The sequence below is a fragment of the Paraburkholderia sejongensis genome, from assembly GCF_020880815.1.
Classification (GTDB): Bacteria; Pseudomonadota; Gammaproteobacteria; order Burkholderiales; family Burkholderiaceae; genus Paraburkholderia; species Paraburkholderia sejongensis.
The window spans coordinates 345027-806399 of the sequence record NZ_JAJITD010000001.1; the positions used below are offsets into that span (position 1 = coordinate 345027).

Consider the following 461373-nt stretch of genomic DNA (forward strand, 5'->3'; position numbering starts at 1 on the left):
ATTCTCGCCGGTATCGATCAGCAGGCCGGCGGCCAGCATTTCGTCGCGCAACGTGAGCGACGGACCCACGTCGACGGCCATTGCGGTCGCCGCGGCAGCGGCGCGATCGGTCATCAGATTCATTCAATGTCTCCCCGAGGCGGCCGGACGTTGCGCGAGCAACAGGCTCGCCGTGTTCTGTGCGATACGGTCGTTGTTGATCATCAGCGGCGCCGAGTGCAGGTCGCGCAGATGGCGGCCCACGCTGTACGGGGTGCCGTTCTTGTAGCCGGCCATCCCGCAGATCATCAGCACCTGCTGCACCACCTCCAGCGCGGTGGTCGAGATGCTGGTCTTCAGCGTATTCATGTCGGACGCGAAGCCGAGTTGCGCGGCGAGCGGCGCGTCGGCCTGCTCGCGATCCGGCCCGTGGTGGCGCGCCTGGTGCGCCACGCGCGCGGCCTCGAACGCGACCGCGAGACGCGCCTGCATCATTTGCAGCAGGCCGACCGCGTCGGCGAGCCGTAGCCCGGCCGGCGGCATCGTGCCGGGTTTGGCGCGCGCCTGGGCGCGGAAGAACGCCTTCGCGCGATTGACCGCGTCGGTCGCGATGCCGGTCCATACCGCGGCCCACAGCGTGTGCGATACCGGCAGCATGGTCTGGTCGGCGATCTCGGCGAACGGCGTCGCGAGAATCTGTTCGGCAAGTCCGTCGGTGACCAGCCGGAAGCCCTCGCTGCAGGTCCCGCGCATGCCGAGCGCGTCCCAGCCGCCGCGTTTTTCGAGTTGCGTGTCGGCGCGCAGCGCGACGGCCAGCAACTGGTCAGACGCGGCCGCCTGCGCATGGCGGCGCGCGGTGACGAGGATCGCATCGGCGTGCGCGCCGTACGAGATCGTCGGTGCGAGCTTTTCGAGTCGAAAGCGCGCACCATCGAGCTCGACCGAGCACGCGCTGGTGCGCATGTTGCCGCCGATCGTCTCCTCGGAAGTGGCCGACGCGAGCAGCCATTGCCGGTCGGCCAGTTGCGCGAGGAAGCGGGCGTGCCACGCGGACTCGCCGCGATGCGCGTCGATGCAGGCCACCTGGATCTGGTGCATCGCATAGATCATCGCGGTCGATGCGCAACCCTGCGCGAGCGTCTCGCAGATCGCGCCGATCTCGGCCAGCGACAGACCCGCGCCGCCGCACGCGGCGGGCACCAGCGCCGACAGCAAACGTTCGCGCTTGAGCGCGTCGAAAGCCTCGGTGGGGAAGCGGGCTTCACGATCGACCGCGTCCGCATGCTGCGCTGCGATCGCCGCGCAACGATGCGCGGCGGCGCGCCACGCGGGTTCGGTCGTGAGCGCGGTCAACGCGGCTGCGGCGGGGGCGCCGTCGTCGCCATGGGCGCCGGCGCAGGACGTGCCGGCGGCCGCCGCGGCCGCCGGGTCCAGCAGCGGGGCGCTCATGCTGCCGCCTTTGCCTGTTGCAGTTCGGTGATCGCGGCGGCCATCGAGTCGATGCTCGAGAACAGCCGTCGCGTGAGCAGGCGGTCGGGAATTTCAACGTTGAATTCGTCTTCCATCGCGAGCATCAGGTGCACGGTCGCGAGCGACGAGAGGCCGGCGGCGTACAGATCGGCATCGTCGGCGAGACTCTCAACCGGAACGTCCAGGCGGGCGGATTCGGCAAGGATGCGTCTCAAGGCTGTCTTCATTGGGTGATCCCCTTCTGGTCCAAGGTCTAATGGTTAGGGCCTGCACAAAACGATCGCTCGAAGGCGTGCTTCGCGTGGTCGTGTTTGCTTTGTTGTGATGGGTCTTGACGGCCCGGGCGCCGTATACGCGCGTTGGCCGTGAAGCAGTCAGTCGCGGCGGCCCCGGGGGGCCTGCGACGCTGCTGGAGCGCATCGTGAGTCGCGCCCCGGTAACCGGTATTTAAGAATTGTCAAAGCCTGACGTCGGTGCGATGGCGCACGGAAACTGGCGGTTGTCGCAAGTACCGTGGAGCCCATGACGAAGGACCGTGATGCCGGGGCCTGCCTGCCGGCCGCGCCGGTCCACCCGAACCGTTGACGCTGGGGAGCGTGATGAACTGGAAAACGCTGGAATTCGAGCAGTTATCCGCACGTGAGCTGTATGTGGTGCTGCGCGCGCGCAGCGCGGTGTTCGTCGTCGAGCAGTCGCATGTCTGCCTCGACGCGGACGGCCGCGACGAGCACGCGTTGCACGTGTTCGCGGCCGACGACATGTCCCGGCCGATGCCGATCCTCGCGTATGCGCGCGTGCAACCCGGCGATTCAGAGGATCCCGAAGTAACGATCGACAAGGTGCTGACCAGCCCGTTGCGGCGCGGCGACGGCACCGCCGAGCAACTGATCGAACGGGTCCTCGACGCGGTCGCCGAACGCTGGCCGGGCCGCGCGACGCGGGTCAGCGCGCCGCTCGGGCTGCGCAGCTTTTACGAACAATTCGGCTTCCGTAAGACCGAGGGACCGTATCTGGAACACGGCGTGCCGTTTATCGGCCTCACACGTCAGGTGCGCGGCACCCAACCGCGCTTCGGCGCGCGGCGTCGCGCGGCCGACGGGGAATCGCTCGTGAATACCTTCGAGCTGCTGTAGTGCCCGCTGTGCCTGTTACGCCGCCGGGCGCAGGGCTCGGCGCGCGGCGCTCGCGGGATGCTGCCCGCGCGCCGCGTCCAGCGGTCTCTTCCGTAGCTGCTTTACCCACGGTTGCGCGGATCGCGCAGCGCGCGCCGACGCCGGCGTTACGCGATCCGCTGCGCCCGCCGCTGTTGCTGTTCGGCGCGACGCTCGCGCTGCTCGTGCTGCGTCAGGGCCACCTCGTCGAATATCTGTTTCCGCTCGGCGCGATCTGCGTTGCGTTGCTGCTGTATCTGCGCTCGCCCGCGCATTACCTCGGTTTCGTGTTCTGGCTGTTCTTCCTCGGGCCCGAAGTGCGGCGGCTCGCCGATTTCGTCAACGGCGCGTTCAACGCGCAAAGCCCGATCATGATCGCGCCGCTCGCCGCGGTGTCGCTGTCCGGGCTGAGCCTGCTCAAGCATATGGCGATCCTCGGCCAGCGCCGCGCGGCGCCGCTGGTGCTGATCGTGCTCGCGCTGCTGTATGCGTTCGTGGTCGGCGCCGCGCAGGTGGGACCGGCCGGCGCAACCTATACGCTGATGACGTGGCTTTACCCGGTGCTGATCTCGTTCTATCTGATTCTCACGTGGCGCCACTATCCCGACTATCACCGGGTGCTGCTGAAGACCTTCGTTTACGGCGGACTCCTGATGAGTGTGTACGGCCTCGTCGAATTCGTCTCGCCGTTGCCGTGGACCGCGTTCTGGCTGCAGGGCTCGCAGATGGTCACCGAGGGCCACGCGGTGCCGTTCGGCATGCGCGTGAGCAGCACGATGAATTCGTGCGGCCCGTTCGCGGTCACGTTGATGGCGCTGCTGTTGACCTCGCTGGCCGCGCGCGGCTGGCCGCGCATCGTGCTCGGCTGCCTCGGCGTGCCGGTGCTGCTGCTGACCAGCGTGCGCAGCGCGTGGGGCGGCTTCGCGGTCGCGCTGCTGTATTCGTTCGCGATGCTCGACGGCCGTAACCGGGTGCGGATGCTTGCGGTGGTGCTGAGCCTCGCGCTGCTGGCCACGCCGCTGATGCTGATCGACCAGGTCGCGACGCCGGTGCTCAAGCGTTTCGACACGATGCAGAACCTGGGCAACGACACCAGCTTCCAGGAGCGCACCGAGTTCTACAAGACTTTTCTCGCGTCCGCGCTGACCAATATCGCGGGGCAGGGGCTCGGCACCACCGGCATCGGCAGCAAGCTCTCGGACAACCCGGCGGTGGCGACCATGACCGACTTCGACAGCGGTCTGATGGAAGTGCCGTATGTGATGGGCTGGCCCGGCACGCTGCTGTACGTGAGCGGGATCGCGATGCTGCTCGCGCGCGCGTTCCGCGCGAGCCGCCGGCATCCGCGCGATCTGCTCGCCAATGCGGGCGTCGGCATCGCGTTCGCGATCACCGCGATGATGGTGTTCGCGAACATGCTGACCGGCGTGCCGGGGATGTTCTTCTTTCTCGGCGCGACGTTGCCGGTGGTGTCGCTGCGCTATGCGCGCGAAGGCCGCAACATGAGCCGCGCGGCCGCCGCGCCCGAACCGGACAATCACAACGACAGGCAGCACCCGACGCAGACGAGGCGCACGGACCGATAAGCACGAAAAAAGCAGGATGAAAGACAACAGGATGCGGATTTTAATCGTTACTCATGTAGTTAGAAAAAACGACGGGCAAGGGCGGGTCAACTACGAAATCGTTCAGGGCGCGCTCGCGGCTGGCCATAGCGTGACGCTGCTGGCCGCCGAGGCGGCCCCCGAACTGCTCGACCATCCGCGCGTGCGCTTCGCGCGGATCGCGCCGAGCCGGCTGCCGGGCCGGCTGCTGCAGTACCAGTGCTTCGCATGGCGGTGCGGCGCGTGGATTCGCGCGCATCGCGACGAGTTCGACATCGTGCACGTGAACGGCTTTATCGCGTGGGCGCGCGCCGACGTCAACGCCGCGCACTTCGTGCACCACGGCTGGTATCACTGCGGCTTCTATCCGTTCCGTCTGCTGCGCGGGTTCTATCACGCGTATCAGGTGCTCTACACGCTGCTGAACATCGGCTGCGAGAAGTGGGCGTTTCGCCGTGCCGAGGTGATCGTGCCGGTGTCGCGCAAGGTCGCCGCCGAAGTCGCCGCGCTCGGCATCGACACTCAGCGCATGCAGGTGATCTACAACGGCGTCGATGTCGGCGAATTCGCGCCGGGGCCGGCCGAGCGGGCGCGCTTCGGCTTGCCGGCGCAGCCGTTCATGCTGCTGTTCGCCGGCGATCTGCGGATGCCGCGCAAGAACCTCGACACCGTGCTGCACGCGCTCGCGGCGGCCCCCGCCAACGTGCATCTGGCGGTCGCCGGGCGTCTGCACCACAGCCCGTATCCGGCGCTCGCGCGCTCGCTCGGTCTCGCCGAACGGGTCCATTTCACCGACATGGTGATGGACATGCCCGCGCTGATGCGCTCGGTCGACGCGTTCGTATTTCCGTCGCGCTACGAGGCGATGAGTCTCGTGCTGCTCGAAGCGTTGTCGGCCGGTTTGCCGGTGATCACCGTGCGCACCGCGGGCGGCGCCGAAGTGATCGATGCCGGCAGCGGCATCGTGCTCGACGATCCGGACGACGCGCGCGCGCTGACGGCAGCGATCGTGCGGCTCGCGAGCGATCCCGGCTACGCGGGGCGGCTCGGCGCGAGCGCGCGTCGCGCCGCCGCGACGCTCAGCTGGCAGGTGATGGCCGAACGTTATCTGGCGCTCTACGAACAGGTGCATGCGCGGCGCCGGGCGAGCGCGTGGCCGGCGCGCGCACGCGCATCGGTGGAGCAGCAATGAACAGAACCAGCAACGAGGCGCTCGGGCGCGGCGCCGGCAGGACTGCGAAAGAAATGGATAAAGGGACCGGCAGCGAGTCGGGCAGCGAGTCGGGCAACGGTGCCGGCAACGGGATCGCTCGCGAAACAGATCATGGCGCGGCCGCCGTGGTCGCCGCCGAGGCGGGCAGCCGGCATCCGTCGATCGACTCGTTGCAGATCGGCATGCACTGGTTCAGCGAGCGGCCCGGCGGGCTCGACCGCATGTATCAGTCGCTGATCGATACGCTGCCCGCGCAGGGCGTCGGCGTGCGCGGGATCGTGGCCGGCAGCGCGGCCGTGCTCCACGCGTCCGGCGGGCGCGTGCAGGCGTTCGCGCACGCCGACGCACAACTGCACCGGCGTCTGCGGGGCGCGCGGCAACTGTCGCTGGCGTTGCGCGCGGCGCGGCTGCCCGACCTCGTCGCCTCGCATTTCGCGTTGTATGCGGCGCCGACCTCGGGCGTGTTCCGGCGCGTGCCGAAGGTCGTGCATTTTCATGGACCGTGGGGCGCGGAATCGCATCCGGAAGGTGGCGGCGGCTGGTCGCGCGCGGCGCGCATCGCGCTCGAACGCTTCGTGTATCGCGGCGCGACGCGGCATATCGTGCTGTCGCGCGCGTTCGGCCGGTTGCTGCACGAGACCTATCGCGTACCCGACGACAGCATCCGCATCGTGCCCGGCTGCGTCGACGTCGACCACTTCGATATCGCTGCCGATCGACGCGCCGCGCGTGCGCGGCTTGGTTTGCCGCAGGACCGGCCGCTGCTGTTCTGCATCCGCCGGCTGGTGTCGCGCATGGGTCTGGAGGATCTGATCGACGCGCTGGCGCTCGTCAAGCTGCGCGTGCCCGACGTGCTGCTGACGATTGCCGGCAAGGGACCGCTCGAAACGCAACTGCACGCGCGCATTCGCGCGCGCGGACTCGACGCTCACGTGCGGCTCGCCGGCTTCGTGCCCGTCGACGATGTGCCGCTTTGGTATCGGGCGGCCGATCTGTCGGTCGTGCCGACCGTGTCGCTCGAAGGCTTCGGGCTCACGACGATCGAGTCACTGGCGGCCGGTACGCCGGTGCTGGTTACACCGGTCGGCGGTTTGCCGGAAGCGGTCGCGCCGCTGTCGAACGCGCTGGTGTTGCCGTCGGGCGGCTACAAGGCGATCGGCGAGGGGCTCATCGACGCGTTGCTGGGCCACAGCGTGCTGCCCGATAGCGACGCGTGCCGCGCGTACGCACGACGTCATTTCGACCGCGCGGTGGTGGCCGCGCAGGTGGCCGACGTCTATCGCGAAGCGATCCGCGCGTTCTGATACGACTGCGGCGATGAGCGTGCGTGCGCGCAAAACCTTCGAGCGGGTGGTGGTCGCCGCTGCGCTGGCGTTGCCGCTGCTTGCGTTGCTGGCGGCGTCGGGGAGCGGTGCCGGCGGCGCTGTGGTGACGCCGGCGGCCGGCGCTTCCGGTTCGCTGTCCTATCGAACCTCGTGGATCGGCAATACGTGGGGCTACGGCGATCGCCGCTGGATGCAGATCGACGTGCAGGCGCTCGCGGTCGCGCCCGACGGCGACGTGTTCACCAACGCGCCGTGGGACGAGAGCGGCGGCGAGCTTGGCCAGTACCGCGACGGCGACCTCGTGCGCCACGGCGGCGACTCGCATGGCTGGGGGATGATGGGCGGCGACGCGATCGCGTTGAACGACGACTACGTGTATGCGGCGCAGACGATCGTGAGTCTCGGCAACGAAGAGGCGAAGCACCGGCCGACGCCGCCCGAGGGCGAAGTGTGGAGCGGCGTGTCGCGCCGCAGCCGCGCGGATATTCGTGAAGGGGTGCCGTTCGCGGGGCAGCTGAAATTTCCGGGCGGCAGCCGTCTCGCGTTTCTGCGCATCGCGCGCTACGCGGCAAAAACCGATTACGCGATTCGCGGACTTGCCGCCGACAACAGCCGGCTGTTCGTCGCCAACCCGCTCGACAATCGCGTGCAGGTGTTCGACGCGAGGACCATGCAGCCCGTCGCCGGGTTCGCGGTGCGCGAGCCGGGGCGGATCGCGCTCGCTTCGGACGGTTCGTTGTGGCTGATCGAAAACAGTCGCGGCGCGGCGGCCCCGCACGTCGTGCATCGTTCGCGCGACGGCGCGCGGCTCGGCGAACTGGCACTGCCCAGCGACGCGGTGGCCGTCGATCTGACGGTCGATGCGCGCGGCCGCGTGCTGATCGCCGACAACGGCGTGCGCCAGCAGATCCTGATCTACAGCGCGGCGCCGGCGAGCGGCACAGATAAGGCAAGCGGCGCGATGCAACTGACCGCGACCTTCGGCGAGCGCGGCGGCATCTACGCGGGCCGCGCGGGCATGCCGGGACCACGGCGTTTCAACGGACTGACCGGCATCGGCGTGGACCACGCGGGCAATCTGTACGTATCGATGAACGGCGCTGGCCCGCGTCCGCGCAGCGCCCCGGACACCTACGACGGCGCGCTGCTCGAAAGCTACGCGCCGGACGGCAGGCGGCGCTTCAGTCTGCAGGCACTGCTGTTCGTCGACGGCGCGCAGTTCGTCGACGGCGAGCCGCCGTCCGTGTACAGCGGCAGCAAGCGTTTCACGCTCGACCTGACGCGCGGCCCCGGCGACGAGTGGACCTACGCGGGCTACACGGCCGACCGCTTCCGCTATCCGTGGGACCCATACTTCCATCTGTGGCTCGGCGGCCAGCGCGGCATGCCGATGGTGCGCGACGTGCAGGGTCACCGGCTGCTCTATACGACCGACATGTATTCGGCGTACTTACGAATTTACCGCTTCGTTGCCGGGCGCGAGACCGCGATCCCGGCCGGGCTATTCGCGCTCACGCATATCGACGGCGCGTGGCCGCCGGGTCAGCCGCCGCACGGCGAATGGATCTGGCGCGACGCTAGCGGGCGCGGCGACTTCTCGGCCGCCGCGTTCGAGCAGAGCGCGAGCGGCGGCGACGCGCCGCCGCTGCGCGGCTGGTGGGTCGACAGTCGCGGCGACGTCTGGCAGGCGACCCAGACCGATGGCATCCGCCGCTTTTCGCTGCAGGGTTTCGACAAGCGCGGCAACCCGGTCTATCGCTACACGGCGTTGCGCGAATACCCGATGCCGGCGCCGTTCAACCATCTCGCGCGACTCCAGTACTCGGCCGCCGACGACACGATGTACCTGTCCGGTTCGACGCCCGCGCAGCCTTTCAATCAACTGAACTGGAACGGCGCCGGCTCACGGCTCGCGCGCTACGACCACTGGCACAGCGCGACGCCGACGCTGCGGTACCTGATCGAATGGCCTGATGTAAGTGGTTCGGAACCCAGCGGCTCCGAACCCGGCGGCTCCGAACCATTGTTGATCAGCGGCTTCGCGCTCGCCGGCGACTACCTGTTCGCGGTCGAAGGCCGCCGCGCGCGGGTGCGCGTGTACGACCAGGCGAGCGGGTGCGAAGTCGGGCAGTTGGCGCCGGGCAAGGAAGTCGGCTCGACCAGCGGCTGGACCGACGTGCCGATGCCGATCACCGCGCACCGCCTCGCCAGCGGCGAATACCTGGTGTTCGTCGAGGAAGACGCGCGCGGCAAGGTCCTGATGTACCGCTTCACGCCAAGTTAGGCGGCACGCGCGCGTCACCCCTCGGCCTGGTTCGCCGACGGCACCACGCGGGTCCACAGCTTGTAAAGCGCCGCGCGCAATTCGCTCGAACCATGCAGCGACATCCCGAAGTTCGCGGCGGTCAGCGCGAGCCCGACCGCGATCGCCAGCGGCAGCGCGCTGATCAAGTCGGCCAGCGCCACCGCGACCAGCAGAAAGGCCAGATGCGCGAGCATGTTGCGCACGATCGACCACGCGTGCAGCTTCGAAAAGCCAAGCAGTACGGAATAATCGAACAGCGCCTTCAGCACCACGACGACCCCGGCGCCCATGATCCCGTACCAGTGAATCGCGGCCCACAGCGCGCCGGCGAAGAACGGCAGTTGCAGCCAGCTGACGGTCGCGACAGACGCGGGGCTGGTCTGTGCCTGGATGAGCATGCCGAGAATGCTCGATTGCCCGGCCAGCCACACGCCGAGCACCAGCACGCTGGCGACCGGCGCCGAGGCGGCCATCGTCGGCCCGAGCCACAGCAGCAGAAACGGTTTCAACGCGAACAGCGCGACGATTACGCAGGGCGTGAACGCGCCGTTCAGAAACGCCAGCGAGTTATGCGCGAGCGCGTTCGCATCCTTGCGCGAGGCCGCCGACAGCCGCGGAAACAGCGTGCGCACCATCGCGATCGGCAGCAGGTTCAGACGCGTGACGAGATTCTGCGGCGTCGCGTAGTAGGTGACGAAGCGCGCGCCGAGCAGCGCGCCGATCAGCACCCGGTCGAGCGTCGCCGCGAGCATGTTGGCGCCGGAAAACATCAGCATCCAGCGGCCGTTGCGAAAGATTTCGGTCATCAGGCGCCATTCCGGCCAACGCATGCGGCGAATCTTGAGCGCACGGATTGCGCCCACGCCGAGCAGTACGGCGGCGATAAAACGCGCGATCACGCAGGCCGGAATCACGATGGCGAGCGATGCCGAAAACGCGAAGATCGCCGCGAGCGGCAGCAACTGGAACAGCGCGGTGCCGAGCGTCTGGTTGACGTTGTAGCTGGCGAAGCGCTCGACCCCGGTGATCGCGCCCGCGAACACCCACGACACGTTGGCGAGCGGCACCGCCGCGGCGATCCACGGCAGGCTCGCGAGCACTTCCTTCTGGAACGCCGGATCGATTTTCACGCCGTGCGTGATGTACAGGATGGTGCCGCCATAGATCAGCGCGCCGCCGACGATGCCGGTGGCCAGATTCATGAACCAGGCACTCCAGAAGATTCGCTCGATGGAATCGTCGGTTGCATTGCGGGCCTTGGCGATCTGGTTTTCGGTCGCGAGGCTGGTGCCCAGGTCGAGCACGCTGAAGTAGCCGATCAAGGTCCACACCAGGTTGATCACGCCATAGCGCGCGGCGCCCAGCAGATGGATGTAGGCGGGGACCGTGACGAGCGAGACGAAGGTCGGTGCGACGGCTCCGGCGAAGTTGATGATGATGTTTCTGACGATACTTCTTTCCATAGTCCACTGTCCGGCCGGTCACGCGAGCAGTCGTGCGAGCTGGCTCGGCACGGCGCTCGCGTGGGCATGCGCGCCCTGCGGCATGCGGCGGCGATTGGTCGCGAGTCTTGCATCTTGCCCTGATGTGGCGCGCGTCTGTGTGGGTGGCCGAACAGATAGACGCGATAGGGACACGGTTAAATGTCACCGGAAACCGGCCGGCGCGCAACGGCCACGGCAACGTTTGCGTCGGAGTCCGCAACAGTGTGGCGGGGCGCACATATGAGCAGGGGGACGTTTGTTGTAATCCCTGAAAGAAAAATCAGGTAAGGAGTGAACTTTGAGACCCCTCGTCTTCGACGGCAATTTCGGCTGGTTGCATCCAGCGGACGGGCCGGATGGCGTTGTAATGTGTGCCCCGTTCGGCTTCGATTCGCTGTGCACCTATCGCGGCATGCGTCTGCTGGCCGAACGCCTTGCCGCGCGCGGGATGCCGGTGTTGCGCTTCGACTATCCGGGCACCGGCGATTCGGCCGGCGAGCCGACCGACCCGGGCTTGTGGCGCGCGTGGATCGACAGCGTCAAGCAGGCGGTCGCGCAGTTGCGCGCGCAGACCGGCGTCAAGCGGGTGAGCCTGTGCGGTCTGCGGCTGGGCGGCATGCTGGCCGCGCTCGCCGCGCAGGAACTGGGCGACGTGCATGGTCTCGTGCTGCTGTCGCCGGTGCTGTCGGGCAAGACCTATCAGCGCGAGTTGCGGGTCGCTTACCGGCAGTGGGTGGCGCTGCCCGAATCGATGGATTGCGTGGTCGAGCCCGATACCGACGAGTTCGTCGAGGCATATGGCTTCCGGATGTATCGCGACACGCTCGAAGGGCTGCGCGGCGCCGATCTGGCGCGCGACACCAGCCGGCCCGCGGCGCGCGTCTTGCTGCTCGATGCGCTGAACCCGGCGCGCGTCGACGCGCTGGCCGCGCACTATCAGCAGCATGGCGTAGAGGTCGAGCGCCAGCCGTTCGACGAATACGGCCGTTTCATGCTCGAGGCGCTCGCCAGCGAGGTGCCGCACGCGGCGTTCGACGCGATCGAACGCTGGTTCGCGGCAGATGCCGCGGCGTGGGCGCCCACGCCGGCAGCGGTGCCGCGCCGCGGCGAAGACGGCGCGGGTGGTCACTACGTCGCGCCGGGCGTGTTCGAAACGCCGGTGTGGCTGAACGACGGCCAGGTGTCCGGCGTGTACTGCCTGCCCGACGGCGCGGCCGCCGCGAGCGCGCCGGCGGTGGTGATGGTCAATACCGGCGCGGTGTCGCGGATCGGCAATGCGCGCTTCGGCGTGCGGTTCGCGCGGCGCCTCGCGCGCCAGGGGATCGCGTCGCTGCGGGTCGATATCGGCCATCTCGGCGATAACCTGCCGACGGCCGGGATGCTCACCATCGACGGCCTGTACGCGCAGTCGTGCGCCGACGATGCCGCCGCCGCGTCGCGCTGGCTCGCGGCGCGCGGCCATGCGGGCGCGGTGCTGCTCGGCATCTGCTCGGGCGCTTACGCCGGCCTGCATGCGGCGACGCGCGAGCCCAGCGTGCTCGGGGCGGTGCTGGTCAACGTGCAGAAGTTCATCTGGAGCAACGTGTGCGACGAACACGGCCAGCCGATGGTGCCGGTCGCCGCGTTCGGCTCGACGCGCAACTACCTGCGCTCGCTGACCAAGGTGCACAAGTGGCGCCGCGTGTTCCGCGGCGAGACCGCCGGCTTCGGCGTGGTGCGCGAGCTGGCGGTGCGGATGGTGTCGCGCGCGATGGTCACCGGCGCGCATCTGCTGGGCCGGCTGTGCGGACGCGAGCTCGGCGCGAGCGACGAGCGGCGCCTGTTCGCCGGGCTCGACGAACAGCGCGTCGAGACACACCTCGTGTACGGCGTGCTCGACGAAGGCGTCGAGGAACTGGAGCGCTGCTTCGGCGCGCGCGGCGCGCGGCTGCGGCGCTACGAGCATATCCACGTGGCCTTCTGCAAGCACACCGATCACGCGATTCTGTCGTCGGTCGCGCAGGAAAACGTGATGTCGTACGTCGAAAAAGTCTGTCGGGGCGGCTTCCGCAAGCTGCGTCAACCGGAACCCGCGACGCTCGACGACGGCGCGCGCAACCCTGCGGGCGAGGCCGGGTTGGTCGCCGATGCCGCCGGCGGGTTGCGGCCGTTCGGAGAGGCGTGATGGCGGCGTGCACGGCGGCGCGTGTCGGCAGGGGGCGGGCGGCGCGCGGCGCCGCAACGGTTCGCGCGCGAGCGGCCCGCCAATGCCGCTGCCAGTGCCGCTGGGAGTGCCGCTGGGAATGCCGCTGCCACTGCAGCGCGCCAGAGCGCGGTGCCATCTGGCGCGCGAGCTGCCGACCCTCGCTGCCGCCATCGATGCATGGTCAACCGCAAGCCGGCGGGCGCATGTCTGCTCTGCTGCGGCTTACGCGTTTCGCGACGCAGGCCGGCATGCCGTCGTGCGCTCACGCGGCGCCCGTCATCACCGCCGGGAGCGAAGAAAGTACCGCGTGGTGGCTCTATCTGAGCACTCACAAAACACGCGCCGCGCTCGGGCTCGACTGACGCGCGGACCCGGAAAACAACGATTGCGACCGCGAGGCACGTCCTGACATCACGCCGGCCCTTGAACCCGAAAGAACCGAACAGTGGGATCGCATCATGAATCGAATAGTAGAACCAGGCAATCCGCTCATCCCGCAGACCGGGCCCGACGGTAGCGCCGCCAGCCTGGCGCAACCGACCGTGCAGCCGGTGATTCTCGCGGGCGGCTCCGGCACGCGGTTGTGGCCGCTGTCGCGCGAGCGCAATCCGAAGCAGCTGATCGGCCTGCTGGGCGAGCAGTCGCTGCTCGAAGCGACGCTGCGCCGGCTCGACGACGCGTTCGCGGTCGCCGCGCAGGACGCGCCGCGCGCGAAAGCGCCGGCCGCGCCGCTGGTCGTATGTTGCGAGGAGCTGCGGCTGGCCACGCTCGAACGCGTCGAGCAGTACCGCAAGCCGGTGCGCATGCTGCTCGAACCGGCGCCGCGCAACACCGCGCCGGCGCTGACCGTCGCCGCGCTCGCCGCGCAGGCGGCGGCCGCGGCCGGCGACGATCCGATCCTCGTCGCGCTGCCCGCCGATCATCTGATCGCCGATCACGCCGCGTTCGGCGCCGCTCTGAACGCGGCGCTCGCGCAGGCCGAGCGCGGCGCGATCGTCACGCTCGGGGTGCCGCCGCAGCGCGCGGCGACCGGCTATGGCTATATCCGTACCGGCGCGGCGCTCGGCACGCGCGGCGCGCGCGCGATCGAGCGCTTCGTCGAGAAGCCGGATGCGGAACTGGCCGAGCGCTACTACGCGTCGGGCGAATATTGGTGGAACAGCGGCATGTTCGTGGTGCGCGCGTCGGTGTGGCTCGCGGCGCTCGCGCTGTGCCGCCCGCTGATCGCGGCGGCCTGCGCGGATGCGTTCGCGCGCGCGAGCATGTCCGCCGACGGCGCGCTGCATCTGGCGGCCGATGCGTTCGCCGCCTGCCCGGCCGATTCGGTCGACTACGCGGTGCTGGAGCGCATCGGCACCGACGCGCGGCTCGTCGGCGTGACCGTGCCGCTCGATGCGGGCTGGTCGGACGTCGGCGCGTGGGATTCGGTGTGGGATGCGTCGAGCAAGGACGCGGCGGGCAACGTCGCGCGCGGCCGCGTGATGTTCGATGGCGCGCGCGACAGCTTCGCGCATTCGGACGGCCGTCTGGTCGCGTGCGTCGGCGTGAGTGGTGTGGTGGTGGTCGAGACCGCCGACGCGGTGCTGGTCGCCGCCAAGGACCGGGTGCAGGACGTCAAGGCGATCGTCGGCCGGCTGAAGGCGGAGCAGGGCAGCGAGGCACACGAGCATCGCAAGGTCGGGCGGCCGTGGGGCTTCTACGATTCGCTCGAACGCGGCGAGCGCTTTCAGGTCAAGCGCATCGTCGTGAAGCCGGGCGGGCGGTTGTCGCTGCAGATGCATCATCATCGCGCCGAGCACTGGATCGTGGTGCGCGGCACTGCGCTAGTCACGCGCGGCGACGAACAGTTCCTGCTGGCGGAGAATCAGTCGACCTTCATCGCGCTCGGCACCACGCACCGGCTCGAAAATCCCGGCAAGACGCCGCTGGAGATCATCGAGGTGCAATCGGGCGGCTATCTGGGCGAAGACGACATCGTGCGCCTGGACGATCAGTACGGCCGCGGCGACGGGGCGGCCCACGGCAGCGCGGCGAGCCACGGCAGCGCGGCGAGCCACGGCAGCGCCGTCGGCTGACGAACCGAAAACGGAGCGCTGCGCGCGGCCCGCGCCCCTCGATCCGCGCCATCTTCACCACGCGCCCGGCTCATTTCGCGAGCGGCGCCGTGGCGCTTTCGACCGGCAGCGGCGCAGCGCTTTGCGCGCTGACCGCCCACGCATTCAAGCCGGCTTCGCGCTAATCCGGCATTTCATCTCAAAACGTGCGTATTCGCACTATGCATTCCTCCCGAGGCAGGCACGCTTGATGAGCACGCCTGGCGCCCATTACAAACCAGCGCGTTACATGAACGAAACAATTGTTCAGAGGGATAACCCTGTCAGGAAGTGTCCCAACTGGCGCATCTGTTTCGAACCAAGCAACGTATCGTAAAACGATCCTGGTTGCATAAAAACGATACGTACGGGCCCTTCATTCATCAGGCTACGCGGGGGTAACACCGCATCGGGGAGAGAGTTTATGGAACAGGCGAACAAGGATCGCTCGCTGGTGAGCAAGGTGATGGACGGCCTCGTGACCGGCATCGTCGAGGAAAAGTACGGCGCGATATTGCCGCCCCAGGACGTGCTGTCCAAGGAGTTCGACGTGAGCCGCACGGTGATGCGCGAGGCACTGTCGATGCTGCTCGCGCGCGACATGCTCGACGTGCGTCCGAAGATCGGCACGCGGATCCGGCCGATGAGCGACTGGCGCATGATCGACGAGGACGTCGTCAACTGGCGCTTTCGCGCGAAACCCGACCCGATGTTCCTGCGCGACGTGATCGAGTTCCGCATCCTGATCGAACCGCGTGCGTCGGCGCAGGCGGCCGCGCGCGGCAGCGCCGCCGACGTCGCGGCAATCCGCGAGGCGTTCGAGGCGATCCGGCTGGTGCGCCCGAGCGAGAGCGGCTATCTGGAAGCCGACGAGCTGTTCCATACGCGCATCGTGACCGCGAGCGGCAACCAGTTCTTCAAGCAGATGGCGGCGATCATTCGCGGCGCGCTGTCGACCGTGCCGCCGATCGTCAACGAGCGCGAAGGCTTGTGGGAAAGCGTGATCGCTTCGCATCAACGGGTCGTCGAGGCGATCGAGCGGCGCGATCCGAAGGAGGCCGAAATAGCCGCGCTCGCGCTGATCGATCACAGCGCCGAGGAACTCGGGCGTTTTTCGGCGGAGCCGCCGGCGCGCGTGTAAGTGGCGCGGCGGTTAGCCAGGCTGAAGGGAGGGCGGCGCCCTCCAGGTCCACGCGGTGACGGGCGGCATGCGCGACAATAGCGGCTGTTCGAACCGCAAGGACCCCTGGCCCCCCGATGACAGACACGACCCCTCAGGCAAATTCCCACTCAACTCTTCCGATCGACCCGGCCCGCGAAATTCGCTGGGGCATCGTCGGTACCGGCCGGATAGCGCGCCGCTTCGCGCAAGGGCTCGCCCATGTGCCGCAGGCGCGGCTCGCCGCGCTGTGGTCGCGGCGCGCGCAACCGGCCCACGCGTTCGCGGCCGAATTCGGCGGCACGCCGTGCGACAGCTTCGACGCGCTGCTCGCAAGCGGTATCGACGCACTCTATATCGCCACTTTGCAGGACAGTCACGCGGACTACGCGATCGCCGCGTTGCAGGCGGGCCTGCACGTGCTGTGCGAAAAACCGGCGACCATCAATCGCGCGCAGCTCGAACGCGTGCTCGCGGCCGCGCGCGCATCGCAGCGTCTGTTCATGGAAGCGATGAAGCCGTCGTTTTATCCGTTGTACAGAAAGTTGCGCGCGCAACTGGCGGCCGCGCCGATCGGCGAGGTCGGTCTCGTGCGCGCGGGCTGCTCGGTGCCGGGCGTGCCGGCCGATCATCCGTCGCTGTCGTTCGAGCACGCGGGCGGCGCGCTGCTCGATATCGGCGTCTATGAAATGTTTCTCGCGGTCGACTGGCTCGGCGCGCCGCGCGACGTGCAGACGCTCGGGCGGCTCGGCGCGAGCGGCGTCGATACGTTCGCGAGTCTGAACAGCCTGCACGAGCGCGGCGGCATCGCGCAGCTATTTTGCGGACTCGATCTGCACGGCAAGGGCGATGCGCTGCTGATGGCCAAAGGCGGGCACGTAACGATTCACGAGCCGTGGTGGAACCCGTCGCGCGCGACGATCCGCTATGCGGACGGCCGCGTGGTCGAACTCGACGAACCGTTCGAGGGCGGCGGGCTGAACTACGAGACCGCGCACTTTTGCGAGCTGATTCGCGCGGGGCAGCTGGAAAGTCCGCTGATGCCCCACGCGACGTCGCTGGCGATGATCGCGATGGCCGACGCCGCGCGCGCGGCGCTGGGGCTCAGGTTCGCCGGCGAGTGACGCAGCGCGCGACTCAGTGCCGGGTCGGCAGCGCGAGGCGCCTTTCGTACCAGCGCTGCACCCATTCGAGCACCTGGCACAGCACCCAGTAGATGGCCGCTGCTGCGAGATACAGCGGCAGCGGCTGATAGGTCGACGCGATGATTTCCTGCGCGCTGCGCAGCAGCTCGGTCACCGTGATCACCGACACCAGCGAGGTGTCCTTGATCAGGCTGATCAGGCTGTTCGACAGGCTCGGCACGGCGATGCGCAGCGCCTGCGGCGCGATCACGTAGCGCAGCGTCTGGCGGCGCGACAGGCCGAGGCTGTACGACGCGAGCCACTGACCCTGGTGAATCCCGAGGATCGCGCCGCGCATGCTCTCCGACAGGTACGCGGCGACGTTCGCCGACAGCGCGATCACGCCGGCCGGCGTGGGCTCGAGCGAGATGCCGAAGCTCGGCAGACCGTAATAAATCACGAAGATCTGCACCAGCAGCGGCGTGCCGCGCATTATGCTGACGTAGATGCGCGCGAGCCAGTTCAGCGGGCGGCTGTGGCTGATGCCCATCAGCGCGAGCACCGCGCCGCCGATCAGGCCGAAGATCATCGACAGGACCGCGAACTTGATCGTCAGCACGGCGCCCTGCGCGAGCACCGGCAGCGATTCGACCAGCAGGGAAGGGATGGACATGGGTGGTGTACTGAGTGGCGCGCAAAGCGCACATCATAAACTTTGGCGCGCGTGATGGCGCGGCTCGCGCGCGGCGCATTGGGGTATACGTGACGCGCGCTCGCGCGGGCCTTGGGGATCGCGCGTGCCTCGGCGAGGGCGGCGTGCGGCGGGCCGCATGACCGCGCGGCACGTCGATGGCAGGCGCCGCACAAAAACGAAGGGCGGCATCGCCGCGGATGCCGCCCTTCGTCGCACGCGGTGCGTATTTATTTGGCCGGCTTCGTGACGTCGATACCGAACCACTTGTCCGAGATCTTCGCGAACGTGCCGTCCGCTTCGAGCTGGGCCATTGCGTCGTCGATCGCCTTCGCGAACTTCGGATTGCCCTTGCGGAACGGAATCCCCGACGGGTTGCCCGCGCCGACGTTCGCGCCGGTGCGAAGCGGCAGCTGCGAGTTCTTCAGCAGGTACGCGAGCATCAGACGGTCGTTGAGCGCCGCGTCGAGCCGGCCGGCGGCCAGATCGCGCAGGTACTCGGGCGCGCCCGGGTAGGTCTTCACGTCGATGCCGGGCACCGACTTGGCCATGTCCATGTAGTTGGTGCCGAGGCCGACGCCGAGCTTCTTGCCTTTCAGCTCCTCGAGCGAGTTGAACTGGCGGGTGTCGTCCTTGCGCTGGATCAACTGCGCGAACGAGTACGTGTACGGCGTCGAGAAGTCGAGCGACTGCTTGCGCGCGTCGGTGATGCCGACCTGGTTGACGATCACGTCGAACTTGCCCGCCTGCAGGCCGGCGATGATGCCGCTCCATTCGGTCGTGACGAATTCCGGCTTCACGCCGAGCTTCGCGGCGACCGCCCTGGCGATGTCGACGTCATAGCCGACCAGTTCGCCCGACGGCGCTTTCGAGTTGAACGGCGGGAAGGTGCCTTCGAGACCGATGCGCAGCGTGCCGCGTTGCTTGACCTGGTCGAGCAGATCTTCCGCATGCGCGGCGACGGCGGTAAACGACGCGCCGATCAGCGCGACGGCGAGCAGCTTTTTCAGCAGACCGAATTTCATCGTGTTCCTTTGTGTACGTCTTGAGTACGTGTGGCTTTGAACGGGCGCAAGCATAACAAACGAAGCTATCGAAACCAAAATACCGTTTGTGTATGTCTATATTCCGTGCGCATAGCGCAGGCCCGCGCGACTTTGCGCGTTAGCGCAGCGCCTGCACGCATTCGGCGACGAGCGCGGGTCCCCGGTAGATGAAGCCCGTGTAAAGCTGCACCAGCGACGCGCCGGCCGCGAGCTTGGCGCGCGCGTCCTCGCCCGAGAAGATGCCGCCGACGCCGATGATCGGCACCGTGTCGCCGACCTCGGCGCGCAGCTTGCGGATCACCTCGTTCGACGCGTCGAACACCGGCTTGCCCGACAGGCCGCCGGCTTCGTCGCCGTACTGCATGCCGGTCACCGCGGTGCGCGAGAGCGTGGTGTTGGTCGCGATCACGCCTTCGAATTTGTGGCGCAGCAGCGTGTCGGCGATCGACTTGACCTGCTCATCGTCGAGGTCCGGCGCGATCTTCAGCGCGAGCGGCACGAGCTTGCCGTGCAGGTCGGCGAGACGCTGCTGCTTGTCTTTCAGCGCGGCGAGCAGCGCGTCGAGTTCGCCCGCGCCCTGCAGTTGGCGCAGATTCTTCGTATTCGGCGACGAGATGTTGACCGTCACGTAGCTCGCGAACGGATACACGCGTTCGAGGCAGTACAGATAGTCCTCGGCGGCGCGCTCGATCGGCGTGTCGGCGTTCTTGCCGATGTTCAAGCCGAGGATGCCGCGATAGCGCGCGGCCTGCACGTTCTTCACGAACTGGTCGACGCCGGCGTTGTTGAAACCCATCCGGTTGATCACCGCGTGCGCCTGCGGCAGCCGGAACATGCGCGGGCGCGGATTGCCCGGCTGCGCGCGCGGCGTGACCGTGCCGACCTCGATGAAACCGAAGCCGAGCGCCGCCAGACCGTCGATGCAGGCGCCGTCCTTGTCGAGCCCCGCCGCGAGCCCGACCGGGTTGCGGAACGTCAGTCCCATCACGGTGCGCGGCGCATCCGGCACGCGCGCCGCGAGCGCGCCGGCGAGGCCGGTGCGGCCGGCGGCGCCGAGCATGCGCAAGGTCAGGTGATGAGCGTCTTCCGCGTCCATGCGAAAGAGTTGGGCGCGAATAAGCGGGTAAAGGGAGCTAAGCACGGGATGAAGCCGGACGGCCGAAAAATGGGAACCCGCTATTTTACCGGCTTTGCGCGCGCGGGCGGCGCACTGCGCGGGCGCTTGCGGTCAGGGCTGGGATGACGGCTCAAGGCTTGAGCGGGCCGCGCCGTCCGTGCATCGCGAAATCGACCGGCGGCAGATCGATGCTGGCCGGATCGAGCACGCGCCAAGCGCCGTCGATGAGGCCTTCCAGCGGACGGAAATTCGCTTTGTACGCCATCTTCGGACTCTCGCGAATCCAGTAGCCGAGATACACGTAGGGCAGATTCAGGCTGCGCGCCTGCTCGATCTGCCAGTAGATGTTGTAGGTGCCGAAGCTCGCATGCGGCAGGCCGGGCTCGAAGAACGTGTACACCGACGAGAGTCCGTCGCCGAGGATGTCGATCATGCTGATCATGCGCAGCGCGCCCGGCGCGTCCGGACGCGTGTTCGGACTCGCGGCGGCCGGCTCGCGGAATTCGACGAGGCGCGAGTTGATCCGGCTTTGCAGCAGGAACTGCTCGTACTGATCGCGGCTGTCGCGGTCCATCCCGCCGCCCGCATGCCGGGCCGACTGGTAGCGCATATACAGCGCGTAGTGTTCCTCGTCGTAGTGCAATGGCGCGACGGTCGCGATCAGGCCGCCGTGCTTTTTCCACACGCGCCGCTGCGTGCGATTGGGCTGAAACTGCTCGACCGGCACACGCACCGGCACGCACGCGCGGCAGCCGTCGCAATACGGCCGATAGGTGAACACGCCCGAGCGCCGGAAGCCCGCCTTGACGAGATCCGTGTAGACGTCCGAATTGATCAGGTGACTGGGAGTGGCGACCTGCGAGCGCGCGATGCGGCCGTCCAGGTAACTGCAGGGGTAGGGCGCCGTTGCATAAAATTGCAGCGCGGAAAGCGGGGAAAGAGGCAGCTCGTTGGGATGAGTCACGTTGGCAGCTCTCGATGCGTCTCTGTAATGCAAACCCGGCGCGCCTGGCAGCTCGGAGGCCGCGATTCGGTGAGCGGCGGCGCCGGATTCGGCCTGATTCTTTCTTCCTACGCCGCCCGCGTGACGAGCTCGAGCAGGACGGTCTTGTCGAAGCGCCACGGAATCGCCGGGGCGCCGACCGCCGCGCGAACATGCGCGACGAACGCCTTGCGCGCTATCTCGCGACCGCCCAGCGAGGCCAGATGCGACGTGTTCTGCTGGCAGTCTATCATTTCTATTTCGTGACGTCGCAAGTGGGAAACGAGCGCGGCCAGCGCCATTTTCGAGCCGTCGGTGACCTCGGTATACATCGATTCGCCGAAGAACATCCGGCCGAGCGACACCCCATACAGGCCGCCCACGCGCCTGCCTTCGAACCAGGTTTCGATGCTGTGCGCGTCGCCGAGGCGGTGCAGCGTCGAATACGCTTCGACGACCTCGGCGGTGATCCATGTGCCGCGCTGGCCGCGTCGCGGCGCCTGCGCGCACGAGCGCATCACCGCGGCGAAATCGTGATCGACGCGGATTTCCCACGCGTCGTCGCGCAACACGTGTTTGAGCGTCTTGCGCAGCGACGGCGACAGTTTGAATTCGGCGGGGCGCAGGATCATGCGTGGATCGGGACTCCACCACAGCACCGGCTGGCCGTCCGAATACCACGGGAAGATGCCGCGGCGGTAAGCATCGAGCAGGCGCGACGGCAGCAGGTCGCCGCTCGCCGCGAGCAGGCCGGGCGCGCCGCTCGCCGCGCTGAGCGCGCGCTCGACGGGCGGAAACGGATCGTCGGCACCGAGCCAGGGAACCATGCGCGCCGCTCAGCCTTCGCGCAGCGAGCGGAAGATGTCGCCGGTATGCAGGCCGAAACTGCCGGCCGCGCGGTCGGCGAAAAAGAACCGCAGCGTTTGGCCGACGGTCGGAAACGCGATCTCGTCCCAAGGGATCTCGTGCTCCTCGAACAGCTTCACTTCGAGGCTTTCTTCACCAGCGGCAATGTCGAGATCGAGCAGCCGCGCCATGTAGAACAGATGCACCTGATGCACGTGCGGCACGTTCAGCAGCGAAAACAGGTTCTGCACTTCGACGCGCGCGCCGGCTTCCTCGAGTGTTTCGCGCGACGCGGCCTCGGCGGTCGTCTCGCCCATTTCCATGAAGCCGGCCGGCAGGGTCCAGTAGCCGTAGCGCGGCTCGATCGCGCGCCGGCACAGCAGCACCTTGTCGTCCCAGACTGGAACGGTGCCGACCACGTTGCGCGGGTTCTGATAGTGCACCGTGCCGCAACTGCCGCACACGAAACGCTCGCGATTGTCGCCCGGCGGAATGCTCAGACTGACGCCGTGGCCGCAGACAGAACAGAATTTCATAGAGAGGGGACGAGAAAGGGTGATAGGAGTTTATCACCGGGGCGGGGCTTTTCTGAGACGCTGGAGAGGCTATGCGGCGGGGGCGCAGCTTCGATCGCAGTGCCCGCCCGGCAACGCCGTCGCGCGCACGGCCAGGTCTGACATTGGTTGACAGTCGATTTTCAACTCCGCTGATAGCATCGGTCCCGATGGTTGCAATGGAAGCCCCCCGCGTCCGCTGCAGTCATCTGTTCTCTCTTGTACATTGCCTCGTAGTCTTGGGCGCGTCATTTGTTTGACGCGCTTTTTTTTTCGCCTGAAGGCTCGGGATCTCAGTGGCGCTCTGTCGATTTATGGACTCTTTTTTCGTTTTTGTGTTTTTGTCCCTGGCGCTGGTTCTGTATTGCGCCGTGGTGATCTGGCTGGGCTAGGGCGGCCGCTTTTATTTTTTGCATCTATTGCCTGCGAATTCTTCCGGGAGCCGGCATCCGCATCGCCCGCGTCCGGCGATGCGCACAAAAAGCGGACGACAAAAACAAAAAAGGGTTACACGCCGATGCGTTGTAACCCTTCAATGACTTCGTGGTTGCGGGGGTAGGATTTGAACCTACGACCTTCGGGTTATGAGCCCGACGAGCTGCCAGACTGCTCCACCCCGCGTCCGTCGAAGAAAAGATTATAGAACAACCAAACGGCGAATGCAATAGCTATGTAAGGACTAGCTTCATAACCGAAACAGGTTGCGCAGCAAGCGGATACGTAGCGCGCGAAAAAGCCGGTTTCGAACGCTGCGCTAGAATCCAGATCTCCACGCGGCTCGCTATGTTCTGGCACGGCGAGCGCTTCAACTCTCTGATCCCGCTTCGAACCCCTATGGATATCGCTCACGATCTACAGCTGATTGCCGTTCAGGAAAAGACGCTCGTTTTCCCCCGTTTCGATGCCGACCGCGCGTGGCAAGTCGGTGCCTATCTGCACGAGGTCGCGAAAGCGCGCGGTATCGCCGCCGCGATCGACGTGCGCACGTTCGGCCAGCCGCTGTTCTTCAGCCTGCTCGACGGTGCGACCCCGGACAACGTCGACTGGGCCCGCCGCAAGGGCAATACGGTCGCGCATTTCCGGCGCAGCTCGTACGCGATCGGTCTGAAGATGCAGCAAGCGGGCGCATCGCTTGCCGACAAGCACGGTTTGCCGGCCACCGAATACGCGTCGCACGGCGGCGCGTTTCCGTTGACAGTGCAGGGCGCGGGCGTGATCGGCTCGATCACCGTGTCGGGCCTGCCGCAGCGAGCGGACCACGAACTGGTGGTCGAAGCGCTGTGCGCGCATCTCGGTCACGACTACGGCAAGCTCGCGCTCGCGAAGGCCTGAGCCGATGCGGTTGCCTCCGTATGCGTTGCTCGCGATCGCGATCGTCGCCGAAGTGATCGCGACTTCGGCGATGCGGGCCTCCGACGGCTTTACGCGCGTGCTGCCGTCCGCGCTCGTGGTGGCCGGTTATGGCGTCGCGTTTTACTGCCTGTCGCTGACGCTCAAAAGCATTCCGGTCGGGGTCGTGTACGCGGTCTGGTCGGGCGCGGGGATCGTGCTGATTACGCTCGTCGCGCTGGTGCTGTACCGGCAGGTGCCAGATCTGCCGGCGATTATCGGGCTCGGGCTGATCGTCGCCGGCGTCGCGGTGCTCAATCTCTTTTCGAAGATGCAGGCGCATTGAGCGCCTGCCGCGCGCGGCAATGACTTCGCTTACTTGCAGCGGATGATCATCGAGCGGTTCTTGACGTTCGCCGACACGACGTTCGTCACGCTGCCGCCGGCGGTGCCGCCTTCGTCGTTATCTTTCGACACGATGTCGTAGCCGGTCGCGCCGCAGGCCTTGCCGGCCTGCACGTAGCACGACGCCCAGCTCGAGCCGGCGTCGGCGCCGCTGCAGTTGATCGCGAAGCCGCTCTGACCGTTCGGCAGGTTGATCAGCGACGTGGTGTTCGACGACGCGCAGCCGGCAATGCCGGCTGCGAGCAGCAACGCGGCGGGCAGCGCGGCCGGGCGCGATGCGCGCCGCACGAGCGGCACGACGGCCAGCGCCGCGTTCGAGCGAAGGCGAAAAAATCGGTCGGCGCGGCGCGCTTGCGTCGTGAAATGCATCGTAATGAGTCCTTTCATGCGGATAAATCGGGCTGGCCGGTTGGCCGATAAGGTGCGCCTTACGACGCGCGTTCAAGCGTGTGCAGCGGCTAGGAATCTTCGAGCCCGAGTTCGAACCTCAGACCCGCGGCGCCGATGAGCCGGCGAGCTTCGTCGCCTTCCGCGGTGGCCGCGTCTTCCCAGATACTGATCGCTTTCGGAATGTCGATGCCGTGATTTTCGGCGTACGCGAACCACAGGTTCGCGGCTTGCGGCTCGGGCAGTTCGTGATCCTGCAAAAAATATTTTCCCATATGGCATTCGCTGAACTTGGGGAGTGCGTGGAAGAATGGTCGGGCGAGCGCGCCCGGTACGTCGCTCGTGACGCTTCGACCAGCGTGTCCTGCATAAGTTATGCAAGCGTCGAACGGCGGTCGCGCAGAACTTATCGTGTCGCGATGCGCCTTATTGTGTCAGTGCGGGTCGCGTTTGAGCAGGTCCGCGCATTCGTTTGCGATGCGCGGACAACGCGCCCGCCCGGCAATCGTAAAAGAGGAGAGCGAACCATGGCTGAACGGGTCAGTGGCCCTTATCGCGGTTATTACATCAGCGCTGCCGCGCGTCTCGTGCCGGTCGGCAGCGCATCGAGCACGCCGGGCGCGGCGAGCATTGAGCCGGGCGGCGAGGTGCAAAGCACCTACGTCGGCTCGGTCAGCCTCGCCGAACTCGGTCCCGACGATCCGCACCGGATGGAAACCCTGCTGGAACTGGGCGACCGCCAGCGCTTCGGTAGCGAAGAAGAGGCGCTCGCGTTCGTCGAACAGGCGGCGCGCGATTATGTCGACCGTCTGCTCGACGGGCAGTGACGCCGCGCAGTAACGCCGGCAGTGACCCCGGGCGGCCCGCGCTGGACCCCGGTCCGGCGCGGCGAGTACCATAGCGAAACCCGCGCGGGAGCGGCGGCCGGCGGCGCTGTCCGAGCGCCGGCGCCGCTCCCGCAATCTTTGAAGAGGCGACCATGGAAATCCGCTTTCCCGCAGACGCGCCTGCTTACCGCGACTCGAACCTGACCGTGGTCTTTTCCGCGTTGGTGGATGGCGAGCCGGTCCCGTGCGCGATCTCGGTCGAAGCGCTCGAGGATCATTTCGGCGCGTACAGCGAGGACCTCGAGGGCTGGCTGCGCGCGTTCGACGCCGGCCGCCCCCGCATCGAGGCGGTGGCGCGCGAGCATCTGCAGATCAGTAACGGTACGCCGGTGCTGCTCAAGAGCGGGCATTTTCCGCCCGGGCAGATGGCGGGCTAGCCGGCATCGCGTGCCGGCAATCAACTACGGCGGGCTCGCGCTCGCGGGCAGCGCTTCAGCAAGCTTCCTTCCGGTTCCGGAGTTCCCACGCGCATTCGCAGCGCCCTCGCAGCGCTTTCGCCGCGCCTTCTTACTAGTTCGTGCCGCGCGCCGCTGCCTCGCGCGCCGCTTCGACGCATCGCCGGATACCTTCCTGATACGAGGTTTTTTCTATCGGCCCGAGCAAAGCCGTTAGCGCGCTGTCGTCGAGCACCACGGGCTCGGTCATCAGGTAGTTCATCTCCACCAACTCCCGCATCAGTGGACTGAACAGGCCGAGCACACGCAGCATGCTCTTGCCGGCCACCATCAGCTTCGGCTCCGTTCCCATCAGTGCATACGCTTGCCGCGCGATCTCGCGCTGCGTGATCGTGCCGGTACCGGCCAGATGCCACCAGCGTCCATAGGCTTGCGGCGTGCGCGTGAGCGTTTCGACGACCGGGCCGATGTCCGGTAAATACACAAACTCGTGCGGCACGTCGATCGGTCCGATCATCTGCGCGCGCTTGCCGCTTGCCGCGCCGACGAATAGGCCATTGAGCAGACTGCGTTCGATGTTCGGTCCATAAAAGTCGGGCAGCCGTAGCACCAGCGTTTCGAGCCCGCGCTGGCCATGCGCGGCCAGAACGAGCTGCTCCTGCGCGAGCCGCATGCGCCCTTTGAACGTATGCGGTTCACGCGGATGATCCTCGCGGATCGGATTGCCGCGCGCGCGACCGTACGGATACACGGTGCCGATCAGGATCAGACGTTCGACGCCCGCCGCGGTCACGCCGGCCAGCGTTTTCTCCATCAACGCAGGATGCTGCGCGAACCGGTGGTACGGCACGCCGACCAGATAGATGATGGTCTGCAGGCCGGCCGCCGCGGCTTCGATCGAGCGCGGATCGTCGGGATACCACGTGACTATCTCCGCGCGCGGGTCGTTGCCGAACGCGCGTTGCAGCGGCTCGCGCGAGCGGCCGACCACGCGGTAGTCGCGACCGGCCGCGCTCAATGCCGTCGCGATGCTTTGCCCGGCCGCGCCCGCGGCACCGAATAAACCGACTTTTCCCGTGACTTGCATGACGACTCCCTGTGTGCGGCGCGAGTTTCCCGCGTGCAATGACAAATGAAAACTTACTGAACACTGTTCACTAAACGGTGTTCAGTTTAATTTGACTTTTCAGTTTGTCAATCTCAAAATCGCGGACATGGGAATCGCCGAACGAAAAAACCGCCAGAAGCAGGCGCTGCGCGAACGCATCCTCGATGCCGCGCGGCGCATCGTGATGCGCGAGGGATTTGCCGCGCTGTCGATGCGCAAGATCGCCGACGCAATCGAATATTCGCCCGCGACGCTGTACCTGCATTTCGCGAGCCGCGACGAGATCGCGCAAGCGCTGTGCGAAGAGGGTTTCGCGCAGTTGCTCGAGACTTTCGCGCCGCTCGCGCGCATCGAGGATCCAGCGCAGCGGCTGAAGGCGCTCGGGCGCGCGTATGTGGCGTTCGGCGTCGAGCACCCGCAGACGTACCGGCTGATCTTCATGGAGGATCCGAGCTATACCGGCGCGGCGTTCGGGGCGATGGCGGGGGCGCGCGAAGGGAAGGCAAGCGCGGCGGCTGCGGAGGTGGAAGAAGCCGGTGACACGCCCGCCGCGCTGCCCAACCAGGTTAGCGCAAGCGCCGACGATTCCGGCAGCGCCGCGCTGCGCATCATGATCGACGCGCTCGACGAATTACGCGCGGCGGGGCGTCTATCGGCGCCGGTCGCCCAGGTGGACTCGGCAATCCTCGCCGAAGCGTTATGGGCGGCCCTGCACGGCATCGTCGCGCTCAATCTCACGTGTCCGGTTTTCCCGAACGCGCCGCTCGATGCGCTCGTCGGCGTGACGCTCGATGCGTGGCTCGGCGCGCCGCCCGCCAGCGGCGCCGCGTCCCCCGCGAAACGCAAGGCCGCGCGCACGTGATAACGTTCAGTTCCCCGTCACGCTAGCGCCGCCGCGCGCCGTTCTCCATGTCCACGTCCGCCTCGCCCGCCGTCAGCGACGAAATCGCGACCCACGTCACCAACCGTATCGGCTTCATCGAACTGGAGCGGCCCAAGGCGCTGAACGCGTTGTCGACCGGGATGATCCGCGCGATGCACGCGGCGCTCGACGAGTGGCGCGAGGATCCCGAGGTGCTGGCGGTGGTGGTGCGCAGCCGGCATGCGCGCGCGCTGTGCGCGGGCGGCGACATCCGCTTCATGTACGAGGCCGCGCAACGCGGTGACCAGCGGGCGCGCGACACGTTCTTCAGCGAGGAGTACCGGCTCAATCACGCGATCTTCACCTATCCGAAGCCGTATATCGCGTTGATGAACGGCATCGTGATGGGCGGCGGGATGGGCATCTCGCAGGGCGCGCATCGCACCGGCGGATTGCGCGTCGTCACGCAATCGACGCAGATGGCGATGCCCGAGACCCGCATCGGCCTGTTTCCCGACGTCGGCGCCAGCTGGTTTCTCGCCCGCACGCCGGGCGCGCTCGGCCGCTATCTGGCGGTGACCGGCGCGACGATCGGCGCGGCCGATGCCCTGTACGCCGGCCTCGCCGATGTCTATATCGACGAGCAGGCGTTGCCCGCGTTGCTCGACACGCTGGGCCGCGAGCCGTTCGAGCGCGGCGCCGAGGTGGTCGCGTGCATCGAGCGTGAGGCGGCCGCGTATCGGGTCGCGCCAGCGCCCGAGGATGCGCCGCTCGCCCACGCGCGCACGTTGATCGACCGGCATTTCGCGCTGCCGGATCTCGCGCGCATTCTCGCGTCGCTCGAACAGGAGCGCGCGCGCGGCGGCGAGGGGGCGGAGTGGGCCGAGCAGACGATCGCGGTGTTGCGCGAGCGCTCGCCGTTGTCGATGGCGGTCTCGCTGGAGGTGGTCACGCGCGCGGAGGGCTCGATGGCCGACGTGCTGCGCGTCGATCTCGATCTGACGCGCTCGAGCTTTGCGCTCGGCGATACGGTGGAGGGGATCCGCGCGCGCATCATCGACAAGGACAACGCGCCGCGCTGGCGTTTCGCGCGGATCGAGGACGTCAGCGCGGCCGACGTCGAGCGGATGTTCGAGAGCCCGTGGCCCGCGAACGAGCATCCGTTGCGCGAGCTGCGCGGCTGAACGCGCAGCGAGGCGCGCTTACTCTTCGTCCTCGGTTGCCATGAACGCGCGCATGAACACGAGCGCGCCCCAGCCCCACATTGCATTGGCCGCGAAGCCGACCGCGAGACGCGGCAGCATGTTGCCGCTCGGCCAGATGCCGCGCAGTGGATCGACGACGAACACGCTGGCCGCCGTCAGCACGATGCCGCCGAATACGAAGGCCGGCACCCACGGCGCGCGACGATGCGGCGCGACGCGCAGCAGCCAGGCCATCAGCACGGCCCAGCACGCGCTCCAGATCGCGTTCGCGATGAACTCAGGCAGGCCGAGCGGCAGGAACGGCGCGGTCGAAAAACCGCTTGAATCGATGATGCCGGCCGCGTGCATCAGCGACAGCGTCGATTCGTGAAAAAACAGCGAAGCCAGAAAACCGGCGACAAACGGCAGAATTATTTTTTGCATGCATTGCACCCGCACAGTACAGGCGGCGCAATTGTTTGCAAAACCCGTACCGGATGATAGGAAAACGTGCGCCATTATATCGACAGGGGTCGTGTTGCCTGCGATGGCGTGCATAAAGCGCAACACCTGTATGCCCGAGCGACGGGCTAATCACGAAAGCGGAATTCCTAAGCTAAAAAAAATCGTTCAAAAGCCGCGGACCGCTCCATAGACTGTTTCCTCATGCAGACGGCGCCGGTCGCCGTCATTTGTCGAATCGAGCGCATCACGCGCACGTTGGTCGAGGAATCCCGTCGCGATGTCCAGCCTGATGCCGAATCCCTGTTGCCGCACGGCCTGCATGTGCAGAAAGCCGCGCGGCCGTCCGCCCGGCGCATAGCCGATAGCCATTGCTGGCGGCCCGAGCCGCCGTGCGTTTCTCAATTCCTTCGCTTGCGTCGCAGCGCGTGGCCGGATACCGGCCCGCTGCGCGCGGCCGGCGTGCGCGCGGCGTTCGCGCGCAGCGTTTCCATTTACGTTTAGAACGAGGCAGGAGCAATAACATGAATGTGTTCTGGTTCATTCCGACTCACGGCGATAGCCGCTATCTCGGTACGTCCCAAGGCGCACGTGCCGCCGACTACGATTACTTCCGCCAGATCGCGGTCGCCGCCGATACGCTCGGCTACGAAGGCGTGCTGCTGCCGACCGGGCGCTCGTGCGAAGACGCGTGGGTGGTCGCATCGAGCCTGATTGCCGCGACCCAGCGCCTGAAGTTTCTGGTCGCGGTGCGCCCGGGACTGTCGTCGCCGGGGCTGGCCGCGCGGATGGCGGCGACCTTCGACCGGTTGTCGAACGGGCGTTTGCTGATCAACGTGGTGACCGGCGGCGATGCGACCGAGCTGGCCGGCGACGGCGTGTTCGTCGATCACGACACCCGCTACGAAATCACGGACGAGTACCTGCATATCTGGCGCAAGCTGCTCGCCGCGTCGCACACCAACGACGCGATCGATTTCGACGGCAAGCATCTGCAATCGCAGGGCGGCAAGGCGCTCTATCCGCCGGTGCAGAAGCCGCATCCGCCGCTGTGGTTCGGCGGCTCGTCGGCGGCCGCGCACGATATCGCGGCGGATCATATCGATACCTATCTGACGTGGGGCGAGCCGCCTGAAGCAGTCGCGAAGAAGATTGCCGACATTCGCGCGCGCGCCGAGTCGCGCGGCCGGCAGATCCGCTTCGGCATCCGCCTGCACGTGATCGTGCGCGAGACCGAAGAGGAGGCGTGGGCCGCCGCCGACAAGCTGATCAGCAAGCTCGACGACGACACGATCGCGCGCGCCCAGGCGTCGTTCGCGAAGATGGACTCGGAGGGGCAGCGCCGCATGGCCGCGCTGCACGGCGGCAAGCGCGGCGGGCGCGAGCAGCTCGAAATCTATCCGAACCTGTGGGCCGGCGTCGGCCTCGTGCGCGGCGGCGCCGGTACCGCGCTGGTCGGCAATCCCGAGCAGGTCGCCGAGCGTATGAAGGAATATGCGGCGCTCGGCATCGACACGTTCATCCTGTCCGGCTATCCGCACCTGGAGGAATCCTATCGATTCGCCGAACTCGTGTTTCCGTTGCTGCCGCAGCGCGCGAGCAAGGTCGCCAATGGTCCGCTGTCGGGACCGTTCGGCGAGATCGTCGGCACCAGCGAGCTGCCAAAGGCGGCGAGCGCGAGCTGAGCGCGCGCGACGCACGGTTTGGGTTCGCACAAGGAGAAAACATCATGACGCAAGGCACTTTGAGCGCGGCCGCGCCGCCGGACGCGCAGGCGTCGCGCGGCGCGCGCGCCGACGCATTGCGCCGCTTCGGCGCGCATCTGCTGCCGTGGCTCGCACCGCTCGCGATCCTGCTCGCGTGGGAACTGGCCGCGCGCAGCGGCGCGCTGTCGACCCGCGTGCTGCCCGAGCCGCTCGCGGTCGTGAAGGCCGCGTGGTCGCTGATCCAGTCGGGCCAGATGTGGGCGGACGTGCGCGTCAGCACGTGGCGCGCGGTGTCGGGCTTTGCGATCGGCGGCGGGATCGGCCTCGTGCTTGGACTTGCGACCGGGCTGTTCCGGCCCGCCGAAATCATGCTCGATTCGAGCGTGCAGATGATCCGCAACATCCCCGCGCTGGCGATGATTCCGTTAGTGATCCTGTGGTTCGGCATCGAAGAGGAGGCGAAGGTGTTTCTCGTCGCGCTCGGGGTGTTTTTCCCGGTCTACGTGAATACCTTCCACGGCATCCGCTCGGTCGACGCGAACCTGATCGAAATGGCGCGCAGCTATGGCGTCAGCGGCTTCGCGCTGTACCGGCACGTGATCCTGCCCGGCGCGCTGCCGTCGATCCTCGTCGGCGTGCGCTTCGCGCTCGGCCTGATGTGGGTCACGTTGATTGTCGCCGAGACCATTTCCGCGCAATCGGGCATCGGCTACATGACGATGAACGCGCGCGAATTCCTGCAAACCGATGTGGTGGTGGTCGGCATTCTGCTGTACGCGGCGCTCGGCAAAGCGGCCGACATGCTCGCGAAGAGCCTCGAGCGCGTGTCGCTGCGCTGGCATCCGGCCTATCAGCGAGGAGCGAAAGCATGAGCGCAACGACGTTATCGACGAGCTTCGGCGGCATCGCCGGCCGCGATCTGGAGGCCGAACTCGCGCAGCCGCGGGTGGGGGAACGGGCCGCGCCGCTCACGCGCCACGATGCGCGCAACGCCAACGATTACGCGGTGCAGCTGCGCGGCGTCGGCAAACGCTACGGCGAGCGCGCGGTGCTGTCGGACTTCGATCTGTCGATCGAGCGCGGCAGTTTCGTCGCGATCGTCGGGCGCAGCGGTTGCGGTAAATCGACGTTGCTGCGGCTCGTCGCCGGACTTGAGACGGCGACTGCGGGCGTGCTCGACAAGCGCGCCGCGGATGGTACCCCGCTCGATACCCGGATCATGTTTCAGGACGCCCGTTTGCTGCCGTGGAAGAGCGTGCTGCAGAACGTGATGCTTGGCCTGGGCCGCGGCGCGCGCGACGATGCGCGGGCGGTGCTCGCCGAAGTCGGTCTGCTGGAGCGCGCGAACGACTGGCCCGCGCAGCTGTCGGGCGGTCAACGGCAGCGCGTCGCGCTTGCGCGGGCGCTCGTGCATCGTCCGCAACTGCTGTTGCTCGATGAACCGCTCGGCGCGCTCGATGCGTTGACGCGCATCGAAATGCACGCGCTGATCGAGAGGCTTTGGCGCGAACATCGCTTCACCGCGCTGCTCGTGACTCACGACGTGCATGAAGCGGTCGCGTTGGGCGACCGGATTTTGCTGATCGAAGAGGGGCGCATCGCGCTCGATCAGCCGGTCGCGCTCGAGCGGCCGCGCGCGCGGGCGTCGGCTGGTTTCGCCGCGCTGGAAGAGCACGTGCTGCAGCGCGTGCTGAAAAACGCGCCCAATGACGATGCGCTGTCGCAGCATGGCTACGAGCCTTTCGACCCGTACGGCGTGGCGGCTCCGGTGGAGCGGCGCGCCCGGCCGACCGAGGTGCGCTGGGCGGTCTGAAGTCCGAGCGGGCCAGCTGATTCGCGTGGTCCGATCATCCGTGTTTCGTTTTCAACTGTATCTGTGGAGTTAATTCAAATGAGCATTTCCGCCATCAACGTGCGTAATCAGTTCAAAGGCAAGATCAAGGAAATCATCCGCGGTTCGGTGGTGTCCGAAGTCGACGTGGAAACGCCGTTCGGGATCGTTACGTCGGTGATTACGACGCGCTCGGTCGACGAGCTCGAATTGAAGGTCGGCTCGGAAGTGGTCGCGCTCGTGAAGTCGACCGAGGTGTCGATCGCGCGGTTGTGAGTGCGGTTGTGAGTGCGGCGGTTGGGATGGCGCTGCTGTCGAGCTGCCGCGTGGCGCTACGGCGGTGGCGCTCCCGCAGCGGTACTTCCACTGTGATGCTGCGGCCATCACGCTGCCGCAGCGATCATTCTGCGGTGATTCGGCCGCAAGGCCCGCACGACGCTATTTTGCATTCGCGCCGCTCGCGGGCGGCGGGTGCGACATGTGATCGTTGGTCGGCTTGTCCGGCCGCTTGATCGGCATGTTGTCGGGATTACTGGCGCCGCCCGCGCCCGACGCCGCTTCGGGCGGTTTGGCCATCGGCGCATGGCTATCCGGCGGCGCACTCGGGGCGGACTTCGTCTGCCCAAAGGCTGCGGCGCTGCATGCGAGCGCCGCGACGAAGGCGGGCGCCAGCACCGCTGCATGCGCCGATGTGTGTGCGAAAGCGGCCACCGTCCGCGCCGACCATCTGCTTTGTTTCATATCGTTCTCCTTCGATGCCGCGTGCCGTCGCGATTCGGGCCCGCATGATGGGTAGACACCCCGCTGCATCGACAATCAGCTAGTAGCACACGGTGTTCCGGGGCGCGCGGTCAGCCGGCGGCGTGCTCGCGCCGTGTCGACACGCGCGCAAACGAAACTGTTTGCGTGCGTGCCGCCATTGCGGTTCAAGGCGGCGTGGCCAGCGTGCACGATCCACTATCGCGGCCGCGTGGCGCAGAGCACCTGCATCGGCGGATGAAACTTGCTAGGATGAATTGAGCATTCCGACGGAGACGGCCATGTCGAGATCCTTGAGTCCAGAAGCGGTCGAAGCGTTGCGGCGTCTGAACGACGTCGGTGTCGGACAGACGGCGCCCGAAGTCGCGCAGTCCGCCGTGGCGGAGTTGCTGGCGAGCGGCCTCGTGGCCGAGGCGGGCAGCGGCGAGGTCGAAATCAATTGCAGCGGCCGGCAGTATCTGTCCGGCGATTGCGACTGATTGGCCGGTCGGCAACGATTCGAAGGAACGGTGGCAGGTCGCAGGCGAGTCGCGAGCGATCGCGACATTCGCGGGACGCGTGCGGCCGCTTGCAGGCGAGCAGCGATACCACGGAGGCAAGCATGGAGCCGAAGGGCCTCGACATGGGCGATTACCAGGAGCGCTATGGCGACTACGACATCGAGGTCGCGGTCGAGCAGGTGCTCACCGGTGTGAAGGCGCATTTTCGGGTGCTGCGCAATGATGCGACGGTAGTCGACTGGCAACTGGTGCATATCGACCAGCTGTGGCCCACGGAGCATGCGGCCGCCGAGGCGGGGCTGCGCGCGGCGCGCGAGGTAATCGACGCCGGGCTGGCGGGTTAGCCGCGAATTGGATGCTGTGTAAACGCCGCTGGCGCCGGCATCGATACTCGATGCGCGGCGCCAGGTTGGGCGCTGCCCTACGCGGGCAGCGAATTCAACGGTGCGAGCCGGCTGCTTACTGACCGAAGAACACCGACTGCGGGCCGTTCGCACGTTCCGCGTGGGCGCCCGACTGCGACGATGCGCTCTTCACGCCGCCGTAAGCGGTCGTGCCGTTGTTGGCGCTGGCGCGTTCTGCGGCGATGGTCTGCTCGTTCTGGCCTTGCTGCGAAGCCGGTGCGCCAACCGACGGACGGTAGAACGGTGCCGGACCATAGCCGCTGGCAAAAGCGGGGGCGGCGATCGAGGCGGAAGCGGCAACCAGCAGGGCGGCGATGAACTTGGTCTTCATGAGGAAACTCCGATAACGTTTCGACTGCATTTCAGGGAGGCGTCGCAGGAGCCGGTGAGGTAGGTGTCCGCGACATCAATGGAACCGAGTGTATACCCGTACTATCGAAAATTTGTACCGATAATATGAATTTACTATTCCCGATCTGAAAACAATCGGTCCGAGCTTTGCGCGACAAGGGTCACCTGTGGTCTGACCCTGTTGACCAAGGGTTTTTTGACAGGAGCCGCGAAGTGATAGCGCGGATTTGACGGACAAGGCGCCGCGAGGCCTCCCATGCCGAGTTCAGGCGAAAGCTGGCCGGCTAGCGTATACTTTTGCGTTTTGCGCGTGCTGGCTGACGGCGTTAGTCGTCCTTCAGGCGCTGCAACGTGGTCGCCGGGGCGCAAACGATCAGAACCATAAAAACGAGCCACGGTCGAGTGCCCGCGGATTACCCGCAACTCCATGAATTCTCAGCAAAACTCAGTGAAAACAAGCCCCCGCCGCGTATCCGTCGCGCCGATGATGGACTGGACAGATCGTCATTGCCGTTCGCTGCATCGGATGATTTCGCGCCACACCTGGCTCTACACCGAGATGGTGACGACCGGCGCACTGCTGCACGGCGACGTGCCGCGCCATCTCGCGTTTACGCCCGATGAAGCACCGGTTGCGCTGCAACTCGGCGGCAGCGAGCCCGACGATCTGGCGCGCTCGGCGAAGCTCGGCGAGCAATGGGGCTACGACGAAATCAACCTGAACTGTGGCTGCCCGTCGGAGCGGGTGCAGCGCGGCGCGTTTGGCGCATGCCTGATGAACGAGCCGCGACTCGTCGCCGACTGCGTGAAGGCGATGCGCGACGTGGTGTCGGTGCCGGTGACGGTCAAGCACCGGATCGGTGTCGATGCGGTCGAGGAATATGGGTTCGTGCGCGATTTCGTCGGCACGATCGCCGAGGCAGGCTGCGAGGTGTTCATCGTCCACGCGCGCAACGCGATCCTGAAGGGGCTGAGCCCGAAGGAAAATCGCGAGATTCCGCCGCTCAAATACGATTACGCGTATCAGCTGAAGCGCGACTTTCCGCAGCTGGAAATCATCATCAACGGCGGGATCAAGACGCTCGATGAAGTCGAGTTGCACCTTCAGCATGTGGATGGCGTGATGCTCGGGCGCGAGGCTTATCACAATCCGTATGTGCTGGCCGACGTCGACGCGCGTTTCTACGGTGCGACGCAAGCGCCGCTGACCCGCGACCAGGTCGAAGCAAAACTGATCGAGTATTGCGCGGCGGAAATGGCGCGCGGCACCTATCTCGGCGCGATCACCCGGCATGCGCTGGGGCTGTATCGCGGCGAAGCGGGCGCACGCGGTTGGCGCCGGGTTCTGTCCGATAGCAAGCGGCTTGCTGCGCGCGACCTGGCCATCTTCGACGAGGCAAGACAGCATCTGCGTGAGCCCGTCGAAATTTTTGAATAAAGGGCTAGGCAAACGCAAATCTTGTTCGTATAATCTTGCTTCTTCGTCGGCGAGACAAGTTTTTAAAGCAAGTCAAGCAGATGTTAGTGGTGGCTGTAGCTCAGTTGGTAGAGTCCAGGATTGTGATTCCTGTCGTCGTGGGTTCGAGTCCCATCAGCCACCCCAAAGAATTCAGGCAGTAAAGTTTTGCAAACGGCGTTGTGAGAAATCACAACGCCGTTTTTGTTTTGTCTGGGCTCTTTGAGTTTTGCCCCGCGAGTTCCTCGACATGGAGTGCGGCGCTCGCATTGCGCCCCGGTCCAGGCAATCGCGGGATCGTTTGCTTCGTGCTGGTGCAACGGGGCGCACCTCCCTTCGCACAAACGAGGCCGGAGTAAGAGCGCGGCGGACACGAGTTCAGCGTCGTCGACGGCCCCTCAATGCCCGTGTCCGCCCATCCCACCCCCGCTGCTCCACGAACTCCCGCCTCCATGCACGCCGCCGTATCCGCCGCCGTGCCAGCCGCCATGACCGCCGTGCCAACCGCCGCCCTGGCCGTGCCAGCCGCCGGGACCATGCCAGTAGCCGTGGCCACCGTGGTAATAGCAGCACGGACCGCCGAATCCGCCATAGATACCGACCGTCCCATACACCGGCGCATAGGGCGGTCCATACGCATACGGATAGTAGGGCGCCGCGTAGTCATAGCCGTATCCGTAGCCATATCCCGGAGACGGCGCGACCGCGCAGCCGGTGAAACTCGCTGCCGCCGCCAGCAGTGTCATCGATGCCATCAGCCTGCTCACGATTTTCTCCTTGCGTCATAAATCTCGGAAAAGCCGCGCGCAGCAGAGTTCAGCCGCATTTGTGTCCGCGCGTTACGGTGGCCGGGCCGCTCTCGCGCTGAACCGTTGCGATGAAATGAACGAAGTGAAGCGACGCGCATTCGATCGCGTGCGGCGCGTGATCGCGCTTAATCGTTTGACCTGCTCAGAGCAGCCGTCGTGCCACCGGCGACCTGTGTCGCATTCCACCAGAGCGCGAGGCAGACAGTAAGACAAATCAGGCGGGACGGGCGCGAGGCTCCGGCGTTATAGAACGTCGCTACAGCACCGGCAGCAGCGCGACGCTTTATTTGAATCGCTATAGCAGCGTTTGGGGCCGAGACGTGTGCCGCGCTTTCTCGACAGAGCACTGCGCAACACGGAAGCTCGCAACATGACCAGCATGCCGGGCATCAATGCGTAATGGCGCCCACCTGATGCAACAACGGATATACGCCGACAACGAATGCCGCATACAACGCGGCCATCGTCACGCCGGCGGCGGTGCCCCAGATATCACGCGACGCGGCGCCCTGGCGGAAATGCATCGGCAAGCCGACCGCCAGATAGCCGATCAGAAAGAACACGACGACCGCGAGCACGGGCGGCAAATCGTGGCCGATAAATCCTGGCAACGCGGACAGATTGAATGAATGCATGGGGCGGACAAACGCGCAAGGAGGGGATTCGCGCCACGTCGGCACACGAGAATCCGAACCGACGAATAGCGCAGGATCGACGTCACGCTCGACGCTTTGCGTCACGACGATCTATGCCGATTAAAGTCCACGCCTATGCGATACGCAAGCAAAACACTGTTTAAATTTTTTACCGACAAGACTTGCTTGCAACTGGCCTGCGACACGACTTTCAGCGAGCGTTGGCCGCGCTTCGCGCGGCTTTCATCGCGAGTGTGCAGCAAGTTCATCGCGAGTCCGCGACGCTCGCTTCAACGCTTGCGCGCAGCCTTCAGAAGCGGTTCGAGCAGCGGCTTCAAACCGTTGTGATCGATCTCGTGCATCAGCGCGAGCAGACGGCCGATCTCGCCGGGCGGAAAACCTTCTCTCGCGAACCAGTTCAGATAATGGCCGGGCAGCTCCGCGATCAGGCGGCCCTGGTATTTGCCGTACGGCATCACGCGTGTGACCAGCAGTTCGAGTTGTTCGGGATTCATCGCGACGTGATGCAGGTGAATGACAGCCAGGTGGCCGGTAAGTAGCCAGTAAGTAGCCGGCGCAGGCGGCAGCCCGCGCATTCTAGCGTGTGTGCAGCTCTCGCAGCGGCGTGGTAACGTCTGCGCTTTCCGTTCACCTCTTCGACAGGACAAGTTAGATGGAATACCGCAGACTCGGCGACTCCGACGTGCAGGTCAGCCTGATTGGTCTGGGCACGATGACCTGGGGCGAGCAGAACACCGAACAGCAAGCGCATGCGCAGATCGACTACGCGCTCGATCACGGTGTGACGCTGATCGATACCGCCGAAATGTACCCGGTGCCGCCGCGCGCCGAAACGCAAGGCTCGACCGAACGCTACATCGGCACGTGGCTCGCGCAGCACAAGAGCGCGCGCGAGAAGATCGTGCTCGCCACCAAGATCGCCGGCCCCGCGCGTCAGCCGCACAATCCGCGTCATATCCGCGGCGCGGACAACCAGTTCGACCGCAAGAATCTGACCGAGGCGCTCAACGACAGTCTCAAGCGTCTGCAGACGGACTACGTCGATCTGTATCAGCTGCACTGGCCGGATCGCAGCACGATGACGTTTGGCCGCCCCGTGTATCCGTGGGTCGACGACGCGTACACGGTGCCGATCGAAGAAACCCTGTCGGTGCTCGCCGAATTCGTGAAGGCCGGCAAGGTGCGCCATATCGGCGTGTCGAACGAAACGCCGTGGGGCGTCGCGCAGTTTCTTCGCGCGGCCGAAAAGCTCGGCCTGCCGCGCATCGTCAGCATCCAGAATCCGTACAGCCTGCTGAACCGCACCTACGAGGTGGGTCTGTCCGAGTACGCGCATCGCGACAACATCGGTCTGCTCGCCTATTCGCCACTCGCGTTCGGCTGGCTGTCGGGCAAGTACGAAGGCGGCGCGCGTCCGGCCGGCGCGCGTATCACGCTGTTCGAGCGCTTCCAGCGCTACAGCAAGCCGCATGCGGTGCAGGCCACCACGCGCTACGTCGAGCTCGCGAAGCGGCACGGCATGTCGCCCGCGCAATTCGCGCTCGCGTTCGTCAACAGCCGGCCGTTCGTGACGAGCAATCTGATCGGCGCGACGTCCCTCGAGCAGTTGAAGGAAAACATCGCGAGTGCCGACGTGAAATTGTCGGCGGAAGTGCTCGCGGAAATCGACGCGCTGCACGAGTTGCAGCCGAATCCGGCACCGTAAGCGCCGTTGCCGTGGACGTCGCGAGCGCTGCGCGTGCAGTGAAAAAGCGGCGCTCACGGCACGCGCTTGATGTGATGGTTAGGCGGGTTGCGGGGGAAGGGGGGCCGAACTGAGCGGCCCGCAGCCCGCAGCCCCCAGCCCGCCACAGTCACTCATCTTCGCGGCGAATTCTCGCCCAGATCCCAGAACAATCCCGCCATCATCTGCAGCCCCTCGCGCACGACCGGGCCGAGCAGATGTTCGTTGGGCGCATGCTGCGAGCAGGCCGGATACGAGTGCGGCACCCAGATCGTCGGCAGTCCGAGCGTATCGGCGAACACTTCGTTCGGCAGCGTGCCGCCGAGGTTCGGCAGCACCGCGGTCTTCTTGCCGGTGGTCTGCTCGAGCGATGCGATCGCCCACTCGACCCACGGATCGTCCGGATCCAGCCGCGTGGCCGGCGCGCCGCGTTCGACTTCGATCTCGACCAGTTGAAAGCCGTGCGCATCGAGATGCTCGCGCAGATGACGGCCGAGGTTTTCCCAGTTGGTGCCGACCACGAAACGCAGTTGGCAAACCGCGAACGCCGACGACGGAATCGCATTGACCGGGTTCTCGGGGTTGCCCGCCTTCAACGCCAGCACCTCGAAGCTGTTCCAGCCGAATACGCGCTCCGGCGCGCTCAGGCCGGGCTCGCCCCAGTTGTCGTCGACCGCCGGGTCGCCGGGGCCGCCGCCGACCGCGATGTCGGCCAGCGCGCGGCGCACGGCCGGCGGAATCGGCGGCGGGCGCAAGCCTTCGACCGCGATCACGCCGCGCGCATCGACGAGGCTCGCCAGCGCATTCGCGAGCACGGTGGCCGGGTTGCGCAGCAGCCCGCCCCAGTTGCCCGAATGATGCGCGCCGTCGCGCAGATTCAACGACAGCCGGAAATTGACGGCGCCGCGCGAGCCGAGAAACACGGTCGGGCGGCGCGCGGCGAGGCGCGGGCCGTCGGAAGCGATCAGCACGTCGGCGGCGAGTTCGTCGCGGTGCGCGCGGCAGATCGCATCCAGTCCGGGCGAGCCGGTTTCCTCGCCCATCTCGATCAGCAGTTTCGTGTTGAAGCCGAGCTTGCCGTCGCGCGCCGCGAGCACGCTGGCGAGCGCGGCGAGATTGATCGAATGCTGGCCCTTGTTGTCGGCGGTGCCGCGGCCGAACCAGCGCTCGCCTTCGACCGTCACCGTCCACGGATTCAGCGGCGCGCGCCACTGGCTGTCGTAGCCGCGCACGACGTCGCCGTGGCCGTAAATCAGGACGGTCGGCAGCGCGTCGCCTTCATGGCGGTTTGCGAGAAGGAACGGGCCGAAGCCGTCCACCGGGTTATCGACGATGCGCGTGCTGAAGCCAAGACGCTGCGCTTCGGGCTCGATCTCATCGGTCAGATACGACAGCAGCAGCGCGCCGCGCCCGCTCTCCTGACTTTCAGTGCGAAAGGCGACGCGCCGGCTCAGGTCGGCAAGAAAGGCGCCGGAGTCGAAATGCCGGGTAGCGTGCTCGATCGCCTCGGTGCGGCTCATGGGGTGTCTCCAATGCGGGGGTATCGTGGGGGAAGGGGCGCGAGGCTCGATGGGGAGCCGGTCGATCCGGCACGCAAGCGCCGATGCCATCAGTGGCCTGCACTTTGCGACTGATTCTAGAAGCGCATTATTTTTGTCACAATGATCGTGTTTCGAAGCTTGCGTTGCCGGAAAGGCAAAGCTCGCACACGAGGCGAAGCGTTTTTTCAGCGCCGCATGCGCGTGAACGCACGCCCGCGCAGACGCGTGATCCGTGAATCGTTGCAACCGACCGGAAAGAGGCAATCGAATGGCACGTTCCCTGCACGGCATCGCGCTGCGCTATTTCGTCGAAGTCGCGCGCAGCGGCTCGCTGAGCGATGCATCCGAACGGCTGCACGTCGCGGTATCGGCGATCAGCCGGCAGATCGCACGGCTCGAAAGCGAGCTCGGCGCGACACTGTTCGAGCGGCGGCCGCGCGGGATGGCGCTATCCGAAGCCGGTGAGCGGCTGCTCGGGTACGCGCAGCGCAGCCTGCTCGAAGCTGAGCACGTGATGAAGGAGATCGGTGGTCTCGCGACCCTGCACGGCAGCCGCATCAAGGTGGCGACCGCCGAGGGCTTCGCGGTCGATTTCCTGCCCGCCGCGATTGCCGATTTCCGTCGCGAACACCCGGGCATCGACTTCACGTTGTCGGTGATGGCGCCGGCCGACGCCACCCGTCAGGTGCGCGACGGCGACGCCGACCTCGCGATGACCTTCAGCCTCGCGCCGGAGAAGGGTGTCAAGGTCGAGCACACCGAACGCTCGCCGGTCCTCGCGCTGGTGCGCGCCGATCATCCGCTCGCCGCGCGCGCGAAATTGTCGTTGGCCGAGGTGAGCCGCTATCCGCTGGCGCTGTCGGAAGCGGGCACGACGATTCGTCAGTTGATCGACATCACCTGCGCGCTCGAAGGCATCCTGCTCGAGCCGGACCTGATCTGCAACAACAGCGGCTCGATGTATCGCTATGCGCAGAAGAGCGGCGCGATCATGTTCACCGGCCTGCTGACGGTGCGCGATCGTTACGCGGACGACGGCTTCGTCGCGATTGCGTTGTCCGATCCGCAGATGCGCCAGCGCAGCATTCAAGTGCAGACGATGGCCGGCCGCGAGTTGCCGCCGTCGGTGCGCGCGTTTCGCGATCACCTGATTGCGCGGATCGTCGACGCGAAACCGGCCGGCACGGCGGCGCCGAAAGGGGCGCGCGCGGGCGGTAAGCGTGCGCCGCGACGCACGCAAGCGGGCCGGTGAGGTAGGTCCTTCAGGTGGGCCGCTCAGGTGGGCCGCTGACGCGGGCCTCGGAAGCACGCGTAAACGCCCCACGAAACAACGGCGAGCGCACGCTAAACGGGCAAATGTCCTCCCGGAATGCGAATCACGACCTAAACTGTGGTGGACGGGCGCGGCCCCGGGCCTCCGGCATGCATGCGCAACCATCACGAACACCGGGGCAATCATGACAATCTCATTGCGCTCGCGCGATGCCGCCCGCGATGCTGCAACGCACACTGTCGGCATCATCGAATCCGAACAACAAACGCGGCGCGTCGTTGGCACGGCGCAACCGGCAATCACAAGGCGATAGGACCACCAATCAATGGCGCAACAAAAAACCAATCCGAAACTCGAACAGGCGCTCACGCGTGGCGATCTGGCAATCCGGCAGGCGAACTCGGCGCGCGCAACCGCGTTGTTGCGGGCGCTCGCGAGGATGATCGTCGATGCGTCGGCAACCATCGGCGTCGAAGCGTTCACGCTGATTCACGACGGCGACAAGATCTACGATCCCGCCGATGGGCTGTGGCCGCAGGCGCTGCTGATTTCGCTCGATGGTCCGGTCGAGGATTCGGACCCCGACGAACTGCGCACGATCCGGCTGCTCGCGAACGATCCGGGCACCGTGTTCCGGGTCGAGTGGCAGCGTGCCGACGGCAAGATCGGGCGACATGAGGGCGGTCCGTTCGCGACTGTCGCGTTCATCTCGGACGTCGAGATTCCGTGGACCGACGACGAAGATTGACGCGGTAAGTCAAAAGATTCGCCGGCGACGGCGCAGAGGTACGGTCAGCGCGGGCGCATGTGAAATGCGCGCGCGGCTGGCCGTTTTCGCATGATGGGCGAGGGCGGCCTCGCGCCTACTTCATCATCCGGCGCCGGAACAGGATCGCCGACACGATAAAGCCGCCCACCGCATACGCGGCTAGCACACTCACATGCAGCAGCGCATGTTCGAGCGGTCGCCCCAGCATCGCGGGGCGGATCAGTTCGACCGCGTTCGCAAGCGGCAACGCTGCGGTCACGATCTGCGCGGCGGCGGGCAATTGCGAGGTCGGAAAGAATACGCCGGAGAGCAGCAGCATCGGCGTGAGCACCAGCGTCTGGTAGAACATGAAAAAGTCGTACGACGGCGCGAGCGCGGTCACGATCATCGCGACGCTCGCGAATGCGAGACCGGCGAGCACGATGACCGGCAGCGCGAGCAGCATCGACGGAAAACTCGCGTAGCCGAGCGCGCCGGCCACCAGCATGATCGCGATGCCCGACAGCACCGACTTGCTGGCCGCCCATGCGACCTCGCCGAGCACCACGTCGCCGAGCGACAGCGGCGTATGCATGATCGCCTCCCACGTGCGCTGCACGTGCATGCGCGAAAAGCCCGAATACATTGCTTCGAAACTCGCCGACATCATCACGCTCGACGCCGCGGTGCCGGCCGCCAGAAACGCAATGTACGACACGCCATCGACGTGTCCGACCATCAGCCCGAGCCCCAGACCCAGACCGAACAGATAGATCATCGGATCGGCGAGATTGCCGAACATCGATGCAAGCGCGAGCTTCTTCCACACCAGATAATTGCGCCGCCAGACCGCGATCCAGTTCACCGCGTTGGCCGGGAACGCGGCGAACGGTTGCTGTGCGGACGGCGTGCCGTCGTGAGTGTCGTAGGTGCGTGCGTCCATCAGAGTTCTCGCGTATGTCGTGCGTGGCGGGTGCCGCGCATGATCAGTCCTGCATCTCGCGGCCGGTGAGCCGCAAGAACACATCTTCGAGATTGGCTGGCCGGTGCAGATAGCGCAGACCAGTGCGTTGCTTGAGCCGCGCGTGCACCGGCTGCGCGTCGTTCACGTAGCAGAAGAGCGTTTCGCCGCTGATCTCGGTGCGCTGGGCGAGCGGCGCGAGTTCGTCGCGCAACGCCTGCGGATCGGGACCGTAGATTTCGATCACGTCGCAGCCGATCTCCGACGCAATCAGCTCGCTCGGCGCTCCCTCGACGATCTTGCGGCCTTCCTCGATCACGCACAGCCGGTGACAAAGCCGTTCGGCTTCTTCCATGAAGTGAGTGGTCAGCAGGATCGTCTTGCCGCGCGCGAGCAGCGAGCGCAGCCGTTCCCAGATCAGATGGCGCGCCTGCGGATCGAGCCCGGTGGTCGGCTCGTCCATGATCAGCACGTCGGGGTCGTTGATCAGCGCGCGGGCGAGCGTCAGGCGCCGCTTCATCCCGCCCGACAACTCGCTGACACGCGCACCGGCCTTGCTTTCGAGCCGCGCGAATTCCAGCAGACCGGGCACCGCGTCGCGGCACTGCGCGGCGCTCAGGCCGAAGTAGCGGCCGAACACCAGCAGGTTTTCGCGCACCGTGAAATCGGGATCGAGATTGTCGAACTGCGGCACCACGCCGACGCGCGAACGCGCGATCCGCGCGCGGCCCGGAATCGGTTCGCCGCACAGCCGGATCGCACCCGCATCGGGCGCCGCGATGCCGAGCAGCATCCGCAGCGTGGTGGTCTTGCCCGCGCCGTTGGGGCCGAGCAGACCGAAGCACTCGCCGGCGTTCACATGAAACGATAAACCGTCGAAGACGGTTTTCTCGCCGTAGCTTTTCCTGACCTGGTGAAATTCGATGGGGGCGACAGACATGGATCGAACCGGGCTCCGAAGATCATGCAAGGCATGCGTGCTGCGTGAGCGGCCGCAAGCGCCGCGAAGCCGCCTATTCTAGGGGGTATGGGCCAGCGTTGCGAAGCGCTGTCCGGGAACGCGAAATGCATGCGATGCGGGGGGCCGCGGTGGAAGTATTGCGCTGCGGCATCCGTGCGCAACGGACATGCGCTTTTCGCCCAACCCCTGTGCAGACTGGATCACGATGCACCGACTCCGCACTTAGCGGTTTCCATCCCTTGTCAGCCCAATTGCGGCGCACCATGATTGACTTAGACCGCGCTTCCCGCGCGAATGGAGAAAACGATGGCGAGCTACCAGAAAATCTTGTTGTGCTACGACGGCTCGCGCGAAGGCCGTAAAGCCCTGCGTTGCGGCGCCGACCTCGCACTGGATCTGAAAGCGGAAACGCATCTGCTGTCGGTCGTCGATATGCGTTCGAGCATTGCGCAAAGCGCGGGCCTGTTGACCGACGTCGCGTGCGGCAGCTTCGAAAAAACGGCCCGCGAAATTCTGCAGGAGGGGGTGAACTGGCTCACTGAGCGTGGCGTGAGCGCGCAAGGGCATTTCGCGTTCGGTCATCCGATCGACGAGATCGCCAATCTGGCCAACGAACTGCATGTCGACCTCGTGGTGGTCGGCCATCGCTGCCGGACCGGTTTGTCGCGCTGGTGGATGGGCGCGGGCAACACGCCGCTGCTCGACCGCGTGTCGTGCAGCATTCTGGTTGCGTGCTCGTCCGGACAGGAACAGCAGCAGGCGGAGGCCGCGTAAGCGGACGGGCGCTGAAAAAGCCTGATGCGTGACTGGCCTCGCCGGTCAGCCACGCATCCATTCAGACATTCAGGCGCAGCTTAACCTCACTCGTTCAGATTGATCGCCGCAAGCTTCCACGTGATCACCCCTTCGCGCCGGAAGATCGCCGAGTAATTCGCGTTGCCTTCGCCGCGCTGATAGGTGACGACGAATTCGTTCAGGCCGCGGTAGCCGGCGGTGCTTCGCCGCGCGGGCGGTGCCGCGTTCGGCGCACTTGCGGTGTCCGCGGCTGCGGCTGCGGGCGCGCCATCGGCGCCGGCCGCGGGCGCTGCCGGTTGTTCGCCCGGCGTGCCGCGCGGCGGCATTCCGTTGAGCAGCGCGGACACGCCATCGGGGGTGGCATACGCGTCGACCAGCGGACCAATCAGCGTCACGCCGATCACCGCGCCGATCGTGGCCATCTTGTTGCCGGCGTCGGCTTCGAGGCGGCGCGTCAGCATCGCGCCGACCTGCTGCTTCAGGCTGTCGCGCAACGCAGGGAAGTCCACGTACTGATTGACCGTCTGAACGTCTCGCGCATCCGCCGCGCGTTTCAGATTGTTCACCGCGATATACGGCGATGCATAAACAAACCCCAGCGCAGCAATCACGATCACCACGATCAGTGTGATCAGCAGCGGCCGGGTGGCACTGCCCTGGAAACGTTTCGGCATTCTCATCGAATGGGACTCCCCGTCAGTGATGATCAAACGTTGACCACGGCGAGTTCGGAACGATCCCACTCCGTACGAATATCCGGACATCCGATGCATGCTGGATGCGTGCCGGGAATTCGCGCGGGCGTGGCTCAGGTATCGGTCATGCTTCGCTCACGCTTCGAATACCGCGCCGTGGTTGGCTTCGTCGGCTATGCAACGGTCGATCATACGACATACGGCGTCGACTGTGCCGACCATGATCAGCCGCGACGGCCCGTGATAGACCCGCACCGGCGCGCGCCGCGCGGGCTCGGCGAGATTCAGGCCGGAATTGAGCGACACGCGTGCGAACGCCGGCAACGACGACGGCAGACCGGCGGCCGGCACCGCTTCGTCGAACAGCGACGGCGTCTGCGCCGCGGGTGCTTCGAGCGGGGCGCAGGACGTGAGCTTGCGCAGATGGCGCAGACGACCGAACTGGCGAAAAGGCAGCAGGCGGGCAAGGCGTTCCATGAGTCTCTCCAGACGATGCGACGTGAATGCGGCTTGGTTTCGGAGAACCGGCCGAAGCGAGGCACGCGTGCAGCACACGCGGCGCACGCGGCAAGCGTGCGTGACAGGCGCTCCGGCGAACAGCTGGGGCGTTAGAACTCGCCGGGGCGGATCAGCCCGACGGCGATCCCTTCGAGCGCGAATTCCGCGCTGCCGGTCGCCACGAAGATGTTTTCGTAATCGGGGTTCTCGGCGATCAGTTCGAGGCCGTTCGGGCGGCGCTTCAGGCGCTTGACGGTCACGTCGTCGCCAAGCCGCGCGATGATGATCTGGCCGTCCTTCGCTTCGCTGCGTTTTTGCACCGCGAGCAGGTCGCCGTCGAGAATGCCGGCGTCGCGCATCGACAGACCGCGCACTTTCAGCAGGTAGTCGGGCTTGCTCGAGAACAGCGCCGGGTCGCACGCATAGTGCTGCGAGATATGTTCCTGCGCGAGGATCGGGCTACCTGCCGCGACCCGGCCGATCAGCGGCAGCGACAGCTGCATCAGCGCCGCATGCGGCAGCGTGAGCTGATGCGGCGCGTCGTCCAGCCCCGGCGTCTGGCCGCCGAGCAGGCGGATGCCGCGCGACGCGCCGGCCGCGAGCTCGATCACGCCCTTGCGCGCCAGCGCGCGCAGATGTTCTTCCGCGGAGTTGGCCGAGCTGAAGCCCAGTTCGGCGGCGATTTCGGCGCGGGTGGGCGGGAAGCCGGTGCGTTCGATCGCACGTCGGATCAGATCGAAAACCTGCTGCTGGCGGGCGGTGAGTTTGGTCATGGGTCACTGTATGTATGAACAGGTGACTGTATTTTTATACAGTATTCGGCGCAATTCAAGCTTTACTTTAAGTTCGTCGCGACGCCCGCGCGGGGGCGTCGTTTTCCCGCGTCATCGCAACGATCCCGATGTTCAAGCGACGAGCGCGTCTGTCGTTACCACTTTTGCGTATTAAAAAATGAATAAACATTATTTTTAATGATGAAAGCGCTTCGATAGACTGGCTCCCGGGTTGGCGCTCATGTGCACGTGACCGCGACACAGAACAACATCAGACGCTCATTAGCGGACCATCACGCGGAGAAAAGTTGACATGAACCATCGACACACCGGCCTTGCGGGCCGCACCAAGAAACTGTTCGCGGCTCTGGCGGTCGGCGCGGCCGGCGCGCTCGCAATGTTCGGCGCGAGCGGCGTCGCGCACGCCGACACGACGCTGCTGAACGTGTCCTACGATCCAACCCGCGAGCTGTATCAGGACGTCAATCAGGCGTTCGGCAAGGAGTGGAAGGCCAAGACCGGCGAGACGATCACGTTCAAGCAGTCGCACGGCGGCTCCGGCGCGCAGGCCCGCTCGGTGCTCGACGGTCTGCAGGCCGATGTGGTGACGCTCGCGCTCGCTTACGACATCGACGCGATCGCGAACAAGGGTCTGCTCGACAAGGGCTGGCAAAAGCGCCTGCCGGACAACGCGTCGCCGTACACGTCGACGATCGTGTTCCTCGTGCGCAAGGGCAATCCGAAGCACATCAAGGATTGGGACGATCTGATCAAGCCGGGCGTGTCGATCGTCACGCCGAATCCGAAGACCTCGGGCGGCGCGCGCTGGAACTATCTGGCCGCGTGGGCGTACGCCGAACATCAGCCGGGCGGCAACGACCAGAAGGCCAAGGAATTCGTCGGCAAGCTGTACAAGAACGCCGGCGTGCTCGATTCGGGCGCGCGCGGCGCGACCACCAGCTTCGTGCAGCGCGGGATCGGCGACGTGCTGATCGCGTGGGAAAACGAGGCGTTCCTGTCGCTGAAGGAGTTCGGGCCGGACAAGTTCGAGATCGTGGTGCCGTCGGTCAGTATCCTCGCCGAGCCGCCGGTCGCGGTGGTCGACAAGGTGGTCGACAAGCACGGCAGCCGCAAGATCGCCGAAGCGTATCTGAACTTCCTGTACAGCGAGCAGGGCCAGGAAATCGCCGCGCGTAACTTCTATCGGCCGCGTTCGAACAAGGTGCCGGCCGAGTTGACCGCGAAGTTTCCGAAGCTGAAGCTTTACACGATCGACGATTCGTTCGGCGGCTGGGCCAACGCGCAGAAGACCCACTTCGCGGACGGCGGCGTGTTCGATTCGATCTATCAACCGCAGTAAGCTACTTTCGAGCGCGTCCTTCGGGGCGCGCTTTCGACTAGCCGGATCCGCCGGTTAGCGAGCCAGCAGGCAACAACCCGAGAACCGAGTATCGAATGACGACGTTGACCTTCCGCAAGCCGAGCGCGCTGCCCGGCTTTGGCCTGACACTCGGCATCACGGTGGCTTATCTGAGCCTCGTGGTGCTGATTCCATTGGCGGCGACCTTTCTGAAGACCGCGACGCTCGACTGGGACCAGTTCGTGCGCGCGGTCGGCTCGCCGCGCGTGCTCGCGTCGTACCGGCTGACGTTCTTCTCCGCGCTCGGCGGCGCGCTGATCAACGCGGTGTTCGGTTTTCTGGTCGCGTGGGTGCTGGTGCGCTACTCGTTTCCGTTCAAACGCATCGTCGATGCGGTGGTCGATCTGCCGTTCGCGCTGCCGACCTCGGTGGCCGGTATTTCGCTCGCCGCGGTCTATGCGGGCAACGGCTGGATCGGCCAGTTCATCGAGCCGCTCGGCATCAAGATCGCGTTTACGCCGGCCGGCGTGCTGGTCGCGCTGACCTTCATCGGTTTGCCGTTCGTCGTGCGCACGGTGCAGCCGGTGCTCGAGGAGTTCGAGCGCGAGCAGGAGGAGGCCGCCGCGTGCCTGGGCGCATCGCGCTGGCTGACGTTTCGCCGCGTGGTGCTGCCGGCCGTGTTCCCGGCGCTGCTGACCGGCTTCGCGCTCGCGTTCGCGCGCGCGCTCGGCGAATACGGCTCGGTGATCTTCATTGCCGGCAACGTGCCGATGAAGTCGGAGATCACGTCGCTGCTGATCATCACCAAGCTCGAACAGTACGACTACGCGGGCGCGACCGCGCTGGCGGTGGTGATGCTGGTGGTGTCGTTCCTGATGCTCCTGTTGATCAATACGTTGCAGTGGTATCTGCAGCGGCGCACCGGCCGCGGCAGCGCGGGTCCGGCGCCGGCGGCGGCCGGCAACGTCGCCGCGATCGGTGGAGGCGCGCAATGAATCGCACCCCGAAACAACCTGTCGCTCAGGTGAGCGGCGCGCGCCGTCCCGATCCGGTCACCGAGCCGCCGCTGGTGCGCTGGCTGCTGACCGGCATCGCGTTGCTGTTTCTCGCGCTGTTTCTCGTCGTGCCGCTCGCCGCGGTGTTCTATCAGGCGCTGAACAAGGGCCTGCGTTTTTACTTCGAAGCGCTCGCCGATCCGGACGCGCTGTCGGCGATCAGGCTGACGCTGATCACCGCCGCGATCGCGGTGCCGCTCAATCTGGTGTTCGGTCTTGCCGCGTCGTGGTGTATCGCGAAGTTCGAGTTCCGCGGCAAGGCGCTTCTGACCACGCTGATCGATCTGCCGTTCTCGGTGTCGCCGGTGATCTCGGGGTTGATCTACGTGCTGATGTTCGGCGCCCAGGGCTGGTTCGGCCCGTGGCTGCAGGAGCGCAACGTGCAGATCATCTTCGCGGTGCCGGGCATCGTGCTCGCGACGATTTTCGTCACGTTCCCGTTCGTCGCGCGCGAGCTGATTCCGCTGATGCAGGCGCAGGGCAACGACGAGGAAGAGGCCGCGCACGTGCTCGGCGCGTCGGGCTGGCAGATCTTTCGCCGCGTCACGCTGCCGAACGTCAAATGGGGCCTGCTGTACGGCGTGATTCTGTGCAATGCGCGCGCGATGGGCGAGTTCGGCGCGGTGTCGGTGGTGTCGGGCCATATTCGCGGGCAGACGGACACGATGCCGCTGCACGTCGAAATTCTCTACAACGAGTACAACTTCTCGGCCGCGTTCGCGGTGGCCTCGCTGCTCGCGCTGCTCGCGCTCGTCACGCTCGGGCTCAAGCTGCTGGCCGAGCGCCATATGTCGGCGGAGCTTTCCGCCGCGCACGACGTGCCCGCGCATGCGGGTCCGGCTGCGAGCGCCGGCGCCGGCCAGTCCAGCAGTTCGCAGTCCGCTTCCGAATCGTTTTTCGTCAACGCCGCGCCTGCGCCGCAGCGACACCCGCTCAAGCAAGGAGAGCTGTAAATGGGTATCACCGTTCGTAACCTGCAAAAGCGCTTCGGCGATTTCGTCGCGCTCGACAACGTGTCGCTCGACTTCCCGCCGGGCGAACTCGTCGCGCTGCTCGGACCGTCCGGTTGCGGCAAGACGACGTTGCTGCGCGTGATCGCCGGGCTCGAATACGCGGACGGCGGCCAGGTCGAGCTGCAAGGCCAGGACGTCGCGTCGGTCGGCGCGCGCGAGCGCGAAGTGGGCTTCGTGTTCCAGCATTACGCGCTGTTCCGTCATATGACGGTGTTCGAGAACGTCGCGTTCGGGCTGCGCGTGAAGCCGCGCAAGGAGCGGCCGTCGGAGAAGGTGATCCGCGAGAAAGTGCATGAATTGCTGAAGCTGGTGCAACTCGACTGGCTCGCGCAGCGCTATCCGTCGGAGCTCTCGGGCGGGCAGAGGCAGCGGATCGCGCTGGCGCGCGCGCTCGCGGTCGAACCGAAGGTGCTGCTGCTCGACGAGCCGTTCGGCGCGCTCGACGCGAAGGTGCGCAAGGAATTGCGTAGCTGGCTGCGGCGCCTGCACGACGATCTGCATATCTCGACGATCTTCGTCACGCACGATCAGGAAGAGGCGCTCGAAGTGGCCGACCGGATCGTCGTGCTCAATCGCGGCCATGTGGAGCAGGTCGGCAGTCCGCAGGATGTCTACGACCATCCGCAGACGCCGTTCGTCTACGAGTTTCTCGGCGCGGCGAACCGGCTGCATGGCAACGTGGATGCGAGCGGCTTCATCGTCGACGGCGCGGCGCTGCCGGTCGCGAGCGCGGCCGGTTTCAGCGGCCCGGCGTTCGCCTATGTGCGGCCGCACGATCTGCAGCTGTATCCGCAGGCGGCCGGGCATCGCGAGGGGATCGTCGTCGACGTGCGGCGCGTGGTGACGCTCGGCGGTTCGGTGCGGGTCGAGCTGGCTGGCCGCGAAGGCAATCTGCTCGAGGCCGAACTCGATCGGGAAGCGTGGCGCGATCTGCAACTCGGGGTCGGCGACGGCGTGACCGCGGTGCCGCGTGCGTTGCGGGTGTTTCCGGCGAACTGATGCACCGGGCGGCGACGAGGCACGCTGCCCGCTAACAATAATTTCGGCCGCCCAAGGGCGGCTTCAATAACTCTATCTACTCTGGCGGTACCGGAGACAAACGATGAATTTCCAGCAACTGCGCTTCGTGCGCGAAGCAGTGCGGCAGAACATGAACCTGACCGAAGTGGCGAACGTGCTGTACACGTCGCAGTCGGGGGTGTCCAAGCAGATCAAGGACCTCGAGGACGAACTGGGCGTCGATATTTTCATTCGTCGCGGCAAGCGGCTCACCGGCCTGACCGAACCGGGCAAGGCGGTGCATCAGCTGATCGAGCGGATGCTGCTCGACGCGGAGAATCTGCGCCGCGTCGCGCGTCAGTACGCGGATCAGGACAGCGGCCACCTGGTCGTCGCGACCACCCACACGCAGGCGCGCTATGCGCTGCCGAAGGTGGTCCGGCAATTCACGTCGGTGTTCCCGAAGGTGCATCTGGCGCTGCGCCAGGGCAGCCCACAGCAGATCGCGCAGATGATCATCAACGGCGAGGCGGATATCGGCATCTCGACCGAAGCGCTCGACCGCTTCCCCGACATCGTCACGTTCCCGTGCTATTCGTGGCATCACGTGGTGGTCGTGCCGAAGGATCATCCGCTGGTCGGCCGTCCGAACCTGACACTGGACGAGATCGCCGAATTCCCGATCGTCACCTACGATCAGGACTTCACCGGCCGCTCGCATATCGACCAGGCATTCGCGAAAGCGGGCGCGTTGCCCGACGTGGTGCTGACCGCGATCGACGCGGACGTGATCAAGACCTACGTCGAACTCGGGATGGGGATCGGCGTGGTCGCGGCGATGGCCTACGATCCGAAGCGCGACACCGAACTGGTCGCGCTCGATACCCAGCATCTGTTCGAGGCGAGCACGACGCGGGTCGGTTTGAGGAAGGGCGCGTTCCTGCGCGCGTACGCGTACCGGTTGATCGAGATGTTCGCGCCGCAGTTGAACGAGGCTGAGATCGCCGCGCAGTTGCGCGAGGCGGCTTAAAGCGGACTAGCAGCATAAGGCGACCTTGCGCAGCCTTCAGGTAGCCTTGGGCAGCTTTACGCAGCCCTACGCAGCCTGAAGGCAGCACAGCAGAGGCACGCACGCGGAGCAAATCCGCCTGCGTGCCTCTTGCGCTTTCACGCATCGCTGCGCGTGGCGCTTCGCATACAATCGCGGTCATGACTATCTCGAATTCCTCAGTTCCCCCTTCCAGCGCGGGCGCCGCGGCGCTGCCGCGCATCGCCGTGCTGGCGACCGGCGGCACGATCGCCGGCTCGGCGGCCGATGCGGCCAACACGGCCGGCTATAAGGCCGGCGTGGTCGGCGTCGATCAGTTGCTGGCCGCGGTGCCGGCCCTGTCGAGCGTTGCGCGGCTCGCGCCCGAGCAGATCGCCAGCGTCGACAGCAAGGACATGGCGCTGCCGCTGTGGACCACGCTCGCGCAACGCATCAACACCTTGCTCGCGAGCGACGACGTCGACGGCGTAGTGATCACGCACGGTACCGACACGCTCGAAGAAACCGCCTACCTGCTGCATCTGACCATCAAGTCGGACAAGCCGGTCGTGCTGACCGCGGCGATGCGGCCGGCCTCGGCGCTGTCGGCCGACGGTCCGTTGAATCTGCTGAACGCGGTAACCGTCGCCGCCCATGCAAGCGCGCGCGGGCAGGGTGTGCTGGTCGCGTTCAACAACCGGATTCATAGCGCGCGCGACGTCGTCAAGACCAGCACCTATGCGGTCGATGCGTTCCAGTCGCCGGAAATCGGCGCGCTCGGCTGGGTGCAGGACGGCCGCGTCGAATTCCAGCGCCGCGTGCTGCGCGCGCATACGCTGGCGAGCGAATTCGCGATCGGCGCGGCGTGGCCGCAGGTAGAGATCGTCGCGAGTTATGCGGGGGTGTCGCGCATTGCGGTCGATGCGCTGGTCGCCGCCGGCGTGCGGGGGATCGTCGTCGCCGGCACCGGCAACGGCTCGATCCATCAGAGCTTGCAGCAGGCGCTGGTCGATGCGGTTGCGCGCGGCGTGCCGGTGGTCCGCTCATCGCGGGTCGGCTCGGGCCACGTGATGCGCAACGGCGCGGCCGCCGACGATGCGCTCGGCTTCGTCGGCGCGGGTGCGCTCAATCCGTACAAGGCGAGGGTGTTGCTGATGCTCGCGCTGGCCGCCGGCGTGACGGACGCGGCCGCGCTGCAGAAGGTGTTCGATACGTATTGATGGGATTGAGCGGCAGTTGCCTGCCCAATCCGACAGCTGGACACCCGGCCACGACGTCTGACCGACCAAGGCTTCCCCGTCGCAGCCGGGTGCCGCTGCGGACCCCACTTGCCGCTCTCAGCCCAGAGCGGCACGATTTGCCCGCTGCGCCGCGCGAGCAGCCGAAGCTGTCGCGCGACCAACGGGCGCCCCACCGGTGACTGCCACGCGCTACGCGCCACGTGCCGCTGCTAACGCCAGTGCAGCGCCAGTGCAGCGACGGTGCGTCGAACGCGGGCCATCGTTCAAGCCTTCAAACCAGCCTCAAGCCGCTTTCGCCTGTTCGTCGCGAGGCGCCTGTGCGACCTCGTGATTGCCCATGATTTCGAGCGCGCGCACCATCGCCGAGTGATCCCACGCCTTGCCGCCGTTCGCCGCGCACACGCTGAACAGCTGCTGCGCGCTCGCGGTATGCGGCAATGCGATGCCGAGCTTGCGCGCGCCGTCGAGCGCGAGATTCAAATCCTTCTGATGCAGCTCGATCCGGAAACCCGGGTTGAACGTGCGTTTGGTCATCCGCTCGCCATGCACTTCCAGAATCCGCGACGACGCGAAGCCGCCCATCAACGCGCGCCGCACGCGCTCCGGATCGGCGCCCGAGCGCGACGCGAACAGCAGCGCTTCGGCGACCGCCTCGATGTTCAGCGCGACGATGATCTGATTGGCCACCTTGCAGGTCTGGCCCGCGCCGTTCTCGCCGATCAGCGAGATGTTCTTGCCCATCAGTTCGAACAGCGGCTTTGCCTGCGCAAACGCTTGTTCCGGGCCGCCGACCATGATCGTCAGCGTCGCGTCGCGCGCGCCGATCTCGCCGCCGGACACCGGCGCATCGAGATAGTCGACGCCGAGCGCGTTGATCTTCTTCGCGAACGCCTGGGTGTCGAGCGGCGAGATCGAGCTCATGTCGATCACCAGCTTGCCCTTCGTGAGACCGGCGGCCACGCCGTCGTCGGCGAACAGCACGTTGGCGACGTCGGGGGTGTCGGGCACCATGATGATGACGATCTCGGCCGCCTGCGCGACCGCCGTCGAACTGGCGACGACGCTCGCGCTCTTGGCGATGTCGTCAGGCACCGGATACGCGCCGTTGACGATCAGCGAGTGGCCGCCCTTCGCGAGATTGCGCGCCATGTGCGCGCCCATGATGCCCAGGCCAATGAAGCCGATCTTTGCCATATCTTTGAATCTCCAGGTGAAAGGGTAATGCGGCGGGCAAGTGCGCGGACGCGACTCAAGCCGCCGCGTGCGCGGCGCCGCGCATCTGACCGGCGACGCTTTGCAGCCAGCCGAGTCCCGCTTCGGTGCTCGCGCGCGGCTTGTATTCGCAACCGACGTAGCCGTCGTAACCGAGCGAGTCGAGCAGTGCGAACAGGTACGGGTAGTTGATCTCGCCGGTGCCCGGTTCGTGGCGCCCCGGATTGTCCGCGAGCTGGATGTGGGCGATTTGCGCGAGGTTCTTTTCGATCGTCGCCGCGAGTTCGCCCTCCATCCGTTGCATGTGATAGATGTCGTATTGCAGGAACAGGTTGTCCGAGCCGACCGCGCGGATCACGTCGAGCCCGTCGCGCGAGCGGTTCAGCGCGAAGCCGGGCAGGTCGTAGGCGTTGCACGGTTCGACCAGCAGTTTGATGCCGACCTTTTTCAGCTCGCCCGCCGCGAAGCGCAGGTTGTCGACGATCGTCGCGCGGGCCTTGTCCGCATCGACGCTGGCGCCCGCAATGCCGACGAGGCAGTTCACTTGCGGCACCTTCAACGCGCTCGCGTATTCGATCGCGCGCCCGACGCCTTCCTGAAACTCGCCGACGCGCTCGGGCAGACACGCGATCCCGCGTTCGCCGGCCTCCCAGTTGCCGGCCGGCAGGTTGTGCAGCACCAGCTTCAGCCGATGACGCTGCAACTGCTCGTTGATGTCCGCGGCCGCGTACGGATACGGGAACATGAATTCGACGGCATTGAAGCCGGCGTTGGCCGCCGCCGCGAAACGGTCGAGGAACGGCACTTCGTTGAACAGCATCGTGAGGTTCGCTGCGAATTTCGGCATGGTGCGTGGGTCTCTCAGGTCGGTCGGAAAATGGCGCGCGGGGCAGTGATCGTCAATCGAGCAGGCTGACCGCGGTCGGCGCATCCGCGCGTTTTTCGGCGAGTTCCTCGAACTCGTTGATCGCATCGATTTCGGTGCCCATCGAGATGTTGGTCACGCGCTCGAGGATCACTTCGACGATCACCGGCACGTTGAACTCGCTGAGCATCGACTGCGCTTTTTGCAGCGCCGGCTTCAGCTCTTCCGGCTTGAACACGCGGATCGCCTTGCAGCCGAGACCTTCGGCGACCGCGACGTGATCGACGCCATAGCCGTTGGTCTGCGGCGAGTTGATGTTCTCGAAGCCGAGCTGTACGCAGTAGTCCATTTCGAACGCGCGCTGCGCCTGGCGGATCAGCCCGAGGTACGAGTTGTTCACGACCACATGCACGTACGGCAGCTTGAATTGCGCGCCGGCGGCGAGCTCTTCGATCATGAACTGGAAGTCGTAGTCGCCCGACAGCGCGACGATCGGCCGTTGCGGATCGGCTGCGCGCACGCCCAGCGCCGCCGGAATGGTCCAGCCGAGCGGGCCCGCCTGGCCGCAGTTGATCCAGTTGCGCGCCTTGTACACGTGCAGGAACTGCGCGGCGGCGATCTGCGACAGACCGATCGTGCTCACGTAGCAGGTATCGCGGCCGAACACCTGGTTCATCTCCTCGTACACGCGCTGCGGCTTGATCGGCACGTTGTCGAAGTGGGTCTTGCGCTGCATCGTCTGCTTGCGTTGGCGGCACTCGGCGACCCACGCGGCGCGGTCCTTCAGCTTGCCGGCCGCTTTCCATTCGCTCGCGACTTCGACGAACAGTTCGAGCGCGGCCTTCGCATCCGACACGATGCCCAGATCCGGTCCGAACACGCGGCCGATCTGCGTCGGTTCGATATCGACGTGGACGAACTTGCGGCCCTTCGTATAGACGTCGATGCTGCCGGTGTGGCGATTGGCCCAGCGATTGCCGATGCCGAGCACGAAGTCGGAGGCGAGCATCGTCGCGTTGCCGTAGCGATGCGAGGTTTGCAGACCGACCATGCCGGCCATCAACGGATGGTCGTCGGCAATCGCGCCCCACGACATCAGCGTCGGGATCACCGGCACGCCGACGATCTCGGCGAACTGCACGAGCAGGTCTTCCGCCGCCGCGTTCAGCACGCCGCCGCCGGACACGATCAACGGCTTGTCGGCCGCGTCGAGCAGCGTGAGCGCCGCTTCGATCTGCTTGCGCGTCGCCTTCGGCTTGTAGACCGGCAGCGGTTCGTAGGTGTCGATGTCGAATTCGATTTCGGCGAGCTGCACGTCGATCGGCAGATCGACCAGCACCGGACCCGGGCGGCCCGAACGCATCAGGTGAAATGCCTGCTGGAACACGCGCGGCACCAGCGCCGGCTCGCGCACCGTGACCGCCCACTTGGTGACCGGCTTCGCGATCGATTCGATATCGACCGCCTGGAAGTCTTCCTTGTACAGACGCGCGCGCGGTGCCTGACCCGTGATAGCGAGAATAGGAATCGAGTCGGCCTGGGCGGAGTACAAACCGGTGATCATGTCGGTGCCGGCCGGGCCCGACGTGCCGATGCACACGCCGATGTTGCCTGGCCGCGCCCGCGTATAGCCCTCGGCCATGTGCGAGGCGCCCTCCACATGGCGCGCGAGCACGTGGCTGATGCCGCCGGCTTTGCGCATCGCCGAATAGAACGGGTTGATCGCGGCGCCGGGCACGCCGAAGGCGGTATCGATGCCTTCTTTTTCGAGCACCAGAACCGCTGCGTCGATGGCTCTCATCTTGGCCATGGATGTCTCCTCAATGTCGGTAAACGAATCTGTTGAGGGACACTTTAGGGCTGCGATAAAGGTTTGATAAGATCAGTCCGGGTCGCTTATTTCGAAACAAAAAGTATTGAATGGCGGGCGACGCGGCGGCCGGCGGAGCCGCACGCCAGAGACACCCCGGAGACAGGCAGGAGACGACGATGGACCGCTTCAAACAGATCGAAACCTTCGTGCGGGTCGCCGATGCCGGCAGCCTCGCGGCCGCGGCGCTGGAAGAGGGCGTGTCGCCGGTGATTCTCGGGCGGCGCATCGATGCGCTCGAAAAGCGCCTCGGCGTGAAGCTGATGTACCGCACGACCCGCCGGCTCGTCGTCAGCGAGGACGGCGCCGCGTTTCTCGAACGCTGCCGCGGGCTGCTGGCCGAATGGGACCAGGCGGAGAACGAGCTGAGCGCGGGGCGGCGCGCGGTGAGCGGCCATCTGATCGTATCGGCGCCAGCCGCGTTCGGTCGCAAGCACGTCGCGCCGCTCGCGCCGGCCTTTCTCGCCGGCAAGCCGGAATTGCAGATGTCGTTCAATCTGACCGACCGGGTCGTCGATCTGGTGCGCGAGGGCTATGACCTTTCGATCCGGATCGGCGGCGCGGTCGACCCGAACTTCGTCGCGGTGAAGCTCGCGGCGAACCGGCGCGTGGTGTGCGGCACGCCCGAGTACTTCCGCCGCCACGGCAGGCCGAAGACGCTCGAAGATCTGCCCGCGCACAACTGTCTCGCGTTCAATCTGCAAGGCGGCCAGAACCGCGGCTGGTATTTCCGCCGCAATGGCAAGCTGGCGACGGTGCGGGTCGGCGGTACGCTCGACTGCAATGACGGCGAGCTGCTGCATCGTTGGGTGTCCGAAGGACTCGGGCTCGGCTGGCGCTCGACGTGGGAAATCCAGCGGCAACTCGCGTGCGGCGAGCTGGAAACGGTGCTCGACGAGTACGCGCTGCCCGATTACGACATCCTCGCGGTGTATCCGCAGCAGCGCTATGTGCCGGCCAGGGTGCGGTATTTCATCGACTATCTGAAAGAGGTGTACGCGAGCGACGGATATTGGAATCGGGCTTCTTATTAGCGGGGGTGTCCGGTCCGCGCGGCTTGTTGCTGCGCCCTCGATTGGTTCGTCTTACCGATCTTTTGGCGAACGTGCGCGTGAGGTGGGAATAAACTCGGCGCAAGGCCGGTTATGCGAGGAAAGGAACGTCGCGCGCGAACTGCCGCAAAGCGACGGCCCGCACGATGCACCCGCCATGTCTTTGGAGGGCCCACGTGGTCCAGACCGATTCAGACGCCCCCGACGATGCCCGCGCGCGCGGCGCGCCGAACGTCGACGCCGATGCCGATGCCGATGCCGATGCCGACGCCGCTGCGGATGCCGCCAGAAGCCGCCGCTTCCAGCAGCTTGCGCTGCCGCATCTGGACGCCGCGTACAACCTCGCGCGCTGGCTGTGCGGCAACCCGAACGATGCCGAGGACGTCGTGCAGGAGGCGTTCATGCGCGCGTTCCGCTTTTTCGATACGTTTCGCGGCGACTCCGCGCGGCCGTGGCTGCTCGCGATCGTGCGCCGCACCTGGTACACCGAATGGCGGCGGCGAGCGCCGTCGCACGACATGCTCGAATTCGACGAAACGATGGACGACGCGACGCTCGACGGCTGGAGCGCCGGCGGCGACGATCCGCAGACGCTGCTGATCCGCGATGAAGATGCGCGCGAAGTGCATGAAGCGCTGGCGCGGCTGCCGGTCGAGTATCGCGAGGTGCTGATCCTGCGCGAGCTCGAGGAGATGGGGTATCGGGAGATCGCGGTAGTCGCCGACGTGCCGATCGGCACGGTGATGTCGCGGCTCGCGCGCGGGCGGCGCAAGCTCGCCGAGGTGCTGCTCGCGCAGCGGGGCGCAGGAGCGTCGCCGGCAGGCGGCGGGCGGGGCACGGCGCGGGGCGGGCCGGGGGCGGGCGCGGCGCAGGGCGCGCAGCAGGAAACCGGTGCCGGGCAACGCTCGAAGCCGCTCGCGCGCAGCGGCGACAAGCGCGGCCGTGAAGGGCGCGACGGCCGCGAAAGCCGCCACGGTGACGGCGACAGCTACCGCGATGACCGCGCCGCGTCGTCCACAATCGCTTCACCCGCGACCGCGACGGTCACCCAACTCCGGACGTTCGCCGACGGCCGGCCCGCTAACCACCCCGGCGCTGCCGCCGGTTCCGCCCAGGAGACGCCCGATGGACTGTAACGAAGCGCGGCCGCTCCTCGATGCGAACGCCGATCACGAATTGCCGGCGCCCGACGCGCGCCGGGTCCAGCAGCATATCGAGAGCTGCGCCGACTGCCGGCGCGCCAGCGAGAACCTGCGCGTGTTGAGCGCAGTGCTGCGCGCGGCGCCGTATCACCGGGCGCCGACGTCGCTGCGCGCACGGATCGTGGCGGGCCTGCCGGCGACGGTCGATGAAGGTCCCGCGGTGTCGGCCACGGCACGGATTCGGAATGAAGGCGCCGCACAGGCACCGGCGGATGAGTTTGCTGGCGCGGGTAGCACGGGCGCGGCGACCGGCATCGGCATCGGCACGGCAGGCACGGCAGGCACGGCAGGCACGGCAGGCACGGCAGGCACGGCAGGCACCGCCGCGCCGGAACCCGAGTCGCCGCGCCCGCGTCGCGGGGCGTCGTGGCTCGCGTGGTTAGGCGGCCGCCGACGCGGTTCGGGCGAGTCTGACGGTCGCGACGGTTCGCGCGGTGCGACCGGCTCGCGCGACGGCTTCGGAGGCTGGGGCGTCCTCGGTGGCCCGCTCGCCACCGGCGGCGCGACCCGCGCAGCTACACGAGGCGGCCTCGCCGCACTCGTGATCGCATTGTGCGCGGCCGCAGTCGTCACGCTAACGCTGCATCGTCCCACCGAATCCGCGCCATTCACCGACGAACTGGTCGAAAGCCACGTGCGCGCGCAGGTGTCGGGCCGCGACATCGATGTGATTTCGACCGACCGGCACACGGTCAAGCCGTGGTTCAACGGCAAGCTCGACTATGCGCCGCCGGTCGAGGACCTGGCGGCAGCCGGCTTCGCTCTGCAGGGCGGCCGCCTCGACTACCTCGCGCATCAGCGGGTGGCGGTGCTGGTGTACCGTTATCAGAAGCACGTGATCGACGTGTACGTGTTTCCGCAAGGCGCGCTGCGCGGCGGCGCGCTGCCCGCGGCGCTCGAGCGCGACGGTTATTCGATTGCGCATTGGGACGCGGCGGGCATGACGTGGTGGGCGATTTCCGACGCCGCCCCCGATGCACTGAGCGGCCTCGAAGCCGCGCTGAAGGCGCGCCTGCAGGCCGGCAGCGAGCGCACGGAGGCGGGCTGAGGGCGCGCCGGTAGCGGGGGAAAGGCGCGCCGGTAGCAAGGAGGTTGGAGCATTCGCAACCGCGCGAACGCGACAATCGCATCGAGCGGACCAAGACCTCGCCCTAAACCCTTGAAAACACACCCGATTCCGCAGTCGCCCGAGCGTAATACCTTGCAACCCGTCCCCATCCGGGTTATAGTCTTGGGCTTCTCACTTGCCGCACCGGTTCCGACGCCCGGGCGGCTTTAATCCACAAGGAGTGTGTAATGCGTCATTACGAAATCGTCTTTATCGTGCATCCCGATCAAAGCGAGCAAGTGCCCGCCATGATCGAGCGTTACAAGAGCACGATCACGTCGCACGGTGGTCAGATCCACCGCGTCGAAGACTGGGGCCGTCGCCAACTGGCCTACATGATCGAGAAACTCGCGAAGGCTCACTACGTCTGCATGAACATCGAATGCGACCAGACCACGCTCGACGAGCTGGAACACGCGTTCAAGTTCAACGACGCCGTTCTGCGTCACCTGATCGTCAAGATGAAGAAAGCCGAAACCGGCCCGTCGCCGATGATGAAGGAAGTGCAGCGCGAAGAAGCCAAGAAGTCGGCAGCAGCTCAGCCGACCGAAGCGCAGGCTTAAGACACACTATTTAAGCTGCCAGACGCGTAGCGTCGCTGTCGCTCACGTACACAGGTAAATCACGTACATGAACCGGCTGCAACTTACGGCAAGCGTCGTCGAACGCGCAGCGGTGCGGTACACCCCCGCCGGCGTTCCGATTGCAAGCTGCACGTTGCACCACCGCACGGAAGTCGTCGAGGCGGGCATTGCCCGTCAGGTCGAACTGACCGTCGAGGCGGTAGCCGCGGGCGCAGCGAGCGGTCAGCTCGAAAGCTGTCAGATGGGCGTCGAAACGCTCTTCACAGGCTTTCTGGCGAAAAAGCACCGTAACGCACGCACTCTGGTATTTCACATCACAGCATTGCAGGACATTGGAAAGGACTAATCATGCCCCGCCCGACTGGTAAGAAATTCGACAAGCGTCGTCAGCAACAGAACCCGCTCTTCAAGCGCAAGAAGTTCTGCCGTTTCACGGCTGCTGGCGTCGAATACATCGACTACAAAGACATCGAAACGCTGAAGGACTTCATCGGCGAGAACGGCAAGATCACGCCGGCACGTCTCACGGGTACCAAGGCGCATTATCAACGCCAGCTGGACACGGCCATCAAGCGCGCGCGTTTCCTCGCGCTGGTGCCGTACACCGACCAGCACAAGGCCTAACCCGACGACGCGATAAGGAGCATCCGAATGCAAATCATTCTTCTGGAAAAAGTCGTCAATCTGGGCAACCTGGGCGATATCGTCAAAGTCAAGGACGGTTACGCACGTAACTTCCTGATCCCGAACAAGAAAGCTCGCCGTGCAACGAAGGAAGCCCTGGCTGAATTCGAAGTGCGCCGCGCGGAACTCGAAAAGATCGCCGCTGAAAAGCTGGCAGCCGCTCAAGCTCAAGGCGAAAAGCTGGCAGGTCAGACGGTTCAGATCAATCAGAAGGCTGGCGTCGACGGCCGTCTGTTCGGTTCGGTGACCAACGCCGACATCGCTGAAGCACTGGGCAAGCAAGGCTTCGCAGTGGAAAAGGCGCAAGTGCGTCTGCCGGAAGGCCCGCTGAAGATGGTTGGCGAGCACCCGGTTCAGGTCGCGCTGCACACCGACGTTCTCGTCGATGTGACGGTCGCTGTGATCGGCGAGCACGTCTAAGCCGACCGCGGCTAAGCATTAGAAGGATCAGCCAGCAGTAGATCGTTGGCGAAGAGCAGGGGCCGGGTGACCGGCCCCTGCTTTTTTGCGTCCGTTTCCGCCGTTTTTCGCTCGCCCCGGCCGCCGGATTACCCGATAATTCCACTCCATGAACGCACCGCCAAAAGACCCCCAACTCGAGTCGCTGAAAGTCCCCCCGCATTCGATCGAGGCCGAGCAATCGGTGCTGGGCGGCCTGTTGCTCGACAACGGCGCATGGGATCGCATCGCCGACTTCCTCGCCCAAAGCGACTTTTACCGCTACGACCACCGCATCATCTTCGAACACATCGGCAAGCTGATCGCCGCCACGCGTCCTGCCGACGTGGTGACCGTGTACGAAGCGCTCGGCACTTCGGGCAAAGCGGAAGACGTCGGCGGGCTCGCTTACCTGAACGCGCTCGCGCAGAACACGCCGAGCGCGGCCAATATCCGCCGCTACGCGGAAATCGTGCGCGATCGCGCGGTGCTGCGCCGGCTGGTGTCGGTCGCCGATGAAATCTCCGCCGACGCGTTCAACCCGCAGGGCAAGGAAGTCCGGCAACTGCTCGACGAAGCCGAATCGAAGGTGTTTTCGATCGCCGAGGACGGCGCGCGCGGCACCCAGGGCTTCCTCGAAATCGGCCCGCTGCTCACCGAAGTGGTCGAGCGGATCGACACGCTGTATCACACCGCGAATCCGAGCGATGTGACCGGCACGCCGACCGGCTTCGTCGATCTGGATCGCATGACCTCGGGGATGCACGGCGGCGAACTGATCATCGTCGCGGGCCGTCCGTCGATGGGTAAAACCGCGTTCTCGATGAACATCGGCGAATACGTCGCAGTCGAGTACGGGTTGCCTGTCGCGGTGTTCTCGATGGAAATGCCGGGCACCCAACTGACGATGCGTATGCTCGGCTCGGTCGGCCGGCTCGATCAGCATCGGATGCGAACCGGGCGCCTGACCGACGAGGATTGGCCCAAGCTCACGCACGCGGTGCAGAAAATGAGCGAGGCGCAGATCTTCATCGACGAAACCGGCGGTCTGAATCCGATGGAACTGCGCTCGCGCGCGCGCCGGTTGTCGCGGCAGTGCGGCAAGCTCGGGCTGATCATCATCGACTACCTGCAGCTGATGAGCGGCTCGTCGTCCGGTGAAAACCGCGCGACCGAAATCTCCGAAATCTCGCGCTCGCTGAAGAGTCTCGCGAAAGAACTCGACGTGCCGGTGATCGCGTTGTCGCAGCTGAACCGCGGTCTCGAGCAGCGCCCGAACAAGCGGCCGATCATGTCGGACCTGCGCGAGTCGGGCGCTATCGAGCAGGATGCGGACGTGATCCTGTTCATTTATCGCGACGAGGTGTATAACCCCGACAGCCCGGACAAGGGCACCGCGGAGATCATTATCGGTAAGCAGCGTAATGGCCCGATCGGGCCGGTTCGGTTGACGTTCCACGGCCAATACACGAAGTTTGACAATTTCGCCGGCGCGCAGAATTTCTACGGCGGCGAGTGACACACCCCGGTCCCATCCGTCTCGCGAGAGGGCGACGCGACGTCGCCCATTTGTTGTAACAGCGTTGTCAAAAGTGCGACATCGGTTACACGACGGTACAATGTGGCGGTTTTATGTCAGCCATCACGTGACCCATTTCCAGGATCCCAATGTTCGGTCGATTCATGCCCACCGAGGGCAAGTTTTTTGATATTTTCAATTCGCACGCAACGTGCATCGTCTCGGCGAGCCGTGAACTCGAGCTGCTGATCGACAATCTGCAGGACGCCGAAACCCACAAGCAGAACGTGCAGAAGGCCGAAAAAGCGGCCGACAAACTCACGCACGAATGCATCGACCTGCTGCACAAGACTTTCATCACGCCGCTCGACCGCGACGAGATCCACAAGCTGATCACGACGATGGACGACATCCTCGACCTGATGGAGGACGTCGCAACCGCGATTTCGCTGTACGACGTGCAGTCGGTCACGTCGGAGGCGAGCCAGCTCGCGCATATCTGCACGGCGACCAGCGAGCGGGTGCAGTTCGCGGTCAGTCTGCTGGCGGACATGAAGCAGGCGAGCCAGATCCTGAAAGCTTGCGAAGACATCGACCGGCTCGAATCGGAAGCCGATCGCGTGTTGCGTGCGGCGATGTCGAAGCTGTTCCGCGAGGAAGACGACGTCAAGGTCCTGATCAAGCTCAAGGCGATCTACGAGCTGCTCGAAACGATTACGGACAAATGTGAGGATGTGGCGAACATCATCGAAGGCATCGTGCTGGAAAACGCATAATGCAATCGATCCAACTCGCTATCTGGGTCGTCGCCGGCCTGGTCGCTATCGCGCTCGTGTTCGACTTCATGAACGGCTTTCACGACGCCGCGAATTCGATCGCCACGGTCGTTTCGACCGGCGTGCTGAAGCCGCAGCAGGCGGTGGCGTTCGCGGCGGCGTTCAACGTCATTGCGTACTTCGTGTTCCACCTGAAGGTGGCCGCGACGGTCGGCAAGGGCACCATCGACCCGGGCATCGTCGACCACTACGTGATCTTCGGCGCGCTGGTCGGCGCGATCGCGTGGAACATCATCACATGGCACTACGGGATTCCGTCCAGTTCGTCGCATGCGCTGATCGGCGGGCTCGTCGGTGCGGCGCTCGCGAAGTCCGGCTGGGGCTCGCTGAACATGGACGGGCTGATGAAGACCGTCGCGTTCATCTTCATCTCGCCGCTGCTCGGTTTCGTCCTCGGCTCGTTTTTCATGCTGCTGGTGTCGTGGCTGTATTTCCGCACGCCGCCGAGCAAGGTCGACCGGCGCTTTCGCCGCCTGCAACTGCTGTCCGCGGGCCTCTATAGCCTCGGGCACGGCGGCAACGACGCGCAGAAAACCATCGGCATTATCTGGATGCTGCTGATCGCCACCGGTTTCGCGTCGCTGAACGCGGATGCGCCGCCGCTGTGGGTGATCGGCGGCTGCTATCTGTCGATGGGTCTCGGCACGCTGTTCGGCGGCTGGCGAATCGTGCGCACGATGGGCCAGAAGATCACCAAGCTCAAGCCGGTCGGCGGCTTCTGCGCGGAGGCGGGCGGTGCGCTGACGCTGTTTACCGCGTCCGCGCTCGGGATCCCGGTGTCCACCACGCATACGATTACCGGCGCGATCGTCGGCGTCGGTGCGACTCAGAAGCTGAGCGCGGTGCGCTGGGGCGTGGCGGGCAATATCGTGTGGGCGTGGATTCTGACGATTCCGGCCTCCGCGATCCTGTCCGGCGCCGCCTGGTGGCTAGGCCACCATTTTCTGTAACGCCTCCTCAGATACCTTGCGATAGGGCCTGCGCCGCTGAGCAGCGCGCGCAGGTTACGGCACTGGAGCCGCCTGCTGTATCGCAACGTTTCCTTCCCTTCCGGGTGTACCGTCCAACGCGCGATTTCGCCGCTTTCGCGGCGAGCGCGCGCATGGCGCTTCGCGGTTCGTTCAGATCAGCGGCGCGCTGCCGCCATCCATCGGGATGACCGCGCCGGTCACGTAGCTCGCGCGACGGCTTGCGAGAAACAGCGCGACGTCGGCGATTTCCTCCGGCTTCGCGTAGCGCCCGAGCGGCACCTTCGCCTGACCGCGCGCGAGCGCTTCCTCATTGCCGATGCCCTGTTGCGTCGCCTCGAGCCTGACCGCTTCCTCGACGCGTTCCGTGAGCGTCGAGCCCGGATTGATCGCGTTGATGCGGATGCCGTAGCGCGCGTAGTAGTGCGCGAGGCCGACGGTCGCGAGCATCAGCGCGGCGTTGGCCGCGCCGCCCGCGATATGGATGTCGCTCGCAATCTTGCCGCCCATCCCGATGATGTTGACGATCGTGCCGGGCTCGCCGCCGCCGGCCTTCGCGCGTTCGGCCATCCGGCGCAGCACTTCTTGTTGCGGGTAGATGTAGGGGAAATATTTCGCTTCCATCGTCGCGCGGAACGCGTCGGCGTCGAGCGTTTCCGGGTCGTAGCGGCGCGCGGCGCCGGCGCTGTTGATCAGCACGTCGATCGGGCCCACCGCGGTGCTCACTTCCTCGACGATATCGGCGGCGCTGTGCGGCTCGTGCAGATCGGCGCGGGTGCGGTGCACGTGGAAGCCTTCCTCTTTCAGCTGCTCGTACGCGCGCGCCAGGTTGGCGGGGTCGCGCGACACGATCGCAACTTTCGCGCCTTCGCGCGCGAACGCGCGGGCGCATGCGAAGCCGATGCCTTTGCTGCCGCCTGTGATCAGCACCACCTTGTCTTTGAGCCCAAGTTCCATCGTCGCCACCCGCGGTCAAAAGAATATCGATGACGATAGCAGATCGGCGCGGCGGCGGTTGACCCGAAAACCCGCGCGCTCGTCAGTAACCGCCGTTCGCGAAGCGGGCGATCGGATCGTCGCTGGTGTGGGTCGGCGCGGCAATGCCGCGCGAAGTCGTCGAAGCACGCATCAATTGCACGCCGTTGCCGCTTTCACCCTGTGGAGCCTGTTGCGCCTGCTGGGCCTGACGCGCCGCCACGGCGGCGGGTGGGGGCGGTTCGAAGGCGTCGGCGGCGGCATCGATCGCGTCGGGTGCGCTGGTTCCGGTCGTGGCGGTCGCCCCGGCCGGGGTGGCGGTGCGCCCCGTTAGCGAGGCAGGGGCGACAGGCTGGGTGCGTTGGGCCGCTGGCGAGCCGGCTTCATACATGCTCGCTTGCGCGGAGGGCGCGACGACCGGCGACACGGTGCCTGCGGAGCGCGCCTGCAATTGCGCGGCGCTCAGTCCGGGCGGCGACGATTCGAACTGCTCAGCCTGAGCGGCAGTCAATGCGGTGGTCGGGATGAAGGTCGCCTGGGCGGCAGTTGTCGGAGGCGGGCGAGAGGCGAAATCGCCGCGCGCTGTTTGCGCCGACTCGCCAGCATAAAGCGGCGCTTGTGCTGCGGCCTTCGCCATAGGCGCCGTGGCGCTGGCCATGCCGGCCGCACCCGTCACGCCGGCAGCGCCCACATCTCCCGATGACCCGGGCGACCCCGCCGCAACACTGGTCGCCGCCCCAGGCGCGGCTGCCTGATAGCTCGGCGCATCGAACGGCGTTGGTGTCGCGGCAGGTCCCGCGACCCGCCGAATCCCGTCGAACCGCTTCGCCCAGTAAGGGTTGGTCAGATAGTCGAGCCGCACCGTGCCGCCGGTCGACGGCGCATTCACGAAGCGCAGCTTGCCCACGTAGATACCGACGTGCGAATGCGCGCGCCCGGTCGTATTGAAGAAGATCAGATCGCCGGGGGCGATCCCGTCCGGCTCGATCGACTCGCCGCGCCCGCTCATCTCGGCGGTGGTGCGCGGCAGATTCACCGACGCCGCGCGCAGCACCACATAGCGCACGAGGCCGCTGCAATCGAAGCCGCTATCGGGCGTATTGCCGCCCCAGCGGTACGGCACGCCGACGAGGCCCATCGCCTGAATCGAAATTTCCTCGCGGCCGATGCTGCGATCGACGAAGTGCGGGAAGCCGGGCGGTGGCGCACGATACGCGCCGTTCGCGACGACCACGCCGCCGGAGCCGCGCGCGCTCTTTTGCGGCGCGCCGGCGCAGGCGGCGAGCAGCAGAACGGGGAGCAGCGAAAGGGCGAGTCGGCGCATGAAAACGGAACGGGGTAAACACCCGTTTACTCACTGACGATGTCGGGATGGTAGCCGCCCGACAAGGGTGTCGCAAGAATTGTTGATAAATTACTTGAGGTTTACGCGCTAACTGTTGCCGGCACGGCACGCACCGGGCGAACGCGCGAGACAATAAAAAAGCCGCGTCCGGCGCAACCCGGACGCGGCTTTACAGCAATAACGGCGCTAGACCTTACAGAATTTCCGACGCGTAATCGGCCAGACGCGAGCGTTCGCCGCGCGCCAGCGTCACGTGCCCGCTATGCGCCCAACCCTTGAAGCGGTCGACCACGTAAGTGAGCCCCGAACTGCCTTCGGTCAGGTACGGCGTATCGATCTGCGCGATATTGCCGAGGCAAATGATCTTCGTGCCCGGGCCCGCGCGCGTGACCAGCGTCTTCATCTGCTTGGGCGTCAGGTTCTGCGCCTCGTCGATGATCAGATACTTGTCGACGAAGGTCCGGCCGCGCATGAAGTTCATGCTCTTGATCTTCAGGCGCGAGCGGATCAGCTCCTGGGTCGCCGCGCGGCCCCATTCGCCGGCCGCGTCGTCGGTTTTCTGCAGCACTTCGAGGTTGTCGTCGAATGCGCCCATCCACGGCTGCATCTTTTCTTCCTCGGTACCCGGCAGGAAGCCGATGTCTTCGCCGACCGGCACCGTCGCGCGCGTCACGATGATCTCGTTGTAGCGCTTGTCGTCGAGCACCTGCGCGAGGCCCGCGGCGAGCGCGACCAGCGTCTTGCCGGTGCCGGCCTGGCCGAGCAGCGTGACGAAGTCGATTTCCGGATTCATCAACAGGTTCAGCGCGAAGTTCTGCTCGCGATTGCGCGCGGTGATCCCCCACACGTTGTTCTTGTGATGACCGTAATCACGCAACGTCTGCAGCAATGCGGTCTTGCCGTTCAGCTCGCGCACCAGCGCGTGAAACGCCGGCTCGCCGTTCTGCGGTTCGAGATAGACGAACTCGTTGACCAGCATCGATGCGCACAGCGGACCCGTGACCCGGTAGTACGTGGTACCGGTCTTGGTGTCCTGCCAGCTTTCCATGCCCTTCGCGTGCCGGGTCCAGAAATCCTGCGGCAGCGCGCGCACCCCCGAATACAGCAGATCGCTGTCCTCGAGCACCTGATCGTTGAAGTAGTCTTCGGCGGGCAGGCCGAGTGCGTGCGCCTTGATGCGCATGTTGATGTCTTTCGACACCAGCACGACCTGGCGATCCGTGCGATCGCGCTGCAACGCGCGCACCACACCGAGGATCTGGTTGTCGGCCTTGCCTTCGGGCAGGCCTTCGACCGGCTCGATCGCGGTCAGCTTGGTCTGGAAGAACAGCCGGCCGGACGCTTCGCGACTGCCGAGGCGTGCGAGCGAAATGCCCTCGGCCATGTCGCCGGCATTGGCGACCAGCTGGTCGAGCGTGCGGCTCACCTGACGCGCGTTACGCGCGACTTCCGACATGCCCTTCTTGTGGTTGTCGAGCTCCTCCAACGTCATCATCGGCAGATAGACGTCGTGTTCCTCGAAGCGGAACAGGCAGCTCGGATCGTGCATCAGCACGTTGGTGTCGAGCACGAACAGCTTCTGGATCTCGACCGGCGCGGCACTCGCGCCGCGTTTCTTGCGCGTGGTGCCGGTTGCCGCGACAGGGGCGGCGGCTTCGGCAGTGGGTTGTTTCGCCGACGGCGCGCGCGCGACGACGGGCTGCGCGTCCAGTCCGGCAGCGGCCGCATCGGCCTCGGCTTGCGGGCGCGCAGCGGGGACCGGCTGCAACAGCGCAGCGGTCTGTTTGGTCTTGCGGCCGCGGGCCGGGGCGGGCTGCGCGGCGGGCACCGGCTCGACGGCCGGCACCGGGCGCAACGTGGTCGCCGCATTGGCGGCATGCGCCATCGGTGTGGCGACATTGGCGCGGCCGTAATCGGCCGGCTCTGCGGATTCCCCTTCACGCGCCGTTTTTTTCGCGGCGGCGCGCGCGGGCGTTGTGGCTTTGGCCTTGTATTCGTCAGGCGACAAAAGATTGCCGAGCTTGCTGGGGGGAGTAGGCAAAGGCATGGTTTCCCTCGAAATAATCGGGTCACATATCGTGCGCCGCCCGTCGCATTCTGCCGGCGCCCTCATGGGACGCACAGTCTGCGCGAGGAGGCGCGCATTCGGTCTAGAGATGCCGGTTCGCCTGGTCTTCGATAGGCTCCTTGACGGAAGCGCGCGGCGCAATGAACGGACGGCCGGGCGCAATTAAAAAAGCCGCCGCCCCGGCATTAGGGGCAAGCGGCTCGACTACGATGCTCGCGTTGCGCCTCACGCTCCGAACGGCACCGGTGGATCCGGTCAAGCGGCCGTCGGAACTGGCGCAGCGCAGAATATTGTGGGGTGGACAGGCACTCATTGCGGCCCAATATAACGCGCCTCAAAGCGCTTGTACAGCCTCCAGAATTTCGTCGACGTGACCCGGCACCTTGACGCCGCGCCACACCTGGCGAAGCACCCCTTCGGCGTCGATCAGGAACGTCGAACGCTCGATTCCGCGCACTTCCTTGCCATACATTTTCTTCATTTTGATGACGGAGAAGAGTGCGCACAGCGTCTCTTCGGGATCCGAAATCAGCGGGAACGGCAGTTCGAGCTTGGCCTTGAAATTCTCGTGCGAACGCAGGCTGTCGCGCGACACGCCGAGCACTTCCGCGCCGGCTTTCCTGAACTTCGGATACAGATCGCGGAACTGCAGACCTTCGGTCGTGCAGCCCGGCGTGTTGTCCTTCGGATAGAAATACAGCACCACCTTCTTGCCCCGCAGCCTGGACAGCGTGATTTCGCCGCCGGTCGCGGGGGCGGTGAAGTCGGGGATGGGTTGGTCGACTGCGATGGACACGAGGTTCTCCGGTTGTTGGGGCCGGCGCCGCTAGCTGTCGCAGCGTCGGCCGGTCTGTCGTCGAGGTTGTTGTTGTTCGGGGTGCGGATGGCGGGGGCAGCGCAACCGGCGGCCCGTCCGGCTCAGGGCTGGACGATCAGCTCGCCCGAGCGCCCCGGAATTTCGCCCCACGTAACAGGGTACGATGGCAGCGTGTCGCGGTCTAGCGTGGCGTAGTAATCGCCCATCGTCGCGAACGTGTGACCCTGCGCGCGCCAGCCTTCCAGTAGCTGTTCGAAAATCGGCGCGAGCTTCTGGCCTTCGAGTTCCGCGTGCAGCGTGAACACCTGATCGTGCGGGTTGTTTTCGGTGTGCCTGAGCAGCCACGCGGCAACGTTGTGCGTGTCGACGCCGTCGACGCCGAGCACCTCGTCGAGCGTCGGCAGCGTGGTGGGCAGTTGCACGTGATTGAGCGTGCGGCCTTCGACCACCGGCAGATACGGCGAGTGGCCACGGCCGTCGGACGCATAGCGCATGCCCCACGCGTCGATCTGCTCGAACGCGTGGCCGTTCATCTGCCAGCCGGCGGCGCCGTGCGTGACCGGCGGCGCGCCGAACACTTCGACGAAGCGCTCGTGGCTGTGCTGCATCTGCCGCGCAGTCCACGCGCGGTCTTTCGAGCGCACGTTGTCCTGCCAGTACACGTGGTCCCACGTATGAATGCCGCACTCGAAGCCGGCTTCGTGGATCGCCCGCATCTCGGCCGCGGCCTTCGCGCCGATGTCGGGACCGGGCAGCAGCACGCCGTACATCAGCTGGCGGATGCCGTAGTGCTCGACCACCGACGTGCGCGACACCTTCTTCAGAAAGCCCGGCCGCAGCACGCGGCGCATCGCCCAACCGGTGTGGTCGGGGCCGAGGCTGAAGAGGAAGGTGGCGCGCGCCTTGAAGCGGTCGAAGATGCGGGCGAGATTCGGCACGCCTTCGCGGGTGCCGCGCAGCGTGTCGACGTCGATCTTCAGGACGATGCGAGCCAAGGCCGCGCTCTTATTGCTGTTCGACGAGCGCGCGGGCTTCGGCGACGTGGCCGCGATACGCTTCGAAAATCTTGCGCAGCGCTTCGTCGAACGTCGAGGTCGGCTTCCAGCCGAGTTCCTGCATCGTGTTGTCGATCTTCGGCACGCGGTTCTGCACGTCCTGGTAGCCGTTGCCGTAGTACGCGCCCGACGACGTTTCGACCAGTTGCACCTGCTTGGCCATCGCCGCGTATTCGGGGAATTCGGCGGCCAGCGCGAGCATCTTGTGCGCGAGCTCGCGCACCGAGAAGTTGTTGGTCGGATTGCCGATGTTGTAGATCTTGCCGGTCGCGACGCCGTTCTTGTTCTCGATGATCTTCATCAGCGCGCTGATGCCGTCGTCGATGTCGGTGAACGCGCGTTTTTGCGCGCCGCCGTCGACGAGGCTGATGTTCTCGCCGCGCACGATATGGCCGAGGAACTGCGTGACCACCCGCGAGCTGCCTTCCTTCGGCGTGTAGATCGAGTCGAGGCCCGGGCCGATCCAGTTGAACGGGCGGAACAGCGTGAAGTTCAGGCCTTCCATCCCGTAGCCCCAGATCACGCGGTCCATCAGCTGCTTCGAGCACGCGTAGATCCAGCGCGGCTTGTTGATCGGGCCGTACGACAGTTGCGACTCTTCCGGATCGAACTGCTCGTCCGTGCACATCCCGTAGACCTCGGAGGTCGACGGAAACACCAGGTGCTTGCCGTACTTGACCGCGGAGCGCACGATCGGCAGGTTCGCCTCGAAGTCGAGTTCGAACACGCGCAGCGGCTGCTTCACGTAAGTGGCGGGCGTGGCGATTGCGACCAGCGGCAGAATCACATCGCACTTGCGGATGTGATATTCGACCCATTCCTTGTTGATCGTGATGTCGCCTTCGAAGAAGTGCATCCGCTCATGATTGACGAGGTCGCCCAGGCGTTCGGTCTGCATGTCCATCCCGAACACTTCCCAATCGGTCGTTTCGAGAATGCGTTTGGACAGGTGATGGCCGATAAAGCCGTTCACACCCAGAATCAGGACTTTTTTCATGAATGTCGGGGAGTTTGGAGGAGCTTGGCGAATTCCGCCGGACTGACGACAGTTTCTGTGCCGTCGTGCTGCTGCCGTAATTCGTGGATGGTGATCGCGCGGCCGTCGCCGCAGATCGCAAAAACGGCATTATCGCTTACGTGCAGGCCCGGCGGCAAATCCGAGCGGAGCGCGCCGGGTGTGGCCAGACGCGCGCGCGCGACGATCAGACGGCGGCCGTGCACCTCCGTGAAAGCGCCCGGATAGGGCGGCGCGACCGCGCGGATCAGGTTGTAGACCTGCTGCGCGGACTGGCTCCAGTCGATCCGGCCGTCTTCCGGTTTGCGCCCGCCGTAGTAGCTGCCGTGCGCGAGATCGTTCGGCAGATGCGGCGCCTCGCCGGCGAGCAGCGCCGGCAGCACGCGCCACAGCGTCTGCTCGGCGGCCACCGTCACCTTGTCGAAAACTTGCGCGGCGGTGTCGTCGGGCAGGATCGGCACCGGCGTCTGCGCGATGATCGCGCCGGCGTCGGGCTTGGCGGCCATCTCGTGCAGCGTCGCGCCGGTTTCGGTTTCGCCGTTGAGCACCGCCCAGTTGGTCGGCACCCGGCCGCGGTACTTCGGCAGCAGCGAACCGTGCATGTTGTAAGCGCCCCGTGCGGCGAGCGCCAGCAGCTCGAGCGGCAGCATGTGCCGGTAGTAGAACGAGAAGATGAAGTCCGGCCGCGCCGCGCTCACCGCGGCGCGCAACTCCGCGCTTTTCGGGTCGGCCGGCGTCAGCACCGGGATGCCGTGCTCGGCCGCGACCGACGCGACGCTGCCGAACCAGATGTTCTCGCTCGGGTTGTCTTCGTGAGTGACGACGAGCGCCACGTCGACGCCGCGCGCGAGCAGCACCTGCAGGCAGCGCACGCCGACGTTGTGATACGCGAATACGACGGCGCGCGGCTTCATGGCATGGGCTCCTGGCCGGCGAGCGGAGTGGCTTGCACCGCCGCTTGCGTGACGCTTTCGCGCGGCGCCTGGCTAATGGGCACACCGTCGCGTTCTTCGAGAATGGTCTGCACCAGATAGCGCGGCCGCGCGCGCACCTGCTGATAGATCCGGCCGATGTATTCGCCGAGCAGCCCGAGCGCGAAAATGATCACACCGAGCAGGAAGAAGGTGATCGCGAACAGCGTGAACACACCTTGCACTTCCGCGCCGATGATGAAGCGGCGAATCAGCAGCAGCACGAACAGCGCAGCGGACCCGAGCGACAGGATCACGCCGATGAACGACAACCACTGCAGCGGCACCACCGAGAAGCCGGTCACGAGGTCGAAATTGAGCCGGATCAGCGAGTACAGCGAATATTTCGATTCGCCGGCGAAGCGCTCTTCGTGAGCGACCTCGATCTCGACCGGATTCTGCGCGAACGTGTAGGCGAGCGCCGGAATGAACGTGTTGATCTCGCCGCAGCGGTTGATCGTATCGATGATGTGACGGCTGTACGCGCGCAGCATGCAGCCCTGGTCGGTCATCTTGATGCGGGTGATGCGCTCGCGCAGCTGGTTCATCGCGCGCGAGGCCTTGCGCCGCCACAGGCTGTCCTGGCGTTGCAGGCGGATCGTGCCGACATAGTCGAAGCCTTCGCGCATCTTCGCGACCAGCTTGCCGATTTCTTCCGGCGGATTCTGCAGGTCGGCGTCGAGCGTGATCACGATGTCGCCGCGCGACTGTTCGAAGCCCGCGAGGATCGCCATGTGCTGGCCGTAGTTGCCGTTCAGCAGGATCACCCGGGTCGTGTCCGGACGCGCGCGGAACTGCTCGGCGAGCAGCGCGGCGGATTTGTCGCGGCTGCCGTCGTTGATGAAGATCACTTCGTAACCGGTGCCGAGCGCGTCGAGCGCCGGGTACAGGCGCGCGAACAGCGCGGCCAGTCCGGCTTCCTCGTTGTACACCGGGATGATGATCGACACCTCCGGGGTGACCGCGCGATATGGCGTATAACTCATGTCCGCTTATTTTCCGTATTGTTCGCAAATTTCGTTGACCGCGCGGCACACGCGCTCGACGTCGGCTTGTGTCATCAGCGTGAACAGCGGCAGCGTGACCGTGGTCGCGCCGAAGCGCTCGGCGTGCGGGAACATGCCTTCCCTGAAACCGAGCCCGCGATACAGCGTGAACAGATGCAGCGCCGGATAGTGCACGCCGGAGCCGATGCCGCGCTCCTTGAGCTCGCCCATGAAGCCCGCGCGGTCGATCGACAGTTTTTCGAGCGGCAGCGTGATCTGGAACATGTGCCAGTTGCTGTTCTCGAAGTCGGCGACCGGCAGGCCGACGCCGAGCTTCACCGCGGCGCCGCCTTCGAGCCCCGCGAAGTACGCGCGCACGAGCTTCCTGCGCTGCGCGATGAATCGTTCGAGGTGCGGCAGCTGGCCGAGGCCGACCCGCGCGGCGACGTCGGTCAGGTTGTACTTGCCGCCGAGCACGTCGCAGTCCATGCCGTCGAAGCCGGTGCGGGTGATGCCCTGCAGCCGGTACTTCTGCGCGAGCAGCGCCTCGTCCTCATTGTTGAGCACCAGCGCGCCGCCTTCGACCGACGTCAGATTCTTGTTCGCATGGAAGCTGAACGACACGATGTCGCCGAGCTTGCCGATACGCTCGCCGTTCCACGTCGAGCCGAACGCCTGCGCGGCGTCCTCGATCACGCGCAGGTTGTGCGCGCGGGCGATCGCGTAGAGCCGGTCCATATCGACCGGCAGGCCGGACAGAAACACCGGCAGCAACGCCTTGGTGCGCGGCGTGATCGCTTTTTCGAGCAGGTTCAGATCGATGTTGCGGGTGACCGGGTCGATGTCGGCAAACACCGGGGTCGCACCGGTTTCGAGGATCACGTTGCAGGTCGACACCCAGGTGGCCGGCGTCGTGATCACTTCGTCGCCGGGACCGACGCCGGCGATGCGCAGGCCGATTTCGAGCGTCGCGGTGCCGGAATTGAAGGTGCGCACCGGACGGCCGCCGCAGAACTCGGACAGCGCCGCCTCGAACTTCTGGTTCTGCGGACCGGTGGTGATCCAGCCGGAACGCAGCACGTCGGCGACGCCCTGAATCGTTTCCTCATCGACCTCGGGTTTGACAAACGGCAAAAACGGGACTGTTGACTGGGTCATGAATGCATCGCTCGATTGATAGGGGCTCAGCCCGACGGGCGCGAAGTAAACCACAAAGTACGCGCAAACCCAAGGCCACGGCTGAAACGCGCAACCGCATAGCATACCGCGGCCCACCTTACGTCTGGCTTAGGCGGCTCGCAGGCCGCCCGGTTCCTGCGCGTGGCGGCGGGGTGCGGCCGCTTCGGGCCGCTTCCGGCCGCTCCCGCGCTGCCTTTTCCGGCGGGGCGCCGCGCGCTGCCGGCATGGTCCTGCTCGACGACGCGTGCTCAACTGCGCGCGAGCACGAATACGCCGATGAGGATGATGCCGATGCCGACCAGCTTCTGCACCGACATCACTTCGCCGAACAGGTACCACGCGGCCAGCGCGTTGACGACGTAGCCGAGCGACAGCATCGGATAGGCGATCGACACGTCGACCCGCGACAGCCCGACGATCCACACGACCACGCTGACCACGTAGCACGCGAGGCCGGCGATGATCGGCGGCTGCGTCGCGAGCCTGAAGCCGATGGGCAGGATGTTCGCACGGGTGAATTCGAAGTGTCCAACGGCATTCGTACCGGCCTTGAGCAGCAGTTGCGCGCCGGCGTTCAGCGTCACGCCGGCCAGAATGCAGAAGAGGGAAATCGGGTTCATCGAACGTTCGGGTTTTCGTAGTTAGGGGTGGGCCGGCGACGCCGGGATGGGCGCGGAGGCCGGTTCGGCGGGCGCGGTCGGCGGCGCGCTCGCGGTCAACGGTGCGCTCGCCTCGGCCGCCGGAGCGGACACGGCAGCTGCGCCCGCGGCACCGCCCGCCGGCAGCGGCTTCATCACCACCACCCGGCGCGAGTCGCGCGCGATCACCTGCATCGGCAGGCCCTGCTGGACGAGGCGGTCATAGGTCGACGGCGGAATCAGCGCGAGCGCGTAGCGCTCGGCCTTCCAGCGCTCGATCCATGCGTCGATGGTCGGCACCCATTTTTGCGGCTCGACCGAGATGCCGAACGCAAGCTCGTCCGGGTGCTCGACCATGATCATCGTGTGACCGATGTAGAACGGCAGCGTGTGATCGAGCACGCCGACCGAGTAGAACGGCGTGTCCGGCGGCAGCTTCGCGAGTTGGGCCTTGATCGCCGGGGCGAGCGGCGCGCCCGAGCTGAGCCGGCCGAACACGTCGTGGCCGGTTCCGGCGATCGTGCCGAGCAGCAGCCACGCCGCGCCGAACGCGGTCAGCGCGCCGAGGCCGGCGCGTTTGCCGACGCCGCCGGCCAGCCCGCGGCGATTGAGCCACAGCGCGACCAGCGTCAGCACGAACGCGACCGCGAGTGCGGCGAGCACCCAGCCGCGGAACTCGGCATACAGCTCGGCCGGGTTGCGGGCGCTGCCGGCGCGCGGCAGGAACAGCGCGGCGAACGCGGCGGCCACGAAGAACAGCGCATAGCCGGCCAGATGGCGATGCAGCTGCTCGCGCGTGACGAGCGGCAGGTACATGCCGATCAGCATCGCGATCGGCGGGGCGATCGGCAGCGTGTAGGACAGCAGTTTCGAATGCGACGCGCTGAAGAACAGAAAGATGAACACGATCCACGTGAGCATCAGCGTGACCGGCGCGAAGCCGTTCGGCTGGCGCGGCTGGCGCCACGCGTGGCGCACGCTTTGCACGCTCACCGACAGCCACGGCAGGAAGCCCACCAGCAGCACCGGCACGAAGTAGTAGAACGCGCCCGGGCGGTTCTGCTCCGGCGTCAGATAGCGCCTGAACTGCTGGACGACGAAGAAAAAGTTCAGGAATTCGGGATTGCGCTGCTGCACCAGCACGAACCAGGGCGTCACGACCGCGAAGAACACCACCAGTCCGCTGATCAGATACAGACGCTTCCACAACGCCCAGTCGCGCGCGATCAGCGTGTACAGCACCAGCACCGCGCCAGGCAGGATCACGCCGACCAGCCCCTTGGACAGCACCGCTAGCGCCATCGACGCCCAGCACACCCACATCCAGCCGCGCGCGCACGCCGGGCGCAGCGCGGGGCGCTGCGCGAGCAGCAGCGCGCACAGCGTGAGCGTCATCCAGAACGACAGGCCCATGTCGAGCGTGTTGAAGTGGCCCATCAGATTCCAGTACGGCGAGCAGGCGAGCACCAGAGCCGCGAACACGCCGGTCGCGGTGTTGAACAGCCGCGCGCCGGTGAAGCCGATCAGCAGCACGCCGGCAAAGCCGGTCAGCGCGGTGTACAGGCGCGCCTGCCATTCGCCGAGCCCGAACCATGCAAACGTCAGCGCGTTCGCCCAGGTTTGCAGCGGCGGTTTTTCGAAGTACTTGTAGGCGTTGTAGCGCGGCGTGATCCAGTCGCCGGTAACGAACATTTCGCGCGCCATTTCGGCGTAGCGGCCTTCGTCGCTCGGCAGCAGATGGCGCCAGCCGAGCGGCACGAACCAGATTACGGCAAGCGCGAGCACCAGCAGCAGGATCGTGGTGCGGTTGAGCGGTAGCCTCGATGGCGTATCGTTCATCAATTTCAACCTTTTTGTTATCGATGCCGCGCGCGGGCGGCGCGGTGGTGCGCGACGGGCGGCGCCGCGTGCCGGCCTGGGCCGGCGCGTGGGCGCCCGGCTCAGGCTTCGATCAGCAACGCGGCGGCGACCTTGCGGCCTTCGGCCATCAGAATGTTGTAGGTGCGGCAGGCGGCCTTGAAGTCCATCGCCTCGACGCCGATGCGTTTTGCGGTCAGCGCCGCGGTCAGGCGCGGGTGCGGAAAGCGCAGCCGCTCGCCGGTGCCGAACACGACGACCTCGGGCGCGGCCTCGATCAGCATCGCGAAGTGCTCGGCGCTCAAGTGCTCGAACGACGAGACGGGCCAGCGAATGACTGGCGTGTCCGGCAGCACGAGAATGCTGCCCGAGTGACGTACCAGATTGATTTCGACGTAGTCGGCGCCGTAGCCGGTAACGGTGTTCAGCGCGCCGCTCGAATCCTGATGTAATTTCAAATTGGTTTTCCGAAGTCGTCGTGAGACGTCAGGGCGAAAAGCCGGCCGGGTTCGGCGCGGCGCCGACCGCGCGGTTTGCCGCGCGCGACTGCCCGCCTGACTCCGCGCCTGACTCCCCGCTTGACACACGAGGGGGGCCGAAAAGGCTTGCCGATGCGGTTGGTGCATTGCGGAAGTCGGCCAAAATCCGCTAAATTATAACTTTTTAGCCGCCTTGCGGCGCCCCTCGCTCAAGTGCCGTCACAAGCTGCGGTTGAGCATCGTCGTGGCCCACCGGCTACCTGCGTCGGCCGCGCCCGCTTTTCGTTGCGTTTCCGAGCCGTTTTTTCCGCTGCTCGATCCGACCCGCGCCAACCCGCGCGACCCCGCCGCGTCAGCCCCAAGGTTTGCCCAAGCCACCAACCAGGATGAAGTGCCCGCCGTGAAACCGATTCTCAAATCCAACAAATTGTTGAATGTCTGCTACGACATTCGCGGGCCCGTTCTCGAACATGCGAAGCGGCTCGAAGAAGAGGGCCACCGGATCATCAAGCTCAATATCGGCAATCTCGCGCCGTTCGGCTTCGACGCGCCTGAAGAGATCATTCAGGACATGATCCGCAACCTGCCGAATTCGTCGGGCTACTCGGATTCGAAAGGCGTGTTCGCCGCGCGCAAGGCGATCATGCACTACACCCAGCAAAAGGGCGTGCAGGGCGTCGAACTGGACGACATCTACATCGGCAACGGCGCGTCCGAGCTGATCGTGATGGCGCTGCAGGGGCTCGTCAACGACGGCGACGAAGTGCTGCTGCCGGCTCCCGACTACCCGCTGTGGACCGCCGGCGTCAGCCTCGCGGGCGGCACCCCGGTGCATTACACGTGCGACGAGTCGAACAGCTGGATGCCCGATCTGGACGACATCCGCGCGAAGATCACCCCGAACACCCGCGCGCTGGTCGTGATCAACCCGAACAACCCGACCGGCGCGCTGTATTCGGACGAACTGCTGCTCGGCCTGATTGAAATCGCCCGTCAGCACGGGCTGATCATCTTCGCCGACGAGGTCTACGACAAGATCGTCTACGACGGCAAGACCCATACGTCGATGGCGTCGCTGTCGCAAGACGTGATCACCGTCACCTTCAACAGCCTGTCGAAAAGCTATCGCTCGTGCGGCTATCGCGCCGGCTGGATGGCGATTTCGGGCCTGACCGGCGAAAATCGCCGGCTCGCCAAAGACTATCTGGAAGGCCTCGGCATCCTCGCATCGATGCGGCTGTGCCCGAACGTGCCGGGCCAGTACGCGATCCAGACCGCGCTCGGCGGCTATCAGAGCATCAACGACCTGATCGTGCCGGGCGGGCGCCTGTACAAGCAGCGCGAACTCGCGTACGACATGCTGACCGCGATTCCCGGCGTCAGCTGCGTGAAGCCGGAGGCGGCGCTCTATATGTTCCCGCGCCTCGACCCGAAGGTGTATCCGATCCAGAACGACCAGCAGTTCATCCTCGATCTGCTGCTGGCCGAACGCGTGCTGCTCGTGCAGGGCACCGGCTTTAACTGGAAGACGCCGGATCACTTCCGCGTCGTGTTCCTGCCGAACGTCGACGACCTGACCGATTCGATCAACCGGATCGCGCGCTTCCTCGACGGATACCGCAAACGTCACACCGCCTGAGCCAGCCTCGCGTACGATGTGGCGCGACGCGCGCCACTCCCGACTCCCGTTTTTTAATCATTTACTCGAAACACACGCTGCATGGAACCGATCAAAGTTGGACTGCTGGGCTTCGGCACGGTAGGCAGCGGCACCTTCACGGTACTGCGCCGCAATCAGGAAGAAATCAAACGTCGCGCGGGCCGCGGCATCGAGATTGCGCGCATCGCCGTGCGCAATCCGGCCAAGGCGAGCGCGGCGCTCGGCGCCGACGCCGCCGGCGTTGCGCTGACCGATGACTTCAACGCGGTGGTGGACGATCCGACGATCGCGATCGTCGCCGAAATGATCGGCGGCACCGGCATCGCGCGCGACCTCGTGCTGCGCGCGATCAAGAACCGCAAGCACGTGGTCACGGCCAACAAGGCGCTGCTCGCGGTGCACGGCACGGAGATTTTCGAGGCGGCGCGCGCCAACGGCGTGATGGTCGCGTTCGAGGCGGCGGTGGCGGGCGGCATTCCGATCATCAAGGCGCTGCGCGAAGGGCTGACCGCGAACCGGATCCAGTACATCGCCGGCATCATCAACGGCACGACTAATTACATCCTGTCGGAGATGCGCGACCGCGGGCTCGACTTCGCGACCGCGCTGAAAGCCGCGCAGGAACTCGGTTACGCGGAAGCGGACCCGACCTTCGACATCGAAGGCGTCGACGCCGCGCACAAGGCGACCATCATGAGCGCGATCGCGTTCGGCGTGCCGGTGCAGTTCGACCGCGCGTATGTCGAAGGGATCAGCAAGCTGGCCGCGATCGACATCCGCTACGCGGAAGAGCTCGGCTACCGCATCAAGCTGCTCGGCATCACGCGCCGCACCGACAAGGGCATCGAACTGCGCGTGCATCCCACGCTGATTCCGGAAAAGCGTCTGCTGGCGAACGTCGAAGGCGCGATGAACGCGGTCGTCGTGCACGGCGACGCAGTGGGCCCGACGCTGTACTACGGCAAGGGCGCCGGCGCGGAGCCGACCGCCTCGGCGGTGGTCGCCGATCTGGTCGACGTGACGCGCCTGCATACGGCCGACCCCGAGCATCGCGTGCCGCATCTGGCGTTCCAGCCTGACAGCCTGTCGAACACGCCGATCCTGCCGATCGACGAAGTGACGAGCGGCTACTACCTGCGTCTGCGCGTCGCCGACGTGACCGGCGTGCTCGCCAACATCACGCGCATCCTCGCGGACAGCGGCATCTCGATCGATGCGCTGCTGCAGAAGGAATCCGAGCGCGTCGACGCGAACGGCAAGGGCGAGACCGACATCATCCTGATCACGCACGTCACGGTCGAAAAGCAGTTGAACGCCGCGATCAAGTCGATCGAGGCATTGAGCACCGTCGTCTCGCAAGTCACGAAGCTGCGCATGGAAGCGCTGAACTAGGCCGAACTATGAACTACCTATCCACGCGCGGCGCCGGAGCCGGCGAGCGCCATACCTTCTCCGACATCCTGCTGGGCGGCCTCGCGAAAGACGGCGGCCTGTATCTGCCGGCCGCGTACCCGCGCGTCAGCGCCGATGAACTCACGCGCTGGCGCACGCTGCCGTACGCGGATCTCGCATTCGAGATCCTGTCGAAGTTCTGCGACGACATTCCCGCCGAAGACCTGCGCGCGCTGACCCGCAAGACCTACACGGCCGCCACGTACTGCAACGTGCGCGACGACGAAAGCGCCGCGCAGATCACGCCGCTCAAGACGCTCGGCACCGAGAACGACGCGCCGCTCGCGTTGCTCGAACTGTCGAACGGGCCGACGCTCGCGTTCAAGGACATGGCGATGCAGCTGATCGGCAACCTGTTCGAGTACGCGCTGGCCAAGCACGGCGAGACGCTGAACATCCTCGGCGCGACCTCGGGCGACACCGGCAGCGCCGCCGAATACGCGATGCGCGGTAAACAAGGCATCCGCGTGTTCATGCTGTCGCCGCACAAGAAAATGAGCGCGTTCCAGACCGCGCAGATGTATAGCCTGCAGGATCCGAACATCTTCAACCTCGCGGTCGAAGGCGTGTTCGACGACGCACAGGACATCGTCAAGGCGGTTTCGAACGATCACGCGTTCAAGGCGAAGTACAAGATCGGCACGGTCAATTCGATCAACTGGGCGCGCGTTGTCGCGCAGGTCGTCTACTACTTCAAGGGCTACTTCGCGGCGACGAAGAGCAATGACGAGCGCGTGTCGTTCACGGTGCCGTCGGGTAACTTCGGCAACGTGTGCGCGGGGCACATCGCGCGCATGATGGGGCTGCCGATCGAGAAGCTGGTCGTCGCGACCAACGAGAACGACGTGCTCGACGAGTTCTTTCGCACCGGCATCTACCGCGTGCGCAAGGCGGCCGAGACGTATCACACGAGCAGCCCGAGCATGGACATCTCGAAGGCGTCGAACTTCGAGCGCTTCGTGTTCGATCTGCTCGGCCGCGATCCGGCGCGCGTGCTGCAACTGTTTCGCGACGTCGAAGAGAAGGGCGGCTTCGATCTCGCGGCGAGCGGCGACTTCGCGCGGGTCAAGGAATTCGGCTTCGTGTCGGGCAGCAGCAACCACGACAGCCGGGTCGAGACGATCCGCGACGTGTTCCAGCGTTACGACACGATGATCGACACGCATACGGCCGACGGCGTGAAGGTCGCGCGCGAGCACCTGCAAGCGGGTATCCCGATGATCGTGCTGGAGACCGCGCAGCCGATCAAATTCGGCGAGACGATCCGTGAAGCGCTGCTGCGCGAGCCGGAACGGCCGGCCGCATTCTCGGGACTCGAAGCACTGCCGCAGCGCTTCGAGGTCGTGCCGGCCGATGTGCAGCGGGTGAAGGACTTCATCGTCGCCAACACGGGCGCATAAGCCGCGCGCGGGACGATAAACGGGCGGGCGTTGCTGCGGCAACCCCGCCGCCCCGCACCGAAAAACACAAAAAGCTCTCCATGACGCCAGGCCGCCCAGGCTGATGGCATCGGCCGCTACAATGCTCTTTTAATCCGCGGCTTCGAACTCCCAGATGTCCACTCCCACGCCCCGCGCCCCGATGCTCGCCACCGGCGAGGCATTGGCGATCCTGCTCGACGCCGCGCACCCGATCGACGGCACGGAAACGATCCCCACGCTCGACGCGCTGAACCGCGTGCTGTCCGCCGACGTCACGTCGCCGCTCGACGTCCCGCCGATGCACACCAGTGCGATGGACGGCTACGCGGTGCGAATCGCCGATCTCGCGCACGGCAGCCGCCTGCCGGTGTCGCAGCGGATTCCCGCCGGTCATGCGCCGGCGCCGCTCGCGGCCGGCAGCGCGGCGCGCATCTTCACCGGCGCGACAGTGCCGCCGGGGGCGGACGCGGTCGTGATGCAGGAGCAGACCGAGGCCGCCGGCGACGAAGTGACGATCGTGCATCGGCCGCAGGCGGGCGAGTGGATCACCGCGCAGGGCGCCGACATCCGCGCGGGCTCGGTGATCCTCCCGGCCGGCACCCGGCTCACGCCGCAGGCGCTGGGGCTGGCGGCGTCGGTCGGCTGCGCGCGGCTCGATGTGCGTCGCCGAGTGAAAGTCGCGGTGTTCTTCACTGGCGACGAACTGACAATGCCCGGCGAGCCGCTCAAGCCAGGCGCGATTTACAACTCGAACCGCTTCACGCTGCGCGGGCTGCTCGAGAACCTCGGCTGCGACGTGACCGATTACGGCATCGTCGCGGATCGGCTGGACGCGACTCGCGCGACGCTGCGCGAAGCCGCCCAAGGGCACGACCTGATTCTGACTTGCGGCGGCGTGTCGGTCGGCGAGGAAGATCACGTGAAGCCGGCGGTCGAAGCCGAAGGGCGTCTCGCGCTGTGGCAGATCGCGATGAAGCCGGGCAAGCCGCTCGCGTTCGGCGCGGTGCGCCGTGGCGCGGAGTCGGGTGCAGACCGTGGCGCAGACCCCGGCGCCGAAACCTTCTTCATCGGCTTACCCGGCAACCCGGTGTCGAGCTTCGTCACCTTCCTGCTGTTCGTGCGGCCGTTCGTGCTGCGCCTCGCCGGCGTGCAGGCGGTCGCGCCGCGCGCGCTGTCGCTGCGCGCCGACTTCACCCAGGGCAAGGCCGATCGACGCAACGAGTTTCTGCGCGCGCGCGTCAATCCGGCGGGCGGCCTCGATCTGTTCCCGAATCAGAGCTCGGCTGTGCTGACGTCGACCGTGCGGGGCGACGGGCTGATCGACAATCCGCCGAACCACGCGATCAGCGCCGGCGAGACCGTGCGCTTCATTCCGTTTTCCGAACTGCTGAACTGAGGCCGGCGAGTCGCGGCAGACGCGACTCGGACCGGCGCTAATCCGATGAAGATTGAACTCCGATATTTTGCGAGCGTGCGAGAAGCGCTCAACCTGGCCGACGAAACCGTCGAGCTGCCGTCCGGCATCGCGACCGTCGGCGACGTGCGCGCGTGGCTACGCGTGCGCGGCGGCGTGTGGGCGGAGACACTGGCCGAGGGCCGCGCGTTGCGAATGGCCTGCAACCACGTGATGACCGACGCGAGCACGCGCCTGACCGACGGCTGCGAGGTCGCGTTCTTTCCGCCGGTTACCGGCGGCTGAACGCGCGTTCGCAGTCAGCGCGTTTGCCGCGTTTGCCGCGTTTGCCTTTAGCCAACAGCCTCAGGAGTCGTCCATGCCCGTTCGCGTCCAGACCGAAGATTTCGACCTCAGCGCCGAGGTCGCCGCGCTGCGCGCGCGCAATCCGAAAATCGGCGCGGTGGCCTGCTTCGTCGGCACGGTGCGCGATCTGAACGAGGGCAGCGCGGTCGAGACGATGGAGCTCGAGCATTACCCGGGCATGACCGAGAAGTCGCTCGAGGCGATCATCGAGCGGGCGCGCGAACGTTGGCCGGGCATCGAGGTGCTGATCGTGCACCGGGTCGGCAAACTGTATCCGCTCGATCAGATCGTGCTGGTCGCGACGACGGCCGCGCATCGCGGCGACGCGTTCGCGTCGTGCGAATTCGTGATGGACTATCTGAAGACTGAAGCGCCGTTCTGGAAGAAGGAAAAGACCGACGCGGGCGAGCGCTGGGTCGACGCACGCGTGACCGATGATGCCGCGCTCGCGCGTTGGGGTGTCGAATCGGGGAACCGGACTGCGGAGTAGATCGGCGTTCGCTGCCGCCGGCAGCGCGCGGCGTCGCCCACGGACTCACGCACCCACGCACCCACGCACCCGAGCGTACGGCGCCAAAACCAACCCAACCTTCTCACTCGTCCCGCGACCGCCCGATGATCGGCACCGGAAACGGCTCGCCGGCTGGTCGCGATGGATGCGCGTCGTCGTCATCGCGCGGCCGACGCTTTGGTGCGACCCGTTCGAGCAGCGCCTGCTGCTCCGGCGGAATCTTGTAATCCCAGCCGAACCGGCTCAGCTGCAGGCTCTGCGCGATCCGCAGCGCCGGCTCCATGAAGCGCACCGCCGCGGCCGGCTGGTAGCGCGATTCGACCGTATCCAGAAACAGGTAGAGCCAGCGGCTGAAGTGCCGGGGCTCGACGCCTTCGAGCGGTTGATGCGCCTGTTGCACGTTGCCGCGATACTGCTTCGCGCCAAGCACGAGGCTGCCCCAGAACGTGCACATCTTCGGCAGATGATCGTCCCAGCGGCCCGCGAGCTTCGCGTCGAAAACCGGGCCCAGTAGCGGATCGGCGCGGACCCGGTCGTAAAAGCCATACACGAGCGCGCGAATGTTCTCGTCGGTGGGTTCGGGCGCGCGCTCGACCGGCGGCGCGGCGGGGAAAGACGGATTCATACGGATTCCACAAAAATACAATTTCTGACGCCGACGACTCGCGACGACTGGTAACCGCTGCGCGCCCCCCGCGGCCTCGAGTCCCGCGTGGCGCGTGGCGCGCGAGCGGCTCCGGTAACGCAAAACGGCTGAGGTCCGGCGCGGCCGAACGGAAGAAAGGCTCGAAACCCCTGTTTTTCGTATCAATGATCGAAGCGAGAAACGTTACCATTGCCGATGCACAATGACTAAAGACCGATGCCGTCCGCTCCTCATGTTAGGTCGCGGTGTTGGACCCGTAGCGGCAACCCTTGCATCGACGCGGTTATCCGCGCCATCGCGGCCCTCTGAATCGTTGCTTTTCACGTCATACCAGAACTTATGAGACTCACCGACTACACCGATTACTCGCTGCGCGTGCTGCTCTATCTCGCGGTGCGGGGCGACGGATTATCGACGATTCAGGACATTTCGCAAGCGTACGGAATTTCCAAGAACCATCTGATGAAAGTCGTGCAGCAACTGGGTGAGCGGGGCTGGGTCGAGACCGTGCGCGGCCGCAACGGCGGCTTGCGGCTCAGCGCACAAACGTGTGCGGTGACGGTCGGTGAGGTGGTGCGGCTGACGGAGAGCGATTTCGCGCTGGTCGGCTGTCTGCCGGACCGCCAGGGCGCGCAGCGCGCCTGTGTGATCACGTCGCATTGCCGTTTGCGCGGGGCGTTGCAGGCGGCGAACCGGGCGTTTCTCGCGGAACTCGATCGATATACGATTGGCGACGTCGCGCAGCCGCAAAGTCCGCTCGCGGCGCTGCTCGGGCTGAGCGTCGGAATTCCGCTGGTGCCGCTCGCGAGCGCGGAGTCGGGGCCGGGCGGTCCGGGCAGCGGCGGCACTCCAGCGCCGGCCGTGTGAAAACGGGGCCACGACAGACGTTTCTCTCAAATGTCAAATAGTTGCGCCCGAGGCCAAAAAAACGCTTGAAACCCTAATAATTCGCCTCAATTTGGTGGTAATCGAAATTGGAGGTCTCTAATGAGAATCGACAAACTCACCACTAAATTCCAGGAAGCGCTTGCCGATGCGCAAAGTCTCGCGGTCGGGCATGACAATCAATACATCGAACCGCTTCACGTGCTGTCGGCTCTCGTCGCGCAGCAGGACGGTTCCGCGCGCTCGCTGCTGTCGCGCGCCGGCGTCCACGTGCAGCCGCTGCAGACCGCGTTGAACGACGCGATCACGCGCCTGCCGCAGGTGCGGGGCACCGACGGCAACGTGCAGATCGGCCGCGAACTGACCGGTCTGCTGAATCAGGCCGACAAGGAAGCGCAGAAGCTCAACGACACGTTCATCGCGAGCGAGATGTTCCTGCTCGCGGTCGCCGACGACAAGGGCGAGGCCGGCCGGCTCGCGCGCGAGCACGGCCTGTCGCGCAAGTCGCTCGAAAGCGCGATCGCCGCGGTACGCGGCGGCTCGCAGGTGCATAGCCAGGACGCCGAGAGCCAGCGTGAAGCCTTGAAGAAATACACGATCGACCTGACCGAGCGCGCCCGCGCGGGCAAGCTCGATCCGGTGATCGGCCGCGACGACGAAATCCGTCGCTCGATCCAGATCCTGCAACGCCGCACCAAGAACAACCCGGTGCTGATCGGCGAGCCGGGGGTGGGCAAGACCGCGATCGTCGAAGGTCTCGCGCAGCGCATCGTCAACGGCGAAGTGCCGGAGACGCTGAAGAACAAGCGCGTGCTGTCGCTCGACATGGCCGCGCTGCTGGCCGGCGCCAAGTATCGCGGCGAGTTCGAGGAGCGCCTGAAGGCGGTGCTCAACGACATCGCGAAGGACGAAGGGCAGACCATCGTCTTTATCGACGAAATCCACACGATGGTCGGCGCGGGCAAGGCCGAAGGCGCGATGGACGCGGGCAACATGCTCAAGCCGGCGCTCTCGCGCGGCGAACTGCACTGCGTCGGCGCGACCACGCTCGACGAGTATCGCAAGTACATCGAAAAGGACGCCGCGCTCGAGCGCCGCTTCCAGAAGGTGCTGGTGGACGAGCCGTCGGTCGAGGCGACCATCGCGATCCTGCGCGGCTTGCAGGAGCGCTATGAGCTGCACCACGGCGTCGACATCACCGACCCGGCGATCGTCGCGGCCGCCGAGCTGTCGCATCGCTACATCACCGACCGCTTCCTGCCGGACAAGGCGATCGACCTGATCGACGAGGCCGCGTCGAAGATCAAGATGGAAATCGACTCGAAGCCGGAGGAGATGGACCGGCTCGACCGTCGCCTGATCCAGCTGAAGATCGAGCGCGAGGCGGTCAAGAAGGAGAAGGACGAAGCGTCGCAGAAGCGTCTTCAGTTGATCGAAGAGGAAATCGAGCGTTTGAATCGCGAATATTCGGACCTCGAAGAAATCTGGACCGCGGAAAAAGCGGCCGTGCAGGGCAGCGCGCAGTTGAAGGAAGAGATCGAGAAGACCCGCGCGGAAATCACCCGTTTGCAGCGCGAAGGCAAGCTCGAGAAGGTCGCCGAACTGCAGTACGGCAAGCTGCCGGGGCTCGAGGCGCAACTGAAGGAAGTCACCCGTGCCGAGGCCGAGGAGCAGAACAGTCCGAAGCGTTTGCGGCTGCTGCGCACCCAGGTCGGCGCCGAGGAAATCGCCGAGGTGGTGTCGCGCGCGACCGGGATTCCGGTGTCGCGGATGATGCAGGGCGAGCGCGAAAAGCTGCTGCAGATCGAGGCGAAGCTGCATGAGCGGGTGGTCGGCCAGGACGAGGCGATCAGCGCGGTCGCCGATGCGATCCGCCGCTCGCGCGCGGGTCTCGCGGATCCGAACCGGCCGTACGGCTCGTTCCTGTTCCTCGGACCGACCGGCGTCGGCAAGACCGAGCTGTGCAAGGCGCTGGCGTCGTTCCTGTTCGATTCGGAGGAACACCTTATCCGCATCGACATGAGCGAGTTCATGGAGAAGCACAGCGTCGCTCGGCTGATCGGCGCGCCGCCGGGCTATGTCGGCTACGAGGAGGGCGGCTATCTGACCGAGGCCGTGCGCCGCAAGCCCTATAGCGTGATCCTGCTCGACGAGATCGAGAAGGCGCATCCGGACGTGTTCAACGTGCTGCTGCAGGTGCTCGACGACGGCCGCATGACCGATGGCCAGGGGCGTACCGTCGACTTCAAGAACACGGTGATCGTGATGACCTCGAACCTCGGCTCGCAGGTGATCCAGTCGATGGTCGGCGAGTCGCAGGACGCGGTCAAGGACGCGGTGTGGGAAGAGGTGAAGCTGCACTTCAGGCCCGAGTTCCTGAACCGGATCGACGATGTCGTCGTGTTCCATGCGCTCGATCGCTCGAACATCCAGTCGATCGCGCGGATCCAGCTGCAGCGTCTGCACGAGCGGCTCGCGAAGCTCGAGATGCAACTGGTGGTGTCGGACGGCGCGCTCGAGCACATCGGCAAGGTCGGTTACGATCCGCTGTTCGGCGCGCGGCCGTTAAAGCGCGCGATCCAGCAGGAGATCGAGAACCCGATCGCGAAGCTGATCCTCGCGGGCAAGTTCGGCCCGAAGGATGTGATTCCTGTCGACGTCGAAGACGGCAAGCTGGTGTTCGAACGCGTCGTGCATTGAGCGTGGCGGATCGGTAACGCGGCGCGACGGCGGCAGGTTCGCCGTTGCACTCGACGTTAAAAAGCCGGCAACGAAGGAGACTTCGTTGCCGGCTTTTCTTTTGGCGCGCGGTGTTGCGGCAGGCGTTCGCGGCGGTTGGGCGCGGTAAGCTGCGACCGAACGGCGAAGCGAGCAGCGGCCAGGCACCGCCGCGCGCCGCGCGAGCAAGGCGACTTAAGCGTTGCCCTTGTTGCCGCCGAACAGGGCGGACAGGCCGCCGAGCGCGCCGAGCACGGTGGTCGCATTGAGCTGGCCTTCGGCCGGCACCTGGCCGTCCGGCGTGGCCGCGTTGACGACGTGCGGCAGAATCTGCGACAGCAGGCCCGTGACCTGGTCCGGCTGGACCCCGGCCTTCGCGGCGATGTCGGTCACCGCCTGCGAGCCGAGCACGTTATGCAGCGCATCGGCCGCGATCGGCTGGTTCTCGCCGTTGCTGACCCACGACGACACCACATCGCCGAGGCCCTTTTCCTGGAAGCGCTGGATCAGGCCGTTCAGGCCGCCCGGCTGGTTGTTGACGAATTCGAGCGCGGCTGCGATCAATGCTTGCTGGCCGCCGCCTTCGGGCGATTTGCCGAGCAGGGAACCGATTGTGTCGAGTAGGCTCATGACGGTCTCTCTTGAATGCCGGCACGTGCGGGACGGCCTGGCGGGTGAACGCGCCGCGCGGTTGCGTGGCGCAGTGAAACGGAGCGGAGCGGCGCGGCGGTTGCGGGCGACAGCTTCAGCGCCTGTGCAACCGCTCGTGCATTACGCGCCGGACGCGGCGGCGGCCGAAGCCGCCTTGCTCTTCTTGGCCTTCTTCTTCGCAGCCTTGGCGCCCGACGCGTCAGCCGGCGCGCTGGCCGTCGCGGCGGCCGGCGCGGCTGCTGCCGCCGCGTCGGAGGCCGCGGCCTTGCTCTTCTTCTTCGACTTTTTGGCTTCCGATGCCGCCGCGGGCGCAGCCGGCGTGGCGGTCGTGGCGGTCGTTGTGGCCGGCGTCTGGGCTGCCGGGGTGGTCGCGGGCGCTGCCGTGGTGGCGGGTTTCGTGGCCGGAGCGGGGGCCGGTGCCGGCGCTGCCTGCGTGCCTGCGGAACTGCTCTTCGTCGAGGGTTTCGCGCCGGTCGGCGGCGCCGACGAACCGTTGATGGTCAGACCGGCGGCTTCCAGGTTCGCGACCGATTTCTGGCCGATGCCCTTCACGCGCGCGGCGAGATCGTCGGCGTTCTTGAAGGGGCCGTTTTTCGCGCGTTCATCGAGGATCGCTTTTGCATGCACGGGACCGATGCCCTTGACCGATTCGAGTGCGGCCTGATCGGCGGTATTGACTTCGACGGCCGCGGCGAATCCGGCCGACAGCGACAAAGCCACAGCAACACAAAGCATGAAAAGCTTTTTCAGCATGGCAAGCACTCCATTGAGGGCAAAAAAGTTAGCCGGGAACGGACGACGCATTCTGTCAGCGGGCGCCGCGTTTAAGCATAGAACAAATCGCAGGCCCAATTTGCGAACGCGGACGATTTATACCGATCGATTCGTGACAAGTAAATCAGGGCGGACAATATTTAAAACTTTTTCGAGACATGTAATAGCGCCGCGTTTATCAGTCGATATCAGTAGGGATAGAAGGCGCGAAAATAATCGACAGGTCGAATTGCGGGATGGCGGGGCCGATATTCAAATGCAACTAACGGCCTGATTAACGTAACTACTTCAAACTGCTCAGCCCGACGAATCCACTGGCAAACCCGCGCCGCCACGCAGATAGCGGCGACTGATGACCCGCCAGTAAACGAGCAGGCCCACTCCGGCGATCGCCAGACTCGCGGTATTGGCGACCCAGAAGCCGCGTGCGCCGGTCAGCCACGGCGGTGTCAGACCGGTGGTGTCGAAGCCGAGCGCATAGCCGCCGCCGAGCCCGACGCCCCACAGTGCGACCGCGTAGATGACGGTCGGCACGACCGCCACCTTGTACGCGCGCAACACGAACGCGGTGGAAATCTGCAACGCGTCGAACAGGTGATAGCAGGCGACGATCACGACGAGCGGCAACGCCGCCGCCGCGACCTGCGCGTTGGTCGTGTAGCCGCCGACGATATACGGTCGTAGCACCAGCACCAGCGCGCCGTAGCAGCACGCGATCACGACCGCCATCATGATGCCGTGGCGCGACAGCGTGCGCGCCGCTTCCGGCCGGTGCGCGCCGAGTGCCTGGGCGACCAGCGTCGATGCCGCGATGCCGATCGACAGCGGCGTCATGTACAGCACCGCGCCGATGTTGCCGGCGATCTGATGGCCGGCGAGCGTAGTCGTGCCGAAGCGCGCGATAAACAGCGCCATGAACGTGTACGAGGTGACCTCGATCAGGTACGACAGCCCCATCGGAATGCCGAGCCGCAACTGCGCGGCCTGGCGCTTCCAGACCGGCCAGCAGAACTGCGTGAAAATGCCGAGCGCCTTGAAGTCGTCGACGCGCGCGAGCAGCAGCATGGCGAGCACCGCGAGCGTCCAGTTCAGCACGGTGCTGACCAGTGCGCAGCCCGGCCCGCCGAGCGCCGGCACGCCGAGGCCGCCGAAAATCAGCCACAGGTTGAGCGGAATTTTCAGCAGCAGCGCGGCGACCTGCAGGAACATCACGAGCCGCGGTTTGCCGAGTGCATTGGCGACCGAGCTGTAGATCCGGAACGCGAGCCCGGCGGGCAGGCCGAACGCGAGAATGCGCAGATAGGCGAGCGTGCGCTCGTGCAGCGCATCGGGCACGCGCGACAGATTCAGCAGCGGGCCCGGAAAGAACAGGATCAGAAAGCCGAGCACGGTCAGCGCCGCGCCGAGCCACAGCGACTGGCGCACTTCCTCGCCGATCTCGGCGTAGCGGCGCGCGCCGTACAGTTGCGCGGTGATCGGCTGCAGCGCGGTCAGAATGCCGGTCAGGCCGATATAGACCGACACGTAGATCGACGAGCCCAGCCCGAGCGCGGCCAGATCGACCGCCGAAAAGCGGCCGACCATCGCCGTATCGATCACGCCGAACGCGATGATGGCCAGCTGGCCGATCAATACGGGCCACGCGAGCGCGGCGATTTTCCGTATGTCGGCGAACATCGTCAGTCGGGCTTCTTGTGCCAGCTGCGGCGCTTCACGCCGGGCGCGGGCTTCGGCCGGTCGATCCGCACGTACAGGCGGAAGCGCTCGTCGCGGTCGGCCGCGCGGCGGCCTTCCCAGACCAGCTTCCAGATGTAGTCGGGCATCGCGCTCGGATCGCCGAACTCCTGGGTGTCCTGCCGCAGGATCACGTCGCAGTCCTGATCGAACGCGAAGTGCATGTCGCCGAAATACGCGAAGGTTGCGATCTGCGCGTTACCGAGCCGCACCGGTGCGATACAGGTGTAGTCGTCGGGCAGATGGCTGGCGATCTGCTGCGCGACGTCGCGATAGGTCCGGCTGTAGTTGACGACCGGTAGCCACAGCGTCATCAGCAGCACCCACATCAGCGTGGTGCCGGCGCTGGACAGCACGACGCTGCGCCACAGCACCTTCGGATGACGCGCGAGACGCCAGCGCACCAGCACGAACCAGCAGACGGTGACCGCGATCGCGCAGACGAGCGACAGGATCTTGAACTGCGGCACGTAACCCGGCGCGAGGCGCGCGAGGTTGCGCGCGAGCGGATGCGGGAAACCGGTCAGGCTGGCGACGTACACGAGCCACACGAAGCTGCCGAGGATCGTGAAGCTGAGCAGCGCGAACCAGTCGATCGCGTTGATCGCGCCGCGCTTGAGGGTCGGCAGCGCGAAGGTCGCGAGCACCGCGAGCGGCGGCAGCAGCAGCATGTAAAGCCGGTTCGACTGATGGCTTTGCAGCACCACCAGCACGAACAGCGGCGCGATCACCGACAGCGGAATCGCCACGTGCGGCGCGCGCCGCAGCCCCTTCCAGCTGAACCACGACCACACCGCGAGCGGCCACGCGGGCCATGTGAACAGAGGCAGATTTTTCAGTGCATATCCGGCGACCGAGCCGGGCGGGCCCGCGAACGAGCTCAGGCTCACGTGGACCCACTGGTTCAGATACCAGACCGCATCGACGGGGAACGCGGCCAGCGCGATGATCGGCCACGACACCGCCAGCACCAGCGCGACCGGCAAACCGGCGAGCAACAGCCAGCGCGAGCGCGTTTCGCGCACGATCAGCGTCATCGCGAGCGTGCCGACCAGCAATGCGCCGACCAGCACCGGGCTGCTCGCGAGCGTGACGAGGCCGATCGCGAGACCCCAGATCAGCGCGCCCTGGATCGGCTTGTCCATCATCCGCACGAGCCCGTAGACGAGCATCGCGATACAGACGAACTGCGCGAGTTGCGGGGTGGTCTCGTGACCGCGCTCGGCGAGCCCGAAGCACGCGAGCAGGATCAGCAGCGCGCCGTCGGCGAGCGTGCGGCCATAGTCGCGCGGCTCCGGCTCGCCGCCGAATGCGTATTTGAACGGCTGGACCTCGGCGCGGCGGCCGAGCAGGTAGGCCGCGTACCAGACGAACGCGCAGCCGGTGCAGAACAGCAGGCCGGTGAATACGCGTGATGCGTTGCTCGCGTCGAGCCACGGCGCGAGCAAGCGGATCGCGCTGGCGCCGAGCCAGTAGCCAAGCGGGCCGTCCTCGGTCAGGTATTTGCCGACGAGATTCGGCAGCAGCCAATCGTGGGCGCCACCGTTGGCCATGGTCCACATCACGCCGAAGCCGGCTGCGTCCTCGTTCTTCCACGGATCGCGGCCGAACAGGCCGAACGATGCGTAGACGATACAGATGGTCAGCAGCAGCCAGCGCGGCAACGCACTGGTCGCTGAGGCAGTGAGGCGAACGACAGGTCTCATGCGGTGTGTGGGTATTGAATAAGCGATGCGGCCGGAGCCGAACGGCAGGTCCGGCGGGACTGGCCGGTCTGGAGCATCCGGCATTGTAGTCGTGCCGCGCGACGCCCGTCACGGCCGGTAACGACCCGCAACGTGATCGCGCAGCCTGTAACACAATGTGCGCGGGTGCGGCATTGGCGGGCAGTGCGCAGCCCGTGCCGGGCGTGGCGCTGCAAGGTAAGCGGCCGCGCTGCCCACGCAAAGCACGGGCGACAAAAAAGGGCAGCTCGCGCTGCCCTTTCTGTTTGCTTCGTAGCCGGCCGGAAGCCGGCGACGCGGCGGTATTACTTCGCTGCTGCCTTGCCCGAAGCGCGCGTGCCGAACTTCTTGTTGAACTTCTCGACGCGGCCGGCCGTGTCCATGATCTTCTGCTGGCCGGTGTAGAACGGGTGCGATTCCGACGAGACTTCGATCTTTGCGAGCGGGTAGGTCTTGCCGTTGAATTCCGCGGTTTCGCGCGTCTGGATGGTCGAGCGCGTCACGAACTTGAAGTCGTTCGACATATCGACGAACAGGACTTCGCGGTAATCCGGGTGAATGCCTTCTTTCATGGTCTTTCCTTTAATCTGGCGGTAGCCAACCCGCGTGCAGCCTTGAATGAGGCTGCCTTCAGGCGCGAGCCACTTGCCTACGGTCGAAAAACCGCGATTATGCCAGAAAATCAGTCCCTTGGCGATTTTTCTGCCAGCGGATTCTATTCGGGCCGCTGTGCGGTTCAAGCGCGGACGGCAGCGCAATCCCGGCGTCGGCGCCACTGCTGCAAACCGCCGTGGCGCGAGGCTTCGGCGCGGTTCAGCACGGCTCGCGGACCGCCCCGTCGTCAGGCCTGCGGGAAGCTTAGTCCGACGCGCGCCGGGTCCTGCCGGTAAAAACGCGCGAGCAATCGATACAACTCCGGATACTCGGCCTCGAACGCCCGCGGCTTCACGAACAGCGCCTCGCTGCACACCGCGAAGAACTCCGACGGATGATCGGCCGCGTACGGATCGATCAGCGATTCGCGCTCGAAGCGCGTCCAGCGGCGCTCGGGCACCGCGTCGATCTTCGCGCAGAACTGGTCGTACGCGTGGTCGAACACGTCGGCCCATGCCTGCGCATCGAGCGGCGCGTGCCAGCGGCGCAGCAGCGGCGGGTGGCCGTCCGCCTCGCCGTTCAGCATGTCGATCTTGTGCGCGAACTCGTGAATCACGACGTTGTACGCATCGACGCCGTCGGTCATCTGCGCGTCTTCCCACGACAGCACGACCGGGCCGCCTTCCCACGCTTCGCCGCTCGCATCGTGCTCGACCTCGTGGACCACGCCGTTTTCGTCCTCGACGGTCTTGCGGATCACGAACTCGCCCGGATAAACGATCACGCCGACCCAACCGCGGTACAGATCGAGGCTCAGATTCAGCACCGGCAGACACGCTTGCGCGGCGATCGCGACCGTCATCGCGTCGGTCAGCTCGAGTTCGTGCGCGGTCGAAAATTCCTTCTGCGCGATGAACAGGCTCGTCAGCTCGCGCAGCCGGGCGAGATCGGGCGCATCGAGATGAGCGAGAAACGGCAGGCCGGCGAGCGTCGCTTGCCACAGCGGTTCGTCGATCGGATAGTCGCGCAGCGCGCGCTCGCGGCGGCGCGCGTCCAGCCAGTGCGTGAGTTTCGACAGCATGCGTGCATCACCCCTAGTCGATCTGTGTTTGCCACGCGGCGAACAGCCCGCCGCAGATCGCGACGCCGATCAGAAAATAAAAACCGTCGAGCGACGCGAGGAAGCTTGCCTGCTGCGCGACGGTGCGGCTCAGCGACGCCAGCGCGAGCGCATGTGCCTCGGTGGCCGCGTGGCCGGCGGCGGCAAATCCCTGGGTCAGCGTCGCGAGCGTGTTCTGGAACACCGGATTGTACGGATTCACGGACTCCGCGAGGCGACTCTGATGCAGCGCGAGCCGATGCTGTTCGACGATGATCACCGACGCGGTCGCAAACGAGATCGTCAGTTGCCGCACGATGTTCTTAAGGCGGTAGCCGTGCGTGAACTCCTCGATCGCGAAGATGCGGAACGTCAGGTTCGCGACCGGCAGCACGATGAACAGCAACAGCAGGCCGCGCAGCAGCAGCGGCACGACCAGCGCCGCTTCGCCGACGCCGGGCGACATCCGCGTCATCCACGCGGCGGCGAACGCGGCGAGCGCGAAGCCCGGCACGATGATCCACTTTTTGCGCGTGAGCAGCTTCGCATAACGCAGATAGACGAACAGCGCGCTCGCCGAAATCAGCGAGGTCACGCCGACCAGCTGGCCGGCGTTCTCGACCGGATAACCGAGCCCGCTTTCTAGAAAGCGCGAGATCAGATAGCTGAACACGGTCGTCATGTAGTAATAGAACATGTACAGCACGAGACCGACCTGAAAGACCTTTTCGCGCAGCGCATGCAGGCGCACGAGCGGCGCCGGATGATTCCATTGGTGATAGATGAACCAGCCGAGCGCGACGCAGCCGGCGAGCGTCAGCAGGATCAACCCCGGCGACGCGCTGAACAGCTGGAAGCGCACCTGCTGCATCACGATCTGCAGCGCGCCTTGCGCGAACGCGAACACCAGATAAGGCCAGAAGTGCGCGGCGCCGCGCTCCTCGGGCAGGCGATCGCCGGCGTCGGGCAGCGCGAGCAGCGCCAGCCCCGCGAACAGCACGCCGGGCGCGACCGTGCACGCGAACAGCGCGCGCCAGTCGAAATGCGAGACCAGCTGGCCGCCGACGAGCGGCGCCAGCGCGCTCGACAGCACGATCAGGATCAGGAACGCGCGGGTAGCGGTGGGACGCTGCTGCGGCGTGAAACTCATCTGGATCAGGATGCGGCAGGTGCCCATCATCGGGCCGATGAAGTAGCCCTGAAAGCCGCGCGCGACCGCGAGTTCGATCGAGGATTCGCTGAGCGCCGCGGCGACCGCGCCGGCCGAATAGAGCAGCATGCAGCCGGCCACGTAGCGCCGGTAACCGAAGCGCTCGACCCACCACTCCTGTTGCAGGATGCCGAGCACCGCGGCGACCGCGTATGCGCTCGATGCCCACACCAGTTCGTCGGGCGATGCATTGATGCCGCCGGCGATATAGCTCGCGAAGAACGAGAAGATCGCGTTGTCGAAATAGTCGAGGCCGGTGACGACCGCGAGCACCCACGGGAAAAAATCGCCACGCAGTTTGCCGGCGCTGAACCACGCGATGCGGGGCGAAGGCGCGTTCATCACGCGTTGCGGGTCCTGGCGGCGCGGCGCGCTGTGCCGCCGGGCTTCGCGGATGCCGGCGTGGCAGCAGGGCGGGGCGCCGTGCTCGCCCCGGTTTGCGCATTGCGACGCTGCTCGAGCAACTGGTCGGCGTTTTCGCCGGCCAGCCGCCGTTCCAGATAGTCGAGATCGGGGCTCAATTCCGCGCGCAGCTTCTGCGCTTCCTTCAGTTCGCGGCGCATCGTCTCGATGCGCGCGTCGAGCGCTTCGACCTGCCGCGCAATCGCATCGCGAATCTGCTGCAGCGATTCGGTCGAGAAACGATGGCCGCCCTCGACCGGTTCGAGGGGACGCTTCAGCATTTCGGTGATCGCGTGCAGCGAGAAGCCGAGCGAACGCAGCCGCAGGATGCGCGCGAAGCGCTTCAGATCTTCCTCGTCGTATAGACGATAGCGGCCCTCGCTGCGGGTGGGCGCGACGAGGCCGCGTTCCTCGTAGTACTTCAGTGTGCGCGGGGTGACGCCGAGCCGTTCGGCGGCGTCGCGCACGGTCAATAGCGCGGGGGAGTCCTTCGACATAACGATGCTCGGCAGGAACAGACTGCCGGCATTGTACTGCAACGTGTACGTTCACGTACATGTTGACGGGCGCGTTGACGGGCAGCGGGCCGGTGCGGGGCTGAGCCGCTGGCGCGGCGCGCGGGCGAAAAAAAACCGCTCGGCGAATGCGAGCGGTTTTTCAGGCCTGTGGGGCAGTGACCGGCCGATCGGGCCGGCGCCAACGTACTGCTCGTTAGCTGCCGCCACCACGGCGCATCATGTCGAAGAACTCCGAATTGCTCTTGGTCTGGCGGATCTTGTCGAGCAGGAATTCCATCGACTCGACTTCGTCCATGTCGTGGATGAACTTGCGCAGCACCCAGATCTTCTGCAGCACTTCCGGCTTGATCAGCAGTTCTTCGCGACGCGTGCCGGACTTGTTCAGGTTGATCGACGGGTAGACGCGCTTTTCCGCGAGACGGCGCTCGAGGTGCACTTCCATGTTGCCGGTGCCCTTGAACTCTTCGTAGATCACGTCGTCCATGCGGCTGCCGGTTTCGATCAGCGCGGTGCCGATGATGGTCAGCGAACCGCCTTCCTCGATATTGCGCGCGGCGCCGAAGAAACGCTTCGGACGCTGCAGCGCGTTGGCGTCGACACCACCAGTCAGCACCTTGCCCGAGGCCGGCACGACGGTGTTGTAGGCGCGCGCGAGACGCGTGATCGAGTCGAGCAGAATCACCACGTCGTTCTTCATTTCGACGAGGCGCTTGGCTTTTTCGATCACCATTTCGGCGACCTGCACGTGACGGGCGGCGGGTTCGTCGAAGGTCGACGCGATCACTTCGCCGGCCACCGAACGCTGCATTTCCGTCACTTCTTCAGGACGCTCGTCGATCAGCAGCACGAACAGCACGACGTCCGGATGGTTCTGCTTGATCGCGTGGGCGATGTGCTGAAGCATCACGGTCTTACCCGACTTCGGCGACGCGACGAGCAGGCCGCGCTGGCCCTTGCCGATCGGCGCGATCATGTCGATGATCCGGCCCGTGACGTTTTCTTCGCCGCGCATTTCACGTTCGAGCAGCAGCACCTTGTTCGGGTGCAGCGGCGTCAGGTTTTCGAACATGATCTTGTGCTTCGAGGCCTCCGGCGGCTGGCCGTTGACCTTGTCCACCTTCACCAGCGCGAAATAGCGCTCGCCGTCTTTCGGCGTACGCACTTCGCCTTCGATCGTGTCGCCCGTATGCAGATTGAAGCGGCGGATTTGCGACGGGCTGATATAGATGTCATCCGTGCTGGCGAGGTAGGAGGTTTCCGGCGAACGCAGGAAGCCGAAACCGTCCGGCAGCACTTCAAGCGTGCCGTCGCCGAAGATCGTGTCGCCCGCTTTGGCTCGTTTTTTTAGAATGGCGAACATCAATTCCTGCTTGCGCAGGCGGTTCGCACTTTCGATCTCGAGGCCGTTGGCCATCTCGATCAATTGGGACACGTGCAGAGTCTTAAGCTCGGATAAATGCATACGGAGAACCCGCAGGAGAAGGTGCGACGAAATGAAATTCTGGGAGGAGGGTGAGCGGAGCGCTCAAAGACTTACACGTCTTTTCGACGTTTTGCGGATTCTAGCATAGCACACGCCAATTTCTGCCAGTACGGCGGCGTGACATCTTTGTCATTGTGCATGTTGCCGGCTGACAACATGCACGTTTGGCGGGCGCGATGGTATCAGGTTGACCTGATGCGCCGGCTCCGGTGTGCTTGCGAACCGTGCCGGTTCGCAAGCAGTGCGGCATTGCTTTACAGATTGCCGTCGAGGAACGCGGTGAGTTGCGACTTCGACAGTGCGCCGACTTTCTGTGCGGCTACCGCGCCGTTCTTGAACAGGATCAGCGTGGGGATGCCGCGCACGCCGAACTTGACCGGCGTGGATTGATGCTCGTCGACGTTGATTTTCGCGACTTGCAGGCGATCTGCATAATCCTTCGCGACTTCGTCGAGGATCGGCGCGATCATTTTGCACGGACCGCACCATTCAGCCCAGAAATCGAGCAGCACGGGTTTATCGGATTTCACGACGTCCTGTTCGAACGATGCGTCGCTAATATGCTTGATTTGTTCGCTCATTTATGAATACCTCTGATCGGTTCGAGGCCCGCCTGAATTGCTCGCCACGATACGTCAAAAACCAGGGAAAATTTCCGTTCGCTTTGCCGCCGCCACAGGCTTGCCGCGCATGGCCGGCAAAAGCTGAAAAAGCTGCCGGGGTTTTTACGCAATACGCGGAAAGGCTCGCAGTGCGGGTCTTTCAACTGGCAGTGTATCTTAATTCGCTATGCGTTGCCGATGGGCGATAGTACTCATTAGGGCAGTGGGGCTAATGCGGTTGCGACAGGAGTGCAGGGGGTCGCGAGGGGCGGGTGGCGAGCCGCGCGAAGGTGGCTTTTGCGCGACGGACGTCCGGCGCGACGCGGAGCAAAGTTGTCCGATCCGGCGCGTCGTTCGCGTTTTGCTCGTATTAACAGTCGCACAATGTGCGCGGCAATGATAGAATGTTTCGTGACGGGCCTCCTCGCATGGAGGGATGGTCAACCTGGTCAGGTCGGGAACGAAGCAGCCACAGCCGTTTTCCACCAGTGCCGAGGGTCAGGCTCGTCACCTTCCTTTTGTTTTCTCTCGCGGGTTCCCGCAAACTTCTCCAGCTTCCATATTGTTCGTTCGCCGTGTTCTTTCGGAACATTGTCGCGGTGGTAGCGCGCGTGCGTGTCCGGTCGTTCGGTATGGGTTCGCGGTGCGCGCTCAGCCTGCTCCAGCAAAGCGGGAGCGCGGCTTCACGCGTCGGCGGATTCGGTTTTGCGCGCCATTGTTACTGATACAATTTCCGGATGACCTATCAAGTTCTCGCACGCAAATGGCGGCCGAAGGATTTTGCTTCGCTCGTCGGACAGGAGCACGTGGTGCGCGCGCTCACCCATGCGCTCGACGGCGGCCGTCTGCACCATGCCTATCTGTTTACCGGAACCCGCGGCGTCGGCAAGACCACGCTGTCGCGGATCTTCGCCAAGGCGTTGAACTGCGAGACCGGCGTGACCTCGACGCCTTGTGGCGTGTGCCGGGCGTGTCGCGAGATCGATGAAGGGCGGTTTGTCGATTATGTCGAAATGGACGCGGCGAGCAATCGCGGCGTCGACGAAATGGCCGCGCTGCTCGAGCGCGCGGTGTACGCGCCGGTCGATGCGCGCTTCAAGGTCTACATGATCGACGAAGTGCACATGCTGACGAACCACGCGTTCAACGCGATGCTCAAGACGCTCGAGGAGCCGCCGCCACACGTCAAGTTCATTCTCGCGACCACCGACCCGCAGAAGATTCCGGTCACGGTGCTGTCGCGCTGTCTGCAGTTCAATCTGAAGCAGATGCCGGCCGGCCACATCGTCTCGCATCTCGAACGGATTCTCGGTGAAGAGAACGTGCCGTTCGACGCGCAGGCGCTGCGTCTGCTTGCGCGCGCGGCCGATGGTTCGATGCGCGATGCGTTGTCGTTGACCGATCAGGCCATTGCATATTCGGCGAACCAGGTCAGCGAGGAAGCGGTGCGCGGGATGCTCGGCGCGCTCGACCAGAGTTATCTGATCCGCCTGCTCGACGCGCTTGCGCAGGGCGATGGCGCGGCGGTGCTGGCGGTCGCCGACGAGATGGCGTTGCGCAGCCTGTCGTTTTCGACCGCGCTGCAGGATCTGGCGAGCTTGCTGCACCGGATCGCGTGGGCGCAGTTCGCGCCGTCGTCGGTGCTCGACGAGTGGCCGGAGGCGGCTGACTTACGGCGCTTCGCCGACGCGCTGAGCGCCGAGCACGTTCAACTGTTCTATCAGATCGCGACGATCGGGCGAAGCGAGCTCGGTCTCGCGCCGGACGAATACGCGGGCTTCACGATGACGCTACTGCGCATGCTCGCGTTCGAGCCGGCGCCGACCGGTGGCGGCGGGGGCGTGACCGGCGCGGGTTCGCAAGCGGGGGCGGCGGGTGCCGCAGGAGCGAAGCGCTCCGGTGCGCCGACCGTTGCCGCGTTGCGCGCGGTGTCGCCGTCGTCGATGACGGCGCTTGCGACCGCCGCGCCGCTGCCGTCCGCCGCGAGTACGCGCGAGGCGGTGCAAAGTGCGGCGCCGGTGGCAAAACCCGGCGCGCAAACTACCGTCGCCGCGGTGCAGGATCATGCTGTGTCGCCCGCGCTCGACGCTGGCGCGTCGCTAGCTCAAGAAGCTGCGCAAGCCAGGCAGAATGAGAACGGACCGGTTGCGCGCGCGGACGCGCCGTCGAGCGCCGCAACGGCACGTCCGTTGGCGCCCTGGGAAGATGCACCGGAGAGCGGAACTGCAGTGGTTGCCGAACCCGCCGGGCCGTCGGCGACCTTCGACCCTGATACGACGCCTGCTTCGGCATTGACCGCGCCCGCGGCTGGCGCCTTCGCGCGTGCAGAGCAAACCGCGCCGCAAGAGCAGGAGCACGAGCAGCAACCCGCGCCGGCCGCACTGGCCACGGCCAATCCGGCATCGCGCCGCGCCGGCGGCGCCAGCGCCGCGCTCGACGTGCTGCGTAACGCCGGCATGAAAGTATCTTCCGAGCGCGGCCGCGCGAGCCCGGCAGCTGCCGCCAGGCCCTCGGCACCGGTAGCGCCGAAGTCGACCGCGCCGCGTGTCGCTGTCCCGGTACCGGCGCCCGATCCGTCGCGTCGCGAGCAGCAGGACGCGCCGGCTTCGCCGGCACGCGCTGGCAACAAAGCGGCCAACAACGGCAACGGCGGTGGCCATAGCAACTCGCATGACAGCGCATCGATGCCGCCGCCGTGGGACGACATGCCCCCCGACGACTACATGCCGCTCTCGGCCGCGGACGACGCCTACTTCCTGCCGCCGGACGACGACTTCGTCCCGGTCTTCGACCGCGGTCCCGACGATGTCCGCATGGACACGGCCGCGAAAGCCGCGCCCGCGCCGGTCGTCGATACTCGCCCGTTGCCGCCCGCCGTGCCGCTCGATCCGCTCGGTTTCAGCGGCGACTGGCCCGCGCTCGCGGTTGATCTGCCGTTGAAAGGCATCTCGTATCAGCTGGCGTTCAACAGCGAACTGATGGCGCTCGAAGGCAGCACGCTGAAGCTGAACGTGCCGGTGCCGCAATACGCGGAAGCATCGCAGGTCGCTAAACTGAAGGCAGCGCTCGTCGAGCGGCTCGGTCGGAACGTCGACGTGCTGGTCGAGGTCGGCGCCGCACGCCGTACCGCCGCCGCGGCCGACGCCGCGCTGCGCGCACGGCGCCAGCAGGAAGCCGAGCGCGAGATTCATGCCGATCCGTTCGTGCAGTCGCTGATTCGCGAGTTCGGCGCGACCATCGTGCGCGACTCGATTCGCCCGCTTACCCCGGACGCCGCCCCGAACGGCGCGTCGCCGGCCCACTGATCGATCGTTCGCGGCGGCGTCGCAGCACGGCGCCGGAACGACAGATTTCACGCAATCCAGAAGGAGCATGTCCATGATGAAAGGTCAACTCGCCGGGCTGATGAAGCAAGCCCAGCAGATGCAGGAAAACATGAAGAAGATGCAGGAGCAGCTCGCGCTGATCGAGGTCGAGGGCCAGTCGGGTGCCGGTCTCGTGAAGGTGACGATGACCTGCAAGAACGACGTGCGCCGCGTGTCGATCGACCCGAGCCTGCTCGCCGACGACAAGGACATGCTCGAAGACCTCGTGGCCGCCGCGTTCAACGACGCCGTGCGCAAGGCCGAGGCAACCGCCCAGGAAAAAATGGGCGGCATGACCGCGGGCCTGCCGCTGCCGCCGGGCTTCAAGCTGCCGTTCTGAACCTGCTGTAACGAGGGCTCGCGCCGCAGCGGCGATCGCCGGGGCGCGGCCGGGAATGCGGCGCGGCGGTGCGGCGACGCACTGCGCCGAGCGCACGGCCGCCGGCATGGACCCGCGCGCAGCGCTCTAACGTCTCGCCCGGCCACCGCCGCCGCGTCCCAACCGGCCCATTCAAGCACGACCCACGTCGACGCCGATCCGTATGAAACAACCTTCCGCCTTGTCGGCGCTCGTCGAAGCGCTGCGCGCGCTGCCCGGTGTCGGGCCCAAGTCGGCACAACGCATCGCGTATCACCTGATGCAGCACGATCGCGAAGGCGCCGAAAAACTCGGCCGCTCGCTGCTGTTCGCCACCGAGCATCTGCAGCATTGCGAAAAGTGCAACACGTTTACCGAAGCGCAGATCTGCGAAGTCTGCCTCGATGAAGAGCGCGATCCGTCGCTGCTGTGCGTGGTCGAAACGCCGGCCGACCAGATCATGCTCGAACAGACGATGACCTACCGCGGTCTCTACTTCGTGCTGATGGGGCGGCTCAGCCCGCTCGACGGCATCGGTCCGAAGGAGATCCATTTCGACCGGCTCGTGAAGCGGGCGTCGGACGGGGTCGTCAAGGAAGTCGTACTCGCGACCAATTTCACCAACGAGGGCGAAGCGACCGCGCATTACCTCGGCCAGACGCTGAAGGCGCGCGGGCTTTCCGTCACGCGTCTCGCGCGCGGCGTGCCGGTGGGCGGCGAACTCGAATACGTCGACGCGGGCACGATCGCGCGCGCGATGCTCGATCGCCGCTCGATGTAGCGCCGGCCAGGCCGGGCCACGCCCCGCCGCGCCCCGCCAGCGATGCCGCGGCCCGAACAGAACAACGCAGATCAAGGAGACACATGAGCGCCACCCCCGAATCAGGCGCGAGCGCCGCGCCGCAGGACGCCCGCGGCCCGCTCGCCGGCGTCAAGGTGCTGGAACTCGGAACGCTGATCGCCGGGCCGTTCGCCGCGCGTTTTCTCGGCGAATTCGGCGCCGAGGTGATCAAGATCGAAGACCCTAAAGGGGGCGACCCGCTGCGCAAATGGCGCAAGCTCTATCCGGAAGTCGGCGGCACGTCGCTATGGTGGGCCGTGCAGGCGCGCAACAAAAAGTCCGTCACGATCAATCTGAAAGCCGACGAGGGCAAGGAGATCGTGCGGCGCCTCGCGAAAGAGGCCGATATCGTGGTCGAGAATTTCCGGCCGGGTCTGCTCGAAAAACTCGGTCTCGGCTACGACGTGCTGTCGGCCGAGAACCCCGGTCTCGTGATGGTCCGGCTGTCGGGCTATGGCCAGACCGGCCCGTATCGGGACCGTCCCGGCTTCGGCGCGATCGCCGAATCGATGGGCGGTTTGCGCCACATCACCGGATATCCCGATCTGCCGCCGCCGCGTATCGGCATTTCGATCGGCGATTCGATCGCCGCGCTGCATGGCGTGATCGGCGCGCTGATGGCGCTGCATCACAAGCAGGTGAACGGCGGCAAGGGGCAGGTCGTCGATGTCGCGCTGTACGAGGCCGTCTTCAACATGATGGAAAGCGTGGTGCCCGAGTACGGCGTGTACGGGATGGTGCGCGAGCGCACCGGCGCGTCGCTGCCGGGCATCGTGCCGTCGAACACCTATCCGTGCCGCGACGGCAGCATCGTGATCGGCGGCAACAGCGATCCGATCTTCAAGCGGCTGATGGTGGCGATCGAGCGCGACGATCTCGCCAACGATCCGGCGCTCGCGCATAACGACGGCCGCGTGCCGCGCACCCAGGAGATCGACGCGGCGATCGCCGCGTGGCTGTCCACCCGCACGATCGACGAAGCGCTGGCGGTGCTGAACGCGGCCGATGTGCCGGTCGGGCGCATCTACAGCGTCGCCGACATGTTCACCGATCCGCAGTTCCTCGCGCGCCAGATGATCCAGCGTTTCAAATGGCAGGACGGCCAGGAAATCACGCTACCGGCGGTCACGCCGAAGCTCTCGGCGACCCCCGGCGAGACGCGCTGGCTGGGGCCGGAACTGGGTGAACATACCGATGAAGTCCTGCAATCGCTAGGTTATGATGCTGACGGCCTCGCAAGGTTGCGCGCGCAACAGATCGTTTGATGCGCAGCAAATGCGCCGCGCCTGAACGAGGCGGCGAGGCGCGGTGAAGCCGCGCAAAAGATGCTCGAAAGAAGCACTGGCAAGCACGTAAAAGCAGTACCCCAAAAAGCAGCACGAGAAAAGCAGCACCAAAAAGCAGCACGCAAAGAGCGCGGCGCCGCGGCGCGACCCGCGCCGCTCGACAGGCGGATGAGACGAGGCGGATGAGGCGGATGAGACCCGGCGCGGCCGCGCATGCGCAAGCCGGCGCAAGCCCGGCGCCTCGGCAAGCCGGACCATAAAAATCTGGAGACAACAGACCATGCAACGCAGAACCTTCCTCGCCGGCGGTGCGGCGCTCGCGGGCGCCGCGCTGACGGCGGCGCCGTTCGCTTTCGCCCAGGGCAAACCCGAAACCGCCAAAGTCGCGATCGCGGTCGGCGGCAAGAATCTGTTCTATTACCTGCCGCTCACGATCGCCGAGCGCCGCAACTTCTTCAAGGACGAAGGGCTCGAGGTCGAAATCTCCGATTTCGCCGGCGGCTCGCAGGCGCTGAAAGCGGCGGTCGGCGGCAGCGCGGACGTGGTCTCGGGCGCGTTCGAACACACGCTGCTGTTGCAGGCGCAAAAGCAGATGTTCCGCGAATTCGTGCTGCAGGGCCGTGCGCCGCAGATCGTGCTGGCGGTGTCGAAGAAGACGATGCCGAACTTCAAGTCGGTCGCCGATCTGAAGGGCAAGAAAATCGGCGTGACCGCGCCGGGTTCGTCGACCTCGATCATGGCGAGCTTCGTGCTCGCGAAAGCCGGCCTCAGTCCGAAGGACGTCGCGTTCATCGGCGTCGGCGCGGGCGCCGGTGCGATCGCCGCGTTGCAGTCGGGACAGATCGATGCGCTCGCCAATCTCGACCCCGTCGTCACGCGCCTCGAACGCGCCGGCGAAGTGCGGGTCGTGTCGGATACGCGCACGCTCGCCGATACCCACAGCGTGTTCGGCGGCGACATGCCGGCCGGCTGCCTGTACGCATCGCAGGCGTTCATCACGAAGAACCCGAACACCACCCAGGCGCTGACCAACGCAATGGTGCGCGCGCTCAAGTGGCTGCAGAACGCGACCGGCAGCGAACTGATCAACACGGTGCCGGAGAGCTATCTGCTCGGCGACCGCGCGCTTTACCTCGACGCGTGGCAGCACGTGCGCGAGGCGATGTCGCCCGACGGTCTGATGCCCGCCGACGGTCCCGCCACAGCGCTGAAGACGCTCAAGGCGTTCGACCCGCTGATCCAGAACGCGCAGATCGATCTGTCGAAGACGTGGACCAACGACTTCGTGAAGAAGGCGCTGGCGACCGTCAAGGCATAAACGCGCCGACAACGCGATGACGCGCGCGATCTTCACGACCTTCGCAACCTCCGCGCCGTTCAACCCGAACCCACTCCGATCCCCGAAGCGAGCCGAACGATGACAGTTGCAGCCTTGGCGCTCGAAAACATCACCTGCACGTTCGCCGCGCGCGACAACCGCGCGCAGCGCTACACCGCGGTCAAGGACACGACGCTGCGGATCGAGCCGGGCGAGTTCGTGTCGGTGGTCGGTCCGACCGGCTGCGGCAAGTCCACGCTGCTGAACGTCGGGGCAGGGTTGTTGCAGCCGTCGGCGGGCAGCGTCAGCGTGTTCGGCGAGCCGCTCACCGGGCTCAATCGCCGCGCCGGCTACATGTTTCAGGCGGACGCGCTGATGCCGTGGCGCTCGGCGCTCGACAACGTGATGGCCGGCCTGTCGTTTCACGGCGTGCCGGCCGCCGAAGCGCGCGCGAAAGCCGACGAGTGGTTAAAGCGCGTCGGCCTCGGCGGCTTCGGCGACCGCTATCCGCACCAGTTGTCGGGCGGCATGCGCAAGCGCGTTGCGATGGCCCAGACGCTGATTCTCGACCCCGACATCATCCTGATGGACGAGCCGTTTTCCGCGCTGGACATTCAGACTCGCCAGTTGATGGAAAACGAGTTGCTCGACCTGTGGGCCGCGAAACGCAAGGCGGTGCTGTTCATCACCCACGATCTCGACGAGGCGATTGCGATGTCCGATCGCGTGGTCGTGCTGTCGGCGGGGCCGGGCACGCATCCGATCGGCGAATTCAGGATCGATCTGCCGCGTCCGCGCGACGTCGCCGAAATCCGTTCGCATCCGCGCTTCGTCGAATTGCATGCGCAGATCTGGGGCGTGCTGCGCGATGAAGTGCTGAAGGGCTACCAGCAGCAACTGACCGCTGTCTGAACGACCCGCGCATCGACCGATGCGCATCAAGACGAAGACGTGTTCAACAATCGTCCAAGGCAAACCAAGTCATGTGGAAGACGTTGCGCCCGAGCCGGGCGAATCTGGTGATCTGGCAATGGCTGCTGCTGGTGCTGTGCTTCGTGCTCTGGTACGTGCTCACCAGCCCGACGCTATTGCCGCCGTTCTATTTCGACGATCCCGACAAGGCCGCGTTCTTCTTCGGCGAGCCGCAGAAAGTGCTGCAGCGGATCTGGGAATGGTTCACGGGCGGCGAGATCTATCTGCATCTGTGGATCACGCTCGTCGAGACCGTGCTGGCCTTCGTGTTCGGCACCGCGATCGGACTCGGCGTCGGGCTGTGGCTCGCGCTCGCGCCGACCGCCAGCGCGCTGTTCGATCCGTACGTGAAGGCCGCGAACTCGATGCCGCGGGTGATTCTCGCGCCGATCTTCGGCGTCTGGTTCGGGCTGGGCATCTGGTCGAAGGTCGCGCTCGGCGTCACGCTAGTGTTCTTCATCGTGTTCTTCAACGTCTATCAGGGCGTGAAGGAAGTGAGCCCGGTCGTGCTCGCGAACGCGCGCATGCTCGGCGCGAATCGCCGGCAATTGCTGCGCTTCGTTTATCTGCCGAGCGCGATGAGCTGGGTGTTTTCGAGTCTGCATACGTCGGTCGGACTCGCGTTCGTCGGCTCGGTGGTGGGCGAGTATCTCGGTTCGGCGCGCGGCGTCGGCTATCTGATCCTGCAGGCCGAAGGCACCTTCGATATCAATACCGTGTTCGCCGGGATTCTGGTGCTGACCGCGTTCGCGCTGGTGCTCGATGCGATCGTCGGGATCGCGGAACGGCGCTTTATGAAGTGGCAGCCGCGTACGGGCGATACCGAGAAGTTGTGAGTGTCGTCGCAGGCGCGGGGTCCGTGAGTGGCTTTCCGGACCCCGCGCCGTTTGTGTCATGCGCCCATCGGCGCATCAGTGCATCAACGCATTAGCAGCGACCCGTCACGGCGTGATCACGATCTTGCCGATCACGCGCCGTTCGGCCATGTCGCGCAATGCGCGCGCGGTGTCGTCGAGCGAATAGCGGGCGGACACGTAAGGCTTGAGCTTGCCTTCGCGAATCCAGCCGACCATCTGCTGGAACGCCGCCTGATTGCGCTGCGGCTCGCGTTTCGCAAAGTCCCCCCAGAACACGCCGACCACGCTGGCGCCCTTGAGCAGCATCAGGTTCAGCGGCAGCTTCGGAATCTCGCCGTTCGCGAAACCGACCACCAGATAGCGGCCGCGCCAGCCGATGCTGCGAAACGCGGGCTCCGCATACACGCCGCCGACTGGATCGTAGATCACGTCCGGTCCCTTGCCGTCGGTGAGCGCCTTGATGCGCTCGCGCAGATCCTCGGTGCTGTAGTTGATCGTCGCGTCCGCGCCGTGCTTCACGCAGGTCGCGAGTTTTTCGTCGCTCGATGCCGCCGCGATCACGCGCGCGCCGAGCGCCTTGCCGATCTCGACGGCCGCGAGTCCGACGCCGCCGGCCGCGCCGAGCACCAGCATGGTTTCGCCAGCCTGCAGCGCGCCGCGATCGACCACTGCGTGATGCGAGGTGCCGTACGCGAGCGTGAACGCGGCCGCCAGTTCGAACGGCACGTCCTCGTCGAGCGGCACGCAGGCCGCGGCGGGCGCGAGCGCCTGTTCGGCGAAGCCGCCCGAGCCGGTGAACGCCGACACGCGCGCGCCCACCTTGAATTGCGTGACGCCCGCGCCGACCGCGCGCACGATGCCCGCGGCCTCGGAGCCCGGCGTGAACGGCAGGGGTGGTTTGAACTGGTATTTGTTTTCGATGATCAGCACGTCGGGGAAATTGACGGCTGCCGCTTTCACGTCGATCACGACGTGGCCGGGCGGTGGCTCGAGATCCGGCAGGGTATCGACGATCAGGCTTTCGGGCGGGCCGTATTGCTTGCAGCGAATCGCGCGCATCGTGTCTCCATATCGTTCAAAAGTTCGCAACGTCGTCGAGTGTAAAGCAAAGCGCACGACCGTGCGATTTGTTGCGGTGAAGGTGCGATCAAGGTGCGATCAAGGTGCGATCAAGGTGCGCGAAGGTGCGAGCACGGCGCGCCGCACAGCGCGAGTGGCGCGGTGCAAGTTCATTCACGCGCGCGCCGTGCGCGTGCTTCACGCAAGCATCTTCGCATGCAGAAAACGCCGGCCGGCGCGAGTGTTTTCCCTCCGATGCAGGCACGCCCGCGGTGTCGTTCGCGTGCCATCTTTCCTCGGTTACAATCGCCGCATGCGAATCCTACTCAGCAACGACGACGGCTATCTGGCGCCGGGTCTCGCCGCGCTTCACGAAGCGCTGAAGCCGATCGCCGACATCACCGTGATGGCACCCGAACAGAACTGCAGCGCCGCGTCGAATTCCCTGACGCTGACGCGGCCGCTGTCGGTCCTGCGCTCGGCCAATGGTTTCTACTACGTGAACGGCACGCCGACCGACTCGGTGCACATCGCGCTGACCGGCATGCTCGACCATACGCCCGATCTCGTGGTGTCCGGCATCAACAACGGACAGAACATGGGCGACGACACGCTGTACTCCGGCACCGTCGCGGCCGCCACCGAAGGAATCATGTTCGGCGTGCCGGCGATCGCTTTTTCGCTGGTCGATAAAGATTGGGTGCATCTCGAAGACGCGGCGCGCGTCGCGGCCGAGATCGTCGCGCATTATCTCGAGCGACCGTTGCCCGGACATCCGTTGCTGAACGTCAACATTCCTAACTTGCCGTACGACCAGCTGCGCGGTTGGCAGATCACGCGACTGGGCAAGCGGCATCCGTCCCAGCCGGTGATCCGCCAGACCAATCCGCGTGGTGAGCCGATCTACTGGATCGGTGCGTCGGGCGGCGCGCGCGACGCGAGCGAAGGCACCGACTTTCATGCGGTCGCCAACGGCGCCGTGTCGATCACGCCGCTGCAGCTCGATCTGACCTACACGCAGATGCTGCCCACCGCGCGCGACTGGCTGCGCGGCGGCAGCGACAATTCATGACCGGCGAGCGCGCGAAGCGCTTTCCGCTCGGCCTCGAGGACCTGGTGCGCGAGCCGCGCCGGCCGGAAGGGCGGCCGGGCGAAGTGCGCGCGGCGGCGCTCGCGGCGAGCGCGGCGTTGAACGGCCGGCAGCAGTCGGCGAAGTCGACGCAAGGCGGCGCGGCGGCGCGCGCGCAGGTAAAAGCCGCGGGTGCCGCATCGAATGCGGCTGCGGCGCGGCCCCAGGTAATTCCCCAGGCGAAGGTTTCCGGCGCGCTGACGGGTGCGGCGCTCAGCGGCACGACCGGAGCGGCGCCGAGCGGCGCGACGCCGCCGAAACCGCCGAAGCCGCAGGCCGCACCGGTTGCGAAGCCCACCTTGAACGGCGCGCCCAATAGCGCGTTGGCGTTGACCTCGGAACGGGTTCGTGAACGCATGGTCGAACGCGTGCGAGCCAACGGCGTGTCCGATCAACGCGTGCTGAACGCGCTCGCCGCGGTGCCGCGCCACCTGTTCGTCGACCCCGGTCTTGCCGCCCAGGCCTACGAAGATGCGGCGTTGCCGATAGGCCATCACCAGACCATCTCGAAGCCTTCGGTGGTCGCGCGGATGATCGAGCTGGCGGCGGCCGGCCGCGCGCTGAACACGGTGCTCGAAATCGGCACCGGTTGCGGCTACCAGGCGGCGGTGCTGAGCCAGGTCGCGCGCGAGGTTTATTCGATTGAACGCATCAAGCCGCTGTCCGAGCGCGCGAAGACCAATCTGCGTCCACTGCGCATTCCGAATATCCGGCTGCATTACGGCGACGGGCGGCTCGGTTTGCCGTCGGCGGCGCCGTTCGACGCGATCGTGATCGCGGCGGCCGGACTCGACGTGCCGCAGGCGCTGCTCGAACAGCTTGCGATCGGCGGACGCCTGATCGCGCCGGTCGGCTCGCAGGACGGACAGAGTCAGGTGCTGACGCTGGTCGAGCGCGTCGGACCCGCGCAATGGCGCGAGTCGCGGCTTGATCGCGTTTTCTTTGTCCCTTTAAAATCCGGAGTGATTTGACACCGATGAGTATGTTGCGCGCGATGCAAAGAACCACCCCGAATACCCCGATGACCGTAACCCAGCGCAGCGTGTGCGTGCTCGCCTTGTCCCTGTTGATGACGGCCTGTGCTTCCCGACTCGATCAGGCGCCCGTGGTCGACCGCTCCGGCGGCGGCATCCTCGCTACCGCGCCGGGTACGGCCGGGCAGCCGGCCGTACCGCTCGGTCCGCCGCCGCCCGGCTATTACCGCGTGAAGCCGGGCGACACGCTGTACCGGATTGCGCTCGAGAATGGCCAGAATTACCGCGACATCTCGACGTGGAACAACTTGACGAACCCGAATCAGATCGAAGTCGACCAGTTGCTGCGCGTCGTGCCGCCGGGTGCGAATACCGCGGCGCTGACGCCGGGTGTCGCGACCGCGCCGGTCGCCAACAACGGCGCGATCAGCAACGCACCGGCCGCGGTCGGTGCGGCGATGCCGCCGCTGTACGGCGCGGCTAGCGGCGGCGCGGCGGCCACCGGCGCAACGCCGGCGCCGGCCAATCCCGCGGCGAATGACGCCGGCAGCGCGGCGAACGGCAACGTCGCGTTCGCGTGGCCGGTACGCGGCCCGCTGCTCAACACCTTCAACGACTCGACCAACAAGGGCGTCAATATCGGCGGCTCGTCGGGCGAGGCGGTGAAAGCGTCGGCGGACGGCCGGGTCGTTTATGCGGGAAATGGGCTGCGTGGTTACGGCAATCTCATTATCATCAAGCATGACGCAACTTATCTCACCGCGTATGCACACAACCGCGCTTTGATGGTAAAAGAGGGGGATGCGGTGACGAAAGGGCAGAAGATCGCAGAGATGGGCAATAGCGATGCCGACCGTGTGATGTTGCATTTCGAAGTTCGCCGGCAGGGTAAACCTGTCGACCCACTGAAGTATTTGCCGCCGCAATAAGCGATACGACCATGCCGAAATCGAAGCGCCGCCCGCCGCAAGCCGATTCTGAAACGATCAGCGAAGCCACGTCCGCCGCAGTGGACGAAAGCGGCGCTTCGGAAGTGGACGACGAGATCGTCGAGGAACGCGATACCGACGATCGCCAAAGCGGCATCGACGAAGGCGACGGCGCCGAAGGGCGCACGGGCACCGCCGACGCCGCCCCCGACGCCGACGATTTCCGCGCACTGCTGCAGGCCGAGCTCACGGCCGACACGATCCAGCACTATCTGAACCGCATCAGCGTGAAGCCGCTGCTCACCGTCGAGGAAGAGCAGAAATATTCGCGTCTTGCCAAGGCCGGCGAGTTCGAAGCGCGCCAGGTGATGATCGAGCGCAACCTGCGGCTGGTGGTCAGCATTGCGAAGGGTTATCTGAATCGCGGCGTGCCGCTGCTCGATCTGATCGAGGAGGGCAATCTCGGCCTGATGCACGCGATCGAGAAATTCGATCCGACGCGCGGCTTCCGTTTTTCCACTTACGCGACGTGGTGGATCCGCCAGAGCATCGAGCGCGCCATCATGAATCAGGCGCGCACCGTGCGCTTGCCTGTGCACGTGATTCGCGAGCTTAACCAGGTGCTGCGCGCGAAGCGCCATCTGGAGAAAAACTCGATGAATTCCGGCGAGGCGGCCGAGCGCCGCGACGCCAGTATCGACGACATCGCGTATCTGACCGGCAAGACCACCGACGAAGTCACCGACATCCTCGCGCTGAACGAGCACACCGCATCGCTCGACGCGCCGCTCGACCTCGACCCGGCGAGCAGCCTGCTCGATCTGCTGTCCGACGATCAGAGCCAGTCGCCGGATGCCGAGGTCCAGCATCGCGAGCTCGAAACGCTCACGCGCGCGTGGCTCGCGCGGCTGTCGGACAAGCATCGTCACGTGATCGAGCGGCGCTTCGGGCTGAACCACATCGAGCCCGCCACGCTCGAGGAACTGGCCGACGAAATGGGCCTCACGCGAGAGCGGGTGCGCCAGATTCAACAGGAAGCGCTGGTGCGGCTCAAGCGCTTCTTCGCCTCCAACGGCGTGCGCAAGGACGCCGTTCTCTAAGTTAATGACACCGATTCTTGTTTTCGACATCGAGACGATTCCCGATGTCGCCGGCATCCGCCGTCTTGAAGATCTGCCCGCGTCGATGAGCGACGCGGAAGTCGCCGAGCACGCGTTCGCCGCGCGCCGCGAAAAAACCGGCAACGATTTCCTGCCGCATCACCTGCAACGGGTCGCGGCCATTTCCTGTGCGTTCCGCGACGACAACGGCTTCCGGGTGCGCTCGCTGGGCACGCCGCAGGACGGCGAGGCCGCGCTGGTGCAGTCGTTCTATCGGGTTATCGAGAAGTACACGCCGCAGCTCGTGTCGTGGAACGGCGGCGGTTTCGATCTGCCGGTGCTGAACTACCGCGCGCTCGTCAACGGCATCCCGGCCAACCGCTTCTGGGATCTCGGCGAAGACGACCGCGACTTCAAGTGGAACAACTACATCAGCCGCTACCACGCGCGCCATACCGACCTGATGGACGTGCTCGCGATGTACCAGGCGCGCGCGAACGCGCCGCTCGACGCGCTCGCGAAGATGTGCGGCTTTCCCGGCAAGATGGGGATGGACGGCAGCCAGGTGTGGAGCGCGTTCCAGCAGGGGCGCATCGAGGAGATTCGCAATTACTGCGAGACCGACGTCGTCAACACGTACCTGCTGTATTGCCGCTTCCAGTTGATGCGCGGCGGCTTTTCGCCGTCGGAGTACGCAGACGAGATCAACCTCGTGAAGAACGCGCTGGCGCTCGAAACCGCGCCGCAATGGGCCGAGTATCTGGCGGCGTTCGAGCCGCAGTGAGTTTGACGGCGAGGCCCGGCGCTTCGTCTACAATCTCGCCTTTCCCCCCAAGTCTGTCAGGAAGTCGCAGGTGTCCCGAACTGCCCCTCAGCGTCGCTCGCCGCGGCGCCACAAGCCGGCCCCGACGCCGGCGCTCGTCGTGACCGGCAACGAGCCGGTCATCGAAATCACCTCGCTCGATATGGAAGCGCGCGGCGTGGGCCGCACCGAAAGCGAAGACGGCACGCCCGGCAAGGTCGTGTTCGTCGAAGGCGCGCTGCCGGGTGAGCGCGTCAGCTACTCGACGCATCGCAGCAAGCCGAAATTCGAGCAGGCCGAAGTCGTCGAGGTGTTCCGTGAAAGCGTGATCCGCACGACGCCGAAGTGCACGTACTTCAATATCTGCGGCGGCTGCTCGATGCAGCATCTCGATACCCGCGCGCAGGTGGCGGTCAAGCAGCGCGTGCTTGAAGACAATCTGCTGCATCTCGCGAGGCTGCGCCCCGAAACGGTGTTCCGGCCGATCCATGGACCGTCCTGGGGTTATCGCTATCGCGCGCGACTGGCGGTGCGCTTCCTGCCCGAGCGCGGCGGCATGCGCATCGGTTTTCACGAAAAGAAGAGCAGCTATATCGCCGACATGAAGACCTGCGAGGTGTTGCCGCCGCATGTGTCGGCGATGCTGATGCCGCTGCGCTTCATGGTCCGCAAGCTGTCGATCTACGACCGCATGCCGCAGCTCGAACTCGCGGTCGGTTCGTCGGTTACCGCGCTGGTGGTGCGCAACCTGCAGCCGCTCACCGAGGCGGACGAACAGGTGCTGCGCGAGTTCGCCGACGAACACAAGGTGCAGTTCTGGATCCAGCCGGGCGGCCCGGACACGGTCACGCCGCTGTATCCGCTCGACGTGCAGCTCGACTACACGCTGCCCGAGTACGACATCCGCATGCCGTTCAAGCCGACCGACTTCACCCAGGTCAATCACGCGATCAACCGCGTGCTGGTGAGCCGTGCGTTGCGTCTGCTGGCGCCGTCGCGCACCGATCGGGTGCTCGATCTGTTCTGCGGGATCGGCAACTTCACGCTGCCGCTCGCGCGCGTTTCGCGTGAAGTGGTCGGTATCGAGGGCAGCGAGGTGCTGACCCAGCGCGCGCTCGCGAATGCCGAGCTGAACGGCGTCGCCGGGCATACGTCGTTCGCGTGCCGCAATCTGTTCGAAGTCACCGCCGACGATCTGCGCGCGCTCGGTCATTTCGACAAGTTCCTGATCGACCCGCCGCGCGAAGGCGCGCTGGCGGTTGCCAAGGCACTCGCCGAGATCGCGCAGAGCGGCGATGGTCCGCTGCCCAAGCGGATCGTCTACGTGTCGTGCGCGCCGGCGACGCTCGCGCGCGATGCCGGCCTGCTCGTGCACGAGGCCGGCTACCGGCTGGTCGGCGCGGGAGTCGTCAACATGTTCCCGCATACATCGCACGTGGAATCGATCGCGCTGTTCGAGCGCGACTGAGTTTCGCGCGATCAAGCATCGCGCGACGCGCAGAAACGAAAACGCCACGACCGAGGTCGTGGCGTTTTCGTTTGCGGAAGAGACGGCGGGGAAACCGTCAGTTCGTGGCGCGGCTTAGAACTGCCCTTAGAACTGCCACCACGACTTCTTCGCGCCGGGCCGTGCGCGGCCGGTCACATACGGGCTGTCCGGGAAGGTGCCGGCCAGCACGCGGCGCGTGTCGTCGGCCAGTTGCTGGTTGTTCAGCTTCTCGTACGACAGGATCATGATGTGCAGCGCGTCTTCGATAGCAGGCGCGTTCTTGTACTCGCGCAGCGCGAGCTGGGCGCGATTGATCGCGGCCACATACGCGCCGCGGCGGTAGTAGTAGTCCGCCGTGTGCACTTCGTGCGAGGCCAGCGCGTTGACGATGTAGCGCATGCGCTGCGCGGCGTCCGGCGCGTACTTGCTGTTCGGGAAGCGCTCCACGACGATCTTGAACGCGTCGTACGACTCGCGCAGCGACTTCGGATCGCGCTCGCTCATGTCCTGGCCGGAGAAGCGGCCGAACAGACCGAGGTCGTCGTTGAAGTGGATCATGCCCTTCAGGTAATACGCGTAAGCGATGTCCGGGTGATCCGGATGCAGCTGGATGAAGCGGTCGATAGCCTGGTCGGCGGCGGCGTTTTCGTTGTCCTTCCAGTTGCAGTACGCGACGTTGATCTGCGCCTGCTGCGCGAAGTGGCCGAACGGGTCACGGCCCTCGAGCATCTCGAAGTACTTCGCGCATTTGCCGAAGTCACCACCGCTCAGGGCGTCGTTCGCCTCCGTATATAATTTGTTGTTGGTCCACGTTGCCGTTTCGTCGGTCTTCTCCGGCAGGCCGTGGCAAGCCGCAACAGCGACGACGGCCGCAACGCACGCAACGTATCCGGCCACTTTCCGGGCCGCCTTCTTGATGGCCGCCAAATTGATCGCCGCTTCAGTGATGGTGTTCAAGGCTCGCATTTTCCAGTCTAGCTTTACGTCCAGGTGACCCAGACTCAATGACCCGCTCAAATACTCCAGGCGCCGCCGGCGCCCGGAATAGCAACGAAGATTATAGCGTAAGCGCCAACCCCGACGACGCGTCGGGCGTCGATTCCCTCGATGACGACTTCGCCGCCGACGCCCTTGCAGCGGCCGGCCAGCAGGGCGCCGCGGCGACCCCGGCGATGGTGCCGAACCGCACCGCCGACGAAACCCCGCGCCATGTAGTGGTGCCAGACGAACTGGCCGGCGAGCGCCTCGATAAAGTGCTCGCGAAAGTCTTTCCCGAGTTTTCGCGCAGCCGCCTGCAAAGCTGGATCGAAGCGCAGCGGGTGCGCGTCGACGGCAAGCCCGCGAAGATCCGTCAGCCGGTGCCGCTCGGCGCGACCATCGAACTCGTGCCCGACCTGCTGCCCGAGCAGCTCGCGTTCACGCCCGAACCGGTGCCGCTCGAGATCGTCTACGAGGACGACACGCTGGTCGTGATCAACAAGCCGGCCGGGATGGTCGTGCATCCGGCAGCCGGCAACTGGAGCGGCACGGTGCTCAACGGGCTGCTGTATCGCTATGGCGAGGCCGCAGCCGGCCTGCCGCGCGCGGGTATCGTGCACCGGCTCGACAAGGAGACCTCCGGCCTGATGGTGGTCGCGCGCACGCTCGAAGCGCAGACCGACCTCGTACGCCAACTGCAGGCGCGCACCGTGAAGCGGCGCTATCTCGCGCTGGTGTGGGGCAACATGCCCGACGAAGGCACGATCGACGCGCCGATCGGCCGCGATCCGCGCGAGCGCACGCGCATGGCGGTGGTGACCGGTGCATCCGGCAAACCGGCGCGCACGCATTTCCGGCGCGTGACGTCGGCGATCTGGCAGCGTCAGCCGGTCACCGCGATTCATTGCGATCTCGAAACCGGTCGCACTCACCAGATTCGCGTGCATTGCGCGCACATCGGCCATCCGCTGCTGGGCGACCCGGTGTATGGACACGCGCGCGGCAAGCGCTCGGTCACGCCGCTGCCCGACGGCTTCGCGCGCCAGGCGCTGCACGCATGGCGGCTCGGGCTGATTCATCCGAAGACCGGCCGCTCGATGCAGTGGCGCGCCGACGCGCCGGCCGATATGGAGGCGTTGTCCGCGGCGCTCGGTCTGGGCCGCGACGACGCGGGCGAATTCGACGACGCGTACTACGAGGATGAGGACTACGATGCATCTGTCGACGATGCCGCTTACGCCGACGCCGAGAATGACGAAGCCGACCACGATGACCGCGACCACGATGACGACCACGAGAAGGACCATGACGAGGACGATCGCGCATGAGTGAGAACCTGCCGGACCTGAGTTTTGCCAATGTCGTGCAGCCCGCGTGGAACGTGTCGCCGCGCGTGCGCGCGCTCGTGACCACCCGCGACGGCGGACTGAGTCAGGCGCCATTCGGCCGCTGGCGCGCTGGCGCCGATCTGCCCGGCGGCCTGAACCTCGGCCTGAAAACCGGCGACGACCCGGCGACGGTCGCGAGCAATCGAACGCGGCTGCTGGCACTCGCCGGCGTGCGCGAAGCCGCCTGGCTTGAACAGGTTCACGGCGCGGGCATCGTGCGCGCCGACGAGGCACTCGCGCACGCACGCGAACACGGCGCGCCGTTGCAAGCCGATGCGAGCGTCACCGATCGCGCCGGCATCGCGTGCATCGTGATGGTCGCCGATTGCATGCCGGTGATGTTATGTGACGACGCGGGGCGCGCGGTCGGCGCCGCGCATGCGGGTTGGCGCGGGCTCGCGGCGGGCATCGTCGAACAAACCGCGCAGCAGGTCGCGCAACTGGCCGGAGTCGACGCGGGTGCGTTGCACGCGTATCTCGGACCGTCGATCGGGCCGGCTGCGTTCGAAGTCGGCCCAGACGTGCGTGACGCGTTCATGAACGGTGTCGACGGCGCGCAACGCGACGCGACCGCGCGCGCGTTCGTCGCGCATCCGGAAAATCCGGGTAAATATCTGGCCGATCTGCCGGCGCTCGCGCGAGTGCGGCTGCAACGGCTCGGCGTCACGCGCATCAGTGGCGGCGACCTGTGCACGGTCACGCTGCGCGAGCGCTTCTATTCGTATCGACGCGACCGCGAAACCGGCCGCATGGCCGCACTCATCTGGCTCGACGAGCACGCGCAGACGCTCGCCGATTAACCGCCGCGGGCACTCGTTCGCCTCTGTTCATACATTTGAAATCGAGCGGCGTATTCATACGATATTTATTACGCTCGTTCGTAAATTTTCTCGCGGCGTCGTATGCGCGATTAAGCCGTTCCGTCTCCTGTAATCCGCATTTTTGCTGCGCTGCCGGAACGCCCGTCGAGGGCTTCTTGCAGCGGCCCTGCGGGCCGGCCGCGCGCATGTATAAACATCCTTAAATCCATGCGTCGTAGGCGTTTTTTATCCGTGCGCGACGTCAGCCATCGGACTTCTTAAAACGCGATTTGCCACACAGGGAAAACGATAATTAAAAAACTATCGCACTGCGGCAAAATCGGGAACAAGCATTGACATGCCTTGTCATGGGGAGCAAGAATGTTCCTCCAAGCTCCTCGTCGTTCAAGGGGCCGGGCGTGACGAAGTCGCGAGCGATCGCCACATTTACACGACCTGCCTCTCAACCCGTCCGCAAGGACTTACCGGTCAAAAGCAGGTATGGCAGCATCTCATTCCTCAGCTTCCAACAGCACGGACTCCTCGACGGAGCACACGCAGCAGGCCGGTACGAGCGGCGCATCACCGGCCGCAGGCATGCAGCAGTTTCTAGATGCCTGGATGAACGCATGGCGTTCGTTCGGCTTGCCGCCCGGCGGTGCTCCGTTCCAGGTTCCCTCCATCCCGCAGATGCCGGATTTCACGCAGATGGCCGCGGGCTTTGGGCAGATGCCGGCGTTTCCGGGTATGCCCGACTTCAGCAAACTGACCACCGGCGCGCTACCGTCGCTGCCGGCGCTGAACATCCCCACTGCCGCGATCCCGCCGGAGCGTTTGCAAAAGCTGCAAACGGACTACTCGCGCGAGGCGATGGAGTTGATCCAGCAGGCCACCACGTCCGCGAACACGGCCCCCGAACTGAAGGACCGGCGCTTTAGCGCCGACGCATGGAGCGCGACGCCGGCGTATGCATTTACCGCCGCGTGGTATCTGCTGAACGCGCGCTATCTGCAGCAACTCGTCGACGCGCTCGACGCCGAGCCGAAAACGCGCGAGCGCATCCGCTTCGCGGTGCAGCAATGGACCGCGGCCGCATCGCCCAGCAACTTCTTCGCACTGAATCCCGAAGCGCAGAAAACGCTGCTCGACAGCAAGGGCGAGAGCCTGCGTCAGGGCGTGATGAATCTGCTGGGCGACATGAAGCGCGGCAAGATCTCGCAAACCGACGAATCGCGTTTCGCGGTCGGCGAGAATCTCGCCAATACCGAAGGCTCGGTGGTATTCGAAAACGATCTGCTGCAACTGATCCAGTACAAGCCGCGCACGCCGACCGTGCGCGAGCGGCCGCTGCTGATCGTGCCGCCGTGCATCAACAAGTACTACATCCTCGATCTGCAGCCGGAGAACTCGCTGGTCGCGCATGCACTCGATTCCGGTCACCAGGTGTTCCTGATCTCGTGGCGTAACGCGGATCAGTCGATCGCGCACAAGACGTGGGACGACTACATCGGCGAAGGCGTGCTGACCGCGATCGACACCGTGCGCAAGATCAGCGGCCGTGAGCAGATCAATACGCTCGGCTTCTGTATCGGCGGCACGCTTCTCGCCACCGCGCTGGCGGTCGCCGCCGCGCGCGGCGAACATCCGGCCGCGTCGATGACGCTGCTCACCGCGATGCTCGATTTCTGCGACACCGGCGTGCTCGACGTGTTCGTCGACGAAGCGCATGTGCAGATGCGCGAGCAGACCATCGGCGGCAAGAACGGTGCGCGGCCGGGACTGATGCGCGGCATCGAGTTCGCCAACACGTTCTCGTTCCTGCGCCCGAACGACCTCGTGTGGAACTACGTGGTCGACAATTATCTGAAGGGCCGCACGCCGGTGCCGTTCGACCTGCTGTACTGGAACAGCGACTCGACCAGCGTGCCGGGTCCGATGTACGTCTGGTATCTGCGCAACACGTACCTCGAGAACAAGCTGCGCGAGCCCGGTGCGCTGACCACCTGCGGCGAGCCGGTCGATCTGTCGAAGATCGATGTGCCGACCTTCATCTACGGTTCACGCGAAGACCATATCGTGCCGTGGCAAACCGCGTATGCGTCGGTGCCGTTGCTGTCGGGGCCGCTGAAGTTCGTGCTCGGCGCGTCCGGTCATATCGCCGGCGTGATCAATCCGCCGGCGAAGAAAAAGCGCAGCTACTGGCGCGTCGAAACCGATGAGAAGGTGCTGCCGGAAAGCGCCGACGAGTGGTTCGAAGCGGCGGCCGAAGTGCCCGGCAGCTGGTGGCCCGAATGGACCGAGTGGCTCGACCAGTTCGGCGGCAAGAAGATCAAGCCGCGCGCGGAAGCGGGCTCGGACGAATTCCCGGTGATCGAGCCGGCGCCGGGCCGTTATGTGCGTCAGCGCGAGTAGATTTCGACGCGCGGTTTCGACGCGCGCCGCGCGTCGAAGTATGCGCCGATCGGTGTCGGCGCGCGCCACCGGTTTGATGTAAGGCAGGTAGATGAGCGTCTGGTTGATGAAGGCGTAAGAGCAACGCATTTTTTAACGTAGCGGGCTGCGGTGACGTTAGCCGACACGCCCGGAGGATATGGAAATGACTGATGTTGTGATCGTATCGGCCGCTCGTACTGCAGTGGGCAAATTCGGCGGATCGCTGGCCAAGGTTGCCGCTCCTGAACTGGGCGCGGTGGCAGTGCGCGCCGTGCTGGAACGGGCCGGTCTGAAGCCGGAACAGGTGAGCGAAGTGATCATGGGCCAGGTGTTGACCGCCGGCTCGGGTCAGAACCCGGCACGCCAGGCGCTGATCAAGGCCGGCTTGCCGGCGGCGGTGCCCGGCATGACGATCAACAAGGTGTGCGGCTCCGGCCTGAAGGCCGTGATGCTGGCGGCCAACGCGATCATCGCGGGCGACGCCGACATCGTGGTCGCCGGCGGCCAGGAAAACATGAGCGCGTCGCCGCACGTGCTGCCGGGCTCGCGCGACGGTTTCCGCATGGGCGACGCAAAGCTGGTCGACACGATGATCGTCGACGGCCTGTGGGACGTCTATAACCAGTACCACATGGGCGTGACGGCTGAAAACGTCGCGAAGGAATTCGGCATTACGCGCGAGGCGCAGGACGCGTTCGCGGCGTTGTCGCAGAACAAGGCGGAAGCCGCGCAGAAGGCCGGCCGCTTCAACGACGAAATCGTTCCGGTCGAGATCCCGCAACGCAAGGGCGAGCCGCTGCGCTTCGCGACCGACGAATTCGTGCGTCACGGCGTGACCGCCGAATCGCTGGCGGGCCTGAAGCCGGCGTTCTCGAAGGAAGGTTCGGTCACGGCGGCCAACGCGTCGGGTCTGAACGACGGCGCGGCCGCGGTGCTGGTGATGTCGCTGAAAAAGGCCGAAGCGCTGGGTCTGACGCCGCTCGCGCGGATCAAGGCCTACGCGAACGCCGGCGTCGATCCGAAGGTGATGGGCATGGGCCCGGTGCCGGCCTCGCGCCGCTGCCTCGAGCGCGCGGGCTGGACCCCGGCCGACCTCGACCTGATGGAAATCAACGAAGCGTTCGCCGCCCAGGCACTCGCGGTGCACCAACAGATGGGCTGGGACACGTCGAAGATCAACGTCAACGGCGGCGCGATCGCAATCGGCCACCCGATCGGCGCGTCCGGCTGCCGGATTCTCGTCACGCTGCTGCACGAAATGCAGAAGCGCGATGCGAAGAAGGGGCTGGCGTCGCTGTGTATCGGCGGCGGGATGGGTGTCGCGCTCGCTGTCGAGCGTATTTAAAGTACGCTGGTACGCCGCGCGGCTCGACGCCCGATGCGTCGATGCGCGCGGCCTCGCGCCGGCAACGGGCATCAGGGCTGCGCCGCACGCCGAATGGCGTCGCGGCGCGTCGGCACTGGTGGCTCCCGCCGGCGTTGCGCATCGCTGCCCGGTCGCCCGGCGGCAATGGGAACCAGCATCAGGCGAGGGAAGAGGCAGCCAGCCGGCGCCTCGACAACGATAACGGAGTGGGTTTATGACACAGCGAATTGCGTACGTAACGGGCGGCATGGGCGGCATCGGCACCAGCATCTGCCAGCGTCTGCACAAAGAGGGCTTCAAGGTGATCGCGGGCTGCGGCCCGAATTCGCCGCGCCGCGCGAAGTGGCTCGACGAGCAGAAGGCACTCGGCTACGATTTCGTCGCATCCGAAGGCAACGTCGGCGACTGGGAATCGACCAAGGCCGCGTTCGACAAGGTCAAGGCCGAAGTCGGCGAAATCGACGTGCTGGTCAACAATGCCGGTATCACGCGCGACGTGGTGTTCCGCAAGATGACGCACGAAGACTGGACCGCGGTCATCGACACCAACCTGACCAGCCTGTTCAACGTCACCAAGCAGGTGATCGACGGGATGGTCGAGCGTGGCTGGGGTCGCGTGATCAATATTTCGTCGGTCAATGGCCAGAAGGGGCAGTTCGGTCAGACCAACTACTCGACCGCGAAGGCCGGCATTCACGGTTTCACGATGTCGCTCGCGCAGGAAGTCGCGACCAAGGGCGTGACGGTCAACACCGTGTCGCCGGGTTACATCGGTACCGATATGGTCAAATCGATCCGCCCGGACGTGCTGGAGAAAATCGTCGCGACGATTCCGGTGCGCCGCCTCGGCCAACCGGACGAAATCGGTTCGATCGTCGCGTGGCTCGCGTCGGACGAATCGGGTTTCTCGACCGGCGCCGATTTTTCGCTGAACGGCGGTTTGCACATGGGTTGATGAGCATCGGCGCGCCGCTCACAAGGCGGCGGGTCGGCTCAGTGGTTTTTCGCCGGCGTCCCGGCTGCGCAATGGATCCGATTGCACGGCCCGGACGCCGTTTCCGCGCTGCTTTAACCGAGCTTAAAGGCGTTACATGACTACTACAAAGAAAACGGCCGAACGACTGATCAAGAAATATCCGAATCGTCGGCTGTACGACACCGAGACGAGCACCTACATTACGCTGACTGACGTGAAGCAGCTGGTACTCGATCAGGAGGACTTCAAGGTCATCGATGCCAAAAGCAACGAGGACCTGACGCGCTCGATCCTGTTGCAGATCATTCTCGAAGAGGAGAGCGGCGGCTTGCCGATGTTCTCGTCGTCGATGCTGTCGCAGATCATCCGTTTTTACGGGCATGCGATGCAGGGCATGATGGGCACCTACCTGGAAAAGAACATCCAGGCCTTCATCGACATTCAGGCAAAACTGGCCGACCAGTCGAAGAATCTCTATGAAGGCAAGGCGATGAACCCCGAGGTCTGGTCGCAGTTCATGAACATGCAGGCGCCGATGATGCAGGGGATGATGACCAGCTACATCGAGCAGTCGAAGAACATGTTCGTGCAGATGCAGGAGCAGATGCAGAACCAGGCGAAGACGATGTTCGCGACGTTCCCGTTCACGCCGGGCGGCGCCGCTGTCAATGCGGGCAACGCCAATAATGCGCCGGGTACCCCGCAGGGCAATCCGGAGGCGGAGAAAAAGTGACGGCGGGGTGAGTTGCCTGAAGAGCTCGAGGGCTTCAGGACAGCCGCAGCAGACGAAGCCAGCCTGCATCGCACCGCGTCCGCGCGTGATTCAGGTGCTCGCCGGCTCAGGCGAATTTTCGCGAGCCGATCGTGGCCAGGAGCGCTGCGGACCGTCCGGTGCAGATTTCCTTGGGCAGTGGGCAGGCGTCGGCACGATACAATCGCGGATTGCCTGTGCGCTCGCCACTGAACGGCCGCTAATTGCACCGCAGGCGCTGTCGTCATCGCCTTCCTCGCGCCGGACCCGCCTCATGTTTCAGTTCGTATCCCTTATCTCGCCAACACCAACGCCAACGCCTTCGGTCTCGAAGGCCGTCCGGATCAGCGTCGCGTGACCCGCAGTTCGCCGAAATTCCTATGAGTCGCCTGTTTCTCGCCCCGATGGAAGGGGTCGCGGACTACGTGCTGCGCGACGTGCTGACAAGCGCGGGCGGTTTCGACGGCTGCGTGTCCGAATTCATTCGCGTCACGGGCTCGATGCTGCCGCTTCGCGTTTTCGAGCGCGAAGCGCCCGAAATCCTGCACGCGAGCGTCACCGCCAGCGGCACCCCGATGGTGATCCAGTTGCTCGGCAGCGATCCCGAATGGCTCGCCCGCAACGCCGCGTATGCGGCCACGCTGTCGCCGTATGGGATCGACCTGAACTTCGGCTGTCCCGCCAAAGTCGTCAATCAGCATGGCGGCGGCGCGATGCTGCTCGCCGATCCGAAGCTGCTGAACCGGATCGTCGCGGCGGTGCGCGCCGCGGTGCCGGCGCAGATCGCGGTCACCGCGAAAATGCGGCTCGGCGTGTCCGATACGTCGCGGGCGCTCGAGTGCGCGCAGGCGCTGGTCGAAGGCGGCGCGGCGTCGCTGGTCGTGCATGCGCGCACCCGCGACGACCGCTACAAGCCGCCCGCGCACTGGGAATGGGTCGCGCGCATCGACGACGCGGTCGACGTGCCGGTGATCGCCAACGGCGAGGTCTGGAGCGTGGCGGACTGGCAGCGCTGCCGGGCCGTCAGCGGTTGCGCGGACGTGATGATCGGGCGCGGCGCGGTGTCGGATCCGTTCCTCGCGCAGCGCATCCGCGGATGGCTGGAGCCGGTGCCGTCGGCGCGGGAATGGCCGCAGGTTCTTGCAGCGATCGCCGGTTACTTGAAGAAACTGCAGGCGCACGGTGCGTTGACTCACGAGCACGGTCGCGTGAAGCAGTGGCTCAGCTATCTGCAGCGGACCTGGCCGCAAGCGGCGGAACTGCATGCGGCGATCCGGCGGGTACAGAACTCGGCCGAGATTCTGACGCTGATCGGGCAGGCATTGCAGGCGCAACGGGCGCCGGCGCGGACGCAGCGGGCGATGGCCGGCGATGCAGCCGAACTTGCCGCCCTCGACGACTTCGACGACCTCGGTAATCCCGCTAACCTCGCCAACCTCGGCGAACCGCGCGGCCAATCGGACCGCGTCCTGCCAATCCCCATTTGAAACCTAGAATTCAAAGACTTACGAGCGGTAGCGGTGCCGAACCGCTACAATTCAGGGTTTAACGTCTTCAAGCGGTTCCCCATGTCTTCGACCCCCTCGAACGCTCCGGTCGCACCGGGCGCCACGCCGAAAGTCGGCTTCGTCTCCCTCGGCTGCCCGAAAGCCCTCGTCGATTCCGAGCAGATCATCACCCAGCTGCGCGCCGAAGGCTACGCGATCTCTGGCACCTATGACGGCGCGGATCTCGTGGTCGTCAACACCTGCGGCTTCATCGACGAAGCGGTGCAGGAAAGCCTCGACGCGATCGGCGAAGCGCTCAGCGAGAACGGCAAGGTGATCGTCACCGGCTGTCTCGGCGCGAAAAAGAGCGCGAGCGGTTCGGGCCTGATCGAGGAAGTGCATCCGAAGGTGCTCGCGGTGACCGGTCCGCACGCGGTCGGCGAAGTGATGCAGGCGGTCCACAACCATCTGCCCAAGCCCCACGATCCGTTCGTCGACCTGGTGCCCGCCGCCGGCGTGAAGCTGACCCCGCGCCACTACGCGTATCTGAAAATTTCCGAAGGCTGCAATCACCGCTGCACGTTCTGCATCATCCCGTCGATGCGCGGCGATCTGGTGTCGCGCCCGGTCGCCGAAGTGATGCTGGAAGCGGAGAACCTGTTCAAGTCGGGCGTCAAGGAACTGCTGGTGATCTCGCAGGACACCAGCGCGTACGGCGTCGACGTCAAGTACCGCACCGGCTTCTGGAACGGCAAGCCGATCAAGACCCGCATGACCGACCTCGTGGCCGCGCTCGGCGAACTCGCCGCCCAATACGGCGCATGGGTGCGTCTGCATTACGTGTATCCGTATCCGAGCGTCGACGAAGTGATTCCGATGATGGCCGAAGGTCCGTTCAAGGGCCACGTGCTGCCGTATCTCGATGTGCCGTTCCAGCACGCGCATCCGGAAGTGCTCAAGCGCATGAAGCGTCCGGCCAATGCGGAAAAGGTGATGGAGCGCGTGAAGGCGTGGCGCGAAATCTGCCCGGATCTGACGATCCGCAGCACCTTCATCGCCGGCTTCCCGGGCGAGACCGAAGAGCAGTTCGAAACGCTGCTCGACTTCATCCGCGAGGCGGAGCTGGATCGGGTCGGCTGCTTCGCGTATTCGCCGGTCGAAGGCGCGAGCGCCAACGAACTCGACGGCGCGCTGCCCGACGAAGTGCGTGAAGAGCGTCGCGCGCGCTTCATGGAAGTGGCCGAGCAGGTGTCGGCGAAGCGCATCGCGAAGAAGGTCGGCAAGACGCTGAAGGTGCTGGTCGACGAAATCAATGCCGACGGCGGCATCGGCCGCACCGCGGCGGACGCGCCCGAGATCGACGGCGTCGTCTATATCGCGCCGACCACCAAGGCGTCGAAGCGCTACAAGGTCGGCGATTTCGTGTCGGTGAAGATCACCGGCGCGGACGGTCACGATCTGTGGGGCGAGGTCTGAGCATGACCCCGAGCGCAGCGTCCACGCCTGAAATCCTCGCGCTCGGCGAGGCGATGATCGAGTTCAACCAGGCCGCGAAAGATCAGGCGAACTACCTGCAAGGCTTCGGCGGCGATACCTCGAACTTCTGCATCGCGGCCGCGCGCCAGGGTGCGAAGACCGGCTTCGTGTCGGCGGTCGGCGCCGATCATTTCGGCCGTCTGCTGATCGATCTGTGGGAACGCGAGCAGGTCGACACGTCGTTCGTGCGGATCGACCCGCAAGCCTCGACCGGTGTGTATTTCGTGTCGCACGGCCCGAACGGCCATGCGTTCGACTATCTGCGCGCGGGCTCGGCGGCGAGCCGCTACGCGCCGGCCGATCTGCCGCGCGATGCGCTCGCGGCGGCCAAGGTCGTGCATCTGTCGGGCATCAGTCTCGCGATCAGCGTCAGTGCCTGCGATGCCGCGCTCGAAGCGATCGCGCATGCGCGCGCGAGCGGCGTGCGCGTGAGCTTCGATACCAATCTGCGCCTGAAGCTGTGGCCGCTCGCGCGCGCCCGCGCGGTGATGCTCGAGGCGATTCGCCAGACCGACATCTGCCTGCCGAGCTGGGACGACGTGACCGAACTCACCGGGCTGACCGGCCGCGACGAGATCGTCGACTTCCTGCTGTCGCACGGCCCGAGCGTCGTCGCGCTGAAGCTCGGCAAGGACGGTTCGTACATCGCGACGCCGCACGAGCGGCGCGTGGTGCCGGGCCACGTCGTCGACGCGGTCGATGCGACCGGCGCGGGCGACTGCTTCGGCGGCGCGTTCGTCGCGCGTATCGTGGCCGGCGACGATCCGTTTGCCGCCGCGCGCTACGCGAACGTCGCCGCGGCGCTGTCCACCCAGGGCTATGGCGCGGTCGCGCCGATTCCGTCACGCGAGACGGTCGAGCGTTTGCTGGCCGGCTGAGCGCGACCCGGCGGGCCGCATCGTCGTACAGCAACGCACCGTCCCGCATCGAGCGTGAGCGCAGGATCATTTCTTCATAAAGACCGGCAGGATCACAGGAGGAGCGAGCAATGCAACGGGACGTAGTGGTGGTAAGCGGTGTGCGCACGGCAATCGGCGCGTTCGGCGGCAGCCTGAAGGATCTTGCGCCGACCGAGCTCGGCGCGCGGGTCGTGCGCGAAGTGCTCGAACGCGCGAGTGTGGCGGGCGACGAAATCGGTCACGTGGTGTTCGGCAACGTGGTGCACACCGAGCCGAAAGACATGTACCTCGCGCGGGTGGCCGCGATCAACGGCGGCGTCGCGCAACACACGCCCGCGCTGACCGTGAACCGGCTGTGCGGCTCGGGCCTGCAGGCGATCGTTTCGGCCGCGCAAAGCGTGCTGCTCGGCGACGCCGACATCGCGATCGGCGGCGGCGCGGAAAACATGAGCCGCGCGCCGTACTCGATGCCCGCCGCGCGCTTCGGTCAGCGCATGGGCGATACGCGTCTGGTCGACATGATGATCGGCGCGCTCAACGACCCGTTCCAGTCGATCCATATGGGCGTGACCGCCGAGAACGTCGCGCGCAAGTACGACATCTCGCGCGACGCGCAGGACGCGCTCGCGCTCGAGTCGCACCGCCGCGCGGCGCATGCGATCAGCAGCGGCTATTTCAAGGAGCAGATTCTGCCGATCACGCTGGCGTCGAAGAAGGGCGACGTCGTGTTCGACACGGACGAGCACACGCGGATGAACGCGACAGCGGAAGACTTCTCGAAGCTCAAGCCGGTGTTCGTGAAGGAAAACGGCACGGTGACGGCGGGCAACGCGTCGGGCATCAACGACGCGGCCGCGGCCGTCGTGCTGATGGAGCGCGCCGTCGCCGAAAAGCGTGGCGTGAAGCCGCTCGCGCGGCTGGTGTCGTACGCGCATGCGGGCGTCGATCCGGCTTATATGGGCATCGGCCCCGTGCCGGCGAGCCGCAAGGCGCTCGAGCGCGCCGGCCTGACTGTCGCCGATCTCGACGTGATCGAGGCGAACGAGGCGTTCGCCGCGCAGGCCTGCGCGGTCAGCAAGGAACTCGGCCTCGATCCGGCCAAGGTCAATCCGAATGGCTCGGGCATTTCGCTCGGCCACCCGATCGGCGCGACCGGCGCACTCATCACCGTCAAGGCGCTGTACGAGTTGCAGCGCATCGGCGGGCGCTATGCGCTGGTGACGATGTGCATCGGCGGCGGACAGGGGATCGCGGCGGTATTCGAGCGCCTCTGACGGCGGCCGCGGCGCGCGCCGGTGAGGTACCGGTTCGTGCCATAGGTTTCAGGCAGTACTGGGCAGCAACCAGCAACAAGGATGGCAAGGATGCAGGAATCGAAAGCGATCAACGGCGCGGCCGGGCACACGGCGACGCGCGTTTTGCGGCGGCGTGCCGGCGTGCTGGCCAGCGCCACCGCGCTGCTATGCGCCGGCGCGGCGCTGTGGGCGCCGGCCCAGGCATGGGCCGAAAGCGATGCGGTCAAGCAACTGGCGGCGCCGCCGGCGATCCAGTTGCCGCTGAAACCGAGCGCCGAGTTCGCGAAGTTTCCGCGCTACGTCGGCACGCTCGGCACGCGGCCGATCGTGCTGCGGCTCGGCCCGAAGACCGACGATCCGTCGGGCGTACACGGCGAGTATCAGTTCACCGACAACGGTGAAGTGATACTCATCGCCGGCGACCGGATGGAAGATACGCTCGAAGTCGAAGAGTCGAACGACGGCACCCATATCACCGGCAACTGGGTCGGCAAGTTCGCGGCGGACGGCTCGCTCGAAGGCGACCGGATGAACGTCGACGATTCCAATCCGCAGCCGTTCGTGTTGAAGCTGGCGGCTGGGCAGCCGGTGCCGGCGGCGGGTACGCCGGCTGGCGCGAACAGTACCCGTGCGCCGCGCGTACCGTCGGCGCAAGTGCCGGCGGCAAACGGCGCGGCGCCTGCCGCAACCGCGCCGGCGAGCGGCGGCGGTCACCCGGTCGGCGGCGTCAGCAACCTGCAAACCGGCGAGTGAGGCCGGTGCCGGCCCGGCTCGGATCAGGGCGCAGCTCCAATCACGCATCTCCCTGTCTTTTAGCGAATTTCACCATGACCCAGTCCAAACCCCAACGCGAGCTGCAAACCCGCATCGTGCGAGCGGAAGACCGCATCACGCCGGGCTTCGAATCGTTCTCGACGCCGGTCACCCGGGCGTCGACGGTGGTGTTCCCCGATCTCGCGACGATGCGCGCGCTCGACTGGAAAAACGACGCGCAATGGCGCTACGGCCTGCACGCGACGCCCACGCAGATTTCACTCGCGCAGCGCCTTGCGACGATCGAAGGCGGTAATCACGCGCTGTTGCAGCCGTCGGGACTGTCGTCGATTTCGAATGTGTACTTCGGCCTCGTGAAAGCGGGCGACGACGTACTGATCCCCGACAACGTCTACTCGCCGAACCGCGATCACGGCGACTGGCTCGCGCGCGATTTCGGCATCACCGCGCGCTATTACGATCCGCTGATCGGCGCGGGCATCGCTGACCTGATCCAGCCGAACACGCGGCTGATCTGGCTCGAGGCGCCCGGCTCGGTGACGATGGAAGTGCCCGACGTGCCGGCCATCACCGCGGCGGCGCGCGCGCGCAACGTGGTCACCGCGATCGACAACACGTGGTCGGCGGGCCTCGGCTTCCGGCCGTTCGAGCACGGCGTCGACATCTCCGTGCAGGCGCTGACCAAATACCAGTCGGGCGGCGGCGACGTGCTGATGGGCGCGACGATCACGCGCGAGCGCGGACTGCATCTGAAGCTGAAGGCGGCGCGGATGCGGATGGGCATCGGCGTTTCATCGGACGACTGCTCGCTGATTCTGCGCAGCCTGCCGAGCATGCAGCTGCGTTTCGCGCAGCACGACCGCGCGGCGCTCGCGCTCGCGACGTGGCTCAAGAGCCGCCCGGAAATCGCCGCGGTCCTGCATCCGGCGCTCGCGGACTGTCCGGGACATGAGGTGTTCAAGCGCGATTTCACGGGCGCGGGCGGGCTGTTCTCGGTCGTGTTCGACGAGCGCTATAGCGCCGCGCAGATCGACACGTTCTGCGAATCGCTCGAACTCTTTTCGCTCGGCTGGAGTTGGGGCGGCGCGCATAGCCTCGCGATGCCGTACGACATCGCGTCGATGCGCACCGAAGGCGAGTGGCCGTATCGCGGGACGCTGGTGCGCTTTTATATCGGTCTCGAGGAAGAGCGCGATCTGCGCGCGGATATCGAGCAGAGCCTCGCGAAGCTGGGTTGACGCGGGGCGGTTAGCCGGTTCGTTGAGACAGGAAAGAAGCCCGCCGGGATGTGTGCCCGGCGGGCTTTTTTATTGCGCGGCGTTGGGTATTGCGAAGGGGCCGGGGGGCGAACTGGTGGGTCGAGTTGGCCGTTCGGCTGAATAGGCGAGGCCGCGTTGCGAAGCTACGATGGTGCGTGTTGCGACTATCCGTTGCTGCCCGCTACGCGCTTCGATGAATCTGTATTTCTGGCTCTTATTGAATCTTGCTGTGCCGGTGGTCGGGCCGGTCTTCACGCTTGCGCTCGTCGCGCCTGCCTATGGCGGGCGGGTTGCCGGCAGGCTGATTGCGGCGTCGGTGAAGGACGGGCAACTGTTCTGGTGTGCTATCGGATTGTGTGCGGCCGGGATTTATGAAGCGGTGACGGCGCTCGAGCGCGGTAGTGGGGAAGTGTCGCTGCTCGCGCTTGCCATCGTGGCGTTCTGCGGGCTTGCGTTTATCTGTTCGTCGATCCTGACATCGAGCGTGCTCAAGGCGCGGCACGACGGTCTGGACGCGGCGCGGGACGGCCGACAGACGGAACTCAGCGTGCGTACGTTCACGCGGGTCGCGATAGTCATATCGATTCTTGCCACCTGCGGCGGGGCGGCTGCATTTGCAGCGCTCCACATCCATTTGAACTAGTCTTTTCCGAGATAATGCAGGCGTTATACTGCATTTTCTTGCGGAGGAAATAATGAAAAAACTTGCGGACTATATGGGATCCGAACGAGGCCACAACCAGATCGTGAAGGGCGGCGGGATTGCGATAGTGTTGATCAGCATCGGTCTGCTCGCGCTGTTGCTGCCCGGCATTTTCAATCGCTAATCAACAATCAATCATCGAATCCGCCGCCAGCGTTACCCGCGTGGCGCGGCGGGCGCCGAGCGTGGTGATGCCCGCTCTCGAAGCCGCAGTGTCCCACCTGCCGCGCGCAGAATCTCCCCAGCGTCAAAACAGCCGCAGCAACCCATCCAGTCCCACGTAGTTAAACGACACGCTGGCCGCTTCGCGCACCACCGGCTTCGCGCGAAACGCCACTGACAATCCCGCTTCCGCCATCATTTTCAGATCGTTCGAGCCGTCGCCCATCGCGATCGCGCGGCTCGGTTCGATGCCGAGGGTCGCGCAGGTCTCGCGCAGCGTGCGCGCTTTCACGTCGGCATTGACGATCTCGCCGATCACGTTGCCGGTCAGCTTGCCGTCGACGATTTCCAGCGTGTTCGCACGCGTGAAATCGAGTCCGAGGCGCGCCTTCAGCTTCTCGGTGAAGAACGTGAAGCCGCCCGACACCAGCAACGTTTTCAGACCCGCCTGTTTCGCGCCGGCCAGCATCCGCTCCGCGCCCGGCGACAATTGCAGCCGCTCTTCATAAACGCGTTCGAGCGCGCTTGCGTCGAGCCCCTTGAGCAGCGCGACACGGCGCGTCAGGCTTTCGTTGAAGTCCTTGATTTCGCCGCGCATCGCCGCCTCGGTAATCGCCGCGACTTGCGCCTTCAGGCCGCAGAAATCGGCGATCTCGTCGATGCACTCGATCGTGATCAGCGTCGAATCCATGTCCATCGCGACGAGGCCGAAGTCGCCCAGCCGGCGGCCGGCCTCGACGAACGCGTAATCGAGCTGATGCGTATCGCAGTACACCTCGACGTCGGCGCGCTGCGCAATGTTCGCATCGGCGATCCGCAGCGTGTGCGCGTCGACGGCGGCGGCTTGCGAACCGCGCGCGAGCGCGACGAGCGTTTTGTGGTGGTCGGCGCAAAGGGGCGCGGTGCTTTGAATGACGAGGTTCATGGACGGCCAGTGACGCGGAAAGAAAAGGGCGCGCGGCGCGCGCGGAAAATCCCGCTATTGTATCGGTTCCGCGCGGCGCGCCGGCCGCCGCGCCAGTCGCGCGGGCGTCGTGCAATCCGGCGCCCTGCGGTCCATACTGGCGCAACCGCGCGCATGCGCGGGCCATTGCATCAGGCGGAGCAAGACGCCCTCCATGGAGACAACGCATGACCCCGGCGACCGCCACCGACACATCTTCTCTCGCCCGCGATTTCGATCTGCGCAATCTGAGCCCCGCGTTCTACGCCGATCCGTATCCGGTCTACCACGCGTTGCGCACGCACGAGCCGGTCAAGCGCATGCCGGACGGCTCGCTCTTTCTGACGCGCTTTCGCGACGTGCAGGCGGTCTATCGCGACCCGAAGACGTTCAGCTCCGACAAGACAGTCGAATTCCGGCCGAAATACGGCGATTCGCCGCTCTACGCGCACCACACCACCAGCCTCGTGTTCAACGATCCGCCGCGGCATACGCGGGTGCGCAAGCTGATCGCCGGCGCGCTGACCGCGCGCGCGATCGCGGCGATGGAGCCGGGGCTGATCCGGCTCGTCGACGGTCTGCTCGATGCGGCCGCGCAGCGTGGGCGCATCGATCTGATCGGCGAGTTCGCGTCGGCGATTCCGGTCGAGATCATCGGCAACCTGCTCGACGTGCCGCACGACGAACGCGCGCCGCTGCGCGACTGGTCGCTCGCGATCCTCGGTGCGCTCGAGCCGTCGCTGAACGACGCACAGCTCGCGCGCGGCAATCGCGCGGTCAGCGAATTCGTCGACTATCTGCGCGGCCTCGTCGCGCGTCGCCGCGCTGCACCGGGCGATCCGCAGCACGACGTGCTGACGCGGCTGATTCAGGGCGAGGGGCCCGGCGAGCAACTGTCGGAAGAGGAGCTGCTGCAAAACTGCATCTTCATTCTGAATGCCGGCCATGAGACGACCACCAACCTGATCGGCAACGGTCTCGTCACGCTGACCGAATGGCCCGGCGAGCGCGAGGCGCTGCTGCGCGAGCCGGCGCTGATCGACACCGCGGTCGAGGAGTGTCTGCGCTTCGAGAGTTCGAACCAGCTGGGCAACCGCATGAGCACCGTCGATACCGAGATTGGCGGGGTGGCGCTCCCTCGCGGTACGCCGGTCACGCTGTGCATCGGCGCGGCCAAGCGCGATCCCGAGCAGTTTGCGCAGCCCGACCGCTTCGACATCCGCCGCGAGCCGAACCGGCATCTCGCGTTCGGCTTCGGGATTCATCAGTGCGCGGGGCTGTCGCTCGCGCGGCTGGAGGCGCGCACTGCGATCGGGCGCTTCGTGCGGCGCTTTCCCGCGTATCGCCTTGACGGCGAGCCCACGCGCGGCGGCCGGGTGCGGTTTCGCGGCTTCGCGGCGGTGCCGGTCGTGCTGAACGGCTGACGCGCGGACGCCGCACCGTAGCTTTTGCTTTCCCGTCGCAAGAGTTACCTGTGCGCCGCGAGCGGGCGCGCTCCCGCGCGGGTCACGCTTCACGTCGCAGCGTGACCCGCGCTGGCAGCGCGGCCGGCAGCGCACGCGTCGCGCCGGCCGCCGTGGCACGCTTGCTGCTTCGCGATTAGTTCCAGCCCACGGGAGCGCGCGATGGCACACATGATCTGGAAGGGCGCAATCAGTTTCGGGCTCGTCCACGTACCGGTGCAACTGTACCCGGCGACCCAGTCGGAGAAGGTCGGCTTCAATCTGCTCGACAAACGCACGATCGACCCGGTCGGCTACAAGCAGATCAACAAGCGCACCGGCAAGGACGTGACGCGCGAGAACATCGTGCGGGGCTTCGAGTACGAGAAGGACCGCTACGTCGTGCTGTCGGACGACGAAATCCGCGCGGCCAATCCCGAGTCGACGCAAACGGTCGACATTCTCGCGTTCGTCGACGCTGCCGACATCTCGTTTCTGTTTCTCGACACGCCGTACTTTCTGACGCCGGACCGCAAGGGCGAGAAGGTCTATGCACTGCTGCGCGAAGCGATGAAGGCCTCGGGCAAGATCGGCGTCGCGAGCGTGGTGCTGCACAACAAGCAGCATCTGGCCGCGCTGATTCCGCTCGGCTCGGTGCTCGCGCTCAATACGCTGCGCTGGGCCAACGAGGTGCGCAGTCTCGAGGAGTTCAAGCTGCCGCCGGACGGCGCGAAGCCGGCCGGCGTGTCGGCGAAAGAACTCGACATGGCCAAAAAGCTGATCGACGACATGAGCGAAACGTGGGACCCCGCGCAGTATCACGATACGTTTCGCGACGACATCATGGCGCTGGTCGAGCGCAAGGTACGAGCGGGTAAAACCGAGGAAATCACCGACGTCGAGGCGCCGCGCGAGTCGCGTAAATCAGCCGATATTCTCGATCTGTCCGATCTGCTGCGCCGCAGTCTGGGCCAGGGTAAGGGCAAGCAGGCCGCGGGTGGCCGCAAGCGGGCCGCCGCCGACGACGAAGGGCAAGCCGATACGGATGCCGACGGCGACGAAGAGGCCGCCGTGCCCGCCCGCAAGAAATCGCGGACGACCACCAGCGCGCGCAGCCGCAGCGGCAGTGGTGGCAGTGGAGGCAGTGGTGGCAATAGCGCCAGTAGTGGGCGCGCCGCGGCCAAAACCACGGCACCGGCGCGCAAGCGTCGCGCGGCTGCCTGAGCCCGCGGCCATGAGCACGCGACCTACAGCTGCGTCGTGAATTAACGCACCGCACCCGCCGACGTCATCGTCATGACCGACCGACTCGATCTCTATCACCGCAAGCGCCGCTTCGAGGACACGCCCGAGCCGGCCGGTGCCACGGCGCGCAAGCGCGGCGGCAGCCGCAAAGGCGCGGCGCGCGATGCCGGCGACACGCTGTCGTACGTGATCCAGGAGCACGACGCGCGACGTCTGCACTACGACTTCCGCCTCGAACTGAATGGCGCGCTGCTGTCGTGGGCGGTGCCGAAAGGGCCGAGTCTCGATCCGTCGGTGAAGCGCCTGGCGGTGCACGTCGAGGATCATCCGGTCGAGTACGGCTCGTTCGAAGGTGAGATCCCGCCCGGCAACTACGGCGCGGGCAGCGTGATCGTGTGGGATCGCGGCAGCTGGGAGCCGGCTGGCGGGCCCGCCGAGGCCGCGCGCGCGTACGCGGCCGGCAAGCTCAAGTTCCAGTTGCACGGCGAGAAGCTGCGCGGCGGCTGGACGCTGGTGCGCAGTCACATGCGCGGCAGCGGCGACAAGGAGCAGTGGCTGCTGATCAAGGAGCGCGACGACGAGGCGCGCGCCGAAAGCGACTACGACCTGCTGAAAAAACTGCCCGGCAGCGTGCTGGGCGACGGGGCCGCAAAAGGCAGGAAACCGAAGCAATCGAAGAGGGCCGGCCGGGCGGCTGAAAGCGCCGCGCCGGGTCGACGTGCGAGCCGCGGCGGCGATCCGAGGCGCCCGGACATCGTTGCGACGCGCAGCGACGACTCGCTGCGCGAACTCGCCGCGTCGCCGGCTATCGAAGGCGCGCGCGAAGCGGCGTTGCCGGCCAGCTTCAAACCGCAGCTGGCGACGCTCGTCGACACCGCGCCACCGGGCGACGACTGGCTGTACGAAATCAAATTCGACGGCTATCGCGTGCTTGCGCGCATCGAACATCCGGCTGAACCGGCCCGCGCAACGAAGACGGGCAACGCAACGAAAGCAGCGAAAGCGACAAAAGCCGCCAGCACGCGAGGCAACGCCGTCACGCTATTCACCCGCGCCGGCAACGACTGGACCGCGAAATTCAGCAGACAGGTGCAGGCCTTCGACGCGCTCGATCTGCACAGCGCATGGCTCGACGGCGAAGCGGTCGTGCTCGACGAACGCGGCGTGCCCAATTTCCAGGCACTGCAAAACGCGTTCGATGCGCAGCGTCCGCAGGACATCGTGATCTATCTGTTCGATCTGCCGTTCCTGAACGGCTATGACCTGCGCGGCGTGCCGCTCGAACAGCGGCGCGCGATCCTGCGCGCGCTGCTCGAAGGCGTCGACGAGCGCGTGCTGCGCTTCTCGAACGACTTCGCGTTCAGCGCCGACGAACTGCTGAAGAGCGCGTGCGACATGGCGCTCGAAGGCATCATCGGCAAGCGTCGCGACAGCCACTACGTGTCGGGGCGCTCGCCGTCGTGGATCAAACTGAAGTGCCGCCGCCGCCAGGAGTTCGTGATCGGCGGCTATTCGGAGCCGAGCGGCAGCCGCGCGGCGTTCGGCGCGTTGCTGTTGGGCGTCTACGACAGCGCGGGCAAGCTGCAATACGCGGGCCGCGTCGGCACCGGTTTCGACGCCGCGTTGCTGCGCTCTGTCAAGCAGGCGCTCGACGCGCACGCGAGCGAGCACATGCCGTTCGCCGCGCCGCCGCGCGAGCGCAGCCGCACGCCGGTGCACTGGGTCGAACCGGTGCTGGTCGCCGAATGCAACTTCGCCGAATGGACGAGCGACGGCATCGTGCGCCAGGCGTCGTTCGTGAGCCTGCGGACCGACAAGCCGGCGCGCCAGATCGTCAGGGAAACCGCCCGACAAGGAGCCGACGTGCAACAGCAAACCGAAACCGCCGCCGGCGCGGACACGCAGCAAGCCGCCGCCGGCAAGACCACGCCGAAACAAACCGCGGCTAAAAAGTCCGCGGCGACCGGCAAGGCCGCGACTACGGCCGCGGCAAGCAAAACCGCGGCGCGCAAAACGGCGGCCAGCGAAAGCGCAGCAAGCAAAACCGCAGCAAGCAAAACCGCAGCAAGCAAAACCGCAGCGAGCAAAACCGCAGCGAGCAAAACCGCCGCCATCCGCGGCACGCCACCGCGTTCACGTGCGCAAGCCGAGGTGGCCGGCGTGCGCATCTCGCACCCCGATCGCATCATCGACAAAAGCACCGGCGCGACCAAGCTCGATCTCGTGCAGTACTACGAATCGGTTGCTCAATGGATGCTGCCGCATCTGCGCGAGCGGCCGGTGGCGCTGGTGCGTGCACCCGAGGACATCGGCGGCGAGCTGTTCTTCCAGAAGCACAGCCAGAAGCTGTCGATTCCGCACGTCACCCAGCACGAGGGCCTCGATCCGGGCCATCCGCCGCTGATCACGGTCGACAGCGTCGCCGCGCTGGTCGGTGCCGCGCAGATGGGCACCGTCGAATTTCACACCTGGAACGGCGTCGCGTCGAACCTCGAAAAGCCCGACCGCGTGGTGTTCGATCTCGACCCGGACCCGGCGCTCGGCTGGGATCGGATGATCGAGGCCGCGCAGCTGACCCGCTCGCTGCTCGAAGAACTGGGCCTGCAGTCGTTCTGCAAGACCAGCGGCGGCAAGGGCCTGCACGTGGTCGTGCCGCTTGCGAAGCAGGCCGGCTGGGACGAGGTGAAGGATTTTTCGCAGGCGGTCGCGCAGCACATGGCGCGCACGCTGCCCGAGTACTTCAGCGCGAAGATGGGCGCGCAGAATCGCCAGAAGAAGATCTTCGTCGACTATCTGCGCAACAACCGCGGCTCGAGCACGGTCGCGGCGTTCTCGGCGCGGGCGCGGCCGGGGCTTGGCGTGTCGGTACCGCTCGCCTGGGATGAGGTGGCCGCCACGACGAGCGGCGATCAATGGAACATCGCCAACTTGCACGAGCGCCTCGCGGCTCTGCAAAGCGATCCGTGGGCCGCTTATGCGAAGACGCGCCAGCGCATCACCGCCGCGATGAAAAAACGTCTCGAGCCGGCGCGCTGAGCGCGCGGCGTTCCGGCCGTTAGCGCGAGCGGTGAATGCGCACGCGTGCGGCCCACGACAGCAGCCCAACCGATCCGATCACCACTCAAGGAGCACGCCATGAAAACCGCGCCGCAATCGACCGACGGCGATGAACACGCCAACTCGCACGCCAACCCCCAAGCCGACCAGCAAGCCGACCCGCAAGCGGACCCACACGCGCAAAAGAATCCCCGCTCGCTGCAGGAAACCGCGATGCCGCTGCCGCATGAAAGCGATCAGAACCCGCAGTCGCAGCACGAGGATGATCCCCGCGAGGTCGGCAAGCAGGCGCACGAGGATCTCGAGCAGGGGCTCGAAGATACCGACCGCCGCGGCGGCGGCGACTATCAGCAGCGCACGCAGAACGATGCGCATACCGACGTCAACTCGGATCGTAAGCAGTCCGGCACGAAAAGCGGATAAGCAATGAGCGGCCGAAAGCGGCTATCAAAGCGCCCATTGCCAACTACCAACGGCGAACCGCCCACGCATTGCGCTACGCAGCCAGACCCGGCTCGCGATCCCAATACGGCGGATCGCCGAAATGCGCAGCGAGAAAATCGATGAACGCGAGCGTCCTCGGCGGCACGAACGCGCGGCTCGGATACACCGCCCAGATCGCGACGTCGTCGGCGAGCGGATAGCTGTCGAGCACGCTCACCAGTTCGCCGCTGCGCAGATGGCGCGCGACGTCCCACGTCGATTTCAGCGCGATGCCGAAACCGGCCAGCAGCGCGTCGCGAATCACCTCGCCGTTGTCGGCGACGAGCCGGCCGCCGACCCGCACGTCGAGCGTGCCGGCCGGCGTCACGAAGCGCCAGTCTCGCTGGTCCGCGAGCACGATGCACTCATGCCGCGCGAGTTCCGCCGGATGATGCGGCGTGCCCCGCGCAGCGAGATAGGCGGGCGACGCGCAGAGTACCCGGCGATTCACCGCGAGCCGCCGCGCGACCAGCGACGAATCCTTCAGCATCCCGACACGAATCGCGACGTCGATACCCGCGTCGACCAGATCGACCACCTGATCGGTCAGCCGCAGATCGACGCTGACGCCGGGATAGCGGCGCAGAAATTCGCTGATCACCGGCGACACATGCTGGCGCCCGAACGACGACGGCATCGACACCCGCAAGCGGCCCTGCGGCTCGGCGCGCGCGCGGCCGACCGACGCGCGCGCGGCGCCGGCCGCGTCGAGCAGCGCGCTCGCGTGGGTCATGAATACTTCACCGTCCTGGGTCAGGCTGATGCGGCGGGTGGTCCGATGCAGCAGGCGCGCGCCGAGCAGCTTTTCGAGTTGCGCGAGGCGCGCGCTCGCGACCGCCGCCGACAAGCCGAATTCCCGCCCGGCCGCCGACACGTTGGCGAGCAGCGCGGCGCGCACGAACAGCGCGACATCGAGCAGATCGAGGCGCTCGCGCTGGCTGGGCGGCACATGGGACGCAGGGGCGGGCACAGTCATTATTCGGAAATGCCAAAAAATGTTTCAGCCATTATGGCGGTTTTCAACGAAGAAAAGCGCGCTTACGATCACACCCATGCGATCGCCGGTCGTGACGAACAGCGCAATACGCGCCCGACTGCGCTGAACAGAGGCCAACAGAGGCCAACAGAGGCCGGTGATCAATTCCGCTCGAACAAGCACCCGTCAAACATCGCCAAGGAGCATCCATGAAAGCCGTCGGACTCTACCGTTATCTGCCGATCGATCACGCTGAAGCACTGGTCGACGTCGAAATCCCGCAACCGGAAGCAACCGGCCGCGACCTGCTGGTGAAGGTCGAGGCGATCTCGGTGAACCCGGTCGACACCAAGGTGCGCGCGCCCAAAGACAGCGTCGAAAAGACCCCGCGCGTGCTTGGCTGGGACGCCGCCGGCACGGTGGTCGCCGCCGGTCCCGAGGTCACGCTGTTCAAGGTCGGCGATCCGGTGTTCTACGCGGGCAGCATCACGCGGCCCGGCGCGAACAGCGAGTTTCATCTGGTCGACGAACGGATCGTCGGCCATAAGCCGGCGTCGCTCGATTTCACGCACGCAGCCGCGTTGCCGCTGACCGCGATCACTGCCTGGGAAGCGCTGTTCGACCGTCTTGGCGTGTCGCCGCAGGGCGCGCACGAAGGCCGCTCGGTGCTGATTTTCGGCGGCGCGGGCGGGGTCGGCTCGATCGGCATCCAGCTCGCCAAACAGCTCGCGAAGCTGAAGGTGATCGCGACCGCGTCGCGGCCCGAGTCCGCGCAATGGGCGCGCGAGCTCGGCGCGGATCACGTGGTCGATCACTTCGGCGATGTGCCCGCGCAGATGAAAGCGCTCGGCATCGACGAGGTCGACTACGTGCTGATCTTCAACGACACCGACAAAAACTTCCCGGCCGCGGCGCAACTGATCAAGCCGCAGGGCGGCATCTGCACGATCGTCGAGAACAGCGCCGCGGTGCCGGTCGAACTGCTGAAGGCGAAAAGCGCCGCGTTTCATTGGGAGTTCATGTTTACCCGGTCGATGTTCGGCACGCCCGACATGATCGAACAGCACAAGCTGCTGACCGAGGTCGCACGCCTCGTCGATGCGGGCACGCTGCGCACCACGGTCGGCCAGGACCTCGGCCGCATCAATGCTCAGAATCTGCGCCGCGCGCATCAGTTGCTCGAAGCAGGGCGCGCGATCGGCAAGCTGGTGCTGACCGGTTTCTGAGCGAGCAGACAGAACGCCAACGCCAACGCCAACGCGTAGATGGACCACCTTGCCGGCGCCTCGCGGAGTTGATCCGCGAAGCGCCGGTTTTGCATTTGCGCGGCCATTGAGAGATGAAACGCAGAGATCAAACCCGGAGATAAAACCGGCCCGCAGAAACGGCTGTCTCGCAAGCGGGTTAACACCCGAGCCGATGCGTCGCGCGCGGCGCGCTGCTTGGCGTTAGACTGGCGGAGCAGCATGCTAAAACGGTTGCGCGTGTTGCGCCCGAGGCAAGCCGGCCCGCGGCTGTTAGCCGGGCAGGGCGCCGGCAGGCGTTGTGGACGCGAGCGCGCAGCGGCACAACAACGAGGTGACAGTATGGGCTTGCGCTTCAAACTCTCCGCCGTTTCCGTTGTCGCTTCTCTCGCCTGCGCGCTCGCGCCGGCCGCTCATGCGGCCACGCCGATCACGGTAACCAACCAGGCCGCGCTCGACGGACCGATCCGCTACACGGTTCGCGTGACTTCAAAACAGTTCGGCAATTCCCAGGAAACCCGCACGATCCGCTCCGGCGAGTCGGACGACTTCACGTGGAAGACCGTACCGCCGGGCGGACCGGTGCCGGCCACCGATGCCTGCCCGAACTACGCGTCGCTGCCGGTCGATTCGAATGGCGCGATGATCCGCCAGACGCAGATCCGCTTCGCGCCGGTGGTCGCAGCGGACGGCACGGCTACCGTGCAACTGAGCTTCCAGGCGCAGACCCCGCACGGTGTCAAAACCGTGACGAGCGGCGGCAAAACGCTCCAGTGTCCTAACGATGTCGGCGTGAGTCAGATCGTGCGCTTCACGATGCCGGTGAACGGCACCACGAAGACGCTGACGCTCACCGACGGCACCCAGATCGCGGTCAGCGCGAAGCGCTAACGGATGACGCGCTGGCGCGATGTTGCGCTGACCCGGCGCGCGCGGCGGCGCTCAGCCCTTGCGCGCAGCGCGCTCCAGCAAGCGGGCCGGCAGGAACTGATGTTCGGCCGAGAACAGCCGCCGGTACGTGAGCAGCACCGCGCCGACCGTCCCCAGCGCCGACGACGCAGCGATCAGAAACATGATCACGATCTGATAGCGCACCGCCTGCAGCGGCGACTGGCCGGCTAGCACCTGACCGGTCATCATGCCGGGCAGACTCACCACGCCGACGACCGCCATCTGGTTCAGCGTCGGCATCATGCCCGCGCGCACCGCCTGGCGCGCCGGCCCCTGCGCGGCTTCCCAGCGCGTCGCGCCGAGCGCGAGCGCCATGTCGACGCGGTCGCGCCGCGCGGTCAATTCTTCGGTCATCCGTTCGATGCCGAGCGACACGCCGGTCAGCGTATTGCCCAGGATCATCCCGAGAATCGGAATCGCATATTGCGGCTCGTACCACGGATGAATCCGGATCACGACGAACAGGCCCACCGCCGCGACCAGCCATGAGCTGATCCAGATCGACAGCACGCTGTCCGCGCGCTGGCCGGCATAGGTATGGTTGCCGCGTTGCGCGCCCGCGAAGCCGGCGATCAGCGTCATCACGATCATCAGCGGCAGCACCACGTACCAGCGGTTGAAGCGGAACACCCAGCCAAGCACGTAGCCGATCGCGAGCAGTTGCACGACGGTGCGAACCGCGGCCCACGCGAGCTTGCGTTCGAGATCGAGCTTGAGCGCGACCGACACCGCGCCGTTCACGACGATCAGCAGCGTCGCGAGCGCGACGTCCCACAGACTCAGATTTTGCAGACTCATGCGCGAGGCTCCCTGATCGCGTGGCTCGCGGCATCGGCTGCAGCGGCCGCCGCTGAAAGCGGCGCAGCCTCTTCCAGCACGCCCGCGCGCATCGTCAGATGCCGCTCGTTCATTCGCATTGCCTGCTCCAGATCGTGCGATACCCACAGCGACGCGTGTCGCTCGGGCGCGGCGTCGAACCACGCCTGCACCAGCGCTTCGATCGCGCGCGCCGACGCGGGATCGAGCGACGCGGTCGGCTCATCGAGCAGCAGCACTTCGGGCGCGAGTTGCAGCACGCGGATCAGCGCGGCGATCTGCGCTTCGCCGCCCGACAGTTCGCTCGCGCGCTTGTCGAGAAAGTCGTCGCCGCGGCCGGCCTCGACGGCGAGCGCCGCCGCGCGCTCGCGATCGAAACGCACGTCGCGATACGCGCGCAACTGGTACGGATAGCGCAGGTTGTCTTCGACGCTGCCGTCGAGCAACGCGGGCCGCTGGCGGATATACGCGACGTTGCGTCGATAGTGCGGCAGCCGCGCGCGTTCGAGCGGCTTGCCGTGCCACACGATGCGTCCGGCATCGAGCGGATCGAGCAGCGCGAGCGCGCGCAGGAACACGCTTTTGCCGGAGCCCGACGGCCCGGTGACGGCGACACGCTCGCCGGCGTGCAGCGCAAAACGGGTCGGTTGCAGCAGGGTCTGGCCGCGCTGCGCATCGCGCCGCGCGATGCCGTCGGCGAGAACGAAGGGAACCTCGGTCATGGTCGGTATTTCGTGGGGAGGTGGGGACGCGAACCCGGTTCATTCGCAATGCATTGCAACGAAAGATCGCAAGAAAGATTGCAACCCGGGATCGCATCGAACCCGGCAATGATGCCTGAGTGCGTCGCACGCTGCGCCAATATGCTGAACAATCCGCTGCCAGGCCGTGAGCCATGATAAAACGGCAAACGCGGCGCGGTGGCCTGCTCGTACACGGGCACGCAATCTGCTGCTGCACGCACAACGTAGAACAATCCGCGGAGTATCTGAATGGCAGTATCGAGCAGCATCGGAAGACGGATCGGAAAAATCATTGCATGGCTGCTGCTGGTGCTGGTGATTCTGCTCGTCGCGCTGGCCATCTTTATCGCGACGTTCGACTGGAATCGGGCGCGGCCTTATGTGAACGACAAGGTCAGTCAGGCAATCGGCCGGCCGTTCGCGATCAACGGTGATCTGAAAGTGGGCTGGCGCCATCCGGTCGGCGAAACCGGCTGGCGCGGCTGGGTGCCGTGGCCGCGTTTTTCGGCGGCCAACATCACGATCGGCAATCCCGAGTGGACGCGCCAGCAACAGTTCGCGACACTCGATGAAATCGATTTCGAGGTCAAGGTCCTGCCGCTGCTCGCGCACGACATCGTGATTCCGGCGATCAATCTGGTGAATCCGTCGGTCGATCTGGAACGCCTCGTCGACGGGCGCAACAACTGGACTTTCAAGCTGCCGTCGTCGAGCACGCCGTCGCAATGGAAGCTCGAACTGCACGATATCGCCTTCGCGAAGGGCAACATCGCGTTGTCCGATCAGCAGAAGAAAATCGATGTGAACGTGTCGATCGACACACTCGGCCAGCCGATCCCGCTCGGCGACGCGCTCAAGCAGCAGGAGGCGGCCTCGCGCAAGGCGTCGGCGGAGGCGATCGGCCGCGCCGGGGCGAAGAAGCTCGCGCAGCAGGTCGAGGACCAGGCCGCGTCGGAGGCGCAGGCCGCGTCCGCGGCGGCGGCTTCGGCGGCGGCTTCGAATGCCGCGCTGGCCTCGGCTGCTTCCGGACCCTCCGCCGCGTCGGGGATGACCTCAGGCGTGATGACCGCGAGCGCCACTGCCGCGAACGGCGGCACCGCCAGTGCGGTCGCCACCGCGTCGGACGTCGGCGTCACTGCCGCGCCGTCGCGCGCCGCGCCGCTCTACGCGATCGCATGGACCGTCAAAGGCACCTACAACCGCACGCCGGTGTCGGGCAGCGGCAAGGTCGGCGGCGTGCTCGCGCTGCAGGACGCGAAGCGGCCGTTTCCGGTGCAGGCCGACGTGAAGGCCGGCGACCTGCATATCGCGTTCGTCGGCACGGTCACCGATCCCGCCCATCTCGCCGCGCTCGACTTGCGGCTGTGGCTGCAGGGCAACAGCATGGCGCGGCTCTATTCGCTGACCGGCGTAACGTTGCCGGAGACGCCGCCGTACGCGACCGAAGGCCATCTGATCGGCCAGTTCAAGTCCAGCGGCAACGTGTTCACCTATGAAAACTTTACAGGCCGGGTCGGCGGCAGCGATCTGAACGGTTCGTTGACCTACACGGGTCGTCAGCCGCGGCCGTTGCTGCAGGGCGAACTGGTCTCGCATCTGTTGCAGTTCTCCGATCTCGCGCCGGTGATCGGCGCCGATTCGAACGCCAGCAAGGCGAGGCGCGGCGACGCGACCGCGCAGCCGAGCGGTCGCGCGTTGCCGGTCGAGGAGTTCCGCACCGATCGCTGGAAGGCGATCGATGCGAACGTCAAGTTCACCGGGCGGCGCATCATCAAGAACGCGGATCTGCCGATCACCGATCTGTACACGCACGTGGTGCTGGTCAATGGCGTGCTGTCGCTCGAACCGCTGAAGTTCGGGGTGGCGGGCGGCTCGCTCGAATCGAACATTCATCTGGACGGCAGCGCCGCGCCGCTGCAGGCGCGCCTCGCGATGGCGGCCCGCCATCTGAAGCTCAAGCAGCTGTTCCCGAACTTCAAGACGATGCAGAACGCGCTCGGTGAAATCAACGGCGATGCGTCGCTGTCGGCGACCGGCAATTCGCCGGCGGCGCTCGCGGCGACCTCGAACGGCGAGATCAAGGCGCTGGTATCCGAGGGCACGGTGAGCCGTCTGCTGATGGAGGCTGCGGGGCTGAACGTCGCGAACGTCGTGTATGAAAAGCTGTTCGGCTCGGCCGACGTGAAGATCAACTGCGCGGCCGCCGATTTCGTCGTGACCAACGGGGTGCTCGAATCGCGCGTGTTCGCGCTCGATACCGACGACGCGGTGATCGACATCGACGGCCACATCAATCTGCGCGACGAAACGATGGACCTCGGCGTGCATCCGCATACGAAGGGCTTCCGCGTGTTCTCGCTGCGCTCGCCGCTGTACGTGAAGGGCACCTTCAAGGATCCGCACGTCGGCGTGAACGCGGCCGCGCTCGCGTTGCGCGGCGGCGCGGCGGTCGGCCTGGGGCTGATCAATCCGTTTGCCGCGCTGCTGCCGCTGCTCGCGCCGAGCAACAACAAACCGCTGCCGTGCGCGCAATTGCTGTCGCAGGCGCGCCAGGTGCCGAAGGCGCCGCCGCCGGGCGTCAAGCAACAGCCGAAGCCGCCTATCTCGCTCGAGGGCGCGCCGGTCAACAAGCCGTCGAAGGGCGCGGCGTCGGCACCCGTCGACAATCGCAAGCCGGCGACGCCGGCGCCCGCGAGCGCCGCCGAATACAAGGGCAGCTGATGCTGACGGCCTTGCCCGCAAACTGGCTCGAATGGTGCGTCGGCGGCGGACTGTGCGTGGTGTTTCTGTGGGTGATCAGCGTGCCGCCCGCGCGCGAGCGGGTCGACGATGCGCTGATCGAATGATCTGCGCGTCAATTACCCGCAACAAAAAAAATGAGCCGCGCTGGCAGTTACGCCAGCGCGGCTCACTCGTGATTCGATCTCAGCGCAGCGAGCGCGGGGTTGCGTCGCCGGCCGCATCCTGGCGGCGCACGCCGCGGCGGGTACCGATCCGCGTCGCGCCGAACTCCGTCAGAATCTTGCCGCGCGCGCGGCTCGCGAATACAAGGAAGCCGAAGCCATCCGATTCGTACCAGTAACCGCCGTTCTCGAGACCGTCGAGCGGCTGTTCCAGTGCGTTGGTAATGGATTCGATGCAGCGCCGCCGCAATTCCGCCGGCCCCGGATAGGGCGGCTGCGCGCCGCGCACGCTGCATAAAAGCACGTCGAGCCCGGGCAGCACATGCGCATAGAGCACCGGTTCGTCCTGCGCGCGGGCGCGCGCAATTTTGGTGTCGAGCTGACCGAACGGCTTGAAATGCCGTAGGACCGCGAGGAACGACTCATCGCCGTCCACCTTCGCGCGTCTACGCTTTTTCGGGAAGGACATAAAAATTCGCCTGAAAAAGAATTGCAAGAAACGCTGCGTCCTCATGCGACCACTCCCGGCTTTAACGCCGCCGCACGTCGATCTTTTATAGCATACGAAAAGGCCGGATTCACGGTGATTCGACGCCAGCGCCGCCTCACTGCCTCCCGCACGAATCATGCCGAACCGCCGCGCCGCGCGCATTCGCATCCCAGCACATCTTGTCTCCATCATAGACGCAGGCGACGCCGAAAAAACATCCCATCCCAATAAAAAAGTCACTTTTCTGTGCGCCAGCGCCTCCAACGGGCGACGTTGAAATATCTCGAATTCACGTCGATAATGGCCCGTCCGGCCGCGCCGTGCCCGCCTCAGCGGGCGCGACCGATGCGCGTGAGCCGTGCCGTTCGAGTGACCGCCCGCCTGACCGCCTGCCTGAGCGCGTAGTGGCAGCCCCGCTCACAGCCTGAACGCCCTGACGGAAACATGAAACTATTTACCAAGGGTCTGCTGCTGATTGCGGTGCCGAGCGCGGTCGAACTCGCGCTGCTCGGCGTCGTCTTCGATACCCAGCAACAGACCGCCCAGGCCGCGCGCTGGGTCGACAACAGCAAGCAGATTCTTTATCAGTCGTCGGCGCTCGTCGATCCGCTGTTGCGCGAGGCCGCCCGCGTGCGCGCGGCGATGGTCAGCGGCGAGCCGTCGCTGATCGAGCGCCACGCGGTGTGGATCGAGCTCAACGACCGGCTCGCGAAGCTCGATACGCTGGTGGCCGACACGCCGGCCCAGGCCGAACGGGTGCACAGCATGCGCCGCGCGATCGACGCTTATCGCGAGCACAGCGCCGCGATCGCGCAGGCACTGCACGAGGGGCGTAGCCTGCGCCCGTACAGTGCGCTCGAAAGCGCCGCGTTGCCGCGTCAGGTCGCGCTGTTGCGCGATCTGTTGACGGACTTCGACGCGGCCGCCTCGCAACTGGACCTCGAACGCGCGAGTGCGCTCGCGCAGCGGCGCGAATTGCAGCAGCGTGCGTTGATCGCCGCGGTGTTCGGCTCGATGCTGATCTGGGCGATCACCGCGTTCGTGTTCGCGCGCAATATCGGCCGGCGTTTCGAAGTGTTGACCGATAACGCCGAGCGCCTCGGCAGCGGCCGGCCGCTGGCGGCGCCGTTGTCGGGCCGCGACGAAATCGCCGGACTCGACGTGGTGCTGCACCAGACCGATGCGCGTCTGCGCGAGGCGGAAGCCGAGCAGGCCGCGCTAAAGACGCAGCTCGAACTGCGGGTCGGGGAGCTGGCGGCGGTCAACGAGCAATTGCGCCAGGAAACGCAGGACAACGAGATGTTCATCTACAGCGTGTCGCACGATCTGCGCTCGCCGCTGGTGAATCTGCAAGGCTTCTCGAAGGAGTTGCAGGTGTCGTGCGACGAACTCGACAACCTCGTTGCGAAAGCGTGCCTGCCGGAGCACGAGCAGCAGCGGATGACCCGGATTCTCGACGGCGACGTGCGCGAGTCGTTGCACTATCTGCGCACCGCGGTCACGCGGGCCGCGTCGATCATCGACGCGCTGTTGCGGATTTCGCGCGCCGGCCGCCTCGAATATCAATGGCAGCGGGTCAGCGTCGGGCGCGTGGTCGGGCGGGTGGTCGATGCGCTGCAAGGGGTGATCCGCCAGCGCGCGGCCACTGTCACCGTGCGCGAGCTGCCGCCCGCGTGGGGCGACCCGGCGGCGCTCGAGCAGATCTTCAGCAACCTGATCGGCAATGCGCTGAATTTTCTCGACCCGGCGCGCCACGGCCGCATCGAGATCGGCGCGCTCGAGCCGGAACCGCTCGACGAACGCGAGCCGCGCGCGGTGCGCATGCGCACTTACTACGTCCGCGATAACGGACTCGGGATTCCGGCCGCGTATCTGTCGAAGGTGTTTCGTGCGTTCCAGCGGCTGCACGGCGACGTCTCCGGCGGCGACGGCATCGGGCTCGCGGTGGTGCGGCGCACGGTCGAGCGGCATGGCGGCCGGGTGTGGGTCGAATCGTCCGAAGGCGCCGGGTCGACCTTTTTCGTCGTGCTGCCCGAGCAGCCGGTGCGACTCTGAACACACGCGCGGCGCGCGAGCGCGCGGGCCGCGCATGCATGGCACGGAGAACTTATGAATCACGCGCAAACGGTCAGCATCGTGCTGATCGAAGATGACGACGGCCATGCGACGCTCGTCGAGCGCAACCTGCGCCGCGCGGGCATTTCGAACAGCTTTTTGCGCTTTCGCGACGGCCAGCAGGCGCTCGATTATTTTTTCGGCCCGGCGCCGGCCCAGCCGTTGACCGATGCCGGCGGCCAGCCGTACCCGTCGCTCGAGAGCCTCGATAACTTCGTCGTGCTGCTCGATCTGAAGATGCCGCGGGTCGACGGTTTCGAGGTTTTGCGGCGTCTGAAGGCGGCGCCCGAGACCGCCGCGGTGCCGGTGATCGTGCTGACCACCACCGACGACCCGCGCGAAATCGCCCGCTCGTATGAGCTCGGCTGCAACGTCTACATCTGCAAGCCGGTCGAATACGATGCGTTCATCGAAGCGGTGCGCCGGCTCGGCTTCTTCCTGCAGGTGGTCAAGCTGCCGGGCGGGCAGCGGCTGGCGCCGCCGCCGCCGCCGGCGCCGTAGCGGGCAATACCGCGCGATAGCCGCGCGGCATGCCTGAGACGCAACGCCGGCCGCCCGCAGCGAAGCTGTCCGAAAGCGATGCATGCGAACATGGACCCCCGTCAATCACCGAACCAGCCCCGGAACCCTGCATGACCGAAGAAGTGTCCTCGCTGCCCGCCGCCTACGTGCTCGTCGTCGATGACGACGAAGGCATCCTGCGGCTCGCGCGCAAGTCGCTCGAACGCGCCGGCTGCCGGGTCGCGATCTGCGCCGGCATCGACGCGGCCCGCGAACGGCTCGCGAGCGGCGGCCCCGATCTGCTGGTGCTCGACTATCAGCTGAGCGGCCCGGAGACCGGGCTCGATTTCTTCCGCCGCCTGCGCGCGGAAGGGATCAGGATTCCGGCGATCCTCGTGACCGGTTTCACCGACGAATCGCGTGTAATCGAAGCACTACGCGCCGGCGTGTCCGACGTGGTGCCGAAGTCCGGGGACTATCTCGACTACCTGCCCGAAGCGGTCGAACGGGTGCTGTCGCAGGTGCGGCTGCAGCGCGCGTCGGACGAGGCGCTGCTGCTGCGCGATCGCGAGTTGCACTACCGCACGCTGTCGGAGGCGCTGCCGCATCTGGTGCTGACCTGCGATGCGGCCGGCGACTGCGATTTCCTGTCGAAGCAGTGGTACGACTACACCGGGCTGCCCGAGCGCAGCTCGCACGGACTCGCGTGGCTCGACGCGGTGCATCCGGACGATCGCGAAGAGATTCGCCGCAGCTGGCTGAAGGCGGTCGCGAGCCGCAGCGGCGATTACCGCCAAGAGATGAGAATTCGCCGCCACGACGGCGAATACCGCTGGTTCGACGTGCGGGTGGTCGCGATGCGCGATGCCGAACAGAGCGTCAGCAAATGGTTCGGCAGTTGCACCGACATCCATTCGCAGCGCGAGGCCGCCGAAGAGCGCGAGCGGCTGCTCGCCTCGGAGCAGTGCGCGCGCCAGGCCGCCGAGGAGGCCAATCGCGCGAAGGACCGTTTTCTCGCGATGCTCTCGCATGAACTGCGCACGCCGCTCACGCCGGTGCTGGCCGGCGCGAGCGTGCTGGAGATGATTCCGGGGCTGCCCGAGCAGGCGCGCAGCAGCGTGCGGATGATCCGCCGCAACGTCGAGCTGGAGGCGCGGCTGATCGACGATCTGCTCGACCTGACGCGTGTTGCGAACGGCAAGCTGCGGCTGTCGCTGGAAACCGTCGACGTGCACGATGTGATCGACAGCGTGCTCGAACTCTTTCGCAGCGAGATTCAGGTCAAGCAGCAGGACGTGCATATCGACAAGCGCGCGACCCATCACTACGTGCTCGCCGATCGCGCGCGGCTGCAGCAGATGCTGTGGAATCTGATTCGCAACGCCGCGAAGTTCACGCCGGACGGCGGCCACATCTATGTGCGCACGCGCGACGAACGGATGCAGGTGCAGATCTCGGTGGAGGACACCGGGATCGGCATCGAACCGGAGCAGATCGGCAAGCTGTTCAATGCGTTCGAGCAGGGCGATCAGAAGACGACGCGGCAGTTCGGCGGCCTCGGGCTGGGTCTTGCCATTACCCGGGCATTGACCGACGTGCATGGCGGCGTGGTGACCGCGCAGAGCCCCGGCGCGCACTGCGGCGCGACCTTCACGATCACGCTGCCCACCGCCGCCGCGCCGGCGGCGGCCCCGCCGGTCGTGGCGACGAGCCCCGCGCAGCCGGCGCGCGCACTGACCGCGCTGCTGATCGAGGATCACGAGGATACCGCCGAGGTGATGGCGCAACTGATCCGGAGCCTGGGCCACGAAGTGACGGTGGTCGGCCGGGTCGACGATGCGCTGGCGGCCACGCAGTTGCGGCGCTTCGATCTGGTGGTGAGCGATGTCGGTTTGCCGGACGGCACCGGGCTCGACTTCATCAAGGCGTTCCGTGAACATTCGGACGCGCCGGCCGTCGCACTGACCGGTTTTGGCACCGACGAAGACGTGCGTCGTTGCCTGAGCGCGGGCTTTACCTCGCATCTGACCAAGCCGGTCAATTTCGCTCAACTGGAAAAGATGATTGAAAGCGCGGCGCAGGAGAAGGTTCGCAAAAGCGGGTAGTAAGGGCGCACCGCTTCTGAAACGTCAAATGTCCTAATGCCGCACAAGCAATGCGCTCCGAAAGGAAAATGAAAAGACAAAGGCCTGTTGCGAAATTGCTCGCAACAGGCCTTTTTATTTCCAACCGCTGCGGCCACTACCAGGCCGAAGCTTGCCCGCTATTAACGTTGCTGATTCTTCAGCGAATCGCGGATTTCACGCAGCAGCAGCACGTCTTCCGGCGTCGGTGCCGGTTCGGCCGGCGCGGCTTCAGCGGGGCGGCGCAGATTGTTGATGAATTTCACCATCAGGAAAATGATGAACGCGAGAATGATGAAGTTGATCAGCACGGTGATGAACGAACCGTAGCCGAACACCGCGACGCCCGCCGTTTGCAGGTCTTTGTACGAATCCGGGTTGCCTTTGTAAGTGGCCGGAATATGGCCGAGGCGAACGAACAGGTTGGAGAAATCGAGGCCGCCGGTAACGACCCCGATGACAGGCATGATCAGGTCTTTAACCACTGAATTGACAATGCTGGAAAAAGCGCCGCCGATAATCACACCGACCGCGAGATCCATCACGTTGCCCTTGAGGGCAAATTCTTTAAATTCCTTAACCATGCTCATACAAGCACCTCCCCAAATATGAATAGCCGAATAATACCAATCCGCGGCGGATAGGCTAGTGCTTTAGACGCACTGCAACGCAGGCGTTCCGCGCGAGCGTCTAGCGCGGAAACTGCGACTCGCGCTGACGCGCGCGTTGCAGATGCGCGGCAAAACTGACCGGGTCGGTATTGGTGCCGCAGAGCAGCACGCCGACGCGTTTGCCGTACAGCTGCTCGCGCAACGGCCCGAGCAGCGCGGCGGTCGCCGCCGCGCACGCGGGTTCGACCGCGAGCTTCAGCTGTTCGAACAGGATCAGCATTGCTTCGCGCAACTGATGATCGGACACGGTGACGAGTTGGTCGAGATGGCGGCGGCACAACTCGTAGCTGTATTGCTCGGTATGCGGCGCCATCAGCGAATCGGCGATGCTGTGCATATGGCCCATGCGGACCGTATGGTTGGCGGCGAAGCTTCTGCTCATCACATCCGCGCCCTCGGGTTCGACGCCGTACACGTGCAGATTCGGATTCGCGAGCCGCAGCGCGGTGGCGACGCCGGCCGCAAGTCCGCCGCCGCCGACCGGTACGATCGCCGCTTCCAGGTCGGGTGTCTGGGTCGCCCATTCGTAGCCGAGCGTGGCCGAACCGAGCACGGTGCGATAGCCGTTGAACGGATGCACGAAGTAGCGGCCTTCCTCGGCCTCGATGCGGCGCACCAGTTCGAATGCTTCGGCGAGATCTTCCGCATAGACGATCTCGGCGCCGTATTCGCGGCATAGCGCGACGCGCGCCGGATTGGCCGCGCTGAACAGCACGACCTTCGCGCTGATGCCCAGGCGCCTTGCCGCATACGCGACCGCGATCGCATGATTGCCGCCCGACACGCAGGTCACGCCCGCGCTCTTTTGCGCGTCGTCGAGCGCGAGCAGATTGGTGAACGCGCCGCGCGCCTTGAAACTGCCGCCGACCTGCAACAGCTCGAACTTGAAGTTCACCACTGTGCGTTGCAGCGATGAAAAATCGAGCCGGTCGAATACCGGTGTGCGCGCGACCCACGGCGTCAGCGCGAAGTGCTGCGCGGCGATGTCGTCGAGAGTGGGGATCGGCTCGCCGTCGATCGTGTGGTCCGTATGCTGCGGCATGGCGCTTGACATGGCGGTCGCTCCGGCGAGAAGGGTATATCGCTCAGACCCGTTGCAACGCGCGCAGTTTCCAAAGCGCCGCGCGCGCTGCCTGACGACGTGATGGCGCGATGGCGCGCCGGCGCAGGCTTACTGCGCGGCGTCCACCGACATGCTGTGGATGAACTTGCGCAAGAACCGTTCGCACTGCACCAGCTGATCGAGTTCGACGAACTCGTTGGCCTTGTGCGCCTGCTGGATGTCGCCGGGCCCGCAGACGATGGCTGGAATTCCCGCGTTCGAAAACAGGCCCGCTTCGGTGCCGTACGCGACCTTGCGCTTGTCCTGATCGGCGGTCAGCGCGCGCACGAGTTGCGTGATCGCGGCCTGCTCGGACGAATCGAGACCCGGCGCCGCGGCGATCTTCGTGATTTCGATCGCGGCCGACGGATGCTCGCGCAGCATCTTCGGCAGCAGCGTGCCGCGCGCGTACTCGTCGATGCGCGCGAAGATCTGCTCGGGATCGAGCGTCGGCAGATTGCGGAATTCGAACTGGAACTGGCATTCGGCCGGCACCGTGTTGATCGCGTTGCCGCCGCTGATCGTGCTGGTCTGCGCGGTGCTGAACGGCACGTCGTAGAGTTCGTCGAACGGGCCTTGCTCGCGGAACTGATCGGCCATGTCGCGGATAAAACAGATCAGGCGCGCCGCGTACTCGATCGCGTTCAACCCCTTCGGCGTCAGTGACGAATGCGCGGCCTGGCCGCGCACGCAGCACTGATACGCGTTGATGCCCTTGTGCGCGATGATCGGGCGCATGCTGGTCGGTTCGCCGACGATGCAGCCGTCCGGTTTCACGCCGCGCTTCATCAGCTCGGCGATCATCAAGGGTGCGCCGACGCAGCCGACTTCCTCATCGAACGACAGCGCGAAGTGAATCGGCTTCGCGAGTTTCGTGCGCTGCATCTCGGGCACCAGCGCGAGCGCCGCGCCGATGAAACCCTTCATGTCGCAGGTGCCACGGCCATACAGTTTGTCGCCGCGGATTTCCGGCTTGAACGGATCGCTGTCCCACTGCTGGCCGTCGACCGGCACCACGTCGGTGTGCCCGGACAGCACCACGCCGCCGTTGGTCTCGCCGTCGTGCGCCGGCAACGTCGCGAACAGGTTCGCCCATTGGCCGCCCTTGCCGTGCGTGAGCGTCGAGTCGATGCCGAGCGCGCGCAGTTCGTCGCGCACGGTTTCGATCAGACCGAGATTCGGGTTGCGGCTCACCGTGTCCATCGACACGAGACGGGTGATCCAGGGAAGCGAGGCAGGCGAGGAGGGGACGGAGGACGGACTGAAGGACGAATCGGAGGACGACGATTGCGCTGTTTCAGCGACGTGAGACATGACTTGACTCCTGCATTTGAGTCTTTCGATCATATCCCAAATTAAATGCCCCGCCACGCTGCGGGTAAGCCGCGCTGGCGTTGGCGCAGCGCAGCATCGAGACGAAAAAAGGGGGGACGTCCCCCCTTTTTCTCTTTACATCCCGTGAATGGCGATGCGGTCATGCAACGCGCGGGTCAGGAAGCCGGCAAGCGCGACCCGCGCCGTGCGTCGGCGGCCGTGACGGCTCAGCGCGCGGGCGCGGGCGCGGTGCCGCGGCTCGGCGCACCGAGCGCGCGCAAGGTTTCCTTGACGGTCGCGACCCGCACCGCGAGATCGGGGCTGCGCGTTTCGATGCGCAGCTTGTCCTGGCCCGCGAGCTTGATGTGCTTGTGCTTCTGCACCATCTCGATGATCCGCATCGCATCGACCGGCGGATTCGGGATGAACTGCAAGCCGATCACCGCTTCGCCCGCGTCGATCTTCGAAATGCCGAGCGGCTTCGCGGCGAGCCGCAAGCGATGCGTTTCCACCAGCGCCTGCGCCTGCGGCGGCAACTTGCCGAAACGGTCGATCAGCTCTTCCTGGATGCCGTCGATCGAATCGCTGTGTTCGCAGTTCGCGAGCCGCTTGTACAGCGACAGACGCTCCTGCACATCGCCGCAATAGTCGGCCGGCAGGATCGCCGGCGCGTGCAGGTTGATCTCGGTGGTCGCGGCGAGCGGCGCGGTCAGGTCCGGCTCCTTGCCGTCCTTCAGCGCCTTGACCGCGTCGTTGAGCATGTCTGTGTAGAGCTGGAAACCGATCTCGTGAATCTCGCCCGACTGCTTGTCGCCGAGCACTTCGCCGGTGCCGCGAATTTCGAGGTCGTGCATCGCCAGATAGAAGCCCGAACCGAGTTCTTCCATCTGCTGGATCGCTTCCAGCCGGCGCTGCGCCTGCTTGGTCAGACCTTGCGGATCGTGCACCAGCAGATAGGAATACGCCTGGTGATGCGAGCGGCCGACGCGGCCGCGCAACTGATGCAGCTGCGCGAGGCCGAACTTGTCGGCGCGATGGATCAGGATCGTGTTCGCGCTCGGCACGTCGATCCCGGTTTCGATGATCGTCGTACACAGCAGCACGTTCGCGCGCTGTGCAACGAAGTCGCGCATCACGCGTTCGAGTTCGCGCTCGTGCATCTGGCCGTGCGCGACCGCGATACGCGCTTCGGGCACCAGCGCCTCCAGCATCTGCCGGCGGTTCTCGATCGTCTCGACTTCGTTGTGCAGGAAGTACACCTGGCCGCCGCGCTTGAGCTCGCGCAGCATCGCCTCGCGAATCACGCTGTCTTCCTCGCGGCGCACGAAGGTCTTGATCGCGAGGCGCTTTTGCGGCGCGGTCGCGATCACCGAGAAATCGCGCAGCCCTTCGAGCGCCATCCCGAGCGTGCGCGGAATCGGCGTCGCGGTCAGCGTGAGCACGTCGACCTCGGCGCGCAGCGCTTTCAGCGCCTCCTTCTGACGCACGCCGAAGCGGTGCTCCTCGTCGATGATCACGAGGCCGAGCCGCTTGAACTGAACGTCCGACGACAGCAGCTTGTGCGTGCCGATCACGATATCGACCGAGCCCTCGTTGATCTGCTGGATCGCCGCGTTGACTTCCTTGGTCGACTTGAAGCGCGACAGCTCGGCGATCCGCACCGGCCAGTCGGAGAAGCGATCGCTGAAGGTCTGCGTGTGCTGTTCGGCGAGCAGCGTGGTCGGGGACAGCAGCGCGACCTGCTTGCCGCCCATCACCGCGATAAAGGCCGCGCGCAGCGCAACCTCGGTCTTGCCGAAGCCGACGTCGCCGCACACGAGGCGGTCCATCGGCTTGCCGCTCGTCATATCGCCGATTACCGCCGCGATCGCGGCCGCCTGGTCCGGGGTTTCCTCGAAGCCGAAGCTCTCGGCGAACTTCACGTAGTCCTTCGGTTCGAGCGCGAACGCGTGGCCCGAGCGCGCCGCGCGGCGCGCGTACAGATTCAGCAGTTCGGCGGCGGTATCGCGGATCTGCTGCGCGGCCTTGCGCTTGGCTTTTTCCCACTGGCCCGAGCCGAGCGAGTGCAGCGGCGCGCTTTCCGGATCGGCGCCGCTGTAGCGGGAGATCACGTGCAGTTGCGCGACCGGCACGTAGAGCTTGCTGTCGCCCGCGTATTCGAGGTGCAGGAACTCGGTTTCGCCTTCGCCGAGATCCATCGCCACGAGGCCCATATAGCGGCCGATGCCGTGCTGCGAATGGACGACCGGATCGCCGACCTTCAGCTCGGACAGATCGCGCACCATCGAATCGACGTTGCTCGCCTGTTCCTGGCGACGGCGTCCGGCGCGGCGCGCGAGCGGCCCGTACAGTTCGGTTTCGGTGACGATCGCGATGCCGTCGCCGGGCACCGCGAAGCCGTTCGCGAGCGGCGCGACGCCGAGCGAGAAGCGCGCGTCGCTTTTGAGCCAGTCGGCGAAGCTGTCCGCCGAGGCGGGCTTCAGATGATTGTCGGCGAGCAGTTGCAGCAGCGTCTCGCGACGGCCCGCCGATTCCGCGGCGAACAGCACGCGGTTCGGGGTGGTCTGCAGATACGCGCGCAACGCGGCGACCGGGTCGTCGGCGTGGCGGTCGATCGCGAGGTCGGGCAGCGCGAGCGACCATGCGCCGCCGCCGCCCGCCGGCAGCACGAGGCGGCCGAACGGTTTGGCGAGCGTGAAGAAATCCTCGTCGGACAGGAACAGCTTCTGCGGTTCGAGAATCGGCCGGTCGCGGTCGTGCGACAGGAAGTTGAAGCGTTGTTTCGTGTCGTTGGTGAAGCGCCGGATCGCCGCGTCGAGATCGCCGACGAACGCGAGTTGCGAACCTTCCGGCAGATAGTGGAACAGCGTCGCCGTGTCCTCGAAGAACAGCGGCAGATAGTATTCGATGCCCGCCGACGGCACGCCGTTGCCGATGTCCTTATAAATCGACGCGCGGCTCGGATCGCCTTCGAAGGTCTCGCGCCAGCGGCTGCGAAACGCGGTGCGGGCGGCTTCGTCGAACGGGAATTCGCGGCCCGGCAACAGGCGCACGTCCTTGACCGGATACAGGCTGCGCTGCGTGTCGGGATCGAACGCGCGGATCGAGTCGACCTGGTCATCGAATAGATCGATCCGGTACGGCAGCGGCGAGCCCATCGGGAACAGATCGAGCAGCGAGCCGCGCACGCAGTATTCGCCCGGCCGCACGACCTGGCTCACGTGCTCGTAGCCGGCGAGCGTCAGCTGCGCTTTGAGCTTCGCTTCGTCGAGCCGCTCGCCCTGGGAGAACGAGAACGTATAGGCGGCCAGAAACGATGCCGGCGGCATCCGGTACAACGCGGTCGTGGCCGGCACCAGCAGGATGTCGCAGCGGCCTTCGCCGAGATCGTGCAGCGTCGCCAGACGCTCGGACACCAGGTCCTGGTGCGGCGAGAAGGTATCGTAAGGCAGTGTTTCCCAATCGGGCAGCAGACGCACGCGCGCTTGCGGCGCAAAAAAGCCGATTTCCTGCGCCAGACGCTGCGCGTCGACCGCGCTTTCGCAGACCACCGCGAGCAGCGGCATCTTCTCGCGATAGGCGAGGTGGTAGCGGGCGATCAGCAATGCGTCGGACGAGCCGCGCGTGCCGTCGAAGGCGAAACGCTGGCCGGCCTTGACGAGCGCGACGGGCGAGGAGGACTGCGAGGATGCGGCGGTATCGGGCATAGGGGCAGAAAAAGCGGCTCGGGCTCACAGATGAGCGGCAAGTTTACGCGGGTGCGGGCGTGGATGCGAAGGACCTATTATAAAATCCGTCCTTTACTTTGACCTGGCGGTCTCCGCACTCGTGACTTCCCGTCTCTTCGCCCTGATCCCGTGCGCGGGCACCGGCAGCCGTTCCGGCGCCGCGATGCCCAAGCAATACCGTACCGTCGCCGGTCGCGACATGCTGCATTACTCGCTCGCCGCGTTCGACGCGTGCAGCGAATTCGCCCAGACGCTGGTCGTGATCGCGCCCGACGACCAGCATTTCGATGCGCGCCGCTTCGGCGGGCTGCGCTTCGCGGTGCGCCGCGACGGCGGCGCGTCGCGCCAGGCGTCGGTGCTGGGCGGGCTGCATGCACTCGCCGAATTCGGCGCGCACGACGACGACTGGGTGCTGGTGCACGACGCCGCGCGCCCGGGCATCACGCCGGCGCTGATCCGCACGCTGGTCGGTTCGCTGAAGGACGACCCGGTCGGCGGGATCATGGCGCTGCCGGTCGCCGATACCCTCAAGCGCATCGATCGCGGCTCACCGGATGGCCGCATTGCCCGCACCGAAGCGCGCGACGGCTTGTGGCAGGCGCAGACGCCGCAGATGTTCCGCATCGGCATGCTGCGCGACGCGATTTTGCGCGCGCAGGCCGAGGGCCACGATCTGACGGACGAGGCGAGCGCGATCGAATGGTCGGGCCATGCGCCCAGGCTCGTGCAAGGCAGCCTGCGGAACTTCAAGGTCACCTATCCGGAAGACTTCGAGCTGGCCGAGGCGATTCTGAGCCGGCCGGCGGCGGGATAGGGGCTGCATGAAGGGCCGCATTAGGGCAGCATTAGGGCCGCTTAAGGTTTCGATTATTCAAAGTTGATTCGAAGCTAAAAAGCTTCAGGACTCGAGGACGCGACGCAAATGGATTTCAGAATTGGACAAGGCTACGACGTGCATGCGCTGGTGCCGGGACGTCCGTTGATCATCGGTGGGGTGACGATTCCGTACGAGCGCGGGCTGCTCGGCCACTCGGACGCGGACGTGCTGCTGCATGCGATCACCGACGCGCTGTTCGGCGCGGCCGCGCTCGGCGATATCGGCCGCCACTTCTCGGATACCGATGCGAAGTTCGCGGGAGCCGATAGCCGCGTACTGCTGCGCGAGTGTGTCGCGCGCGTGAAGGCGGCGGGGTTTGCGATCGGCAACGTCGATAGCAGCGTGGTCGCGCAGGCGCCGAAACTCGCGCCGCATATCGAAGGGATGCGCGCCAATATCGCCGCCGATCTGGGTCTGCCGCTCGAGCGCGTGAACGTCAAGGCGAAAACCAACGAGAAGCTCGGCTATCTGGGCCGCGGCGAGGGCATCGAGGCGCAGGCCGCGGTGTTGCTGGTCAAAAACTGAGCGGAGCGGGCGGCGGCGCGGTTGCGCTGCCGCCCGCTGGCCGGACGATAAAAAAGCCCGCGGCTTCCTGAAAGCCAGCGGGCTTTTTTTTGCGCGGGGGCGAGCGCCGGTTACAGCGTCGTGCCGCCCACCGGCCGGTTGCTCGCACACAGTTCGCCGGTCAGCAGCCCGTCGAGAATCCGCAGCACTTCTTCCGGACTGCGGCCGATATTCAGGTTGTTGACCGACACATGCTGGATCGTGTTGTCCGGATCGACGATATAGGTCGCGCGCAACGCGACGCCGGCTTCCTTGTCGCGCACGCCTAGCTGATCGACCAGTTCGCCTTTCACATCGCCGAACGAGTAGTGATTGAGCCGGTCGAGCTTGCTGTTCTCGCGGCGCCACGCGAGCTTGACGAACTCGTTATCGACGCTGCCGCCGAGCAGCACCGCGCCGCGCTCCTCGAACTTCTTCACGAGCTTGCCGAACTCGACGATCTCCGTCGGACAGACGACCGAAAAGTCTTTCGGGTAGAAGTAGATGACTTTCCACTTGCCCGCAAACGATTGCTCGGTGATCTCTTCGAACGCCGAGCTGCCATTTTCCTCCGGATGATTAAAGCCGGGCTTCGCGGCGGTGACGGTGAACGCTTCGAGTTTGTCGCCAACGGTTTTCATGCGCGCACTCCTTGGTCAGTCTGAACACGGCCTGGTCGATGCCGGTTATCCGCGGCGTCAGGCGCTTCTCGCGAGCGGAAATTCGATTGTGACTTCCAGCCCCGGTCCCGGCGAGCGATTGCGCAGACGCAGCGCACCGCGATAACGCGCGACGAGCCGCTGCACGATCGCCATCCCGAGCCCGGTGCCGTTGGCCTGGGTGCGCGCCGAATTGACCCGGTAGAACGGCCGGGTGACGAGCGCGAGCTGGTCTTCCGGAATGCCCGGGCCTTCATCGACCACCGACAGCTCGACCCGCGAATGCGACACGCGGGTTTCGAGAATCACATGTGGAATCCCGTCGCCTTCGCTGCCGCCGTATTTGCGTGCGTTCTCGAGCAGATTGCCGACCACGCGCCGCATGTCGGTTTCGTCGGCCTCGATGACCGCCGACGGCGCCAGCCGCGTGATCAGCCGCATGCTGTCCTCGCTTTGCATCCGCGCGGCCAGTTCGCTCGCGATCACCGACAGGTCGACCGGCTCGGGCACGCGCTGCACCGGCCGCGCGTAATCGAGGAAGCGGCCGATGATCATGTCCATCTGTTCGATGTCGTCGACCATCGCGTCTTTGGTGGTCTGGTCGGACGGACTCATTTCGGTTTCGAGCCGCAGCCGCGCGAGCGGCGTGCGCAGATCGTGCGAGATGCCCGCGAGCATCAGCGCGCGATCGGCTTCGAGCTGTTCGAGGTCGCGCACCATCTGGTTGAAGCTGCGGTTGGTTTCGGCGGCCACGCCCATTCCGCGCTCGGGCAGCGGCTCGGGCGACTGCCCGGAACCGACCCGGCGCGCGGCCATCGCCAGACGCGCGAACGGCCGGTTCACCAGGCTCGTGATGAAGGCCGCGCCAAACAGCGACAGCGCCAGCGCGAACACGCCCCAGCCGGCCCATTGCAGGCCGGTCGCGTTATCGAGCTGATCGCGGTCGAGCGCGACCCAGTAATCGTCGTCGTCGATCTTGAAGCTGATCCACACGCCGTTGATGTCGTTCACGCTCTGCGCGATCACGGTGTCGTCGCCGAGACGGCCGCGAATGTCGTGCTCGATCAGCCGGTTCAGCGATTCGTCGGGCTGGAGTTTGTATTTGTCGGTGGCTTCGCGCGGATACACGCGCACCCCTTCATTACTCTCCAGATCCTGCAGCAGCGCGCGCCGCAGGTCGGGATCGGAGTAGAGGAGTGCGGTGCGCGTGAGCTTGACGATCGCGACGAGTTGCAGCGCCACGCGTTGCGCGCGCGGCTCGCGTTCGATCACGCGAAAGCTCTGAAACCACGCCGCGAGACTGACTGCGATCAGCAGTGCGATCAGCAGAAACGTTCGCCAGAAAAGGCCACCGAACGCGAGCGTCAGGAGGCGCCGGTCGATCCGCATGGGCCCTTCTTATTGGAAGTCAAACACAGCAATGATTTTGCATGGGAGCGCAGCGGTGTAGAGCCCGCTCCGCTCCACATCGGGCGGACGCACGAACTCAGGCAGCACCGTCGGGGATGAACACGTAGCCCAGACCCCACACGGTTTGAATGAAGCGCGGGCTGCCCGGATCGGGTTCGATCAGCTTGCGCAGACGCGAGATCTGCACGTCGAGGCTGCGGTCGAACACCTCGTACTCGCGGCCGCGCGCGAGTTCCATCAGCTTTTCGCGCGACAGCGGCTGGCGCGGATGACGCGCGAACACCTTGAGCACCGAGAATTCGCCGGTGGTGAGCGGAATTTCCTGGCCGGCCTTGGTAAGCGTGCGGGTCGCGAGATTCAGCGCGAATTCGCCGAACTCGAACACCTCGGTGGTTTCCGACGGCGCGCCCGGCAATTCGGACGGCGACTGACGGCGCAGGACCGCGTGAATACGCGCGACCAGTTCGCGCGGATTGAACGGCTTGGGCAGGTAGTCGTCGGCACCCATTTCGAGGCCGACGATTCGATCGACATCCTCACCCTTGGCCGTCAGCATGATGATCGGCGTGCGGTCGTTGCTGCCGCGCAGGCGCCGGCAGATCGACAAGCCGTCTTCGCCGGGGAGCATCAGATCGAGCACCAGCAGATCGAAGCGCTCGCGCACCCACAGCTTGTTCATGGATGGCGCGTTTTCCGCCACGTAGACATTGAAGCCCTGCTCGCCGAGGTAACGACGCAGCAGATCACGGAGGCGCGGATCGTCGTCGACGACGAGGATTTTCGAAGGGTTTTTGGTTTCCATGGTCGGCATCTTAGCGCGATTAGAAAGTGGTGCGCGGTTACACCATTTCCGGGGTTACAGTCGGTTACAAAATTTACCCGCAGTGTGGCACGACGTAAAGTATGCACGTTTAGACTCCTTTACTGAATGCGGCTGTTCGGTGGATACTCCACTCGACAAAAACTCTCGTACCCGGCTGTTACCGGGGTTTGTATACGCATCTGAGGTAGCCGGTTGCCGCGCCACGAAGGGAACAACATGAAGGGAGGGGTTTGGCCGACTGTACGCCTGAGCGTGATTGCACTGGCAGTAGCCGGTACGCTCGCAGGCTCGCTCGGCCCGACGCTCGCCCATGCGCAGCCGCCCGCTGAAAAAGCGGCGAGCGAGCGCGCGACCCGCAACGGCAATGGCAACGGTCGCGCGATGCGTCATGGTTCGAGCGTCGACCGTCCCGCCTCGGACGTGATGTTGCGCACCGTCGTTCCCCCCGATCTCGACCAACGCCGCCGCGACGGGCACATGACACCGGAAGAGCGCCGGTTGTTGCGCCAGCATATCGAAGACGCGGTGCGCGAACTGTACAAGCGCTAGTCCCCTCCCGCGTTCCTGTCCATTCTCTCTTCCCGCATTCGCTTCGCTTTCCTTCGTTGCTTCTTGCTCGCGGCTCACTCGCTCGCGTGAAAAATCCTGTTGCATCTTCGGCGTCAACTGGCGCGTTCGCTGTGCCGTTGTGTGGCCAGCATCGGCGTGTTTTCGTCCGCGTGACGGCGCGATTCGCGCGGTGATTTTCGACTCCGTCAATCAACCGGATCAGCGATGGTGAAATTCCTTCGACGTGCGAATGGCGGCGCAAGCCTGCGTACTGCAGCGGCCGCGCTGCCATTGCTGGGCTCGTTGAGCGCCGGTTCGGAAGCGGTCCGCGCCGGGCCGCACGACGCGCACGAGGCAACGGCCGGGCGCCGCATTGCGCCGACACCCGCCGCGGCAGCGGAGGACGGGCAGGACATGCTCGACCTCGACGATGCGCGCTTTTTTCTGACGCGCATCGGCTTCGCGCCCGGGCACGCCGAACTCGCTCACTATGTGGGCCTCACTCGCGCGCAAGCGGTCGATGAAGTGCTTGCGTCCACGCGCGCGCAAGCCGTGTCGTCTGCGCCCGATTGGCTTGCCGAACCGGTTCCGACCCGTGCCGAGCGCAACGCGTGGACGGCAGCGCAGCGTCGCGAGCAACAACAGCTGCGCGGCCAGCGTTACGAACTATTACGCGCATGGTGGGTGGGCGAGATGCTGGCGACGCCGTCGCCGCTCACCGAACGCATGACGCTTTTCTGGCACAACCACTTTACGTCCGGGCAGGACAAGGTTCCGTATCCGCAACTGATGGCGCGGCAAAATCTGCTGTTGCGCCGCCACGCGCTCGGCAATTTCGGCGAACTGCTGCATGAAGTCGCGAAAGATCCGGCAATGCTGCAATACCTGGACGGCGCGAGCAATCGCAAGGGCCGACCGAACGAAAACTTCGCGCGTGAGGTGATGGAGCTTTTCACGCTCGGCGAAGGGCATTACACGCAGCGCGACGTTGCCCAGGCGGCGCGCGCGTACACCGGCTGGGGGCTGGATGCCGACACGCTGGCCTACACGTGGCGCCCGGCTCAGCACGACGATGGCGACAAAAGCGTGCTCGGCCAAAGCGGTCCGTTCGATGGCGATCAGTTGCTCGATATTCTGCTGGCGCGGCCCGAAACCGCGAGCTTCATCGCGACGAAGCTGTGGCGCGAATTCGTGTCCGGCACCCCGGAGCCGGAGCCCCTCGAAGCGATTGCCGCGCGGTTTCGGGCGAGCGGCTACGACATGAAGGTCGCGTTGCGCGCGCTGTTTCTGTGCGACGCGTTCTGGCGCGACGGGAACCGCGGCGTGCTGGTGAAGTCGCCTGTGGAGTTCGTGGTCGGCACGTTGCGTGCGTTCGAGGTCGGCTACGACGGCACCGCGCGGTTCGTCGCGCAGATACGCGCATTGGGCGAGAACCTGTTATACCCGCCGAACGTCAAAGGATGGCCCGGCGGTACCGCATGGATCAATAGCTCGACGCTGCTGGCACGCAAGCAATTCGTCGAGCAGCTGTTTCGCGCGACCGAAAAGGCTGGGCCGATGCGCTCGGGTACTGCGTCGAGTGGGGAGCGGGCTGCGCGCGCGATGTCGGCGGCGCAGGCTGCCGCGCCGGCTTCTGCTGCCGCTGCCGCTGCCGCTGTCGCTGTCGCCGCCGCCGCGAGCGAGCCGCATACGCCGGCGCGCACCGCTCAGGGCGGCGTACGCTTCGACATCGCGAGCTGGCTCGCGCAGTACCACACTGCGCCGGCCGCGAAGCTTGGGTTGTCGATGGAATTGCAGTTGCAGCACGCGGTGCTGCCGTTCACGCCGGTCGATGCGATCGCCACCGATTCGACCGCGAGCGCGTATTTGCAAGCGTTGCTGATGGACCCGGCCTACCAGTTGAAATAACCTGCCGTTGCCGGCGGCGCGGCCACCACGAGGAGCAGCATGAAACGACGCAGCTTTCTATCGATGAGCGCCGCCGCCGGCGCGTCGCTGTGGTTGCCGCGCGCGGTCGGCGCGCAGGATGCGTCGACTAAGGCGACGGCGGATGCGCTGCTCCCGGCGGGCGGCGGCTACGACAACCTGCTGATCCTGATCGAGCTGAAAGGCGGCAACGACGGCCTGAACACGGTGATTCCGTTCGCGGATCCGGCGTACTACGCGCTGCGCAAAAACATCGGCGTCAAACGCGAACAGGTGCTTCAGCTCGACGAGCGCACCGCGCTGCATCCCGCGTTGCAGCCGTTGCTGCCGCTCTGGCAGAGCCGGCAACTGGCGATCGTGCAGGGCGTCAGCTACGCGCAGCCGAACCTGTCGCACTTCCGCTCGATCGAGGTCTGGGATACCGCGTCGCGCTCCGATCAGTATTTGCGCGACGGCTGGCTTACGCGTGCGTTCGCGCTGCGGCCGGTGCCCGCCGGTTTTGCCGCCGACGGCGTGGTGATCGGCAGTGCCGAAATGGGGCCGCTCGCGAACGGCGCGCGCGCGATCGCGCTCGTCAATCCCGCGCAGTTCGTCAATGCGTCGCGACTCGCGACGCCGGTGGCGCTGCACGAACGCAATCCGGCGCTCGCGCATATTCTCGCCATCGAAAACGACATCGTGAAAGCGGCCGACCGTTTGCGGCCGAGGCCCGGACAGCCGCACTTGAAGACCGCGTTCGCGGGCGGCGCGTTCGACAGTTCGATCAGAGCGGCGATGCAGGTGTTGGCCGCGACCGCTGCGCCGCCGGCGCGGTCGCACAGCGGGCAGGGCGTCGCGGTGATCCGGCTGACGTTGAACGGCTTCGATACGCACCAGAACCAGCCCGCGCAGCACGCGGCGCTGCTCAAACAGCTCGCGCAGGGATTGGTCGCGCTGCAGTCGGCGCTCGTCGAGCTGGGCCGCTGGAACGATACGCTGGTCATGACGTACGCGGAGTTCGGGCGCCGTCCGCGCGAGAACCAGAGCAACGGCACCGATCACGGCACGGTGGCGCCGCACTTCGTGACCGGCGGGCGCGTACGCGGCGGGTTGTATGGCGCGCCGCCGGTGTTAACACGGCTCGACGGCAACGGCAACTTGCCGGTCGGCGTGGATTTTCGCCAGCTTTACGCGACCGTGCTGGGGCCCTGGTGGGGGCTCGATGCGTCGGCGATCCTGCAGCCGCGGTTCGAGCCGCTGCCGCTGCTGCGCGTTTGACGGCGAAGCGTCATCTGCCTATTTCGCGCGCCACGCGATCCACAGCTTGCGGATCGGCGTCAACGCGATGCGTTGATGCAGCACGTGATAGCCGTCGCGTTCGATTTCATCGAGCAGCGCCAACGCGAGCGCCGCGAGTGCCAGCAGCGTGCGCTGTGCGCGGCGCGCGTTCGCAGGGACCGCGGCGAGCGCGGTCTGCACCGCGTCGCGGGCACGCTTGGTTTCGAAGCGCATCAGCTCGGTGAACGCGTCGGTGTATTTGCGGTTGATCAGATCGGCGGCGGTCACGTTGTAGCGCTGCATCTCGTCGATCGGGATATAGATGCGACCGTGACGCGCATCGTTGCCGGTTTCGGCGACGAACTGCGCGAGCATCAGCGCTTCGCCGAGCGACGCGGCCCAGTCGGTTGCCGTCGCGGCGGCATCGGCTGCACGAGTCGTTTTAGACGCCGCCGAGCGTGCGATCAGCGATGCAAAGTTGCCGCCGACCCCGCGCATGTAGCGTCGCAGATTCGGATAGTCGAGATAGCGCGCCTGGTCGAGATCCATCTCAAAGCCGGCCAGCATCTGCTGCAGCGCCGGATATTCGGCCGGCGCGTCGGGCAGGTGCGCTTCGAGCGCCTTCGACACCGGATGCGACGCCGACCCCGCGGCCAGCGCCGCGAGTTCCTTTTGCCACCACGCGAGCTTGGTGCGGCCGACCGCGGGATCGCTGGTTTCCTGGACCGTTTCCTCGAGTTCGCGACGCAGCGCGAACAGCGCCGTCAACAGCGGCTGACTGGCGGCGCTCGCCTGGCGAAGCGCATAGTAGGTGCTCGAGCCGGGGGGCGCAGCTTTCTGCTGGCAATAGTCGTCGAAATTCACGGGATGAGTGTCTGGGGAAGGGCGGCCGGGAAGGCGGCCTGGCGTCTGTCGGGCGCCTTTGCGGCGAGCCGAAAATTGTAGCATCGGCGCCGCTCACGCAGATGCCGGCGGGTGCAGACAAGCGCGAATCAATCGGTTAGAATCTCGCGCTTACGCTTTTGGGCGCATGTTTTACGTGCCAGGAAGCGGACAGGACATCGGGTAGGGCGCTTCGGCGACATACCCGGCTGCGAGGGTGGCGAAATTGGTAGACGCACCAGGTTTAGGTCCTGACGCCCGCAAGGGTGTAGGGGTTCGAGTCCCCTCCCTCGCACCACGTATCACGCAGGAACAAGGCAGGAAAAGAAAACCCCGTCAGGTCTATTGGACCGACGGGGTTTTTGTTTTTCGGGCCGCTGCGTCAGGTGCGGGCGCCCCGACGCTACGGTGACCCATCATCGGGCCGCCCCCCCCCGATCACACACCCAGAAACTGACGTGCTGCGATCCAGGGGCGCGCCGTTCAGGCGTCCGGCGTTCCCGCCTGTTCCTGCGCGCCCGGCAATTCCGCCTGCGCGGCGCCTTCGAGAAATCGCCGGGTCGATTCGAACGCCTGCAGCATCTGATCCGGCCACGGCGTTTGCAGCATGACCGCCTGATGGTTTTCGAATGCCGACGACAGCAGCTTTGCCAGTTCCGGCGAACGAAGATGACGCAGCACGACGCTGACCGCGATCGCCGTCGCCTGGCTCGCGCCGGCGGTCTGGAGTTCCGAGGCGGTCAGTGCCGCGACCTGTTTGTTGATGTCCACTGAAGCTTCCTGATGAAAACGAGGGTGAAGGCGCGTTGGCCAATGTGCGATTTTGACACGCGCGGCGGGTCGCGGTGAGATGGCGCGCCGCTCGCTCATTCATAAAATGCGGCTGCGCTTCGCGCGTTGGAGCGCGCGCAGTCAGTGGCTTGCGCGCCGCCGCCTGTTATTCGTTGCGCGCGTTCATCGTGTCGATGATCTTGTCGAGCGCCGCGCCGAAGGCGGCTTTTTCGTCGTCGTCGAGACAGTCGAACAGGTCGCCGTTCCACTTGCGCGCGATCGGCATCACCTTCCGGTACAGCGCGCGCCCCTGCGGCGTCAGCGACACCAGCACGACGCGGCCATCCAGCGCGCTTTGCTCGCGCTGCACCAGGCCTTGCCGGATCAGCGCCTCGGCTGCGCGGCTCGCCTGGCTTTTGTCGAGATTGGCATGGCGCGCGAGCTCCATGATCGAGAAGGGCCCGAACGATCCCACCGCCGCGATCACGCGCGCTTCCGGCAGCGTGACATCGAGCTTCGACGCATAGCGCTCGCTGATGCCGCGCTCGGCCAGTTTGTTCAGTACATGCAGACGATACGTGAGGAACTGCTCGAGCCCGGCTTTGGCGGAGTCCTTCATGGTCATCCCGTGACGAGTGGACGGTCGTGGCGCTCTGATTGTTGCTGCAACCGTCTCGCGGGTCAACGCACGCCGTATTTCAGACGCGTCAACTGCTCGGCCTCGTTGGCGAGCAGCCGCGCGGCATCGCGAATCGCGACTTCCAGCGTGATCGGCCCCGGCGCCGGCGAGAAGCAGCCGCTGAAATGTTCGGCCAGACGCGGCAGTGCGGCGGGATCGACCGCGCCGGACAGCAGCGTGGCGGGCACGCCGGCCGCCCGTGCATGCGCGCAGGCGATGAACGGCGCCTTGCCGTGCAGCGTTTGCACGTCCGAGCGGCCTTCGCCGGTGATCAGCCAGTTAGCGCCGGCGAGCGCGGCATCGAGCCCGATCTGCCGCGCGACCGTTTCCGCGCCCGGCTCGAACTGCGCGCCGAGCATGTGCAACGCGAAGCCGAGACCGCCGGCCGCGCCCGCGCCCGGTTGATTGCGCGCGCTGCGCCCGAGCGCCGCTTCGAGCAGATCGGCAAAACGCGCGAGCGCCGCGTCGATCGACGCAAGCTGGTCCGGCTGCACGCCTTTTTGCGGACCGAACACCGCGGTCGCGCCGTGCTCGCCGGTGAGCGGATTGTCGACGTCCGACATGCCGACGAACTGCGCGTCGGCGAGCCGCGCGTCGAGTTGCGACGCGTCGATGCGCGCGACCCGCGCAAGCTGTTCGGGCGTGCCCTCGAGTTCGTTGCCTTGTGCGTCGAACAGCTTCAGGCCGAGGCCGGTCAGCAGCCCGGCGCCGCCATCATTGGTGCTGCTGCCGCCGAGCGCGACGAAAAAGCGCCGCACGCCCGCATCGAGCAGCGCGCGAATCGCTTCGCCCATCCCGCGCGTGCAGCGCGCCGCGACCGGCACGCCCATGCCGACCGGATCGGTTATGCCGACGATCTCGGCGGTCTCGATGATCGCGCTGCCGTCCGCGAGCAGGCCGGTGAGCGCTTCGCGCAGCGAGCCGGCTGCGCTGCGCACCGTGAGCGGGCGACGTTCGCCGCCGCTGGTGAGCATCGCGTCGAGCGTGCCTTCGCCGCCGTCGGCCATCGGGCAGATCCGCACGCTGGCGTCGGGGCGCGCGCGCTGGATGCCGGTGGCGATCGCCTGCGCGACCTGTTGCGCGCTGAGCGAGCCTTTGAATGAATCGGGAGCGATGACGACGACAGGCGAGGGCGACGAATTCGGCATGGTGTCTCTTGAAAGTCTGAATCGTTGTAAGCGCTGGCGAGCGCCTGCGCCGCGCCCCGGGGCGAGCGACCGGCGAGCGAGTGCGTTAGCTTAGCAGCATGGGCGCGTCGGCTGAATATGCCGGAGCGCATAGGCGGGATCGCCGGCAAACGTGGCGGATACGGGCGGGCGCGAGCGGGCGGGCGCGGTGTTGGCGGCGTGAAAAGCGCGCTGCGAATCCAGCGGTAAATCGGCTGTGAATCGGCTGTAAATCGAGTCGCTGGCCGGCTCGCTGCGCGGCGATTAAAAAAGCGCGCGGCGTACACGCAAACCAGACGAAAAAGGCCCTCAAAACGATCGGAATGCAGGGAAACCTCGATGCAATCATCGAATCCCGGCTAGGCGCGCAAATAGTTTGCTAAAATATTTGGCTCTTTGGACTCAACCGTGTTGCCGACGGCCTGCCAGCCCGCGGCGCAGGCGCGTGATGGACACAGCTCGAGCAACGTAGCTCGACGCGACGCAAATCGATGCGAAGCGACATCGACGGGCAGCACGGAGAAGATAACTGATTCGCTCGAATAATTTTAGGACGATTGAAGCCATGGCTAACGTTGTTGAAAACCTCGGCAAGCTCGAACGCCGCGTGACGATTTCCCTGCCGAAGGATGCCGTGCAGAAGGAAGTGGATTCGCGTATCCGCCAACTCGCGAAGAACGTGCGCATGCCGGGTTTCCGCCCGGGCAAGGTGCCGCTCAAAATGGTGACGCAACAGTATTCGGGCCAGGTGGAAGCCGAAGTGCTGAGCGACAAGGTCGGCAAGGAATTCTTCGATATCAGCCGCGCCGAGAACCTGCGTGTCGCAGGCCAGCCGAGCTTCGCGCCGAAGGCCGACGCCGCTGAAGGCGACTACGCGTTCGACGCGACCTTCGAAGTGTATCCGGAAGTCAAGCTGGGCGACGTTGCCACGGCTGAAATCGAGCGCACCACGACCACCATCACCGAAGCTGAAATCGACCGCACTCTGGACATCCTGCGCAAGCAGCGCGTGCACTACCACGCTCGCGGAGAAGCCGGCGAGCACGGCGACGGCGGCGCGGACACGGCAGCTAAAGACGGCGATCGCGTGACGGTCGATTTCGTCGGCAAGCTCGACGGTGAAGTGTTCCAGGGCGGCAGCGCGGAAGATTTCGCGTTCGTGCTCGGCGAAGGCCGCATGCTGCCGGAATTCGAACAGGCCGCGCTCGGCCTGAAGGTCGGCGAAGCGAAGGAATTCGACTTGAAGTTCCCGGACGACTACCACGGCAAGGAAGTGGCCGGCAAGACCGCGCAATTCACGATCACGATGAAGAAGATCGAGTGGGCGCACCTGCCGGAAGTCGACGGCGAATTCGCGAAGTCGCTCGGTATCGAAGACGGCGATCTGACCAAGATGCGCGCTGAAATCAAGGACAACCTCGAGCGTGAAGCGAAGCGCCGCACGCAGGCCATCGTGAAGAACCAGGTGATGGACGCGCTGCTGAAGATTTCGGAACTCGACGTGCCGAACGCGCTGATCGAACAGGACCAGGAGCGCCTCGTCGCGATGGCCCGTCAGGATCTGGAACAACGCGGCGTGCCGAACGCGAAGGATGCGCCGATTCCGGCAGCAATGTTCAAGGAACAGGCAGAGCGCCGCGTCAAGCTGGGCCTCGTGCTGGCCGAACTCGTGAAGGCCAACGAACTGCAGGCGAAGCCGGAGCAGATCCGCGCCGAAGTCGACGAATTCGCCAAGAGCTACGAAGACCCGAAGGAAGTCGTCCGCTGGTATTATTCGAACCAGCAACGTCTTGCTGAAATGGAAGCGTATGTCGTTGAAGCCAACGTCGTCGATTTCGTCCTCAGCAAGGCGAAGGTGACGGACAAGGAAGTGAGCTTCGAAGAACTGGCAAGCGCAACGGCGCAGGCGTAAGCGTCGCTGCAACGGCGTGCCGGCTGTCGGAGCATCCGACGGCCCGCACGCCGTTTTTTTGTGCCGTAAGAAAAGCGTGGCGTACCGGGTCAGGTCGCGCGGCGCGCGCGAGAGACCGGCACTTGAATACGGGTATGTCGCACCAACTTGTGTCGAACATCTAATATTCAGAATATTTCCAGACAAGGATCCATTGCATGACCTTTCGCGCCCAAATGCTGGACACGTTGACCTCCCAATCGTCCCGGGATCTCGAAGCGCAGGCACTCGGTCTGGTGCCGATCGTCGTGGAAACGAGCGGCCGGGGCGAGCGCTCGTATGATATTTACTCGCGTCTGCTGAAGGAGCGCATCGTGTTCCTCGTGGGCGAAGTGAACGACCAGACGGCTAATCTGGTGGTCGCGCAGATGCTGTTTCTCGAGAGCGAAAATCCGGACAAGGACATCTACTTCTACATCAACAGCCCGGGCGGTTCGGTGTCGGCGGGTATGGCGATCTACGATACGATGCAGTTCATCAAACCGGACGTCTCGACGCTGTGCATGGGTCTGGCAGCGAGCATGGGTGCATTCCTGCTCGCGGCCGGCGCGAAGGGCAAGCGCTTCGCGCTGCCGAACTCGCGCGTGATGATTCACCAGCCGCTCGGCGGCGCGCGCGGTCAGGCGTCGGACATCGAAATTCAGGCACGCGAAATCCTGTACCTGAAGGAGCGCCTGAACCACCTGCTCGCGCACCACACCGGCCAGCCGGTCGAGCGCATCGCGCGCGACACGGACCGCGACAACTTTATGTCCGGCGACGACGCGCAAGCCTATGGCCTCGTCGACCAGGTGGCGCACAAGCGTCCGTGATCCGGTACGGTTTTGCTCCGTGGTCCGGTTGGAGTGGGGCAAAACCGCCAGCGGGTCGGTGGTGAAATGTTTAACTCCCGTCCGGGCGTCTACGGCACACGCCGTCATCCTGCTCACGTTCCCCGTCTTGCCCGAACTGCGGGGCGGGGGCAAACGGCGTATCATGTAATTCAGTCCGGAGGCTCACACATCTATGGCGGACAAGAAAGGTTCTAACAGCGAAAAGCTGTTGTATTGCTCGTTTTGCGGCAAGAGCCAGCATGAAGTGAAGAAACTGATTGCTGGCCCGTCGGTATTCATCTGCGATGAATGTATCGACCTGTGCAACGAAATCATCCGCGACGAAGCTGCGGGTGCCGGTATCGAGACGGGCTTGTCCAGGTCCGATCTGCCCACGCCGCAGGAAATCCGCGAAATCCTCGACCAGTACGTGATCGGTCAGGAACGCGCGAAGAAGATCCTCGCCGTTGCGGTCTACAACCACTACAAGCGCCTGAAGCATCTCGACAAGAAGGACGAAATCGAGCTGTCGAAGAGCAACATTTTGCTGATCGGCCCGACCGGTTCCGGCAAGACGCTGCTCGCGCAGACGCTCGCGCGCCTTCTGAACGTGCCGTTCGTGATTGCCGATGCAACCACGCTGACGGAAGCCGGCTATGTCGGTGAAGACGTCGAGAACATTATTCAGAAGCTGCTGCAAAATTGTAATTACGAAGTGGACAAGGCTCAGCGCGGCATTGTCTATATCGACGAAATCGACAAGATCAGCCGCAAGTCCGACAACCCGTCCATTACGCGCGACGTGTCGGGCGAGGGCGTGCAGCAGGCGCTGCTGAAGCTGGTCGAGGGCACGATGGCGTCGGTGCCGCCGCAAGGTGGCCGTAAGCATCCGAATCAGGACTTCATCCAGGTCGACACCACCAACATTTTGTTCATCTGCGGTGGGGCATTCGACGGCCTCGAGAAGGTCATCGTCGATCGTACCGAGAAGACCGGGATCGGCTTCGGCGCGAGCGTGAAGAGCAAGCAGGACCGCGACGCGGGCGAAGTGCTGCGCGAAGTGGAGCCGGAAGATCTGATCAAGTTCGGGCTGATTCCGGAACTGATCGGCCGTTTGCCGGTGGTCGCTACGCTCGGCAAGCTCGACGAAGCAGCGCTGATGAAAATTCTCGTCGAACCGAAGAACGCGCTGGTCAAGCAGTATCACAAGCTCTTCAACATGGAGCGTGTGGAACTCGAAATCCGGCCGGCCGCATTGCAGGCTGTCGCTCGCAAGGCGATTCGCCGCAAGACCGGTGCACGCGGCTTGCGCTCGATTCTGGAACAGGCGTTGCTCGAAGTGATGTACGACCTGCCGCAAATGAAAGGCGTTAGCAAGGTTATCATCGACGACAACGTTATCGATGGCGACGGCAAACCGCTGCTGATCTACGAAGACGCGCCGAAGGTCGCGGGTTCGAACTGATCGGCTTTAAGAATCTGCGAAAAAGGCCGTTCATGGCGACGTGAACGGCTTTTTCGTTTATCGTGTGGTCAGGTTGGTTGTTTTCACAATGGAGTCACTGAACCTTCGGATTCACTGAACTTTTCCCACACGCGAAGGCTTGCAATATTTTCTGCTGGCCTTACCTATCGAACGAACTGATTCCACTCATGGGGAAATGAAATGTCAGGAACCCAACTCCTCCCGCCGGAACGCATCACGTTGCCGCTGCTCCCGCTGCGCGACGTAGTCGTCTTCCCGCACATGGTGATTCCGCTCTTCGTAGGCCGCCCGAAGTCGATCAAGGCTCTCGAAGCAGCGATGGAAGGCGGCAAGCACATCATGCTCGTCGCCCAGAAAACGGCTGCGAAAGATGAGCCGACCGAAAAGGACATGTACGAAGTAGGGTGTATCGCCAACATCCTGCAAATGCTCAAGCTGCCCGATGGCACCGTGAAGGTGCTCGTCGAAGGTTTGCAGCGCGCGAAAACGCTTTCCATCGAAGAACAGGAAACGCAGTTCTCGTGCGAAGTCATGCCGCTCGAACCCGACCACGCCGACAGCGCTGAAACCGAAGCGCTGCGTCGCGCGATCGTGTCGCAGTTCGATCAGTATGTGAAGCTGAACAAGAAGATCCCGCCGGAGATCCTGACCTCGCTGTCGGGTATCGACGAAGCCGGGCGTCTGGCCGACACGATCGCCGCGCATCTGCCGCTCAAGCTCGACCAGAAGCAGCACATCCTCGAAATGTTCCCGGTGATCGAGCGCCTCGAGCATCTGCTCGCGCAACTCGAAGCCGAGATCGATATCCTGCAGGTCGAAAAGCGCATCCGTGGACGCGTGAAGCGTCAGATGGAGAAGAGCCAGCGCGAGTACTACCTGAACGAACAGGTCAAGGCGATCCAGAAGGAACTCGGCGAAGGCGAAGAGGGTGCGGATCTCGAAGAACTCGAGAAACGCATCACGGCTGCGCGCATGCCGAAGGAAGCGAAGAAGAAGGCCGACGCCGAGCTGAAAAAGCTCAAGCTGATGTCGCCGATGTCGGCGGAAGCGACGGTCGTACGCAACTACATCGACACGTTGATCGGCTTGCCGTGGCGCAAGAAGAGCAAGGTCAACAACGACCTGTCGAATGCGGAGCGCGTGCTCGACGAAGACCACTTCGGCCTCGAGAAAGTGAAGGAACGCATTCTCGAGTATCTCGCGGTCCAGCAACGTGTCGACAAGGTCAAGGCGCCGATCCTTTGCCTCGTCGGGCCCCCGGGCGTCGGTAAGACTTCGCTCGGTCAGTCGATCGCGCGTGCGACGAACCGCAAGTTCGTGCGCATGGCATTGGGCGGCGTGCGCGACGAAGCCGAGATCCGCGGTCACCGTCGTACGTACATCGGCTCGATGCCGGGCAAGATTCTGCAAAGCCTGACCAAGGTCGGCGTGCGCAATCCGCTCTTCCTGCTCGACGAAGTCGACAAGATGGGGCAAGACTTCCGCGGCGATCCGTCGTCGGCATTGCTGGAAGTGCTCGATCCGGAACAGAACCACACGTTCGCCGATCACTACGTCGAAGTCGACTTCGATCTGTCGGATGTGATGTTCGTTGCGACGTCGAACTCGCTGAACATTCCGCCGCCGCTGCTCGACCGGATGGAAGTGATCCGTTTGTCGGGTTACACGGAAGACGAGAAGGTCAGCATCGCGCAGCGTTATTTGTTGCCGAAGCAGAAGAAGAACAACGGTCTCAAGGAAGGCGAGATCGAAGTGACCGAAAGCGCGATCCGCGACATCATTCGCTACTACACGCGTGAAGCGGGCGTGCGTTCGCTCGAGCGTGAAGTGTCGAAGATCTGCCGCAAGGTCGTGAAGATGCTTCTGCTGAAGAAGGCCGAAGGCGCGGTGAAGGTCGACGGCAGCAATCTCGACACCTTCCTCGGCGTGCGCAAGTACGACTTCGGTCTGGCCGCGAAGGAAAATCAGGTTGGCCAGGTCACGGGTCTCGCGTGGACGGAAGTGGGCGGCGATCTGCTGACCATCGAAGCCGCGGTGATGCCGGGCAAGGGCAATGTGATTCGCACGGGTTCGCTCGGCGACGTGATGAAGGAATCGGTCGAGGCAGCTCGCTCGGTCGTGCGTTCGCGCTCGCGTCGTCTCGGCATCAAGGACGAAGCGTTCGAGAAGCAGGACATCCACATCCACGTGCCGGAAGGCGCGACGCCGAAAGATGGTCCTTCGGCCGGTATCGCGATGACGACCGCGCTGGTGTCGGTGCTGACCGGTATTCCGGTGCGTGCCGATGTCGCGATGACGGGCGAAATCACGTTGCGTGGCGAAGTGCTGCCGATCGGCGGTCTGAAAGAGAAGCTGCTGGCCGCGCATCGCGGTGGCATCAAGCTCGTGCTGATTCCGGAAGAGAACGTCAAGGATCTAACGGAAATCCCGGACAACGTGAAGAACGCGATCGAAATTGTGCCGGTCCGCTGGATCGACAAGGTGCTCGAACTCGCGCTCGAACGTGGGCCGCAGCCGTTGCCGGAAGAAGAGCCGAAGCCGTCGGCGCCTGTCGCGGCCGAGCCGGGCAAGGATGCCGCGACGGATGTCGTGAAGCACTGAAGCCAGCTACGCTCGAGCAACTGTTAGTCAGACGGTTGTTCGCCGAAGCAAAAAACCCGCGGTCTCGGCCGCGGGTTTTTTTATTTGTACCGGCGCCGTGAATTGCACCGTCACAGTCGCCCACCTTTGCGCGGCAATATGCGGTCATAAAAGTATTCCTCTAAAACTGCCCCGATCCGGCTCAACCCTTGTTGACACCGCGCTATCGGCTACTTCTAATGAGGCGGCCCGGCGCTACTGCCGGCCACGCTGAGCCAGGTGCTGTAAAGCACTGCCACAATTGCCTATAAACATACGGGGTTTGGAATGAATAAAACGGAATTGATCGATCACATCGCACAGCAAGCCGACATTTCGAAGGCCGCGGCAGGCCGTGCGCTCGATGCTGTGATCGCCGGCGTCAAGAGCACGTTGAAGAAGGGTAGTTCGGTCACGCTGGTTGGTTTTGGCACGTTCGTGGTCGGCAAGCGCACCGCGCGCACAGGTCGTAATCCGCGCACCGGAGCCGCGATCAAGATAAAGGCAGCGAAAGTTCCTAAATTTAGGCCTGGCAAAGCTCTGAAGGATGCGCTAAACTAATTGACTTGCTGCTTGAGGAATTGCTTGAAGCCGGTCCGCCGGAAAAGGTAATTCGGATTTGATTCAAGCGGTGACAGCGGAAGCACTGGATCATGAAACGGGTGCTTAGCTCAGTTGGTAGAGCGGCGCCCTTACAAGGCGTAGGTCGGGAGTTCGAGCCTCTCAGCACCCACCAGTTTCTGATTAGTAGCAGTGCTTCAGCAGCAAGCGCAGTATAAGGAGTGGTAGTTCAGTCGGTTAGAATACCGGCCTGTCACGCCGGGGGTCGCGGGTTCGAGTCCCGTCCACTCCGCCAGTATCCACGAAAGGCGAACTCCGGTTCGCCTTTTTTATTGCCCGCTGTTGTAAGATCGGGCGTTCTGTTTTTGGCACCCCTCACGCATGCTCGATTTCTTCCGCAATCACCAACGCCTGATGATGTTCATGCTCATCCTCGTCATTTTGCCGGGGTTGGGTTTTGTGGGTATTCAGGGCTTCCGCGGCTTCTTTGACGAAACTGCCAACGTCGCGAGTGTCAACGGTCACAAGATCACGCGCGCGGAGTACGACGACGCGATGCGTCAGCAGCTCGATCGCGCGCGTCAGATGCTCGGCACGCAGTTTGACATGAAGACCTTCGATACGCCGGAGCGCCGTCGTCAGATGCTCGACGGCATGATCGAGCAGCGCGTGCTCGCCGACGAAACGCAGCGGCTGCATCTGACCGCGTCGGACGAAGCCGTGCGTCGCACGCTGATGGCCGATCCGGTGATCTCGTCGTTGAAAAATCCCGACGGTTCGATCGATCTCGATCGCTACAAGCAGTTGCTGGCGATGCAGGGCATGACGCCCGACCAGTACGACGAGCGCGTGCGCTACAGCCTGTCGATGCAGCAGTTGCCCGCCGCGATCCAGGGCAGCGCGTTCACGCCGAAGACGCTCGCGCAGCATCTGACCGAGCTGGCCGAACAGCAGCGTGAAGTGCAGGGTATCGCGTTCCATCCGCGCGATTACGCGGCGAAGATCCAGCCGACCGACGCGCAACTGCAAGCGTATTACGACGCGCATCGCAACGATTTCGCGACGCCGGCTACTGCGACGATCCAGTATCTGGTGATGTCGCCGGCAACGCTGGCCGCGTCGGTTGCGCCGAGCGACGCCGATCTGAAAAAATTCTACGAAGAAAACATCGCGCACTTTCGCACCGAAGGTCAGGTGCGCGCGAGCCACATCCTGATCGTCGCACCGAAGGACGCGAGCGCGGCCGACAAAGCGAAGGCGAAGCAGAAGGCTGAGGAACTGCTCGCGCAGATCAAGGCGCATCCCGACCAGTTCGCGCAGATCGCGCAGCAGAACTCGCAGGATCCGGGCTCGGCGCCGAAGGGCGGCGATCTCGGTTACTTCGGCCGCGGCATGATCGCGGGCGGCCAGGCATTCGACGATGCGGTGTTCGGGCTGAAGAAGGACGAAGTCAGCGGCATCGTGCAGACGGACTTCGGTTTTCACATCATGAAGGTCACCGACGTAAAGCCGCCGGTCACGACGCCGTTCGAGCAGGTCAAGGACCAGATCGCGCGAGACCTGAAGACGCAGCTCGCCACCAAGGCATTCACCGAGGGCTCGGAAGGCTTCACGTCGCTGGTTTATGAAAAGGCGAAAAGCCTGCAGCCGGCCGCGGACAAGTTCAAGCTGCAGATCCAGACCGCGACGGTTACGCCGCAGCCGGATCCGAAGCTGCCGGCCGACAGCCCGCTGAATAATCCGAAGTTCCTCGCGGCCGTGTTCGCGAACGACTCGGTGACCGCGCGCAACAACACGCAAGCCATCGACGTCGGCAACAACACGCTGATCGCAGCGCGTGTGACCGACTTCAAGGCCGCAGCCGTGCCGGCATTCGACGCGGTCAAGGACGCGGTGCGTCAGCGCGTGATCGCCGCGCAGGCGAGCGAAGCCGCGCGTAAGGATGGCGTCGCGAAGCTCGCCGAGTTCGAGAAGTCGAAGACGACCGCCGGTTTCTCGTCGCCGCTGAAGGTTTCGCGCAACGACGCGCAGGGCGTGCCGCCGGAAGCGCTGAGCGCAATCTACAAGGTCGATGCGAAAAAGTTGCCGGCCTATGTCGGCGTCGATCTGGGCGACGACGGTTACGCGATCTATCGCGTCAACCAGGTCGTGGCCGGCGCGCCGGTCGATGAGCACCGTCTGGCTGCTGCCCAGCAACAGATCGCTCAGGTCGATGCGCAGTCGCAAGCCGAGGCGTACGTGAAGGCGCTGCGTGAGCGCTCGAAGGTGAAGTTCTACGGCTCGGTCGACACCGCCGCGCAGACCGCGGACCAGTAAGCAGACCAGAGCAGGACAGAAGGCGTTGCTCGCCGTCAGAAAAAAGCCCCGCAATCGCGGGGCTTTTTTCATCGTGCGCCCGGAATCGGCGCGCTGTCGCAACGGCTGCGTCAGCTTCACAGACAACCGCTGATCGCGCCCGTCGCATCGCCGCCGGCGCCGCCGCTACCCGCGCGGAAGCCGACCCACGTGCCCTTGCCGGTGTACGACGGCCGCACCACCGCGGCGGCGCCGTTAGGCGGCTGCTGACCCGGCACGTAGACGTCCATCGCCTGATCGTTGGCGAGGGTGGTTTGCGAGACCACTTGTTGCTGCGACTTGTCCGCCCATTTCTGCGCGATGCAGCTGGCGACCGCGCGCGGCGCTTGCTGGCTTTGCCCGACCGATTGAACGCCAGCGGGCGGTTGTGCGGCGCAAGCCGAGATGGCAACCGTCAAACCGATGAGTGGTAAATATTTCACGTTATCTCCTCAGAAGTCGCTCAGGAATGAGCCGGGGTGCGGGATGGCGAAGGCGTCGCTTCGGCTGTTGCGATCCGCGTCCCCTTAGTTCGGGAAACAAGTTGTTAGCAGGTTTTCAGTGCGGCGAACTTGTGCGAAGAAGTGGCTTCAGAGTGGGCCACACGTTGTTCAGCAGCACGGGCTGTGCCTGCTGGTTCGGATGAATCTGATCGGCCTGGAACATGTCCGGTTTATCCGCGATGCCGGCCAGCAGAAACGGCACGAGCGGCACCTTGAACTCCTTCGACAGTTGCCCGTAGAGCCCGTGGAACTTCTGCGTATAGTCGGGGCCGTAGTTCGGAGGCACGTACATGCCCACCAGCACGACCTTCGCGTGCCCCTGCTGCGCCTGTTCGATGATCGTGCGCAGGTTCTCTTCGGTGGTCGCGAGCGGCACGCCGCGCAATGCGTCGTTCGCGCCGAGTTCGACGACCACGATGCGCGGCTTCAAACGTTCCATCAACGCGGGCAGACGCGCGCGGCCGCCGCTTGTCGTATCGCCGCTGATGCTCGCATTGGCGACGCTATAATCGATTCGCTCCGCGGCGAGGCGCTCACGCATCAAGGCGACCCAGCCCGTATCGCGGGGCAGGCCGTATTCGGCGGAGATGCTGTCGCCGAGCACGACGATCACCGGCTTCGCGGGGTCCGGCGCATTGGCCGCATGAACCGGCAACGGCAACGCAACCAGCGCGGCGGCCATCATCGTGGCGCCGCATGCAGCGCTCAGCGCCGCGGCGCGAGGGACGAGGGCGCGCACTTTCAACCTACGCTTCACCATGCCAAACAGAACTGATCCAGTCATTGAAGTGCGGGGTTTGTGCAAGAGGGTTAAGGATGCAACGGGCGAACTGACGATTCTCGACGACATCGATCTGGCGATCGACGCCGGCAGCAGCGTCGCGATCGTCGGCGCATCCGGGTCGGGCAAGTCTACGCTGCTCGGCTTGCTCGCGGGTTTGGACAGCGCGAGCGCGGGCTCGGTTCGACTGCTCGGCAGCGAGCTCGGCGAACTGGACGAAGACCAGCGCGCGGCGCTGCGCAGCGGCTCGGTCGGCTTCGTGTTCCAGTCGTTTCAATTGATGCCGCATCTGACCGCGCTCGAAAACGTCACGTTGCCGCTCGAACTGCAAGGCGGGATCAGTACGCGCGAGGCTGCCCAGCGCGCGCGCGAACTGCTCGAACAGGTCGGGCTCGGCCAGCGCACCGGCCATTATCCGAAGCTGTTGTCGGGCGGCGAGCAGCAGCGCGTCGCGCTGGCGCGCGCGTTCGTCACGCGTCCGGCGATCCTGTTCGCCGACGAGCCCACCGGCAGTCTCGACGCGGCCACCGGCCACGCGGTCATCGATCTGATGTTCGAGATGAATCGCGCGCATGGCGCGACGCTGGTGCTGGTCACGCACGACATCGAGCTGGCGCGCCGCTGCGATAAGACAGTGACGATCGACGCGGGCCGGCTCGCGTGATCCACGCCCGCTGAGCAAAAACAAAGCGGGCCGTAGCCCGCCTGGTTTATTGCATCTCACGCGCACTCATACGCACTCACGCGCGCGCCACTCTCACCGTTTCAACGCCGCTCGCGCGCGCGCGATCAACGCCGACGTCGACGAATCGTGCTTGTTCGCATCGACGCTCGCGGCGGTCAGATCGGCCTCGACCACCTTGCCGAGAATCTTGCCGAGCTCGACGCCCCACTGATCGAACGGATTGATGTTCCATACCGACGCCTGCACCAGCACCTTGTGCTCGTACAGCGCGATCAATGCGCCGAGCGTACGCGCGGTCAATGCATCAAGCAGCAGCGTCGCGGTCGGCCGGTTGCCGGGGAACACGAGGTGCGGCGCGAGTTCTGGTTTGTCTGGGCCGGCCACTTTCTTCGCTTCTTCGAGCGTGCGGCCGAGCATCAGCGCCTCGCTTTGCGCGAAGCAGTTCGCCAGCAGCTTCGGATGATGGCTCGCGAGCGGATGTTCGGGCGTGAGCACCGCGATGAAATCGATCGGCACGATCGTCGGACCTTGATGCAGCATCTGGAAAAACGCGTGCTGGCCGTTGGTGCCGGGCTCGCCCCAGGTGACCGCCGAGGTCGGGTAATCGACCATCGCGCCGTCGAGTCGGGCGGACTTGCCGTTGCTCTCCATTTCAAGCTGTTGCAGATACGACGGCAGGAAATGCAGCGCCTCCGAATACGGCGCAACCAGATAGCTCTGCGAGCCGAAGAAGTTGCGATACCAGATGCCGATCATGCCGAGCAGCACCGGCAGATTCTTTTCGAGCGGCGCGTCGCGGAAATGCTGGTCCATTGCATTCGCGCCGGCCAGCAGTTCCTCGAACTGTTGCGGGCCGACCGCGATCATGATCGACAGACCGACCGCCGACCACAACGAATAGCGGCCGCCGACCCAGTCCCACATTTCGAACACGTTCTCTTTCGCGATGCCGAACTTGACGACTTCGGCGGTGTTCGCCGACACGCCGACGAAGTGCTTCGCGAGCGCGCTTTCCGGGCAGCCCTTGCTGACGAACCAGTCGCGCAGCGAGCGCGCGTTGGTCATCGTCTCGAGCGTCGTGAATGTTTTCGACACGATGATCGCGAGCGTCTCTTCCGGATCGATCTGCTGCATCACGTTGTACAGATCGGCGCCGTCGACGTTCGACACGAAATGCGTGGCGATATCCGGGGTGGCAAGATGATGCAGCGCGTGCACGACCATCTTCGGACCGAGGTCCGAGCCGCCGATACCGATGTTCACCACATGGCGGATCCGCTTGCCGGTATAGCCGGTCCACGCGCCGCTGCGCACCTGTTCGGCGAATGCGGCCATCTTCTTGCGCTCGGCCTGCACTTCGGCGAAGAACGGTGCGTTCGGGTCGGTTGCGCGCAAGGCGGTGTGCAGCGCCGCGCGGCCTTCGGTCGGGTTCACCACGTCGCCCGCGAACATCGCGTCGCGGCGCTTTTCGACGCCGGCTTCGCGCGCGAGCTGCACAAGCAGTTGCAGGGTTTCGTCGGTGATGCGGTGCTTCGAGAAATCGGCTGCGAGACCGCCGCCGGCGAACGTGAAGCGTTCGGCGCGGGTGGGCGCGGGATCGTTCTCGGGGGCGAACCAGTCGCGCAGATGCGCATCGCGAATCTTGTCGTAATGCGTTTGCAGCGAGGACCAGGAGGGGAGCGAGTTCTGGGTCATAGCGTCCGTCTAACCAAGGGGCACGAAGGAAGGCGCGCGCATCACGCGCGGCCGAGAATGATGCGATGCAGTCAGAGCGATGCTACGCGACCGGATTCGGCGATGGATTACTAACAATCGATCCGGCGCGCGGCGCAGACATTCAGTATAGCGGGGATGCGCGACAAGCCGCCCGGTTAAAGCGGATAGAACAGACGGTTCAGCAAGGTCCGCACCATCGGCGCGAGTTCGCCGGCCGTCAGCCCCGCGGGACCATGACCTTGCGCGGTCAGCGTGTCGGCGGCGAGGCCGTGCAGGTAGACGCCGGCGAGCGCCGCTTCGTAGCGCGGCAGATGCTGCGCGAGCAGCGCGCCGATGATGCCGCCGAGCACGTCGCCGGTGCCGCCCGTCGCGAGCGCGGCGTTGCCGGTCGGGTTCAGCGCGAGCCGGCCATCGGGCGCGGCGACGATCGTGCCGACGCCTTTGAGCACGACCACGCTGGCGAAGCGCGCGGCGAGCGCGCGCGCGGCGGCGAGGCGGTCGCGCTGCACGCTGTGCGCATCGCTGCCGAGCAGACGCGCCGCTTCGAGCGGATGCGGCGTCAGGATGCACGGATCGCCTTGCACGCCGCGCGCGGTCAATCCGGCGGCAAGCGCCGGGTCGTTCGCGAACAGGTTCAGCGCGTCCGCGTCGAACAGTTTCGGGACGTCGAGGGCCAGCACGTCGTGCAGCACCTTCGTCGCGCGTTCGCGCTGTCCCATCCCGCAGCCGATCGCGAGCCCGTCCATCCGGTCAAGCGGCAGCGTATCGACCGGGTGCAGCATCAGTTCGGGGTGCGGCGGATCGTACGGCGGTGCGCCTTCGCCGAGCAGCGCGACGTGGACTTTGCCGGCACCGCTGTAAAGCGCGGCGCGCGCCGCGAGGATCGGTGCGCCGCACATGCCGGTGTCGCCGCCGACCACCGCGAGACTGCCGAAGGTGCCCTTGTTGGTCGCGAAGTCGCGCGGCGGCATGAACGGGGCGAACAGTTCGGGCGCGTTCAGCTGGATCGCCGCGCGCGGGGTGTGCCGGGTGTTGCCGGCATTGCCGTTGGAGCTGCCGCTGGCGTCGCCGCCGGCTGAGGTGCCCGCACCGTTGCCGTTGCCATTGACGCCCTTGCTCAGCCCGATCGGCGCGACCGTCACCTGACCGGACAGATCGCGCCCCTGCGCGGTAAACAGCCCCGGCTTCGCGCCGATGAACGTGATCGTATGGGTCGCGTGGACCACCGCCGCGCCCGGGCCGCCGATCACCGCGCCGGTGTCGCTATCGAGCCCGCTCGGCACATCGAGCGCGAGCACCGCGCCCTGGCTCAAGCGGGCCTTCGTGCGTTGCGACAACTGCCGGGCCATGACCGCAAACACGCCGTCGAGCTCACGCGCGAGACCGATCCCGAACATCCCGTCGACGAGCCAGCCATAACCGTCGAGCGAGGCGGGCGGCGCCGCGTCGATCGGCACGCCCGCGGCGCGCGCGGCGTCGAGCGCCCAGCGCGCGTCGGCCGGTTTCACTTCGACCGGCATGCAGACTTCGACCGCGATGCCGGCCTTGTGCAATTGCGTCGCGACCACGAGCGCGTCGCCGCCGTTGTTGCCGGGGCCGGCGGCGAGCCACACGCGCTGCTGCGACTTGATCACCGACGTATCCGCGGCGATCCGTTCGAGCAGCCAGCGCGCGGCCGCGTGACCGGCCCGCGCCATCAGCGTGTGTTCGGGCAGCGCCGCGGCCGCTTGCGCTTCGGCGATCCGCAGATCGGTCAGCGTCAGTAGCGGCAGCGCGCGCGGGGTGGAGGGCGCGAGTGGATCGAGCAGGATCGGCAGCGAGTTGTCGGCGTCTGTCATGGCGGAATCTGGCGAGGCGCCCGCGGCGACGCGGGCAGTCGGGTGAATCGCTATGGTAGTGCCGATGGACGTGCGCTGCGTGGGTGTTTCGCTGCGCGCGCAGCGAGGCGGGGATTTACCGGAAGCGTTCCGGCCGCAACGCGGCGAGCGTGTCGGACGGCAGCGCGGGCGTCTGCCCGGACACCAGTTCGGCGATCAGCTGGCCCGCGCCGCACGCGAGGCCCCAGCCCGCCGGCCCATGCGCGGCATTGACGAACAGGCGCGGGTGCAGCGCATTGCCGATCACCGGCAAGCCGTCCGGCGACAGCAGCTTCACACCTTCCCACGGCAGCGCGGCGGAAATCCGAGCGGCGCCCGGAATCCAGTCGTGGGTCGCCTGGCCGAGCAGCGCGAGCGCTTCGCGGGTCAGCGCGTCGCCGAGCGGCTTGTCGACCTGGCCGGCGCCTTGCAGCACCGCGCCGCCGGCGATCCGCAGCCGGTGATTCATCCGGCTGATGCCGATCCGCTTGACCGCATCGACGATCGCCACATGCGGCGCGAATTCCTCGTGTGCGATCGGCGCGACCAGCGAATGCAGCCGCAGCGGATGCAACGGCAGTTGCAGCCCGGCGCGTTCGAGCAGCGCGAGGCTACCGTAGCCGGCGGCGACCACGACCGCATCGGCCTGGATCACGTCGACCTCGCGCGAGCGCGACCCGTTTTCGCGCGACGCCAGTTCGACCGCCGCGCGCTGGCTGTCGAGACGGATCGAAGTCGCTTCGCGACCCGCCATGAACTGCACGTCGCCCTGGTTATCGAGCACCTGCTTGATGAGCTTGGTAAAGAGCGGGCAGTTGGCGGTGCGCTCGTGCTCGAACAGCACGCCGCCGGCGAATTCCGGCCCGGTCGGCACCGCATGCTCGAAGGCCGCGCACTCGGCCGGGCTCAGCACGTGATGCGGCACTTCGAACTGGCGCAGCAGATCGAGCGCGCTCGCGCTCTGTTCCCACTCCTGCGCGGCGCGCACCAGATACAGAATGCCGCTCGCCTGTTCGAATTCGAGGCCGAAGCGGCTCTCGACGTCGGCCATCGCTTCGCGCGACGCTTCGATCAGCGGCCGCAACAGCGTGTATTGACGGGCGAACGCGGCCGGCTCCTGCCACTCGGCCAGCTGCTTGACGAACTGCCGCGCGGCGCCGTTGAAACCGGCCTTGTTGATTACCCCGTTTTTCGCGTTGTGGCGGCTCGCCATGAAGGTCGGGCCGAACCAGACGTCGAGCGGCGTCGGCAGCACGTTGCCGCCCTGGCCGTAAGTGGCGCCTTGCGCGACGGTCGCGTGACGCTCGACCACGCAGACCCGGTGGCCGGCCGCGCGCAACTGGTAGGCGGTGGCGACGCCCGCTATCCCGCCGCCGATGACGATGACATCCATTGCTCTGATTCGATGTGCCGGCGGGCGGCTCGCGCGCGCACCCGCTGGTTGTGACATGCGGCGCGCCGCGTTGCGTGAGCTTTTTCGCGCGCGCCGATCTGGTGAAAACGCCGAATGATAGCAGTCAAACCGCCCGCCCGGCGACGCGGCGGGCAGCGCCGGGCAAGCGTGCCGGCGCACCGAAAAGCCCCGGCCGACGCACCGCGAGGCCCGTTGGAAGCGCGTTCCCGGGGTATAATCCCGCACTTCCTTTCCGCCTCACGTCGCCTGCATGCGCGACTCCCCGGCATCATTGAGCGACGCAACGTCCAAGTCCCATGGCCCACTTCTCGTGTTTCCCCGGCGCTTCGGCCCTTTCCGATTTCCGTCAAACCCGTCTGCTCGAAACGCTCACGCGTATCGATCCGAATATCACCGGCGTGCGCGGCCAATACCTGCACTTCGTCAACGCGCAAACGCCGCTGTCCGCTGAAGACAGTGCGAAGGTCGCGGCGCTGATGCATTACGGCGATCCGTTCGAAGAGGGCAAGGAACGCGGCGCGGCCGAAACCTTCCTCGTGGTGCCGCGCTTCGGCACGGTGTCGCCGTGGGCCAGCAAGGCTACCGACATCGCGCATCTGTGCGGTCTGACCCAGGTGCGCCGGATCGAGCGCGGCGTCGAGTACACGGTGGTGCTGAAAAGCGGCCTGCTCGGCGGCAAGAAGACGCTGTCCGACGAAGCGCGCGCGGCGGTCGCCGCGGCGCTGCACGACCGCATGACCGAAAGCGTCGCGCCGTCGCGCGACCAGGCGATGCATCTGTTCGACGAACTGCCGGCCAAGCCGCTGCAAACCGTCGATGTGCTGGCGAGCGGCCGCGGCGCGCTCGAAGCCGCGAACACGGAACTGGGCCTCGCGCTCGCCGACGACGAAATCGACTACCTGGTCGACGCGTTCACGAAGCTTGGCCGCAACCCGACCGACGTCGAACTGATGATGTTCGCGCAGGCCAACAGCGAGCACTGCCGCCACAAGATTTTCAACGCGGACTGGACCATCGACGGCGAGAAGCAGGACTTGTCGCTGTTCAACATGATCCGCAATACCGAGAAGCTCAATCCGCAGGGCACGATCGTCGCGTATTCGGACAACTCGGCGATCATGGTCGGCGCAATGGCCGAGCGCTGGTTCCCGCGCACGCCGGAGCAGGGTGACGCGAACCCGTTGCCCCAACACTACCAGCGCCGCGTGGAACTCACGCACACGCTGATGAAGGTAGAAACCCACAACCACCCGACCGCGATCTCGCCGTTCCCGGGCGCCGCGACCGGCGCCGGCGGCGAAATCCGCGACGAAGGCGCGACCGGCCGCGGCGCGCGTCCGAAGGCGGGTCTGGCCGGCTTCACGGTGTCGAACCTCGAACTGCCGGGTGGGGTGGAAAGCTGGGAGAACGCGCGCGACACCGCGCAGCCGCTCGCCCAGCGCAATCCTGCCGACCAGCACGAAGCATATGGCCGCCCGGACCGCATCGCGTCGCCGCTGCAAATCATGATCGACGGCCCGCTCGGCGGCGCCGCGTTCAACAACGAATTCGGCCGCCCGAACCTCGGCGGCTACTTCCGCGCGTATGAGCAGAATGTCGGCGGCGTCGTGCGCGGCTATCACAAGCCGATCATGATCGCGGGCGGCATCGGCAACATCTCCGACCAGCACACGCACAAGCACGATCTGCCGGAAGGCTCGCTGCTGATCCAGATCGGCGGCCCGGGCATGCGCATCGGGATGGGCGGCGGCGCCGCGAGTTCGATGGCGACCGGCACCAACACTGCCGAACTCGACTTCGACTCGGTGCAGCGCGGCAACCCGGAAATCGAGCGGCGCGCGCAGGAAGTGATCAACGCATGCTGGCAGCTCGGCGACAAGAATCCGATTCTAAGCATCCACGACGTCGGCGCGGGCGGTCTGTCGAACGCGTTCCCGGAAGTGGTCGACGGCGCCGGCAAGGGCGCGGTGTTCGAGCTGCGCAAGATCCAGCTCGAGGAAAGCGGGCTTTCGCCGCGCGAAATCTGGTCGAACGAAGCGCAGGAGCGCTATGTGCTGGCGATCGCGCCGGCCGATCTGCCGGCTTTCGAAGCGATGTGCAAGCGCGAGCGCTGCCCGTTCGCGGTGATCGGCACGGCCACCGCCGAGCGTCAGCTCAAGCTGATCGACGCCGAGACGCCGGAAAGCGCGCATCAACCGGTCGACATGCCGATGGAAGTGCTGCTCGGCAAGCCGCCGCGCATGCATCGCGACGTCAAGCGGGTCGAGCGCAAGTTCGAACCGGTCGACGTGACCGGCCTCGCGCTGGCCGAGGTCGCGCAGAGCGTGCTGCGCCACCCGACGGTCGCGAGCAAGTCGTTCCTGATCACGATCGGCGACCGCTCGGTCGGCGGCACGACCGCGCGCGACCAGATGGTCGGTCCGTGGCAGGTGCCGGTGGCCGACGTCGCGATCACCACGCTCGACTACGCGGGCTTTGCCGGCGAAGCGATGACGATGTCCGAGCGCACGCCGCTCGCGGTCATCGACGCGCCGGCCTCCGGCCGCATGGCGGTCGGCGAGGCGATCACCAACATCGCGGCGGCGCCGATCGCGTCGCTCGATAAACTCAAGCTGTCGGCGAACTGGATGGCCGCGTGCGGCGCGCCGGGCGAAGACGCGGCGCTGTACGACACGGTCAAGGCAATCGGCATGGAACTGTGCCCGGCGCTCGGGATCGGCATTCCGGTCGGCAAGGATTCGCTGTCGATGCGCACCCGCTGGGAAGATCGTGGCGTTGCGAAGGAAGTGGTCGCGCCGGTGTCGCTGATCATCTCGGCGTTCGCGCCGGTCGAAGACGTGCGCAAACATCTGACGCCGCAACTGCGCCGGATCGGCGAAGTCGGCGAAACGGTGCTGATCGCGATCGACCTCGGTCGCGGCAAGCATCGCCTCGGCGGCAGTATCCTCGCGCAGGTTACCCAGCAGGTCGGCGACACGGTGCCGGACGTCGACGATCCGCAAGACCTGAAGCGCTTCTTCAACGCGATCCAGGCGCTCAACCAGAATGGCAAGCTGCTCGCGTACCACGACCGCTCGGACGGCGGCCTGTGGGCGACGGTGTGCGAAATGGCGTTCGCGGGTCACGCGGGCGTGTCGCTGAACGTCGACATGCTGGTGCTCGACGCGAACCACGAATCCGATTTCGGCGACGCGAAGGACTGGGCGAAGCAGACCAGCGGCCGTCGCGACGACCGCACGCTGCGCGCGCTCTTTAACGAAGAGCTCGGCGCAGTCGTGCAGGTGCGCGCGGCCGATCGCGACGCCGTGCTCGGCGCGCTGCGCGAACAAGGTCTGTCGGCGTGCTCGCACGTGATCGGCAAGGTCAACGAGCGCGACGTGATCGAAATCTATCGCGATGCGAAGAAGATCTACGAAGCACCGCGTGCCGAGCTGCATCGCACGTGGAGCGAGGTGAGCTGGCGGATCGCGCGTCTGCGCGACAACCCGGCTTGCGCCGATGCCGAATACGACGGTCTGCTCGACGCGGCCGATCCGGGCATCACGCCGGTGCTGAGCTTCGATCCGGCGCAAGACGTCGCCGCGCCGTTCATCGGCAAGGGCGCGCGTCCGCGCGTCGCGATCCTGCGCGAGCAGGGCGTGAACTCGCACCTCGAAACCGCTTATGCGTTCTACCGCGCGGGCTTCGATGCGCACGACGTGCACATGAGCGACCTGCTGGCGGGGCGTGCAAACCTGGCGGACTTCGCCGGCGCGGTCGCGTGCGGCGGCTTCTCGTACGGCGATACGCTGGGCGCCGGCGAAGGCTGGGCGAAGACGATTCGCTTCAACGCGCAACTGGCCGACATGTTCGCAGCGTTCTTCGGCCGCGCCGACACGTTCGCGCTCGGCATCTGCAACGGCTGCCAGATGATGAGCAGCCTCGCGTCGATGATCCCGGGCGCCGAAGCATGGCCGAAGTTCACCCGCAACAAGTCGGAGAAATTCGAAGCGCGCTTCTCGCTGGTCGAAGTGCAGAGCTCGCCGTCGATCTTCTTCGCCGGCATGGAAGGCTCACGCATTCCGGTCGCGGTCGCGCACGGCGAAGGTTTCGCGGACTTTTCTCAGCAGGGCGATGCGGCGAAGGTTGCGGTGGCGATGCGTTACGTCGATCACCGCGGTCAGGCGACCGAGCAGTATCCGTTCAACCCGAACGGCTCGCCGGACGGCATCACGTCGGTCACCACGGCCGACGGCCGCTTCACGGTGCTGATGCCGCACACCGAGCGGGTCCATCGCGCGGTGCAGATGAGCTGGCATCCGGAAGGCTGGGGCGAGGGCGCAACGGACGCGAGCCCGTGGCAGCGCGTGTTCCAGAACGCACGCCGCTGGCTCGGTTGATCGCGTAGGGAGTTGCCGCTCGAGCGGCGGTGACTCCCGGCTGAACCTCCGCGGACCTCGGCTGAATTTCAGCGGGGCGATGCAGCAAATAAAAAAAGCCGCCCGAGGGCGGCTTTTTCACATCCGGAGTTCGCAGACTTACTGAATCTTCGCGTTCTTGCGCAGATTCTCTTCGAACGCCTGCAGCTTTTCCTGCTGGATCTGCTGGACGATCTGCGCGCGCACCTGCTCGAGCGGCGGCGGCGTGACCGCGCGGATGTCGTCGACGCGGATGATGTGCCAGCCGAACTGCGTATGCACCGGCGTGTCGGTCATCTGGCCTTTCTGCAGATGCGTGGCCGCTTCCGCGAACTCGGGCACATAGGCCTTCGGGTCCGACCAGTCGAGGTCGCCGCCGTTCTTGCCCGATCCCGGATCCTTCGAATACTGCTTGGCCAGCTCTTCGAAGCTTGCGCCGCCCTTGATCTTCGCGATCAGGTCTTTAGCCTGCTGCTCGTTGTCGACGAGGATGTGGTGCAGATGGAATTCCTTGCCGCCGGCGTCCTTGACGAGCGCGTTGTAGCGCGCGGTGACTTCCGCGTCGGTCGGCTGGTTGTTCTTCACGAAGTCTTCGATCAGCGCGCGCAGCACCACCGTCTGCTGGGCCACCGCGATTTGCGCTTTGATGTCCGGACGATTCGGCAGGCCGCGGCGCAGCGCTTCCTGCATCAGGATCTCGCGATTCACGAGTTCTTCGCGCACAGCCATCTGCAACTGCGGCGTGTTCTGCTGGCCTTGATGAACCAGTTGTTCGATCAGCGCGTCGGCGCGCGATTTCGGAATCGGCGTGCCGTTCACGACGGCGATGTTCTGTGCGAATGCAGGTGCGGCCGCGAATGCAGCCAGCAATACCCAGAGGCGGGTTTTCTTCAAGGTCATCGAAAAGTTCCTAGCGGGGCAACAAAGCAAATTCTTCGGGCGTATACGCCGTGATGGCAAGGGCATGAATGCCGCGCTGCATGGCATCGGCCAGCGCATCATACACCATGCGATGCCGCGCCACGCGGGGCTTACCGGCAAAAGCTACCGCCACGATCGTGACGCTGAAATGACCGCCGGCGGCCGCGCCGGCATGGCCGGCGTGCTGCGCGCTGTCGTCGCTGATGCGGATCGACTCGACCGGCGCGAGCGCGGCGGTCAGGCGCGCTTCGATCAGCGCCGCGCGCTCGGCGGTGCTCGCGTGCATGAACAGGTCGCTCATCTCATTCTTCCTTCATGTACTTCGACAGCCACAGACTCTGTCCGACGATGAACACCAGCAGACAGCCGGTGGCGCCGAACAGCTTGAAATTGACCCATTGATCGGTCGTGTAGTGATACGCGACGAACAGGTTGAGCAGGCCGAGCAGGACGAAAAAGATCGCCCAGATGATGTTCAGCTTGCCCCAGATCGCGTGCGGCAGCGTGATCTGCTTGCCCATCATCGCTTCGATCAGGTTCTTGTTGAAACCGAGCTGCGACACCAGCAGCGCGACCGAGAACGCCCAGTACAGCACGGTCGGCTTCCACTTGATGAAGGTGTCGTTGTGCAGCACGAGCGTCGCGCCGCCGAACACGGTGACGACGCCGAGGCTGACCCACAGCATCGGGTCGACCTTGCGGTGGCGGAACGCCACCCACGCGATCTGCACCAGCGTGGCGACGATCGCCACTGCCGTCGCCGTGAAAATGCCCCAGATCTTGAAAGCGACGAAGAACAGGATGATCGGAAACAGATCGAACAGAAATTTCATTAGCTGGTCGGGAGGTCGGAGAGTGAATCGAGCCGTGGAGGGCGGGTTAGCGGGCGCGGCGCGCGAAGTTGGCGGGCGCTCTCGCGCGCAAAAAAAGCCGCGGCACCCAGTAGGCGGTGGCGGCACGCGGTGGCCGCGGCGCGTGCCCGCGCCGCTGGGCATTCGTCCACGGCCCGTTGTGGCTCAGTTCGCGCGTTACTTGGGCTCGAATTGTAACGCAGCCGAATTGATGCAGTAACGCAGGCCGGTCGGCGCCGGGCCGTCCTCGAACACGTGACCCAGATGCGCGCCGCAGTTTTTGCACTGCACCTCGATGCGCAGCATCCCGTGGGAGCGGTCGGTCTTCTCGGCGATCACCTCGCCGTTGATCGGCCGGAAGTAGCTCGGCCAGCCGCAGCCGGCGTCGAACTTGGTGTCCGATTCGAACAGCGGCGTGCCGCAGCACACGCAGTCGTAGACGCCGAGTTCCCAGTGGTCGCTATAGCGGCCCGTGAACGGCCGTTCGGTGGCCGCATGGCGGGTCACCTGATATTCGATGTCGGACAGCTGCTCGCGCCACTCGGCGTCGGTTTTCTGTACGGCCGGGGCGTCCTGCTTGAGATCGTCGGGGTTGCTCATGGTCGGTTCCTGTCTCGGTTGTCTCGGTTGTCTCGGTTGTCTCGCGGGTTTGCTTCGTGCAGGCGGTGAACGGCTGGTTGACCGGGGCCGTGCTCCGCGCAGCGGGCGGGTGCCGATGCGCGAGCGCGTACCCGCGTCACGACGAACAGCTCACTTCGAGCGAACTCGCCCAGTCGGGCGGCAGGCCTGCGTACGCTTCGTACTCGGGCTGTTCGTCGAACGGGCGGCGCAGCACGTTGGCGAGCCGTTCCACTTCGGAGAAGTCCTTTTCCTTCGCGCGTTGGATCGCCGTTTCCGCCAGATGGTTGCGAAGCACGAATTTGGGGTTCACGCGGTTCATTGCAATGGCGCGCGCGGCGTCGTCGCGGCTCTCTTCGGCCAGGCGCGCGCGATAGTCGGTCGCCCACGCGTCGAACGCGGCGCGGTCGAGGAACAGGTCGCGCACCGGCGCGTCGCCGTTCGCATCGTGTTTCGACACGCGCGCGAGGTTGCGGAACGTCAGCGTGAAATCCGCGCGGTTCGCGTGCATCGCTTCGAATAGCCGGTTGACCAGCGCGTCGTCGCCGTCGCGCGTTTGTTCGAGGCCGAGCTTCGCGCGCATACGGTTTTCGAGCGCCGGCGCGAAGCGCTCCTTGAAGCCGGCCAGCACGCGCTGCGCGTCCTCGATCGCGCGCTCGCTGCGCACGCTTTCGTCGTGCTGCTCGCCCAGCAGCGGCAGCAGTCCCTGCGCGAGGCAGAACAGGTTCCAGTAAGCGATCTGCGGCTGCATCCGGTACGCGTAGCGGCCCTGCGAGTCCGAGTGATTGCAGATGTGTCCGGCGTCGAAGCCGTCCATGAAGCCGAACGGACCGTAGTCGATCGTCAGACCGAGGATCGACATGTTGTCGGTATTCATCACGCCGTGACAGAAGCCGACCGCCTGCCACTCGACCATCAGGTCCGCGCTCGATCGCACCGCTTCGCCGAGCAGCGCGAGGTACGGATCGTCGGCTTGCCGGCAATGCGGATAAAACCGCTCGATCACGTGATCGGCGAGCGCGCGCAACGCGTCGACCCGGTCGTTCGCATAGAAGTGCTCGAAGTGGCCGAAGCGCACGAAGCTCGGCGACACGCGCGTGACGACCGCGGCGGTTTCGATGGTCTCGCGCCGCACCGGCTGATCGGAGCCGATCACGCACAGCGCGCGGGTGGTCGGAATGCCCAGATGATGCATCGCCTCCGAACACAGATATTCGCGGATCGACGAGCGCAGCACCGCGCGGCCGTCGGCCATGCGCGAATACGGCGTGCGGCCCGCGCCCTTCAACTGCAATTCGTAGCGCTGGCCCGCGTGTTCGAGCTCGCCCAGGCCGAGCGCGCGGCCGTCGCCGAGCTGGCCCGCCCACACGCCGAACTGGTGACCCGAATACACGGACGCATACGGCAGCGCGTCGGCCGGCCACGCGCGCGTCGCGTTGCCGCTGAACAGGTCGAGAAAGCCGGGATCGCGTTCGATGCCCTCGGGCAGACCGAGTCGCGCGGCGGTGTCGGCCGAGAAGCCGACCAGATACGGCGCGTCGAGCGGCGCGGCGGGCAGGCGGGTGAGGAAGGTGGCGCCGAGCCGCGCGAACGCGTCGGCCGGGGGCGTGGCGAGTGTGGTGGAAAGATCCGTCAAAGCTGCGGATGAGCCTGCAATGCTTGGGGAAAACGACATATTGAGCGCCTCTGGATTAGCCGATATTGTAAGTCCGCGCCAGCGGCGCTGCTGGCCGGCCGCGCGCGGCGTTCGAACCTTGCGCGGCGACCCGAACCGACACCGACAAGCCGAGGAGACCCCGCCTTATGACGACGCCGCTGCTGGGCCAGATGATGGACGTGCCGCTCACCGTGTCATCGCTGCTCGCGCATGCCGCGCGGCATTTCGGCAGCACCGAGATCGTGTCGCGGCGCATCGAAGGCGACCTGCATCGCTACACGTACCGCGATTGCGAAAAGCGCGCGAAGCAGCTCGCGCAGGCGCTGCTCGCGCTCGGCGTCGAGCCCGGCGAACGGGTCGCGACGCTCGCGTGGAACGGCTACCGGCATCTGGAGGCGTACTACGGCACGACCGGCTTCGGCGCGGTGTGCCACACGATCAACCCGCGGCTGTTCCCCGACCAGATCGCCTACATCGTCAATCACGCGGACGACGCGTACGTGCTGTTCGACACCACCTTTGCCGCGCTGGTCGACGTGCTCGCGCCGCAGTGTCCATGCGTGCGCGGCTGGATCGCGCTGTGCGACGAAGCGCACCGGCCGGCCACGCAAACGCCGCTGCTGTGCTACGAAACGCTGATGGACGGGCAGGACGGCAACTTCGAGTGGCCCGCGCTCGACGAGCGGCAGGCCTCGTATCTGTGCTACACGTCCGGCACGACCGGCAATCCGAAGGGCGCGCTGTATTCGCATCGCTCGACGGTGCTGCACGCGTTCGGCGCGTCGCTGCCCGATGCGATGAGTCTGTCCGCGCGCGACGCGGTGCTCCCGGTCGTGCCGATGTTCCATGTGAACGCGTGGGGCATTCCGCATGCGGCGCCGCTGACCGGCGCGAAGCTGGTGTTCCCCGGCAAGGACCTCGACGGCAAGTCGCTGTACGAGCTGATGGAGAGCGAGCGCGTCACCTATTCGGCCGGCGTGCCGACCGTCTGGCTCGGACTGCTCAATTATCTGCGCGAGGCCGGCGTGAAGTTTTCGACGCTGCAGCGCACGGTGATCGGTGGCTCCGCGTGTCCGCCGGCAATGCTGCGCACCTTCGAGGACGACTACGGCGTGCAGGTGATTCATGCATGGGGGATGACCGAGATGTCGCCGCTCGGCACCTTGTCGAAACTGACGTGGGAGCAGAGTCAACGGCCGCTCGACGAGCGCCGCAAGCTGCTCGAAAAGCAGGGGCATGCGCTGTATGGCGTCGATATGAAGATCGTCGGCGAAGACGGCCGCGAGTTGCCGTGGGACGGCGTCGCGTTCGGCGATCTGTACGTGCGCGGCCCATGGGTGATCGACCGCTATTTCCGCAAGGACGACTCGCCGCTGGTGGACGGCTGGTTCCCGACCGGCGACGTCGCGACGATCGACCCCGACAGCTTCCTGCACATCACCGACCGCTCGAAGGACGTGATCAAGTCGGGCGGCGAATGGATCAGCTCGATCGACGTCGAGAACGTCGCGATCGCGCATCCGGCGGTCGCGGAGGCCGCCTGTATCGCGTGCGCGCATCCGAAGTGGACCGAGCGGCCGCTGCTGGTGGTGGTCAGGCGCGCGGGGCACGAACTCACACGCGAACAACTGCTGGCGTTCTACGACGGCAAGGTCGCAAAGTGGTGGATTCCCGACGACGTCGTATTCGTCGACGAACTGCCGCACACCGCGACCGGCAAGCTGCAGAAACTGAAGCTGCGCGATCTGTTTCGCGACCACGTGCTGCCGTCCGCGCTCGAAGACAGCCGCAACTGTCCGCTCACGCCGGGCACCTGAGCCGCGCGAGAGCCAGATCAAACCTGGTCGCTGCCCGACGACCCTGCCGGCCGACCCCGCGGGACGACCCTGGGGGAAACCCCGCCCGGCAGTAAATTGAACGAGCGTGCTTTTTTGTGTATTCTGCCTGCTGAGCCCGGAAACGTCGCCCGAAAAGTCTGACAATGAGCAGACTCGATGAACCGGACAGGCGGCGCATCAGGCGCCGCCTCATTGCATGGATCGCATGGAGGCAGGCAGATGGCAGTGGACTACACAACTCACGACGGCGTGGCCGTCATCACGCTGAACAATCCTCCGGTCAACGGCCTCGGTCTGTCGACGCGAGCGGGTATCGTCGACGGGCTCGAGCGCGCGCAGAACGATCCGGCCGTCAAGGCGATCGTGCTGACCGGCGCGGGCAAAGCCTTCTCGGGCGGCGCGGACATCACCGAATTCAACACCCCGAAGGCCACCCAGGAGCCGACGCTCGGCACCGTCATTCGCGCCGTCGAAAACAGCCCGAAGCCGGTCGTCGCGGCGATTCACAGCGTCGCGATGGGCGGCGGTCTCGAACTCGCGCTCGGCGCGCATTACCGGATCGCCGCGCCCGGCGCGCAGATCGCGCTGCCCGAAGTGAAGCTCGGCATCCTGCCGGGCGCCGGTGGCACGCAACGGCTGCCGCGCGCGATCGGCCTCGAAGCGGCGCTCAACATGATCGTGTCGGGCGCGCCGGTGCCGTCGGAACAGCTCGCCGATTCGGGTCTGTTCGATGAAGTGGTGGAGGGTGATCTGGCGGAAGCCGCGCTCGCGTTCGCGCGCAAGGTCGGCGCGAAAACCGGCGCGCATCCGAAGGTCCGCGACCGCAAGATCGAGCATCCGAACGCGGCCGGCTTCATCCAGTTCGCGCGCAATACGGTGGCCGGCATCGCGAAGCAATTCCCGGCGCCGCACAAGTGCATCGACGCGGTCGAAGCGGGCGTGAAGAACGGTTTCGACAAGGGCCTCGCGTTGGAGCGCGAATGCTTCCTCGCGTTGGTGCAGACGCCGGAGAGCCGCGCGCTGCGTCATGCGTTCTTCGGCGAGCGCGCGGCCAGCAAGATCGCGGACGTGCCGGCCGATACCCCCGTGCGCGAGCTCAAGCAGGTCGGCGTGATCGGCGCGGGCACGATGGGCGGCGGGATCGCGATGAACTTCCTGAACGCCGGCATTCCGGTCACGCTGCTCGAGACGAAACAGGAAGCGCTCGATCGCGGCGTCGCGACGATTCGCAAGAACTACGAAGCAACCGTGAAGAAGGGCAAGCTCAAGCCCGAAGCGCTCGAACAGCGGATGGCGCTGCTCAAGCCGACGCTCTCCTATGACGACCTGAAAGACGCCGACCTGATCGTCGAGGCGGTGTTCGAGGAACTCGGCGTGAAGGAACAGGTGTTCCGCCGCCTCGATGAAGTTGCGAAGCCCGGCGCGATCCTCGCATCGAACACGTCGACGCTCGACGTCGACAAGATCGCCGCGTTCACCAGGCGTCCTCAGGACGTGGTCGGCATGCACTTCTTCAGCCCGGCCAACGTGATGAAGCTGCTCGAAGTGGTGCGCGGCAAAGAGACCGCCAAAGACGTGCTCGCGACCGTGATGAAGCTCGCGAAGAAGATTAAAAAGACCGCGGTGGTGTCGGGCGTGTGCGACGGCTTCATCGGCAACCGGATGATCGAGCAGTACGTGCGTCAGGCGCTCTTCATGCTTGAAGAGGGCGCGCTGCCCGCGCAGGTCGATCGCGCGATCGAGAAGTTCGGCTTCGCGATGGGGCCGTTCCGGATGAGCGATCTGGCCGGCAACGACATCGGCTGGGCGATCCGCAAGCGCCGCTATATCGAGCATCCGGAGATGCACTACTCGAAGATCGCCGACCGGCTGTGCGAGATGGGGCGCTTCGGCCAGAAGACCGGCGGCGGCTGGTACGACTACAAGGCGGGCGACCGCACCGCGTATCCGTCGAAGGTCGTCGACGAGATGATCGACGCGTTCTCGAAAGAGGCCAATACCGAGCGCCGCAAGATCAGCGACGAGGAGATCGTCGAGCGGCTGGTGTTCGCGCTCGTCAACGAAGGCGCGAAGATTCTCGAGGAAGGGATCGCGTCGAAGGCGTCGGATATCGACATGGTCTATCTGACCGGCTACGGCTTCCCGCTTCATCGCGGCGGCCCGATGCTGTACGCGGATACGGTCGGGCTCTACAACGTCGAACGCGCGATTCGCCGCTATGCGGCGCGGCCGAACGGCGATGCGTGGAAGCTCGCGCCGTCGATCGCGAAGCTCGCGGCCGAAGGGCGCGGTTTCAACGGCTGAGCGAGCCGGCAAGCGCGCGTGCAGTCGGACCGGGTCCCCGCACCGCGCGCATCTAAGGACTAAAGCGGCGCGGCTTCGCGCATACGCTGCAAAGGCAGCGAGCCGGCGCGCCGTTAACGATATTCGTGGAGATTTGCATGACTGACGCCGTAATCGTATCCACCGCCCGCACGGGTCTCGCCAAATCGTGGCGCGGCGGTTTCAACATGACGCACGGCGCGACGCTCGGCGGTCACGTGACACAGGCCGCGGTCGAGCGCGCGAAGCTCGATCCGGCGCGCATCGAGGACGTGATCATGGGCTGCGCGAATCCGGAAGGCGCGACCGGCGGCAATATCGCCCGTCAGATCGCGCTGCGCGCGGGGCTGCCGGTCAGCGTGCCGGGCATGACCGTGAACCGCTTCTGTTCGTCCGGACTGCAGACGATCGCGCTGGCCGCGCAACGCGTGATCGCCGGCGAAGGCGACGTGTACGTCGCGGGCGGGGTCGAGTCGATCTCGTGCGTGCAGAACGAGATGAACCGCCACATGATGACCGACGGCTGGCTCAACCAGCACAAGCCGGAAATCTACTGGTCGATGCTGCAAACGGCGGAGAACGTCGCGAAGCGCTACTCGATATCGAAGGAACGCCAGGACGAATACGGCGCGCGTTCGCAGCAGCGCGCGGCCGCCGCGCTCGAAGCCGGCAGGTTCAAGGACGAGATCGTGCCGCTGACGGTGCTCGCCGGCGTCGCCGACAAGGCGAGCGGGCGGTTGTTCACGAAGGAGGTGACGGTCAGCGGCGACGAAGGGATTCGCGCCGATACCACGCTCGAAGGCGTCGCGAAGATTCGCACCGCGCTGCCCGGCGGCGTGATCACCGCCGGCAATGCGAGCCAGTTCTCGGACGGCGCATCGGCGTGCGTGGTGATGAACGCGACCCAGGCCGAGCGCGAAGGCCTGCAGCCGCTCGGTATTTTCCGCGGCTTCGCGGTGGCCGGCTGCGAGCCGGACGAGATGGGCATCGGCCCGGTGTTCGCGGTGCCGAAGCTGCTGCAAAAGGCCGGCCTGAAGGTCGACGACATCGGTCTGTGGGAGCTGAACGAAGCGTTCGCGGTGCAGGTGCTGTATTGCGCGGACAAGCTCGGCATCCCGCACGACCGTCTGAACGTGAACGGCGGCGCGATCGCGGTTGGTCATCCGTACGGCGTGTCGGGCGCGCGGCTGGTCGGCCATGCGCTGATCGAAGGCAAGCGGCGCGGCGTCAAGTACGTCGTGGTGACGATGTGTATCGGCGGCGGGCAGGGCGCGGCGGGCCTGTTCGAGGTCGCGTGACGCGTTTTCGTGCCGTGGCGGCAGCCGGCGCAAGGTGGCGCAAGGTGGCACCAGCAGGCGCATGGTGACCGCTAGGGTGTTGCCGTGCCCGGCAGGCTGAGCGTGCCCTGATCGACGAAGCGGGTCGTGCCGCCGATACCGGCGCCGGCGAGTTTGCCGCGCAGCAGGTACGGCACCTGGCCGGACTGCGTCGCGCTGGCGAACGCGAAAGCCTGGCGGACCGCGGCGACGGCGGGGACGGTCAACGGCACGTTGACGACGGTTTCGCCGAAGCGCGGCACGGTACCGGCCTGATCGCTGACACCGGAGGCGAATGGCTTGCCGTTCAGCTCGAGATCGAGCGCGATGCCGGTAAAAGTCAGCGTGGTGTCGTTCGGATTCTGCACGCGCAGCTTCAGATTGAAGCGCATTTCGAAGCCCTCGCCGGGCAGCGGTTCGATGCCGGCGACGTTCACCCGTAATGGATCGCCGCCGAACATGCCGGCGCAACCGGCAAGCGTCAAGGCGGCGATGGCCATGACGAAAATGCGCAGCAGCGCGCAACGGGGCCTGCGAAGCAGCATGCGTAACGAGGACATGGCCGGCACCTGAAAGAAGGAAGCGGACAGTGAGCGAGGTGGTTACGCATTCTAACCGGCGCCGCGGCGGCGGTTTCGTGAGACGGCGCCGATGAACGCGGCGGCTCAGGCGAGCCGCCGCAACTGCCGGGCAACGAAGCTCGCGAGGCCCGGAAGCGCACCGCGAAGGAGCGCGCGCACAGCGCTCGTGCCGGACGATGCCGGCGCGATCCGCAGCGCGGCGCTGGCATGCGGCGCACGGATCGCCACGACGCCGTGCTGGCCGATCACGAACTGTTCGCCTTCGCGGACGGAGAACGACGTGACCGGCGCAGCGCTACCGAGCCATGCGAGCGAGTGGTCGCGAAAGCACAGTTCCAGCTCGCCTTCGACGGCCACGATAGCCGTGCCGGCACGCAGATCGACAAGTGTCGACTGGCCGCGGGCGACGCGTAACGCGCGAGGATCGGATGGGCACACGGCACAGTGCAAGCGAGTCACGATGGTTTCCTTCAATTCGTTTTCCTGCTGCACAGCTTATTGAGTTCGTCCACGTGAAAACAGCGACAGGCATCGACGATCTGAAGCGCTACAGCGAAGCATCCCGGTCGGCTGTATCGGTCGCCATCGTGCCGATCTGTATCTGTTCTCGCGCGCCGGTTGTGCGCACCATCGACGCATGAACGATTTGAGCTTCGAGCGGCGCGCCGCGCGCGCCGCCTCCTTATCGGACGGCCAGCCGCTGTACCGGCAACTGGCCGATCACTATCGCCGCGCGATCGGCAACGGCGCGCTGCGCGCGGGCGATCGCATGCCGTCGATGCGCGCATTCATGCAGCGCCACGGCGTCAGTCTCGCGACCGCGACCGAAAGCTATCGGGTGCTCGAACGCGCGGCGCTGATCGAAGCGCGGCCGCGTTCGGGCTACTTCGTGCGCATGCCGCCGGCGGCGCTGCCGGCCGCGCTCGAACCGGATCCGGCACAGTTGCCGGGCGAAGCGCAGTTCGTCGGGATTCACTCGGCGATTTCGACGCTCGTGTCGAAATTCCAGCGCTTCCCCGATGCGCTCAATCTCGGCGGCGCGACCGCGTGCCCCGAGCTCTATCCGACCGATGCTTTGCGACAGGCCGCGATGCGCGCGTTGCGGCGCGAGCCGACGCTGCTCACTTCAGCCGGCCCCGACCTCGGCGATCCGGCGTTGCGCGCGGTCATCGCGCGGCGCGCGCTCGACGGCGGCATCGAGATCGGCGCGGACGAAATCATCATGACGCACGGCGGCATCGAAGCGGTCAACCTCGCGCTGCGCGCGGTGACCCAGCCGGGCGACACGGTCGCGGTCGAATCGCCGTGTTTTTTCGGCTTGCTGCAGGTGCTCGAAAGCCTCGGACTGCGCGCGCTCGAAATCCCGGCGAGTCCGAGCACGGGTCTTGCGATCGATGCGCTGAGCTTTGCGCTGCAACACCATCGCGGCATCAAGGCCGTGGTCGTGGTGCCGAATCTGCAGAATCCGCTCGGCAGCGTGATGCCCGACGCGCACAAGGCGGCTCTCGTCGAGCTGTGCTCGCACGCCGGCGTGGCGCTGATCGAGGACGACCCGTATCGCGAACTGGTCGACGACGAGCCCGCGCCGAAATCGCTGAAGGCGTGGGATACGGACGGCACGGTGATTCATTGCACGTCGTTCAACAAGACGCTCGCGCCCGGTATGCGGATCGGCTGGATCAACGGCGGACGCTGGCATCCGCGCGTGCGGATGCTGAAGTTCGCGCAGTCGCGCCACAACCAACAGCTGTCGCAGGTCGTGCTGGCAGGTTTTCTGGAGACGGGCGCCTACGCGCGACATCTGCAGCGCTTGCGCGACAGCCTGCGATGTCAGCGCGAGCGCATGGCGCTGTCGATTGCCGCGGCGTTTCCCGAGGGCACGCGCTTTACGCCCCCGCGTGGCGGACTGTTTTTCTGGATCGAGTTGCCGCGCGGGTTGTCGTCGGCGGCATTGTTCGACGCGGCGCTGGATGACGGCATCCGCATCATGCCCGGGACCGTGTTTTCGAACACCGGGCGCTTCGATCATTTCATCCGGCTCAGTTGCCCGAGCACCGACCTCGACTTGCTCGACGACGCGGCGCGCCGCGTGGGGCGCCTCGCCAGACGGATGAGCGGGCATCGAGGGGCCGATGCATGACAGCGATAGCAGGTATCATTTTTGGCTGTGCGCTTCATGTCGCGACATGCGCCGCGACCTGCGCGGCGATATTCGCCGCGACACGTGCAACGAGCGACCGCGCGACCGACGTTGCCGCCCATCCATTCCGAACACCGCAATGACCGATCCAACTTCTCCCGCAAAAACAGTCCCCCCCGTGCTCCCCGAAAGCCCGTTCGTCGACCGTCTCGGCGCGCAGCTGCTGTCCGCCGCCGACGGCGTCAGCGAAGTGCTGCTGCCGTTGCAGCACGATCACATGAACACGTGGGACGTCGCGCACGGCGGCGTCACGATGACGCTCGCCGATATCGCGCTGGCGATGGCCGCGCGCAGTCTCGCCGGCGACGGCGTCGGTGTCGTCACCGTGGAGATGAAAGTCAACTTCATGCAGCCGGGCCGCGGCGAGTTGCGCGCGAGCGCCCGCGTGCTGCATCGCTCGACCACGATGGCCTATTGCGAAGGCGAGATTCGCGACAGCGAAGGCCACTTCGTCGCCAAGGCGCTCGGCACCTTCAAATACATGCGCCGCCTCGCGGTGGGCCGCGACGTCGCGCGCCAGCGTCTGCGTACCGACCCGGGCGCGAAGCCCGGTCCGAGCGACGGCTGAGCGTCCCTACCTCAAGACTTCAACGCCTCAACACCTCAAAAACACGCGCGCTTCGGCACCGAACCGCGGCGCCCGGATCAACCCAAGGAGACGACCCGATGAGCCAGATCAACCGCCAACTGCTGCTGGTTTCGCGTCCGCAGGGCGCGGTCACGCCCGATAACTTCAAGCTCGTCGAAACGCCGCTCGCGCCGCTGGCCGACGGCGAAGTGCGGGTGCGCAACCATTATTTGTCGCTCGATCCGTACATGCGCGGCCGCATGAACGACAGCAAGTCGTACGCGGCGCCGCAGCCGCTGAACGAAGTGATGATCGGCGGCACGGTCGGCGAAGTGGTCGAGTCGAAGAATCCGAAGTTCGCGGTCGGCGACAAGGTCGTCGCGATGTTCGGCTGGCAGGAGTACGGCACCTCGAACGGCGCGGGCATTCAGAAGGTCGACGACACGCACGTGCCGCTGTCCGCGTATCTCGGCCCGGTCGGCATGCCGGGCGTCACCGCGTGGTACGGGCTGAACCGCATCATCGCGCCGAAGACCGGCGAGACCGTGGTGGTCAGCGCGGCGAGCGGCGCGGTCGGCAGCGTGGTCGGTCAGCTCGCGAAGGCGGCCGGCGCGCGCGCGGTCGGTATCGCCGGCGGCGCGGACAAGTGCCGCTACGTAGTCGACACGCTCGGCTTCGACGCCTGCGTCGACTACAAGGCCGGCAACCTGTATCAGGACCTGAAGGCGGCGACGCCCGATGGCGTGGACGGCTGCTTCGAGAACGTCGGCGGCGAGGTGCTCGACGCGACGCTCGCGCGCATGAACGCGTTCGGGCGTATCGCGCTGTGCGGTTTTATTGCCGGCTACGACGGCCAGCCGCTGCCGCTGAAACATCCTGCGCTGATACTCACGCAGCGGCTGCTGGTGCAGGGCTTTATCGTCAGCGAACATATGGAAGTGTGGCCGGATGCGCTCAGGCAGCTCGGCACGCTGGTCGCGCAGCACAAGCTGCAGTATCGCGAGACCGTCGCGCAAGGGCTCGAGTCCGCGCCGCAGGCGTTCATGGGGCTGCTGAAGGGCAAGAACTTCGGCAAGCAGCTGGTCAAGCTGATCTGAGCGGCGCCTGGACTTCGCTACGACAACGGCACCGCCACTAAACCGGGATTGGGAAATGACGTTTGAATTTGCAGGCAAGGTGGCGGTGATCACCGGCGCGGGCAGCGGCTTCGGCCGCGCGTTCGCGCACAAGGGCGCGGCGCTCGGCATGAAGCTGGTGCTGGCCGATGTCGATGCCGCCGAACTCGCGCGCACCGTCGACGCGTTGCGCGCGGCCGGCGCCGACGCGATCGGCGTGCCGACCGATGTATCGAACGCCGCGCAGGTCGAGGTGCTCGCGCAGGCCGCGCTCGATGCGTTCGGCAAGGTGCATCTGCTGCTGAACAACGCGGGCGTCGGCACCGGCGGCCTGCTGTGGGAAAGCTCGGCGAACGACTGGTCGTGGGTGTTCGGCGTCAACGTGATGGGCGTCGCGCACGGCGTGCGGGTGTTCACGCCGATCATGCTCGCGCAGAACGAGCCCGCGCATATCGTCAACACGGCATCGGTCGCGGGGCTGCTGTCGCCGCCGGCGATGGGCATCTACAACGCGTCGAAGCACGCGGTGGTGTCGTTGACCGAGACGCTTTATCAGGACCTGAAGCTCGCGCAGGCGCACAGCGCGGAAGGCGCGCGGGTCGGCTGCTCGTTGCTGTGTCCGGCGTTCGTGCCGACCGGCATCGCCGACGCCGAGCGCGCGCGTCCGGCCGACCTGCGCAACGCGGGCCGGCCGACGCGTTCACAGATCGCCGCCGGCAAGCAGTTGCAGCGCGCGGTGCAGTCGGGGCGCCTGAGCGCCGACGACGTCGCGAACCTCACGTTCGACGCGATCGCCGCGCGGCGTTTCTATATCATCACGCATCCGGGCATCATGGCGACCGTGAAGCTGCGCCACGACGATATCGAGCAGCTGCGCGAGCCGTCCGATCCGATGTCGCTGAAGCCCGAAGTGAAGAGCGCGGATTAGTCGCCGGTTGTCGGGTCGTTGAAGCGGCATCGCGCGCGGCCCGGCCTTCGTTGTTGTCCAGAGCGGGGCGCTCGTGCGCGGCGCGGATTGCCACGCGTCGCGGGGCGCCTCCCGCCACACTTCTATCACGCGTCACACCTCTCACACATGCCGTTGAATCCGAAGATCGAGCAGGTGCTCGACATGATCGCGCGGGCCCGGCGCCCGCAGTATCACGAGATGAGCGCGCAAGCGGCGCGCGCGTCGTATGAAAAGAGCGCGCCGATCCTCGAGATCGCGAGCGCGCCGATGTTTTCTATCGAAGACCTGCGGGTTCCGACCCGCGACGGCGCGACGATCCGCGCGCGCCTTTACTGTCCGGTCGAGCCGAGTTGGGCGGAACCGCTGCCGGCCTTTCTCTACTACCACGGCGGCGGCTTCACGGTCGGCAGCGTCGACACGCATGACGCGTTGTGCCGGATGTTCGCTCGCGACGGCCGCTGCGCGGTGCTGTCGGTCGATTACCGGCTCGCGCCCGAGCACAAATTCCCGACCGCGGTGGAAGACTCATTCGATGCGCTCAGCTGGCTGCACGCGCACGCGGCCGAATTCGGCCTCGATGCGCAGCGCCTTGCGGTCGGCGGCGACAGCGCGGGCGGCACGCTGGCGACGGTCTGCGCGGTGCTCGCGCGCGACGCCGGTATCGCGCTCGCGCTGCAATTGCTGATCTATCCGGGCACCACCGGCCATCAGCAGACCGACTCGCATTCGCGGCTCGCGAACGGTTTTCTGCTGTCGGGCGACACGATCCAGTGGTTCTTCGAGCAATACCTGCGCGACAGCCGCGATCGCGACGACTGGCGTTTCGCGCCGCTCGACGGCGTCAGCGGCGCGCCCGATTTTCACGGCGTCGCACCGGCATGGATCGCGACCGCCGAATACGATCCGCTCAGCGACGAGGGCGACGCGTATGCGGACAAGCTGCGCGCTCTTGGCAATCGGGTCACGCTCAAGCGCTACCCGGGGATGATTCACGAGTTCTTCAAGATGGGCGGCTATGTGCCCGAGGTCGCGCAAGCGCACGCCGATGCCGCGGCGGCGTTGCGCGCGGCGTTTGGGACTGAGTGAGGGACCGAGTGAGGGACGCAGTGAGGCGGGTTTAAGCCACGCTGACCGGATCGCGCTCCACATTAAACGCAAAACTGCGCTCGAAATCCCCCGGCCGCACCACCCGGTGCGAGCCGTTATCGTCGCTGCGCTCGGCCACCGCGACGCCTAGCACGTCACCGAAAGCGGCGACCCGAAGCCCGGTCGTGCTGCGCGTACCGTAATCCGGCGACTCGATAAACGCCGCCGACAACACCCGTTCCCGTTCGAGCGGAATTCCGGTCGACGGCAACTCGTCGTCGCGCGCGAGCCGCGGATCGCGCATCAGATCGATCAGCCGTTCGAGCGGCGGCATCGGCTCGCGTGCGAGCAGCGCACCGAGTTCCGCGCGCTTTCTGACCAGCTTCGGCCACGCGGTATCGAGCACCGCGTTCGAAATCCCGTGCGTGCCCGCCGTGAGCAGTTCGGGCTCGCGCCGCTCGACGCCGCGATTGCAGTACCACGCGAGTTCGCGCCGGTTCCAGTCGCCGACCAGCAGATTGAAGCCGTTATAGATATCGCCGGTTTTGGCGACGTGCCGCAGATAGGCGAGCGGCGACGCGTGCGGCCGGCCGTCGGCATCGCGCGCGGCGCCGCTCAGCCAGTCGCTGACCAGCGTGCCGCGGGTCGGCGCGTCGGCGCGCATTTCGCTCGGCGCGCGGTAATTGGTCAGCGCGGCGAAGCGGCCGTCGCGCGTGAGCCCGAGCCACGTGCCGCCGCCGACCAGATCGCGGCCGGCCAGCACCGCCGGCGCGTCGCGCCACCAGCCGAGCGGCTCGGCGGTGCGGCGGAAGAATTCGTCGCGATTCGCGGCGAGCGTGAACAGCGGGCCGTCGACCGCGTCGGGTCGCCAGTCGAAAACGATCAGGCACATCGGGGCGCGTCTCCCGGTGAGAGCGTAGGCAACGGCGGCGCGAGCCGCCAAAAAAATCGGACGAGAACAAACCCGCCATTAAAAAACGGCGCATCGCTGCGCCGCTTCGGGTTGCGTCCGCCGTTCAGACTTCGGTCGGCAAACCGTAAGGCAGCGGCAGGAACCGCAGCGCCGGGCCGTCGGCCGCGCCCAGGTGCACGCTGCCCGATTCGAGCGCCGCGAGCTTGATCTCGACCAGCACATCGACGCCGCCGCCTTGCGCGGACGCCGCGTTGACGATCATCCCGCACGGCTGGCCCGGATCGTCCGAGTGGAACAGTTCCGCGCCCGGGCGCACCGTGTCCAGTTCGCCGGCCACGTTGGCGAGCGACGTGCGCCGCTTGATCGTGCCGCGATACTGGCTGCGCGCGACCACTTCCTGGCCCGGGTAGCAGCCCTTGCGGAAATTGACCGCGCCGAGCACGTCGTAGTTGACCATTTGCGGCACGAACTGCTCGACCACCGGCTGCGTGATGCGCGGCTCGCCCGCGCGAATGTCGAGCCAGTCCCACACGGCCGGCGACACGCGCTTGAGGGTGGCGTCGAGCGACGGCAGCAGCGCTTCGACCTGCGCCCTCGGTCCGATCCACAGATAGCGCAGCCGGTCGAGCGCATCGGGCACGCGGATCAGCGTGCCCGCCGCGCCGTCGAGCTGCACGTGCACGCCGTCGGGCAGCGCATCGAACACGCCGGACAGCGCGCGGCGCACGTCGCCCGCAAGGCCGACCACCGCGAGTTCGGCGCTGGCGTCAGCAAGCTTCGCCTTGGCGCGCAGCACGAACATCGACAGGCGTTTTTGCACGGCCGCCTGCACGTCCTTCGACACCAGCAGACGGATCGTGTCGCCGCTGCGCCAGCTGAGGAACGACGCGAGCAGGCGCCCCTTCGCCGAGCAGTAACCGGCGAGCCGCGCATTGGCGGCGTCCAGATGCTGGACGTCGTTGGTCAGCTGGCCGTGCAGGAAGCTGGCCGCGTCGTCGCCATGCACGTCGATCACGCCGAACTGCGGCAGCGGCATGTAGGCGCCGTGCTGGAGCACCGCGTCGAACTGGTCGGCCGACGGACGAGGCAGCACCGGCAGCGCGCTCGGTGCGGCCGCTGCGGCCGCTGCAGCAGCGGTGGAGGCGGGGCTGGAAGGGGGGGCTGATGCGTTAGCGGAGGCGTTGCCGAGCGGTGTATTCATGGATTCCGGGAACAGTCAATTCTGACTTTGGCTAAGGCAAACAGTTATTATATTCAGTCCAACCCCGTCACGTTTCCATGTCCCTTCTGAAGAAATGCTTCGCCGCCGGCGCCGTCGTAGTCGTGCTGGCCGCGGCGGCTATCGCCGCCGGATCTTACTGGGCCACCCGCCCGCTCGAATTGACCCCGGCGCAACTGGACGTCACCGTCAAACCGCACAGCAGCCTGCGCAGCGTCGCGCTGCAACTGAATCGCGGCGGCGTGCCGGTCGAGCCCGAGCTGTTCATCCTGATGACGCGGCTGCTCGGGCTGCAAAGCGAACTGAAATCCGGCAACTACGAATTCAAAAGCGGCATCACGCCGTACGACGTGCTGCAGAAGATCGCGCGCGGCGACGTCAACGAGTATGTCGCGACGATCATCGAAGGCTGGACCTTCAAGCGCATGCGCGCGGAGCTGGACGCGAATCCGGCGCTCAAGCACGACTCGGCGGGTCTGTCCGACGCGGATCTGATGATCGCGATCGGTGCGCCGGAAGCGTCGATCGGCAACGGCGAAGGGCTGTTCTTCCCGGACACCTATCTGTTCGATAAAAACACCAGCGACCTCGACATCTACCGCCGCGCGTACCGTCTGATGCGCGTGCGGCTCGATGAAGCGTGGCTCGCGCGCGCGCCGAACCTGCCGTACAAGAGCCCGTACGAAGCGCTGACGATGGCCTCGATCATCGAAAAGGAAACCGGCAAACCGTCCGACCGGCCGCTCGTCGCCGCGGTGTTCGCGAACCGTCTGCGCGCGGGCATGCCGCTGCAGACCGATCCGACCGTGATCTACGGGATGGGCGAGAGCTACGCCGGGCATATCCGCAAGAAGGATCTGCAGACCGACACTCCTTACAATACGTACACCCGCATGGGCCTGCCGCCCACGCCGATCGCGCTGCCGGGCGTCGCGTCGCTGCAGGCGGCGCTCAATCCGGCGCCGAGCACCGCGCTGTATTTCGTCTCGCGCGGCGACGGCAGCAGCATCTTTTCTGACACCCTCGGCGAGCACAACAAGGCCGTGGACAAATACATTCGAGGGCAATAATGGCGCGCGGCAAATTCATCACGTTTGAAGGCATCGACGGCGCGGGCAAGACCACCCATCTTGGCTGGTTTCGCGAACGGCTCGAAGCGAAGCTCGCGGCCACCGGCCGGACCGTCGTGATGACGCGCGAACCGGGCGGCACGCCGCTCGGCGAGCAGATTCGCGAGATCGTGCTGCATCAGAAGATGGACCTCGAAACCGAAGCGCTGCTGATGTTCGCGGTGCGCCGCCAGCACCTGGCCGAGGTGATCGAGCCGGCACTGGCACGCGGCGACTGGGTGTTGTCCGATCGCTTCACCGACGCGACCTTCGCGTATCAGGGCGGCGGCCGCGGCCTGCCGCGCGACAAGCTGGAGACGCTGGAGCGCTGGGTGCAGGGCGGTTTTCAGCCGGACCTGACGGTGCTGTTCGATCTGCCGCCCGCGGTGGCCAACGAACGGCGCAGCGCGGCGCGCGATCCGGATCGCTTCGAGCGCGAATCGGCCGCCTTTTTCGAGCGCACGCGCGCCGAATACATGCGCCGCGCCGAGGAAGCGCCATACCGGTTCGCTATCATCGACTCTTCGCAAAGCATCGCGCGTATTCAGAAGCAGCTTGAAGAACTGATTGCAACTATTTGATTTTCAAGCAATATAATTGAAATTTATACGAGCTTGTAAAGCTCGGGCGAAGTCTGAAGTAGCGTATTCAACCCATTGATTGCAAAGACCAACGATGATCTACCCGTGGCAAGCCGATGACTGGAACCGCCTGCAGCAGCTGCGTGCTCACTGGCCGCATGCGCTGCTGCTGCACGGCCAGGCCGGGATCGGCAAGCTGCGCTTCGCGCAGCACCTCGCGCAGGGTCTGCTGTGCGAGGCGCCGCAGCCCAACGGCGAGCCGTGCGGCACCTGCGTCGCCTGCAACTGGTTCGCGCAGGGCAATCATCCCGACTACCGGATCGTCGTGCCCGAGGCGCTCGCGGCCGAGGCGGGTCCGGTCGCCGGGTCGGCCGCCGACGAGAAAGCCGACAAGGCCGATGGCGACGAGGGCAAGAAGACCCGTGCCCCCAGCAAGGAAATCAAGATCGAGCAGGTGCGCGGTCTACTCGACTTCGTCGGCGTCGGCTCGCATCGCGGCGGCGCGCGCGTGGTCGTGCTGTATCCGGCCGAGGGGCTGAACGTCGCGGCCGCCAATGCGCTGCTGAAGACGCTCGAGGAGCCGCCCGCCGGGGTGGTGTTCCTGATGGTGTCGGCACGGATCGACCGGCTGCTGCCGACCATCATCAGCCGCTGCCGCCAGTGGCCGATGAGCGTGCCGGCGCCGCAGGCGGCCACCCAGTGGCTCGCCGCGCAGGGCATCGACGACGCGCCGGCGCTGCTGGCCGAAGCGGGCGGCGCGCCGCTCGCGGCGCTCGCGCTCGCCAGCGACGAAAACCGCACGCTGCGCGACTGGACCCTGAAGCAGCTCGCGGCCGGCGCGCAGTGCGACGCGTTCGCCTGCGGCGAGGCGCTGCAGAAGCTGCCGGTGCCGCTGGTGCTCGGCTGGTTGCAGCGCTGGATGTACGATCTGCTCGCGCAGCGCACCGCCGGCGCGCCGCGCTATTTTCCGCAGGCGCACAAAGCGCTCGAACGCTGTGCGGCGCAGGCCGACGCCAACGCGTTCGCGCGCTTTCTGCGCAGCGTGACGCGCCAGCGCGCGGTCGAGAATCACCCTTTGAATGCGCGTCTCGTGTTCGAGGAACTGTTTATCGGCTATCGCACACTGTTCGCGTGAGCCTTCATGTGAGCCTGTCATTGCCGCGTCTGTCACGCGCCAGCCCTTATTTTTCGCAGGACCTGATCATGTTTGTCGATTCCCACTGCCATATCAATTTCGAAGGACTCGCGGACCGTCTGCCGCAAGTGCTCGAGAACATGCGCAGCCTGTCGGTCACGCACGCGCTGTGCGTGTCGGTCGATCTCGAAACGCTGCCGTCGGTGCTGGACGTCGCCAGCCGCTGCGAGAACGTCTATGCGTCGGTCGGCGTGCACCCCGACCACGAGCATATGCGCGAGCCGAGCGTCGCCGAACTGGTCGAACTGGCGCAGCATCCGAAGGTGGTCGCGATCGGCGAAACCGGCCTCGATTACTACCGTCTCGAAGGCCGCACGATCGCCGACATGGAGTGGCAGCGCGAACGCTTTCGCACCCACATCCGCGCCGCGCACGCGACCGGCAAGCCGTTGATCGTTCATACGCGCTCGGCCTCGGAAGACACGCTGCGGATCATGGCCGAGGAACGCGCCGGCGAGCCGGGCGGGGTGATGCACTGCTTTACCGAGCCGTGGGCGATCGCCGAACAGGCGCTCGCGCAGAACTTCTACATCTCGCTGTCGGGCATCGTCACGTTCAAGAGCGCGACCGACGTGCAGGATGTCGCGCGCCGCGTGCCGCTCGAACGTCTGCTGATCGAAACCGACTCGCCGTATCTCGCGCCGGTGCCGTATCGTGGCAAGCCGAATGAACCTGCGTACGTCAGTTATGTCGGACGCTTCATCGCAAAGCAACGCGAGATGCCGGACGAGGCGCTGGCCGCCGCGACCACGCAGAACTTTTTCAGGCTGTTCAAGATTCCGGCGCCGGCCACGGCCTGAACGGCGAACGCCCATAAAGAACCGGGCGTTGCAACTGAAAATCCAGCAACATCAAATGGATAGGGAAGTTTCCTAAAGCACTATATGAAAAATATTTCGACGTCGTCCGCTGCTTTCCAACCGATCTGCGCCATGACGGCCGCCCGAGCGTTCGCGCCCGCGCGACGCCTCGCCTGTGCCGCCGCGCTGGCCTGCGCCGCGCTGGTCGCGGTGCCCGCGCACGCGGCGCCGATCGACTCGCTGATCAAGTCGGTCAAGTTCGACGACGTCGACGGCGTCAACAAGCTGCTCGCGAAGGGCATGGACCCGAACAGCGTCGACCAGCAGGGCAATCCGCTGCTGGTGCTGGCCGCGCGCGAGAAATCGGAGAAGGTCACCGCCGCGCTGCTGAAAAATCCGAAGACCGATATCGAGGCGCAGGACAAGGCCGGCGAAAACGCGCTGATGATGGCGTCGCTGGCCGGCGACCTGAACATCGTCAATCAGCTGCTCGCGAAGGACGCCGAAGTCAACAAGAAGGGCTGGGCGCCGCTGCACTACGCGGCCGCGAACGGCCATGACGACATCGTCAAGGTGCTGCTCGATCATTCGGCCTACGTCGACGCCGGTTCGCCGAACGGCACCACGCCGCTGATGATGGCCGCGCGCGGCGGCCACATTTCGACGGTCAAGCTGCTGCTCGATAACGGCGCGGACCTGAACGTGAAAAACCAGATCGGCATGACCGCGCTCGATTTCGCGAAGACCTACAAGGAGCCGGACGTCGTCGAAGGCCTGACCGCTCGCATGCAGCAGAGCCAGAAGTAATCGCACGCGCGGCGGCATGCCGCTGAACGAGCCGGCCCGGTGACGGCGCTGTCGCGCGCGGCCCTGCCGATGCTCGATGGATTTGTTCGATTTGTCTGACATCGATAAGGCCTGGCTGCTGCCGTCGCGTAAAACAGTGCAGAATGACGACTTTGGCGCGCCCTTTGGCGCGCCGTCCGGATGCGGCGAAAAGACCGCGTGATAAACAAACCTGGAAAGGAACACCATGCTGCGGGCTTTGATTTTCGCCGGCGCGCTCGCCTTGCCGCTATCGGCGGCCGCGTTTACGGGAGGCGACCTCAACAAGCTGTGCACGAAGACGGACGTGGCTTCACGCTCCGCCTGCGCGGCCTATATCGAAGGCGCGGCCGACGGTATCTTCAACACGATCGATGCAATCGGCGGCACCACCGGCCCGCGGGTCGGCCAGTATTTCTGCCTGCCGGCGGATGCGCGTTCCGCGCAGTTGACCGACGCGGTGCGCAAGTACATCGCCGACAACCCGAACGCCGCGGGCTACAACGCCAGCACCGCGATCTCGCTGGGTCTGGGCAAGGCGTTTCCATGCAAGAGCGGCAGCTGATCGACGCCGCTTGCCGCGCCGGCCCGCGATACGCGTAGTAGCGGCCCGGCGCAATACTTGCGGCGCGCGCAGCGCACGACGCGCGCGCCGGGTGCTGCGGGTCCCGTCCACCGCGCAGGTGTGACGGACTCCACCAAGGTTCGTCGTCCCACCGGCGCGCCGCCGCTCTTCGAGCCCGGAGGAAGATGCCGTAATGCCCACTTTCTACGACTTCACCAAGGTGGCCGCCGCGCCGCTGCACTCGTGGCTCGGCGTGCTGATCGTGACCGCGCTCATGACGATCGCGACGATCGGCGTGCATCGCTTCGGCGCGCGCGTGGTCAAGCGCATTGCCGAACCGCACGCGCTCACCAGCGTCGTGCTGCGCTACATCGACAAACCTTCTCTGTTTGCGCTCGTGATCCTGATGCTCGCGTGGATCTGGTCCGAGGCGCCCAATACCCTCAATTTCATCGAACCGGTACGCGACATCACCGGCATCGCGCTGATCGCCGCGCTCACGTGGCTGTCGGTGCGCTCGGCCGCGGCGATCGGCGAAGCGATCATCCGCGCGCATCCGCTCGATAGCGCCGATAACCTGCAGGCGCGCCGCATTCATACGCAGGCGCGGGTGCTCGCGCGCTCGGTGATGATCGTGATCGTGATCGTCGGTGTGGGCGGCGCGCTGATGACCTTGCCGAACGTCCGGCAGATCGGCGCGAGTCTGCTGGCCTCTGCCGGTGTGGCCGGTCTGGTTGCCGGTATCGCCGCGCGGCCGGTGCTCGGCAATCTGATCGCCGGTTTGCAGATCGCGCTGTCGCAGCCGCTGCGGCTCGACGACGTGGTGGTGATCCAGAACGAGTGGGGGCGCATCGAGGAAATCACCGGCACCTACGTGTCCGTGCGGCTGTGGGATCAGCGCCGGCTGATCGTGCCGCTGCAATGGTTTATCGAAAACCCGTTCACCAACTGGACCCGCAGCAGTTCGCAGATCATCGGCACGGTGTTCCTGTTCGTCGATTACCGGATGCCGCTCGCGCCGCTGCGCGAGGAGCTCGCGCGGATCGTCGAAAACGCGCCGGAGTGGGACCGGCGCGTGCAGGTGTTGCAGGTGTTCGACTGCACCGAACGCGCGATGCAGCTGCGCGCGCTGGTCAGCGCGCCCGATTCCGGTCTCGCGTGGGATCTGCGTTGCCGGGTGCGGGAAGGGCTGGTCGAGTTTATTCAACGGCACTATCCGGAATGTCTGCCGCGCGGTCGCGCCGAGGTGTCGGGGGAACTGGAGCCCGGCAGCGGGTCGCCGGTCGACTGGCTGCCGCGCAGCATGCAGGCGCCGGCCGGCAGCACCGCCGCGCATACCGAAGCCGATCCGGTCGCCACGCGGATCGGCCGGCCGGAGGTGGCCGAGGCTGCGCGCAACGCGAAGGAGCGGGCTTAGGGGGCTTGGGGCTCCCATCGGCTCGAAGCCCGGCTCGAATCCCGGCTCGGGTATGCCGCTTGCTACCTTGCGGGGCGCGATCGCACCGCGGTAAGCGGTGCATCGCCTTGGCCGGCGCAGCGCAAGGTCCCTCCGCGAAGTCACCCGAAGCGCGGGACGCGACGCGCCGCGCATCCCGCAGATCAACCCACGCGGCGTGCGGCCGCCATTTGACCCATACTTAAATCATTCACGCATTGGCGCGCTACCGGCTACCGGCGGGCGCAATCGTGGTCCGGGCCGAGCCGTTGCATGCGGTAGCGGTTACACGCCGCGCGCGTGAACTTCCGGGCCCGCGACCGCAGCCAGGCGCGCCGCACGTACCACAAGGAGGACATCGAACATGGGCCGACTGATCGTCGTGTCGAATCGCGTTGCGACGCCGACGGAGACCAAAGGATCGGCAGGCGGGCTCGCCGTCGGCGTATTCGGCGCGCTCAAGGACGCGGGCGGGGTCTGGTTCGGCTGGAGCGGCGACGTGGTCAGCGAGACCGTCGCCAACGCCGGGCCGGCGCTCGAACAGGACGGCGCAGTGACGTTCGCGACCGTCGGGCTCACGCGCAAGGATTACGACCAGTACTATCGCGGCTTCTCGAACGCGACGCTGTGGCCGGTATTCCACTATCGCAACGATCTGGCGCGCTACGAGCGCGAGGAATACGCGGGTTACCGCCGCGTCAATGCATGGCTGGCGCACAAACTGATCAAGCTGCTCGAACCGGACGACGTGATCTGGATTCACGACTACCATCTGATCCCGTTCGCCGAGGCGCTGCGCAGCGAAGGCGTGACCAACCGGATCGGTTTCTTCCTGCATATTCCGTTTCCCGCGCCGCAGATCCTGCTGAACATCCCGCCGCATGAGGAGCTGGTGAAGTCGCTGTCGTGCTACGACCTGCTCGGTTTCCAGACCGCTACCGACCAGCAGGCCTTCCACGACTACGTGACCCGTCATGCACGCGGCACGGTCAGCAACGGCAATCAGGTCGAAGCGTTCGGCCGCAAGCTGCGCACCGGCGTGTACCGGATCGGCGTGTTCCCCGACGAAATCGCCGACCAGGCGAAGCGCTACGAAAGCCGCCAGCACGTGCTCGATCTGAAGCAGAGCCTGGAGGGGCGCAAGCTGATCATGAGCGTGGACCGGCTCGATTATTCGAAGGGTCTGGTCGAGCGTTTCCGCTCGTTCGAACTGCTGCTCGAGCGTTCGCCCGAATGGCGCGGCAACGTCACGCTCGTGCAGATTGCGCCGCCGACGCGCTCGGACGTCGCGACCTATCAGAAGATCCGTCAGGACCTCGAATATGAAGCAGGCCGAATCAATGGCCGTTATTCGGGTCTCGACTACACGCCGATCCGCTATCTGAACCAGCAGTACGACCGCTGGAAACTGATGTCGCTGTTCCGGGAATCGCAGATCGGCTTCGTCACGCCGTTGCACGACGGCATGAATCTGGTCGCGAAGGAGTACGTCGCCGCGCAAAATCCCGACGACCCCGGCGTGCTGGTGCTGTCGATTTTCGCCGGCGCGGCCGCGGAATTGAGCGGCGCTCTGCTGGTCAATCCGCACGATGCGATCGGCATGTCCGAAGCGCTGCAGCAGGCGTTGCAAATGCCGCTCGCCGAGCGTCAGCGGCGTCACGAGATCAATATGGCCGCGCTGCGCAAGAACGATCTCGGGGTCTGGCGCGATTCGTTCCTGCGCGATTTGCGCAGCGTGCCGTTGCGCAACACGGGCGAGGGCGGCGGCCACAAGTGAGCGGCGCGCGGTGGCAAGCCGCAACGGAGCGTCACGCGTCCCCGTCTCCCGGATGTAAGCCGGGTGTAACAGCACCGAGCAAATGCAAGAGCTGCGGCGTGGCCGCACGCGTCAGGAAATAATGCACGCTAGCGATGGTGCATGGGACGCTCACGCGCCACGTGCATTGCCCGGATGTAATGGCGCTGTCATACTCGGCGTCGCTGACGTGCACCGCGATCACGCGCAAGCCGTCAGCTCATGGAGACAGATATGAAAATTGCGCAGATCGCCCCGCTGACCGAATCCGTGCCGCCGAAACTCTATGGGGGCACCGAGCGGGTCGTGTCGTATATCACCGAAGCGCTGGTCGAGCAGGGCCACGACGTGACGCTGTTCGCGAGCGGCGACTCGGTCACCAGCGCGAAGCTCGAAGCGGTCTGGCCGCGCGCGTTGCGTCTGGACCCCGGCATCCGCGACCGCGTCGCGCCGCATATGCTGTTGATGGAACTCGTGCGCCGCCAGGCCGAAGAGTTCGACGTGCTGCATTTTCACCTCGACTATTACTCGTTCTCGGTATTCAAGCGCCAGGACACGCCGTTCGTGACCACGATGCACGGCCGGCTGGACCTGCCCGAGCAGCAGCCGGTGTTCGACACATTCAACACGGCGCCGGTGATTTCGATTTCGAACGCGCAGCGTCATCCGTTGCCGCAGGCGCACTGGCTGACCACGGTCTATCACGGGCTGCCCGAGCAGCTGTATACGCCGCAACCGGTCGAACAGAAGTACCTCGCGTTTCTCGGCCGGATTTCGCCGGAAAAACGCGTCGATACCGCGATTCGCATCGCCGGGCGCTGCGGCATCCCGATCCGCATCGCCGCCAAGGTCGATTCGGCCGACCGCGAGTACTTCGAGCGCGAGATCCGGCCGTTGCTCGATCTGCCGTATGTCGAGTTCATCGGTGAGATCGCCGATCATCAGAAGGCCGAATTTTTGTCGGGCGCGCATGCACTGCTGTTTCCGATCGACTGGCCGGAGCCGTTCGGCCTCGTGATGATCGAGGCGATGGCCTGCGGCACACCGGTGATCGCGTTCAATCGCGGCTCGGTGCCCGAGGTGCTAGAGGACGGTGTGACGGGCTTTATTGTCGAGGACGAGATCGGCGCGGTGGCCGCGGTGAACCGGCTGCACAAGATGCCGCGCGCCGGCGTGCGGCGCCGCTTCGAGGAACGCTTCACGTCGCACCGGATGGCGCGGCAGTACGTGGATGCGTATCAGTCGGTGATTCGCGCGCAGAAGCGTTCGCGCTTCAAGGTGATCGATACGTCGGGGAGTTGAGAGGGCCGCGGGTCGATCGGTGCCAGATTGGCGCTGGATCGGCATTCAATCGGCATTCAGGCACGAGCGGTGCTGCGCGACGCGCGGCGCCGCTTTTTTTATGGCCGGCGACCCGCTGCAACTACGGCGCAAGAGCGCGGCGAATTTGCGCCGCCAAACTCGCCGGCAATAGAAAAAGCCGCACGAAGCACTCGACCAGAGCTTCGCGCGGCTTCGCGCAGGTTGCTGTTGCGATGGACGGCGCACGGCCGGGAGCCGCCGCGACGAGCGCACCGCAATGCGCCCGTCAGCGCGCTCAGATCTTCAGGCGCGAGACCTTCGTGCCTTGCAGCGACACGTCGCCCATCAGGCCCGCGTTGGTCATCACGAACACCTGCACCGGGGCGGTGGCGGTGTTCGTGTCGACCGCGCCATTTGCGCCGATCTTCACGAGCGCCACCGACGCGTCGACGCCGGCCGACCAGCCGTCCGCGTTGCGGAATTTGTCGAGCGAATCCTGGGTCATGAACAGGAAAATGATCGCCTTCGACTGCGCGCCCGCCTGCAGGCCGAACGAACCCGAGATCGTGCTGTAGTAGCCGACCGTCGCGCCGCCGACGCGCAACGCGCCTTCGCCATACTGACCGCCGACGATAAAGCCCGCTTGCAGCACCGACGGGAACACCAGCACGCCGCGCGCCTTCGATACCAGTTCGCGCGAGCCCGGCACCGTGTTGAACAGCTTCGAGAGCGTGCCGTCGACGCTGGCGTCGATCGCATGGCGCTTCGAAGCGTCGGTGGCGGGAGTCTGGTTATTGTCCTTGGGACCCGTCGTCGTACAGCCGGCGAGTGCAAGGCCACCGAAAGCAATCGCAGCGGTCGTCTTCATCATGAAGTGTCGTCTTTGCATCGTTTTTCTCCGTCGTGAGTCCGGGCACAACCGTAAATGGTGCTGCCCGGTTGCCATTGAGTTATATCACACGCGCGCGCGGATGGCGCGTTGCGCGATGACGCTAAAAGCCTTGCAGGGCAAGGCTTTGAGGCGAATCGTAAGGTGCCGGCAAGTAATTTTGACCGGCGTTTCGCGACGCTTCCACGCGCGCCGCGCGCGCGCTGCGCACGGAGAGAAACGCGTCGGGCGCCCAGCGCACGCCGATTTTGGGGACGCTTCAGCGCGCCCGTCCAATGCGCCGGTTTTTACCGATCGACGCGGGTTCGCCCTTACCTCTGTAACAGAACTGAAAGTGTTGTTTCGGCGCAGCGCGCGGCGGCCCTGTGCTGCGGAAACGACAACTGGCTCAAAAACAGTGTCGAATGGTGACGGGGCCGGGCGGCGCAACGAACGAGGCGACTCACGGTGCATTTGTGAGCAGTCGCTGCAGCCTGCCCGAGGGTATCCAGCGCCGCGCATCAGCCGTTATTCGCCGGGCTCTTGACCACGGGCGGCCGCCGCAACGCGCGGCGGACCATGCCGATGATCGCGCCGATCGCGAACAGGATCGCAGCCGGCACGACCCAGTAGCCGACGAACGCGTGCCACAGATAAGCCATCAGCGTCGAACGGCGCACGTTGTACTCGTTGATCGCGTCCTGTTGACGTGGCGCGTTGGCGGCCAGCACGTCGGGCGGGCAGCCGGCGGCTTTTGCTACGTCGGGCTTGCCGTGGCAGTGCGCGGAGGCGCCGGCGGCGCGTTGCGCGTCGGAGAAATTCCAGGTGGTTAGCGCGCGCTCGAGATCGACCGCGTTATACGACATTTCCTCGCGGATCTCGTTGACCGCGACGATCGCCACGGGCACGGCCCAGAATATGATCACCAGCAACCACCGCCTTAACCAGCGGTTTTTGTGCTTCGAAACCATCCTTGCCTCCGATCGATGCTCAGCAGCACGAACGACAAGATGGCGGCCCGTCTGATCTTGATTCTGTATTTAGGGGGTGGGCCGTCTCCGCAGTCATCATAGAAGAAAACGGCGTGACCTGGCGGGCGCACTGTGGAGCGCGGTCCCGCCGCATGGGCAGATGCGTTGCGAAGGCGAGCGATCGCGTGCAGGCGCGGGGGAAAGAGAAAGAGAAGGGGAAAGGGAAAGGCCGGCAACGCCGGCTTGCGCGTCGAGCGATGCAGACGTGCAGCGATGCAAGTGGTGAGAGGAACCCGGCGCCGCGTTCATCGCGCGGCGCCGGCTTGATCCGATGCGGGGGAGGGCGGTTAGTTCGCCGGCGCCGACGACAGGCAGCTCTTCATGAATGCCTTGCGCTCGTCGCCCTTTTTGTCGGCGGCCTTGGTGTTGCAGACCTTCATCTTTTCCTGCTGGGTCATCGGTGCGGCGGCCGGCTTCGCGGACAGGCAGGTCTTCATGAACGCCTTGCGCTCGTCGCCCTTCTTGTCGCCGGCCTGCTTGTTACAGTCGGCCATCCTGGTTTGCTGGCTGTTCTCGGCGAACGCCGGCGATACCAGCACCGCGCCGAGCACCAGTGCAGCGATAGCGGATTGAATTTTCATGGGACACTCCATCGTGATGACAACGGTTTTGGTCGTTTTTGCGCGCGGGCCTCGATGGCCTCCCGTGCCCATCGGCGCATCCATTATGGCAAATGGCATCTGCGAAAACGTCTTTCGATGCGTCGCGGTTGACAGCCGCATGCGCTCGTTTTCCCTTAGGGGCACGCTCGAGATGGCGGCGCGACGTTTGAAACGGCCGAATGGAAATGAAAAAGAAATCATGCTATGCAATGCAAATAAATTCATTCCGTCTGTTCAAATAGTGGCAATCAAATGGTCTCGGACGATATCCGAATCGATGCAAAAAACTCGCAACTAACTTTTTTGCATTGCTGCGAGTGCAACTGAATGGAAATTGCTCCGAAATCCCACGCCTGCATGCCGTCCAAAGCGACCCGCCGGCGAATGCCGTCCACAGCTTGCTGATTGATCTTTGCAAGGAGCTTCATCATGCATTACCTATTGATGTACGAGCTGGTGCCCGACTATCTGGCCCGCCGCGGCGAGTATCGCGACGCACATCTGAAGCTCGCGTGGGCCGCCGTCGAGCGGGGTGAACTGTTGCTGGCCGGCGCGCTCGCGGAGCCGACCGACAGCGCGGTGCTGCTCTTTGACGGCGCGTCGCCGGCGGTCGCGGAAGCCTTTGCCAAGGCCGATCCGTATGTATTGGCCGGACTCGTGACGAGTTGGCGCGTGCGCGAATGGACGACCGTGGTCGGCGCACACGCAGCGCGGCCGGTGCGCGTATAAGCACGCGCGGCAGCGAGTCGAGCGCGAGATTACGCGGCGCACGTCGCGCGTGCGCGGCTCGCGCATACGCATTTTTAAGCGCGGCGATCCCACCGCGACCCGGCGTTGCGGCGGGCCGGCCCAGCACGGCCGACGCCGTCGCGCGTACTATCAAAACGCATTGAAATGCGTACTGATTCATTCATTCGGATTTCTAAAGGCTATTCGCAGCGGATCAATGCGCTTGTGCTCCGCAACACGCCGATTCGATGCTGGATAAGACGGCATTTCTGTTACGGCAATAGGTGAGAAGGCGCAGCGAAAAACACAATATTGTTTCTATCCGTAACACTTGTCTCAACTATATTCAGCTCCTTGAATGGGATGGTATGCTTCGTGCACAAATTCTCCCATGCACGAGTGAGACCGCGTTTTGTGCGTCGAAACAGGGATGAACCGCACCAACTCCGGGCGGGATCGCCGATTCAGACCGACCGTACAAAACAAATTTGTGCAACCGGGGGCCGTACACGGGTCGTGAAAGTCAGGAACCCGTGGCAGGCCCAACGCCGCGGCCAGGCCAGGCCGCGTGGAGAACATCCAATGTTTTTCGAAGAACTGAACAACGACGAATGGGCGCTGCTGGCGCCGCTCGTCTCCGACGAGCCGGCCATCCGTCTGAACCGGCGCGGCCGGCCGCGCGCCGAACCGCGCATCGTGACGAATGCCGTACTGTGGATTCTGACCACGGGCGAACCGTGGTCCAGATTGCCAGGACGCTATCCGTCCGGCCCAACCTGCCGCCGCCGCTTCGAAGAGTGGCAACTGAACGGCATCCTGCTGGAGATGGTCCGCCTGCTGTCGCAAAGCGGGCGCAGCTTCGCGTACATTCCCCAACCGGCGCCGCCCGTTGCGGCCAAACCCGCGGCACCGGTTGCGCAAACCCGCACGAGCCGCGAAGACACCTTGCGCGGCGTGTCGTGGAAGAGTCCCGAGTCATGGCAGGCGCCGCGCGTATCGAGCGCGCCGGGCCAATGGCGCGTGGCCGATCCGATCGGCGACATCACGCGGCAATTGTCCGGACTCCCGAACGAGGCCGCGCCGCTGCGCGCGGCTACGCCGGCAGCGGCCGGTGCTGCGAGCGGTGCCGCGCGCGCAGTGTGGGCGGTGCAGCCGCTTGCCACGCAGCAGCGGCAGGCAGGTAGAGCAGTGGACCCGCTCGGTGGGACGCCGGCCCCGCAAGCGGTCGCTCAACCGGTCGCTCAACCGGCGGCGCACGCGCTCAGCGTCACGCAGGCGGCATTGTCGGCGATCGATGCGACGCTCGCCGCGCACGGCTACCGGATATCCGAAGCGGCAGACCAGCACGCGAGCTTGCACGGCGCGCCGGGCACGTCCAGCGCGTGTAGCGTGGATGAGCGGCGCGAGCCGCTGACGCTGTCGCTCGCGCCGCGCGGTATGCAGTTCGAGGATCCGCGCGGTTATCTGATCTACGTGGTGGTCGAGCAGGTGCCCAACGCGATGTATCGCGCGTCGGTGGAGATCACGAAGGACGGCGCGCGTGTCGAGCGTTCGGGCCTCGTCGGTCCGCGTTTCGAGGTGATCGCGGACGCGCAGCGCTTCGCGTTCGATTGGGCCCGTCAGTGGATCGATCGCGAGTGCGCGACCGCAGCGGCGGCGGTTGCGCTGGCCGCACGGCAGGCGCAAGCGAATGTAGCAACAGCGACCCACGCGATGTCCGGCTATGCGGCGCGCTCGGCAGCGCATCCGCTGTCGGCGCTGCGTCATGCGCCAGAGCCCACGTCGTCCGGCAGCGCGGTGAGCGGCGCGGCGCCCAGTGATGGCTCATTGAGCATCCCGCCCGAAGGGGCGCCCGGACCTTCTCTCAATACGCCGTCCGGCACCTCATCGAGCGCATTGCGCGGACCGCTGCGCCGTTACCCGGGCGAGGCCGCGAGCGCCGCCGTAACGGGCAGCACAGGCAACATGAGCAACACGAGCGGGCCGGCTGCAACGGCCGGCGCTACGGGCGCCGCGAGCGGCGCAAACGAAACCACCACGACCGAACGTTTCTCGTCGTCATACCGCGAACTCGTCTCGCACGCGGCGCACATGGAATAAGCCCGGCATGCCCCGCGGCGTCTTCGCGCCGCCGCAGGTTCCCGCCTCGTTTCACTGCCGTCCGTATGTATCGTCGAAGCGCACGATATCGTCTTCGCCAAGGTACGAACCGGACTGCACCTCGATCATTTCGAGCGGCATCTTGCCCGGGTTTTCAAGCCGGTGGGTCACGCCCAATGGAATATAGGCCGATTCGTTTTCCGACACGATGAAGCGCTCCTCACCGCGCGTGACGAGCGCGGTGCCGCGTACGACGATCCAGTGCTCGGCGCGATGGTGATGCATCTGCAGCGACAGCCGCGCGCCCGGCTTGACGACAATGCGCTTGACCTGAAAACGCTCGCCGCTGTCGACCGAATCGTAGTGGCCCCACGGCCTATGCACCTTGCGATGGCTGGCCGCTTCGCCGCCGCCTTCCGCGCGAATCCGCGCGACGATCTTCTTCACGTCCTGCACGCGCGAGCGGTCGGCGACGAGGATCGCATCGGCGGTTTCGACGACCACGAGGTTCTCGGTGCCGACGCAGGCGATCAGGCGTCCTTCGGAATGCGCGAAGGTCGCGCGCGCGCCCTCGAACATCACATGGCCACGACGCACGTTCTGCTCCGGGTCCTTCTCCGAGATGTCCCAGATCGCGTCCCACGAGCCGACGTCGGACCAGCCCGCGCGCAGCGGCACGACTATGCCGGCGGCCACGTTCGGCTGCGCTTCGCCGCCGAGCTGCTCCATCACCGCATAGTCGATCGAGTTCGCCGGCGACGCCTTGAACGCATCGCGTTGCAGGCGCAGGAAGTCGCCGTCCTGGCTCGCATTGCCGAATGCGCTCACGCACGCATCGTGAATCGCCGGCTGGAACTGGCGGATCGCATTGAGCCACGTCGACGCGCGCAGGATGAAAATGCCGCTGTTCCACCAGTATTCGCGCGATTCGACATAGCGTTGCGCGAGTTCCAGGTGCGGCTTCTCGACGAAGCGCTCGAGCCGGTGCGCGACGTTGCCGCTCGATGCTTCGGGCTCCGTAGCATTGGCGCCATCGACGGCGCCATCGGCGTCGCCGTCGACCGGCGCGCCGATACGGATGTAGCCATAGCCCGTTTCCGCGCGCGTCGGCACGATTCCCATCGTGACGATATGGCCGGCCGCCGCATACCGCACGCCGGTCGCGACCGCCGCATGAAAGCCGGCGCTGTCGGTGACCGCGTGATCGGCGGGCATCACGACCATGATGCCGTCCTCGTCCTGCGCGGCGATCGCCAGCGCGGCCGCGGTCAACGCGGGCGCCGTATCGCGGGCCGCGGGTTCGAGGATCAGCCGGCTCGGCTTGCCGCTGATGCGCAACTGTTCGGCGGTCGTGAAGCGCTGTTCCTCATTGGCGACCACCGTCAACTGGCCGGCGAGCGGATAGCCGGCGTCGAGGCCGTCGAGACGACGGGTCGTCGATTGCAGCAGCGATTCGTCGCCGAGCAGATCGATCAGCTGCTTCGGATGCTGTTCGCGCGACATCGGCCACAGTCGCGTGCCCGAGCCGCCGGCGAGAATCACCGGATGAACCTTCAGTTTGACGCCGGTGGAGGCGGCGCATTGGGAAGCCGGCGCGCTGGCCGGGGCGGACGTGGGCCGGGTGCCGGCAGGGGGGAGCGAGGCCGCAGCGGTCATGATGAACTCCTCGAGGCTGGAAGAATGCCGTCGAGTTTGACACGAACCGCTAAATCAATAAAAGCGCGTTAAATCACATTGCCATCAAATTCCGCATTAAATCTATCCAATACGGATTTAAAATTTCCCGAATATTCAATAAAAAATAAAAATTACCTGAAAAAAATTGGCGTGGATTTTTTTACACTCGATTGTGCGCAAGAATGACGTCGACGGTGGTGCGCGAGCCGGGGCGATGCCAGCGGCCGGGGAAGACACTGCGTCCGGGCTGTCTCGAAAGCGCTTCGAACAAGGGCTACGACAGCGCGCGAGCGGTCGCGAAAACGGTCTCGCCAGCGCTCGCCAAGCGCCCCTGTCAAGCTTTATTGCGGCAACAATTACCGCTCAAAATCCGCAAAAAATGTCGAAATTTTGACCGATACAATTTGAGATATTTTGCGGTATTGCCGTGCGAATTTTAATACCGCTTTATTGATATATGTACAAGGGTATTCACTCATTTCGACGCGCTTTATTCAAAGCGGCAATGCCCGGCGCACGCATCAACCAACCCGCATTAACCAATCGACGGACGACACTTGACTGACGAACTGAGGGACAGCCGATGCTGAGCGTTCTAGCGAGAATCATCGACATCGCCATGGTCGCGCTCGCCGCGCTGCTGGCGGCGGCCGTGCACAGCGGTCAACCGGTATGGCTCGACGACATGCAAAGCGTGTCGCTCGCGTTCGGCTGCCTGCTGGTCGTGGTGTTCTTCCCGGCGCTCGGGATCTATCAGTCGTGGCGCGGCAAGCCGCTCTACGATCTGCTGTCGCGGGTGGCCGGCGGCTGGCTGCTGGTCGAAGTGGCCGGCGTGCTGATCAGCTTCAGCGTGCACCGCTCGGACAGCCTGTCGCGTCTGTGGCTGGTGTATTGGGCCGTCGCGACGATCGCGCTGCTGGTCGTGACCAAGACGCTCGTCTATTCGATTCTGCGCGGACTGCGCCGCGAGGGCTTCAACCAGCGCGCGGTCGCGATCGTCGGCAGCGCGCCGTATGGGCGCTTCCTGATCGAGCAGATGCGCGGCCGTCCCGAAGCGGGCTTCGCGCCGGTGGTCGTGTTCGACGAGAACGGCACGACCAATCCGTACGAGGACCCGGACGCGGCCGCGTCGATCGACGGCGTGCCGGTCGAGCGTGACTATCAGCGCCTGCTGCAACTGCTGCGCGAGCGCGCGATCCGCGAACTGTGGCTCGCGCTGCCGATGTCGAAAGAGAAGGCGATCCATCGCTTCGTCAGCGATCTGCGCCACGACTTCGTGAACATCCGCTTCATCCCGGACGTCGGCAGCCTGACGCTGTTCAATCAGCCGATGGTCGAGCTGCTCGGCGTGCCGGCGATCAATCTCGCCGCGTCGCCGATCACCGATCTGCGCGTGCTGCCCAAGCGCGTATTCGACCGCCTGTTCGCGCTCGTCGCGTTGAGCGCGCTCGCGCCGCTGATGCTGGCGATCGCGGTGCTGGTCAAGATGAGTTCGCCGGGGCCGGTGCTGTTTCGCCAGCGGCGCAAGGGCATCGACGGCCGCGAGTTCGAGATCTACAAGTTCCGCTCGATGAAGCTGCACCATGAGCAGGCCGGCACGCTCACCCAGGCGCGCCGGCACGACCCGCGTATCACGCCGGTCGGCGCGTTCCTGCGCCGCACCAGCCTGGACGAGCTGCCGCAATTCATCAACGTGCTGCGCGGCGAGATGTCGGTGGTCGGGCCGCGCCCGCACGCGCTCGAACACGACGACATCTACAAGGATCTGGTCAAGGGCTACATGCACCGCTACCGGATCAAGCCGGGCATCACCGGCTGGGCGCAGATCAACGGCTATCGCGGCGAAACCGACCGGATCGAAAAGATGATGGGCCGCGTGAAGCTCGATCTGTACTACATGCAGCACTGGACCTTCTGGCTCGATCTGAAGATCGTCGCGCTGACGCTGTGGAAGGGCTTCACGGGCAGCAACGCGTACTGAGCGCCGGCGCTCAGTGCTCCGAATCAACCTATTTTTCGAGGTGTAACAGATGAACCTGACGATCATCGGCAGCGGCTACGTGGGGCTCGTGACGGGCGCCTGTCTGGCCGACATCGGCCACGACGTGTTCTGTCTCGACGTCGACCAGCGCAAGATCGACGTGCTCAACGGCGGCGGCGTGCCGATCCACGAGCCGGGTTTGCAGGAGATCATCGCGCGCAATCGCCGCGCCGGCCGCCTGAGTTTTTCGACCGACGTGCAGGCGGCGGTCGCGCACGGCGAGATCCAGTTCATCGCGGTCGGCACGCCAGCCGACGAAGACGGCTCCGCCGATCTGCAATACGTGCTCGCGGCCGCGCGCAACATCGGCCGTTATATGACCGGCTTCAAGGTGATCGTCGACAAATCGACGGTGCCGGTCGGCACCGCGTCGCGGGTGCGCGACGCGGTCGCCGCGGAACTGGCCGCGCGCGGCGTCGAGCAGATGTTCTCGGTCGTGTCGAATCCTGAGTTCCTGAAGGAGGGCGCGGCGGTCGAGGACTTCACGCGGCCCGACCGGATCGTGCTCGGCTGCGACGAGGACGTGCCCGGCGAAAAGGCCCGCGAGCTGATGAAGCGCCTGTACGCACCGTTCAATCGCAATCGCGAGCGCACGCTGTACATGGACGTGCGCTCCGCCGAATTCACCAAGTACGCGGCCAACGCGATGCTGGCCACGCGCATCTCCTACATGAACGAACTCGCGAATCTGGCCGACCGGGTCGGCGCCGATATCGAGGCGGTGCGCCGCGGCATCGGTTCCGATCCGCGCATCGGCTACGACTTTCTGTACGCCGGCTGCGGCTATGGCGGCTCGTGCTTTCCGAAGGACGTGCAGGCGCTGATCCGCACCGCCGCCGACGAGGGCGCGAACCTGCGCATTCTCGAAGCGGTCGAGGCGGTCAACGACGCGCAAAAGCAGATCCTCGCGCAGAAGATCGTCGCGCGGCTCGGCGAGGATCTGTCCGACCGCACGTTCGGCGTGTGGGGTCTCGCGTTCAAGCCGAACACCGACGACATGCGCGCGGCGCCCAGCCGCGAGCTGATCGCCGCACTGCTGCGCCGCGGCGCGCGCGTGAAGGCGTACGACCCGGTCGCGATCGACGAAGCGAAGCGCGTGTTCGCGCTCGATCTGCGCGACGTGCCGCAGCAGCACGCGCGGCTCCAATTCGTCGACGATGAAATGGCGGCCGCGCAACACACCGATGCACTGGTGATCCTGACCGAATGGAAGGTCTTCAAGAGTCCTGATTTCGACGCGCTCAAACGCGCGTTGAACACGCCGCTGGTTTTCGACGGCCGCAATCTGTACGAGCCGGACGCGCTGCTCGAACTGGGCATCGAATACCACGCGATCGGCCGGCGCCACGCGCTGCGCAATGCGCCCGCGCGGGTCGGCGCGCAAGCTCTGGTGCCGGCGAACGAGTCATGTTTTCCAACGTTCTGATCGTCTGCCACGCGAACGTGTGCCGCTCGCCCGCCGCCGAGATGCTGTTCAAGTCCCGGCACGCGCGCGCGGCACGCGACGGCGCCGCGCCGATCGCGTTTCACTCGGCGGGCCTGCGCGCGATCGACGGCCACCGGATGGACCCGGTGATGCGGCGCCTGCTCGAAGAGCGCGGCGTCGCCGCCGGCCCGCATCGCGCGCGCCGGCTCGACCGCAAGCTGGTGCGCGCGGCGGACCTCGTGCTGGTCACCGAGCGCGCGCAGGTGAGCGACGTCGAAGCGCTCGACCGGGCCGCGCGCGGCAAGGTTTATCCGCTCGGCAAATGGCTGGCCGATACGGACGTCGCCGATCCGCACGGCGGTGCGGAACACGACTACAGGGAGAGTCTCGTGCTCATCGAACATCTGGTCATGGGATGGCTACAGAAAATATGCTGAACAAACCCCACGCCGCAGCTTCGCCCGCGAGCCCGCGCGCGAAGCTCGGCGCCGCATTGCTGCTCGCATCGCTGCTGTCGGCCTGCGCGACCGCGCCCGGCAATTATCTCGACACCTCGCGCCTGAAGGACAACGATCCGGCGCCGAGCGAAACCTATCCGGTCCATCTGATCACCGCGAACCTGATCGTCAGCCAGGCGCAGGCCGCCGCGAGTCAGCCGCAGCTGTTGCCGCCGGCGCCGCTCGCCGATCCGTCGCAGTACGTGTACCGGCTCGCGCCGCAGGACATTCTCGGCATCACCGTGTGGGATCACCCGGAACTGACCACGCCGCAGGGCAGCACGCTGTCGTCGGGCGGCAATACCACGCAGAGCGTCGCGGGCGCGTTGCAGCAGCCGTATACGGCCGCGCTGCCGGGCCAGGCCGATCCGTACGGCCAGACCATCGCGCACGACGGCACGATCTTTTTCCCGTTCGTCGGCCGTATCCAGGCAGCCGGCAAGACCACCGGCGAGCTGCGCGAGCAGTTGACCCGCGGCCTCGTGCGCTACATCCGCAATCCGCAGGTCGACGTGCGCGTGCTGTCGTATCGCAGCCAGAAGGTGCAGGTGACCGGCGACGTCAGGCAGCCGGGCCCGCTCGCGGTCAGCGACGTGCCGCTCACGCTGGTCGACGCGCTGACGCGCTCGGGCGGCGCCACCGACAACGCCGACATCCAGCGCGTGCGGCTCACGCGCAACAAGCAGTTGTACGTGCTCGACGCGAACCGGATGCTCGATCGCGGCGACACCACCCAGGACGTGATGCTGCAAAACGGCGACGTGATCAACGTGCCGGACCGCAGCGACAGCCGCGTGTTCGTGCTGGGCGAGGTGAAGACGCCGCTGCAGATGCCGATGCTCAAGGGCCAGTTGACGATCGCCGACGCGCTCACGCAGGCCGGCGGGATTCTGAACACCGACGCCAATCCGCGCCAGATCTTCGTGATGCGCGGGATGCGCGAGCACCCGACCACGCCGGAAGTGTTTCGCCTCGACATGACGCAGCCCGACTCGATCATGCTGTCCTCGCAGTTCCAGTTGCAGCCGATGGACGTCGTGTATATCGGCACCGCCGCGTCGACCACCTTCAACCGCGTGTTGCAGCAGGTGCTGCCGAGCGTGCAGACGCTGTTCTATCTGAAGCAGTTGACGCGCTGACGACGAAGGTCCGCCGCCGCCGGTCGCGCACCGCTGTGCGGGGCGAGGCGCGGGACCTCGGCGCGGGACCTCGACAACACCGAAGTACCACACGAAACGGGATCGAATTGTGAGCACTCAACTCTCTCCACACATGAGCGGTCCGCTCAAGACCGAAGAAGAGGACATCGTCCTCGGCCAACTGGTCCAGGTGATCCTCGACGACATCTGGTGGCTGCTCGCGATCACCGCGCTGATCGTGTCGCTGGCGATCGCGTACTGCTATCTCGCCAAGCCGGTGTACTCGGCCGACGCGCACGTGCGCGTCGAGCAGTCCGACAACACCTCGCAGGCGCTCACGCAGACGCAGACCGGCGCGGCGATCACGAGCGGCTCGCAGTCGCTGGCCACCGACGCCGAAATCGAAATCATCAAGAGCCGCGGCGTGGTCGGGCCGGTCGTGCAGCAGTTGAAGCTGAACTTCAGCGTCACGCCGAAGACGATTCCGCTGCTCGGCAACATCGCCGCGCGGCTTGCGACGCCGGGGCAGCCGGCACGTCCGTGGCTCGGCCTGAGCTCGTATGCCTGGGGCGGCGAGAAGGTCGAGCTCGATTTGATCGACGTGACGCCCGCGCTCGAAGGCGAAAAGCTCACGCTGCGCGTGATCGATGAGCAGCACTACGAATTGCTCGCGCCGAACGGCTCGCTGCTGCTGCGCGGCCGGGTCGGCGAGCAGGCGCAGGGCGGCGGGGTCACGATGAACGTCGCGACGCTGATCGCGCGGCCCGGTCAGGAGTTCATCGTGGTGCGCGCGAACGACCTCGATGCGATCAGCGGATTCCAGTCGTCAATCAGCGTGCAGGAGCAGGGCAAGCAGACCGGCGTGATCCAGATCTCGCTGGAGGACAAGAATCCCGAACACGCGGCGCTGGTCGCCAATGCGCTCGCGCAGTCGTATCTGCGCCAGCACGTGTCGAACAAACAGGCCGACGCGAGCCGCATGCTCGACTTCCTGCAAAGCGAGGAGCCGCGTCTGAAGGGCGACCTCGAACGCGCGGAAGCCGCGCTGACCGCGTATCAGCGCCAATCCGGCTCGATCAACGCGAGCGAGGAGGCGAAGGTCTACCTCGAAGGCAGCGTGCAGTACGAGCAGCAGATCGCCGCGCTGCGTCTGCAGATGACCCAGCTCGCCGAGCGCTACGGCGACGACCACCCGACGCTCGTCGCCGCGCGCGAGCAGATGGCCGAGCTGCAGGCGCAGCGCACCAAATACGCGGACCGCTTTCGCGATCTGCCGGCCACTGAAGTGAAGGCGGTGCAATTGCAGCGCGACGCGAAAGTCGCCGAAGACATCTACGTGCTGCTCCTGAACCGCGTGCAGGAGCTGTCGGTGCAAAAGGCCGGCACCGGCGGCAACGTGCATATCGTCGACGCCGCGCTGCGCCCGGGCGTGCCGGTCAAGCCGAAGAAGGCGCTGATTTTGTCGGCCGCGGTGATTCTCGGGCTGATCGCCGGCACCGGCTTCGTGTTCCTGCGCCGCAATCTGTTCAAGGGCATCGACGATCCGGATCACGTGGAGCGCGCGTTCCATCTGCCGGTGTTCGGCATCGTGCCGCTCAGCGCCGAGCAGGCCCAGCTCGAAAACAGCTTCCTGCGCGGCGGCGAACGGCTGCGCCCGGTGCTCGCGAACGCGCGGCCGAAGGACGTGACGATCGAAAGTCTGCGCAGTCTGCGCACCGCGATGCAGTTCACGCTGCAGGACGCGCGCAACCGCATCGTGATGCTGACCGGCCCGATGGCCGGCGTCGGCAAGAGCTTTCTCACCGTCAATCTGGCGATGCTGCTCGCGCACTCCGGCAAGCGGGTGCTGCTGATCGACGGCGATATGCGCCGCGGCGCGCTCGAGCGGCAGGTGGGCGGCGATCAGGACAACGGTCTGTCGGAACTGCTGAGCGGCCAGATTTCGCTGGAGGAAGCGATTCGCACGACCAGCGTCGAGGGGCTCAGCTTCGTGTCGTGCGGACGGCGGCCGCCGAATCCGTCCGAGCTTCTGATGTCGCCGCGGCTGCCGCAGTACCTGGACGCCCTCGCGAAACGCTACGACGTAATCCTGATCGACACGCCGCCGGTGCTCGCGGTGACCGACGCGTCGATCATCGGCGCGTACGCGGGTTCGACCTTCTTCGTGATGCGCTCGGGCATGCATAGCGAAGTCGAGATCGCCGATGCGCTCAAGCGTCTGCGCGCGGCCGGCGTGCATGTGCAGGGCGGCATCTTCAACGGCATGCCGGCGCGCTCGCGGGTCGGTTACGACCGCGGCTACGCGGCGACTCAGGAATATCTGAGCACATGAGCCGAGCCCATGAGCCGACCACATGAGCCGACCACATGAGCCGACCACATGAGCCACGCACATCAGCAGAACGAACAGACGAGGACATCCCGATGAAAGTGACGGTACTGGTTCCGACCTATCGCCGCCCGGCCGATCTGGCGCGCTGTCTCGCGGCGCTCGCGCGGCAGTCGCGCGCGCCCGACGAAGTGGTGGTAGTCGCGCGCGTCGACGACGACGCGACCCATGCGTGCCTGCGCGATCCGGCTACGCGCAGCAGCCTGCCGCTGGTGATCGCGCCGGTCGACCTGCCCGGCCAGGTCGCGGCGCTCAATCGCGGACTCGATGCGGCGAGCGGCGACGTGATCGCGATCACCGACGACGACGCCGCGCCGCGCGCCGACTGGGTCGCGCGCATTGCCGCCGCGTTCGCCGCCGATACGCGCCTGGGTGCGCTCGGCGGACGCGACTGGGTGCATGAAAAAGGCCGCGTGCTCGACGGCGCACGGCCGCTGGTCGGCAAGGTGACCGCGCACGGCAGGATCATCGGCAACCATCACCTCGGGGTCGGCGCCGCGCGCGAGGTCGACATCCTGAAGGGCGCGAACATGAGCTATCGCGCGGCCGCGGTCCGCACGATCCGCTTCGACGCGCGGCTGCGCGGCGCGGGCGCGCAGGTGCACAACGACATGGCCTTCAGCCTCGCGGTGAAAAACGCCGGCTGGAAGCTGGTGTACGACCCGCAGGTCGCCGTCGATCATTTCCCGGCCGAGCGTTTCGACGACGACAAACGCGACGCGCAGACGATGGCCGCGCTGCGCAACGCCGCGTACAACTTCCACCTGATCCTGCGCGACCAGTTGCCGCCGCTGCGCCGCGAAGCCGCGTGGTGGTGGTGGACGCTGGTCGGCACGCGGCTCTATCCGGGGCTCACGCATGCGGCGCTCGCCCTGCTGTCGAAACAGGCGCCGCTGCGACTGTCGCGCTGGCGCGCGGTACGCGGTGGCGCGCACGAAGCGCGCCGCGCGTTGTCGTGAGCGAGGAGAGCGAGCGCATGCGTACCGAAGTTCACGTTCATCTGTTTTACGGCGCCGATCCGCGCTTCTATCGCAAGGGCGACGAGATCGGCTGTCTGTACGGCTATCACCACGCCGAGTCCGACGCGTTCAGCCTCAGCTATTCTCAGGACGCCCAGGAAAGCAGGCCGATGCGGCTCGTGCGCCGCGCGTTGAAGGCGGCGCTCGGCTTCGATTTCATCCATACGTGGCGCAATCGCGCGGCCATGCTGCGCGCCGATGTGATCTGGACGCACACGGAGCAGGAGTGGCTGGCCGCCGCGCTGATGCTGCTGCTGTGCGGCCGCAAGGCCGGCGCGGATGCGGCGCCGCTGCTGCTCGCGCAAAGCGTGTGGCTGCTCGACAAGTGGCCGTCGTATGGGATCTGGCGCAGCTGGCTGTACCGCAAGCTGATGACGCGCGCGGACCGGCTGACCACGCTCGCGAGCGAGAATGCCGCGCTGTGCCGGCGGTATTTCGGGCGTGATGCGACGCCGTTGCTGTATGGCCTCAATACGCGCGATTTTCCGGTTGCGCGGCCCACGCAGTGGCAGCCGCACACGCCGCTGCGCATCGCGGCGATCGGCAACGATCGCGACCGCGACTGGGAAACGCTGATCCGCGCGTTCGGCAACGATCAGCGCTACACGGTCAAGCTCGCGACGCGGCGGCGGATCCCGGCGTCGCTGCGCGCGTCGAATGTCGAAATCGCGCTTTTTTCAGGCATTAAAAAGCAGCACGAGCTGTACGACTGGGCCGATGTGATCGTCGTGCCGTTGCGGCCGAATTCGCACGCTTCGGGCATCACCGTGATGCTCGAAGCGGCGGCGGTCGGCAAGCCGATGATCGTCACCAACGTCGGCGCGCTCGAAGATTACTTCCCGGGCGACGAAGCCGCGTACGTGCCGCCGTTTTCGCCGCAGGCGTTGCGCGACGCCGCCGATCGCTTCGTCGCCGCTCCGGGCGAAGCGCTGCGCCAGGCGCAGGCGGCCGCCGCCGGGTTGCTCGCGCGCGAGTTGACCACGCAGCACTATGCGCAGCAGCATGTGAGGATCACTGAGGAAATGCTGCGCGAGCGGGGGCGGCTGGCGGGCGCCCCCGCTCGCGCGCCGCAACAACCGCAACAAGCGCAACAAGCGCAGCCGAGCCAGCACGCGAGCGCGCACGAATCGCGCGGAGGTCTGTAAGCGATGGCGACGCTTCCGCACGCCGCGCCGGCCGTCCCGCCGGCCCAGGCGAGCGGCCGGCTGCTGTCCGGCAACCGCCAGGAATGGCTGCCGCCGCTGCTGCTCTGGCTCGTCACCGCGCTGTTGATCGTCGCGCATCAGGGCACCGTGTTGACGCTCGCGTTCCCGGTGCTGGCGGTGCTGACCGGTCTGTGGCTCTACTTCAAGAGCCCGGCGCGCTATCTCGGCTTCATGTGGTGGCTGTGGTTTCTGAGCCCGGAAGTGCGGCGCCTCGCCGACTGGTCGAAGGGCTCGTTCACGCCGACCAGCCTGATCCAGGTCGCGCCGCTCGCGGTCACGATGATCAGCGGCCTGTCGCTGCTGCGCTATTACCGCCTGCTCGGCCAGCGCCGCGGCCTGCCGGTGCTGCTGATCCTGCTCGGCCTCGTCTACGCGTTCCTGATCGGCGTGATGTCGAGCGGCCCGCTGGCGGCCACCTACGACCTCGCGAACTGGCTCTATCCGATCCTGATCGGCTTTCACATCATGGCGCACACGCGCCAGTATCCGCAGTACCGCGACACCATCGTCAATACCTTCATCTGGGGGATGCTGGTGATGGGCGGCTACGGGCTGATCCAGTTTTTCATCATGCCGCAGTGGGACGCGCTGTGGATGCTCGGCTCGCAGATGAACTCGCAGGGCGACCCGGTGCCGCTCGGCGTGCGCGTGTTCAGCACGATGAATTCGTCGGGGCCGTTCGCGTTCGCGATGATGGGCGCGATGGTGTTCGTGATGGCCGCGCAGCACCGGGTCCGCTGGATCGCCGCGGGCCTCGGCTTCTTCTCGTTCGCGCTGAGCCTCGTGCGCTCGACATGGGGCGGCTGGGTGATCGCGCTGCTGATCCAGTTGATCAAGGCGAACAACAAGGTGCGGGTGCGCATCGTCGGCAGCGCGGTGTTGCTGGCGGGTCTGTGCGTGCCGCTGCTGGCGGTCGGCCCGGTCGCCGAACGGATGCAGACGCGGCTCGCGACCATCGTCAATCTGCACGACGACCAGAGCTACGCGGCGCGCAACGAGTTCTACGCGAACTTCGCGAAGACCGCGTTCACCGACGTCGCCGGCGAAGGGATGGGCGCGACCGGCACCTCGACCAAACTGTCCAGCGACAGCGGCCAGCTCGGCCAGTACGGCAACTTCGACAGCGGCGTGATGAACATTCCGTTCGTGCTCGGCTGGCCCGGCACGCTGCTTTATATGTCGGGGATCGTCTGGCTGCTCACGCGCGCCGCGCTCGCGTCGCTGCGCATGCGCGACGACAAGTTCGTGTCCGCGTGCGTGAGCCTGTGTCTCGCGACCTTCGCGATGCTGGTGTTTACGAACTCGCTGGTCGGCACTGGGGGGCTGCTGCTGTTCATGAGCGCTTTTTCGATTCTTTCCGCGGTTCATTACGAAAAAATGAACCGCCGACGCATGCAATTTCTCCACGGAGGCACGGATTGAGAGTCGCCATTGTCACGCACGTAGTGCGCCATAACGACGGCCAGGGGCGCGTCAACCACGAGATCGCGCGCGCCGCGCTCGACGAGGGCATCGGCGTGACGCTGGTCGCGTCGCACGTCGCGCCCGAGCTGCTCGCGCATCCGAACGTGCGCTGGGCACCGGTGAAAATCGGCCGCTGGTGGCCGACCAATCTGCTGCGCCAGCAGGTGTTCGCTTTGAAGAGCGCGCTGTGGCTGCGCGCGCACCGGCGCGAATACGACGTGCTGCACGTGAACGGCTTCATCACGTGGATGCCGGCCGACGTCAACACCTCGCACTTCGTGCACAGCGGCTGGTTCGGCAGCAAGTACTATCCGTTCGGGCTCACGAAGGGGCTGTGGTCCGCGTACCAGTCGGTCTATACGCGCTGCAACGCGCTGCTCGAACGCTGGGCGTACCGGCGCTCGAAAGTGATCACCGCGGTGTCGCAGAAGGTCGCCGACGAAATCCGCGCGATCGGTTTGACGCCGGACAATCGGGTCGACGTGATCTACAACGGCGTCGATACGCGCGGCTTCGCAGCGGCCAGCGGCGAGCGCGCACGCTTCGGTCTGCCAGGCGATGCGTTCCTGCTGCTGTTCGTCGGCGATCTGCGCACGCCGCGCAAGAATCTCGGCACCGTGCTCGCGGCGCTCAAACATCTGCCCGAGCATGTGCAGATCGCGGTGGCCGGGTTTCTGCCGGGCAGTCCGTATCCGGACCAGGCGAAGGCGCTCGGCATCGCGCATCGCGTGCATTTTCTCGGCCTCGTGAAAGAGATGCCGGTGCTGATGCACTCGGTCGATGCGTTCGTGTTTCCATCGCGCTACGAAGCGATGAGCCTGTCGCTGTTAGAGGCGATGGCGGCCGGCTTGCCGGTCGTCACCGCGCGTACCGCCGGCGGCGCCGAAATCATCACGCCCGAGTGCGGGATCGTGCTCGACGACCCGGACGATCCGAAGGCGCTCGCCGCCGCGGTCGCGCGACTCGCGAACGACGAACGCGCGCGCCGCGCGATGGGCGAGGCCGCCGGTGAACTCGCGCGCGGTTTCGGCTGGGCGCGGATGGCCGCGCAATACATCGACCTGTACCGGCAACTGGCCGGGCAGCAAAAAAAACGCCGGCGCAGCCGTGCGGAGGCATCGACGCTCGCGCACGACGATGCGCTGACGCTCAATCAGCTTGCCGGACAGAAGAGCGCGAAATGAGCGCGGCAATGGGGTTGGCTGTTGTCGGATTGGCGCGCGATTCCAGGCAATGCCAGGCAACCCCGGGCAATGCCACGCCATTCCAGCCGCTTCACTTCTTTCCACATATCGATAACCTGATTCTCCAGAAGCAACGCACAGGGAGCACACCAACATGACGAATGGCTCAATCAAATCTCTGCAGATCGGGATGCACTGGTTTCCGGAACGCGCGGGCGGTCTGGACCGCATGTACTACTCGCTGGTCGGCGCGCTGCCGGGCGCGGGCGTCGCGGTGCGCGGCGTGGTCGCCGGCTCGCCGCAGGTCGCCGCCGACACCAATGGCGCGATCAACGGCTTCGGCTCGGCCGCGCAGTCGCTGCCGCTGCGGCTGATGGCGGCTCGCCGCGCGCTGCGCGCGGAAATTCGCCGCGCGCGGCCCGACGTGATCTCGTCGCATTTCGCGCTCTACACGTTTCCGGGGCTCGACGTGACGCGCGGGATTCCGCAGGTGTCGCATTTCCAGGGGCCGTGGGCCGACGAGAGCCACGTCGAAGGCGCGGACTCGCTCGGCCAGCGCGCGAAGCGCTATCTGGAGCAGTCGGTGTATGCGCGTTCGTCGCGGCTGATCGTGCTGTCCGATGCGTTCGGCAAGATTCTCACCTCGCGCTACGGGATTGCGCCGGAGCGGGTGCGGGTCGTGCCGGGCTGCGTCGATGTCGAGCAGTTCAATCTGCCGCTGTCGCGGGCCGAAGCGCGGCTGCGGCTGCAACTGCCGCAGGACCGGCCGATCGTGCTGGCGGTGCGGCGGCTGGTGCGGCGCATGGGCCTCGAAGATCTGATCGACGCGGTCAAGCTGCTCAAGCGCAGCGCGCCCGACGTGCTGCTGCTGATCGCCGGCAAGGGGCGTCTCGCCGACGAATTGCAGGCGCGCATCAACGAGGCCGGGCTCGAGCACAACGTGAAGCTGCTCGGCTTCGTGCCCGATCAGCATCTGGCGGCGCTGTATCGCGCGGCCGATATCAGCGTCGTGCCCACAGTCGCGCTCGAAGGCTTCGGGTTGATCACGGTGGAGTCGCTCGCGTCCGGCACGCCGGTGCTGGTGACGCCGGTCGGCGGCTTGCCGGAAGCGGTGGCGGGGCTGTCGGCGGATCTGGTGCTGCCGGAGACCGGCGCGCAGGCGATTGCGGCAGGTCTGGCCGGCGCGCTGAACGGCACCGTGAAGCTGCCGGATGCGGATGCATGCCGCCGCTATGCGAAGGAGCATTTCGACAACGCGGTGATCGCGAAGCGGGTCGCGGCGGTTTACGCGGAGGCGATCGCGGGGGATGCGCTGCATTGAAATGGCGCCGCCGGTCCCTGCAAAAAAAATTGCGCGGTAAATAACGGCACGCCGTTCGCGAACTTGAGCCCGGATCGGCCCTTACACGCACTTTTTCGACTTTATTTCGTAAAGCCTCGAAACGCGGCGTTTTGCGCCGCTTTCGTCACGTTCGCGTCACACATCCACGACGATAATCCCCGCGCCCGAAAGCACAAAAACACAGCCGGGCGCCCCGCAACGAGCGGGGGATCCTGTATTTCAGATCACGGGGAATCTCAGATGACCATCCGTCACCGCATCACGCTGCTCGTCGTTCTGATGCTGGTCGCGCTATCCGCCATTGGCGGATACGCGGTGCTTCAGACCCGCAACGGCGCCGTCAATGTCAGGCAGGTCACCCAGGGCGTCGTGCCGAGCGCGCTCGCGTCGGCCGACCTCGTATCGCAGCTCAAGGACGTGCAGCTCTCGATGATGACGCTCGTCTACGCGCCCGACGCGAATATGGTCGCGCAGGCGCAGGAGCAGTTAAAGAGCAAACAGGCCGCATTGGCCGCCGCCCTCGAGCTGCAGGCGAGAGCCGCGCAAGGGCAGGCGCAGACCGGGCTGGTCAGCCAGGCGCGCGAGAGCCTCGCGAACTATTTCAACGCGGTGAACGATACCGCGAAGCTGAAGGCGGACGGCAAGAACGATCTCGCGCAGGCCTATCTGTTTGCGAACGTCGCGCAATACCGCGACGAACTCGAAGGGATCGTCGAGACGCTGCGAATCGAGAAGAACCGTCAGAAGGACGCGGCGATCGACGCGCTGAACAGCGCGCTCGCGACCACCACGACCGCGCTCGCCGCTGCCACCGGCGCGGCAATCGCCGCGCTGCTGGCGATCAGCGCGCTGCTGTACCGGCAGATTACCCGGCCGCTTAGCGACATGCAGACGATGATGAGCGAGATCGCAGCGAGCCAGGACTTTACGCGCCGCGTACCGGTCGGCCGAATGGACGAGGTTGGTCATTCGATCGTCGCGTTCAACGGAATGATTGAGAAGATCCAGCACAGCTCGCTGCAATTGAAGCAGAAAACCGCCGATATTCAGGCGATGTTGCAGAACATGCAGCAGGGCATTCTGACGATCGTCGACGGCGCTCTCGTGCATCCGGAGTACTCCGCGTATCTGGAGGCGATCTTCGAGACCCGTGAGATCGCGGGCCGCTCGCTGCTCGATCTGGTGTTCGGCGGTACCGGTATAAGTAGCGACGTGCGTGCGCAGATCGAAGCGGCGCTCGACGCGTGCATCGGCGAAGACAGTATGAACTTCGAGTTCAATCAGCATCTGCTGGTCAACGAGATCGCCCGGCCGCTGCCGGACGGCCGCGTGAAGACGCTCGATCTGAGCTGGTCGGCCATTACCGACGAACACGACGTGGTGCAGCGCCTGATGCTGTGCGTGCGTGACGTGACCGAATTGCGCGCGCTCGCGGCCGAGGCCGGCGAGCAGAAGCGCCGCCTCGAAATGATCGGCGAGATCCTCGCGGTGAGCCAGGAGAAGTTTCATCACTTCGTCGAAAGCGCGACGGGTTTCATCAGCGAGAACGAGCGGATCATTCGTCAGCATCACGAACCGAGCCATGAAGCGGTGGCCGAACTGTTCCGCAACATGCATACCGTGAAGGGCAATGCGCGCACTTACAGCCTGCAGCATCTGACCGGCATCGTGCACGAAACCGAGCAGCGCTACGACGCGTTGCGCCGCGCGGAGAATCGCGACGCATGGGATCAGCAACAGCTGATGGAGGATCTGCATCGGGTCAAGGCCGCGCTCGAGAGCTACGCGACGCTCAATGAAGTGAGCCTCGGGCGCAAAGGGCCCGGCAGGAGCGGCAGCGTCGAGCGCTTTTTGATGGTCGATCGGGAGTCGATCCAGAAACAGTTGGCACTGCTGGAGAGCGCGGATCCGGCCGACCGGGAAGCGCTCGCGTCGATGCGCGCGGCATTGCGGCGCGAGCTGCGGCTGCTCGGCACCGAATCGATCCACGAAGCGCTGGCGGGCGTGCTCGACTCGCTGCCGTCGCTCGCGGACGAACTCGGTAAACAGGCGCCGGTCGTGCGGATCGCCGACAACGGCTACCGGGTGCGCGGCGAAGTCAGCGGCACGCTGCGCGACGTGTTCACCCATCTGCTGCGCAATTCGGTCGATCACGGTATCGAAGCGGCGGCGCAGCGGCTCGCGAACGGCAAGCCTGCGGCCGGCATGATCGACCTCGAAATCGGCGTCGACGAGCACGCGCTGCAGATCACGATCAGCGACGACGGCCGCGGTCTCGCGCTGGCGAAGCTGCGCGCGGCCGCGCTTGAACGCGGCTGGATCGAGGCCGATGCCGCGCTCGACGACGAGGCGATCGCGGAGCTGATCTTCCGCTCGGGTTTCTCGACCGCGCAGAGCGTCAGCGAGATTTCCGGCCGCGGCGTCGGCATGGACGCGGTGCGCGACTTCGTGCGGCGCGAGCATGGCCGGATCGAATTGCGCTTCACCGACGAGCGTCGCGGCGCCGACTATCGACGCTTCCAGACCGTCGTGTATTTCCCCGAAAACTGGGCGGTCGACAGTCTCGACGGGGCCGCCGGGAGCGCGCGAGCGCCGGCGCGCGAGCGTGGTGCGCAAGCCGAGGCGCACGCCGATACGCGCGCGGTCACCGGTTGAGCGAAGCGACAGGAGTCGGTTGTGTTTGAAATTAATCTTCTGGCCGCCGCGGGTGGTGGCATCGCGGTCGCAGTCGTTGCGGGATACCTGTGGCGCAGCAAGTCGCGCGCCGCCGCGGCAGCGCAGCGGGTCGACGCGCTCGCGCGGCAGGCGCTCGAAATGCAGCGCGACGCGGCCCTTGCGCTGGTCGAGCACGCGAATCAGGAGCGCGATGCGTCGCAAGCGCTGCTCGCCGACCTGCGCGCGCAGGCCGAAGCGGGCGCGCACGAGCGCGACGAGTTGCAGGCGTCGCTTGACGCGCTTACCGCGCGCAAGGACGAATGGTTGCGGCAGGCGAGCCGCGTCGCCGGCGAGGCGGCCCGTCTGAAAACGCTGTCGATCACGTTCGAGCGCTGGCACGAGCAGATGATCTCGCTGATGGCGCAGAACCGCGATATGCACAAGAAAAACCAGGAGCTGTCGTCGATCGTGCAGCACGTGCTGATCGTGTCGCTCAATGCGTCGATCGAGGCCGCGCGTGCCGGTGCCGCGGGCAGGGGCTTTTCGATCGTCGCCGGCGAAGTGCGCTCGCTCGCGTCGCGCTCGCAGGAGCTGTCGAAGAGCTATCGCGAGAGTCTGCATCGCAACGATTTGACCACGGCCGCAACGTTTCAGGACATTCAGGCCGGCGGCAAGATGATTACCGCGTCGCTCGGCGGCGTCGAGGCACTGGCCACGCAGTTTCAATCCCGACTCGAACAGGCCGCGGCGTGATCAGCGATCAGGCGAAGCACAGCATCGCGGAAATTTTCGAGCAGGCGGCCCGCACCCGCTTGCCCGCGACAGCGGGAGACTCGTGCGAGATCACCGCGGTGCCGAAGTGGAGCGCTGACAATCCTGCGCAGCCTTGCGCGATGGCGCTGACGATTTCGTCGATCGCGTTTCGTCTGCTGTTCGTGCTGCATTTCGGCAAGGACGAGGCGACGCGCGCGTACTACGCCGGCGGCGACGCGAACCGCTCGCTCGCGCAGACGCTGATGGAACTCGGCAACCTGTGTTGCGGTTACATGAACCAGCAACTGGTCAAATATTTTCCGGACCTCGGAATGTCGACGCCGTACGAGCTGAACAGCACCTGTGTCGAGCATCTGGACGAACTGCGGCCCGATCACGTGTGGACGTATGAGCTAGTGATCGGCGCAGCGGCCCGGCTCGGCGTCACGCTGTGCGTGTGTGCGCAGGCACCGCTCGATTTCAAGGCCGACGTCGGCGCGGCCGACCAGTCCGAAGGCGAACTCGAACTTTTCTAGCCCAATCGCATTAGTGGACCGAAACACGATGAATACCAGCAAGCCCGTCAGCAAGATGCTCGTGCTCGACGACGATCCGGCCCACGCCCCGCTCCTGAAGCAATGGTTCGACGAACACAATCTGATCGCGCTGAAGGTGCGCGACAGCAGCCGCCTCGCTAGCGTACTGGGCACCAATATCGACCTCGGCGGGGTTCTGCTCGCCGGCGACTACGGCGGCTCGGTCGAGCGGGCCGCCGAGGCGGCCGCGCGCATCCACGCGGCGCGCCCCGAGCTGCCGATCATTCTGCGTTCGAGCGGCACGCGGCCAACGGCGCCACTGCCGCCCGCGTTGGCGAACGTGGTGTGCGCGAGTTTCGACGCCGCGGACCTGAGCGCACTGGCGGCGGCCGTCGATCAATACATTTTCAGCCTCGACTTTCCGCACGCGCTGGTGCGCGGGATCGCGCAGATCACCGAAGCGCGGCTCGGTACGCTGTTCGACGGCGTAACGGTGCGCCGCGAGACGACCAGCGTGGTGCGCGACCGGATCATCTTCGGCGAAGTATTCAGCCTGATTCCGCTCGAAGGCGCGTGGTGCCGCGGCTACATGCTGATGCAGGCGCAGGAGGACGCGCTGCTCGGCATGATCGAACGCAAGCGCGCGGCGTGCGCGCACCGCACGAGCGTCGCGCAGCCCGATTTTCGCGACCTCAACAGTCTGCTCGGCGAGTTGACCAATCTGATCTGGGGCGCGTTCAAGGACCGCTTCCTCGCCGCGCAGAGCATGCGAGAAGCAAGTCAGGTGCAGGTGCCGTTGCTCGTCAATCACAAGCATCGCTACATCTCGTTCGGCTCGGACAATCCGCAACTGTGCTTTCAATACGTATTGAGCGACGCGGCGAGCGGGCAGGCGGTGACGATCGATCAGCGCTTCGTGTTCAGCTTGCGCTGGTCGCCGGAGGATTTTTCCGAACACACGGCGGATCTCGACGCGCTCGTCGAATCCGGTGAACTCGATCTGTTTTGATTCAACGCGTCGATAAGCCGACGCACCGCAACGCAATGCAAGGGAAATGGCTATGGCAAAGATTCTGGTAGTGGACGATTCGAGCACGGTGCGCGACGAAGTCGCGGGCTTCCTGACCAAAAACGGCCTCGATGTCGCGACCGCGATCGACGGCAAGGATGGGCTGACGAAGCTGAAGACCGACTCGAATATCAAACTGATCGTCAGCGACGTGAACATGCCGAACATGGACGGCCTGACGATGGTTGAGAAGATTCGCGGCGAACTCGCGAACCACAGCGTCAACGTGATCATGCTGACGACCGAAAGCAGTCCGGCGATGAAGGAACGCGGCAAGGCGGCCGGCGTGAAGGGCTGGATCGTCAAGCCGTTCAAGGGCGAGGCGGTGCTCGAGACGTTCAGGAAGCTGGCTGGCTAATCGCCCGTCGCGAATCCGCTGGCGTGGGGCGGTCGGCGGTGACGCCGGCCGCCGTGCACTGATCGCGCCCCGCGCATATCAGAACGTCTCGTGCTGCTGATTACGCGCGAGATCGGCCTGCACCATCATCTGGCACAGCTGTTCGAGTGTGGTTTGCGGCTGCCAGCCGAGCGTGTCGCGCGCCTTGTCCGCGCAGCCGATCAGCAGTTCCACCTCGGCCGGCCGGTAGAACTTCGGATTCACGCGCACCAGCGTCTTGCCGGTCGCGACGTCGATACCGGTCTCGCGCTCGTTCTTGCCCGACCATTCGAGCTGATAGCCGGCCGCGCCGAAGGCCATCCGCACGAAGTCGCGCACCGTCTCGGTACGGCCGGTCGCCAGCACGAAAGTGTCGGGCTGCTCGGCCTGCAACATCCGCCACATCCCTTCGACGTATTCGAGCGCGAAGCCCCAGTCGCGTCGCGCGTCGAGGTTGCCCAGTTCGAGCACGTCCTGTTTGCCGAGCTTGATCTTCGCGACCGTGTCGGTGATCTTGCGCGTGACGAATTCGCGGCCGCGCAGCGGCGATTCGTGATTGAACAGAATCCCGCTGCTCGCGAACAGGTTGTACGACTCGCGATAGTTGATCGTCGACCAATGCGCGAACAGCTTCGCGACGCCGTACGGGCTGCGCGGATAGAACGGCGTGCTCTCGCGTTGCGGAACCGCCTGCACGAGGCCGAACATCTCCGAGGTCGACGCCTGATAGAAGCGCGTATTGCGGCTCAGGATGCGCAGGCCTTCGAGCAGGTTCAGCGCGCCGATGCCGGTCACTTCGGCGGTGGTCGCGGGCTGATCGAACGACACGCCGACGAAGCTCTGCGCCGCGAGGTTGTACAGCTCGTCGGCCTGGCTGCTCTCCAGCAGACGCAGCGTCGAGCCGAGATCGGTCAGATCGTGTTCGACGAGCCGCAGATTCGGATGATCGAGCACGCCGAGCTCCCGCATGCGCCAGAAATTGACCGAGCTGGTGCGCCGGTAGGTGCCGGTTACCTGGTAGCCCTTATCGAGCAGCAGGCGGGTCAGATAGGCGCCGTCCTGGCCGGAGACGCCGGTGATGATCGCTTTGCGTGGCTGGTTCATAAGCTGGGTTGCCTTGTGGTTTTGTGAATGGAAAATATGTGCGGCGTTGAAACGGCCGGGCACGCCGGCTCAGAGGTGGCTCAAGCACGGCTCAAGGACGGCTCAGGCACAGCTCAAGCGCGGCTTTGCGGTGCCGGCCGCGCGACGTTGGCGTTGACGCTTGCGTTGACCGTTGCGTTGATGTTCGAGGTTGCGTTCGCGGTGGCGTTCGAGCTCGCGCGCGCGCCCGTGGCTTTGCCGCGGCCGCCGCGAATCAGCCGCTTCTCGAAGCCGAACCACGTGATGCTCGCGTACGCGAGCGTGACCGCCAGCGCGAGCGCGGCGCTCAGATAGCGGTTCAGATGCAGCGGCCACACCGCATACAGCACGCTCAGATGAATCAGGTAGATCGTGTAGCTGATCGTGCCGATATAGACGAGCACGCGATGGCACAGCAGCCGCTTGACGAAGCCGCGGCTTTGCAGCGCGATCACGACGATCGACGTGCACAACACCAGCGACACGCTATACAGCCCCGCATTCGACAGCGGCGTATTGGCGGCCCGAAAGCGCGGAAAGTGCAGATGCAGCCACGCGAGCACCGCGAGCGCGGCGAGCATCCCGAGCACCGCGAGTGGCTTGAACGGCTCCAGCGCGTCGCGATCGCGGCGCACCGCGAGGGCCAGCAGCGCGCCGGCCGCGAGCAGATCCATGCGGAACGGCGTCAGGTAATAGATCGGCCAGAACGAATCGAACCACGGCGTGGCAATGGCACGCAGCACCGGCACGAGCACGATCAGGCCGGCCGCCACGTAGCCGAGCAGGCGCTCGGGCACCAGCAGGATCACGAACGGCCAGAAAATATAGAACTGCTCTTCGACCGCGAGCGACCACAACACGTTGAGACTGTCGTGGCCGCTCTGGTTGAGCGCATCGCCGATATTGGTCGAGAACAACGCATACCAGTACCAGTGCCGGGCCCACGCGAGGCCGAACAGTAGCGACGACACCAGCATCAGCAGCAGGTACGGCGGCAGGATGCGGCGCGCGCGGCGCGCATAAAAGTACTTGAAATACGACTGCCGCTGCGTTTTGCGTTCGAGCAGGATGCAGCTGATCAGAAAGCCGCTCAGCACAAAAAACAGATCGACGCCCATCCACAGCGGCGCTTTCAGTGCGTGCTGCGCGAACACCGCGAGCACGGCAAGCGCGCGCAAGCCGTCGAGCTGCACGATGCGGGAATGGGAGGGCGCGAGGGGTGATGCACTGGCAGTCATGAACCGTCCATGGTGTAAAGCGGATGGGCCGGGCGAAGCGGCGCGCGCGTCGCTACGAGTGCAATCGATTCTAGGGAAAAGAAATTCGCGAAAAAACGCAAAGCAATTGAATAAGTGAAGCGGATTGAAACAGGGTGTTTCTTTAGCTATTCGAAACGCATTTATATGCTTGTTCGCGAGCCGGAGCGCAATCCGTAACCGGTGCGCGAGCATCTTATTTAAAGGCGGTAAAAAAGGCCTGGCCGATGCAATGACAATGCCCCGGCGACAGCGAGCTGTTTTATTCACTATTAAAAAATCATTTCTTTTATATCGATCGGATCGACGAATATTTTTGAATTACTTTCGATTTTCGTCGGCGGATTTTTTACGCGTAACGTAGGCGGGTAGTCGATTGGCCGGGTCGGTCGCGAGGCGTGGGCCACCGGTCGTCGGGCCGTGCGCGTCGTCGCTCGCCGCATCGCGCACGGACGCTCGCTCGCTTGCATCCGCGCCTCTTCCACCGGGCTAACGCGCACCTCGTCGCGCGTCGTCTCAACCCATCGTCGCATCACCGAATTTCGCACCGCGCCGAACCGGTCCGCGTGCGTCGCCCCGAGCGGCTATTCGATTGGAGGATCTGCCTTGCCCCGTGTCACGTCCACCCGTTGGCTCGCCATCAGCGCGTGCGCCGCGGCTGTCACAGTCGCATCGCTTTGCGCGGTGGCGCCGGCGCGCGCGCAAACGGCGTTGCCCGCGACCACGTCATGGCTTGGCAACAGCTCCGGTTTCGGCGACGGCACGTGGACGCAGATCAATATCACCGCGCTCGCGGTGAGCCCGGACGGCAAGGTCTATACGAACGCGCCGTGGGACGAAAGCGGCGCGGAGGCGTCCGTCTATCAGGACGGCAAAATGCTCGGCTTCGCGGGCGGCACGCATGGCTGGGGCAATAGCGGCGGCAATGCGATCGCGATCAATCGCAAGTACGTGTTCGTCGCGCTCGGCGTCGGCAACGAAAAAGGGCGTCTGGCCGGGCAGGGTATATGGCCGGAGAAGGGCAGGCAATGGTTCGGTATTTCGCGGCGGCTGATCAGCGATCCGAAACGCGTCGCGCCGTTCCAGCCGGCGGCCAGCGCCGCCGACCCGCATGCGCAGCTCGCGGCCGGCTTCCTGATGACGAACGACGTGCCGACCGGCACCGATGCCGCGCTCGGCGGCCTCGCGGCCAGCGCGACGACGCTGTACGCGGCCAATACCGCGCGCAATCGCATCGACGTGTACGACGCCGAGTCGATGCTGAAGAAGGCGACGTGGGACGTGCCGGAGCCGGGCCGCATCGCGCTCGCGGCCGACGGCTCGCTGTGGGTGCTGACCGGCACGCGCGGCGATGGCCCGCCCGCAATCGCGCATTACACGGCGGATGGCCGCCGCATCGACGAAAACTTCACGCTGCCGGCCGGCACGCTTGCGGTCGATCTCGCGACCGACGCGCAAGGCCGCGTGCTGATCGCCGATAACGGCCCGCGCCAGCAGGTGCTGTTCTTCAGCAAACGCGACGGCCGCTATAGCGAAAGCGGCACGCTCGGCGAACGCGGCGGCATTTTTAGCGGCGTCGCCGGCAAGCCCGGTCCGCAGCGCTTCAACGGCCTGACCGGCGTGGGTGTCGATGCACGCGGCAACGTGTTCGTGTCGACCAACGGCATCGGTCCGCGTTACGCGCCGCTCGGCGCGGGCCTCGGCGCAACGCTCGAAAGCTACGCACCCAGCGGCAAACGCAACTGGCAGGTTCAGGGGCTGCTGTTCGTCGATGGCGCGTGGCTCGATCCCGCGCGGCCCGACAGCGTCTATACCGGCAACAAGCGCTTCGAACTCGATCTGTCGAAGCCGCCCGGCGAGGACTGGAAATACGTAGGGTTCCTGTCGAATCGCTTCAAGTACCCGGACGACCCGGTGTTCCACACCGACCAGTATCCGGGGCTGCCGATCGCGCGGCGCGTGCAGGGCCGCACGTTCCTGTATCTGACCGACATGTACGCGGACCATCTGAAGATCTATCGCTTCGATCCGCAACACGACGGCGAAACCGCGATTCCTTCCGGCCTGATCGCGGGCCGCGAGCGCGCGGTCGCGCAGGTGCCCAATGCGCCGCCCGGCGGCGACTGGATCTGGCGCGACGCGAACGGCAACGGCCGTATCGAGCCCGCCGAGTTCGCACCGAATACGAGCGGCACGAAGCTCGCGGGCGGCTGGGGCTGGTGGGTGGACACGGCCGGCGACATCTGGCGCGCGCGCGACAACAAGGGGCTTTACCGCTTCCGCTTCGGCGGCCTCGACGCGCACGGCAACCCGCTCTACTCGTATTCGAACCTCACGCGCTACCCGGTGCCGCCGCCGTTCACCGAACTGCATCGCGCGCTCTACGACCCGGCTACCGACACGCTGTACGCGACCGGCTACACCGCCGACGCGCCGTTCGAGCGCGGCTTCTGGAAAGAGGTGGGGCGGGTGCTGGTGCGCTACGACAAATGGTCGAGCGGCACGCCGGTGCAGCGCTATGCGATCGCGCTGCCGTGGCAGCCCGGGGCCAAACCGATCGCGACGATCATCGGCGTCACCGTCGAAGGGCAATACCTGTTCGGTGTCGAACCGGTCGGCACCGTGCATGTATGGGACAAGGACAGCGGCCGCGAACTCGGCGTGATCCGTCCGGGCCCGGAAGTGGGCCGCGCGTCGGGTTGGGTCGATGTGCCGAACGGCATCAGCGCGGCGCGCCGCGGCAATGGCGAATACCTGGTGTTCGTCGAGGAGGACGCGCGCGGCAAGGTGCTGATGTACCGCTGGAAACCGTGACGCGATGTGGTGCGCGCGTCGCGCTGACACGCCCGCAATCACCGCTCACACCCCCGCAATAACCGCTCACACCTCCGCAATAACCGCATAACCGAAGGCTTCGATGGACAAAGGCATTCTCAGAAACGTGGCGATCAATTTCTTCGGGCTCGTACTGCCGACCTTCGTGTCGCTCGTCACCGTGCCGTCGTATATCCGGCTGCTCGGCGTCGAGCGCTACGGCGTGGTCAGTCTCGTGTGGACGCTGATCGGCTACTTCGGGATTCTCGATCTCGGTATGAGCATGGCCGCGCAGAACCATATCTCGAAGGCGCGCGCGTCCGGCGACCAGCACGAAAGCGCGCGCGTGTTCTGGAGCGCGACGTGGCTCAATCTAACGACCGGCGTGATCGGCGGCCTGATCATCTACTTCGGCGCGTTTCTCTACACCGCGTACTTCACGAAGGTCTCGCCCGAGCTGCAGCACGAGGTCTATATGGCGCTGCCGTGGCTCGCGGTCGCGATTCCGATCGCCAACGTGTCGTGGGTGTTCGCCGGTGCGATCAACGGCGCGGAGCGCTTCGGCGTCTACAACACCAACCAGACGATCGGCACCTTCCTGTTCCAGTTGCTGCCGCTCGGCGTCGCGCTGTGGCTCGGCGCGAACCTGCAGAACGTGCTCGCGGCCGCCGTGTTCGCGCGCATTCTGGCAGCCGTGCTGCTCGGCCGCTCGGCGCTGAAAGTGCTGGAAATACGCAGCATTCTTGCGCCGCAGCTCGGCGTCGCGAAGGGCCTGTTCAACTTCGGCGGCTGGATGCTGATCGCCAGCGTGACCACGATGGTCGCCGATTCGCTCGATCGCGTGATGCTCGGCTCGCGCCTCGGTGCGCGTTTCGTCACTTACTACACAGTGCCGCAGAACCTCGTCACGCGACTGAACATCGTGCCGACCGCGCTGGTGCGCACGCTGTTTCCGCGGCTCTCGGCGGTCGGCCGCGCGGACGCTGACACGATCACGCAGCAGTCGCTCGAATTTCTGAACGGCGTGTTCACGCCGGTCGCGCTGGTCGCGATGCTGGTGCTCGAACCGTTCCTGCATCTATGGGTGGGCAGCGAGATTGCGACGGTGGCGGCACCGGTGGGCCGCATCATGATCGTCGCGGTGTGGCTGGTCGGTCAGGCCAACGTCACGCGCATCCTGATCCAGTCGCAGGTCAATCCGGCCACCGCCGCGCGTATCGGTCTGCTCGAATTGCCGCTGTTTGCCGGCGCGCTGTGGTTCGGCATCAGCCATTACGGGTTGACCGGCGCGGCGGTCGCGGTCGCCGCGCGCGCGCTGTTCGACTACGCGCTGCTGCTCCATTTCGCGGCGATCCGCGCGCGCCAGATCGTGCTCGACATGCTCGCGCATCTCGCTTTCCTGCTCGCGAGCCTGTGGCTCGCGAGCTTTCTGCCGAGCCTCGCGCTCGCGCTCGCCGCCGGCGTGTTGACGGTCGGCGCGAACCTCGCGTGGTCGATCACGATGACGCCCGCTTTGCGCAATCTTGCGCGTTCACTGCTCCTGCGACTGAATCCGAGGAAAAGCGCATGAATCACGACGTCCTTGAAAAAAACCTGTTGAGGCCGGCGACGCGCAGCGCGCTCGACGAACTGACCCACGTGCCAGGCGCGCAGCCGCGCGCGCCGCGCGGCCCATTGCGCACCGACCAGGACGTGCGCATCGCGATCGTGCACGACTGGCTGGTCACCTATGCGGGTGCCGAGAAAGTACTCGAGCAGATGATCGCGTGCTTTCCGGACGCGGACCTGTTCAGTCTGGTCGACTTTCTTGACGACCGCAGTTTTTTGCGCGGCAAGCCGGTGACGACCTCGTTCATCCAGAAACTGCCGCGGGCGCGCAGCAAATACCGCGCGTATCTGCCGTTGATGCCGCTCGCGATCGAACAGCTCGACGTGTCCGCGTACGACGTGGTGATTTCGAGCAGCCATGCGGTCGCGAAGGGCATTCTGACCGGGCCGGACCAGGTGCATATCAGCTACGTGCATTCGCCGATCCGCTATGCGTGGGATCTGCAGCATCAGTATTTGCAGCAGTCGAAGCTGACGCACGGCCCGAAGTCGGTGCTCGCGCGGCTGATCCTGCATTACATCCGCAACTGGGATATCCGCACCGCGAATTCGGTCGACAGCTTCATTTCGAACTCGGCGTTTATCGCGCGGCGCATCAAGAAGGTCTATCAGCGCGATGCGCAGGTGATTTTTCCGCCAGTCGACGTCGATGCGTTCTCGCTGTGTACCCAGAAAGAGGATTTCTATCTGACCGCGTCGAGGATGGTGCCGTACAAGAAGATCGATCTGATCGTCGAAGCGTTCGCAAGGATGCCTACGCGCAAGCTCGTCGTGATCGGCGACGGGCCCGAGATGGCGAAGATTCGCGCGAAGGCGGGCCCGAATGTCGAGATTCTCGGCTATCAGCCGTTCGAGGTACTGAAGGACCATATGAGCCGCGCGAAGGCGTTCGTGTTCGCGGCTGAAGAGGACTTCGGCATTTCGGTGGTCGAGGCGCAGGCGTGCGGCACGCCGGTGATCGCGTTCGGCAAGGGCGGGGCGCTCGAAACCGTGCGCGATCTGTCCGGACCGCAGCCGACCGGGATGTTCTTCGATCGGCAGGATGCCGAAGCGATCGTCGCGGCGGTCGAGCGCTTCGACGAACTCGCACAGCGCTTCGTGCCCGCCGATTGCCGCGCGAATGCCGAGCAGTTTTCGGCCGAGCGGTTTCGCGAGCGTTTGTTCGCGCACGTGCGCGCGGCCGTGCCGGCGCTGCGCGGCGTGACGTTGCCGCCGTATGTGCAGTATGTGCCGAACCCACCCGGCCTCGAGCACAGCGAGCGGGAAGGCCAGCACGAGTTGCCCGCCGATCTGCCGCGCATCCTCGCGGTCGACCAAAGCGGCGTGCTCGGCGGCGCCGAGCTGTCGTTGCTCGAAATCGTCAAGGCGTTGCGCTCGCGCGTCGAGGTCGTGCTGTTCGACGACGGGCCGTTTCGCAGCGAACTCGCGAAGACCGGCGTCGCGGTCAACGTGCTCGACGCCGGCGTGCTGAAAAACATCCGCAAGCAGGGCGGCTCGCTGCCGAAGGGCCAGGCGTTGAAGGGGCTGCTCGCGCTGGTGCGGGCGACCGCGCAACGCGCGCGCGCGGCCGACGTGATCTACGCGAACACGCAACGCGCGATGGTGATCGGCGCGGTCGCCGGCAAGCTCGTGCGGCGTCCGGTGGTCTGGCATCTGCGCGACATCGTCAGCGCCGAACACTTCGGCGGCAAGCAGCTGGCGATCATCAAATGGTGCGCGCGGCTGGGTCTGAAGCATGTGATCGCCAATTCCGCCGCCTCCGCGCAGGCGTTCGCGCAACTCACGCAATTCGACAGCAAGCGGATCGACGTGGTGTTCAACGGCATTTCGGCCGAACCGTTCGACGCGTTGCGCGCGGTGCCGCAAGCGACGCTGCGTGAACGTCTGAAGCTGCCGCGCGATGCGTTTCTGGTCGGCTCGTTCAGCCGGCTCGCGCGCTGGAAGGGGCAGCACGTGCTGCTCGAAGCGATGGTGCTCAATCCGCAGATGCACGCGGTGCTGGTCGGCGCGGCGCTGTTCGGCGAGGACCAGTACGAAGTCGAATTGCACGCGTTCGTGGCCGCGCACGGGCTCGGCGAGCGTGTGCATTTTCTCGGCTTTCAGCACGATATTCCCGCCTGCATGTGCGCGGTCGACGCGGTCGTGCATACGTCGATTACGCCGGAGCCGTTCGGCCGCGTGATCGTCGAAGGGATGCTGGCGCGCCGGCCGGTCGTCGCGGCGCGCGCCGGCGGTGTGCTCGAAATCATCGACGATCACGAAAACGGCATCCTGTGCACGCCGGGCGATGCGCACGCGCTCGCCGATACGCTCGCCGAATTGCGCTCGAACGACGAACTGCGCGAGAAGCTGGTCGAGAACGGCTATCGCAGCGCGCTGAGCCGGTTTGGTACGCAGAGCTATGTGGACGGGGTCGCGCGGATTTTGAAGGACGTGGCGCGGACCTAAAGCGGTATCGGCAAGGACGGCGGGACTCGCAACGGTGCGGGTCTCGAAGAAGAGCGGAGCGAAAGCCGGATGGCATTCGCTCCGTTTTTTTATCGTTTATCGCATATCGGTTATCGCGTTTAGCGGGCACGGCGCGCGGCGCCGGATTTAAAACTCGCCGACCATCTCATCGCCGGCAATTCGACGACGCGGTAGAACACCCAAGCGGCCGGCACCGCGACGAACATATAAGCGAACGACGGCCAGATCGACATCTGCAGCGACGAACGGAACAGCCACGACGACAGCAGCACGAAGATCGGCAGATGGATCAGATACAGCGAAAAGCTGAAGTCGCCGAAACGCGCGAGGACGCGCGAGCCGCCCGCCGCAAGACCGCTCAGCAGTGCGCGTATTGCGCCCGCCGCGCGCTCTGTCTGCGCGCGCGGCGCCAGCGCCTTGTGCAGATAGCACGCGAACGCGAGCGCCCAGAACTGGAATGCGGCGTACTGGCCGAACTGAAACGCGACGCAACCGGCCGCGCCGAACGCCGCCGCCAGCCAATAAAACCCGCGCGGTACACGGGTATTTGAAGCGCGGCTCGCCTGCACGTCGGCAATCCACGCGCCGAGCATCCACGAAAACCAGTACGACGTGAAGAACTGAATGTCGTGGCGCTCGAGCAGATATGCGGACACGACGTTGATCGCGGCCACGCCCGCCACCACCGCATTGATGCCGAGCCGGCGCCGCAGCGCGAACAGCAGCGGATAGATCGCATAGAACTGCACTTCGAGCGACAACGTCCACAGCGCGCCGTTCGAGCCAAAGGTCTTGCCGGCGACGCCTTGCAACGACAACAGGTTGACGAAAAACGTGCGCAGTCCGGTGTCGCCGATCTTGTGGCTGACCGGCGGCAGTTGCAGGCTCAGCGAATCGAGCGCGAACGTCAGCAGCAACGCGGCAAGCAGCACCGGATAGATCCGCGCGAAGCGGCGCAGCCAGAAATGCCGCGCATCGAGCCGGTAAGCGGGATTATCCGCGACGCGCAGCGCGCCGCCGCGGTGGATGCAATAGCCGCTGATCACGAAGAAGATCGGCACGCCGGCCGAGCCCCATGCGATCGGAAAAGTCAGATAGGCGGCCAGCGCGCTCGGGCTGAACGAGCGGCCGACGCTGTGATGGAACGCCTGAATCCCGACCCAGACGACCTGGCGGCAATGGAAGTACGCGACCAGCAACGCGGCGAAGCCGCGCATCGCGTCGATCAGGTGCTCCTTGCCGGCGCTCGCGGCGCGCGCGTCCCCGCGCGCACGGGACGACGCCGGCTGCGCGGAGCGTGCAGGGGGAGTGAGGGGCAGGGATGAGCCGGCGGCATCCAGCAATGGATCGCTCATGGGCAGTCCTTATTTGAAGCGGGAACGGGATAAGAAGAAGAGGTCGGCAAACGCTATCACCGGGTCATGCTGTCAATCGTGCGGGCGCCCACAGTCGTGCGGGAGCCAGCGTTAAGGATTGTCAGGACATCGCCGGCCGGATTAATTCGAACTCCGGCGCGCACGCACGCTTCGTTGGCCACCGGCCGCAGCGGGAAACCTCCGGCCAAACCGCGCGCGCCGCGACAACCGCGGCCCACGAAATGCGCCAATGGATCAACGTATTGCGCCGCCGCATAGGTCGCCGCGCGATCTCCATGCTAAAACATCGCGGTCGGGAAAAAATCGATAAAAAATGCCGGGCGAATTAGCCGGGCTATCGATTTTGTGACGAGTTGTAATCGAGGATAAGAAAATGCGATGTCGAATTATTTATCGCTTTTGTCATGTTAATTTGAGATACGGATTTTCTGACCCGAGGTCACGTGATGAACCTGCATTTGCTCGCCGGCGTCGCCGTGCTTCTGATCCTGATCGCCGCTTCGGCCTATCGCGATGCGCTGCGTAACGAGCCGATCGGCCGTTACCGCGCCAATCCGGGCAAGCTGCCGCCGGTCGACGAAGAGCAATGAATGACGCGAGGCCCGGGTCCCGTCGATCCCGGGCAGCGACCGCGCCAGGGGCGCGGTTCGCATGTAAGAGTTTCAGATTTATTCAATAGCCTCGCGTAGTGGGCTGGGTAACAATGACCCAATTTATTCCACTATCCGGCATCGTCGGAATTCGCCGATTATCGAATTAATTGGAGAAATCAGCGCGAGTGAATTGAGCAGCCGTCGAGCAGCCGTCGAGCGCCCGTCGAGCGCCCGTTTGCCGGTCCGATGCCGGCATTGACCGGGCGGGTCCGCGAATCCATCAACTTCTAACCGATGTGGGAATGTCTACCATGCTGAAAGTCACCAAAGCCGTGTTTCCCGTAGCGGGCCTCGGGACACGATTCCTGCCGGCTACCAAGGCAAGTCCGAAGGAAATGCTGCCGATCGTCGACAAGCCGCTGATCCAGTACGCGGTCGAGGAAGCGATTGCCGCCGGCATCACCGAGATGATCTTCGTGACGGGCCGCAGCAAGCGCGCGATCGAAGATCACTTCGACAAGTCCTATGAGATCGAATCCGAACTCGAAGCGCGCAACAAGCAGAAGCTGCTCGACCTCGTGCGCAGCATCAAGCCGGCCAACGTCGACTGCTTCTACGTGCGCCAGGCCGAAGCGCTCGGTCTCGGCCATGCGGTGCTGTGCGCCGAAAAACTGGTCGGCGACAGCCCGTTCGCGGTGATTCTCGCCGACGATCTGCTGCACAGCTCAAAGCCGGTGATGAGCCAGCTGGTCGATACGTTCAACCACTATCACAGCTCGGTGATCGGCGTCGAAACGATCGCGCGCGAAGACAGCCGCTCGTATGGCGTGGTCGACGGCCGCGAGTGGGAAGACAACGTGATCAAGATGTCGGGCATCGTCGAAAAGCCGGCGCCGAACGAGGCGCCGTCGAACCTCGGCGTGGTCGGCCGCTATGTGCTGATGCCGACGATCTTCAAGCACATCCGTGCTCTGAAGCCGGGCGCGGGCGGCGAGCTCCAACTGACCGACGCGGTGCAGTCGCTGCTGACCGAGGAGCAGGTGCTCGCGTATCGCTACTTCGGCACGCGTTTCGATTGCGGCAGCAAGCTCGGCTATCTGAAGGCGACCGTCGAGTTCGCGCTGCGTCACCCGGAAGTGAAGGCCGATTTCGAAGCGTATCTGCAGGCTTATCTGCGAAACGAGGCGGGCACGGTGGCGGATGCCGCCGCGACGCAACTCGCGGAAGAAGCGGCCTGAGCGTCGCATAACGCGATGCATCGCGTCGCCAGCCAGAGCGGCTGGCGACGCCTGCTGCAGCCGGTGCTAAAACCGCTGCCAGAACCGCTGCTACAACAGCCCGAGCGTATGCCGGGCGATCATCAGTTCCTCGTTGGTCGGAATCACCCACACCTCGACCGCGCTCTGCGCGTCGCTGATGCGCGGACCGTGGCGCGCGTTCGCGTCGTCATCGAGCGACACGCCGAGCCACGTCGCCGCGCGGCACACGCGTTCGCGCACCGGCGCCGCGTATTCGCCGATCCCGGCCGTAAACACGATCGCATCGAGGCCGCCGAGCGCGGCCGCGAGCGAGCCCAGTTCGCGCGAAATCCGGTAGCAGAACAGATCGACCGCCTCGGCGGCGGCCGGCGAATCGCTTGCGAGCAGCGTGCGCATATCGCTGGAGATGCCGGAAACGCCGAGGAGTCCGGAACGTTTGTACAGCAGCGAGCCGATCGCGCGCGCATCCATGCCCGCTTCCTCGATCATCCACAACAGGACGCCCGGATCGAGACTGCCGGAGCGCGTACCCATCACAAGTCCTTCGACCGCGGTAAAACCCATCGTGCTGGCGACGCTGCGGTTTTCCGCCAGCGCGGTCATGCTCGCGCCGTTGCCCAGATGCAGCACGACGGTTCTGCCGCGCGCGGCGCGCTCGCTGTATTGCGGCAACACGCTCGCGATGTATTCGTAGGAGAGACCGTGAAACCCGTAACGGCGCACGCCTTGATTCGTGATGTCGGGCGGTAGCGCATAACGCGTGGCGACTGACGGCTGCGTGTGATGGAACGCGGTGTCGAAACAGGCGATCTGCGTCAATTGCGGATTGCGCGCGGCGATCGCGCGGATCGCCGCGAGATTGTGCGGCTGATGCAGCGGCGCGAGCGGCACCAGTTTGTCGAGCGCGGCCAGTACCTCGTCGTCGATCACAACCGGTTCGCCGTAATGCTCGCCGCCGTGCACGACCCGATGGCCGACCGCCCGCAGCGTCGCGCCGGCCGCATGGGTGCGCAGCCAGTCGAACAGGAAGTCGAGCGCTTTTTCGTGCGGCAGCGACTCGCCGTCCGGCCAGCGCCGGTCCTCGATCACTTCGCCGTTCACGCGTTTGACCGTCATGCGCGGCGCGGTGTACAGCTCTTCGAGCTTGCCGCCGGCGATCGGCTCGAGCGTCGTGCCGTCCATCGAAAAGGCCTGAAACTTGATGCTGGACGAACCCGAGTTGATGACCAGAATCACTTCCATGCGAGCCCCCTCAGACGATCGCCGCGGATAACTGTTCGCGCCGCGCGAGCGCGACCAGCGACGCCACCGCGCAGGACGCGAGCCGGGTCAGCACCGAGTCGGCGCGGCTCGTCAGAATGATCGGCACCTTGGCGCCGAGCACGATCCCGGCCGCATCGGCGCCGGCCAGAAACGACAGGCTTTTGGCGAGCACGTTGCCCGCTTCGAGGTCCGGCACCACGAGGATGTTCGCGCGGCCCGCGACCGGCGACGCAATGCCCTTGATCTGCGCGGCTTCGACGCTGATCGCGTTGTCGAGCGCGAGCGGGCCGTCGAGAATGCCGCCGGTGATCTGCTGGCGGTCGGCCATCTTGCATAGCGCGGCGGCATCGAGCGTCGACGGCACTTTCGAATTGACGGTTTCCATCGCCGACAGGATCGCGACGCGCGCGGCCGGAAAGCGCAGCGCATGCGCGAGGTCGATCGCGTTCTGCACGATGTCGCGTTTTTCGTCGAGCGACGGGGAGATGTTGACGGCCGCGTCGGTGATGATCAGCGCGTCCTCGCGGCCCGGCACGTCCATCACGAAGCAGTGGCTCACACGCCGCTCGGTGCGCAGACCGGTCGCGCGCGCGACCACTTCGGCCATCAGTTCGTCGGTATGCAGCGAACCCTTCATTAACGCCTGCGCGCGGCCCTCGTGCACCAGTCGCACGGCCGCGGCGGCCGCCGCGTGACTGTGCGGCGCGTCGACGATCGGCAACTCGCCAAGCTCCAGCTTGCCGGCCTGGGCGGCCGCGACGATCTTCTCGCGCGGGCCGACGAGGATCGGCGCGATCAGGCCGAGCCGGGCCGCTTCGATGACCGACGCGAGCGAGTCGTGATCGACCGGATGCGCGACCGCGGTCGGGGTGGGCGGCAGCGACGCCGCAAAGGTGACGAGTCGCTCGTATTTGTCGCGGTGATGTTCCATCGGCTGTCTCCTTGGCGGTTCCACGGCGGGGTGCGGGGTGAACGGCGCTGAAACGCCGACGCGCGCAGCGGGCGGGAGCGGCCCATTGCTGCGGCGCGTCAGTGCAGAGCAGTGTAGACGGTGGCCTGTGGGCTGGCAAACACGAAAATGCAGGAAAACGCGGGGAAACGCAATGTGACACGCGCATGAAAAACGGGCGCCGCATTGCGCGGCGCCCGTCGTTGCATCAACCGAGCCTCGCTAGCGGCACGCGAGGGTCGTGGTCAGAAGCGCTAGCAGCGCTAAACCACCTCAAGCCTGCCGCTTCACCTCGAGCCGGAACTTGTGCAGCAGCGGCTCGGTGTAGCCGCTCGGCTGCTCGCGTCCTTCGAACACCAGCGCCTGCGCGGCCTTGTACGCGATGCCGTCGAAGCCCGGCGCCATCGGCTTGTAAAGCGGATCGCCGGCGTTCTGCTGGTCGACCACCTTCGCCATCCGCCTGAAAGTCTCCTCGACCAGCTCGCGGTTTATCACGCCGTGATACAACCAGTTGGCGATGTGCTGGCTCGAAATGCGCAGCGTCGCGCGGTCTTCCATCAGGCCGACGTTGTGAATGTCCGGCACCTTCGAGCAGCCGACGCCCTGATCGATCCAGCGCACCACGTAGCCGAGAATGCCCTGCGCGTTGTTGTCGACTTCGGCGCGGATTTCGTCGTCGCTCCACTGCGCCTGTTCGACGACCGGAATCGTCAGCAGGCCGTCCAGCAGTTCGTCGCGCAGCTGCGCGTAATCGGTGCGCTCCAGCTCCTGCTGGACCGCCTGCACGTCGACCTGGTGATAGTGCAGCGCGTGCAGCGTCGCGGCGGTCGGCGAGGGCACCCACGCGGTGTTCGCGCCGGCCTTCGGATGCGCGATCTTCTGTTCGAGCATCGCGTGCATCAGGTCCGGCATCGCCCACATGCCCTTGCCGATCTGCGAGCGGCCGCGCAGGCCCGCGGCCAGACCGACCAGCACGTTGCTGCGCTCGTACGAGGTGATCCACTTGCTCGACTTCATGTCGCCCTTGCGCATCATCGGGCCGGCCAGCATCGCCGAGTGCATCTCGTCGCCGGTGCGGTCGAGAAAGCCCGTGTTGATGAACGCGACGCGCGCCGACGCTGCGTCGATACACGCGAGCAGGTTCACGCTGGTGCGGCGCTCCTCGTCCATGATGCCCATCTTCAGCGTGTTGCGCGGCAGCTCGAGCAGATTCTCGACGCGCGCGAACAGTTCGCTCGCGAATGCGACTTCCGCCGGGCCGTGCATCTTCGGCTTGACGATATAGATCGAGCCGGTGCGCGAATTGAGCCTGTTTTGACGGTCGCGCAGCGCGCACAGCGTGGTGATCACCGCATCGAGAATGCCTTCCGGAATCTCGTGGCCGTCCTTCGTCAGCACCGCCGGATTGGTCATCAGATGGCCGACGTTGCGGATAAACAGCAGCGAGCGGCCATGCAGCTTGACTTGCGACTTGCCGTCCGCGCCGGTGTATTCGCGGTCCGGGTTGAGCCGGCGCGTGAAGGTCTTGCCGTTCTTCGTGACTTCCTCGGTCAGGTCGCCGTTCATCAGGCCGAGCCAGTTGCGATAGAGCTGCACCTTGTCGGCGGCGTCGACCGCCGCGACCGAGTCCTCGCAATCGATGATCGTGCTGACCGCCGCCTCGACCACCACGTCCTTCACGTGCGCGGCGTCGGTCTTGCCGATCGGATCGTTCGCGTCGATCTGGATTTCGACGTGCAGGCCGTTGTGCTTGACCAGCACCGCCGACGGCGCGCTCGCGTCGCCCTGATAGCCGATGAACTGCGCGGGCGTTTTCAGGCCCGTGCTGCCGCTCTTCAACGCGACGACCAGTTGGCCGCCTTCGACGCTATAGCGGGTCGCGTCCACATGCGAGCCGTTCGCGAGTGGCGCGGCCTCGTCGAGGAACTTGCGCGCATACGCGATCACCGCGGCGCCGCGCACCGGGTTGAAGCCTTGCTGCTTTTGCGCGCCATTGGTCTCGGGAATCGCATCGGTGCCGTACAGCGCGTCGTACAGGCTGCCCCAGCGCGCGTTCGCGGCGTTCAGCGCGTAGCGCTCGTTCGACAGCGGCACGACCAGCTGCGGGCCGGCCTGTTCGGCGATTTCGCTGTCGACGTTCTCGGTCGTCGCCTTGACGCTGGCGGGCGCCGGCACGATGTAGCCGATCCCTTCGAGGAACGCGCGATACGCGCGCAGATCGCGCACCGGGCCGGGATTGGCGCGATGCCAGTTGTCGAGTTCGGTTTGCAGGCGGTCGCGCTCGGCGAGCAGCGCACGGTTTTTGGGCGCCAGCTCGTGAACGAGGGCGTCGAAACCCGACCAGAAGGCGGCGCTGTCGATCCCGCTGCCGGGCAGGGCTTCGGTTTCAACGAACTGGTCGAGATTGGCGGCGACCAGCAGTGCGCCGCGCGGGTTCATCTGAGTCATCGACTGCTCCATCTGTTATGGGACCGATGAGGGGGCACCGGTCCGCGTTATGCCACGGATTGCCTTGCTGCGAGAGGGGTGCCGCAACGGCCGGTTGCGGCGGGTTTTGCTAACGGGGGCGGGGTCCGCTCAGCCGCTCAGTTGTTGAGCGCCTGGATGCCGACTTTGGCGACCTGCGCGTCCTGCTCGGACTTCACGCCCGACACGCCGACCGCGCCGATCACCTGGCCGTCGACGATCACCGGCACGCCGCCTTCGAGCGTGCCGGACAGCGGCGCGCTGAGAAACGCGGTGCGGCCGTTGTTGATCATGTCTTCGTAGACCTTGGTTTCGCGGCGGCCGAGCGCCGCGGTGCGGGCTTTTTCGGTCGCGATGTAGGCGGTGGACGGCGCCGCGCCATCGAGACGCAGCGATGCGAGCGGATGACCGCCGTCGTCGGCGATCACGATCGCGACGGCCCACTTGTTCTTCTCGGCTTCGGCGCGGGCGGCTTCGAGAATGCGGGTCGTTTCGGTGACGCTCAACACGGGTTTGCTCAGCATGATGTCTTCCTGTCTGGTTCTGTCTGGTTGATCGGGAGGCGCCGCCGGTTCCACGCCGGTTCCAGCCCTGGACCGCTCGCGCGAGGCGCTGCCGCCCGGGCTTGCCGTCCCCGCGTGGACACGGGCGGTGCAGCAAGCCGCGTGCGGCCGGGCGCGCGCGTTGGAACCGAAGATTCTACTGCCCCGCGCGCCGGTTCGAAACGGCGGCTTGCCCGAAGGCCCGCGCGCTTTACAATCGCCTCTTGACCAGAACCTGCGAGCCCGAGGGCGCCCCCACCATGCCGACCATCAGCGAGCTTTTCGTCTATCCGATCAAATCCTGCGCGGGCATCGCGCTCAACGAGGCGCGCCTGCTGGCGACCGGCCTCGAATACGACCGCAACTGGATGATCACCGATCCGCACGGCGCGATGTACACGCAGCGCGCCTATCCGCGCATGGCGCTGATCAAGGTCGAGCTTGGCGACGAAGACCTGGTGATCCGCGCGCCCGGCATGCGCGAGCTGTGCACGCCGCTCGACGCGGCCCGGCTCGCGCAGGCGCCGCGCGTTGACACCTCCGTGTGGCGCGATGCGGCCTACGGGCTCGACACCGGCGAGGAAACCGCCGCGTGGCTCAGCGAATTTCTCGGCTTGCCGGCGCGCTTGCTGCGCTTCGATCCGCTGCGCGAGCGGATCGTCGATCGCGATTACACGGAAAGCACGGGCGGCGCCACGACCTTTTTCGCCGACGGCTTTCCGCTGCTGGTGGTCGGCCAGGCATCGCTCGACGACCTGAACGCGCGCCTGAACAGCAAGGGCGCGCCGTCGATTCCGATCGACCGGTTCCGGCCGAACATCGTGCTGGACGGGCTCGATGCGTATGAAGAAGACTTCGTGGAGCGCTTGAGCGTGGCCGCCGGGGCGAATGGGACGAGCGGCACGAATGGCACGAGCGGCGGCCATAGCGCGAACGATGCGGCGGCGGTCGAACTGCGCCTCGTCAAGCTGTGCGCGCGCTGCCCGATGCCGACCGTCGATCAGGCTCGCGGCGCGCCCGATCCCGACTGGCCGAACGAGCCGACCGACACGTTGCTCGGCTACCGCGCGAGCGCGCGCTTCGACGGCGCGGTCACGTTCGGCAACAACGCGCTGGTCGCTAGCGGCGCGGGCGCGTGGTTGCGGGTCGGGCAGGAAGTTCAGGCCGAGTTGGCGTTCGGCGATTGACGCGACCGCGCGTCAGGCCGCGTACGCGATCGCTGCGGTCGTCCGCGCGTGTGAAGTGGCATCACGCTGCCGCGCGCTTTCGCCCACCGCATCGCCCACCAGGATCACCGCCGGGCTGCCGAACCCGGCGCTCATCGCATCGGCGGCCAAACGGTCGAGCCGCGTGAGCAGCCGCCGTTCGTCGACGCCGCCCGCCCACTGCACGAGCGCCGCCGGCGTCGCGGCCGGCAGATGCGCGAGCAACGCGCTCGCGATCCGCTCGATGCGCCGCATGCCCATATAGATCGCGAGCGTCGTGCGGGTCGCCGCGAGCGCGGCCCAGTCCGGCTCGCCGTGATCTTCGGTGTGCGCGGTGACGAAGCTCACGCCGTGACAATGCCGCCGATGCGTCAGCGACATCCCGAGCGAAGCCGCCGCCGCGAAGCCCGACGAAATCCCATTGACGATATCGACCGCGATGCCCGCGTCGCGCAGCACCGCGATTTCTTCTCCGGCGCGGCCGAACAGCAGCGCTTCGCCGCCTTTCACGCGCACCACGTGCAGCCCCTTGAGCGCATAACGGCGCATCAGACGTTCGATAAACGCTTGCGGCGTCGAACGGCAGCCGCCGCGTTTGCCGACGCGGATCACCCGTGCTTGCGGCGCGAGCGAGACGATTTCCGGATTGGCGAGGTCGTCGAGCAGCAGGACGTCGGCGGCGGCCAGCGCCTTGACCGCTTTTAACGTCAGCAAGTCGAGGTCGCCTGGGCCCGCGCTCAGCAGCGTGACCTTGCCGGGGGTGAGCGTGTCGGCGGGGGTAGGGCTCGTCATCGTCGTGTCCTTCGGTTGTGCGCGCCGCGCGGCTGGAACTGCGACGGCGCTGCGGCGCGCGAAATAAAAAAGCGTCCGCTCGTGTGATGCACGAGGGGACGCCGTTGTCCGTTGCATTGCGGGTTAGCTGCTTTGAAGCCGGTCCGGGCGGGGCAGCGTAGCGCTTTATATAACCGCCTACGGATGCACCTGTGCCTGAAGCTGCGCGCCAGTGCGGAGTCTTTCAGATCGGATCGGCTTCGCTCAGCACGGCAGCGTTGCTGCGATGAGCGTGTGCATCGTTAATGCAAGGACCACGCCACGTGGTTGCAGGCCGCCCGCCAAAGCTCGCTCAAAACCACACGCAACCATTCGCAAAGCCACTCGAAAGCCCGCGCACCACTTCGCCAGACACGCTCGCGCACCATCGGGTCGCACTCGCGTTGCGCACGCGCACAGTGCTGCGTCGCACCATCGCTGTGCCTCGGCGCATCAAAACGCAACGCGCGGCGCGCACGGTCCGCGCGGTCGCATAAGCGCGCAAACCCATAGCGCGTAAGGCGCCGCGGCCTGCTTTTTAACAATTGGCACAGCCTTTGCATTAAGCGATGCCAACGGGCCAACGCAGGTCCGCCGCGCGCGCAGCACCGCTGCCGCGCCGTAGCAGAACCCGAGCAACATCGAAGCAGCACCGAACAGGACAACGGCGTCCCCCGGATTCAGCCCTCGGCTGGATTCGCGGGACGCCGTTTTTATTTCCGCCACCGCATTCGCCAGACAGAAGAGGACAGCGCGCTCATGAAAATCATCGTTATCGGTCACGGGATGGTCGGCCACAAACTGGTCGAATGCCTCGCGCAGGAGCCGGCGCACGATCTCGACATCACCGTGCTGGGCGAGGAATCGCGGCCGGCCTACGATCGCGTGCATCTGTCCGAGTTCTTCGCGGGCAAGAGCGCCGACGATCTGTCGCTCGTCGAGCCGGGCTTCTTCGAACGCCATAACGTGCTGCTCAAGCTGAACGCGCGGGCCGTCGCGGTCGATCGCGATGCGCGCACCGTGACGGTCGCGAGCGGCGAAACGCTGCCGTACGACCGCCTCGTGTTCGCGACCGGTTCCTATCCGTTCGTGCCGCCGCTGCCGGGGCGCGAGCGCGCCGATTGCTTCGTGTACCGAACTATCGATGATCTCGAAGCGATGCGCGAATGCGGCGCGCGCGCGAAGACAGGCACCGTGGTCGGCGGCGGCCTGCTCGGCCTCGAATGCGCGAAGGCGCTGCGCGACATGGGGCTCGACACGCACGTGGTCGAATTCGCGCCGCGCCTGATGGCGGTGCAGGTCGACGACGGCGGCGGCCGCGTGCTGCGCAGCCGGATCGAAGAACTCGGCGTGACCGTGCACACCGCGAAGAACACCAAGGAGATCGTCGACGGCGACGGCGGCACGCACCGGATGCAGTTCGCCGACGGCAGCCACCTCGATACCGACATGATTGTGTTCTCGGCCGGCATCCGCCCGCGCGACGACCTCGCGCGCGCATGCGGGCTCGAGATCGGCGCGCGCGGCGGCATCGTCATCGACGACGCATGCCGCACCAGCGACCCGTTCGTCTACGCGATCGGCGAATGCGCGCTGTGGCGCGGTCAGTTGTTCGGCCTCGTCGCGCCCGGGTACGAAATGGCCCGCGTGGTCGCGAAGCAACTGCTCGGTAATCCCGCTCAATTCGCCGGCGCCGATATGAGCACCAAGCTCAAGCTGATGGGCGTGGACGTCGCCAGCATCGGCGACGCGCACGGCAGCACGCCGGGCAGCCGCACCTATCAGTTCAGCGACGAACGCAAGCAGGTCTACAAGAAGCTGGTGGTGTCCGACTGCGGCAAGTATCTGCTCGGCGGTGTGATGGTCGGCGACGCGAGCGAATACGGCACGCTGCTGCAGATGATGCTGAACCGCATCGAGCTGCCCGAAGCGCCCGAATTCCTGATCCTGCCGCAAGCGGACGGCAACGCGAAAGCGGCGCTCGGCGTCGACGCATTGCCGGCCGCCGCGCAGATCTGCTCGTGCAACAACGTGTCGAAGGGCGATCTGTGCGCCGCCGTCGGCGCGGGCGCGACCGATATCGGCGCATTGAAGTGCGCGACCGGCGCGGGCACCTCGTGCGGCGGCTGCGTGCCGCTCGTCACCCAGGTGATGAAGGCCGAGATGAAAAAGCAGGGCATGGCCGTCAACAACCACCTGTGCGAACACTTCCCCTATTCGCGTCAGGAGCTGTATCACCTGGTGCGCGTCGAAGGACTCCGAAGCTTCGGCGCGCTGCTCGCGAGGCACGGCCGCGGGCTCGGCTGCGATATCTGCAAGCCGGCGGTCGCCAGCATTCTCGCATCGTGCTGGAACGAATTCGTGCTGAAGAAGGAGCACGCGTCGCTGCAGGACACCAACGACTACTACCTCGCGAACATTCAGCGCGACGGCACCTATTCGGTCGTGCCGCGCATGCCCGGCGGCGAAGTGACGCCCGACGGCCTGATCGCGGTCGGCCAGGTCGCGAAGAAATACGGGCTGTACACGAAGATCACCGGCGGTCAGCGGGTCGATCTGTTCGGCGCGCGCGTCGAGCAATTGCCGCTGATCTGGGAAGAGCTGATCGCGGCCGGCTTCGAATCGGGCCACGCGTACGGCAAGTCGCTGCGCACCGTGAAGTCCTGCGTCGGCTCGACGTGGTGCCGCTATGGGGTCGGCGATTCGGTCGGCCTCGCGGTCGACCTCGAGAATCGCTACAAGGGGCTGCGCACGCCGCACAAGATCAAGTTCGGCGTGTCGGGCTGCACCCGCGAATGCGCGGAAGCGCAGGGCAAGGACGTCGGCGTGATCGCCACCGACAAGGGCTGGAACCTGTACGTGTGCGGCAACGGCGGGATGAAGCCGCGCCACGCGGAGCTGCTCGCGGCGGACCTCGATAAAGATACGCTGGTGCGCTACATCGATCGCTTCCTGATGTTCTACGTGCGCACCGCCGACCGTCTGCAACGCACCAGCGTATGGCGCGAGAACCTCGAAGGGGGCCTCGCGTATCTGGTCGACGTGGTCGTCAACGACCGGCTCGGCGTCGCCGCCGAACTCGAAGCGGAGATGCGCAACGTCATCGACACCTACGAGTGCGAATGGAACAAGGCCGTCAGCGATCCCGACACGCGCAAGCGCTTTCGCCACTTCGTCAACAGCGGCGAAGCGGACGGCAATGTCAGCTTCGTCGAGGAACGCGGGCAAATCCGGCCGGCCACGCCCGACGAGCGGCAAGCGCGCCTCGTGACGATTCCGGTGGTGGCGCAGCCGGTTTAAGCCGCGCTTTATTGCACATCTTTCGCAGTTTTTTGCCCGTTCACTGAGGAGCCCTAGCCATGAAAAACGAACACTTGCCCCGCGCGTGGACCGCGATCTGCCCGCTCGACGACATCGTGCCGAACACCGGCGTCTGCGCGCTGATCAACGGCGAACAGGTCGCGGTATTCCGGGTGGACGGCGGTAACGACGAGGCCGAACGCGCGTCCGCCATCTACGCAATCGAAAACTTCGATCCGGGCTCGCACGCGGCGGTGCTGTCGCGCGGGCTGGTCGGCAGCCTCGGCGAGCGCATCGTGGTGGCCTCGCCGATCTACAAGCATCACTTCGATCTGCGCACCGGCGAATGCCTCGAAACGCCCGCGTATTCGGTCAGCGCGTTTGCCGCGCGGGTCGAAAACGGCCAGGTGATGGTCGAGGCCTGATTCGGCCGCGTTCTTCGCTATTGCTCAAAACTCCTGACTATCCGGTTCGCGCATGACTGCTACCAGCGTAAAAAGCGTTTGTCCGTATTGCGGCGTCGGCTGCGGAATGGTGCTGCACGTCGAAGACGGCCAGGTCGTGAAGATCGCGGGCGACACGGAGCATCCGGCCAACTTCGGGCGCCTCTGCACGAAAGGGCAGTCGGCTCACGTCGCGCTGCGCAAGTCGGGCCGGCTCGAAGGCGCGTTCGTGCGCCATGCGCGCGACCAGGATCCGGTGCCGCTGCCGATCGCGCAGGCGTTGAGCGACACCGCCGCGCGGCTGCGCCGCGTGCTCGATCAGCATGGACCCGATGCGTTGTCGTTCTACGTGTCGGGGCAGATGTCGCTCGAAGCGCAGTACCTCGTGAACAAGCTCGCGAAGGGCTTTATCGGCACCCACAACATCGAGGCCAATTCGCGGCTGTGCATGGCAAGCGCGGCGAGCGGCTACAAGCTGTCGCTCGGCGCGGACGGGCCGCCCGGATCGTACGAGGACTTCGATCACGCGGATCTGTTCTTCGTCAGCGGCGCGAATATGGCCGACTGTCATCCGATCCTGTTCCTGCGGATGATGGATCGCGTGAAGGCCGGCGCGAAGCTGATCGTCGTCGATCCGCGCCGCAACACGACCGCCGAAAAAGCCGATCTGTTTCTGCAGATCAAGCCGGGCACCGACCTCGCGTTGCTGAACGGGCTGCTGTATCTGCTGCACGAAAGCGGCGCGACCGACGCGAAGTTCATCGCCGAATTCACCGAGGGCTGGGATGCGATGCCGGCGTTTCTCGCGGACTACACGCCCGAAAACGTCGCGCGTATCACCGGTCTTGCCGCCGACGATATCCGTAAAGCCGCGCGGATGATCGCGTCCGCGAACGAGTGGATGAGCTGCTGGACGATGGGCCTGAATCAAAGCACGCATGGCACGTGGCACACGAACGCGCTGTGCAATCTGCATCTGGCGACCGGCCGCATCTGCCGGCGCGGCAGCGGACCGTTCTCGCTGACCGGTCAGCCGAACGCGATGGGCGGGCGCGAAATGGGCTACATGGGCCCGGGTTTGCCGGGGCAGCGTTCGGCGCTGGTCGCCGAAGATCGTGCGTTCATCGAAGCGTTGTGGGGCATCGCGCCCGGCACGCTGAACGCCGGCACGGGTACGGGCAGCAGCGGAGCCGGCACGGTCGACATGTTCGCGCGGATGGCCGCCGGCGACATCAAGGCGTGCTGGATCATCTGCACGAATCCGGTCGCGACGCTGCCGAACCGCCAGAGCGCGATTGCCGGTTTGCGCGCGGCCGAACTGGTAATCGCGCAGGACGCGTTCCTCGACACCGAGACCAACCGCTATGCCGACGTGCTGCTGCCCGGCGCACTATGGGCCGAAGCCGACGGCGTGATGGTCAATTCGGAGCGCAATCTGACGCTGATGCAGCAGGCGGTCGAGCCTGTCGGCGCCGCGTTGCCGGACTGGCAGATCATCGCGCGGATCGCGTGCGAGATGGGTTTTGCCGACGCGTTCAGCTATGCGAGCGCGGACGAAGTATTCGCCGAGATCACCCGCGCGGCGAATCCGGCGACCGGCTACGACCTGCGCGGCGCGAGCCATCGACGCCTGCGCGAGACGCCGCTGCAATGGCCGCTCGCGCCGGATACCGCTTGCGCGCGCAATCCGCTGCGCTACCTGAACGACGGCGTGAGCCAGACGCTGCGGCAACGCGCGGACGGCAGCGTGCCGCGCATCGCGTTCCCGACCGCGAACGGCAGGGCGAAGTTTTTCGCGCGCGCTTACGCGCCCGCGGCGGAATTGCCGGACCGCGAATTTCCGGTCGTCCTCAACACCGGCCGGCTCCAGCATCAATGGCACACGATGACCAAGACCGGCAAGGTCGCGATGCTCAACAAGCTGAACCCGGGACCGTTCGTCGAGATTCATCCGCAAGACGCGAGCGCGCTCGGCATCCGCTCGAAGGACCCGGTCGAGATTCGCTCGCGTCGCGGCCGCGCGGTGTTGCCGGCCGTCGTCACCGATCGCGTGAGCGCCGGGCAATGCTTCGCGCCGATGCACTGGAACGACGTGTTCGGCGACGACCTGTGCATCAACGCGGTGACCAACGACGCCGTCGATCCCGTTTCTTTGCAGCCCGAACTGAAAGTCTGCGCGGTCGCGCTGGCGCCGGTGACGGTCGAGCATCATGTGCAGCCGGACGACGCGGACGCCGCGCGTTGCACGCCATCCGGCGCGACGGCAGTGTCAGCGACGAATGCCGAGGATTCCTCCATGCCGCGTATCGAAGCCCTGACGAGCCTGCTGCAATTGCCGCGCGAGCCCGCGCCGTCTCTGACCGATGCCGAACGCGCGTATCTCGTTGGCTTCGTCGATGGCCTGCGCTCGGCCGAGGCGAGCGGTATCGACAGCGTGCCGGTATTGCCGGCTGCCGCGCCGTTCGATGCACCCAAGCGTCTGTACGTGGACGGCCTGCTGGCGGGACTCTACAGCCGCGGTGCGACGACGCCCGGTGCCGCAGCCGCATTGGCGCAGCCCGCACCGCTGGAGGAGTCGCGCGAAGCCGGCGTGCGCATCGTGCGCGCACGGCCCAAGGTCACGCTGTTGTGGGCCTCGCAAACCGGCAACACCGAGTCGCTGACCGAGCGTTACGCGACCCGGCTCATGGAAGCGGGTTTCGAAATCCGCACCGCGTGCATGGCCGACTATCCATTCGAGTCGCTCGCGAAAGCGCAGTACGTGCTGCTGATGACCAGCACGTTCGGCGACGGCGATGCGCCCGACAACGGGCAGGAATTCTGGACTGAGCTGAGCGCGCAGGACGCCGCGCGTCTGGACGGCGTGCGCTTCGCGGTGCTCGCGCTCGGCGATCGAAACTACGACCAGTTCTGCGGCCACGGCCGCCGGCTCGACGAACGGCTCGCCGAGCGGGGCGCGCTGCGACTGCTCGAGCGCGTCGACTGCGACAGCGACTATCAGCAAAGCGCCGATGCGTGGCTCGAGCGCGTGATCGCCGGCATCAAGGCGGCGGACGCGGCGCTGCACGCGGTGCCGCCGGGCGGGATGATCAACGCGGTGGTGGGCACGGTGCCGACGAGGACACGGCCGGCCGCGTCGCGCGTGACCGGCAATGTGCGTTTGAACCGCCAGGGCGCCGCGAAGGATACGCGCTACGTGTCGCTGCAAACCGGCGACTCGAACCTCGAATACGAAGCCGGCGATGCGCTCGGCGTGTGGCCGAGCAACTGTCCCGAACTGGTCGACGAACTGATTACGCTCAGCGGGCTGCACGCGGACGCGCCGGTGCACGTCGCCGGTCACGGCGACATGCGGCTCGCCGATGCGCTCGGCAAGCACTACGAGATCGCGCGACCGAGCGCCGAAGCGCTCGCGTTCATCGCGTCGCGCAGCGGCAACGGCACGCTGCGCGAGCTGCTGACGCCCGCGCGCAAGGCCGATCTGAAGCAATGGCTGTGGGGCCAGCAGCTCGCCGACGTGCTGCACGAATTCCCGCTGAAGCTGAGCGCAACCGAGCTGACCGGCATGCTCAAGCGTATGCAGCCGCGTCTGTATTCGATCGCGTCGAGCCCGCAAGCGCATCCGGGCGAAGTGCATCTGACGGTGTCGGCGGTGCGCTACAACAATGGCCGGCGTCATCGCAAAGGCGTGTCGTCGACGTTTCTCGCCGATCGCGCGAGTGCAACCGACGTGCCGGTCTTCGTGCAGAAGTCCGCGCATTTCCGGCCGCCGCATCAATCCGATACGCCGATGATCATGGTCGGCCCCGGCACCGGCATCGCACCGTTTCGCGGCTTTCTGCACGAGCGGCGCGCTCGCGGCGACCGCGGCCGCAACTGGCTGTTCTTCGGTGAGCAGCACGCTGCCACCGATTTCTACTATCGCGACGAACTCGAAGCGATGCGCGCGAGCGGTGTGCTCACGCAACTGGACGTCGCGTTCTCGCGCGATCAGGCCGACAAGATCTACGTGCAGGACCGCATGCGCGAACACGGTGCGCAATTGTGGGCATGGCTCGAAGAAGGTGCGCATTTCTACGTCTGTGGCGACGCGAACCGGATGGCGCGCGACGTCGATGCCGCCTTGAAAGACGTGATCGCGACGCACGGCGGTCTCGGCGAAGAAAAAGCACTCGAATATGTGAGCCGTTTGACGCGCGAGAAGCGCTATGCGCGCGACGTGTATTGAAGCGACCGCGCGAGGTGGCGCCGACATTGAATAAGTGAGAAAAAGCCGTAAAACAAGGGCCCCGATGGCATAGGGCTTGCGTAAAGAAGTCCGGATCGAAAATCTGAACGACCTGCCGGTGCGAGTACATGCGACACGGCGACGAGCGGGTCGACAAGGCAATCTATTTAGTGAGGATCTCTGATGAAAAACCTGATGCATTCCCTGAAGAGCGGCGACTGGCGCGCGCTGGTCGCCTGCTTTCTGTATTTCGACACGGGCTTCACTGTCTGGGTGCTGTATGGACCGCTCGCGCCGTTCATCAGCAAGAGCATTCATATGACGCCCGCGCAACAGGGTCTGCTGGTCGCGGTGCCGGTGCTGTCGGCCGCGATTTTGCGCGTGACGCTCGGCAATCTGTATCAGTCCGCGCATGGCAAGCGCATCGCGTTGATGGGGGTGCTGTTGTCGGCGGTGCCGACCATCGTGTTGCCGTTGCTGCCGGGCGTGCCGTCGTATCAAACGCTGCTGGTGCTCGGCGTGTTTCTCGGCGTCGGCGGAGCGAGCTTCGCGGTCGCGCTGCCGATGGCCGGCAGCAACTATCCGCCGAAAGTGCAGGGCCTCGTGCTGGGACTCGCCGCGGCCGGCAATATCGGCGCGGTGCTCGACGGCTTCCTGTTTCCGCAACTGGCCACGCGTTACGGCTGGCAGCTCGCCGCCGGCGGTGCGTTGCCGCTGCTCGCGATCGCCGCGCTGACGCTGTATTTCTGGGCCAACGACGCGGGCGTCAAAACCGGCAGCGTGCTGCGCGCGTTCGGCAGCTTCGCGACCACGCTGGTCGGGCTGATCGTGCTGGTGCTGCTGGTCGAGGCGGGTCTGTTCGGCGCGGGCAAAACCGGCGTGCTGCTGTTGCCGGTGATCGGCGCGCTGCTCGCGATCGCGGTGTTGCCCAAACGCTATCGCTCGGTACTTGCCGAGCGCGATACGTGGGTGATCATGCTCGTCTATAGCATCACGTTCGGCGGTTTCGTCGGCATGTCCTCGTATGTGTCGCTGCTGCTGACCGATCTCTATCAACTGTCGAAGATCGACGCGGGTCTGTTCATGGCGTTGCTCGCGGCGACCGGCGCGATGGTGCGGCCGCTCGGCGGGCTGATCGCGGACCGGGTGTCGGGCGTGCGCGCGCTGACCGTGCTGCTCGCGATCATCGCGGTGGGCGACTTCGTGTTCGCCGCGGCGATGCCGTCGCTGACCAACGGCATCGCGCTGCTGCTGTGCCTGTACGTTGCGTTCGGTCTGGGCAACGGCGCGACGTTCCAGCTGGTCCCGCATCGCTGGGCCGGCCGCACCGGGTTGATGTCGGGCATCGTCGGCGCGGCAGGCGGGATCGGCGGCTTTTATCTGCCGGTCGTGATGGGCATCGCGAAGGAGAGCACCGGCAGCTATCAGATGGGCTTCGCGACGTTCGGCGCGTTGGCCTCCTGCGCATTCGTCGCGATTGTCGCGCTGCGCCGGCCGTGGATGGCATGGTCGATGCACACGGGCGTGCTGCATGCGCATGCGACGGAGTGAGAGCTGCTTGCATCGCGTGAGTCGCGTGCCTAATATGCAGCCAGGAGGCTGCATATGAACACATCGACCGATCGCATCGAAAAGCAGATTCTGCTGCGCGCGCCGCGCTCACGGGTGTGGCGCGCGCTCGCCGACGCCGAGCAATTCGGCGCATGGTTCGGCGTGAATCTGACCGGCAAACGCTTCGTGCAGGGGCAGTACGTGCAGGGGCACATCACGTATCCGGGCTATGAACATCTGGTGATGGACGTGCTCGTCGAACGCGTGGAGCCCGAACGTCATCTGTCCTGGCGCTGGCATCCGGCCGCGATCGACATCACGATCGACTACACGCCGGAGCCGACCACGCTGGTCGAGTTCGATCTGACCGAGGTCGACGGCGGCACGCTGCTGCGGGTGGTCGAATCGGGTTTCGATCAGTTGCCGGTCGGGCGCCGCGCGGAAGCGTTCCGGATCAACGACGACGGCTGGGGACAGCAGATGGGCAATCTCGAACGACATGTCGGGCAAGGGTAGCGCGGCATCGGCCGGAGCCGGCGCTGCGCGGCGCGCGGTGGGGAAGAACGGCGCCTCCGGCAGGGGCGCGGCGAGAGCCGCTACGCGCGGCGCGAACGTGCGTGCCGCCGCGGGAACGACGGCGCGAGCCAAAGCAGGAACCTTAGCGCGTAGCGCGAAAGCGCCGCGCAATTGCGCGCCGGTGTTCGCGGCGCTCGGCGACGAGACGCGTCTACGGTTAATCGCGGCGCTGTGCGCGGGCAGCGCGCTGTCGATCGCGCAATTGACGGCCGGCACCGAGATTACCCGACAGTCGGTGACCCAGCATTTGCGGGTGCTGGCCGACGCGGGTTTGGTGCATGACGTGAAGGTCGGACGCGAGCGCTTGTGGGCGTTCGAACCGTCCCGGCTCGATGCGGCGCGGCGCGCGCTCGATGCGATTTCGCGGCAGTGGGATCAGGCGCTGCTGAAGCTGAAGGCGGCCGTGGAAAAGTGAGGGGTGCGGGCGGGATGGAGAGCGGGGAGAGCGCCGAAGCACAAGGCGATTCGCGCCAACGCAAACAGGGCCACAAATGGGCCCCGCATCACCGCAATCAGCAGAGAAAACTTAATCCGCGATCCGCTTGTCGGCCAGCGCGTTCTGGCAGTCGGCCAGCACCTGTCTGAGCAGACGTGCCTGCGGATCAAGTTCGTCGGTATCGAGAATTTCTTCGACCGCGTCGCGCGCCCAGTCGGTGTCGACGAATTGGGCGTGGCGCCGCGCGATTTCGACCGCAATCGCCGACAGTTTCGCGACGCATAACCAGTCGGCTTCGCGCGCGCGGCGGTCGAGCCACTTATGCGCGGCTTGCACGTGAAACGCCGCGTCGGGCCAGTCTTCGTTCAGGTAATAAGCGCCGAGGCTTCCGCATGTGAGCCAGCACAACAGCTCCAGACGGTCACGGGGACTCAGATGTTGGCGTACATCACTCATGGCGACGCTCGCTGCAGTAAATGGCTTCCCGGTGAGGGCGGCCGAGCGCCGTCCTCCGCTTTCAACACACATTAGCATGCGCAATTCCCGGGCCGCAATGCCTGACCAACCCTGGCGCGCAAAGTGGTGCGCGCCCGGGGGCGAGCGGGGCGGCAGGCGAGCGTCGCCAGCTCTGCCGCCGCATCGTGTTGCGCGCCGCCGTCAGCGCTCGCCGCGTGTCGCGACGATGAAAAGCCGCGGAAACGGCAGCAGCACGGTGCCGTCGTCGAATGCCGGATACGCGTGGGCGATCCCGTCGCGGTAGCGTTGCAGGAACGCGTCGCGTTCGGCCGCATCGAGCGCGGCGAGAAACGGCCGCAGCGCGCTGCCCTTGAACCATTCGACCACCGCGTCCGCGCCGCCCGCCAGCGGGTGGTGGTACACGGTGCGCCACACGTCGACGCGCGCGCACAGCGGTTTGAGCAGCGCGTAGTACCACTCGGCGCGATGACGCATCGTGCGCTCGACGCCTTTCAGTTTCGCGGCCCACGGTCCGTTCGCGGCGACTTCGCGCTGCAACCGGTGCGCCGGCTCGTCGAGATTGTCGGGCATCTGCACCGCGAGGCTGCCGCCCGCCGCGAGTTTGTCGACCAGCGCCGGCAACACCCGCTCGTGGTCGGGCACCCATTGCAATACCGCGTTCGCAAGGATCACGTCATACGGTTCGCGCGCGCTCCACGTCGCAATATCGATTACCTCGAAACTGAATTGCGGCAGCCGCTCGCGCGCCGCCGCGATCATGTCGGCGGAACTGTCGATCCCGCTCACCGCCGCGCCCGGCAGACGCGCGGCCAGCACCTCGGTCGAGTTGCCCGGTCCGCAGCCGAGGTCGATCGCGCGCCGCGCGCCGTCCACCGGGACCGCGGCGAGCAGATCGCGCACCGGCCGGGTGCGCTCGTTCTCGAACAGCATGTACTGTTGCGCGTGCCAGTCGGCCTGCTTGGGGGTGCCCGTTGCGCTCATGTCGTGACTCCTCGTGGGGTTCGGTGCGGCCATTCTCGGCGCGTCGCGGCGCACAGTAAAACGAATTTATGCTTCCGATTGCTTCATTTTTCTTATGAAAATCGACACCCTCGGCGTGCAGGCTTTCGTCGCGATCGCCGATCGCGGCAGCTTCCAGAGCGCGGCCGATTCGCTGCACGTCACGCAAACCGCGATCACGCAGCGGCTACGCAAGCTCGAAAGCTATCTGGGCGTGGCGCTGATCGAACGCACCACGCGCTCGATGGCGCTGACCGAAATCGGCCGCAGTTTTCTGCCGCAAGCGCGCCGGTTGCTCGGCGAACTGGCCGACGCGCTGGTCGAGATTCGCGAGACCGGCATCGCGCAACGCGGCGACGTGTCGATCGCGTGCGTGCCGACGGTCGGCGTGCAGTATCTGCCGCGTATTCTGCAGGCCTATTCCGCGCGTTATCCGCATAACCGCATCAAGATTCTCGATCACGCGTCGGCGGCGGTGCAGGAGGCCGTCTTGCGGCGGGAGGTCGAGTTCGGCATCAACATCGCGCGCGAGCATCATCCCGAACTCGCGACGGTGCCGCTCACCGAGGACCGCTACGTACTGATCTGCCACGACGCACATCCGCTCGCCAGGCGGCGGCGCATCGCATGGCGGCAGTTGCAGGCCTATCCGCTGATCTTTGCCGGCGAGATCAGCGGCAATCGCGCGCTGCTCGACATGGCACTGGCGTCGAGCGAAATCGCGTTGCGTTCTTTTTACGAGGTGCAGCGCAGTTCGACCGCACTCGGGTTGGTCGCGCAAGGGGTCGGCGCGGCGGTGGTGCCGGCGCTCGCCGTGCAGAACGGCGCGTATCCGAACGTGCGCGCCATCGAACTGACACAGCCGTCCGTGTCGCGTACGCTAGTGCTGGTCGCGCGCAAGAGCGCGCAGTTGTCGCCGGCGGCCCAGGCGCTCTACGACATGATCCGCGAACAGGCGACGCTGAAAGCCGGCTGACAGCTTGCCGCGCGCAATGCACAGCGCGGCGACGCCGCGCGTATCGCCTTTCTCCAACCGCTCAACCCGAACCACGGACCACGGACCACGATGCTGCGAATACTCGGCAAGACCACCTCGATCAACGTGCGCAAGGTGCTGTGGACCTGCGCGGAACTGGGCCTGTCGTTCGAACAGGAGGACTGGGGTTCGGGCTTTCGCTCGACCGAGGTCGATGAATTTCGCGCGCTCAATCCGAACGCGATGGTGCCGGTGATTCGCGACGGCGAGTTCGTGCTGTGGGAGTCGAACTCGATCATCCGTTATCTGGCGAACCGCTATCGCGGCGACTGGCTCTATCCGGCCGAGCCGCTGGCGCGGGCGCGCTGCGATCAATGGATCGACTGGCAGGCGAGCGAGCTGAATCGTTCGTGGAGCTATGCATTTCTCGCGCTGGTGCGGCGCTCGCCCGCGCATCAGGATGCGCAGCAGATCGCGCTGTCGTGGGCGAACTGGTCGCGGCATATGGCGATCGTCGAACAACAACTGGCGCGCACCGGCGCGTTTATCGCGGGGGCGGCGTTTTCGCTAGCGGATATTCCGATCGCGCTGTCGGCGAACCGCTGGCTCGAAACGCCGCAGCAGCACGACGATTTTCCGGCGCTCGATGCTTATCTGGCGCGGCTTGCGCAGCGCGATGGGTATCGGGAGTATTGCCGCAATGGGACGCCGTGAGTGGCCAATCGCGTGCGAAGGGAACACGCGGGGAGACCAGCCGTTGTACTCCCGGGACATCGCACATGTATTTCAGATTGCCTTCTAAATTATTTCCAATTGCTTTCCATCGACGCTTCTGCGCACCGTCCGCCGCGTCCCCTACAATGGCGGCCTTTGACCTTGAAGGTTCGACGATGCGGGCAACCAAATTCGCGCTGGCGCTGCTGACAGCGTGCTTCACTCTGAATGCGAGCGCCGAGATGACGGCCGCGCAATACAAAAAATGGGCGCACGCCGACAACGACTCGATCTACGCGGCGTACATCACCGGCACGATCAACGCGCTCGGCTGGGCCAACGGCGATCTGGTCTCGCAAAATCGGCCGCCGCTGTTCTGTCCGCCGGAAAAGCTCGCGCTCGGCAATCAGACCGTCTATCCGATGCTCGATGCGTTCTTCGCGAATCATCCGGGCATCTCCGATGACTTCCCGGTCGGACTGGCGATCCTGCGCGCGTTGCAGGGCGCATTTCCGTGCGCCACCAGCGCCGGCGCCGGCACGGGAGAAAAGCGGAAGAAATGAAGCGCAGAAAGTGACGCGCTGAAATGCAAAAGCGCCGGCGGGATCGCAACCCCGCCGGCGCTTCGAAGGGCCAACGTCAAACTCCCGACGTCAAACCCGCAACCTCAAACCCGCAACCTCAAACCACCACCATCAAACCTGCACCAGATTCGGAATCTGCACGTCCGGATTGACGTCCGCGTCGTAATCGATTCCCTTCATCTCGAAGCCGAACAAGCGCAGAAAGTCGGTCTTGTAGCCGGCGAAATCGGTGAGCTCGTAAATATTGTCGTTGGTCACCTGATTCCACAGTTCCTGCACGCGGCCCTGGACCTGCGGGTCGAGTTCCTTGTAATCGGCGCGCAGACGGCCTTCATCGTCCAGATGCGGCTGGCTGCCGTACAGGCTGTCCTTGAAGAGGCCGTAGACCTGCTCGATGCAGCCTTCGTGCGTGCCTTTTTCCTTCATCACCTTGAAGAGCAGCGACAGATACAGCGGCATCATCGGAATCGCCGAGCTGGCCTGGGTGACGACCGCCTTCAGCACGGACACGCGCGCATCGCCGCCGTTGGCCGCGAGCTTTTCGCGGATGCCGAGCACCTTCTGGTCGAGGTCCTTCTTGGCCGCGCCGATCGAGCCGTTCCAGTAGATGTCGTGCGTGATCTTCTCGCCCAGGTAGGTGAACGCGGTGGTTTTCGCGCCGTCCGCGAGCACGCCCGCTTCGGCGAGCGCGTCGATCCACATCTGCCAGTCCTCGCCGCCCATCACCGCGACCGTGTGGGCGATTTCTTCCGGCGTCGCCGGCTCCAGCACGGTTTCCTTGATCACTTCCTTGTCGGTGTCGATGCCGCGCAGGTTGACTGCCTTGCCGATCGGCTTGAGCACCGAGCTGAACACTTCGCCGGTCTTCGGATGCTGGCGCTTGGGCGCCGCGAGGCTATAGACGACCAGATCGACCTGGCCGAGATCGCGCTTGATCACTTCGATGGTGCGCGCCTTGACCGCGTCGGAGAACGCGTCGCCGTTGATGCTGGTCGCGTAGCGGCCTTCGGCGGTCGCGAACTTCTCGAACGCGGCGGTGTTGTACCAGCCTGCGGTGCCGGCCTTGGTTTCGCTGCCGGCGCGCTCGAAGAACACGCCGAGGGTGTCCGCGCCCGAGCCGAATGCGGCGCTGATGCGGGCGGCGAGGCCGTAGCCGGTCGACGCGCCGATCACGAGCACCTTCTTCGGGCCGTTGGCGATGGGGCCGCGCGCCTTCACATACTCGATCTGTTCCTTGACGTTGGCTTCGCAGCCGGTCGGATGGGTCGATACACAGATGAAGCCACGCACACGCGGTTTGATGATCATGAAACACCTCTTGTCGGAATTGGCGACATTATAGTGGCCTCGCCGCACGGGCCGGGCATCGGCGGGGGGCGCCCTCGCACCCGGGCAAAAATCGGCGCCGCCCCCACATCTTGGTACGATTGCGCCTTTTCCAGCCGATCACAGCAAGCGTGAAGCGTCTTTTCTCCTTCTTCCTGGCGGCCCTCGACAAAGGGCTGACCGCCGCGAACCCGCTGTTCGCGAAGGGCTGGCGGCATCTGCGCCACCCGACTCGCCGCACTTTCGCGTGGGGGCTCGCCGCGCTGCCCGCGCTGTTCCTGCTGTACGTGCTGCTGCTGATTCCTTTTACGCCGGGCATCGGCGACATCCGCAAGGCGAAGGTCGAGCAGCCGGCGCAGATCCTGTCGGCCGACGGCAAGCTGCTCGCCGAATTCAAGCCGTCGAACCGGCAATGGGTCGGTCTCGACCAGATTTCGCCGACCGTCGTCAACGCGCTGATCTCGACCGAGGACCATCGCTTCTACCAGCATTTCGGGCTCGACTGGCGCCGCACCGCGTCGGCCGCGCTGCACACGTTTTCCGGCGACCGCCAGGGCGGCTCGACGCTCACCCAACAGCTCGCGCGCAATCTGTACCCGGATGAAATCGGCCGCGCGCCGACGCTCACGCGCAAGCTGAAGGAAGCGATCACCGCGATCAAGATCGAGATGCTCTACACGAAGCCGGAGATTCTCGAAACCTATCTGAACACGGTGCCGTTTCTGTACAACGCGTACGGGATCGAGATGGCCGCGCGCACCTATTTCGACAAATCCGCGGCCGACCTGAACGTGCTCGAAGCGGCGACGCTGACCGGCATGCTCAAGGGCAATGCGTACTACAACCCGGTGCTCAATCCGGAGCGCGCGCTGCAGCGGCGCAATACGGTGCTGGGGCAACTGGTCAAGTACGGCAAGCTGACGCCGGCCCAGTACGACACGCTGAGCCGCAAGCCGTTGCGGCTCGATTTCGAGCGCCAGGTCGAGCCGCCCGGACCGGCGCCGCACTTCACGCAGCAACTGCGCAAGTGGCTGGTCTCGTGGGCCGATCGCAACGACTACAACATCTATTCCGACGGCCTCGTGGTGCGCACCACGCTCGACTCGCGCTTGCAGACGATGGCCAACCAGGCGGTCAAGCTGCAGGGCAACCAGTTGCAGGGGATTGCCAACTCGGCGTGGGGCACGCATTCGGGCTGCTCGGCGGACAAGGACCTGCTGCGCGCGTTCCTGCGCGAAACGCCGGAATTCCGCGCGGCCAAAGACGGCGGCCAGAGCGACGACGACGCGCTCCGGCAGCTGTTGACCGACCGCAAGCTGGTGCAGAACGTGTGCGACACGAAAACCCGCGTGCAGGCCGACTTCCTCGCGATGGACCCGCGCACCGGCGAGATCAAGGCGTGGGTCGGCAGCCGCGACTTCAGCGAGGATCCGTTCGATCACGTGCAGCAGGCGCGTCGTCAGCCGGGCTCGACGTTCAAGCCGTTCGTCTACGCGGCCGCGTTCCAGGCGGGCGCCAAGCCGGACGACAAGCTGCCCGACAATCCGGTCGAAATCCAGCTGGCCGGCGGCGAAATCTGGAAGCCGAGCGACGAGGACGAACCGAGCGGCCGCGAAATCAGCCTGCGCGACGCGCTCACGTATTCGCGCAACCGCATCACCGCGCAGGTGATGCAGACGGTCGGGCCGAACAAGGTCGCGCGGCTCGCGCGGGCGATGGGCGTGCGCGACAGCCAGCTCGATCCGGTGCCGTCGCTCGCGCTCGGCACCAGCCCGGTCACGCTCAAGGAGATGGTGTCGGCGTACGGCACGATCGCGAACCTGGGCGGCTACGTCGAGCCGCTGATGGTGACCCGCATCGAAGACCGCAACGGCAACGTGCTCGCGCAGTTCGAGCCGGCGGCGCCGCAGCGCGAACTGCCCGCCGATACCGCCCGCACGCTGGTCGACGTGATGCGCGACGTGGTCAGCCGCGGTACCGGCGCGAGCATCCGCACGCGCTTCGGCGTGCGCGGCGACATCGCCGGCAAGACAGGCACGACCCAGGGCAACGCGGACGGCTGGTTCATCCTGATTCAGCCGCAGCTGGTGGCCGGCGCGTGGGTCGGTTTCAACGACAGCCGCGTAACGCTGCGCAGCGATTACTGGGGGCAGGGCGCGCATAGCGCGCTGCCGATCGTCGGCGATTTCTTCCAGCGCGCGCAACGCGCACGGCTGGTGGACAGCCATCTGAAGTTCGACACCGAGCAGCAGCCGGGCTGGTTCGCCGAACGCAGCGCGCGTCTGCGCGACTGGTTCGAGCAGGTGTTTTCGCGCAAGCCGGCACAGCCCGAGAAGCAGGTCAGTGCGCGCGCAACGGTGCGGCGTGCGCCGGTGGTGACGGCGGAGCCGGCCGCGTCGGCGGCTTCGGCTGTGATCGAGGTGCCGGAGATCGCGGCGGGGGCGTCGGTGGTGCAGGGCGATGCGCACGGGTTGCCGCCGCTGTTGCCGGCGCCGGGCTCGGGTAGCGGGCCGGCGGCAGGGGCAACAGCGGCAGCGCCGGCGAACGGCAATGGGGTCGACGGTGAAGCGCATGGGGACGGCGCCGCCGCGCTCGCGCCGACCCCGACGCCCGACGACGTGGTGCCGCCGGACGCCGGCGGGCAGGGTGGCGCAGCGGCGAATAACGCCAACGGGGCGAACTGACGGGCAAACTAAGCGGCGAACTAAGGGGCGAACTAAGGGGCGAACTAAGGGGCGAACTAAGCGGCGAACCGAGCGCGACTACCCCCGCGCGACCCCAGCCTCACCCGGCGAGCGCTCATGCGGATTGCCATGCGCGGTTTCGAGCGACGAATCGTGATGCAGCAGCAACACCGCGGCCATCCCGATCAGTCCCGCGCCGGACAGGCAGAGCAGCCCGGCGCCGAAGCCGCCGGTGCTGTCCTTGATCCAGCCCATCGCGAACGGCCCGAAAAAGCCCGCCAGATTGCCGAGCGAATTGATCGCCGCGATCCCGCCGGCGGCCGCCGCGCCCGACAAAAACGCGGCCGGCAACGTCCAGATCACCGGCAGGCAGCCGAAAATTCCGAACCCGGCGATCGACAGCGCGATCATCTTCTGCACCGGATTATCGAGCCCGGCCGCCGCCGCGATCCCGCCGGCCGCGACGAACAGCGCGATCGCGACATGCCAGCGGCGCTCGAGATGGCGATCCGAATGGCGCCCCCACACAATCATGCTGATCAGCCCGACGATATACGGCAGAGACGTGACGAAACCCGTCTGCACATTGCTGAGCCCGAACGACTTCACGATCTGCGGCAGGAAGAAACTGAGCCCGTAGTTGGTCGCGTTCGCGCCGAAATAAATCAGCGCGATCGCCAGCACGCGCGGATTGATCAGCGCTTCCTTGACGCTGAAATGCCGCACCGCCTCGCGATGCTCGCGCTCCTGTTGCTGCCGCGCGATCAGCCAGTCGCGCTGCTCGCCCGACAGCCAGCCGGCGTCGGCGGGCTTGTCGGTCAGATACAGCAGCACCACGAACGACAGCAGCACCGCCGGCAGCGCCTCGATCAGATACAGCCATTGCCAGCCGCCGAGCCCGCCGCGGCCATCGAGCGTCAGCAGCGCGCCGGAAATCGGGCCGCCGATCACCGTCGACAGCGGAATCGCCGCCATGAAGTAGCCGACCACGCGGCCCCGGTACGCGGCCGGAAACCATAAGGTAAGCAGAAAGATGATGCCGGGGAAAAAGCCGGCCTCGGCGATGCCGAGCAAAATCCGCAACCCGTAGAACACGTGCGCGGGCGACATTCCGGTGAAGCTCGCGATGTTCGGAATAAACGCCATCGCGCCCGCCAGAATGCCCCACGTAAACATGATTCGCGCGATCCAGCGGCGCGCGCCGAAGCGTTCGAGCAACAGGTTCGACGGCACTTCGAAAAAGAAATACGCGAGGAAAAATACTCCGGCGCCGAAACCGAACGAACTGGCCGACAGACCGAGCGCCGCGTTCATCTGCAACGCCGCGAAGCCGACGTTCACGCGATCCAGATAGGCGATGAAATAACAGAGCATCAGGAACGGGATGAGCCGGACCGTGACGCGGTGCATGGTGCTTGCCTCGAGATTCATCGATGTCTCCTCCGGTTCGACGACCGGTATGTGCCGCTATGTTGTGAGGGATGCGGATCGAGATGCCCGGGTGCTGAAAAAGGCATCGATAAAGACTAGGCGTTCGCTGGCGATTCCGGAAGTTCTTTTGTGAACCATACGGTCCGCTCAATCTCGAATGTCCGAACGGTACGAAATTGCGTCCATTGTTATGGGGCACGCAACAGTGTTTTCAGCGGCAGCGGCTGATCTTGGACGGGCTAATACGGATAATTATGGGATTGGAAAACCGGTTAAAAATGCAGGTGTCGTCATGAAGTTCGAGCAGGATTCAGACAGTCTTCCCGATGTGCGCGCAACGATGCGATCGCCTGGCGATGCAGCGATCGCGCGCGTGGGATCGACGCAAAAGAAGAGGGTGTCGGGTATCGCGCGGATGCGCGGTTTCGCGGCGGCGGTGCTCGCGTGCGCGAGTCTCGTCGGCTGCGCGTCGAGCACGCACGTGATCGCCGGCGACAAGCCCGGTACGTACACCGTCGCCGCGAGCGCAACCGGCGGCCGCATGGCCTGGGCGCGCGCGCACGAACTCGCGATGAACGAGGCGCGCGACTACTGCGAGCAACGTGGGATGCAAAGCAGTGTGAGTATGGAGACCGTCAGCGGGGTGGCGGCGATGACCGAGCATGCGTCGTCGGTCGATTTCGAGTGTCATCCGCGCTTTTGACGCGCGGTTTCAAAGTGGTTGTGCATGCATCGACAGGCAAGGGCGGCGCAACGCCGCCCATCGTCCTCAGCGATTATTTCCTGTCGAACGTCAGGAGCTTTTTGTCGTTCGTATCGGCGACGAAAATCGCCAACAGTTTCGCCGGCTCGGTCGCGCTCGCGTTTTCGCTGACGCGGTGATGCGCGCCGGGCTTCTCGGTCCACGATTGACCCGCGCGGTAGACATGCTCGGCGCCGTTATCGACGCGGCTGCGGATTTCGCCCGACAGCACATAGCCGACCACGAACGCCTGCCCATGCCGATGCGGGGCCGACTTGCCCCCCGGTGCGTAATCGACGACCAGCGCGGTCATCGTCTTGCCCGGCACGTTCGCGATCGGGACCGCGAAAGCGGGGGTGATCGCAGGGGTAATCGCAGCGGTGATTGTTTCGTGCGGCGCGGCGCTGCCTGCGCTGGTTCTTTCGCTTGTTTTTTCGCCTGAGCTTGCGCCGGTGCCGGCGCTAGCCGGCCCGGTGGTTTGCGCGCACGCGAACTGCAATGCGCCCAGGCTCGTGAGGCCGGCTAGCAGCGTCGTTGCGAACACGCCGCGGATTCTGCTCCTGCTCATCGGCTTACTCCTCGCAGGTTGCGGACAACGGCTCGTCCGCTGCGCCCCGTGTTGCGCCGCATGTTGCACCCCGTGCCGCGCCGACCGCTTCGGTCGTTTTCGCCCATTGGGCCCATTGCCCGGCCAGCTCGTCCAGCTCCGCGCGTGCGCGTTCGAGCGCCTGCGCGCGAGCCTCCGGGTTTGCGAATTGCAGCGGCTGCGCATCGACGAAACCCGGCGTCTTTACGCCGAGAAAAGCGAATGCGGCTTTCAACGCCGGCGTCAGTGCATCCATCGACTGGTACGGCGAACCCGCGCGCAAATCCGCGCCGCGGCTCGTAATGAACAACACCTTTTGCCGGCCCAGCTGGCCGACGGTGCTGCCGTCGGCGGCGAACTTGTAGGTCAGACCGGTGCGCGTGACGCTGTCGATAAAGGCTTTGAACGCCGACGGCATCGACCAGTTGTACATCGGCATCGCGAACACCAGCGCGTCGGCGGCGAGCAGCCGCGCGCACAGTGCGTCCGATGAGGCCAGCGTCGCCTTCATCGAGTCGGTGCGTTCCTCGGCCGGCGTGTAGGTCGCGATCGCGAACTCTTCGGTGACGTGCGGCGGGGTGTCGACCGTCACGTCCAGATAGTCGAGTTCGAAAGCGACGTGCCGTTCGCGCAGGCGCTCGAGAAAATAGCGGCTCAACGCGCGGGAATTGGAGTGCTCGCGCTTCGCGCTGGCGTCGACGTGCATGATCCTCATGGTGTGCGTCCTTGTGGTGGATTCAACATGGGACAAAGGTTAGATGTCCGATTGGCTCTTTTGAATGACCGGTTTTCGATAAATTTGGGTGACCACTTTTCTGCTGGAGGCGTTCACCACCCGATTCGTGCGGCCGCTTCGAGCACGAAATGCGCAGCCACCACCACGCCGGTGAGCAGCGTCGCGAGCCAGCACAGTGCGCGTAACGACCAGTGCGCGGCCATCTCGCCGACCGCCTCGCGTTTCGCGCCGAGCAGGACCAGCAGCACCAGCACCGGCGTGATCGACATCCCGTTGACGACCGCGCTCCAGTACATCGCCTTGAGCGGATCGATGCGCGACAGCCCGAGCGCGAGCGCCAGCAGCGTGCCCAGGCCCGCGAGCGCGACCAGCACGCCGGCAATCCGGCCGTCGCGTTGCTTGCCGCGCGGCCAGTCGAACGAACTCGCGACCGCTTGCGCGGCGGAGCCGGCCAGCGGCGGCAACGCGAGCAGCGCCGAGCCGAACAGCGCGAGGCCGAGCAGCAGTCCGGCGTAGCCGTGCGCGAGCGGCTCCAGCGCGCGGGCGATCGGCACCGGCTCGCCGGGCCGCGCGTTCGCGCCGTGCAGCGTCGCCGCGGCGGCGATCATCATGCCCAGCGCGGCCACGCTCGATAACGCGGTGCGGATCAGGGTCTGCGTGCGCAAGCGGCGCAGTTGCCGCGACGACAGCGGCTTAGGCGGCTTCTGCGGCTTCTGCGGCGCGGCGTCCCGCTGGTTCTGCCGCTGTTCGCGGTGCTCGTGCTGCGCTTCCTGCTCGGCCTGCGAAAACAGCAGATACGGACTCATCGTCGTGCCGAGCACGGCCATCAGCATCGTCACGAAATCCTCCTGCCATTCGATGCGCGGCACGAACGAACGCAGCGCCACGGTATGCCACGGCACATCGACGATCAGCAGCACCGCGCCGTACGCGAGCATCGGCAGCATCAGCCATTTGACGATCCGCGCGTAGCGCGCGTACGGAATGAACCACTGCAGCGCGATCGACAGCCCGCCGCACGCCACCGCGAGCAGCGCCAGCGGCAGATGAACGAAGCGTTGCGCGACGGTCGCCATCGCCAGCACGTCGACCGCGATGTTCAGCGTATTGGCCAGTACGAAGCGCGCGACCGCGAAATAGAACAGCACCGGCGAATAGTGCGCGCGCATGTTCGCCGTCAGTCCGTGGCCCGTGACGGCGGCGATCCGCGCGGAGACCAGTTGCAGCGCGACCATCGACGGATACGTAAGCACGCAGGTCCACAGCATGTCGTAGCCGTACCATGCGCCCGCGAGCGAATAGGTGGCGATTCCGCTCGGATCGTTGTCGCAGCCGAGGCTCACGAGCCCCGGCCCGAGGTCCGCAGCCCACGAACGGGCCGGCAGCGAGGACCGCGTCGGTTCGCTGGTTGGCGTGGCGCGACGCGCAGTGCGCCGGTCGGGAGGAGATTGCATTCGGGCGAGCGCCGCAAAGCCGGAGATGCTGTTGCGCTCGCAGGAAACGTTCCATTCGGCGTTAGGTTCGCGGTAAGGCCGGCTAGCTCAGCTGGTGTATCTGTCTCGTCGCTGTCGCGTTCGATATCTCGCTCGCTAACTCACTCGCTAACTCACTCGTTATCGCGCTCGTTATCGCGCTCGTTATCGCGCTCGTTATCGTGCTCGTTGTCGCGTTCTTTGGGCCGACCGGATTTGCTCGAACGCTTCACGAAGGGTGCGCCTGCAAACGCCGCCAGCGCGCGCTCCGGCGCGGCTTTTTCGCGGACGCGGCGGGCAGGGCGTGCGGACGCCGGCGCGGACCGTGCTGCTGCGATTTCCCGGGACATCGTGTCGATCCGCTGCCTGAGCAGATCGGTGGCGGCCGAGCGCTCGGCCAGCAACGCGTCTTTTTCCGCGAGCTGCGCGCCGGTTGCCGCCTGCCGTGCGTTCGATGCGGCCAGTTCGGCCTTCGCGGCCGCCAGTTGATCGCGCAGCGCGTCGCGCTCGGCGCGGCTTTCGGTTTCCAGCGTCGCCGCCCGCTCCTGGCTCGTCTGCAGCTCGCGACGCATTCGCAACGTGGCCGCTCGCTGCGCCTCGATTTCGAGCAACGCGCGTTTTTCCGCGGCGGCCAGCCGCTGTTCGTTCTGTTCGTGCGAATGGCGCAGTTTCGCCAGTTCGTCGGCGAAATCGCGGCGCGCGTCGCTCAGCGCGGCGTTTGCCGCGGCGATTTCTTCCTTCGATGCAGCCAATTGCGCGTTCAGCATCTCGTTTGCCGTTTGCAGTTCGACGATGCGCGCATCGAGAGTCGCGAGCTGCGCGCGCAGCGCGATGGCGTCGGCGGCGGCCTCGGCGGCTTGTTTTTCGGCCTGCCGGTGTTGTTCGTCCTGTTGGCGAGCCTGTTCGCGCGCGACGGCGATCTGCGCGTCCGCGTCCTGCCGGAAGACCTCGAACGCGCTATGGGCGGCGTCGCTCGACAGGCGCCAGAGTTGGGCCGCCAATTCGCCGGCCGCCGCCGCAACCTCGGGCGGCAAATCCGGCCGGCCAACATCGACACGCGTCTTGTCGCGAACCTCGACCCAGAAATCGCGCAGCGCCTTGGCCGGCGCGCTCATGCTGCCTTTGCGCACCAGCTGATACAGCCGGTTGGCGGTCGGCGTTTCGCCGTAGCGGAAAAACAGCAACGCACAGACTTCGCGATACAGCGCCTGTGTGTCGGACGCGCGCTCGCGGGCGGCTTCGATGTCGGATTCGAGGGTCATGGCGTGAAGGCGTTGGCTGAAATGGCAATATGTTGATAATACAACGTAATACCTAGGAAACACTACACAAACAGATCCCATACACGACATTAGTACTATAATGTCGTGTATTGACTATAGGGCTGGAAATTGATCGTAGGATGCCGTCCGTTTGCACCAAAGCGCCCGGTGGCGCAACGAACAAACCGCCCAAGGCCACGTCCTGCGGACATTCGCCATTTACGCTAGCATTGCCGCGCCGTGACGGCTCCGGCTACGGGATCACTCGTTGATGCCGGAATCGCGGAGCCGAAAAGCTCCTGATTTTTCCTTGAAGAGAATTGCAATGACGACAGTGAACGAAAGACTGGCGTGGCGCTACGCCACCAAGAAGTACGATGCGACCAAAAGTGTTCCCGCGGAGAAGCTCGAACGGATCGTCGAAGCGGTGCGGCTGGCTCCGACGTCCAGCGGTCTTCAACCCTTCGAGTTGCTGGTGGTCACCAATCCGGAAATCCGCGCAAAAATCCGCACGGTGGCGTGGGACCAGGCGCAGGTGACCGATTGCTCGCACCTGCTGGTCTTTGCTGCATGGGACGACATCACGCCCGATCGCGTCAACATGATGTTCGACCTGACCAACGAAGTGCGCGGCTTCAAAAACGAAGGCTGGGAAAACTATCGGCAGATGTTGCTGGGTATCGTCGCCGATCGCGGCACCGAAGCTAATTATCAGGCCGCAGCGCGGCAAGCCTATATCGGTCTGGGCGCGGCGTTGATCGCCGCAGCTTTCGAAGAAGTCGACGCAACGCCGATGGAAGGCTTCGACCCGGCTGCGGTCGATGAAATTCTTGGATTGAAGTCGCGGAACCTGCGCAGCGTCGTGATGCTGCCGCTCGGTTATCGCGCCGCGGAAGGCGACTGGCTCGTGAACCTGAAGAAAGTCCGGCGCAGCCGCGAGAACTTCGTTACTGAAGTCAGCTAAAGCGCTTGATCGGGCCCAATCGACGGGGCCCGCCGCTCGGGCCCCGTCGATGCAGCGCCGAAAACCGCCGTCGGCGCCGGCGTAACGCACATCGTCAAACTCCGGTTGTCAGTCCCCCGCGATTCTCGCGAGCAGGCGCGCGACGGCGCAAGCCAGGCTGAACTCGAAGCGCTCGCCGCGGTTGCATCACAGGCGCTCGCGCTGCACGCGGCATGAGGACTTCAGGTCAGAACCGATGCCGCAGCCCCGCGAGCACCGCAAGCTGGCTGCTGCGTCCCGCACCCGCCGGTCCGAAGAAGTTGATCGCAACGGTGCTCGCATCGCCGGCCAGCCGCTGGTAGACCATCGACATATGCAGGTCGGTGCGCTTGGACAGCAGATAGCTGATGCCCGCGTCCACCTGATGCCATTTGGGCCGGTCGCCGGTTGCGAATGACGTCGCGCCGGTACCGGTGTAGCCGCCGCCATCGGTGAAGATGTAGCCGAGCCCCGCCATCAGCGCCGGCGTGAAGTAGTAGCGCCCGTTGATCTCGTAGTTGTTCACACGCAGGCTGTGGCCGCCGCGATAGTCGAGCAGCGTATTGGTGAAGATGAAGTTCATCGACGCCGCGCCGAACGTATAGCCGCCGCCCAGCGCCGTGATCCGCTGACGCTCGACGAAGCCCGCGTTATAGAAGATGCTGGTCGAGCCGCTGTACTCGTCGCCGATCGCGCCGTTCGGATTGTTCCCCGACGCGAGTCCCGCCGATGGATTGTTCAGTTGCAGGTAGCTCGCGACCAGATGCACCGGCCCGCGCACGTAATCGAGCCCGAAGCCGTACGCGCGGTTGTTGGCGAAGCCCTGGCCGGTGTCGCTGCCCGCCTGGTTGCTGAACGCGTACAGTGCGCCGAGCTTCAGCCCCGCGAGCGGACTCACCTCGTACTTGACGCTGTTGTTCAGGCGAAACGTCTGGAAGCTGTCGTCGACGTCGCCGATGTGCGCGCCGTAGATGCTGCCGAACATCAGCCACGACATCAGCGGTGCGACGTAGTCGAACGTGTAGTCGTACTGGCGGCCGAGCGTCAGCTTGCCGTAGCGCGTGCTCGCGAGACCGACGTACGCCTGCCGCCCGAACAGCCGGCCGCCCTGCGACGACGTGCCGTTCAGTCCGCTGAAGCCCGCTTCGAGCTGGAACACCGCAGCGAAGCCGCCGCCGAGATCCTCGCGTCCGAGCAAACCGAAGCGGTCGCCGCTGCCCCAGCCCGTCGCCATCGACCAGCGCGATGCGCCCTGGGTCCTGATCGACGAAGCGACCGTATTCGTCCATGCGATACCCGTATCGATGATGCCGTACAGCGTGACCGAGCTTTGCGCGTCGGCCGTGAGCGGCGCCGCCAGGGCGCAAACCACCGCAGCAGTGCGGACTGCTGTTTTCATTGTGCTTCTCCGGTTTCGATGTAGTGAGGTGATGCGGCTGAATGCGAGCGCGCGGCGTGCGTGAACGCGCGTCGGGCGCGAACGCGCCGCGCGTATCGTCATCGGGTCGCGGTGAGCGACCCTGCGCCGCGCCCGGGCGACCGTATTGCTGCTGCCGGCGCTACCGTTCGGCCACGCTCAGCGGCGCCTTGCCGCCTGCCCTGCCGCTGGTCAGATCGGAGTCCGCAAGACCGCCGTCATGCGCGTCGTCGTGCGCGTCGCCGGGCCGGTACATGCGGCCGAGCACGAACATCAGCGCCGCGACGGCGACGACCGGCAGCGCCGCGACCTGGAACAGCTCGCGCACCGGCAGATGTCCGGCAAGCAGCATCCCGCCGATCATCGGGCCCGAGATCGAGCCGATCTTCGCGACGCCGATCGCGGTGCCGGTGCCTTTCGAGCGGAAACTGGTCGGATAGACGATCGACGCAACCGCATTCAGACCCGCCTGAGTGCCGGCAACGCAGAAGCCGACGCCGAACACGGCGGCGGTCAGCAACGCGGTATTGAGGTTCATCCCGAGTGCCGCGACGAGCGGAAAGCCGACGAGCGGCAGACAGGTGACGAGCCGCACGCCGTGTCGATCGATGAAGCGCATCAGCACGAGGCCGCCGACCGTGCCGCCGATCGAAAACAGCGTCGTCATCAGCGCCGCGCGATGCGCGGCGACGCCGGTCGCCTCGATCAGCACGGGCAGCCAGTTCTGCAGGAAGAACAGCGCCATCGAATTGGCGATGTAAGCGAGCCACAGCGCGCTCGTCACATAGCGCAGGCGGCCGGCGAACAGCATGCGCGGCGAGAACTTCGCGATGCGGCGCTCGTCGGTCACGACGAACTGCGCGCCGGCCGGCAGAGCGAGCTCGGGTCGCACGCGCGCGGCGGTCGCCGCGATGCCGTCGCGCGGCCAGCCCTTGAGCACCTGGTAGCGCAGCGACTCCGGCATCACGAACGAAAGCGCGGCCGCCACCACGAGCGGCGCGAGCCCCCCGACCACGAACACCGCGGGCCAGCCGTAGTGCGGCACGAGCCACACGGCGACGCCGCCGCCGAAGCCCGCGCCGAGCGTGTAGCCGGTGAACATCAGCGTGACCCAGGTGGCGCGCAGCCGCTTCGGCGCGAACTCCGACACCAGCACGAACGCGTTCGGCACCGCGCCGCCGATGCCGATACCGGCGGCAAGGCGCAGCCACAGCAACTGGTCGACGCTCGACGCCCACGCGGTCGCGAGCGTGACGAGCCCGTACCAGCACGCACCGAACAGGATCGCGCGCTTGCGGCCGATCCGGTCGCCGATATAGCCGAACAGGATCGAGCCGATCATGATGCCGAAGATATTGGCGCCGAACACCGGGCCGAGCACACTGCGCTCGATATGCCACGCGCGAATCAGCGAAGGCGCGGCGAACGCCAGCGCACTGAGCTCGTAGCCGTCGGTCAGCATCACGAGCCAGGTGGACGCGATCAGCACGATCGCGAAACGGCCGATTTTCTGTTCGTCGATCAGGCGCGACACGTCCACCGTGCGCGCATCGGGCAGAGTTTGAATCATCGTCTCCTCCAGAGGTGCCGCGTCGGCGGCCGGGCAGATCCCGGCGCGTCGCGCGGTTCCGTCATATCGTCTCTGGGCGTCGCAGCAGTGGGCGCTCTGTCGCGAGCCTCCTCGCGGAGCTCGCGCTGCACCTCTTTGCAATTGCCGTGGCGCCGGTAGGTACTGCGTCAGTCCTGCAGATGCGGCGGGTCGATGCGATCGACGTTGTCGGCGAGCCGCTCGCGCAGCATGCCGCGATCGATGTCGTGGACGCTGCCGCCATCGGCGAGATCGAACGCATGCGCGGCCGCCGCGCCCATCGCGATGCACGGCCCCATCACCCGCACGCTCGACAGCGCGGTCGCATCCGCGTCGATGCAGCGGCCCGCCGCGATCAGGTTGTCCGCCTCCTTCACGACGAGGCTGCCGAACGGCACGGTATGCAGATGGTCGTCGCCGAACGGCTTCCATTCATAGCCTTCGGCGCGATCGTGCAATTCGATCGGCCAGGACGTGCGGGCGACCGCGTCGGGAAACTGCGTGGCGGCGATCACGTCGTGCGAGCTCAACTGCTGGGCGCCGACGATCCAGCGGGTCTGCCGGATCCCCGGCAGTCCGTAGCTGCGGATGTGCGCGTTGCGATAGATATGCGGATACTCGGCGCGCAGGAACTCGAACGCGCGGTCCGCCTGGTCGCGACCGACGAGCGCCGTGTGCGACGCCGCCATCGGTTCGAGCGGCGTCTCGATGTGGGTCATGTTCGCAATGCCGATGTTGCGGCCGCGGAAATAGAACACCAGCCCGTCCTTGCGCTCCAGCCCATACGCGTGCGCCCTTTCCTCGACGCGCTCGCGAAACGCGGGCGGCGTCGGCAGATCGGTTTCGTCGAGGTTCTCGAGCACGATCATCTGCGTGCCGCGAATCGGCGTTTCCGGCTCCTGGCAGTCGAAGCCGGCCAGCCACGTGAGCGCCGCATCGCCGCTCGCATCGACGAAGCCGTTCGCCGCGATGCGCACGTCGCCGTAGCGGGTCGCGACTTCGAGCTCGCGCACCCGCCGCCCTTCGCGCACGACGTCGCGCAGCACCGCGCCGAGCACGACGGTGATGCCGGCCTCCAGAATCTTCTGCTCGATCCAGCGAGCGAGTGCCACTTCGTCGTACAGAACGACGGTGGTGAGCGGCCCTTCCTTGTAGTGCAACGCGCCCTTCTCGCCGAGATCGCGCAGGATGCCGTCCGCGATGCCGTGCGTGACCTGAAAGCGCTTCGGCCCGTTCGAGAACAGCCCGCAGAACGTGCCGATGATCGAGTTGACCGCCTGGCCGCCGAGCGCGGGCAGGCTGTCGACCAGCACGACCTTGCGGCCAAGCGCGGCCGCTTCGAGCGCGGCCGACGTGCCGGCGATGCCCGCGCCGACGATGCACACGTCGGCGTCGAGTTTCCAGCCGGTCGGTTGGCCGTTGCGGCGGACGATACGAGTACCAGTCTTCAAAACATCTTCTCCTTGGAAAGCAAATGGCGGTTACGCGCGGACCCGGCCGCGCGGCAAGCTCATGCGCGCTTGCGTTTAAGCACTTCGACGACGCCACGGTCGGCATCGACACGCACCCAGTCGCCCGTCTCGATCACGTCGAGCGGGTCGATATCGAAGTCGGTCAGCGACGGCGCATGGCTGACCACCGCGCCGAGCGCGATCTTGGTGGTCATTTCGTTGAACAGCATCGCGGCGGGCGCGGTACCGGCGATCCGCGCGATATGGAACTGGCTCGACCAGCCCGACGACCCCTTCGCGCCGGGAAACACCAGCACCTTGTTCGCGAAGCTCTGGCCGCGCAGTTCGTGGCGGGTCTCGATGATCGTGCCGGTGCGCGGATCGATGCCGCCCCAGCCGGAGATGCGATCGCGCGTGACGAGCGCCTCGCCCTCGACACAGCCGCCGACCACCTTGCGGCCGCGCAGCACGAGCGGCGCGCCGGCGGTGTCGTCGAGGGTCTCGCTCGTTGCCTCTCCCGTAGTCTCGCCGGTTCTCTCGTGACGCGTGCTCATGCGGCGAGCCCTCCGTTCCAGCGGCCGCTCACCGCGGCCTCGATGCAATCGGCGGTCGTGCCGAACCACGCCTGCACGCCCATGATTGCGGGCAGGTAGTGCGCCTGCTTCGCCGAGTCGAGCGCGACGACGCGCGTGCCCTTGGGCATCACACGGCCGATCGCCGAGCACGTGTCGGTCATCAGCACCCCGCCCGCGTCCTCGATCAGCTTCGTATAGCCGGCCTGGTCCGCGAGTTGACGGGTCGCGCGCGCGGTGAAGATCCATAGCTCGGTATTCGCGCCGATGCGCCGGCCTTCGAGCAACTGGCAGACCTCCCAGATCTGCTCGATCGAATAGTGCGGACAACCCAGCATCACGAAGTCGACCTGCGCGTCTTTCGCGGTGGTGTTCACGCGCTCGTACGCGAGGCGCCGCTCCGCCGCGCCGTAGCGGATCGTCTCGAGCGGCTTGCGGCCGCGAAAAGCTTCGTCGCGGGTGCGCGCCTCCGGCGTCTGGCCGACGATGTGATACATCTCGACGCCGCCCGAGGAAGCCGCGGCCGCGCCGAAGTGCTTGAGCTTCGGCAGGTTCGGCACGTCGCGCAGTCCGTCGATCACCGGAATGCGGTCCTGCACCAGCTCGCCGACGTAGTAGCCGAGCAGCCCCCAGTCCTGCACCGTCTTCACGTCGATGTCGAGTTCGATCAGATGCGTGCCGCCGCGGTTTTCGTCGAGGTGCAGACCCCAGTACGGAATCTTGCCGGTCAGCATCGCCGCGCCGGTGCTCTCGCGCCCTTCCGCGTTGGTGCGGGCGCCGAGCACCGCGTTGATGTAGATGACCGCCGACGACTCCATCCACGCGCAATGCTCGCCGCGCACCGGCACGTTGCCGGTCAGATACGGCGCGCAGGTATTGAGCGGCTGGATGCCGAGCCGTCCGGTAAACGCCTCGCCCTGGCGGTACAGCTTCACGATCTCGCCGTCGATGCCCTGACGCTGCGCATGCTGCGGGTCGAGCCCTTGCTGAAGATGGCTGCTGAACACCTTCGCCTTCGGCACCTCGACCACCTCCGGACTATCGAGGTTGAATTCGGAAAACACCGCGTCGAGGCCGCCGTGCCGGGCCGCGAAATCGCGCAGAAACGGCATCGTCGCGCCGACCGTGCCGCACACGTTGTTGGTGTCCACCAGTCGCGGCGCGTCGAGCGCTTCGCCGTAGCGCACCAGCAGATCCATCGCGCGCTGCACGGCCGCGCCGTCGCGGCCGTCGAGCATCGCCCGTTCGTCGTCGTTCAGCTGCATTTAGCGTGCTCCGTAGGCAGGTTCGAGTTGTTCCGCCGCCGACGCCGCGTGGCGGTCCACATCGACCGTCGTCGCGCGCCGCAGCTCGCGGCGCACCGACAGATCGTGACGGCGGCCCCGGTGCAGCGTGCAGCGGTTGTCCCAGATCACGAGGTCGCCGGGCCGCCAGCTATGCGAATAGACGAAGCGGCGCGCGGTCGCGTGTTCGAGCAGATCCATCAGCAGCACGCGCCCTTCGGCCAGCGTGCGATCGACGACATGCGTCGCGTGCGCGCCGATGAACAGATGCCGGCGTCCCGACCCGGCATGCTCGCGCACCAGCGGCCAGCGCACCGGCGGCAGCGCGTTGCGCTGCTCGTCGTCGTAGTCGGTGTCGCCGAGCAGGAAGCGCGAGTGCAGCGCGTAGTGCTCCGCTTCGAGCCCTTCGAGTTCGCGCTGCTCGCGCGGGTCGAGCGCATCCCACGCGGCGCGCATGTCCGCGAACTCGGTTTCGCCGCCGGACCCCGGCACCACCACCGCATGCAGCATCGAATAGCGCGCGGCAGGCTGCTGGAACGAACTGTCGCTATGCCACAACTGGTTCGCCAGATTGCCGACGATGCGCCGGTGCGCGCGGTCCGCGATCTGGCCGGTCTCGTCGATGTTCGAGATGTCGGCGAGTTCCTGGTACGCGAGCCGCGCGTGCGGCCGCGCCACGCGCTTGAAACCGAGATCGAGCGGCCCGAGCGAGCGCGCGAACGCGAGCTGCTGGTCCTGCGTGAGCGGCTGACCGCGAAACACCAGCACCGCGTAGCGGTTCATCGCGGCGTCGAGCGCGCTCGCGAGCGACTCGGAAACCGGCGCCGTCAGATCGATGCCGCTGGCAAGGCCAACGAAATCCGGATGCGCGGCGTCAATGGGAACGACTTCAAGCGACATGGGCTGCTCCTGTTTGAGAGTTGTCCGGCGCGGCATCGTCGCGACGACGATGCAGGCGGCCGAGAGCGAACGCGAGCAGCGCGACGAACGCGACCGGCACCGCGCCGAGAAAGAACATCTGTTCGACGGGCAGATGCGCGGACATCAGCATCCCGCCGATCATCGGGCCGGCGATCGCGCCGATCTTCTGGATGCCGACCGCCGCGCCCGTGCCTTTCGCGCGCAGCGCGGTCGGATAAACGAGCGCCGCGACCGCGTTCAGGCCGAACTGCGTGCCGACCACCGCGAAGCCGGTGACGAACACCGCCGCGACCAGCAGCGGGCCGGGCAGTCCGGTGCCGAGCAGCGCGACGACGGGCGTGCCGACGAGCGGCAGCACGGTGATGATGATCGCGCCGCGCGTGTCGACGAAGCGCATCAGCGCGAGTCCGCCGAGCGTGCCGCCAAGCTGGAACATCGTCGACACGAGCGCCGCCTCGCGCGGCACGAGGCCGACGCTTTCGATCAGCACCGGCAGCCAGCTGCTCAGAAAGAACAGCGCCATCGAGTTGGCGATATACACGGCCCACAGCACCGGCGTCAGCGCGCGCAGCCGGCCCGCGAACAGCAGCCGCAGCGAGCCGTCGCGGCCCTCGCCGTGGGCATCGCCCCGCGCGGCGCCGCCGGTCACGAAGCGCGCGCCCGGTGGGACCACGAAACCGGGCGCGATGCGCGCGACGATGCGTGCCACTTGCGCGTGACGGCCCTTGAGCGTGAGGAAGCGGATCGACTCGGGCACCGCGAACCACAGCATCGCGCTCGACACCAGCGGCGCGATGCCGCCGATCACGAACACCACCTGCCAGCCGAACTTCGGCACGAGCCACGCGGCCACGAGGCCGCCCACGCTGCTGCCGATCGTGTAGCCGGTGTACATCAGCGTCACCCACGTCGCGCGCCAGCGCTTCGGCGCGAATTCCGTCGTGTACGCGATCGCGTTCGGCACCACGCCGCCGATGCCGATGCCCGCGAGAAAGCGCAGCACGAGCAACTGGTCGAGCGCGGTGGCGCGCGAGGCCGCGAGCGTGAACCCCGCGAGCACGACGCTGCCGATCACGATCATGCGCTTGCGGCCGATCACGTCGCCGAGATAGCCGAGCACGAACGCGCCGATCATCGTGCCGAACACGAACGCGCCGAACACCGGGCCGAGCATGCCGTGCTCGAGATGCCACGCGCGGCTCAACGCCGGCGCCGCGAACGCCAGCGCGGCGAGGTCGTAGCCCTCGGTCATCATCATCACGCCCATCGCGACGATCAGCAGCACGCCGAAGCGCCTGCTCTGCTGGCGCTCGATCACCGTGCCGATGTCGATTACGGTTTCGCCGCCCATCTCAACGCTCCCGCGCCGGGCGGTCCGCACCGAGCACGGCGCCTTGCGGCATCGTGCCGACCGTCGCGCGATAGATCTTCAGCCAGCCGCTATCGTTGACCGGCGCGGGGCGCTGCCACGCGGCGCGGCGGCGCGCCAGCTCGGCTTCGTCGACCTTGAGATCGCAGATGCGCCGCTCGAGGTCGATCTCGATCGTGTCGCCGTCCTCGACGAACGCGAGCGGGCCGCCGGTCGCCGCCTCGGGCGCCACTTCCGCGACCACCAGCCCCTTGCAGACGAGGCCGGACAGATGCCCGTCGGTGAGCATCGCGACCTGCTCGGACAGACCGGCGCCGTCGATCGCGAACACCACCCGCGAGGCGCCGCCGCCCATCGCCGGGCCGCCGCACACGCCCGCGCCGCGCATCACGACGACCTTGCCCGGCTGTACGCGGCCGTCCTTGATCGCGGCGATCGCGTCGTCGGAGGTGGAAAAGCAGATTGCCGCGCCGCTGAACGCGCGCTGTTTGGTCGGCGAGATGCCGAACTTCACGATGCCGGCCTGCGGCGCCAGGTTGCCGCGCACCAGCACGATGGCAGGATGGTTGGCGAACGCGCGCTCGGGCGGACGAATCACGTCGTCGTCGGCAATCCGCACGTCGGCCAGGTTGTCCTTCACCGTGCGCCCGGTGACCGTCAGCGCGCCGGCGTCGAGCCACGGCTCGAGCCGCTTCATCACGCCGCGGCCGCCGCCCGCCGCCTCCAGTTGCTCGATCGTGTGCGAGCCGACCGGGCGCACGCCGGTCAGCACCGGGATCTGCGCGGCGAACTCCTCGAACAGCGCGTACACGTCGACGTCGAGCTGGCCTTCGGCCGCGACCGCCTGCAAGTGCTTGACCGTATTGATCGAGCCGCCGACCGCGAGCACCGTCTTCACCGCATTGGCGAACGCGCCGCGCGTGAGGATGTCGCGCGGCTTCAGGTCGTCGCGCACCAGCTCGACGATGCGCGCGCCCGCTTCGCGCACGAACGCGAACATCCGCTCGCTGTTGGCGGCGACCGGCGTGCTGCCGGGCAGCGACATGCCGAGCGCCTCGCTGACCATGTGCATCGAGTTCGCGGTGCCCAGACCCGAGCACACGCCCGGCCCGCGAATCGCGTTCTGGCTCATGCCGATCAGGTCCTCGACCGGCAGTTTGCCGGTCAGCGTATGCATCGCGCCGACGAAGACGTCCTCGATGTCAACGTGCTCGCCGCGGTATTCGCCGCTCGGCTGATAGCCGCACGCGACCACGATGCTCGGAATGTTCAGCCGCGCGGCGGCCATCAACTGACCCGGCACTGTTTTGTCGCACGACGCGAGACACACCATGCCGTCGAGCTGTGCGCCCTCCACCGCCACTTCGATGTCGTTCGTCACGAGGTCGCGTGCGGCCAGCATGTACGCGCCGCGCGCGCCCGCGCCGGTGATGAAGTCGCTCGGCGCCGCGGTGCGGATCTCGAACGGCAGCGCGCCGGCCGCGCGGATCGCCTGTTTCAGTTGCGCGGCGATGCCGTCGAGGTGGCTGAAGCAGGTAGCCAGTTCGGACGAGGAATTGACGATGGCGATCTTGGGCTTGTCGAGGTCTTCCTCGCTGATGCCCAGATTGCGCCATTGGGCGGCGCGCACCGCGCCGAGATAGGAACCGCGTGGGAAATTGCTGCGCAACGGGCGTTGCGGCTTGCGTCCATCGGACATGGTGTCTCACTCCTTTGTTGTGGAAACGATGTTAGGAAGGACGATAAAATCCGTCAATTATGTGAAATCGATAGGCATCATCCAAACCATGGATATTCGTCAGGTCGACCTGAATCTGCTGAAGGTGTTCGATGCGCTGCTGAAAAAGCGCCATGTGACGCAGGCGGGCGTCACCATCGGGCTCAGCCAGCCGGCAATGAGCTATGCGCTGTCGAAGCTGCGCGAGCTGTTCGAGGACCCGCTGTTCGTGCGCACCGGCCGCGGCATGGAGCCGACCCCGCGCGCGCAGGCGCTCGGCGATCCGGTCGCGCGGCTGCTCGATCTCGTGCAGACCGAAATTCTGCCGGCGCCCGAATTCCGGCCGGCCGAGTCATCGCGCAACTTCGTGCTGTGTATGTCGGATATCGGCGAAATGGTGTTCCTGCCCCGCTTGCAGGATCTGCTCGCGAGGACCGCGCCGCACGTGAGCATCAAGACGGTGGCGCTCAGCATGCCGGAGCTGGAGGAAGGTCTGGCGGCCGGCGACGTCGATCTCGCGATCGGCTACTTTCCGGGTTTGAACAGCGAATCGCTGAAGCGCAAAGCGCTTTACCGGCACTCGTATGTGTGTATCGCGCGCGACGATCATCCGGATATCGGCGACACGCTGTCGCTCGATCAGTACCGCTCGGCCGCGCACGTGATGGTGCATCCGGAAGGCCGCGAGCAGGACGTGCTCGCTCGCGCGCACGAACGCCTTGGGATTCGCATCAACGTGCGCTTTAGCGTGCCGCGCTTTATCGGCGTGCCGTTCGTCGTCGCCGGCTCGGACATGATTGCAGCGGTGCCGCTTGCGGTCGGGCGCCGCTTCGCGGAGTTCGTGAACGTCAAGCTTTTGCCGCTGCCCTTCCCCGCGCCGAAATACGACTTGTATCTGCATTGGCATCCGCGCTTTCACCACGAGCCGGCCAACCGCTGGATTCGCGACGCGATGAGCGAACTCATCAAGGGGCCGATGCAGCATGAACCGTTGCCGAATACGAAACGGGCGCGGCTGAGCCGGGCGCGGTAGCCGTTGCATCGCCAGCGCGCAAAACTGATCGCGCTGTGGAGCAAAACCGCGCAGCGTTCGGCCGCGACTCGCGCGTTTATCGATTTCCTCGCGTATACGCGGCAGTTGTGAGTTGTGAGGCGCGTGAGGCGTTAGTCGAGCCAGCCGCGCTGGCGCGCGTGATCGAGAAAGCGGTAGACGTCGGGCGCGAGTTCCGCCGTGCTATAGAGCCGCTCCAGTTCGCCGATGATGTCGTCGAGTTCGTGCCGGCCGTCGCAACGCGCGAGGATCGCGCCGGCGCTCGTGTTCAGTTTCACCCGCCCTTGCGGATGGAGCAGCACGTACGTGTCGTGCGCCACTTCCCACTGCAGACTGAAGATGCTTCGCAGCCGCGGCCGCAACGGTACGCCGCTGTCTTCGTCGCTGGTGCTCATAGAGGCCACGCCTTCTCGACCGGCTCCGCGATCGAACAGAGATCTGGATTGGAAAGCGGCGCGGCGCATGAGATGTGCCGCCCGCGCGCCGTTCGGTCAGCGCGGGCAACACGCCGCGGCCGCGTTAGCGATTGGCGATATACATCGTGATTTCAAAGCCGAAACGCACCTCGGTGTACGACGGGGTGAGCCATTGCATGAGTTGTCTCCTTGTTCGGGATCGGATGAAAACCGCAGCGGATGCGCGGCCGTTTCCTACCAAGCAAAGCGCATGCCGATTTCGCCGCGCAAACGGCATTCGGCTGGCGCCTAGCGCTGCGTCTGCACGCGGGCCGACACGCTTTCATTTTGCCCACGAGAGCGCGCCGAATGCGTCGCTATAACGCGCGTTCGGCGGTGGGACAGTGTTCAGTTCTGGAGCACCGGTGCTGCGAGATGCAACACCGGTGTGACAGCACGGCGTGCAACCGGCGCAACCAACGCAACAGGCGCGATGAGAACTACAGGCGCGACGAGCGGGCGCTGCCCGTCAGTCAGAAATCGTCGGCGCCACGGCCCGGCTCGACCGCCGGCATCTTGCGATAGATCGTGTTGCGCGACACGCCGAGTTCGCGCGCGGCCGCCGATACGTTGCCGCCATGCCGCGCGAGCGCCGCGGCGATCGCCGACGCGGTCACGTCCTGCAGGCGCGCGCTTTCCGGCACAAAACCGCCCGCCCCCGCGCCCCGCTCCAGCGCGCAGATCTGCGCGCTGGAGCGCAGATCGTCGAAAAAGTCGTCGGGCAGATGCTCGCGACGAATCTCGCCGTCCGCGTCGACCATCGCCGCCGCGGTGCGCAGCAGGTTGCCGAGCTGCCGAAAATTGCCCGGCCACGGACAGCGCTCGAACAGCGCCATCACGTCGGGCGCGACGTGCAGCGGCGCGCGGTCCGCGACGGCGGCCGATTCGCGCAGCAGCATCTTCTGGATCACGACCGCCAGATCGGTGCGCTCGCACAGGCGCGGCAGCCGCACCACGAGGCCGTTGAGCCGGTAGTACAGGTCTTCGCGAAAGCGGTTTTGCGCAATCATCTCCCGCAAGTCGCGGTGCGTCGCGCAGATGATCGCGACATCGACCGCGATGCTGCGGGTCGAGCCGAGCGGATTGACCACGCGTTCCTGCAGCACACGCAGGAGCCGCACTTGCAGCGCATACGGCATGTCGCCGATTTCATCGAGAAACAGCGTGCCGCCGTTCGCCTGCAACAGCTTGCCGAGCGCGCCTTTGCGGCGCGCGCCGGTGAATGCGCCCTCCTCGTAGCCGAACAGTTCGGACTCGATCAGCGTCTCCGGAATCGACGCGCAGTTGACCGCGACGAACGGCCCCGCATGACGCGGCGAATCGTTGTGGATCGCCTGCGCGAGCAGTTCCTTGCCGGTGCCGGTCTCGCCGTTGATCAGAATCGGAATGTCCTTGCCGATCACGCGGCGGACCTTCGCGATCACCGCCGCGACCTGCGGATCGCCGGTATCCAGATAGCTGAGCCGCGACAGCCCTGCCGGCGTCTGTGCCGGTTCCTCGCGCGCGGGCGCGCGCACGGCGTGCTGCGCGGCGTGCTGCGCGACGCTCGGCCGGCCGCCGTCGGCGAGCGACGCGTGTCTGAACTGCACCCGCGCGCAGACCACCGCGCCGCTCGGTAGATTGAGCATCAGATGCGGGTCGACGCTGGCGCGCGTGCGGTCGATCAATTGCGCGCTGGTGGTCTGAAACAGCGACGACAGCGTATGCGCGCGCAGCCCGGCGAGCGACATGCCGAGCTGGAACTGCGCGCTGCGGTTAGCCGACAGAAAGCGGCCGTCGCTGGTGAACGCAACGATCCCTTCCATCAGCGTGCCGAGAAACTCAGGACGGCTATGAAACGACACCCGCAACGTTTCCTGAAAAGTCGTCGTAAACAGATGATTCTCGATCATCTGCACCGACATCTTCGCGAGCGCCATCGTGTGCTGGTGATAGCTGCGGTAGTCGCCGGTCACGTCGAGCACGCCGATCGCGTCGCCGTACGGATCGAGAATCGGCACGCTCGAACAGGTCAGAAAGCGGTTGGCCGCCAGATAGTGCTGGTCGCCGTGCACGACCATTGCGCAACCCTCGGCGAGCGCGGTGCCGATCGCATTGGTGCCCTGGCGGTCCTCGGCCCAGTTCGCGCCGGGCCGTAGCGCGACTTTTTCCGCCCGGGCGAGAAAGTCGTCGTCGCCGATCGAATGCAAGATCAGCCCTTCCGCATTGGTCAGCACGATCATGCTTTGGGTGTTGGCGATCTGTTCGCGCAACGACTCCATCACCGGCATCGCGTGCGCGCACAACACGCGGTTCTGCTCGCGTTTGAGTTCGAGCCCGGGCTTGGACAGCACTTCGTAATCGGGCCGCGCGGACGCGCACAGCCCGAACGTTTCGGACCGTTCGTGCGCCTTCTGGATGGCGGGCGCGGGCCAGTCGGTGGCCCGCATGGCCGTTGCAGCGGCGGCCGGACGTACGTGATCGTGCATTGTCTCCCTCCGGGAAAGCCCCGTGCATTGCCGGACTTTCGTTTCGGATTTTTCGCTTCGGATTTTTCGTGAATTGGTCAGCAAGCTCCGGGCCAATCCGGTCGAGCGACGACGAAGCTGTCGAACCGCTTTCAACGAATCGCAACGTACCGCGGGCGATCTGACGCACGCGACCTCACGCGCGAACGAATCCGCCCGCAAAGACTGTATTAGCGCAAATCGATCGGCGACGCGATATGCGGACTGTCCCCGAGTCGGCGCCGCTGGTGCCGATGCGTACCGGTCAGTACCGGTTAGTACCGGTTCGCCCACCGTGCGCGAAGCTCACGCCGCCCGCGCGCGCGGTGACTGTCATTTTTCTCAACACCTGAACGCTCGCGCTGTACCTCGATGCAACACATGGTACGCCGGCGCCGCGAGTGCGTCCGCTCGCCCATTTCCGGCGGGCCGCGTTTGCGGCTCGATCGGCACGAATGGCATACGACTTGCAGTAACGGCCTCGCAACCGGATCGACATAACAAACGAGGCAACGCCTCTGCCGGCCCTGCATCGACAAACACCTCAGGAGACGATTATGGAAAAGCGTTCGGCCGCCGCCGGCCGGCTGGCTGTCAGTGGAGCGGGCATCGCGCTCGCGGTCGCGATGAGCGTGAATATGGCCGCGGTGTCGGCGGCCCCGGATTATCCGGCGGTCACCTATCAGCGCCTGTCGCAAGCGCAGAACGATCCGGGCTGGCTCACCTACTACCGCAGCTATAGCGGCCAGTCGCATTCGCCCCTGAAGCAGATCGATGCATCAAATGTCGCCGGACTGAAGCAGGCGTGGAGCTATCAGTTCCCGGCCGATCTGAAGCAGGGTTTCGAAGCCACGCCGATCGTCAACGGCAACTATCTGTTCGTCACGACGCCGAAGGACAACGTCTACGCGTTCGACGCGAAGACCGGCGAGCAGTTGTGGAAATTCGAACCGAAGCTCGACGCGCTGTCGTTCAAGACCGCCTGCTGCGACGTGGTCAATCGCGGCGTCGCGCTGTACGGCAAGAACGTCTACGTGGCGATGCTCAACGGCGAGGTGGCCGCGCTCGACGCGCAATCGGGCAACGTGGTGTGGAGGAAGCAGATGTTCGAGCCGGGCCAGGGCTACGCGTTCTCGCTCGCGCCGCTCGCGCTCGACGGCTCGATCGTGGTCGGCACGTCCGGCGGCGAATACGGGATTCGCGGCTATATCGCCGCGCTCAGTCCGGAAGACGGCTCGACGCTGTGGAAGCGCTACACGATTCCCGCCGCCGGCGAGAAAGGCAGCGACACGTGGCCCGACGGCATGCAGGAACACGGCGGCGGCGCCGCGTGGCTGACCGGCACCTATGACGCGGCCAGCCAGACGCTGTACTGGGGCGTCGGCAACCCGGGCCCGTGGCTCGCCGCTTTGCGTCCCGGCGACAATCTGTACTCCGATTCATTGCTCGCGCTCAATCCCAAGAACGGCGAGCTGAAATGGCACTACCAGTACACCAATAACGATACGTGGGACTACGACGGCGTGAACACGCCGGTGCTCGCGAACATCAGCTACAAGGGCAAAAAGTACGACGCGATCATTCACGCGGACCGCAACGGCTTCTTTCACGCGATCGATCGCAAGACCGGCAAGCTGATCTATGCCGAGCCGTTCGTGAAGGCGTTGTCGGTGACCGGCTACACCGCCGACGGCAAGCCGGTGCAGGACGCGAGCCGGTTCCCGAAGGCCGGCACCACGATCAACACGTGCCCGAGTTTTCTGGGCGGCAAGAACTGGTGGTCGGTCTCGTACGACCCCGAGCGCCATATCGCGGTGGTGCCGTCGCTGCATGCGTGCATGAGCCTGTCCGGCAAGTCGGTCAGCTATATGGAGGGCCTGCCCTACCTCGGCGAAGGCTTCGAAATCCAGCCAGAACCGGGCAGCCAGGGCTTCGGCGAACTGCAGGCGATCGACGTGAACACCGGCAAGAAGCTGTGGGGCCACTGGACCAGAATGCCGTGGAACGGCGGCGTCGCGACGACCGCCAGCGGCCTCGCGTTCAGCGGTTCGCTCGACGGCCATCTGTACGCGTTCGACGTCGCCACCGGCAAGGTGCTGTGGGAGAGCCCGCAACTGGCGAGCGGCGTGATCGCGCAACCGTCGGTGTTCGAAGTCGATGGTAAGGAGTACGTCGCGGTGCTGGCCGGCTACGGCGGCGCCAATCCGATCTGGGGCGGCCCGATGGCCGACATCGCGAAGGACGTACCGCGCGGCGGCACGCTCTACGTGTTCGCGCTCGAGCGCGGTTGAGCCCGCTTGAGCACGGTTAAGCCCGCCATCACAGGAACGCGCCATCATGAACATTCGACTTACCCACGTGGCGATCGTGGCGATTGCCAGCGCGCTCGTCGTCGCACACGCGCAGGCTCATGCCGCACCTCGAGCCGCCAATCAAGCCGCCGCACGCGCCGATACCGGCACGCAGAGCGCGAGCGCCGCGCCAGACTTATCCAGCGTACGAGTCTGCACGCTGCCCGGCAGCCCGTCGGCCGAACTCGATAAAGCCGTGGCGCGCGCGGTGCTCAGTACCGCCGGCATCACCGCGCGCTTCGCGAAGCGCGGCATCGACGACGACGGCGGCGACGACGGTATCTCCGCTCACGAATTGAGCCAGTCGCTGCAACGCGACTGCGACGTGATCGCGGGCTTTCCGCGTTCGAGCGTCGCCGACGGCTCCGACTCGCAACTGCTGTTTTCGAGCGGCTATCTGCACTCCGGCTACGTGACCGTCAGACTGCGCGGCACGCGGGCGGCCGCTGCCAGCGTCGCCGAGGCGGACGGCAAGGTCACGATCGCGGCGACCTGGTCGAGCCCCGCGCAACTGATCGCGGTCCAGCAGAAGGATGCCCGCTTCGACCTCGAAACGTCGTCGGAGCTGACCGTCGATGCGCTCGCGAAAGGCCGCGCGCAGCGCGCGATCGTCTGGTATCCGGCGGTGGTCGCATACCGGCGCGCGCATCCGCAGCATCAGTTCGACGTGGCGCTCGCCGTGTCGCCGTATGCGGACTGGAACCTGGTGTTCGCGTCGGGGCCCGGCACGCAGGCGCTGCAACAGCGGATCGATGCCGCGCTCACGACGCTGCGCGACGATGGCCGGCTCGCCGCGCTGACGCGCAACTGGATGTTGCCTGCCGGCACTTCGGCGGGCGCGGCCCTTCCAGCTTCACCAGCCAATGCAGCCAATGCAGCCAGCCGGCACGCCGCGCTCGCCGTCGCCGTGGCCCGGTCACCGGCGCGCTATCTCGACGGCCCGCGCGCGCCGTCGCCGCGCGCCGGGTTCATGCGCGCGAGCGGCACCTCGACCGGCGGCGGCTTCATCAAGGTCGCGGCGAGCAGCGGCGGCCCCGCGCCGTCGTTCGATCGCGACCAGGTTGCGCACGGCGAACACCTGTATGCGGACTCGTGCGCGAAATGCCACGGCGAGAAGCTCGAAGGCATTACCGCGCCGGCGCTGAACGGCCCGTCATTCGCGCCGGCGGCGAACTCGCATCTGACGATCGGCGGCATCTATCAGTACATGTCGACCAACATGCCCGCCGACAAGCCCGGCAAGATGAGCGACGAGGAATACGCGGATCTGATGGCGTTTCTGCTCTATACGAACGGCTACGACACCGGCGACGCGAAGCTGACCGCGCAAGCCGCGCAGACATCGAAAACGCCGCTGAACGCAGGGCCGCGGCATTGAGACATGACTGAGGACGAAAAGATGATCTCCCGCAATCGCAGAACCTTTCTTCTCCAGGCCGCCGGACTGTGCGCGGCGCTCGCGAGCGCCGGCGAGGCGCTGGCCGCCGCGCCGCTCGTCGATGAAAGCGATCCGACCGCCGCATCGCTCGGCTATCGCGCGAAGGCCGCTAGCGTCGACACCGCGAAATTTCCGAAGTACCACGCGGGCGAGCGGTGCGCGAACTGCCGCTTCTACACCGGCGCGGCAGCCGACGCGGCGGGACCGTGCCCGATGTTCGCGGGCAAAACCGTGGCGGCCGACGGCTGGTGCAACGTCTATGCGCCGCGAGCTTGAGCGCGTGCGCGCGACTTCATACAGCGGGTAGCGCATCACGCTCCCGCTCGCCGTTACATCGCAAGCGCAAGCACCAGCGCAAGCCCACGCACGATATGCGCCCTTTATATCTTTAGCTCGATTTAATATTTAGTTCCCGCATAACCCGGTGATAGCCTGAGTGCCTTCTCAGGCGTTGCAACGGGTCCCCTCCGCTGCCACGACCAATCCTCTATTCCAGCGAATCCGCACAAGGAGCCATCGTGAGCGTCGAATTCATCGGCATGATCCAGCAACGCAAGATTTCGGAGACGCACGCCGCGCAAGGTCCCGCGATCGACACCGACTACGTGCGCGCGTTCGCCCAGGCTCATGAGAACGCGGGCTTCGATCGCATCCTCGTGCCGCACAGCTCGACCAGTCCCGATGCGACCATCACGATCGCCTACGCCGCGAGCGTGACCTCGCGCGTGCACTTCATGCTCGCGCATCGGCCGGGCTTCGTCGCGCCGACGCTGGCGGCCCGCCAACTCGCGACGCTCGACCACTTCACGGGCGGACGGCTCGGGGTGCACTTCATTTCCGGCGGCAGCGACGAGGACCAGCGCCGCGACGGCGACTTCCTCGGCCACGACGAGCGCTATGCCCGCACCGACGAGTATCTGCAGATCCTGCGCCGGGTCTGGACTGAAGACCAGCCGTTCGATCATGAGGGCCGCTTTTACCGCTTCGAAAAGGCGTTCTCCGAAGTCAAGCCGAAACAGAGCCCGCATCTGCCGATCTATTTCGGCGGTGCGTCCGCGCCGGCGCTCGAGGTCGCGGGCAAGCACGCGGACGTGTACGCGCTGTGGGGCGAATCGCAGCAACAGGTGCATGAACAGATCACCCGGGTGCGCGCCGAGGCGGCCAGGCACGGCCGCAGCGTGCGCTTCTCGGTATCGTTCCGGCCGATCCTCGCCGCGACGGAGGCGGCCGCATGGGAACGCGCCGAACACATTCTCGAAGAAACGCGCCGGCTGCGCGTCGAACAGGGCTTCGCGCGCGGCGGCCCGCAACAGAGCGAGGGCGCGCGCCGGCTGCTGGCCGCCGCCGGCGACGGCGTGCGGGCGGACGAGCGCCTGTGGACCGCGGTGGCCAAGGAGATCGGCGGCCGCTCGAATTCGACCGCGCTGGTCGGCACGCCCGCGCAGGTCGCGCAGACGCTGGCCGAATATCATGCGCTCGGCGTGACCACGTTCCTGATCCGCGGCTTCGATCCGCTCGAAGACGCGATCGATTACGGCCGCGAACTGATTCCCGCGACCCGCGAACTGACATCGCGCGCGCGTCACGCCGCATAACGGGGAGCGCATTTCATCATGAGCACAGTACTCGCCGACCCGCCGCCACTCGCGTTTCGCACCACTGCGTTGCGCCGTTTCTGGTTCGATGACGAGACGCCGCCGCGCTCGCCAGCGCAGGAACGTCTGCACCGCCAGCAACGCCTCGCCGCCGCATTCCGGCTGTTCGCGCAGCACGGCTTCGCGCAAGGCCTCGCCGGCCACATCACCGCGCGCGACCCCGAATGGACCGATCACTTCTGGGTCAATCCGCTCGGCCGCCACTTCGGCCGTATCCGCGTGTCCGATCTGCTGCTCGTCAACAGTCACGGTGAGATCGTAATCGGCGAAGGACCGCTCAATCAGGCCGCGTTCGCGATTCACGCGGCGATTCACGAGGCCCGGCCCGACGTGGTCGCCGCCGCGCATACGCATTCGCTGTACGGCAAGGCGTGGTCGACGCTCGGCCGCAAGCTCGATCCGTTGACGCAGGACGCCTGTGCGTTCTACGAGGATCATGCGCTGTTCGACGACTTTCGCGGCGTCGTGCTCGACACCAGCGAAGGCGCGCGCATCGCCGCCGCGCTGGGACCGCACAAGGCCGTGATCCTGAAGAACCACGGCATCCTGACCGCCGGTCCGTCGGTGGAAGCCGCCGCGTGGTGGTACCTCTCGCTCGACAACGCGTGCCACGCGCAACTGCTCGCCGAAGCGGCCGGCACGCCGCAGCCGATCCCGCACGAAATGGCCGCGCTGACCCATCAACAGGTCGGCCGCGCCAACGGCGCGCTGCATGCGTTCGACAGCCTGTATGAAGGGCTCGTCGAAGCCGAACCGGAGCTACTCGACTGATGGCCAATCATCGATTGCGCGGTTTCGTCGGCGAGATCGCCGCGCTGGTCGACGCCGGCCTCCGCGAAGCCGAACTGCTCGAACGCGGCGCGCATGCGCTGCGCGCGCTGATCGGCGTCGACGACTGGTTGCCGGATGCGTATGCGCAGGCATCGGCCGAGCGGTATCAGCAATACCTGTTGTATGCCGATGCGCGCCAGCGTTTCAGCGTCGTCAGCTTCGTGTGGGGCCCGGGTCAGCAGACGCCGATTCACGACCATACGGTGTGGGGCTTGATCGGCGTGCTGCGCGGCGCCGAACTGGCCGCGCCGTTCGTGCGCAATGACGACGGCACGCTGCGCCAGAGCGGCGCCGAAGTGCGCCTGGAAGCCGGCGACGTCGAAGCGGTGTCGCCCCGCATCGGCGATATTCACCGGGTGCGCAACGCGTACGACGACCGCACGTCGATCAGCATCCACGTGTACGGCGCCAACATCGGCGCGGTGCGTCGCTCGACCTATGCGCCCACCGGCCAGCCGAAGCCGTTCATTTCCGGCTACTCGAACCAGTCACTGCCTAATCTGTGGGATCTCAGCAAGGAAGCGCATCACCCATGACGACCTATCCGGTTCGCACTTATGAAGACGTGCGCGAAGCGCTGCTCGCGCGCCGCGAAATCGCGCTGCTCGACGTGCGCGAAGAAGACCCGCACGCGCACGCGCATCCGCTCTTTGCGGCGAATCTGCCGCTGTCGAAGCTCGAACTCGAAGCCTATACGCGGCTGCCCCGCCGCGACGTGCCGATCGTGCTGTTCGATGCCGGCGAAGGACTCGCGGCGCGCGCGGCCGCGAAATTCGCGGCGCTCGGTTATACCAGCGTCGCATTGCTGGCCGGCGGCCTCGACGGCTGGATCCGCGCGGGCGGCGAGGTGTTTCGCGACGTCAATGCACCGAGCAAGGCGTTCGGCGAGTTCGTCGAAGCGCACCGGCACACACCGTCGCTGTCCGCCGAAGCCGTCGACACGCTGCTGCGCAACGGCGACGACGTGGTCGTGCTCGACGCGCGGCGCTTCGACGAATACCAGACCATGAACATCCCGGGCAGCATCAGCGTGCCGGGCGCCGAACTCGTGCTTCGCGCACGCGCGCTCGCGCCGGACCCGAGCACCCGGGTGATCGTCAATTGCGCGGGCCGCACGCGCAGCATCATCGGTGCGCAGTCGCTCGTCAACGCTGGGCTGCCGAATCCGGTCGCGGCGCTGCGCAACGGCACGATCGGCTGGACGCTCGCGGGGCAATCGCTCGAACACGGCAGCGACAGGCGTTTCGAGCCCGGCGCAGGGCTCGATCCGCGGCAGCTCGGCGCTTCGCGCGTGGCCGCGCGTGCGCTGGCCGAGCGGGCCGGCGTGGGCCGCACCACGCTCGACGAAGCCGCGCGCTGGGCCGGCGAAGCCACCCGCACCACCTACCGCTTCGACGTGCGCACGCCGGCGGAATACGAGCACGCGCACGCGCCCGGTTTTCAGGGCGCGCCGGGCGGCCAACTCGTTCAGGAAACCGATATGTTCGCGCCGGTACGCGGCGCGCGCGTCGTGCTGTTCGACGACGACGGCGTGCGCGCGAACATGACCGCGTCGTGGCTCGCGCAGATGAACATCGAGGTGTACGTGGTCGATCGGGCGACGCCCGACGCGCTCACCGAAAGCGGACCGTGGCGCGCGCCGAAACCGGCGCCGCTGCCTGCCGCGCTCGTCAGCACGGACGAACTCGCGGCGCTGCTCGCCGATCCGGCGAGCGGCACCGTGGTGATCGACGTGACGTCCAGCGCGAATCACGTAAAGGCGCATATTCCAGGCGCGCATTGGCTGGTGCGCTCGCGGCTCGGCAACGACACCGGCGATCTGCGCGCGCTGCCCGATGCGAAGCGCTATGTGGTCACCTGCGCGAGCAGCGCGCTCGCGCAATTCGCCGCCCCGGAAATCGCCGCGCTCACCGGCAAACCGGTGCATGTGCTCGACGGCGGCACCGCCGCATGGCTGCGCGCGGGCCTGCCGGGCGAAAGCGGCTATGCTCGCCTCGCGTCACCGCGGATCGATCGCTACCGGCGGCCGTATGAAGGCACCGACAACGGACGTGAAGCGATGAACGCGTATCTGGAATGGGAGTATGGCCTCGTCGCGCAGCTCGAACGCGACGGCACGCATGGCTTCTTCGTGATCTGAGCGGCGCGCGCCCGCTCACGCCGCGCGCGGCAGCCGCGCGGCCCTGAAGCTCTGCTCGACACTTTGCGCGAGCGTCGCGAGTGCCGACTGCATTTTGCCGAGCGCGCGCGAACGCACGATCCACACCGCTATTTCCGGTTTGAAGTCGCTGAGCTGGATCACGTCGAGCCGCTCGGCGTGGGCGCTCGCGCGCAGCAACGGCAACGGCACCAGACCGAGCCCGACGCCGTCGGCGACCAGACCCAACTGCAGTTCGGTGCCGAGCGTCTCGAGGTTCAGTTTCAGCGCATGGCCCTGCGCGGCGAGCGCCTGTTGCAGTCCGGCGCGAAACCCGCAGCCGTCCGGATTGAGCACCCAGCCGCGCGACTGGCATGCGGCCAGCGTCTGCGCGCGCGTTTTCAGCGTTCCTTTTGCCGCGACCACCGCGAGCTTCAACTCGCCGAGCGCGTGGCCGGCCAACTCGTCGGGCAACACGCGGTTGGCCGGCAACAGCACGATCGCCGCGTCCAGCTCGCCGTCTTCCACCTTTTGCATCAGCGGCTTGCCCCAGCCGGTCGAAACCCGCGCCTGCAACTCCGGATGCGCGCCGCGCAACGCGTGCAAGGCCTTCAGCATCGCGACATCGGCGACCGTTTGCGCGACGCCCAGACGCAACACGCCGGCGAGCGGCGCGTCGTCGGTAACGAGGTGCCTGAGCGCGTCGACCTCGCGCACGATCGCGCGACATTGCTCGTACACCGCGCGCCCCATCGGCGTGGTTTTCAGCGGCTTGGTATTGCGGTCGAGCAACTCGACGCCGAGCGCTTCCTCGAAATTCTGGATACGGCGCGTGACGGCCGGTTGCGTGAGCGCCAGTGACTCGGCGGCCTGACTCAGCGACTGGCTGCGTACGACCGCGACGAAGGCCTCGATTTCATCGAGTTTCATGAAATGGGATCGCGATGGATGACGGTTTGGATGATGGTTCGAAAGGTCCGTTGGTGCGGGACCGCAGGCAGCAGCTTAGCGCGTCGGCGGGTGCCGGCACAAGCCGGCCGGCTTTTCTCTTACGCATATTAACAAAGAAGAACAATGCGTTTGCCTTATAAAAGTCCGGTCCGTATCGTGTGCTTTTAGTCACCTGCTCCGTCTGTCATGCCCTCTCCTGCAAATCGATTCCTGCGCAAATTTTCCGCACGCCTCGCGGGCACGCTCTGCGCCCCGCTTACGCTGTGCGCGCTGCTCGCCGCGGCCCCGCATGCGGCGCTGGCCGAGCCCACGCTGAAGGTCGGCGATCAGCAACTGCAAACCCGCGGCATTCTGGAAGCGTCCGGACAACTGAACAATCTGCCGTACCGGATCGAATGGTTCAACTTCCCGGCCGCGCAACCGCTCGGCGAAGCGCTCAACGCGGGCGCGATCGACGTGGGCGGCCTCGGCGATGCGCCGCTGATCTTCGCGTATGCGGCGGGCGCGCGCGTGCGCGCGGTCGCGGCGACCCGCTCGATTCCGCGCGACCTCGCGATCATCGTGCCCGACGCGTCGCCGATCCGCTCGGCCGCCGACCTCAAAGGCAAGCGCATCGCGACGACGCGCGGCTCGATCGGCCACTATCTGGCGATCGCGACGCTCGAACGCGCCGGCATCCCCCTGTCCGAGGTGTCGCTGCGTTTCATGCAGCCGGCCGATGCGAAGGCCGCGCTCGCGTCCGGCAACGTCGATGCGTGGTCCACCTGGGACCCGTATGTCGCGCTCGCCGAACAGAGGGACCATGACCGCAGCATCGCGAACGGGATCGATCTGACGTCGGGGCTCAGCTTCCAGGCGGCGACCGAGACCTCGATCAAGGACAAGCACGCGCAGATCGCCGATTTCCTGAAGCGGGTCGCCGCCGGCCAGCGCTGGGCGCTCGCGCATCCGGACGAAGTCGCGGCGATGCAGTCGAAGGTCACCGGCCTGCCGCCCGAGGTGTTGAAGACGGTCTACCAGCGCGCGCAGCTACATCCGGTCGCGATCGACGACGGCCTGATCGCCGAACAGCAGAAGACCGCCGATCTGTATCACCGCGCGGACGTGATCAAGGCCCGCCTCGATGTCACGCCGAGCTTCGACCGGCAATTCCCGCTCGAGGCGCGCTGAACGCCGCGCGCCCGCCCAGTCCGAACAAACCCGCTACGAACCCGCTGCGAACCGCCCACGATGACCAGCCGTCTACCCGACACCGCCCTTGCCGGCACCGAACGCGACGCCGCCGCACTCGACGCGCTCGCCGATCTCGATAGCCCGCGGGCCGCCGCGTGGCTCGATGCGCTGAGCCGCGATTTCGCGGCCGGCGCGGCCGCACTCGACGCCGACGCGAGTTTTCCGCACGACAATCTCGCGCGCCTGCGCGCGGCCGGTCTGTTGTCGCTGACCGTGCCGCGCGCGCTCGGCGGCTGCGAGGCGACGCTCGCGCAAACGCTGCGGGTGATCCGCGCGGTCGCGCGCGGCGAGCCGTCGACCGCGCTGATCCTGCTGATGCAATGCCTGTATCACCTGCGTCTGCAGGCCAATCCGAACTGGCCGGCCGCGCTGAAGGAACGCATCGCGCGCGACGCGGTGGAGCGCGGCGCGCTGATCAATTCGCTGCGGGTCGAGCCGGAGCTCGGTTCGCCGTCGCGCGGCGGTCTGCCGGCGACGGTCGGTCAACGCGCGCAAGACCACTGGCTGCTGCACGGCCGCAAGCTCTACTCGACCGGCAGCCCCGGCCTCACGTGGTTCGCGGTGTGGGGCCGCACGGATGAAGCGGCGCCGCGCGTCGGCACGTGGCTCGTGCATCGCGACACGCCGGGCATCCGTATCGGCGAGCGCTGGAATCATCTCGGCATGCGCGCGACCGGCAGTCACGAGGTGATCTTCGAGAACGTGCGCGTGCCGCTCGATCACGCGGTCGATCTGCAGGCGCCGGGCGAAGCCACCGGCATGGATCCGCTGACCGGTATGTGGATGAACGTGCTGCTGCCGGCGATCTACGACGGCGTCGCCCGCGCCGCGCGCGACTGGTTCGTGCAATGGGCCGCGCGGCGCAGGCCGTCCGGGCTGGCCGCGCCGCTGTCGAGTCTCGAACGGTTCCAGCAGACGGCCGGCCGGATCGACGCCCTGCTGCTCGGCAATCGCACGCTGCTCGACGCGGGCGCCGCCGGCCTCGTCGATGCCGCCCAGGCGCCGGTGCTCAAGTATCTCGTCAGCCAGCATGCGATCGAGGCCGTGCAGCTCGCGCTCGAAGCGAGCAGCAACCCGGGGCTGAGCCGCGACAACCCGCTGGAGCGCCACTATCGCGACGTGCTGTGCGCGCGCATTCACACTCCGCAGAACGACACCGTGCTCGGCAATCTCGGCCGCGCCGCTTTCGCGGCGGTCGCGGCGCACACCGCCTGAGCCGTCTATCTGATCGCAGCCGGCGCGGGCAGCGCCGGTTTGCATGGCGGCTTTCGGCAAGCCCGCAGCGCGTCATCCCGGCGCGTCATTCCATCCAACCACCAGGAGCTTCCGCCCATGAGCGTCGAATTTATCGGCTACGTGAGCCACCAGGAATCGAGTGAAATCCATTTACCGCGGGGACCGGCGCTCAATCCGCCGTATATCGCCGCGGTCGCGCAAGCGCATGAATACGGCCGCTTCGATCGCGTGCTGATCGCCCATTCGAGCGCGTCGCCCGACGGCTTGCAGATCGCGTCGTTCGTCGCGCAACAGACCAGGCGCCTGGGCATCCTGCTCGCGCATCGCCCTGGTTTCGTCGCGCCGACGCTTGCCGCGCGCCAGCTCGCGACGCTCGATCACTTCAGCGCGGGACGCGCGGCCGTACACATCATTTCCGGCGGCGACGACGTCGAGCAGCAGCGCGACGGCGACTACCTCGCGCACGACGAACGCTACCGCCGCACCGACGAATATCTCGACGTCGTCAAACGCGCGTGGACCAGCGACACGCCGTTCGACCACGCCGGCGCGCACTACCGGGTCAGCGGTCACAAGTCGCAGATCCGGCCGCTGCAACAGCCGCATCTGCCGGTCTATTTCGGCGGCTCGTCGGACGCGGCGATCGAAGTCGCCGGCAAGCATGCGGACGTCTACGCGCTGTGGGGCGAATCGCTCGCGGCGGTCGAGGAGACGATCGCCAAGGTGCGCGCGGCCGCGGCCCGCCATGGGCGCGAGCGGCAGATCCGTTTCAGCCTGTCGCTGCGGCCGATCCTCGCCGCGACCGAAGAGGCCGCGTGGGCGCGCGCCGAAGCGATTCTCGCTCGCGCGCGCGAGGTGGTCGCGGCATCGCCGAATTTCACGCGACGGCCCAAGGACCCGCAAAATGTCGGCTCGCTGCGGCTGCTGGCTGAAGCCGATAAAGGCAGCGTCGTCGATCGGCGGCTGTGGACCGGCATCACCGCGCTCACGCGCGCGGCCGGCAATTCGACCGCGCTGGTCGGCACGCCGCAACAGGTCAGCGACGCACTGCTCGAGTATCACAAGCTCGGCGTGACGACGTTCCTGATTCGCGGCTTCGATCCGCTCGAAGACGCGCTCGCGTATGGCCGCGATCTGCTGCCGCTGGTGCGCGACGCCGTGGCGCGCAAAGCAGCGGCAGCCGACGCGCTGGCCGCCTGAGCGTTGCCCGAGCGTTGCGGGTCAAGCCAGCACGTCGGCGAACACCCGCGTCGCGAAACGATCCGAAGCGGTGCCGGCATTCAGTACACCGACCGATTTCAGATCGTCCGCATACAACGCGATTTCCTTTTTGAACGCGTCGCCGACCGGGTGGTGACGATCGGTATGGCTCCTGAGCATCTCGGCCAGTTGCGCGACGTTCGCGCCCGGTGCGTTCGGCGCGAAAATCACGGCGGCTTCGGCCGGATGATCGGCGGTCCACTCGGTCGCCTCCAGCAGCGCCTGGGTCAGCGCCTGGGCGGTTGCCCGGTCCTTGCGGATCAGCGAGCCGCGCACGCCGAGCACGCAGCACACGCGGTTCGCGTACTCGCCGCACAGGTTGTTCGACACTTCGTGCAGATGGTCGGTCTCGCGCAGCGTCCAGATCGTCGGATCGCCATCGGCGACCGCCTGCACCTCGCCCTTCTTCAACGCCTCGCCGAGCAGCGGCGCCGGATACTGGCGCCAGTGCACGTCGTTGTCGGGGTCGATGCCGAGCTTTTTCAGCGTGATCGCGAAGAAGTTCTTCGCCGGGCTCGCCATGTCGCTGACGCCGACCGTGCGCCCCTTGAGTCCCTGCAAATCGACGATGCCCGACGCGCGCGTGGCCAGCAGGCGCATGCAGCCGCCGTGAATGCCGGCCGTCAGCTTGACGTCGAAGCCCTGTTCGAGCGGCTTGATCCAGCGCAGCGCCATGCCGACGCCGGCATCGGACTTGCCGGTGGCGATCGCTTCGAGCAACTGGTCGGTCGAACCGGCGAAATTGACCAGTTCGACCTGCAGACCGTGCTTGCGGAAAATGCCCTGCTGCGCGGCGACCGGCACCGGCGCGGTGCAGATCGCGGTCGCATTCCACGATAGTTTGAGCGGCTTGAGCGCTTCGTCGGCCGACGCGCTCGCGCCCGGCAGCGCGAACGCGCCGCCGCCCAGCGCCGCCGCGCCCGCGGCCCATGCGGTATTGCGCAGCCACGCGCGGCGCGCGCGGTTGACCGGCGCGGCCTGGTCGTCGAAAAGATTCATTGGTGTCGTGATCCGGAAGTTGAGAAGTGAAAGGTGAGACGCCGCTCGCGCGCTTGCGCGCGCACGGCGCGAGTCGGGTGGTTGGGTGGTCAGGTGCTCAGGTTTCCAGGCCGAGCAGCGCGAGCACTTCGCGACGCAACGCGACGAGCGCCGGGTCATCGCGATGGCGCGGATACGGCGCGTCGTTGCGCACCTGCGCGACGATCCGCGCGGGCCGCTCGCTGAGCACGATCACGCGATTGGCGACAAACAGCGCTTCCTCGACGTCGTGCGTGACGAGCAGCACGGAGAAGCCTTGCGACTGCCATAGCTGCACCAGTTCGCTTTGCATGCGGATGCGCGTGAGCGAGTCGAGCTTGCCGAACGGCTCGTCGAGTATCAGCAGACGCGGATCGTTGACGAGCGCGCGGGCCAGTGCGGCGCGCTGCGCCATGCCGCCCGACAACTGATGCGGATACGCGTCGGCGAAGCCGGCGAGGCCGACCAGGTCGAGCGCCGCATCGATGCGCGCGGCGGCGTCGCGTTTGGTGCCGCGCGCCTCGGGCCCGAGCGCGACGTTCTCGCGCACGCTGCGCCACGGGAACAGCGTCGGGTCCTGAAACACCACCACGCGCGACGGCTCGGGTCCGCTTACGCGCTCGCCGTCGGCGTCGATCGTGCCTTGTGCCGGCGCTTCGAGGCCGGCCACGAGCCGCAGCAAGGTCGACTTGCCGCAACCGCTCGGACCGAGCAGCGCGACGAACTCGCCGGGCTCGATCGCGAGACTGACCTCGTCCAGCACGGCCAGCGCGGCGCCGCCCAGCGCGAAGCGGTGACTGACAGCGCGGATGTCGATGTGCGCGCCGCGCTGCGCGGCGCGCGCGAGCGGCGCGGTGGGGCGCACCTCGGCGGCGTGCGTTGGGGACACCCCGGTTCGAGCAGCGACTACCATTTGAGCATTCCTTTCTGCCAGGCGAGCAAGCGGTCGCGCACGCGAAACAGCAACGTGATCAACCCGGAGCACATCAGCGCCATCACCAGCAGCGCCGCATACATGTTCGAATAAGCGGCCCAACCCTGAGCCCATTGCAGGTACCAGCCGAGCCCCGCTTTTACGCCCATCATCTCGGCGACGATCAGGACCGCGAACGATGCGCCGAGCCCCATGAACAGGCCGACGAACACCGACGGCAACGCGGCCGGAATCGCCACGCGCAGAATCAGGAACGCGGGTCGCGCGCCGAGCGTACGCGCCACGTCGTAGTACGCGGAGTTGACGCTGGCGACGCCGGACCACGTCAGCACGGCGACCGGAAACGCGGTGGCCAGCGCGATCAGAAACACGCTCGCGCTGAAGCTCGACGGAAAGAAAAAGAACGCGAGCGGCAGCCAGGCGGTAGCGGGCAACGGCCCGATCAGCCGCAACACCGGATGCAGCCAGTAGCCGACGGCCTTCGACCAGCCGATCGCGACACCGATCCCGAAACCCGCCAGCGCACCCAGCAGATAGCCATACGCCAGTAGTACGAACGAATGGGCGACGCTGGCCGCGAGCCGCGGCAGGTCGTCCACATAGACCGCGAGCAGTGCCTGCGGCGGCGCAAAGAACGGTCGCGGCAGCCACTCCAGCTGCGCGGTCACGACTTCCCAGCCGGTGATGCCGAGCGCCAGCGCCAGCAACCACGGCGCCGTATCGATCCGCGTCGCGAGCCACCCCGCGGCCCGCGCGCTCGCCGGCTGCGGCCGCCGCCGCGCCGCGCGCTCCGTGCGCCAGCTCGCCACGGCAAGCGAGAGCGCCAGCGCCGCGAGCAGCAGTTTTAGAAGCAGCAGTTCGCGCGTGTATGGCCAGTCGTCGAGCGCGGGCCACCATTGCGTGAGCGCCGCGCCGCCGAGCCAGCCGAGCGCGGCGAGCAGCGCGACGAACCGTTTGCGCGACGCGTTAACTGCCGGCGCGGCCGGCGCGGCGGAAGCGGCGGGCGCAGCCGAGGCGCCGGGGCCGGCCGGTGCGGGCGTCGCTGACTGGGACGACAGCGCGTCGCGCTCCGTCAGGGCGAGATCAGGCGTTGGCAAGATGGGGCTCCGGGATGGCGCGCATGTCGATGTGACGCGGCCGGATCGCATCGCGATACGTGCGATAGGCGCGATACGCGCGGTCCGCGACGCTTTGCAGCGACGGGGCGCCGACGGCCGCGGCGAGCACCGGCGGATCGCCGGCCGGTGCCGGCGCGATGGAGCCCGCGCGCTGCGCTTCGACCAGCGTCGCGGCGCCGCGGGAATTCGCATAGCGCCACGCGTACGGCGTGCCGTCGAGCGCTTGGGCCGCTGTGGCTAGCGTGCGTAGCTGCGTGCGCCACGCTGTCGAAAAAGAGGTTGAAACAGATGCGCTCATAAGCCCTCGCTGTCGATATGCCGGACAGCGTAGCGACGAACGAGCGCGCTGAGAATTATTCTATTTTTATATGTTTATCTCAGGTAAATATTTAAGCTTTGCATTATTCGGCAACGCGGATCCGCCGCTCGCCGCCGACCGGATTGCCGTCGTCGTCGATCAGTGCGAAAGCGATCTCCACGTCGTCTCCCGGCGCGCCGTGGAGTTTGTCGAACACCACCGACGCGCGGCTCAGCGGAGCGAGCATCTCGACCGGCAGCGCCTGATCGACACCGGCCAGCTTCACGTGGATCTTGCCGAACGTCGCGTGATACGGCGTCGGGTTATAGATATCGAGCCGCAGCCGATCGCCGCCGTGCGCGGAAAATTCCAGCCGCCCCGGCAGCGCATCCGCCTGCTCGCGCAGACCGTCGGGACGCACGAACACCTTCAGCTGGGTGCGCATCATCACGGTCACCTGCTGCGCGTCGGGCGCCTGGTTCGCGCGCGTGGCCGGAATCTCGTACAGGTTGAGCCAGAACAGCGACTCGCGGTCCGCCGGCAACGGCATGCCGGTGTTGAGCAGCCGCAGACTCGTCTGCTCGCCGCGATTCATGCGGAAGATCGGCGGCAGCGCGATGATCGGCGCTTTCGCGTCCTGCGGCACCGAGTCGATCGCGCCGTCGTCCACCCATGCCTGCACCAGCACCGGATAGTCGTTCAGGTTGAACAGCTGCACCGATGTTTCGCTTTCCCTGGCGTGAACGATCACGCGCGACACTTCCGGCGTGACGCCGGCGAACGCCGGCGCGAGCCCACCTGCGAGGGCGATTGCCAGCAGCACAGAAACCAGCGCTTTCATCATTTTCATTGCACCCGTACGATCACTTGCGCGGTCGCGTTGTAACGCCCCGCGGTGACGGTCGATCTGAACGCCTTGAACGTCGCCATGATGTTGCGCGTGTAGGTCCTCGTCGTACTGCTCGAACCCGTCTGCGTCGCATCGTTGAGCACCGGGTCCCAGCCGTCGGCCGCGCCGCCGGTCGTCACGTACTGGTTGGTCAGCAGATTGAGCGCACCGCCGCCCGGTCGCGACAACGCGACACCGACGCCGGTTGCCACGCCTGGATCGCTGCCGTAGCCGTCGGACAGCAGGTAGGTCACGCCGGTGCCGCTCGTCGTCAGGCCTTCGCTGGTCGCGCTCTGCGCATTGCCGGGCGCCGCGAGGATGCCGAGCGCGGTCTGACTGGCCGCGGTGCCGCTGACGAACGACGACAGCCCCGACGGCGCGCTGCTCTGACATTCCACCTGGATCGTGATTGGCCGCTGCACCGATTCGCCCGCTTGCAGGCGTGAGATCGTCATGGTCGGAAACAGGATCGTCGGCGTGGTGTTGCGCACCGCGCAGGTCGCCGCGCGCCGCACGATCACGTTGCCATACGGATTGATCGAGCCGGGCCACGAGCCGTACCAGCCGGAATACTGGCTGTTGGAGTCCGCGCCGACCGACAGTCCCGACGAAATCAGGTTGCCGCTCGCGCCGCCCTTGAACGCGACGTAGGCCATCGGCTGCGACTGGCCCCATTTGCCGGTGCCGGAACTCGAACCGCCACTGCAGGCCGAGCACTGAAACAGCTCGAGCCGGTACTGACTGAAGTTCTTGGCCTTGATCAGAAACCAGCCCTGGCTGTCGGTGTCGAGCCCTGTCAGCGCGCGCGCCTGCCAGTAGCGCGTCACGTACTGGCCGGTCGTGACGTTGGTCACGCGCGAGATCGTGCCTTTGTAATAGCTGGTGTAGGTGCCCGGAATCCCCGAGGCGCCGCTGATATCGGTGCCGCCGGCGTGGGGGCTGTCGCCATTGGTTGCGAAGTACTCGTACATCGTGCCGGCGGCATCGGCCGAGCAGCGAAACAGCACCTGTTCGGGGCTGTACGAACCCACTCCGTTGGCGCCCAGGTTGTAGAGCGCCGACACGCCTGAGCCGAGCAGCGTGCCGTCCGGCACGAACGGCGGCGTATTGACGTTGACCGTCATCGGATAGGCATTCGCGCCCGAACTGTCGGTCGAACCGCTCCAGCTGCCCACCACGAGGCCCGCGTCCGTGTAGTAGCCCGATGTCGTCGACGTGGTGCGGCCGGTGATTTTGTAGCAGCCGGTGGCCGCCCACGCGGCGGCCGGCAGCGCGCCGCCGGCAATCATCAGCAGTACTGCGAAGCAGCGGCGCGCGCCGCGTCGCCATAGTCCGTTCAATCTCGACATATCCGTTATCCGTCAATCGCCGACCTGCTGCCGGCCGGCGTTGTTCAACCATTGATCGCGCCGCTGTTGCCACCGCTGTGGCCACCGCTAGCGACAGGCGGCCAGGGTGGCCACTCGTGCGGCCATTGCGCACAGCTAGTGACTGCCGCTGCCGTCCGCGTCGTTACGCGCCTGCAGCGAACTGGCCGGCGCCACGCAGTGCGCGTTTTCGACCCGGATCAGCGGCGCCTGCCGGTCCTCTTTCGCGACCCGGTACGGCAGCGAACACCAGCCGTCTTCGTCATCGCTCCATTTGACCGTCACCCTGCCCTCGTCTTTCGGCACCCGCGCGTACACCAGCCCGCCCTGCCCGACCACGCCGATCACCGCGCCGTGCGCATCGCCGTCGAGCACGTTCGCGCCGAGCGGCAACGGCGTGCCGTCCGCCTGGGTGGCCTCGATCAGCAGCGCGTGGCCGGTACGCGTATCGAAGCGCAGCCGCACGATCGAACCCGCGTACGGCGCGACCCGCAGCTGATTGGTCGTCAGCTCCGCGTTCTGGTTGATGCCCTTCGCGTCGAGCGCGACGTCGTTGTACTGGTACGGCGTCAGCCACGGCACGATCGCGAAACCCCAGCGGTCGATCTTCGCGCCGAGCCCGTTGCGCACCTGCGCGCCTTGCGCGCCCTTCGCTTCGACGACGCCGAACGTATCGCCGACATACGGGCCGAGCGTCAGCCCGCCCGGATGCAGCACCGCCGCGCCGCGCGCATTCACACCCGCCTGCCAGAAACCATTGCCCTGCGTATAGTTGCCGCCGGCGGTGACATTCGAGAAATTCTTCTGCAGGTTCGCGCTCGCGGTGCGGGCCGCGTTGTCGGTCTGCGCCGCCGCGCTGAGCCCGTAGCTGAGCGTCTTTGCGGCGTCGACGGTGCCGCTCACCGACGCTTGCAGCGAGGTGCCCTGGCCCGTACCGCTCGCCACGCTGCCCGAGACCGATGCGCTGTTGCCGAGCGGAATCGACACCGTCAGCATGTACAGATTCGACGAGTCTGCCGACGTCACCGCCGCTCTGCTACCCGTGACCAGATTCGGCATGCCGGTGCTGTACAGCGTGCTCGACTTCTGCCGGATGAACGACAGGTTGTAGCTGATCGCGCGATAGTGATTGTTGTAGCTGAACTGGAACTGCGTATCGCGCGGACGCCCGCCGTAATAGCTGGTCAGCGCGCCGGACAGCGACAGCGCGCCGTAGCCGCCGAGCGTCTGATTGATGTTCACGGTCGCCTGATCGCGCTGCTGGTAGGTCGTCGAACTCCATGCGTCGCCACGCTCCTCGGCAGCCTGCGAGCCGAGCGAATCGACAAAATCGCGGTAGCCGCGGGTCGAATAGCGATAGCCGGCCAGCGCGAGCGTGGTGCCGGTCTGCTGGATCGTGTGGCTGTAATTGAGCGAGCTGCGCCAGCCGTTGACCGGCTGGCCGTTCGCATCGCGCGCGTTCGACCACGCGAGGTTCGCGCCGAACGCGCCCGCGCGGGTGCCGAGCACCACGCCGCCCAGCACCGACTGGTAGCGATCGGACACGCGCAGCCCGCCGTTCGCGGTCAGGAGATTGGTCAGCCCGCGCTCGTAGGTCAGATCGACGAACTTCGCGTTGCTGCCCTCCACCTGGCGCACCTGGCCGGCGGTGAAGCTGTAATGCGACACGCCGGGTCGCAACGAATTGGGCAGCGCCGAAAACGGCACCGAGAATGTCGAGACCTGGCCGTCCGCTTCGATCACCTGAACCGACAGATCGCCCTGGTAGCTGGTCGGATTCAGATCGCGAATCGCGAACGGGCCCGGCGCAACCGAGCTCTGGTAGATGATGTTGCCGTTCTGGCTGACGATCACGCGCGCATTGGTGCGCGCGACGCCGTTGACGACCGGCGCGTAGCCGCGCATCGACTCGGGCAACATGCGGTCGTCGGTTTCGAGATGCACACCGGTATAGGCGACCGAGCTGAGCAGGTTGCCGCCGGTGAAGCTCTGCCCCAGCGTGATCTGGCTGTTCAGTTGCGGCAGCGGCCGCTCCGCGTACGCGCGAATGTTGTTCCAGTTGCTCTGACGCGCGCCGCCGCTGCCCGACCACGTATAGGCGGCCTGCTCGTGAAAACGCCACAGGCCGACGTTCAGGCCCGCGTTGATGCCGGTATACAGGGAGTCCGAACGAATCCCGTACGACGATGACGTGTACGCGTTGGTGTCGTAGTTGAAGTACGCCGCGGTGGTGCCGGCGTCGAGCTGGCTGATATCCACCGAGCCGCGCGCAACCTGTTTCATGCGTGCCTGCGGCACCGTCAGGTTCACGCGCAGCCGCGCCTGATCGAAGCTCGCGGTCGCGCCGGGCACGCGTTCGCTCAGCGCGACGCAGGCGTGATCCGGCGTGGTCTCGACTGCGGCCGGTGCGTGCGCATCGGCCGCGCCGGTCTCGCCCGCTACGGCGCTCGCACCTCGTGTGTCAGCGCGCGTGTCAGCAACTTCGCCGACCAGCACGCCAGCGGCGTCAAGCAGCGCGTCGCTCAGACACGGCTGAACCTGCGCATTCGCGCTCTTGCGAAATTCGATCGTGCGCCGCTCGAAGAACACGTCGTTGACGTAGAGGTCCGCTTCATAGGTCCCGGGTTCGATCGTATTGGCCTTGTTGAAGCGCTCGATATCGGTCACGCGCAGCGGCGAGCCGAGCAGCAGTCGGCTATCGAAGCGGTACGCGTCGTCGCCGGCCGCCTCGGGCGCATCGCCGGCGCTCGCGCGAGCGGACTCGTCCGGCGCTGCCGTCTCCGTCGTCTCCGCCGTCACGACCGGTGCGGCCTCGCCGGCCCACGCGTTGCCGAGCGCCGCGACCAGCAGCGCGAGCGGAACATGACGCGGCAGAGGTCCGGAGCTGGACGCGCGCCCCCGTGCACGTACGCTCACCTAGCGTACCTCGCGGCCACTCTCCAGCGAGCGCTCGAGTTTGCGGATCGCGCCGTAGTCGTCGACGTACTCGACGCTGACCGAGCGGGCCTCGCTCGCATTCGCACAGCCGCCGCTCAGCGGCCACGTCGCGTCGCCGCGCGGGCTCAGCATGTCGCCCTTGAACGTCGCGCTCGTCGCGCCGCACGTAACCGTGCCGCCCAGCACCGTCACGTAATAACCGGCAGGATTGACGACCGCCAGTTGCGGCGCGCCGCGCTTCGCGTCGACGCGAAACGTCAGCTTGCCCGGCGCGTCGGCCGCGCTGCCCGCGATCCCGGCCGGCCGGTAGAACAGCTTCAGACGGTTTCTCAGCAGAATCAGCATCTGATTCTTGTCCGCGTACTCGGCGCGCTGCGACGGAATCTGCAGCGTGTTCAGATAGAACACCGATTCACGGTCCTGTGGCAGTGCGTTGCCGGTGAACACGACGCGCACCATCTGCCCGGCTTTCGGCTCGATGCGAAACACCGGCGGCGTCACGACGAACGGCGCATCGGCCTTCTCCGGCGTCGAGTCCGGATCGCCGCTGTCGATCCACACCTGCATCACGCTCGGGCTATCGTCTTCGTTGGTGAACTGCAGCGACTGCTCGCGCGCATCGCCGGGATAGATCACCCGCGTATGGGGAATGACGACGCTCGCGGCGGCACTGCCCGACACGAGCGCAAGAAGGAGCGCCAGTACTCGAATTCGCTGGTTCATCGGAACACTTCTGAGAAATTCGCGGCAGCCCCTGCCGCGGGGGAATTAGTTCGTCCTGCGAATCGTGCGGGCCGGAGCGACCCGCACGATCGGACTGCCTGCGTTACTGGTAGCTGACCGAGTACTGCACGCTGCCCAGCACCGAACCGGCCGTAGCGCCGCCGGTTTCGCTGATGTACTGGACGCCGTAGTCATAGCTGGCGGTAGTCGCACCGGCCGCGATGCTCAGACCCGGTGCCGCGTAGCCGTTCACACCGCTCAGATCGAACGGCGTGCCGGGGGTTTTCGGATCGAGCAGTTGCAGCGCGACGTTGGTGGCCGTGCCGGTGTTGCCGAGGTTGCCGGCGGTCGTCACCTGATTGCCGACGAACACGGTGCTGGCTGCCTGCGCGGTGGTGGTCGGCGCCATGCAGCCCGACAGGCCGATCGAGAACGTGGTCAGGCCCGCAGTGTCGCCCGGGGTGGCGAGCGACGTGGCGGAGACCGTCGGCAGCAGAACGGTGGGATTGGCGGCGTTGCCATTGATCGCGACCGAACAGGTCTGATCGGAGACTTCGCCCTGGAAGTTGATGGTGTTGGTGGACGCAGCAAAACTGAGAACTGGAAGAGTCATCAGCGCCGCCGCGAGAAGGTGTTTTTTCGACATGTTTTAGCCTTGGGGATTGAAAGGGTCGCCGCTTTGAGCAGCGACGCGATTCTGGACTGTCACGTCTTTGATCGAAATAAGACGGGTCCGAAACCCCCAAGGCAATTTTGTTCGTTATCCGATTCCCTTCCGATAAACCCTGCCAGTGACCGGTAGCAGCAAAATGCGCGCTACGTAGAAGAAAAACTCAACACTCGATCCAGTAGCGAATTGTCGGCCCCTGCTGCTCGACCTTGAGCACCCGATAACGCTGACCGCGCGCCATAAAAAAAACGGTGCGCTCGCCGGGTGATTACCGGCAAGCGCACCGTCTGGTACCAGGCATCGCTGCCGGGCAATGCGGCTAGCGCCGCGTGCCCGGCGAGAATGCCGCGAAACCGGCAGCCGTTACGCTGCCGCTCGGGCGAGGTCGAACCGGTCGAGGTTCATCACGCGGGTCCACGCGGCCACGAAGTCGCGCACGAACTTCTCCTTTGCATCCACGCTCGCATACACCTCGCTCAGCGCACGCAGCTGCGAGTTCGAGCCGAACACCAGATCGACGCGGGTCCCGGTCCATTTCTTCTGACCGGTCTTCGCATCGCGGCCTTCGAACACATCCGCGGCGGCCGACAGCGGCTTCCATTCCGTACCCATGTCGAGCAGGTTGCGGAAGAAGTCGTTGGTCAGCGTGCCGGGCTTGTCCGTCAATACGCCATGCGGCTCGCTGCCGGTATGCACGTTCAGCACGCGCAGACCGCCGATCAGCACCGTCATTTCCGGCGCGGTCAGCGTCAGCAGTTGGGCCTTGTCGATCAGCAGCTTTTCGGCCGGCACCCGCAGCCCGGCGCGCAGGTAGTTACGGAAACCGTCCGCGACCGGTTCGAGCGCGCCGACCGATTCGACGTCGGTCTGCTCCTGCGACGCATCTCCCCGGCCCGGGGAGAACGGCACGGTGATCTGCTGGCCGGCATCGGCCGCGGCCTTTTCGATGCCGGCGCCGCCCGCGAGCACGATCAGATCGGCCAGCGAGATCTGCTTGCCGCCCGACTGCGCGCCGTTGAACTCGCTCTGGATGCCTTCGAGCACCTTCAGCACCTTCGCGAGTTCGGCCGGCTGGTTCGCTTCCCAGTCCTTCTGCGGCGCGAGCCGGATCCGCGCGCCGTTAGCGCCGCCGCGCTTGTCCGAGCCGCGGAACGTCGACGCCGACGCCCACGCGGTGCCGACCAGTTGCGGGACCGACAGACCCGACGCGAGCACCTTCTGCTTCAGCGCGGCGACGTCCTTCTCGTCGACGAGCGGATGCTTGACGGCCGGAATCGGATCCTGCCACAGCAGTTCTTCGGACGGCACTTCCGGGCCGAGATAGCGCGCGACCGGTCCCATGTCGCGGTGCGTGAGCTTGAACCATGCGCGCGCGAACGCGTCGGCAAACTCGTCGGGGTTCGCGAGGAAGCGCCGCGAAATCTTTTCGTAGACCGGGTCGAAGCGCAGCGACAGGTCGGTCGTGAGCATCGTGGGCAGCAGCTTTTTCGACGGGTCGTGCGCATGCGGCACCGTCGCCTCGGCATTCTTCGCGACCCACTGATTGGCGCCGGCCGGGCTCTTCGTCAGTTCCCATTCGTGGCCGAACAGGGTTTCGAAGAAGCTGTTGTCCCATTGGGTCGGCGTCGCGGTCCACGTGACCTCGAGACCGCTCGTAATGGTGTCGCCGCCCTTGCCGGTGCCGAAGCTGTTCTTCCAGCCGAGCCCCTGGTGCTCGAGACCGGCCGCTTCCGGTTCCGGACCGACGTTATCGGCCGGGCCCGCGCCGTGCGTCTTGCCGAACGTATGGCCGCCCGCGATCAGCGCGACCGTTTCCTCGTCGTTCATCGCCATCCGCGCGAAGGTTTCGCGGATGTCGACCGCGGCGGCGAGCGGATCGGGATTGCCCTCCGGACCTTCCGGGTTCACATAGATCAGCCCCATCTGCACCGCGCCGAGCGGGTTTTCCAGATTGCGGCCGGGCGGCTCGGTGCGGCTTTCTTCCTTGCCGTGGATCTGTTCATCCGCGACGATCACGCCCTCGTCGTCGTCCTTGCCGGCCGCGCCCTTGCCGTAGCGCACGTCGCCGCCGAGCCAGGTCTTTTCATTGCCCCAGTACACGTCCTGATCCGGTTCCCACGTGTCCTCGCGGCCGCCGCCGAACCCGAAGGTCTTCAGACCCATCGATTCGAGCGCGACGTTGCCGGTCAGCACCAGCAGGTCGGCCCACGAAATCTTCTGGCCGTATTTCTGCTTGATCGGCCACAGCAGCCGGCGCGCCTTGTCGAGGCTGACGTTGTCGGGCCAGCTGTTGAGCGGCGCGAAGCGCTGCTGGCCGCGCCCTGCGCCGCCGCGGCCGTCGCCGATCCGGTAGGTGCCGGCGCTGTGCCACGCCATGCGGATGAACAGCGGACCGTAGTGACCGAAGTCCGCCGGCCACCAGGGCTGCGAATCGGTCATCAGTTCACCGAGGTCCTTCTTGAGCGCTGCGAAGTCGAGGCTCTTGAAGGCCTCGGCGTAATCGAAGCTATCGTCGAGCGGGTTGGAGCGGTTCGAATGCTGGCTCAGCAGATCCAGGCGCAACTGTTTCGGCCACCAGTCGCGGTTGGTCGTGCCGCCGCCGGCGGAATGGACGAACGGGCACTTTGCTTCGTTTGACATGCGGTCTCTCCTTTGGAGGATGTCTCCGTTATCGATCGGAGCGGCTACCGCGCCGCTGGACTCCGATCCTCTCTGCGAGACACTTGCTGAGCATCGCCATGATGCCTCGCCGGGATGGCAATTTAACGATTCTGAAGGCCTGCCAACCGGATAAATATTCGGCAGTGCGCTCATCTGAAGTTAGTGACTGCTGAATTAATTCATTGTGGGCGGATCCTGGGTCGTGGGAAATTTTTATTGGCGTGATTGCCGGGTAGCATCGGCCGCGGGCTAATCGTATTCGAATATAGGCGAGTCCAAACTTCAATAGAATTGAATACGGCAATCCGTATCATAGGTGCGGACTATAGCTTACGAAAACCCGACGCGACTGCCGGCTCACACTGTAAAGCGAATTGCGCGAGCGTGCGCTTAAGCCCGAGTGCGAGTCCCCGATTTGCGCCTGACGCAGTGCGCCGTGTGATAGGGTTTCGCGTTTCGTCCGCAGCCCTGTGCGCGCCGGGTTTGCGTCGACCCCAAGGAGTTTTACGAATCGTGTCCAAAGCCGCGTCTCACGCTGATTCTCATGCTGCGCTCGCCACCGTGCGGCCCGTCGAATCGCTCGTCGTGCCGGAGTTGCTCGACGGCCGCGACGGCACCAATCGCGGCGCCCTCGAAAATTCGCAACTGTCGGCCCGCAACGATCTCGACGCGGTGCGCGCATGGCTGTCCAACTACGCGGACACCAAGACCACCTCCGACAATTACCGCAAGGAAGCCGAGCGGCTGCTGCTGTGGGCGGTCGTGCAGCTCGGCAAGCCGCTGTCGTCGCTGACCCATGAGGATCTGCTGCTGTTCAAGGCGTTCATCGCCGATCCGCAGCCGGCCGCGCGCTGGGTGTCGGCCAGCGGCGGCAAGTTCGCGCGCGGCGACGAGCGCTGGCGGCCGTTCAACGGGCCGCTGTCGCCGGCCAGCCAGCGTCAGGCGCTGATCATCCTGAACGCGATGTTCACGTGGCTGGTCAACGCCGGCTACCTGCGCGGCAACCCGATGGCGCTGCTGCGGCAACGCGCGAAGCGTTCTGCGCCGCGCGTCACGCGCTATCTGTCGGTCTCGCTGTGGGACGAGGTCAAACTGTTCGTCGAGCAACTGCCGCGCGACACCGATGCTCAACGCGCGTACTACGCGCGCTGCCGCTGGCTCAGCACGCTGTTCTATCTGCAGGGGATGCGCATTTCGGAAGTGGCCGGCGGGCAGATGGGCCAGTTCTTCCGCCGGCTCGGCGCCGACGGGCAGGATCAGTGGTGGCTGGAGACGCTCGGCAAAGGCGACAAGGAGCGGATCGTGCCGGTGTCGGGCGAGCTGATCCAGGAGCTGCGCAGCTATCGCACGATGAACGGACTGCCCGCGTTGCCGAGCCGCTCCGAGGACACCCCGCTGGTGTTGCCGTTCAAGGGCCGCAATCGCTGCCTGTCGCGCTCGGCGATTCACGACGCGATCAAGGGCATCTTCGCGGGCGCGGCGACGTGGCTGCGCGCACGCGGGCCGCAATTCGCCGATCGCGCGGACGAACTCGAACGGGCGTCCGCGCACTGGCTGCGCCACACGGCCGGCTCGCACCAGGCCGACGGCGGCGTCGACCTGCGCACGATTCGCGACAATCTCGGCCACGTCTCGCTGAATACGACCAGTCTTTATCTGCACACCGAGGACGATACGCGCCATACCGAGACCGTAAAGCGCCACCGGATGAACTGGGACACGACCGGTTCCAAAGACGGCAAGGCGGGCGGCAATTGAATCAGGCAATCACGCGGCACCCGCCGCGCATTGCCAGTATTGTCTCGCGCAGATCGAACAGCCAGCCTGTTTTGTTTTAATTCATTCCGCGCGCATAAAATCCGCTCTGCCCGTCCGGCCAATTGGTTTTCCGTTGTAACCGGACGTAATGATTGAATCCGCATCAATCCGTATTCGCATATCAAGAACATTAAGCCCCGGTCGTTAATAAACCGTCGTTCGACAAATAATCAATACGAACCGGGGAAACAATTTGAATACCATTACCAGCGCATTACTGGCGTCGGCCGCGGCCGCGACCCTGCTGGCAGGCTGCGCGACCAACGAGCAAGGTCAGCTCGTGATCGATCCGAACCGCGTCAACCAGGTGATCGTCAGCGCGCTGACGCCGCCGCCCGCCGTCGTCGTCGAGTCCGAGCCCGTCTATCAGCCGATGCCGACCGATATGTACGTCGCCAACGTGGTCGATCGCGACGTCGTGATCGTCGGCGGCGATACCTATATCTGGGCGGTCGGCCCGGACGGCATCCGGCATCGTCAGTTCTATGCCCATGGCGATCATCGCGCCGAGGTGTTTCATCGCCGCGAGGAGCTGCATCACGTGTTGGCGAACCATGACGGCCATCTGCCGGCGCATGGGTTCGGCGGCGAGCATCCGCGCGAAGGGCATCCCGGCGGCGAGCATCCACCGTTCGGGCGTCCGGGCGGCCCGGCGCCGGGACCGATGCTGGCCGGTCACGGACAACCGCCGGGATCCGCGCCGATGATGGCGGGCCACCCGCAGCCGCCGCACGCCGACATGCACGCGGCCGCCCCGGGCCGGCCGGCTCCCGCGCCGGCACAGAGACCGGCGCCGAAGGATCCGAAGAAGTCGTAACGCGCTCCTACGCTGGTCCGCGCCGCGCGCAAGCAGGCGCGGCCAGTGTGCGATTGCCGCGCGCCCCGCCTGCGCCGGTCCCTCCTCACGAAGTCCCTCCACTCCCCCAACTCCCCGCCAATCCCACCCCATTGCCCGCTAGAATTGCCGGCTTTGCCCGCGTCGGGCGCGCCGCAAGGCAAAATACGGGTTTTGCGCGCGCCGGGGGCGCGGCCGAAGCCGCCTCGTGCAACGCGGATGCCCCGCCCGCACGGCCGGAGCGCTGCGCACTCGAAGAGCCGCATGGCCAGCCGCGCGTACCACGGTTCGCGTCCGGACCACGGCTGCCGCCGGCCACCGCGCGCAACCCGCAACATCACGGCCCCGTCCGGCCCGTCGAGGCTTTCGAGCCCGGCGCCCGCGGCGCGGCACGGACCGCTCGTCCGTTGACAGAGCAGATCAGGAGCCTTTATGAGCGATTCGAACCCATCCTTTGCCCGCCGGATTTCACTGGCCGTCGGCGCATTTTTCAGCATCCTCGGCAATCGCGAGTTCGCCGCCGACGTGCTGCGCCTGCGTAACGGCGCAACGATCGGCGCAACCGCCGGCGCGGCCGCTGCCCCGGCGGCGGCCCCCACCCCCGCGCCGGCCCCGCAGCCGAAGCCGCAACCCGCGCCGGTGCTCAAACAGGCGAGCCCCGACGCCGCGCTGCAACTGCTCGGCCTGCTGCAACGCGACGCGCGCCTGATCGATTTCGTCGAGGAAGACATCAAGGGCTATAGCGACGCCGATATCGGCGCGGCCGCCCGCCTCGTCCACGAAGGCTGCCGCGCGACGCTGCGCGAGCACTTTACGATCCGCCCGGTGCGCGACGAAGCCGAAGGCAGCCGCGTGACGCTGCCCGAAGGTTTCGACGCGAGCGCGGTGCGCCTGACCGGCAACGTGGTCGGCAGCGCGCCGTTCAGCGGCAGCATCAGCCATCGCGGCTGGCGCGTCGACGACGTGCGTCTGCCGAAACTCGCGGACGGCCACAATGCGAAGATCATCGCGCCGGCGGAGGTGGAACTGTGAGCGACGCCCGCTATTCGATCGGTATCGACCTCGGTACCACCCACTGCGCGCTGTCCTACGTCGACACGCACGCGAGCGACGGCGAAAAGACCGTCCAGGAAGTGCTGGCGGTCCCGCAACTGACCGGCCCCGGCGCGATCGACAACCTGCCGCTGCTGCCGTCGTTCCTCTATCTGCCGCATCCGGACGAACTCGCAGCCGGCGACCTGTATTTGCCGTGGACCGGCGAGCGCAACTTCGCGGTCGGCGAATTCGCGCGCAGCCGCGGCGCCGGCACGCCGATCCGGCTGGTGTCGAGCGCGAAGAGCTGGCTGTGCCATCCGGGCGTCGACCGCCGCGCGGCGATCCTGCCGAACGATGCGCCGCCCGAAGTCGCGCGCGTATCGCCGCTCGAAAGCTCGATGCGCTATCTGAGCCATCTGCGCGAGGCCTGGGACCACACCCACCCGGACGCGCCGTTCGCCGACCAGGACGTGACGGTGACGATCCCCGCGTCGTTCGATCCGGCCGCGCGCGAGCTGACCGCCGAAGCGGCCCAGGCCGCCGGCTTCTCGCGCATGACGCTGCTCGAAGAACCGCAGGCCGCGCTCTATAGCTGGATCGAGAAGAGCGGCGGCGAGTGGCGCAAGCAGGTGCGGGTCGGCGACATCATCCTCGTGGTCGATGTCGGCGGCGGCACCACCGACCTGTCGCTGATCGCGGTGATCGAACGCGACGGCAATCTCGAACTGCATCGCGTCGCGGTCGGCGAGCACATCCTGCTCGGCGGCGACAACATGGACCTCGCGCTCGCGCACGTGGTCGCGCGCAAACTCGCCGCCCAGGGCACCCAGGCCGATGCGTGGCAACTGCGCGCGCTCACCTACGCGTGCCGCTCGGCGAAGGAAACGCTGCTCAGCGACCCGGCCACCGACACCGTCCCGCTGGTCGTGCCGAGCCGCGGCTCGAAGCTGATCGGCGGCTCGATCCGCACCGAGCTGACCCGCACCGAACTCACGCAGACGATTCTCGAAGGCTTCTTCCCGCAGGTGGACAGCGCCGCGCGCCCGGTCAGCCGCGCGCGAGTCGGTCTCACGCAGCTCGGCCTGCCGTATGCGCAGGACGCCGGCATCACCCGTCATCTGGCGGCGTTCCTCGGCCGTCAGGTCGGCGCGCTGGCCGAACTGCCGGGTCTGAGCGAACGTGCGAACGGCAACGCGACGTTCCTGCATCCGACCGCGGTGCTGTTCAACGGCGGCGTGTTCAAGTCGACGCTGCTCGTCGAGCGCCTGATGGGCACGCTCAACAGCTGGCTCGGCGCGGACGGCGCGGCGAGCGCGCGGCTGCTGGCCGGCGCGGATCTGGATCTGGCGGTCGCGCGCGGCGCGGCCTACTACGGTTACGTGCGGCGCGGCCGCGGCGTGCGGATTCGCGGCGGCACCGCGCGTGCGTACTACATCGCGATCGAATCGGCGATGCCGGCCGTGCCGGGGCTCGAACCGCCGGTGCAGGCGCTGTGCGTCGCGCCGTTCGGGATGGAAGAAGGCACCGATGCCGAGTTGCCCGCGCAGGAATTCGGCCTCGTGGTCGGCGAGCCGGTGCATTTCCGCTTCTTCGGTTCGTCGGTGCGCCGTCAGGATCAGGTCGGCACGCTGCTCGACTTCTGGGGCCCCGAGGAATTGCAGGAGCTCGAGGAAATCCAGGCGACGCTGCCCGCGGCCGGCCGCACTGCCGGCGAAGTCGTGCCGGTCAAGCTGCATGCGCGCGTGACCGAAGCGGGCACGCTCGAACTCGAAGCGATCCCGCGCGGCTCGGATGAGCGCTGGAAGGTCGAATTCGACGTGCGCGGCAACCCCAATGCATGACTGAGATGAAGCGCCGGTACAGCGTCGGCATCGACCTGGGCACCAGCAACACGGTGCTCGCGTATGCGCAAAGCGGCTCGCAGGCGATCCGGGTGTTCGAGATCGAACAGCTCGTCAGTCCCGGCGAAGTCGCCGCGCGGCCGCTGCTGCCGTCGGTGCGTTATCACCCGGCCGACGGTGAGCTGAGCGCGGCGGATTTGCAGTTGCCATGGTCGCCCACTCCGGCCGCGGGCAACAGCAAACCCGCATCCGCGCCGTTCGTGCTCGGCCGCCTCGCGCGCGCGCTCGGCGCGCAGGTGCCGGGGCGGCTCGTGGCGAGCGCGAAAAGCTGGCTGTCGCATGCGTCGGTCGACCGGGTCGCGCCGATCCTGCCGTGGGGCGCGCCCGACGACGTGCGCAAGGTCTCGCCCGTCGACGCGAGCGCGAGTTATCTCGCGCATGTGCGCGCCGCGTGGAACCAGCGCTTTCCGGATGCGCCGCTCGAACAGCAGGACGTGGTGCTGACGGTGCCGGCGTCGTTCGATGAAGGCGCGCGCGCGTTGACCGTCGAAGCCGCGCGGCTCGCGGGGCTCACCTCGCTGCGGCTGCTCGAAGAGCCGCAGGCCGCGTTCTACGACTGGCTGTTCCGGCATCGCGACGAGCTCGGCGACGCGCTCGCTCAGACCCGGCTCGTGATGATCTGCGACGTCGGCGGCGGCACCACCGATCTAACGCTGATCGAGGTCGCGCTCGGCGAGAACGGCGAACCGAAGCTCACGCGTATCGGCGTCGGCAATCATCTGATGCTCGGCGGCGACAACATGGACCTCGCGCTCGCGCATCTGGTCGAGGCGCGCCTGCCGGGAGCGTCTTCCAATACTCAGGGCCAGCCGCCGCAACGGCTGTCGGCGGCGAGCCTGTCGCAACTGGTCGAGCGGTGCCGCGCGGTCAAGGAGCAGTTGCTCGGCGACGACGCGCCGGCCACGGCGTCGGTCACGCTGCTCGGCGCGGGCTCGAAGCTGATCGGCGGCGCGCGCAGCGCGCAGGTGTCGCGCGACGAGGTCGAAAAAATCATCGTCGACGGTTTCTTTCCGCGCGTCGGCGCTCACGAACGGCCCGGCCGGGCGCGCGGCGCGATCGTCGAATTCGGTCTGCCGTACGCGACCGATGCGGCGGTTACCCGGCATATCGCGGCGTTTCTCGAACGCTTCGCCGCGCAGTCGCGCAGCGCGCTGGGCCAGGCTTCGGCGGACGAGCCGCCTGCCCTGCCCATCCCCGACACGCTGCTGCTGAACGGCGGCGTATTTCGCGCGGACGCGCTCGCGCGGCGGCTCGCCGACACGCTCGGCGACTGGCGCGGCGCGCCGCTGAACGTACTGCACAACGACAACCCCGACGTCGCGGTCGCGCGCGGCGCGGTCGCGTACACGCTCGCGCGCGCGGGCTTCGCGCCGAAGATCGGCGGCGGCTCGCCGCGCAGCTATTTCCTCGTCCTCGACGACTCGCCCGCTTCCCCGCAACCAGGCGAAGCCAGCGACGCGCCGGCACCACGCGGCATCTGTCTGCTGCCGCGCGGCACCGAGGAAGCACACGAAATCCTGCTCGCCGAGCGCACCTTTTCTCTGCAACTCGGCCAGCCGGTGCGCTTTCACCTGGTGTCGTCGAGCGCGGACACCGTCTATCAGGCCGGCGAGCTGGTCGAACTGAGCGGCGCCGACTTCGTGCGGCTGCCGCCGCTCGCGACCGTCGTGCAGCCCCGCGACGGCCAGCGCGCGCAGCAAACCGCGGTACGTATCGCGACGTCGCTGACCGAAGTGGGCACGCTCGACGTGCACTGCATCGAACTCGACGAGCCGTCGCAACGCTGGCTGCTCGCCTTCCAGCTGCGCGGCGAGCACACGCAAGTGGAGCTCGGCGGCGACGCCGCAACGCAGCGCCACCCGGCGCTCGATCGCGCGATCGAGCTGATCGACCGCTCGTTCGGCGCGCGCGCGCACAACGTCGATCCGAAGGAAATCAAACGGCTGCGCGCGCAGCTCGAACACCTGCTCGGCCCGCGCGAGAGCTGGAACAGCGCGTTGCTGCGCGAACTGTTCGGCGCGCTGTGGGAACGCGCGCGGCGCCGCCGTCGCTCGGTCGATCACGAACGACTGTGGCTGAATCTGGCCGGCTATTGCGTACGGCCCGGCTTCGGCTATCCGCTCGACGAATGGCGCGTCGAGCAGCTGTGGACGCTGTTCGACGACGGCATCCAGTACGTGCAGGACAGCCAGGTATGGTCCGAGTGGTGGACGCTGTGGCGGCGCGCGGCCGGCGGTCTGAACGAAGACGCGCAACTGCGCGTGCTCGACGCGATGGACTATCTGCAAAAGGCCGCGCAATCGCGCCACAAGCTGCCGTTCGATGTCGCGAAGACCGGCTTCGCCGATATGGTGCGGCTGTCCGCATCGCTCGAACGGATTCCGGCCGAGCGCAAGATCGAACTCGGCGAAGCGGTGCTGACGCGTCTGAAGAAACCCGCCGAAAATCATCAGAGCTGGTGGGCGGTCGGCCGGATCGGCGCGCGCCAGCCGTTCTACGGCAGCGCGCACAACGTGGTGCCGCCCGAGGTCGCCGCGCAATGGCTCGGTGCGATCCTCGCGCTCGACTGGAAGAAGGTCGATCCGGCCGCGTTCGCCGCGGTGCAGATCGCGCGGATGACCGGCGACCGCTCGCGCGATCTGTCTGACGAACTGCGCGCGACGGTCGTGCGCCGGCTCGAAACGGCGAACGCGCCGCGCGCATGGATCACGATGGTCAGCGAAGCGGTCGCACTCGATAATGCGGACGAAGGCCGCGTGTTCGGCGAATCGTTGCCGGTCGGGTTGAAGCTGCTCGGCGCTTGAGCCGGCCCCGCAGGTCCGTCACTCGGGCCGCGCAAAATTGCGCACCGCGTGCGCGGCGTTGCCGTTTGCCCGGTCTTCGAGATTCTCCGCGAGCAGTTCGCGAAACACCGGCAGTTTGTCCTGACCATATTGCCGGCTGAATTCGTCCAGCACTTCGGCAATCGCCGAGCGCAGACTCTCGGGGCTCAGCGTGCTCGCGATGTACGAACTGCCCCGCGCCAGTTCGAGCCGGTAGATCGACCGGTACTGATGCTTGTGCGCCAGCCGGCCCGGTTTCGCTCCATGGGTCATCATTATTGTTCTCTTCGCTGTTTGACCTTACATCTGACCAGCGCGAGCTTAAGGCAACCTTATGGACCCACGGCACAACGCAAAAAGCCCTGCATGCAGGGCTTTTTCGGCGACTCGTTGCGATTTCAACGGTCAGGATCGCTGACGATCCCGCCCGCTCGGCGCGGCGCGCATCAGGCCATCGTCACGCGATTTCGTCCGTTGTGCTTCGAGCTATATAGCGCACGGTCGGCGCTCGCGAAGCCGTCGCGATGCGCGGGCCGCGACAGCTCGGTGATGCGCGTGAGCGCCGCGCCGATGCTGACCGTCACCACGCCGAGCGGCGACGCGCGATGCTCGATCGCGAGTTCGGCGACGCCGCGCCGCAGCGTCTCCAGCGTGTGTTCGAGCACTGCGGGATGCGCATCCAGCACCAGCAGCCCGAACTCCTCGCCGCCCATCCGTCCGGCGACGATGCGCTCGTTGTCGGCGGCCGCCTGCATGACCGACGCGACCCGGCGCAGACAGTGATCGCCGGCCTGGTGACCGTAGGTGTCGTTGTACTGCTTGAACCAGTCAACATCGACGACCACCGAGCCCATCACGTCGCCGTCGCGCGCCTCCTTCCAGCGCCGCGCGATGCTCTCCAGCAGAAAACGCCGGTTATACAGCTGTGTGAGCGGATCGATCGCGGTCGCGGTGCGCATCTTCAGATCGTTTTCGATCATCGCGCGCAGGTGATGGAACACCCCGCGCTGGCCGTCGTCGAGCCGGCCCGGCTGCGGGTCCATCGCGCACAGCGCGCCGACGATCTCGCCGTGCGGCGCGCGCAGCGCGAGCGCCGCGTAAAAACGTACGAACGGATGACGCTGCACCAGCATGCAGTCGTTGAAACGCGTATCGCGATGCGCGTCCTCGATCACGAACAGCTCGTCATCGCGTACCGCGTAGTCGGCCAGCGAACGCGCGCGCGACACCAGCGGCATCGCCATCCCGACCTCGGCGCGATAGTGCTGATGTTCCTCGTCGAGCAGCACGATTGCGGTGATCGCCGCGCCGGTCACGCTCTTCAGAATCTCCGCCGCGTGCGTGAAGCACTCGCGCATCACCTGATCGTCGTGCAACAGCCATTCGATGACCGACGACTCCACCTCGGCTTCGCCGGCGGCGGACGGGTCGGCTGGCATCCGGCTGGCGAGGCGGTCGTTACTGTAGGCAAGTTGCACGGCGGAGTTCCAGATTGGGATCAGCCTATGTCAACGGCATAGCCCTATGAAACTTGAGCCCGAAATCTGGGATCGGCAGGTAATCGACGCCCAAACAAAATGGGCCGGCTCTCGCGAGCCGGCCCATTCATCGAGGCGCGGGTAGCGGCGTCCAGAAACCGCCGCCGTGCCTGCAGCGTTACTCCTTGTCGCTCTTCACCTGCGGCAGCGCCGAGGTTTCGCTCGACGACAGCAGCCCGACCTGCGAGTAGATACGCAGCTTTTCGCGCGTGTCCTTGATGTCGAGGTTGCGCATCGTCAGCTGGCCGATCCGGTCCTTCGGCGAGAACGTCGATGCGACCTTCTCCATCGACAGACGCTCCGGCTGATACGTGAGGTTCGGCGACTTCGTGCTGACGATCGAGTAGTCGTTGCCGCGACGCAGTTCGACCGTCACTTCGCCGGTGATCGCACGCGCGACCCAGCGTTGCGCGGTTTCGCGCAGCATGATGGCCTGCGGATCGAACCACCGGCCCTGGTACAGCAGACGACCCAGGCGCCGGCCGTTTTCGCGGTACTGCTCGATCGTGTCCTCGTTGTGGATGCCGGTCACGAGGCGCTCGTACGCGATGTGCAGCAGCGCGAGGCCCGGGGCTTCATAGATGCCGCGGCTCTTCGCTTCGATGATGCGGTTCTCGATCTGGTCGCTCATGCCGAGACCATGACGGCCGCCGATCCGGTTCGCTTCCAGCAGCAGTTCGACCTGGTTCGGGAAGGTCTTGCCGTTCAGCGCGACCGGCTGGCCTTCCTCGAAGCGGATCGTCACTTCTTCGCGGGCGACCTGCACGTCGTCGCGCCAGAACGCGACGCCCATGATCGGATTGACGATGCGGATGCCGGACTCGAGGCTTTCGAGGTCCTTCGCTTCGTGGGTCGCGCCGAGCAGGTTCGAGTCGGTCGAATACGCTTTTTCGGCCGACATCTTGTAGTCGAAGCCCGACTGGCGCATGAATTCCGACATTTCCGAACGGCCGCCGAGTTCGTCGATGAACAGCTGGTCGAGCCACGGCTTGTAGATCTTCAAATCCGGGTTCACGAGCAGACCGTAGCGGTAGAAACGCTCGATGTCGTTGCCCTTGTAGGTGCTGCCGTCGCCCCAGATGTTGACGCCGTCTTCCTTCATCGCGGCGACCAGCATCGTGCCGGTTACCGCGCGGCCGATCGGGGTGGTGTTGAAGTAGGTGATGCCCGCCGTCGAGATATGAAACGCGCTGCATTGCAGGGCTGCGATGCCTTCGGCGACCAGTTGCGCGCGGCAGTCGATCAGGCGCGCGCCTTCGGCGCCGTATTGCGTCGCGCGACGCGGGATCGAATCGTAGTCGTCCTCGTCGGGCTGGCCGAGATTGGCGGTGTAGGCGTACGGCACGGCGCCTTTCTTGCGCATCCAGTGCAGCGCGGCGCTGGTGTCGAGGCCACCGGAAAAGGCGATACCGACCTTCTGGCCGACCGGAACATTCTCAAGAATTGTACTCATATGCTGTAGCGTTAAACTCGACGTACGGGGAGATTTGGGGGTAACAAAAGAGTATCGTGCATGCCCGGCGATCAGGCAAGTTACGCGGGAGTATAGCCTGAACGGGCGCCGGGCCTGCCGTTTTAGCCTCCCGGCGCGGTGCGTTTCGGCGTGCCGGGGCGGCGCCCGGGACCGCCCCGGGCGATTATTCCGGCCGTCGCGCTGATCGAATCGCGCTGCTCGAATTGCTGATTAACTGGCGCGTTATCTGACGTATCAGGCACGTATTGATTGCCGGTTGGGCGTACCATCGCGCGTTGCGCCCGGCGCCGCCGTTTCACCCCCTGCCGTATTGCCCTCTTTTATCCCTTCGCCGCCATGACCAAGACCGCCCCGCCCGCCGCCACGCCCGTGTCGCTGATTACCAATGTGCGCGTCGCCGACGGCCGCCACGTCGACGTGGCGATCGCCGACGGCCGGATCGCCGCGCTCGGCGCCGCTCTGCCGCGGCAGGACGCGGTGCGGATCGAGGACGGCGCGGGCGCGCTACTGCTGCCCGGGTTCGTCGAAGGTCATACGCATCTGGACAAAACCAATTGGGGCTTGCCGTGGTACCGCAACGAGGTCGGCGCGCGGCTGACCGACCGGATCGAAAACGAGCGGCACTGGCGTGCCCGCAGTGGTCATGATGCCGGCACCCAATCGCTTGCGCTGGCGCGCGCGTTTGTGCAAATGGGCACGACGCGCGTGCGCACCCACGTCGATATCGATACCGACGCCGGGTTGCGCCATCTCGACGGCGTGCTGGCCACGCGCGACACGCTGCGCGACGTCCTGGAGATGCAGATCGTCGCGTTTCCGCAATCGGGGCTGCTCGGCCGGCCCGGCACCGCCGAGCTGCTCGACCGCGCGCTGGCCGCCGGTGCCGACGTGCTCGGCGCACTCGATCCGGCGTTGATCGACGGCGACCCGGTCAAATCGCTCGATCTGAGCTTCGAGATTGCCCAGCGCCACGGCAAGCCGATCGATATTCACCTGCATGAGCCGGGCGAAGTCGGCGCGTTCACGCTCGGCCTGCTGCTCGACCGGGTCGCCGCCCTCGGCATGCAGGGGCAAGTCGTGGTCAGTCACGCGTTCTGTCTCGGCGCGCTGCCCGAGCGCGAGCGCGATGCGCTGCTCGAACGTCTCGCGGCGCTGCGCGTCGCGCTGCTGACCACCGCGCCCGCGGCAGTGCCGGTGCCGCCGCTCGCGGCCTGCCGCGAGCACGGCGTCACGCTGTTCGGCGGCAACGACGGGATTCGCGATACGTGGACCCCGTACGGCTCGCCCGATATGCTGGAACGCGCGATGCTAATTGCGATGCGCTACGGGCTGCGGCGCGACGACGATCTCGCGCTTGCATTCGATTGCGTGAGCAGCGTCGCCGCGCACGCGTGCGGCTTTGCCGACTATGGTCTGCAGCCGGGCGCGCGCGCCGATCTGGTGCTGGTCGACGCGGACACGCTCGCGCATGCGATCGTCGCGCGGCCGCCGCGGCGGCTGGTGGTGTCGAACGGGCGGGTGGTCGCGCGCGACGGTGTGCTGGTGGATCTATGAGGCGGCGACGCAAAGCCGGCCGGCCGCTACAACAACGACGCTTTTAATTCAGATGATCAATCTTTTCCAGGCCATGCAGGCCTTCGTGAAGGTCGCCGACGTCGGCAGCTTCGCCCAGGCGGCCGCGCAGCTCGGCGTATCGACCTCGGTCGTCACGCGCCACGTGTCGAGCCTCGAACAGCATCTGGGCATCCGCGTGTTCCAGCGCACCACCCGCAAGGTCGTGCTGACCGAAGCCGGCGCGCAATACGCGGACGGCTGCCGGGTGGTGCTCGCCGAACTCGAGGAAATCGAGTCGCGCGCGAGCACCGCGTCGCGCGAAGTCGCCGGCGATCTGCGCATCGTCGCGCTCGGCAGTTTTTCGCTATTCCGGCTCACGCCGCTGTTCGCCGAATATCAGGCGCGTTTTCCGCAGGTCAATCTGCGCGTGACGCTGACGGAAAAGCGCGTCGATCTGCTCGAAGGCGGGTTCGATGTCGGCATCGTCACCGAGCACATGATCCGCTCGGAGTCGCTGGTGGTGCGGCGGCTGATCAACTCGCACGCGGTGCCGGTCGCGGCCGCCGCGTATCTGCACCAGGCCGGCACGCCGCAAACGCCGGCCGAACTCACGCAGCACCGGCTGATCGCCGCGCCGTTCGATACCGCCGGGACGACGTGGGTGTTTCGCCGCGGCCACGCCAAGCACGTCGAGCACGCCGATAACGCCGGCGACGATGGCGAAAACATCGCGATCGACGCGTCGTTCACGGTCAACAGCATGATCATGCAGAAGCAGGCCGCGCTCGGCGCGATGGGGATCGCGCTGCTGCCGCTGGAGATGGTCGAGGACGAATTGCGCGCCGGTACGCTGGTGCGCGTGCTCGACGGCTATACGGTGCTCAACGGCGATGTGGCGGTGTCGCTCGTGTATCCGAGCCGCGAATTCGTGCCGCGCAAGGTGCGCGAGTTCATCGATCTCGCGGTCGGTTATTTCGAGTAGGCGCGGCGCACGGGACCCTCATCACGCGGGCCGCTCCGGCGTCACGGCCGCTCGCCGCGCGCGAGCCGCGCGTCGATCTCGTAGACCACCGGCAGCAGATCGGCGACGCTGTCGATCACGTAATGGGCGCCCGCCGCTTTCAGGCAATCGATGGCCCGCGCGCGGCGCGCGGCGAACTCGTCGGCTGGCAGCGCCTTCACCTCGGCTTCGCTCAGCCCGAGCGCATTGCCGCTCACTGCGACGCCGACCGCCCACGTGCCGGCGTTGATCCCCTCCTCGATGCCGACCCCGGTATCGTCGACCTTGATCGTTTCGCTCGCGCGCCACACGCCCAGCTGCGGCAGCGTCCGGTAGATCATGTACGGCGACGGCCGCCCTTGCGGCGTGTCGCCGGTGCACACGATGCTGTCCGGCGAAAAACCCTGCGCGGCCGCGCCCGGCACGATTTCGTCGATGATCTCACGGGTATAGCCGGTGGTCGTGCCGATCCGCACACCGTCCTCGCGCAACGCGCTCGCGACCTGCGCGACGCCCGGAATCACCGCGCTGTAACTCGCCGCGACCGCGACGTTCTTCGGCACGAATACGTCGTACACCGCATCGATATCGGCTTCGCCCGGCGCGTGGCCGTATTTGTCGGTCCATGCGCGCGCGACGCGCGGCAGCGCCAGCAGCGCCGCGATATGCGGACGCTTGGCCATGCCCATCGGGCCGCGCGCTTCGTCGATCGTGATCGGCACGCCGAACTGCTCGAAGGTCTCGACGAACGCGCCCATCGGCGCGCGCGAACCGTAGTCGACCACCGTGCCGGCCCAATCGAAAATCACCGCCTTGACGTGTTTCATCGTGTCGATCCTCAGCAATGCCAATCTGTGTGTGTCGAATCGTGTGTGTCGAATGCCGCTGCTGCCTGCCGCCAGGCTCACGCGGCCTGTGCGAGCGCCTGGCGTTCCGCGAGCGCGGCGGCGGGCGGCGCGGCGTCAGTCACACCCATTGCGCGCAGCGTCTGCGCGCACGCATCGACCACCCTGCGCATCACCTGCGCGTCCACTTGCCCGATGCAGCCGATGCGAAAGCTGTCCACCGCGGTCAGCTTGCCCGGATAGATGATGAAGCCTTGTTGTTTCATCAGTTCGTAAAAGCGCGAGAATTCGAACGCCGGCTGCGCGGGCGAAAAAAACGTCACGATGACCGGCGAGCGCCAGTGCGCGCTCAGGAGCGGCTCGAAGCCGAGCGCGCGCATCCCGTCGACCAGCACGTCGCGATTGTTCTCATAGCGCGCGAGCCGCGCCGGTCGGCCGCCCTCCAGCTCGAAAAGCCGCAGCGCCTCGACGAACGCGGCGACGGTATGGGTCGGCGGCGTGAAGCGCCATTGGCCGGTGCGGTTCATCACGTCCCATTGATCGTACAGATCGAGCGCGAGCGAATGGCTGCGGCCGCGCGCTTCACGCAGCGCGCTCTTGCGCGCGATCACGAAGCCAAAACCGGGCACCCCTTCGATGCACTTGTTCGCCGACGACACGAACGCGTCACACGCGATGTCGCGCACGTCGAGCGGCAGCGCGCCGAACGCGCTCATCGAATCGATCAGCAGCTTGCGGCCGTGCTGCGCGACCGCCGCGGCGATTTCGTCGAGCGGATTGAGGATGCCGGAGCTGGTTTCGCAATGAATCGCGACCACGTGCGTGATGCCCGGATCGGCGTCCAGCATGCGCGCGACTTCGGCGCCGCGCGGCGGCAGGTAGTCGCCCTTGTCGAGCAGCGTGCAGCGGCGGCCAAGATAGCCGAGCGTCGCGGCCGCGCGCTTGCCGTACGCGCCGTTCGCGAGCACCAGCGCGTGGCCGTCGCGTGGGATCAGGCTGCCGAGCATCGCTTCGACGCAGTAGCTGCCGCTGCCCTGCAACGGCACGCAGTCGTAGTCGCCCGCGCTGTCGCCGGCGATTTCGAGCAGGCGCGCGCGCAGTTGCGCGGTCATCGCGCGGAAGTCGCCGTCCCACGAGCCCCAGTCTCGCAGCATCGCCTGTTTGGTCGCGAGCGCCGTGCTCAACGGGCCCGGGGTCAGCAGATACGGTTCGCCGCCGGCTGGTGCGGCGCAGCTTGCGGTGCCGGTGGTGCGGACGCTGCTGCCGCTGCTGCCGTCCGTGCTCGTGCCGCAGCTTGCCGCGGGTGCGGCCGATACCGCCGGCGAACCGCCGATCACGCTTTCCATGTGTAGAACTCCGTCGTGCGAGGTCGATGGTTCACACAGTAGCGAAACGGCTTTCATCGGTAAAATCGATATAATCGATGCCGATATCGTAAAAACTTATCCCTCTCTAAACCACGAGGCACAGGTGCAATACGCGCAATTGCGGGCCTTTCATGCGGTCGCGGAACACGGCGGTTTTTCGAAGGCGGCGCAGGCGTTGTCGCTGACCCAGCCGGCGGTGTCCGATCATGTGCGGCGGCTCGAACAGGATTACGGCGTCAAGCTGTTCGAGCGCGGACCGCGTGGCGTCGAGACCACCGAACTGGGGCTGCGCCTGTTCAGCGTCACGCGTCAGATGCGCAGCTGCGAGCGCGACGCACGCCAGTTGCTCGAATCGGCGGGCGGACTCGAATCCGGCTCGCTGTCGCTGGCGGCCGACGCGCCCGATCTCGCGGTCGCGCTGATCGGCGCGTTCCGGCGGCGTCATCCGGGCATCGTCGTGACGTTGTCGATTGCGAACGCGGCCGAGTGCATGCAGCGGGTGCTGTCGAGCGCGGTCGATGCGGCGATCACCGCCGCGCCGCAGGTGCATAGCCGGCTCGATGCACGGGTGCTGCGGCGCGAGCCGCTGGTCGCGATGGTGCCGGCCAGTTCGCCGGCCGCGAAAAAACGCCGTCTCAGCTATGCAGAACTCGTCAGACAGCCGATGATTTTCCGCGAGCCGCAATCGGTCACGCAGCAACTGCTCGAAATCGAGCTGGTGCGCGCGTCATTGCAGGTCGAGCCGGTGCTGTACGTGGACGGTCGCGAGGCGCTGGAAGAAGCGGTCGCGCAAGGGATGGGGGTCGGCGTGATCGCGCGCGCGGAGTTCAAGGAGTCGCGGCGCATCCGCATGGTGCCGCTGCGGGACTGCCAGGTGCAGATGATCGAATCGCTGACGCGGCTCGCCGAGCGGCCGGGATCGAATCTGCTCGATGCGCTGTTTGCGGTGGCGAGCGAAAGTCTGGATGGCGATGAGGAGCTGCTATAGCACGGTATTGCGTGGGCGGTGGCCGCGCTTCGAGCTCCAATTCGGGGCTCCAATTGGGGGCTCGAATTCCGGGCTTCAATTCTGAGCTGTAATTCCGGGCTTCAAATAAAGCAGCACCGCAGCCTCGTCACGCGGCGGAGCGTGCACGTTACCCGGACCAAGCGCGCCGGATAACCGGCGCGGCCTTTCATCCCCTGGCCGCGCCGCCCAACTTTCATCGGGCCCGACGGCCGCGCCACCGCGACCGTCCAGTCCCTTCGCTTAACGCGAGCCGCCGCTCGCGATCAGGCTTTCTCCGGTCAACCAGCGCGCGTCATCCGATGCGAGGAAGGCCACCACATCCGCGATATCGTCCGGCTTGCCGATGCGCCCGAGCGGCGTCGTGCTGACCGCCCACGTTTCGAAGTCCGAACCGATCACGCCCGCGCTATGGGTGCCTTCGGTTTCGACCATGCCCGGATTGACCGAATTGACGCGGATCTTGCGCGGGCCGAGTTCTTTCGCGAGCACGCCGGTGATCGCATCGACCGCACCCTTGGTCGCCGTGTAGACCGCGGTGGTCGCCGGCGTGATGCGGCTCACCACCGAGCTGATGTTGACGATGCTGCCGCCTTCGCCCAGATGCTTGACGGCCGCCTGGGTCACCAGCAACAGTCCGAGCACGTTGACGTCGAAATGTTTATGGAAATGCGCTTCGGTGATGTCCTCGATCGCCGCGAACTCGTAGACGCCCGAGTTGTTGACGAGAATGTCGAGCCGGCCATACGTTTCGACCGCGGCGTCAACGATACCCTTCGCGTCCGCCGCTTTCGACACGTCGCCGCCGACCGCGACCGCATTGCCGCCGGCCGCGACGATGTCGGCGACCACCTTGTCGGCGCCGGCCCGGCTCGACGCGTAGTTGACCACCACCGATGCGCCCTGCGCCGCCAATGCCTTCGCAATCGCCGCACCGATGCCCTTCGATGCACCCGTTACAACCGCTACCTTGCCTGTGAGCTTGCTCATGATCGTGTCCTCAAATAGGGTTCGCGCCGGCGTGCCTCGCGGGAAGTCGCGGGGATCACACGCCGCTGAAGCTGGAGATGCAGTGGCGCTGTCACTGGACACAATGTAGTGTTGCGGGCGTGGGCGATAAAGCGGCTGGCGGCGAATTGATCGGCCGGTTGCGGCGAACAATCGATGCGGAGCCAGTTGACTCGAGTGGTTTACGAATGGCTTGCGGGCGCTGGTTCCGAAGTGGCATCACGCACACCAACGCAACAGCGCGGAGGTCGGGCGCAAGGGCTTGCAGCATGCAATAAAAAGGACGCCCGTGGGCGCGAGCGAAGCGCTGAAAGCGGCCACCTCCGTCGCCACAGGCCCCACCCGACTGCCCCATCCGACCTCACTGCCTGAGCAGCAGCGCAAGCTGCAAAGCCAGGCTCGCCAGCACCGCGAGCGCGCCAACCGTATCCAGCACCACGGACCACACGATTCTCTCCTCCGATATGCGCGGCCAACCCGCCTTAGTTAAACGAAGGCATGCGCGATCAATTGAATCCCCAAGCCCGGCAGACAGGCAAAAAACCAGCGCCGGAAAACGATCGCGCTGATTCGTCCGCGCACGCGTTGGCCGAGGCACATGCCGGCTTGTCGCCCACACAAGCCGCGGCGATAAGCCTGCTTGACACGGGATGCCGGCGATTGTGCTGTGCGCTCCGGCGCTTCACAATGCGTAAGATACGTAGCGTGACTTAGTTTCAGCCTAATGCACAATCGCGCTTCGGCGTGACAGCGGCGGCCCGATCGACGCCTGCGCACGATCCCGGCACGCCCTCACGTGCGCACCCGCGCCAACCCGACCGTCCAATCCCATGCGCTTCGACCTCATCGACCTGCGGCTCTTCCTGCACATTCTCGACACCGGCAGCATCACGCATGGCGCGACGCGCGCGAACATGTCGCTGCCGTCGGCCAGCGCGCGGCTGCGCGGGATGGAGGACGCGCTCGGCATGCCGCTGCTCGAACGCGGCCGGCGCGGCGTCGAGTCGACGCCGACCGGCGACACGCTCGCGCATCACGCGCGTCTCGTGCTCGGCCAGATCGACCGGATGCAGGGCGAGCTCGGCGAGCATCAGCAGGGCCGCCGCGCGTGCATCCGCCTGTGGACCAACACCGCGGCGCTGACCGAATTCCTGCCGTCGGCGATCGGCGCGTTTCTGCGCGATCACCCGAACGTGCAGATCGATCTGAAGGAGCGCCAGAGCAGCGAGACCGTGAAGGCGGTGCTGACCGGCGCGGCCGAACTCGGCATCGTCTCCGATGCGGTCGAGCACGGCGCGTTGCAGACGCTGCCGTTCGCGATCGACCGGATGGTGCTGGTCACGAGCCGCGACGACCCGCTTGCCGGCCGCCGCCGTGTCGCGCTCGCGGACCTTGGCACGCGCGAGTTCATCGGCCTCGCCGCCGACAGCGCGCTGCACACCTACCTCGGAGAGCGCGCGCTGCTGGCCGGCCAGGCGCTCAGCTATCGCGCGAACGTGCGCACTTTCGACGGCATCTGCCGGATGGTCGAACAGGGTGCGGGCATCGGCATCGTGCCGGCCACCGCGGCGCGGCGCTATCGCGGCACGCCGGGCATCCGCACGATCGAACTGAGCGACCCGTGGGCAACGCGCCGTCTGCTGATCTGCATGCGCGAGCTGCAGACAATGCAGAGAGCCGAAAAAGCGCTGGTCCGGCATCTGACCCAGGGCCGCCCGGGTCTGTCGGGAACCGGCTCGTAGCCAAGCTGTTGCTATCATTCGATGCCTTCGCGCACAGCCGGACCGCGATACACGCAATACAGTCAACGCACGCGACACGCGCACGACAAGACGACCAGACCTCAGGGGCATGCATGGAATTTCGCCAACTTCGCTACTTCATCGCGGTCGCCGAGGAAATGAACATCACACGGGCGGCCAATCGCCTGCATATGACGCAGCCGCCGCTGTCGCGGCAGATCCAGCAAATCGAGGAAAGCGTCGGCCTGCCGCTGTTCGAGCGCGGCTCGCGGCCGTTGCGGCTCACCGAGGCCGGGCGGATTTTCTATACGCAGGCGAAACGTCTGATCGATGAAGCCGACGAGCTCGCGCCGCTCACGCGCCGGCTAGCGCAACTGGCCGAGCGGATCGTGATCGGCTTCGTGCCGTCGACGCTATACGGCGCGTTGCCGGCGGTGATCCGCGCGTTCCGCGAGGCCGCGCCGCATATCGAGCTGTCGCTGATCGAGATGTTCACGATCGAGCAGCTGGCCGCGCTCAAAGGCGGCCGTATCGACGTCGGCTTCGGGCGGCTGCGTTTCGACGACGCGCAGCTCGCGCGCGAAGTGCTGGTCGAGGAACCGATGATCGCCGCGCTGCCGCAGGACCATCCGCTCGCACGCCAGAAAAAGCCGCTGACGCTCGCGGCGCTCGCCGAGGAAACGCTGATCGTCTATCCGAGCACGCCGCGGCCGAGTTACGCGGACCAGCAGATTTCGGCGCTGCACGACCAGGCGCTCGAACCGAAAGCGATTCACGAAGTGCGGGAATTGCAAACCGCGCTGGGTCTGGTCGCCGCGCAAGTGGGCGTGTGTCTGGTGCCGCAAAGTGTCGAGGGTTTGCGCGCGCATGGCGTCGCGTACCGGCAGATTCCGTCGGCGAACGCGGCCTCGCCGATCATCATGAGTCGACGGCTGCAGGACGAGTCGCCGGCGACGACGCTGATGTGTTCGCTCGCGCGGCAACTATTCAAACGGACCGAGCCGGCGAGCCGCTGAAGCCGTGAGCGGTTGCACGAGCGCGCGGATCAACGGCTCAGCGCTCCACCAACCGGACCGCTAACGAAACAAAAAACCCGGCACCATGCTGCGTGCCGGGTTTCCTTCAATCGTGCAACGGGCTGCTTGCCGCGCCGCTCAGTCCGTGCCGAACTTCGGCGAGCGCGGGCCATACAACAGCCCATCGGGCGGGCCGGCTCCCAGCAGCCGCTCGCTGGTCAGGCCGGCGACAGCGTGGCTCTCGTCCGACAGCGAATGCGCAACCTGCTTGACCGCCGCCTGCACCAGCGCGCCGATTACGCCGCCCGCATTGACCGAGACGCCGCCGAGTTCCTTGCCGCTGGCGGTGGCCGTTTTCTGCCACAGCACGTCGCCGCTTTTCAGATCGACCAGCTTTGCCGACGCGGACACCACCGTATTCGAGTCGACCACGCGATAGACCGAACCGTACTGCGTGATCTTCGAAAACAGCACCGCGTCCGCACCGAAAATCTCGCGCAGCCTGGCCGGCGACACCTGTTCGATATCGGCCGGCGCGGACAGACCGTTCTGCTTGAAGGTCTTCTCCATCAGCGCGACCGGAATCACGTAGTAGCCGGCTTCGGCGAGCGGCTTGGTCATTTGCGACAGCGTGCCCTCCGACGCCTTCACGTCGGTCGTGTCGTTGAGCGGCGGCAACACCAGAATCGAGCGCGGCTGCGCCTGTTTGAACGCGGTGTAATCGACGTGACGCGGCTGCGTCGCGCACGCGGCGAACAGACCAAGGATCGACAGCGCCGCGACGAGCTTCAGGGAAATCAGTTTCAGCATGGCGTGGCTCTCAAGGTTGGGCGGACTTCTTCTTCAGCAGGAAGTCCATGTAGGTCGACGACTCCGGAAACAGCTGCCGCTCGGCGACGAACTGCTGCTCGGCCTGCTGGCCCTTGCCGACGCTCGCGTACAGCATGCCCAGATGCGCATGGAAACCGGGCGGCGGCGTCGCGCCCTTCGCGGTGATCGTTTGCAGCGCTTTTTCGAGCGCGTCGATCTGCTGCTCGGGACTCGACTGTCCCTTGAAGTATTCGTAGACCTGCGGCTGATAGCCGTCCCATCGATAAAGCGACACGGGCTGTTGCGCCGCGCAGCCGCCGAGCAACGCGGCGAGCGCGACGAGCGGCAGCCACGCGCGGTTCGTGAGGGTGAGTTTCATTGGCGAAAACGTGATCGGTTTTTTATCCGCTGCGGCGTGGCAGCGCGTGTGGATCGAGCTCGCGCAGTGCGTGCCGCGTGTTTAGCGCGCCGCGTTCAACGCGCCCGCGTCGACCTGCTCGACCAGATGATTGACCGCTTCCTGGATCGCCAGATCGAGCACCTTGCCGTTGAGCGTCGAGTCGTAACTCGCGGTGCCGCCGAAGCCGATCACTTCGCGGTTCGACAGGCTGAACTCGCCCGCGCCCTGGCTCGACAGCACCACCTGCGAAGTGGTCGTATCGACGATGTTCAGGCTCACCTTCGCGTACGCGATCTGGTTCTTGCCGCGCCCGAGGATGCCGAACAGCTGCTGGTCGCCGACTTCCTTGCGGCCGAACTCGGTGACGTCGCCGGTCACGACGAAGCGCGCGCCCTTCAGGTTCTGCGGCTGGTTCAGCAGCGCGGCTTCCTGCTTGATCTCGGCGAGGTTGTCGCGATCGAGCACGTTAAAGCGCTGGCTCTGCTGCAAACGCGTGACGAGGATCGTTTTCGCCTGGCTGCCGAGACGGTCGACGTTGTCCGAGAACAGCCCGCGCATATAGCTCGAGCGATTATCGAATTTGCCGAGTGCGATTGCGACCGGCTTGCCCGCATACGGGGTGTGCGCGCTGGCGACTACCGGCACCGGCAAAGTCTGCGACGATTCGGTTGCGCAACCGCTCAATGCGCCGGCAATAACCGCCAGCACCAGCACCCTTGATCTGGTAGATGTTTTCAACGGAGAAATCCCACAAATAAATCGAAATTTGAATAGCTTTTCGATCGGGCCGCATTCGTTGCGCAATGGATCGAATCGCGCTTTAAGTATTGCCGCGCTGACGCGCGCAGGCTCGAGCGCCCCTGGACGAGCGGTGGCCCGTGCGTGGGGCCGGTGCAGATGAATGGCTTGCGTGCGGCGTCGCGAATCAATACCGGGCTAGACCATAGCCGAAATGGAGCCGATTAACTGTCACGCTTTGCAAAATCCGATGCGGATCGACAACGCTTTAATAAAATAAGCTTCGTCCGATTGCTTTTTGATTATTTAAATTAAATCACGCTCATTCCCGCGCCAACTCGATTCTATGGCGTCGGCCTAAATACGCTTGGGATACCCTTTGGATTCGTTGCAGTCCGGCGCGCGCATTATCCGGCCAATTGCCGCGCGGCATTGCCGAGTGCATCGATCGATACCGCGACACCGCCGGGCGACGCGAGCGCATTGCCGGCCGCGACGCAAACCCCGCGCGAGCGCCGGTCAATAGAGCAAACTGCCGACGGCAAAGCCGCCGCGCGCAGGCGACAATGCCGCAACCCGGCCGCAATCCGGCTTTCGCCACGGAGTTTCCATGAACGCGCAGCGCCCACGTCCTCCGCACTTTTCCGGCGAGCATACGCGCGCCGAATGGCGCGACCACGTGCTGCCCTATATCGTCACCGCGCTGCTGATCGCGCTGGTCGTCGTGCTGATCGTGTGGATCGTCAATCCGGCGCCGCCGGGCACGCTGACGATCAGCGCGGGTCCGCGCGACAGCTCGTTCGCGGCCGCCGCGCAGCAGTATCGAAAGATCCTCGCGCGTCACGGCATCCAACTGAACGTGCTCGAATCCGACGGCTCGGTACAGAACCTGCAACGCCTGCTCGATCCCAAACAGCAGGTCGATATCGCGCTGGTGCAAGGCGGCGCCGCGGCGGGTCTCGACACGTCGTCGCTGATGTCGCTCGGCAGCGTGTTCTACGTGCCGGTCGTGGTGTTCTTTCGCGGCAGCGAGCTCACCGAACTGGGACAACTCGAAGGCAAACGGATCGCGGTCGGCCGCGAAGGCAGCGGCACCCGCCTGCTGGCGCTGCAACTGCTGGCGGCCAACGGCATCGAGGCCGGCGGCACGACCACGCTGGTGCCGACCGACGGCCTGCAGGCGGCCACCCAGCTGGTCGCCGGCGATGTCGACGCGGCGATCCTCAGCGGCGACTCGACCACGCGCGACCTGATGCTGCGGCTGCTGCGCGTGCCGGGAATCGGTGTGATGAATTTCGACGAAGCGAGCGCCTATACGCGCCTCTTTCCATTCCTCGACCAGATCGACCTGCCGTCGGGCGTGCTCGATCTGAAGCGGCGCATTCCGCCCGACACCGTGCATCTGATCAGCCCGACCGTCGAACTGGTCGCGCGCCGCACGCTGCATCCGGCGATCTCCGATCTGCTGATCGAGGCGGCGCAGGAAGTGCATGGCACCGCCGGACTATTGCAGCGCGCCGGCCAGTTTCCGAATCCGGTCGCGCACGAATACCAGATCAGCGAAGACGCGCAGCGCTACTATCGGACCGGCAAGAGTTTTCTGTACCGGACGCTGCCGTTCTGGCTCGCCAGCATCGGCGACCGCACCCTCGTGCTGCTGTTGCCGGTCGCCGTGCTGCTGGTGCCGGCGATGCGGGTGATTCCGGCGCTGTATCGGTGGCGGGTACGCTCGCGGATCTATCGCTATTACGGCTCGCTGATCGCGATCGAACGGCATGCGCTGGCCGGCGCCACCGACGACGAGCGCACCGACCTGCTCGCGCGGCTCGACGAGATCGAGCTGGCGCTGAACCGGTTACGGATGCCGCTCGCCTACGCGGATGCGTTCTATGTGTTGCGCGAACATGTGGGATTCGTGCGCAACCGGCTGTCGGCTGCGCGACCCGTCGCGGCCTCGTATTGAGGCCGCGCGGGTTCAGGCTGGGGAACTCAGGCCTGGGAGGGAGTGGATGCGGACGCGTTGGTCGCGGCGCCGGACTGCGGATGAGCCGGCGGATTGGCTGCGTTGTCCGTGTCGCCGCTGGTTGCGTCGTTAGCGGATTGCGGTACGGCCGGCGTGGCCGGTGCGGCCTGTCCAGCGTCAGCCTGCGGGCTTGCCGGTTCGGCGGCTGCCGCGTTGGCATCGGCTTGCGGTTCCGTTTGTGCGTCACCAGTTGCCACCGCGCCGTGCGCTGCCGCATCGCCGGCAGCCGGTGCAACGGCAGCAGCCGGCGCCGCTTCGGCAGCCTTCTGCGCGCCCTTCGCCGCGCGATGCGCGAGCAGGCGCTGCGCGCCCGCCGCTTCCTGGGCGGTGACCTGGCCGGCTTCGACACCGTTCAGATCGACGCGCGCCGCGCCTTCGACGAGGCTCTTCCAGTAACGCCCGCCGCGGCACCACGTCTTGATCGCGTCGCGCAGCTCGGCTTCGCTCAGCGACAGCTCTTTCGCGTGCGCGACGATATCTTCGAAGATGCCGATCTTCAGCGGCAGCTTCGGCGCCGGATTCTTCGGGAAGGCTACCGGGAAACGTTTTTGCAGACGGCCGATGGAGCGCACGACCGGATCGACCGGTTTCGCGTCGGCCGCCGGCGCCGCGCTTGCCGCGCCACGCTGTTGCTGCCGATGTGCCGGGCGCGCGCCCGGCTTGCCGTCCGGACGGCCGCCGGTTTTCGCAGCCGGCTTGCCGGCCGGTTTTGCGGCGGCGCGCTCACCGGACCTGGCAGCCGGTTTCGCGGCGGCATTGGCAGCAGGATTCGAGCCAGCCTGGGCGGCCGGCTTGTCAGCGGACTTCGAAGCAGGCCGTCCGCCCGATTTGCGCTCGGACTTACCGCCGGATTCGGCGGCGGCCCGCGCGGCGGCCAGTTGCTTCTTCAGTTCAGCGAGTTGTTCGAAACCCATAGTGCACAACCAATCTGTCGATTCGTAAAGACGCGATTGTAGCAGCGTGCGCCAATCCGCTCGTGACAACCCATAGCTAAATAAAGTAAGTCCGCCTAGCCGGCGGCGGCCACCGGCGCGTCCGCCGCCGGCGCGCGCAGCCCGCTCACGCTGACCCGCAAACCGGGCGCGCCGACGTTGTTGCGCAGCGACAGCGCGAGCTGATGGCGCTCGGCGATCCGCGCGACGATCGCCAGACCCAGCCCGCTGCCCTCGCCCTTCGCGCCGCCGCCACGATAGAAGCGGTCGAACACGCGTTCCAGCTCCGTCTCCTCGATGCCCGAACCGCTATCGACCACTTCGATTCCGATCCGCTCGCCGTCGCGCGTGAGCACCACATCGACGCGACCGCCGGGCGGCGTATGACGGATCGCGTTGTTGATCAGGTTTCCTAATAGCACGCCGAGCGCGTGGGGTTCGGCGAGCACCGTATAGGCATCGGACGGTCCTTGCTCCTGCTCGCATTCGAGGCCAAGATCGATTTCGCGCAGCTCCGCGAGCAGCGACAGATCGCTGACCGCCTGCTCGCCGATCCGGCGCAGGCTGACCGGCACCATCGACGTCACCGGCTGCGCATCCTCGCGCGCGAGCGTCAGCAGTTGCTGCACCAGATGGATGATCCGGTTCACGCGCTGTTCGAGCCGCTCCAGCGTTTGACGTTCGCCCTTGAGTGAGCCGTCGCGCGAGGCCGCCTGCAGTTGGAGCTTCAGCGCCGCGAGCGGCGAGCGCAGTTCGTGCGCGGCATCGGCGATAAAGGTGCGCTGCGCGTGCGACGCGCTCGACAGGCGCTGCAGCAGATCGTTCAGCGCCTCGACCAGCGGCCGGATCTCGACCGGCACCGTGCCGTCGAGCCGCAGCGGTTCGAGCGAATCGATCGTGCGCGTCGCGAGCGCGCGCGACAGTCCGCCGATCGGCGCGAGCCCGCGCGCGACCACCAGCAGCACCAGCATGATCGTCACCGGCAGCAGCACGCCGAGTGGCCACATCGTATGCAACGCCAGATGCAGCGCGAGATCCTCGCGCACCGACACCGGCTGCGCGACCTGCACGTAGCGGTCCGCGTGCGCGACGCCGAAGGTGCGCCAGTGGGAGTCGCCGTCGCGCACCGTGTTGAAACCCGGCGGCAGCCGCTCGAACACCGGCGCCTGCCCGGAGTGATAGATCGGCGTGCCCGCGCGGTCCCAGATCTGGATGAGGATGCGGTCGTCGGCGAGATCGCCGAGATCGGGGCTATGCGTTTCGCCGTCGCCCGCGCCGCTCAGGTTCGCCGGTAGCGACAGCGCGACGGTGCGCAACTCGTAGTCGAACAACTCGCTCGCTTCGCGCCGCGCGGTATGAAAAATCGCGTAGGCCGCGATCACCGAGGCCACGGCCATGCCGAAAATCAGCCAGCCGAGCAGCCAGCGGCGAATCGACGTCATCCGCACCTCTTGAGCCGGTAGCCGACCCCGCGCACGGTCACGACCTGCTCCGCGCCGATCTTGCGGCGCAGGCTGTGCACGTGCACTTCGATCGTATTGCTGCCGACTTCCTCGCCCCAGCCATACAGCTTCTCTTCCAGTTCGGTCTTCGTGAACACCCGCGTCGGCTCTTCGATCAGCGCCTGCAGCAGCGCGAATTCGCGCGGCACCAGCGCGACCGGCGCGCCGTTTAGCGTGACTTCGTGAGCGGCCGGATCGAGTGCCAGTTCGCCGTGCGTGTAGACCGGCTGCTTCTGGCCGGTGCGCCGGCGCAGCAGCGCGCGAATCCGCGCGGCCAGTTCGTCGAGATCGAACGGCTTGACGAGGTAGTCGTCGGCGCCGGCGTCGAGGCCGCGAATGCGTTCGTCGATCGCGTCGCGCGCGGTCAGGATGATGACCGGCGCGGCGCCGCCGTTGCGGCGGTAGGCGTTCAGCACGTCGATGCCGTCTTTCTTCGGCAGGCCCAGATCGAGCAGCACGAGATCGTACACGTCGTTATCCAGCGACAGCTCCGCCGCGCGGCCATCTTCGGCCCAGTCGATCGCATAGCCGGCGCGGCGCATCGCGCCGAGCACCGATTCGGCGATCATCTCGTCGTCTTCGACCAACAGCAGGCGCATGGCCTCTCCTTCGTGCAGTATTGCGCCGAATTATCGAATCGGGCAGCTTAACGAATCCTTAGCGGACCCCGGACACCCGGCGGTTCTCACAATCGCGTCGCGTCGCGCTTCGCATTAAGCCTGTCTTAAGCGCCTCCTACGCAGAATCGCTTCCGGTTGCGAGGCTTGCATGCGCATTCGCGCGCGGCCCGCGCCATGTTCTCCAGCGCGCTTGTCCCGCCCTGTTGCGACGGGCTTCTGGCGCGGTTTCACCTTTATACAGGAGTCGGATTTTGCCTGTTTTCCAAGCCGTTGCAATGGCTGCGTCAAGGCGTCGGTGCGCGGTGCCGGGCGCGCTGCGTCTGCGCGCGCTGCTGCCTTTATGCGCGCTGCTGTTCGGCGGATGCGCGATGTATCACCGCGAACCGCTCGCGCCTGACGACACCTCGACCTCGATGCGTTCACTCGAACGGCTGCGCATCGATCCGGCGACGATGCCGCTGCCCGAGTTGGCCGCGCATCGCTTCGATCCCGCCGACGGCCTCGACAGCGACGAACTCGCGATGCTCGCGGTGGCCAACAACCCGGAGCTGAAGCTGGCCCGCGACGATCTCGGCATCGCCCGCGCGCAGGCTTATTCGGCGGGCCTGCTGCCCGATCCCCAACTGAGCGTGTCGAGCGATTATCCGGGCGCGGCCGGTACCACGCGCGCGTTCAACTACGGTTTGAGCATCGACGTGATGGCGATCGTGCTGCGCAGCGCGAACCGGCAGTCCGCCGACGCCACCGTCGCGAAAACCGATCTGGGTCTGCTGTGGCAGGAATGGCAGGTGGTCGCGCAAGCGCGCCAGCTATTCATCAGGACGCGCTTCCAGCAGCACACGCTGCCGCTGCTGCAACAGCAACGTGATCTCGCGCGCACGCGTTACGAACGGATGGCAGCGGCGCGCGCGCAAGGCAATCTGAGCGACGACACCCTGAGCGCCGCTTTGCTCGCCTATAGCGACGCGCGCAAGCAATACGACGAAGCCGACCGCGCGGCCGCGCAAACCCGTCACGAGCTGAACGCGCTGCTCGGCCTCGCCCCCGACGTGCGCGTGCGCTTGCAGGGCGACGAGCAGGACGAATCCGCCGATCCCGCCGCGCTGACCGACAGCACCGTCGACACGGCGCTCGCCCAACTCGCCCGCCGCCGTCCCGACCTGATCGCGTTACAGGCCGGCTACGAGGCGCAGGAGCAGAAATATCGGGCGGCGATTCTGAGCCAGTTCCCGAGTCTGTCGGTCGGCTTCGTGCGCGCGCGCGATACCTCGAACATCTACACCAGCGGCTTCCAGATCAATCTGAGTTTGCCGATTTTCAACCGCAACCAGGGCAACGTGGCGATCGAGAAAGCGACGCGCCAGCGGCTGCGCGACGAGTACCAGACGCGTCTGAATCAGGCGTACGCGGACGTCGCGCGACTGCGCGAGGACAGCGCGATCCTCGCGCGCCAGTTGCAACAGATCGAAGCGGCGTTGCCCGGGCTCGAGCGCACCGCACGCGCGAGCGCCACGGCGTACGCCGAGCACAACCTCACGCTCGGCGCGTACACCGACGCGCAAAGCGCCGCGCTCGGCAAACGCATCGACGCCGCGACGCTGCGCGAGTCGCTCGCCGAACAGCGCGTCGGCCTGCAGGCGCTGCTCGGCAGCGCGATCCCCGACGCTTTCTCTTCCGCTCAGACGTTCATCGACACTCATGCGAAATAGCCTGTTTCAGCCGCGCCGGCGCGCGCCGCGCACGCTGCTGGTCGCCGCCGCGCTCGCCGGCGCGGCCATCCTCGCCGCTTATGGCCACCGCGCACGCGCCGCCGCCGATACCGCCGCAGCCAACCCGCCGCCCTCGGTCGCCGTGCAAACCGTGCGCGCGCTGCGCGGGGAAATCGCGCAACCGGTGCGCGGCGTCGGCATCGTCGCCGCGGCCGCGTCGAACCTGACGACGATCAACCTGCCCTACGCCGCGCGCGTCGTGCAGATGCGCGTACAGGCCGGCCAAAGCGTCAAACGCGGCGCGCCGCTGTGCGTCGTGCAGGCGGACCCGGCCGCGGTGCTGGCGGCAAGCCAGGCGCGCAGCGCGCTGACGCTCGCGCAAGGCGAGCTCGCGCGCACCCGGTCGCTGTACGACCAGGGCCTCGCGACCCAATCGCAACTGGCGAGCGCCCACAAGGCCGCCGACGATGCCCGCGACGCCCTCGCCGCGCAAAACCAGAGCGGCGTCGCGAGCGGCAGCAAAACCGTCACCGCGCCGTTCGACGGCGTGGTGCTGCAATTGTCGGCCGCGCAAGGCGAGCAGTTGCAGGCCGGCGCGCCGATCCTGCAACTGGCCGGGAGCGGCGCCAATGCGCGCACCAACGTGACGCTCGGCGTCGAGCCCAGCGACGCCGCCGCGCTCCATCCGGGCGATACCCTGACGCTGCGCGGCCTGTCCGCCGCGCTCGCGCGGACCCCGCTCGAAGGCCGCGTGGTGCTGGTCGGCGCGGCGATCGATCAGTCATCCCAACTAGTCGAGGTCGGCGCGAGCGTGCCGCTCGCGCACACGCCGTTCATTCCGGGCACGCGCGTCGCCGCCGAGATCGCGACGCGCCGCGGCATCCACTGGATCGTGCCGCGCGCGGCGGTGCTCAAGGACAGCCAGGGCGCCTACCTGTTCCAGGTCACCGCGCAACACAGCGCGCGGCGCGTGCCGGTGACGATCGCGGTCGAAAATGGCGAGCGCTATGGTGTCGACGGCGCGCTCGATCCCGCGCTCGGCGTCGTCACCAGCGGCAACTACGAACTGACCGACAAGATGGCGGTGCGCAGCGGCGGAGACAGCGCGCGATGAACTTCGGCCAATGGATGCAGACGCACCGCCGCTCGTTGCTGTTCGTGATCGCGCTGCTGGCGCTCGCGGGCGTGCTGAGCGCGTTCCGGCTGCCGATCTCGCTGTTTCCGAACGTCGCGTTTCCGCGCGCGGTGATCTCGCTCGACGCGGGCGATCGCCCCGCCGAACAGATGGCGACGCTCGTCACCACACCGGTCGAAGAAGCGCTGCGGCGCGTGCCGAACGTGCGCGACGTGCAGTCGACGAGCAGTCGCGGCGCGGCCGAAATCTCGCTGAATTTCGACTGGGGCACCGACATGGCGCAGGCCACCTTGCAAGCGCAGTCGGCGCTCAGCGAGATTCTCGCGACGCTGCCGCCCGGCACGACGATGCAGGTGCGGCGCATGGACCCTACCGTGTTTCCGGTGCTCGCCTACAGCCTCACGTCGACGCGCCAATCGCTGTCGGCGCTGCGCGAACTCGCGCAGTTCCAGATGCGTCCGCTGCTGTCGTCGGTCGAAGGGGTCGCGCGCGTCGAGGTGACCGGCGGCGCGCAGGACGAGTTCGAGGTAGCGGTCGACCCCGCGCGCCTTGCCGGCTACCGGCTCTCGCTCGCCGATGTCGCGAAGGCGATCGGGGCGAGCAATGTGTTGCTGGCGAACGGCCGCATCGAGGATCACGACAAGCTGTATCTGGTGGTCAGCAAGTCGACGCTCACGCAGCTCGACGAGCTGCGCAACGTCGTCGTGTCGACGCCCGGCACGTCGAAACCGACGCAGGTCCGGCTCGGCGACGTCGCAACTGTCAGCCAGGGCGTGGTGCCGCAATGGATTCGCGTGAGCGCCGACGGTCAGGACGCGGTGCTGCTCAACGTGTACCAGCAGCCCGGCGCGAACAGCGTCGCGATGGCGCGCGCGATCCGCGCGAAGCTCGCCGCGTTCCAGCCGCAATTGCCGGCCGGCGTGAGCCTGTCGAACTGGTACGACCAGAGCGAGCTGGTGATCGCGTCGGCCACCAGCGTGCGCGACGCGATCATGATCGGCGTCGTGCTCGCCGCGCTGACACTGTTCGTATTCCTGCGCAACTGGAAGATCACCGCGCTCGCGGTCGCGCTGGTGCCGGTCGTGATGGCCGCGACGATCCTGCTCCTCGACGTGTTCGGGATGGGCTTTAACATCATGACGCTGGGCGGGATGGCGGCCGCGGTCGGCCTCGTGATCGACGATGCGATCGTGATGATCGAGCACATCGTGCGGCGCATGCGCGAAGCGGGCTCCCGCGCGTTCCACGGCCGCGTGATGGCCGCCGCGCTCGAATTCACCCGGCCGCTCGCGGGTTCGTCGGCGGCGACGCTGATCATCTTCGTGCCGCTCGCGTTTCTGTCCGGCGTGACCGGCGCGTTTTTCAAGGCGCTGTCGGTGACGATGGCGAGCGCGCTGTTCATTTCGTTTCTGGTCACGTGGCTCGCCGTGCCGATCCTGTGCGACCGCTGGCTCACGCCCGCGGACGCCGAAGAGCATAGCGAAACCCGCTTCGCCGCGTGGCTGAACCGGCGCTATGCGCGCGCGGTCGGGCGCGTGATCGAGCGGCCGGCGCTGGTGCTGGTCGGCCTGCTGCCGCTCGTCGTGGTGGCCGCGTTCGCGTTCACGCGGGTCGGCAGCGGCTTCATGCCGCGCATGGACGAAGGCGGCTTCGTGCTCGACTATCACACCCGGCCGGGCACCTCGATGACCGAAACGGACCGGCTGATGCGGCAGATCGAGCAGATTATCCGCGCGAATCCGAACGTGGAGACCTATTCGCGCCGCACCGGCGCGGGTCTCGGCGGCGACCTGAACGAACCGAATAAGGGCGACTTCTTCGTGCGCCTGAAGTCCGGCCGGCGCGAACCGATCGACACCGTGATGGAGGAAATCCGCGCGCAGATCGACAGCCAGGTGCCGGGTGTCAGCATCGAACTCGCGCAACTGATGGAAGACCTGATCGGCGATCTGACCGCGGTGCCACAGCCGGTGCAGATCAGGATCTTTTCGGACGACCCGAACACGCTCGACACCACCGCGCGCAACGTGGCCGCGCGACTCGGCAAGATTGCCGGCATCGTCGACGTGAACGACGGCATCAATCCGGCCGGCGACGCGCTCGAACTGCATATCCTGCCGGCCGCCGCGGCCGCCGAGGGAATGGACCCGCAGGCGATCGCGCAGGCGGTCACCGACCTGCTCGAAGGCAATGTCGCGACGCAGTTCCAGCGCGGCCCGAAAACGATCGGCGTGCGAGTGCGGGTCGACGGCGCGCGCCATCTGACCGACACGCAGCTCGGCGAGCTACGGATTCGCGCGCCGGACGGCCATCTGTTTGCGCTGAAGCGGGTCGCAGAGCCGCTTACGGTCACCGGTCAGGCCGAGATCAGCCGCTCGAACCTGAAGCGGATGGTCGCGGTGACCGCGCGCATCGACGGCCGCGATCTCGGCTCGACGATCGCCGACGTACAGAAGGCGCTCGGCGAGCCCGCGCTGCTGCCGGCCGGGGTCTACTACGAGCTCGGCGGCCTGTATCAGCAACAGCAGATCGCCTTCAAGGGACTGCTCACCGTATTCGGCGCGGCAATCGCGCTGGTGTTCGGGCTGCTGCTGTTTCTGTACGAACGGCTGCGCGTCGCGCTCGCGGTGCTGGCGATGCCGCTCCTCGCCGCCGGCGCGGTGTTCATCGGCCTGTGGCTGACCGGCATCGAGCTGAACATCTCGGCGATGATGGGCATGACGATGATCATCGGGATCGTGACCGAGGTGGCGATTTTCTACGTGTCGGAATTGCAGGCGCTGGTACGCGACGAGGAGATGCCGTTGCATGAAGCGCTGCAGGCCGCCGGCCGCAATCGTCTGCGGCCGATCGCGATGACCACGATCGCTGCGATCCTCGCGCTGTTGCCGCTCGCGTTCGCGTTGGGGCAAGGCTCGGCGATGCAGCAGCCGCTCGCGATCGCGATCATTTCCGGGCTGATCGTGCAGTTGCCGCTGGTGCTGTTGCTGCTGCCGGTGTTGTTGAAACTGTTGCTGAAGCGGCAGGCGGTGTAACGCGCCACTCGTGCGGTCCGGCCAGCAGGCGGGCGGGCCGTGGCCTCAGGCGAGCACGTCCGCGAAACCGCCGAGCCGCGCGCCGAGCGCGCGGATCGCGGCCGCCACCCGCGGCGAGAGCAGCGCCTGCAGTTCGTCCGCGTGGCGGTAGTCGCGCATCCCGTCGCTCAGCGCGGCGCCGGCCAGCGCCGGATGGCAGTAGATCTCGCCGACGCCCGCCGGCAGATTCGCGAGCGCGGCCAGCCACGCCGCTTCGTCCATCCGTCCGCTCGCCGCGATGCCGACCACGTAGTCGTTGTGCGCGATCCCCGCGCGCTCGAGCCGCGTCTTCACCTGCGCGATCCACGGCCGCAGCCACAGCGGCGCGTTCGCCTCGAACGGCAGGCGCATCGCTTTCATCCCGTAGTCGCGGCCGATTTCGAGGATCAGGCCGAGCACCGTCGGATGCAGATGGAAGTGCTTGTGGGTATTCACGTGATCGAGCGCGAGGCCGGTCGCGGCAAACGCGTCGAACTGCGCGCGGATTTCGCGCGCGAGCTGGCGGCGCACCTGCGGCAGAAAAAAGAAGCGCACGCCGTCGCGCACCATGTTGCTGCCGAAGCGGCCGTTGGCATCGAGCAGGCCAGCGATCTGCGCGCGCGGCGCGAGCGCGGCGCCGTCGGCCAGCACGAGGTGCAGGCCGACCCGCAACGACGGCAATGCGCGGGCGCGCATAACCGCATCCTGCGCGGCCGGCGCGCCGACCATCAGACTCGCGGCCCGCAACACGCCGTCGCAATGCGCGCGTTCGACCGCGGCGTTCACGCGCGGATGCAGGCCGAAGTCGTCGGCGGTGACGATCAGGCCGCGCGGCGTGGCCGCCGCCACCGCGGCGCTCGCGCGGTTCACGTGAGGCTGTCCAGTTGGCCGCCGCGCTCCGCGGCCGGCGTGCCGACCTGCATGCGCACGCCGCGCCAGACCACCCGCGAGCCGAATGCGCTGGTGAGCCATTGCAGCGCCAGCAGCGTATCGCGCAGCGGCACCAGCGGCAGATCGCGCCAGAAGCTGCGCGTGCGGCGCGCGGCCCGAAAATGCAGCAACAGCCGCGCGCTCACGCATAGCGCGCTGGCCGCGCCGCTCGCGAGCACCGCCGCGAACGGCAGATGCGCGCAGTGGCGGGTCGCGAGCGACGCGGTCAGCCACGCGCTCGTCACCAGCCACGGGGTCGGAAACGTGATCATCAACGACACGAAGCCGGCCGGATTGATCGATCGGATCGTGCGCAGCCAGCGGGTCTCGCGCTGCCACAGCGCGGTGAAGTTCGGCTCGATCACGTCGGTGGCGACCACCACGCGCGACAGGACCGTTTGCAGGCCGAGCGCGCGCACGTGTTCGGCGAGCCAGTAATCGTCGGCGAGGCAGTCTTTCAGCGCGGCGAAGCCGCCGATCCGCTCGAGCGTTTCGCGCCGCAACGCGAGCGTCGCGCCGAAGCCGAAGCGGCGCGAGCCGAGCGCATGCGCGACCCGCACCGACGGCGCGAACCACTCGTTGATGAAAAGCGCGCCAAGCCGCGGCCAGAAGCCGCCGACGCCGCGCGCCACGTACAGGCAGGTGACCACGCCGACCGCCGGATCGGCGAGCGGCGCGGCGACACTGTCGAGATAGTCGGACTCGACCGCGATGTCGCTATCGGCGATCACGATCACGTCGTGACGCGCGCGCGCGGCCATATTGATCAGGTTGCTGACCTTCAGATTGCTGCCGTGCACGCGCGTGTCGATCGCCAGTTCGATATCGCAGGCCGGGTAGCGCGCTTGCAGACGGCGCACCACCGCGACCGCCGGATCGTGCGGCGACGACACGCCGAGCACCAGCTGAAACTGTCGATGCCGCTGCTCGCAGAAGCTGCGCAGGTTTTCGTACAGACGGGGCTCGGCGCCACACAGCGGTTTCAACACGCTGACGCCGAGCTGCGCGAACGGCTGCGCGAAGCCCGCGGCATTCGGGCCGGGACTGAACGAAGGGTTGAGAGAGCGATCGGCGCAGCGAGCGCCATGATGCGTCGAGCGACGCCGCGCGGTAAAAAACGGCATCGCCAGCGCGGCGGCCAGCGTATAGATCGACGCACCGAAGCACCCCGCCAGCAGCACCCATTCACCTATCGTCAACGCGTGCGCCACCATCGTGCCGGTCCGTCAGTGCCGGGCCAGCACGAACGCCTGCCCGGTCAGCCGCAGATGCAGCACCACCAGCCAGCGTTGCGGACAATCCGCCGCGAGCGCGACCGCGCTCTCGCGCGCGCCTCCCCGTGCGGGCGCGGCCGGCTCCGCATAGGCGCGCCGCACCGCGAAATCGAACGCGAGCTGCGCGCATTCGCGCGCGGCAAACACGCCGCCGACGATCAGCGCGAGCGCGCCCAGCCGGAACGGCGTCGAAGCGAAAAATTTTTCGGAGACCGGCAGCAGCGGCAGCGCGACGCACAGCACCAGTTCGGCGAGCGCGGCGGTGAGCGAAGCGACCAGCAGATGGGCTCGCAACATGTCGACGGTGACTGGCTTCATAACGTGCCTCAAGCGTGGTCTCGTGACGTGACGGATGCGTGACGGCGCCGCCAATCCATCGAACTCCTTACCATTTAATTTCGATGCGCTGACAGCTCTACAGCCGGGCGCGCGAGGCGGGCGGCAGCCGTCGATAGCTTGACGATAGTATCGATTCGATCTGAAGGAAACCTTAAGCAAACGCGCGGTATAAAGGAGCTAACGAACGGCGTAACCAGCCTTGCGGCGCGCATCGCCGCAAGTGCGGTGATGCGATCAATCAACCAAAGGAATGTCCATCCCATGCGTGTACTTCTCGTGGAAGACGACGAGCTGATCGGCTGCGGTGTCGAGGCGGGCCTGCGTCAGGCCGGCTTCACGGTCGACTGGGCTCGCGACGGTCAGCAGGCCGCTCTCGCGCTCGATACTACGCAATACGCGTTGGTGGTCCTCGATCTCGGCTTGCCGCTGGTGAGCGGGCTCGAACTGCTCAAGCGCTGGCGCGAGGCCGGCCGCCACGTGCCGGTGCTGGTGCTGACCGCGAGAGGCACGGTGGTCGAGCGGGTCGGCGGTCTCGCCGCAGGCGCCGACGACTACCTGGGCAAACCATTCGATCTGACCGAATTGATCGCGCGTTGCCACGCGCTGTTGCGCCGCGCGCAAGGTCGCAGTATCGATCTGATCCGTTACCAGAATCTGACCGTGAACCCTGCAGCGCAGACCGTGGAACTGGACGCGATTCGCGTGTCGCTGACATCGCGCGAATGGGCGATCCTGCTGCAGCTGCTGACCAATCTCGGCATTCCGCAGTCGCGCTCGCGACTCGAGGAAACGCTGTACGGCTGGCAGGAAGAAATCGAAAGCAATGCGATCGAGGTCCACATCTCGAATCTGCGCAAGAAGCTCGGCGCGGGGCTGATCAGGACCGTGCGCAATATCGGCTACGTGATGGAGAAAGAGTGATGGGTCCGTCGATTCGCCGGCGCCTGTCGCTGCTCGTGCTGGCGAGCATCGTCGCGGTGTGGGGCGTTGCGCTCGTCAGCAGCCACCGGCAGGCGAGCCACGAAGTCGATGCGTGGGAACAGGCGCGGCTCGCCGAACTCGCGCAGATGCTCGCGCTGCTCGACAAGGCCAGTCTGACCACGCTCGCGAATGCGCGCATCGACGTGCGCGAAGAAGAAAAAGGCGGCGAGCCCGGCGCGAACGCTCTCGACGACGACGATACGCTGCCGCGCGACGCCCTGTTCCAGGCGCGCGCAGCGAACGGCGAAATTCTGGCCGGCAGCCCGCAACTGCGCGCGCTCGATGCATGGGATCTGCCGCTGCCGGCCGCGAGCGGCGCGCAGGATCTCACGCTCGGCGGCCAGATGTATCACTCGTTCACGCTGCGCGACAGCGCGTCCGGCCATAGCGTGCGGGTGTTCGAGCCGGCCAATACGCGCAGCGACCTGGTCAGCGGCGTTGCCAGCCGGCTCGCGCGGCCGACGCTGCTGGCGCTGCCGGTGCTCGCGCTGCTGGTGTGGCTCGGCATCGGCTGGTCGCTCGCGCCGTTGCAGGTGCTGTCGGCGGCGATCCGCGCGCGCGACGCGAACCGGCTGGAGCCGGTCGGGATCGCCCGCGCGCCGCTCGAAGTGCGCCCGCTCGTCGATGCGCTGAACCAGTTGCTTGCGCGTCTGGCCCATTCGCTCGAACGCGAGCGCGCGTTTACCGCCGACGCCGCCCACGAACTGAAAACCCCGCTCGCGGCGATCAAGGTGCAGGCCCAGGTCGCGCTGGCCGAGCCGGATCCCGCGTTGCAGCGGCTCGCGATGGAACGCGTCGTGCAAGGCGTCGATCGCAGCGCGCGGCTCGCCGAGCAACTGCTGCTGCTCGCGCGCCTGGACGCGCAGGAGAGGCTGCCGACCGCGGCGGTCAAGCCGGCCGTGATCGCGCAGGACGCGCTGCTGGCGAACCAGCGCAATGCGCAGCGCAAAAATATCAACGTGATGCTGAGCGGCGACCGGCTCGCCGAGATCGACGCGGAGCCGGTGCTGATCGGCATCCTGCTCGACAATCTGCTCGATAACGCGATCAAGTACGGGCGCGCGGGCGGCACCGTCGAGGTCGCGGTAGGCCAAGCCGAGGGGCGCGTCGTCGTGAGCGTGCGCGACGACGGCCCCGGCGTCGCGCCGGACGATCTGCAGCGGCTCACTCATCGATTTTTTCGCGCGACCGGCAATCAGGCGACCGGCAGCGGTCTCGGACTCTCGATCGTCGAACGGATCGCCGGGCATTTCGGCGCCAGCGTGCAGTTCGGCGCGGGGATCGGCGAGCGCGGGCTCGCGGTGTGCGTGTCGTTTCCCGCTTATGGGCGCGCGCGTTGAAGGCGGGTTGAAGTAAACGCTCTCGGCTGCGCGCTTAGCGCAGTTAGTGCCGTCAGTGCTGTTCACGCCGCTCGCTTTGCCGCTTGGCGTGAGCGCCGGCTGAGCGCTGCGGCGCCAGTTCCGCGCGCACCGCTTGCGTGGCCGCCCCGCCGCCGGACGACTCCGAAAACTGCCATGCGATCAAGCCCGGCACGAACATCAGCAGATCGCGAATCCGCCGCGCGGCTGCGAGCGCGAGTGAGGTGGCCGGATCGATCCCGAGCGCGCCGCCGATCAGAATGAACGCGCCCTCCTGCACTCCGAGCCCGCCCGGCACGAAGAACGCCGCGCTGCTGATCGCCTGGATCAGCGACTCGATCACGACCGCCTCGACGAAGCTCACCTGCGCGCCGAGGAAATACAGCGCGAGCCAGATTTCGAGCGAGGTCAGCAGACATTGCAGCGGCTGCCAGAAGAACAGATAGCGCAGTACCACCGCGCGGCGCCGCCAGATCACCTTGATCGCCTGATCGATCTGCACCGACTGGCCGACGAGCGCGGCCAGTTTGCCGCTCGTCATCCGGTTCAGCACCCGCGTGATGCGCTCGAACGGATTCGCATGCTGGACGAGCCCGAACAGCAGCAGCACCGGCGTCAGCGCGACCACGCCCCACGCGAGCTGGCCGGCGAGTCGCAGCGCGCCCGATTGCGCATGCGCGAACAGAAAGCCGATGCCGATCAGCGTGAACATCAGCTGGCTGATCACCGTGAGCTGCATATCGACGATCAGGCTGCCGACCGCCGTCGACGGCTTCACGCCCCAGCGCCGCAGCATCCGGTACGACACGAGTTCGCCGCCGATCCGCGCGACCGGCAGCATGGAGTTGACCGACTCGCGCACCCACACCAGGTGCAGCATCTTGCCGAGGCTCGGCCGGTTGGCGCCGCGAATCAGCGAGCGCCAGTCGCACGCGTTGGCGATCATCGGCAGCACGTGCGCGAGCGCGGCGATCACGAGTCCGACGCCGGCCGCGCGCAACGCATTGAACACCGCGCCCGGATCCTCGCGCCATACGAGCCACAGCGAGACCAGCAAACCCACCAGCGCGGCGGCGCGACCGAAATGCTTCATCGCTATTCGTCCCGTGCCGCCGACAGCATGCCGTCGCCGTCGACCTTGAAGCTGAAGCCGCGCCAGATTACCCGCGACGAGCGGAAGCTGGCGACGAAAATCGCAAACGCGACGAGGTCCCAGACCGGCAGCAGCCACAGGTCGCGGCACCGCTGCCGCAGCGCGCGATCGGTGCGCCATTTCAGCGCGAGCCGCGCGCCGAACGCGGTGAGCGGCAACGGCCATGCCCACGGCGCGCCGGCCGAGAACGCGAGCGCGAGCAGCGCAAACGGCAGCGGATGCACGAGCGCGGTGCCGAAGTGACCGAGCGGATTGATCCGGCGAATCGTGCGGCTCCAGCGCAACTCGTGCGCGACCAGTTGAGCCGCGCGCGTTTCGACGCACGCATGGGCGATCGCGAACGGCGGAATCGCAACCTCCTCGCCGAGCGCCCGCACCGCCTCGCCGATCGCGTAGTCCTCGGCCAGATGGCGTGCGAACGGCCCGAAGCCGCCGATCCGTTCATAGGTGTCGCGCCGCATCGCGATGGTCTGGCCGAAGCACGGCCGCGCGAGCCCGAACGCGAGGCCGATCACGACGCCGGGCAGGAACTGGTAGTTGGTGGCGATCGCCGAGAGCCGCGGCCAGAAACCCGGATCGGGCTGGCCGCGATAGGCGCAGGTGACGAGCCCGACGCCGGGTTTCTGCAACGCGCCGACCACGCACCGCAGATAGTCGGGCGCGACGCTGACGTCGCTATCGGCGAACACCAGCACGTCGTGGCGCGCGTGCGGCAGCATGTTCAGGATGTTGCTGATCTTGCGATTGGGGCCGTACAGGCGCGCATCGGCGACCACCGTGATATCGGCGCGCGGATGCAGGCGGCGCAATTGCTCGACCGCCTGCAAGGCCGGGTCGTCCGAATCGTGCACGCCGAACAGGTATTGCACCGGCCCCGGATAGTCCTGCGCGCAGAAGCTCGCCAGATTGTCGAGCAGCGTCCATTCGGTGCCGTGCAGTGGCTTCACGATCGAGACGGGCGGATAGCTCGCCGGCTCGTCCACGCGTTTGGCGAAGAAACGCCCGATCAGCGCGCTCGCGAGCACGCTGTAGACGATGCCGATCACAGCTGCCGCCGCGCACGCATAAGCGAGCGTGACGGCGGCCAGATGTGCGGCGTTCACGCCTCGTGTGCGCGCAGGAAGCGGAAAAATTCGACGCCTTCGCGCAGACGCCGTTTCATCATGTCCCAACTCGTGAGCATTTCGCGCAGGATTTCCCAGATCTTCGACGGCCGGAAATAGAAGCGCTTGTAGAAGTTTTCGAGCTGGTGATACATCTCTTCGCGCGACAGATGCGGATAGCCGATCGCGGCGAGCTGCACGCCCTCCTTGCTGACCAGATTGATCACCTTGTTCTCCGCGAGCCAGCCGTTTTCGACCGCCTCGTTATAGAGCCGGGTGCCCGGATACGGCGCCGCGAGCGACACCTGGATGGTCAGCGGATTGATCTCTTTCGCGTATTCGATGGTCTTGCGGATCGTCTCCTGGGTCTCGCCGGGCAAGCCCAGAATGAAGGTGCCGTGCACCTTGATGCCGAGCGAGCGGCAGTCTTTCGCGAAGCGCCGCGCGATGTCGGTGCGCAACCCTTTCTTCACGTTCAGCAGAATCTGGTCATCGCCCGATTCGTAGCCGACCAGCAGCAGACGCAGGCCGTTGTCCTTCATGATCTTCAGCGTCGAATACGGCACGTTCGCCTTCGCGTTGCACGACCACGTGACGCCGAGCTTGCCCATCCCGCGGGCGATTTCTTCCGCGCGCGGTTTGAAGTCGGTGAAGGTGTCGTCGTCGAACATGATCTCCTTGACTTCAGGCATGTTGTCGCGAATCCACTTCACTTCCTCGAGCACGTTCTCGACCGAACGCACGCGGTAGCGATGGCCGCCGACCGTCTGCGGCCACAGGCAGAACGTGCACTTCGAGCGGCAGCCGCGGCCGGTGTACAGCGACACGTATGGATGCTTCAGATAGCCGTTGAAGTAGTTTTCGATCGTCAGGTCGCGCTTGTAGATCGGTGCGACGAACGGCAGCTCGTCCATGTTCTCGAGGATCGGGCGCGCTTCGTTATGCTCGATCGAACCGTCCGGCGCGCGATAGCTCAAGCCCTTGATCTGCGCGAACGGCACGCCCTCGGCGACTTCCTTGCAGGTGTAGTCGAATTCCTCGCGGCCGACGAAGTCGATCGCTTCGGTCGCGGTCAGCGAGTTATGCGGATCGACTGCGACCTTGGCGCCGACCATGCCGATCAGAATAGACGGCTTGCGCTCTTTCAGATGCTGCGCGAACAGCGCGTCGGTGGGAAACGAGGGGGTGCTGGTGTGAATGACGACGAGGTCGTATTGCTGCGCGAGATCGAGCGTCGCTTCGACCGATGCACCGTTCGCGGTGGCATCGAACACGCGGCTGTCGGGAATCAGCGCGGCGGGCTGGGCGAGCCAGGTGGGATACCAGAACGACTTGACTTCACGTTTAGCCTGGTAGCGCGAACCCGCACCACCATCGAAGCCGTCGAATGACGGGGCCTGCAAAAAGAGAGTTTTCATCAGGACTCCAGCAAGCCGGATCGGCGCTTTCAGTTTTTGTCGAAAAACTTTCGGAATCATTGCTGCCCGGACGGGCGCGGATGAAGCGGATAGTACGAAACAAAGCTGAAGGAAACCTGAGGAATCATACTGCGTTCTCGGCGCAAGCGGCACCGTTACGCGCTTTTGTTTTGCGTCGCGTATCGCTGTCGGTATCGCTGTCTTTTTGCTGTGGTAGGAGTTGCGATGCCACGCGGATCGCAGGCGCCGCGACCGCCGTACGGCAGCGGCGCCCCCGGCGTCACACAGGTTTGATATCGGCCGCCTGTTTGCCTTTCGGCCCCTGCTTGATTTCGAAGCTGACCTTCTGGTTTTCCTGCAACGATTTGAAGCCTTCGCTACGGATCTCCGAAAAATGGGCGAACAGGTCTTCGCCGCCGTCATCGGGGGTGATGAAGCCGAAGCCTTTCGCGTCGTTGAACCATTTCACTATTCCGGTTGGCATGTCGATGTCCTCTGGATGCGCAAATTGAGCGGTTGATTACATGGTGGCGCGCCGCGTTCAACCGAACGCGCCGGAGCGGCCGGCAGCGGCGCTGAGCGGCCTCGAGTCAGGCAGCCGCAGCGGCGGGTCCGACGCGTGCGCGATGACGCGGCGCCCGGCCTGACCCGCAAAAAAGCCAGCCCGGTACGGTTGAGCGAGCAAGCGCCATGCCGTGCTCGCGCGCGCGGGGGACCTCCGGTAGGTTATCCCTTAATCAGATAAGATAGGCGTTATCGGCATTCATTGATGGCCGCGCAGGTCTGTCGCCTCCAGCTTCGTGACCGCGCGGCCTGTTGTTTTTCCCATTCACAGGAACCCAGCATGGCCATCTCGAGCTATACCGATACCCGACTTCTGATCAACGGCGAGTGGTGCGACGCCGCCAGCGGGAAGACCCTCGACGTGATCAACCCGGCCACCGGCGAAGCGATCGGCAAGGTCGCGCACGCCGGCATCGCCGATCTGGACCGTGCGCTCGAAGCCGCGCAACGCGGTTTCGACGCATGGCGCAAAGTGCCGGCCAACGAGCGCGCGACGATCATGCGCAAGGCCGCCGCACTGGTGCGCGAACGTGCGGCCGACATCGGCCGCCTGATGACCCAGGAACAGGGCAAGCCGTTCGCCGAAGCGCGCGTCGAGGTGCTGGCCGCGGCCGACATCATCGAATGGTTCGCCGACGAAGGCCGTCGTGTGTATGGCCGGATCGTGCCGTCGCGCAACCTCGCCGCGCAATCGCAGGTTCTGAAGGAGCCGATCGGCCCGGTCGCCGCGTTCACGCCGTGGAACTTCCCGGTCAACCAGGTGGTGCGCAAGCTGTCGGCGTCGCTCGCGTGCGGCTGCTCGTTCCTCGTGAAGGCGCCGGAAGAAACCCCGGCCTCGCCGGCGGCGCTCCTGCAGGCGTTCGTCGAAGCCGGCGTGCCGGCCGGCACGGTCGGCCTCGTGTTCGGCGACCCGGCTGAAATCTCCGCGTACCTGATTCCGCATCCGGTGATCCGCAAGGTCACTTTCACCGGCTCGACGCCGGTCGGCAAGCAGCTCGCCGCGCTGGCCGGTTCGCACATGAAGCGCGCGACGATGGAACTGGGCGGCCACGCGCCGGTGATCGTCGCGCAAGACGCGGACGTCGCGCTCGCGGTCAAGGCGGCCGGCGCCGCGAAGTTCCGCAACGCGGGTCAGGTCTGCATTTCGCCGACGCGTTTCCTCGTGCACAACAGCATCCGTGAAGAATTCGCTACCGCGCTGGTCAAGCACGCTGAAAGCCTGAAGCTCGGCGACGGTCTCGCCGAAGGCACGACGCTCGGGCCGCTCGCCAACGCGCGCCGTTTGAGCGCGATGGCCAAGGTCGTCGACGACGCCCGCAAGACCGGCGCGAAGATCGCGACCGGCGGCGAGCGCGTCGGCTCGGCCGGCAACTTCTTCGCGCCGACCGTGCTGACCGATGTGCCGCTCGAAGCGGACGTGTTCAACAACGAGCCGTTCGGCCCGATCGCCGCGATCCGCGGCTTCGACAAGCTCGAAGAAGCGATCGCGGAAGCGAACCGCCTGCCGTATGGTCTGGCCGGCTACGCTTACACGAAGTCGTTCGCCAATGTCCACCTGCTGTCGCAGCAGATGGAAGTCGGCATGCTGTGGATTAATCAGCCGGCCACGCCGACCCCGGAAATGCCGTTCGGCGGCGTGAAGGATTCGGGCTACGGCTCGGAAGGCGGTCCGGAAGCGATGGAAGCGTATCTCGTGACCAAGGCGGTCACGGTGATGTCCGCTTAAGCAGCCGCATGACGAACGGCGCGACGGTGGCAGAGTGGCCGCTCGCGCCGTTGCAGCGCGCGCCTTGATTGGCGCCTGATTAATCGACCCGCCGGGTCCGTGAGCCCTTCGCTCACGGACCTTTTTTATTGCCATGAACGATCTTTCTGCTATCTCGATGCAGCCGACTCTGAGCGGCACTAGCGTCGAACTCCAGCCGCTGCGTGAAGAGCATGCGCCCGCGCTCGTCGAAGCGGCCGCCGACGGACAGCTGTGGGATATGAAGCTGACCGTGGTCCCGGGCGCCGCGACGATCGATGCGTATATCGCCGGCGCGCTCGCCGGCCGCGCGGCCGGCACCGTGATGCCGTTCGTGATCGTGCGGCGTGCGCGGGGGGTGGGCGGTGTCTCAGGTGATGCCTCAGGTAATGCTTCAGGCAGCGCGCTCGATGATGCCGCCGCCACTGACCGGATCGTCGGCAGCACGCGCTTCTGGAAAATCGATCGCGCGAATCGCAAGCTCGAAATCGGTCATACGTGGCTCGCCGCGTCGGCGCAGCGCTCGGCCGTCAATACCGAAGCGAAGTATCTGCTGCTGCGTCACGCGTTCGAGGTACTGCACTGCGTGCGCGTGCAGTTCACCACCGACGAACTGAACGACAGATCGCGCGCGGCGATTCTGCGCATCGGCGCGAAACAGGAAGGCGTGGTGAGACACGAGCGGATCATGCCGGACGGCCGCAAGCGCAACTCGGTGCGCTTTAGCATCATCGACGACGAATGGCCTTCGGTGAAGGCAATGCTCGAAGCGAAGCTCGCCGCGCGTTGAACGGCGGCTTCAGCGGTCCCTGAGCGGCGCACGGAGCACGGCCCCGCAGTGACCCACAAGCGGCGCATCAAGCGGCACACAAGAGGGTCCACTAAGCGGCACACTAAGCGGCCGTAAGCGGTCCATTCAGCGGCGCCGCGGCAGCAACGGCCAGACAAAACAAAGCCGGCCCGCGCGTCGACGCGAGCCGGCCTCTTCTCTTCTATCCTCGATCAGACGTGCGCGTCCCGCTCATTGAGCGGCGCCTGCGCGGCCGCGAACTCCGCTTTCAGCGCATCGCGCGCCTGATGGCGGCGCACCCACAACGCGGTCAGGATCGGCACGAGGATCGCGGTCACGAGGCAGGCGGTCGCCACCATCGCGGTCGCGGCCGGCACCAGCGGCTTGAAGCTCGGAATCATGTCGGCGATGATCGCCGGATTGGCGACCGCCGCGCCCGCCGTCGACGACGCCGCCAGCCCCGCCGCGCCATTGCCGCCGGCAATCCAGCGGTCCGCGAAAATCAGCGGAATGCCGGTCACGACGATCACGCCGAGACCCAGCACGATCCCCGGCAGGCCGCTCGTGACGATCACGTTCAGGTCGATGCCGTTGCCGAGCGCGAAGCCGAAGAACGGAATCAGCGGATGCACGCAGCGGCCGAACAGTTCGCGCAGTTCGCTATCCAGATTGCCGAGCGTGAAGCCGACCAGAAACGGCAGCACCGCGCCGACGAACAGCCGCGGCTCGAAAAACGCGACGCCGGTCGCGCCGAGAATCAGCATGCTGATCAGCGGCCCCGATTCGACTGACATCAGCACGAACGCGCCCGCCTCCTCCTTGGTCCCGTACTGCTGCATCACGGCCGCGTAAAGACCGCCGTTGGTCATGTCCATCGAGGTCGTGACCGCGAGGATCGAGAGCCCGGCGAACAGGCCGGTCTTGATGCCGTCGACCGGAATGAAGCGCGCGGCGATCAGCGTGACGATCCACGCGACCAGCATCTTGGTGACGAGCAGCGTGCCCGATTTGCGCAGCACGGTGCCGGTTGCGCGCAGATCGATCGTCGCGCCCATGCAGAAGAACCACACCGCGAGGATCGGCACGGTGCCGGTAATCAGCCCGTTGGTAAACGAGCCGAAGTACTTACCCGCGCCAGGCGCGAACGTATGCACACAGGCGCCGAGCAATAGCGGCACCAGCATCAGGCCGCCGGGAATCCGGTCGAGGGCCTTCTTGATCTTCATGCCTCCTCCTTGGACTGTCACGTCCCGTTGTCGGGCGCGGGGCCCGCAGTGATGTCCCGTTGTGCGCCGGGCTCTCCCTGTCCGGCGCAATATAGCACCGTGAAAGGAACATCGTTCCGTTTTGTCGATGACGGGCGGGCTATGGTTTACCCGTTATCTAACCGTAAGCCATGTGGGTACTGTTCCTGCGCCGAAACATTCGGACCGATGTTCCGAAATGTGAACGCGTGCGTTACAGTCTGGGCACATCGCATCCATTCACACCCATTCCCGCCCATCCCAACCACTCGCACCTCGTTCGCACTGCTTTGCACCCGTCCCCGACTACCCGATGAGTTTGAACACCGTGAACACTTTCGATCTGAGCGGCAAGGTTGCCATCGTCACCGGCAGCAACACCGGGCTCGGCGCCGGCATGGCGGTCGCGCTCGCCGCGGCCGGATGCGACATCGTCGGCGTGAGCCGCGCGGACCCGGGCGACACCGCCGCGCGCGTGAAGGCCGCCGGCCGCCGCTTCGCCGACGTGCGCGCGGATCTGTCGAGCACCGCGCCGCTCGACGACATCGTCGGCGCCGCGCTCGAAGCGTTCGGCCATATCGACGTACTGGTCAACAACGCGGGCATCATCCGCCGCGACGACGCGCTCGAATTGAACGAAGCCGACTGGGACGCGGTGATGGACGTGAACCTGAAGAGCCTGTTCTTCCTGTCGCAAGCGGTCGCGCGGCAGTTCGTGCGCCAGGGCCGCGGCGGCAAGATCATCAACGTCGCATCGATGCTGTCGTTCCAGGGCGGTATCCGGGTCGCGTCGTACACCGCGTCGAAAAGCGGCGTGCTCGGTCTGACGCGCCTGCTCGCGAACGAATGGGCCGCGCAGCGGATCAACGTGAACGCGATCGCGCCAGGCTATATGGCGACCGCGAACACCGCCCCGTTGCGCGACGACGCGCAGCGCAACGACGAAATTCTCGGCCGCATTCCGGCCGGCCGCTGGGGCGTGCCCGGCGATCTGGCCGGGCCGGTGGTTTTTCTCGCGTCGGCGGCATCGGACTACGTGCACGGGCATACACTGGCAGTGGATGGCGGCTGGCTCGCGCGCTAGCCCGCGAACCTGCTTTGTGCGCTTGCTTTTGCGCTTGCTTTTGCGCTTGCTTTTGCGCTTGCTTTTGCGCCTGCTTGTGCGATTGCTTGTGCGCTTCCCTGCGCGGTTGCCCGAGCAGTTGTTCCAGCAAGCGCCGGCAACGCGCTATGCTCTCGCCTCCCGCGCCGGCGCTGTCGAGCGAGCGCGCGGTTTGGCACAGACAGGGACTCACGAAGATGGCGGCAACCCACACACCGCGCAAGCGCGCGCACAAGAGCACGCGCAGCGACGCGGCCAAAATGGACGAAACGGCCAAAGCGGCCAAAGCGGTCAAAGCGGCCAAAGCGACGAACAAAACGGCCGGCGCCCTCCGAGCCGTCGCAACCGGCGCGCGCTCAGCGCTCGACGCCGACGGCGGCGAGCGCGGCGAATCGGCGTCGTCGATCGGACGGGTGTTCGCGATTCTCGGCGCGATCGGCGAGCGCGGGCAGATCGGCATCAGCCAGTTGTCGCAACAGCTCGGCATGTCGAAGACCACCGTGCATCGCGTGATCCAGACATTGAAGGCGCTCGGCTACGTGACCCAGGAAGTCGAGACCGAGCGCTACCGCCTCACGATCCGGCTGTTCGAACTCGGCGCGAAAGCGCTGGAGAGCGTCGACCTCGTGCGCGAGGCCGACATCGAAATGCGCCGCATCGGCCAGATGACGCGCGAAGCGGTTCACCTGGGCGCATTCGACGACGACGCGATCATCTACATCCACAAGATCGATGCCGACTACGGGCTGCGCATGCAGTCGCGCATCGGCCGGCGCAATCCGCTGCACAGCACCGCGATCGGCAAGGTGCTGCTCGCGTGGATGGAACCGGCCGATGCGAGCGAAGTGCTCTCGCACCTCGAATTTCGCCGCTCGACGCAAAAGACGCTGACCTGCGCGGAAGCGGTGCTGAGCATTCTGCCGCGCGTGCGCGAGCAGGGTTACGGCGAAGACAACGAGGAACAGGAAGAAGGACTGCAATGCATCGCGGTGCCGGTATTCGACCGCTTCGGCCGCGTGATCGCCGGGCTGTCGATTTCGTTTCCGACGATGCGCTGCGGCGCCGATACGAAGTCGCACTACGTCGCGTTGCTGAAACAGGCGGGTCGCGCGATTTCGACGCGGCTCGGCTATCGGGAAGCGGCCGCGCGCGAGCCGGCTGCGACCGAGTAAGCACGCTGCGTTTTCCTCTACCGGAGCGCAGCTTAAGAGAAGCTGACGACGCGACCGGTGTCGCGTCTTTCCGACGCCGCGCGCGAGCGCGTGCGGCCCGCTCTGCCGCCAGTCTGCAACCGAATGTATCCGCGCGATTCATCCGCATATAAAGCGCGTTTGCCGTTTTTTTCAGCGGCCGATGCAACGACGCGTCACTCGATCCATTCGCATCGCATCACGGCACAGCCGCTTTTTTTCATAACGGCTTCAAGGGTTTGCCGGCCCTGTTAACCCGCGTTTGTCATTCCGACACGTCACGTGCGCGCTTTTGCCGACGCGCGCGCCGCACGCATGTCGCCGCGTTGACGCCGGCGCGTATCGACACGTCCTGTTACACACAATCACACCGGTAATCGCGCCGCTCAGTAGAGTTCGGGTCAAACCAACGCGCGTCGCACCAGGCGCTTTATGCAGCACACCAACGCACACCAATACACGACCGGTCACACCGGCACAGGGAGTAATCCGATGAAAAAAATTCTTGCACTGATGATTCTGGCCGCCACGCTCGGCGCCGGCTTGAGCGGCTGCATCGTGGTTCCGGACGGCCCGGGTCCGCACTACCACGACCACGACCACGGCCATTACGACCACGATCGTTACCGTTATTGAGCGCGCGACAGCCGTCGCAATGATCATCCCCATCACGATAAAGAGAACAATCATGAGTCATTCACGCAACCGCTGGATCCCGTTGACGCTGGTCGCCGGTCTCGCGATCGGCGCATCGTCGGCCGCTTTCGCGCACGTCGACGTCGGCGTGAACATCGGTGTACCCGGCATCGCTGTCGCGCCCGCGGTGATCGAGGCCCCGCCGCCGCCCGTCTACGTGCAGCCCGCCCCGGTGTATGCGCCGCCTCCGCCGCCGGCGGTGGTGGTCCAGCCGGGCTGGTACGAGGATCGCTACTATGATGGTCATCGCTATTGGGAACGCCGCGAGTGGGAGCGTCGCGAGTGGGAACGCCGTCGCGGCGACGACTGGCGCGATGCGCGCGGCCCGCATGGCGACTGGCATGACAACGGCTGGCACGGCCACGGTCACGGTCACGATCATTGATGGCCGGCATGGCGGCGTCGCGCACGCCACCGTGTCACGCTGGCATTCGCGCCACCCTTTCGACAGGAGCGACGACGTGGTTCGCAACGATCCAAGAAAAGTGACGGCGGCGGTCGACGGCGCGCTGATCTGCGCCGAATACAGCGAACTGACCGGCCAACTGTGTCTGCGTCAGGACGGCACGCTGCTGCGCGAATGGTTTCCGCCGCATTCGTGGATCGCGATCGCGTCGGTCGCCGGCGCGCGCCACTGGGGCACGCGACCGAGCGACGACGATCTGCTCGCGCTGCTGCACAACGAGATGGCGTTGCTGCGCGCGCTGTGAGCGCGCGCCGTTACTACTACTGCAGGTTTCAATCGATCGCGACCGCGCCGGCCACGTCGCCCGCCGCCGCGTCTTCACCGAATGATTCACCGAGTGGCACGCGCCGCATCATCAACAGGACGCCCGCCGCCGCGATCACGGCCGGCACCGCGAGCAGGCTGAACACCGCGCCGAACTTCCAGCCCAGACCCATCAACGCGGCGCCGACCAGCGCACCGGCAACGCCGCCCACCCGCCCGATCCCGAGCATCCACGCGACCCCGGTAGCCCGCGCGCGGGTCGGGTAAAAGCTCGCCGCGAGCGCTGACATCGACGTGACCGCGCTCGTCACCACGGTGCCGGTCAGGAAGATCAGCGCGCCGAGCCACACCTGATGGCCGACGCCGAGGCCGACCAGCAGCACCAGCGCGCCGACCAGCACATAGGTGAAAGCAATCACCCGATGGCCGGCGAAACGGTCCATCACCCAGCCGACGCACAGATTGCCGAGGATCCCGCCGAGCGGAAACAGCGAGGTCATCAACGCGGCCTTTTCGCCGGAGAAACCGGTGTCCTTGAACAGCGTCGGCAGCCAGTTGGTCAGCAGGTAATAGATCAGTAGTCCCATGAAATACGCGAGCCACAGCATCAGCGTGCCGAAGCGGTAGCGCCCCGACAGGATGATCGCGAGCGCCCATTGGCCGCGCGTTGCATCCGGCTGGCGACGCACGTCGGTCGAGGTGAAGCGGCAGCCGGCAAACGGGGCTTGCGGCGCGATCCGTTGCAGGATCCGCGCGATCCGTTGATCGGCGCGTTTGCGCACCGCGAGAAATTGCGCCGATTCCGGCAGCATCAGCAGCAACAGCACGGTCAGCGCGATCGGCCCGACGCCGCCCGCGACCAGCACGCTATGCCAGCCGAACTGCGGAATCAGCCACGCTGACATGATCCCGCCGAGCGCGAGACCGCCGGAAAAGCCGCAGAACATCGCGTTGACCGCGACCGCGCGAATCCGCGCCGGCGCGTACTCGGACATCAGCGTGACCGCGTTCGGCATCGCCGCGCCGAGACCGAGGCCGGTGAAAAAGCGCAGCACGGTCAGAGATTCGATCGAGGTGGCCTTCGCTGCCGCGAGACTCCACAGCCCGAAGAAAAACACCGACAGGACCAGCACCGTCTTGCGCCCGATCCGGTCCGCGCACGGACCGGCCGCTAGCGCGCCGATGCCGAGCCCGACCAGCGCCGCGCTCATCACCGGGCCGAGCGCGCTGCGCGCGATGCCCCACTCCTGCACCAGCGACGGCGCAATGAAGCCGATCGCCGCGGTATCGAAACCGTCGGCGGCGACCACGAGGAAGCACAGCACGAGGATCATCCATTGGAACGGTGAAAAGCGCTCGGCGTCGATAAACGCCTGCACGTCAACCGTGCGTTCGGGTTGGCGTGGGGTCGACGCCCCGCCGCGTTGAGGCTGCTTCATTGCGATGTCTCCATGAAATGACGAGGTTTTTTTATTGTTTGGATTGCTATCAAAGGTGCCGGCGCTGGGGCGCGCCTTGGCACGCGTTGGCGCGCATTGGCGTCTACGCGGACGCCGCGCCGAACGCGTGCCAGCCGCCGTCGACGCTAAGCACGCTGCCGGTGACGTAGCTCGCCGCATCCGACGCGAGAAACGCGATCGCGCCCGCGATTTCTGCAGGCCGCGCAAGACGGCCCATCGGGGTGCGCTGTTCGATCTTTTGCAGATTCATCTGGCCGTTGCGCCGCAGCGTTTCGACCAGTTCGGTGGCGACATAACCGGGCGCCACCGCGTTCACGCGGATCCCGTCGCGGGCCCATTCGCACGCGAGCGAGCGCGTCATCGCGACGATGCCCGCCTTCGCCGCGCCGTACGCGTTGCGCGTCGGAATACCGGCGAGTCCCGCGATCGAGCCGAGATTGACGATCGCGCCGCGCCGCTGCGCGAGCATCACGCGGCCGGCTTCGCGGCACATCAGAAAGGTGCCGCGCACGTGAATGCCGAGCAGGCGGTCGAATGCGTCGACGTTCTGCTCGACGGTCGGATGCGGTTGATCGCCGTTGCCCGCATTGTTGACGAGCACGTCGAGCCGGCCATAGCGCTCGACGCAGCTATCGATCAACGCGCGCACGTCGGCTTCGCTCGCCACGTCCGCGCCGATGCCCAGGTGCGCGCCGGCAGGTGTGCCGGGCTGGCTATCGGTCAACTCGGCGGCCAACTCGGCGGCCAGTTCGGCGGCCCGTTCAGTGGCGCGCCGTCCATCGAGGTCGGCGAGCACCACGCTGAAGCCATCGCGCGCGAAGCGCTGCGCGCACGCCCAGCCGATTCCATTTGCGGCGCCGGTGACGATCGCGACGCGCGCTGTCGATTCGTTCATGCCCGTCTCCCTGCTTGCGGTTGCCGTTAGCGCAGCATCGCCAGCGTCTTGAAGTCCACGCGCCGGATGATGCGGCTCTCCTGCGCGACGATCAGATGCGCGGACGCCTGCAGATACGCGGGCCATTCCGGGTCGGCGTCGCGCGCGGTACGGCGCTGGTCGTAATCGGCGATGCTCTCGTAGCCCCACAGATGCACGACCTGATTCAACGCGCCGATATCGCTCATATAGAAGCCGACCGGCGCGCCGAGGTACTTGACCTGAATCGGCATCGCGAGGCGGTCGAACACGTCGATGAATTCGGCCATCCCGCGCGGGCGGATCGTATAGATGCGATGGTCGACGAAAGGTTTGCCCTGGCTCATGACGCGGCTCTCAGTACGGTTTCGGTGGCGCGGGCGTCGGCCCGCTGCGATTGCTTCGTGTTCCTGACGTTCACGCCGGCCAGGTTGCGGCCGGTGATGTAGCCGAATGTCATGATCGGTCCGAGCGTGATGCCGGCGCCCGGATAGTTGCCGCCCATCACACTGGCGCGATCGTTGCCGACCGCGTACAGGCCGTCGATCGGCGCGCCCGTTTCGTCGAGCACTTCGCCGGTCACCGCGGTCGAGATGCCGTCGAAGGTGCCGAGGTCGCCCATCTCGACCTTCAGCGCGTAATACGGCCCGTTGCCGATCGGTGCGACGCACGGATTCGGTTTGTGCTCGGGGTCCGCCAGATAGCGGTTGAACGAGGTCGTGCCGCGGCCGAATTCACGGTCTTCGCCGCGCGCCGCGTCGGCGTTGTAGCGCTTCACGGTCGCTTCGAGCGCCACGCCGTCGAGCCCCGCGTTCCGCGCGAGTTCGGCGAGCGTGTTGCCCTTGTTCAGATAGCCATTGCGCAGCAGCGGGCCGAGCGGCACCGGCGCGGGCTTCGCGTAGCCGAGCCCGTATTTGCGGATCGTCGCGTGATCGCAGATCAGCCACATCGCGGTTTCGCGCTCGTTCGCGCAGGCCTCGATCATCGCGGCGCCGACGTCGTGATACGAATTCGCCTCGTTGGTGAAGCGCTTGCCCGCGCGCGTCACGCCGATCACGCCCGGCTTGTAGCGATCCACCAGGTGCGGGAACACGCCCACGCTGCCGTCGCGCATCGGCACCCGCGATACGGGCATCCACGCGGCCGGCTGCGGATAACGGATCGCGACCCGCGCGCCGAGTTTTTCCGCCATCCCGACGCCGTCGCCGGTATTGCCGCGCGGCACCGGCGACACGTGTTCGCCGTCGCGCTGCAGATGCGGATACGCCCGTTTGATGCGCGCGAGGTCATGCGAGAAGCCGCCGCACGCGAGCACGACGCCGCGCCGCGCGACGATGCGCATCTCGCCGTCAGGTCCGTTGACGAGCGCGCCGGTGACCCGTCCGTTGCTCATGGTCAACTCGCGCGCGCCGGTGTTCGTGTGAATCGGAATGCCGAGATCGAGCGCGGATTTCGCGAGCCGCGCGGCGAGCGCGTTGCCGCTCGTGATCTGCACGCCGCGCCGGTACAGCGCGAGGTCCTTCAGATGGCTCGCGAGGCGTTTGGCGACATACAGCGCGGACTTCAGCGAACGGGTCGCATTGAAGAAGTGCTTCAGGTCCGCGTTCGACGAGTTGAACATCATGCCGATGAAGGTGATCGTCTTGAGCGGCGGACGCAGCCGCGTGATGTCCTTGCCGAGCGCGCGCGCATCGAACGGCGCGGCCACCACCGAGCGGCCGATATCGACGCCGCCGCCCACGTTCGGGTGATAGTCCGGATACAACGTCGGCACGAATTTGACGGTGGTCTCGCGCTCGAAGAAGTCGAGCATCTCCGGGCCCGTGTCGAGAAACGCGTCGACGCCGTCGGCATCGAAGAACGCGCCGGTTTCGTTGCGCATATAGGTCAGCGCCGCTTCGCGGGTGTCGCTGACGCCATTGCTCTTTGCGTGACGGTTGCCGGGGATCCACAGCACGCCGCCCGAAAACGCGGTGGTGCCGCCGAAGAACGGTTCTTTCTCGATCACGACGACGTCGAGCCCGTGCTTGCGCGCGGTGATCGCGGTCGACAGACCGCCCGCGCCCGAGCCGATGACGAGCACGTCGCAGCTGAGCGTCGTGTTACTGGTTGCATTGCTCATGATGGTCTCCTTGCGTGCGGACTCAACGGGTAGCCTGGGTCGCTTGCGCGGCCTGACTGGCTTCGAAGCCGGGCCGCGGCACGAGGTCCATCAGCATGCTTTCGAGGCCGCCGTCGACCATCAGCTCCGCGCCGTTCACATACGCGGCGCGCTCGCTGGCGAGGAACGCGACCACGTCGGCGATATCGTTCGGCTCGCCGATGCGGCGGCTCGCGGTCATCGCGCTGCGGCGCGCTTCGATGTCGCCGTGCTCGTAAAACGCGGCCGACAGCGGCGTGCGGATCATGCCCGGGCACACCGCATTGCTGCGGATGCCGCGCGCACCCCACTCGACCGCGATCTGTTTGGACAGCAGCAGCACGCCGGCCTTGCCCGCGCTGTACGCGCCGCTATAGCTCTGCGGCACGCGCGCGGCGATCGACGCGACGTGCACGAGCGCGCCCGAGCCGCGCTTGAGCATCGACTGACCGAACTGCTGCGAGCACAGCATGTAGCCGGTCAGATTCACCCGCAGCATCGCGTTCCATGCGTCGAGACCAATTTCCTCGATACCGCCCGGACGCAGCAGACCCGCGTTGTTCACCAGCACGTCGGCGACGCCGAGTTTGCCTTCGACCTGCGCGACCGCGCCGCGCACGCTGTCGATATCGCCGATATCGCAGCCCACCGCGAGCGCTTCGACGCCGCTCGCGTTCAGCGCCTGCGCGAGCGTCGCGCACTTGTCCGCGTCGCGATCGAGCAGCGCGACGCGCGCGCCGGCCGCGCCGAGCACCTGCGCAATCGCACTGCCGATCCCGCCGGCCGCGCCGCTCACCACGCACACCTTGCCTTCGAGTCCGAGCCAGTGGCGGCCGTCGCGCTCGCCTGCGTGCTGTTCCGTTTGCCGATTCATTTGCTTAGTCCTCCGAATCTCCATGACTGTTATCGCGGCCGCAACTGCTGCTGCGCGGGATAAAACTCCGCGCTATCTAGCCACGCCTCTGATGGAAAAAAGTATAGCCACGCGGGTCAGCCGAAAATTGGACAAAGGCAGCGCATCGCAGGACAATTCGAACACAGGAGACAAAACCGCATGAGGAAAATCCCTAACTACGATCTGTACGGCGAGTCGGCCCGGCCGCCGTGGTTCGACGCGTTCAACTTCGAATGGATCGCCGAGCGTAGCCGCCCGAACGACTGGCAGATCGCCGCGCACCGCCACGACGCGCTGCTGCAGATCCTCTATATCCGCAGCGGCAGCGGCCACGTGCTGGTGGAAAGCGAAAAGCTGCCGATCACCGCGCCCTGCCTGATCCTGCTGCCGGCGCAAACGGTGCATGGCTTCGTGTTCGCGCCGGAGATCGACGGTCTCGTGATCACCGCCGCGCAGCGGGCGCTGGAGTCGATTTCGAAGGTGGTGTCGCCGGGGCTGTTGCCGGTGCTGCAGCGGCCCGCGCTGATTCCGGTGCGCCCGGCGGTCGGCGAAAGCACGCTGATGCCGCTATTCGGTTTGCTGGAGCAGGAATTTCGCGGCAGCGCGCGCGGCCATATCGCCGCCGGCATGTCGCTGATGATTGCACTTTTTGTGCAAGTCGCGCGTTTGACCGATGCCGCATCGAGCACCGGCGCGAGCGTCAACGACCGCCGCGCGGCGCAGCTCAAACGGCTACGCGAACTGATCGCCGCGCACGTGCGCGAGCATCAGCCGATCGATTTCTATGCGGAGAAACTGGGAGTGACCGCCGCGCAGCTGGGGCGTATCTGTCGCGAAGAACTCGGTCATTCGCCGCTGTCGCTGGTCAATGATCAGTTGATACGCGAGGCGCAGCGCGATCTGGTGTACTCGGGCTCGAGTATCAAACAGATCGCGCATGCGCTCGGTTTCGAAGATTCGGCTTATTTCAGCCGCTATTTCCGCAAGCAGACGGGCGTCACGCCGACGGAATTTCAGGCTGCCGCGCATCGGGACCTGTCGATCAATTAGCGGTCCCAAGCGTCAGCGCGTGGCAGAAATGACTTACAGGCCGGCCTGCATCTGCGCGCCGGCGACGCCGACGTAGTTCTCCGCCAGCACGGTCGCCGCGGTGCGCGAGGTCGTCACGTATTCGAGTTCGGCCACCTGCAATTGCTGCTCGAATTCGCTCGCGCCTTCGATCCGGTGCAGCATGCTGGTCATCCAGTACGAGAAGTGCTCGGCGCGCCAGATGCGCTTGAGCGCGGTTTCGCTGTAGCGCTCGAGCAGATCGGTGCGATCTTCCTTGTAGAACGCATCGAGCGCGCGGCTCAGCACGTTGACGTCGGCGACCGCGAGGTTCATCCCCTTCGCGCCGGTCGGCGGCACGATGTGCGCGGCGTCGCCGGCGAGGAACAGGCGCCCGTGCTGCATCGTCGTCGACACGAAGCTGCGCATCCCGACAATGTTCTTCTGGAAGATCTTGCCGTCGACGATCTGCTGACCGTCGTGCGAATCGGCGCGTGCATGCAGTTCCGCCCAGATGCGATCGTCCGACCAGTTCTCGACCGAGTCTTTCGGATCGCACTGGAAGTACATCCGCTGTACATTGGGCGAGCGCGTGCTGATCAGCGCGAAGCCGCGCTCATGCCGCGCATAGATCAGTTCGTCCGACGACGGCGGCCCTTCGCACAGGATGCCGAACCAACCGAACGGATAGACGCGCTCGAAGTCGCGGCGCAGCGCCTGCGGAATCGCGTTGCGCGCGACGCCTTGCGAGCCGTCGCAGCCGATCACGAAGTCGCATTGCAGTTCGTGTTCTTCACCTTCATGGCGATAGCGGATCGACGGTTTGTCGGTATCGATGCCGTGCACCGACGTGTCCGACACGCCGAAGCGCAGTTCGGCGCCGGCCGCAACGCGCGCGGCGACGAGATCCTTGATCACTTCGTGCTGCGCATACACCGTGATCGCGTGACCGGTGAGGCCGGTCAGATCGATGCGGCGGCGCTTGCCTTCGAACGCGAGTTCGAAGCCATGGTGCAGCGCGCCTTCGGCCTTCATGCGCTCGCCAAGGCCGGTTTGCGTCAACAGATCCATCGTGCCCTGTTCGAGCACGCCCGCGCGAATCGTCGATTCGATCTGCTCGCGGGTACGCGATTCCAGCACGACCGACTCGATACCGCGCAGATGCAACAGATGGGAAAGCAGCAGGCCAGCGGGACCGGCGCCGATGATGCCGACTTGAGTGCGCATGAATGTCTCCTGAATGCGGTGATGAAATTTGCGCACAGTGTGACAATCGCGGCTGGTATCCCGCAACGCGATAAAACGGATAGGCCGTATCGCGCTGGCAGATAGAAGGGTTTGATATAAGTCGAATTTGGTTTGCGCCGGTCGGCCGCAAACGCAAGCGGGACGGGGCTTCGCGGGAAATGTGCGCGAGCCGCGGCTTAGTGTCGCGGCTTCGCCCGGCCCTCAGGTAAACCCCGATGCTTCAAGCCGGGCTCAGCCCGCGTCAAATCAGCCAAGAAACAACCGGTAGACCGGATTTTTGGTCTCTTCCCAGTTCGGATAACCGAGCGTCGCGAGGAAGCGGTCGAACTGCGCGTTCTCGCTTTCGGGCACCTGAATACCGACCAGAATCGAGCTGTAATCCGCGCCCTGGTTGCGGTAGTGGAACAGGCTGATATTCCAGTTCGGCGCCATCGACGACAGGAACTTCATCAACGCGCCCGGCCGTTCCGGAAACTCGAAGCGGAACAGACGCTCGTCGTGCGCGAGCGGCGAGCGGCCGCCGACCATATAGCGGATGTGCTGCTTCGACAGTTCGTCGAAGGTCAGATCGACGGTCGCGAAACCGTGGGCTTCGAATGCGGCCGCGATCTGCGCCGATTCGCTGCGATTGCGAATCTGCACGCCGACGAAGATATGCGCCGAGTTCGCGTCGGCGATCCGGTAGTTGAACTCGGTCACGCTGCGCGTGCCGACCAGTTCGCAGAAGCGTTTGAAGCTGCCGCGTTCTTCCGGGATCGTGACCGCGAAGACGGCTTCGCGCGCTTCGCCGACTTCAGCGCGTTCGGCAACGAAGCGCATCCGGTCGAAGTTCATGTTCGCGCCCGACGTGATCGCGATCAGCGTCTGGTTTTCGATGCCCTCGCGCTCCGCGTACTGCTTCAGGCCGGCCACTGCCAGAGAACCCGCCGGCTCCAGCACGCTGCGGGTGTCCTGGAACACGTCCTTGATTGCCGCGCACAGCGCATCGGTATTCACGAGCAGCACGTCGTCGAGGTATTCGCTGCACAGGCGGAAGGTTTCCTCGCCGACCAGTTTGACCGCGGTGCCGTCGGAGAACAGGCCTACTTCGTTCAGCGTCACGCGCTCGCCAGCTTTCAGCGATGCGGCCATCGCGCACGAATCATCGGTCTGCACGCCGATCACCTTGATCTCCGGCCGCACCGATTTCACGTACGCGGCCACCCCGGCCGCCAGTCCGCCACCACCGATCGGCACGAAGATCGCGTGAATCGGCCCCTGATGCTGACTCAAAATCTCCATCGCGACCGTGCCCTGACCGGCGATCACATACGGATCGTCGAACGGATGCACGAAGGTTAGCCCGCGCTCTTCCTGCAACTTGACCGCGTTCGTGTACGCATCGCTATACGACTCGCCGTGCTGTACGACCTCGACGGTCGGGCCGCCATGCGTGCGGATCGCATCGACCTTCACCTGCGGCGTCGTCACCGGCACGACGATGATCGCCTTCACGCCCATCCGCGCCGCCGACAACGCGACACCCTGCGCATGATTGCCCGCCGACGCGGTGATCACGCCGCGCGCGAGCGCATCGGCCGGAATATGCGCCATCTTGTTGTACGCGCCGCGCAGCTTGAACGAGAACACCGGCTGGTTGTCCTCGCGCTTCAGATACACCGGGTTATGCAGCCGCGCGGACAGATTCGGCGCGCGTTCGAGTTCGGTCTCGCGCGCGACATCGTAGACGCGCGCGGTCAGGGTCTTTTTCAGGTAGTCGTGGGACGGCGCGACGCATTTAGCGGCAGCGGCGGCGGCGGCGGCGGCAGCGGCGCTGGCAGCGGCGGCCTGTTCGGTTTCAGTCAACAGCAAGGCAAGCTCCTCGTGGCAACAGACGATGCGACAAAGCATCGGACTCCGATCGAATGCCCGAGGGCCGCGATCGGCAGCAGGTTCGCCAGGAGACAGGCAGCAAAGCGGACATAAAAAAACCCGCCTCGTTTGGCGGGTTTCTGGTCACTGCAAAGTCGACGCGCGCTAACCCACCATTCGATGAATGATGCTAATAATCAGCGCAATACGGATGTCGAGGCAGTTCATGTCGGCGATCTTCGTCGAGATGGCGGCCTTTGTCAATCCCGCCGCCATGCATCGACTCGTTCCAATGGCGCTCAGTTTTGCACGCCGCTTTGCTTTTTGAACGCCGCGAGAATGCGTCGCTCGAGCGCGTCGTAGTCGTGACCGAAGTGATGATCGCCCGAGGTGCGGATCACTTCGACGCCGCTCTTCTCGAGTGCCGGACACAGCGTGTCCGTTTCGGTCGCGCCGTAGAAGCATTGCACCATCGCCGGCGGCACACGGCCCATCTCCGGACGCACCTTCAACGCCTTGTCGCTCGCCGGCATGCCGAGCCAGCCGCCGACGCGAATCTGGAAATCGGCGTCGGGCGCGAAGCCGAGCAGCGAGATCAGCGCGACCTTCGCGCGCTGCTCCGGCGGCAGACGGTTATACGCGAACGGCATCACGTCGGCGCCGAACGAATAACCGATCAGCGCGACGTGTTGCGCATGCCAGCGCGCGCCGTAGGTTTGCATCACGCGCGCGAGGTCGCGGCTCGTTTGCGCGGGCGGCTTCTCGCTCCAGAAATAACGCAGACTGTCCCAGCCGATCACCGACACGCCGTCCTTCTGCAACGCCTGCGCGATCGTCTTGTCGAGATCGCGCCAGCCGCCGTCGCCGGAAATCACGATCGCCATCAGGCCGTTCGGATGCGCGGCCGGCAACTCGATCAGCGGCAGATCGGACACGTCGTCGTCGCTGCTGGAGACCGCTTGCAGATGCGGGCTCACCAGCGCGACGAGACGCGCGCGATCGGCGTTACCGGTGCTCGCCTGCTCGACGAAGCCCGGCACCTTGTCGCGGATCACGGTCGGGTCCGGCGCGCACGGCTTGAAGCGCGCGTCGAGCGTCGCTTCGGGATCGACCGATACCGCGCCGGCGATCGTATTGGACGGCGCCTGTTCGAGCACGTGCATCGCCAGCGTCGCGCCCTGCCCGGTACCGGCGACGATCGGCGCGAAATACTGGTTCGACTGCTCCTGCCGTTCGAGCTGATGGCTCAACGCCTCGGCATCGCCGACCAGTTGATGACAGGCCTCCGGCTTCGCTTTCAGGTTCGCCGCGTAGCGCGCGGTATCGACGCCAACGGTCAACGCGCCCGCTTTCGCGAGCGCATCGGCGCTTTGCTGGTCGGCCGCGCTCCAGCCGCTCGCCTGCGAATACAGCACGACGAAGCCGCGCAGCGGCCCTTCCGGCCGGGTCACCCGCACGTCGCCGTAGCGGCCGCCGGGCACGGTGGTAGTCGCCGCGTGCGCAAGCGCGCCGCAGCTCAGAACGCTCGCTACAACGGCGAGACGCAACAACGGATGCAATGTCATGAACGCCGGCCTCCCGCCAGCAACGACAGATCCGCGAGCGTGAAGAACACGCCGACCGAACCGGAAGCCGCGAGATAACGCGGCTCCCAGTGCGGCTGGAACTTGTTCTTGAAAGCACGCAAGCCGCGGAAGTTATAAAAGCGGCCACCGAAGCGCCACACGATGCCGGCCAGCCGATGCCAGCGCGACGCGAGCGGCGTCGGTTGCACGCCCGAAAGCGGTGCGATGCCGAGACTGAGCGAGCGAAAACCCGCCTGTTTCAGATGCAACGCGAGCTGCGTGAACAGATATTCCATTGCGTACGGCGACGCGCTTTCGACGTGACGCATCACGCCGACGGTCGCCTCGGTATTCAGGTCGGTCGTCATGAACGTGACGAACGCGACCGGCTCGCCGTTCTGGCGCACCAGCATCACCGACTGCGCGGCGAGGTATTCGTCGTGGAACGCGGCCACCGAGAAGCTCTTCTCGCGCGCGTCGCGGCTGTCGAGCCAGCCGTCGGAAATCTCGCGCAGCGTCTCGAGCGACGCCGGCACGTTGGCCTGGTCGATCACTTCGACCGTGAAGCCGTCGCGCTCGCCGCGCTTCAGTGCATACCGCAGATGCGCGCGGTGCGAACCCTTCAGATCGAAATCGTCGAGCACCACGTGCGCTTCCTCGCCGAGTTTCATCAGCGTGAGACCGGCGTCGAGATACAGCGGCAGCGCGTTCGCGCGCACCTGGTAGAACGCCGCGCGGCCGCCGTGCTGATGGGCGAGCGCGACGAACTTGCTGATCAGCCCGGCCCACTCCTCGCGCGGGCCGACCGGATCGTGCAGCGCGGCCCACGTGCGGCCGTTCTTCGCGTACATCAGGAACGCCTGGCGCGACTCGGAAAACAGGAAGCTCTTGTCGCCCATCAGCGCGAGACCGGCGTCGCTGCGCTCCTGCGCGCGCACGATCCGCGCGGCGTCGTGCAGATCCTCGGGGGCAGGCTTCACGAAGCGGCCGCGCGCCGGGCGCAGCAACTGCCAGAACGAGAAGGTCGCGGCGAACAGGCTCGCGGCCAGCGTCGCGCGCAGTGCCCGCGACGCGCGCTCGTCGAACGCGAATTGCCACCACAGGTCGCGCGAATACGGCACGTCGCGGAACGCGAACAGCATCACCCAGGTGGCCAGCATCAGCACCATCGCGACCGACACCAGCCAGCCCGCGGTAAAGCGCTCGGCGAACAGCGACGAATGACGGTTGAAGCGCTTGCGGGTGGCCAGCAGCAGCGCGATCAGCGTGCCGAGCACGCCGGCCTCGACGAACGCGAGCCCCTTGGTCAGCGACAGCGCGAGGCTCAGCACCGCCAGCGCGAGGGTCATCCACCATGCGGCGTCCAGGCGCCGCAACAGCCCGCGCGCGACGAACAGCAGCAGCACGCCGAGCACGCTGCACAGCATCTGTGAGCTTTCGAGCACCCACAGCGGTACCACGTCGCGCAGGATATGAATGCGTTGCAAGAATGCCGGCGTCGCGCTGGAGATCACCAGCATGCCGCCGACCACGAACGTGACGAGGCTCAGAAACAGCGGCGCGAGTTCGGACACCCGCTCGGCCTGCAGCAGCGACAGACGGCTCTTCAGCGCGCGCCCTTCGAAGCCCGCCAGCAGCGCCGCCGACACGATCAGCGGCACGCCGAAATAGATCGCGCGATACGCGAGCAGCGCGGCGACCATCTGCTGCATCGGCACGCTGCCGGACAGCGTGAACACCATCGCCGCCTCGAACACGCCGACGCCGCCCGGCGTGTGGCCGATCATGCCGAGCAGCATCGCGGCCGAATAGACGGTCACGAAACCGATAAAGCTGACGTTCACGTGCGGCAGCAGCGCCCACAGCGCGAGGCCGGCGGCGACCACGTCGAGCACCGCCAGCGCGACCTGTTCGAGCAGATCGCGGCGCGCCGGGATATCGAACGACAGCCATTGCCAGCGCGTGCGCACCGGCCGGGTTTCGCGCCGGCAGGCGGCGGCCGCGAGCGCCAGCGCGAGCAGCAGTGCGGCGCCGCTCCAGCGCAGCACGGGCGGCGCCAGATGCAGCATCGGCGCGAGCTGGTCGGCGCGGCAGACCATCCCGAGCGCGGTCATCAGCACCAGCGCGAGCGCGAGCGACACGCTCGTGAACACCGTCATGCGGCCGATCTGCGCGGGCGTGATGCCGGTAACGCCGTAGACCCGCGCACGCACCGCCCCGCCGGTCAGCGCGCCGAAGCCGGTCGCGTTGCCGAGCGCCGAGCCGGCGGTCGCGCCGACCCACAGCGCCGCGCGCGGCACACCAGCGCCAAGATAGCGCAGCCCGACCGCGTCCCGGCCGATCAGCGCGACATAGCTGAGCGCGGTCGCGCCGAGCGCGCCGATCCACTCGCGCGCCGACAGGCTGCGCAGTTCGCGGATCACCGAGCGGTAGTCGACCGCCTGCGACAGATGCTGCAGCACCACTAGCAGCAATCCGCAAATGACGAGCGCCAGCACGGGCGACAGAAGTCGCCGGCTGCGCAGCACCTGCGCGGCACGGCCGAGCAGCGCGCGCGGTTGCGCGAAGCGGTGTTGAAGTCGACGGAACATGGTCAATTGCGGGCCTTGCGGGAAGCGATCGTGGCGCCGGAGCGTCACGTGGGGGATCGCCTGTAGTGACGATTACAAAGTGATAACGGCAAAGCGTGCAAAAGGTTGACAGTATTGGTAATTCCCCTGTCATCCGCGACCGGCGTGAGAAGGGGACGAATTGTAAGGCCTGGGCGGGTAGATCCGGGGATCGAGGTTTCGAGGCGGTCGCCGCCGTCAGGTTCGACAGCGCGCCGCGGCGCATGGCGGGGCAAACGACGCCGCGTCCTGCGAGCGCGCCGGGACGTGAGTCGGGAATCTGAAGGGGATAGAAAATGGCGGGGCAGAAAGCACGATGCCCGCTACAGGAGCGGGCATCGAAGACGGCGGCGAGGCCGGGCGGCGGATCTGTCGCGCTTTACTGCGGGCGGCGATACGCTTCCGCGAGCACCGCGCAGTTTTGCAGATGCAGGTTCAGCGCATGCAGCGCCAGTGCGCGGAGCTTGCCGAACAGCGTGTTGGCGGCGGGAGTGGAACGGGCGGCGGTCGATGCAGTGTTCATATTGGGCTCCGGGAAACTAGGGTTTCTACCTAAGGAATAACCCGATTATAGTCTTCTGATGGCGCACTGCAACAAAAAATTAACTTTTCGCGTCGAACCCACCCGCCTCGGCGCACCGAAGTCAAAAATTCTTAAAGGGCACGAACGGCCGCAGCCGTGTTAGCAATCCGCACCGTACAGGTGCAATAATGCCCCCTTTGCCTGCGACGACACGCCGCAGCTCTCCGCCGTCATGACCATCGTCCAGAAAGCTCTGATTGCGCCCCTTATCGTCGCCTGCGCGATGTTCATGGAGAGCGTGGACGCGAACGTGATCGTCACCGCGCTGCCGGCGATGGCGCGCGATTTCGGGCGCGATCCGGTCACGCTGAAAATCGCGGTGACGAGCTATGTGCTGGGCCTCGGCGTATTTATTCCGGTATGCGGCTGGCTCGCCGACAGATTCGGCGCGCGCACCGTGTTTCGCACCGCGATCGGCATTTTCGTGACCGGCTCGCTGCTGTGCGCGGCGTCCGGTTCGCTCGCGACCTTCACGCTCGCGCGCTTCGTGCAGGGGGTCGGCGGCGCGATGATGGTGCCCGTCGGGCGCATCATCATTTTCCGGGTCGTCGAAAAGGCCGACTTCATCCGCGCGATGAACTATCTGAGCGTGCCCGCGATGCTCGGCCCGGCGGCCGGCCCCCTGCTCGGCGGCTTCATCACCACCTATCTGCACTGGCGCCTGATCTTTTTCATCAACGTGCCGATCGGCCTGCTCGGCATCTATCTGACCAACCGCTATATCGCCAACACCCGCGAACCCGATCCCGGTCCGCTCGACTGGATCGGCTTCCTGTTGTCGGCGGCGGGCGCGGTGTTGCTGCTGCTCGGGTTGTCGCTGGTCGGCGGCGAACTGATCCCGACCCTCGACGCGTTGGGCATGTGCGGGCTCGGCGCGGTGCTGCTGGCGATCTACGTCGCGTACGCGCAGCGGGTCGCGCTGCCGCTGCTCGATCTGCGCTTTTTCAAGGTGCCGACCTTCCAGGCGAGCGTGCTGGGCGGCTCGCTGTTTCGCATCGGCCTGGGCGCGCTGCCGTTCCTGCTGCCGCTGCTGCTGCAGGAAGGCCACGGGATGAGCGCGTTCGAATCGGGGCTGATCACCTGCGCGTCGGCGTTCGGCGGGATGTTCATGCGCACGATCGCATCGAGCGTGCTGCGCCGCTTCGGCTTCCGCTCGGTGCTGGTGTTCAACGCGGCGCTGTCGGGCCTCGCGATTGCCGCGTGCGGGCTGTTTTTCCCGCATACGCCGACGTGGATCATCTGGGTCGTCGTGCTGCTCGGCGGCTTCTTCCCGGCGCTGCAGTTCACCAGCCTCAATTCGCTGACCTATGCGGAGATCGCGAGCCGCGACGTCGGTCGCGCGACTAGTCTCGGCAGCGTCGTCCAGCAGATGTCGCTCGGTCTCGGCGTGACGGTCGGCGGGATCGCGCTGCAGATCACCCGCGCGCTGAACGGCCATGCGAGCGTAATGTGGTCGGATTTCTGGCCGGCGTTTCTGGTGGTCGGGCTGTGCTCGTTCGCGTCGATCCCGGTCACGCTGCGGCTGCCGCGCGCCGCGGGGGAAGAGATTTCGCGCGGCGGGCGCGGCTGACGGCCGGGCTCACGCCTGCTTGCGGATCACGCTGATTTCGCCGTTGCGTTCGAGAATCGCCGCGGCCACGTTCTCCAGCGAGCGCGAGCCGGTTTCCTGCCGCACCGTTTCCTCGATATCGGTGCGCGTGACCAACGCCGCATGCATCTCGCGCGCGTTGAACTTGCCGTCGCTATAGACCTCGCGTTCGCTCCCGCCGACCAGCAGCTCGAAGCGCCGCGAGCGCATGCAGGCCCACGCGAGCATCCGGTGACATAGCACGATCAGAAACGACGCGCCCACTGTCGCGATGAACGGCGACGCGCCGATGATCGCACGGCTCAACGTGGCGCCGAGCAGGATCACGACGACGGAGTCGAACGGCGAGCGCTGCCCGAACGAACGCCGCCCCGACACGCGGATCAGCACCAGCGCGATCACGAAGATCGCGATCGCGCGCAGCCCCATCTGCAACGGATCGAGCGTGTGGCCTTGGCCGAATAGAACGTAGATCACGTCCATCATGATGTCGCCCTCCTCTTGTTGCCGCCCTCCCCGCGGCCTGCCGTTAGCGATGAAGCCCGCGCGTCAGCCGGCCGCCCACGTGAGCAGCGTGTCGGCGAAGCCGCCGCGCGCGCGAGCCAGCGCGCGCCCGCTGGTGAGCACGCGCGGCGCGGCGCTCCACGCGATGCGCGCGCCGGTCGCGATCAGCCGGTCGACCAGCGCGACGTCCTCGCTGCATTTGAGCGGCGGAAAGCCGCCCGCGCGCCGGTACGCCTGCGCCGAGACGCCGAGATTCGCACCATGCACATGGCGGTGGCCGTCGGCGTCCACGTAGGTCTTGCGGAAATACTCGCGCACGCTGTGCGGGTGCTCGCTCCAGTCGTCGACCGCGATCGAGCCGCACACCGCGTCCGCGTCGAGCGCGAGTTGCGCGGCCAGCCAGCCCGGCGACACGCGGCTGTCGGCATCGGTAAACGCGAGCCAGCGCGCGCCTTGCGCGAGCAGCAGCGACGCGCCGAGCGCACGGGCAATACCGACGTTGCGCGCTTTCAGCGTCAACGTCTGCACGCCGTAAGCGCGCGCGATCGCGCCGGAAAAATCGCTGCACGCATCGAGCGCGACGACCACCCGCACCGCCTCGCCGGCGAGTCCTTCGTGGCGCGACGCTTCGAGCACCGCCGCGAGGCAGCGCGCGATCAACGCCTCTTCGTTATGCGCGGGAACGATCACGCCGATCATAGAAGCCCCTCGCGTTGCGCGACGGAGCGTGCATCGCGCGACCACACGTCGATCAGCAGATCCGCTTCCGCGTGATGGGCGAGCCGCGCGAGCCCGCAGCGCGCATCGAACAGCGCATGCGCGTGATCCGCCGATTCGCGCGCCTCGGCGAACGGCCGGCGCCAGTGACACGCGAGCAGCGTGCCGTCGGTGGTCAGCGACGCGGCGATCCGCGCGGCCAGCGTTTCCAGCTCGGCGGTATCGAGGTAATAGGCGAATTCGCTGACGACGATCAGATCGAACGGTCCGGACGCGGTCGGCCATTGACGCGGCACCGTGCGCTGCTCGACCTTCACGTTGGCCGCATCGGCGACGCGCTCGCGCGCGAGCGTGACCGCGCGCGGATGCAGATCGGCGGCGAGCAGCGCATCGCAGCGCTTTGCCAGTTCGGCCGTCAGTTCGCCGTTCGCGCAGCCCGGTTCGAACGCGTTGCGGTAGCGCGGGCGCGGCAGCAGCGCGAGCGTCAGCGAACGCTTGCGGCGCTCGTACCAACCTTCGCGCAGCCGCCACGGATCGTCGCTGCGCCGATACAGCTCATCGAAGTACAGCACCGTCGAGTTCATCTCGGTAACCCTTTGGCGAATGCTCGTGGGAGAAGACGTCATATCGTCCATTGCGAGTCCGTTGATGAGGACACCTGACCCGGCGGCTGCGCGGCCTGCGCCGCTCGTGCGTCCCGAGGGCTGCCCGCGGCCGCCACCAGTTGCTCCCCGAGCGCGGCCAGATCGCGCTGCGCGTGGCTCTGACGCAGAAACACCGGCAGGTCCGCGAGCGCCCGCGCGAAACGCGCGTCGCGGCACAGAGGGCCGGCGCCGAGTGCGCGCGTCGCGTGGTGCATGACCGTGTCGGCCGCCTGTTCGACCGCTAACCGCGCGCGCAGCGCGGCGGTTTGAGCGTCGTCGCGCGGATGCGCATCGATCCATGCGGCCGTTTCGCGCAGCACTGCGGCGGCGGCCTGCAACGCGATATCGGTCGCGCCGAGTTGCGCGAGACGCAGCGGATCGGCGCGTTGCGCGCACGCATCGCGCAGACTGCGGCCGATCTGCGCGGCCGCGCCATACCAGCACGCGGCGATGCCGGCGCCGCCGTGCCAGAAGCCGGGGCGGCGCACATACGCGTGCGGTGCGCCGAGCAGCGTTGCGACGCTGGCGTCGAAGTGCACGTCGGCGCTGGCGGTGGCCTGCATGCCGACCGCTTGCCAGTTCGATGTATCGATCGTGATCGACGGCTGTGCCATGTCGACGGCCGCCAGTATCGGCTCGTCGTCGAGCCACGCGGTCACGAGTGCATGCGTGACGCTTTGCGCGCCGGAGCACCAGGCTTTGGTGCCGGTCAGGCGTAGTTGGGTGTGAACGCGGGTGACGCGCGCGGCGTTCGCGCGCTCGCCGCCGATTGTTGGGATTCCTGTTTGATCGGCAGCGGCTTCGCAGGCCGTTGCCCTCACTCTTGCCTGCGGCGCCTCGGCGGCCCACACAGCCCAGCGGCTTGCCTCGGGTGCCGGCGGACCATCCAGTTCGGCGAGTATTGCCAGCGCATCCGTATGGCCTTCGAACAGTTTGACGAGCCCCAGGTCGCAGGCCGCTACCGCCGCGAGCGAGCGCCAGCGCGCGAGCGTCTGGCCGTGGCCCGGCAACGGCATCGACGGCGCGCGATCGTAGCCGCACCCGATCAGCGACGCGAGCATCGCGCCGAGCGCGTGCGGATCGTTCGGGTCGAAACGCGCATCGCGTAGAAACTCATCGAGCGGTTTGGCGGAGTTGGAAGGAGTCGCGGCACGGCCGCTTGTGCGTGGCTCGTGTGGTTTGTGTGACTCGCGCGGCACGCGCCCCGGCTGGGGTTCGTGCGAGCGTTGCCGTGGCTGCGCCAGGAAGTTGGGCGCGGGGTCGCGCGTGTCGAGCATCGTGCCTCCGTGCACCGGGTCGAAGGACGGCGCGCCGCGGTGCGGCGCGCCGGAACGTATGCTCAGTCACAGCAAGCAGCGTGCCGCGCGATGAAGGCTAGCGGCATGGTGCCGGCCTCGTGCATCGCGTGCGACGGGCTAGCCAACAGGAAAAGATCAGGAACACTGAGAAAGAGTGAAATAGTGAAGCGCTTGCCGCACTGCATGAAGCCGAAGCTGACGCCGAAGCCGAAGCCGAAGCAGGAAGTTGCGCGCACACACGTATCGCGGACGGCCAGATTTCCAACCCGCGAAGCGTGAAGCGCGCCTCACGTCAACCCGCTCAACAACTCAACCGCTCAACCGCGCATCGGCCTGCGCCAGCAACGCATCGAGCACCGCCATCTCGACCGGCTTGACCAGATGTGCGTGAAAACCCGCCGCGCGGGTGCGATCGAGATCGCTCGCATGACCGAAGCCGGTCATCGCCGCGTACATCGTGCGGGCCAGCTCGGGCATCGCGCGCAGCGCGGCGAGCGTCGCGTAGCCGTCGAGCTTCGGCATCGCCAGATCGATCAGCGCGAGATGCGGCGCGAAACGCGGCGCGATCTGCACTGCCTGCTCGCCGTCGTATGCGAGCCGCACCTCATGGCCCTTCAGTTCGAGCAGCATCGCGAGGCTGTCGGCGGAATCGCGATTGTCGTCGACGACCAGCACCCGCAGCGGCTGGATCTCGGCCGCCGCGCCACCCGCGCCGCCCTCGCCCGCTTCGGTCGGCGCGGACGCGAGCGGCAGACTGAGCGTGAAGGTGCTGCCGAGCCCTGCACCCTCGCTGCTCGCGACGATGCTGCCGCCATGCATTTCGACCAGCGACTTGCACAGCGTGAGGCCAATCCCGAGCCCGCCCTCGCCGAGCCCGTCGCCTTCCTTTTCCTGCGCGAATAGCTCGAAGATCTTGTCGAGCGAGCGCACCGGAATGCCGCGCCCCTGATCGCGCACCTCGAGCACCGCCATGCGGAAATCGACCCGGCCCTGCACGTCGATCGTGCTGCCCGGCGGCGAAAACTTCGACGCGTTGTGCAGCAGGTTCTGCAACACCTGCACGAGCCGGGTCAGGTCACCGCGCACCTGCACCGGCTCGTCGGGCACGTGCGCGACCACCTGCTGTTCGCGCGCATCGGTAAACGGCCGGGCCGCCTCGATCGCGCGCGCGATCACCTCGGCGAGGTCGACTGCGCAGATCCGCAATTCGACCTTGTCGGACATGATCCGGCCGATGTCGAGCAGATCGTCGACGAGCCGGGTCAGGTGCGTGATCTGACGATCGATCAGATCGCGCGCCCGCGCGAGCACCGGAGTCAGTCCGGACTCCACCTGCATCACGCCGAGCGCGTTGCGCACCGGCGCGAGCGGATTGCGCAGTTCGTGCGCGAGCGTCGCGAGAAATTCGCGCATGCGCTCGCCCGAGCGTTCGAGTTCTTCGCGCCGGCGCCGCTCGGTCAGATCGCGGGTGATCTTCGCGAAGCCGCGCAGCCGGCGCGACTCGTCGTAGACCGCGGTGATGATCACGTTGGCCCAGAAGGTCGTGCCGTCCTTGCGCACGCGCCAGCCTTCGTCCTCGACGGTGCCGATCTGCCGCGCGATCGCGAGTTCGCGCGCCGGCTTGCCGGCCGCGGCCTCTTCCGGCACATAGAAGCGCGAGAAATGACGGCCGACGATTTCGTCGTGCTTATAGCCCTTGATGCGGGCCGCGCCCGCGTTCCAGCTGATCACGAAGCCCTGCGGATCGAGCATGAAGATCGCGTAGTCCTTCACGCTGTCGACCAGCAGCCGGAAGCGTTCCTCGCTCTGCCGCAACGCTTCGAGATACTCGCGCTGCGCGGTTAGATCGCGGGTGATCTTCGCGAAGCCGGTGACCTGGCCGCTGGAGTTGCGAATCGCGGTGATCACCACGTTCGACCAGAACGTCGTGCCGTCATTGCGCACCCGCCAGCCTTCGTCCTCGAAGCGGCCGGTCAACGCCGCCTGCTCCAGCTCGTAGGCCGGCCAGCCGCGCGCGACCGCCTCCTCAGTGTAGAAGCGTGAAAAATGCTGCCCGACGATCTCGCTTTCCTTGTAGCCGATGAGCTTCTGCGCGCCGGCGTTCCAGCTGACGATGTGCCCTTTGTCGTCGAGCAGAAAGATCGCGTAATCGGAGATCGCCTGCACCAGCGACGAATAGTCGACGCTAACGGGCGGGCGCGCGCCGGCAGCCGGGGCCGGCTGCACGGGGCGGTCGAAGTCGTCGGTTGCGCTGGAGGAACTCACTTCGGACTGGGTCATGGCATGCACGTATAAGTTTTTATGTGAAGCAAACTCCGGTCCCGGCCGGCGGGCCGTGCGCAATTGGGCAGTTCACCGAACTGTGGGTCAACACAAAGCGCGGAGCTTATAACGCCGGGCCCCGCATTTGCTAGTCCGGTGAGGACCGGACCCGCGCCGCGCAGCAGCGTGCGTCCCGTTCCACCATGACTATCCCAGGGAGATTCAGATGAACAAGTCCTTTACCACGTTCACCCGGCGCCTGGCCGCACCGCTCGCGCTCGCCGCCGCGCTCGGCTTTGTGCACGGCAGCGCGCAGGCCGAAGGCTGCACCAAGGGCGCGGCGGTCGGCGGCGTGACCGGCCACGTGGCCGGTCATCACGGGGTCGCGGGCGCGGCCGCCGGTTGCGCAATCGGCCATCATGAGGCAAAGAAAAAGGATAAGCAGAAGGCCGAGAGTACCGCCGCGGCCGCGAGCGAGCCGAGCGGGAAATAATGCCGGCACCGGGATGACGAAACAGGTAGCAGCGGCGTCGCGCGATGCGCGCCGCCGCCAGCGCCGAAGCCTGGCTCGCCCGCTCCCGCCGTCCCGATTACCGGGCCTGCAAACGCCGCCGCCGGCAACTAACGTCAACCCGTCGCGGCAATCTTCTGCGCGAGCTTCGCGTCGTAACTCGAATGCACGTGCACGCGTTTCTTCTCGGGAAACGCATACGTGTACGCCTTGCGCAACGCCAGCGACGCTTCGTGAAAGCCCGACAGAATCAGCTTCTGCTTGTTCGGATAGTTCGCAAGGTCGCCGACCGCGAAAATGCCCGGGCGCGAACTTTCGTAGTTCGACGTATCGACGTCGATGCGCCCGCCGTGACTCGTCAGTCCCCACTGCGCGATCGGGCCGAGATCGGCGACCAGTCCGTACAGCGCGATCAGATGCTCGGCTTCGAGTTCGGTTTCGCCGTCGAGCGTGCGCAGCGTCAGCGAACGTAACGCGCCGTCGGCGAGATTCAGTCCGGAGATCGCACCGACCACGAAGTCCATCTCGCCCGCGTCGACCGCGCGCCGCATCAGTTCCACGCTCGAATCCGCCGCGCTGAAACCGGGCCGCCGATGCACGAGCGTCACCCGGCGCGCGACCTCGCGCAACGCGAGCGCCCAGTCGAGCGCGGAATCGCCGCCGCCGGCGACCACCACGACCTTGTCGGCGAAAGCGGCGAGCCGCGGCACGCTGTAATGCACGTGACGCCCTTCGAGCGGCACCGCCTCGGGCAACGCGAGCTTTTGCGGCATGAACGCGCCGTTGCCGGCCGCCAGCAGAATCGCCGCGACATCGAATACCAGTCCCTGGCCGGTGCGCACGGTCCAGCGTCCATCGTCGCGCTGCTCGACCGTAGCGACGCGCTGTTCGAGATGGATCGGCACGTCGAACGGCTTGCACTGCGCCAGCAGCCGCTCGACCAGTTCGCGCGCGGTACACGAGGCAATCGCCGGAATGTCGTAGATCGGCTTGTCCGGATACAGCTCGATGCACTGGCCGCCGATCCGTCCGAGCGCGTCGACGATCTGACACGAGAGCCCGATCACGGCGGCCTCGAACGCCGCGAAAAGACCCACTGGACCGGCGCCGACGATCAGGACGTCGGTGCGGATCGGGCTCGCTTGCGGGTCGGCGGCGGTGGTCATCGGTGCAATCTCCTGAGGGGCCCATCAGCGCGCGGATGGCGTGGATGGAGTGGATGAGCCCACCATACCGAATCGGCTTGCACGCGGCAACGATGCCATTGCCGACGGTAAGGATGCTCGGTGCCGCTCGTCGGCGCGCTCAAAGTGGCTACCTGAAATTGCCGGAAAGCGGCCATTTCTTAAGTCCATTTGCGTGACTAAGCTTACGTCTGGATCACCGATCGCAATACCCGTTCAGCGCTTGAACCCTTTCTTCCCAACCTTGCGGAGCCCGTCATGGAACAACGTCTCGACTTCTACAAAGCCAACCCCGCCGCCGTCAAGGCACTGCTCGGCGTCGAGGAGCGCATCGGCAAATCGGCGCTCGAAAAATCGCTGGCCGAGCTGGTGCGGCTGCGCGCCTCGCAGATCAACGGCTGCGCGTTCTGCGTCGACATGCATACGACCGACGCGCGCAAAGGCGGCGAAACCGAACGGCGGCTCGCGACCGTCGTCGCGTGGCGCGAAACGCCGTTTTTCACCGACCGCGAGCGCGCGGCGCTGGAATGGACCGAAGCGGTCACGCTGGTGTCGCACGAGCATGTGCCCGACGCGGTGTGGCAAGCGGTGCGCCCGCATTTCAGCGACGAGGAGCTGGTCGACCTGACGCTGCTGATCGCGGCGATCAATGCATGGAACCGGCTCGCGATTGCGTTTCGCAAGATGCCGGCGTGAACGGCGCCGCCGTCACTCCCCGACCCACGAGCCGCGCAGATCGCTGTCGTGCAGCAATTGCAGCAGCGTATCGGCCGGGCGGCTCAGGCGCTTCGCCGCGAGCGCGATAAATTCCACCGACGGCAAAGCCGGCAGCCCAGCCGCATTCAACGGCGGCGCCAGCCCGCGCGCGGCCAGGTACTGCGGCCGCACGGTAATGCCCAGGCCCCCGCGCGCGGCCGCGATACAACCCGAGTGACTGCTGCTGGTGCAGACGATCTGCCAGCTCGCGCCGGCCTCCGCGAGCGCATCGAGCACCACCGCGCGCGTCACGCTCGGCTCGGCCACGAGGATCAGCGGCAACGGCTGACTCAGATCGACCAGCGTGCCGGTGCGCGCGAGCCATTCGAGCCGCCCGGTAAAGAGCGGCACGCCGCGCTTATCGCCGAGCCGGCGCTTGCCGACCAGCAGATCGATCGCGCCCGCGTCGAGCAGTTCGTAGAGCCGCCCGGTCATGCCGATCGTGATTTCCAGTTCGACATCCGGATGCGCGTTGCGAAACGCCGCGAGCACGGTGGGCAGCGGGCCGAGCGCGATGTCGTCGGACGAGCCCAGACGCACGCGGCCCTTCAGACGCGGCGCCTTGAACTGCGACTCCGCGCGCGCGAGCGCCTGCAGGATCACGCTTGCGTGCGCGAGCATCGCTTCGCCGTCGGGGGTCATCGCGAGCGAATGGGTGTCGCGCACGAACAGGCGCCGGCCGACGCTTTCTTCGAGCCGCCGGATATGTTCGCTGACGCTCGACTGCGTGAGCGAGAGCCGCCGCCCCGCCTCGGTGAAGCTATGGCAGGCCGCGACGGTCGCGAAGGTTTTAAGCCAGATCGGATTGAGCATCCCGCATTGTCGCGCTGCTTATCGGCAAAGTCGATAACAGTCAGCGACCCTAGTGGGGTTCCCGATTGACGTAGATGACAATAAGATGACGCAATTCCCGCTTCCTCCGCGCGGCGGGCGCTGCGCCTCTTTTGGCTCATCCGGCTCATCCCGCTCTATTGGCCGCGCCCCCGCGCCCGCCGTTGAAAAAATGACCAAGGATTCCTCCCTCACCGCGTTACTGTGGATCGTCGCCGCCGGCTTCTTCATGCAGTCGCTCGACACGACGATCGTCAACACCGCACTGCCTTCGATAGCGAACAGCCTGCACGTCGCGCCGCTCGCGATGCAACCGGTGGTGGTCGCCTACACGCTGACGATGGCGATGCTCACCCCCGCCTCCGGCTGGCTCGCCGACCGCTTCGGCACCCGCCGCGTCTATTTCGTCGCAATCCTGATTTTCGTGCTCGGTTCGATCTGCTGCGCGGGCGCGCATACGCTCGGCCAACTGGTGCTCGCGCGCGTGCTGCAGGGCCTGGGCGGCTCGATGCTGCTGCCGATCGGCCGGCTCGCGGTGCTGCGCAGCGTGTCCGGCGAACAGTACGTGGCGGCGCTCGCGTTCGTGTCGATCGCGGGCCAGCTCGGGCCGATCGCCGGACCGACGCTCGGCGGCTGGTTCGTGCAGGCGATCAGCTGGCACTGGATCTTCCTGATCAACGTGCCGATCGGCGCGGTCGGTCTGTTCGCGGTGCAGCGTTTCCTGCCGTCGCACGACGCGGTCGAGCCGCCGCGGTTCGATTTCATCGGCTGCGCTTTGCTGTCGTTGTGCATGATCGCGTTTTCGCTGGCGATCGACGCGCCGGTCCCGACGCATCGCGCGGCATGGTCGGCGGCGCTGTTCGCGCTGGCCGTCGCGAGCGCGCTCGCCTACATTCCGTATGCGCAAAGCCGCCGCGATCCGCTGTTCAAACTGTCGCTGTTCGGCGAGCCGAATTTCAGCGTCGGACTGATCGGCAACCTCGTGTGCCGGGTCGGCTCGAGCGCGGTGCCGTTCCTCGTGCCGCTGCTGCTGCAATTGCAGCTCGGCTATTCGCCGCTGCATTCCGGCCTGATGATGCTGCCCGCCGCACTCGCCGGCACGCTCGCCAAACGCTGGATCGCGCCGCTCGTGCGCCGCTACGGTTACGACACGTTCCTGCTGGTCAACACGATCATCGTCGGCTCGTCGATCGTCGCGTTCTCGCTGATTTCGCGCGGCACGCCGCTGATTTTCGAAATCGTGGTGCTGGCGATCTTCGGCGCGGCCAACTCGATGCAGTTCGCGGCGATGAACAGCGTGACGCTGAAGGACCTGTCGCACGAAGACGCGGGCAGCGGCAACAGCCTGTTCTCGATGGTGCAGATGCTGGCGATCGGACTCGGCGTATCGATCGGCGGCGGCCTCGTGAATCTGTTCAACGCGCAATCGGGCTCGGCCGAACTGGGCTTTCGTCTCGCGTTTGTGTGCGTCGGCGTGATTACGCTCTTGTCCGCGTGGATCTTCCGGCATCTCGACGACCCGTCCGGCACGCGGCCGATTCGTGGGCAGGCGGCGCAAAGCGCGGGGCGGTGACGGTGGGTGATGCGTGATGCGTGATGCCTAATGCGTAATGCGTAATGCGTGGCGGTTGGGGATGCGCAAGTGCCTTACGTGTCCTTGCGCGCGACAACCCATCCCGACTGCAACGGAGTCCGCCGTACTGCATCACGTCGTGACCTTTTCGGCGTTCAACGCAATGCGTTGCGGATGACGCGCGTTGCACCGGCAGCGCACCGGCAATGCCTTTAATGCGGCCTGCATGATACGAGACACCGACGCACCACGCCGCGCGGTCGAGCGCATCGGCCACCCTTGCCGCTAAAGCATCACTCGTGGCATCTTCATGCCATCCATTCATCCATCGCGTGCAACGGGTGTCACTTTCGCGCGTCAGCGTGTCAATTCGCACAGACTTTCGCGTTAGCATGTCGGGCATCAACGGCTTTGAGGGACCCCAGATGCCTTTTGACGAGCGCATGCTGAACGGCATGGGCGTGCTGACGGCGATCGTCGACTGCGGCAGTTTCGCGGCCGCCGGCGCAGCGCTCGACATGTCGCAATCGGGCGTGAGCCGCTCGGTGGCTCGTCTCGAAGCACGCCTTGGCATTCGCCTGTTCGACCGCACCACCCGCTCGGTCACGCTGACCGACGAAGGCCGGCGCTTTTACGAACAGATCGTGCCGCTGCTCGGCGGCCTCGAGGAAGCCGCGGCGTCGGCGGCCGAAGGCGCGAGCGCGGTGCGCGGCCGGCTGCGCGTGAACATGGACCCGTTCTTTTCGCGCCTCGTACTGGGCCCGCGGCTCGGCGGTTTCATCGATAAACACCCTGATTTGCAGCTCGAACTGATCACGCGCGACCAGCTCGGCGATATGGTCGCCGACGGCTTCGACGTCGCGATCCGCTTCGGCGAGCCGCCGCTGTCCACGCTGGTCGCGCGCAAGCTGCTCGACACCCGCATCCTGACGGTAGCCGCGCCGTCGTATCTGAAGAAGCACGGGCAACCGGCGCAGCCGGCCGAACTCGAAAGCGGCGCGCACGTGTGCATCAAGTTTCGCGATCCGCTGACCGGTTATCCGTTCAGTTGGGAATTTCATCGCGGCCGCAAGAAGTTCGAGATGACCCCGCAGGGCCGCCTGACCGTCAACGACGTCGGCACGCTGCATAGCGCGTGCATCGCCGGTCAGGGGATCGCGCAGATTCTCGCGCTCGGCGCGGAGTCGCTGCTGGCGAGCGGCAAGCTGATCGAACTCTTTTCGGACTGGGGCGACGAGGTCTATCCGCTCTATGCGCTGTATCCGTCGCGCCATCATCCGCCGGCCAAGGTGCGGGCATTTCTGGATTTCGTCGTGTCGTTGACGGGGGGCGCCGCGCGTGACGGCGGGGGGTGAGATCGGCCCCAGCGTAATTCGGGGCAGCATCGCCATTCTCCGATACTGCCCCGATCGCTCGGGTCCGTACCTTGCTGCTCTGCGCTGTGTATTCCGTTCCAGGAGAACAGCGATGAGCGAATCGAACGAGAAGGCCAGCAACGACGCAAAAGAGCCGGACAAAAACCCGTCAAAAAACCCGGGCGGCAAGTCGACGGAGGACCTAGCGCACCCGCCGCATGCGGTGCACAGCGACAACCCGAAGAGCAAGATGCCCGAGCGCGCCGACGACGAGCGCAAGCAATCGCCGGCCGACCGCCCGGGCAAGCAGTCCGGCGAAGGCGAACCGCCGGTCGGCTAACCGGTCCTCCCGATCGCGCATGCGGCCTGACTGCACGTCGCAGTCGAGCCGCATCGCCGCGTGAATGCGCCGCCATTCTGTAAGCAAACATTTCTTCCCGGTTTTGACCGAATTTTTTTCGCTGTATTGGACTACCGTGCCGTATGCAGCACGGTGTGCGGCTGCCGCTCATGATTGCTCACAGGCGACGCCAATGTTCAAGTCCAGCTCGAAGTCTCCCGCTTTGTCTCCCGCTTTTTCGCCCGGTTTTTCGCCGGGTGGTTCCCCTCCCGCCGCGCCGCCGGTGCCGCGCGTGTCCATCTGCGTGCCCACCTGCGGGCGCCCCGACCTGCTGGTCGAATGCATCGATTCGTGCCTCGCGCAGAGCTTCGCGCAAAACGGCGGCCAACTGGAAATCCTGATCGGCGACGATTCGCGCGACACCGTCACCCGGCAGTTGATCGCCGAACGCTACGGCAACGACCCGCGCGTGCGCTACGCGCATCATCGGCCGTCGCTCGGCCAGGCGCGCAATGTCGCGAGCCTGTTCGAACGCGCGCGCGGCGACAAGATCCTGCTGATCCACGACGACGATCTGCTGACGGCCGACGCGGTCGAAAAACTGCTGGCGCTATGGCAGCGCCATCCGCACCTCGACGCGGCATTCGGCGAGCAGTACGAAGCGAATCATGCGGGCGTGATCGATTACGCCGCGAGCGCGCGGCTGAATATGGCGTTCCGGCGCACCCGCGACGCCGAGGGTCTACAACCGCTCGCGGGCCGCACCGGCCTCGTTCAGATGTTTCCGAACAACGGCTGGATGGCCGATGCGCGGCTCGTCAAGCGGATCGGCTATCCGGACCAGCACGGCATGTGCTGCGATTTCGTGTTCGGTACCCTGCTGTGCCTGGCCGCGCGCGAGGTGTTTTATCTGCACGACTACGTATCGGTGTATCGCAAGACGGCGACCTCGATCTCGCACAGCACGCGCGGCACGGTCGCGGCCGCGCCGCTGAGCGCGTACCGCTTCGTCGAATCGCTCGACTTGCCCGCGCCGCTCGCGCCCGCGCGACGGCTTGCGCTGCGGCGGCTCGCGCCGCTCGTCGTGTCGATTCATGCGCGCAACGGCCAGCCGCGCGCGGGCCTGCGTATCGCGCTCGCGCATCTGTATGCGTACAACTATGGATTGAGCGCGCGGCTCTACTACCATCTCGCGCTGCTCGCGCGCGCCGCGCTGCGTGCGCGGCCGGCCGCCGGCGAAGAGGCCGCGGATTGCTTGTGACGCGTGGCGTGCTTAGCAAACGCGCAATACTTACTTGGGCGCGGGCTCGCCACTGGTTACGATGAGCTGAACCGTCATCGCCCCAGAGGTAAGCCGCCATGTCAGACAGTGCGTGTTTCAGGCCGCGCGTGATCGAACCCGTCGCCGCTAACGAGCCGGAAGGACTCGGGCTCGCGATCGAGCTGTGGCTTGCCCAACCAGTCGATGGGATCGCCGGCCGCGCGGTGCAGATTCATTTGCGCGGCGGCGCGAAGATGGAACAGGCCGAGCGCTTGCGCGACCTGCTGCATGCGTGGGGCACGCGGATCGTCGTCAGCTGAGAAGCAAAGTCCGCAGCACGACGATCCGCGTCGCTACCCGTTCAAGGCTCGTGACGCAGATACCCTTCGGTCGACGGATCGGGCATCCGCAGCGACACGATGCCCGCGATCGCGCACATCACGGTCACGTACCAGAAGAACATCGTCTCGACGTCGGCCTGCTTGAGCCACAGCGCAACGTACTCCGCCGAGCCGCCGAAGATCGCGTTAGCGACCGCATACGACAGGCCCACGCCAAGCGCGCGCACGTGCGGCGGGAACATTTCCGCCTTGATCAGGCCGCTGATCGACGTATAGAAGCTGACGATCGCGAGCGCGACCACCACGAGGCCGAACGCCGCGAACGGGCTCGTCACGTCTTTCAGCGCGTGCAGCAAGGGCACCGTGCCGAGCGTCGCGAACAGGCCGAAACACAACATCGAGCGACGCCGGCCGATGCGGTCCGACAACGCGCCGAACGCCGGCTGCATCAGCATGTAGACGAACAGCGCGGCGGTCATCACCGAACTCGCGGTCTTCGCGTGCATGCCGGCCGTGTTGACCAGGTACTTCTGCATATAAGTGGTGAACGTGTAGAAGATCAGCGAGCCGCCGGCCGTGAAGCCGAGCACCGTCATGAACGCGCTCTTGTGCTCCCACAGTCCGCGCAGCGTGCCCGCTTCCTTGCTCTGGCGGGTCGCCGCGGTGGAGGTTTCATCGAGCGATTTGCGCAGATACAGCGCGATCAACGCGGCCACCGCGCCGATCACGAACGGCACGCGCCAGCCCCATGCCTTCAGCTCTTCGGTGCTGAGCGTCTGTTGCAGGATCACCAGCACGAGCAGCGCGCACAGCTGGCCGCCGATCAGCGTCACGTACTGGAACGACGCGAAGAAACCGCGCCGGCCCTTGAGCGCGACCTCGCTCATATAGGTCGCGCTGGTGCCGTATTCGCCGCCGACCGACAGACCCTGCACCAGCCGCGCGAACAGCAGCAAGGCCGGGGCGAGCGCGCCGATTTGCGCGTAAGTGGGCAGCATCGCGATCACCAGCGAACCGCCGCACATCATGAACACCGACACCATCATCGCGGTGCGCCGGCCGCGTTTGTCGGCGAGCCGCCCGAAGAACCAGCCGCCGATCGGCCGCATCAGGAAGCCGGCGGCGAACACGCCGGCGGTGTTCAGCAATTGCGTCGTGGTATTGCCACTCGGAAAAAACGACGGCGCGAAATACAGCGCGGTGAACGAATATACGTAGAAGTCGAACCACTCGACGAGATTGCCCGATGAAGCGCCGACGATCGCAAAGATGCGCCGGCGAGTGTCGTGCGCGGAGGCGACGACGGATTGGTCGGTTTGGACGTTCATGCTGGTGTCTTTCCTTATCTAAACGAGGAGGACGGTCGTGGCGCCGCCTTGATCGCGCGCGCCCGGGTGACGGAGGTTGCGCGAGCGCGATTTTTACACAGATGAAAGAATAGATGGGCTTTTGCCAGACCAGCTTGATGAAAGCCCTGGGTCCGCGCGAGCGGGCGAAATCTGACACCCCTTCGCGCCGCGATAACAACAAAGCCCCTGCCGGTCGCCGACCGGCAGGGGCTTACGGAACGAATCGGGCCCATGGAGCAAATGAAACCCACGGACCGGCGCGGACCTCAGCCGCCGCTCACACTCTCACCGCCGGCGGCACATAACGGCATTCGTAACGCTTCCTGACGGTGCCGTTCTCGTCGACGCTTTCAAGGTACACGTCGAACTGCCACAGCCGCGCCATGTGCTTGAGCACCTCGTCGCTATCGGACGACAGATGGCGGTTATCGCTCATGAAGTGCCGCAACGTCAGACTGCGGTCGCCGCGCGTGTTGACCGCCCATACCTGGATATTGGGCTCGCGGTGATGCATGTCGTACTGGCGCGACAACGCCTGGCGCACGTACTGATAACCGCTGTCGTCGTGAATCGCCGACACTTCGAGCGCGTCGCGCATGTCGTCGTCGAGTACCGAGAACAGGCGCATTTCGCGGATCAGATGCGGCGACAGATACTGCGCGATGAAGCTCTCGTCCTTGAAGTTGCGCATCGCGTAGTGCATCGCGGGCAGCCACGGACTGCCGGCCAGTTCCGGAAACCACTTGCGGTCCTCTTCGGTCGGCGCCTCGCAGATGCGCCGAATGTCGCTCATCATCGAAAAGCCGAGCGCGTACGGATTGATCCCGCTGTAGTACGGCTTGGTGACCGGCGGCTGATAGACGACATTGCTGTGCGAATGGAGAAACTCCATCATGAAGCCGTCTTCGAGCTTGCCCTGGTTGTACAGCGTGTTGAGCAACGTGTAGTGCCAGAACGTCGCCCAGCCCTCGTTCATCACCTGAGTCTGGCGCTGCGGGTAAAAGTACTGACCGATCTTGCGCACGATGCGGATCACCTCGCGCTCCCACGGTTCGAGCAGCGGCGCGTTTTTTTCGGCGAAATACAGCAGGTTTTCCTGCGGCTCCGGCGGATAACGCCCTTCGACTTCCTCGGGCAGCGGCGTATGACGGGTGGGCAGCGTGCGCCACAGTTCATTGACCTGCGATTGCAGATACGCTTCGCGCTCGCGGCGCGCGGCGAATTCGCGTTCGAGCGACAGCTTCTGCGGCCGCTTGTAACGGTCGACGCCGTAGTTCATCAGCGCGTGGCACGAATCGAGCAGTTCCTCGACGCGGTCGAGCCCGTAGCGTTCCTCGCATTCGGCGATGTAATTCTTCGCATAGACGAGGTAATCGATGATCGCATGCGCATCCGTCCACAGCCGGAACAGATAGTTGCCCTTGAAAAACGAGTTGTGTCCGTAGGCCGCGTGCGCGACCACGAGCGCCTGCATCGTCATCGTGTTCTCTTCCATCAGATACGCGATGCAAGGGTTCGAATTGATGACGATTTCGTACGCGAGCCCCATCTGGCCGCGACGGTAACTTTTTTCGGTGGAGAGAAAGTGTTTGCCGAACGACCAGTGCCGGTAGTTCACCGGCATGCCGACGGACGCGTACGCATCCATCATCTGTTCGGCGCTGATCAATTCGAGCTGGATCGGATACGTGTCGAGTTCGTATTGCTCCGCAACACGGGCAATATGCGAGTCGTACTCTTCGATCAGTTCGAAGGTCCAGTCGGACGGGCACGGCAGAGGTCTTCTATCTGCTACGTTCATACGGACTTCCCTTTACCCTTCAATGGGCGTTCCGGTGTGTCCCGTGCTGCAGCGCGGTGGACTGCTCCGGCGCGGGCGCTACCGTGCTGGTCGCCCTTGCCTCGGCATGCCCCGAGCGCTGCTGCGGCACGCCTATGTTGCGTCGCGGCGCTACTGCGTACGCCAGCTACTGCAGCTGGCCGTACGCTGCGCCGCGCGCGTGAATCGACAGACTCCTTCGCAACAATGGTTCCGTCACGAAGTCGCCGCCTGCTTCTCGAACAGCTCGCGAAACACCGGATAAATATCCGCGGCGGTTTCGACCTTTTTCATCGCCATATGCGGCTGGCTCAACGCCAGTTGTGCATATTCGAGCCACAGGTTCTGCTCTTCGGGCGTCACCTGAATATACGCAAAATACCGCACCTTCTCCAGGATGTCATCCGCCAGAATCTTGCGGCACTTCGGCGAGTCGTCGGTCCAGTTGTCGCCGTCCGAGGCCTGTGCTCCGTAAATATTCCATTCAGTCGGCGAATAGCGCTCGTCCATCACCTTGCGCATCAGTTCGAGCGCGCTCGACACCACGGTGCCGCCGCTTTCGGTCGAATGGAAGAACGTGTCTTCGTCGACTTCCTCGGCGCGCGTGTGATGGCGAATGAACACGACTTCGATGCGCTCGTAATTGCGCTTCAGGAACAGGTACAGCAGGATGAAGAAGCGCTTGGCGAGATCCTTGCGCTGCTCGTCCATCGAACCCGATACGTCCATCAGACAGAACATCACCGCCTGGCTCGACGGCGTGGGCTGCTTCACGCGATTGACGTAGCGCAAGTCGAACGGATCGATAAACGGTATCCGCCAGATGCGCCCTTTCAGATGATGGATATCGTCTTCGAGCAGCTTGATCTCGTCGCGCCGATCGGCCGGATCGGCCTTCAGCTCTTCGAGCTGCCGTTCCATCTCGCGCAACTGGTTGACGAGCGGCGCGCCCAGCGCGATGCGCCGGCCGAGCGCGCTGCGCAGCGAGCGCACCACGTCGATGTTGTTCGGCGTTCCTTCGGCGGCCCAGCCCGCGCGGATGCTCTTCCACGTCGGCACCGCCATCAGATGGGTTTTGACGAGGCGCGGCAGTTCGAGGTCGTCGAAGAAGTACTGCATGAATTCTTCGCGGCTCAGCTCGAATACGAAGTCGTCCTGACCTTCGCCTTCGTTGCTGGCCTGACCGCCGCCGCCCCCACCGCCGCCGCCCTGCGGACGCTGGATCTTGTCGCCGCGGATGTAGTCCGAATTGCCCGGATGCACCATTTCGCGCTTGCCGCCGGGTCCGTGACGGAACGACGGCTCCGCGATGTCCTTGCGCGGAATCGTGATGCTCTGGGTGTTCTGGATGTCCTTGATGCTGCGATCGCGCACCGCTTCCGAGACGGCGCGACGAATATAGTTTTTGACGCGGCGCAAGAAGCGCTCGCGGTTCGCAATACTTTTGTTCTTCCCCGCCAACCGACGGTCGATGATTTGATGAAGCACGCCCGGTCTCCGGTGTCGGTCGCGGCCGGTGCGTGGGCACCAGCCGCGATCCCATTAGCTGCGCTCGTTTCAGGTACGCGAGACGCGCGCCGCCTGGGCAGCCACGCTATGTCCATGCGGCTTGCGCGTCGGCGCATACCCGTACGGTCAGACCGTACGGGCTGCACACGACAGACATCACGCGCACGTCATGACGACTTGCGCACGCGCAGATACCAGTCGCACAGCAAGCGTACCTGCTTCGGCGTGTAGCCCTTCGCCACCATCCGGTTGACGAAGTCTTCGTGCTTGCGCTGCTCTTCGGCCGAGCCCTTCGCGTTGAACGAGATCACCGGCAGCAACTCTTCCGTGTTCGAGAACATCTTCTTTTCGATCACGACGCGCAGCTTCTCGTAGCTGATCCATGCGGGATTCTTACCCGCATTCGCAGCCCGCGCCCGCAGCACGAAGTTGACGATCTCGTTGCGGAAGTCCTTCGGATTACTGATGCCCGCGGGCTTCTCGATCTTCTCGAGCTCGGCGTTCAACGCCGCACGGTCGAAACTCTCGCCGGTGTCGTGGTCGCGGAACTCCTGATCCTGAATCCAGAAGTCCGCATACGTGACGTAGCGGTCGAAGATGTTCTGACCGTACTCGGAGTACGACTCCAGATATGCGGTCTGGATCTCCTTGCCGATGAACTCCGCATAGCGCGAGGCCAGCACGTCCTTGATGAAGGACAGATACTTCTGCTCGGTTTCCGGCGGGAACTGCTCGCGCTCGATCTGCTGTTCGAGCACATACATCAGATGCACCGGATTGGCCGCGACCTCGGTCGAGTCGAAGTTGAATACGCGCGACAGGATCTTGAACGCGAAGCGGGTCGACACGCCGGTCATCCCTTCGTCGACGCCCGCGAAATCGCGGTATTCCTGATACGACTTCGCTTTTGGATCGGTGTCCTTCAGATTTTCGCCGTCGTACACCTGCATCTTCGAGAACAGGCTCGAATTCTCCGGCTCCTGCAGGCGCGTGAGCACCGACATCTGCGCCATCATCTTCAGCGTGCCGGGCGCGCACACCGCATTGGCGAGCGACGAGTTGCGCAGCAGTTTCTCGTAGATCTTGATCTCTTCGCCGTAGCGCAGGCAGTACGGCACCTTCACGACGAAGATCCGGTCGAGCAGCGCTTCGTTGTTGCGGTTGTTGCGGAACGCCTTCCACTCCGATTCGTTCGAGTGCGCGAGGATCACGCCGTCGAACGGAATCGCGCCGAAGCCTTCCGTGCCCTTGAAGTTGCCTTCCTGGGTCGCGGTGAGCAGCGGGTGCAACACCTTGATCGGCGCCTTGAACATTTCGACGAATTCGAGCAGACCCTGATTCGCAAGGCACAGGCCGCCCGAGTAGCTGTACGCATCCGCGTCGTCCTGCGCGTACTGTTCGAGCTTGCGGATGTCGACCTTGCCGACCAGTGACGAGATGTCCTGATTGTTCTCGTCGCCCGGTTCGGTCTTGGCGATGCCGATCTGCCGAAGAATGGACGGGTAGCGGCGCACCACCTTGAACTTGCGGATGTCGCCGTTGTATTCATGCAGGCGTTTGACCGCCCACGGACTCAGGATACTTTTCAGGTAGCGGCGCGGAATTCCGTATTGTTCTTCGAGAATCGGGCCGTCTTCCTCGTAATCGAATAGCCCCAGCGGCGATTCGTTGACGGGCGAGCCCTTGATCGCATAGAACGGCACGCGTTCCATCAGTTGCTTCAGACGTTCCGCGATCGACGACTTGCCGCCGCCGACCGGGCCTAACAGATACAGAATCTGCTTCTTTTCTTCGAGCCCCTGGGCCGAGTGCCGGAAGTAGGCGACCACCTGCTCGATCACCTCTTCCATTCCGTAGAACTCACGGAATGCGGGGTATACCTTGATGACCTTGTTCGCAAAGATACGCGACAGGCGCGGATCGTTACGAGTGTCGATCTGTTCAGGTTCTCCGATTGCCGTCAACATGCGTTCGCCAGCAGTGGCGTACGCGGCGGGATTTTCTTTGCAGAGCGCGAGATACTCCTCGAGCGAGAGTTCATCCTCTCGCGTTTTCTCGAAGCGGGTCGCGAAACTGCTGTAGATATCCATGCTACCTCCTCGCCGAAGTTCGGATCGATGTCGTGCGCGGCGCGCTATTCGGAAACGACATCGCTCGATTTCATCCTAAACCCTTTTAAATTTTTTTTCACGGACTACGTTGCGAAAATCGCGCCGTAGTCGCATTGCCACACTCCTCACCTTGAAACAAAGTTTCGGGCACCTGCGCTTTTTCACTGCTGTCTGCATGACGCATCGCGTTGCTATTGCACGAGCCGTACCTGCACCGTCGCAGCGACATAAAACAGCGGCTGTGTGCGCACCCACACTTTGTCACGAAAAGCCCACAGGTCATGACGCTTTCGCGAGCCGTCGTATTCCTTCCACAACGCACGACGTCTCGTTCCGGTCTACGCGCGTACGACGTTGTTACATGTTCGAGCCGCGCCGCCGATGACTGAATCACGGCATTCGCGCGACGCCCTTTCCCAGGTGTATACGGAAATGCGCGCCGGCATTGCAATAAACGCATCAGGCGGGGTGAATGATTGCAAAGCAATTGCAAAGGCTGCCCATGCCGGTTCGACTCCCAACCCACTTGTTGAGACCCAAATAAAAAACGGCTGCCAGATCGGCAGCCGTTTGAACGATGCGTCGTAATCTTCGGTTACAAGCGGCGCCGCGCGCCACTCAGCTCAGCTCAGTTCGATTTCCACTTCGCCGAGACCGTCGATATGACCGCGCACGATCCCCGCTTCGGCGAGCTTGTGCGCGCCAACGTACGACCCGGTGGTGATGGTCCACTCGCGCTCGATCGTGATACCCATGGCCGCGCAATGGTTGACGAACCACACCAGCAACTCGCGCGGATCGCCGGCGGGATTACCGGTCGCCTCCGGCAGCAGCGACTGGCCGTTAAAGCTCAGCTCCAGTTCCGGCGAGACGAAATCGAAGCCGCGCGCGAGGCTCGCATACGGCGCCGGATGACCGGTGATCAGCGCGCCGTTGTTCTGCGCGTCGGCCAGCTGCGCGAGCGGCGCAACATTCGGCCATTCGCTGAAGCGGCTGTCGACGATTTCGAGCGCCGGCAGCACCGCGCCGACTTTGGACAGCACCTCGTCGCGCGCATAGGCCTGGCCGCGCGGCTCGATCGTCTGATCGAAGCGGAACGCGATCTCGAGTTCGACCAGCACCCGGAAAAAGCCGCCATGCGCGAGCCGCGCCGGCGACGGCAGCACCAGCGAGGCCGGGATCGGCGCGCCGGACGCGGCGCCGCCGGGACTCTTCGCGCCGATCTTCCATGCGCCGGTCGTCTCGCCCAGGCCCGCGATCACCGCCTGCTGGATCGCATAGGCAGTCGCCGCGTCGGGCGGCAGGCTGTCGGGCGCGGGCGCATCGATCGGACGACGCTGCCGACGGGCGTCGACGAGGTGTTGCGCTAGATCGTATGGCGTCATGTCGGTTCTTCCTGGCTGGCGCATCGGGTGGTGAGTGAAGTTGTGCCCGTCAATGTACCGGATCGCGACCCGCGCCGGGGAGCGCGCGCGGCGCGCAAACGTTCAATTCATGCGCACGCAAAAAAAAAGACCGCCCGGACAAACGCCTGTGCGGTCTTTGCAGCCCGATCGCTGCGATCGTGGCGGCCGTCCTTCTGTCTGCGCAAAGCGCACATAAATGGGAACGAATGTTGCATCGGCTCGCCCCATTCGAGCCCACTCTTCAATGGAGCGCACCGACACGATGACAACCGCGCGTACGCGGCTTCGGACTTAGAAGGTCTCCCAATCCTGATCGCCGCCGGCGGCAACGGTCGCCTTGGCGGGTGACGGCTGCGGCGCCGAGCCGGTGGCGGGCACCGCGCCCGCCTTCGCGGCGGCCGCTGCCGGCGCTGTGGCCCGCGCCGGCGTGCCGGCCGGGGTGGCCGGGGTCGCCTTACGCACGCCGGTCGCGAGCGAACCCGTCGACGCAATCCGCTTGGGCGCAACGGACAGCTGCGGCGCAAGCGCTTCGCCGCGCCCGCCTTCGTCGACCTGGAACACCGCGACCGCGCTGCGCAGGCGCCCCGCCTGCTCTTCCAGCGACGACGCCGCGGCGGCCGCCTCCTCGACCAGCGCCGCGTTCTGCTGGGTGACCTCGTCCATCTGCGTGACCGCGCGCGCGACCTGATCGATCCCGCCGCTCTGTTCCTCGGAAGCCGCCGCGATCTCGCCCATGATGTCGGTCACGCGCTGCACCGCGCCGATGATCTCGGTCATCGTGCGGCCCGCTTCGTCGACCAGCGCCGAGCCCGATTGCACGCGCTCGACCGACGTATCGATCAGCTCCTTGATTTCCTTGGCCGCCGCCGACGAGCGCTGCGCGAGGCTGCGCACCTCGCCCGCGACCACCGCGAAGCCGCGTCCTTCCTCGCCGGCGCGGGCCGCCTCGACCGCCGCGTTCAGCGCGAGGATGTTGGTCTGGAACGCGATGCCTTCGATGATCGAAATGATGTCGGCGATCTTCGCCGAGCTCTGGTTGATGTCGCCCATCGTGCCGACCACCTGGCCGACCACTGCGCTGCCCTTGTTGGCGATCTCCGACGCATTGGCCGCGAGCGCGCTTGCCTGACGCGCGTTGTCGGCGTTCTGGCGCACGGTGCCGGTCAGCTGTTCCATGCTCGACGCGGTTTCCTGCAGCGCCGACGCCTGCTCTTCGGTCCGCGACGACAGGTCGATGTTGCCGGCCGCGATCTGGCGCGTCGCGGTCGCGATCGACTCGCTGCCGCCGCGCACGCTGCGCACCGTTTCGGTGAGGCTGCGCTGCATTCTGGCGATTCCTTCGAGCAGTTGCCCCATTTCGTCGCGCGAACTGATGACCACCGGACGGCGCAGGTCGCCGGCCGCGATCGCATCGAAATGGCCGAGTGCTTCGTCGAGCGGGCGGGCGATCGCGCGGCTGAGCGCGAGATACGACAGCGCCGCCGCGAGCACGCCGACCACCAACGCGCCGATGCTGACCATCCGGAACGTCGCGAAGCTGCCCTGCGCGTCGTCGAAGCCCTGTTTGGCCGACTCGAACTGGAACTTGCGCAGCGCGTCGTCGGCGGCGACCAGATCGTTAAAGCTCACTTGCAGGCTTTTCGCGCCCTCGAGCAGCTTGCTCTGATCGTTCGCGGTAATCGACGCCGCGAAGCCGTCGAGTTGCTGGTGCAGCGTGTCGCGCCTCGCGGCCACGTCCTGCGCGAGCCGGTCTTCTTCCGGGTTGCGCGGCAGATCCAGATATTTCTTCCACCACGAGTCGGATACGCCCCGCAGCATCCGCGCGCGTTCGATGGTCGGTGCCGCTTCCGGCGTGCCGGCCATGAACGCGGCGCGATCGAGCGCGAGGCGCTCGCGCGCCGCGTACATCTCGGCATTGCCGACGTTGACCGCGCTCGGCATCGCGTTGGTGAAAGTGTCCTGATACGCGGCGTTGGAGCGGCCCATACCGAACAGACCGAACACGCCGGTCGCCACCAGCAGCGCCGCGAGGAACGCCATGGTCAGGCCGATGCGCGCCTTGATCGTAATGCCCTTGTTCAACATGCTTGGATCCTGTGTGCTTTGCAAAAATGAGAGGCTGGGAACGCGGCGGGCGGCCGCGTGCTTCGAGTCCGGCGCTTTCGAGTGCGCGCTCTAACTTCTGTTTACGGCACCGCCGCCCTATCCTTGAAGCATTTAAAAGGTATGAAGAAAGACGTTGTCGGCAGTTTGGAAGGTATTACCGGAAAAATGGGTTGAGCGCGCGGGCGCGAAGCGGCCCGACCGGCCTTGTCAAAGCGCGGGTTTTGAGGTGGGAAACTGCGGGGATCGGGAGGGATGGGTGCTGGCGACGGGGCTGGTCGGCGCGCGGCTCATCCCAGCGCGTCGAGCTCCGCGCGGCGGGGAATCGAAGGCTGCGCGCCCGCGCGCGTCACCGACAACGCGGCGGCCCGCTGCGCGAAGCGCAGCGCGGCGTCGACCTCGGCGCCCTGCGCCAGCTGTGCGGCGAAACCGCCGATAAACGTGTCGCCGGCCGCCGTGGTATCGACCGCCGCAACCCGCGGCGCGTCGTACAGCGCGGGTGCGGCGCCGTCGAGCGCCGCATACAGGCCGCGCGCGCCGAGCGTGATCAGCACATTGCGCGCGCCGGCCGCCCGCAGCGCGGCGGCGGCTTGCGCCGCGTCGTCGGGCGACTCCACCGTGAGGCCGGTCAACGCGGCGGCTTCGGTTTCGTTTGGAATCAGATAGTCGATCAGCGGCAGCCAGTCGGCCGGCAGCGGCCCGGTGGCCGGGGCGGGATTGAGGATCACGATCTTGCCGAGCCGGCGCGCCGCGGCGAGCGCCGCGCGCACCGCCGCCGGCGGCGTTTCGAGCTGACAGATCACCACCTGGGCGGCGGCCAGCGCCGCTTCGTGACGCGCGATCGCGTCGGGCGTCACCTCGCCGTTACTGCCCGCGACGATCACGATCGTGTTCTGGCTCGCGTCATCGACGACGATCAGCGCGACGCCGCTCGGCTCGCGGCCGGTATCGAGCGCCGTGCAGTCGATGCCCTCCGCTTCGAGGCCCGCGCGCAACTGCGCGCCGTTCGGATCGGCGCCGACACAGCCGAGCATCGCGACCCGCGCGCCGAGCCGCGCGGCCGCGACCGCCTGGTTGCCGCCCTTGCCGCCGGCAACCTGCGCGAACGTGTGCCCGGCCAGCGTCTCGCCCGGCTGCGGCAGACGCGGCGCCCGCACCACGAGGTCCATGTTCAGACTGCCGACCACCGTCACGCGTGCATCGGTTGAATTGCTTGCCACTTGCCTGTCCTCCGAGGCGCGGCGCCGGCTGCGCGCCGCGCGGGGTTTCGCGAGTTGCCGCGGGTCTTGCCGCGGGTCTTTCCGATATCTCGCCCGCCGGGTTTCACCAGGCCTCGCCGGGCCTCGCGACGACCGTTACGCCGCCAGCTCCCGCCGTATTTCCCCCGCCCACGCGGCGGTCGACTCGCGCACGATCAGCCGCGGCGACACCACCCGCCGGCGCGCCGGCCCGCGCGGCAGCGGATTCGGCGCCGCCGCCTCGGCGATCCGCTCGACCAGCGTCTGCGCGGCGATATCGCCAAGCTCGCGCACCGACTGCCCAACCGTCGACAGCGACGGAAACATGAAGCGCCCCAGCTCGATATCGTCGAAGCCGATGATCGAGCACTCGCGCGGCACGCTGATATTGCGTTCCGCGGCCGCGCGCAGCGCGCCGATCCCCATCATGTCGTTGACCGCGAAAATCGCGCTCGGCCGCACCGTGTCGAACAGCTGCGCGGCCGCGCGATGGCCGCCGCTGCCGGAAAAATCGCTCTCGACGATCGCGTCGCCGGCAATCTCGATCCCACGCTCGGCCATCGCGCGAATGAAGCCGTGCACCCGCATCGCGCTGACCGCGGTGTGCACCGGCCCGGTGATGCAGCCGATCCGCACGTGGCCCAGTTCGAGCAGATGGCGGGTCGCCAGGTACGCGCCCTTCTCGTGATCGATCTGCACGAGGTCGGCGCTGATCCCCTCGATATTGCGGTCCACCACGACCAGCGGCTCGCGCGAGTCGGCGAGCGTCTGCGCGAGCACCGCGTCGTCGCCGGCCGATGCGACGATCAGCCCGTCGATGCGCTTTTCCTGCAGCACGCGCAGGTAGTTGCGCTGCTTCGCGGGGTCGTCGTCGGAGTTGCAGAAGAACACGCAGTAGCCGTTGCGCGCGCAGCCGTCCTCGATGCCGCGCGCGAGCTCCGCGAAATACGGATTCGTGCTGTTGGGCACCACCAGTCCGATCGTCGCGGTCGCGCGCGCCTTCAGCGAACGCGCGACCGCCGACGGCACGTAGTGCAGTTCACGGATCGCGCGCTCGACTTTCGCGCGCACATCGGCCGACACCGGCCGCGAGTTGTTCACCACGTGCGATACCGTCGTGAACGACACCCCCGCCACGGCCGCTACATCCTTGATCGTCGCCATAATCTGTTGCTCTCCTGTCGATCACGTCCTCAAAGAAGACGGAGCCGACTGATTCGTTTCATCCATCGTTGCGCGCTTCACACCCCGCTGCGCGCCCCGCTTCACACCCCGCCGCGCGCCCATCACCCGCGCTTGCGGCGGCTGCGGTAGGTATCCAGCACCACGGCGACCACGATCACCGCGCCGGTGATCATCCGCTTGGTCGGCTCGTTCGCGCCGATCTGCGCGAGCCCTGCCGCGAGCACCGAAATGATCAGCACGCCGAAAAACGTGCTGATCACCGAGCCGCGGCCGCCCATCAGACTGGTGCCGCCGATCACGACCGCCGCGATCACCTGCAGCTCGACGCCGACGCCCGCGTTCGGATCGGCCGCTTCGAGCCGCGAGATCTGGAACAGCGCCGCCAGTCCCGCCAGCGCGCCCATCAGCGCGAACACGATCACCTTGTACGGGCGCGGATCGACGCCCGCGAGCCGCACCGCTTCCTCGTTGGTGCCGATGCCGACCAGATAGCGGCCGAACACCGTGCGCGTGAGCACCAACTGCGCGATCACCATCACCGCGACCGCGATCAGGAACGCCGGTGAGATGCCGAGCGCGATCGGGTTCGACAGGAAATCGAACGCGTCGCCGATATACGCGGTGCGCGAACTGGTCATCTGGTACGCGAGCCCGCGCGCCGCTTCCAGCACGCCGAGCGACACGATGAACGACGGAATCCGCCAGCCCACCGTCACCGCGCCGGTCACGGTGCCGGTCAGCGCGGCGACCGCGACGCCGAGCAGCGCGGACGGCAACGGCGGCCAGCCCCACTTCAGCGCGGCCACGCTGACCACCGACGCTCCCAGCGCGAGCACCGAGCCGACCGACAGATCGATCCCCGCAATGATCAGCACGAAGGTCATCCCGACCGACATCACGACGAGATCCGGGATCTGGTTCGCGATCGTGCTGAACGTGTCGTAGGTCAGAAAGTGCGAACTGAGCAGCGAGAACAGCACGATCATCGCGAGCAGCGCGCCGGCCAGCCCCAGGTAGTTCGAAAACCCGAGCCGCGTACCGGCCGGTTTGCCGCTCGCGAGCGGCGCCGACGGATCGGCGGGCAGCGCGCCGTCCTTGCCGCCCTTGCCCGCTGTGTCGCGTTTGCCGTCCTTGGCGGCCGCCGCCGCGTCGCGCCACGATCGATCGGTCATCCCAGACTCCCTGCTTCGTTGCTCACGGGGCTGTGCAGCAGCGCGTCGCGGCCGCGATAGCCGGCGAACGCGGCCGCCAGCAGCGCGTCCTGAGTCCAGCTGCCGCGCTCGAACACGCCGGTCAGACTGCCCGCCGACATCACGCCGATCCGGTCGCAGATCAGCATCAGTTCGCGCAGATCGCTCGACACCACCACCAGCGCCCGGCCGTCGCGCGCGAGCGCGCCCATCAGCCCGTAAATATCGAACTTCGCGCCGACGTCGATCCCGCGCGTCGGTTCATCGAACAGCAGCACCCGGCACTCGCGCGCGAGAGAGCGGCCGATCACGACCTTCTGCTGATTGCCGCCCGACAGCTCGCCGACGATCTGCCCAGGGCCCGAGCTGCGAATCCGCATCGCGTCGATCTGCTTTTGCGCGAGCGCGTTTTCGCGCATCGCGTCGACCACACCGTGGCGCGCGACGCTGCGCAGATTGCCGAGCGATACGTTCGCGGCGATCGGCTGCGGCAGCAACAGGCCTTCGCCCTTGCGGTCCTCGGTGATCAGCGCGATGCCGGCGCGCACCGCGTCGGCCGGCGAGTCGATCGCGACCGGCGTGGGCGGCGCACCGGGCGTCGCCGCGAGCGACACGCTGCCGCCGTCCTTGCGGTCGGCGCCGTAAATCAGCCGCATCAGCTCGGTGCGGCCCGCGCCGATCAGCCCGCTGATGCCGAAGATCTCGCCCGCGCGCACCTCGAACGACACATCGCGCACCGCGCTGCCGCGCGCGAGCCGCTCGACCTTCAGCAGTGGCGCGCCGAGGTTGCGCTCGCCGAGATCGATGTGCTCGCCCAGTTCGCGCCCGACCATCCACGTGACGATCTCGTCGCTGGTCAGATTCGCCATTGCGTCGACGTGCACGAGGCGGCCGTCGCGCAGCACCGCGACCCGTTCGGCCACCCGCGCGAGTTCCTCGAGCCGGTGCGAGATATAGACCAGCGCGACGCCGCGCGCCTTCAGCCGTTCGATCTGCTCGAACAGCAGATCGACCTCGCGCGCGGTCAGCATCGCGGTCGGCTCATCGAGGATCAGCACCCGGCAGTCGTCGATCAGATTGCGGGCAATCTCGACCATCTGCTGATGACCGATCCCCAGTTCACCGACCAGCGTGTCCGGATCGATCGCGTCGAGCCCGACCTGCGCCATCGCTTCGCGCGCGTTCTCGCGCAGCCGGCGGCGGTCGATCCAGCCGAAGCTGAACGCGCCCGCGCGCGGCAGCCGGTTCAGAAACAGGTTCTCGGCGACCGACAGCGTCGGCAGCAGATTGAGCTCCTGCATCACCATCCGCACGCCGAGCGCCTCGGCCTCGGTGCGGCTGGCCGGCGCATACGGCGCGCCGGCAAGGCGCATCGTGCCGGTGCTCGGCTCGACCAGTCCGCCGACGATCTTCGACAGCGTGCTCTTGCCCGCGCCGTTCTCGCCGGTCAGCGCCAATACCTCGCCCGCGCGCAGCGTCAGCGAGACGTCGGCGAGCACAGGTTCGGCGTAGGTCTTGCCGAGACCGCTGACGCTCAGTACGACAGGCAAGGCGGATTGGTCGGTGGAATCCATTGCGCTCCTGGTTCCGTGACGGCTTCGTTGTGCTGGCGGCCGTCGCGAGTCATGCCGGCACGGGCGCGAGATGCGCGGGCGCTCGCCGCCCGCGCGGCTCCGATCGCGCGGCCGCCGTCATGACGCTTAACTCTTAAATTAACGGCGCCGCGACGGCATTCTTGAGCGTTTGTTGAATAAATGCGGGGCGCCGCGCGCTTTAATGCCCGTTGCATGAATCGCAGCGGGCTCGCGCGGCGGCCGGGGTTACTTCAGCGTCTCTCGGGTCACCAGATCGACCGGCGTTTCGACCACGCCGGACAACTGCGACTGTTTCTTGTTTTCGCTGAGCGCCTTCAAGGCGGTGTCGATGCCGAACACCGCCTGCTTGGCCGCGTATTGATCCGCCGTCGCGAGCACGCGGCCGTCCTTGAGCATCGGGTGGATCGCGTTGATGTTGTCGTAGCCGACCACCAGCACCTTGCCCTGCTTGCCGGCCGCGCGCACCGCCGAAACCGCGCCGATCGCCATGTTGTCGTTGCCGGCGAGCAGCGCCTTCAGGTTCGGGTACTCGTTGAGCATCGCCGACGCGACCGCGTTGCCCTTGTCGATTTCCCATTCGCCCGACTGCACCGACACGACCTTCGCGCCGACCGTCTGCATCGCGGCCTTGAAGCCCGCCGTGCGCTGCTGCGCGTTGGTGGTGGTCGACACGCCTTCGAGGATGCCGACCTCGTCGCCCGACTTCAGCCGTTTGGCGAGATAGTCGCCGACCTTCTGCGCGCCCTTCGCGTTATCCGGGCCGACGAACGGCACGTTCAGGTCCTTCGACTTCAGCACGTCCTGATCGAAGCGGTTGTCGATATTGACGACGATGATGCCGGCGTCGACCGCTTTCTTCACGACCGGCACCAGCGCTTTCGAGTCGGCCGGCGCGATCACGATCGCGTCGACCTTCGAGACGATCATCTGCTCGACGATGCGGATCTGGTTGGCGGTGTCGGTTTCGTCCTTGATGCCGTTGGTGACGAGGTCGAACAGACCGGGATTGTGTTTCTGATAGTCCTTCGCGCCGGTCTCCATGGTCAGGAAGAACTCGTTGGCGAGCGACTTCATCACCAGCGCGACTTTCGGCTTGTGAGCGGGCGCGTTTTGCGCGTAAGCGGCGGACAGCGGTAGTGCGGCGGAAGCGGTAGCGAGAACGGCGGCGGCAAGCAGGCGACGGCGGGTCCAAAGGCTCATGCGTATCTCCTCGGTGGTCGGGCTCGCGGGCGAGCCGGATTGTTTTTACGCCCAAACGTTTGCGTCGGCTATTCTCGGCGCAAGGCTTTCGCAATGTCAACGACCGCCGGTGCTGCGATGCGGTGTTGCGCCGGCTACAGCCAGCCGGCTTTGCGAAAGCGCCGGAACAGCACCACGTCGATCAGCACCATCACCGCGATACAGATCGGGTAGCCGAACCTGAAATGTAGCTCGGGAATGCGCTCGAAGTTCATCCCGTAGATGCCGGCGATCATCGTCGGGACTGCGAACAACGCGGCGAACGAACCGAGCCGCTTGGTGATTTCGCTTTCCGCGAGCGAGATCATGCCCAGGTTCACCTGCACCGCGGTGACGACGATTTCGCGCCGCCCCTCGATGGTCCGCACGATCCGGTCGAGATGGTCGTAGACGTCGCGGAAGTACGCCTGCATGCCCGCGCAGATGCTCGGAATGCGCCCGCCGGTCAGCTTGCTGACCGCCTCCTGCAGCGGCACGATATGGTGCTGCAGGATCACGAGTCGGCGCTTCATCGTGTACAGATCCTCGACGATCGCGCGCGAGGCCGCCGAATCGTTTCTCTCGAAGATGCGGTCTTCGAGCGTTTCGAGTTCGGTGCTCATCGCCTCGACGATCGGGAAGTAACGGTCGACCACGTCGTCGATCAGCGCATACAGCACGAACGCCGAGCCCTCCTTCAGCAGATGCGGCTCGCGCTCGCAGCGCGTGCGCACGGCCTGGAACCCGGTGCGGGTGCCGCGCCGGACCGACAGCACGTAGTTGCTGCCGACGAACACGTCCACCTCGCCGATCACAAAATCGCCGTGCTCGTCCATTTCGACCGTGTGCATCACGGTAAACAGCGAATCGCCGTATTCCTCGATCTTCGGGCGCTGGTGGCCGTGCTGCGCATCCTCGATCGCGAGTTCGTGCAAGCCGAACTCCTCCTTCATGATCGCCAGTTCATCGGGAGTCGGGTCCTTCAGCGCGACCCAGACGAAACATTCGGGGCGCGAAACATAGTCGCTGATGTTTTCGATCGTGATGTCGGCGAGTTTCCGGCCGTCCTGGTAGGCGGCGCAATTGATCAGCATGTTCGAAGTACCTTGCAAACTGAACAGACCGGCGCGCGCCGATGCGCAAGCATCGTGTAAGGCGGACGGCCGGTCTGCCCGAAAACGGACAGGCGCGCGTCGACACGCGGCGCGGCTGCCGCCATGTTACGGTGCGGCGCGCGGTTCGCGCGTATCCAATTGTTAAGGAGTGGCGGCACGCTACTGGGCGACCCGGCGCAGGCCGATGCGGTGATCGTCGTCGAAGGTGACCGACGCGCGGTTCGTGTAGCGCGGATCGGCGGTGACGATGAAGTTCAGCTCGACGAGCGGATCGAACGGCGTCGACACGCCGAGCCGATGCGGGCCGGGCGGCAGATAGAACGTCACGTGCTCGCCGTTCATCAGATCGGTCACGCGCTCGCCGTCGAGATAGACGAGCGCATCGCGAAAGCGTACGACCACGTCGCGCGAACGCTCGCGGCGCAGATCGACCGCGACGAGGCCGGGACCCGGCTGCGTGTAGCCCTGCCTGACAATGCGTTCGACCGGCACCGGTTTGAACGCGACCGGCTCGGCCGGCTCGGATGCGCAGCCGGCCAACGCGAGCGCGACGCAGATTGCAACGGCGCCGCGGGGGGCCGCGCCGGCAGCACGCGCGACGCCAGCTCCCGGTGCGGCGCGGCCGCGGCAAGACAGGCGCATCGGCATGTTGTTCTCCCCCTGTTCTGATTGTGGCGTGGCCCGCGTCCGGGCCCCGGCACCCGGCGCCCGAGGCCCAATGCGCTGCGCGACGGCGGCCGCACGCGGGTTCGCATGACTGTTGTACGTTGTTGTGCATGATAGCAACGCCCAAGCGTTGCGCCAGCCCGGGCCCGTAGGCTGCCGCCGCGGGCCGCCGCCCTCTTGCGCGTGACCGGGTTCTTGTTCATGATCGCTGCACGGGTGGCGCGCCGGGCATTGCGGCGGCAGCCCCCGTAATCCGTCGGCACCTGCGCCGATCCGCGTAACCGGCCCCTGACCTCTGCCCGCCGACCTCGGGCGCACGCTCAAGGAGACTGCGATGTGGTATTTCACCTGGATTCTCGGCGTCGGCGTGGCGCTCGGCTTCGGCATCATCAACGTGATGTGGCTCGAGACCAACGGTAAGTTCGCGCGCGATCCGGTGTTGCCCGACGCCGCCGCGGCCCCGCCCGAGGACCGCCCTTCGTGACCTTGCTGGCGTTCTTTTGCGGTCATGCGGGCACCGGCAAGACCACCGTCGCGAAACGGCTGATCGGCCCTTTGATGCGGGCGCGCGGCACCCCGCTGTGCCTGCTCGACAAGGACACGCTGTACGGCGGCTATAGCGCCGCCGCGATCGCGATGCTCAGCGGCGATCCCAACGACCGCGACAGCCCGCTCTTTCTCCAGCATCTGCGCGACCCCGAGTATCGTGGGCTGATCGATACCGCGCGCGAGAATCTCGAACTCGGTATCGGCGCGCTCGTCGTCGGGCCGCTATCGCGCGAGGTGCGCGAGCGGCGCCTGTTCGACCGCGCGTGGCTCGGCGTCGGCGCCGACGTGAAGCTGCGCGTCGTGTGGGTGCATACGTCGGACGAGACCGCGCGGCAACGGATCGTCGCGCGCGCCAATCCGGCCGATGCGTACAAGCTCGCGCATTGGGACGAGTACCGGCAACGGCGTTTCGTGCCGAGCGGCGCGGCCCGCGACGATCTGCTGATGTTCGACAACACCGCGCCCGAAGCGGCCGATTACGATGCGCTGCTCGCGCGGCTCGCGGCCTAGCGGCTTAGCGGGTGGCGAGCGCTCCAGCGCGTCAGTGCGATGCAAAAAGCCCCGCCAAAGCGGGGCTTTTCTTTTGCTGCGGCCTACGACTTCACGTAGTTCAAACCGTCGCCATCGCCTCCAGCGACTGCCCTTCGTAGAGCTTGCCGAAACGGTTCGCAAGAAAGTCGGCCAGCGACACCTGCTCCTGCCGCACGAAACCCCGTTGCGGCAGCTTGCGCTCGCGGAACAGATCGAGCACCGCGCACATCGCGCCGGCCGTGGTGATCTGGATCGCGCTCATCGGCACGCCGCAGACGGTCTTCGCGAAGATCTTGCGGGTGAACACTTCCTGCACCAGTTGACCGTCGCGCATCCCGCTGACCGTGATAAACACCAGCACGACGTCCTGCGCGGTCGACGGCACCGAGCGGCGCATGATCGTCTTCAGCGTGTCGCGGTCGCTCGCGAGCCGCAGGTCTTCGAGCAGGAACTGCATCAGGTTGCGATGGCCCGGATAGCGCACCGACTTGTAGTCGAGCGATTCGACCCGGCCCGCGAGCGTTTCGCACAGCGTGCCGAGACCGCCGGAGGTGTTGAATGCTTCGTACTCCGTGCCGTCGAGCGAGAAATGCTCGAGCCCTTCGAGCGGCTGCACCCACTGCGTGCGGCTGTCGCGAATCGCCTCGCACGGCTGGCAGTATTCGTTGATCAGACCGTCGACGCTCCACGTCAGGTTGTACTTCAACGCGTTGGTCGGAAACTCGGGCAGCGCGCCGACCCGCATCTTCACGTCGCGGATTTCGCTGAAGCGGTTCGCCAGTTCGTGCGCGGCGATGCCGATGAAGCCCGGCGCGAGACCGCATTGCGGCATGAACGCGTGCTCGGCGTCCGCGGCGATCGCGCGAATCGCGTGAGTCGCGCGCACGTCCTCGGTCAGATCGAAGTAATGCACGCCCGCGCCCTTCGCCGCCGCCGCGACATTCACCGCGAGGTAGTACGGCAGCGCGTTAATCAGCACGTCGAAGCCTTCGATCGCGGTACGCAGCGCGGCGGCATCGGCAGAATCGACGCGGCGCGTCGGGATGCCCTGGGCGGCGAGCTTGTCGAGTGCGTGCTGATCGCGGTCGAACGCGACGACTTCGTAGTCGCCGGTTTCGCGCAGCATGTGAGCGATGGTGTGACCGATCAGACCTGCGCCAACGATAGCTACTTTCATCTGCTTTCTCCTTGTTATCCGTGTGCTGTCTCCGGGCCTCGAAGCCGCGCCGCGCGTCGCGCACGCTGCCTGCGGGCTCAACCCATGGATGACAGTGTAGAAACAAGCAAAAACAGTTCATACGCGCAAAATGCTGCGCTATGACCAGCAGGTTCGACGTTATGACGAGCGGCTCAGTCGATTCGTCGAAAAAGCGTAAAAAAGCCGTTAACGGGAGGCCGTTAATGCGAGGCCATTAACGCGAGGCCGCGAACGCTTGTGCGTCAGACGGTGCCGCGATCGATCTTGCGCGCCAGAATGATCGACGTGGTGGTCCGCTCGACGCCTTCGAGACCGCCGATCTGATCGAGCAGATCGTTCAGCCGTTCCGGCGAATCGGCGCGCAGCCACGCGACGTAGTCGAACTCGCCGCTCACCGCGCACAGCAGTTGCACCTCGGGCATTTTGCCCAGCCGCTTCTGCACCGCCGGCCCATGCTTGGGCGCGATGATGATGCCGACATACGCGACGATGCTCGAATCGAGCACGTCCTGGCCGAGCCGCACGCTATAGCCGGCGATCACGTTGCTGCGTTCGAGCCGCGCGATTCGCGCGATCACGGTGGTGCGCGCGACGCCGAGCTGGCGCGCGAGATTTGCGACGCTTTCGCGCGCATTGGCTTGCAGCAACGCAACGAGGTTGCGGTCGAGGTCGTCGAGCTGGTCGAGGCGCGGAGGTCTCATCGAAGCAGGTGTGGGGTTGGCCGTGGATGTCGCGGATTATCGCGCGTCCCGGGCCGCAGCCCCGTTAAAAAGTCCGCGAGCCGTTTCCCGTTCGTTTCGGTTGTAAGCGTTTGTCGCACACCAACCGGATTGAACGGATATCGTGTTACTAATAGCGGCCACGGGCGAAGGCGGCGGACGCGCCGTACGCCGCTATTTGCCCCCGGCGCGCACATCACCTGTTACCGCGCGCCGTGTCTCAATACGAACAGACATCAGGAGTTTCGATGAAAAAAGCACTGGTTATGCTGGCTACGGCCGTTTCGATGGGCGGCGCATTCGCCCAAACCGCCGCGCCGGCTTCGGCCCCGGAGAACACTGCGTCGGCCCCCGCGGCCAAGGCCGGCCATGAGCGCAACGTCGAAGACCGCATCGCCTATCTGCATGCGCAGCTGAAGATCACCCCCGCGCAGGAAACGCAATGGAAAGCGTTCGCCGACGTGATGCGCAGCAACGGCGAAACGATGGGTCAGCTGTTCCATCAGCGCAAGGCCGCGACCAACGTCAGCGCGCTCGACGATATGAAACAGTACGCAACGATTGCGCAAGCACATGCGGACGGCATGAAGAAGCTGGTCGACGCGTTCGATCCGCTGTATGCGAGCCTGTCGCCGGAGCAGAAGAAGCTCGCCGACGCGACCTTCCATCACGGCGGCCCGGAGGGCGGGCGTCATCGCGAACATCACGGCAAGGGTAAGGCCGACAAGCCGGCCGCCGAAGCGGCCAGCGACGCAGCCGCGAAGTAATCCAGACGCTGAACGCCCTGCACGCCCGCCGCGCGGCAACGCCTGCCGCGCGGCGGGCGTTTTTGCGTCCGGTCTCCGGAAACAGCCCGGCTGCTTCAGCCATCTGGCATGATTCGGGATCGCGCAGCGCGGGCGGCCTGGCTAGCCCGGCGCTCGCCGCAGTCGTCTTTCCATCCGCGGCCGCAGTGACAGCAACAACCGCGGCGGCAGCCGCAGCGCGGCGGCGCGCATTCCACCCGAACTTTGCACACTGCTTCATGACCGAACTCAGGAATCTCGATCTGCGTGACGATCCGCACGCCCAACGCGTCGTCAAGGACGAAACGGTGAGCGTCGAATTCGCCGCCGCCGAAGGTCAATTGATGAGCCTCGAAGGCCCGAACCGCTACCTTCGCGGCGACGCGTTGATCACCGGCTCGACCGGCGACCGCTGGGTCGTGTCGCGCGAGCGCTTCGATGCCAAATATCTGCCCGCCGATGCGGCGCTCGCGCATGGCGAGCCCGGCGCCTATCGCAATCGGCCGGCGGTCGTGCTCGCGCGGCGGATGGACGAAAGCTTCTCGCTCGCGCGCTCGGCGAGTGGCGGCGACGTGCTGCATGGGGCGGCCGGCGACTGGGTCATGCAGTACGCGCCGGGCGATTACGGCGTCGTGCAGGCCGCGCGCTTTGCGAAGGTGTATCGGCTGGCCGATTGACGCGCTGATTTTCAGGCGAATTCGTCGCCGAGATCGACGGTGACTTCGCGCGGCACCGCCTCGCCGTTCGCGTACATCTCTTCGAGCGAGCCGAGACTCGCTTCGACATACGCGCGCAGTACCGCGAAGCTGCGGCCGCGCAAGCGGGCCGGCATGGCCCGATAACGCGCAAGCGCCGCCGGCGTGATCGCAACCGTCATCGCGATGCGCCGCGCGGTCGAACCGAAGCGCATCGCGACCCAATGGATCGTCAACGTGGGCGCGCCATCGTCGGCCGCGCGTTCGATGAATTGCGTCTGCTCGGGAAACAGATCGCTGATGACGCGCGCGAGCTCCTCGAACTCGGGATGCGCGCAGTCGTATTGGTAAGCTTCCATGAAGGCTGCCGGGAAAGAGGGTGCGAAGTGGTTCTGCCGGGCGTCGCGCCGGTGGTTGCGTGAGCGCTTCTGAACGGTACGCGCATTTTAGAGAAAGGCTCGCGCGATAGCGAGGCGCGGCGCGGCGCGGCGACGGCGGTGGTGTCCGGCGCCGCTCACACCCGGCCGTTACCTACTGTCACGCCGCAGCCGCGACCGGCCGCCGATACACCCGGATCAACCAGAGCGCGACGAACACCGCCGCGACCGCATAGATCGTATCGACCGCGGCAAGCGGCAGCAGGCGCGCCTGCGACAGCGCGGCGGGCACGTCGATCAGCGCGTGCAGCACGATCGCGAGCGGCAAAATTGCGCGCCGGCCGGCCCGTACGCCGCGCCACATCAGCACCGACAGGCCGATCTGGAACACCAGCGCGGCCACGCGTTCGAGCACGAAGATGCCGGCCAGCTGAGGGCTCAGGCTCGCGAGAATCAGATGGACCCGCATCACCGATTCGGCCGGCAGATTGCCGAGAAAGCCGTCGAGACGGCCGCGATTTTCCAGCACCGCGAACACCAGCCACTGAATCTGCACGAGCACGCCGACCATCCACGCTTCCGCGCCGCCGTGGCCGAGGCCGTAGCTGAGCGCGGCGCCGTCGTCGGCGCGCGCGGCGGCGCTGCGCTCGGCGCGGCTCGTCGCGGCGCGGGCGCGGGCGCGAGCGCGGGCGGCGTTCCCACCGGCAGCCACACCGGTGGTCGCATCGGCAGACGTTCGAACTGCCGCGCCCGTCTGCGCGCGCGCGGCACGGTCGAGCAGCCAGCGCATCCCGATGAACCGCCCGACTTCCTCACACACGCCCGCGATCAGCGCGCCATACACGACGAACGCGACCGGCTGCGACAGAAACGCCGCCGTCGTCACGTTGCCGCGCAGCAGATAGTCGTTCAGCGCGCGCTCGATCACCATCGCGAACAATGCGAACACCGCGACGCCGGCGATCGCGTCGCGCGGCCTGAGCGCGAGCGGCAGGCGCAACTGCCGGTAAAGCAGAAACGGTAACGCGGCGATGACGAGCGTAGCGAGCGCGAGGCTCGCGAGGGTAAGCGGTGCGACGACCATGAATGTCCTTGCGGGATTGCGAGCGATGACCGGCGCGCAACCGCTGCGCGCCGCAGCCCCGCATGATCGCAGATTGCTCGTGAATCAGCGCGCGAGTCAGCGTGCGAGTTAGCGTACGAATCAGCGCACGGTCGACGCACGCACGATCAGTTCGCCCGCCAGCAGGCAGTCGCGCGCGCCGGTCTGCGCGCCTTCGATGCGCTCGTGCAGAAATTCGACCGCGCGATAGCCGATCTCATAGGTCGGCTGGCGGATCGTCGTGATGCCGGCGAGTTCGGCCCAGTCGGGATCGTCGATCGACAGCAGCGCGGCGCGCTCCTGCCAGCGCGCGCCGTAGCGCGCTTTCAGATGCAGCGCGACACGCAGCGCGACCGGCGCGTTGGCCGCGAACAGCGCGACGCGCGGCGCGTTCCCGCCGCGGCCGCTATCACGGCCGTTGTCGCTGCCGGGGACATTGTCGCCGTCGCCACCACCGCCATCGCTGCCGCCAACGCCATCGCCCTCGCCGCCCGCCGCGTCGATCGCCCGGTCCAACCCGGCCAGCGCACGCTCGACCGCCACGTCGTCCGCGAGATCGAGCACCAGCGTCCGGGCGCGCACGCCGCCGGCGTCGCGCATCGCTCGCTCGAACGCCTGCACCCGCAACTGTCGCGAGCTGACCTGTTCGAACGGCTGCACGACGAACCAGATCTGCTCAAAACCCTGGTCGAGCAGATGCCGCGCGCCGAGTTCGGCGGCGCCGTCATTGTCGAGGCCGACCATATCGGCGACCAGCCCCTCCACTCGCCGGTCGACCAGCACCGCCGGAATTCCGCCGTCGCCGACCGGCCGCAAGGTTTCCTCGCGCACGCCCAGAGCGTTGACGATCACCCCTTCCACCCGGTACGTGGTCAGCAGTTGCAGGTAGCGCCGCTCCATCTCGACCTCGTTGGCCGCGTGGCAGATCAGCGGCATCAGGCCGAGCGCGTGACACGCGGCCTCGACGCCTTGCAGCACTTCGACGGAGTACGGATTGGTCAGGTCGGCGACCAGCATGCCGATCAGCCGGTTGCGGCCGCGCTTCAGGCCGCGCGCCATCTGGTTCGGCTGATAGTCGAGCCGCGCGATCGCCGCTTCGATACGCGCGCGCAACTCCGGCGACAGCGCGCCGATCTCGCCGTTCAGATAGCGCGAGATGCTGGTCTTGCCGGTGCCGGCTTCGCGCGCGACGTCGGTGATCGTCGCGCGGCGCGGCGTCGCGGCTGGCGCGCCGGCGGGCGTGGATGGCGGGGTGGAAGGCGGCGTGGTGCTCATCGGCTGATCGCCCGCATCACTTCGCGAGCACCTCGCGATTGACGATATTTGTCGACAACGTGCCGGCGAGCGCGGCGACGAGGTTCTCCGCCGCATTGACCGCCATCGCGTGACGCGTCTCGTGGGTCGCCGAACCGATATGCGGCAGCGCGACCACGTTCGGCAGGCTCAGCAGCGGCGAGTCGGCCGGCAACGGCTCGGTGTCGAACACGTCGAGCCCCGCGCCGTGAATCGTGCCGTCGCGCAGCGCGTCGATCAGCGCGGCTTCATCGACGGTCGCGCCGCGCGACGCGTTGATCAGGATCGCGCTTTTCTTCATCGCGCGCAGTTCGGCCGCGCCGATCAGATGACGCGTCTGCGCCGTCAGCGGCACCTGCAGACAGACGAAATCGGCGCTCGCGAGCAGCTCGGCCAGCTCGACCCGGCGCGCGCCATACGCCTGCTCCGCGTGCGGATTCGGCTGCCGGTTCGTGTACAGCACCTTCATATTGAAGCCGAGCGCCGCGCGCCGCGCGACCGCGCCGCCGATCCGTCCGAGCCCGACGATCCCGAGCGTCTTGCCCTGCACGTCGAGCCCGAATTGCGCGGGCCCGATGCTCGCGCGCCACTGCCCCGCCTTCACCCACTCGGCCAGTTCGACGACCCGTCGCGCGGACGCGAGGATCAGCGAGAACACCGTATCGGCGGTCGATTCGGTCAGCACGTCCGGCGTGTGCGCGAGCACGATGCCGCGCCGCGTCAGGTCGTCGACGTCGAACTGGTCGTAGCCGACCGAGATCGTCGACAGCGCCTTCAGCCGGCTCGCGCCTTCGAGCATCGCCGGCGTGATCTGCACGCTCGCGCCGATGCCGCCGTCGGCATCGCGCAGCGCGGCGGCCAACGCGCCGGGCTGCGCGGGATCGACCTGCACGAGCTGCGCATGCTGTCGTAGATACGCGAGCACATCTTCGGGCAGCGACTTCCAGGCGACGATCTTGTTCATCAGCTTATTTTCCTTGCGACGGGGTGGCGAGAGTGGCCGAGCCTTTCAACGGGTTGCCGGCGGCGGCCGGCTTGACCGCGAGCGTGAGAATCACCGCGGCGACCAGCGCCACGCTCATGAATGCATACGATGCCGCCGGCGAGCCGGTCGCGCCGTTCAGATAGCCAACCACGTACGAGCCGACGAACGAACCGAGCGCGCCCATGCTGTTGATCAGCGCCATCGCGCCGCCGGCCACGTTTCTCGGCAGCAGCTCCGGCACGATCGCGAAGAACGGTCCGTACGGCGCGTACATCGCGGCGCCGGCGATCACCAGCAGCGCATACGAAATCCAGAAGTGCGACGAGCCGAGCGCATACGACGCCGCGAACGCGATTGCGCCGACCAGCAGGAACGGCCACACGAACACCTTGCGGCGGTTGAGTTTATCGGATGCCCACGAAGCTGCAAGCATCGCGATCGTCGCCGCCAGATACGGCAGCGCGGACAGCCAGCCGGTGTCGACCATGCTGAGCGTCGAGCCGTTCTTCAGGATCGACGGCAGCCACAGCACGAAACCGTACACGCCGATGCTCCAGCAGAAATACTGCGCGCACAGCTTGATCACGGCCGGCGTGCGGAACGCGTCGCCGTAGTTGCGCACCGGCTTGATCGCGGCCTGCTCGGCGCGCAGCGTCTGCGCGAGCGCGTCCTTTTCCTCGCGGCTGAGCCAGCTCACCTGCTCGGGCTTGTCCCTGACGAGGAACCACCAGCAGATCGCCCAGATGATCGCCGGCACGCCCTCGGCGATGAACATCTGGCGCCAGCCGAACGAATGCACCAGATAGCCGGACACCACCGACATCCACAGCACCGTGACCGGATTGCCGAGAATCAGAAAGGTGTTCGCGCGCGAGCGCTCGCTTTTGGTGAACCAGTTGCTGATGAAGATCAGCATCGCCGGCATCACCGCGGCTTCGACCACGCCGAGCACGAAGCGGATCGCCATCAGCGACGGGATATTGCTGACCATCCCGGTGAGCGCCGCGCAGCCGCCCCACAGGATCAGGCTCCAGAACACCAGCTTCTTCACGCTGCGGCGTTCCGCGTAGATCGCGCCCGGAATCTGGAAGAAGAAATAGCCGAGGAAGAACAGCGCGCCGATCAGCGACGACAGTCCTTTGCTGATGCCCAGATCCTGGTTGATCCCGGCTGCCGCCGCAAAGCCGTAGTTCGCGCGATCGAGATACGCGAGGCTGTAGGTGATGAACACGATCGGCATGATCGTCCACCAACGGCGAATCGCAAGCGATGAGGTCATGAGGTTGTCTCCTTGGACGTTCGTCCCGAAACGAAGATGGAAAAAAGTCGGCGCCGCGGGGCGCTCTTGTTTTGGTAAAGGTTTGTTGTGTGTCAGGTCACGTGCTAGGCGGCGTTCGCGATGCGTGACAACTCGGCGCGCTCCAGCGCATCGAGCTCGGCGCGGCTCGGCAACCCTTCCGAATCGCCGATCACCTGGATCGCCAGCGCGCCGATCCGGTTGCCGCGCGCGACCGCCTGCGCGAACGGGCGGCCTTCGAGCAGCGCGCTGATCACGCCGACCGCGAAGCCGTCGCCCGCGCCGACCGTGTCGACCACGTTGGCGACCGGCTCGCTGGCGATCGTCGCCGCCTCGTGCGCGGTGCGGTAGTACGCGCCGGCCGCGCCGAGCTTGACGATCACGCCGCGCGCGCCGCGCTCCAGATAAAACTTCGCGATGTCCTCCGGCTGTGTATAGCCGGTCAGAATCTCGCCCTCGCCGATGCCGGGCAGCACCCAGTCGGCGAGCGCGGCCAGCGCATTCAGCCCTTCGACCATCGCTTCGCGCGACGGCCACAGCGTCGGGCGCAGGTTCGGGTCGAACGAGATCGTCTTGCCTGCCGCACGCATTTCATGCGCCAGATGGAACGCCAGTTCGCGCGAACTCGCCGAGATCGCCGGCGCGACGCCGGTCAGATGCAGGTGCCGCGCGCCGAGCACGTAGGGGGCGACGTAATCGTCGAGCGACAGGTGGCTCGCGGCCGAGCCCTTGCGGAAATATTCGACCGCCGGGTCGCTGCCGTCGTCCGCTTTCGACTTCAGCTGGAAGCCGGTCGGATAACGCGCGTCGGTGCTCACGCAGCGCTGGTCGATGCCCTCGCGCGTGAGCGTGTCGCGCACGAACTGGCCGAACGAATCGGCGCCGACGCGGCTCATCCAGCCGACCTTGAAGCCAAGCCGTGCGAGGCCGATCGCGACATTCAGATCGGCACCGGCGACGCGCTTGGTGAACTGCCCGACGCCCGCGAGCGGACCGGTTTCGGCGGCGACGAACATCGCCATCGCTTCGCCGTAGGTGAGAACGTCCAAGGTGGGGTGCGGCTGGGTCATGCGGAACTCCTGGTGGTGCGTGGGGTGCGTTGTTGCCCGGTCGTGCGCTGGTCGGGTGCGGGTCGGCTGCCGGGCCGGGTGTTCCGGCCGAGGTCGCGAGGACGGGCCCCGCGCTAGATCCGCGCGAGCCAGTTCACCGCGCGCGCGGCATCGGCGTCGAGCCGGCTCGCGTCGAACGGAAATTCGATCCCACGCGGCACGTCGTTGGGCAGGCTGGCCAGCACCGCGCGAAACTGCGCATCGTCCTCGGCCGGCGCGACCGGGAAGCGTCGTGCGCCCTCGCCCGCCGCGCTCTTGCAATGGATGTATTCGACGTGCGGCGCCAGTTGCGGCGCGACCTCGAGCGCGGCGACCTCGAGCCATGCCCAGTTGCCGATGTCGAAAGTCATGCCGAGCAGGTGCGCGCGGCCTTCGCGGAGCAGCGCCGCGAACAGCGCGGCAAATTGCGCGGGCGAGCCGCCGTCGGCCAACTGGCCGTTTTCGACCACCAGCCGCGGCTTGCCGGCGTCCGTCCGTGCGGCCAGCAGCGCGGCAAGCGTCGCCGCGCCGGTGTCGCCCGCGAAGCCGCCCAGTTGCAGCTTGACGAAGCGCGCGCCGAGCGCGACGGCTTCGTCGAGCGCGAGCCCCAACGCGTCGGCATCCAGCCGGCCGTCCCGCGTGTACAGCTCGGCCGGCGTCGAAAACACCGACCACAGGCCGAGTTCGGTCAGCGCCGCGCCGAGCGCGCGCAGTTGCTGCGGAGCGATGTCCGCGTCACTCGCGAACAGCTCGCGGCGCACTTCGAAACCCACCGCGCCCGCTTGCCTGGCGGCCCGCGCCCACTTCAGATGACCGTCCGAGCGCACCGCGTCCATGCCGAACGCACTCGCCACGATCACGATGTCTTTTGCATCAACCATGTCTAACCCGCCTGATCCTGCCGCGAAACCATCGTTTGGAACCGGTTCCAAAGACGTTTCGAAAAAAAGCGCCGAGGCGCTTGCGATGCCCGAATAGTGCGCGGGAGCGTCGCCGCGCACCATAGAGGAAATCCCCAGGCGGGCCGGGCACGCTTCGGGCGGGCCCGAACGGGCCGTGCTACCGAAGCTGCGGCGCATCGTTCGCCAGACACATCGCCAGAAACTGCGCGACCACCCGCGACGGCGCGCTCGCATGCGGGACCAGGATCGACAGGCGCCGCGTCAGCGGCTGCGGACTGAGCGAGAGCAGCCGCAGCGCGCCGTGCTCGTGGCGCATCGACATCGCCGACACAAAGCCCACGCCCATCCCGGCCCGCACCGCCTCCTTCACCCCCTCGACACCGGCGATCTCCAGCGCGACCCGCATCGGCACGCCGGCGCGCGCGAACTCCCGTTCGACCGTCTGCCGCACCCCCGAGCCCTCCTCGCGCAGCACCAGCGGATACGCGCCGAACGCGGCCAGCTCGATCCGCCCGCTGTCGGCCTGCGCGAGCGGGTGCGCGCGCGGCAGGATCGCGACGATCTCGTCCTCGCGCCACGCGTGCACCGCGGTGCCGGGCGGCAACTCGTCGCCGGGCGGCCCTTCGACCAGCGCGATATCGACCGCGCCGAGCGCGCCGACGATCTCGGTCGTGTTGCCGTCGGCGGTATGCACGGTCACATCCGGGTAGCGGCGATGAAATTCGGCGATCAGATACGGCAGCAGGTAGCTCGCCGGCGTGGTGCTCGCGCCGATCCGCAGCGTGCCCTGTTCGAGGCCGCGCAGCGCGTCGCGGTACGCGTACGCCTGGCGGAAGGTGTCGCGCAGCCGCGTCGCGTAGCTCGCCAACTGCTCGCCGGCCGGCGTCAGCCGTACGCCGCGGCCGTCGCGCTGATACAGCGGCTCGCCGAACTCGTCCTGCAACTGGCGCAGCTGGCCCGACACCGCCGGCTGCGACAGATGCAGCGCGACCGCCGCGCGGCTGATGTTGCGATGCTCGGCCACCGCCGCGAAAGTTATCAGTTGATCCGGGGTCATCTCACTTAAATATCCGTTTCGCCGATACTTCACATTCTAAATCACGATTTTTCATATCGATATCTCTAATTTAGGATTAGCTCCGTTGCAGTCATCACTTAAGCCGGGCCACCGATCATGTCCACCTCCACCGTACCGCTCACCGCCGCCTCCCCCGCGCTATCGACGCGCGGCCAGCTCAACGGCGTGCTGTTCGTCGCGCTGTTCGCCGCCGCCGTCACGCGGATCGCCGCGATTCCGGCGGTCGCCGGTCTGGGCCTGAGCCCGCTGATCGTCGGCATCGTCGCCGGCGCGATCTACGGCAACGCGCTGCGCGACGGCATGCCGGCCAGCTGGGCGGCCGGCGTCAATTTCTCCGCGCGCAAGCTGCTGCGCATCGCGGTCGCATTCTTCGGGCTGCGCGTGAGCCTGCAGGAAATCGCCCAGGTCGGTTTGCCGGGCCTCGCGCAGTCGGTGTTGATCGTCGTCAGCACGCTGGTGATCGGCACCTGGGCCGGCATGAAGATCATGAAGCTCGATCGCGACACCGCGCTGCTGACCGCCGCCGGCAGCGCGATCTGCGGCGCCGCCGCGGTGCTCGCGTTCGAATCGACGCTGCAATCGAAACCGCACAAGAGCGCGATGGCGGTCGGCAGCGTGGTGCTGTTCGGCACGCTGTCGATGTTCCTGTACCCGATCCTGTTCAAGGCCGGCTGGCTGCATCTCGATACGGTCGGCGCGGGACTGTTCTTCGGCGGCACGATCCACGAGGTGGCGCAGGTAGTCGGCGCGGCGAGCAACGTAAGCCCGGAGACGACCCACATCGCGACGATCGTCAAGATGACCCGCGTGATGCTGCTGGTGCCGGTGCTGCTGGTGGTCGGCGTGTGGGTGAGCCGCGCGGCTCGAAACGTGAACGGTGCAAACGGTGCAAACGGTGCAAACGGTGCAAACGGCGCGAACGAGCAAGGCGCCGCGCCGCGCAAGCTGGCGATCCCCTGGTTCGCGCTCGGCTTTCTCGCCTGCGTCGTGATCAACTCACTGCACGTGCTGCCGGAAAACGCGACTTCGACATTGAACATGCTCGACACCTTCGCGCTGACGATGGCGATGACCGCGCTCGGCATCGAAACGCGCATCTCGCAGATTCGCGAAGCCGGCCCGCGAGCATTGACGACCGGCCTGATCCTGTATGTGTGGCTGTTCGCCGGCGGACTGGGAATCACATGGACCGTCCAGCACCTGTTCGGCTAAGCCGCCGCCCCCTCGATCGACACCCCGCCGCGCGCGGGGTTTTGTGCTTTCCGGCGCCCCATCGGGGCCGCGCGCACGGCATACTCGTTGCTGCCAATTTTGCTCCCGCAACCCGCCCGCGCGCCGCGGCGATCCTGCCGTTCCCGCGCCGCGCCCGGGCGAGCGCAATGAGGATCGATCGATGAGCCTGGAACTCTATTACTGGGATGGTCTGCAGGGCCGCGGCGAATTCGTGCGGCTCGCGTTGGAAGAAGCCGGCGTCGACTACGTGGAGGTCGCGCGCGGCAAGCCGTCGAAGGGCCTCGGCACCGACGCGATGCTGGACGTAATGCATAGCGCCAGCGAACCCTACCCGCCGTTCGCGCCGCCGTTTCTGAAAGACGGCGATCTGGTGATCGCGCAAACCGCCAACATCCTGTTCTATCTCGGTCCGCGGCTGAACCTCGCGCCGGCGATCGACAGCCTGCGCTACGTCGCCAACGGCCTGCAACTGACGATCGCCGACGTCGTCACCGAAGCGCACGACACCCATCATCCGCTCGCGAGCGGCCTCTACTACGAGGATCAGAAAGACGCCGCGAAGGTGCGCGCGCACGACTTCATCGATCATCGGATTCCGAAGTTCATGGGTTACTTCGAGCGCGTGCTGAAACAGAATCCGGCCGGCGACAGCTTCATGGTCGGCGACGCGTTGAGCTACGTGGATCTGTCGATGTTCCAGCTGATCGACGGTCTGCTGTACGCGTTTCCGCGCGCGCTCAAGCGCTTCGGCGAACACTATCCGCGGCTCGCCGCGCTGCACGACAGCGTGCTCGCGCGGCCGCGCATCGCCGCGTATCTGGACTCCGACAGACGCCTCGAACACAACGAGGCGTGCATCTTCCGGCACTACCCCGAACTCGACAAGGCGGCCACTTGAAAGCAAGCCGCCCGTGCGCCGCCCGTCTTCCGCCCGCCCATCCGCAACAGCGCGCCCGCCCTCGAAGGCGGGCGCGCTGTTGCCGTGCTGCGCGTTTGTTCACCTTCTCTCACGCCCCTGACCGTCGACGTGCTTTCATTCCTGCTGAAGCTGCGCACCCGCGCCCAACGCCTGTTCCGTCTCTCCGAAGCTCATACGATGCTGGTCTGGTCGGTCGTGGTCGGCATCGCCGGCGCGTTCGCGACCATCCTGTTTCGCAAGGGCATCGATCTGGTGCAATTCGCGCTGTCCGGGCACACCGGCAGCTTCGTCGAAACCGCGCGCAGCCTGCCGTGGCATAGCCGCATCTGGCTGCCGGCCGCGGGCGGTCTGGTCGCCGGCGTGTTTCTGCTGATCGCGCAGCGCCACGCCGACAAGCGCGTGCACACCGACTACATGGAAGCGGTCGCGATCGGCGACGGCGTGGTGCCGGTGCGGCTCAGTTTGTGGCGCAGCGTGTCGTCGCTGTTCACGATCGCGAGCGGCGGCTCGATCGGCCGCGAAGGTCCGATGGTGCAGCTCGCGGCGCTCGCGTCGTCGCTGATCGGCCGCTGGGTCCACTTCGATCCGCCGCGGCTGCGTTTGCTGGTGGCCTGCGGCGCGGCCGCCGGTATCACCTCCGCGTACAGCGCGCCGATCGCCGGCGCGTTCTTCGTCACCGAAATCGTGCTCGGCTCGATCGCGATGGAAAGCTTCGGGCCGGTGCTGGTCTCCGCGGTGGTCGCCAACATCACGATGCGCGAATTCGCCGGCTACAAGCCGCCGTACGAAATGCCGGTGTTCCCGACCGTGACCGGCCTCGAAGTGTTGCTGTTCGTCGCGCTCGGCGCGCTGTGCGGCGCGCTCGCGCCGCAGTTCCTGCGGCTGCTCGATGCGTCGAAGGCCGGCTTTCGCAAGCTGCCGGTGCCGTTGCCGCTGCGGCTCGCGCTCGGCGGCCTGATCGTCGGCGTCATCTCGGTCTGGGAGCCCGAGGTATGGGGCAACGGCTACAGCGTGGTGAACTCGATCCTGCATTCGCCGTGGACGTGGACCGCGCTGGTGGTCGTGCTGGTCTGCAAGCTCGCGGCAACCGCGGCGACCGCCGGCTCGGGCGCGGTCGGCGGGGTGTTCACGCCGACGCTGTTCGTCGGCGCGGCACTGGGCTCGCTGTTCGGCCAGGGGATGAACGAGCTGTGGCCGCATACGACCTCGGCCGCCTACGCATACGCGATGGTCGGCATGGGCGCGTTCCTCGCGGCCGCGGCCCAGGCCCCGCTGATGGCGATCCTGATGATCTTCGAGATGACGCTCAGCTATCAGGTGGTGCTGCCGCTGATGCTGTCGTGCGTGGTCGCGTACTTCGTCGCGCGCTCGATCCGCGAAGCGTCGATGTACGAAATCACGCTGCGCCGCAATCGCGAGGAACAGGAGCGCAGCCGCCTGCGCGCGACCCAGATGCGCGAGCTGATCCGGCCCGCCGAGACGGTGGTGCCGCCGAACGCGACCGTGGCGGACATGACGCGGGTGTTCCTCGAATATCCGGTCAAGTATCTGTATGTCGCGAACCAGTCCGGCGCGTTTCTCGGCGTGGTCGCGCTAAAGGACATCACCTCCGATCTGCTCGACAAACGCGACACCTCGGCGAAGACCGCCGCCGATTATCTGCAGCCGCATTTCGATGTGCTGACGCCGGACATGTCGCTCGGCGTCGCGTTGCAGCACTTCATGGCCTTTCAGGGCGAGCGGCTGCCGGTGGTCGAAAGCGCCGCGCATCCGACGCTCGCCGGGGTGGTCTACAAAAGCTCGCTGCTCGATGCGTATTTCCGGATGAATCCCGGCCGTTAGGGGCGCAGGCTGCCGGCTTCGCGACGCGCGAGCCGCGGGCCTCGCACCGCCTGCGCCGCATTCGTGCCATCATCCGGAAACTACAATTCGGTTTTGTGCAAATGGGCGCGCGTTGCCGGATTTGCCATCTAAGATGGAAGAGCAGCGCCGCCGCTCATCGCCACGCCGCCGGTAGCTTGCATCGTCCTTACGACGCGGGACGGCACAAGGTTTGCTGAACTGATAGCGCCGCATGAGATTGAGGAGGTCGGGCGATGAAAACCTCGACACTGTTGATCATGGTGACGCTGTCGGCCTCGTGCTTCGCAGCGCCAGTTCATACCGCGTCGGACAGCACGGATTCGACGGTGCTCGCGCAACGCGCCAACGCCGCGCCGGTCGCCCCGCCGGCCCCGGATGTCGCGTCCAGCGACGCGAGCCGTCCGCAGCGCTGGGAGCATATTGCACTGCCGAAGTCGCGCCACCTGGAGCGCAGTCTGACCGGGCAGAACGAGCATCTGACGACCTGAGGGCCGCCCCCGGTCGGCGCGTGACAGGCGGCAACGCGATAGCGGGCTGGCCGGGTCGCGGTCGATGCGTGAGCCCGCATTGGGCGAATCCGCTCGCGCCGCCTTCAACTCATGCGGCGGCACTCACAACATCCATCAAGGAGCATGCGCATGACGGCCTCGGGCATCCCCGGCGAGTCGATCGATCTGCAGATCGCCGACGTTCTCAGCGAAGTCCAGTTTCCGACCAACAAGGATGCGCTCGTCGACGCCGCGCGCGAAGCCGGCGCGAGCAACGAGGTACTGGCGATGCTCGACGGCATGCCGGAACAGGATTACGGCGATATCGAGTCGGTCACGCGGCTGATTGGCGGCAACTACGGACCCGGATTGGGCATTTAGATAGCGGCCTGCGGCGGTCGGGGCCGCATCGGGGCCCCGTCGGGGCCGCATTGGGCACCGGCGTACAGGCCCCGCGAGGCACCGCGAGCCGCCGCGTCGCGGCAACTCACGCGAGCATCCACCCCGGCCGCGCCCCGCCTCCCCCCATCAAAGCTGCGACGACGCGGCGATCCGCGTGCGCGGCGCCCGTGCCGCCCGGCGGGTGCTCTGGCGCGCCGGCCGCGCGGAGTCTGCAACCGCGTCGGCGACCGCTTCGGCAACCACGTGGACATCATCGAACCGGTCGACGGCGGCCCGCCCTAGCGGCCCGGCCGCCGCACGCGCATGCGCGGCGCCGCGTGCGAGCCGCGCCGGTGTGCTCTCCGGCTGAAAATGTTCGACGAGGTGATCGATGAAGGTGCGCACCTTCGCCGGCAGATGCAGACGGCTCGGATAAGCAATCGTGATTTCGATCGGCGGCAGCTGGTAGTCGTCGAGCAGGCGCACGAGCCGCCCGGAGGCGAGGTCGCGGCCGATCAGATAACTCGGCAAAATCGCGACGCCCATCCCCAACAGCGCGAACTGCCGCAGCATTTCGGTGTTGTTGGCCCCGATCGCATTCGCGGGGCGCACCCGCACCTCGCCGTCAGGCCCTCGGAAGACGCGCTCCTCGCCGCCCTGCTCGGCTGGCCGGCTCAAACACGGATGGCGCAGCAGATCTTGCGGGCGCGTCGGCGTACCGTGCCGCGCCAGATAATCGGGCGTCGCGCAGACCGTCATATAGCCGGTCGTCAAGCGCCGCGTGACGATGCTCGCGCTGCGCATCGAGCGGGTCGCCAGAATGCCGACGTCGAAACCCTCTTCGACCAGATCGACGTGGCGATCGGCCAGCGTGACGTCGGGCACGACAGCCGGGTAACGCGCTGCGTACGACTGCACGAGCGGCGCGAGGCTGTGCAGCCCGAACACGACCGGCGCGACGATCCGCAGCGTGCCGACCGGCTCGTGATTGCGCGCGACCACCATCTGCTCGACGCCTTCGAGGTCGGCAAGGATGTGACGCACGCGCTCCAGATAGGTCGCGCCCGCTTCGGTCAGCGACAGCCGGCGCGTGGTGCGGTTCAGCAGCCGGGTGCCCAGCCGCGTCTCCAGATCCGCGACATGCCGTGTGACCACCGCGGACGAGATATCCAGCGCGCCCGCCGCGCGGACGAAGCTGCCCAGGTCTGCGACTTTGACGAACACGCGCATCGACTGCAGTTGATTCATGGGACGACTCCTGCACCGGTTAAGCCGGGCCGGCGGCGCCACCGTTGCCGCCCTCTCGGCCCGTGCGGCACGACTGCGCGCGGGCTTGCCCAACCCAATCGATTGTATCGACGCGACCTGTCCCAACCCTGACCCGGACATGACAATCCGGTCAGAAACGGCGCACCGTCCAAACCGGGTCACTGTTGCGGTGTCTATTGCGGATTCCGACTAGGTATAAACCCCTAGTTTTGATAACATGGCGGCCCAAAGGAAATTACCGCCATGCCACATCGTTTTCAGCTTCTGGAAAAAATTGCGTTTTCGCTGGTCTGCTGGTCGGCCGCCGCCGGCACCGCCTATATCGGTTACGAGCGCTGCCCGGACACCCAGACCGTGCTGCACGCGGGGGAGAAATTCCTCAGCGCCAGCGGCCAATACGCATTCGCGTGCGCGGCGCCCGCCGCCGACATCTGCGCGCAACTGCCCACCGACTGATTGGCGCGGCCTCCGCTGAATTTCCGCAGGTTTCCACCTGGTACCCAACGCGCGAGCCCTTGCGGCTCGCGCGTTTTTGCGCTTATTCGCTGACGCCGGTCAGCTGATCACGCATCGCGCCCGAACACCACGCGCGCAAAGAAACCGGCCAGCAACGACTCGACCATTTCCGCCGGCACGTTCTGCGGATCGACCGTGTAGAAGAACTGCACACCGTCGCACAGCCCCATTAGTCCGACTGCGAGTTGTTCCGGCTGCATCGGCATCGACATCCCCACCCGCTGCGCGAACTCGCGAATGTATGCGCTCAACTGCTCGAACTTCTCGTGCATGAACGCGTTGAAGCGCACCCGGAAGCGGCCGTCGCGCACCGCCAGCAGCTTCGCCTCGGCCCACAGCAGAAAACACTTGTTCTGCCGATGCAGCGTGCTGTAGTACTGCAGCACGCGCGCCTGCATTTCCTCGGGCGTCGCCGCGCTGTCGAAGATCGCGCGCAGACCCGCCTGCATCGCTTCGTGATCGCGCCTCAATAGCTCCAGAAACAGTTCGCTCTTGCTGCGGAAGTTCGAGTAGAACGCGCCGCGGGTATAACCGGCGGCCGCGGCAATGTCCTCGACGCTCGCCGCGACGAAGCCCTTCTTCATGAAAGTCGTCTGCGCGGCATCGAGCAGACGCGCGCGTGTCTGATCCTTGCTTTGCTCTCTCGTCAGTCTTTGCCGTTTCATACACACCACTCTAATCTGCGCCGGAACCGGACTGTGTCCGCCCATTCGGATACATCTCTGTATTAGAATTCAAATCGTCATTTAAAGCCATACCCGTATGCGAATCGCATCGCGCGAAATACGGGTCTTCGCTGGCGGGCCGCTGCGGCTTGCCGTGTTCGTTCGCTGTCTCCAGGTTGGGGTAATTGTGAAGCGTCCCGGTTCTCCCGCATCGTCAGCGATGCGCCAGCAGTCCCCCGTGCAGTGGTCTTTCCTCCTGTCCAGCCGCCCGGCCCGCGCGCTCGCGCTGGCCGGTCTCGTCACGCTTGGCGCCTGTTCGCGCCATGAAGCCGCGGCGCCCGCGCCGCGCCCGGTGGTCGCGCTGGCCGTCCACGCGGACGGTCAGGCATTGCAAGCGGCTTCGCTGCCCGGCGAAGTGCAGGCGCGCTATTCGACGCCGCTGTCGTTCCGGGTTGCCGGCAAGATCATCGAGCGGCGTGTGCGGCTCGGCGATACGGTCAAAAACGGCGAAGTGGTCGCGCTGCTCGATCCGGCCGATGCGCAGAAAAACGCCGCCAGCTCGCAGGCTCAACTCGACGCCGCGCAACACAACCTCGCCTACGCGCAGCAGCAGCTCGAGCGCGACCGCGCCCAGGCGAAAGAAAACCTGATTGCGCCGGCGCAGCTCGAACAGACCACCAATGCGTACGCCAGCGCGCTCGCGCAACGCGATCAGGCGCAGCAGCAGGCAGCGCTCGCCAAAAACCAGTTGCAGTACACGACGCTCGTCGCCGGTCATGCGGGCGTGATCACCGCCGAGCAGGCCGATACCGGCCAGAACGTGTCGGCCGGCCAGGCCGTCTACAACCTCGCGTGGAGCGGCGACGTCGACGTGCTGTGCGACGTGCCCGAAAGCGCGCTCGCGTCGTTCGCGGTCGGCCAGCCCGCCAGCGTCGCGCTCGCCGCGCTGCCGGGCCGCAAGTTCAGCGCGCGGGTGCGCGAGCTGTCGCCGGCCGCCGATCAGCAAAGCCGCACGTGGCGCGCGCGTCTGACGCTCATCAATCCCGGCGCCGACGTGCGCCTTGGCATGACCGCCGACGTCACGCCCGCGGCGCCGGCCGCCGCGCCCGGCGGCGTGTTTACGCTACCGGTCACCGCGCTGTTCCATCAGGGCCGCCAGCCGGCCGTGTGGGTCGTGCGGGCGGCCGACAATACGCTCGAACTGCGCCCGGTGACCGTCACGCGCTTTTACGAGCGCACGATCGTCGTCAGCGAAGGCCTGAAGGACGGGGAAAGCGTGGTGCTGCAAGGCGTGCACACGGTGAGCGCCGGCGAGAAAGTCCGCCCGATCGCGCCGCTGCATCCCGAGGACTTCGCTTCATGAGCACGGCGCACGAAGAAGGACGCTTCAACCTGTCCGCGTGGGCGCTGCGCCATCAGGCGCTGGTGGTGTTCCTGATCGCGCTCGCGACCGCGTTCGGCATTCTCGCGTACGGACGTCTCGCGCAATCGGAAGACCCGCCGTTCACGTTCCGCGTGATGGTGATCCGCACCTACTGGCCGGGCGCGACCGCGCGCCAGGTGCAGGAGCAGTTGACCGACCGGATCGGCCGCAAGCTTCAGGAAACGCCGAACATCGATTTCGTGCGCAGCTACTCGCGCCCCGGCGAATCGCTGATCTTCTTCCAGATGAAGGACTCCGCGCCGGTGCGCGAGGTGCCCGAGACCTGGTACCAGGTACGCAAGAAAGTCGGCGACATCGCGGCGACGCTGCCGCCCGGCATCCAGGGCCCGTTTTTCAACGACGAATTCGGCGACGTCTACACCAACATCTATACGCTCGAAGGCGACGGCTTTTCCGCCGCGCAGTTGCACGACTACGCGGACCAGTTGCGCACCGTGTTGCTGCGCGTGCCGGGCGTCGGCAAGGTCGATTACTTCGGCGATCCGGATCAGCACGTGTTCATCGAGATCGCCAACACGCAGCTCACCCGCCTCGGCATTTCGCCGCAGCAGCTCGGCCAGGCGATCAACGCGCAGAACGCGATCGCGCCGGCCGGCACGCTGACCACCCACGACGACCGCGTATTCGTGCGCCCGAGCGGCCAGTTCAACGACGTCAACGCGCTCGCCGACACGCTGATCCGCATCAACAACCGCACCTTCCGGCTCGGCGACATCGCGACGATCAGGCGCGGCTACGACGATCCGATCGTCACGCAGATGCGCTTTGGCGGTCGGCCGGTGCTCGGCATCGGCGTGACGATGCAGCCGGGCGGCGACGTGATTCGCCTCGGCAAGGCGCTGGACCAGCAGATGACGCAACTGCGCGCGGCGCTGCCGGCCGGCTTGACGCTCGTCGAAGTGTCGAGCATGCCGCGGGCCGTCGCGCGCTCGGTCGACGACTTTCTCGAAGCGGTCGCCGAAGCGGTCGCGATCGTGCTGATCGTCAGTCTGGTGTCGCTCGGCGTGCGCACCGGGATGGTCGTGGTGATCTCGATTCCGGTCGTGCTCGCGGTGACCGCGCTGTGCATGTATCTGTTCGATATCGGCCTGCACAAGGTGTCGCTCGGCACGCTGGTGCTCGCGCTCGGCCTGTTGGTCGACGACGCGATCATCGCGGTCGAGATGATGTCGGTGAAGCTCGAACAGGGCTGGAACCGCGCGCGCGCGGCGGCCTACGCGTACACCAGCACCGCGTTTCCGATGCTGACCGGCACGCTCGTCACCGTGGCCGGCTTCCTGCCGATCGCGCTCGCGAAGTCGAGCACCGGCGAATACACGCGCTCGATCTTCGAGGTGTCGGCGATCGCGCTGATCGCGTCATGGCTCGCGGCGGTCGTGCTGATTCCGCTGCTCGGCTATCACCTGCTGCCCGAACGCAAGCGTCACGCGCACGAGCCCGACGATCACGAACACGATATCTACGACACGCGCTTCTATACGCGGCTGCGCGGCTGGATCGGCTGGTGCATCGAACGACGCTTCGTGGTCCTCGCGATCACCGTCGCGCTGTTCGTGCTCGCGATGGCCGGCTTCACGCTGGTGCCGCAGCAGTTCTTCCCGAGCTCGGACCGCCCTGAACTGCTGGTCGACGTGCGGCTGCCCGAAGGCGCATCATTCGATGCGACGTTGCGTCAGGCCACGCGTCTCGAGAAGGTGCTGGTGGGCCGCCCCGAGATCGATCATTCGGTGAGCTTCGTCGGCACCGGCGCGCCGCGTTTCTATCTGCCGCTCGATCAGCAATTGCCGCAGCCGAACTTCGCGCAGTTCGTGATCACCGCGAAGTCGGTGAAGGATCGCGAGAAGCTCGCGCAGTGGCTCGAACCGCAATTGCGCGACAACTTCCCGGCCGTGCGCACGCGGCTGTCGCGGCTCGAAAACGGGCCGCCGGTCGGCTATCCGGTGCAGTTCCGCGTGAGCGGCGACGACATCGCGACCGTGCGCTCGATCGCCGAACGCGTGGCCGCGACGCTGCGCGCGAACCGCAATACCCGCAGCGTGCAGTTCGACTGGGACGAACCGGCCGAGCGCTCCGCGCACTTCGAGATCGATCAGAAACGCGCGCGCGAGCTGGGCGTCAGCTCGGAGGACGTGTCGAGCTTCCTCGCGATGACGCTGTCCGGCTACACGGTCACGCAGTATCGCGAGCGCGACAAGCTGATCAGCGTCGATCTGCGCGCGCCCCGCTCCGAGCGCGTCGACCCGTCGCAACTGACCGCGCTGGCGATGCCGACGCCGAACGGCCCGGTGCCGCTCGGCACGCTCGGCCATCTGCGCAACGAGCTCGAATACGGGGTGATCTGGGAGCGCGACCGCCAGCCGACCATTACCGTGCAATCCGACGTGGGCCCCGGCGCGCAGGGGATCGACGTCACGCACGCGGTGGATCGCGCGCTCGCGCCGATCCGCGCGACGCTGCCGGTCGGCTACCGGATCGAGATCGGCGGCTCGGTCGAGGAAAGCGGCAAGGGGCAAAGCTCGATCGTCGCGCAGTTGCCGATCATGGTGATCGCGGTGCTGACGCTGCTGATGATCCAGTTGCAAAGCTTCGCGCGCGTGCTGATGGTCGTGCTGACCGCGCCGCTCGGACTGATCGGCGTGGTGCTGACGCTGCTGCTGTTCGGCCAGCCGTTCGGCTTCGTCGCGATGCTCGGCGTGATCGCGATGTTCGGCATCATCATGCGCAACTCGGTGATTCTGGTCGATCAGATCGAGCAGGACATCGCGTCGGGGCACAAGCGCTTCGACGCGATCGTCGGCGCGACCGTGCGACGCTTCCGGCCGATCACGCTGACCGCGGCGGCCGCGGTGCTCGCGCTGATTCCGCTGCTGCGCTCGAACTTTTTCGGGCCGATGGCGACCGCGCTGATGGGCGGCATCACGAGCGCGACGATTCTCACGCTGTTCTATCTGCCGGCGCTGTACGCGGCGTCGTTCCGCGTGCGCAGCGACGAGCGCGAAGCGCCGGCGCCCGGCGGCGGTGTCGCGCACACGGGCAATTGATACGGATCACTGAGCATGAGCACGAGTAACAGCATCGCCGTTCCGACGCTTCCCGCGCGCACCACACGCACCGCGCTCGCCGTCGGCCTCGCCTGCGCGCTCGCCGCGTGTTCGTTCGGGCCCAACGGCGACGCGCCCGCGATGCCGCAGCCCGCGCACTACGGCGCGGAGGCATTGCCGACCCGCACCGTGCCCGCCCAAGGCGTCGCGCAGCAGTTCGTCGCCGGCGCGCAGCCGGTGCCGGAGTGGTGGAAGCTGTACCGCTCGGACGCGCTCGACGCCTTGGTCGACGAAGGCCTGCGCAACAGTCCGACGCTCGCCGCGACCGACCGCGCGCTCGCGGCCGCGCGCGAACAGTTGCGCGCGCAGGTCGGCAGCTCGCTGCTGCCGACCATCGACGCGGGTGGCCAGGCGACCCGCAACCGCGCGCTGGCGATTCCGGAAATCGGCCCGAACACGTTCCTGTACAACATCTTCGTCGGTCAGCTGCAGGCGCACTACACATTCGATCTGTTCGGCGCCGCGCGGCTCGCGAATGCGGCGCTCGCCGCGCGTGTGAACGTGCAGGTCTACCAGCTCGATGCGGCACGCCGCGCGCTCGCCGCGAACATCGTCACCGCGACGATCACCAGTGCCGCGCTGCACGCGCAGATCGACACCACCGAGCGGCTCGTCACGCTGGCCAACGCACAGGCGCGCGACACCGCGCGGCGCTACGAACTCGGCGCGGTCTCGCATGCCGATCTGATGAGCGCGCAACAAAGTGCGGCGAGCGTGTCGGCGAGTCTGCCAGCGCTGAAGCAGCAGTGGCTGACCACCCGTCACGCGCTCGCGGTGCTGCTCGGCCGCACGCCCGACGCGGCGCCCGACGACGTCGAACTCGCGCAGTTGCATCTGCCCGAGCAGGTGCCGGTCGTGGTGCCGTCCGAACTGTTGCGCGCGCGCCCCGACATCCAGGCCGCCGACGCCGCGCTGAAAGCCGCGGCGGCCGATGTCGGCGTCGCGACCGCGCAGATGTTTCCGAGCCTGTCGCTGTCGGCATCGATGGGACAAGGCGGCTTCAGCTGGCCGGTCGCGCTGTCGGGCGCGGGCGCGATCTGGAGCATCGGCGCCTCGCTGTCGCAGCCGCTGTTTCATGGCGGGGCGTTGCTCGCGCAGCGCCGCGCGGCGGTGGACAGCTACGACGCGAGCGTGTCGCAGTACAAGCAGACGGTGCTCGCCGCATTCCAGAACGTCGCCGACACGCTCGCCGCGCTCGACCACGACGCGCAATCGCTCGATGCCGCGAACGTCGCCGCGCGCTCGGCGCAAAGCGTGTTCGACGACACCACCGCGCGCTACCGGCTCGGCGCGCTGCCGGTCGCGTCGACGCGTTCGAGCGAGCAGCAGTGGCGCAACGCGCAACTCGACGAAATCCGCTATACGAGCGCGCGTTTGACCGACACCGCGGCACTGTTTCAGGCGATGGGCAACCCGCCGCTCGATGACGCGGACGCGCCGTCCGCTGCTTCTGCGGCGTCCGCATCGATTGGCACAACGAAGGCCGCCGCCACCGATTAACCTGGGATTCCGTACGGAATGCCGCGCAGTTATCCCCAGATCGTGTGGATCAAGTTGTTGAAAACTTTCTGAGAAGCGGGCTAACGTATTGAGCGCGCAGGGATTTGCCGGGCAGGTGCGAAATCGCACAACGCGGGTCGCGACGCGGATTGCTTCGGAGTGCAAGCTCCTGGGACGCCTGAACAATGTCCCAGGGTTATCCCCAGTTCGTGTGGATAGCCTTGTTGATAAGCCTGGGGCGAAGCGCGTAAGTGCTTGATGCGAATCGGTTTAGCTTGCCCGGGCACTTATCGGGGCAAGTGGGCATAACTGGCTGTTTACCGGAGTTGCGAGGCTGCGGAGCTGCGCGGCCGCCCTTATAGGAAAAGGGCGCGGAACAGCTCGCCTCGGCGAACCACTCTCGCGCCCTCTTCCATCAAGGCCGACACAGCAAGGCCTTTACATCAAGGCCCTCACATCAAGGCTTATTCGATTCGAACAGATCCATGATCTGCTTCTTCTCGCTCGACGACACGTTCGGCGGCGGCACCACCGGCGGCGTCATCCCGGCCGGCCCGACACCGCCGACCGCATCGCCGGCACCCGCCAGCGGATTGCCCGAATCGAGGCCGATGCTCGCGACGAAGCCACGCCCCGGCACCATGTCGGTAAAGAACAGCTCGCCGTCCACCACCGTCACGCCGTCCGGCTGCTGCGGCTCGGCTTGCGGCACACCGCGCAGCGCGCGCTGCATGTACTCGACCCAGATCGGCAGCGCGAGCTGCGCGCCGAATTCGCGGCTACCGAGACTCTTCGGCTGGTCGTAGCCCATCCACGCGACCGCCACCAGCGACTGCTGATAGCCGGCGAACCAACCGTCTTTCGCGTCGTTGGTCGTACCGGTCTTGCCCTGCAGGTCCGAACGATGCAGCACGTTGGTGCCGGCGCCGGTGCCCGCGGTCGCGACCGAGTGCAGCAGGCTGTTCATGATGTACGCGTTACGCGGTTCGAGCGTGCGCGGCGCGTCCTGGCCGGCGACCAGCGGCTTTGCTCGCGACAGCGCGACACCGCGCGCGTCCGTCACTTCGCTGATCAGATACGGATTGATCCGGTACCCGCCGTTCGCGAATACCGAGTACGCGCCCGCCGATTGCAGCGGCGTGACGAGCCCCGCGCCGAGCGCCATCGGCAGATACGGCGGGGTCTTGTCGGCGTCGAAACCGAAGCGCTGCGTGACGAAGTCCTGCGCATACCTGGTGCCGATGAACGACAGGATGCGGATCGACACGAGGTTCTTCGACTTCTGCAAGGCGAGCCGCATCGACATCGGACCGTCCGGCTGGTCGTCGTCCTTCGGCTCCCACGCGTCGCCGCCCGGCGTGCTCGGCGGGAAGTACAGCGGCGCGTCGTTGATGATCGTCGCCGGTGCGAGCCCCTTGTCGAGCGCGGCCGAATAGATGAACGGCTTGAAGCTCGAACCCGGCTGACGCCATGCCTGGGTGACGTGATTGAACTTGTTCTTGTTGAAGTCGAAGCCGCCGATCAGCGCGCGGATCGCGCCGTCCTGCGGCGTCAGCGACACCAGCGCGCCTTCAACCTGCGGCAGCTGCGTGATCTGCCAGTTGCCCTTGGCGTCGGTCATCAGACGCACGATCGAACCTGGCCGGATGTGCTGCGCCGCGTTCGCGCGCGCGCTCAGCGCGGCGGCCGCGAAGCGCAGGCCCTCGCCCGTCACCGTCACCTCGGTGCCGTCGACCAGTTGCGCGACCACCTGCTTCGGATTCGCGTCGGTCACCACGCCGGCGATGATCTCGCCGTTGTCGGGGTGATCGGTGAGCGCGTCGTCGATCGCCTGGTCGCGCTCGTCGCCGGCGGCCGGCAGTTGCACGAAGCCTTCGGGGCCGCGATAGCCGTGACGTCGTTCGTAGTCCATCACACCTTTGCGGACCGCGCGATACGCGGCGTCCTGATCGGCCGAGTCGATCGTGGTGATCACGTTCAGGCCGCGCGTATAGGTCTCGTCCTTGTACTGCGCGTACATCATCTGCCGCACCATTTCGGCGATGTACTCGGCGTGCACGCTGTACTCGTTGCCGGGGTTCCTCGTGTGAATCTCTTCCTTCACCGCGACGTCGTACTGATCGCGCGTGATGTAGTTCAGCTCGAGCATGCGTCGCAGGATGTACTCCTGACGAATCTTCGCGCGCTTCGGATTGACGACCGGGTTATACGCGGACGGCGCCTTCGGCAGACCGGCGAGCATCGCGGCCTCGGCAAGCGAAATGTCCTTCAGGTCCTTGCCGAAGTACACGCGCGCGGCCGCGGCGAAGCCGTATGCGCGCTCGCCCAGATAAATCTGGTTCATGTACAGCTCGAGGATCTGGTCCTTGGTCAGCGCGCGTTCGATCTTGTACGCAAGCAGCATCTCGTAGATCTTGCGCGTGTAGGTCTTTTCGCTGGACAGAAAGAAGTTGCGCGCGACCTGCATCGTGATCGTGCTCGCACCCTGCGATGCGCCGCCATGCGTGAGGTCGGCGAAGCCGGCGCGCAGAATGCCGATGAAGTCGACGCCGCCGTGCTCGTAGAAGCGGTAGTCCTCGATTGCGAGCACCGCTTTCTTCATCTGATCCGGGATGTCCTGGAAGCGCACGAGGCTGCGCCGCTCTTCGCCGAATTCGCCGATCAGCACGTGGTCGGCGGTATAGATGCGCAGCGGCACCTTCGGCCGGTAGTCGGTCAATGCATCGAGCGACGGCAGTTGCGGGCCCATCACGACGAGCGCATAGCCGACGATCAGCGCGCCGACCACGGCCACGGTCGCGACCAGACCGGCGAACCACAGCATGAACCTCGAGCCGAACGAACGGCCGCCGCGCCCGGCATCGCGCGAAGCGGCATTGCGTCCAGGAGTGCGTTGATAGGAGTCCCGGTCTTCACCGGCCGGAGAATGGGAGGAATGCGGTCGTTTGATGATTGGCATGAC

General features: G+C 66.1%; 400 protein-coding genes, 5 tRNA genes, 1 other RNA gene and 2 pseudogenes (1 of these 408 cut by a window edge). 216 read left to right on the top strand and 192 right to left on the bottom strand.

All coding sequences use genetic code 11. The features are described 5' to 3' along the window. The 3 genes in view from LJ656_RS01370 to LJ656_RS01380 are tightly spaced (each overlapping or abutting the next) and all read right to left on the bottom strand, a layout consistent with a single transcriptional unit that may run on beyond the window. Positions 1–123, bottom strand: partial view of an amino acid--[acyl-carrier-protein] ligase gene (locus tag LJ656_RS01370; protein ID WP_230507484.1) — the 5' end (the start) only. Its footprint begins 930 nt before the window's first position; the window shows 123 of its 1053 coding nt (coding positions 1–123); it begins with the start codon at positions 121–123; its stop codon lies beyond the left edge, outside the window. Further along, entirely contained in the window at positions 124–1428 is a 1305-nt protein-coding gene (locus LJ656_RS01375; RefSeq protein WP_230507485.1) for an acyl-CoA dehydrogenase family protein, read from the bottom strand. Beyond that, positions 1425–1676: an acyl carrier protein gene (locus LJ656_RS01380; protein WP_230507486.1), complete on the bottom strand. Its 252-nt coding sequence runs from the start codon at positions 1674–1676 to the stop codon at positions 1425–1427. The genes LJ656_RS01375 and LJ656_RS01380 overlap by 4 nt, the downstream gene beginning before the upstream one ends. A 372-nt stretch (positions 1677–2048) precedes the next feature. Between LJ656_RS01380 and LJ656_RS01385 the strand changes: the two genes are divergently transcribed. The 5 genes from LJ656_RS01385 (at position 2049) to LJ656_RS01405 (ending at position 9026) form a co-directional block, all read left to right on the top strand. Next, complete coding sequence (locus tag LJ656_RS01385; RefSeq protein ID WP_230507487.1) at positions 2049–2582, top strand: GNAT family N-acetyltransferase; 534 nt, start codon at positions 2049–2051, stop codon at positions 2580–2582. Further along, the gene (locus LJ656_RS01390; RefSeq protein ID WP_230507488.1) at positions 2582–4186 is read left to right on the top strand and encodes an O-antigen ligase family protein; all 1605 of its coding nucleotides are present in this window, start codon (positions 2582–2584) and stop codon (positions 4184–4186) included. The genes LJ656_RS01385 and LJ656_RS01390 overlap by 1 nt, the downstream gene beginning before the upstream one ends. 31 nt (positions 4187–4217) lie before the next feature. Continuing rightward, positions 4218–5396, top strand: a complete 1179-nt coding sequence (locus LJ656_RS01395; protein ID WP_230507898.1) for a glycosyltransferase family 4 protein — start codon at positions 4218–4220, stop codon at positions 5394–5396. A gap of 203 nt (positions 5397–5599) precedes the next feature. Beyond that, the gene (locus LJ656_RS01400; RefSeq protein ID WP_230507899.1) at positions 5600–6721 is read left to right on the top strand and encodes a glycosyltransferase family 4 protein; all 1122 of its coding nucleotides are present in this window, start codon (positions 5600–5602) and stop codon (positions 6719–6721) included. A gap of 13 nt (positions 6722–6734) precedes the next feature. After that, positions 6735–9026 carry an NHL repeat-containing protein gene (locus LJ656_RS01405; protein ID WP_230507489.1) on the top strand — a complete coding sequence of 764 codons (2292 nt, stop codon included), beginning with the start codon at positions 6735–6737 and terminating at the stop codon, positions 9024–9026. 14 nt (positions 9027–9040) lie between these two features. Here LJ656_RS01405 and LJ656_RS01410 read toward each other — a convergent pair whose 3' ends face one another. Continuing rightward, positions 9041–10510 carry an oligosaccharide flippase family protein gene (locus LJ656_RS01410; protein WP_230507490.1) on the bottom strand — a complete coding sequence of 490 codons (1470 nt, stop codon included), beginning with the start codon at positions 10508–10510 and terminating at the stop codon, positions 9041–9043. A 319-nt stretch (positions 10511–10829) separates the two neighbouring features. Here LJ656_RS01410 and LJ656_RS01415 point away from each other — a divergent pair, with 319 nt between their 5' ends. The 5 genes from LJ656_RS01415 (at position 10830) to LJ656_RS01435 (ending at position 17092) form a co-directional block, all read left to right on the top strand. Next, positions 10830–12695 carry an alpha/beta fold hydrolase gene (locus LJ656_RS01415; RefSeq protein ID WP_230507491.1) on the top strand — a complete coding sequence of 622 codons (1866 nt, stop codon included), beginning with the start codon at positions 10830–10832 and terminating at the stop codon, positions 12693–12695. Positions 12696–12919: 224 nt separating this feature from the next. Beyond that, on the top strand, positions 12920–13078 hold the full coding sequence (locus tag LJ656_RS01420) for a hypothetical protein (protein WP_230507492.1): 159 nt from the start codon (positions 12920–12922) through the stop codon (positions 13076–13078). Between the two features lie 96 nt (positions 13079–13174). After that, positions 13175–14791 (top strand): mannose-1-phosphate guanylyltransferase/mannose-6-phosphate isomerase, encoded by a 1617-nt coding sequence (locus tag LJ656_RS01425; RefSeq protein WP_230507493.1) that lies wholly within the window; start codon positions 13175–13177, stop codon positions 14789–14791. A 442-nt stretch (positions 14792–15233) separates the two neighbouring features. Continuing rightward, a complete protein-coding gene (locus LJ656_RS01430; RefSeq protein ID WP_230507494.1) occupies positions 15234–15950 on the top strand; it encodes a FadR/GntR family transcriptional regulator in 717 nt (238 codons plus the stop codon). A gap of 116 nt (positions 15951–16066) precedes the next feature. Continuing rightward, positions 16067–17092 carry a Gfo/Idh/MocA family protein gene (locus LJ656_RS01435; RefSeq protein ID WP_230507495.1) on the top strand — a complete coding sequence of 342 codons (1026 nt, stop codon included), beginning with the start codon at positions 16067–16069 and terminating at the stop codon, positions 17090–17092. 13 nt (positions 17093–17105) lie between these two features. Here the strand turns inward: LJ656_RS01435 and LJ656_RS01440 are convergent, their stop codons facing one another. The 7 genes from LJ656_RS01440 to LJ656_RS01470 all read right to left on the bottom strand — a co-directional run bounded on the left by LJ656_RS01440 (position 17106) and on the right by LJ656_RS01470 (position 22949). Further along, positions 17106–17765, bottom strand: a complete 660-nt coding sequence (locus tag LJ656_RS01440) for an amino acid ABC transporter permease (protein ID WP_230507496.1) — start codon at positions 17763–17765, stop codon at positions 17106–17108. A gap of 248 nt (positions 17766–18013) precedes the next feature. After that, on the bottom strand, positions 18014–18808 hold the full coding sequence (locus LJ656_RS01445; protein ID WP_230507497.1) for a cystine ABC transporter substrate-binding protein: 795 nt from the start codon (positions 18806–18808) through the stop codon (positions 18014–18016). A gap of 139 nt (positions 18809–18947) precedes the next feature. Continuing rightward, positions 18948–19970, bottom strand: a complete 1023-nt coding sequence (locus tag LJ656_RS01450) for a quinone-dependent dihydroorotate dehydrogenase (protein ID WP_329958779.1) — start codon at positions 19968–19970, stop codon at positions 18948–18950. A 106-nt stretch (positions 19971–20076) separates the two neighbouring features. Beyond that, the gene (locus LJ656_RS01455) at positions 20077–20910 is read right to left on the bottom strand and encodes an arginyltransferase (protein ID WP_230507499.1); all 834 of its coding nucleotides are present in this window, start codon (positions 20908–20910) and stop codon (positions 20077–20079) included. Between the two features lie 107 nt (positions 20911–21017). Then, a complete protein-coding gene (aat, locus tag LJ656_RS01460) occupies positions 21018–21755 on the bottom strand; it encodes a leucyl/phenylalanyl-tRNA--protein transferase (protein ID WP_230507500.1) in 738 nt (245 codons plus the stop codon). Positions 21756–21764: 9 nt separating this feature from the next. Beyond that, complete coding sequence (locus LJ656_RS01465) at positions 21765–22310, bottom strand: NUDIX hydrolase (RefSeq protein WP_074284429.1); 546 nt, start codon at positions 22308–22310, stop codon at positions 21765–21767. A gap of 562 nt (positions 22311–22872) precedes the next feature. Next, a tRNA-Met gene (locus tag LJ656_RS01470) sits at positions 22873–22949 on the bottom strand. 213 nt (positions 22950–23162) lie between these two features. On the opposite strand from LJ656_RS01470, the gene LJ656_RS01475 reads away from it, so the two are divergent. Together LJ656_RS01475 and LJ656_RS01480 are read left to right on the top strand one after the other, a co-directional pair. Further along, positions 23163–23660 carry a heme-degrading domain-containing protein gene (locus LJ656_RS01475; protein WP_230507501.1) on the top strand — a complete coding sequence of 166 codons (498 nt, stop codon included), beginning with the start codon at positions 23163–23165 and terminating at the stop codon, positions 23658–23660. A gap of 10 nt (positions 23661–23670) precedes the next feature. Further along, positions 23671–24003, top strand: a complete 333-nt coding sequence (locus LJ656_RS01480) for a DMT family transporter (protein WP_425605901.1) — start codon at positions 23671–23673, stop codon at positions 24001–24003. Positions 24004–24032: 29 nt separating this feature from the next. Here the strand turns inward: LJ656_RS01480 and LJ656_RS01485 are convergent, their stop codons facing one another. After that, positions 24033–24431: a hypothetical protein gene (locus LJ656_RS01485; protein WP_230507900.1), complete on the bottom strand. Its 399-nt coding sequence runs from the start codon at positions 24429–24431 to the stop codon at positions 24033–24035. 89 nt (positions 24432–24520) lie between these two features. Continuing rightward, positions 24521–24724 (bottom strand): hypothetical protein, encoded by a 204-nt coding sequence (locus LJ656_RS01490; RefSeq protein ID WP_230507503.1) that lies wholly within the window; start codon positions 24722–24724, stop codon positions 24521–24523. A gap of 252 nt (positions 24725–24976) precedes the next feature. Here LJ656_RS01490 and LJ656_RS01495 point away from each other — a divergent pair, with 252 nt between their 5' ends. Both LJ656_RS01495 and LJ656_RS01500 read left to right on the top strand, forming a co-directional pair. Further along, entirely contained in the window at positions 24977–25276 is a 300-nt protein-coding gene (locus LJ656_RS01495) for a hypothetical protein (RefSeq protein WP_230507504.1), read from the top strand. Positions 25277–25428: 152 nt separating this feature from the next. After that, on the top strand, positions 25429–25713 hold the full coding sequence (locus LJ656_RS01500) for a DUF1488 family protein (protein ID WP_230507505.1): 285 nt from the start codon (positions 25429–25431) through the stop codon (positions 25711–25713). A gap of 133 nt (positions 25714–25846) precedes the next feature. Here the strand turns inward: LJ656_RS01500 and LJ656_RS01505 are convergent, their stop codons facing one another. Then, on the bottom strand, positions 25847–26818 hold the full coding sequence (locus tag LJ656_RS01505) for an NAD-dependent epimerase/dehydratase family protein (protein WP_230507506.1): 972 nt from the start codon (positions 26816–26818) through the stop codon (positions 25847–25849). A gap of 127 nt (positions 26819–26945) precedes the next feature. Between LJ656_RS01505 and LJ656_RS01510 the strand changes: the two genes are divergently transcribed. Both LJ656_RS01510 and LJ656_RS01515 read left to right on the top strand, forming a co-directional pair. After that, entirely contained in the window at positions 26946–27701 is a 756-nt protein-coding gene (locus LJ656_RS01510; RefSeq protein ID WP_230507507.1) for a TetR/AcrR family transcriptional regulator, read from the top strand. 47 nt (positions 27702–27748) lie between these two features. After that, positions 27749–28885, top strand: coding sequence for an enoyl-CoA hydratase/isomerase family protein (locus LJ656_RS01515; RefSeq protein ID WP_230507508.1), 1137 nt, complete (start codon positions 27749–27751; stop codon positions 28883–28885). A gap of 18 nt (positions 28886–28903) precedes the next feature. On the opposite strand, the gene LJ656_RS01520 is transcribed toward LJ656_RS01515, so the two are convergent. Further along, positions 28904–29329 (bottom strand): hypothetical protein, encoded by a 426-nt coding sequence (locus tag LJ656_RS01520; protein WP_230507509.1) that lies wholly within the window; start codon positions 29327–29329, stop codon positions 28904–28906. 186 nt (positions 29330–29515) lie between these two features. After that, positions 29516–29719 carry a hypothetical protein gene (locus LJ656_RS01525; RefSeq protein WP_230507510.1) on the bottom strand — a complete coding sequence of 68 codons (204 nt, stop codon included), beginning with the start codon at positions 29717–29719 and terminating at the stop codon, positions 29516–29518. A 152-nt stretch (positions 29720–29871) separates the two neighbouring features. Between LJ656_RS01525 and ssuD the strand changes: the two genes are divergently transcribed. The 4 genes from ssuD (at position 29872) to LJ656_RS01545 (ending at position 33160) form a co-directional block, all read left to right on the top strand. Then, entirely contained in the window at positions 29872–31032 is a 1161-nt protein-coding gene (ssuD, locus tag LJ656_RS01530; RefSeq protein WP_230507511.1) for an FMNH2-dependent alkanesulfonate monooxygenase, read from the top strand. Positions 31033–31076: 44 nt separating this feature from the next. Beyond that, the gene (gene ssuC / locus LJ656_RS01535; RefSeq protein WP_230507512.1) at positions 31077–31925 is read left to right on the top strand and encodes an aliphatic sulfonate ABC transporter permease SsuC; all 849 of its coding nucleotides are present in this window, start codon (positions 31077–31079) and stop codon (positions 31923–31925) included. Next, positions 31922–32866 carry an ATP-binding cassette domain-containing protein gene (locus tag LJ656_RS01540; protein WP_230507513.1) on the top strand — a complete coding sequence of 315 codons (945 nt, stop codon included), beginning with the start codon at positions 31922–31924 and terminating at the stop codon, positions 32864–32866. The genes ssuC and LJ656_RS01540 overlap by 4 nt, the downstream gene beginning before the upstream one ends. 78 nt (positions 32867–32944) lie before the next feature. After that, positions 32945–33160 (top strand): TOBE domain-containing protein, encoded by a 216-nt coding sequence (locus tag LJ656_RS01545; RefSeq protein WP_074763818.1) that lies wholly within the window; start codon positions 32945–32947, stop codon positions 33158–33160. 162 nt (positions 33161–33322) lie between these two features. Here the strand turns inward: LJ656_RS01545 and LJ656_RS01550 are convergent, their stop codons facing one another. Continuing rightward, positions 33323–33625, bottom strand: a complete 303-nt coding sequence (locus tag LJ656_RS01550; protein ID WP_230507514.1) for a hypothetical protein — start codon at positions 33623–33625, stop codon at positions 33323–33325. Positions 33626–33924: 299 nt separating this feature from the next. On the opposite strand from LJ656_RS01550, the gene LJ656_RS01555 reads away from it, so the two are divergent. Both LJ656_RS01555 and LJ656_RS01560 read left to right on the top strand, forming a co-directional pair. Continuing rightward, entirely contained in the window at positions 33925–34122 is a 198-nt protein-coding gene (locus LJ656_RS01555) for a hypothetical protein (protein ID WP_230507515.1), read from the top strand. 122 nt (positions 34123–34244) lie between these two features. Next, positions 34245–34487: a DUF6566 family protein gene (locus LJ656_RS01560; protein ID WP_230507516.1), complete on the top strand. Its 243-nt coding sequence runs from the start codon at positions 34245–34247 to the stop codon at positions 34485–34487. A 115-nt stretch (positions 34488–34602) separates the two neighbouring features. On the opposite strand, the gene LJ656_RS01565 is transcribed toward LJ656_RS01560, so the two are convergent. Then, a complete protein-coding gene (locus tag LJ656_RS01565; protein ID WP_230507517.1) occupies positions 34603–34878 on the bottom strand; it encodes a hypothetical protein in 276 nt (91 codons plus the stop codon). A 507-nt stretch (positions 34879–35385) separates the two neighbouring features. Between LJ656_RS01565 and dusA the strand changes: the two genes are divergently transcribed. Continuing rightward, the gene (gene dusA / locus LJ656_RS01570) at positions 35386–36336 is read left to right on the top strand and encodes a tRNA dihydrouridine(20/20a) synthase DusA (RefSeq protein WP_230507901.1); all 951 of its coding nucleotides are present in this window, start codon (positions 35386–35388) and stop codon (positions 36334–36336) included. Between the two features lie 89 nt (positions 36337–36425). After that, a tRNA-His gene (locus LJ656_RS01575) sits at positions 36426–36501 on the top strand. Positions 36502–36752: 251 nt separating this feature from the next. On the opposite strand, the gene LJ656_RS01580 is transcribed toward LJ656_RS01575, so the two are convergent. The 3 genes from LJ656_RS01580 to LJ656_RS01590 all read right to left on the bottom strand — a co-directional run bounded on the left by LJ656_RS01580 (position 36753) and on the right by LJ656_RS01590 (position 38313). Continuing rightward, positions 36753–37121: a hypothetical protein gene (locus LJ656_RS01580; RefSeq protein WP_230507518.1), complete on the bottom strand. Its 369-nt coding sequence runs from the start codon at positions 37119–37121 to the stop codon at positions 36753–36755. Between the two features lie 431 nt (positions 37122–37552). After that, complete coding sequence (locus tag LJ656_RS01585; RefSeq protein WP_230507519.1) at positions 37553–37798, bottom strand: hypothetical protein; 246 nt, start codon at positions 37796–37798, stop codon at positions 37553–37555. A gap of 290 nt (positions 37799–38088) precedes the next feature. Then, positions 38089–38313 carry a DUF3820 family protein gene (locus tag LJ656_RS01590; protein ID WP_230507520.1) on the bottom strand — a complete coding sequence of 75 codons (225 nt, stop codon included), beginning with the start codon at positions 38311–38313 and terminating at the stop codon, positions 38089–38091. 158 nt (positions 38314–38471) lie between these two features. On the opposite strand from LJ656_RS01590, the gene LJ656_RS01595 reads away from it, so the two are divergent. Next, positions 38472–39524, top strand: a complete 1053-nt coding sequence (locus LJ656_RS01595; RefSeq protein ID WP_230507521.1) for an NADP(H)-dependent aldo-keto reductase — start codon at positions 38472–38474, stop codon at positions 39522–39524. Positions 39525–39676: 152 nt separating this feature from the next. Here LJ656_RS01595 and LJ656_RS01600 read toward each other — a convergent pair whose 3' ends face one another. Further along, positions 39677–41062 (bottom strand): M20 family metallopeptidase, encoded by a 1386-nt coding sequence (locus LJ656_RS01600; protein WP_230507522.1) that lies wholly within the window; start codon positions 41060–41062, stop codon positions 39677–39679. A 289-nt stretch (positions 41063–41351) separates the two neighbouring features. On the opposite strand from LJ656_RS01600, the gene LJ656_RS01605 reads away from it, so the two are divergent. Continuing rightward, positions 41352–42335, top strand: a complete 984-nt coding sequence (locus tag LJ656_RS01605) for a LysR family transcriptional regulator (RefSeq protein WP_230507523.1) — start codon at positions 41352–41354, stop codon at positions 42333–42335. 346 nt (positions 42336–42681) lie between these two features. Beyond that, the gene (locus LJ656_RS01610) at positions 42682–43104 is read left to right on the top strand and encodes a hypothetical protein (RefSeq protein ID WP_230507524.1); all 423 of its coding nucleotides are present in this window, start codon (positions 42682–42684) and stop codon (positions 43102–43104) included. 115 nt (positions 43105–43219) lie between these two features. On the opposite strand, the gene LJ656_RS01615 is transcribed toward LJ656_RS01610, so the two are convergent. Together LJ656_RS01615 and nodI are read right to left on the bottom strand one after the other, a co-directional pair. Continuing rightward, positions 43220–44047: an ABC transporter permease gene (locus LJ656_RS01615; protein ID WP_230507525.1), complete on the bottom strand. Its 828-nt coding sequence runs from the start codon at positions 44045–44047 to the stop codon at positions 43220–43222. Between the two features lie 43 nt (positions 44048–44090). After that, entirely contained in the window at positions 44091–45005 is a 915-nt protein-coding gene (nodI, locus tag LJ656_RS01620) for a nodulation factor ABC transporter ATP-binding protein NodI (RefSeq protein WP_230507526.1), read from the bottom strand. A gap of 327 nt (positions 45006–45332) precedes the next feature. Between nodI and LJ656_RS01625 the strand changes: the two genes are divergently transcribed. After that, positions 45333–45800 carry a universal stress protein gene (locus tag LJ656_RS01625; protein WP_230507527.1) on the top strand — a complete coding sequence of 156 codons (468 nt, stop codon included), beginning with the start codon at positions 45333–45335 and terminating at the stop codon, positions 45798–45800. 86 nt (positions 45801–45886) lie between these two features. Here LJ656_RS01625 and LJ656_RS01630 read toward each other — a convergent pair whose 3' ends face one another. The 3 genes from LJ656_RS01630 to lexA form a co-directional block, all read right to left on the bottom strand. After that, positions 45887–46501, bottom strand: coding sequence for a DUF2939 domain-containing protein (locus LJ656_RS01630; RefSeq protein ID WP_230507528.1), 615 nt, complete (start codon positions 46499–46501; stop codon positions 45887–45889). A 150-nt stretch (positions 46502–46651) separates the two neighbouring features. Beyond that, the gene (locus LJ656_RS01635) at positions 46652–46993 is read right to left on the bottom strand and encodes a hypothetical protein (protein ID WP_230507529.1); all 342 of its coding nucleotides are present in this window, start codon (positions 46991–46993) and stop codon (positions 46652–46654) included. A 131-nt stretch (positions 46994–47124) separates the two neighbouring features. After that, positions 47125–47787: a transcriptional repressor LexA gene (lexA, locus tag LJ656_RS01640; protein WP_230507530.1), complete on the bottom strand. Its 663-nt coding sequence runs from the start codon at positions 47785–47787 to the stop codon at positions 47125–47127. 313 nt (positions 47788–48100) lie between these two features. Between lexA and LJ656_RS01645 the strand changes: the two genes are divergently transcribed. From LJ656_RS01645 to LJ656_RS01670, 6 genes are all read left to right on the top strand, one after another. Further along, positions 48101–49147: a sulfate ABC transporter substrate-binding protein gene (locus tag LJ656_RS01645; protein ID WP_230507531.1), complete on the top strand. Its 1047-nt coding sequence runs from the start codon at positions 48101–48103 to the stop codon at positions 49145–49147. A 95-nt stretch (positions 49148–49242) separates the two neighbouring features. Next, on the top strand, positions 49243–50142 hold the full coding sequence (gene cysT / locus LJ656_RS01650; protein WP_230507532.1) for a sulfate ABC transporter permease subunit CysT: 900 nt from the start codon (positions 49243–49245) through the stop codon (positions 50140–50142). Next, positions 50139–51155: a sulfate ABC transporter permease subunit CysW gene (gene cysW, locus LJ656_RS01655; RefSeq protein WP_230507533.1), complete on the top strand. Its 1017-nt coding sequence runs from the start codon at positions 50139–50141 to the stop codon at positions 51153–51155. The genes cysT and cysW overlap by 4 nt, the downstream gene beginning before the upstream one ends. Next, complete coding sequence (locus LJ656_RS01660; protein ID WP_230507534.1) at positions 51156–52214, top strand: sulfate/molybdate ABC transporter ATP-binding protein; 1059 nt, start codon at positions 51156–51158, stop codon at positions 52212–52214. Between the two features lie 103 nt (positions 52215–52317). After that, positions 52318–53244: a CysB family HTH-type transcriptional regulator gene (locus LJ656_RS01665; protein ID WP_230507535.1), complete on the top strand. Its 927-nt coding sequence runs from the start codon at positions 52318–52320 to the stop codon at positions 53242–53244. Between the two features lie 179 nt (positions 53245–53423). Then, complete coding sequence (locus tag LJ656_RS01670) at positions 53424–54461, top strand: asparaginase (protein ID WP_230507536.1); 1038 nt, start codon at positions 53424–53426, stop codon at positions 54459–54461. Positions 54462–54764: 303 nt separating this feature from the next. Here LJ656_RS01670 and LJ656_RS01675 read toward each other — a convergent pair whose 3' ends face one another. The 3 genes from LJ656_RS01675 to gcl are packed head-to-tail and all read right to left on the bottom strand — an operon-like array spanning position 54765 to position 58369. Then, entirely contained in the window at positions 54765–55676 is a 912-nt protein-coding gene (locus tag LJ656_RS01675) for a 2-hydroxy-3-oxopropionate reductase (protein WP_230507537.1), read from the bottom strand. Between the two features lie 55 nt (positions 55677–55731). Beyond that, entirely contained in the window at positions 55732–56541 is an 810-nt protein-coding gene (gene otnI / locus LJ656_RS01680) for a 2-oxo-tetronate isomerase (RefSeq protein ID WP_230507538.1), read from the bottom strand. A 52-nt stretch (positions 56542–56593) separates the two neighbouring features. Next, positions 56594–58369, bottom strand: coding sequence for a glyoxylate carboligase (gene gcl / locus LJ656_RS01685; RefSeq protein WP_230507539.1), 1776 nt, complete (start codon positions 58367–58369; stop codon positions 56594–56596). 179 nt (positions 58370–58548) lie between these two features. Between gcl and LJ656_RS01690 the strand changes: the two genes are divergently transcribed. From LJ656_RS01690 to LJ656_RS01735, 10 genes are all read left to right on the top strand, one after another. Next, entirely contained in the window at positions 58549–59463 is a 915-nt protein-coding gene (locus tag LJ656_RS01690; RefSeq protein ID WP_230507540.1) for a substrate binding domain-containing protein, read from the top strand. Positions 59464–59657: 194 nt separating this feature from the next. Continuing rightward, a complete protein-coding gene (locus tag LJ656_RS01695; protein WP_230507541.1) occupies positions 59658–60617 on the top strand; it encodes an RNA polymerase sigma factor in 960 nt (319 codons plus the stop codon). Further along, positions 60607–61731, top strand: coding sequence for an anti-sigma factor family protein (locus LJ656_RS01700; RefSeq protein WP_230507542.1), 1125 nt, complete (start codon positions 60607–60609; stop codon positions 61729–61731). Before LJ656_RS01695 ends, LJ656_RS01700 begins: the two co-directional genes overlap by 11 nt. 248 nt (positions 61732–61979) lie before the next feature. Next, positions 61980–62354 (top strand): 30S ribosomal protein S6, encoded by a 375-nt coding sequence (gene rpsF, locus LJ656_RS01705; RefSeq protein ID WP_013089311.1) that lies wholly within the window; start codon positions 61980–61982, stop codon positions 62352–62354. Between the two features lie 67 nt (positions 62355–62421). Next, complete coding sequence (gene priB / locus LJ656_RS01710; RefSeq protein ID WP_230507543.1) at positions 62422–62721, top strand: primosomal replication protein N; 300 nt, start codon at positions 62422–62424, stop codon at positions 62719–62721. A gap of 2 nt (positions 62722–62723) precedes the next feature. Continuing rightward, positions 62724–62999 carry a 30S ribosomal protein S18 gene (gene rpsR / locus LJ656_RS01715; protein WP_013588504.1) on the top strand — a complete coding sequence of 92 codons (276 nt, stop codon included), beginning with the start codon at positions 62724–62726 and terminating at the stop codon, positions 62997–62999. Positions 63000–63026: 27 nt separating this feature from the next. Beyond that, positions 63027–63479 carry a 50S ribosomal protein L9 gene (rplI, locus tag LJ656_RS01720; RefSeq protein ID WP_230507544.1) on the top strand — a complete coding sequence of 151 codons (453 nt, stop codon included), beginning with the start codon at positions 63027–63029 and terminating at the stop codon, positions 63477–63479. A 148-nt stretch (positions 63480–63627) separates the two neighbouring features. Further along, a complete protein-coding gene (locus LJ656_RS01725; RefSeq protein WP_230507545.1) occupies positions 63628–65016 on the top strand; it encodes a replicative DNA helicase in 1389 nt (462 codons plus the stop codon). 149 nt (positions 65017–65165) lie between these two features. Then, positions 65166–65792, top strand: a complete 627-nt coding sequence (locus tag LJ656_RS01730; protein WP_230507546.1) for a DUF47 domain-containing protein — start codon at positions 65166–65168, stop codon at positions 65790–65792. Then, positions 65792–66802: an inorganic phosphate transporter gene (locus LJ656_RS01735; protein ID WP_230507547.1), complete on the top strand. Its 1011-nt coding sequence runs from the start codon at positions 65792–65794 to the stop codon at positions 66800–66802. The genes LJ656_RS01730 and LJ656_RS01735 overlap by 1 nt, the downstream gene beginning before the upstream one ends. Before the next feature lie 171 nt (positions 66803–66973). Here the strand turns inward: LJ656_RS01735 and LJ656_RS01740 are convergent, their stop codons facing one another. The 12 genes from LJ656_RS01740 to LJ656_RS01795 all read right to left on the bottom strand — a co-directional run bounded on the left by LJ656_RS01740 (position 66974) and on the right by LJ656_RS01795 (position 80184). Then, the gene (locus tag LJ656_RS01740; RefSeq protein WP_230507548.1) at positions 66974–67777 is read right to left on the bottom strand and encodes an SDR family oxidoreductase; all 804 of its coding nucleotides are present in this window, start codon (positions 67775–67777) and stop codon (positions 66974–66976) included. Between the two features lie 82 nt (positions 67778–67859). After that, the gene (locus LJ656_RS01745) at positions 67860–69119 is read right to left on the bottom strand and encodes a C40 family peptidase (RefSeq protein ID WP_230507549.1); all 1260 of its coding nucleotides are present in this window, start codon (positions 69117–69119) and stop codon (positions 67860–67862) included. Between the two features lie 214 nt (positions 69120–69333). After that, the gene (locus LJ656_RS01750) at positions 69334–71187 is read right to left on the bottom strand and encodes a PhoH family protein (RefSeq protein ID WP_230507550.1); all 1854 of its coding nucleotides are present in this window, start codon (positions 71185–71187) and stop codon (positions 69334–69336) included. 355 nt (positions 71188–71542) lie between these two features. Beyond that, complete coding sequence (locus tag LJ656_RS01755; RefSeq protein ID WP_230507551.1) at positions 71543–72004, bottom strand: peroxiredoxin; 462 nt, start codon at positions 72002–72004, stop codon at positions 71543–71545. Positions 72005–72126: 122 nt separating this feature from the next. Next, positions 72127–73020: a polysaccharide deacetylase family protein gene (locus tag LJ656_RS01760; protein ID WP_230507552.1), complete on the bottom strand. Its 894-nt coding sequence runs from the start codon at positions 73018–73020 to the stop codon at positions 72127–72129. A 10-nt stretch (positions 73021–73030) separates the two neighbouring features. Further along, positions 73031–74077, bottom strand: a complete 1047-nt coding sequence (locus tag LJ656_RS01765) for a bifunctional UDP-4-keto-pentose/UDP-xylose synthase (protein ID WP_230507553.1) — start codon at positions 74075–74077, stop codon at positions 73031–73033. After that, positions 74074–75009, bottom strand: a complete 936-nt coding sequence (locus tag LJ656_RS01770) for a formyltransferase (RefSeq protein WP_230507554.1) — start codon at positions 75007–75009, stop codon at positions 74074–74076. Before LJ656_RS01770 ends, LJ656_RS01765 begins: the two co-directional genes overlap by 4 nt. Continuing rightward, positions 75006–76052, bottom strand: a complete 1047-nt coding sequence (locus LJ656_RS01775; protein ID WP_230507555.1) for a glycosyltransferase — start codon at positions 76050–76052, stop codon at positions 75006–75008. Before LJ656_RS01775 ends, LJ656_RS01770 begins: the two co-directional genes overlap by 4 nt. Positions 76053–76058: 6 nt before the next feature. Then, positions 76059–77210 (bottom strand): DegT/DnrJ/EryC1/StrS family aminotransferase, encoded by a 1152-nt coding sequence (locus tag LJ656_RS01780; protein ID WP_230507556.1) that lies wholly within the window; start codon positions 77208–77210, stop codon positions 76059–76061. Positions 77211–77479: 269 nt separating this feature from the next. Then, positions 77480–77851, bottom strand: coding sequence for an SMR family transporter (locus tag LJ656_RS01785; RefSeq protein ID WP_230507557.1), 372 nt, complete (start codon positions 77849–77851; stop codon positions 77480–77482). Positions 77852–77872: 21 nt separating this feature from the next. Beyond that, positions 77873–79708, bottom strand: a complete 1836-nt coding sequence (locus LJ656_RS01790; RefSeq protein WP_230507558.1) for a glycosyltransferase family 39 protein — start codon at positions 79706–79708, stop codon at positions 77873–77875. Between the two features lie 101 nt (positions 79709–79809). Next, positions 79810–80184, bottom strand: a complete 375-nt coding sequence (locus LJ656_RS01795; RefSeq protein ID WP_230507559.1) for an Mth938-like domain-containing protein — start codon at positions 80182–80184, stop codon at positions 79810–79812. Positions 80185–80596: 412 nt separating this feature from the next. Between LJ656_RS01795 and LJ656_RS01800 the strand changes: the two genes are divergently transcribed. The 6 genes from LJ656_RS01800 to moaE all read left to right on the top strand — a co-directional run bounded on the left by LJ656_RS01800 (position 80597) and on the right by moaE (position 86987). Then, positions 80597–81844 carry a pyridoxal phosphate-dependent aminotransferase gene (locus tag LJ656_RS01800; RefSeq protein ID WP_329958781.1) on the top strand — a complete coding sequence of 416 codons (1248 nt, stop codon included), beginning with the start codon at positions 80597–80599 and terminating at the stop codon, positions 81842–81844. 81 nt (positions 81845–81925) lie between these two features. Next, complete coding sequence (locus tag LJ656_RS01805) at positions 81926–83257, top strand: homoserine dehydrogenase (RefSeq protein WP_230507561.1); 1332 nt, start codon at positions 81926–81928, stop codon at positions 83255–83257. An 8-nt stretch (positions 83258–83265) separates the two neighbouring features. After that, a complete protein-coding gene (gene thrC / locus LJ656_RS01810; protein ID WP_230507562.1) occupies positions 83266–84717 on the top strand; it encodes a threonine synthase in 1452 nt (483 codons plus the stop codon). A gap of 181 nt (positions 84718–84898) precedes the next feature. Then, a complete protein-coding gene (locus tag LJ656_RS01815) occupies positions 84899–86134 on the top strand; it encodes a molybdopterin molybdotransferase MoeA (RefSeq protein WP_230507902.1) in 1236 nt (411 codons plus the stop codon). Positions 86135–86179: 45 nt separating this feature from the next. After that, positions 86180–86437, top strand: a complete 258-nt coding sequence (gene moaD, locus LJ656_RS01820) for a molybdopterin converting factor subunit 1 (protein ID WP_230507563.1) — start codon at positions 86180–86182, stop codon at positions 86435–86437. A 73-nt stretch (positions 86438–86510) separates the two neighbouring features. Then, positions 86511–86987, top strand: coding sequence for a molybdopterin synthase catalytic subunit MoaE (gene moaE / locus LJ656_RS01825; protein WP_230507564.1), 477 nt, complete (start codon positions 86511–86513; stop codon positions 86985–86987). Between the two features lie 103 nt (positions 86988–87090). Here moaE and LJ656_RS01830 read toward each other — a convergent pair whose 3' ends face one another. Then, the gene (locus LJ656_RS01830; protein ID WP_230507565.1) at positions 87091–87633 is read right to left on the bottom strand and encodes a group III truncated hemoglobin; all 543 of its coding nucleotides are present in this window, start codon (positions 87631–87633) and stop codon (positions 87091–87093) included. A 360-nt stretch (positions 87634–87993) separates the two neighbouring features. Between LJ656_RS01830 and LJ656_RS01835 the strand changes: the two genes are divergently transcribed. After that, positions 87994–88521: an Rrf2 family transcriptional regulator gene (locus LJ656_RS01835; RefSeq protein ID WP_230507566.1), complete on the top strand. Its 528-nt coding sequence runs from the start codon at positions 87994–87996 to the stop codon at positions 88519–88521. Positions 88522–88641: 120 nt separating this feature from the next. Then, complete coding sequence (gene clpB / locus LJ656_RS01840; RefSeq protein ID WP_230507567.1) at positions 88642–91239, top strand: ATP-dependent chaperone ClpB; 2598 nt, start codon at positions 88642–88644, stop codon at positions 91237–91239. Between the two features lie 213 nt (positions 91240–91452). Here clpB and LJ656_RS01845 read toward each other — a convergent pair. The 10 genes and pseudogenes from LJ656_RS01845 to trxA all read right to left on the bottom strand — a co-directional run. Then, positions 91453–91914: pseudogene (locus LJ656_RS01845) on the bottom strand (YidB family protein); the annotation flags it as partial. Between the two features lie 114 nt (positions 91915–92028). Further along, the gene (locus LJ656_RS01850; protein ID WP_230507903.1) at positions 92029–92661 is read right to left on the bottom strand and encodes a ComEA family DNA-binding protein; all 633 of its coding nucleotides are present in this window, start codon (positions 92659–92661) and stop codon (positions 92029–92031) included. Between the two features lie 318 nt (positions 92662–92979). Then, positions 92980–94359, bottom strand: coding sequence for an MATE family efflux transporter (locus LJ656_RS01855; RefSeq protein WP_230507569.1), 1380 nt, complete (start codon positions 94357–94359; stop codon positions 92980–92982). Between the two features lie 2 nt (positions 94360–94361). After that, on the bottom strand, positions 94362–96122 hold the full coding sequence (locus LJ656_RS01860) for an ArnT family glycosyltransferase (protein ID WP_230507570.1): 1761 nt from the start codon (positions 96120–96122) through the stop codon (positions 94362–94364). A 323-nt stretch (positions 96123–96445) separates the two neighbouring features. Then, a complete protein-coding gene (locus LJ656_RS01865) occupies positions 96446–96712 on the bottom strand; it encodes a type B 50S ribosomal protein L31 (protein ID WP_230507571.1) in 267 nt (88 codons plus the stop codon). 269 nt (positions 96713–96981) lie between these two features. After that, entirely contained in the window at positions 96982–97815 is an 834-nt protein-coding gene (locus LJ656_RS01870; protein ID WP_230507572.1) for a M90 family metallopeptidase, read from the bottom strand. Between the two features lie 13 nt (positions 97816–97828). Continuing rightward, positions 97829–99385, bottom strand: coding sequence for an MFS transporter (locus LJ656_RS01875; protein ID WP_230507573.1), 1557 nt, complete (start codon positions 99383–99385; stop codon positions 97829–97831). Further along, positions 99385–99942, bottom strand: coding sequence for a MerR family transcriptional regulator (locus LJ656_RS01880; protein WP_230507574.1), 558 nt, complete (start codon positions 99940–99942; stop codon positions 99385–99387). Before LJ656_RS01880 ends, LJ656_RS01875 begins: the two co-directional genes overlap by 1 nt. Before the next feature lie 214 nt (positions 99943–100156). Next, positions 100157–101425, bottom strand: a complete 1269-nt coding sequence (rho, locus tag LJ656_RS01885; protein ID WP_008921615.1) for a transcription termination factor Rho — start codon at positions 101423–101425, stop codon at positions 100157–100159. 275 nt (positions 101426–101700) lie between these two features. Continuing rightward, entirely contained in the window at positions 101701–102027 is a 327-nt protein-coding gene (gene trxA / locus LJ656_RS01890) for a thioredoxin TrxA (protein ID WP_013089343.1), read from the bottom strand. 434 nt (positions 102028–102461) lie between these two features. Here trxA and ffs point away from each other — a divergent pair. From ffs to LJ656_RS01930, 8 genes are all read left to right on the top strand, one after another. After that, an RNA gene (gene ffs / locus LJ656_RS01895) (signal recognition particle sRNA small type) lies at positions 102462–102560 on the top strand. A gap of 225 nt (positions 102561–102785) precedes the next feature. Beyond that, the gene (locus LJ656_RS01900; protein ID WP_230507575.1) at positions 102786–105353 is read left to right on the top strand and encodes a DNA polymerase III subunit gamma/tau; all 2568 of its coding nucleotides are present in this window, start codon (positions 102786–102788) and stop codon (positions 105351–105353) included. Positions 105354–105426: 73 nt separating this feature from the next. Next, positions 105427–105753, top strand: a complete 327-nt coding sequence (locus LJ656_RS01905) for a YbaB/EbfC family nucleoid-associated protein (protein ID WP_027197578.1) — start codon at positions 105427–105429, stop codon at positions 105751–105753. A 202-nt stretch (positions 105754–105955) separates the two neighbouring features. Continuing rightward, a complete protein-coding gene (gene recR / locus LJ656_RS01910; RefSeq protein ID WP_230507576.1) occupies positions 105956–106552 on the top strand; it encodes a recombination mediator RecR in 597 nt (198 codons plus the stop codon). An 83-nt stretch (positions 106553–106635) separates the two neighbouring features. After that, complete coding sequence (locus LJ656_RS01915) at positions 106636–107877, top strand: CaiB/BaiF CoA transferase family protein (protein WP_230507577.1); 1242 nt, start codon at positions 106636–106638, stop codon at positions 107875–107877. Between the two features lie 301 nt (positions 107878–108178). Then, complete coding sequence (locus LJ656_RS01920; RefSeq protein WP_230507578.1) at positions 108179–109216, top strand: ABC transporter substrate-binding protein; 1038 nt, start codon at positions 108179–108181, stop codon at positions 109214–109216. A 99-nt stretch (positions 109217–109315) separates the two neighbouring features. Next, the gene (locus LJ656_RS01925) at positions 109316–110128 is read left to right on the top strand and encodes an ABC transporter ATP-binding protein (protein ID WP_230507579.1); all 813 of its coding nucleotides are present in this window, start codon (positions 109316–109318) and stop codon (positions 110126–110128) included. A 71-nt stretch (positions 110129–110199) separates the two neighbouring features. Next, positions 110200–111024, top strand: coding sequence for an ABC transporter permease (locus LJ656_RS01930; RefSeq protein ID WP_230507580.1), 825 nt, complete (start codon positions 110200–110202; stop codon positions 111022–111024). Positions 111025–111129: 105 nt separating this feature from the next. Here the strand turns inward: LJ656_RS01930 and LJ656_RS01935 are convergent, their stop codons facing one another. Beyond that, positions 111130–112104, bottom strand: a complete 975-nt coding sequence (locus LJ656_RS01935; protein ID WP_230507581.1) for an NADPH:quinone oxidoreductase family protein — start codon at positions 112102–112104, stop codon at positions 111130–111132. 313 nt (positions 112105–112417) lie between these two features. Between LJ656_RS01935 and surE the strand changes: the two genes are divergently transcribed. The 6 genes from surE to rlmD all read left to right on the top strand — a co-directional run bounded on the left by surE (position 112418) and on the right by rlmD (position 118506). After that, a complete protein-coding gene (surE, locus tag LJ656_RS01940) occupies positions 112418–113176 on the top strand; it encodes a 5'/3'-nucleotidase SurE (protein ID WP_230507582.1) in 759 nt (252 codons plus the stop codon). After that, positions 113173–114204, top strand: a complete 1032-nt coding sequence (locus LJ656_RS01945; RefSeq protein WP_230507583.1) for a protein-L-isoaspartate(D-aspartate) O-methyltransferase — start codon at positions 113173–113175, stop codon at positions 114202–114204. The genes surE and LJ656_RS01945 overlap by 4 nt, the downstream gene beginning before the upstream one ends. 5 nt (positions 114205–114209) lie before the next feature. Continuing rightward, positions 114210–115136 carry a peptidoglycan DD-metalloendopeptidase family protein gene (locus tag LJ656_RS01950; protein ID WP_230507584.1) on the top strand — a complete coding sequence of 309 codons (927 nt, stop codon included), beginning with the start codon at positions 114210–114212 and terminating at the stop codon, positions 115134–115136. Positions 115137–115147: 11 nt separating this feature from the next. Then, complete coding sequence (gene rpoS / locus LJ656_RS01955; protein ID WP_230507585.1) at positions 115148–116236, top strand: RNA polymerase sigma factor RpoS; 1089 nt, start codon at positions 115148–115150, stop codon at positions 116234–116236. 4 nt (positions 116237–116240) lie between these two features. After that, positions 116241–117020 carry a 3'-5' exonuclease gene (locus LJ656_RS01960; protein ID WP_230507586.1) on the top strand — a complete coding sequence of 260 codons (780 nt, stop codon included), beginning with the start codon at positions 116241–116243 and terminating at the stop codon, positions 117018–117020. 70 nt (positions 117021–117090) lie between these two features. Continuing rightward, on the top strand, positions 117091–118506 hold the full coding sequence (gene rlmD, locus LJ656_RS01965; RefSeq protein ID WP_230507587.1) for a 23S rRNA (uracil(1939)-C(5))-methyltransferase RlmD: 1416 nt from the start codon (positions 117091–117093) through the stop codon (positions 118504–118506). Between the two features lie 126 nt (positions 118507–118632). Here the strand turns inward: rlmD and LJ656_RS01970 are convergent, their stop codons facing one another. Next, entirely contained in the window at positions 118633–119493 is an 861-nt protein-coding gene (locus LJ656_RS01970; RefSeq protein WP_230507588.1) for an outer membrane protein assembly factor BamD, read from the bottom strand. A 38-nt stretch (positions 119494–119531) separates the two neighbouring features. Between LJ656_RS01970 and LJ656_RS01975 the strand changes: the two genes are divergently transcribed. From LJ656_RS01975 to LJ656_RS34840, 14 genes are all read left to right on the top strand, one after another. Then, positions 119532–120833, top strand: a complete 1302-nt coding sequence (locus tag LJ656_RS01975) for an RluA family pseudouridine synthase (protein WP_230507589.1) — start codon at positions 119532–119534, stop codon at positions 120831–120833. Further along, a complete protein-coding gene (gene pgeF / locus LJ656_RS01980; protein WP_230507590.1) occupies positions 120830–121693 on the top strand; it encodes a peptidoglycan editing factor PgeF in 864 nt (287 codons plus the stop codon). Before LJ656_RS01975 ends, pgeF begins: the two co-directional genes overlap by 4 nt. A 597-nt stretch (positions 121694–122290) precedes the next feature. Beyond that, positions 122291–124105 carry a class I poly(R)-hydroxyalkanoic acid synthase gene (phaC, locus tag LJ656_RS01985; RefSeq protein ID WP_230507591.1) on the top strand — a complete coding sequence of 605 codons (1815 nt, stop codon included), beginning with the start codon at positions 122291–122293 and terminating at the stop codon, positions 124103–124105. A gap of 184 nt (positions 124106–124289) precedes the next feature. Next, positions 124290–125471, top strand: coding sequence for an acetyl-CoA C-acetyltransferase (locus tag LJ656_RS01990; protein ID WP_230507592.1), 1182 nt, complete (start codon positions 124290–124292; stop codon positions 125469–125471). A gap of 235 nt (positions 125472–125706) precedes the next feature. Further along, complete coding sequence (locus LJ656_RS01995) at positions 125707–126447, top strand: 3-ketoacyl-ACP reductase (RefSeq protein WP_230507593.1); 741 nt, start codon at positions 125707–125709, stop codon at positions 126445–126447. 136 nt (positions 126448–126583) lie between these two features. Further along, positions 126584–127201 carry a polyhydroxyalkanoate synthesis repressor PhaR gene (gene phaR / locus LJ656_RS02000; RefSeq protein WP_230507594.1) on the top strand — a complete coding sequence of 206 codons (618 nt, stop codon included), beginning with the start codon at positions 126584–126586 and terminating at the stop codon, positions 127199–127201. A 398-nt stretch (positions 127202–127599) separates the two neighbouring features. Further along, a complete protein-coding gene (locus LJ656_RS02005) occupies positions 127600–128706 on the top strand; it encodes a tRNA dihydrouridine synthase (protein WP_230507595.1) in 1107 nt (368 codons plus the stop codon). A gap of 81 nt (positions 128707–128787) precedes the next feature. Continuing rightward, a complete protein-coding gene (gene rimO / locus LJ656_RS02010; RefSeq protein WP_230507596.1) occupies positions 128788–130182 on the top strand; it encodes a 30S ribosomal protein S12 methylthiotransferase RimO in 1395 nt (464 codons plus the stop codon). Between the two features lie 2 nt (positions 130183–130184). Next, a complete protein-coding gene (locus LJ656_RS02015) occupies positions 130185–131120 on the top strand; it encodes a sugar kinase (protein WP_230507597.1) in 936 nt (311 codons plus the stop codon). A 110-nt stretch (positions 131121–131230) separates the two neighbouring features. After that, positions 131231–132415: a beta-ketothiolase BktB gene (gene bktB, locus LJ656_RS02020; protein WP_230507598.1), complete on the top strand. Its 1185-nt coding sequence runs from the start codon at positions 131231–131233 to the stop codon at positions 132413–132415. A gap of 90 nt (positions 132416–132505) precedes the next feature. After that, positions 132506–133189, top strand: coding sequence for a hypothetical protein (locus LJ656_RS02025; protein ID WP_230507599.1), 684 nt, complete (start codon positions 132506–132508; stop codon positions 133187–133189). 74 nt (positions 133190–133263) lie between these two features. Then, complete coding sequence (locus tag LJ656_RS02030) at positions 133264–134448, top strand: cystathionine beta-lyase (protein ID WP_230507600.1); 1185 nt, start codon at positions 133264–133266, stop codon at positions 134446–134448. Between the two features lie 214 nt (positions 134449–134662). Beyond that, a complete protein-coding gene (locus tag LJ656_RS02035; RefSeq protein ID WP_230507601.1) occupies positions 134663–135112 on the top strand; it encodes a hypothetical protein in 450 nt (149 codons plus the stop codon). Between the two features lie 52 nt (positions 135113–135164). After that, positions 135165–135296 (top strand): hypothetical protein, encoded by a 132-nt coding sequence (locus LJ656_RS34840; RefSeq protein ID WP_268998459.1) that lies wholly within the window; start codon positions 135165–135167, stop codon positions 135294–135296. 123 nt (positions 135297–135419) lie between these two features. Here LJ656_RS34840 and serB read toward each other — a convergent pair whose 3' ends face one another. Further along, entirely contained in the window at positions 135420–136259 is an 840-nt protein-coding gene (gene serB / locus LJ656_RS02040) for a phosphoserine phosphatase SerB (RefSeq protein WP_230507602.1), read from the bottom strand. Positions 136260–136465: 206 nt separating this feature from the next. Here serB and LJ656_RS02045 point away from each other — a divergent pair, with 206 nt between their 5' ends. The 4 genes from LJ656_RS02045 (at position 136466) to LJ656_RS02060 (ending at position 142444) form a co-directional block, all read left to right on the top strand. Continuing rightward, positions 136466–137701, top strand: coding sequence for a cytochrome P450 (locus LJ656_RS02045; RefSeq protein WP_230507603.1), 1236 nt, complete (start codon positions 136466–136468; stop codon positions 137699–137701). 201 nt (positions 137702–137902) lie between these two features. After that, entirely contained in the window at positions 137903–138943 is a 1041-nt protein-coding gene (gene ku, locus LJ656_RS02050; protein ID WP_230507604.1) for a non-homologous end joining protein Ku, read from the top strand. A gap of 72 nt (positions 138944–139015) precedes the next feature. Continuing rightward, on the top strand, positions 139016–142000 hold the full coding sequence (ligD, locus tag LJ656_RS02055) for a DNA ligase D (RefSeq protein WP_230507605.1): 2985 nt from the start codon (positions 139016–139018) through the stop codon (positions 141998–142000). Positions 142001–142099: 99 nt separating this feature from the next. After that, positions 142100–142444: a hypothetical protein gene (locus tag LJ656_RS02060; protein ID WP_230507606.1), complete on the top strand. Its 345-nt coding sequence runs from the start codon at positions 142100–142102 to the stop codon at positions 142442–142444. A gap of 73 nt (positions 142445–142517) precedes the next feature. On the opposite strand, the gene LJ656_RS02065 is transcribed toward LJ656_RS02060, so the two are convergent. Beyond that, positions 142518–143480 carry a LysR family transcriptional regulator gene (locus LJ656_RS02065; protein ID WP_230507607.1) on the bottom strand — a complete coding sequence of 321 codons (963 nt, stop codon included), beginning with the start codon at positions 143478–143480 and terminating at the stop codon, positions 142518–142520. A 209-nt stretch (positions 143481–143689) separates the two neighbouring features. On the opposite strand from LJ656_RS02065, the gene LJ656_RS02070 reads away from it, so the two are divergent. Together LJ656_RS02070 and LJ656_RS02075 are read left to right on the top strand one after the other, a co-directional pair. Continuing rightward, positions 143690–144706, top strand: a complete 1017-nt coding sequence (locus tag LJ656_RS02070; RefSeq protein ID WP_230507608.1) for a zinc-binding alcohol dehydrogenase family protein — start codon at positions 143690–143692, stop codon at positions 144704–144706. A 360-nt stretch (positions 144707–145066) separates the two neighbouring features. Then, positions 145067–145615 carry a DUF6013 family protein gene (locus tag LJ656_RS02075; protein WP_230507609.1) on the top strand — a complete coding sequence of 183 codons (549 nt, stop codon included), beginning with the start codon at positions 145067–145069 and terminating at the stop codon, positions 145613–145615. Positions 145616–145666: 51 nt separating this feature from the next. Here LJ656_RS02075 and LJ656_RS02080 read toward each other — a convergent pair whose 3' ends face one another. Both LJ656_RS02080 and LJ656_RS02085 read right to left on the bottom strand, forming a co-directional pair. Next, positions 145667–146473, bottom strand: coding sequence for an ABC transporter permease (locus tag LJ656_RS02080; protein ID WP_230507610.1), 807 nt, complete (start codon positions 146471–146473; stop codon positions 145667–145669). Then, positions 146470–147213, bottom strand: coding sequence for an ABC transporter ATP-binding protein (locus tag LJ656_RS02085; protein WP_230507611.1), 744 nt, complete (start codon positions 147211–147213; stop codon positions 146470–146472). The genes LJ656_RS02080 and LJ656_RS02085 overlap by 4 nt, the downstream gene beginning before the upstream one ends. A 270-nt stretch (positions 147214–147483) precedes the next feature. On the opposite strand from LJ656_RS02085, the gene LJ656_RS02090 reads away from it, so the two are divergent. Both LJ656_RS02090 and LJ656_RS34845 read left to right on the top strand, forming a co-directional pair. After that, positions 147484–149955: an AsmA family protein gene (locus LJ656_RS02090; protein WP_230507612.1), complete on the top strand. Its 2472-nt coding sequence runs from the start codon at positions 147484–147486 to the stop codon at positions 149953–149955. After that, entirely contained in the window at positions 149955–150080 is a 126-nt protein-coding gene (locus tag LJ656_RS34845) for a hypothetical protein (protein ID WP_268998460.1), read from the top strand. The genes LJ656_RS02090 and LJ656_RS34845 overlap by 1 nt, the downstream gene beginning before the upstream one ends. Before the next feature lie 79 nt (positions 150081–150159). Here the strand turns inward: LJ656_RS34845 and LJ656_RS02095 are convergent, their stop codons facing one another. Beyond that, positions 150160–150651 carry a hypothetical protein gene (locus LJ656_RS02095; RefSeq protein WP_230507904.1) on the bottom strand — a complete coding sequence of 164 codons (492 nt, stop codon included), beginning with the start codon at positions 150649–150651 and terminating at the stop codon, positions 150160–150162. A gap of 420 nt (positions 150652–151071) precedes the next feature. Here LJ656_RS02095 and LJ656_RS02100 point away from each other — a divergent pair, with 420 nt between their 5' ends. From LJ656_RS02100 to LJ656_RS02110, 3 genes are all read left to right on the top strand, one after another. Further along, a complete protein-coding gene (locus LJ656_RS02100; RefSeq protein ID WP_230507613.1) occupies positions 151072–152682 on the top strand; it encodes a sensor histidine kinase in 1611 nt (536 codons plus the stop codon). A gap of 54 nt (positions 152683–152736) precedes the next feature. Then, entirely contained in the window at positions 152737–153243 is a 507-nt protein-coding gene (locus LJ656_RS02105; RefSeq protein WP_230507614.1) for a response regulator, read from the top strand. A gap of 131 nt (positions 153244–153374) precedes the next feature. Continuing rightward, positions 153375–155348 (top strand): hybrid sensor histidine kinase/response regulator, encoded by a 1974-nt coding sequence (locus LJ656_RS02110; protein WP_230507615.1) that lies wholly within the window; start codon positions 153375–153377, stop codon positions 155346–155348. Positions 155349–155509: 161 nt separating this feature from the next. Here LJ656_RS02110 and mscL read toward each other — a convergent pair whose 3' ends face one another. The 4 genes from mscL to mfd form a co-directional block, all read right to left on the bottom strand. Continuing rightward, positions 155510–155956 (bottom strand): large conductance mechanosensitive channel protein MscL, encoded by a 447-nt coding sequence (gene mscL, locus LJ656_RS02115; protein WP_230507616.1) that lies wholly within the window; start codon positions 155954–155956, stop codon positions 155510–155512. 100 nt (positions 155957–156056) lie between these two features. Next, a complete protein-coding gene (locus LJ656_RS02120) occupies positions 156057–157091 on the bottom strand; it encodes a threonine/serine dehydratase family protein (RefSeq protein WP_230507617.1) in 1035 nt (344 codons plus the stop codon). 117 nt (positions 157092–157208) lie between these two features. Beyond that, entirely contained in the window at positions 157209–158453 is a 1245-nt protein-coding gene (gene argE / locus LJ656_RS02125) for an acetylornithine deacetylase (RefSeq protein WP_230507618.1), read from the bottom strand. 227 nt (positions 158454–158680) lie between these two features. Further along, positions 158681–162160: a transcription-repair coupling factor gene (gene mfd / locus LJ656_RS02130; RefSeq protein ID WP_230507619.1), complete on the bottom strand. Its 3480-nt coding sequence runs from the start codon at positions 162158–162160 to the stop codon at positions 158681–158683. Between the two features lie 121 nt (positions 162161–162281). Here mfd and ispD point away from each other — a divergent pair, with 121 nt between their 5' ends. Both ispD and ispF read left to right on the top strand, forming a co-directional pair. Then, positions 162282–162995: a 2-C-methyl-D-erythritol 4-phosphate cytidylyltransferase gene (gene ispD, locus LJ656_RS02135; RefSeq protein ID WP_230507620.1), complete on the top strand. Its 714-nt coding sequence runs from the start codon at positions 162282–162284 to the stop codon at positions 162993–162995. A 108-nt stretch (positions 162996–163103) separates the two neighbouring features. After that, the gene (gene ispF / locus LJ656_RS02140) at positions 163104–163583 is read left to right on the top strand and encodes a 2-C-methyl-D-erythritol 2,4-cyclodiphosphate synthase (protein ID WP_230507621.1); all 480 of its coding nucleotides are present in this window, start codon (positions 163104–163106) and stop codon (positions 163581–163583) included. A 110-nt stretch (positions 163584–163693) separates the two neighbouring features. On the opposite strand, the gene LJ656_RS02145 is transcribed toward ispF, so the two are convergent. The 3 genes from LJ656_RS02145 to ompR all read right to left on the bottom strand — a co-directional run bounded on the left by LJ656_RS02145 (position 163694) and on the right by ompR (position 166481). After that, positions 163694–164242 (bottom strand): peroxiredoxin, encoded by a 549-nt coding sequence (locus LJ656_RS02145; RefSeq protein ID WP_230507622.1) that lies wholly within the window; start codon positions 164240–164242, stop codon positions 163694–163696. 57 nt (positions 164243–164299) lie between these two features. Next, positions 164300–165649: an ATP-binding protein gene (locus LJ656_RS02150; protein WP_230507623.1), complete on the bottom strand. Its 1350-nt coding sequence runs from the start codon at positions 165647–165649 to the stop codon at positions 164300–164302. A gap of 97 nt (positions 165650–165746) precedes the next feature. Further along, positions 165747–166481 carry an osmolarity response regulator transcription factor OmpR gene (gene ompR / locus LJ656_RS02155; protein ID WP_006048917.1) on the bottom strand — a complete coding sequence of 245 codons (735 nt, stop codon included), beginning with the start codon at positions 166479–166481 and terminating at the stop codon, positions 165747–165749. Positions 166482–166709: 228 nt separating this feature from the next. Between ompR and LJ656_RS02160 the strand changes: the two genes are divergently transcribed. From LJ656_RS02160 to LJ656_RS02170, 3 genes are all read left to right on the top strand, one after another. Then, the gene (locus tag LJ656_RS02160) at positions 166710–167042 is read left to right on the top strand and encodes a hypothetical protein (protein WP_230507624.1); all 333 of its coding nucleotides are present in this window, start codon (positions 166710–166712) and stop codon (positions 167040–167042) included. 414 nt (positions 167043–167456) lie between these two features. Beyond that, positions 167457–168950: a DUF1800 domain-containing protein gene (locus tag LJ656_RS02165; protein WP_230507905.1), complete on the top strand. Its 1494-nt coding sequence runs from the start codon at positions 167457–167459 to the stop codon at positions 168948–168950. Positions 168951–168989: 39 nt separating this feature from the next. Continuing rightward, entirely contained in the window at positions 168990–170225 is a 1236-nt protein-coding gene (locus tag LJ656_RS02170; protein ID WP_230507625.1) for a DUF1501 domain-containing protein, read from the top strand. 18 nt (positions 170226–170243) lie between these two features. On the opposite strand, the gene LJ656_RS02175 is transcribed toward LJ656_RS02170, so the two are convergent. Further along, complete coding sequence (locus tag LJ656_RS02175) at positions 170244–171089, bottom strand: squalene/phytoene synthase family protein (RefSeq protein ID WP_230507626.1); 846 nt, start codon at positions 171087–171089, stop codon at positions 170244–170246. A 229-nt stretch (positions 171090–171318) separates the two neighbouring features. Here LJ656_RS02175 and LJ656_RS02180 point away from each other — a divergent pair. Beyond that, positions 171319–171405, top strand: a tRNA-Leu gene (locus LJ656_RS02180). A gap of 185 nt (positions 171406–171590) precedes the next feature. Here the strand turns inward: LJ656_RS02180 and LJ656_RS02185 are convergent. The 3 genes from LJ656_RS02185 to LJ656_RS02195 form a co-directional block, all read right to left on the bottom strand. Continuing rightward, positions 171591–171878: a hypothetical protein gene (locus LJ656_RS02185; RefSeq protein ID WP_230507627.1), complete on the bottom strand. Its 288-nt coding sequence runs from the start codon at positions 171876–171878 to the stop codon at positions 171591–171593. A gap of 166 nt (positions 171879–172044) precedes the next feature. Beyond that, entirely contained in the window at positions 172045–172497 is a 453-nt protein-coding gene (locus tag LJ656_RS02190; protein ID WP_230507628.1) for a MarR family winged helix-turn-helix transcriptional regulator, read from the bottom strand. A gap of 62 nt (positions 172498–172559) precedes the next feature. Next, on the bottom strand, positions 172560–173705 hold the full coding sequence (locus LJ656_RS02195) for a glycerate kinase (RefSeq protein ID WP_230507629.1): 1146 nt from the start codon (positions 173703–173705) through the stop codon (positions 172560–172562). A gap of 583 nt (positions 173706–174288) precedes the next feature. Here LJ656_RS02195 and tig point away from each other — a divergent pair. The 8 genes from tig (at position 174289) to LJ656_RS02235 (ending at position 183468) form a co-directional block, all read left to right on the top strand. Further along, complete coding sequence (gene tig, locus LJ656_RS02200) at positions 174289–175635, top strand: trigger factor (RefSeq protein WP_230507630.1); 1347 nt, start codon at positions 174289–174291, stop codon at positions 175633–175635. Positions 175636–175832: 197 nt separating this feature from the next. Continuing rightward, positions 175833–176486 (top strand): ATP-dependent Clp endopeptidase proteolytic subunit ClpP, encoded by a 654-nt coding sequence (gene clpP / locus LJ656_RS02205; protein WP_006048927.1) that lies wholly within the window; start codon positions 175833–175835, stop codon positions 176484–176486. A gap of 193 nt (positions 176487–176679) precedes the next feature. Then, positions 176680–177951, top strand: a complete 1272-nt coding sequence (clpX, locus tag LJ656_RS02210; protein WP_230507631.1) for an ATP-dependent Clp protease ATP-binding subunit ClpX — start codon at positions 176680–176682, stop codon at positions 177949–177951. A gap of 201 nt (positions 177952–178152) precedes the next feature. Then, on the top strand, positions 178153–180573 hold the full coding sequence (lon, locus tag LJ656_RS02215; protein ID WP_230507632.1) for an endopeptidase La: 2421 nt from the start codon (positions 178153–178155) through the stop codon (positions 180571–180573). Positions 180574–180879: 306 nt separating this feature from the next. Continuing rightward, complete coding sequence (locus tag LJ656_RS02220) at positions 180880–181152, top strand: HU family DNA-binding protein (protein ID WP_230507633.1); 273 nt, start codon at positions 180880–180882, stop codon at positions 181150–181152. A gap of 99 nt (positions 181153–181251) precedes the next feature. Next, positions 181252–181327 (top strand) — tRNA-Val (locus LJ656_RS02225). 43 nt (positions 181328–181370) lie between these two features. Beyond that, positions 181371–181447, top strand: a tRNA-Asp gene (locus LJ656_RS02230). Positions 181448–181533: 86 nt separating this feature from the next. After that, on the top strand, positions 181534–183468 hold the full coding sequence (locus LJ656_RS02235; RefSeq protein WP_230507634.1) for a SurA N-terminal domain-containing protein: 1935 nt from the start codon (positions 181534–181536) through the stop codon (positions 183466–183468). A gap of 116 nt (positions 183469–183584) precedes the next feature. Here the strand turns inward: LJ656_RS02235 and LJ656_RS02240 are convergent, their stop codons facing one another. Both LJ656_RS02240 and LJ656_RS02245 read right to left on the bottom strand, forming a co-directional pair. Beyond that, the gene (locus LJ656_RS02240) at positions 183585–183929 is read right to left on the bottom strand and encodes a hypothetical protein (RefSeq protein ID WP_230507635.1); all 345 of its coding nucleotides are present in this window, start codon (positions 183927–183929) and stop codon (positions 183585–183587) included. A 115-nt stretch (positions 183930–184044) separates the two neighbouring features. Continuing rightward, complete coding sequence (locus LJ656_RS02245) at positions 184045–184749, bottom strand: arylesterase (protein ID WP_230507636.1); 705 nt, start codon at positions 184747–184749, stop codon at positions 184045–184047. On the opposite strand from LJ656_RS02245, the gene LJ656_RS02250 reads away from it, so the two are divergent. Beyond that, complete coding sequence (locus LJ656_RS02250; RefSeq protein WP_230507637.1) at positions 184748–185434, top strand: ABC transporter ATP-binding protein; 687 nt, start codon at positions 184748–184750, stop codon at positions 185432–185434. The genes LJ656_RS02245 and LJ656_RS02250 overlap by 2 nt on opposite strands. 93 nt (positions 185435–185527) lie before the next feature. Here the strand turns inward: LJ656_RS02250 and pgi are convergent, their stop codons facing one another. From pgi to LJ656_RS02265, 3 genes are all read right to left on the bottom strand, one after another. Beyond that, entirely contained in the window at positions 185528–187150 is a 1623-nt protein-coding gene (pgi, locus tag LJ656_RS02255; protein WP_230507638.1) for a glucose-6-phosphate isomerase, read from the bottom strand. A 176-nt stretch (positions 187151–187326) separates the two neighbouring features. Continuing rightward, positions 187327–189009, bottom strand: a complete 1683-nt coding sequence (locus tag LJ656_RS02260) for an NAD(P)H-hydrate dehydratase (protein ID WP_230507639.1) — start codon at positions 189007–189009, stop codon at positions 187327–187329. Between the two features lie 115 nt (positions 189010–189124). Continuing rightward, complete coding sequence (locus LJ656_RS02265) at positions 189125–190420, bottom strand: FAD-dependent oxidoreductase (protein ID WP_230507640.1); 1296 nt, start codon at positions 190418–190420, stop codon at positions 189125–189127. A gap of 317 nt (positions 190421–190737) precedes the next feature. Between LJ656_RS02265 and purL the strand changes: the two genes are divergently transcribed. Then, the gene (purL, locus tag LJ656_RS02270; RefSeq protein ID WP_230507641.1) at positions 190738–194820 is read left to right on the top strand and encodes a phosphoribosylformylglycinamidine synthase; all 4083 of its coding nucleotides are present in this window, start codon (positions 190738–190740) and stop codon (positions 194818–194820) included. Positions 194821–194958: 138 nt separating this feature from the next. On the opposite strand, the gene LJ656_RS02275 is transcribed toward purL, so the two are convergent. The 5 genes from LJ656_RS02275 to LJ656_RS02295 form a co-directional block, all read right to left on the bottom strand. Further along, complete coding sequence (locus LJ656_RS02275) at positions 194959–195738, bottom strand: peptidylprolyl isomerase (protein ID WP_230507642.1); 780 nt, start codon at positions 195736–195738, stop codon at positions 194959–194961. 10 nt (positions 195739–195748) lie between these two features. Then, complete coding sequence (locus tag LJ656_RS02280) at positions 195749–196060, bottom strand: BolA family protein (RefSeq protein ID WP_230507643.1); 312 nt, start codon at positions 196058–196060, stop codon at positions 195749–195751. 1 nt (position 196061) lies between these two features. Then, positions 196062–196592 (bottom strand): septation protein A, encoded by a 531-nt coding sequence (locus tag LJ656_RS02285; RefSeq protein ID WP_075299502.1) that lies wholly within the window; start codon positions 196590–196592, stop codon positions 196062–196064. A gap of 195 nt (positions 196593–196787) precedes the next feature. Further along, positions 196788–197210: a peptide-methionine (R)-S-oxide reductase MsrB gene (msrB, locus tag LJ656_RS02290; protein WP_230507644.1), complete on the bottom strand. Its 423-nt coding sequence runs from the start codon at positions 197208–197210 to the stop codon at positions 196788–196790. A gap of 136 nt (positions 197211–197346) precedes the next feature. Continuing rightward, a complete protein-coding gene (locus LJ656_RS02295) occupies positions 197347–198903 on the bottom strand; it encodes a protein adenylyltransferase SelO (RefSeq protein WP_230507645.1) in 1557 nt (518 codons plus the stop codon). Positions 198904–199031: 128 nt separating this feature from the next. On the opposite strand from LJ656_RS02295, the gene LJ656_RS02300 reads away from it, so the two are divergent. From LJ656_RS02300 to LJ656_RS02310, 3 genes are all read left to right on the top strand, one after another. Next, a complete protein-coding gene (locus tag LJ656_RS02300) occupies positions 199032–200702 on the top strand; it encodes a 3-(methylthio)propionyl-CoA ligase (protein WP_230507646.1) in 1671 nt (556 codons plus the stop codon). A gap of 240 nt (positions 200703–200942) precedes the next feature. Further along, entirely contained in the window at positions 200943–203027 is a 2085-nt protein-coding gene (locus LJ656_RS02305; protein ID WP_230507647.1) for a 3-hydroxyacyl-CoA dehydrogenase NAD-binding domain-containing protein, read from the top strand. A gap of 137 nt (positions 203028–203164) precedes the next feature. Beyond that, the gene (locus LJ656_RS02310) at positions 203165–204343 is read left to right on the top strand and encodes an acetyl-CoA C-acyltransferase (RefSeq protein WP_230507648.1); all 1179 of its coding nucleotides are present in this window, start codon (positions 203165–203167) and stop codon (positions 204341–204343) included. A 71-nt stretch (positions 204344–204414) separates the two neighbouring features. On the opposite strand, the gene LJ656_RS02315 is transcribed toward LJ656_RS02310, so the two are convergent. Next, positions 204415–204921: an LEA/WHy family protein gene (locus tag LJ656_RS02315; protein ID WP_425605894.1), complete on the bottom strand. Its 507-nt coding sequence runs from the start codon at positions 204919–204921 to the stop codon at positions 204415–204417. A gap of 105 nt (positions 204922–205026) precedes the next feature. Beyond that, positions 205027–205416 (bottom strand): hypothetical protein, encoded by a 390-nt coding sequence (locus LJ656_RS02320; protein ID WP_230507649.1) that lies wholly within the window; start codon positions 205414–205416, stop codon positions 205027–205029. A gap of 163 nt (positions 205417–205579) precedes the next feature. Between LJ656_RS02320 and LJ656_RS02325 the strand changes: the two genes are divergently transcribed. The 5 genes from LJ656_RS02325 (at position 205580) to LJ656_RS02345 (ending at position 210860) form a co-directional block, all read left to right on the top strand. Continuing rightward, positions 205580–207082, top strand: a complete 1503-nt coding sequence (locus tag LJ656_RS02325; RefSeq protein ID WP_230507650.1) for an aminotransferase-like domain-containing protein — start codon at positions 205580–205582, stop codon at positions 207080–207082. 139 nt (positions 207083–207221) lie between these two features. Beyond that, positions 207222–207710, top strand: a complete 489-nt coding sequence (locus tag LJ656_RS02330; RefSeq protein WP_230507651.1) for a PaaI family thioesterase — start codon at positions 207222–207224, stop codon at positions 207708–207710. A gap of 98 nt (positions 207711–207808) precedes the next feature. Next, the gene (locus LJ656_RS02335; RefSeq protein ID WP_230507652.1) at positions 207809–208807 is read left to right on the top strand and encodes an NADP-dependent oxidoreductase; all 999 of its coding nucleotides are present in this window, start codon (positions 207809–207811) and stop codon (positions 208805–208807) included. Positions 208808–208862: 55 nt separating this feature from the next. After that, a complete protein-coding gene (locus LJ656_RS02340) occupies positions 208863–209753 on the top strand; it encodes an SDR family oxidoreductase (protein WP_230507653.1) in 891 nt (296 codons plus the stop codon). 147 nt (positions 209754–209900) lie between these two features. Next, on the top strand, positions 209901–210860 hold the full coding sequence (locus LJ656_RS02345) for an alpha/beta hydrolase (RefSeq protein WP_230507654.1): 960 nt from the start codon (positions 209901–209903) through the stop codon (positions 210858–210860). A 31-nt stretch (positions 210861–210891) separates the two neighbouring features. Here the strand turns inward: LJ656_RS02345 and LJ656_RS02350 are convergent, their stop codons facing one another. Further along, the gene (locus LJ656_RS02350) at positions 210892–211752 is read right to left on the bottom strand and encodes an NRDE family protein (protein WP_230507655.1); all 861 of its coding nucleotides are present in this window, start codon (positions 211750–211752) and stop codon (positions 210892–210894) included. A 124-nt stretch (positions 211753–211876) separates the two neighbouring features. Continuing rightward, on the bottom strand, positions 211877–212974 hold the full coding sequence (gene ygfZ / locus LJ656_RS02355) for a CAF17-like 4Fe-4S cluster assembly/insertion protein YgfZ (protein WP_230507656.1): 1098 nt from the start codon (positions 212972–212974) through the stop codon (positions 211877–211879). Positions 212975–213051: 77 nt separating this feature from the next. Between ygfZ and mltG the strand changes: the two genes are divergently transcribed. The 10 genes from mltG (at position 213052) to LJ656_RS02400 (ending at position 222599) form a co-directional block, all read left to right on the top strand. Further along, complete coding sequence (gene mltG / locus LJ656_RS02360; RefSeq protein WP_230507657.1) at positions 213052–214062, top strand: endolytic transglycosylase MltG; 1011 nt, start codon at positions 213052–213054, stop codon at positions 214060–214062. Beyond that, positions 214062–214682, top strand: coding sequence for a dTMP kinase (gene tmk, locus LJ656_RS02365; protein WP_230507658.1), 621 nt, complete (start codon positions 214062–214064; stop codon positions 214680–214682). The genes mltG and tmk overlap by 1 nt, the downstream gene beginning before the upstream one ends. A gap of 94 nt (positions 214683–214776) precedes the next feature. Then, entirely contained in the window at positions 214777–215817 is a 1041-nt protein-coding gene (locus tag LJ656_RS02370) for a DNA polymerase III subunit delta' (protein WP_230507659.1), read from the top strand. Between the two features lie 68 nt (positions 215818–215885). Further along, positions 215886–216677: a TatD family hydrolase gene (locus LJ656_RS02375; protein ID WP_230507660.1), complete on the top strand. Its 792-nt coding sequence runs from the start codon at positions 215886–215888 to the stop codon at positions 216675–216677. A gap of 84 nt (positions 216678–216761) precedes the next feature. Next, entirely contained in the window at positions 216762–217484 is a 723-nt protein-coding gene (locus LJ656_RS02380; protein WP_425605895.1) for an ankyrin repeat domain-containing protein, read from the top strand. A gap of 76 nt (positions 217485–217560) precedes the next feature. Then, the gene (locus LJ656_RS34850; protein WP_268998463.1) at positions 217561–217686 is read left to right on the top strand and encodes a hypothetical protein; all 126 of its coding nucleotides are present in this window, start codon (positions 217561–217563) and stop codon (positions 217684–217686) included. 24 nt (positions 217687–217710) lie between these two features. Further along, positions 217711–218067 carry a Rap1a/Tai family immunity protein gene (locus tag LJ656_RS02385; RefSeq protein ID WP_230507662.1) on the top strand — a complete coding sequence of 119 codons (357 nt, stop codon included), beginning with the start codon at positions 217711–217713 and terminating at the stop codon, positions 218065–218067. 193 nt (positions 218068–218260) lie between these two features. Further along, on the top strand, positions 218261–219484 hold the full coding sequence (locus LJ656_RS02390; RefSeq protein ID WP_230507663.1) for a mechanosensitive ion channel family protein: 1224 nt from the start codon (positions 218261–218263) through the stop codon (positions 219482–219484). Between the two features lie 382 nt (positions 219485–219866). After that, positions 219867–221279, top strand: a complete 1413-nt coding sequence (gene otsA / locus LJ656_RS02395; protein ID WP_230507664.1) for an alpha,alpha-trehalose-phosphate synthase (UDP-forming) — start codon at positions 219867–219869, stop codon at positions 221277–221279. A 252-nt stretch (positions 221280–221531) separates the two neighbouring features. Then, complete coding sequence (locus tag LJ656_RS02400; protein ID WP_230507665.1) at positions 221532–222599, top strand: glycosyltransferase family 4 protein; 1068 nt, start codon at positions 221532–221534, stop codon at positions 222597–222599. Between the two features lie 295 nt (positions 222600–222894). On the opposite strand, the gene LJ656_RS02405 is transcribed toward LJ656_RS02400, so the two are convergent. From LJ656_RS02405 to LJ656_RS02420, 4 genes are all read right to left on the bottom strand, one after another. After that, positions 222895–223488 carry a BPSL1445 family SYLF domain-containing lipoprotein gene (locus LJ656_RS02405; RefSeq protein WP_230507666.1) on the bottom strand — a complete coding sequence of 198 codons (594 nt, stop codon included), beginning with the start codon at positions 223486–223488 and terminating at the stop codon, positions 222895–222897. A gap of 500 nt (positions 223489–223988) precedes the next feature. Next, positions 223989–224438: a hypothetical protein gene (locus LJ656_RS02410; RefSeq protein WP_230507667.1), complete on the bottom strand. Its 450-nt coding sequence runs from the start codon at positions 224436–224438 to the stop codon at positions 223989–223991. A gap of 347 nt (positions 224439–224785) precedes the next feature. After that, on the bottom strand, positions 224786–225079 hold the full coding sequence (locus LJ656_RS02415) for a PsiF family protein (protein WP_230507668.1): 294 nt from the start codon (positions 225077–225079) through the stop codon (positions 224786–224788). 269 nt (positions 225080–225348) lie between these two features. Then, complete coding sequence (locus LJ656_RS02420; protein WP_230507669.1) at positions 225349–225531, bottom strand: hypothetical protein; 183 nt, start codon at positions 225529–225531, stop codon at positions 225349–225351. Here LJ656_RS02420 and LJ656_RS02425 point away from each other — a divergent pair. Together LJ656_RS02425 and LJ656_RS02430 are read left to right on the top strand one after the other, a co-directional pair. Continuing rightward, positions 225530–225829, top strand: a complete 300-nt coding sequence (locus LJ656_RS02425; RefSeq protein WP_230507670.1) for a YciI-like protein — start codon at positions 225530–225532, stop codon at positions 225827–225829. The two genes, LJ656_RS02420 and LJ656_RS02425, sit on opposite strands and share 2 nt — an antisense overlap. A 582-nt stretch (positions 225830–226411) precedes the next feature. Next, positions 226412–227929, top strand: a complete 1518-nt coding sequence (locus LJ656_RS02430; RefSeq protein WP_230507671.1) for a transposase — start codon at positions 226412–226414, stop codon at positions 227927–227929. A gap of 51 nt (positions 227930–227980) precedes the next feature. Here the strand turns inward: LJ656_RS02430 and LJ656_RS02435 are convergent, their stop codons facing one another. Continuing rightward, positions 227981–229585 (bottom strand): mannose-1-phosphate guanylyltransferase/mannose-6-phosphate isomerase, encoded by a 1605-nt coding sequence (locus tag LJ656_RS02435; RefSeq protein WP_230507672.1) that lies wholly within the window; start codon positions 229583–229585, stop codon positions 227981–227983. Between the two features lie 604 nt (positions 229586–230189). On the opposite strand from LJ656_RS02435, the gene LJ656_RS02440 reads away from it, so the two are divergent. From LJ656_RS02440 to LJ656_RS02510, 15 genes are all read left to right on the top strand, one after another. Next, complete coding sequence (locus tag LJ656_RS02440) at positions 230190–231587, top strand: undecaprenyl-phosphate glucose phosphotransferase (protein ID WP_230507673.1); 1398 nt, start codon at positions 230190–230192, stop codon at positions 231585–231587. A gap of 49 nt (positions 231588–231636) precedes the next feature. Further along, positions 231637–233073, top strand: coding sequence for a UDP-glucose dehydrogenase family protein (locus LJ656_RS02445; RefSeq protein WP_230507674.1), 1437 nt, complete (start codon positions 231637–231639; stop codon positions 233071–233073). Next, positions 233055–233510 (top strand): arsenate reductase/protein-tyrosine-phosphatase family protein, encoded by a 456-nt coding sequence (locus LJ656_RS02450; RefSeq protein ID WP_230507675.1) that lies wholly within the window; start codon positions 233055–233057, stop codon positions 233508–233510. The genes LJ656_RS02445 and LJ656_RS02450 overlap by 19 nt, the downstream gene beginning before the upstream one ends. Continuing rightward, positions 233504–234709, top strand: coding sequence for a polysaccharide biosynthesis/export family protein (locus LJ656_RS02455; RefSeq protein ID WP_230507676.1), 1206 nt, complete (start codon positions 233504–233506; stop codon positions 234707–234709). The genes LJ656_RS02450 and LJ656_RS02455 overlap by 7 nt, the downstream gene beginning before the upstream one ends. Before the next feature lie 106 nt (positions 234710–234815). Beyond that, the gene (locus LJ656_RS02460; RefSeq protein WP_230507907.1) at positions 234816–237041 is read left to right on the top strand and encodes a polysaccharide biosynthesis tyrosine autokinase; all 2226 of its coding nucleotides are present in this window, start codon (positions 234816–234818) and stop codon (positions 237039–237041) included. A 92-nt stretch (positions 237042–237133) separates the two neighbouring features. Next, a complete protein-coding gene (locus LJ656_RS02465) occupies positions 237134–238057 on the top strand; it encodes a glycosyltransferase family 2 protein (RefSeq protein WP_230507677.1) in 924 nt (307 codons plus the stop codon). Positions 238058–238074: 17 nt separating this feature from the next. Further along, positions 238075–239262: a glycosyltransferase gene (locus tag LJ656_RS02470; protein ID WP_230507678.1), complete on the top strand. Its 1188-nt coding sequence runs from the start codon at positions 238075–238077 to the stop codon at positions 239260–239262. Positions 239263–239265: 3 nt separating this feature from the next. Further along, on the top strand, positions 239266–240744 hold the full coding sequence (locus LJ656_RS02475) for a glucose-6-phosphate isomerase (RefSeq protein ID WP_230507679.1): 1479 nt from the start codon (positions 239266–239268) through the stop codon (positions 240742–240744). Continuing rightward, positions 240741–241970 (top strand): glycosyltransferase family 4 protein, encoded by a 1230-nt coding sequence (locus tag LJ656_RS02480; protein ID WP_230507680.1) that lies wholly within the window; start codon positions 240741–240743, stop codon positions 241968–241970. The genes LJ656_RS02475 and LJ656_RS02480 overlap by 4 nt, the downstream gene beginning before the upstream one ends. A 154-nt stretch (positions 241971–242124) precedes the next feature. After that, positions 242125–243291: a glycosyltransferase family 4 protein gene (locus tag LJ656_RS02485; protein ID WP_230507681.1), complete on the top strand. Its 1167-nt coding sequence runs from the start codon at positions 242125–242127 to the stop codon at positions 243289–243291. 261 nt (positions 243292–243552) lie between these two features. Further along, positions 243553–245967: an ATP-binding protein gene (locus LJ656_RS02490; RefSeq protein WP_230507682.1), complete on the top strand. Its 2415-nt coding sequence runs from the start codon at positions 243553–243555 to the stop codon at positions 245965–245967. Positions 245968–245988: 21 nt separating this feature from the next. After that, positions 245989–246720: a methyl-accepting chemotaxis protein gene (locus LJ656_RS02495; protein ID WP_230507683.1), complete on the top strand. Its 732-nt coding sequence runs from the start codon at positions 245989–245991 to the stop codon at positions 246718–246720. After that, the gene (locus LJ656_RS02500) at positions 246717–247256 is read left to right on the top strand and encodes a hypothetical protein (protein ID WP_230507684.1); all 540 of its coding nucleotides are present in this window, start codon (positions 246717–246719) and stop codon (positions 247254–247256) included. The genes LJ656_RS02495 and LJ656_RS02500 overlap by 4 nt, the downstream gene beginning before the upstream one ends. A gap of 28 nt (positions 247257–247284) precedes the next feature. Then, entirely contained in the window at positions 247285–248265 is a 981-nt protein-coding gene (locus LJ656_RS02505) for a chemotaxis protein CheX (protein WP_230507685.1), read from the top strand. Positions 248266–248317: 52 nt separating this feature from the next. After that, a complete protein-coding gene (locus LJ656_RS02510; RefSeq protein WP_230507686.1) occupies positions 248318–248683 on the top strand; it encodes a response regulator in 366 nt (121 codons plus the stop codon). Between the two features lie 78 nt (positions 248684–248761). Here the strand turns inward: LJ656_RS02510 and gmd are convergent, their stop codons facing one another. Then, on the bottom strand, positions 248762–249805 hold the full coding sequence (gene gmd, locus LJ656_RS02515; protein WP_230507687.1) for a GDP-mannose 4,6-dehydratase: 1044 nt from the start codon (positions 249803–249805) through the stop codon (positions 248762–248764). A gap of 113 nt (positions 249806–249918) precedes the next feature. Further along, positions 249919–251061 (bottom strand): acyltransferase family protein, encoded by a 1143-nt coding sequence (locus tag LJ656_RS02520; RefSeq protein WP_230507688.1) that lies wholly within the window; start codon positions 251059–251061, stop codon positions 249919–249921. A gap of 624 nt (positions 251062–251685) precedes the next feature. Between LJ656_RS02520 and LJ656_RS02525 the strand changes: the two genes are divergently transcribed. The 3 genes from LJ656_RS02525 to LJ656_RS02535 all read left to right on the top strand — a co-directional run bounded on the left by LJ656_RS02525 (position 251686) and on the right by LJ656_RS02535 (position 257949). Continuing rightward, positions 251686–253893 carry an NHL repeat-containing protein gene (locus LJ656_RS02525; RefSeq protein ID WP_230507689.1) on the top strand — a complete coding sequence of 736 codons (2208 nt, stop codon included), beginning with the start codon at positions 251686–251688 and terminating at the stop codon, positions 253891–253893. A gap of 103 nt (positions 253894–253996) precedes the next feature. Next, entirely contained in the window at positions 253997–255463 is a 1467-nt protein-coding gene (locus LJ656_RS02530; RefSeq protein ID WP_230507690.1) for a flippase, read from the top strand. Beyond that, positions 255460–257949 carry a glycosyltransferase family 4 protein gene (locus LJ656_RS02535; protein ID WP_230507691.1) on the top strand — a complete coding sequence of 830 codons (2490 nt, stop codon included), beginning with the start codon at positions 255460–255462 and terminating at the stop codon, positions 257947–257949. Before LJ656_RS02530 ends, LJ656_RS02535 begins: the two co-directional genes overlap by 4 nt. Positions 257950–258068: 119 nt before the next feature. Here LJ656_RS02535 and LJ656_RS02540 read toward each other — a convergent pair whose 3' ends face one another. Next, on the bottom strand, positions 258069–259325 hold the full coding sequence (locus LJ656_RS02540; RefSeq protein WP_230507692.1) for an acyltransferase family protein: 1257 nt from the start codon (positions 259323–259325) through the stop codon (positions 258069–258071). A 467-nt stretch (positions 259326–259792) separates the two neighbouring features. Between LJ656_RS02540 and LJ656_RS02545 the strand changes: the two genes are divergently transcribed. Together LJ656_RS02545 and galU are read left to right on the top strand one after the other, a co-directional pair. Continuing rightward, positions 259793–259936: a hypothetical protein gene (locus tag LJ656_RS02545; protein WP_230507693.1), complete on the top strand. Its 144-nt coding sequence runs from the start codon at positions 259793–259795 to the stop codon at positions 259934–259936. Between the two features lie 314 nt (positions 259937–260250). Continuing rightward, on the top strand, positions 260251–261177 hold the full coding sequence (galU, locus tag LJ656_RS02550; protein WP_230507908.1) for a UTP--glucose-1-phosphate uridylyltransferase GalU: 927 nt from the start codon (positions 260251–260253) through the stop codon (positions 261175–261177). Between the two features lie 90 nt (positions 261178–261267). Here the strand turns inward: galU and LJ656_RS02555 are convergent, their stop codons facing one another. The 4 genes from LJ656_RS02555 to LJ656_RS02570 all read right to left on the bottom strand — a co-directional run bounded on the left by LJ656_RS02555 (position 261268) and on the right by LJ656_RS02570 (position 266400). Further along, positions 261268–262440, bottom strand: coding sequence for an acetate/propionate family kinase (locus LJ656_RS02555; protein ID WP_230507694.1), 1173 nt, complete (start codon positions 262438–262440; stop codon positions 261268–261270). A gap of 10 nt (positions 262441–262450) precedes the next feature. After that, entirely contained in the window at positions 262451–263566 is a 1116-nt protein-coding gene (locus LJ656_RS02560; protein WP_329958796.1) for a phosphate acetyltransferase, read from the bottom strand. 117 nt (positions 263567–263683) lie between these two features. After that, positions 263684–265858 (bottom strand): malate synthase G, encoded by a 2175-nt coding sequence (locus LJ656_RS02565; RefSeq protein ID WP_230507696.1) that lies wholly within the window; start codon positions 265856–265858, stop codon positions 263684–263686. Positions 265859–265995: 137 nt separating this feature from the next. Next, entirely contained in the window at positions 265996–266400 is a 405-nt protein-coding gene (locus LJ656_RS02570; RefSeq protein ID WP_230507697.1) for a heme-binding protein, read from the bottom strand. A gap of 278 nt (positions 266401–266678) precedes the next feature. On the opposite strand from LJ656_RS02570, the gene LJ656_RS02575 reads away from it, so the two are divergent. Continuing rightward, a complete protein-coding gene (locus LJ656_RS02575) occupies positions 266679–267605 on the top strand; it encodes an MOSC domain-containing protein (protein ID WP_230507698.1) in 927 nt (308 codons plus the stop codon). 12 nt (positions 267606–267617) lie between these two features. Here LJ656_RS02575 and cobA read toward each other — a convergent pair whose 3' ends face one another. Beyond that, complete coding sequence (cobA, locus tag LJ656_RS02580; RefSeq protein WP_230507699.1) at positions 267618–268415, bottom strand: uroporphyrinogen-III C-methyltransferase; 798 nt, start codon at positions 268413–268415, stop codon at positions 267618–267620. Between the two features lie 777 nt (positions 268416–269192). Between cobA and nirB the strand changes: the two genes are divergently transcribed. From nirB to LJ656_RS02610, 6 genes are all read left to right on the top strand, one after another. Further along, positions 269193–271733, top strand: coding sequence for a nitrite reductase large subunit NirB (nirB, locus tag LJ656_RS02585; RefSeq protein WP_230507700.1), 2541 nt, complete (start codon positions 269193–269195; stop codon positions 271731–271733). Between the two features lie 59 nt (positions 271734–271792). After that, positions 271793–272158 (top strand): nitrite reductase small subunit NirD, encoded by a 366-nt coding sequence (gene nirD / locus LJ656_RS02590; RefSeq protein WP_230507701.1) that lies wholly within the window; start codon positions 271793–271795, stop codon positions 272156–272158. A gap of 52 nt (positions 272159–272210) precedes the next feature. Further along, complete coding sequence (locus tag LJ656_RS02595; protein ID WP_230507702.1) at positions 272211–276404, top strand: bifunctional nitrate reductase/sulfite reductase flavoprotein subunit alpha; 4194 nt, start codon at positions 272211–272213, stop codon at positions 276402–276404. 183 nt (positions 276405–276587) lie between these two features. Further along, positions 276588–277955, top strand: a complete 1368-nt coding sequence (locus tag LJ656_RS02600; RefSeq protein WP_230507703.1) for an MFS transporter — start codon at positions 276588–276590, stop codon at positions 277953–277955. A 54-nt stretch (positions 277956–278009) separates the two neighbouring features. Continuing rightward, positions 278010–278471 carry an SRPBCC family protein gene (locus LJ656_RS02605; protein WP_230507704.1) on the top strand — a complete coding sequence of 154 codons (462 nt, stop codon included), beginning with the start codon at positions 278010–278012 and terminating at the stop codon, positions 278469–278471. Between the two features lie 181 nt (positions 278472–278652). Beyond that, the gene (locus LJ656_RS02610) at positions 278653–278946 is read left to right on the top strand and encodes an ArsR/SmtB family transcription factor (protein WP_230507705.1); all 294 of its coding nucleotides are present in this window, start codon (positions 278653–278655) and stop codon (positions 278944–278946) included. 111 nt (positions 278947–279057) lie between these two features. On the opposite strand, the gene LJ656_RS02615 is transcribed toward LJ656_RS02610, so the two are convergent. Both LJ656_RS02615 and tam read right to left on the bottom strand, forming a co-directional pair. After that, the gene (locus tag LJ656_RS02615; RefSeq protein WP_230507706.1) at positions 279058–279423 is read right to left on the bottom strand and encodes a hypothetical protein; all 366 of its coding nucleotides are present in this window, start codon (positions 279421–279423) and stop codon (positions 279058–279060) included. Between the two features lie 201 nt (positions 279424–279624). Continuing rightward, on the bottom strand, positions 279625–280425 hold the full coding sequence (gene tam / locus LJ656_RS02620; protein ID WP_230507707.1) for a trans-aconitate 2-methyltransferase: 801 nt from the start codon (positions 280423–280425) through the stop codon (positions 279625–279627). A 94-nt stretch (positions 280426–280519) separates the two neighbouring features. Here tam and LJ656_RS02625 point away from each other — a divergent pair, with 94 nt between their 5' ends. From LJ656_RS02625 to LJ656_RS02635, 3 genes are all read left to right on the top strand, one after another. Further along, a complete protein-coding gene (locus LJ656_RS02625) occupies positions 280520–281419 on the top strand; it encodes a LysR family transcriptional regulator (protein WP_230507708.1) in 900 nt (299 codons plus the stop codon). Between the two features lie 90 nt (positions 281420–281509). Next, positions 281510–282133 (top strand): glutathione S-transferase family protein, encoded by a 624-nt coding sequence (locus tag LJ656_RS02630; RefSeq protein ID WP_230507709.1) that lies wholly within the window; start codon positions 281510–281512, stop codon positions 282131–282133. A 176-nt stretch (positions 282134–282309) separates the two neighbouring features. After that, positions 282310–282696, top strand: a complete 387-nt coding sequence (locus LJ656_RS02635; RefSeq protein WP_230507710.1) for a Rap1a family protein — start codon at positions 282310–282312, stop codon at positions 282694–282696. Between the two features lie 132 nt (positions 282697–282828). Here the strand turns inward: LJ656_RS02635 and fabV are convergent, their stop codons facing one another. Continuing rightward, on the bottom strand, positions 282829–284025 hold the full coding sequence (gene fabV, locus LJ656_RS02640; protein ID WP_230507711.1) for an enoyl-ACP reductase FabV: 1197 nt from the start codon (positions 284023–284025) through the stop codon (positions 282829–282831). 149 nt (positions 284026–284174) lie between these two features. Between fabV and LJ656_RS02645 the strand changes: the two genes are divergently transcribed. Then, positions 284175–286727, top strand: coding sequence for a penicillin-binding protein 1A (locus tag LJ656_RS02645; protein ID WP_230507712.1), 2553 nt, complete (start codon positions 284175–284177; stop codon positions 286725–286727). Between the two features lie 78 nt (positions 286728–286805). Here the strand turns inward: LJ656_RS02645 and LJ656_RS02650 are convergent, their stop codons facing one another. Continuing rightward, positions 286806–288158, bottom strand: coding sequence for an MFS transporter (locus tag LJ656_RS02650; protein WP_230507713.1), 1353 nt, complete (start codon positions 288156–288158; stop codon positions 286806–286808). Positions 288159–288573: 415 nt separating this feature from the next. On the opposite strand from LJ656_RS02650, the gene LJ656_RS02655 reads away from it, so the two are divergent. After that, positions 288574–288861 carry a hypothetical protein gene (locus LJ656_RS02655; RefSeq protein WP_230507909.1) on the top strand — a complete coding sequence of 96 codons (288 nt, stop codon included), beginning with the start codon at positions 288574–288576 and terminating at the stop codon, positions 288859–288861. Between the two features lie 73 nt (positions 288862–288934). Here the strand turns inward: LJ656_RS02655 and LJ656_RS02660 are convergent, their stop codons facing one another. The 4 genes from LJ656_RS02660 to LJ656_RS02675 form a co-directional block, all read right to left on the bottom strand. After that, positions 288935–289468: a cupin domain-containing protein gene (locus LJ656_RS02660; RefSeq protein ID WP_230507714.1), complete on the bottom strand. Its 534-nt coding sequence runs from the start codon at positions 289466–289468 to the stop codon at positions 288935–288937. A 4-nt stretch (positions 289469–289472) separates the two neighbouring features. After that, the gene (locus LJ656_RS02665; RefSeq protein WP_230507715.1) at positions 289473–290201 is read right to left on the bottom strand and encodes an FMN-dependent NADH-azoreductase; all 729 of its coding nucleotides are present in this window, start codon (positions 290199–290201) and stop codon (positions 289473–289475) included. Positions 290202–290314: 113 nt separating this feature from the next. Next, a complete protein-coding gene (locus tag LJ656_RS02670) occupies positions 290315–291676 on the bottom strand; it encodes an NRAMP family divalent metal transporter (protein ID WP_230507716.1) in 1362 nt (453 codons plus the stop codon). A 152-nt stretch (positions 291677–291828) separates the two neighbouring features. Next, positions 291829–293019 (bottom strand): DNA-binding protein, encoded by a 1191-nt coding sequence (locus tag LJ656_RS02675; protein WP_230507717.1) that lies wholly within the window; start codon positions 293017–293019, stop codon positions 291829–291831. Between the two features lie 262 nt (positions 293020–293281). On the opposite strand from LJ656_RS02675, the gene LJ656_RS02680 reads away from it, so the two are divergent. After that, positions 293282–293920: an NAD(P)H-dependent oxidoreductase gene (locus LJ656_RS02680; protein ID WP_230507910.1), complete on the top strand. Its 639-nt coding sequence runs from the start codon at positions 293282–293284 to the stop codon at positions 293918–293920. Between the two features lie 226 nt (positions 293921–294146). Here the strand turns inward: LJ656_RS02680 and LJ656_RS02685 are convergent, their stop codons facing one another. The 8 genes from LJ656_RS02685 to ilvD form a co-directional block, all read right to left on the bottom strand. Continuing rightward, positions 294147–295337: a porin gene (locus LJ656_RS02685; RefSeq protein WP_230507718.1), complete on the bottom strand. Its 1191-nt coding sequence runs from the start codon at positions 295335–295337 to the stop codon at positions 294147–294149. A gap of 160 nt (positions 295338–295497) precedes the next feature. Then, the gene (locus LJ656_RS02690; RefSeq protein WP_230507719.1) at positions 295498–296925 is read right to left on the bottom strand and encodes an MFS transporter; all 1428 of its coding nucleotides are present in this window, start codon (positions 296923–296925) and stop codon (positions 295498–295500) included. Positions 296926–297092: 167 nt separating this feature from the next. Beyond that, positions 297093–298394 carry an FAD-dependent oxidoreductase gene (locus LJ656_RS02695; RefSeq protein ID WP_230507720.1) on the bottom strand — a complete coding sequence of 434 codons (1302 nt, stop codon included), beginning with the start codon at positions 298392–298394 and terminating at the stop codon, positions 297093–297095. 59 nt (positions 298395–298453) lie between these two features. Continuing rightward, positions 298454–298948, bottom strand: a complete 495-nt coding sequence (locus LJ656_RS02700) for an aconitase X swivel domain-containing protein (protein ID WP_230507721.1) — start codon at positions 298946–298948, stop codon at positions 298454–298456. Next, the gene (locus LJ656_RS02705) at positions 298945–300231 is read right to left on the bottom strand and encodes an aconitase X (RefSeq protein ID WP_230507722.1); all 1287 of its coding nucleotides are present in this window, start codon (positions 300229–300231) and stop codon (positions 298945–298947) included. Before LJ656_RS02705 ends, LJ656_RS02700 begins: the two co-directional genes overlap by 4 nt. Continuing rightward, the gene (locus LJ656_RS02710; protein ID WP_230507723.1) at positions 300232–301149 is read right to left on the bottom strand and encodes a TauD/TfdA dioxygenase family protein; all 918 of its coding nucleotides are present in this window, start codon (positions 301147–301149) and stop codon (positions 300232–300234) included. Further along, positions 301139–302521, bottom strand: a complete 1383-nt coding sequence (locus LJ656_RS02715) for an MFS transporter (RefSeq protein WP_230507724.1) — start codon at positions 302519–302521, stop codon at positions 301139–301141. Before LJ656_RS02715 ends, LJ656_RS02710 begins: the two co-directional genes overlap by 11 nt. 1 nt (position 302522) lies before the next feature. Next, positions 302523–304238: a dihydroxy-acid dehydratase gene (gene ilvD, locus LJ656_RS02720; RefSeq protein WP_230507725.1), complete on the bottom strand. Its 1716-nt coding sequence runs from the start codon at positions 304236–304238 to the stop codon at positions 302523–302525. Positions 304239–304326: 88 nt separating this feature from the next. Here ilvD and LJ656_RS02725 point away from each other — a divergent pair, with 88 nt between their 5' ends. Further along, a complete protein-coding gene (locus tag LJ656_RS02725; RefSeq protein WP_230507726.1) occupies positions 304327–305289 on the top strand; it encodes a LysR family transcriptional regulator in 963 nt (320 codons plus the stop codon). Between the two features lie 131 nt (positions 305290–305420). On the opposite strand, the gene pqqD is transcribed toward LJ656_RS02725, so the two are convergent. From pqqD to LJ656_RS02740, 3 genes are all read right to left on the bottom strand, one after another. Next, positions 305421–305702, bottom strand: coding sequence for a pyrroloquinoline quinone biosynthesis peptide chaperone PqqD (pqqD, locus tag LJ656_RS02730; protein WP_230507727.1), 282 nt, complete (start codon positions 305700–305702; stop codon positions 305421–305423). Positions 305703–305826: 124 nt separating this feature from the next. After that, positions 305827–306000: a pyrroloquinoline quinone precursor peptide PqqA gene (gene pqqA / locus LJ656_RS34945; RefSeq protein ID WP_329958788.1), complete on the bottom strand. Its 174-nt coding sequence runs from the start codon at positions 305998–306000 to the stop codon at positions 305827–305829. Between the two features lie 235 nt (positions 306001–306235). Then, positions 306236–308230, bottom strand: coding sequence for a sigma-54-dependent Fis family transcriptional regulator (locus LJ656_RS02740; RefSeq protein WP_230507728.1), 1995 nt, complete (start codon positions 308228–308230; stop codon positions 306236–306238). A 575-nt stretch (positions 308231–308805) separates the two neighbouring features. On the opposite strand from LJ656_RS02740, the gene LJ656_RS02745 reads away from it, so the two are divergent. The 7 genes from LJ656_RS02745 to LJ656_RS02775 all read left to right on the top strand — a co-directional run bounded on the left by LJ656_RS02745 (position 308806) and on the right by LJ656_RS02775 (position 316663). Continuing rightward, positions 308806–310539: a methanol/ethanol family PQQ-dependent dehydrogenase gene (locus tag LJ656_RS02745; RefSeq protein WP_230507729.1), complete on the top strand. Its 1734-nt coding sequence runs from the start codon at positions 308806–308808 to the stop codon at positions 310537–310539. A 46-nt stretch (positions 310540–310585) separates the two neighbouring features. After that, positions 310586–311977: a c-type cytochrome gene (locus LJ656_RS02750; protein ID WP_230507730.1), complete on the top strand. Its 1392-nt coding sequence runs from the start codon at positions 310586–310588 to the stop codon at positions 311975–311977. Between the two features lie 21 nt (positions 311978–311998). Further along, the gene (locus tag LJ656_RS02755) at positions 311999–312313 is read left to right on the top strand and encodes a high-potential iron-sulfur protein (RefSeq protein WP_230507911.1); all 315 of its coding nucleotides are present in this window, start codon (positions 311999–312001) and stop codon (positions 312311–312313) included. A 242-nt stretch (positions 312314–312555) separates the two neighbouring features. Further along, positions 312556–313632, top strand: coding sequence for an LLM class flavin-dependent oxidoreductase (locus LJ656_RS02760; RefSeq protein WP_230507731.1), 1077 nt, complete (start codon positions 312556–312558; stop codon positions 313630–313632). 18 nt (positions 313633–313650) lie between these two features. Further along, positions 313651–314463 (top strand): class II aldolase/adducin family protein, encoded by an 813-nt coding sequence (locus LJ656_RS02765; RefSeq protein WP_230507732.1) that lies wholly within the window; start codon positions 313651–313653, stop codon positions 314461–314463. Further along, positions 314463–315059: a cysteine dioxygenase family protein gene (locus LJ656_RS02770; protein ID WP_230507733.1), complete on the top strand. Its 597-nt coding sequence runs from the start codon at positions 314463–314465 to the stop codon at positions 315057–315059. Before LJ656_RS02765 ends, LJ656_RS02770 begins: the two co-directional genes overlap by 1 nt. Continuing rightward, positions 315056–316663: a rhodanese homology domain-containing protein gene (locus tag LJ656_RS02775; RefSeq protein WP_230507734.1), complete on the top strand. Its 1608-nt coding sequence runs from the start codon at positions 315056–315058 to the stop codon at positions 316661–316663. The genes LJ656_RS02770 and LJ656_RS02775 overlap by 4 nt, the downstream gene beginning before the upstream one ends. Before the next feature lie 15 nt (positions 316664–316678). On the opposite strand, the gene LJ656_RS02780 is transcribed toward LJ656_RS02775, so the two are convergent. Continuing rightward, complete coding sequence (locus LJ656_RS02780; protein ID WP_230507735.1) at positions 316679–317590, bottom strand: LysR family transcriptional regulator; 912 nt, start codon at positions 317588–317590, stop codon at positions 316679–316681. A gap of 207 nt (positions 317591–317797) precedes the next feature. Between LJ656_RS02780 and LJ656_RS02785 the strand changes: the two genes are divergently transcribed. The 3 genes from LJ656_RS02785 (at position 317798) to LJ656_RS02795 (ending at position 321280) form a co-directional block, all read left to right on the top strand. Further along, positions 317798–318781 (top strand): ABC transporter substrate-binding protein, encoded by a 984-nt coding sequence (locus LJ656_RS02785; protein WP_230507736.1) that lies wholly within the window; start codon positions 317798–317800, stop codon positions 318779–318781. A gap of 60 nt (positions 318782–318841) precedes the next feature. Next, a complete protein-coding gene (locus LJ656_RS02790) occupies positions 318842–320059 on the top strand; it encodes an acyl-CoA dehydrogenase family protein (RefSeq protein WP_230507737.1) in 1218 nt (405 codons plus the stop codon). A gap of 117 nt (positions 320060–320176) precedes the next feature. After that, positions 320177–321280 (top strand): LLM class flavin-dependent oxidoreductase, encoded by a 1104-nt coding sequence (locus LJ656_RS02795; protein ID WP_230507738.1) that lies wholly within the window; start codon positions 320177–320179, stop codon positions 321278–321280. A gap of 21 nt (positions 321281–321301) precedes the next feature. On the opposite strand, the gene LJ656_RS02800 is transcribed toward LJ656_RS02795, so the two are convergent. The 10 genes from LJ656_RS02800 to katG all read right to left on the bottom strand — a co-directional run bounded on the left by LJ656_RS02800 (position 321302) and on the right by katG (position 333933). After that, on the bottom strand, positions 321302–322339 hold the full coding sequence (locus LJ656_RS02800) for an ABC transporter substrate-binding protein (RefSeq protein ID WP_230507739.1): 1038 nt from the start codon (positions 322337–322339) through the stop codon (positions 321302–321304). 97 nt (positions 322340–322436) lie between these two features. Continuing rightward, the gene (locus LJ656_RS02805) at positions 322437–323270 is read right to left on the bottom strand and encodes an ABC transporter ATP-binding protein (RefSeq protein WP_230507740.1); all 834 of its coding nucleotides are present in this window, start codon (positions 323268–323270) and stop codon (positions 322437–322439) included. Continuing rightward, the gene (locus LJ656_RS02810) at positions 323264–324388 is read right to left on the bottom strand and encodes an ABC transporter permease (RefSeq protein WP_425605896.1); all 1125 of its coding nucleotides are present in this window, start codon (positions 324386–324388) and stop codon (positions 323264–323266) included. Before LJ656_RS02810 ends, LJ656_RS02805 begins: the two co-directional genes overlap by 7 nt. Beyond that, the gene (locus LJ656_RS02815; protein ID WP_329958789.1) at positions 324375–324707 is read right to left on the bottom strand and encodes a type 2 periplasmic-binding domain-containing protein; all 333 of its coding nucleotides are present in this window, start codon (positions 324705–324707) and stop codon (positions 324375–324377) included. Before LJ656_RS02815 ends, LJ656_RS02810 begins: the two co-directional genes overlap by 14 nt. Positions 324708–324810: 103 nt before the next feature. Further along, entirely contained in the window at positions 324811–325557 is a 747-nt protein-coding gene (locus LJ656_RS02820) for a fimbrial biogenesis chaperone (RefSeq protein WP_230507741.1), read from the bottom strand. Further along, positions 325554–326945 carry a fimbrial protein gene (locus tag LJ656_RS02825; protein WP_230507742.1) on the bottom strand — a complete coding sequence of 464 codons (1392 nt, stop codon included), beginning with the start codon at positions 326943–326945 and terminating at the stop codon, positions 325554–325556. The genes LJ656_RS02820 and LJ656_RS02825 overlap by 4 nt, the downstream gene beginning before the upstream one ends. A 135-nt stretch (positions 326946–327080) precedes the next feature. After that, positions 327081–329879 (bottom strand): fimbria/pilus outer membrane usher protein, encoded by a 2799-nt coding sequence (locus tag LJ656_RS02830; RefSeq protein ID WP_230507743.1) that lies wholly within the window; start codon positions 329877–329879, stop codon positions 327081–327083. Further along, the gene (locus LJ656_RS02835; protein WP_230507744.1) at positions 329880–330623 is read right to left on the bottom strand and encodes a fimbrial biogenesis chaperone; all 744 of its coding nucleotides are present in this window, start codon (positions 330621–330623) and stop codon (positions 329880–329882) included. Between the two features lie 103 nt (positions 330624–330726). After that, entirely contained in the window at positions 330727–331236 is a 510-nt protein-coding gene (locus LJ656_RS02840) for a fimbrial protein (protein WP_230507745.1), read from the bottom strand. Positions 331237–331656: 420 nt separating this feature from the next. Further along, positions 331657–333933: a catalase/peroxidase HPI gene (gene katG, locus LJ656_RS02845; protein ID WP_230507746.1), complete on the bottom strand. Its 2277-nt coding sequence runs from the start codon at positions 333931–333933 to the stop codon at positions 331657–331659. Between the two features lie 534 nt (positions 333934–334467). On the opposite strand from katG, the gene LJ656_RS02850 reads away from it, so the two are divergent. The 5 genes from LJ656_RS02850 (at position 334468) to LJ656_RS02870 (ending at position 342347) form a co-directional block, all read left to right on the top strand. After that, entirely contained in the window at positions 334468–335712 is a 1245-nt protein-coding gene (locus LJ656_RS02850; RefSeq protein WP_230507747.1) for a tyrosine-type recombinase/integrase, read from the top strand. 253 nt (positions 335713–335965) lie between these two features. Further along, positions 335966–336589 (top strand): hypothetical protein, encoded by a 624-nt coding sequence (locus LJ656_RS02855; protein WP_230507748.1) that lies wholly within the window; start codon positions 335966–335968, stop codon positions 336587–336589. A gap of 450 nt (positions 336590–337039) precedes the next feature. Continuing rightward, positions 337040–337639 (top strand): DUF2760 domain-containing protein, encoded by a 600-nt coding sequence (locus LJ656_RS02860; protein WP_230507749.1) that lies wholly within the window; start codon positions 337040–337042, stop codon positions 337637–337639. After that, positions 337636–339483 (top strand): Hsp70 family protein, encoded by a 1848-nt coding sequence (locus tag LJ656_RS02865; RefSeq protein WP_230507750.1) that lies wholly within the window; start codon positions 337636–337638, stop codon positions 339481–339483. The genes LJ656_RS02860 and LJ656_RS02865 overlap by 4 nt, the downstream gene beginning before the upstream one ends. After that, positions 339480–342347 carry an Hsp70 family protein gene (locus LJ656_RS02870; protein WP_230507751.1) on the top strand — a complete coding sequence of 956 codons (2868 nt, stop codon included), beginning with the start codon at positions 339480–339482 and terminating at the stop codon, positions 342345–342347. The genes LJ656_RS02865 and LJ656_RS02870 overlap by 4 nt, the downstream gene beginning before the upstream one ends. An 18-nt stretch (positions 342348–342365) precedes the next feature. Here LJ656_RS02870 and LJ656_RS02875 read toward each other — a convergent pair whose 3' ends face one another. The 3 genes from LJ656_RS02875 to argG form a co-directional block, all read right to left on the bottom strand. Next, a complete protein-coding gene (locus LJ656_RS02875) occupies positions 342366–342641 on the bottom strand; it encodes a hypothetical protein (protein ID WP_230507752.1) in 276 nt (91 codons plus the stop codon). Between the two features lie 170 nt (positions 342642–342811). Further along, positions 342812–343843 carry a GGDEF domain-containing protein gene (locus LJ656_RS02880; protein ID WP_230507753.1) on the bottom strand — a complete coding sequence of 344 codons (1032 nt, stop codon included), beginning with the start codon at positions 343841–343843 and terminating at the stop codon, positions 342812–342814. 178 nt (positions 343844–344021) lie between these two features. Further along, complete coding sequence (argG, locus tag LJ656_RS02885; protein WP_230507754.1) at positions 344022–345356, bottom strand: argininosuccinate synthase; 1335 nt, start codon at positions 345354–345356, stop codon at positions 344022–344024. A gap of 357 nt (positions 345357–345713) precedes the next feature. Here argG and LJ656_RS02890 point away from each other — a divergent pair, with 357 nt between their 5' ends. Both LJ656_RS02890 and LJ656_RS02895 read left to right on the top strand, forming a co-directional pair. Continuing rightward, positions 345714–346931, top strand: a complete 1218-nt coding sequence (locus tag LJ656_RS02890; protein WP_230507755.1) for an amidohydrolase family protein — start codon at positions 345714–345716, stop codon at positions 346929–346931. Positions 346932–346983: 52 nt separating this feature from the next. Continuing rightward, complete coding sequence (locus LJ656_RS02895) at positions 346984–347913, top strand: LysR family transcriptional regulator (protein WP_230507756.1); 930 nt, start codon at positions 346984–346986, stop codon at positions 347911–347913. Positions 347914–347954: 41 nt separating this feature from the next. On the opposite strand, the gene phnX is transcribed toward LJ656_RS02895, so the two are convergent. Next, on the bottom strand, positions 347955–348758 hold the full coding sequence (phnX, locus tag LJ656_RS02900) for a phosphonoacetaldehyde hydrolase (protein WP_230507757.1): 804 nt from the start codon (positions 348756–348758) through the stop codon (positions 347955–347957). Positions 348759–348835: 77 nt separating this feature from the next. After that, positions 348836–350122, bottom strand: coding sequence for a 2-aminoethylphosphonate--pyruvate transaminase (locus LJ656_RS02905; RefSeq protein ID WP_230507758.1), 1287 nt, complete (start codon positions 350120–350122; stop codon positions 348836–348838). A 124-nt stretch (positions 350123–350246) separates the two neighbouring features. On the opposite strand from LJ656_RS02905, the gene LJ656_RS02910 reads away from it, so the two are divergent. Next, entirely contained in the window at positions 350247–351131 is an 885-nt protein-coding gene (locus tag LJ656_RS02910) for a LysR substrate-binding domain-containing protein (RefSeq protein WP_230507759.1), read from the top strand. Between the two features lie 261 nt (positions 351132–351392). Here LJ656_RS02910 and LJ656_RS02915 read toward each other — a convergent pair whose 3' ends face one another. After that, the gene (locus LJ656_RS02915) at positions 351393–352139 is read right to left on the bottom strand and encodes a glucose 1-dehydrogenase (RefSeq protein ID WP_230507760.1); all 747 of its coding nucleotides are present in this window, start codon (positions 352137–352139) and stop codon (positions 351393–351395) included. Between the two features lie 848 nt (positions 352140–352987). Between LJ656_RS02915 and LJ656_RS02920 the strand changes: the two genes are divergently transcribed. Both LJ656_RS02920 and LJ656_RS02925 read left to right on the top strand, forming a co-directional pair. Further along, positions 352988–353899, top strand: a complete 912-nt coding sequence (locus tag LJ656_RS02920) for a LysR family transcriptional regulator (RefSeq protein ID WP_230507761.1) — start codon at positions 352988–352990, stop codon at positions 353897–353899. Positions 353900–354012: 113 nt separating this feature from the next. After that, on the top strand, positions 354013–354915 hold the full coding sequence (locus LJ656_RS02925) for a LysR family transcriptional regulator (RefSeq protein ID WP_230507762.1): 903 nt from the start codon (positions 354013–354015) through the stop codon (positions 354913–354915). 138 nt (positions 354916–355053) lie between these two features. Here the strand turns inward: LJ656_RS02925 and LJ656_RS02930 are convergent, their stop codons facing one another. The 3 genes from LJ656_RS02930 to LJ656_RS02940 form a co-directional block, all read right to left on the bottom strand. Next, entirely contained in the window at positions 355054–355725 is a 672-nt protein-coding gene (locus tag LJ656_RS02930) for a DUF799 domain-containing protein (RefSeq protein WP_230507763.1), read from the bottom strand. Positions 355726–355735: 10 nt separating this feature from the next. After that, on the bottom strand, positions 355736–356104 hold the full coding sequence (locus tag LJ656_RS02935) for a DUF4810 domain-containing protein (RefSeq protein ID WP_230507764.1): 369 nt from the start codon (positions 356102–356104) through the stop codon (positions 355736–355738). A gap of 81 nt (positions 356105–356185) precedes the next feature. Further along, positions 356186–356863 (bottom strand): CsgG/HfaB family protein, encoded by a 678-nt coding sequence (locus tag LJ656_RS02940; RefSeq protein WP_230507765.1) that lies wholly within the window; start codon positions 356861–356863, stop codon positions 356186–356188. A gap of 610 nt (positions 356864–357473) precedes the next feature. Between LJ656_RS02940 and LJ656_RS02945 the strand changes: the two genes are divergently transcribed. After that, on the top strand, positions 357474–358826 hold the full coding sequence (locus LJ656_RS02945; RefSeq protein ID WP_230507766.1) for a TAXI family TRAP transporter solute-binding subunit: 1353 nt from the start codon (positions 357474–357476) through the stop codon (positions 358824–358826). Positions 358827–358852: 26 nt separating this feature from the next. Here LJ656_RS02945 and LJ656_RS02950 read toward each other — a convergent pair whose 3' ends face one another. The 3 genes from LJ656_RS02950 to LJ656_RS02960 form a co-directional block, all read right to left on the bottom strand. Beyond that, positions 358853–359800, bottom strand: coding sequence for a ProQ/FinO family protein (locus LJ656_RS02950; protein ID WP_230507767.1), 948 nt, complete (start codon positions 359798–359800; stop codon positions 358853–358855). Positions 359801–359895: 95 nt separating this feature from the next. Then, entirely contained in the window at positions 359896–361260 is a 1365-nt protein-coding gene (locus LJ656_RS02955; RefSeq protein ID WP_230507768.1) for an ATP-binding protein, read from the bottom strand. Next, entirely contained in the window at positions 361257–361919 is a 663-nt protein-coding gene (locus LJ656_RS02960; RefSeq protein WP_230507769.1) for a response regulator, read from the bottom strand. The genes LJ656_RS02955 and LJ656_RS02960 overlap by 4 nt, the downstream gene beginning before the upstream one ends. A 296-nt stretch (positions 361920–362215) precedes the next feature. Between LJ656_RS02960 and LJ656_RS02965 the strand changes: the two genes are divergently transcribed. Genes LJ656_RS02965 through LJ656_RS02975 form a run of 3 tightly spaced genes read left to right on the top strand, consistent with a single transcriptional unit; the run spans position 362216 to position 367819 of the window. After that, entirely contained in the window at positions 362216–363649 is a 1434-nt protein-coding gene (locus LJ656_RS02965) for a TolC family protein (RefSeq protein WP_230507770.1), read from the top strand. After that, complete coding sequence (locus tag LJ656_RS02970) at positions 363639–364763, top strand: efflux RND transporter periplasmic adaptor subunit (RefSeq protein WP_230507771.1); 1125 nt, start codon at positions 363639–363641, stop codon at positions 364761–364763. Before LJ656_RS02965 ends, LJ656_RS02970 begins: the two co-directional genes overlap by 11 nt. After that, a complete protein-coding gene (locus LJ656_RS02975; RefSeq protein WP_230507772.1) occupies positions 364760–367819 on the top strand; it encodes an efflux RND transporter permease subunit in 3060 nt (1019 codons plus the stop codon). The genes LJ656_RS02970 and LJ656_RS02975 overlap by 4 nt, the downstream gene beginning before the upstream one ends. A 45-nt stretch (positions 367820–367864) precedes the next feature. On the opposite strand, the gene hpnK is transcribed toward LJ656_RS02975, so the two are convergent. Genes hpnK through LJ656_RS02990 form a run of 3 tightly spaced genes read right to left on the bottom strand, consistent with a single transcriptional unit; the run spans position 367865 to position 370359 of the window. Further along, a complete protein-coding gene (gene hpnK, locus LJ656_RS02980; RefSeq protein WP_230507773.1) occupies positions 367865–368707 on the bottom strand; it encodes a hopanoid biosynthesis-associated protein HpnK in 843 nt (280 codons plus the stop codon). Then, positions 368704–369981 carry a bacteriohopanetetrol glucosamine biosynthesis glycosyltransferase HpnI gene (gene hpnI, locus LJ656_RS02985; RefSeq protein ID WP_230507774.1) on the bottom strand — a complete coding sequence of 426 codons (1278 nt, stop codon included), beginning with the start codon at positions 369979–369981 and terminating at the stop codon, positions 368704–368706. Before hpnI (LJ656_RS02985) ends, hpnK begins: the two co-directional genes overlap by 4 nt. A 12-nt stretch (positions 369982–369993) precedes the next feature. Further along, a complete protein-coding gene (locus tag LJ656_RS02990) occupies positions 369994–370359 on the bottom strand; it encodes a hypothetical protein (protein ID WP_230507775.1) in 366 nt (121 codons plus the stop codon). A gap of 282 nt (positions 370360–370641) precedes the next feature. Here LJ656_RS02990 and LJ656_RS02995 point away from each other — a divergent pair, with 282 nt between their 5' ends. Both LJ656_RS02995 and LJ656_RS03000 read left to right on the top strand, forming a co-directional pair. Next, complete coding sequence (locus LJ656_RS02995) at positions 370642–371301, top strand: response regulator (RefSeq protein ID WP_230507776.1); 660 nt, start codon at positions 370642–370644, stop codon at positions 371299–371301. After that, positions 371298–372701, top strand: a complete 1404-nt coding sequence (locus LJ656_RS03000; RefSeq protein WP_230507777.1) for an ATP-binding protein — start codon at positions 371298–371300, stop codon at positions 372699–372701. Before LJ656_RS02995 ends, LJ656_RS03000 begins: the two co-directional genes overlap by 4 nt. A 52-nt stretch (positions 372702–372753) precedes the next feature. Here the strand turns inward: LJ656_RS03000 and LJ656_RS03005 are convergent, their stop codons facing one another. The 4 genes from LJ656_RS03005 to LJ656_RS03020 all read right to left on the bottom strand — a co-directional run bounded on the left by LJ656_RS03005 (position 372754) and on the right by LJ656_RS03020 (position 376877). Beyond that, complete coding sequence (locus tag LJ656_RS03005) at positions 372754–373812, bottom strand: lysylphosphatidylglycerol synthase domain-containing protein (RefSeq protein ID WP_230507778.1); 1059 nt, start codon at positions 373810–373812, stop codon at positions 372754–372756. 2 nt (positions 373813–373814) lie between these two features. Then, on the bottom strand, positions 373815–374975 hold the full coding sequence (hpnI, locus tag LJ656_RS03010) for a bacteriohopanetetrol glucosamine biosynthesis glycosyltransferase HpnI (protein ID WP_230507779.1): 1161 nt from the start codon (positions 374973–374975) through the stop codon (positions 373815–373817). Continuing rightward, positions 374972–376393, bottom strand: a complete 1422-nt coding sequence (gene hpnJ / locus LJ656_RS03015) for a hopanoid biosynthesis associated radical SAM protein HpnJ (protein WP_230507780.1) — start codon at positions 376391–376393, stop codon at positions 374972–374974. The genes hpnI (LJ656_RS03010) and hpnJ overlap by 4 nt, the downstream gene beginning before the upstream one ends. A 280-nt stretch (positions 376394–376673) precedes the next feature. Then, entirely contained in the window at positions 376674–376877 is a 204-nt protein-coding gene (locus LJ656_RS03020) for a cold-shock protein (protein ID WP_230507781.1), read from the bottom strand. 360 nt (positions 376878–377237) lie between these two features. On the opposite strand from LJ656_RS03020, the gene LJ656_RS03025 reads away from it, so the two are divergent. Together LJ656_RS03025 and LJ656_RS03030 are read left to right on the top strand one after the other, a co-directional pair. Further along, positions 377238–378683 (top strand): NAD-dependent succinate-semialdehyde dehydrogenase, encoded by a 1446-nt coding sequence (locus LJ656_RS03025; RefSeq protein WP_230507782.1) that lies wholly within the window; start codon positions 377238–377240, stop codon positions 378681–378683. Between the two features lie 133 nt (positions 378684–378816). Beyond that, the gene (locus LJ656_RS03030; RefSeq protein ID WP_230507783.1) at positions 378817–379491 is read left to right on the top strand and encodes a GNAT family N-acetyltransferase; all 675 of its coding nucleotides are present in this window, start codon (positions 378817–378819) and stop codon (positions 379489–379491) included. A gap of 212 nt (positions 379492–379703) precedes the next feature. Here the strand turns inward: LJ656_RS03030 and kdgT are convergent, their stop codons facing one another. Continuing rightward, positions 379704–380717 carry a 2-keto-3-deoxygluconate transporter gene (gene kdgT / locus LJ656_RS03035; RefSeq protein ID WP_230507784.1) on the bottom strand — a complete coding sequence of 338 codons (1014 nt, stop codon included), beginning with the start codon at positions 380715–380717 and terminating at the stop codon, positions 379704–379706. Between the two features lie 331 nt (positions 380718–381048). Here kdgT and kduD point away from each other — a divergent pair, with 331 nt between their 5' ends. The 5 genes from kduD (at position 381049) to LJ656_RS03060 (ending at position 384433) form a co-directional block, all read left to right on the top strand. After that, the gene (gene kduD / locus LJ656_RS03040) at positions 381049–381819 is read left to right on the top strand and encodes a 2-dehydro-3-deoxy-D-gluconate 5-dehydrogenase KduD (protein ID WP_230507785.1); all 771 of its coding nucleotides are present in this window, start codon (positions 381049–381051) and stop codon (positions 381817–381819) included. Positions 381820–382034: 215 nt separating this feature from the next. Next, positions 382035–383009: a DNA-binding transcriptional regulator KdgR gene (gene kdgR / locus LJ656_RS03045; protein ID WP_230507786.1), complete on the top strand. Its 975-nt coding sequence runs from the start codon at positions 382035–382037 to the stop codon at positions 383007–383009. Positions 383010–383519: 510 nt separating this feature from the next. Beyond that, positions 383520–383663 carry a hypothetical protein gene (locus tag LJ656_RS03050; RefSeq protein WP_230507787.1) on the top strand — a complete coding sequence of 48 codons (144 nt, stop codon included), beginning with the start codon at positions 383520–383522 and terminating at the stop codon, positions 383661–383663. Positions 383664–383715: 52 nt separating this feature from the next. Further along, positions 383716–384108, top strand: a complete 393-nt coding sequence (locus LJ656_RS03055; protein ID WP_230507788.1) for a hypothetical protein — start codon at positions 383716–383718, stop codon at positions 384106–384108. A gap of 76 nt (positions 384109–384184) precedes the next feature. Continuing rightward, positions 384185–384433, top strand: coding sequence for a hypothetical protein (locus LJ656_RS03060; protein WP_075300787.1), 249 nt, complete (start codon positions 384185–384187; stop codon positions 384431–384433). Positions 384434–384461: 28 nt separating this feature from the next. On the opposite strand, the gene LJ656_RS03065 is transcribed toward LJ656_RS03060, so the two are convergent. The 5 genes from LJ656_RS03065 to LJ656_RS03085 form a co-directional block, all read right to left on the bottom strand. Further along, complete coding sequence (locus LJ656_RS03065; protein WP_230507789.1) at positions 384462–385892, bottom strand: MFS transporter; 1431 nt, start codon at positions 385890–385892, stop codon at positions 384462–384464. Positions 385893–385995: 103 nt separating this feature from the next. Then, the gene (locus LJ656_RS03070) at positions 385996–386808 is read right to left on the bottom strand and encodes an SDR family NAD(P)-dependent oxidoreductase (RefSeq protein WP_230507790.1); all 813 of its coding nucleotides are present in this window, start codon (positions 386806–386808) and stop codon (positions 385996–385998) included. A gap of 26 nt (positions 386809–386834) precedes the next feature. Further along, positions 386835–387173 (bottom strand): NIPSNAP family protein, encoded by a 339-nt coding sequence (locus LJ656_RS03075; RefSeq protein WP_075300733.1) that lies wholly within the window; start codon positions 387171–387173, stop codon positions 386835–386837. Next, positions 387170–388948, bottom strand: a complete 1779-nt coding sequence (locus LJ656_RS03080; protein ID WP_230507791.1) for an FAD-dependent oxidoreductase — start codon at positions 388946–388948, stop codon at positions 387170–387172. The genes LJ656_RS03075 and LJ656_RS03080 overlap by 4 nt, the downstream gene beginning before the upstream one ends. Positions 388949–388970: 22 nt before the next feature. Next, positions 388971–389840, bottom strand: a complete 870-nt coding sequence (locus LJ656_RS03085) for an SDR family NAD(P)-dependent oxidoreductase (protein WP_230507792.1) — start codon at positions 389838–389840, stop codon at positions 388971–388973. Between the two features lie 180 nt (positions 389841–390020). Between LJ656_RS03085 and LJ656_RS03090 the strand changes: the two genes are divergently transcribed. Then, positions 390021–390911, top strand: coding sequence for a helix-turn-helix domain-containing protein (locus LJ656_RS03090; RefSeq protein WP_230507793.1), 891 nt, complete (start codon positions 390021–390023; stop codon positions 390909–390911). 33 nt (positions 390912–390944) lie between these two features. Here the strand turns inward: LJ656_RS03090 and LJ656_RS03095 are convergent, their stop codons facing one another. The 5 genes from LJ656_RS03095 to LJ656_RS03115 all read right to left on the bottom strand — a co-directional run bounded on the left by LJ656_RS03095 (position 390945) and on the right by LJ656_RS03115 (position 398704). Then, complete coding sequence (locus tag LJ656_RS03095) at positions 390945–392135, bottom strand: 4-hydroxybenzoate 3-monooxygenase (RefSeq protein WP_230507794.1); 1191 nt, start codon at positions 392133–392135, stop codon at positions 390945–390947. Between the two features lie 267 nt (positions 392136–392402). After that, positions 392403–394007 carry a threonine ammonia-lyase, biosynthetic gene (gene ilvA, locus LJ656_RS03100; RefSeq protein WP_268998467.1) on the bottom strand — a complete coding sequence of 535 codons (1605 nt, stop codon included), beginning with the start codon at positions 394005–394007 and terminating at the stop codon, positions 392403–392405. 299 nt (positions 394008–394306) lie between these two features. Continuing rightward, positions 394307–395572 (bottom strand): virulence factor family protein, encoded by a 1266-nt coding sequence (locus tag LJ656_RS03105; protein ID WP_230507795.1) that lies wholly within the window; start codon positions 395570–395572, stop codon positions 394307–394309. Continuing rightward, positions 395569–398163 carry a bifunctional lysylphosphatidylglycerol flippase/synthetase MprF gene (gene mprF, locus LJ656_RS03110; protein ID WP_230507796.1) on the bottom strand — a complete coding sequence of 865 codons (2595 nt, stop codon included), beginning with the start codon at positions 398161–398163 and terminating at the stop codon, positions 395569–395571. The genes LJ656_RS03105 and mprF overlap by 4 nt, the downstream gene beginning before the upstream one ends. A gap of 397 nt (positions 398164–398560) precedes the next feature. After that, positions 398561–398704, bottom strand: coding sequence for a hypothetical protein (locus tag LJ656_RS03115; protein WP_230507797.1), 144 nt, complete (start codon positions 398702–398704; stop codon positions 398561–398563). 232 nt (positions 398705–398936) lie between these two features. On the opposite strand from LJ656_RS03115, the gene LJ656_RS03120 reads away from it, so the two are divergent. After that, the gene (locus tag LJ656_RS03120) at positions 398937–400334 is read left to right on the top strand and encodes an MFS transporter (protein ID WP_230507798.1); all 1398 of its coding nucleotides are present in this window, start codon (positions 398937–398939) and stop codon (positions 400332–400334) included. A gap of 9 nt (positions 400335–400343) precedes the next feature. Here the strand turns inward: LJ656_RS03120 and LJ656_RS03125 are convergent, their stop codons facing one another. The 6 genes from LJ656_RS03125 to LJ656_RS03150 all read right to left on the bottom strand — a co-directional run bounded on the left by LJ656_RS03125 (position 400344) and on the right by LJ656_RS03150 (position 405795). Continuing rightward, on the bottom strand, positions 400344–400838 hold the full coding sequence (locus tag LJ656_RS03125; RefSeq protein WP_230507799.1) for a DUF421 domain-containing protein: 495 nt from the start codon (positions 400836–400838) through the stop codon (positions 400344–400346). A gap of 63 nt (positions 400839–400901) precedes the next feature. Then, positions 400902–401555: a glycosyltransferase family 2 protein gene (locus LJ656_RS03130; RefSeq protein ID WP_230507800.1), complete on the bottom strand. Its 654-nt coding sequence runs from the start codon at positions 401553–401555 to the stop codon at positions 400902–400904. Next, positions 401552–402157: an SAM-dependent methyltransferase gene (locus LJ656_RS03135; RefSeq protein ID WP_230507801.1), complete on the bottom strand. Its 606-nt coding sequence runs from the start codon at positions 402155–402157 to the stop codon at positions 401552–401554. The genes LJ656_RS03130 and LJ656_RS03135 overlap by 4 nt, the downstream gene beginning before the upstream one ends. A 38-nt stretch (positions 402158–402195) precedes the next feature. After that, positions 402196–403494 (bottom strand): acyl-CoA dehydrogenase family protein, encoded by a 1299-nt coding sequence (locus LJ656_RS03140; RefSeq protein ID WP_230507802.1) that lies wholly within the window; start codon positions 403492–403494, stop codon positions 402196–402198. Positions 403495–403556: 62 nt separating this feature from the next. Continuing rightward, positions 403557–403751, bottom strand: coding sequence for a hypothetical protein (locus tag LJ656_RS03145; protein ID WP_230507803.1), 195 nt, complete (start codon positions 403749–403751; stop codon positions 403557–403559). A 73-nt stretch (positions 403752–403824) separates the two neighbouring features. Next, a complete protein-coding gene (locus tag LJ656_RS03150; RefSeq protein WP_230507804.1) occupies positions 403825–405795 on the bottom strand; it encodes a PAS domain-containing hybrid sensor histidine kinase/response regulator in 1971 nt (656 codons plus the stop codon). 208 nt (positions 405796–406003) lie between these two features. Here LJ656_RS03150 and LJ656_RS03155 point away from each other — a divergent pair, with 208 nt between their 5' ends. Continuing rightward, complete coding sequence (locus tag LJ656_RS03155; RefSeq protein ID WP_230507805.1) at positions 406004–406270, top strand: hypothetical protein; 267 nt, start codon at positions 406004–406006, stop codon at positions 406268–406270. 134 nt (positions 406271–406404) lie between these two features. Here LJ656_RS03155 and LJ656_RS03160 read toward each other — a convergent pair whose 3' ends face one another. Continuing rightward, a complete protein-coding gene (locus LJ656_RS03160) occupies positions 406405–407454 on the bottom strand; it encodes an NAD(P)/FAD-dependent oxidoreductase (RefSeq protein ID WP_230507806.1) in 1050 nt (349 codons plus the stop codon). A gap of 276 nt (positions 407455–407730) precedes the next feature. On the opposite strand from LJ656_RS03160, the gene LJ656_RS03165 reads away from it, so the two are divergent. Continuing rightward, entirely contained in the window at positions 407731–408168 is a 438-nt protein-coding gene (locus LJ656_RS03165; protein WP_075300767.1) for a carboxymuconolactone decarboxylase family protein, read from the top strand. Positions 408169–408180: 12 nt separating this feature from the next. On the opposite strand, the gene LJ656_RS03170 is transcribed toward LJ656_RS03165, so the two are convergent. Next, a complete protein-coding gene (locus LJ656_RS03170) occupies positions 408181–409041 on the bottom strand; it encodes a LysR family transcriptional regulator (RefSeq protein ID WP_230507807.1) in 861 nt (286 codons plus the stop codon). Positions 409042–409231: 190 nt separating this feature from the next. Here LJ656_RS03170 and mdtD point away from each other — a divergent pair, with 190 nt between their 5' ends. From mdtD to LJ656_RS03195, 5 genes are all read left to right on the top strand, one after another. After that, positions 409232–410632, top strand: coding sequence for a multidrug transporter subunit MdtD (mdtD, locus tag LJ656_RS03175; RefSeq protein WP_230507808.1), 1401 nt, complete (start codon positions 409232–409234; stop codon positions 410630–410632). Between the two features lie 425 nt (positions 410633–411057). Beyond that, entirely contained in the window at positions 411058–411987 is a 930-nt protein-coding gene (locus LJ656_RS03180) for a LysR family transcriptional regulator (RefSeq protein ID WP_230507809.1), read from the top strand. A 112-nt stretch (positions 411988–412099) separates the two neighbouring features. Then, positions 412100–412327 (top strand): hypothetical protein, encoded by a 228-nt coding sequence (locus LJ656_RS03185; protein ID WP_230507810.1) that lies wholly within the window; start codon positions 412100–412102, stop codon positions 412325–412327. A 193-nt stretch (positions 412328–412520) separates the two neighbouring features. Further along, on the top strand, positions 412521–413588 hold the full coding sequence (locus LJ656_RS03190; RefSeq protein ID WP_230507811.1) for a glycosyltransferase family 2 protein: 1068 nt from the start codon (positions 412521–412523) through the stop codon (positions 413586–413588). A 98-nt stretch (positions 413589–413686) separates the two neighbouring features. After that, a complete protein-coding gene (locus LJ656_RS03195) occupies positions 413687–413908 on the top strand; it encodes a hypothetical protein (RefSeq protein WP_230507812.1) in 222 nt (73 codons plus the stop codon). Between the two features lie 41 nt (positions 413909–413949). On the opposite strand, the gene LJ656_RS03200 is transcribed toward LJ656_RS03195, so the two are convergent. From LJ656_RS03200 to LJ656_RS03260, 13 genes and pseudogenes are all read right to left on the bottom strand, one after another. After that, complete coding sequence (locus tag LJ656_RS03200) at positions 413950–415257, bottom strand: MFS family transporter (RefSeq protein ID WP_230507813.1); 1308 nt, start codon at positions 415255–415257, stop codon at positions 413950–413952. A 298-nt stretch (positions 415258–415555) separates the two neighbouring features. Next, positions 415556–417245 (bottom strand): annotated as a pseudogene (locus LJ656_RS03205) (SpoVR family protein). A 68-nt stretch (positions 417246–417313) separates the two neighbouring features. Next, positions 417314–418585, bottom strand: coding sequence for a YeaH/YhbH family protein (locus tag LJ656_RS03210; protein WP_230507815.1), 1272 nt, complete (start codon positions 418583–418585; stop codon positions 417314–417316). 188 nt (positions 418586–418773) lie between these two features. After that, entirely contained in the window at positions 418774–420696 is a 1923-nt protein-coding gene (locus LJ656_RS03215; RefSeq protein ID WP_075300791.1) for a PrkA family serine protein kinase, read from the bottom strand. A gap of 644 nt (positions 420697–421340) precedes the next feature. Then, positions 421341–422102, bottom strand: coding sequence for a 2-keto-4-pentenoate hydratase (locus LJ656_RS03220; protein ID WP_230507816.1), 762 nt, complete (start codon positions 422100–422102; stop codon positions 421341–421343). Between the two features lie 312 nt (positions 422103–422414). Continuing rightward, a complete protein-coding gene (locus tag LJ656_RS03225) occupies positions 422415–424208 on the bottom strand; it encodes a methyl-accepting chemotaxis protein (protein WP_230507817.1) in 1794 nt (597 codons plus the stop codon). A 308-nt stretch (positions 424209–424516) separates the two neighbouring features. Beyond that, entirely contained in the window at positions 424517–425446 is a 930-nt protein-coding gene (gene rbsK / locus LJ656_RS03230) for a ribokinase (protein WP_230507818.1), read from the bottom strand. A 135-nt stretch (positions 425447–425581) separates the two neighbouring features. Further along, positions 425582–426628, bottom strand: coding sequence for a LacI family DNA-binding transcriptional regulator (locus LJ656_RS03235; protein WP_230507819.1), 1047 nt, complete (start codon positions 426626–426628; stop codon positions 425582–425584). 122 nt (positions 426629–426750) lie between these two features. Further along, positions 426751–427821 carry an ABC transporter permease gene (locus tag LJ656_RS03240; RefSeq protein WP_230507820.1) on the bottom strand — a complete coding sequence of 357 codons (1071 nt, stop codon included), beginning with the start codon at positions 427819–427821 and terminating at the stop codon, positions 426751–426753. Then, positions 427818–429413, bottom strand: a complete 1596-nt coding sequence (locus LJ656_RS03245; protein ID WP_230507821.1) for a sugar ABC transporter ATP-binding protein — start codon at positions 429411–429413, stop codon at positions 427818–427820. The genes LJ656_RS03240 and LJ656_RS03245 overlap by 4 nt, the downstream gene beginning before the upstream one ends. Before the next feature lie 246 nt (positions 429414–429659). Next, on the bottom strand, positions 429660–430634 hold the full coding sequence (locus tag LJ656_RS03250; protein ID WP_230507822.1) for a sugar ABC transporter substrate-binding protein: 975 nt from the start codon (positions 430632–430634) through the stop codon (positions 429660–429662). A 134-nt stretch (positions 430635–430768) separates the two neighbouring features. After that, positions 430769–431746, bottom strand: a complete 978-nt coding sequence (corA, locus tag LJ656_RS03255) for a magnesium/cobalt transporter CorA (protein WP_230507823.1) — start codon at positions 431744–431746, stop codon at positions 430769–430771. A gap of 180 nt (positions 431747–431926) precedes the next feature. Then, on the bottom strand, positions 431927–432415 hold the full coding sequence (locus tag LJ656_RS03260) for a hypothetical protein (protein ID WP_230507824.1): 489 nt from the start codon (positions 432413–432415) through the stop codon (positions 431927–431929). A gap of 352 nt (positions 432416–432767) precedes the next feature. Between LJ656_RS03260 and cydX the strand changes: the two genes are divergently transcribed. Both cydX and LJ656_RS03270 read left to right on the top strand, forming a co-directional pair. After that, positions 432768–432917: a cytochrome bd-I oxidase subunit CydX gene (cydX, locus tag LJ656_RS03265; RefSeq protein WP_230507825.1), complete on the top strand. Its 150-nt coding sequence runs from the start codon at positions 432768–432770 to the stop codon at positions 432915–432917. Beyond that, on the top strand, positions 432914–433492 hold the full coding sequence (locus LJ656_RS03270; protein ID WP_230507826.1) for a P-loop nucleotide/nucleoside kinase family protein: 579 nt from the start codon (positions 432914–432916) through the stop codon (positions 433490–433492). Before cydX ends, LJ656_RS03270 begins: the two co-directional genes overlap by 4 nt. Positions 433493–433592: 100 nt before the next feature. Here LJ656_RS03270 and LJ656_RS03275 read toward each other — a convergent pair whose 3' ends face one another. Then, entirely contained in the window at positions 433593–434690 is a 1098-nt protein-coding gene (locus LJ656_RS03275) for a saccharopine dehydrogenase family protein (protein ID WP_230507827.1), read from the bottom strand. A gap of 263 nt (positions 434691–434953) precedes the next feature. Continuing rightward, positions 434954–435412, bottom strand: coding sequence for an Lrp/AsnC family transcriptional regulator (locus LJ656_RS03280; RefSeq protein ID WP_008922942.1), 459 nt, complete (start codon positions 435410–435412; stop codon positions 434954–434956). Between the two features lie 266 nt (positions 435413–435678). On the opposite strand from LJ656_RS03280, the gene LJ656_RS03285 reads away from it, so the two are divergent. Both LJ656_RS03285 and LJ656_RS03290 read left to right on the top strand, forming a co-directional pair. Beyond that, positions 435679–436197: a Spy/CpxP family protein refolding chaperone gene (locus LJ656_RS03285; RefSeq protein WP_230507828.1), complete on the top strand. Its 519-nt coding sequence runs from the start codon at positions 435679–435681 to the stop codon at positions 436195–436197. 257 nt (positions 436198–436454) lie between these two features. Beyond that, positions 436455–436892 carry a PGDYG domain-containing protein gene (locus LJ656_RS03290; protein WP_230507829.1) on the top strand — a complete coding sequence of 146 codons (438 nt, stop codon included), beginning with the start codon at positions 436455–436457 and terminating at the stop codon, positions 436890–436892. An 11-nt stretch (positions 436893–436903) separates the two neighbouring features. Here LJ656_RS03290 and LJ656_RS03295 read toward each other — a convergent pair whose 3' ends face one another. From LJ656_RS03295 to LJ656_RS03330, 8 genes are all read right to left on the bottom strand, one after another. Then, positions 436904–437269: a DUF3022 domain-containing protein gene (locus LJ656_RS03295; protein ID WP_230507830.1), complete on the bottom strand. Its 366-nt coding sequence runs from the start codon at positions 437267–437269 to the stop codon at positions 436904–436906. A gap of 178 nt (positions 437270–437447) precedes the next feature. Further along, positions 437448–438371 (bottom strand): YhfC family intramembrane metalloprotease, encoded by a 924-nt coding sequence (locus LJ656_RS03300; protein ID WP_230507831.1) that lies wholly within the window; start codon positions 438369–438371, stop codon positions 437448–437450. 120 nt (positions 438372–438491) lie between these two features. Continuing rightward, positions 438492–439664 carry a LacI family DNA-binding transcriptional regulator gene (locus LJ656_RS03305; RefSeq protein WP_230507832.1) on the bottom strand — a complete coding sequence of 391 codons (1173 nt, stop codon included), beginning with the start codon at positions 439662–439664 and terminating at the stop codon, positions 438492–438494. A gap of 16 nt (positions 439665–439680) precedes the next feature. After that, a complete protein-coding gene (locus tag LJ656_RS03310; RefSeq protein WP_230507833.1) occupies positions 439681–440646 on the bottom strand; it encodes a 2-hydroxyacid dehydrogenase in 966 nt (321 codons plus the stop codon). A 4-nt stretch (positions 440647–440650) separates the two neighbouring features. Beyond that, positions 440651–441946 (bottom strand): MFS transporter, encoded by a 1296-nt coding sequence (locus LJ656_RS03315; protein ID WP_230507834.1) that lies wholly within the window; start codon positions 441944–441946, stop codon positions 440651–440653. A 104-nt stretch (positions 441947–442050) separates the two neighbouring features. After that, positions 442051–443034 (bottom strand): sugar kinase, encoded by a 984-nt coding sequence (locus tag LJ656_RS03320; RefSeq protein ID WP_230507835.1) that lies wholly within the window; start codon positions 443032–443034, stop codon positions 442051–442053. 113 nt (positions 443035–443147) lie between these two features. Then, positions 443148–443933 carry a TIM barrel protein gene (locus tag LJ656_RS03325; RefSeq protein WP_230507836.1) on the bottom strand — a complete coding sequence of 262 codons (786 nt, stop codon included), beginning with the start codon at positions 443931–443933 and terminating at the stop codon, positions 443148–443150. A gap of 178 nt (positions 443934–444111) precedes the next feature. Continuing rightward, complete coding sequence (locus LJ656_RS03330) at positions 444112–445011, bottom strand: LysR family transcriptional regulator (protein WP_230507837.1); 900 nt, start codon at positions 445009–445011, stop codon at positions 444112–444114. Between the two features lie 117 nt (positions 445012–445128). On the opposite strand from LJ656_RS03330, the gene LJ656_RS03335 reads away from it, so the two are divergent. The 5 genes from LJ656_RS03335 (at position 445129) to LJ656_RS03355 (ending at position 449916) form a co-directional block, all read left to right on the top strand. Beyond that, entirely contained in the window at positions 445129–446244 is a 1116-nt protein-coding gene (locus LJ656_RS03335) for a YeiH family protein (protein ID WP_230507838.1), read from the top strand. Between the two features lie 181 nt (positions 446245–446425). Beyond that, positions 446426–447163: a glutathione S-transferase gene (locus LJ656_RS03340; RefSeq protein ID WP_230507839.1), complete on the top strand. Its 738-nt coding sequence runs from the start codon at positions 446426–446428 to the stop codon at positions 447161–447163. A gap of 129 nt (positions 447164–447292) precedes the next feature. Further along, entirely contained in the window at positions 447293–449026 is a 1734-nt protein-coding gene (locus tag LJ656_RS03345) for a ClcB-like voltage-gated chloride channel protein (RefSeq protein ID WP_230507840.1), read from the top strand. Positions 449027–449280: 254 nt separating this feature from the next. Then, on the top strand, positions 449281–449535 hold the full coding sequence (locus tag LJ656_RS03350) for a hypothetical protein (protein ID WP_230507841.1): 255 nt from the start codon (positions 449281–449283) through the stop codon (positions 449533–449535). 150 nt (positions 449536–449685) lie between these two features. Further along, entirely contained in the window at positions 449686–449916 is a 231-nt protein-coding gene (locus tag LJ656_RS03355) for a DUF2795 domain-containing protein (RefSeq protein WP_230507842.1), read from the top strand. Between the two features lie 147 nt (positions 449917–450063). On the opposite strand, the gene LJ656_RS03360 is transcribed toward LJ656_RS03355, so the two are convergent. Next, positions 450064–451164: a LysR family transcriptional regulator gene (locus tag LJ656_RS03360; protein WP_230507843.1), complete on the bottom strand. Its 1101-nt coding sequence runs from the start codon at positions 451162–451164 to the stop codon at positions 450064–450066. A gap of 264 nt (positions 451165–451428) precedes the next feature. On the opposite strand from LJ656_RS03360, the gene LJ656_RS03365 reads away from it, so the two are divergent. Beyond that, positions 451429–451641 carry a hypothetical protein gene (locus LJ656_RS03365; RefSeq protein ID WP_230507844.1) on the top strand — a complete coding sequence of 71 codons (213 nt, stop codon included), beginning with the start codon at positions 451429–451431 and terminating at the stop codon, positions 451639–451641. Positions 451642–451748: 107 nt separating this feature from the next. Here LJ656_RS03365 and LJ656_RS03370 read toward each other — a convergent pair whose 3' ends face one another. Next, on the bottom strand, positions 451749–452366 hold the full coding sequence (locus tag LJ656_RS03370) for a TetR/AcrR family transcriptional regulator (RefSeq protein ID WP_230507845.1): 618 nt from the start codon (positions 452364–452366) through the stop codon (positions 451749–451751). 220 nt (positions 452367–452586) lie between these two features. Here LJ656_RS03370 and LJ656_RS03375 point away from each other — a divergent pair, with 220 nt between their 5' ends. Genes LJ656_RS03375 through LJ656_RS03385 form a run of 3 tightly spaced genes read left to right on the top strand, consistent with a single transcriptional unit; the run spans position 452587 to position 458411 of the window. Beyond that, positions 452587–453729, top strand: a complete 1143-nt coding sequence (locus LJ656_RS03375; RefSeq protein WP_230507846.1) for an efflux RND transporter periplasmic adaptor subunit — start codon at positions 452587–452589, stop codon at positions 453727–453729. Further along, positions 453726–456851 (top strand): efflux RND transporter permease subunit, encoded by a 3126-nt coding sequence (locus LJ656_RS03380; RefSeq protein ID WP_230507847.1) that lies wholly within the window; start codon positions 453726–453728, stop codon positions 456849–456851. Before LJ656_RS03375 ends, LJ656_RS03380 begins: the two co-directional genes overlap by 4 nt. A gap of 15 nt (positions 456852–456866) precedes the next feature. Continuing rightward, entirely contained in the window at positions 456867–458411 is a 1545-nt protein-coding gene (locus tag LJ656_RS03385) for an efflux transporter outer membrane subunit (RefSeq protein WP_230507848.1), read from the top strand. 457 nt (positions 458412–458868) lie between these two features. Here the strand turns inward: LJ656_RS03385 and LJ656_RS03390 are convergent, their stop codons facing one another. After that, positions 458869–461370, bottom strand: a complete 2502-nt coding sequence (locus LJ656_RS03390; protein WP_230507849.1) for a penicillin-binding protein 1A — start codon at positions 461368–461370, stop codon at positions 458869–458871. Between the last annotated feature and the right edge of the window lie 3 nt (positions 461371–461373).

Coding starts and splice junctions, on each gene's coding strand:
- LJ656_RS02775 (WP_230507734.1), top strand. CDS start 315,056: ATGACGACCTATCCGGTTCGCACTTATGAAGACGTGCGCGAAGCGCTG.
- LJ656_RS01770 (WP_230507554.1), bottom strand. CDS start 75,009: ATGAAGCCGCGCGCCGTCGTATTCGCGTATCACAACGTCGGCGTGCGC.
- LJ656_RS01830 (WP_230507565.1), bottom strand. CDS start 87,633: ATGAATCCGTCTTTCCCCGCCGCGCCGCCGGTCGAGCGCGCGCCCGAA.
- LJ656_RS02530 (WP_230507690.1), top strand. CDS start 253,997: ATGGACAAAGGCATTCTCAGAAACGTGGCGATCAATTTCTTCGGGCTC.
- nodI (WP_230507526.1), bottom strand. CDS start 45,005: ATGTCTGTCGCCCCCATCGAATTTCACCAGGTCAGGAAAAGCTACGGC.
- LJ656_RS02665 (WP_230507715.1), bottom strand. CDS start 290,201: ATGAGGATCATGCACGTCGACGCCAGCGCGAAGCGCGAGCACTCCAAT.
- LJ656_RS01465 (WP_074284429.1), bottom strand. CDS start 22,310: ATGAAATTCTGTTCTGTCTGCGGCCACGGCGTCAGTCTGAGCATTCCG.
- LJ656_RS01545 (WP_074763818.1), top strand. CDS start 32,945: ATGAGCATTTCCGCCATCAACGTGCGTAATCAGTTCAAAGGCAAGATC.
- LJ656_RS02110 (WP_230507615.1), top strand. CDS start 153,375: ATGACCGAAGAAGTGTCCTCGCTGCCCGCCGCCTACGTGCTCGTCGTC.
- LJ656_RS03335 (WP_230507838.1), top strand. CDS start 445,129: ATGTCCACCTCCACCGTACCGCTCACCGCCGCCTCCCCCGCGCTATCG.
- LJ656_RS01850 (WP_230507903.1), bottom strand. CDS start 92,661: ATGCTGAAAAAGCTTTTCATGCTTTGTGTTGCTGTGGCTTTGTCGCTG.
- LJ656_RS01780 (WP_230507556.1), bottom strand. CDS start 77,210: ATGACCCAGTCAACAGTCCCGTTTTTGCCGTTTGTCAAACCCGAGGTC.
- LJ656_RS02305 (WP_230507647.1), top strand. CDS start 200,943: ATGGCAGTGGACTACACAACTCACGACGGCGTGGCCGTCATCACGCTG.
- LJ656_RS01915 (WP_230507577.1), top strand. CDS start 106,636: ATGAGCGCCACCCCCGAATCAGGCGCGAGCGCCGCGCCGCAGGACGCC.
- LJ656_RS02600 (WP_230507703.1), top strand. CDS start 276,588: ATGAAAAACCTGATGCATTCCCTGAAGAGCGGCGACTGGCGCGCGCTG.
- lexA (WP_230507530.1), bottom strand. CDS start 47,787: ATGACCAAACTCACCGCCCGCCAGCAGCAGGTTTTCGATCTGATCCGA.
- LJ656_RS01410 (WP_230507490.1), bottom strand. CDS start 10,510: ATGGAAAGAAGTATCGTCAGAAACATCATCATCAACTTCGCCGGAGCC.
- LJ656_RS02245 (WP_230507636.1), bottom strand. CDS start 184,749: ATGGTGAAGCGTAGGTTGAAAGTGCGCGCCCTCGTCCCTCGCGCCGCG.
- LJ656_RS01425 (WP_230507493.1), top strand. CDS start 13,175: ATGAATCGAATAGTAGAACCAGGCAATCCGCTCATCCCGCAGACCGGG.
- LJ656_RS02450 (WP_230507675.1), top strand. CDS start 233,055: ATGTTTTCCAACGTTCTGATCGTCTGCCACGCGAACGTGTGCCGCTCG.
- LJ656_RS01555 (WP_230507515.1), top strand. CDS start 33,925: ATGTCGAGATCCTTGAGTCCAGAAGCGGTCGAAGCGTTGCGGCGTCTG.
- LJ656_RS02160 (WP_230507624.1), top strand. CDS start 166,710: ATGAAGGGAGGGGTTTGGCCGACTGTACGCCTGAGCGTGATTGCACTG.
- LJ656_RS03305 (WP_230507832.1), bottom strand. CDS start 439,664: ATGAGCACCACGCCGCCTTCCACCCCGCCATCCACGCCCGCCGGCGCG.
- LJ656_RS03025 (WP_230507782.1), top strand. CDS start 377,238: ATGGCCATCTCGAGCTATACCGATACCCGACTTCTGATCAACGGCGAG.
- LJ656_RS01500 (WP_230507505.1), top strand. CDS start 25,429: ATGGAAATCCGCTTTCCCGCAGACGCGCCTGCTTACCGCGACTCGAAC.
- LJ656_RS02265 (WP_230507640.1), bottom strand. CDS start 190,420: ATGGATGTCATCGTCATCGGCGGCGGGATAGCGGGCGTCGCCACCGCC.
- LJ656_RS01375 (WP_230507485.1), bottom strand. CDS start 1,428: ATGAGCGCCCCGCTGCTGGACCCGGCGGCCGCGGCGGCCGCCGGCACG.
- LJ656_RS01675 (WP_230507537.1), bottom strand. CDS start 55,676: ATGGCAAAGATCGGCTTCATTGGCCTGGGCATCATGGGCGCGCACATG.
- LJ656_RS01990 (WP_230507592.1), top strand. CDS start 124,290: ATGACTGATGTTGTGATCGTATCGGCCGCTCGTACTGCAGTGGGCAAA.
- LJ656_RS02795 (WP_230507738.1), top strand. CDS start 320,177: ATGAGCGTCGAATTTATCGGCTACGTGAGCCACCAGGAATCGAGTGAA.
- LJ656_RS03215 (WP_075300791.1), bottom strand. CDS start 420,696: ATGGATATCTACAGCAGTTTCGCGACCCGCTTCGAGAAAACGCGAGAG.
- LJ656_RS01945 (WP_230507583.1), top strand. CDS start 113,173: ATGACCGGCGAGCGCGCGAAGCGCTTTCCGCTCGGCCTCGAGGACCTG.
- LJ656_RS02105 (WP_230507614.1), top strand. CDS start 152,737: ATGAATCACGCGCAAACGGTCAGCATCGTGCTGATCGAAGATGACGAC.
- LJ656_RS01975 (WP_230507589.1), top strand. CDS start 119,532: ATGACCCGCTCAAATACTCCAGGCGCCGCCGGCGCCCGGAATAGCAAC.
- LJ656_RS01385 (WP_230507487.1), top strand. CDS start 2,049: ATGAACTGGAAAACGCTGGAATTCGAGCAGTTATCCGCACGTGAGCTG.
- LJ656_RS03120 (WP_230507798.1), top strand. CDS start 398,937: ATGACCATCGTCCAGAAAGCTCTGATTGCGCCCCTTATCGTCGCCTGC.
- LJ656_RS02385 (WP_230507662.1), top strand. CDS start 217,711: ATGCTGCGGGCTTTGATTTTCGCCGGCGCGCTCGCCTTGCCGCTATCG.
- rpsR (WP_013588504.1), top strand. CDS start 62,724: ATGCCCCGCCCGACTGGTAAGAAATTCGACAAGCGTCGTCAGCAACAG.
- LJ656_RS03085 (WP_230507792.1), bottom strand. CDS start 389,840: ATGAATCGGCAAACGGAACAGCACGCAGGCGAGCGCGACGGCCGCCAC.
- LJ656_RS03140 (WP_230507802.1), bottom strand. CDS start 403,494: ATGCTCGACACGCGCGACCCCGCGCCCAACTTCCTGGCGCAGCCACGG.
- LJ656_RS02870 (WP_230507751.1), top strand. CDS start 339,480: ATGACTGAGATGAAGCGCCGGTACAGCGTCGGCATCGACCTGGGCACC.
- LJ656_RS01905 (WP_027197578.1), top strand. CDS start 105,427: ATGATGAAAGGTCAACTCGCCGGGCTGATGAAGCAAGCCCAGCAGATG.
- LJ656_RS02970 (WP_230507771.1), top strand. CDS start 363,639: ATGCGAAATAGCCTGTTTCAGCCGCGCCGGCGCGCGCCGCGCACGCTG.
- LJ656_RS01490 (WP_230507503.1), bottom strand. CDS start 24,724: ATGGGAAAATATTTTTTGCAGGATCACGAACTGCCCGAGCCGCAAGCC.
- rpoS (WP_230507585.1), top strand. CDS start 115,148: ATGCCGAAATCGAAGCGCCGCCCGCCGCAAGCCGATTCTGAAACGATC.
- hpnI (WP_230507774.1), bottom strand. CDS start 369,981: ATGGTGGCGCACGCGTTGACGATAGGTGAATGGGTGCTGCTGGCGGGG.
- LJ656_RS01765 (WP_230507553.1), bottom strand. CDS start 74,077: ATGAAAAAAGTCCTGATTCTGGGTGTGAACGGCTTTATCGGCCATCAC.
- LJ656_RS02280 (WP_230507643.1), bottom strand. CDS start 196,060: ATGAGCGACCTGTTCATGCACGCGAGCACCGCCGAGCGCGCGGCGCTG.
- ygfZ (WP_230507656.1), bottom strand. CDS start 212,974: ATGAATACACCGCTCGGCAACGCCTCCGCTAACGCATCAGCCCCCCCT.
- LJ656_RS02860 (WP_230507749.1), top strand. CDS start 337,040: ATGAGCGATTCGAACCCATCCTTTGCCCGCCGGATTTCACTGGCCGTC.
- LJ656_RS01540 (WP_230507513.1), top strand. CDS start 31,922: ATGAGCGCAACGACGTTATCGACGAGCTTCGGCGGCATCGCCGGCCGC.
- aat (WP_230507500.1), bottom strand. CDS start 21,755: ATGGTTCCCTGGCTCGGTGCCGACGATCCGTTTCCGCCCGTCGAGCGC.
- LJ656_RS02300 (WP_230507646.1), top strand. CDS start 199,032: ATGACGACGCCGCTGCTGGGCCAGATGATGGACGTGCCGCTCACCGTG.
- LJ656_RS03330 (WP_230507837.1), bottom strand. CDS start 445,011: ATGACCCCGGATCAACTGATAACTTTCGCGGCGGTGGCCGAGCATCGC.
- LJ656_RS01525 (WP_230507510.1), bottom strand. CDS start 29,719: ATGGCTATCGGCTATGCGCCGGGCGGACGGCCGCGCGGCTTTCTGCAC.
- nirD (WP_230507701.1), top strand. CDS start 271,793: ATGAAAAACGAACACTTGCCCCGCGCGTGGACCGCGATCTGCCCGCTC.
- LJ656_RS03355 (WP_230507842.1), top strand. CDS start 449,686: ATGACGGCCTCGGGCATCCCCGGCGAGTCGATCGATCTGCAGATCGCC.
- serB (WP_230507602.1), bottom strand. CDS start 136,259: ATGAACCTCGTCATTCAAAGCACCGCGCCCCTTTGCGCCGACCACCAC.
- LJ656_RS01740 (WP_230507548.1), bottom strand. CDS start 67,777: ATGGAACTTGGGCTCAAAGACAAGGTGGTGCTGATCACAGGCGGCAGC.
- LJ656_RS02615 (WP_230507706.1), bottom strand. CDS start 279,423: ATGAGTGATGTACGCCAACATCTGAGTCCCCGTGACCGTCTGGAGCTG.
- LJ656_RS03260 (WP_230507824.1), bottom strand. CDS start 432,415: ATGCCGATGCGCCTGTCTTGCCGCGGCCGCGCCGCACCGGGAGCTGGC.
- LJ656_RS03075 (WP_075300733.1), bottom strand. CDS start 387,173: ATGAGCCAGGGCAAACCTTTCGTCGACCATCGCATCTATACGATCCGC.
- LJ656_RS01625 (WP_230507527.1), top strand. CDS start 45,333: ATGGCGAGCTACCAGAAAATCTTGTTGTGCTACGACGGCTCGCGCGAA.
- LJ656_RS02555 (WP_230507694.1), bottom strand. CDS start 262,440: ATGGAAGTGATTCTGGTCATCAACTCGGGTTCGTCCAGCATCAAGTTT.
- LJ656_RS01405 (WP_230507489.1), top strand. CDS start 6,735: ATGAGCGTGCGTGCGCGCAAAACCTTCGAGCGGGTGGTGGTCGCCGCT.
- LJ656_RS01960 (WP_230507586.1), top strand. CDS start 116,241: ATGACACCGATTCTTGTTTTCGACATCGAGACGATTCCCGATGTCGCC.
- LJ656_RS02545 (WP_230507693.1), top strand. CDS start 259,793: ATGAACCTGCATTTGCTCGCCGGCGTCGCCGTGCTTCTGATCCTGATC.
- LJ656_RS01495 (WP_230507504.1), top strand. CDS start 24,977: ATGGCTGAACGGGTCAGTGGCCCTTATCGCGGTTATTACATCAGCGCT.
- LJ656_RS02285 (WP_075299502.1), bottom strand. CDS start 196,592: ATGAAATTTCTGTTCGATCTGTTTCCGATCATCCTGTTCTTCGTCGCT.
- LJ656_RS02430 (WP_230507671.1), top strand. CDS start 226,412: ATGTTTTTCGAAGAACTGAACAACGACGAATGGGCGCTGCTGGCGCCG.
- kdgT (WP_230507784.1), bottom strand. CDS start 380,717: ATGAAGATCAAGAAGGCCCTCGACCGGATTCCCGGCGGCCTGATGCTG.
- LJ656_RS02915 (WP_230507760.1), bottom strand. CDS start 352,139: ATGAGCAAGCTCACAGGCAAGGTAGCGGTTGTAACGGGTGCATCGAAG.
- phaC (WP_230507591.1), top strand. CDS start 122,291: ATGCAGCAGTTTCTAGATGCCTGGATGAACGCATGGCGTTCGTTCGGC.
- LJ656_RS03080 (WP_230507791.1), bottom strand. CDS start 388,948: ATGAGCAATGCAACCAGTAACACGACGCTCAGCTGCGACGTGCTCGTC.
- LJ656_RS02190 (WP_230507628.1), bottom strand. CDS start 172,497: ATGAAGGACTCCGCCAAAGCCGGGCTCGAGCAGTTCCTCACGTATCGT.
- galU (WP_230507908.1), top strand. CDS start 260,251: ATGCTGAAAGTCACCAAAGCCGTGTTTCCCGTAGCGGGCCTCGGGACA.
- mltG (WP_230507657.1), top strand. CDS start 213,052: ATGTCCCTTCTGAAGAAATGCTTCGCCGCCGGCGCCGTCGTAGTCGTG.
- LJ656_RS02705 (WP_230507722.1), bottom strand. CDS start 300,231: ATGCAGCTGAACGACGACGAACGGGCGATGCTCGACGGCCGCGACGGC.
- LJ656_RS03020 (WP_230507781.1), bottom strand. CDS start 376,877: ATGCCAACCGGAATAGTGAAATGGTTCAACGACGCGAAAGGCTTCGGC.
- LJ656_RS02605 (WP_230507704.1), top strand. CDS start 278,010: ATGAACACATCGACCGATCGCATCGAAAAGCAGATTCTGCTGCGCGCG.
- LJ656_RS02820 (WP_230507741.1), bottom strand. CDS start 325,557: ATGAAAATGATGAAAGCGCTGGTTTCTGTGCTGCTGGCAATCGCCCTC.
- corA (WP_230507823.1), bottom strand. CDS start 431,746: ATGCTGATCAATTGCGCCGCCTACCAGGACGGCCGGAAACTCGCCGAC.
- LJ656_RS01590 (WP_230507520.1), bottom strand. CDS start 38,313: ATGAATCCCGAACAACTCGAACTGCTGGTCACACGCGTGATGCCGTAC.
- LJ656_RS02095 (WP_230507904.1), bottom strand. CDS start 150,651: ATGAGGACGCAGCGTTTCTTGCAATTCTTTTTCAGGCGAATTTTTATG.
- LJ656_RS02445 (WP_230507674.1), top strand. CDS start 231,637: ATGAACCTGACGATCATCGGCAGCGGCTACGTGGGGCTCGTGACGGGC.
- bktB (WP_230507598.1), top strand. CDS start 131,231: ATGCAACGGGACGTAGTGGTGGTAAGCGGTGTGCGCACGGCAATCGGC.
- LJ656_RS01560 (WP_230507516.1), top strand. CDS start 34,245: ATGGAGCCGAAGGGCCTCGACATGGGCGATTACCAGGAGCGCTATGGC.
- LJ656_RS03160 (WP_230507806.1), bottom strand. CDS start 407,454: ATGACCACCGCCGCCGACCCGCAAGCGAGCCCGATCCGCACCGACGTC.
- moaD (WP_230507563.1), top strand. CDS start 86,180: ATGAAGATTGAACTCCGATATTTTGCGAGCGTGCGAGAAGCGCTCAAC.
- LJ656_RS01935 (WP_230507581.1), bottom strand. CDS start 112,104: ATGCGCGCGATTCGCTGCAAGCAATACGGCCCGCCCGAAAGCCTGATC.
- LJ656_RS01970 (WP_230507588.1), bottom strand. CDS start 119,493: ATGCGAGCCTTGAACACCATCACTGAAGCGGCGATCAATTTGGCGGCC.
- LJ656_RS01600 (WP_230507522.1), bottom strand. CDS start 41,062: ATGAGCCGCACCGAGGCGATCGAGCACGCTACCCGGCATTTCGACTCC.
- LJ656_RS01805 (WP_230507561.1), top strand. CDS start 81,926: ATGGAACCGATCAAAGTTGGACTGCTGGGCTTCGGCACGGTAGGCAGC.
- LJ656_RS02375 (WP_230507660.1), top strand. CDS start 215,886: ATGTTTGTCGATTCCCACTGCCATATCAATTTCGAAGGACTCGCGGAC.
- LJ656_RS01735 (WP_230507547.1), top strand. CDS start 65,792: ATGCAATCGATCCAACTCGCTATCTGGGTCGTCGCCGGCCTGGTCGCT.
- pqqA (WP_329958788.1), bottom strand. CDS start 306,000: ATGCCGTTTGCGCGGCGAAATCGGCATGCGCTTTGCTTGGTAGGAAAC.
- LJ656_RS02790 (WP_230507737.1), top strand. CDS start 318,842: ATGACCAGCCGTCTACCCGACACCGCCCTTGCCGGCACCGAACGCGAC.
- LJ656_RS02745 (WP_230507729.1), top strand. CDS start 308,806: ATGGAAAAGCGTTCGGCCGCCGCCGGCCGGCTGGCTGTCAGTGGAGCG.
- phaR (WP_230507594.1), top strand. CDS start 126,584: ATGACTACTACAAAGAAAACGGCCGAACGACTGATCAAGAAATATCCG.
- LJ656_RS02335 (WP_230507652.1), top strand. CDS start 207,809: ATGAGCCAGATCAACCGCCAACTGCTGCTGGTTTCGCGTCCGCAGGGC.
- LJ656_RS02925 (WP_230507762.1), top strand. CDS start 354,013: ATGGAATTTCGCCAACTTCGCTACTTCATCGCGGTCGCCGAGGAAATG.
- LJ656_RS01790 (WP_230507558.1), bottom strand. CDS start 79,708: ATGAACGATACGCCATCGAGGCTACCGCTCAACCGCACCACGATCCTG.
- LJ656_RS02015 (WP_230507597.1), top strand. CDS start 130,185: ATGACCCCGAGCGCAGCGTCCACGCCTGAAATCCTCGCGCTCGGCGAG.
- LJ656_RS02470 (WP_230507678.1), top strand. CDS start 238,075: ATGCGTACCGAAGTTCACGTTCATCTGTTTTACGGCGCCGATCCGCGC.
- LJ656_RS02710 (WP_230507723.1), bottom strand. CDS start 301,149: ATGTCGCTTGAAGTCGTTCCCATTGACGCCGCGCATCCGGATTTCGTT.
- LJ656_RS03170 (WP_230507807.1), bottom strand. CDS start 409,041: ATGCTCAATCCGATCTGGCTTAAAACCTTCGCGACCGTCGCGGCCTGC.
- LJ656_RS02690 (WP_230507719.1), bottom strand. CDS start 296,925: ATGATTCAAACTCTGCCCGATGCGCGCACGGTGGACGTGTCGCGCCTG.
- LJ656_RS01660 (WP_230507534.1), top strand. CDS start 51,156: ATGGGTATCACCGTTCGTAACCTGCAAAAGCGCTTCGGCGATTTCGTC.
- purL (WP_230507641.1), top strand. CDS start 190,738: ATGGCCCACTTCTCGTGTTTCCCCGGCGCTTCGGCCCTTTCCGATTTC.
- LJ656_RS02570 (WP_230507697.1), bottom strand. CDS start 266,400: ATGCTGAGCAAACCCGTGTTGAGCGTCACCGAAACGACCCGCATTCTC.
- LJ656_RS02085 (WP_230507611.1), bottom strand. CDS start 147,213: ATGACCGAGGTTCCCTTCGTTCTCGCCGACGGCATCGCGCGGCGCGAT.
- priB (WP_230507543.1), top strand. CDS start 62,422: ATGAACCGGCTGCAACTTACGGCAAGCGTCGTCGAACGCGCAGCGGTG.
- LJ656_RS34850 (WP_268998463.1), top strand. CDS start 217,561: ATGGATTTGTTCGATTTGTCTGACATCGATAAGGCCTGGCTGCTGCCG.
- LJ656_RS02625 (WP_230507708.1), top strand. CDS start 280,520: ATGAAAATCGACACCCTCGGCGTGCAGGCTTTCGTCGCGATCGCCGAT.
- LJ656_RS02075 (WP_230507609.1), top strand. CDS start 145,067: ATGGGCTTGCGCTTCAAACTCTCCGCCGTTTCCGTTGTCGCTTCTCTC.
- tmk (WP_230507658.1), top strand. CDS start 214,062: ATGGCGCGCGGCAAATTCATCACGTTTGAAGGCATCGACGGCGCGGGC.
- LJ656_RS01745 (WP_230507549.1), bottom strand. CDS start 69,119: ATGCGCCGACTCGCCCTTTCGCTGCTCCCCGTTCTGCTGCTCGCCGCC.
- LJ656_RS02650 (WP_230507713.1), bottom strand. CDS start 288,158: ATGAATCTCGAGGCAAGCACCATGCACCGCGTCACGGTCCGGCTCATC.
- LJ656_RS03070 (WP_230507790.1), bottom strand. CDS start 386,808: ATGAACGAATCGACAGCGCGCGTCGCGATCGTCACCGGCGCCGCAAAT.
- LJ656_RS01725 (WP_230507545.1), top strand. CDS start 63,628: ATGAACGCACCGCCAAAAGACCCCCAACTCGAGTCGCTGAAAGTCCCC.
- LJ656_RS02165 (WP_230507905.1), top strand. CDS start 167,457: ATGCTCGACCTCGACGATGCGCGCTTTTTTCTGACGCGCATCGGCTTC.
- ompR (WP_006048917.1), bottom strand. CDS start 166,481: ATGCCGACCATGGAAACCAAAAACCCTTCGAAAATCCTCGTCGTCGAC.
- LJ656_RS02540 (WP_230507692.1), bottom strand. CDS start 259,325: ATGAGCGATCCATTGCTGGATGCCGCCGGCTCATCCCTGCCCCTCACT.
- LJ656_RS02975 (WP_230507772.1), top strand. CDS start 364,760: ATGAACTTCGGCCAATGGATGCAGACGCACCGCCGCTCGTTGCTGTTC.
- ku (WP_230507604.1), top strand. CDS start 137,903: ATGGCACACATGATCTGGAAGGGCGCAATCAGTTTCGGGCTCGTCCAC.
- LJ656_RS03125 (WP_230507799.1), bottom strand. CDS start 400,838: ATGATGGACGTGATCTACGTTCTATTCGGCCAAGGCCACACGCTCGAT.
- LJ656_RS03105 (WP_230507795.1), bottom strand. CDS start 395,572: ATGACATTGCATCCGTTGTTGCGTCTCGCCGTTGTAGCGAGCGTTCTG.
- LJ656_RS01420 (WP_230507492.1), top strand. CDS start 12,920: ATGTCTGCTCTGCTGCGGCTTACGCGTTTCGCGACGCAGGCCGGCATG.
- LJ656_RS02415 (WP_230507668.1), bottom strand. CDS start 225,079: ATGAAAATTCAATCCGCTATCGCTGCACTGGTGCTCGGCGCGGTGCTG.
- LJ656_RS03185 (WP_230507810.1), top strand. CDS start 412,100: ATGAGCGAATCGAACGAGAAGGCCAGCAACGACGCAAAAGAGCCGGAC.
- LJ656_RS02350 (WP_230507655.1), bottom strand. CDS start 211,752: ATGTGCCTGATCGTTTTCGACTGGCGACCCGACGCGGTCGACGGCCCG.
- LJ656_RS02260 (WP_230507639.1), bottom strand. CDS start 189,009: ATGACAGACGCCGACAACTCGCTGCCGATCCTGCTCGATCCACTCGCG.
- LJ656_RS02920 (WP_230507761.1), top strand. CDS start 352,988: ATGCGCTTCGACCTCATCGACCTGCGGCTCTTCCTGCACATTCTCGAC.
- LJ656_RS02045 (WP_230507603.1), top strand. CDS start 136,466: ATGACCCCGGCGACCGCCACCGACACATCTTCTCTCGCCCGCGATTTC.
- LJ656_RS34845 (WP_268998460.1), top strand. CDS start 149,955: ATGCTGACGGCCTTGCCCGCAAACTGGCTCGAATGGTGCGTCGGCGGC.
- LJ656_RS01515 (WP_230507508.1), top strand. CDS start 27,749: ATGTCCACGTCCGCCTCGCCCGCCGTCAGCGACGAAATCGCGACCCAC.
- rpsF (WP_013089311.1), top strand. CDS start 61,980: ATGCGTCATTACGAAATCGTCTTTATCGTGCATCCCGATCAAAGCGAG.
- fabV (WP_230507711.1), bottom strand. CDS start 284,025: ATGATCATCAAACCGCGTGTGCGTGGCTTCATCTGTGTATCGACCCAT.
- LJ656_RS03095 (WP_230507794.1), bottom strand. CDS start 392,135: ATGCGCACTCAAGTCGGCATCATCGGCGCCGGTCCCGCTGGCCTGCTG.
- LJ656_RS03320 (WP_230507835.1), bottom strand. CDS start 443,034: ATGACCCAGCCGCACCCCACCTTGGACGTTCTCACCTACGGCGAAGCG.
- LJ656_RS01630 (WP_230507528.1), bottom strand. CDS start 46,501: ATGAGAATGCCGAAACGTTTCCAGGGCAGTGCCACCCGGCCGCTGCTG.
- LJ656_RS03350 (WP_230507841.1), top strand. CDS start 449,281: ATGAAAACCTCGACACTGTTGATCATGGTGACGCTGTCGGCCTCGTGC.
- LJ656_RS02945 (WP_230507766.1), top strand. CDS start 357,474: ATGAACGCGCAGCGCCCACGTCCTCCGCACTTTTCCGGCGAGCATACG.
- LJ656_RS02465 (WP_230507677.1), top strand. CDS start 237,134: ATGAAAGTGACGGTACTGGTTCCGACCTATCGCCGCCCGGCCGATCTG.
- LJ656_RS01445 (WP_230507497.1), bottom strand. CDS start 18,808: ATGAAATTCGGTCTGCTGAAAAAGCTGCTCGCCGTCGCGCTGATCGGC.
- LJ656_RS02005 (WP_230507595.1), top strand. CDS start 127,600: ATGAGTCGCCTGTTTCTCGCCCCGATGGAAGGGGTCGCGGACTACGTG.
- pgeF (WP_230507590.1), top strand. CDS start 120,830: ATGAGTGAGAACCTGCCGGACCTGAGTTTTGCCAATGTCGTGCAGCCC.
- LJ656_RS03065 (WP_230507789.1), bottom strand. CDS start 385,892: ATGAAGCAGCCTCAACGCGGCGGGGCGTCGACCCCACGCCAACCCGAA.
- LJ656_RS02370 (WP_230507659.1), top strand. CDS start 214,777: ATGATCTACCCGTGGCAAGCCGATGACTGGAACCGCCTGCAGCAGCTG.
- LJ656_RS03370 (WP_230507845.1), bottom strand. CDS start 452,366: ATGAAACGGCAAAGACTGACGAGAGAGCAAAGCAAGGATCAGACACGC.
- LJ656_RS02700 (WP_230507721.1), bottom strand. CDS start 298,948: ATGAGCACGCGTCACGAGAGAACCGGCGAGACTACGGGAGAGGCAACG.
- LJ656_RS02400 (WP_230507665.1), top strand. CDS start 221,532: ATGAAAATTGCGCAGATCGCCCCGCTGACCGAATCCGTGCCGCCGAAA.
- LJ656_RS02815 (WP_329958789.1), bottom strand. CDS start 324,707: ATGAGCGCATCTGTTTCAACCTCTTTTTCGACAGCGTGGCGCACGCAG.
- moaE (WP_230507564.1), top strand. CDS start 86,511: ATGCCCGTTCGCGTCCAGACCGAAGATTTCGACCTCAGCGCCGAGGTC.
- LJ656_RS02150 (WP_230507623.1), bottom strand. CDS start 165,649: ATGCGGATCGACCGGCGCCTCCTGACGCTCGCGTTCGGTGGCCTTTTC.
- mdtD (WP_230507808.1), top strand. CDS start 409,232: ATGACCAAGGATTCCTCCCTCACCGCGTTACTGTGGATCGTCGCCGCC.
- LJ656_RS02025 (WP_230507599.1), top strand. CDS start 132,506: ATGCAGGAATCGAAAGCGATCAACGGCGCGGCCGGGCACACGGCGACG.
- LJ656_RS02065 (WP_230507607.1), bottom strand. CDS start 143,480: ATGACTGTGCCCGCCCCTGCGTCCCATGTGCCGCCCAGCCAGCGCGAG.
- LJ656_RS03115 (WP_230507797.1), bottom strand. CDS start 398,704: ATGAACACTGCATCGACCGCCGCCCGTTCCACTCCCGCCGCCAACACG.
- LJ656_RS03250 (WP_230507822.1), bottom strand. CDS start 430,634: ATGAGCCTTTGGACCCGCCGTCGCCTGCTTGCCGCCGCCGTTCTCGCT.
- LJ656_RS02310 (WP_230507648.1), top strand. CDS start 203,165: ATGACTGACGCCGTAATCGTATCCACCGCCCGCACGGGTCTCGCCAAA.
- LJ656_RS02835 (WP_230507744.1), bottom strand. CDS start 330,623: ATGAACCAGCGAATTCGAGTACTGGCGCTCCTTCTTGCGCTCGTGTCG.
- LJ656_RS01440 (WP_230507496.1), bottom strand. CDS start 17,765: ATGTCCATCCCTTCCCTGCTGGTCGAATCGCTGCCGGTGCTCGCGCAG.
- LJ656_RS02455 (WP_230507676.1), top strand. CDS start 233,504: ATGCTGAACAAACCCCACGCCGCAGCTTCGCCCGCGAGCCCGCGCGCG.
- LJ656_RS02195 (WP_230507629.1), bottom strand. CDS start 173,705: ATGCCGAATTCGTCGCCCTCGCCTGTCGTCGTCATCGCTCCCGATTCA.
- dusA (WP_230507901.1), top strand. CDS start 35,386: ATGGACTGGACAGATCGTCATTGCCGTTCGCTGCATCGGATGATTTCG.
- LJ656_RS02440 (WP_230507673.1), top strand. CDS start 230,190: ATGCTGAGCGTTCTAGCGAGAATCATCGACATCGCCATGGTCGCGCTC.
- ssuD (WP_230507511.1), top strand. CDS start 29,872: ATGAATGTGTTCTGGTTCATTCCGACTCACGGCGATAGCCGCTATCTC.
- clpB (WP_230507567.1), top strand. CDS start 88,642: ATGAGAATCGACAAACTCACCACTAAATTCCAGGAAGCGCTTGCCGAT.
- LJ656_RS03235 (WP_230507819.1), bottom strand. CDS start 426,628: ATGGCGACGATCAAGGATGTAGCGGCCGTGGCGGGGGTGTCGTTCACG.
- gmd (WP_230507687.1), bottom strand. CDS start 249,805: ATGAACCAGCCACGCAAAGCGATCATCACCGGCGTCTCCGGCCAGGAC.
- LJ656_RS02035 (WP_230507601.1), top strand. CDS start 134,663: ATGAATCTGTATTTCTGGCTCTTATTGAATCTTGCTGTGCCGGTGGTC.
- LJ656_RS02670 (WP_230507716.1), bottom strand. CDS start 291,676: ATGCAATCTCCTCCCGACCGGCGCACTGCGCGTCGCGCCACGCCAACC.
- LJ656_RS02875 (WP_230507752.1), bottom strand. CDS start 342,641: ATGATGACCCATGGAGCGAAACCGGGCCGGCTGGCGCACAAGCATCAG.
- LJ656_RS02565 (WP_230507696.1), bottom strand. CDS start 265,858: ATGACTCAGATGAACCCGCGCGGCGCACTGCTGGTCGCCGCCAATCTC.
- msrB (WP_230507644.1), bottom strand. CDS start 197,210: ATGAGCAACCCCGACGATCTCAAGCAGGACGCCCCGGCCGTACAGAAA.
- LJ656_RS01920 (WP_230507578.1), top strand. CDS start 108,179: ATGCAACGCAGAACCTTCCTCGCCGGCGGTGCGGCGCTCGCGGGCGCC.
- LJ656_RS01815 (WP_230507902.1), top strand. CDS start 84,899: ATGCTCGCCACCGGCGAGGCATTGGCGATCCTGCTCGACGCCGCGCAC.
- LJ656_RS02785 (WP_230507736.1), top strand. CDS start 317,798: ATGCCCTCTCCTGCAAATCGATTCCTGCGCAAATTTTCCGCACGCCTC.
- LJ656_RS03360 (WP_230507843.1), bottom strand. CDS start 451,164: ATGAATCAACTGCAGTCGATGCGCGTGTTCGTCAAAGTCGCAGACCTG.
- LJ656_RS03030 (WP_230507783.1), top strand. CDS start 378,817: ATGAACGATCTTTCTGCTATCTCGATGCAGCCGACTCTGAGCGGCACT.
- LJ656_RS02680 (WP_230507910.1), top strand. CDS start 293,282: ATGACGACAGTGAACGAAAGACTGGCGTGGCGCTACGCCACCAAGAAG.
- LJ656_RS03285 (WP_230507828.1), top strand. CDS start 435,679: ATGAAAAAAGCACTGGTTATGCTGGCTACGGCCGTTTCGATGGGCGGC.
- hpnJ (WP_230507780.1), bottom strand. CDS start 376,393: ATGAAAACTCTCTTTTTGCAGGCCCCGTCATTCGACGGCTTCGATGGT.
- LJ656_RS03165 (WP_075300767.1), top strand. CDS start 407,731: ATGGAACAACGTCTCGACTTCTACAAAGCCAACCCCGCCGCCGTCAAG.
- LJ656_RS01785 (WP_230507557.1), bottom strand. CDS start 77,851: ATGAACCCGATTTCCCTCTTCTGCATTCTGGCCGGCGTGACGCTGAAC.
- cydX (WP_230507825.1), top strand. CDS start 432,768: ATGTGGTATTTCACCTGGATTCTCGGCGTCGGCGTGGCGCTCGGCTTC.
- cysW (WP_230507533.1), top strand. CDS start 50,139: ATGAATCGCACCCCGAAACAACCTGTCGCTCAGGTGAGCGGCGCGCGC.
- LJ656_RS01700 (WP_230507542.1), top strand. CDS start 60,607: ATGGACTGTAACGAAGCGCGGCCGCTCCTCGATGCGAACGCCGATCAC.
- LJ656_RS02725 (WP_230507726.1), top strand. CDS start 304,327: ATGGATATTCGTCAGGTCGACCTGAATCTGCTGAAGGTGTTCGATGCG.
- LJ656_RS02630 (WP_230507709.1), top strand. CDS start 281,510: ATGCTGCGAATACTCGGCAAGACCACCTCGATCAACGTGCGCAAGGTG.
- ligD (WP_230507605.1), top strand. CDS start 139,016: ATGACCGACCGACTCGATCTCTATCACCGCAAGCGCCGCTTCGAGGAC.
- LJ656_RS02535 (WP_230507691.1), top strand. CDS start 255,460: ATGAATCACGACGTCCTTGAAAAAAACCTGTTGAGGCCGGCGACGCGC.
- LJ656_RS01870 (WP_230507572.1), bottom strand. CDS start 97,815: ATGCTGTCGAAACTCACGCACTGGCTGGACGCGCGCCGCCGCGAGCGC.
- LJ656_RS03325 (WP_230507836.1), bottom strand. CDS start 443,933: ATGGTTGATGCAAAAGACATCGTGATCGTGGCGAGTGCGTTCGGCATG.
- LJ656_RS01925 (WP_230507579.1), top strand. CDS start 109,316: ATGACAGTTGCAGCCTTGGCGCTCGAAAACATCACCTGCACGTTCGCC.
- katG (WP_230507746.1), bottom strand. CDS start 333,933: ATGTCAAACGAAGCAAAGTGCCCGTTCGTCCATTCCGCCGGCGGCGGC.
- LJ656_RS03245 (WP_230507821.1), bottom strand. CDS start 429,413: ATGGATTCCACCGACCAATCCGCCTTGCCTGTCGTACTGAGCGTCAGC.
- LJ656_RS01835 (WP_230507566.1), top strand. CDS start 87,994: ATGAGACTCACCGACTACACCGATTACTCGCTGCGCGTGCTGCTCTAT.
- gcl (WP_230507539.1), bottom strand. CDS start 58,369: ATGGCCAAGATGAGAGCCATCGACGCAGCGGTTCTGGTGCTCGAAAAA.
- otnI (WP_230507538.1), bottom strand. CDS start 56,541: ATGCCGAAATTCGCAGCGAACCTCACGATGCTGTTCAACGAAGTGCCG.
- LJ656_RS02930 (WP_230507763.1), bottom strand. CDS start 355,725: ATGCTGAAACTGATTTCCCTGAAGCTCGTCGCGGCGCTGTCGATCCTT.
- LJ656_RS03295 (WP_230507830.1), bottom strand. CDS start 437,269: ATGGAAGCTTACCAATACGACTGCGCGCATCCCGAGTTCGAGGAGCTC.
- LJ656_RS03375 (WP_230507846.1), top strand. CDS start 452,587: ATGCGCCAGCAGTCCCCCGTGCAGTGGTCTTTCCTCCTGTCCAGCCGC.
- LJ656_RS02740 (WP_230507728.1), bottom strand. CDS start 308,230: ATGCACGATCACGTACGTCCGGCCGCCGCTGCAACGGCCATGCGGGCC.
- rho (WP_008921615.1), bottom strand. CDS start 101,425: ATGCATTTATCCGAGCTTAAGACTCTGCACGTGTCCCAATTGATCGAG.
- pgi (WP_230507638.1), bottom strand. CDS start 187,150: ATGACCCAGAACTCGCTCCCCTCCTGGTCCTCGCTGCAAACGCATTAC.
- LJ656_RS01520 (WP_230507509.1), bottom strand. CDS start 29,329: ATGCAAAAAATAATTCTGCCGTTTGTCGCCGGTTTTCTGGCTTCGCTG.
- LJ656_RS02825 (WP_230507742.1), bottom strand. CDS start 326,945: ATGTCGAGATTGAACGGACTATGGCGACGCGGCGCGCGCCGCTGCTTC.
- LJ656_RS02380 (WP_425605895.1), top strand. CDS start 216,762: ATGAAAAATATTTCGACGTCGTCCGCTGCTTTCCAACCGATCTGCGCC.
- ilvD (WP_230507725.1), bottom strand. CDS start 304,238: ATGTCCGATGGACGCAAGCCGCAACGCCCGTTGCGCAGCAATTTCCCA.
- LJ656_RS02990 (WP_230507775.1), bottom strand. CDS start 370,359: ATGAAGCCAGTCACCGTCGACATGTTGCGAGCCCATCTGCTGGTCGCT.
- LJ656_RS02100 (WP_230507613.1), top strand. CDS start 151,072: ATGAAACTATTTACCAAGGGTCTGCTGCTGATTGCGGTGCCGAGCGCG.
- LJ656_RS02475 (WP_230507679.1), top strand. CDS start 239,266: ATGGCGACGCTTCCGCACGCCGCGCCGGCCGTCCCGCCGGCCCAGGCG.
- LJ656_RS01995 (WP_230507593.1), top strand. CDS start 125,707: ATGACACAGCGAATTGCGTACGTAACGGGCGGCATGGGCGGCATCGGC.
- LJ656_RS03220 (WP_230507816.1), bottom strand. CDS start 422,102: ATGACGCCATACGATCTAGCGCAACACCTCGTCGACGCCCGTCGGCAG.
- LJ656_RS02070 (WP_230507608.1), top strand. CDS start 143,690: ATGAAAGCCGTCGGACTCTACCGTTATCTGCCGATCGATCACGCTGAA.
- LJ656_RS01380 (WP_230507486.1), bottom strand. CDS start 1,676: ATGAAGACAGCCTTGAGACGCATCCTTGCCGAATCCGCCCGCCTGGAC.
- LJ656_RS01395 (WP_230507898.1), top strand. CDS start 4,218: ATGCGGATTTTAATCGTTACTCATGTAGTTAGAAAAAACGACGGGCAA.
- ssuC (WP_230507512.1), top strand. CDS start 31,077: ATGACGCAAGGCACTTTGAGCGCGGCCGCGCCGCCGGACGCGCAGGCG.
- LJ656_RS02520 (WP_230507688.1), bottom strand. CDS start 251,061: ATGACTGCCAGTGCATCACCCCTCGCGCCCTCCCATTCCCGCATCGTG.
- LJ656_RS02235 (WP_230507634.1), top strand. CDS start 181,534: ATGCTCGATTTCTTCCGCAATCACCAACGCCTGATGATGTTCATGCTC.
- LJ656_RS03310 (WP_230507833.1), bottom strand. CDS start 440,646: ATGAACAAGATCGTCGCCTGGAAGTCGCTGCCCGAAGATGTGCTCGCG.
- clpP (WP_006048927.1), top strand. CDS start 175,833: ATGACCTTTCGCGCCCAAATGCTGGACACGTTGACCTCCCAATCGTCC.
- LJ656_RS03300 (WP_230507831.1), bottom strand. CDS start 438,371: ATGGTCGTCGCACCGCTTACCCTCGCGAGCCTCGCGCTCGCTACGCTC.
- LJ656_RS03225 (WP_230507817.1), bottom strand. CDS start 424,208: ATGTTGAACAAGGGCATTACGATCAAGGCGCGCATCGGCCTGACCATG.
- LJ656_RS02505 (WP_230507685.1), top strand. CDS start 247,285: ATGAATACCAGCAAGCCCGTCAGCAAGATGCTCGTGCTCGACGACGAT.
- LJ656_RS02145 (WP_230507622.1), bottom strand. CDS start 164,242: ATGAAAACCGTTGGCGACAAACTCGAAGCGTTCACCGTCACCGCCGCG.
- LJ656_RS02405 (WP_230507666.1), bottom strand. CDS start 223,488: ATGCAAAGACGACACTTCATGATGAAGACGACCGCTGCGATTGCTTTC.
- LJ656_RS02410 (WP_230507667.1), bottom strand. CDS start 224,438: ATGGTTTCGAAGCACAAAAACCGCTGGTTAAGGCGGTGGTTGCTGGTG.
- LJ656_RS02715 (WP_230507724.1), bottom strand. CDS start 302,521: ATGGGCGGCGAAACCGTAATCGACATCGGCACGGTGATCGAGCGCCAG.
- LJ656_RS02490 (WP_230507682.1), top strand. CDS start 243,553: ATGACCATCCGTCACCGCATCACGCTGCTCGTCGTTCTGATGCTGGTC.
- LJ656_RS01880 (WP_230507574.1), bottom strand. CDS start 99,942: ATGTCGAAGGACTCCCCCGCGCTATTGACCGTGCGCGACGCCGCCGAA.
- LJ656_RS03190 (WP_230507811.1), top strand. CDS start 412,521: ATGTTCAAGTCCAGCTCGAAGTCTCCCGCTTTGTCTCCCGCTTTTTCG.
- kdgR (WP_230507786.1), top strand. CDS start 382,035: ATGGCGGCAACCCACACACCGCGCAAGCGCGCGCACAAGAGCACGCGC.
- LJ656_RS03385 (WP_230507848.1), top strand. CDS start 456,867: ATGAGCACGAGTAACAGCATCGCCGTTCCGACGCTTCCCGCGCGCACC.
- LJ656_RS03240 (WP_230507820.1), bottom strand. CDS start 427,821: ATGACCGATCGATCGTGGCGCGACGCGGCGGCGGCCGCCAAGGACGGC.
- LJ656_RS02635 (WP_230507710.1), top strand. CDS start 282,310: ATGCGGGCAACCAAATTCGCGCTGGCGCTGCTGACAGCGTGCTTCACT.
- LJ656_RS03365 (WP_230507844.1), top strand. CDS start 451,429: ATGCCACATCGTTTTCAGCTTCTGGAAAAAATTGCGTTTTCGCTGGTC.
- LJ656_RS02805 (WP_230507740.1), bottom strand. CDS start 323,270: ATGGTAGTCGCTGCTCGAACCGGGGTGTCCCCAACGCACGCCGCCGAG.
- LJ656_RS02960 (WP_230507769.1), bottom strand. CDS start 361,919: ATGCGCCTGCTGTTGGTCGAAGACGACGAGATGATCGCCGAATCGGTG.
- clpX (WP_230507631.1), top strand. CDS start 176,680: ATGGCGGACAAGAAAGGTTCTAACAGCGAAAAGCTGTTGTATTGCTCG.
- LJ656_RS02770 (WP_230507733.1), top strand. CDS start 314,463: ATGGCCAATCATCGATTGCGCGGTTTCGTCGGCGAGATCGCCGCGCTG.
- LJ656_RS02935 (WP_230507764.1), bottom strand. CDS start 356,104: ATGAAACTCACCCTCACGAACCGCGCGTGGCTGCCGCTCGTCGCGCTC.
- LJ656_RS02685 (WP_230507718.1), bottom strand. CDS start 295,337: ATGAAAACAGCAGTCCGCACTGCTGCGGTGGTTTGCGCCCTGGCGGCG.
- LJ656_RS02345 (WP_230507654.1), top strand. CDS start 209,901: ATGCCGTTGAATCCGAAGATCGAGCAGGTGCTCGACATGATCGCGCGG.
- LJ656_RS03290 (WP_230507829.1), top strand. CDS start 436,455: ATGACCGAACTCAGGAATCTCGATCTGCGTGACGATCCGCACGCCCAA.
- rimO (WP_230507596.1), top strand. CDS start 128,788: ATGTCTTCGACCCCCTCGAACGCTCCGGTCGCACCGGGCGCCACGCCG.
- LJ656_RS02510 (WP_230507686.1), top strand. CDS start 248,318: ATGGCAAAGATTCTGGTAGTGGACGATTCGAGCACGGTGCGCGACGAA.
- LJ656_RS02765 (WP_230507732.1), top strand. CDS start 313,651: ATGAGCACAGTACTCGCCGACCCGCCGCCACTCGCGTTTCGCACCACT.
- LJ656_RS01665 (WP_230507535.1), top strand. CDS start 52,318: ATGAATTTCCAGCAACTGCGCTTCGTGCGCGAAGCAGTGCGGCAGAAC.
- LJ656_RS01510 (WP_230507507.1), top strand. CDS start 26,946: ATGGGAATCGCCGAACGAAAAAACCGCCAGAAGCAGGCGCTGCGCGAA.
- LJ656_RS03275 (WP_230507827.1), bottom strand. CDS start 434,690: ATGAAAGTAGCTATCGTTGGCGCAGGTCTGATCGGTCACACCATCGCT.
- LJ656_RS02295 (WP_230507645.1), bottom strand. CDS start 198,903: ATGTCGTTTTCCCCAAGCATTGCAGGCTCATCCGCAGCTTTGACGGAT.
- LJ656_RS01690 (WP_230507540.1), top strand. CDS start 58,549: ATGGACCGCTTCAAACAGATCGAAACCTTCGTGCGGGTCGCCGATGCC.
- LJ656_RS01860 (WP_230507570.1), bottom strand. CDS start 96,122: ATGAGACCTGTCGTTCGCCTCACTGCCTCAGCGACCAGTGCGTTGCCG.
- LJ656_RS01565 (WP_230507517.1), bottom strand. CDS start 34,878: ATGAAGACCAAGTTCATCGCCGCCCTGCTGGTTGCCGCTTCCGCCTCG.
- LJ656_RS02090 (WP_230507612.1), top strand. CDS start 147,484: ATGGCAGTATCGAGCAGCATCGGAAGACGGATCGGAAAAATCATTGCA.
- LJ656_RS01865 (WP_230507571.1), bottom strand. CDS start 96,712: ATGAAAGAAGGCATTCACCCGGATTACCGCGAAGTCCTGTTCGTCGAT.
- rplI (WP_230507544.1), top strand. CDS start 63,027: ATGCAAATCATTCTTCTGGAAAAAGTCGTCAATCTGGGCAACCTGGGC.
- argE (WP_230507618.1), bottom strand. CDS start 158,453: ATGTCTCACGTCGCTGAAACAGCGCAATCGTCGTCCTCCGATTCGTCC.
- LJ656_RS03155 (WP_230507805.1), top strand. CDS start 406,004: ATGAACAAGTCCTTTACCACGTTCACCCGGCGCCTGGCCGCACCGCTC.
- tig (WP_230507630.1), top strand. CDS start 174,289: ATGGCTAACGTTGTTGAAAACCTCGGCAAGCTCGAACGCCGCGTGACG.
- LJ656_RS02905 (WP_230507758.1), bottom strand. CDS start 350,122: ATGGAAAGCGTGATCGGCGGTTCGCCGGCGGTATCGGCCGCACCCGCG.
- LJ656_RS01550 (WP_230507514.1), bottom strand. CDS start 33,625: ATGAAACAAAGCAGATGGTCGGCGCGGACGGTGGCCGCTTTCGCACAC.
- nirB (WP_230507700.1), top strand. CDS start 269,193: ATGAAAATCATCGTTATCGGTCACGGGATGGTCGGCCACAAACTGGTC.
- LJ656_RS02840 (WP_230507745.1), bottom strand. CDS start 331,236: ATGACTCTTCCAGTTCTCAGTTTTGCTGCGTCCACCAACACCATCAAC.
- LJ656_RS03315 (WP_230507834.1), bottom strand. CDS start 441,946: ATGACCTCATCGCTTGCGATTCGCCGTTGGTGGACGATCATGCCGATC.
- LJ656_RS01930 (WP_230507580.1), top strand. CDS start 110,200: ATGTGGAAGACGTTGCGCCCGAGCCGGGCGAATCTGGTGATCTGGCAA.
- LJ656_RS02755 (WP_230507911.1), top strand. CDS start 311,999: ATGATCTCCCGCAATCGCAGAACCTTTCTTCTCCAGGCCGCCGGACTG.
- ispF (WP_230507621.1), top strand. CDS start 163,104: ATGGATTTCAGAATTGGACAAGGCTACGACGTGCATGCGCTGGTGCCG.
- LJ656_RS02060 (WP_230507606.1), top strand. CDS start 142,100: ATGAAAACCGCGCCGCAATCGACCGACGGCGATGAACACGCCAACTCG.
- LJ656_RS01750 (WP_230507550.1), bottom strand. CDS start 71,187: ATGCCTTTGCCTACTCCCCCCAGCAAGCTCGGCAATCTTTTGTCGCCT.
- LJ656_RS02950 (WP_230507767.1), bottom strand. CDS start 359,800: ATGGGTTTCGAACAACTCGCTGAACTGAAGAAGCAACTGGCCGCCGCG.
- LJ656_RS01610 (WP_230507524.1), top strand. CDS start 42,682: ATGGCGCAACAAAAAACCAATCCGAAACTCGAACAGGCGCTCACGCGT.
- LJ656_RS01430 (WP_230507494.1), top strand. CDS start 15,234: ATGGAACAGGCGAACAAGGATCGCTCGCTGGTGAGCAAGGTGATGGAC.
- LJ656_RS03280 (WP_008922942.1), bottom strand. CDS start 435,412: ATGAGACCTCCGCGCCTCGACCAGCTCGACGACCTCGACCGCAACCTC.
- LJ656_RS02170 (WP_230507625.1), top strand. CDS start 168,990: ATGAAACGACGCAGCTTTCTATCGATGAGCGCCGCCGCCGGCGCGTCG.
- LJ656_RS01645 (WP_230507531.1), top strand. CDS start 48,101: ATGAACCATCGACACACCGGCCTTGCGGGCCGCACCAAGAAACTGTTC.
- LJ656_RS03135 (WP_230507801.1), bottom strand. CDS start 402,157: ATGAACTCGACGGTGCTGTACTTCGATGAGCTGTATCGGCGCAGCGAC.
- recR (WP_230507576.1), top strand. CDS start 105,956: ATGAAACAACCTTCCGCCTTGTCGGCGCTCGTCGAAGCGCTGCGCGCG.
- LJ656_RS01485 (WP_230507900.1), bottom strand. CDS start 24,431: ATGCATTTCACGACGCAAGCGCGCCGCGCCGACCGATTTTTTCGCCTT.
- LJ656_RS02435 (WP_230507672.1), bottom strand. CDS start 229,585: ATGACCGCTGCGGCCTCGCTCCCCCCTGCCGGCACCCGGCCCACGTCC.
- LJ656_RS01855 (WP_230507569.1), bottom strand. CDS start 94,359: ATGTTCGCCGACATACGGAAAATCGCCGCGCTCGCGTGGCCCGTATTG.
- LJ656_RS03130 (WP_230507800.1), bottom strand. CDS start 401,555: ATGATCGGCGTGATCGTTCCCGCGCATAACGAAGAGGCGTTGATCGCG.
- LJ656_RS02955 (WP_230507768.1), bottom strand. CDS start 361,260: ATGACGTCGATTCGCCGCTGGCTGCTCGGCTGGCTGATTTTCGGCATG.
- surE (WP_230507582.1), top strand. CDS start 112,418: ATGCGAATCCTACTCAGCAACGACGACGGCTATCTGGCGCCGGGTCTC.
- phnX (WP_230507757.1), bottom strand. CDS start 348,758: ATGAAACACGTCAAGGCGGTGATTTTCGATTGGGCCGGCACGGTGGTC.
- cysT (WP_230507532.1), top strand. CDS start 49,243: ATGACGACGTTGACCTTCCGCAAGCCGAGCGCGCTGCCCGGCTTTGGC.
- LJ656_RS02340 (WP_230507653.1), top strand. CDS start 208,863: ATGACGTTTGAATTTGCAGGCAAGGTGGCGGTGATCACCGGCGCGGGC.
- argG (WP_230507754.1), bottom strand. CDS start 345,356: ATGAGTACAATTCTTGAGAATGTTCCGGTCGGCCAGAAGGTCGGTATC.
- LJ656_RS02080 (WP_230507610.1), bottom strand. CDS start 146,473: ATGAGTCTGCAAAATCTGAGTCTGTGGGACGTCGCGCTCGCGACGCTG.
- pqqD (WP_230507727.1), bottom strand. CDS start 305,702: ATGAGCACCAGCGACGAAGACAGCGGCGTACCGTTGCGGCCGCGGCTG.
- LJ656_RS01615 (WP_230507525.1), bottom strand. CDS start 44,047: ATGGACGCACGCACCTACGACACTCACGACGGCACGCCGTCCGCACAG.
- kduD (WP_230507785.1), top strand. CDS start 381,049: ATGAGTTTGAACACCGTGAACACTTTCGATCTGAGCGGCAAGGTTGCC.
- LJ656_RS01585 (WP_230507519.1), bottom strand. CDS start 37,798: ATGCATTCATTCAATCTGTCCGCGTTGCCAGGATTTATCGGCCACGAT.
- LJ656_RS34840 (WP_268998459.1), top strand. CDS start 135,165: ATGAAAAAACTTGCGGACTATATGGGATCCGAACGAGGCCACAACCAG.
- LJ656_RS01435 (WP_230507495.1), top strand. CDS start 16,067: ATGACAGACACGACCCCTCAGGCAAATTCCCACTCAACTCTTCCGATC.
- LJ656_RS02965 (WP_230507770.1), top strand. CDS start 362,216: ATGGCTGCGTCAAGGCGTCGGTGCGCGGTGCCGGGCGCGCTGCGTCTG.
- LJ656_RS02655 (WP_230507909.1), top strand. CDS start 288,574: ATGCGCGGTTTCGCGGCGGCGGTGCTCGCGTGCGCGAGTCTCGTCGGC.
- LJ656_RS02315 (WP_425605894.1), bottom strand. CDS start 204,921: ATGTCCTCGTTACGCATGCTGCTTCGCAGGCCCCGTTGCGCGCTGCTG.
- mscL (WP_230507616.1), bottom strand. CDS start 155,956: ATGAGCATGGTTAAGGAATTTAAAGAATTTGCCCTCAAGGGCAACGTG.
- LJ656_RS02330 (WP_230507651.1), top strand. CDS start 207,222: ATGACCGATCCAACTTCTCCCGCAAAAACAGTCCCCCCCGTGCTCCCC.
- LJ656_RS02390 (WP_230507663.1), top strand. CDS start 218,261: ATGCCCACTTTCTACGACTTCACCAAGGTGGCCGCCGCGCCGCTGCAC.
- LJ656_RS02250 (WP_230507637.1), top strand. CDS start 184,748: ATGCCAAACAGAACTGATCCAGTCATTGAAGTGCGGGGTTTGTGCAAG.
- LJ656_RS02895 (WP_230507756.1), top strand. CDS start 346,984: ATGATCAATCTTTTCCAGGCCATGCAGGCCTTCGTGAAGGTCGCCGAC.
- cobA (WP_230507699.1), bottom strand. CDS start 268,415: ATGACGAGCCCTACCCCCGCCGACACGCTCACCCCCGGCAAGGTCACG.
- LJ656_RS02780 (WP_230507735.1), bottom strand. CDS start 317,590: ATGAAACTCGATGAAATCGAGGCCTTCGTCGCGGTCGTACGCAGCCAG.
- LJ656_RS02325 (WP_230507650.1), top strand. CDS start 205,580: ATGAACGATTTGAGCTTCGAGCGGCGCGCCGCGCGCGCCGCCTCCTTA.
- thrC (WP_230507562.1), top strand. CDS start 83,266: ATGAACTACCTATCCACGCGCGGCGCCGGAGCCGGCGAGCGCCATACC.
- LJ656_RS02660 (WP_230507714.1), bottom strand. CDS start 289,468: ATGAGCAGGAGCAGAATCCGCGGCGTGTTCGCAACGACGCTGCTAGCC.
- LJ656_RS01400 (WP_230507899.1), top strand. CDS start 5,600: ATGCACTGGTTCAGCGAGCGGCCCGGCGGGCTCGACCGCATGTATCAG.
- LJ656_RS01775 (WP_230507555.1), bottom strand. CDS start 76,052: ATGAGTTATACGCCATATCGCGCGGTCACCCCGGAGGTGTCGATCATC.
- LJ656_RS02220 (WP_230507633.1), top strand. CDS start 180,880: ATGAATAAAACGGAATTGATCGATCACATCGCACAGCAAGCCGACATT.
- LJ656_RS03180 (WP_230507809.1), top strand. CDS start 411,058: ATGCCTTTTGACGAGCGCATGCTGAACGGCATGGGCGTGCTGACGGCG.
- LJ656_RS02120 (WP_230507617.1), bottom strand. CDS start 157,091: ATGTCAAGCGCCATGCCGCAGCATACGGACCACACGATCGACGGCGAG.
- LJ656_RS01950 (WP_230507584.1), top strand. CDS start 114,210: ATGAGTATGTTGCGCGCGATGCAAAGAACCACCCCGAATACCCCGATG.
- LJ656_RS03005 (WP_230507778.1), bottom strand. CDS start 373,812: ATGAAGCATTTCGGTCGCGCCGCCGCGCTGGTGGGTTTGCTGGTCTCG.
- LJ656_RS02275 (WP_230507642.1), bottom strand. CDS start 195,738: ATGACCTTGAAGAAAACCCGCCTCTGGGTATTGCTGGCTGCATTCGCG.
- LJ656_RS02995 (WP_230507776.1), top strand. CDS start 370,642: ATGCGTGTACTTCTCGTGGAAGACGACGAGCTGATCGGCTGCGGTGTC.
- LJ656_RS02800 (WP_230507739.1), bottom strand. CDS start 322,339: ATGAATCTTTTCGACGACCAGGCCGCGCCGGTCAACCGCGCGCGCCGC.
- LJ656_RS03090 (WP_230507793.1), top strand. CDS start 390,021: ATGAGGAAAATCCCTAACTACGATCTGTACGGCGAGTCGGCCCGGCCG.
- LJ656_RS01635 (WP_230507529.1), bottom strand. CDS start 46,993: ATGGAACGCCTTGCCCGCCTGCTGCCTTTTCGCCAGTTCGGTCGTCTG.
- tam (WP_230507707.1), bottom strand. CDS start 280,425: ATGAGCGCAACGGGCACCCCCAAGCAGGCCGACTGGCACGCGCAACAG.
- LJ656_RS01505 (WP_230507506.1), bottom strand. CDS start 26,818: ATGCAAGTCACGGGAAAAGTCGGTTTATTCGGTGCCGCGGGCGCGGCC.
- lon (WP_230507632.1), top strand. CDS start 178,153: ATGTCAGGAACCCAACTCCTCCCGCCGGAACGCATCACGTTGCCGCTG.
- trxA (WP_013089343.1), bottom strand. CDS start 102,027: ATGAGCGAACAAATCAAGCATATTAGCGACGCATCGTTCGAACAGGAC.
- LJ656_RS02485 (WP_230507681.1), top strand. CDS start 242,125: ATGACGAATGGCTCAATCAAATCTCTGCAGATCGGGATGCACTGGTTT.
- LJ656_RS01475 (WP_230507501.1), top strand. CDS start 23,163: ATGGATATCGCTCACGATCTACAGCTGATTGCCGTTCAGGAAAAGACG.
- LJ656_RS03055 (WP_230507788.1), top strand. CDS start 383,716: ATGAGTCATTCACGCAACCGCTGGATCCCGTTGACGCTGGTCGCCGGT.
- LJ656_RS02595 (WP_230507702.1), top strand. CDS start 272,211: ATGACTGCTACCAGCGTAAAAAGCGTTTGTCCGTATTGCGGCGTCGGC.
- LJ656_RS01605 (WP_230507523.1), top strand. CDS start 41,352: ATGGCACGTTCCCTGCACGGCATCGCGCTGCGCTATTTCGTCGAAGTC.
- LJ656_RS01670 (WP_230507536.1), top strand. CDS start 53,424: ATGACTATCTCGAATTCCTCAGTTCCCCCTTCCAGCGCGGGCGCCGCG.
- LJ656_RS01900 (WP_230507575.1), top strand. CDS start 102,786: ATGACCTATCAAGTTCTCGCACGCAAATGGCGGCCGAAGGATTTTGCT.
- LJ656_RS01875 (WP_230507573.1), bottom strand. CDS start 99,385: ATGAACGCGCCTTCGCCCCGCATCGCGTGGTTCAGCGCCGGCAAACTG.
- LJ656_RS02575 (WP_230507698.1), top strand. CDS start 266,679: ATGCCGACCATCAGCGAGCTTTTCGTCTATCCGATCAAATCCTGCGCG.
- LJ656_RS02420 (WP_230507669.1), bottom strand. CDS start 225,531: ATGATGAAGCTCCTTGCAAAGATCAATCAGCAAGCTGTGGACGGCATT.
- LJ656_RS02425 (WP_230507670.1), top strand. CDS start 225,530: ATGCATTACCTATTGATGTACGAGCTGGTGCCCGACTATCTGGCCCGC.
- LJ656_RS02030 (WP_230507600.1), top strand. CDS start 133,264: ATGACCCAGTCCAAACCCCAACGCGAGCTGCAAACCCGCATCGTGCGA.
- mfd (WP_230507619.1), bottom strand. CDS start 162,160: ATGCCCGATACCGCCGCATCCTCGCAGTCCTCCTCGCCCGTCGCGCTC.
- LJ656_RS02750 (WP_230507730.1), top strand. CDS start 310,586: ATGAACATTCGACTTACCCACGTGGCGATCGTGGCGATTGCCAGCGCG.
- LJ656_RS03380 (WP_230507847.1), top strand. CDS start 453,726: ATGAGCACGGCGCACGAAGAAGGACGCTTCAACCTGTCCGCGTGGGCG.
- LJ656_RS01595 (WP_230507521.1), top strand. CDS start 38,472: ATGGAATACCGCAGACTCGGCGACTCCGACGTGCAGGTCAGCCTGATT.
- LJ656_RS03200 (WP_230507813.1), bottom strand. CDS start 415,257: ATGAACGTCCAAACCGACCAATCCGTCGTCGCCTCCGCGCACGACACT.
- LJ656_RS03150 (WP_230507804.1), bottom strand. CDS start 405,795: ATGACCCAGTCCGAAGTGAGTTCCTCCAGCGCAACCGACGACTTCGAC.
- LJ656_RS02890 (WP_230507755.1), top strand. CDS start 345,714: ATGACCAAGACCGCCCCGCCCGCCGCCACGCCCGTGTCGCTGATTACC.
- LJ656_RS03390 (WP_230507849.1), bottom strand. CDS start 461,370: ATGCCAATCATCAAACGACCGCATTCCTCCCATTCTCCGGCCGGTGAA.
- LJ656_RS03340 (WP_230507839.1), top strand. CDS start 446,426: ATGAGCCTGGAACTCTATTACTGGGATGGTCTGCAGGGCCGCGGCGAA.
- LJ656_RS03050 (WP_230507787.1), top strand. CDS start 383,520: ATGAAAAAAATTCTTGCACTGATGATTCTGGCCGCCACGCTCGGCGCC.
- LJ656_RS01730 (WP_230507546.1), top strand. CDS start 65,166: ATGTTCGGTCGATTCATGCCCACCGAGGGCAAGTTTTTTGATATTTTC.
- LJ656_RS03195 (WP_230507812.1), top strand. CDS start 413,687: ATGTCAGACAGTGCGTGTTTCAGGCCGCGCGTGATCGAACCCGTCGCC.
- otsA (WP_230507664.1), top strand. CDS start 219,867: ATGGGCCGACTGATCGTCGTGTCGAATCGCGTTGCGACGCCGACGGAG.
- mprF (WP_230507796.1), bottom strand. CDS start 398,163: ATGTTCCGTCGACTTCAACACCGCTTCGCGCAACCGCGCGCGCTGCTC.